This window comes from Fibrobacter sp. UWB10, from assembly GCF_900182935.1.
In the GTDB taxonomy this organism is placed as follows: Bacteria; Fibrobacterota; Fibrobacteria; order Fibrobacterales; family Fibrobacteraceae; genus Fibrobacter; species Fibrobacter succinogenes_O.
Genome location: NZ_FXUE01000001.1, coordinates 346,029 through 807,401 on the forward strand (window position 1 = coordinate 346,029; position 461,373 = coordinate 807,401).

Annotated in this window: 379 protein-coding genes, 6 tRNA genes and 1 pseudogene (2 of these 386 running past the window's edge); 136 read left to right on the forward strand and 250 right to left on the reverse strand. The window is 49.3% G+C overall.

Annotation, left to right across the window (positions count from 1 at the left end; all coding sequences use genetic code 11):
* The 8 genes from galE to QOL41_RS01475 all read left to right on the forward strand — a co-directional run.
* Positions 1-897, forward strand: the 3' portion of a protein-coding gene (gene galE / locus QOL41_RS01440) for a UDP-glucose 4-epimerase GalE (RefSeq protein WP_283428345.1). The gene continues 123 nt to the left of window position 1, outside the view; 897 of the gene's 1,020 nt are visible here — the last part of the coding sequence; its start codon lies beyond the left edge, outside the window; the stop codon is at positions 895-897.
* Between the two features lie 94 nt (positions 898-991).
* Positions 992-1,064: transfer RNA gene (locus tag QOL41_RS01445), tRNA-Gly, on the forward strand.
* A gap of 561 nt (positions 1,065-1,625) precedes the next feature.
* Positions 1,626-2,012, forward strand: a complete 387-nt coding sequence (locus QOL41_RS01450) for a type II toxin-antitoxin system RelE/ParE family toxin (RefSeq protein WP_283428346.1) — start codon at positions 1,626-1,628, stop codon at positions 2,010-2,012.
* Complete coding sequence (locus QOL41_RS01455) at positions 1,999-2,307, forward strand: helix-turn-helix domain-containing protein (RefSeq protein ID WP_283428347.1); 309 nt, start codon at positions 1,999-2,001, stop codon at positions 2,305-2,307. Before QOL41_RS01450 ends, QOL41_RS01455 begins: the two co-directional genes overlap by 14 nt.
* Before the next feature lie 46 nt (positions 2,308-2,353).
* Positions 2,354-3,511: a ribonuclease D gene (locus QOL41_RS01460; protein ID WP_173653552.1), complete on the forward strand. Its 1,158-nt coding sequence runs from the start codon at positions 2,354-2,356 to the stop codon at positions 3,509-3,511.
* Between the two features lie 58 nt (positions 3,512-3,569).
* A complete protein-coding gene (locus tag QOL41_RS01465) occupies positions 3,570-4,145 on the forward strand; it encodes a 5-formyltetrahydrofolate cyclo-ligase (protein ID WP_283428348.1) in 576 nt (191 codons plus the stop codon).
* A gap of 65 nt (positions 4,146-4,210) precedes the next feature.
* Complete coding sequence (locus QOL41_RS01470) at positions 4,211-5,197, forward strand: TrmH family RNA methyltransferase (protein ID WP_283428349.1); 987 nt, start codon at positions 4,211-4,213, stop codon at positions 5,195-5,197.
* Positions 5,198-5,307: 110 nt separating this feature from the next.
* Positions 5,308-6,681 carry a sensor domain-containing diguanylate cyclase gene (locus QOL41_RS01475; RefSeq protein ID WP_283428350.1) on the forward strand — a complete coding sequence of 458 codons (1,374 nt, stop codon included), beginning with the start codon at positions 5,308-5,310 and terminating at the stop codon, positions 6,679-6,681.
* Here QOL41_RS01475 and QOL41_RS01480 read toward each other — a convergent pair whose 3' ends face one another.
* The 8 genes from QOL41_RS01480 to QOL41_RS01515 form a co-directional block, all read right to left on the reverse strand.
* Positions 6,682-8,820 (reverse strand): C13 family peptidase, encoded by a 2,139-nt coding sequence (locus tag QOL41_RS01480; RefSeq protein ID WP_283428351.1) that lies wholly within the window; start codon positions 8,818-8,820, stop codon positions 6,682-6,684.
* Positions 8,807-9,853 carry a type 1 periplasmic-binding domain-containing protein gene (locus QOL41_RS01485; RefSeq protein WP_283428352.1) on the reverse strand — a complete coding sequence of 349 codons (1,047 nt, stop codon included), beginning with the start codon at positions 9,851-9,853 and terminating at the stop codon, positions 8,807-8,809. Before QOL41_RS01485 ends, QOL41_RS01480 begins: the two co-directional genes overlap by 14 nt.
* 67 nt (positions 9,854-9,920) lie before the next feature.
* Positions 9,921-11,351, reverse strand: a complete 1,431-nt coding sequence (locus tag QOL41_RS01490; RefSeq protein WP_283428353.1) for an MAC/perforin domain-containing protein — start codon at positions 11,349-11,351, stop codon at positions 9,921-9,923.
* 229 nt (positions 11,352-11,580) lie between these two features.
* Positions 11,581-12,618, reverse strand: coding sequence for an FISUMP domain-containing protein (locus QOL41_RS01495; RefSeq protein ID WP_283428354.1), 1,038 nt, complete (start codon positions 12,616-12,618; stop codon positions 11,581-11,583).
* 202 nt (positions 12,619-12,820) lie between these two features.
* Complete coding sequence (gene pheS / locus QOL41_RS01500) at positions 12,821-13,843, reverse strand: phenylalanine--tRNA ligase subunit alpha (RefSeq protein WP_088628650.1); 1,023 nt, start codon at positions 13,841-13,843, stop codon at positions 12,821-12,823.
* Between the two features lie 8 nt (positions 13,844-13,851).
* Entirely contained in the window at positions 13,852-14,490 is a 639-nt protein-coding gene (locus tag QOL41_RS01505; RefSeq protein ID WP_283428355.1) for a GNAT family N-acetyltransferase, read from the reverse strand.
* Positions 14,491-14,504: 14 nt separating this feature from the next.
* Complete coding sequence (locus QOL41_RS01510; protein WP_283428356.1) at positions 14,505-15,011, reverse strand: pyridoxamine 5'-phosphate oxidase family protein; 507 nt, start codon at positions 15,009-15,011, stop codon at positions 14,505-14,507.
* Between the two features lie 2 nt (positions 15,012-15,013).
* Entirely contained in the window at positions 15,014-15,376 is a 363-nt protein-coding gene (locus QOL41_RS01515; protein WP_283428357.1) for a hypothetical protein, read from the reverse strand.
* Between the two features lie 205 nt (positions 15,377-15,581).
* Here QOL41_RS01515 and QOL41_RS01520 point away from each other — a divergent pair, with 205 nt between their 5' ends.
* Positions 15,582-17,609, forward strand: coding sequence for a carbohydrate-binding domain-containing protein (locus QOL41_RS01520; RefSeq protein WP_283428358.1), 2,028 nt, complete (start codon positions 15,582-15,584; stop codon positions 17,607-17,609).
* A 3-nt stretch (positions 17,610-17,612) separates the two neighbouring features.
* Here the strand turns inward: QOL41_RS01520 and QOL41_RS01525 are convergent, their stop codons facing one another.
* Complete coding sequence (locus QOL41_RS01525) at positions 17,613-18,965, reverse strand: toxin-antitoxin system YwqK family antitoxin (protein ID WP_283428359.1); 1,353 nt, start codon at positions 18,963-18,965, stop codon at positions 17,613-17,615.
* Between the two features lie 34 nt (positions 18,966-18,999).
* Here QOL41_RS01525 and QOL41_RS01530 point away from each other — a divergent pair, with 34 nt between their 5' ends.
* From QOL41_RS01530 to QOL41_RS01570, 9 genes are all read left to right on the forward strand, one after another.
* The gene (locus QOL41_RS01530) at positions 19,000-19,803 is read left to right on the forward strand and encodes a hypothetical protein (RefSeq protein WP_283428360.1); all 804 of its coding nucleotides are present in this window, start codon (positions 19,000-19,002) and stop codon (positions 19,801-19,803) included.
* A gap of 7 nt (positions 19,804-19,810) precedes the next feature.
* The gene (locus QOL41_RS01535; RefSeq protein WP_283428361.1) at positions 19,811-20,329 is read left to right on the forward strand and encodes a hypothetical protein; all 519 of its coding nucleotides are present in this window, start codon (positions 19,811-19,813) and stop codon (positions 20,327-20,329) included.
* Between the two features lie 98 nt (positions 20,330-20,427).
* Positions 20,428-21,093 (forward strand): hypothetical protein, encoded by a 666-nt coding sequence (locus QOL41_RS01540; protein ID WP_283428362.1) that lies wholly within the window; start codon positions 20,428-20,430, stop codon positions 21,091-21,093.
* 45 nt (positions 21,094-21,138) lie between these two features.
* Positions 21,139-21,222 (forward strand) — tRNA-Leu (locus QOL41_RS01545).
* A 65-nt stretch (positions 21,223-21,287) separates the two neighbouring features.
* Positions 21,288-21,890: a GNAT family N-acetyltransferase gene (locus QOL41_RS01550; RefSeq protein ID WP_283428363.1), complete on the forward strand. Its 603-nt coding sequence runs from the start codon at positions 21,288-21,290 to the stop codon at positions 21,888-21,890.
* Between the two features lie 81 nt (positions 21,891-21,971).
* Positions 21,972-22,820, forward strand: a complete 849-nt coding sequence (locus QOL41_RS01555) for a TIGR02147 family protein (RefSeq protein ID WP_173654656.1) — start codon at positions 21,972-21,974, stop codon at positions 22,818-22,820.
* On the forward strand, positions 22,820-24,208 hold the full coding sequence (locus tag QOL41_RS01560; protein ID WP_283428364.1) for a carbohydrate binding domain-containing protein: 1,389 nt from the start codon (positions 22,820-22,822) through the stop codon (positions 24,206-24,208). Before QOL41_RS01555 ends, QOL41_RS01560 begins: the two co-directional genes overlap by 1 nt.
* A gap of 60 nt (positions 24,209-24,268) precedes the next feature.
* Entirely contained in the window at positions 24,269-25,999 is a 1,731-nt protein-coding gene (locus QOL41_RS01565) for a maltotransferase domain-containing protein (RefSeq protein ID WP_283428365.1), read from the forward strand.
* A gap of 129 nt (positions 26,000-26,128) precedes the next feature.
* Entirely contained in the window at positions 26,129-26,884 is a 756-nt protein-coding gene (locus QOL41_RS01570; protein ID WP_283428366.1) for an acyl-[acyl-carrier-protein] thioesterase, read from the forward strand.
* A gap of 5 nt (positions 26,885-26,889) precedes the next feature.
* Here QOL41_RS01570 and QOL41_RS01575 read toward each other — a convergent pair whose 3' ends face one another.
* Entirely contained in the window at positions 26,890-27,438 is a 549-nt protein-coding gene (locus QOL41_RS01575; RefSeq protein ID WP_283428367.1) for a carbohydrate-binding family 9-like protein, read from the reverse strand.
* 181 nt (positions 27,439-27,619) lie between these two features.
* On the opposite strand from QOL41_RS01575, the gene QOL41_RS01580 reads away from it, so the two are divergent.
* A complete protein-coding gene (locus tag QOL41_RS01580; RefSeq protein WP_283428368.1) occupies positions 27,620-27,949 on the forward strand; it encodes a SpoVG family protein in 330 nt (109 codons plus the stop codon).
* Positions 27,950-27,957: 8 nt separating this feature from the next.
* Complete coding sequence (locus tag QOL41_RS01585) at positions 27,958-29,493, forward strand: YifB family Mg chelatase-like AAA ATPase (protein ID WP_283428369.1); 1,536 nt, start codon at positions 27,958-27,960, stop codon at positions 29,491-29,493.
* A 1-nt stretch (position 29,494) separates the two neighbouring features.
* On the opposite strand, the gene QOL41_RS01590 is transcribed toward QOL41_RS01585, so the two are convergent.
* Entirely contained in the window at positions 29,495-29,860 is a 366-nt protein-coding gene (locus tag QOL41_RS01590) for a dihydroneopterin aldolase (protein ID WP_283428370.1), read from the reverse strand.
* Positions 29,854-30,870, reverse strand: a complete 1,017-nt coding sequence (locus tag QOL41_RS01595; RefSeq protein ID WP_283428371.1) for a hypothetical protein — start codon at positions 30,868-30,870, stop codon at positions 29,854-29,856. The genes QOL41_RS01590 and QOL41_RS01595 overlap by 7 nt, the downstream gene beginning before the upstream one ends.
* Before the next feature lie 250 nt (positions 30,871-31,120).
* Here QOL41_RS01595 and pgk point away from each other — a divergent pair, with 250 nt between their 5' ends.
* From pgk to QOL41_RS01610, 3 genes are all read left to right on the forward strand, one after another.
* Complete coding sequence (gene pgk, locus QOL41_RS01600; RefSeq protein WP_283428372.1) at positions 31,121-32,377, forward strand: phosphoglycerate kinase; 1,257 nt, start codon at positions 31,121-31,123, stop codon at positions 32,375-32,377.
* Positions 32,378-32,633: 256 nt separating this feature from the next.
* On the forward strand, positions 32,634-33,347 hold the full coding sequence (locus tag QOL41_RS01605; RefSeq protein WP_283428373.1) for a hypothetical protein: 714 nt from the start codon (positions 32,634-32,636) through the stop codon (positions 33,345-33,347).
* Positions 33,348-33,495: 148 nt separating this feature from the next.
* On the forward strand, positions 33,496-33,846 hold the full coding sequence (locus QOL41_RS01610) for a hypothetical protein (protein WP_173653016.1): 351 nt from the start codon (positions 33,496-33,498) through the stop codon (positions 33,844-33,846).
* Positions 33,847-33,937: 91 nt separating this feature from the next.
* Here the strand turns inward: QOL41_RS01610 and QOL41_RS01615 are convergent, their stop codons facing one another.
* The 16 genes and pseudogenes from QOL41_RS01615 to QOL41_RS01690 all read right to left on the reverse strand — a co-directional run.
* Complete coding sequence (locus QOL41_RS01615) at positions 33,938-35,245, reverse strand: T9SS type A sorting domain-containing protein (RefSeq protein WP_283428374.1); 1,308 nt, start codon at positions 35,243-35,245, stop codon at positions 33,938-33,940.
* A gap of 291 nt (positions 35,246-35,536) precedes the next feature.
* On the reverse strand, positions 35,537-37,243 hold the full coding sequence (locus tag QOL41_RS01620; RefSeq protein WP_283428375.1) for a Na/Pi cotransporter family protein: 1,707 nt from the start codon (positions 37,241-37,243) through the stop codon (positions 35,537-35,539).
* A 159-nt stretch (positions 37,244-37,402) separates the two neighbouring features.
* A complete protein-coding gene (gene ispF, locus QOL41_RS01625; protein ID WP_072800440.1) occupies positions 37,403-37,888 on the reverse strand; it encodes a 2-C-methyl-D-erythritol 2,4-cyclodiphosphate synthase in 486 nt (161 codons plus the stop codon).
* Between the two features lie 90 nt (positions 37,889-37,978).
* On the reverse strand, positions 37,979-39,451 hold the full coding sequence (locus tag QOL41_RS01630) for an NADH-quinone oxidoreductase subunit N (RefSeq protein ID WP_283428376.1): 1,473 nt from the start codon (positions 39,449-39,451) through the stop codon (positions 37,979-37,981).
* Positions 39,444-41,177 carry a complex I subunit 4 family protein gene (locus tag QOL41_RS01635; RefSeq protein WP_173653021.1) on the reverse strand — a complete coding sequence of 578 codons (1,734 nt, stop codon included), beginning with the start codon at positions 41,175-41,177 and terminating at the stop codon, positions 39,444-39,446. Before QOL41_RS01635 ends, QOL41_RS01630 begins: the two co-directional genes overlap by 8 nt.
* Complete coding sequence (nuoL, locus tag QOL41_RS01640; protein WP_173653022.1) at positions 41,177-43,132, reverse strand: NADH-quinone oxidoreductase subunit L; 1,956 nt, start codon at positions 43,130-43,132, stop codon at positions 41,177-41,179. The genes QOL41_RS01635 and nuoL overlap by 1 nt, the downstream gene beginning before the upstream one ends.
* Before the next feature lie 3 nt (positions 43,133-43,135).
* Entirely contained in the window at positions 43,136-43,450 is a 315-nt protein-coding gene (nuoK, locus tag QOL41_RS01645; RefSeq protein WP_283428377.1) for an NADH-quinone oxidoreductase subunit NuoK, read from the reverse strand.
* Positions 43,450-43,995, reverse strand: a complete 546-nt coding sequence (locus QOL41_RS01650; protein ID WP_283428378.1) for an NADH-quinone oxidoreductase subunit J family protein — start codon at positions 43,993-43,995, stop codon at positions 43,450-43,452. The genes nuoK and QOL41_RS01650 overlap by 1 nt, the downstream gene beginning before the upstream one ends.
* Positions 43,995-44,567: a NuoI/complex I 23 kDa subunit family protein gene (locus QOL41_RS01655; protein WP_283428379.1), complete on the reverse strand. Its 573-nt coding sequence runs from the start codon at positions 44,565-44,567 to the stop codon at positions 43,995-43,997. Before QOL41_RS01655 ends, QOL41_RS01650 begins: the two co-directional genes overlap by 1 nt.
* Complete coding sequence (locus QOL41_RS01660; protein WP_173653025.1) at positions 44,567-45,922, reverse strand: complex I subunit 1/NuoH family protein; 1,356 nt, start codon at positions 45,920-45,922, stop codon at positions 44,567-44,569. The genes QOL41_RS01655 and QOL41_RS01660 overlap by 1 nt, the downstream gene beginning before the upstream one ends.
* On the reverse strand, positions 45,922-47,541 hold the full coding sequence (locus QOL41_RS01665; RefSeq protein ID WP_283428380.1) for an NADH-quinone oxidoreductase subunit G: 1,620 nt from the start codon (positions 47,539-47,541) through the stop codon (positions 45,922-45,924). The genes QOL41_RS01660 and QOL41_RS01665 overlap by 1 nt, the downstream gene beginning before the upstream one ends.
* Before the next feature lie 4 nt (positions 47,542-47,545).
* Positions 47,546-48,853: an NADH-quinone oxidoreductase subunit NuoF gene (gene nuoF, locus QOL41_RS01670; protein WP_283428381.1), complete on the reverse strand. Its 1,308-nt coding sequence runs from the start codon at positions 48,851-48,853 to the stop codon at positions 47,546-47,548.
* 2 nt (positions 48,854-48,855) lie between these two features.
* Positions 48,856-49,917 (reverse strand): NADH-quinone oxidoreductase subunit NuoE family protein, encoded by a 1,062-nt coding sequence (locus QOL41_RS01675; RefSeq protein WP_283428382.1) that lies wholly within the window; start codon positions 49,915-49,917, stop codon positions 48,856-48,858.
* The gene (locus QOL41_RS01680; RefSeq protein WP_163437073.1) at positions 49,914-51,107 is read right to left on the reverse strand and encodes an NADH-quinone oxidoreductase subunit D; all 1,194 of its coding nucleotides are present in this window, start codon (positions 51,105-51,107) and stop codon (positions 49,914-49,916) included. The genes QOL41_RS01675 and QOL41_RS01680 overlap by 4 nt, the downstream gene beginning before the upstream one ends.
* Entirely contained in the window at positions 51,104-51,703 is a 600-nt protein-coding gene (locus QOL41_RS01685; protein ID WP_283428383.1) for an NADH-quinone oxidoreductase subunit C, read from the reverse strand. The genes QOL41_RS01680 and QOL41_RS01685 overlap by 4 nt, the downstream gene beginning before the upstream one ends.
* 134 nt (positions 51,704-51,837) lie before the next feature.
* Positions 51,838-52,338: pseudogene (locus QOL41_RS01690) on the reverse strand (NADH-quinone oxidoreductase subunit B); the annotation flags it as partial.
* A 244-nt stretch (positions 52,339-52,582) separates the two neighbouring features.
* On the opposite strand from QOL41_RS01690, the gene QOL41_RS01695 reads away from it, so the two are divergent.
* The 3 genes from QOL41_RS01695 (at position 52,583) to QOL41_RS01705 (ending at position 55,727) form a co-directional block, all read left to right on the forward strand.
* A complete protein-coding gene (locus QOL41_RS01695) occupies positions 52,583-54,271 on the forward strand; it encodes a putative bifunctional diguanylate cyclase/phosphodiesterase (protein WP_283428384.1) in 1,689 nt (562 codons plus the stop codon).
* Positions 54,272-54,340: 69 nt separating this feature from the next.
* The gene (locus QOL41_RS01700) at positions 54,341-54,532 is read left to right on the forward strand and encodes a 4Fe-4S binding protein (RefSeq protein ID WP_173653030.1); all 192 of its coding nucleotides are present in this window, start codon (positions 54,341-54,343) and stop codon (positions 54,530-54,532) included.
* A complete protein-coding gene (locus QOL41_RS01705) occupies positions 54,525-55,727 on the forward strand; it encodes an NAD(P)/FAD-dependent oxidoreductase (protein WP_283428385.1) in 1,203 nt (400 codons plus the stop codon). The genes QOL41_RS01700 and QOL41_RS01705 overlap by 8 nt, the downstream gene beginning before the upstream one ends.
* A 3-nt stretch (positions 55,728-55,730) precedes the next feature.
* Here QOL41_RS01705 and QOL41_RS01710 read toward each other — a convergent pair whose 3' ends face one another.
* Together QOL41_RS01710 and QOL41_RS01715 are read right to left on the reverse strand one after the other, a co-directional pair.
* Entirely contained in the window at positions 55,731-56,456 is a 726-nt protein-coding gene (locus tag QOL41_RS01710) for an NAD(P)H-binding protein (protein WP_283428386.1), read from the reverse strand.
* Between the two features lie 8 nt (positions 56,457-56,464).
* A complete protein-coding gene (locus QOL41_RS01715) occupies positions 56,465-57,607 on the reverse strand; it encodes a histidine phosphatase family protein (RefSeq protein ID WP_283428387.1) in 1,143 nt (380 codons plus the stop codon).
* 120 nt (positions 57,608-57,727) lie between these two features.
* Between QOL41_RS01715 and QOL41_RS01720 the strand changes: the two genes are divergently transcribed.
* Both QOL41_RS01720 and ybaK read left to right on the forward strand, forming a co-directional pair.
* Positions 57,728-60,202: a glycogen/starch/alpha-glucan phosphorylase gene (locus tag QOL41_RS01720; protein WP_283428388.1), complete on the forward strand. Its 2,475-nt coding sequence runs from the start codon at positions 57,728-57,730 to the stop codon at positions 60,200-60,202.
* Positions 60,203-60,264: 62 nt separating this feature from the next.
* Positions 60,265-60,765: a Cys-tRNA(Pro) deacylase gene (gene ybaK / locus QOL41_RS01725; protein ID WP_283428389.1), complete on the forward strand. Its 501-nt coding sequence runs from the start codon at positions 60,265-60,267 to the stop codon at positions 60,763-60,765.
* Between the two features lie 61 nt (positions 60,766-60,826).
* On the opposite strand, the gene QOL41_RS01730 is transcribed toward ybaK, so the two are convergent.
* The 6 genes from QOL41_RS01730 to QOL41_RS01755 form a co-directional block, all read right to left on the reverse strand.
* Complete coding sequence (locus QOL41_RS01730; protein WP_283428390.1) at positions 60,827-61,828, reverse strand: glycoside hydrolase family 11 protein; 1,002 nt, start codon at positions 61,826-61,828, stop codon at positions 60,827-60,829.
* 28 nt (positions 61,829-61,856) lie between these two features.
* Positions 61,857-64,310: a response regulator gene (locus QOL41_RS01735; protein WP_283428391.1), complete on the reverse strand. Its 2,454-nt coding sequence runs from the start codon at positions 64,308-64,310 to the stop codon at positions 61,857-61,859.
* 71 nt (positions 64,311-64,381) lie between these two features.
* Complete coding sequence (locus tag QOL41_RS01740; RefSeq protein WP_283428392.1) at positions 64,382-65,488, reverse strand: BMP family ABC transporter substrate-binding protein; 1,107 nt, start codon at positions 65,486-65,488, stop codon at positions 64,382-64,384.
* On the reverse strand, positions 65,478-66,575 hold the full coding sequence (locus QOL41_RS01745) for a BMP family ABC transporter substrate-binding protein (protein ID WP_283428393.1): 1,098 nt from the start codon (positions 66,573-66,575) through the stop codon (positions 65,478-65,480). Before QOL41_RS01745 ends, QOL41_RS01740 begins: the two co-directional genes overlap by 11 nt.
* Positions 66,575-68,791, reverse strand: coding sequence for a hybrid sensor histidine kinase/response regulator (locus tag QOL41_RS01750; RefSeq protein WP_283428394.1), 2,217 nt, complete (start codon positions 68,789-68,791; stop codon positions 66,575-66,577). Before QOL41_RS01750 ends, QOL41_RS01745 begins: the two co-directional genes overlap by 1 nt.
* A gap of 22 nt (positions 68,792-68,813) precedes the next feature.
* Positions 68,814-69,884: an HD domain-containing phosphohydrolase gene (locus tag QOL41_RS01755; protein ID WP_283428395.1), complete on the reverse strand. Its 1,071-nt coding sequence runs from the start codon at positions 69,882-69,884 to the stop codon at positions 68,814-68,816.
* 135 nt (positions 69,885-70,019) lie between these two features.
* Here QOL41_RS01755 and QOL41_RS01760 point away from each other — a divergent pair, with 135 nt between their 5' ends.
* Entirely contained in the window at positions 70,020-71,114 is a 1,095-nt protein-coding gene (locus QOL41_RS01760) for a glycoside hydrolase family 16 protein (RefSeq protein ID WP_283428396.1), read from the forward strand.
* 2 nt (positions 71,115-71,116) lie between these two features.
* Here the strand turns inward: QOL41_RS01760 and QOL41_RS01765 are convergent, their stop codons facing one another.
* The 7 genes from QOL41_RS01765 to QOL41_RS01795 all read right to left on the reverse strand — a co-directional run bounded on the left by QOL41_RS01765 (position 71,117) and on the right by QOL41_RS01795 (position 88,887).
* On the reverse strand, positions 71,117-72,985 hold the full coding sequence (locus tag QOL41_RS01765; protein ID WP_283428397.1) for a T9SS type A sorting domain-containing protein: 1,869 nt from the start codon (positions 72,983-72,985) through the stop codon (positions 71,117-71,119).
* A gap of 129 nt (positions 72,986-73,114) precedes the next feature.
* On the reverse strand, positions 73,115-74,209 hold the full coding sequence (gene mnmA / locus QOL41_RS01770; RefSeq protein WP_283428398.1) for a tRNA 2-thiouridine(34) synthase MnmA: 1,095 nt from the start codon (positions 74,207-74,209) through the stop codon (positions 73,115-73,117).
* Positions 74,209-81,069: a T9SS outer membrane translocon Sov/SprA gene (gene sov / locus QOL41_RS01775; protein WP_283428399.1), complete on the reverse strand. Its 6,861-nt coding sequence runs from the start codon at positions 81,067-81,069 to the stop codon at positions 74,209-74,211. The genes mnmA and sov overlap by 1 nt, the downstream gene beginning before the upstream one ends.
* Positions 81,070-81,293: 224 nt before the next feature.
* Positions 81,294-83,147, reverse strand: a complete 1,854-nt coding sequence (locus QOL41_RS01780) for a S8 family serine peptidase (protein ID WP_283428400.1) — start codon at positions 83,145-83,147, stop codon at positions 81,294-81,296.
* Between the two features lie 287 nt (positions 83,148-83,434).
* Positions 83,435-85,054: an acyl-CoA carboxylase subunit beta gene (locus tag QOL41_RS01785; RefSeq protein ID WP_283428401.1), complete on the reverse strand. Its 1,620-nt coding sequence runs from the start codon at positions 85,052-85,054 to the stop codon at positions 83,435-83,437.
* Positions 85,055-85,185: 131 nt separating this feature from the next.
* Positions 85,186-86,862 carry a hypothetical protein gene (locus QOL41_RS01790; protein WP_283428402.1) on the reverse strand — a complete coding sequence of 559 codons (1,677 nt, stop codon included), beginning with the start codon at positions 86,860-86,862 and terminating at the stop codon, positions 85,186-85,188.
* Positions 86,863-86,994: 132 nt separating this feature from the next.
* Positions 86,995-88,887 (reverse strand): AIPR family protein, encoded by a 1,893-nt coding sequence (locus QOL41_RS01795; protein WP_173653046.1) that lies wholly within the window; start codon positions 88,885-88,887, stop codon positions 86,995-86,997.
* 266 nt (positions 88,888-89,153) lie between these two features.
* Between QOL41_RS01795 and QOL41_RS01800 the strand changes: the two genes are divergently transcribed.
* From QOL41_RS01800 to QOL41_RS01810, 3 genes are all read left to right on the forward strand, one after another.
* Positions 89,154-89,906: a leucine-rich repeat domain-containing protein gene (locus QOL41_RS01800; protein WP_283428403.1), complete on the forward strand. Its 753-nt coding sequence runs from the start codon at positions 89,154-89,156 to the stop codon at positions 89,904-89,906.
* A gap of 71 nt (positions 89,907-89,977) precedes the next feature.
* Positions 89,978-91,294, forward strand: coding sequence for a S41 family peptidase (locus QOL41_RS01805; protein WP_283428404.1), 1,317 nt, complete (start codon positions 89,978-89,980; stop codon positions 91,292-91,294).
* A 23-nt stretch (positions 91,295-91,317) separates the two neighbouring features.
* Positions 91,318-92,721, forward strand: coding sequence for a S41 family peptidase (locus QOL41_RS01810; RefSeq protein WP_283428405.1), 1,404 nt, complete (start codon positions 91,318-91,320; stop codon positions 92,719-92,721).
* A 6-nt stretch (positions 92,722-92,727) separates the two neighbouring features.
* Here QOL41_RS01810 and QOL41_RS01815 read toward each other — a convergent pair whose 3' ends face one another.
* Positions 92,728-94,041: a M23 family metallopeptidase gene (locus QOL41_RS01815; RefSeq protein ID WP_283428406.1), complete on the reverse strand. Its 1,314-nt coding sequence runs from the start codon at positions 94,039-94,041 to the stop codon at positions 92,728-92,730.
* A gap of 363 nt (positions 94,042-94,404) precedes the next feature.
* Positions 94,405-95,376, reverse strand: coding sequence for a BamJ family beta-barrel-assembly machinery protein (gene bamJ / locus QOL41_RS01820; protein ID WP_283428407.1), 972 nt, complete (start codon positions 95,374-95,376; stop codon positions 94,405-94,407).
* Positions 95,377-95,504: 128 nt separating this feature from the next.
* On the opposite strand from bamJ, the gene glmS reads away from it, so the two are divergent.
* Positions 95,505-97,331 (forward strand): glutamine--fructose-6-phosphate transaminase (isomerizing), encoded by a 1,827-nt coding sequence (gene glmS / locus QOL41_RS01825; protein WP_283428408.1) that lies wholly within the window; start codon positions 95,505-95,507, stop codon positions 97,329-97,331.
* Positions 97,332-97,356: 25 nt separating this feature from the next.
* The gene (locus tag QOL41_RS01830; RefSeq protein ID WP_283428409.1) at positions 97,357-98,799 is read left to right on the forward strand and encodes a segregation and condensation protein A; all 1,443 of its coding nucleotides are present in this window, start codon (positions 97,357-97,359) and stop codon (positions 98,797-98,799) included.
* Here QOL41_RS01830 and QOL41_RS01835 read toward each other — a convergent pair.
* From QOL41_RS01835 to xseB, 23 genes are all read right to left on the reverse strand, one after another.
* Complete coding sequence (locus QOL41_RS01835; RefSeq protein WP_283428410.1) at positions 98,796-99,488, reverse strand: zinc metallopeptidase; 693 nt, start codon at positions 99,486-99,488, stop codon at positions 98,796-98,798. The genes QOL41_RS01830 and QOL41_RS01835 overlap by 4 nt on opposite strands.
* 68 nt (positions 99,489-99,556) lie before the next feature.
* Positions 99,557-100,747: an ABC transporter permease gene (locus tag QOL41_RS01840; RefSeq protein ID WP_088656424.1), complete on the reverse strand. Its 1,191-nt coding sequence runs from the start codon at positions 100,745-100,747 to the stop codon at positions 99,557-99,559.
* Positions 100,740-102,005 carry an ABC transporter permease gene (locus QOL41_RS01845; RefSeq protein WP_283428411.1) on the reverse strand — a complete coding sequence of 422 codons (1,266 nt, stop codon included), beginning with the start codon at positions 102,003-102,005 and terminating at the stop codon, positions 100,740-100,742. The genes QOL41_RS01840 and QOL41_RS01845 overlap by 8 nt, the downstream gene beginning before the upstream one ends.
* A 10-nt stretch (positions 102,006-102,015) precedes the next feature.
* A complete protein-coding gene (locus tag QOL41_RS01850) occupies positions 102,016-103,014 on the reverse strand; it encodes an HlyD family secretion protein (protein ID WP_283428412.1) in 999 nt (332 codons plus the stop codon).
* A 21-nt stretch (positions 103,015-103,035) separates the two neighbouring features.
* On the reverse strand, positions 103,036-104,769 hold the full coding sequence (locus QOL41_RS01855) for a TolC family protein (protein WP_283428413.1): 1,734 nt from the start codon (positions 104,767-104,769) through the stop codon (positions 103,036-103,038).
* Positions 104,770-104,858: 89 nt separating this feature from the next.
* The gene (locus QOL41_RS01860) at positions 104,859-106,565 is read right to left on the reverse strand and encodes a lamin tail domain-containing protein (protein ID WP_283428414.1); all 1,707 of its coding nucleotides are present in this window, start codon (positions 106,563-106,565) and stop codon (positions 104,859-104,861) included.
* A 31-nt stretch (positions 106,566-106,596) separates the two neighbouring features.
* A complete protein-coding gene (locus tag QOL41_RS01865; RefSeq protein WP_173653058.1) occupies positions 106,597-107,427 on the reverse strand; it encodes a polyphosphate polymerase domain-containing protein in 831 nt (276 codons plus the stop codon).
* A gap of 1 nt (position 107,428) precedes the next feature.
* On the reverse strand, positions 107,429-108,820 hold the full coding sequence (locus QOL41_RS01870; protein WP_283428415.1) for a hypothetical protein: 1,392 nt from the start codon (positions 108,818-108,820) through the stop codon (positions 107,429-107,431).
* An 8-nt stretch (positions 108,821-108,828) separates the two neighbouring features.
* The gene (locus QOL41_RS01875) at positions 108,829-109,893 is read right to left on the reverse strand and encodes an HlyD family secretion protein (protein WP_283428416.1); all 1,065 of its coding nucleotides are present in this window, start codon (positions 109,891-109,893) and stop codon (positions 108,829-108,831) included.
* Positions 109,894-109,903: 10 nt separating this feature from the next.
* A complete protein-coding gene (locus tag QOL41_RS01880) occupies positions 109,904-110,587 on the reverse strand; it encodes a DUF4956 domain-containing protein (protein WP_072800390.1) in 684 nt (227 codons plus the stop codon).
* 264 nt (positions 110,588-110,851) lie between these two features.
* Positions 110,852-111,880: a vWA domain-containing protein gene (locus QOL41_RS01885; RefSeq protein WP_283428417.1), complete on the reverse strand. Its 1,029-nt coding sequence runs from the start codon at positions 111,878-111,880 to the stop codon at positions 110,852-110,854.
* 12 nt (positions 111,881-111,892) lie between these two features.
* Positions 111,893-112,996 carry a vWA domain-containing protein gene (locus tag QOL41_RS01890; protein WP_283428418.1) on the reverse strand — a complete coding sequence of 368 codons (1,104 nt, stop codon included), beginning with the start codon at positions 112,994-112,996 and terminating at the stop codon, positions 111,893-111,895.
* 157 nt (positions 112,997-113,153) lie between these two features.
* Complete coding sequence (locus tag QOL41_RS01895) at positions 113,154-114,212, reverse strand: acyltransferase family protein (protein ID WP_283428419.1); 1,059 nt, start codon at positions 114,210-114,212, stop codon at positions 113,154-113,156.
* A gap of 12 nt (positions 114,213-114,224) precedes the next feature.
* The gene (locus QOL41_RS01900) at positions 114,225-115,034 is read right to left on the reverse strand and encodes an alpha/beta fold hydrolase (RefSeq protein ID WP_283428420.1); all 810 of its coding nucleotides are present in this window, start codon (positions 115,032-115,034) and stop codon (positions 114,225-114,227) included.
* 96 nt (positions 115,035-115,130) lie between these two features.
* Positions 115,131-116,507: a mannose-1-phosphate guanylyltransferase/mannose-6-phosphate isomerase gene (locus tag QOL41_RS01905; RefSeq protein ID WP_283428421.1), complete on the reverse strand. Its 1,377-nt coding sequence runs from the start codon at positions 116,505-116,507 to the stop codon at positions 115,131-115,133.
* 10 nt (positions 116,508-116,517) lie between these two features.
* Positions 116,518-117,648, reverse strand: coding sequence for a polysaccharide biosynthesis/export family protein (locus tag QOL41_RS01910; RefSeq protein WP_283428422.1), 1,131 nt, complete (start codon positions 117,646-117,648; stop codon positions 116,518-116,520).
* A 21-nt stretch (positions 117,649-117,669) separates the two neighbouring features.
* A complete protein-coding gene (locus QOL41_RS01915; protein ID WP_173822325.1) occupies positions 117,670-118,116 on the reverse strand; it encodes a low molecular weight protein-tyrosine-phosphatase in 447 nt (148 codons plus the stop codon).
* A gap of 103 nt (positions 118,117-118,219) precedes the next feature.
* Positions 118,220-118,783, reverse strand: a complete 564-nt coding sequence (rfbC, locus tag QOL41_RS01920; RefSeq protein ID WP_283428423.1) for a dTDP-4-dehydrorhamnose 3,5-epimerase — start codon at positions 118,781-118,783, stop codon at positions 118,220-118,222.
* On the reverse strand, positions 118,783-119,919 hold the full coding sequence (locus QOL41_RS01925) for a dTDP-glucose 4,6-dehydratase (RefSeq protein WP_283428424.1): 1,137 nt from the start codon (positions 119,917-119,919) through the stop codon (positions 118,783-118,785). Before QOL41_RS01925 ends, rfbC begins: the two co-directional genes overlap by 1 nt.
* Positions 119,920-119,953: 34 nt before the next feature.
* Complete coding sequence (hisH, locus tag QOL41_RS01930) at positions 119,954-120,568, reverse strand: imidazole glycerol phosphate synthase subunit HisH (protein WP_283428425.1); 615 nt, start codon at positions 120,566-120,568, stop codon at positions 119,954-119,956.
* Positions 120,569-120,603: 35 nt separating this feature from the next.
* Entirely contained in the window at positions 120,604-120,951 is a 348-nt protein-coding gene (locus tag QOL41_RS01935) for a hypothetical protein (protein WP_173653071.1), read from the reverse strand.
* Positions 120,948-121,751, reverse strand: a complete 804-nt coding sequence (locus QOL41_RS01940; protein WP_283428426.1) for an ABC transporter ATP-binding protein — start codon at positions 121,749-121,751, stop codon at positions 120,948-120,950. Before QOL41_RS01940 ends, QOL41_RS01935 begins: the two co-directional genes overlap by 4 nt.
* A 2-nt stretch (positions 121,752-121,753) precedes the next feature.
* The gene (xseB, locus tag QOL41_RS01945; protein ID WP_283428427.1) at positions 121,754-121,972 is read right to left on the reverse strand and encodes an exodeoxyribonuclease VII small subunit; all 219 of its coding nucleotides are present in this window, start codon (positions 121,970-121,972) and stop codon (positions 121,754-121,756) included.
* A gap of 28 nt (positions 121,973-122,000) precedes the next feature.
* Between xseB and QOL41_RS01950 the strand changes: the two genes are divergently transcribed.
* The 7 genes from QOL41_RS01950 to QOL41_RS01980 all read left to right on the forward strand — a co-directional run bounded on the left by QOL41_RS01950 (position 122,001) and on the right by QOL41_RS01980 (position 130,222).
* Positions 122,001-122,735, forward strand: a complete 735-nt coding sequence (locus QOL41_RS01950) for a hypothetical protein (protein ID WP_283428428.1) — start codon at positions 122,001-122,003, stop codon at positions 122,733-122,735.
* On the forward strand, positions 122,717-124,009 hold the full coding sequence (locus QOL41_RS01955) for a hypothetical protein (RefSeq protein ID WP_283428429.1): 1,293 nt from the start codon (positions 122,717-122,719) through the stop codon (positions 124,007-124,009). The genes QOL41_RS01950 and QOL41_RS01955 overlap by 19 nt, the downstream gene beginning before the upstream one ends.
* A complete protein-coding gene (locus tag QOL41_RS01960) occupies positions 124,002-125,372 on the forward strand; it encodes a cupredoxin domain-containing protein (RefSeq protein ID WP_283428430.1) in 1,371 nt (456 codons plus the stop codon). Before QOL41_RS01955 ends, QOL41_RS01960 begins: the two co-directional genes overlap by 8 nt.
* Positions 125,373-125,996, forward strand: a complete 624-nt coding sequence (locus QOL41_RS01965; RefSeq protein WP_283428431.1) for a hypothetical protein — start codon at positions 125,373-125,375, stop codon at positions 125,994-125,996.
* 6 nt (positions 125,997-126,002) lie between these two features.
* Positions 126,003-127,601 carry a peptidase associated/transthyretin-like domain-containing protein gene (locus QOL41_RS01970; RefSeq protein WP_283428432.1) on the forward strand — a complete coding sequence of 533 codons (1,599 nt, stop codon included), beginning with the start codon at positions 126,003-126,005 and terminating at the stop codon, positions 127,599-127,601.
* 82 nt (positions 127,602-127,683) lie between these two features.
* Entirely contained in the window at positions 127,684-129,321 is a 1,638-nt protein-coding gene (locus QOL41_RS01975; RefSeq protein WP_283428433.1) for a tetratricopeptide repeat protein, read from the forward strand.
* 169 nt (positions 129,322-129,490) lie between these two features.
* The gene (locus QOL41_RS01980) at positions 129,491-130,222 is read left to right on the forward strand and encodes a DedA family protein (RefSeq protein ID WP_283428434.1); all 732 of its coding nucleotides are present in this window, start codon (positions 129,491-129,493) and stop codon (positions 130,220-130,222) included.
* A gap of 192 nt (positions 130,223-130,414) precedes the next feature.
* Here QOL41_RS01980 and QOL41_RS01985 read toward each other — a convergent pair whose 3' ends face one another.
* The 10 genes from QOL41_RS01985 to QOL41_RS02030 all read right to left on the reverse strand — a co-directional run bounded on the left by QOL41_RS01985 (position 130,415) and on the right by QOL41_RS02030 (position 152,406).
* Complete coding sequence (locus tag QOL41_RS01985; RefSeq protein WP_283428435.1) at positions 130,415-131,659, reverse strand: hypothetical protein; 1,245 nt, start codon at positions 131,657-131,659, stop codon at positions 130,415-130,417.
* Between the two features lie 148 nt (positions 131,660-131,807).
* Positions 131,808-132,593 carry an ABC transporter ATP-binding protein gene (locus QOL41_RS01990; protein ID WP_088627103.1) on the reverse strand — a complete coding sequence of 262 codons (786 nt, stop codon included), beginning with the start codon at positions 132,591-132,593 and terminating at the stop codon, positions 131,808-131,810.
* A 9-nt stretch (positions 132,594-132,602) separates the two neighbouring features.
* Complete coding sequence (locus QOL41_RS01995) at positions 132,603-133,385, reverse strand: MlaE family ABC transporter permease (protein ID WP_173653082.1); 783 nt, start codon at positions 133,383-133,385, stop codon at positions 132,603-132,605.
* Positions 133,386-133,395: 10 nt separating this feature from the next.
* On the reverse strand, positions 133,396-134,808 hold the full coding sequence (dnaB, locus tag QOL41_RS02000; RefSeq protein WP_283428436.1) for a replicative DNA helicase: 1,413 nt from the start codon (positions 134,806-134,808) through the stop codon (positions 133,396-133,398).
* The gene (locus QOL41_RS02005; protein ID WP_283428437.1) at positions 134,801-136,273 is read right to left on the reverse strand and encodes a sigma-54 dependent transcriptional regulator; all 1,473 of its coding nucleotides are present in this window, start codon (positions 136,271-136,273) and stop codon (positions 134,801-134,803) included. Before QOL41_RS02005 ends, dnaB begins: the two co-directional genes overlap by 8 nt.
* Positions 136,274-136,282: 9 nt before the next feature.
* Complete coding sequence (locus QOL41_RS02010) at positions 136,283-136,657, reverse strand: response regulator (protein ID WP_073056863.1); 375 nt, start codon at positions 136,655-136,657, stop codon at positions 136,283-136,285.
* Positions 136,657-138,918 (reverse strand): ATP-binding protein, encoded by a 2,262-nt coding sequence (locus QOL41_RS02015; RefSeq protein ID WP_283428438.1) that lies wholly within the window; start codon positions 138,916-138,918, stop codon positions 136,657-136,659. Before QOL41_RS02015 ends, QOL41_RS02010 begins: the two co-directional genes overlap by 1 nt.
* An 85-nt stretch (positions 138,919-139,003) precedes the next feature.
* Entirely contained in the window at positions 139,004-144,850 is a 5,847-nt protein-coding gene (locus QOL41_RS02020; protein ID WP_283428439.1) for a glycoside hydrolase family 9 protein, read from the reverse strand.
* Between the two features lie 72 nt (positions 144,851-144,922).
* On the reverse strand, positions 144,923-151,399 hold the full coding sequence (locus QOL41_RS02025) for a glycoside hydrolase family 9 protein (RefSeq protein ID WP_283428440.1): 6,477 nt from the start codon (positions 151,397-151,399) through the stop codon (positions 144,923-144,925).
* A 374-nt stretch (positions 151,400-151,773) separates the two neighbouring features.
* Positions 151,774-152,406: a hypothetical protein gene (locus tag QOL41_RS02030; RefSeq protein ID WP_283428441.1), complete on the reverse strand. Its 633-nt coding sequence runs from the start codon at positions 152,404-152,406 to the stop codon at positions 151,774-151,776.
* A gap of 301 nt (positions 152,407-152,707) precedes the next feature.
* On the opposite strand from QOL41_RS02030, the gene QOL41_RS02035 reads away from it, so the two are divergent.
* From QOL41_RS02035 to QOL41_RS02045, 3 genes are all read left to right on the forward strand, one after another.
* Positions 152,708-154,345: a fumarate hydratase gene (locus tag QOL41_RS02035; protein ID WP_073318735.1), complete on the forward strand. Its 1,638-nt coding sequence runs from the start codon at positions 152,708-152,710 to the stop codon at positions 154,343-154,345.
* A gap of 135 nt (positions 154,346-154,480) precedes the next feature.
* On the forward strand, positions 154,481-155,326 hold the full coding sequence (locus tag QOL41_RS02040) for a DUF4423 domain-containing protein (RefSeq protein ID WP_283428442.1): 846 nt from the start codon (positions 154,481-154,483) through the stop codon (positions 155,324-155,326).
* A gap of 3 nt (positions 155,327-155,329) precedes the next feature.
* Positions 155,330-156,541 (forward strand): hypothetical protein, encoded by a 1,212-nt coding sequence (locus QOL41_RS02045; RefSeq protein ID WP_283428443.1) that lies wholly within the window; start codon positions 155,330-155,332, stop codon positions 156,539-156,541.
* Here QOL41_RS02045 and rnc read toward each other — a convergent pair.
* The 8 genes from rnc to QOL41_RS02085 all read right to left on the reverse strand — a co-directional run bounded on the left by rnc (position 156,538) and on the right by QOL41_RS02085 (position 162,906).
* Complete coding sequence (gene rnc, locus QOL41_RS02050; RefSeq protein WP_283428444.1) at positions 156,538-157,356, reverse strand: ribonuclease III; 819 nt, start codon at positions 157,354-157,356, stop codon at positions 156,538-156,540. The two genes, QOL41_RS02045 and rnc, sit on opposite strands and share 4 nt — an antisense overlap.
* A gap of 74 nt (positions 157,357-157,430) precedes the next feature.
* The gene (gene acpP, locus QOL41_RS02055; protein WP_072800986.1) at positions 157,431-157,670 is read right to left on the reverse strand and encodes an acyl carrier protein; all 240 of its coding nucleotides are present in this window, start codon (positions 157,668-157,670) and stop codon (positions 157,431-157,433) included.
* A 51-nt stretch (positions 157,671-157,721) separates the two neighbouring features.
* Entirely contained in the window at positions 157,722-158,462 is a 741-nt protein-coding gene (gene fabG, locus QOL41_RS02060) for a 3-oxoacyl-[acyl-carrier-protein] reductase (RefSeq protein ID WP_283428445.1), read from the reverse strand.
* Between the two features lie 28 nt (positions 158,463-158,490).
* Positions 158,491-159,411, reverse strand: a complete 921-nt coding sequence (fabD, locus tag QOL41_RS02065; protein ID WP_173352523.1) for an ACP S-malonyltransferase — start codon at positions 159,409-159,411, stop codon at positions 158,491-158,493.
* Between the two features lie 323 nt (positions 159,412-159,734).
* Complete coding sequence (gene plsX / locus QOL41_RS02070) at positions 159,735-160,718, reverse strand: phosphate acyltransferase PlsX (RefSeq protein WP_283428446.1); 984 nt, start codon at positions 160,716-160,718, stop codon at positions 159,735-159,737.
* Positions 160,719-160,749: 31 nt separating this feature from the next.
* Complete coding sequence (rpmF, locus tag QOL41_RS02075; protein ID WP_073056893.1) at positions 160,750-160,935, reverse strand: 50S ribosomal protein L32; 186 nt, start codon at positions 160,933-160,935, stop codon at positions 160,750-160,752.
* A gap of 2 nt (positions 160,936-160,937) precedes the next feature.
* Positions 160,938-161,465 (reverse strand): YceD family protein, encoded by a 528-nt coding sequence (locus QOL41_RS02080; RefSeq protein ID WP_283428447.1) that lies wholly within the window; start codon positions 161,463-161,465, stop codon positions 160,938-160,940.
* Positions 161,466-161,535: 70 nt separating this feature from the next.
* Positions 161,536-162,906, reverse strand: a complete 1,371-nt coding sequence (locus QOL41_RS02085) for an efflux RND transporter periplasmic adaptor subunit (protein ID WP_283428448.1) — start codon at positions 162,904-162,906, stop codon at positions 161,536-161,538.
* Between the two features lie 183 nt (positions 162,907-163,089).
* On the opposite strand from QOL41_RS02085, the gene QOL41_RS02090 reads away from it, so the two are divergent.
* Both QOL41_RS02090 and QOL41_RS02095 read left to right on the forward strand, forming a co-directional pair.
* Positions 163,090-163,992 (forward strand): cation diffusion facilitator family transporter, encoded by a 903-nt coding sequence (locus tag QOL41_RS02090; protein WP_283428449.1) that lies wholly within the window; start codon positions 163,090-163,092, stop codon positions 163,990-163,992.
* Between the two features lie 8 nt (positions 163,993-164,000).
* On the forward strand, positions 164,001-165,464 hold the full coding sequence (locus tag QOL41_RS02095) for a M16 family metallopeptidase (protein WP_173653775.1): 1,464 nt from the start codon (positions 164,001-164,003) through the stop codon (positions 165,462-165,464).
* Positions 165,465-165,492: 28 nt separating this feature from the next.
* Here the strand turns inward: QOL41_RS02095 and QOL41_RS02100 are convergent, their stop codons facing one another.
* The 3 genes from QOL41_RS02100 to pelA form a co-directional block, all read right to left on the reverse strand.
* Positions 165,493-166,404: a hypothetical protein gene (locus tag QOL41_RS02100; RefSeq protein WP_283428450.1), complete on the reverse strand. Its 912-nt coding sequence runs from the start codon at positions 166,402-166,404 to the stop codon at positions 165,493-165,495.
* Between the two features lie 236 nt (positions 166,405-166,640).
* Positions 166,641-168,761: a pectinesterase family protein gene (locus QOL41_RS02105; RefSeq protein ID WP_283428451.1), complete on the reverse strand. Its 2,121-nt coding sequence runs from the start codon at positions 168,759-168,761 to the stop codon at positions 166,641-166,643.
* A 1-nt stretch (position 168,762) separates the two neighbouring features.
* Entirely contained in the window at positions 168,763-170,493 is a 1,731-nt protein-coding gene (pelA, locus tag QOL41_RS02110; RefSeq protein ID WP_283428452.1) for a pectate lyase, read from the reverse strand.
* Positions 170,494-170,855: 362 nt separating this feature from the next.
* Between pelA and QOL41_RS02115 the strand changes: the two genes are divergently transcribed.
* The 4 genes from QOL41_RS02115 (at position 170,856) to QOL41_RS02130 (ending at position 177,590) form a co-directional block, all read left to right on the forward strand.
* Positions 170,856-171,677, forward strand: coding sequence for a TIGR02147 family protein (locus QOL41_RS02115; protein ID WP_283428453.1), 822 nt, complete (start codon positions 170,856-170,858; stop codon positions 171,675-171,677).
* 1 nt (position 171,678) lies between these two features.
* On the forward strand, positions 171,679-173,178 hold the full coding sequence (locus QOL41_RS02120) for a hypothetical protein (protein WP_283428454.1): 1,500 nt from the start codon (positions 171,679-171,681) through the stop codon (positions 173,176-173,178).
* Positions 173,179-173,237: 59 nt separating this feature from the next.
* Complete coding sequence (locus QOL41_RS02125; protein WP_283428455.1) at positions 173,238-175,430, forward strand: NADP-dependent isocitrate dehydrogenase; 2,193 nt, start codon at positions 173,238-173,240, stop codon at positions 175,428-175,430.
* Between the two features lie 132 nt (positions 175,431-175,562).
* The gene (locus QOL41_RS02130) at positions 175,563-177,590 is read left to right on the forward strand and encodes a glycoside hydrolase family 3 N-terminal domain-containing protein (RefSeq protein WP_283428456.1); all 2,028 of its coding nucleotides are present in this window, start codon (positions 175,563-175,565) and stop codon (positions 177,588-177,590) included.
* Between the two features lie 19 nt (positions 177,591-177,609).
* On the opposite strand, the gene rffA is transcribed toward QOL41_RS02130, so the two are convergent.
* Positions 177,610-178,743: a dTDP-4-amino-4,6-dideoxygalactose transaminase gene (rffA, locus tag QOL41_RS02135; protein WP_283428457.1), complete on the reverse strand. Its 1,134-nt coding sequence runs from the start codon at positions 178,741-178,743 to the stop codon at positions 177,610-177,612.
* Positions 178,744-178,795: 52 nt separating this feature from the next.
* On the opposite strand from rffA, the gene QOL41_RS02140 reads away from it, so the two are divergent.
* The 5 genes from QOL41_RS02140 to QOL41_RS02160 are packed head-to-tail and all read left to right on the forward strand — an operon-like array spanning position 178,796 to position 183,872.
* Positions 178,796-180,040: an ATP-grasp domain-containing protein gene (locus QOL41_RS02140; protein ID WP_283428458.1), complete on the forward strand. Its 1,245-nt coding sequence runs from the start codon at positions 178,796-178,798 to the stop codon at positions 180,038-180,040.
* A 55-nt stretch (positions 180,041-180,095) separates the two neighbouring features.
* Positions 180,096-181,235 (forward strand): Gfo/Idh/MocA family protein, encoded by a 1,140-nt coding sequence (locus QOL41_RS02145; protein WP_283428459.1) that lies wholly within the window; start codon positions 180,096-180,098, stop codon positions 181,233-181,235.
* Entirely contained in the window at positions 181,236-182,156 is a 921-nt protein-coding gene (locus QOL41_RS02150; RefSeq protein WP_283428460.1) for a glycosyltransferase family 2 protein, read from the forward strand.
* Positions 182,157-182,165: 9 nt separating this feature from the next.
* Positions 182,166-183,026, forward strand: coding sequence for an ABC transporter permease (locus QOL41_RS02155; RefSeq protein ID WP_283428461.1), 861 nt, complete (start codon positions 182,166-182,168; stop codon positions 183,024-183,026).
* Entirely contained in the window at positions 183,027-183,872 is an 846-nt protein-coding gene (locus QOL41_RS02160) for a hypothetical protein (RefSeq protein WP_283428462.1), read from the forward strand. It begins immediately after the preceding gene.
* On the opposite strand, the gene QOL41_RS02165 is transcribed toward QOL41_RS02160, so the two are convergent.
* The 3 genes from QOL41_RS02165 to QOL41_RS02175 form a co-directional block, all read right to left on the reverse strand.
* The gene (locus QOL41_RS02165; protein ID WP_283428463.1) at positions 183,834-185,171 is read right to left on the reverse strand and encodes a type II toxin-antitoxin system HipA family toxin; all 1,338 of its coding nucleotides are present in this window, start codon (positions 185,169-185,171) and stop codon (positions 183,834-183,836) included. The two genes, QOL41_RS02160 and QOL41_RS02165, sit on opposite strands and share 39 nt — an antisense overlap.
* On the reverse strand, positions 185,168-185,473 hold the full coding sequence (locus QOL41_RS02170) for a helix-turn-helix domain-containing protein (RefSeq protein WP_173653761.1): 306 nt from the start codon (positions 185,471-185,473) through the stop codon (positions 185,168-185,170). The genes QOL41_RS02165 and QOL41_RS02170 overlap by 4 nt, the downstream gene beginning before the upstream one ends.
* 200 nt (positions 185,474-185,673) lie before the next feature.
* Positions 185,674-186,564 (reverse strand): virulence RhuM family protein, encoded by an 891-nt coding sequence (locus QOL41_RS02175; RefSeq protein WP_283428464.1) that lies wholly within the window; start codon positions 186,562-186,564, stop codon positions 185,674-185,676.
* Positions 186,565-186,743: 179 nt separating this feature from the next.
* Here QOL41_RS02175 and QOL41_RS02180 point away from each other — a divergent pair, with 179 nt between their 5' ends.
* Genes QOL41_RS02180 through QOL41_RS02190 form a run of 3 tightly spaced genes read left to right on the forward strand, consistent with a single transcriptional unit; the run spans position 186,744 to position 189,541 of the window.
* Complete coding sequence (locus QOL41_RS02180; protein WP_283428465.1) at positions 186,744-187,973, forward strand: ABC transporter ATP-binding protein; 1,230 nt, start codon at positions 186,744-186,746, stop codon at positions 187,971-187,973.
* The gene (locus QOL41_RS02185; protein WP_283428466.1) at positions 187,954-188,571 is read left to right on the forward strand and encodes a CatB-related O-acetyltransferase; all 618 of its coding nucleotides are present in this window, start codon (positions 187,954-187,956) and stop codon (positions 188,569-188,571) included. Before QOL41_RS02180 ends, QOL41_RS02185 begins: the two co-directional genes overlap by 20 nt.
* Positions 188,558-189,541 carry an FkbM family methyltransferase gene (locus QOL41_RS02190; protein ID WP_283428467.1) on the forward strand — a complete coding sequence of 328 codons (984 nt, stop codon included), beginning with the start codon at positions 188,558-188,560 and terminating at the stop codon, positions 189,539-189,541. The genes QOL41_RS02185 and QOL41_RS02190 overlap by 14 nt, the downstream gene beginning before the upstream one ends.
* On the opposite strand, the gene QOL41_RS02195 is transcribed toward QOL41_RS02190, so the two are convergent.
* From QOL41_RS02195 to QOL41_RS02205, 3 genes are read right to left on the reverse strand one after another with little or no spacing between them, the layout of a single operon-like run.
* Positions 189,534-190,652, reverse strand: a complete 1,119-nt coding sequence (locus QOL41_RS02195) for a glycosyltransferase (protein ID WP_283428468.1) — start codon at positions 190,650-190,652, stop codon at positions 189,534-189,536. The two genes, QOL41_RS02190 and QOL41_RS02195, sit on opposite strands and share 8 nt — an antisense overlap.
* Before the next feature lie 14 nt (positions 190,653-190,666).
* Positions 190,667-191,788: a RipA family octameric membrane protein gene (locus tag QOL41_RS02200; protein WP_283428469.1), complete on the reverse strand. Its 1,122-nt coding sequence runs from the start codon at positions 191,786-191,788 to the stop codon at positions 190,667-190,669.
* Positions 191,789-191,795: 7 nt separating this feature from the next.
* Complete coding sequence (locus tag QOL41_RS02205) at positions 191,796-192,698, reverse strand: glycosyltransferase family protein (RefSeq protein WP_283428470.1); 903 nt, start codon at positions 192,696-192,698, stop codon at positions 191,796-191,798.
* 109 nt (positions 192,699-192,807) lie between these two features.
* Here QOL41_RS02205 and QOL41_RS02210 point away from each other — a divergent pair, with 109 nt between their 5' ends.
* From QOL41_RS02210 to QOL41_RS02220, 3 genes are read left to right on the forward strand one after another with little or no spacing between them, the layout of a single operon-like run.
* On the forward strand, positions 192,808-193,842 hold the full coding sequence (locus tag QOL41_RS02210; RefSeq protein ID WP_283428471.1) for a glycosyltransferase family 2 protein: 1,035 nt from the start codon (positions 192,808-192,810) through the stop codon (positions 193,840-193,842).
* The gene (locus tag QOL41_RS02215; protein ID WP_283428472.1) at positions 193,839-194,801 is read left to right on the forward strand and encodes a glycosyltransferase family 92 protein; all 963 of its coding nucleotides are present in this window, start codon (positions 193,839-193,841) and stop codon (positions 194,799-194,801) included. The genes QOL41_RS02210 and QOL41_RS02215 overlap by 4 nt, the downstream gene beginning before the upstream one ends.
* Before the next feature lie 4 nt (positions 194,802-194,805).
* Complete coding sequence (locus QOL41_RS02220) at positions 194,806-195,750, forward strand: glycosyltransferase family 2 protein (protein WP_283428473.1); 945 nt, start codon at positions 194,806-194,808, stop codon at positions 195,748-195,750.
* On the opposite strand, the gene QOL41_RS02225 is transcribed toward QOL41_RS02220, so the two are convergent.
* Together QOL41_RS02225 and QOL41_RS02230 are read right to left on the reverse strand one after the other, a co-directional pair.
* Positions 195,706-196,581: a glycosyltransferase family 2 protein gene (locus QOL41_RS02225; protein WP_283428474.1), complete on the reverse strand. Its 876-nt coding sequence runs from the start codon at positions 196,579-196,581 to the stop codon at positions 195,706-195,708. The genes QOL41_RS02220 and QOL41_RS02225 overlap by 45 nt on opposite strands.
* Positions 196,582-196,597: 16 nt before the next feature.
* Positions 196,598-197,680, reverse strand: coding sequence for a glycosyltransferase (locus QOL41_RS02230; protein ID WP_283428475.1), 1,083 nt, complete (start codon positions 197,678-197,680; stop codon positions 196,598-196,600).
* 26 nt (positions 197,681-197,706) lie between these two features.
* Between QOL41_RS02230 and QOL41_RS02235 the strand changes: the two genes are divergently transcribed.
* The 4 genes from QOL41_RS02235 to QOL41_RS02250 all read left to right on the forward strand — a co-directional run bounded on the left by QOL41_RS02235 (position 197,707) and on the right by QOL41_RS02250 (position 201,926).
* The gene (locus tag QOL41_RS02235; RefSeq protein WP_283428476.1) at positions 197,707-199,386 is read left to right on the forward strand and encodes a hypothetical protein; all 1,680 of its coding nucleotides are present in this window, start codon (positions 197,707-197,709) and stop codon (positions 199,384-199,386) included.
* Entirely contained in the window at positions 199,383-200,591 is a 1,209-nt protein-coding gene (locus tag QOL41_RS02240; protein WP_283428477.1) for an alkaline phosphatase family protein, read from the forward strand. Before QOL41_RS02235 ends, QOL41_RS02240 begins: the two co-directional genes overlap by 4 nt.
* Before the next feature lie 87 nt (positions 200,592-200,678).
* Positions 200,679-201,521, forward strand: coding sequence for a tyrosine-type recombinase/integrase (locus tag QOL41_RS02245; protein ID WP_283428478.1), 843 nt, complete (start codon positions 200,679-200,681; stop codon positions 201,519-201,521).
* A gap of 39 nt (positions 201,522-201,560) precedes the next feature.
* Positions 201,561-201,926, forward strand: a complete 366-nt coding sequence (locus QOL41_RS02250; RefSeq protein WP_283428479.1) for a hypothetical protein — start codon at positions 201,561-201,563, stop codon at positions 201,924-201,926.
* Between the two features lie 88 nt (positions 201,927-202,014).
* Here QOL41_RS02250 and QOL41_RS02255 read toward each other — a convergent pair whose 3' ends face one another.
* Both QOL41_RS02255 and QOL41_RS02260 read right to left on the reverse strand, forming a co-directional pair.
* Entirely contained in the window at positions 202,015-203,694 is a 1,680-nt protein-coding gene (locus QOL41_RS02255) for a sulfatase-like hydrolase/transferase (protein ID WP_283428480.1), read from the reverse strand.
* Between the two features lie 104 nt (positions 203,695-203,798).
* Positions 203,799-204,323 (reverse strand): type IV pilin protein, encoded by a 525-nt coding sequence (locus QOL41_RS02260; protein WP_283428481.1) that lies wholly within the window; start codon positions 204,321-204,323, stop codon positions 203,799-203,801.
* Between the two features lie 379 nt (positions 204,324-204,702).
* On the opposite strand from QOL41_RS02260, the gene QOL41_RS02265 reads away from it, so the two are divergent.
* Positions 204,703-205,518, forward strand: coding sequence for a hypothetical protein (locus QOL41_RS02265; RefSeq protein WP_283428482.1), 816 nt, complete (start codon positions 204,703-204,705; stop codon positions 205,516-205,518).
* A gap of 73 nt (positions 205,519-205,591) precedes the next feature.
* Here QOL41_RS02265 and QOL41_RS02270 read toward each other — a convergent pair whose 3' ends face one another.
* From QOL41_RS02270 to QOL41_RS02280, 3 genes are all read right to left on the reverse strand, one after another.
* Positions 205,592-205,768, reverse strand: coding sequence for a hypothetical protein (locus QOL41_RS02270; protein ID WP_283428483.1), 177 nt, complete (start codon positions 205,766-205,768; stop codon positions 205,592-205,594).
* Between the two features lie 180 nt (positions 205,769-205,948).
* Complete coding sequence (locus QOL41_RS02275; RefSeq protein ID WP_283428484.1) at positions 205,949-206,149, reverse strand: hypothetical protein; 201 nt, start codon at positions 206,147-206,149, stop codon at positions 205,949-205,951.
* A 41-nt stretch (positions 206,150-206,190) separates the two neighbouring features.
* Positions 206,191-206,436, reverse strand: coding sequence for a hypothetical protein (locus tag QOL41_RS02280; protein WP_283428485.1), 246 nt, complete (start codon positions 206,434-206,436; stop codon positions 206,191-206,193).
* A gap of 228 nt (positions 206,437-206,664) precedes the next feature.
* Between QOL41_RS02280 and QOL41_RS02285 the strand changes: the two genes are divergently transcribed.
* The 11 genes from QOL41_RS02285 to QOL41_RS02330 all read left to right on the forward strand — a co-directional run bounded on the left by QOL41_RS02285 (position 206,665) and on the right by QOL41_RS02330 (position 214,029).
* Entirely contained in the window at positions 206,665-207,462 is a 798-nt protein-coding gene (locus tag QOL41_RS02285; RefSeq protein ID WP_283428486.1) for a type IV pilin protein, read from the forward strand.
* 59 nt (positions 207,463-207,521) lie between these two features.
* Complete coding sequence (locus QOL41_RS02290) at positions 207,522-207,878, forward strand: histidine triad nucleotide-binding protein (RefSeq protein WP_283428487.1); 357 nt, start codon at positions 207,522-207,524, stop codon at positions 207,876-207,878.
* 121 nt (positions 207,879-207,999) lie between these two features.
* Positions 208,000-208,776, forward strand: a complete 777-nt coding sequence (gene recO, locus QOL41_RS02295) for a DNA repair protein RecO (RefSeq protein ID WP_283428488.1) — start codon at positions 208,000-208,002, stop codon at positions 208,774-208,776.
* Positions 208,755-209,498 carry a 3-methyl-2-oxobutanoate hydroxymethyltransferase gene (panB, locus tag QOL41_RS02300; RefSeq protein ID WP_283428489.1) on the forward strand — a complete coding sequence of 248 codons (744 nt, stop codon included), beginning with the start codon at positions 208,755-208,757 and terminating at the stop codon, positions 209,496-209,498. Before recO ends, panB begins: the two co-directional genes overlap by 22 nt.
* Before the next feature lie 354 nt (positions 209,499-209,852).
* A complete protein-coding gene (locus tag QOL41_RS02305; protein ID WP_283428490.1) occupies positions 209,853-210,329 on the forward strand; it encodes a hypothetical protein in 477 nt (158 codons plus the stop codon).
* A complete protein-coding gene (locus tag QOL41_RS14230) occupies positions 210,274-210,480 on the forward strand; it encodes an NYN domain-containing protein (protein WP_502846874.1) in 207 nt (68 codons plus the stop codon). The genes QOL41_RS02305 and QOL41_RS14230 overlap by 56 nt, the downstream gene beginning before the upstream one ends.
* A 225-nt stretch (positions 210,481-210,705) precedes the next feature.
* Positions 210,706-211,014 carry a hypothetical protein gene (locus tag QOL41_RS02310; RefSeq protein ID WP_283428491.1) on the forward strand — a complete coding sequence of 103 codons (309 nt, stop codon included), beginning with the start codon at positions 210,706-210,708 and terminating at the stop codon, positions 211,012-211,014.
* 89 nt (positions 211,015-211,103) lie between these two features.
* Positions 211,104-211,520 carry a hypothetical protein gene (locus QOL41_RS02315; protein WP_283428492.1) on the forward strand — a complete coding sequence of 139 codons (417 nt, stop codon included), beginning with the start codon at positions 211,104-211,106 and terminating at the stop codon, positions 211,518-211,520.
* A complete protein-coding gene (locus tag QOL41_RS02320; protein ID WP_283428493.1) occupies positions 211,513-212,385 on the forward strand; it encodes a Ppx/GppA phosphatase family protein in 873 nt (290 codons plus the stop codon). Before QOL41_RS02315 ends, QOL41_RS02320 begins: the two co-directional genes overlap by 8 nt.
* Positions 212,372-213,094 (forward strand): pseudouridine synthase, encoded by a 723-nt coding sequence (locus QOL41_RS02325; protein ID WP_283428494.1) that lies wholly within the window; start codon positions 212,372-212,374, stop codon positions 213,092-213,094. Before QOL41_RS02320 ends, QOL41_RS02325 begins: the two co-directional genes overlap by 14 nt.
* A 104-nt stretch (positions 213,095-213,198) precedes the next feature.
* Positions 213,199-214,029, forward strand: a complete 831-nt coding sequence (locus QOL41_RS02330) for a metallophosphoesterase (protein WP_283428495.1) — start codon at positions 213,199-213,201, stop codon at positions 214,027-214,029.
* Here QOL41_RS02330 and QOL41_RS02335 read toward each other — a convergent pair.
* Positions 214,026-214,634 (reverse strand): toxin-antitoxin system YwqK family antitoxin, encoded by a 609-nt coding sequence (locus QOL41_RS02335; RefSeq protein WP_283428496.1) that lies wholly within the window; start codon positions 214,632-214,634, stop codon positions 214,026-214,028. The genes QOL41_RS02330 and QOL41_RS02335 overlap by 4 nt on opposite strands.
* A gap of 51 nt (positions 214,635-214,685) precedes the next feature.
* Here QOL41_RS02335 and QOL41_RS02340 point away from each other — a divergent pair, with 51 nt between their 5' ends.
* A complete protein-coding gene (locus QOL41_RS02340) occupies positions 214,686-216,191 on the forward strand; it encodes a B12-binding domain-containing radical SAM protein (protein ID WP_173653735.1) in 1,506 nt (501 codons plus the stop codon).
* A 186-nt stretch (positions 216,192-216,377) separates the two neighbouring features.
* Here the strand turns inward: QOL41_RS02340 and QOL41_RS02345 are convergent, their stop codons facing one another.
* Both QOL41_RS02345 and argB read right to left on the reverse strand, forming a co-directional pair.
* A complete protein-coding gene (locus QOL41_RS02345) occupies positions 216,378-217,574 on the reverse strand; it encodes an aspartate aminotransferase family protein (protein WP_283428497.1) in 1,197 nt (398 codons plus the stop codon).
* Complete coding sequence (gene argB / locus QOL41_RS02350; RefSeq protein WP_283428498.1) at positions 217,555-218,331, reverse strand: acetylglutamate kinase; 777 nt, start codon at positions 218,329-218,331, stop codon at positions 217,555-217,557. Before argB ends, QOL41_RS02345 begins: the two co-directional genes overlap by 20 nt.
* A 300-nt stretch (positions 218,332-218,631) precedes the next feature.
* Between argB and QOL41_RS02355 the strand changes: the two genes are divergently transcribed.
* Positions 218,632-218,829 carry a ferredoxin gene (locus QOL41_RS02355; protein WP_072801269.1) on the forward strand — a complete coding sequence of 66 codons (198 nt, stop codon included), beginning with the start codon at positions 218,632-218,634 and terminating at the stop codon, positions 218,827-218,829.
* An 81-nt stretch (positions 218,830-218,910) separates the two neighbouring features.
* On the opposite strand, the gene QOL41_RS02360 is transcribed toward QOL41_RS02355, so the two are convergent.
* The 3 genes from QOL41_RS02360 to QOL41_RS02370 form a co-directional block, all read right to left on the reverse strand.
* A complete protein-coding gene (locus QOL41_RS02360) occupies positions 218,911-220,332 on the reverse strand; it encodes a LamG domain-containing protein (RefSeq protein WP_283428499.1) in 1,422 nt (473 codons plus the stop codon).
* Positions 220,332-221,174, reverse strand: a complete 843-nt coding sequence (locus tag QOL41_RS02365; RefSeq protein WP_283428500.1) for a TIGR02147 family protein — start codon at positions 221,172-221,174, stop codon at positions 220,332-220,334. The genes QOL41_RS02360 and QOL41_RS02365 overlap by 1 nt, the downstream gene beginning before the upstream one ends.
* A gap of 360 nt (positions 221,175-221,534) precedes the next feature.
* The gene (locus QOL41_RS02370) at positions 221,535-223,943 is read right to left on the reverse strand and encodes a Tex family protein (RefSeq protein WP_283428501.1); all 2,409 of its coding nucleotides are present in this window, start codon (positions 223,941-223,943) and stop codon (positions 221,535-221,537) included.
* Positions 223,944-224,247: 304 nt separating this feature from the next.
* Between QOL41_RS02370 and queF the strand changes: the two genes are divergently transcribed.
* A complete protein-coding gene (gene queF, locus QOL41_RS02375) occupies positions 224,248-224,724 on the forward strand; it encodes a preQ(1) synthase (protein WP_283428502.1) in 477 nt (158 codons plus the stop codon).
* A gap of 1 nt (position 224,725) precedes the next feature.
* Complete coding sequence (locus QOL41_RS02380; protein WP_283428503.1) at positions 224,726-225,442, forward strand: queuosine precursor transporter; 717 nt, start codon at positions 224,726-224,728, stop codon at positions 225,440-225,442.
* Between the two features lie 63 nt (positions 225,443-225,505).
* Here the strand turns inward: QOL41_RS02380 and sstT are convergent, their stop codons facing one another.
* Positions 225,506-226,792 (reverse strand): serine/threonine transporter SstT, encoded by a 1,287-nt coding sequence (sstT, locus tag QOL41_RS02385; RefSeq protein WP_283428504.1) that lies wholly within the window; start codon positions 226,790-226,792, stop codon positions 225,506-225,508.
* A gap of 154 nt (positions 226,793-226,946) precedes the next feature.
* Between sstT and QOL41_RS02390 the strand changes: the two genes are divergently transcribed.
* From QOL41_RS02390 to QOL41_RS02400, 3 genes are read left to right on the forward strand one after another with little or no spacing between them, the layout of a single operon-like run.
* Positions 226,947-228,080 (forward strand): glycosyltransferase, encoded by a 1,134-nt coding sequence (locus tag QOL41_RS02390; protein WP_173653728.1) that lies wholly within the window; start codon positions 226,947-226,949, stop codon positions 228,078-228,080.
* Positions 228,080-230,611 carry a DNA topoisomerase III gene (locus QOL41_RS02395; RefSeq protein ID WP_283428505.1) on the forward strand — a complete coding sequence of 844 codons (2,532 nt, stop codon included), beginning with the start codon at positions 228,080-228,082 and terminating at the stop codon, positions 230,609-230,611. Before QOL41_RS02390 ends, QOL41_RS02395 begins: the two co-directional genes overlap by 1 nt.
* Positions 230,612-230,619: 8 nt before the next feature.
* Entirely contained in the window at positions 230,620-231,891 is a 1,272-nt protein-coding gene (locus QOL41_RS02400) for a glycoside hydrolase family 3 N-terminal domain-containing protein (protein WP_283428506.1), read from the forward strand.
* Between the two features lies 1 nt (position 231,892).
* Here the strand turns inward: QOL41_RS02400 and QOL41_RS02405 are convergent, their stop codons facing one another.
* Both QOL41_RS02405 and QOL41_RS02410 read right to left on the reverse strand, forming a co-directional pair.
* Positions 231,893-232,459: a 3'-5' exonuclease gene (locus QOL41_RS02405; protein ID WP_283428507.1), complete on the reverse strand. Its 567-nt coding sequence runs from the start codon at positions 232,457-232,459 to the stop codon at positions 231,893-231,895.
* Positions 232,460-232,464: 5 nt separating this feature from the next.
* Positions 232,465-233,070 carry a hypothetical protein gene (locus QOL41_RS02410; RefSeq protein ID WP_283428508.1) on the reverse strand — a complete coding sequence of 202 codons (606 nt, stop codon included), beginning with the start codon at positions 233,068-233,070 and terminating at the stop codon, positions 232,465-232,467.
* Between the two features lie 168 nt (positions 233,071-233,238).
* On the opposite strand from QOL41_RS02410, the gene QOL41_RS02415 reads away from it, so the two are divergent.
* On the forward strand, positions 233,239-234,465 hold the full coding sequence (locus QOL41_RS02415) for a CotH kinase family protein (RefSeq protein ID WP_283428509.1): 1,227 nt from the start codon (positions 233,239-233,241) through the stop codon (positions 234,463-234,465).
* A 63-nt stretch (positions 234,466-234,528) separates the two neighbouring features.
* On the forward strand, positions 234,529-235,812 hold the full coding sequence (locus QOL41_RS02420) for a CotH kinase family protein (RefSeq protein WP_283428510.1): 1,284 nt from the start codon (positions 234,529-234,531) through the stop codon (positions 235,810-235,812).
* Here QOL41_RS02420 and glf read toward each other — a convergent pair.
* The 19 genes from glf to QOL41_RS02515 form a co-directional block, all read right to left on the reverse strand.
* Positions 235,809-236,939: a UDP-galactopyranose mutase gene (gene glf, locus QOL41_RS02425; RefSeq protein WP_283428511.1), complete on the reverse strand. Its 1,131-nt coding sequence runs from the start codon at positions 236,937-236,939 to the stop codon at positions 235,809-235,811. The genes QOL41_RS02420 and glf overlap by 4 nt on opposite strands.
* 24 nt (positions 236,940-236,963) lie before the next feature.
* Complete coding sequence (locus QOL41_RS02430; RefSeq protein WP_283428512.1) at positions 236,964-238,553, reverse strand: BCCT family transporter; 1,590 nt, start codon at positions 238,551-238,553, stop codon at positions 236,964-236,966.
* A gap of 8 nt (positions 238,554-238,561) precedes the next feature.
* Positions 238,562-239,848 carry an ATP-grasp domain-containing protein gene (locus QOL41_RS02435; RefSeq protein ID WP_283428513.1) on the reverse strand — a complete coding sequence of 429 codons (1,287 nt, stop codon included), beginning with the start codon at positions 239,846-239,848 and terminating at the stop codon, positions 238,562-238,564.
* A gap of 6 nt (positions 239,849-239,854) precedes the next feature.
* Entirely contained in the window at positions 239,855-241,063 is a 1,209-nt protein-coding gene (locus QOL41_RS02440) for an ATP-grasp domain-containing protein (protein ID WP_283428514.1), read from the reverse strand.
* 6 nt (positions 241,064-241,069) lie between these two features.
* Complete coding sequence (locus QOL41_RS02445) at positions 241,070-242,182, reverse strand: DegT/DnrJ/EryC1/StrS family aminotransferase (RefSeq protein ID WP_283428515.1); 1,113 nt, start codon at positions 242,180-242,182, stop codon at positions 241,070-241,072.
* A gap of 106 nt (positions 242,183-242,288) precedes the next feature.
* Complete coding sequence (locus QOL41_RS02450) at positions 242,289-243,743, reverse strand: lipopolysaccharide biosynthesis protein (protein ID WP_283428516.1); 1,455 nt, start codon at positions 243,741-243,743, stop codon at positions 242,289-242,291.
* 17 nt (positions 243,744-243,760) lie between these two features.
* Complete coding sequence (locus QOL41_RS02455) at positions 243,761-244,813, reverse strand: glycosyltransferase family 4 protein (protein WP_283428517.1); 1,053 nt, start codon at positions 244,811-244,813, stop codon at positions 243,761-243,763.
* A 1-nt stretch (position 244,814) separates the two neighbouring features.
* Positions 244,815-245,843: a glycosyltransferase gene (locus tag QOL41_RS02460; RefSeq protein WP_283428518.1), complete on the reverse strand. Its 1,029-nt coding sequence runs from the start codon at positions 245,841-245,843 to the stop codon at positions 244,815-244,817.
* A gap of 8 nt (positions 245,844-245,851) precedes the next feature.
* Positions 245,852-247,006, reverse strand: a complete 1,155-nt coding sequence (locus tag QOL41_RS02465; protein WP_283428519.1) for an EpsG family protein — start codon at positions 247,004-247,006, stop codon at positions 245,852-245,854.
* A complete protein-coding gene (locus tag QOL41_RS02470) occupies positions 247,003-247,896 on the reverse strand; it encodes a glycosyltransferase family 2 protein (RefSeq protein WP_283428520.1) in 894 nt (297 codons plus the stop codon). Before QOL41_RS02470 ends, QOL41_RS02465 begins: the two co-directional genes overlap by 4 nt.
* 6 nt (positions 247,897-247,902) lie before the next feature.
* On the reverse strand, positions 247,903-248,883 hold the full coding sequence (locus QOL41_RS02475) for an acyltransferase family protein (RefSeq protein WP_283428521.1): 981 nt from the start codon (positions 248,881-248,883) through the stop codon (positions 247,903-247,905).
* A 9-nt stretch (positions 248,884-248,892) separates the two neighbouring features.
* Positions 248,893-250,038, reverse strand: a complete 1,146-nt coding sequence (locus tag QOL41_RS02480) for a TDP-N-acetylfucosamine:lipid II N-acetylfucosaminyltransferase family protein (protein ID WP_283428522.1) — start codon at positions 250,036-250,038, stop codon at positions 248,893-248,895.
* Between the two features lie 21 nt (positions 250,039-250,059).
* Entirely contained in the window at positions 250,060-251,193 is a 1,134-nt protein-coding gene (locus tag QOL41_RS02485; RefSeq protein ID WP_283428523.1) for a glycosyltransferase family 4 protein, read from the reverse strand.
* The gene (locus QOL41_RS02490) at positions 251,194-252,159 is read right to left on the reverse strand and encodes an NAD-dependent epimerase/dehydratase family protein (RefSeq protein ID WP_283428524.1); all 966 of its coding nucleotides are present in this window, start codon (positions 252,157-252,159) and stop codon (positions 251,194-251,196) included.
* Between the two features lie 196 nt (positions 252,160-252,355).
* Positions 252,356-253,828, reverse strand: coding sequence for a hypothetical protein (locus QOL41_RS02495; protein WP_283428525.1), 1,473 nt, complete (start codon positions 253,826-253,828; stop codon positions 252,356-252,358).
* Between the two features lie 179 nt (positions 253,829-254,007).
* Positions 254,008-255,507 (reverse strand): NADPH-dependent glutamate synthase, encoded by a 1,500-nt coding sequence (gltA, locus tag QOL41_RS02500; protein WP_283428526.1) that lies wholly within the window; start codon positions 255,505-255,507, stop codon positions 254,008-254,010.
* Positions 255,507-256,394, reverse strand: coding sequence for a sulfide/dihydroorotate dehydrogenase-like FAD/NAD-binding protein (locus tag QOL41_RS02505; protein ID WP_173823452.1), 888 nt, complete (start codon positions 256,392-256,394; stop codon positions 255,507-255,509). Before QOL41_RS02505 ends, gltA begins: the two co-directional genes overlap by 1 nt.
* A gap of 100 nt (positions 256,395-256,494) precedes the next feature.
* Positions 256,495-257,967: a hypothetical protein gene (locus tag QOL41_RS02510; protein ID WP_283428527.1), complete on the reverse strand. Its 1,473-nt coding sequence runs from the start codon at positions 257,965-257,967 to the stop codon at positions 256,495-256,497.
* A gap of 72 nt (positions 257,968-258,039) precedes the next feature.
* Complete coding sequence (locus tag QOL41_RS02515; protein ID WP_283428528.1) at positions 258,040-259,155, reverse strand: Rossmann-fold NAD(P)-binding domain-containing protein; 1,116 nt, start codon at positions 259,153-259,155, stop codon at positions 258,040-258,042.
* Between the two features lie 110 nt (positions 259,156-259,265).
* Here QOL41_RS02515 and trxA point away from each other — a divergent pair, with 110 nt between their 5' ends.
* The 5 genes from trxA to QOL41_RS02540 all read left to right on the forward strand — a co-directional run bounded on the left by trxA (position 259,266) and on the right by QOL41_RS02540 (position 263,815).
* A complete protein-coding gene (gene trxA, locus QOL41_RS02520; protein WP_173653994.1) occupies positions 259,266-259,577 on the forward strand; it encodes a thioredoxin in 312 nt (103 codons plus the stop codon).
* Positions 259,578-259,651: 74 nt separating this feature from the next.
* A complete protein-coding gene (locus tag QOL41_RS02525) occupies positions 259,652-260,323 on the forward strand; it encodes a Crp/Fnr family transcriptional regulator (protein ID WP_283428529.1) in 672 nt (223 codons plus the stop codon).
* 64 nt (positions 260,324-260,387) lie between these two features.
* Positions 260,388-261,842, forward strand: a complete 1,455-nt coding sequence (gene cysS / locus QOL41_RS02530) for a cysteine--tRNA ligase (RefSeq protein ID WP_163438642.1) — start codon at positions 260,388-260,390, stop codon at positions 261,840-261,842.
* 117 nt (positions 261,843-261,959) lie between these two features.
* Positions 261,960-262,616, forward strand: a complete 657-nt coding sequence (locus tag QOL41_RS02535) for an MBL fold metallo-hydrolase (protein WP_283428530.1) — start codon at positions 261,960-261,962, stop codon at positions 262,614-262,616.
* Positions 262,616-263,815 (forward strand): acyltransferase family protein, encoded by a 1,200-nt coding sequence (locus QOL41_RS02540; protein WP_283428531.1) that lies wholly within the window; start codon positions 262,616-262,618, stop codon positions 263,813-263,815. The genes QOL41_RS02535 and QOL41_RS02540 overlap by 1 nt, the downstream gene beginning before the upstream one ends.
* Here QOL41_RS02540 and QOL41_RS02545 read toward each other — a convergent pair.
* The 7 genes from QOL41_RS02545 to QOL41_RS02575 form a co-directional block, all read right to left on the reverse strand.
* Positions 263,812-264,657 (reverse strand): patatin-like phospholipase family protein, encoded by an 846-nt coding sequence (locus tag QOL41_RS02545; RefSeq protein WP_283428532.1) that lies wholly within the window; start codon positions 264,655-264,657, stop codon positions 263,812-263,814. The genes QOL41_RS02540 and QOL41_RS02545 overlap by 4 nt on opposite strands.
* The gene (locus QOL41_RS02550; RefSeq protein WP_283428533.1) at positions 264,654-265,352 is read right to left on the reverse strand and encodes a lysophospholipid acyltransferase family protein; all 699 of its coding nucleotides are present in this window, start codon (positions 265,350-265,352) and stop codon (positions 264,654-264,656) included. The genes QOL41_RS02545 and QOL41_RS02550 overlap by 4 nt, the downstream gene beginning before the upstream one ends.
* A complete protein-coding gene (gene fabZ / locus QOL41_RS02555) occupies positions 265,352-265,798 on the reverse strand; it encodes a 3-hydroxyacyl-ACP dehydratase FabZ (RefSeq protein WP_173653987.1) in 447 nt (148 codons plus the stop codon). Before fabZ ends, QOL41_RS02550 begins: the two co-directional genes overlap by 1 nt.
* Positions 265,795-266,526, reverse strand: a complete 732-nt coding sequence (locus QOL41_RS02560) for an SDR family NAD(P)-dependent oxidoreductase (protein ID WP_173653986.1) — start codon at positions 266,524-266,526, stop codon at positions 265,795-265,797. Before QOL41_RS02560 ends, fabZ begins: the two co-directional genes overlap by 4 nt.
* Positions 266,527-266,550: 24 nt before the next feature.
* Positions 266,551-268,947, reverse strand: coding sequence for a beta-ketoacyl-[acyl-carrier-protein] synthase family protein (locus tag QOL41_RS02565; protein WP_283428534.1), 2,397 nt, complete (start codon positions 268,945-268,947; stop codon positions 266,551-266,553).
* Positions 268,948-268,965: 18 nt separating this feature from the next.
* Positions 268,966-269,205 carry an acyl carrier protein gene (locus tag QOL41_RS02570; protein WP_073323094.1) on the reverse strand — a complete coding sequence of 80 codons (240 nt, stop codon included), beginning with the start codon at positions 269,203-269,205 and terminating at the stop codon, positions 268,966-268,968.
* A 118-nt stretch (positions 269,206-269,323) separates the two neighbouring features.
* Positions 269,324-270,397 (reverse strand): BamA/TamA family outer membrane protein, encoded by a 1,074-nt coding sequence (locus tag QOL41_RS02575; protein ID WP_173653984.1) that lies wholly within the window; start codon positions 270,395-270,397, stop codon positions 269,324-269,326.
* A gap of 74 nt (positions 270,398-270,471) precedes the next feature.
* Here QOL41_RS02575 and uvrB point away from each other — a divergent pair, with 74 nt between their 5' ends.
* The 3 genes from uvrB (at position 270,472) to gpmI (ending at position 275,606) form a co-directional block, all read left to right on the forward strand.
* A complete protein-coding gene (gene uvrB, locus QOL41_RS02580; RefSeq protein ID WP_173653983.1) occupies positions 270,472-272,676 on the forward strand; it encodes an excinuclease ABC subunit UvrB in 2,205 nt (734 codons plus the stop codon).
* 143 nt (positions 272,677-272,819) lie between these two features.
* Positions 272,820-273,887: a hypothetical protein gene (locus QOL41_RS02585; RefSeq protein WP_283428535.1), complete on the forward strand. Its 1,068-nt coding sequence runs from the start codon at positions 272,820-272,822 to the stop codon at positions 273,885-273,887.
* An 84-nt stretch (positions 273,888-273,971) separates the two neighbouring features.
* Positions 273,972-275,606 carry a 2,3-bisphosphoglycerate-independent phosphoglycerate mutase gene (gpmI, locus tag QOL41_RS02590; protein WP_072827931.1) on the forward strand — a complete coding sequence of 545 codons (1,635 nt, stop codon included), beginning with the start codon at positions 273,972-273,974 and terminating at the stop codon, positions 275,604-275,606.
* Between the two features lie 61 nt (positions 275,607-275,667).
* Here the strand turns inward: gpmI and QOL41_RS02595 are convergent, their stop codons facing one another.
* Complete coding sequence (locus QOL41_RS02595; protein ID WP_283428536.1) at positions 275,668-276,189, reverse strand: hypothetical protein; 522 nt, start codon at positions 276,187-276,189, stop codon at positions 275,668-275,670.
* A gap of 73 nt (positions 276,190-276,262) precedes the next feature.
* On the opposite strand from QOL41_RS02595, the gene QOL41_RS02600 reads away from it, so the two are divergent.
* A tRNA-Leu gene (locus QOL41_RS02600) sits at positions 276,263-276,345 on the forward strand.
* 24 nt (positions 276,346-276,369) lie between these two features.
* The gene (locus tag QOL41_RS02605; protein WP_173653980.1) at positions 276,370-276,798 is read left to right on the forward strand and encodes a hypothetical protein; all 429 of its coding nucleotides are present in this window, start codon (positions 276,370-276,372) and stop codon (positions 276,796-276,798) included.
* On the opposite strand, the gene QOL41_RS02610 is transcribed toward QOL41_RS02605, so the two are convergent.
* The 5 genes from QOL41_RS02610 to QOL41_RS02630 are packed head-to-tail and all read right to left on the reverse strand — an operon-like array spanning position 276,799 to position 282,473.
* Complete coding sequence (locus QOL41_RS02610) at positions 276,799-277,302, reverse strand: hypothetical protein (protein ID WP_173653979.1); 504 nt, start codon at positions 277,300-277,302, stop codon at positions 276,799-276,801.
* Positions 277,303-277,311: 9 nt separating this feature from the next.
* The gene (gene recJ / locus QOL41_RS02615; RefSeq protein WP_283428537.1) at positions 277,312-279,105 is read right to left on the reverse strand and encodes a single-stranded-DNA-specific exonuclease RecJ; all 1,794 of its coding nucleotides are present in this window, start codon (positions 279,103-279,105) and stop codon (positions 277,312-277,314) included.
* A 1-nt stretch (position 279,106) separates the two neighbouring features.
* Positions 279,107-280,231, reverse strand: coding sequence for a DNA polymerase III subunit (locus QOL41_RS02620; RefSeq protein ID WP_283428538.1), 1,125 nt, complete (start codon positions 280,229-280,231; stop codon positions 279,107-279,109).
* Complete coding sequence (locus QOL41_RS02625; RefSeq protein WP_283428539.1) at positions 280,231-281,634, reverse strand: murein hydrolase activator EnvC family protein; 1,404 nt, start codon at positions 281,632-281,634, stop codon at positions 280,231-280,233. Before QOL41_RS02625 ends, QOL41_RS02620 begins: the two co-directional genes overlap by 1 nt.
* Entirely contained in the window at positions 281,631-282,473 is an 843-nt protein-coding gene (locus tag QOL41_RS02630) for a cell division protein FtsX (protein WP_283428540.1), read from the reverse strand. The genes QOL41_RS02625 and QOL41_RS02630 overlap by 4 nt, the downstream gene beginning before the upstream one ends.
* Positions 282,474-282,562: 89 nt before the next feature.
* On the opposite strand from QOL41_RS02630, the gene QOL41_RS02635 reads away from it, so the two are divergent.
* Entirely contained in the window at positions 282,563-283,570 is a 1,008-nt protein-coding gene (locus QOL41_RS02635) for a CdaR family protein (protein WP_173653976.1), read from the forward strand.
* Positions 283,567-284,574 carry a tRNA (adenosine(37)-N6)-threonylcarbamoyltransferase complex transferase subunit TsaD gene (tsaD, locus tag QOL41_RS02640; protein ID WP_163438622.1) on the forward strand — a complete coding sequence of 336 codons (1,008 nt, stop codon included), beginning with the start codon at positions 283,567-283,569 and terminating at the stop codon, positions 284,572-284,574. Before QOL41_RS02635 ends, tsaD begins: the two co-directional genes overlap by 4 nt.
* On the opposite strand, the gene QOL41_RS02645 is transcribed toward tsaD, so the two are convergent.
* From QOL41_RS02645 to QOL41_RS02705, 13 genes are all read right to left on the reverse strand, one after another.
* Positions 284,575-286,857 carry a patatin-like phospholipase family protein gene (locus tag QOL41_RS02645; RefSeq protein WP_283428541.1) on the reverse strand — a complete coding sequence of 761 codons (2,283 nt, stop codon included), beginning with the start codon at positions 286,855-286,857 and terminating at the stop codon, positions 284,575-284,577.
* Between the two features lie 34 nt (positions 286,858-286,891).
* A complete protein-coding gene (locus tag QOL41_RS02650) occupies positions 286,892-287,890 on the reverse strand; it encodes an ATPase, T2SS/T4P/T4SS family (protein WP_173653974.1) in 999 nt (332 codons plus the stop codon).
* Positions 287,891-287,899: 9 nt separating this feature from the next.
* Positions 287,900-289,522: a type IV pilus twitching motility protein PilT gene (locus tag QOL41_RS02655; protein ID WP_283428542.1), complete on the reverse strand. Its 1,623-nt coding sequence runs from the start codon at positions 289,520-289,522 to the stop codon at positions 287,900-287,902.
* Entirely contained in the window at positions 289,519-290,322 is an 804-nt protein-coding gene (locus tag QOL41_RS02660; RefSeq protein ID WP_073323187.1) for an ABC transporter permease, read from the reverse strand. Before QOL41_RS02660 ends, QOL41_RS02655 begins: the two co-directional genes overlap by 4 nt.
* A complete protein-coding gene (locus tag QOL41_RS02665; protein WP_173653972.1) occupies positions 290,309-291,220 on the reverse strand; it encodes an ABC transporter ATP-binding protein in 912 nt (303 codons plus the stop codon). The genes QOL41_RS02660 and QOL41_RS02665 overlap by 14 nt, the downstream gene beginning before the upstream one ends.
* 11 nt (positions 291,221-291,231) lie before the next feature.
* Positions 291,232-291,510, reverse strand: a complete 279-nt coding sequence (locus QOL41_RS02670) for a hypothetical protein (RefSeq protein ID WP_283428543.1) — start codon at positions 291,508-291,510, stop codon at positions 291,232-291,234.
* A 161-nt stretch (positions 291,511-291,671) separates the two neighbouring features.
* On the reverse strand, positions 291,672-292,427 hold the full coding sequence (locus tag QOL41_RS02675; protein WP_073323057.1) for a phosphoglycerol geranylgeranyltransferase: 756 nt from the start codon (positions 292,425-292,427) through the stop codon (positions 291,672-291,674).
* A 178-nt stretch (positions 292,428-292,605) separates the two neighbouring features.
* Complete coding sequence (locus QOL41_RS02680; protein WP_283428544.1) at positions 292,606-294,453, reverse strand: FISUMP domain-containing protein; 1,848 nt, start codon at positions 294,451-294,453, stop codon at positions 292,606-292,608.
* A gap of 9 nt (positions 294,454-294,462) precedes the next feature.
* Positions 294,463-295,293, reverse strand: a complete 831-nt coding sequence (locus tag QOL41_RS02685) for a TIGR02147 family protein (RefSeq protein WP_173653968.1) — start codon at positions 295,291-295,293, stop codon at positions 294,463-294,465.
* A 335-nt stretch (positions 295,294-295,628) separates the two neighbouring features.
* Positions 295,629-297,521, reverse strand: a complete 1,893-nt coding sequence (locus tag QOL41_RS02690) for an FISUMP domain-containing protein (RefSeq protein ID WP_283428545.1) — start codon at positions 297,519-297,521, stop codon at positions 295,629-295,631.
* Positions 297,522-297,530: 9 nt separating this feature from the next.
* Positions 297,531-298,361, reverse strand: a complete 831-nt coding sequence (locus QOL41_RS02695; protein WP_283428546.1) for a TIGR02147 family protein — start codon at positions 298,359-298,361, stop codon at positions 297,531-297,533.
* Between the two features lie 245 nt (positions 298,362-298,606).
* The gene (locus QOL41_RS02700) at positions 298,607-300,439 is read right to left on the reverse strand and encodes an FISUMP domain-containing protein (RefSeq protein WP_283428547.1); all 1,833 of its coding nucleotides are present in this window, start codon (positions 300,437-300,439) and stop codon (positions 298,607-298,609) included.
* Between the two features lie 9 nt (positions 300,440-300,448).
* On the reverse strand, positions 300,449-301,282 hold the full coding sequence (locus QOL41_RS02705; RefSeq protein WP_283428548.1) for a TIGR02147 family protein: 834 nt from the start codon (positions 301,280-301,282) through the stop codon (positions 300,449-300,451).
* A 357-nt stretch (positions 301,283-301,639) separates the two neighbouring features.
* Between QOL41_RS02705 and QOL41_RS02710 the strand changes: the two genes are divergently transcribed.
* The 3 genes from QOL41_RS02710 to QOL41_RS02720 all read left to right on the forward strand — a co-directional run bounded on the left by QOL41_RS02710 (position 301,640) and on the right by QOL41_RS02720 (position 305,962).
* Positions 301,640-302,617 (forward strand): GSCFA domain-containing protein, encoded by a 978-nt coding sequence (locus tag QOL41_RS02710; RefSeq protein ID WP_283428549.1) that lies wholly within the window; start codon positions 301,640-301,642, stop codon positions 302,615-302,617.
* Between the two features lie 413 nt (positions 302,618-303,030).
* Positions 303,031-304,452, forward strand: coding sequence for an endo-1,4-beta-xylanase (locus QOL41_RS02715; RefSeq protein WP_283428550.1), 1,422 nt, complete (start codon positions 303,031-303,033; stop codon positions 304,450-304,452).
* Between the two features lie 94 nt (positions 304,453-304,546).
* Entirely contained in the window at positions 304,547-305,962 is a 1,416-nt protein-coding gene (locus QOL41_RS02720) for an endo-1,4-beta-xylanase (RefSeq protein ID WP_283428551.1), read from the forward strand.
* A gap of 99 nt (positions 305,963-306,061) precedes the next feature.
* Here QOL41_RS02720 and alaS read toward each other — a convergent pair whose 3' ends face one another.
* Positions 306,062-308,707, reverse strand: a complete 2,646-nt coding sequence (gene alaS / locus QOL41_RS02725; protein WP_283428552.1) for an alanine--tRNA ligase — start codon at positions 308,705-308,707, stop codon at positions 306,062-306,064.
* A gap of 424 nt (positions 308,708-309,131) precedes the next feature.
* Between alaS and pflB the strand changes: the two genes are divergently transcribed.
* Positions 309,132-311,390: a formate C-acetyltransferase gene (gene pflB / locus QOL41_RS02730; RefSeq protein ID WP_283428553.1), complete on the forward strand. Its 2,259-nt coding sequence runs from the start codon at positions 309,132-309,134 to the stop codon at positions 311,388-311,390.
* Between the two features lie 133 nt (positions 311,391-311,523).
* Here the strand turns inward: pflB and QOL41_RS02735 are convergent, their stop codons facing one another.
* Complete coding sequence (locus QOL41_RS02735) at positions 311,524-312,642, reverse strand: family 16 glycosylhydrolase (protein WP_283428554.1); 1,119 nt, start codon at positions 312,640-312,642, stop codon at positions 311,524-311,526.
* A gap of 162 nt (positions 312,643-312,804) precedes the next feature.
* Here QOL41_RS02735 and pflA point away from each other — a divergent pair, with 162 nt between their 5' ends.
* Positions 312,805-313,539 (forward strand): pyruvate formate-lyase-activating protein, encoded by a 735-nt coding sequence (pflA, locus tag QOL41_RS02740; protein WP_283428555.1) that lies wholly within the window; start codon positions 312,805-312,807, stop codon positions 313,537-313,539.
* A 214-nt stretch (positions 313,540-313,753) separates the two neighbouring features.
* Here the strand turns inward: pflA and QOL41_RS02745 are convergent, their stop codons facing one another.
* The gene (locus QOL41_RS02745; RefSeq protein WP_283428556.1) at positions 313,754-314,956 is read right to left on the reverse strand and encodes a type II secretion system F family protein; all 1,203 of its coding nucleotides are present in this window, start codon (positions 314,954-314,956) and stop codon (positions 313,754-313,756) included.
* A gap of 3 nt (positions 314,957-314,959) precedes the next feature.
* A complete protein-coding gene (locus tag QOL41_RS02750) occupies positions 314,960-316,027 on the reverse strand; it encodes a type IV pilus twitching motility protein PilT (RefSeq protein WP_173653956.1) in 1,068 nt (355 codons plus the stop codon).
* A gap of 129 nt (positions 316,028-316,156) precedes the next feature.
* Here QOL41_RS02750 and QOL41_RS02755 point away from each other — a divergent pair, with 129 nt between their 5' ends.
* Entirely contained in the window at positions 316,157-316,642 is a 486-nt protein-coding gene (locus QOL41_RS02755) for a TlpA family protein disulfide reductase (RefSeq protein ID WP_283428557.1), read from the forward strand.
* On the opposite strand, the gene epmA is transcribed toward QOL41_RS02755, so the two are convergent.
* Both epmA and QOL41_RS02765 read right to left on the reverse strand, forming a co-directional pair.
* Positions 316,632-317,594 carry an EF-P lysine aminoacylase EpmA gene (epmA, locus tag QOL41_RS02760; protein ID WP_283428558.1) on the reverse strand — a complete coding sequence of 321 codons (963 nt, stop codon included), beginning with the start codon at positions 317,592-317,594 and terminating at the stop codon, positions 316,632-316,634. The two genes, QOL41_RS02755 and epmA, sit on opposite strands and share 11 nt — an antisense overlap.
* 45 nt (positions 317,595-317,639) lie before the next feature.
* Entirely contained in the window at positions 317,640-319,058 is a 1,419-nt protein-coding gene (locus QOL41_RS02765) for an FISUMP domain-containing protein (protein ID WP_283428559.1), read from the reverse strand.
* Positions 319,059-319,205: 147 nt separating this feature from the next.
* Here QOL41_RS02765 and QOL41_RS02770 point away from each other — a divergent pair, with 147 nt between their 5' ends.
* Genes QOL41_RS02770 through dtd form a run of 3 tightly spaced genes read left to right on the forward strand, consistent with a single transcriptional unit; the run spans position 319,206 to position 321,725 of the window.
* Positions 319,206-320,444: an aminotransferase class V-fold PLP-dependent enzyme gene (locus QOL41_RS02770; protein ID WP_283428560.1), complete on the forward strand. Its 1,239-nt coding sequence runs from the start codon at positions 319,206-319,208 to the stop codon at positions 320,442-320,444.
* Between the two features lie 11 nt (positions 320,445-320,455).
* Positions 320,456-321,289: a tRNA threonylcarbamoyladenosine dehydratase gene (locus tag QOL41_RS02775; RefSeq protein WP_173653951.1), complete on the forward strand. Its 834-nt coding sequence runs from the start codon at positions 320,456-320,458 to the stop codon at positions 321,287-321,289.
* Between the two features lies 1 nt (position 321,290).
* Complete coding sequence (gene dtd, locus QOL41_RS02780) at positions 321,291-321,725, forward strand: D-aminoacyl-tRNA deacylase (protein WP_283428561.1); 435 nt, start codon at positions 321,291-321,293, stop codon at positions 321,723-321,725.
* Between the two features lie 11 nt (positions 321,726-321,736).
* Here dtd and QOL41_RS02785 read toward each other — a convergent pair whose 3' ends face one another.
* The 4 genes from QOL41_RS02785 to QOL41_RS02800 form a co-directional block, all read right to left on the reverse strand.
* A complete protein-coding gene (locus QOL41_RS02785; RefSeq protein WP_283428562.1) occupies positions 321,737-322,672 on the reverse strand; it encodes an alginate O-acetyltransferase AlgX-related protein in 936 nt (311 codons plus the stop codon).
* A 92-nt stretch (positions 322,673-322,764) separates the two neighbouring features.
* A complete protein-coding gene (locus QOL41_RS02790) occupies positions 322,765-323,112 on the reverse strand; it encodes a YkvA family protein (RefSeq protein ID WP_283428563.1) in 348 nt (115 codons plus the stop codon).
* 32 nt (positions 323,113-323,144) lie between these two features.
* Positions 323,145-323,666 carry a phospholipase D-like domain-containing protein gene (locus QOL41_RS02795; protein ID WP_283428564.1) on the reverse strand — a complete coding sequence of 174 codons (522 nt, stop codon included), beginning with the start codon at positions 323,664-323,666 and terminating at the stop codon, positions 323,145-323,147.
* A gap of 110 nt (positions 323,667-323,776) precedes the next feature.
* A complete protein-coding gene (locus QOL41_RS02800; RefSeq protein ID WP_283428565.1) occupies positions 323,777-325,897 on the reverse strand; it encodes a glutamine synthetase III family protein in 2,121 nt (706 codons plus the stop codon).
* Positions 325,898-326,118: 221 nt separating this feature from the next.
* Between QOL41_RS02800 and QOL41_RS02805 the strand changes: the two genes are divergently transcribed.
* A complete protein-coding gene (locus tag QOL41_RS02805; RefSeq protein WP_283428566.1) occupies positions 326,119-327,165 on the forward strand; it encodes a sigma-54 interaction domain-containing protein in 1,047 nt (348 codons plus the stop codon).
* A 78-nt stretch (positions 327,166-327,243) separates the two neighbouring features.
* Here the strand turns inward: QOL41_RS02805 and QOL41_RS02810 are convergent, their stop codons facing one another.
* Positions 327,244-330,537, reverse strand: coding sequence for an InlB B-repeat-containing protein (locus QOL41_RS02810; RefSeq protein WP_283428567.1), 3,294 nt, complete (start codon positions 330,535-330,537; stop codon positions 327,244-327,246).
* Positions 330,538-330,724: 187 nt separating this feature from the next.
* Here QOL41_RS02810 and QOL41_RS02815 point away from each other — a divergent pair, with 187 nt between their 5' ends.
* Both QOL41_RS02815 and QOL41_RS02820 read left to right on the forward strand, forming a co-directional pair.
* Positions 330,725-331,711 carry a hypothetical protein gene (locus QOL41_RS02815; protein WP_283428568.1) on the forward strand — a complete coding sequence of 329 codons (987 nt, stop codon included), beginning with the start codon at positions 330,725-330,727 and terminating at the stop codon, positions 331,709-331,711.
* 30 nt (positions 331,712-331,741) lie between these two features.
* Positions 331,742-332,542, forward strand: coding sequence for a hypothetical protein (locus tag QOL41_RS02820; RefSeq protein ID WP_173653933.1), 801 nt, complete (start codon positions 331,742-331,744; stop codon positions 332,540-332,542).
* On the opposite strand, the gene QOL41_RS02825 is transcribed toward QOL41_RS02820, so the two are convergent.
* From QOL41_RS02825 to frr, 5 genes are all read right to left on the reverse strand, one after another.
* Positions 332,539-333,993: a DEAD/DEAH box helicase gene (locus QOL41_RS02825; RefSeq protein WP_283428569.1), complete on the reverse strand. Its 1,455-nt coding sequence runs from the start codon at positions 333,991-333,993 to the stop codon at positions 332,539-332,541. The genes QOL41_RS02820 and QOL41_RS02825 overlap by 4 nt on opposite strands.
* A gap of 75 nt (positions 333,994-334,068) precedes the next feature.
* Entirely contained in the window at positions 334,069-335,400 is a 1,332-nt protein-coding gene (locus QOL41_RS02830) for a polysaccharide deacetylase family protein (RefSeq protein ID WP_283428570.1), read from the reverse strand.
* 139 nt (positions 335,401-335,539) lie between these two features.
* Entirely contained in the window at positions 335,540-336,421 is an 882-nt protein-coding gene (locus QOL41_RS02835; protein WP_283428571.1) for a phosphatidate cytidylyltransferase, read from the reverse strand.
* Positions 336,414-337,124: an undecaprenyl pyrophosphate synthase gene (gene uppS, locus QOL41_RS02840; RefSeq protein WP_173653930.1), complete on the reverse strand. Its 711-nt coding sequence runs from the start codon at positions 337,122-337,124 to the stop codon at positions 336,414-336,416. The genes QOL41_RS02835 and uppS overlap by 8 nt, the downstream gene beginning before the upstream one ends.
* A 12-nt stretch (positions 337,125-337,136) precedes the next feature.
* Complete coding sequence (gene frr / locus QOL41_RS02845; RefSeq protein WP_173653929.1) at positions 337,137-337,670, reverse strand: ribosome recycling factor; 534 nt, start codon at positions 337,668-337,670, stop codon at positions 337,137-337,139.
* A gap of 119 nt (positions 337,671-337,789) precedes the next feature.
* On the opposite strand from frr, the gene rimO reads away from it, so the two are divergent.
* Both rimO and QOL41_RS02855 read left to right on the forward strand, forming a co-directional pair.
* On the forward strand, positions 337,790-339,100 hold the full coding sequence (gene rimO, locus QOL41_RS02850) for a 30S ribosomal protein S12 methylthiotransferase RimO (protein ID WP_283428572.1): 1,311 nt from the start codon (positions 337,790-337,792) through the stop codon (positions 339,098-339,100).
* 21 nt (positions 339,101-339,121) lie between these two features.
* A tRNA-Arg gene (locus QOL41_RS02855) sits at positions 339,122-339,195 on the forward strand.
* A 47-nt stretch (positions 339,196-339,242) separates the two neighbouring features.
* On the opposite strand, the gene QOL41_RS02860 is transcribed toward QOL41_RS02855, so the two are convergent.
* The 8 genes from QOL41_RS02860 to QOL41_RS02895 form a co-directional block, all read right to left on the reverse strand.
* The gene (locus tag QOL41_RS02860) at positions 339,243-340,253 is read right to left on the reverse strand and encodes an autotransporter outer membrane beta-barrel domain-containing protein (RefSeq protein WP_173653927.1); all 1,011 of its coding nucleotides are present in this window, start codon (positions 340,251-340,253) and stop codon (positions 339,243-339,245) included.
* Between the two features lie 115 nt (positions 340,254-340,368).
* Positions 340,369-341,157, reverse strand: a complete 789-nt coding sequence (locus tag QOL41_RS02865; protein ID WP_283428573.1) for a DUF3108 domain-containing protein — start codon at positions 341,155-341,157, stop codon at positions 340,369-340,371.
* A 6-nt stretch (positions 341,158-341,163) separates the two neighbouring features.
* Positions 341,164-341,643, reverse strand: coding sequence for a 5-(carboxyamino)imidazole ribonucleotide mutase (purE, locus tag QOL41_RS02870; protein WP_283428574.1), 480 nt, complete (start codon positions 341,641-341,643; stop codon positions 341,164-341,166).
* Positions 341,644-341,654: 11 nt separating this feature from the next.
* Positions 341,655-342,938 carry a phosphoribosylamine--glycine ligase gene (purD, locus tag QOL41_RS02875; RefSeq protein WP_283428575.1) on the reverse strand — a complete coding sequence of 428 codons (1,284 nt, stop codon included), beginning with the start codon at positions 342,936-342,938 and terminating at the stop codon, positions 341,655-341,657.
* A 52-nt stretch (positions 342,939-342,990) separates the two neighbouring features.
* On the reverse strand, positions 342,991-343,755 hold the full coding sequence (locus QOL41_RS02880) for a hypothetical protein (protein WP_283428576.1): 765 nt from the start codon (positions 343,753-343,755) through the stop codon (positions 342,991-342,993).
* A 28-nt stretch (positions 343,756-343,783) separates the two neighbouring features.
* A complete protein-coding gene (locus QOL41_RS02885) occupies positions 343,784-344,119 on the reverse strand; it encodes a hypothetical protein (protein WP_283428577.1) in 336 nt (111 codons plus the stop codon).
* A gap of 3 nt (positions 344,120-344,122) precedes the next feature.
* Positions 344,123-344,602 (reverse strand): methyltransferase family protein, encoded by a 480-nt coding sequence (locus QOL41_RS02890; RefSeq protein WP_283428578.1) that lies wholly within the window; start codon positions 344,600-344,602, stop codon positions 344,123-344,125.
* A gap of 93 nt (positions 344,603-344,695) precedes the next feature.
* The gene (locus QOL41_RS02895) at positions 344,696-345,205 is read right to left on the reverse strand and encodes a hypothetical protein (protein WP_283428579.1); all 510 of its coding nucleotides are present in this window, start codon (positions 345,203-345,205) and stop codon (positions 344,696-344,698) included.
* A gap of 110 nt (positions 345,206-345,315) precedes the next feature.
* Here QOL41_RS02895 and QOL41_RS02900 point away from each other — a divergent pair, with 110 nt between their 5' ends.
* Complete coding sequence (locus QOL41_RS02900; protein ID WP_283428580.1) at positions 345,316-345,561, forward strand: TIGR03905 family TSCPD domain-containing protein; 246 nt, start codon at positions 345,316-345,318, stop codon at positions 345,559-345,561.
* A gap of 15 nt (positions 345,562-345,576) precedes the next feature.
* Here the strand turns inward: QOL41_RS02900 and QOL41_RS02905 are convergent, their stop codons facing one another.
* From QOL41_RS02905 to dxr, 13 genes are all read right to left on the reverse strand, one after another.
* The gene (locus QOL41_RS02905) at positions 345,577-346,164 is read right to left on the reverse strand and encodes a zinc ribbon domain-containing protein (RefSeq protein ID WP_283428581.1); all 588 of its coding nucleotides are present in this window, start codon (positions 346,162-346,164) and stop codon (positions 345,577-345,579) included.
* 90 nt (positions 346,165-346,254) lie between these two features.
* A complete protein-coding gene (locus QOL41_RS02910; RefSeq protein ID WP_283428582.1) occupies positions 346,255-346,977 on the reverse strand; it encodes a hypothetical protein in 723 nt (240 codons plus the stop codon).
* An 88-nt stretch (positions 346,978-347,065) separates the two neighbouring features.
* Positions 347,066-347,608 (reverse strand): hypothetical protein, encoded by a 543-nt coding sequence (locus QOL41_RS02915; protein ID WP_283428583.1) that lies wholly within the window; start codon positions 347,606-347,608, stop codon positions 347,066-347,068.
* Positions 347,592-348,287, reverse strand: coding sequence for a flavodoxin family protein (locus QOL41_RS02920; protein ID WP_283428584.1), 696 nt, complete (start codon positions 348,285-348,287; stop codon positions 347,592-347,594). Before QOL41_RS02920 ends, QOL41_RS02915 begins: the two co-directional genes overlap by 17 nt.
* 53 nt (positions 348,288-348,340) lie before the next feature.
* Positions 348,341-348,850, reverse strand: coding sequence for an HXXEE domain-containing protein (locus QOL41_RS02925; protein ID WP_283428585.1), 510 nt, complete (start codon positions 348,848-348,850; stop codon positions 348,341-348,343).
* Positions 348,851-348,880: 30 nt separating this feature from the next.
* Entirely contained in the window at positions 348,881-349,408 is a 528-nt protein-coding gene (locus QOL41_RS02930) for a flavodoxin domain-containing protein (RefSeq protein WP_283428586.1), read from the reverse strand.
* A 42-nt stretch (positions 349,409-349,450) separates the two neighbouring features.
* Complete coding sequence (gene rseP, locus QOL41_RS02935) at positions 349,451-350,830, reverse strand: RIP metalloprotease RseP (protein WP_283428587.1); 1,380 nt, start codon at positions 350,828-350,830, stop codon at positions 349,451-349,453.
* An 80-nt stretch (positions 350,831-350,910) separates the two neighbouring features.
* Positions 350,911-352,896 carry a glycoside hydrolase family 9 protein gene (locus tag QOL41_RS02940; RefSeq protein WP_283428588.1) on the reverse strand — a complete coding sequence of 662 codons (1,986 nt, stop codon included), beginning with the start codon at positions 352,894-352,896 and terminating at the stop codon, positions 350,911-350,913.
* 148 nt (positions 352,897-353,044) lie between these two features.
* Positions 353,045-355,993, reverse strand: coding sequence for a glycoside hydrolase family 44 protein (locus tag QOL41_RS02945; protein ID WP_283428589.1), 2,949 nt, complete (start codon positions 355,991-355,993; stop codon positions 353,045-353,047).
* A gap of 132 nt (positions 355,994-356,125) precedes the next feature.
* Complete coding sequence (locus tag QOL41_RS02950; protein ID WP_283428590.1) at positions 356,126-357,958, reverse strand: glycoside hydrolase family 9 protein; 1,833 nt, start codon at positions 357,956-357,958, stop codon at positions 356,126-356,128.
* A gap of 101 nt (positions 357,959-358,059) precedes the next feature.
* Positions 358,060-359,277, reverse strand: a complete 1,218-nt coding sequence (locus QOL41_RS02955; RefSeq protein WP_283428591.1) for an alpha/beta hydrolase — start codon at positions 359,275-359,277, stop codon at positions 358,060-358,062.
* Positions 359,278-359,405: 128 nt separating this feature from the next.
* Complete coding sequence (locus QOL41_RS02960; RefSeq protein ID WP_283428592.1) at positions 359,406-360,062, reverse strand: fibrobacter succinogenes major paralogous domain-containing protein; 657 nt, start codon at positions 360,060-360,062, stop codon at positions 359,406-359,408.
* A 78-nt stretch (positions 360,063-360,140) separates the two neighbouring features.
* A complete protein-coding gene (dxr, locus tag QOL41_RS02965) occupies positions 360,141-361,289 on the reverse strand; it encodes a 1-deoxy-D-xylulose-5-phosphate reductoisomerase (RefSeq protein WP_283428593.1) in 1,149 nt (382 codons plus the stop codon).
* A 55-nt stretch (positions 361,290-361,344) separates the two neighbouring features.
* On the opposite strand from dxr, the gene QOL41_RS02970 reads away from it, so the two are divergent.
* On the forward strand, positions 361,345-361,803 hold the full coding sequence (locus QOL41_RS02970) for a hypothetical protein (RefSeq protein ID WP_173653909.1): 459 nt from the start codon (positions 361,345-361,347) through the stop codon (positions 361,801-361,803).
* Between the two features lie 3 nt (positions 361,804-361,806).
* Here the strand turns inward: QOL41_RS02970 and dacB are convergent, their stop codons facing one another.
* The 3 genes from dacB to aroA all read right to left on the reverse strand — a co-directional run bounded on the left by dacB (position 361,807) and on the right by aroA (position 366,881).
* On the reverse strand, positions 361,807-363,885 hold the full coding sequence (gene dacB / locus QOL41_RS02975; protein WP_283428594.1) for a D-alanyl-D-alanine carboxypeptidase/D-alanyl-D-alanine endopeptidase: 2,079 nt from the start codon (positions 363,883-363,885) through the stop codon (positions 361,807-361,809).
* 64 nt (positions 363,886-363,949) lie between these two features.
* Positions 363,950-365,527: an extracellular solute-binding protein gene (locus tag QOL41_RS02980; protein WP_283428595.1), complete on the reverse strand. Its 1,578-nt coding sequence runs from the start codon at positions 365,525-365,527 to the stop codon at positions 363,950-363,952.
* A 22-nt stretch (positions 365,528-365,549) separates the two neighbouring features.
* Positions 365,550-366,881: a 3-phosphoshikimate 1-carboxyvinyltransferase gene (gene aroA, locus QOL41_RS02985; protein WP_283428596.1), complete on the reverse strand. Its 1,332-nt coding sequence runs from the start codon at positions 366,879-366,881 to the stop codon at positions 365,550-365,552.
* Between the two features lie 50 nt (positions 366,882-366,931).
* Between aroA and QOL41_RS02990 the strand changes: the two genes are divergently transcribed.
* Positions 366,932-367,693 carry an acyl-[acyl-carrier-protein] thioesterase gene (locus QOL41_RS02990; RefSeq protein WP_173653905.1) on the forward strand — a complete coding sequence of 254 codons (762 nt, stop codon included), beginning with the start codon at positions 366,932-366,934 and terminating at the stop codon, positions 367,691-367,693.
* A 2-nt stretch (positions 367,694-367,695) separates the two neighbouring features.
* Here the strand turns inward: QOL41_RS02990 and QOL41_RS02995 are convergent, their stop codons facing one another.
* Positions 367,696-368,607: a ComEC/Rec2 family competence protein gene (locus QOL41_RS02995; RefSeq protein WP_283428597.1), complete on the reverse strand. Its 912-nt coding sequence runs from the start codon at positions 368,605-368,607 to the stop codon at positions 367,696-367,698.
* A gap of 126 nt (positions 368,608-368,733) precedes the next feature.
* Between QOL41_RS02995 and QOL41_RS03000 the strand changes: the two genes are divergently transcribed.
* Positions 368,734-369,099 (forward strand): hypothetical protein, encoded by a 366-nt coding sequence (locus QOL41_RS03000; RefSeq protein WP_283428598.1) that lies wholly within the window; start codon positions 368,734-368,736, stop codon positions 369,097-369,099.
* Between the two features lie 80 nt (positions 369,100-369,179).
* Positions 369,180-369,253: transfer RNA gene (locus tag QOL41_RS03005), tRNA-His, on the forward strand.
* A 71-nt stretch (positions 369,254-369,324) separates the two neighbouring features.
* Here QOL41_RS03005 and QOL41_RS03010 read toward each other — a convergent pair.
* The 18 genes from QOL41_RS03010 to scpC form a co-directional block, all read right to left on the reverse strand.
* A complete protein-coding gene (locus QOL41_RS03010) occupies positions 369,325-370,887 on the reverse strand; it encodes a hypothetical protein (protein WP_283428599.1) in 1,563 nt (520 codons plus the stop codon).
* Positions 370,888-370,960: 73 nt separating this feature from the next.
* The gene (locus QOL41_RS03015; RefSeq protein ID WP_283428600.1) at positions 370,961-372,496 is read right to left on the reverse strand and encodes a hypothetical protein; all 1,536 of its coding nucleotides are present in this window, start codon (positions 372,494-372,496) and stop codon (positions 370,961-370,963) included.
* Between the two features lie 26 nt (positions 372,497-372,522).
* The gene (locus tag QOL41_RS03020; protein ID WP_283428601.1) at positions 372,523-373,410 is read right to left on the reverse strand and encodes a hypothetical protein; all 888 of its coding nucleotides are present in this window, start codon (positions 373,408-373,410) and stop codon (positions 372,523-372,525) included.
* Positions 373,411-373,412: 2 nt separating this feature from the next.
* The gene (locus QOL41_RS03025) at positions 373,413-374,393 is read right to left on the reverse strand and encodes a hypothetical protein (protein WP_283428602.1); all 981 of its coding nucleotides are present in this window, start codon (positions 374,391-374,393) and stop codon (positions 373,413-373,415) included.
* Between the two features lie 247 nt (positions 374,394-374,640).
* Positions 374,641-376,407: a hypothetical protein gene (locus QOL41_RS03030; protein ID WP_283428603.1), complete on the reverse strand. Its 1,767-nt coding sequence runs from the start codon at positions 376,405-376,407 to the stop codon at positions 374,641-374,643.
* Positions 376,397-377,260 carry a TIGR02147 family protein gene (locus tag QOL41_RS03035; protein ID WP_173653899.1) on the reverse strand — a complete coding sequence of 288 codons (864 nt, stop codon included), beginning with the start codon at positions 377,258-377,260 and terminating at the stop codon, positions 376,397-376,399. Before QOL41_RS03035 ends, QOL41_RS03030 begins: the two co-directional genes overlap by 11 nt.
* Positions 377,261-377,442: 182 nt before the next feature.
* A complete protein-coding gene (locus QOL41_RS03040; protein WP_283428604.1) occupies positions 377,443-379,434 on the reverse strand; it encodes a hypothetical protein in 1,992 nt (663 codons plus the stop codon).
* On the reverse strand, positions 379,431-380,288 hold the full coding sequence (locus tag QOL41_RS03045; RefSeq protein WP_283428605.1) for a TIGR02147 family protein: 858 nt from the start codon (positions 380,286-380,288) through the stop codon (positions 379,431-379,433). The genes QOL41_RS03040 and QOL41_RS03045 overlap by 4 nt, the downstream gene beginning before the upstream one ends.
* Before the next feature lie 264 nt (positions 380,289-380,552).
* Complete coding sequence (locus QOL41_RS03050; protein ID WP_283428606.1) at positions 380,553-382,292, reverse strand: FISUMP domain-containing protein; 1,740 nt, start codon at positions 382,290-382,292, stop codon at positions 380,553-380,555.
* 2 nt (positions 382,293-382,294) lie between these two features.
* Entirely contained in the window at positions 382,295-383,146 is an 852-nt protein-coding gene (locus tag QOL41_RS03055) for a TIGR02147 family protein (RefSeq protein ID WP_283428607.1), read from the reverse strand.
* Between the two features lie 200 nt (positions 383,147-383,346).
* Positions 383,347-389,787, reverse strand: coding sequence for a M26 family metallopeptidase (locus QOL41_RS03060; protein ID WP_283428608.1), 6,441 nt, complete (start codon positions 389,785-389,787; stop codon positions 383,347-383,349).
* Between the two features lie 117 nt (positions 389,788-389,904).
* Complete coding sequence (locus tag QOL41_RS03065; RefSeq protein WP_283428609.1) at positions 389,905-393,447, reverse strand: InlB B-repeat-containing protein; 3,543 nt, start codon at positions 393,445-393,447, stop codon at positions 389,905-389,907.
* 142 nt (positions 393,448-393,589) lie between these two features.
* On the reverse strand, positions 393,590-394,750 hold the full coding sequence (locus tag QOL41_RS03070) for a sodium ion-translocating decarboxylase subunit beta (RefSeq protein ID WP_073056321.1): 1,161 nt from the start codon (positions 394,748-394,750) through the stop codon (positions 393,590-393,592).
* A 13-nt stretch (positions 394,751-394,763) separates the two neighbouring features.
* Positions 394,764-395,123 carry a biotin/lipoyl-containing protein gene (locus QOL41_RS03075; RefSeq protein ID WP_073321322.1) on the reverse strand — a complete coding sequence of 120 codons (360 nt, stop codon included), beginning with the start codon at positions 395,121-395,123 and terminating at the stop codon, positions 394,764-394,766.
* Positions 395,124-395,170: 47 nt separating this feature from the next.
* Positions 395,171-396,019 (reverse strand): hypothetical protein, encoded by an 849-nt coding sequence (locus QOL41_RS03080; protein ID WP_283428610.1) that lies wholly within the window; start codon positions 396,017-396,019, stop codon positions 395,171-395,173.
* Positions 396,020-396,111: 92 nt separating this feature from the next.
* Positions 396,112-397,722 carry a histidine phosphatase family protein gene (locus tag QOL41_RS03085; protein WP_283428611.1) on the reverse strand — a complete coding sequence of 537 codons (1,611 nt, stop codon included), beginning with the start codon at positions 397,720-397,722 and terminating at the stop codon, positions 396,112-396,114.
* 7 nt (positions 397,723-397,729) lie between these two features.
* Positions 397,730-400,141 (reverse strand): histidine phosphatase family protein, encoded by a 2,412-nt coding sequence (locus tag QOL41_RS03090; protein ID WP_283428612.1) that lies wholly within the window; start codon positions 400,139-400,141, stop codon positions 397,730-397,732.
* A gap of 141 nt (positions 400,142-400,282) precedes the next feature.
* Positions 400,283-401,770 carry a succinyl-CoA:acetate CoA-transferase ScpC gene (gene scpC / locus QOL41_RS03095; RefSeq protein ID WP_283428613.1) on the reverse strand — a complete coding sequence of 496 codons (1,488 nt, stop codon included), beginning with the start codon at positions 401,768-401,770 and terminating at the stop codon, positions 400,283-400,285.
* Positions 401,771-401,804: 34 nt separating this feature from the next.
* Between scpC and QOL41_RS03100 the strand changes: the two genes are divergently transcribed.
* Complete coding sequence (locus QOL41_RS03100; protein WP_173653795.1) at positions 401,805-402,218, forward strand: GtrA family protein; 414 nt, start codon at positions 401,805-401,807, stop codon at positions 402,216-402,218.
* Between the two features lie 94 nt (positions 402,219-402,312).
* Here the strand turns inward: QOL41_RS03100 and QOL41_RS03105 are convergent, their stop codons facing one another.
* Positions 402,313-404,760 (reverse strand): thrombospondin type 3 repeat-containing protein, encoded by a 2,448-nt coding sequence (locus QOL41_RS03105; protein WP_283428614.1) that lies wholly within the window; start codon positions 404,758-404,760, stop codon positions 402,313-402,315.
* 151 nt (positions 404,761-404,911) lie between these two features.
* On the opposite strand from QOL41_RS03105, the gene QOL41_RS03110 reads away from it, so the two are divergent.
* From QOL41_RS03110 to QOL41_RS03125, 4 genes are all read left to right on the forward strand, one after another.
* On the forward strand, positions 404,912-405,664 hold the full coding sequence (locus QOL41_RS03110) for an ABC transporter ATP-binding protein (protein WP_173653797.1): 753 nt from the start codon (positions 404,912-404,914) through the stop codon (positions 405,662-405,664).
* Positions 405,664-406,872: an ABC transporter permease gene (locus tag QOL41_RS03115; protein WP_173653798.1), complete on the forward strand. Its 1,209-nt coding sequence runs from the start codon at positions 405,664-405,666 to the stop codon at positions 406,870-406,872. The genes QOL41_RS03110 and QOL41_RS03115 overlap by 1 nt, the downstream gene beginning before the upstream one ends.
* Before the next feature lie 121 nt (positions 406,873-406,993).
* A complete protein-coding gene (locus tag QOL41_RS03120; RefSeq protein ID WP_283428615.1) occupies positions 406,994-410,206 on the forward strand; it encodes a glycoside hydrolase family 9 protein in 3,213 nt (1,070 codons plus the stop codon).
* Positions 410,207-410,345: 139 nt separating this feature from the next.
* The gene (locus tag QOL41_RS03125; protein WP_173653800.1) at positions 410,346-410,975 is read left to right on the forward strand and encodes a bifunctional 4-hydroxy-2-oxoglutarate aldolase/2-dehydro-3-deoxy-phosphogluconate aldolase; all 630 of its coding nucleotides are present in this window, start codon (positions 410,346-410,348) and stop codon (positions 410,973-410,975) included.
* Positions 410,976-411,131: 156 nt separating this feature from the next.
* Here QOL41_RS03125 and QOL41_RS03130 read toward each other — a convergent pair whose 3' ends face one another.
* Both QOL41_RS03130 and QOL41_RS03135 read right to left on the reverse strand, forming a co-directional pair.
* Positions 411,132-411,992 carry a GGDEF domain-containing response regulator gene (locus tag QOL41_RS03130; protein ID WP_283428616.1) on the reverse strand — a complete coding sequence of 287 codons (861 nt, stop codon included), beginning with the start codon at positions 411,990-411,992 and terminating at the stop codon, positions 411,132-411,134.
* A 60-nt stretch (positions 411,993-412,052) separates the two neighbouring features.
* A complete protein-coding gene (locus QOL41_RS03135) occupies positions 412,053-412,871 on the reverse strand; it encodes a menaquinone biosynthetic enzyme MqnA/MqnD family protein (RefSeq protein ID WP_283428617.1) in 819 nt (272 codons plus the stop codon).
* Between the two features lie 85 nt (positions 412,872-412,956).
* On the opposite strand from QOL41_RS03135, the gene QOL41_RS03140 reads away from it, so the two are divergent.
* Both QOL41_RS03140 and QOL41_RS03145 read left to right on the forward strand, forming a co-directional pair.
* Positions 412,957-413,247, forward strand: a complete 291-nt coding sequence (locus QOL41_RS03140) for a hypothetical protein (protein ID WP_072798334.1) — start codon at positions 412,957-412,959, stop codon at positions 413,245-413,247.
* Positions 413,248-413,284: 37 nt separating this feature from the next.
* Positions 413,285-414,358, forward strand: coding sequence for a glycoside hydrolase family 5 protein (locus QOL41_RS03145; protein WP_283428618.1), 1,074 nt, complete (start codon positions 413,285-413,287; stop codon positions 414,356-414,358).
* 112 nt (positions 414,359-414,470) lie between these two features.
* On the opposite strand, the gene QOL41_RS03150 is transcribed toward QOL41_RS03145, so the two are convergent.
* From QOL41_RS03150 to lptC, 8 genes are all read right to left on the reverse strand, one after another.
* Positions 414,471-414,941 (reverse strand): TraR/DksA family transcriptional regulator, encoded by a 471-nt coding sequence (locus tag QOL41_RS03150; RefSeq protein ID WP_072798329.1) that lies wholly within the window; start codon positions 414,939-414,941, stop codon positions 414,471-414,473.
* A gap of 84 nt (positions 414,942-415,025) precedes the next feature.
* Entirely contained in the window at positions 415,026-415,943 is a 918-nt protein-coding gene (locus QOL41_RS03155) for an MlaD family protein (RefSeq protein ID WP_283428619.1), read from the reverse strand.
* The gene (gene hprK, locus QOL41_RS03160) at positions 415,936-416,967 is read right to left on the reverse strand and encodes an HPr(Ser) kinase/phosphatase (RefSeq protein WP_173653805.1); all 1,032 of its coding nucleotides are present in this window, start codon (positions 416,965-416,967) and stop codon (positions 415,936-415,938) included. Before hprK ends, QOL41_RS03155 begins: the two co-directional genes overlap by 8 nt.
* A gap of 12 nt (positions 416,968-416,979) precedes the next feature.
* Positions 416,980-417,297: a ribosome hibernation-promoting factor, HPF/YfiA family gene (hpf, locus tag QOL41_RS03165; RefSeq protein ID WP_072979834.1), complete on the reverse strand. Its 318-nt coding sequence runs from the start codon at positions 417,295-417,297 to the stop codon at positions 416,980-416,982.
* A 176-nt stretch (positions 417,298-417,473) separates the two neighbouring features.
* Positions 417,474-419,099 (reverse strand): RNA polymerase factor sigma-54, encoded by a 1,626-nt coding sequence (rpoN, locus tag QOL41_RS03170; protein WP_283428620.1) that lies wholly within the window; start codon positions 419,097-419,099, stop codon positions 417,474-417,476.
* 8 nt (positions 419,100-419,107) lie between these two features.
* Positions 419,108-419,845 carry an LPS export ABC transporter ATP-binding protein gene (gene lptB / locus QOL41_RS03175; protein ID WP_088626871.1) on the reverse strand — a complete coding sequence of 246 codons (738 nt, stop codon included), beginning with the start codon at positions 419,843-419,845 and terminating at the stop codon, positions 419,108-419,110.
* 11 nt (positions 419,846-419,856) lie between these two features.
* A complete protein-coding gene (locus QOL41_RS03180) occupies positions 419,857-421,143 on the reverse strand; it encodes a hypothetical protein (RefSeq protein ID WP_283428621.1) in 1,287 nt (428 codons plus the stop codon).
* Positions 421,140-422,009 carry an LPS export ABC transporter periplasmic protein LptC gene (gene lptC, locus QOL41_RS03185; RefSeq protein ID WP_283428622.1) on the reverse strand — a complete coding sequence of 290 codons (870 nt, stop codon included), beginning with the start codon at positions 422,007-422,009 and terminating at the stop codon, positions 421,140-421,142. The genes QOL41_RS03180 and lptC overlap by 4 nt, the downstream gene beginning before the upstream one ends.
* A gap of 39 nt (positions 422,010-422,048) precedes the next feature.
* Here lptC and QOL41_RS03190 point away from each other — a divergent pair, with 39 nt between their 5' ends.
* Positions 422,049-424,118, forward strand: a complete 2,070-nt coding sequence (locus tag QOL41_RS03190; RefSeq protein WP_283428623.1) for an LTA synthase family protein — start codon at positions 422,049-422,051, stop codon at positions 424,116-424,118.
* Here the strand turns inward: QOL41_RS03190 and QOL41_RS03195 are convergent.
* From QOL41_RS03195 to QOL41_RS03210, 4 genes are all read right to left on the reverse strand, one after another.
* On the reverse strand, positions 424,110-424,838 hold the full coding sequence (locus QOL41_RS03195; RefSeq protein WP_283428624.1) for a phosphocholine cytidylyltransferase family protein: 729 nt from the start codon (positions 424,836-424,838) through the stop codon (positions 424,110-424,112). The genes QOL41_RS03190 and QOL41_RS03195 overlap by 9 nt on opposite strands.
* Entirely contained in the window at positions 424,835-425,869 is a 1,035-nt protein-coding gene (locus tag QOL41_RS03200; RefSeq protein WP_173653810.1) for a pyridoxal phosphate-dependent aminotransferase, read from the reverse strand. The genes QOL41_RS03195 and QOL41_RS03200 overlap by 4 nt, the downstream gene beginning before the upstream one ends.
* Positions 425,870-425,930: 61 nt before the next feature.
* The gene (locus QOL41_RS03205) at positions 425,931-426,740 is read right to left on the reverse strand and encodes a LicD family protein (RefSeq protein WP_173653811.1); all 810 of its coding nucleotides are present in this window, start codon (positions 426,738-426,740) and stop codon (positions 425,931-425,933) included.
* Positions 426,737-428,185: an oligosaccharide flippase family protein gene (locus QOL41_RS03210; RefSeq protein ID WP_283428625.1), complete on the reverse strand. Its 1,449-nt coding sequence runs from the start codon at positions 428,183-428,185 to the stop codon at positions 426,737-426,739. Before QOL41_RS03210 ends, QOL41_RS03205 begins: the two co-directional genes overlap by 4 nt.
* Before the next feature lie 247 nt (positions 428,186-428,432).
* Here QOL41_RS03210 and QOL41_RS03215 point away from each other — a divergent pair, with 247 nt between their 5' ends.
* Both QOL41_RS03215 and QOL41_RS03220 read left to right on the forward strand, forming a co-directional pair.
* Complete coding sequence (locus QOL41_RS03215) at positions 428,433-430,292, forward strand: LTA synthase family protein (RefSeq protein WP_283428626.1); 1,860 nt, start codon at positions 428,433-428,435, stop codon at positions 430,290-430,292.
* 11 nt (positions 430,293-430,303) lie between these two features.
* On the forward strand, positions 430,304-432,883 hold the full coding sequence (locus QOL41_RS03220) for an efflux RND transporter permease subunit (RefSeq protein ID WP_283428627.1): 2,580 nt from the start codon (positions 430,304-430,306) through the stop codon (positions 432,881-432,883).
* Here QOL41_RS03220 and QOL41_RS03225 read toward each other — a convergent pair.
* From QOL41_RS03225 to QOL41_RS03240, 4 genes are all read right to left on the reverse strand, one after another.
* On the reverse strand, positions 432,880-434,043 hold the full coding sequence (locus tag QOL41_RS03225; RefSeq protein ID WP_283428628.1) for a glycosyltransferase: 1,164 nt from the start codon (positions 434,041-434,043) through the stop codon (positions 432,880-432,882). The two genes, QOL41_RS03220 and QOL41_RS03225, sit on opposite strands and share 4 nt — an antisense overlap.
* A gap of 1 nt (position 434,044) precedes the next feature.
* Entirely contained in the window at positions 434,045-435,061 is a 1,017-nt protein-coding gene (locus QOL41_RS03230) for a glycosyltransferase family protein (RefSeq protein WP_283428629.1), read from the reverse strand.
* An 80-nt stretch (positions 435,062-435,141) separates the two neighbouring features.
* Positions 435,142-435,486, reverse strand: a complete 345-nt coding sequence (locus QOL41_RS03235) for a hypothetical protein (RefSeq protein WP_173653817.1) — start codon at positions 435,484-435,486, stop codon at positions 435,142-435,144.
* Positions 435,487-435,603: 117 nt separating this feature from the next.
* A tRNA-Ser gene (locus QOL41_RS03240) sits at positions 435,604-435,692 on the reverse strand.
* 137 nt (positions 435,693-435,829) lie between these two features.
* Here QOL41_RS03240 and QOL41_RS03245 point away from each other — a divergent pair.
* Positions 435,830-439,090, forward strand: a complete 3,261-nt coding sequence (locus QOL41_RS03245) for a transglycosylase domain-containing protein (RefSeq protein ID WP_283428630.1) — start codon at positions 435,830-435,832, stop codon at positions 439,088-439,090.
* Between the two features lie 46 nt (positions 439,091-439,136).
* Entirely contained in the window at positions 439,137-440,342 is a 1,206-nt protein-coding gene (locus tag QOL41_RS03250) for a hypothetical protein (protein WP_283428631.1), read from the forward strand.
* 1 nt (position 440,343) lies between these two features.
* Here the strand turns inward: QOL41_RS03250 and QOL41_RS03255 are convergent, their stop codons facing one another.
* Genes QOL41_RS03255 through QOL41_RS03280 form a run of 6 tightly spaced genes read right to left on the reverse strand, consistent with a single transcriptional unit; the run spans position 440,344 to position 444,466 of the window.
* Positions 440,344-440,805 (reverse strand): hypothetical protein, encoded by a 462-nt coding sequence (locus tag QOL41_RS03255; protein ID WP_283428818.1) that lies wholly within the window; start codon positions 440,803-440,805, stop codon positions 440,344-440,346.
* A 49-nt stretch (positions 440,806-440,854) separates the two neighbouring features.
* Positions 440,855-442,006 carry a glycosyltransferase family 2 protein gene (locus QOL41_RS03260; RefSeq protein ID WP_283428632.1) on the reverse strand — a complete coding sequence of 384 codons (1,152 nt, stop codon included), beginning with the start codon at positions 442,004-442,006 and terminating at the stop codon, positions 440,855-440,857.
* Positions 442,003-442,500 carry a thioredoxin family protein gene (locus QOL41_RS03265; RefSeq protein ID WP_283428633.1) on the reverse strand — a complete coding sequence of 166 codons (498 nt, stop codon included), beginning with the start codon at positions 442,498-442,500 and terminating at the stop codon, positions 442,003-442,005. The genes QOL41_RS03260 and QOL41_RS03265 overlap by 4 nt, the downstream gene beginning before the upstream one ends.
* Positions 442,497-442,928: a hypothetical protein gene (locus tag QOL41_RS03270; protein WP_173653823.1), complete on the reverse strand. Its 432-nt coding sequence runs from the start codon at positions 442,926-442,928 to the stop codon at positions 442,497-442,499. Before QOL41_RS03270 ends, QOL41_RS03265 begins: the two co-directional genes overlap by 4 nt.
* Positions 442,929-442,939: 11 nt before the next feature.
* Positions 442,940-443,863: a signal recognition particle-docking protein FtsY gene (gene ftsY / locus QOL41_RS03275; RefSeq protein ID WP_283428634.1), complete on the reverse strand. Its 924-nt coding sequence runs from the start codon at positions 443,861-443,863 to the stop codon at positions 442,940-442,942.
* Between the two features lie 21 nt (positions 443,864-443,884).
* Complete coding sequence (locus QOL41_RS03280) at positions 443,885-444,466, reverse strand: ATP-dependent Clp protease proteolytic subunit (protein ID WP_072798113.1); 582 nt, start codon at positions 444,464-444,466, stop codon at positions 443,885-443,887.
* Between the two features lie 215 nt (positions 444,467-444,681).
* On the opposite strand from QOL41_RS03280, the gene QOL41_RS03285 reads away from it, so the two are divergent.
* The 6 genes from QOL41_RS03285 to QOL41_RS03310 all read left to right on the forward strand — a co-directional run bounded on the left by QOL41_RS03285 (position 444,682) and on the right by QOL41_RS03310 (position 451,501).
* Entirely contained in the window at positions 444,682-445,470 is a 789-nt protein-coding gene (locus QOL41_RS03285) for a PD-(D/E)XK nuclease family transposase (protein WP_283428635.1), read from the forward strand.
* Between the two features lie 85 nt (positions 445,471-445,555).
* Positions 445,556-445,690, forward strand: a complete 135-nt coding sequence (locus QOL41_RS03290) for a hypothetical protein (RefSeq protein ID WP_283428636.1) — start codon at positions 445,556-445,558, stop codon at positions 445,688-445,690.
* 119 nt (positions 445,691-445,809) lie between these two features.
* Positions 445,810-446,829 (forward strand): FISUMP domain-containing protein, encoded by a 1,020-nt coding sequence (locus tag QOL41_RS03295; protein WP_283428637.1) that lies wholly within the window; start codon positions 445,810-445,812, stop codon positions 446,827-446,829.
* 597 nt (positions 446,830-447,426) lie between these two features.
* Positions 447,427-448,155: a lysophospholipid acyltransferase family protein gene (locus QOL41_RS03300; protein WP_283428638.1), complete on the forward strand. Its 729-nt coding sequence runs from the start codon at positions 447,427-447,429 to the stop codon at positions 448,153-448,155.
* A 1-nt stretch (position 448,156) separates the two neighbouring features.
* Complete coding sequence (locus QOL41_RS03305) at positions 448,157-450,568, forward strand: ribonuclease R family protein (RefSeq protein ID WP_283428639.1); 2,412 nt, start codon at positions 448,157-448,159, stop codon at positions 450,566-450,568.
* A gap of 3 nt (positions 450,569-450,571) precedes the next feature.
* Positions 450,572-451,501 carry a rhamnan synthesis F family protein gene (locus QOL41_RS03310; RefSeq protein WP_283428640.1) on the forward strand — a complete coding sequence of 310 codons (930 nt, stop codon included), beginning with the start codon at positions 450,572-450,574 and terminating at the stop codon, positions 451,499-451,501.
* 67 nt (positions 451,502-451,568) lie between these two features.
* Here the strand turns inward: QOL41_RS03310 and QOL41_RS03315 are convergent, their stop codons facing one another.
* From QOL41_RS03315 to rpmH, 4 genes are read right to left on the reverse strand one after another with little or no spacing between them, the layout of a single operon-like run.
* A complete protein-coding gene (locus QOL41_RS03315) occupies positions 451,569-453,416 on the reverse strand; it encodes a YidC/Oxa1 family insertase periplasmic-domain containing protein (RefSeq protein ID WP_283428641.1) in 1,848 nt (615 codons plus the stop codon).
* Complete coding sequence (gene yidD / locus QOL41_RS03320) at positions 453,416-453,670, reverse strand: membrane protein insertion efficiency factor YidD (RefSeq protein ID WP_173654385.1); 255 nt, start codon at positions 453,668-453,670, stop codon at positions 453,416-453,418. The genes QOL41_RS03315 and yidD overlap by 1 nt, the downstream gene beginning before the upstream one ends.
* Entirely contained in the window at positions 453,648-453,998 is a 351-nt protein-coding gene (locus tag QOL41_RS03325) for a ribonuclease P protein component (protein ID WP_233144200.1), read from the reverse strand. Before QOL41_RS03325 ends, yidD begins: the two co-directional genes overlap by 23 nt.
* 18 nt (positions 453,999-454,016) lie before the next feature.
* Positions 454,017-454,172, reverse strand: a complete 156-nt coding sequence (rpmH, locus tag QOL41_RS03330; protein ID WP_072979488.1) for a 50S ribosomal protein L34 — start codon at positions 454,170-454,172, stop codon at positions 454,017-454,019.
* A 225-nt stretch (positions 454,173-454,397) separates the two neighbouring features.
* Here rpmH and QOL41_RS03335 point away from each other — a divergent pair, with 225 nt between their 5' ends.
* The gene (locus tag QOL41_RS03335) at positions 454,398-455,606 is read left to right on the forward strand and encodes a hypothetical protein (protein WP_283428642.1); all 1,209 of its coding nucleotides are present in this window, start codon (positions 454,398-454,400) and stop codon (positions 455,604-455,606) included.
* 187 nt (positions 455,607-455,793) lie between these two features.
* On the opposite strand, the gene QOL41_RS03340 is transcribed toward QOL41_RS03335, so the two are convergent.
* The 5 genes from QOL41_RS03340 to QOL41_RS03360 form a co-directional block, all read right to left on the reverse strand.
* The gene (locus QOL41_RS03340; protein ID WP_283428643.1) at positions 455,794-456,525 is read right to left on the reverse strand and encodes a methyltransferase domain-containing protein; all 732 of its coding nucleotides are present in this window, start codon (positions 456,523-456,525) and stop codon (positions 455,794-455,796) included.
* Positions 456,525-457,760: a hypothetical protein gene (locus QOL41_RS03345; RefSeq protein ID WP_283428644.1), complete on the reverse strand. Its 1,236-nt coding sequence runs from the start codon at positions 457,758-457,760 to the stop codon at positions 456,525-456,527. Before QOL41_RS03345 ends, QOL41_RS03340 begins: the two co-directional genes overlap by 1 nt.
* Entirely contained in the window at positions 457,760-458,617 is an 858-nt protein-coding gene (locus tag QOL41_RS03350; protein ID WP_072798354.1) for a TIGR02147 family protein, read from the reverse strand. Before QOL41_RS03350 ends, QOL41_RS03345 begins: the two co-directional genes overlap by 1 nt.
* Before the next feature lie 200 nt (positions 458,618-458,817).
* Complete coding sequence (locus QOL41_RS03355; RefSeq protein ID WP_283428645.1) at positions 458,818-460,695, reverse strand: ATP-dependent DNA helicase; 1,878 nt, start codon at positions 460,693-460,695, stop codon at positions 458,818-458,820.
* A 2-nt stretch (positions 460,696-460,697) separates the two neighbouring features.
* On the reverse strand, positions 460,698-461,373 hold the 3' portion of the coding sequence (locus QOL41_RS03360) for a UvrD-helicase domain-containing protein (RefSeq protein WP_283428646.1). Its footprint extends 2,753 nt past the window's final position; only the last 676 of its 3,429 coding nucleotides appear in the window; the start codon falls outside the window, past its right edge; it ends in the stop codon at positions 460,698-460,700.

Here is a 461,373-nt window from a genome sequence, read left to right on the forward strand (position 1 = left end):
CGCAGAGTCGCCGAAATTATCGGGCAGCCCGTCCCCTTCATTAAGGCCGACGCCCGCGATGCCGCCGCCATGGACAAGATTTTCAAAGAAAACCACTTTGACGCCTGCATCCATTTTGCCGGACTCAAGGCCGTAGGCGAATCCGTCGCCAAGCCGCTGGAATACTACGAAAATAACATGAACGCCACGTTCGTGCTCCTGAACGCTATGCGTAACAACGGCTGCAAGAACTTCATCTTCTCGTCTTCGGCAACCGTGTACGGCAATCCCGCCGAAATTCCCATTACCGAAAAATGTCCGAAGGGCGCCATCACCAACCCTTACGGTCAGACAAAGTCGATGCTGGAACAGGTGCTGATCGACGTGCAGAAGGCAGCCCCCGAATGGAACGTGGTGCTGCTGCGCTACTTTAACCCGATTGGCGCCCACCCGAGTGGCCGCATCGGCGAAGACCCGAACGGCATTCCGAACAACCTAATGCCTTACATCACGCAGACCGCCGTAGGTATCCGCAAGGAACTCGGCGTGTTCGGCAACGACTACGACACCCCCGATGGAACCGGCGTACGCGACTACATTCACGTTTGCGACCTCGCCTCGGGCCACGTGAGCGCCCTCAAGGCCATCGAAAACAAGTGCGGACTCGCCATTTACAACCTGGGAACAGGCCACGGCTACTCCGTGCTCGACGTGGTGCACGCCTTCGAAAAGGTGAACGGCATCAAGGTGCCCTACAGCATCAAGCCCCGCCGCGCAGGCGACATCGCCACCTGCTACTGCAACCCCGAAAAGGCCTACAAGGAACTCGGCTGGAAGGCCCAGTTCGGCATCGAGGAAATGTGCCGCGACGCTTGGAACTGGCAGAAGAACAACCCTAACGGTTACCGCAAGGGGTAACGACCCCAAAAGCCGCTTTCCGCAAAAAAATTCATTTTTTGCGGCACCTTCCCCTTGACACCTCCGCCCAATTATTCTATAATTGGGCAACCCCGCGGGAATAGCTCAGTTGGTAGAGCACGACCTTGCCAAGGTCGGGGTCGAGGGTCCGAGTCCCTTTTCCCGCTCTAAAAAGAAAAAGACACCTACATGGTGTCTTTTTTCGTTTTATAACACGGGAAGGGACCCGGCACCCTCGAAGAGGGTGCGACCAAATTCTTTTTTGGGCAAAGCCCGTGAAAAGAATTTGGAGCTTAACGCGAACGAAGTGAGTGTTGAGCCCGTAGGGCGGCAAGTCAGCCGCGCAGCGGAGACTGACGCAGCCGCAGTCCCTTTTCCCATACGACGAATCACATAATTTGGCTCATGCACGAAGCGCGTGCGAATTATTTAGGAACTCACGCCCTAAAGGGCGGGAGGCCCGTCAGGGTGAGGAGCTAGCCGGTCGTAGACCGGAGACTAGCGACGAATCAATCCCTTTTCCTCAGCATCAAATTGCATCTGGCAAGCATCCCCTTCAAATCAAAGCTGATTAATCACTGATTAATCAGCATTTAATCACTTTCTTTTTTTTCCAGTCGCGATTTTACACCAAAATCGCCAATTTTACATTTGGCACAATTCTTGCAATTAAAGAAAATAAACAACCCATCCCCTTGACACTGTATCAAAAAGGAGATACATTTGGAATGAAGGAATATGTTGCCTATGAAGGCCCATGCTTTACAATAGAATGGTTCTATAACGAACAAGGAGAAAGCCAGGCTTTAGAATATTTTAACGGATTAAGTGATGCACAACAGCGAAAGGTGCTGATGCTTTTTAAGCGAATTGGCGATTTCGGAAGGATTTCAGATATAACAAAGTTCAGAAACGAAGGCGATAAAATATACGCATTCAAGCCGCAACCAGATCGTTTTTTGTCATTCTTCTATATAGGCAAGAAAATAATCATAACAAACGCTTTTCGCAAAAAAACGCAGAAATTGCCGGAAGAAGAGAAACGACAAGCACTACTCAATATGCAAAGCTACAATAAACGTGTTTTAAAGGATGTATATTATGAAAAAGACTAAATCGACTTTTGAAAGAGTCATGACAAGTCCAAAACAGAAAAAGGCTTTTGAAAAAGAATATGCGAACTTTCTTCTGTCGGAACTATTGCTGGATGCCATGTCCAAGCAAGATATTAGCGTGCGAGCCCTATCTAAGGCATCAGGCATTTCAACCTCAGTGATTCAAAACCTGCGAGCCATGCAGCCCGTAAACATCACGCTAAAAACATTGAACGCCCTACTTTCCTCTTTAGGCTATGAACTTATCGCCCGAAGAGGTCGGCATTGCGTAAGCCTGACTACACAATCGGTGTAAAGCCCCCTCCCCTCTCTTAAAAATTTTATTACATTTCACCCTACCGATGCAAGACGAGAAATACATACTGGTAGATAGCGAAGAATCGCTGGCGAATTTGCTAGCAGATTTGGAGCTGTACGAAATGGCCGCCGTCGATACCGAGGCGGATTCCATGTACCATTATACCACCCGTCTTTGCCTGATCCAGATTACCATCGGCGAACACCACTACATTGTGGACCCGCTGTGTGGGCTTGACCTTGCCCCTTTGTTCAAGGCCCGCGCCATGCAGACGCTCATTTTCCACGGCGCCGACTACGACTTGCGACTGCTGTGGCAGACCTACGGCTTTTCGCCGAAGCAAATTTTCGATACCATGCTCGCGGCAAAGATTCTGGGCGAAGATCACCTGGGCCTTGCGGACTTGGTGCGCGAATACTTCGGTGACGAACTCAAGAAAGAAAACCAGCGTGCCGACTGGACCACGCGACCGCTGCCGCTCGAAATGTGCGAATACGCCATTCACGACACGTTCTACCTGCACGAACTCTGCGCGATTCTCGTAGAAAAGTTGCAAGAAGCAGGCCGCATGAGTTGGCTTACCGAACAGTGCGATGCCTTGATCGAACACGCCAAGCACCCTGCCCCGCCGAGAAAAGACCCCTGGCGCGTCACGGGCTCCGCTCCGCTTTCGCCGTGCGCCCTGAACGTGCTCAAGTTCCTCTGGGAATGGCGCGAAAACCAGGCCCAGGAACTGGACCGCCCTCCCTACAAGGTGATGCCGGTGGAACTCATGCTCGCCATCGCACGCCGCAGCGAGGCGAATTTCCCGACCGTGGACTTGGAAAAGTTGCCGAAGCTCCCCCGCAATTTCCGCGACGAGCGCCTGGATTCGTTTGTGAACATGCTGCAGACTGCCGTGGCCGTGCCGCAATCGGACTGGCCCGAGCGCTTGCCCAAGGCCCCGCCCCCGCCGGTGGTGCCGAACTCTGACCTGCTCTCGGTGCTCAAGACCTGGCGCGACTTAAAGGCCGAAGAACTGGAACTGGACCCGTCGCTCCTCGCCAACAAGGCGCAGCTCATTTGGCTTGCCGCTCCGGGAGACATGCCCTGGGAGGCCCGCTACGAAGAAGCTCACCTCATGAACTGGCAGCGCGTCCTGTGGACTGAAATTTTGCAACAGAACTTGCCCAACGCAAAGCGTGTAGGCGACCCCGACTAAATTTTTTTATAACTCACCTCAACCGCCCGCTACTGGACAAAACCCCCGCAGGCATACTATGGAATCTGTACTTCTCGTTTCTGCCTTACTCCTTTTGATTTTCGGCTCCAGGCCGCTTTTCGAGATGTTGCGCAAAAAGCGCGACGGCGAAGAACTTATCGGAAACCCGTGGGAAGAAATCCACGCCATCAAGGGTTACAAGGAATCGCGCAAGGTGGCGGCGTTCTACCCGCTCACGGGCGAACCGAATATTATGCCGATTATCGAGCAGCTCGCCGACGAAGACCGCTTGCTGCTCCCCCGCTGCACGGGCCCCACGACCATGGAATTCTGCCACGTGCAAAGCCTCAAGAAAGACCTGGTCAAAGGCAAGTTCGGCATCATGGAACCGCGCGGCGACATCCCGGCCTACGAGGGCGACTTCACCGTGTTCCTGGTTCCCGGCACCAAGTTCAACCTGACCGGCGAACGCTGCGGCCACGGCAAGGGTTACTACGACCGCTTTTTGGCAAAGCACCCGAACGCCCACAAGGCAGGCATTGCGACCCCCAAGCAGATTAGCGTAGAGCCGCTCGTGCAAAAACTGACCGACATCAAGATGAACCAGATTATCATTTGTAGGGAAAAACCCTAAGACAAAACGTCATTGCGAGCACGCCGTGCGAAGCAATCCAAGGAAAATTTTTAAAAGGAAAAAAAATGGCTTTCGACAAGAACAAAGAAACAGAATTCGGCATCATTCGCCACGACTTCAAGGACCGCGAATCTCGTGACGGTTTCCGCGAACACCGCGAAGGATTCGAGGATTTCCGCCGCCGCGATTTCAACAAGCCGCGCGAAGGTTTTAACAGCGAACGTCCGCGATTCAACAAGGACCGCGACGGCTTTACCCGCCGTAAAACCGATGGCGACCGCCGCGTGAGTTTCGGTGACCCCGATGGCGCTCCGCAAACCGCTATCGGCGGCATCCGCGAAGTGACCGACCTTCTGGAACGCAGCCCCATGCAAGTACACCGCGTGCTCTTTATGCACCAGTCGGGCAACCCCAAACTCTACGAACTGCAGAAGCTCGCCAAGCGCGCCCACGTGCACGTACAGCAGGTCGATTCCAAGGTTCTGAACACCTACACCACGCAACACCACGGCGTGGTCGCACTCTTGAACGAAAAGGAACTTCTCGTTTGGGAAGACATTCGTGAAGAATATTTTAAGGCCAAGGAAAACGGCGAACGCAAGCTGATTGCCGTAGGCACCAACATCGAAGACCCGCGTAACCTGGGCGCTTGCATCCGTAGTGCGCTCGCATTGGGCGTAGACCTCTTGATGCTCCCGGCCAAGGGCATGTGCGGCATTACGCCGGCTGTCGCCCGCTCTGCCGCAGGCGCACTCGACAAGATGAAGATTTGCCGCCCGAACAACCTGGAAGCCGCCGTCGGCGAACTCAAACTCGCAGGCTACCAGATTCTTGGTCTCGACGCCGACACCGAAACCAACCTCGCCGGCTTCGAATTCAGCGACCAGGCGGTCATTGCCGTCGGTGGCGAAGACGTGGGCCTTCCGCCCTTCATTCGCAAGCAGTGCGACGCTGTACTCCGCATTCCCATGATGCCCGAAGCGCATTCCTACAACGCCTCGGTGGCCCTTTCGCTCGGTCTGTACGAATACGCACGCCTCCGAATCAAGTAAATTATTCCAACTTGGACTATAAAAGCACCCTGTAGGGGGTGTTTTTTTTATCGCAAACCGAATATCCCAACCAAAATGGTATATCTTTTTACTACAAGAAGGGAAAATTTATGGACTTCGATTCACTGTTATCGAAATACGAAGCAAAAGCCTGCATTGTCTCCGTTGACTTTTACGAAGACGAAACGTATGGGAACATCCGTATTCTCGCGGGTAACAAGGCTCACTGTGACGAAATGGAAATGACGCAAGGTCGTCCCTTTATTCCTGGGTCGCCTTACGAGGCTTGTTTTCCTCAAAACCGCAATTTCGAAGATTACTGTTTCCGCTGCACACGAACCAAAAAGCCTCTCCATGCCTACGTGGAACTTTACACCATGGGGCTCTGGCTGAACATGTTCCTGATTCCGATTGAATCGGATAAGCCGAACACCGGCTACTGCATTTACGTTTACGATGTATCGCCCAAGGTGGATTCTGCTGCCATGGTCGACCTTTCCGGCGATGTGGCCTCTGAGGTGTTAAAGGCATGCGTCAAGCTCCGTAGCTCGAACGACATCAAGAAGACCTTCCAAGAAGTCATCGAAGATATCCGTAGCCTTTGCGATTCTGAACACTGCTGCATTTTGCTGACCAATCCAGATACACGCACCTGCGATATTCTAGGAGACGCCCTCAGCAAAGGCACAAGCCTGCTTCCCATGTCGACCTATCTAGAAGGCTTCTACGAAATTACGGAAACATGGGCCGCAACACTAGGCGGAAGCACCTGCATTATCATCAAAGACCGCCACGACATGGATCACCTGCATCAACAAAACCCCGTGTGGGCAGATTCGCTCGAAGGCGCCATGGTCAAGACAATCGTGCTGTTCCCGCTGCGATTCGACAACAAGGTGCTCGGTTACATGTGGGCCATCAACTTCAACGCCGAAAACACCATCAAGATTAAAAAGACGCTTGAACTGACGACCTACTTCCTCGCCTCCGAAATTGCAAACCACTTGCTTCTGAAGAAGCTTGAAATCATGAGTTCCATTGACTCGCTCACGGGTATCAAGAACAGAAACATGATGAACAATCGCGTAGACTTGATTGTAAGCGGTAAAGAACGCACCCCAGACGCCGTGCTCTTTATAGACCTGAACGGGCTCAAGCGCGTGAACGACGATCAGGGCCACAATTCAGGCGACAAGATGCTCCGCACGGCAGCAAAGATTTTGCAAGAAGTTCTCCACGACGGCGAAGTGTTCCGCGCTGGCGGCGACGAATTTATGGCGATGTTTCCGAAAATTACCGAAGCCGAACTGCAAAAGCGAATCGAACAGATTCACGAAGTCGCCAAGGCAAACAACATTCACTTCTCTATCGGATCGTGCCTCGGCGGCACCGATGTCCGTAGATCCATGCATATTGCCGACGAACGCATGTACGCCGACAAGAACGCTTACTACGCCGCACACCCCGAAGAAAAGTACCGGTAATCACTTTACTACAAAGAATTCATCCAGCTTTTCTTTGTAGATATTTCCATAATGGTTCATATTGTACAACTGCACATGCGAACCTGAAATCTTACTTGCGATTTCGACATACATGTCCCTCAGCGTTGCGTCGGGTGTTTCATCAAGCAGCATCGTAAAACCTCGGGTAAAACTGTTCGTCAAGTATACGCCCATTTCTTCATTTCGTTCATCCGCCTTACTCGTTTCATAAGGCGACGCCGCTGTTAGAAAAACGATACCAGGAATATTCGCCTTTTCCGCCGTTTCACCAAGTCCACCACTATAGCAGGCCTCCACGGCAACCAACACCTTGCGGTGCGGAATTTGTTTGATCAGCGCAACAATCTGCTCATAACTAACCTTGTCTTTACCATATTCCAAATACCCCGGTATTCCATGACCACTCCAAAAGACAAAAACATTGTCGGTCGACTTTGCTCGGAGAACCTTTGATAACTTATTACTTGAATTACCCCTTAATATATTTCCTAGGTCAGACGCCGTTACGGAACTTAATTTGTAATCAACCACACCCTTTTCATAGACATTGTCTCCATCCAAACGAATAAACAACTCTCCCGGATACAGGTTGCGACTATGATTTGCAATGTCATCTTCTGCAATCACGATAATGTGGTCATCGTCGTACCCCATCTTCTTGAGTTTCTGGTAAATGGCAAAGATGTCCGCCTGAAACCGGTAATTTGCCCAGCCCGATGAGGCTGCAACCAAAAGCGCCCAATGTTTCGAAACGTCATTGTAAGAAATATTCGAGTCTGCATATTCGAAAAAGCTCGTATCCACATCGGCCTTGAAAAAATCCAGCCAATTTTCTTCTGGATTTATCGAATGTTTTGAGTCGTCGTTGCTGGTAAAATCATTCGTGACATATTTATGGTCAGCAATATTCCACCCGCGATACACTGAACCGCTCACACTGTTGTCCCTATCCTGGAAAGTCCAAGAGCTCGATACCCCCGTCAGATCAGGCAAGCGTCCATTCTGCAACGACATGAAATTTTCATGCATTCCGGCAATCATCCAATCGCCGCCGGTGCCGTCCCTTCCTCCGAGCACAGCTCTAATCGATTCATTCAATTCCAAGCCCGACGAAACGGAATAAGTCGCGGCATACGCCAAAATATACAGAGCATCTACGAAATGCGCTTCGCCATTGAGAATGTCTTCGCCAAAATGTTCATGGTAAGCTTGCGCAAACCCGGACTCGGGTCTTGCATACAAATCAAAGCCACGGTAAAAATCGTAATGAAGATTTTTTACGATAGAATCCGAAACGAAATTACTGGAACACACCACTCGGATGCCACCTTGAGAAGCGACATCCTGTTGATACAATTCATCATCAAAGGCTAAGGCCATTTTGTCATCATAGGGTTCAAACAACAAAACGCTATACGGTTTCTTACGTTCCAAATAAGTCTGCGTAAGCATCCGCAGTTCGGCTTCGTCATTGTACAAAAAGATTCTGTCAATTTTAAGTCCGAATTCTTCGGCCATAAAGCCTAGCCAGTCGACATAAGAACTTACGAGTCCGCCATTCAGCTCGCTCGACGGAGCCAAAAGTGTAAGTTCCAGTTCATTCATAAAAATAGACGCAAAGGAACTAGCCAAATGCGAGAAAGCGGATTCTATCAGCATAAAGTCGTTTTCGACCAAGTTCCACAAGTTCGGCATGTTGGCAAAAAAACGCTGGTATTCCACATTCGACGCCTTGGGCGAAAGAATCGGTTTCGTACTTTTTTTCAAAAGTTCCGCCATGCGGTACGCCTTGTCCGATCGCGTGGGGCCTACAATCGCCACATAGTCCGAATCTCCCGCCACCATTTCCATATACTCGCCGATATCGGCGTCATCCTGGTTCTTGAATTCCAGTTGCAGTTTTACCTTTTGGTCTAGCCCATCCTGAGCTTTTTCCATATTTTCCAAAGCCCATTCAGCACTCCGTTTCCAACGGGCCATTTCAGAAGATTTCGCCATGACGGCGACCTTAAGTTTGTGCGTCTTAGCATCGGAATTTGCAGAAGATGTATTGTCGGAGCACGCGCAAAGACAAAGAATCGCGATAAACAACAAGGAAAGTAGACTATTTCTTGGCATGGCGTGCCTCCTCGCGAACCGCCTCGTCATAATACTTTTCATAGCGGTCTTCGAACTCTTTCGTATCGCCAAAATTCTTATTAAACACAATCGATGCGGCACCATCCCCCAAGCCCAAAGAGCGGAACCGAGGCCAATCCTTACCCAAAGCCCATTCTTCCAAGTAGCGAACAACAATCCCCTTAATGTCAATGACTAGAGTAAACGGCACCTTCGGCAACACGCCGCTCTGGTCAACATCCATCCCAATCATAAAGTGTCCCGTATTCGGAAAATCGATCAATGCCCGACGTACCCCCTTGATAGCGCCCCCCAACAAAGGAAAAATAGCCGAAGGCCTATCCCCATCTAGAATATAATTCGTTATTGAAAAAGTGGCCACGTAGGCAAATTCAACGTTGTTAAAAGCCGTTTCATCATTTTCAGTATAAGTAAGATAATCCACTCCCAGAGTATCCGCAATCGTCTTATGCGCATCGTAGCCCTTCCTAAAGCCTTCAATCGATGTTTCCAGGCTCGCAAAGCCGGGTGCCGCCGCCAAAATCATACATGGATTTATTCCCAGAATCGCCCCAGACAAGAAACTCGCTCCGTAACGGTCTATCGAGAAGGTATAGACACCTTGCGGAAGTCCCGCCGTATCGGCCTCAAACAACAGAACCTTGTTGCCTACCCCCGTAAAGCGAACATCAAGTTTTTGCGCCAGCCCCACATATTCGGAAGAAGCCAAAATCAACATCGATGAATCGGTGTCGACATTTTCCTTAAGCCACGCCTTTACAAGGGAATCCGCCTCGCCCATAGAATCCGGCTGCAGCAAGCGGAACGGAATCCCTCTATCTTCGTAGAATCTAAAAAGTCCCGCCAAAATCTGGTCATTATAGCTGTTGTCGCCAATGCCATTGATGCTTGCCACAAGCGTAATGTTTGCAACACCCGAGCGATTTTGCACAGCATCAAAAACAGATTCGCTGTTGGAGCAAGCATACAGCGAAAGCAACAAAAAGAATCCAAAAAAAATTCTTAGCATCATTATTTCAATGATAAAAAAAGTTCCCCCCATGTGGGGGAACTTTCCAATCAGCTAAGATTCTAACAGGCTATTTTTCGGTCTTGGTAGGGAATTTCACTCCGAAATCAGTCAAGATATCAGAACTCTCCATATAAGCCTTGAGTTTAGCCTTACGAGCCACAGCATCCTCGCCAAGACTTTCGTCAATTAACTCATAGAGCGGCATCAAGCGATTTCCGGAGAAATCGACAAGCGTTGCATTCTCATCTTTAGTGAGAGACGCTTTCCAGTCGTTCACGTCCTTCGCGTTCAACATCTCGGAATCCGAAATTTTCATTGCCTTGTCAGCATCGCCACCAGAAACAGTCACGTTGACGTTCAGCTCCTTATAGTATTCCTCATAACTTTCATACACTTCAGCATCAACAGCCTCAGCATCATCGACAAGCACTTCATCTACGATACCGAATACATTCTGGTAAGCCGCTTTCGCATAATCAGCAAGCGCAAACTCATAGGCACGTGTCGACATCATAGTCTGACGGATACGGCCTCCCAGCGTAGAGCCCAGCACGACATGCGTTCCGTAACGTTCTATCAACTTCTTGAAACCAGCGTTATCGCTCGGGAATTTTGCATCGAGACCATTAATGGCATTATAGGCCGACTTTTTCATGCCGTCTGCGACGACTTCGTCCAATTCGCTTTCTTCTATATCGACGGTCTTTATAGCAACATTAACATAAGTCGCCGCAAGCTCCCAGGCTTCACCACCATATTCCAAGTAACCAAAGCTAGACTCAAGTTCCCCATAGAACCAGCCGACATCAAAGCCAGTTGTCTGGTCCATGTCCACATCTATAGCGCCGACAGCCCATTTGTCAAGCCATAGTTCATATTCATAATAACTTTCATCGGACCATTTATGGACATTGACTTTAACCGAAGTGGGACTTTCCGTAATTATTTCGTCATCAATCAAGGTCTTGGTATCAAAGATTTCGGCCTTGAGAGAACCATAATCGGCATAACCACCGGTAAGAGCGTCGTAGCCATAGCCTACAGCATAAATCTTGTTCGATTTTTTCAAGGTGCTCGCATTGTCTGGGTAGTCGCCGAAATACTTCTGCACCACGGTAATCGTCTTGTTCTGAGTCGTATCATCGAGGTTTTCAATGATTAACTCACCAGAAAGAGGCTCGTCCAAGTCGTTCACTGCCACACGGAAATCGACAGTGGCATTACCTTCTCCCGAGGTTTTGCCCAATTTTTGAATAAACATCGTTTTATCCAAAAGTTTCCAGCTACCGGCGGCTTCAAAAGCGATTTCGTAAACGCTATCCATCATATCGAGTACCAAGGTGTCCCCGACATCCTCCCCATCGATTTTTACCGAAGAAATTAAACCGTCGCCAGCACTCGAGGAGCTCCCCGAATCCGAACAGGCGGAAAAAACAATGGCAGAGGTGCACATCGCAACCGCTACACAGGAATATTTGAGCGTCTTTTTGTAATTCATGATGGACTCCTTCTTTGTTATAATTAACACCTATATTTTCTAAAATATTTCTTTTCTAACCAAAATCAAGAAAAAAAAGTTCCTCGCTATAGTCCAAGTTGGATTACATTCATTTTACCACACAAAAACTTAACTTTTCATTTTTGCAACCTTCAAGATTTTCAAGTATCTCGACGCGCACCCCGAAAAGGGGAAATGGTTCCTTCTCGCGTTTTGTTGTTCTGAAAAACTAATCCTTTAGACAACGAACACTGTTTGCGTTGTACTTTACCTCTTCGTTCAGATAGGCATCGTCTTTAAGCGCTTCTATACGTACCAAGAACGCAGTATAGCCGTGATCATCTGTCGAAGTCCAGAACCGTGCTATATCACCTAAGGAACGATACTCGCTATCCTTGTAACCTGCAGGCAAAACGTTAAGGCCGTAGTCATCACTTCCGTTTCCATCGCGCAGCCAGTCTGAAGTAGATTTGAGAGCCTTGCCCTTATTGTTTACAATTCCATAAAATAATTCATTCCATTCGTACTTACTCGGCAAGTGCCACCCTTTGGGGCACGCCTCCATAGCCGCATCCCATTCGTAAAGTCGACCATATTTTTTACAATTATCCGCATTGTCGTCATAGCAATAGCTATTCGGTGTTTCATACAGAAGATTCTCTGCCATCCAAAGTTGCGAGCCGATTTTTTCCAATTTATACATTTTACCATCACGGGGATCAACCCTATAATTTTCACTCTTCTCAAACGCATCCGTCAGGCACTGTAACGCAGCCTCCTTGCTAAACAGTCCCATAAAACTACAAGCGAAAATCGCACCCATTTCAAGAGAATCAAAAGAAGCGTCATTATCTTCATAATCTCCGCTATACATCTGTCTCAAATCAATGACTGTATTCAGACTAGTGTCCTTGGGAAAAACGACACGTAATTCCCCCTTACGCTGCCCCTCTGAATCATTCTTTTTCACATGGATTTTCACATCCGCATTACCCAAACCCGATTCCGGCAAGACCGAATCGATAAAAGTGGAATTATTTTCGATACGCCACTCACCGTTGGATTCCAGATTTAGTTCATAGAAGCTCTCCCCCTTGCCAAGCAACAGCACGCCACCGTTGACAGGCGTCTCACCCAATTTGATAGAGAGCACGTTGTCTTCACCGTTTGCGTCACTAGAACTGTCCGAATCCGAACAGGCGATGAAACCGACCGCACACAAAGCAAGTGCGATCATCGTGAATTTATAACTTTTTGCAAAGCTCATGATTTTCTCCTTCTTTTGGGGAAACACTTTGTTTCAAATGTATAGTTTTTATTTACAATGTCAAGAGAAAAAAAACGCAACATTATTCCAACTTAGAATAGTCTATATACAGAAAAGCGGCCCTTTTAGGACCGCTCGTTCGCAATCTAAGGTTTTGATCGTCTCTCGTCTGTAGCCGCGAAGCGGCGTCCTTTCGTCTAACCTAGAACTGGCTCAGGAATCTCTGGTCGTTGCTCGTCAGCAAGCCGATTTCCGGAATCGCGTGGCGGAGCATGGCGATACGGTCGAGACCGAAGCCGAATGCAAAGCCCGTGTACTTCTCGGAATCGATGCCGCAGTTCTTGAACACGTTCGGGTCCACAGAACCGCAACCGCCGATTTCCATCCAGCCGGTTCCCTTGCAGCGACGGCATCCCTTGCCACCGCAGAACACGCAGCTCACGTCCATTTCGGCGCTGGGCTCCGTGAAGGGGAAGAAGCTCGGGCGGAAACGCGTCTTGACGCCTTCGCCGAACAGCTTGTTCATGAACACCTGGAGTACGCCCTTGAGGTCTGCAAAGCTGATGTTTTCGTCCACCACGAGGCCTTCGCACTGCTGGAACATCGGGGCGTGGGTCGCATCGTTATCGACGCGGAACACGTGGCCCGGAGCAATCATGCGGAACGGCGGCTTGTGCGTCTCCATGTAGTGGATCTGCGTGCCGGAGGTGTGCGTACGCAGCATCACCTTGTCGTCCACGTAGAACGTGTCCTGCATGTCGCGGCTTGGGTGGTCGGGCGGCGTATTCAAGGCTTCGAAGTTGTACCAGTCCGTTTCGATGTCGCGACCGAAGTCCACTTCGAAACCCATCTGGCTGAAGAAGTCGATAATTTCTTCGCGCACGTCGTAAAGCGGATGCGTGCTGCCCGCCGGGATGCCTGCACCCGGGAGCGTGGTATCTACAAAGCCGCTTTCCAGCTTCTTCTGGAGGGCAGCCTGGTTCGCGGTCTCGATAGCCTTGTCGATAGCCTCGGAGACGGCGACCTTAAGTTCGTTCACGAGCTTGCCGTAAGCCGGACGTTCCTCGGCGCTGAGCGTGCCCATCTGCTTCATGAGGTCGGTGACGGCCCCCTTCTTGCCCAGGTACTTCACGCGGAGGTTGTTGACGGCTTCTTGGTTCGTAAGGTCGGTTTGCGCAAGTTCTGCGTCAAACGCCTGCTTCACATTGTTAATAGCTTCACTCATAGTGGCCGTTAATTTAGAAATTTTTTCATGCTCCAACTGCCGATTTTTTTGCCGTCGTGCTCAATTTCACATTCGTGAAAAACCTCGTAGCCGCGTTTGCTGTAAAAGTCGAGATTTTCCCGTGAGTTGGTAAATAGGGCCAACTGCTTGCCGCCGCGCTCCCGCACGTACTCTTCCATATAAGCCAGAAACTGTGAGCCGACACCCTGCCCCTGCGCAGACGGGTCCACTTCGAGCATGCTGAGATACCAGATGTCCGGCCCCGATTTCTGAAAATCGTGGCAGGGCTTGCTGGCGTTCTCGTCCATAGCTATAAATCCGTTGATGTCGCTCCATTTCGTGTTAAGGTACACACGCCAAAAGCCGTGTATAATGTATTGAAACGCGGAAGGCTTCTTGAAGCCGGGAGCCTCTAGGGTTGCGCGAGCAACCAGCTTGCCGTCCCGATGCGCCGCCAACAAATCAGCCTTTCCATAGCACGTTTTTAGGACGCATTGCATAAAAATCTGCAGTCCCTTTCGGCTTTTTTCCATATCAGGGAAATAGAGCGTAACGTAGTCATAATCTTCGTACGCCCTGGCCATAATCAAGCCGGCTTCGTCGAGTTCTTCGCGAGTCTGTAATCCGAATTCAAGTTCATTTGCCATACAGATTTCCTCTCTTATTCCGATTTCGCTTTCCCAGTGAAATTCGTGCTCGTTATCTTGAATACGGTCACGGCGGCGGCTTGCTCGGACGTGAATTCGAACTTGTGCGGGGCAGCAGGATGCGGGGCGCCGGCGGCTTGACGTTCCATCAAGAGCGAGAGCCCGCGGCATTTCTCGGAAACGTCCTCGACGATTTCGGCCTTGCCCTGCCCGACAACACTTGCATAAAAGCAACCGCTCTTGCAATAAACGTCCTCGTGAATCTCGATGCGGTTCTCGACGCACATGCTGAACGCCACGTTCGGATTCTTGCGAATGCAGTCGAGCTTCTTGCCTACATGCGCGCAGTGGAAATACAGCTCCAGAACACCGTCTTTCAAGCTGTACCCGAACGAAAGCGGAATCACGTAGGGCATGCAAGTATCAGCATCGTCCATCATCGCGACATGGCAGGTCGTGCACTGTTCAATAATCTTCGCGATGTTCTCGTCGCCTAAAACTTCTCTGTCTTTACGGCGCATCTTTATTCTGCTGCGAGTTCGTTAAACCTCTGGCAATCACTCAAAACCTGTTCGTAGAACTCGTCGCGGTTCACACCCGTATAGGTCGTATCGTTATCATCCATGTGGTAGCTGCCCATATATTCCTTAAACTCTACCGTAGTTTCATCAACCCACGTATAGACATCTATATAATTCCATGAAGAATAGGAATACTTCCAAACATTGTCTGCTTTAGAGAATCCGCAGACAGCGTCTTCACTGCCATTGCCCTTTGTGTCACCAGGCACATTCGACGGATTAGCATTCTCTGCCGAAGACGACGACGAATCGCCACACGCGGCAAGGAACATTGTCATACAAAACGCGACCAGAATCTTTTTCATAAAGCCTCCAATTATTTTCAAAGGAACTGTCTCTGCCAAATGTAATTTATCAAAACAAGAATCACGTTAGTGCTTCCCAATTTTACACGCCTCTTACACAAAAAGATGTTTACTTATGTTGTTTTTGTCAGCAACGCTTATTATCATTACAATACTGCATACATTTCGACTGAAATGTATATTGCATAAAAAAGGAGTGTGTTCAATGAAATTCGTGAAATTGCCAGTAATTGCGGCGTCTGTCGCCTTAAGCATTATGGCCTGTTCAGACGACAATGGTTCTAACGCAGTACCCACCGGTGAAGATCCAATCTCCGCCCAAAACCCCGCTGGCAACGAATTTTCTGGAACAGAAATTCCCGGTACCGAAATCCCTGGCAACCAGATTCCCGGCAACGAAGTTCCGGGTTACGAAAACCAGATTCCAGGTAACGAAAATCCCGGTAGCCAAATCCCCGGAACTGAAAATCCGGGCAATGAAAATCCTGGGACTCAGATTCCGGGTAGCGACCTTTCTAGCTCTAGCAACGGAACGCCAGGCACAAGCGTTCCCGGCGGAGAACTTTACAGTTCCAGCAGCGTTACTCCAGTCAATCCCAATCCGGGCAATGAACCCGGCGATGACGAAAACGACAACGAAGACTCCAGAACTTTGGACGGCACGCAGATTCTCTTGAAGCTTGCAGGCACCTCGGCTACCGTCGACAACAACAACGGTTGCGTTGAAATTGCAGACAAGAGCGCCACCATCACTTGCCCGGGTGCTTACTATGTGACCGGCGAATCCTCCGACTTCCAGGTAGTCGTAAATACTCCGGCCGCCGAAAAAGAAGGCAACACCGGAATCTACCTCTACAACGCCACTTTGAAAAGTTCTAACGCCCCGATTCTCGTGAAGAACGCCGACAAGACGGTGATTCACTTGGTCAAGGGCACCACCAACGTAGTCGAAGATGGCAATGGCAATCATTTGTTCACCAAGATCAACGGCGCACAAGACACCGCTAAAGCAGCCATCTACTCTAGAGACGACTTGAACATCAAGGGCGCAGGCACCTTGACCGTCAAGGGCAAGTTCAGAAACGGCATCCAGTGCAGCAACGACCTTAAAATCAAGAACGGCAACATCACCGTCGAAGCCGAAGAAAACGCCATCAAGGGCAAGGGCAGCCTCCAGATTTCAGGCGGCGTCCTGAACGTTACCGCCAAAAAAGGCGACGGTCTCGAAAGCGACGAATGCGAAGAAGTCAATGGCGAATGCAAGAAAATCGTTGAAGGCAAGGGCATTGTCGAAATCTCGGGTGGCAATATCACCATCAAGGCCGGCGATGACGGCATCCAGGCAGAAAACTTTATCCGCGTCAGCGATTCCACCGAAACCTCGACCGTCAAGATTACTTCTACCGGCAAGGGATTTTCGGCCGAAAAGTATGTCTATGTGGACGGCGGCACCATCGACGTGACTTCGGATGATGACGCTATCCATACTCACTACCAAGTGTTCATGAATGCGGGCAACGTGACTATTTCGACCAAGGACGACGGCATTCACGCTGACTCCATTCTGTACCTGAAGGGTTCTACGGTTAACGTGAAGACCGCTTACGAAGGCCTTGAAGCCTACAAGATTATTGCCGAGGGCGGCGTTACCGCGACATTTGCCACCAACGACGGCTGGAATGCAGCCGGTGGCGCCAAGGAAAATTCAGGCGGATATTCCATGTTCAGCGAATCCAGCGGACATGCGGTAATTAGCGGCGGTTACCATTACATCGCCTCGAAGGGCAACATGATCGACGTACTCGATGCCAACGGCTCTGCAAAGATGAGCGGCGGCGTGTTGATTCTTGAGATTACCGGCCAGAGCTACGAGAACCAAGGTGGCATGGGCTGGGGAGGCGGCATGGGAGGATTCCCGGGCATGGGCGGCCAACAAGGCGGCAATGGTTGTCCCTCCAACATGGCTGGCGGTCTCATTGACACCGATACCGGATTCGAAATTACCGGCGGTGTGCTGCTCGCCTTCGGCGACTACTCGACAGACACCCCGAACTGCGCATCTGTAAGCTTCACCAGCGACAACTGGTACGGCTCCGACAAGGCGGCCTTCAAGCCGGAATACAAAGGCAGTACCATCTTCTATGGTGGCGACGTCAAGTCCGTAAGCCAGGTGAATACATCTGGTATGAAGGAATTCAAGTTCCCGAACGGCAAGGTCTACATGTACAAGTAGTTTTTACTCACCCAGTAAATGCATAATCACAGGCCGGTTCTTACCGGCCTCTGTTTTATGTATGGTAAGTTTACCGGTACTATCGTAGCTGAACTGTTCGCCCACGCGTTCACCGTTCACAAAGGTGAGGCTATCGCGAAGCACTCCGCTCCGATACCAGTTGCGCATAATTCCATTGCGCTTGCCATCTTTCCAAAAGGTTTCGCTTGCAAGTTTTCCGCCCATGCTGTCCGGGAAAAAGCTACGGCTTTCTGCAATTTGACCATCCTTCCAGAATTCTTCGTAAAGCAATAAACGGCCCGGTTTAAAGTAACGTACGGTCGCCGGATACTTACCAATACTTTGTACAAAATTCACACTTTGGGCAAGATTGCTGCTATCAAGAATTCCATTGACACCGCCCACATACGAAGTCTCGGCGCAAAACTTGGCCATATCACCTTCACAGGCGCCATAAATCACACCATTCTGACTCAAGTCCACTTCACGCACTAGCTCACCGCGTTCATCGAACCAGCGCCAAACAGAATCGCGCTTGCCCTCGGCATTCCAGTGTTCCTGTTTCATACGAGACCCGTCGGCCCTAAAGTAGGTCACCGTCCCGATAAGGGCGCTGTCTTTGCCGGTCGTTCCCTTGCCAAGTACACCCTGCACTCGCACACGTCCGGTTCCGCAATTTGCGGCATCTACCGTTTCGCCATAGCTTTCATAATACAACGCAAACGGTCCGTCCAATTCTCCATTCTTGCAGGTGAATTCTTCGAGCAAATGACAATCCTTCGAAAAACGTTTCAGGTAGGTAGAATCACTTGCGGCAGAAACAATCTCGCGTTTAGAATCCCACTTGGCGTGGCAATTGCCTTCTTGTTGCAAGGCGCCATTGTCAAACCATTTTTTCCAGATTCCAACTGCCAGACCATCGTCGTTATAATGTTCTTCGAAAGATCGTTCGCGGTTGTAGTGCCAGCCTTCCCAATCTCCCACGGGGTGATCATTTTCGTAATAGAGGTAAGCTTCGACTTTCTTGTCGCTAAAAAGAGCCGTCCACTTGCCGTCTTTAAGACCTTTCTTGTAATGCCCGAGCAAGGCCACATCGCCAAAACCCGTCCAACGCTTGAAGTCGCCATGCGGCACGCCGTCTTTGTAAGGGATTTCCAATTCCTTAATTCCGTCGGTGTACCATTCGTTCCTTTTTAAGATTTCGCCATCGGTGTAAACCCAAATCGAGGTCTTTTTTGCCCCGTTTGCATGTTCTGCGAGCACTTTTTCTTCGGCACGTTCCACCGTACAGCCCGAAACGAGCATCAAAACAGGGGCAACAAGGCCGAAAAAGGGTATAAAACGAATCGTACGCATACCAGGTAAAGTAGAAAAAAGGTAATTTCTAATTGTGCTAGAGTTAAAGAATAAATCGATTGCCGATACCTTTAACGCAAGAATCCGCTCCCCTTGGGCGTGGGTGGTTTTAGCAGTTGCAATAGGACTTACCATTCTATTCTATTTCTCGCAAAAACCACAAATCATCATGTATTCGCGTTACATCAAGACGCTTTCCGACTACCAGTTGCAGGAATCGTATGCCATGCGCGGTATGGAACGCGTGCGAATCGGGTTCGGCATCGACACCGTATTTGTACAAGCTCAGACCATGACGCTTCGCGAAATCGCAGTCGCATTCTCGCGCGAAATGGATGAAATCAGTCATGTCGGAGTCAAGGCTCCCCCGCGTTCAACCGTCGAGCATTTCGAGCGCGAAGTTCTCGCCAAAGTTTCAAGCATGCGCCGCTACGCGGCAAGCCGCCATGTGTGGCTCGAAAGACTGCAAGCTATCAACCAGCAAGCGGCAAGCCTCCCCGCAAACATTCAAATTCCGCTCCAAGGAGTTCTTGATTCGGCACGCGCAGGCTACATGGTCGGGCTGTCAGGCCTTGGCGATAGCATTCTAAGCGCAATCCCTGATACCACCAAGAACGCCATTTTCGCCCTGCTCCAAGACAACGAAGAACAGACGCTCGCCTGGAGCCGCTTTAACAGCGAACTTGCTATCATGTACAGCGAAGACCTGATTCATTTTTTCCAAAGCCAGAACGCCGAAGAAATGTCGCTTAAGTCAAAAATTCCGATGGCGTTCTACTTCTTGACTCTCGTACTGATGCTTTCTACCTTCTTCTTTATTTTTAGATCCAAGCAATAAGGAACACATGCGATTCTTTACCACTAGAAAACCGGCTCTTTTGAACTTCTCTTTGCTGCTAATGTTTTTAGCAGGGTGGCTCTTGTCTTACCTGATGCCCGCCCTCAAGGGCCTAATGCACGAAGAACACTTGTTCTACGGTACCGTTTCGCATGCCGCCATTCCAAGCATTTTTGGCGGAAGCAACATTCCCTTTTTTGACAAGACGATTTTCCAGATTAACGGCGACGACAAGGCAAACTTTATTCTGTACGCCTCAACCGACATGCTGGATACCATGTCCGAATGGTACAGCTTTGCAAGCCGCAATGCAGGCGATATTCCGCTTGAAATTTCGGCATCGAGAGTCAACGACAATACGTTCATCGTGCACAGCATGTCTTCGACCGACGGCGAAATAGACTTCGACACACTCGTGATGGAATACCAAGTCTACTACGGATTCATCGGTTGCACTCTCGTGCTTGGACTGGCACTCGCTTCGCTCGCCCTGTTCATTCTCTGGATTGTGAAAAAGAGACGATAGCCACTAGCGGTCAGGACATGACAAAGCGACTTATCTTATTTCTGCTGACGGCGGCATTCTGCTTTGCAAACCCACCATCGGACACCCTTACTATACACATGAAACGGCCTCTACAGGGTTCCGTCATGTTCCCAGTAACAAGCCAGACAAGCGATATGCCAATCGGAGTTTGGCGCTACATTTCAAAAAAGAACCAACCCGCCACCGGAACTATAGTTTGGTTTCATGGCGGCATGACTAGCAACAATTGTACAAAAGGGCTTGCCGCAGGCGGCGGACTTGCCAACATGCTCCCCAACTATACCGTGGTGAGTGCTTCGGCTTGCAAACAGAACCACTGGGTAGAACCCTCTACCATCCAGGCTGTAGACGACGCCCTCGACAGTCTCGCTAGAAAGCAAAAGAAAGAAATTCCCGAAGTTTCGCTCGTCGGAATTTCAGACGGTTCACTCGGAGTCATCGCCTATTCCATGTGGGGCAAACGCAAAATCAAGAACCGCATTCTCATGAGTTCATACGGAGAATCGCTTGGACCGGCAGCACAAGTCGCCGCACAAGCTCCACTCAAAAACGGACGTTGGCGATTCATCCAGGGTGGCTCCGACCGCTTGTACCCCTCCGAAAAGACAGTCCCCTGGATTCAGGAGTTCTGCCAGAACGTGGGCACCCAGTGCGACCTCAAATTTGACCCGCAAGGCGAGCACGACTGGACCTACTGGCAAAACAAGCACAAAGACTGGATTTTAGAGATTTTTTCTAAATAACCCTTGACAAATAGGGCAAATTTTTCAAAATTTGGCTTACCCCACGCGGATGTGGTGGAACTGGTAGACACGCTAGATTCAGGTTCTAGTGCCTGCAAGGGCATGAAGGTTCAAGTCCTTTCATCCGCACTGAAAAACCGTCGAAGCAATTCGACGGTTTTTTCCTTTTTATCCAATTTACTATCTTCCCCCTTATGGAGAATTTTGACGATTTTTTCACCGAAGCATTCGAGACCGCAACCCTCAAGGGCAACCTTGTTACTCTAAGGGGCATTCGCGAAAATGCTCCTGGCGAAGCCTCGGCAGAAAACATCTTCAAGGCAATCGAAGGTTCGCGCGACTTCTTGAACGAACACCTTCCCTGGATCCAAGAAACCGACATCTTCGATCTCAAGAAAAGAATCCGCTCGTGGGTTTTAAACGAACGTTTCGGGCAAGGCGGCTGTTGGCTCATATTCAAGAACACCCCCGACAGCGAAGAGGGCGTTTTTGCAGGCGCGATCATGATGGAAGTAAACATCCGAAACCATTCGGCAACGCTTAGTTACTGGCTTACAAAACCGTTTACCGGCCAAGGCCTGATGACCGAATCGGTAAAGCTCATCATCAAGTTTGCATTTGAGCACCTAAAGCTTAACCGTCTGGAACTTTTAGTATCTGTACACAATGGCAAAAGTGCCGCCGTCGCCACCCGCTGCGGGTTTATGGAAGAAGGCATAAATCGCGATTACGAGCTCATAAACGGCAAATTTATAGATCACAGGCGCTTTTCGCTACTCGCCCGAGACGTTTATTAATAGTTACAATGGTTACTCGGGTAAACGGGAAACTTAAAATAGATATGGCTTTTGAAGACAAAGACTTCTATTTTTTAAGGTATGGATAATGGAGAAAAGCAGAAACTCGTAGAACCGGATATCCTGCAGTACACAAACTATAGGGTATTTCTCCGTGACTATTACGAGTATAAAAAGAAAACCTCGACCGCGTTCAGTTTGCGGTTCTTTGCCGAGAAGGCAGGGCTTTCTAGCCATGCCCATTTAAAGCTCGCAATCGACGGCAAGCGCAATATTACCAAAAATACGGTCACCAAGCTTATTCATGGCCTGGGTCTCGAAAACCAGCGCGCCGCTTACTTCGAAAGCCTCGTATTCTTTAACCAGGCCCAAACCGACGCCGACAAGCAAATCTACTACGCCCAGCTCATCAAGGCAAGTCCTCGTTCCAAACTGCACAAGATGGACAAGGCTCAGTTCCGTATTTTCCAGGAATGGCACCATTCTGTAATTCTTGAGATGGTAGGGCTCAAGGATTTCCGCCCCATTCCCGACCAGATTTCTAAAAAGCTTCGTGGACTCGTAACACCGGCCCAGGTGACCGAATCGCTCCAATTGCTCTTGGAACTGGGGCTCCTAGTCAAAACCGCCAATGGTTACCGCCAGCGCGACCCCCTGATTACGACCGACGACGAAGTGCAAGACCTGATGGTCAAAATGTACCATTTACAGATGCTCAAGCTCTCGGCCAACATGCTGACGGAGCTTCCGGGCCCAGAAAGGGACGTTTCTGCGCTCACTTTTGGAATTAAGCGCTCAGATTTTCCCAATTTGAAAAAACATTTACAACTAATGCGAAAAGAACTACTAGATTTCTCTGCAAAAGCCGGAGAAGCAGAAGATGTTGTGCAAATCAACATTCAGCTCTTCCCCTTGACCCGAGGAGTGTGATGAAATTCTTTTTGTCCATAGCCACGATTGCCGTATACGCCACCGCGTTTTTGTCTTTGGTTGCTTGTTCCAACGACAAGTCTATTACTGGTATCGAAATTGGCAACCCGAGCCTTGCGGACAGCGATACAACCGGAAAAGACACGACAGCAAAGGACACCTCCGTAAAGGACACATCGGTCAAGGATACCACACCTAAGGATACCGCTGTCAAAAAACAACCGGCACTGCCGCTTGTTGCAGAATTTTCTGTCGATTATTCCGAAGTCAACGTGAAGGCTCTCGCCAAAGAAGCTTCTTCCGGTAGCGACGCCGAAGAACCCGTTCTTCTCGATACATTCTCACTCGTTCTCACACAAGTGCGTTCGTTCTCGAGTTACTACACCAGCATCTCGGTCGACCCGGTACTCGGCCTGCAGCTTTGGCCCTACGAAGAAACTCCGGACGAGACTCTTGAAATTTCGTTCACCAAGGGATCTTCTGTTGAAGACCGTTTCAAAAACATCGACTTGCAAGAAGAAGGCTACCTCAAGGAAATGGGCATCGGATTCAGTCCCGACGAAACCATGGCCATATTCGGTCGTATTCTCATCAATAAAAAATATCATCCCTTCGTTTACAGCCTTTCGAACTTCCAGACGCTCATGCTGCGCTACCACTACTCGCAAATTGACACCACAGGCGGAAAGGCTAACTTGTCTGTAATTTTCCGTGTCAAGCTCTTTACTAACGGGATCGATTTCTCTGGAGCAGAAGTTGGCGAAGATAGCGTAATCCACATTGATTCCAAGTACAATTCGGATTTGTGGAACGCCATGAACGAACGTTTCGTTACAAGCTTCCAGCCGCTGCGCTATGACTACACCACGGTCGCAGGCGATGCACACTCCGAATACGTTATCGACATCTGGAAAGGGATTGCCGCCAAGAAGGGCGAAAATACGATTATCAATGGTAACTTCCAATCGCCCTTCACAACCGACTGGATTCTGATGAACCAATTCGGGGGCAACGCCGACACAAGCGTCATTCTTGAAAAAGGATCCAAGGACCGCATTATGAAGGTGAATGTCACCGAAGGCGGCAAACACTCTTACAGCGTGCAGTTGATTCAAGAAAACGTGGCCCTGATTGCAGGCGTCCAGTACCAATGCGTATTCACCATCTGGTCCGATGTCGAAGGCCAAATTACCGCCCGAATCGGTACGTACAACACCTACGAAACCATCGGTTTCCAGGAACATGTCGAAGTGCATACCACAGGACAATCGGTGGGTATCACCTTCACTCCGGAAGTCAACGACCCGTTCGCCCGCTTCGAACTGAACCTCGGCGGCTCCGAACGAACCTTCTGGATTAAGGAAGTCAAGGTCTTAAGAATCAACTAAAACCAAAACGCATTTTAAGGGCTCGCCACGGCGGGCCTTTTTTGCTAAATTTTCGTTACTATGGCTACTATTCCTACTCGCAAAGACAATCTCGTCATCGAAAACATTCGCCCCCAAATCGAAGGCGGGCGTTTTATGCTCAAGCGCGAACCGGGCGACACCGTCACGCTCACCGCAGACATTTTCCGCCACAGCCACGAAAAGTATGACGCGGCGATTTTCTACCGCCACGATTCCAAGAAGAAATGGGAAAAGGCTCCCATGCACTTTGTCGATAACGACCAGTGGGAAGGATCCTTCACGGTCAACAATATCGGCTACTATGAATACAAGATTTGCGCTTGGACAATCGAGCCCAAGGACGAACCGACCGAAAGCCCCGTGATGAAACTCCGCGTGGATCCCTCTTACGCCCGCATTGGTACTTGGTACGAAATGTGGCCGAAGAGCCAAGGCACCGACCCCAAGAAGAGCGCCACCTGGAAGGATTGCGAAAACCAGCTTGACTACATCGCAAACCTCGGCTTCGATACCGTTTATCTGGTGCCGATCCACCCGATTGGTGTCACGAACCGTAAGGGTGCAAACAACGCCCTGCACGCCAAGGTTGACAAGAAGGGCAAGCCGCTCGAACCGGGCTGTCCGTACGCTGTAGGTAACAAGAACGGTGGTCACTACGATGTGGACCCCGAACTTGGCACCATGAAGGACTTTGAACACTTTGCAAAGGCTGCCCGCAAGAAGGGTCTCCGCCTTGCGCTCGATATTGCACTCAACTGCAGCCCCGACCACCCGTATGTGAAGTCGCACCCGGAATGGTTCTACCACGAACCGGATGGCAGCATCAAGTTTGCAGAAAACCCGCCCAAGAAGTACGAAGACATTTACCCCTTCGACTACTACAACAAGAACTACAAGGCCCTGTGGAAAGAAATCGAAAACATTATCTTGTTCTGGGCCGACAAGGGTGTGGAAATTTTCCGTATCGATAACCCGCACACCAAACCTTTCCCGTTCTGGGAATGGCTCATCGCCGACGTCAAGGAAAAGCGCCCGGAACTGGTGTTCCTCGCCGAAGCCTTCACTCGTCCGAAGATGATGCATCGCCTGGCCAAGTCGGGCTTCGATATGAGCTACACTTATTTCGCCTGGCGCTCTGCCAAGTGGGAATTCGAACAGTACCTCAAGGAACTCACGCAGTCCGACGCCAAGGAATACATGCGTGGCATCTTCTTCCCGACGACTCCGGATATTTTCCCGAAGTACCTCGCCTACAAGGGCCCGAACGCCTTCAAGCAGCGTTACTTCCTGGCCGGCACGCTTTCTAGCCTTACCGGCATGTACAACGGCTACGAACTCTGCGAAAACATTCCAAGCCCCATCAAGGAAGAACTTGCCGACAGCGAAAAGTATCAGTACAAGGTTCACAACTGGACTGGCCCCGGCATTCAAGACTTCGTGCGCCGCGTGAACACCGCCCGTCAGGAACACATCGCCCTGCAGGAATACGACAACCTCGACTTCCACTACTGCGCCAACGACCAGCTGATGGTGTATTCCAAGAAGTCCGGCGAAGACGTTATTTTGTGCGTATGCAACATGGACATGGATAACGCCCAAGAAGGCATAGTGGAACTCGACATGGCAAAGCTCGGCCTGAATCAGGACGCCTTCTACTTCTTGAAGGACTTGATTACCGATGAAAGCTTTGTATGGCGTGGCAACAGAAACTTTGTTCGCCTCGACCCGAACAAGGCTCCTGGCCACTTATTGGTGCTGAAGAAGATCTAAAAAAAATGTGTAATGTGTGATGTGAAATGACATTCTCATACATCACAACTTAATAAGCACAAAGCTCTGCACGTATAAAATATTGGAAGTTGTCCCCGCAACTTCCTTTTTTCTTTATATATTGAAGGCATGATCGATATTTATTCGCTTGCTAAGAATCCACTGGTTTTCCAGAAACAACGCACCATCACCTCGGCCTACATCGATGTTTCAGGCAAGATGGGCATCGCGCAGACTGTGCTCATGGTTCAGGACAACCTCACCGAAAATTTCGGCGCGCTCAAGATGGACAATTTTTGCGTAAACGAAAAGGGCGGTTACTGGGCAATCTATAAAGCAAAATTCAAGTTTTTCAAGCGTCCGTTCTGGCGCGACAAAGTCATCACGACTTCTTTCCCCACGGACAACGCCCCGATTCGCACACACGTTAACACCTCCATTACAACCGTTGAAGGTGAACCGATTATTCTTGCCGTGCAAGAAGCCTGCTGCCTCGACTTGGAACGTCACCGTCCCATGAAGCTAGAAGCTGTCGACTTTCCGGCAGAAGGCGCTCCGGAACACTTTATGGACAACAAATTTTCGAGGTTCCCCGTGGAATCCGAAGAATACCAAGAAGTGTACCGCCAGAAGGTGTTGCCGCAGCATATCGACATGTCGCACCACATGAACAACATCGAATACGTGAAACTCGCCTTGAACGTATTCAGCGCTACCGACTTGGAACTTTGCATTCCTGCAATGCTTGAATTGCATTTCATGGGCGAAACCCGCGAAGGCCAAGAAGTCAAGATTTTCCGCGCCGACAAAATGGGTGCGACCTACATGAAGATTGAAGACGACACCGGTCGCCAAGTCTTCGAAATGAAAATCAAGATGAAGTAACCGAATTAAAATTCGCGAAAATATTCAGGCCGGTGAAAATCCGGCTTTTCTGTTTCGATTTCAAAGGCGCTCAAGTAATGGGGCGTCTTTGCCTTATCGGCACACTTGTAAAGGTTCCCCCGAAGAGTCACCCCTTCAAAGGTCCGCATACCAAAGAGTGAAGGCGGAATTTGGACCGTCATTCCCCAACATACAAGATTGCCAGCGACACTGGCAAGTTGCTTGGTGCGAATAACTGAATCGATTTCGGATTGCGTCAGCTTGGTGCGCGAATTGCGATCGGGCCCACGGGCTGCCAACAAGTAGCCGCGGCAAGTCGTTTCGAAGTTGAAGTACTCAGCAGGGTTCGCCGGATTCTGCAAGAAAATTTCGACGCAGGAATCTTCCCAGCTAGAGCCGTTGTCTTCCATGACTTCAGCACGAAAGCAGTCTGAAGGTTCTTCGACAACAAAATTCACCGTAAAATAATCCGGCGAAACATCGACTTCGGCAAGCACCGACGGAAGAGTCTTTCCCTGGTTTGCCGCCCAATTCATATTCGGTTTCAAGAGCATGATTAAAAGGTAGTAAAGTGATTAATCACTGATTAATCAGTGATTAATCACTTTGCCAACGTTGTGCCCCTTTCAGAAAACAGCGTTTCTGCGCGAAATTCGCCAATTTTGATTATTGGCATGCTATTTGCATTTAGAGGTTCGCTCACAAAGCATAAACACTAACAAATAGGAGACCTCTATGGTTACCAAAAACAAAATGCCTGAAAAAGAAACTGAGGCTAGTTCCGCATTCGATTGCCTCGCTGTCACCAACGTTCAAGTCTATCCTTTTCAAGAAGGTCCCTCAATGGGACACACCAAGGGAATCGCATCGATTGTATTGAACGATCAGTTCATGATTCGCGGGCTGCGCGTCATGGATGGCGAAAACGGCTTGTTCGTGGGCTACCCCATCGACCCGTTTTTCAAGGGCGAAACCTACCGTTCGATTTGCAACCCGGTAACGCGACAGCTTCGAGAACACATCGAAAATTGCATTCTTGAAAAATACCAAGCCTCCATCGTGTAGGGGTTAGCATGTTCCGTCGAATCCGCTCTTATTGTTTGCTCGGAATCAAGGCCGTCCCTGTAAGCGTCGAAGTAGACGCTTCACAGGGGTTGCCCGGATTCACCTTGGTTGGTTTGCCTGACAATGCCGTAAGAGAATCTAGGGAGCGAGTGGTTTCAGCCATTCGTTCCGTAGATAAAGTGGTGACAGGATTCCGTACTACAGTAAACCTGTCACCCGCGGATTTGCGGAAAGAAGGGAGCGCCCTGGACTTACCCCTTGCTTTTGGGCTTTTATGTGCGACCGGAGAAATCGACGTTCCCGACTTGGAGCATCTCGTTTTTGTCGGAGAACTTTCGCTCGATGGTCAACTAAAGCCTGTCCGGGGCGTTCTTTCCATTGCAATGAGTTTGTCTGAAAAATCAAAAGACATCCTTGTGATCCCGAGAGCAAACGAACAAGAAGCGTCGCTTGTCGAAGGAATCCGCTACGTTTGCGCCGACACACTCAGGGAATGTGTCGAAAAGATGGAAGCCGGAGCAGAACACCACGCAAAACATGCCGCCGGCTTTAAGAACCAAATGTATTCTAAACCCGCCGACCGAGACATTCCCGATTTCAAGAATGTGGTCGGCATGGAAAGCGTGAAACGCGCGCTCGAAGTCGCCGCCGCTGGAGCCCACAATTTCCTTATGGTAGGCTCGCCCGGAGCGGGCAAGACCTTATGCGCAAAATGCATACCGGGCATTCTGCCCGAAATGACCGAGCTTGAAATTCTCGAAACGACCCGAATCCATTCGTGTGCAAGAACTGCGGGAGACTCCGAAGAATTCAAGCCGGTCATGGTCCGCCCGTTCCGTACCCCCCACCACAGCGCATCCATGGTGTCGCTGGTGGGGGGGGGCACCCGGCTAAAGCCGGGTGAGGCGAGCCTCGCCCACAATGGAGTCCTGTTTCTCGACGAACTGCCGGAATTCAACCGCAGCGTTCTGGAAGCTTTGCGCGAACCCATGGAAGAGGGCGAAATCTCGATTAGCCGCGCCAGCGGGACTGTCACTTGGCCCGCGAGATTCATGATGGGAGCGGCCATGAATCCTTGCCCTTGCGGGTATGCCATGGACCCGAAACGTGCCTGCTCTTGCCTGCCCGAAGCACGCAAGCGCTACCAAGAAAAAATATCCGGCCCGCTCCTTGACCGCATCGATATCCAAGTGAGCGTCCCGCCCGTCGAAGCCTCGCAATTCGGCCGCAAGGGCACCGCCGAGTCTTCGGCCGAGATTCGCAAGCGAATCTGCGCCGCCCGAGAAATTCAACGCAAGCGATTCAAGGGTACACCCTTCAAGACGAACGCCGAGATGTCTTCGGACCTAGCCAAAAAGAGTTGCAATCTTTCGGCGGAAACCGAACAGTTCGCCATCAACGCCGCCGACAGAATGGGACTTAGTGCCCGCGGCTTCTATAGACTATTAAAGGTCGGGCGAACTATCGCCGACCTTCGAAATTCCGATTCTGTTGAAATTATAGACCTTTCCGAGGCCCTGCGCTACCGCGCCTTCCGTAGCTAGTCTACCGAATCACCTTGATACTGGATTCTGCGCCAGCACTTTGCGGAATAGCCAAGGGCTTGCGGACAGAGACTTCTGCAGCAACCGTCTTCGGGTAGTGGTTCAAGATATACTTGGCTGTTTCAAGCACCAAGGTTTCTTCTAACTGGAAAGACGACCTGCAGACAAAGTCCTGCACGTCGTCAGCAAGTTGCACATAATCAATGGAATGGGCAAGATCTTCATTTCGGGCAGCAAGAGTAAAATCAAGCCACACCGAAATATTCAATACAACCGGCTGCACATTTTCGCGCTCATAAGGGAGCGTTCCAATAATGCAGTTGAATTCCAAATCACGTATTGTGATTTTTCCGGTTTCAATTACCATACGAAGAGAACGACAGCGCCAGCAATGGAGGCCGCAGAAACACCGAACCAAATGTTACGAGCAGTCGTGTAAGAATCCTGCGTTTCCTTGTTTTCGTCCATACGTCTCTGCATGTCACGCAAAGTCCAATTGTCTTTAGCGAACTGCGAAGACATCAATTCTTCGCACTGGGCATTGCCTCCGCAAGTAGCGAGGATATTGGAATTGATGGAATGGAGGTCGTCGTAAGCATCCTTAGCTTCGTTAGCCTTGCTGTGCTGCACAATACCAATCACAGCAGAAGTAACAGCGAGAGCGGAAAGACCGACAGCCGTCCAGAAACGGACTTCGTCAGCAATACCGAAACGGTCACCGACATCACTTGCAGCATCACTTGCAGCATAATCACGATCGTCATCAGCAACCGGAGCGGAAGTCTTGTAAGAAGAGTAATCTTCATCATCGTCATCGCAATCCGGATCGTATTCGTCACATTCGTCACCCTTGCTGCTCGGAACTGCCGGAGCGGCAGCAACAGATTCTTCTTCCTCTTCTTCAGCAACAGGAGCGGTTCCCTTCAAGTCAACAGGCTTGCCATCGATATAGGCGACTGCACTCGAAAGACCGGGGGCATAAACAGCCTGACCGTCAAAGTAAACCTTTTCGACATCCTTGTCAGCACCCTGGCCGCGGCGAGTATAAAGCTTAGCCTTAACGAGTTTGGAGTAATCAACGCCTTCGGCAGTCAAAGCAGTCATCGAAGAAAGGTCACCCTTGGCACCCTGGTAGAGCTGGTAAGAGGTTTCAGATTCGCCAAACGGGTCTTCGAACTTTTGACGTACGACAATACGACCTTTCTGAAGAGTTGCAACTTCATCAGCCGGAGCAACCTTGAGTTCGCCGCCAAATTCAGCAACAATGTAATCGTCAGGTGTGCCAGCATCCTTGGCAGTAAATTCATCGATATCGTATATTCCGGCGAAGGCGGATACGACAGAGAGGCAAAGTGCCATCAAAAGTGAACGTTTCATTTGAACTCCAAAAAATCTAATTTTTGTTGGAAATATATAAAAAAATGCGAATAATGGTATCAAAAATAATTCTTTTGTAATATACGGCCGTGCACATAGTGTTCACCACAAGTTCTTTGTTTACCAATGTTTACATAAGGATTGTTCGGTTCCATTGATTACAGCCGTAATACAGTCAATCACCAATTGCCTATTAAAATTGCTATATTTTCCCGCGTAAAATTTTAACCCTAAAAAGAGGATTGCTACAATGGCAAAGCTTTCTATCGAAGATCTCGAACTCGCCGGCAAGCGCGTGTTCATCCGTGTTGACTTCAACGTTCCGCAGGACAAGGTGACTGGCGAAATCACCAACACCAAGCGTATCGAAGCCGCTCTCCCGACCATCCAGTACGCTCTCGACAAGGGTGCAGCCGTCGTGCTCGCTTCCCACCTCGGCCGTCCGAATGGCGAAAAGAACATGAAGTACACGCTCGCTCCGGTTGCAAAGAAGCTCGAAGAACTCATCAAGAAGCCGGTGAAGTTCCTCGCTGACTGCGTGGGTCCGGAAGTTGAAGCTGCCTGCGCCGCTATCAAGCCGGGTGAAATCATCCTCCTCGAAAACCTCCGCTTCCACATCGAAGAAGAAGGCAAGCGCAAGATCAAGAACGCCGATGGCACCGAAACTAAGGAAAAGGCCGACAAGGAAGCCGTGAAGGCATTCCGCGCAAGCCTCACCAAGCTCGCTGACGTTTACGTGAACGACGCTTTCGGTACCGCTCACCGCGATCACTCTTCCATGACTGGTGTTGAACTTCCGCAGCGTGCTGCCGGCTTCCTCATGAACAAGGAACTCAAGGCATTCGACCAGGTGCTCAACAATCCTCCGCGTCCGTTCCTCGCCATCCTCGGCGGTGCAAAGGTCGCTGACAAGATCCAGCTCATCAACAACCTCCTCGACAAGGCTGACAAGATCATCATCGGCGGTGGCATGGCTTTCACCTTCAAGAAGGTTCTCAACAACATCGAAATCGGTTCTTCTCTGTTTGACGAAGAAGGCGCCAAGCTCGTTCCGGATCTGATGGCCAAGGCTAAGGCTGCTGGCAAGGAAATCATCCTCCCGGTCGACTACATCGCTGCTGACAAGTTCGCTGCCGACGCTGCTACCAAGGCTGTTTCTGACGCCGAAGGCATTCCGGCTGGCTGGATGGGCCTCGATGTGGGCGCTGAATCCACCAAGCTCTTCGTGAACGCTATCAAGTCCGCTAAGACCATCGTTTGGAACGGTCCTGCAGGCGTGTTCGAATTCGAAGCCTTCGAAAAGGCTACCAAGGCTATGGCCGACGCTATCGTCGAAGCTACCGCTGCTGGCGCAATCACCGTTATCGGTGGTGGCGATACCGCTACGGCTGCCAAGAAGTACGGCGCTGACAAGAAGGTGACCCACACCTCTACGGGTGGTGGCGCATCTCTCGAACTGCTCGAAGGTAAAGTCCTCCCGGGCGTCGCAGTGCTCACTGATAAGTAATTAAAATCTAAATTTTAGATTTTAGAACCCTGCAAGTTTTTGCAGGGTCTTTTTTTCATGTCCTATTATATTAAGTGAATTTTTTGGAGTTTTTCGTTTTTTAGGCGTTTTATAAGCGTGCCAAAAGTATTTAAATGGAGTATATTTCGGGTTTTCGTGCAAAAAAGTGTGATTTAAAAGGGATGTCATACATTTAGCAAAACTTTTTTCACTCTAGGGATTCTTCATTTGCACAAAATAAGTTATCTTTAGTATTATGAAACATATTATTTACTTTCTTGTCGTTTTTGGGGCTCTCTTGGCTCATGCCCAGGAGATGGACACAACCTTTTTCGTGAACGAGCAGGGTCAAACCATCGGCATCGTCAAGCCGAAGGAAGAGCAGCCCGCTCCTGCTCCGGCACCCGTTGCAGTTCAGCAGCCTCAGCAGAACACAGACGGATCTTCGTGGAACAGCTCTCCGTTCGAAAAGCCGGTTCAGCAGCAAAGTGCCGCTTCTTACGGTACACAGGCTAGACCTGCAGCTTATTACGCTTTCGACAGCACGTTCTACTACCAGGATAAAATCGATCGTTTCACTAAGAGTGGTGAATCCAAACGCAGCACCGGTAGCGGTTTGATGATTGGTGGCGCAATCGGCACTGCAGTCGGTATCGCCCTTATGGTTGCTGGCGCAGATGGGTTGGAATGCGAAGAACATTACAACGGCTATTCCTATGAAGAAACTTGCGATGACGACGCTGGGACATTTGTTGCAGGTTACCTGCTTACTCTTGGTGGTGTAACCGTATTCTCGACGGGTCTTATCGTGAGAATCGTCGGCGGTTCTAAGCTGCGCAAAGCCGAACGATACAAAGAAATGCTTAACCGTTACAACATGTACAAGCCTCAAGCCGCCGTTCTTCAGATCAAGCCGGTTTGGTCTCCGCTTAAGGGTACTGTTGGCGGCGAAATGTCCTTGGGATTCTAACCTAATTCCAACATTTACAAATTACGCGAGCTACATGGCTCGCTTTTTTTATACCTGCGTAATTTCTGATTTTGCAACCTACTGATTGCACGCTTTGATTTTAAGTTTTGTATATTGCATTTAAAAGTCTTTATCAAGGGAACATCTTATGTCTATTGCAGAAATTTCGAAACAGTTCCATGCGGAGCATCGCGGAAATTGCGCGATGGCTGTAGCGTACGGTTACGCACGTGCAACAGGCAAGTCCGAAGTCGATGCAGTTGCCTCTGCCGAGATGTTCCGTAATTTCGGTGGCGGAAAGGCCCCGAACGGTTCCTGCGGTGCACTCTATGCAGCCAAAATGATGCAGCCGGACCATGCCGAAGCCATTGAGGACTTTTTCAAACGTGGTGCGCAGAATTTCACCAAATGCAGTGAAATACGCCCGAACAAGATCATCCCCTGCAACCGCTGCGTGGAACTCGCCGGCGAGGCCCTAGATTTTTTAGAGGCTAAGTAAATCCAAAAAGATTCTATATAAAAAACTCCGCAAATCAGCGGAGTCTTTTTTTGCAAAAACACAATTTCGCGAAGTTATATAGGCCTTCGCCTTACTTCACAGCAATTCTAGCCATACGCATTTGGCTATCGCTTTCGACGCGCACAAGGAAATTGCCCCTGTTCAAATGAGCGAGGCTAAAGCTTTTGGTGCCCATAACAGGTTCTACAAAAGATTCAACCAAATGGCCAGTCAAGTCGAACACTTGCACGCGCACCATTGAAGATGCAGGCATCGCGACAGTCAGCATATTATTCACATAGCCAAACTTCACATCATTCATTGCCTCAGCCACAATCTTCGTAGTTACTTCGCTCGAAGACGACTCAGCGGAGCTGCTAGACACAGCAGAGCTAGAAGACGCCTCGGAGCTTGAAGATGCCACAACGCTAGACGATGAAACAACTACAGGCTTATGAGCCACTTCAACACTTGCAAAAGCCGTATCATTGTTTTTTTCGCCCTTTGCGATAACTTTTATTGAATAAGTACCATCCTTCGCATTTTCCGCGACAATTCCATTTATAGTCAAAACATCGTTCTCGACACTTATTCTAAGCGAGCCGGGCAAAGTTTGTTCAAATTTAAAATTGTCCATGTTCTCAGTGACATTCACATTTGCGAACTTGAACACAATCGGCTTTATCGAATCACCTGCAGTAACCTTCTGCTTTTCATTTTCAACAATACTTATCGATGCAACATTCGGGAGACCTTCCACAGAGATTGTCCCTGACAACGAATGTTCTTTCGAATTTTTGTCTTTAACAGTTACCTTATAATCATAATCACCAGACACAACAGTTTCACCCACCGTGCCAGCAATGATTATTGCATGCTCATCTTCATCAATATCGCCTTTAAGGCCGGAAGGCAGTCCACTCACGCCCCATACAGAAATTGCCTCATAATCGAAAACGATCGGCACCATAGTTTCGCCCGCCTTGACACTTTGGTTCATTTCACCGCCAGCCTCATTCCAAGCAAACTTAAATTTTTGTTCTTCCACCTCAAATGTAATTTCCGTCTTCGCGAACTTGCCTTCATCATCTTGAACTAAAATATACGCATCTACCGTTTGGGCAGCGACATTTCTGCTAATCTTCCCAAAAATTTCACAAACCGGCCCCGTCCATTTTTCAGCCAAGCCAAGTTCAGAAATGTTACCAGATTGGTGTTTCGTTTCTTCTATATTTTCATATAAAATTCTGATCGGCGCAATCTCATCGCCCGCAGCCACAGTCTGGGTAAGGCTGCCAGCCAGAACCTGTTGCGTAATCTTTTCCGAAGCCACAAACGATTCCGCGACAGCCGCAGTAGCAAAGAATAAGGCAAAAACCAACGCTATAAACTTTTTCATATAGTCCTTCTTATTTTTGACGCAAATATAAAAATAATGTGTAACGCAGAATTGCAACCCTTATTATCAAAATTCATCTAGAAACGAGCAAGGTCCTAATCTATATCTTGAAACGGAAACAAGTTTCCGACAAGATATGATTACGACATCCTTCGACGAACAATGGGCAAAGCCCATTTCCCGCGCTAAAAGCGCGGAGTCTCAGTAACAAAGAACGCGAGCCGAAGCTGTATAAAACATACAGCGAGAGCTCGCGTGATGCAGTATGACGAAGTTTATAGGCGAATTCTCTTAGGTCGAGAATTTCTTGTTTGTGTGAGCCTCGACCACGTTCACCACATAGTCGCCGAGTTTTTCGCAATCGTTCACCACATCCATGTAGTGCACACCCATCTGGTAGCTGTACTTCTGCGATTCGATATCGGCAATATTTTTCTCCTTGAGGAGCTTGCGGTAATCGTTGATCTCATTCTCCATATTCAGCGTACGGTTTGCGTCGGCAGTCACAGCATCGCTAATGACATCGATCATGTTCGTGAGCGCCTTGTCGCAAAGCTGCATCATGTGCTTGATGCGGTTGTACTGCTCTTCGGTAAAGTCGTCGGTGCTCCTAAACTTGCGGTTAATGGCACGCGCCATATTGTAGCAGGAGTCGCCGATACTTTCAATTTCAGAAATTTCGCGGAGCATCGACTGGATGTTCGTCTTACTTTCGGGACTCAGGCGACCTTCAGAGACCTGGTTCAGGTACTTGGCAATTTCGATTTCCATGTTGTCGCTAATGCCTTCGTACTTCTCGATGCGGGCAAAGAGCTTCACGAAATCGTTTTCGTCCTTCATTTCGAGCAGCTCAGGCACCATGCGGAACATCTTCTGCGTGCGGGTTGCAAACAAGTTAATTTCCTTGCGGGCTTCGAAGAGCGAAAGTTCTGCGGTACTCATGAGACCTGCGCTGATAAACTTGACCTTGAAATCCTCGCCGTCTTCCTTCTCGCGGATAATCTTGCAGATGATTTTTTCCATCGGCTTGATGAACCAGATGAGGATCAGCACGTTGCAGAGGTTGAATGCCGTATGGAAGGCCGAAAGCGCATAAGTCACACGCACGCCTGCCTGCGCAATTTCTTCTTCGGTATGCGGCACGAAGGTCGGATCGAACCCTACGATGCTACACACCATGTTCACGAACGGGCGGAATACAATCAGAATCCACACCACGCCGAACACGTTGAACAGCATGTGGGCCAAGGCGGCGCGCCTTGCCTGCGTACTTGCCGAAAGGGCAGCCAGGTTCGAAGTGACTGTCGTTCCAATGTTTTCACCCATCACGAGCGCAATGCCCTGGTAAATCGGAAGAACTCCGCTACTGCAGAGCAAGAGCGTGATTGCCATGATGGCCGCAGACGACTGCACGCACATCGTAAGGACGCTACCCAGCAACAAGAACAAGAGCGTGCTGAAGATTCCCCAACCGCCGGTCGTCGCAAAGAAGTTGATGACCGTCTGGTTATGTGCCAAGTCCATGGCCACCGCATTTTCACGCAGCGTGGTAAGACCGAGGAACATAAACGCGAAACCGAACACGAATTCGCCGATACTCTTGGTCGAATTCTTCTTGGTGTAAGAAAGGATGATGCCGAGGGCGAAGAAGGGCCACACCACCGAGCTCATATTGAACTGGAAGCCGAATATGGACATGATCCAGGCCGTGGCCGTTGTACCGATGTTTGCGCCCATGATAACAGGAATGGCCTGACTCAATGTGAGCAGGCCAGCGTTAACGAAGCTTACGGTAAGGACGGTGGTTGCGGTAGAAGACTGCACCGAGGCCGTCACAAATGTACCCGTGAGAAGGCCTCCGATACGGTGCTTGGTCATAGTGCCAAGGACTGCGCGGAGGTGACCGCCGGTGAGTTTCTGCAAGCCTTCACTCATCGTCTTCATGCCGAACATGAGGAGCGCAAGGCAACCGATCATTTTAAGAATCATAAGTGTCATAGGACATTCCTACGGAACGCCACTACCGGATCATCGTCGCTGCCTTTCAGCTAGTTCGGGCTCATGGCGGTGAATTGTTTGTTGTAAAGACTACGTAAAATATAGAAAAAGCGCCGTAAAGGCGCTGTAAAAATTTTCTTCTTTCGATATTACAAACACTTACAGGCTACGAACCATGGCAACCGCTTGGCTAGCAATGCCTTCACCACGACCCGTGAAACCGAGTTTTTCGGTCGTCGTACCCTTAATGCCAATCTGCTTGATATCGAGACCAAGCACGCGGGCAATGTTTGCCTTCATGGCGTCCTTGTGCGGATTCACCTTCGGGCGCTCGCACATCACGATGCTGTCGATGTTGATAATCTCGTAACCGGCTTTACGGACTTCTTCGCCCACCTTGCGCAGAAGTTCCAGACTGTCGGCTCCCTTGAAAGCCGGGTCCGTATCCGGGAAGTACGTGCCGATATCGCCGAGGCCAGCAGCCCCAAGCAATGCATCGCTAATAGCGTGCAAAAGCACATCAGCATCACTGTGACCGAGCAGTCCCTTTTCGTACGGGATGTCTACCCCGCCAATAATGCACTTGCGGCCTTCCACCAACTTGTGAACATCAAAACCGATGCCCGAACGATAAATCTTATCCATAATTTGTTCCTTTTTTATTCCTTCGCAAATTTAAAAAAAAGGAATGTCTTGCGACATTCCCCTAAAATCAAATACCTGTAACCTAAAGCCTTACACAATCAGTGCAAACTTCGGGAAGAGGCCGACAACAATCAGAGCGATTGCTGCAAGCGTCACCGCAAAGCGAAGCAAGTAAGCAAAAGCCGTATTCTTGCCGCAGCAGCACTTGCACTGGCATTCAGCCTTGAGCGGCATGAAGAGCACAAAGGCAATGCGCAAGTAAAACACCGCAGCCACGAGCGAAAGGGCAAAGGCAATTGCCGCAACCACGCCAAGTCCACCGGCCAAAGCGTCGGTAAACAGCGTGAACTTGGCAAGGAAGCCTGCCACAGGCGGCATACCGGCGAGGCTAGCCAAGCAAACCGTCGTAGCAACAGCCACATACGGGCGCTTGCGACCGCGACCCTGGATATCTTCGAGAGTCTCGTTCTTGTCGTCTTTGCCAGCGAGGTAAGCGATACCAGCGAGGGCACCTGCGCTACCAATGGCGTAAGTAATCAAGAAGTAGTACATGGCCCCCATCTGCACCGTACCTTCTGCCGCATAGTTCGGAAGCAACAGGCCAATCACAATGAAGCCTGCGTTCATCACGGCAGAGTATGCCATAATGCGACGGATGGACTTTTGAGCGAGACCACCGAAAGCGCCGAACACCATCGAAAGGATAGACACCACGATAATCACGTAGAAAAGGCTCTTGTTTTCGCTAGGAATCGTCACCTGTTCGGCCAAGTTCCAAGCCGGAGCGGAACCGATGCGGGTAACGAGCGAACCCAGCCAAAGGGTACCGAGAGCAGCAAGGGCACCGACCTTGACAACAGCGGCCATAAAGCCGGTCACTGCGACAGAAGCACCCGTATAGACGTCAGCCACCCAGAAGTGCACCGGAGCAGCACCAGCCTTGAAGAGCAAGGCAAAGAGAGCGAGCAAAACGCCCAAGCCGTAAAGCAAGCCACGGCCAGCAATCACAGAAGCAAAGATATGGGTAGAACCGGTAGCACCGTAAATGAGCGCGACACCATAAAGGAAGATAACGCTAAAGACGGCACCCGAAACGAAATACTTGAAAGCACCTTCGCTTGCGTTCACGTCTTTGCGACGCAGGCCCACCAAGGCGTAAATCGGGAAGCTCGAAAGTTCCATACCCAAATAAAGGGAAAGGAAGTCAATTGATTGGGTCATCAAAAGCGCGCCGCAAGTAGCAAGCAGCATCAGGCCGTAAGCTTCGCCACCCTTGAACTTTTCATGACCGAGAGTCCACTGAAGACCCGCGACACCGAGGAAAGTGCACAGGAGAATCGAAACGCCAAGCACGCGGCGAATCGGATCCATGGCATACAAGTCCATGAACGTATCGTTTGTCGTCAGGTAAAAAGCCCCTGCAGCAAGAGCGATAAAGAAGCTTGCTACCCAAGGAAGAATCTTGTGCTTGTTTTCGTCTTTAATGAACGGTTCTGCAGCAAGCGATGCGAGCGCACCGACTGCAATCAGAATTACCGGCAAGAGATTCACAATATTACTCATGTTTAGAAGCCTCCTCGTTTGCTGTGGCCTCGTTAGATTCAGATGCGTTTTCCGCATCGGCAACTTCAGATTCGCTCATGTTCTTGAGCTGGGCAATCAGCGAAGCACGTTCTTCGTCTGTAAAGCCGTTTGCCTTCAGGTTGGAATCCAGCTGACGCAATTCATCTTCGGTCATGGGCTGAGCCACGGCGGCAATGTTTTCGTCGACAACAGATTCACCCGTCGTATCGGCAGAAGCTTCAACGGTTGCATCGCTAGTCACTTCAGTCTGGTGCGAAATCTTGTTCATTTCTTGAACAGCGTTTTCGTCAAAGAGCTGGAGAGCATTCGTAATGAAGGCCGGATGCATACCGAACACCAACAGGAGCACACCCATGATGCCAATCGAAGAACCTTCGAGAGCGGTCATACGCTTGCCATCGGTGTATTCACGGGCAGGCTTACCGAAGATAACCTTCTGTACAAAGCGGAGCATGTAAGAGGCAGAAAGAATCAGGCAAAGGCCTGCGGCAAGTGCCGGAATCGGGCCCATATCCCACAAGGACATGAGCACCGTGAATTCGCCAACGAATCCGGCAGTACCCGGAACAGCGAGCGAAAGAACTGCAACAAAGCCAAACAGGGAACTGAACACCGGATTCTTTGCAGCAAGGCCACCCAGCTTATCAAGGTCGCGAGATCCGGCAAAGCGTTCTGCAATACCCATCAGGTAGAACTGGGCGCCAGCGCTAAGACCGTGAGCAACCAAGAGTACGAGCACAGCCGGGAGCATCGATTCAGACAAGCTGAACACGCCTGCCACAGCAAGGCCCAAGTGACCCATGGAGCTGTAAGCCAAAAGTTTCTTGCCGTCGTTAGCACGGAGGGCCATCAAAGCGCCATAAATCGCCGTGAACAAGCCAAGCCACATCATGCAATCGACCATTTCCATCGAGAGCGGGAAAATCGGAAGAATCCAAGCAATGAATCCGAACACGCCAGCCTTACTCATGGCACCCGTAAGGATAGCCGAAAGCGGAGCCGGAGCTTCAGCATAAGTAATTGCCTGCCAGCCGTGGAACGGGAAAATCGGAGTCTTCACAAGGAATGCGAGCAAGAAGCAAAGCAAAAGCGTCTTCTGCACCGACGGATCCAAAGTTTGGAGCGCCACAGCCAAAGAAAGCACCAGGGAATTATCTGCCTTCGTAATCAGGTACCAAAGGGCAACCATCATCGGGGCAGAACCAACCAAGGTGTAAATCGCAAACGTCATGGCGGCCTTCTTGCGGTCAGCACCACCAAAGCCAGCGATAAGCACTGCGGCAGGGAAAACCATTGCTTCGAAGAAGAAGAAGAACAGCACCGCATCTGCAGCAAGGAAGGTACCATTCATGGCACCCATCAAGGCAAATATTGCGATTGCAAAGTTGCGATAATCCTTTTCGAAGGAATTGCGACCCGTAATCAAAGCAACCAAGGAAAGTCCCGTGGAAAGGAACACCATCCAAGCGCCAAGACCATGGCTATACAGATAATAGTAGACAGAACCCTTCGCGCCCGGAATACGGAACCATTCGATAGCTTCGGTCGCCTGGTTGCCAGCGGCAATCAAGGCAATCGACATAGCCACAAAGGCGATACCGAACAAGAAGGCAAGTCTAGAAGAAGACTTAGGATCTTCCTTGGAAGTTGCCATCATCAAAATGGCAGCGGCAAAAGGAGCTAAGACGAGGAGATGTAAAAGCATTAGAACAATCCTCCAGTCAAAAGAACAACAGCGACTAAGGCGACGACACCCAGCAAGCTAAGCGTAAGTTGCACACGCACCTTGCGCACCTGGAAGGCGCTCACGCCATCACCCAAGATTTCGACAATGGCACCAATGGTCCACTGGGCCGCTTGCAGAATCTTGTCGATAATTACGTCGGCAACAAAAGCGAATGCCTTCGTAATGACAATGAAAATTTCGTGGATGTAGTCAAAGAAGAACGTCCAGTTGGCCTTGAAGCCTTCGGGAACGCTGCTTTCCTTTTCATTAATACGCGGCACGCGCTTCATGCCGTAAACGGCGTAAGCAATAATCATACCGAGAACTGCGGCAGCCGTACCGAAGCAAGCAAATGCCATCGGGTTCACGTGAGCAAGTTCAAGATTGCCAACCAGGTAATTCTGGGCATTGCCCACCACCGGAGCAAGCGTCTGTTCGAAGAACTTGATGCCCAAGGAGTCGGCCCACAGGTAACCGGCAAAGACGGCACCGAAGGCGAGAATCACCATCGGGATAAGCATGCTGGCCGGAGCTTCATGAATGTGAGCTTCACTTTCCTTGGAACCGCGGTATTCGCCGAAGAAGGTCATGATAATCAGGCGGCCCATGTAAACAGCCGTAATGACAGCCGTCAAGAGGCCAACGCCGTAGAAGAATTCACCATACGGAGCATTCGTGAAAATGCGTTCCAGAATCAAGTCCTTGGACCAGAAACCTGCAAAGCCCGGGAATCCGATAATGGCGAGGAATGCAAAAATCATAACGCAAGCCGTTACAGGAGTCTTCTTGATGAGGCCACCCATACGACGCATATCCTGTTCGCCAGCGAGCGCGTGAATCACGGCACCGGCACCCAAGAAGAGAGCGGCCTTGAAGAAGGCGTGGGTGAACACATGAAAAATCGAAGCGTCGAAGGCGAAAACGCCTGCGGCCATGAACATGTAACCGAGCTGAGAGATAGTCGAGTAAGCGAGCACCTTCTTGATGTCGTTCTGGAAGAGGCCTGCGACCGCTGCCCAGAAGGCAGTGAGCATACCCACAATCAGAATAATCACCAGCACTTCCGGAATCACCGAGAACATGCGGCTAAGGCGAGCAAGCAGGTAAACGCCCGAAGTCACCATGGTAGCGGCATGGATAAGGGCAGACACAGGAGTCGGACCCGCCATAGCATCCGGGAGCCAGGTGAGGAGCGGAATCTGAGCAGACTTACCGGTGCAGCCCACGAAGAACAAGAGGCCCGCAATCATAAGAATCGGAGCAGCGAGTTCCACATGGCCACCAGCAATCAGCATTTCAATGAACTTGTTCAATGCATCGTAATTGAGGATTGCAGAGCCACCCAAGGTAGCCAAGCAAAGCATGCCGAGCAAGAATCCGATATCGCCCACGCGGTTCACAATGAAGGCCTTGTTTGCAGCCTTGCAGTTGTTCAAGTCGTGGTTCCAGAAACCAATGAGCAAGTAAGAGCAGAGACCCACGCCTTCCCAACCGAGGAAGGTCAGGAGCAAGCTGTCGGAGAGCACGAGCACGATCATGCTGAACAAGAAGAGGTTGATGTAGGCGAAGAAGCGGGTAAAGCCGCGGTCACCGTGCATGTAACCAATCGAGTAAAGAGCAATGAGAGAGCCAATGCCTGTCACGAACAGGAGCATCACGCGGGAAAGGCCATCGAACAGGAATCCGATATCGACCTTGAGCAACGGGATATCGATCCAGTTGCAAAGCGTCTGGCGGACACCTTCTTCAGGCATGCCGAAAGCGAGCAGGACAACACTCACGAACGAAAGCACCGGGAAAAGCACCGAGAGTGCGCCCACGAAGCCTTCGGAAGGTCCCTTCTTGCTACCCGAAGAGACAATCGCAATCGTTGCCAAGAGAATCGTTCCCAGGAGCGGGAAAAGAGGTACAAACCAAAGCGGTAAATTTGTCATTGCTTACCCCTTCATATTGGAATAGTTGTCGGAATCGACACTTTCGCGGTTACGGAAAATGAGGATTACGAGTGCAAGGCCTACGCAAGCTTCGGCAGCGGCAACAGCAATCGAGAACAGCGGCACAATCTGGCCAGCCACACTCAAATCAGCAGGAAGCGTTTTTGCAAAGCCCACGAAAGAAAGGTTCACCGCATTCAGCGCAAGTTCGACACCCATGAGCACGAAGAACACGTTGCGACGAGCAAGAGCCGTCACAAGGCCAAGGGTAAAGAGCACCAAGGCGAGAATCTGAACATAAATCGGCTGGAGTTCCATTACTTTTCCTCCTTTTCTTCGGCGGCAGCATCGTCAGTACCCAAGCGCTTCTTAGCCATAAGCACGGCAGCACCCATCGAAGAAAGCAGCAACAGGCCAAGCACTTCGAACAGCACGAAGTAACCCGGGCCCGTCTGAGCGGTATTGAACAAGTTCGAAGAAGTCATTTCGACAGAGCCGCGAAGCGTCGATGCATCGAAGCCCATGGGAGAAAGCACCAGGGCAAAGCCGACGAGACCTGCGAGAGCAAGCACGCCGACAATCACGAAGAACGACACACCATCGAACATGGGAGTCTTGTTGTCCTTTGCCGCGTTCAAGACCGAAATCACGAACACGAGGAGCATCATAATGGCACCTGCATAAACCATGATCTGAACCACACCAATGAAGGGGCTACCCAGCAGGCCGTAAATGCCAGCGAGCGAGAGCATGGTAAGCACAAGAGAAAGACCACCGTAAAGCGGATGCTTGGACAGGAGCACGCAAGCGGCAGCGCCCACAGCAATCACGGCAAGAATGATAAAGTAAATCAAGGCTAGCATCAGTTTTTAACCTCCATTCCCCAGACCTTGCGGGCCTCGGCATTCTTGGTACCACCCGGAGCCATTTGACTCTGAGCGTCATCGGGGTAATCCTTCGGATTCCAGCTTGTAAGCGTCTGAAGGTTTGCCACGAATTCGTCACGGGTGCGGTGTTCAAAGATGATTTCCTTGGTATCCATACGGAGTGCATCGACCGGGCAGGCTTCAACACAAAGGCCGCAGAACACGCAAGTCAAATGGTCGATATCAAAGCGCTTGACCTTCTTTTCGATACGCGGATCGTCACTGGCGGTAGCTTCGATAAAAATACAGTGGGCAGGGCAAGCCGCAGCGCACATGCCACAGGCAACGCAACGGGGCGTGCCGTCAGCACGGAGCATCAGGCGGTGCTTTGCACGGTAGGTTCTACGAACTTCAGGCTGACCTTCCGGATAAGAAATCGTCGGAAGTTCTTCGTAGCGGAACAGACCGCGGGCAGCGTGCTTGAGTGTTGTCCACAAGCCGCGAATAGCCTCGAAAATGTAGAGGCGTTCTACCCAGTTCATGGGTCTTTGTCTAATAACGCGGGCCATTAGTTACCTCCCATCAACTTTGCAACCACAGCGGTCACAACGAGGTTCAAAATAGCGATGTTCAGAATAATCTTCCAACCAAGGTGCATCACGTGGTCATAGCGGAAGCGCGGCAGAGTCCAGCGGACCCAAATCCACACCCAGCAGAAGAACACGCTCTTTGCAAGGAGCACCAGCAGGTGAATTGCAGCGGTACCGAGAGCGGCACCCAGGCTATTCACCATAACACCGTTCACCATGGAGTATTCCGGATTATAGAACAACCAGGAAGCGACACCGGCGCCAATCAGCACGAGGGTTGCAATCCAAGCGACACCCTTGTAAAGCTTGTATTCCTGCAGGATTTCCATCTTGTTGGCCTGAGCAGAAGCACGAAGCTTGCGGGAGTAACGGTAAATCATATGGAGGAAAGCGAGAGCGAAGAAGGCAAGCACCCAGCAGAGAATGGCAAGAGAGCCACCCATATGAGCCTGGATGGTTTCGGTCGTCACAAACGGAACCGAGTAGCCGCCCAAGAAGAGCGTTGCAACCAAAAGGCTGCTGATGCAAATGTGGGAGTATTCACCCATGTAGAACAGACCGAACTGCATAGCACCATATTCAGTATGGTAACCGGCAACGAGTTCAGGTTCACCTTCGGCGACGTCGAACGGAGCGCGGCCCGTTTCAGCAATCGTTGCAATCAAGAAGCAGAAGAAGGCCACCGGCTGGGCGACAATGCCCCACACGTGGTGTTCCTGCCAGCTCACGATATCGGTGAGGCTGAAGGAGCCCGCGAGCACCAAGAGCCCCATCATCGAAAGGCCCTGGCAGACTTCGTAGCTAATCGTCATTGCAGTCGTACGCAAAGAACCGAGGTAGCTGTACTTGGAACGGGAGCTAAGACCGGCAAGCACGGCACCGTAGGCAGAAAGCGAACTGAAACCGAACAGGAGCAGAATACCCACTTCGGAATCAAGAATCGGACCTGCAATGCGGACAACCTTGTCGCCCCATTCAAAGACCATCGGGCCAAACCAAGGAATCACGCAAGGGCTAAGGAACACGATTGCAAACGGAATGGCAGGAGCCACATAGTAAAGGAACTTCTTGGAACCCTTCGGCGCAAACATTTCCTTGAAGAAAAGCTTGGTACCGTCGCACATGTTCTGCACATAGCCAAACAGGCGAACCTTACCGAAGAACGGAACCTTAATGTAAGAGCGGTTCGGACCCTGACGGTCCTGCATAAAGCCCGCACCACGGCGTTCCATAGGAATCAACAACAGGATGTACAGGACAGGCACAAAGCAGAAGCCGAACTTCGCGATGGTAATGACCCATTCCACCCAGGTTTTGGATTCGATGATATCCATTAGGCGTTACCTCCTTCGAGCAACTTGCCTGTATTCTTGATGGTATCGTAAGAAAGTCCTGCAAGCACGCTTGCGTACTCACCCGCCTTCTTAAAGGCATCGAATGCGGTTTCGAACTTGCTTCCGGCAAGTTCAGAAAGCACTTCATAAGCCGGGCGAAGTTTTTCGTCGGGGCATACCGGGCAAGCGGAGAGTTTCTGCAGAATGTTCAAGCTATTCACCATGGTACCCTGAATTTCGCTCCAGTGGCGGATACCGAAGGCAAGCGTAGCCTTGTTTGCAGTCGCATCGTTGAACGGAGTGAAAGCGATGCGGGTCGGAATCTTTTCGAGGGCAGAAGCAGCAGCGCCACCTTCGCCAAAGACATCGTTATTCACAGTGACAAGCACCTTGAATTCGGAAGCACGCTTCACGAGGTCTTCAAGATTATTGTCGGCAATACCGAGCAGCTTGAAACCAGCGCGGTTTGCAAGCGGGTCGCCACTCATGGCGATACCGTCGGGGGCACCGACCTTCTTGAAGGTCCCGCCGAAAAGTTCGGCGGAGTCGCCCAAGCTTTCCTTGAGCATGCGGAGTGCTGCGAGATCTTCGTTCGTGCAAGAGCCACCAGCGACAAGGGCGATCTTGCCCCCGCTCTTCTTTGCTTCGGCAAGAGCTTCTTGAATCACGTGGAAGCCCATAGCCGGAAGGCGATTCTTGTCGAAGTTCTGGAACGCAAGGCGGCTCGTGTTAGAAAGCCAGCTGCGGTTCACTTCGGGGTTGCAACGGGGCATCACGCGGTAGATGTGACCGTCGGCGTGATCAAGCCAAATATTTGCACCCAGGGAGTCGTCCATCGAAATCGTCGGCGTGTGAGACAAGAGCCAAACACGCTTCTGGAAACGGAAGTACTTCGCGGTCATAGCGCCCACGGGGCAAACGTCAGTCACGCACAAGTCATATTCGTGATCCAGCTTTTCGCCCGGGAACGTGGTAATGTAAGTATGGTCGGCGCGGCCGGCAAGCTGCAGCTGTTCGGAACCGGCAATGGTACGCATAAAGCGCACGCAACGGTCGCACTGCACGCAACGTTCTTCGTCGAGCAAAACACGGGGACCGAGGTCCACGTGCTTACCGCCACGGAGCTGACCCTTGGCATCAATGAACTGGTGTGCCGGATTGCCGTGGTAGTTCTTGCCGTATTCGGGGCGCATGCGGGATTCGTTCTGGCCCGCTTCCATAAAGTTTTCCTGCAAGGTGCATTCACCGGCCTTGTCGCAAATCGGGCAATCGAGCGGGTGGTTCACCAGCATGAATTCCTGCGTTGCCTTGCGGGCATTCTTCACACGGGCAGAGGATGCCGGCGTGTAAATCTTCATACCCGGCATAACCGGCGTGTAGCAGGCAATCACGAGCATACGGCCACGCGGGCCTTCTTGCTCCACCAAGCACTGGCGGCAGTTACCGGACACCGGCAAATACGGGTGGTAACAGACGTGAGGAGTTTCAATCCCGACAGCCTTGAGGGCTTCGAGCAGGTTCGTATCGCCAGGAACCATCACGGCCTTGTCGTCCACGAAGATTTCCACCTTCGGGCTATTCTCGGTCGGGAGTTTCGGCATGTTGTAGAAGTTACTCATATTATTACCAGAAAATTCCAGGACGATAGTTATCCTGAACACGCGGCTTGGCGTGGTCGGGGTTCTTTGCGATTAATTCATCAAAGTCGGCTCTGAACTTTGCAGTGTAGCTAGACACCGGGCCGCCGAGCGAGATAGACAGCGGGCAAATCGTCACGCCGCCAAATCCGCCAGAAAGGCTCTGCATCAGTTCCACGTCGCCATCGTGACCCTTGCCGTCGACAATCTGATTCAGAATGCGATGCAGAAGGCCCGTACCTTCGCGGCACGGAGTGCACTGGCCGCAAGATTCGTGGCTGTAGAAGTTGCCGAGCACGTTCAGGAGTTCAGCCATGTTGTGCGTATCGTTAATCACAATCATGGCGCCCGAACCGAACATAGTCTTCATCGAGGCGAGGCATTCATAGTCCATGGTGGCTACGGCACATTCGCCTGCGTTCAGCGGAGCGCAAGAAGAACCACCCGGAAGCACAGCCTTCAGGTTTCCGCCCACGACACCGCCGGCATAATCGTTAATCATCGTCATCATCGGAGTGCCAAGCGGAGCTTCGTACACGCCCGGATTCTTCACGTCGCCCGAGATGCAGAACACCTTGGTACCGCCAGCACGGGGCGTCCCCATCTTGGCGTATTCTTCGGGTTCATGCTGGAAAATCCACGGGAGAGCCATAATAGTTTCGACGTTGTTCACGCAAGTCGGAGACTTCCATGCACCGCTCACCGCCGGGAAAGGCGGCTTCAAGCGGGGCTGACCCTTCTGGCCTTCGAGCGAGTTAATAAGAGCAGTTTCTTCACCGCAAATGTAGGCGCCAGCGCCACGGTGAACAAAGATATCGAAACTGAACTTGGTTCCGCAAATGTTTTCGCCGAGGTAACCGGCGGCGTATGCCTGGTTCAAAGCCTTATTGAGGCTTTCGATGCAGGGCAGGAATTCGCCACGGCAGTAGATGTAAGCAGCGCGGCTACCGAGAGCCCAAGCAGCAATAATCAAGCCTTCGATCAAACGGTGCGGATCTTCCATCATCAGGAAGTGATCCTTAAACGTACCGCCTTCACCTTCGTCAGCGTTCACTACGATGTACACAGGCTTGCCGGAATTGCGCGGAACAAAGCTCCACTTCATACCGGTCGGGAAGCCAGCACCACCACGGCCACGGAGACCGGAGCGTTGCACGTAGTCAATCACTTCGAACTGGCTCATGTTGAACAAGCGTTCCGAAATGTTTGCGTAGCCGCCCAGTTTCTTGTAGACTTCAATGTCCTGGGCGCCCTTGCCAAAATTTCCTGTACAAACTTTTACTACTTCAGCCATAATTACTTAGCCTCCTCTACGGTCGCGGGCTTCTGAGTGGTAACCGCTTCCTTGGAAGGTTTTGCAGTGCGTTCGCCCGAAGTGGCAATCATGCGGTACACATCGCCGACCTTACCGGCAGCATCCACAAAAGCCTTGTCCTTCACGCCGGGTTCACCGACAGCGACCCAGTTGCTGCCGTCCTTCTTTTCGACGACAATCTTCGTGAATTCGGGAGCGCCCTTCCAAGTGAGGGTAGCACCATTTTCGTCAGCTTCAGCCTTCACGTTCAAAACCGGAGAAGGCGGAGCATAGTCAGCAACCTGCGGCTTGGCAGTTGCGCCCGGAGCACCGGGGTGGCCGCCGTGGCCCTTCACGATTCCGCCAAGCACATCGTGCTTCGGAACATCGTTCGCATGAGCCTTGCACCATTCAATAATGCGGTCAATGCTGACTTCCGTAAGCGTCGAGCCACGCTTCATTTTGAGTTCGCCATCGACCACGTCGGTCGCAAAGTCATCGTTCACAAGCATCATCGGGCCATTGCCGCAGCTACCGAGGCATTCCACCTGGAGCACGGTAAACAGGCCATCGGGAGTCGTTTCGCCAGACTTAACGCCGAGTTTGTTTTCGACATACTTGATAAGCGGCTGAGCACCCTTGATAGCGCAGCTGATGTTGCGGCAGAACTGCAACAGGAACTTGCCCTTGGGAGCGTGATTATACATGGTATAGAAAGTGGCAACGCCGAGAGCATGAGCCGGAGCGCAACCGCAAACGTTTGCAGCCCAGCGGATACCTTCGGTCGGAACCCAACCGAACACACCCTGCACAAGCCAAAGGACTTCGAGCAAAGCGCCCTGGCCCACCGGATAACGGCTGAGCAAGTCGGCGCAACGTTCCTTGATTTCAGGAGTGTCGAGCTTTGCGAGCACTTCCTTCGGAGCGGGCTGCGGAACAGCCTTGTTCACGTAGCCAAAAGTCTGACCCGGATCCGGAAGAGCGGGAATGGCTTCGCTCGGACCGTCGAACTTCAAATGGTTATTCGATACAAACTGAACTGCACCTTGAATATGTTGTGTCATCGGTCAAGTTCTCCAGCAATCATGTTAAGGCCAGGCAGTGTTGCCATAGAGTCGGCAAGGGTAAGGCCTTCGACCAGTTCGTTAAATGCAGACACATGGGCAAACGACGGGGAACGCACCTTGATACGGTACGGATGGCCAGAACCATCAGAAACGATGGTAAAGCCGAGTTCGCCGTTAGCGCATTCGCTTGCGCAGTAGTATTCGCCTTCGGGCACGCGGATGCCTTCGTACACGCTCTTAAAGCGGCCGATAAGAGCTTCCATGTCCTGGTAGGCAAGCTTGTGTGCGGGCACGCGGATGCGTGGGTCGACAATGTCGACCGGGCCCGGAGCGAGGCGCTTCAGGGCCTGGCGCACAATCTTCACAGATTCTTCGATTTCAGCAAGACGCACCTGCAGACGGTCGTTGGCGTCGCCCTGCGTGCCGACCACGACTTCCCAGTCGTAGGTTTCGTAGTCGTAGTAAGGTTCATCCTTGCGGAGGTCGCTTTCGACACCCGTCGCACGCAGACACGGCCCTGTCCAGCCGTAGCTGATAGCGCGTTCGGCAGAGATCTTGCCAACGCCCACGGTACGGTCAAGGAAGATACGGTTACGGTCCAAGCAGGCATGCAGATCCTTGAGGGCCTTTTCCACCGACTTGCAAGCAGCCAAGACGTCTTCTTCGAAGCCATCGTAGCTGTCGCGGTAGAGGCCACCGATACGGGCAAAGCTGTTCGTAAGGCGTGCGCCCGTGAGCTTTTCCCAAATCAGCATGATTTCTTCACGCGGGTTAAAGGCGTACATGAACGGAGTCGTACCGCCCAAATCCTGGAATGCGGCAGCCACGCAAATAAAGTGGTCGTTGATACGAGAGAGTTCGTTCACAATCACGCGGAGCACCTTGGTGCGTTCCGGGATTTCGATACCGTACATGTTTTCCACAGCGCGGCAGAATGCAATGTTGTTCATCATTGCAGAGCAGTAGTTCAAGCGGTCGGTGTAAGGAATCACCTGCTGCCAGGTGCCGCGTTCGACCATCTTTTCAAAGCCACGGTGCATAAAGCCAATTTCATGGACACCGGCCACGATGGTTTCGCCATCGAGGGCAGCCAGCAAGCGCACGCAGTGGTGGGTCGCCGGATGCGTCGGGCCCACGTTCAGGGCCATCAGGTTTACTTTTTCGCCATTCGGGTCAAGTACGATCATTCTCTGATACTCCCTTCAAGGTATTCTTCTTCGACAGGCATGATTTCCTTAGAACGCTGGACAATCTTGTAGCCCTTGGATTCCAAGCGCTTTTCGAGTTCCGGAACCAAGAAATCGGTCGTCGAGAGCCACTGGCGCTTCTGGGCAGGATAATCCTTACGGAGCGGGTGGCCCACAAATTCAACATGGTTCAAAATGCGGCGCAGGTCCGGGTGGCCCGAGAACACGATACCGTACTGGTCATAAACTTCGCGTTCAAGCCAGTTGGCACTTGCATACAGGTCAGTCACGGTCGGCACCTTCAAGTCGGCTTCGCTGACTAGCACCTTAAGACGGACGCGGCGACCCGGGTTCTTCATGCTCTTAAAGGCGTAGCTCACCGCGAAACGGGGGCCTTCGTAATTGGGGTAAGTGAGGTAATCGATACCAGCGAGATCGAGGAGCATGTCCATCTGCATCGAGGGATCGTTCTTCAAGAATTCGACAGCGTTGTGCAGGTATTCCTTCGGGATTACCACGCAGGTATCCCATTTGGCCTTATTGTCACGCTTGCCACCAAATTTGGATTCAAGGACGTCAATCACGGATTCCATCATTACTCCTTCCAGAACTGGGCTTTTTTGACAAGTTCCTGTTCTTTTTCAGCCACAAATTCCTTGATTTCGGCAGTCTTTTCACGGGCAAACTCGCGGGCTTCCGCCTTCGCCTGTTCGGTCTTTGCCTTGATCATTTCGAGCTGATCTTTCACGCGTTCGGCGCGCTGCTTCATATAAGATTCGTCCTTGATCTTCTTCTGCAGGTCAAACATGGCCTCGAAGAATGCTTCCGGACGGCTGGGGCAACCACCGATATACACGTCCACCGGGATAATATGGTCGATACCCGGCACAGTGCAGTAACAGTCATAAAAACCACCCGAACTAGCGCAAGCACCCATGGCGATCACCCAGCGGGGTTCTGCCATCTGTTCGTACATGCGCTTCAGAATCGGAGCCTGCTTATAAGAAATAGTACCTGCGACCAGCAACACATCGGACTGACGCGGCGTAAAACGCACGTATTCAGAACCGATACGAGACAAGTCGTAGCGACCCACTTCGGTACTCATGAATTCGATTGCACAGCAAGCGGTTCCGTAAGGAAACGGCCACAGGGAGTTGGTACGGCCCCAATTGACTAGAAAATCAAGAGAAGTCGTAATGAAATTCGGCTTTTCTGCCTCATTACTCATAGGAGATTACCTCTTTAAATGCGGGGTAAAAGATAGAATTTTCAGGCCACGGGTTTTGCGATTCTGGCCCTAGGTATCAAAAAAAAAGCAATAATCTTTATTAGCTAAATCTAACTTTTTAAAAAGGATTTTTTTGTGACAGGTCGCACATTTTCCCCCGAAATAGGGTATATTCATAAGGTATACTTGAAACCCCCGCCATTTTTTTGTAGTTTTGGCGCGGTTTTGGTATGTTGAGGCAGTAATGGATATTGCGCTGTACAATAGTATTTATCTTGATTTTAGGTCCAAACTCCTGGGCCCTATTTTCAGTACAGAAGAAATATTCGCCACTTTAGCAAGAAACCTGGCTCCCCTAGCAAAAATCGCAAATATCGGCTACATCAACTGCTTGTATTACGCACCGGTCAGCCAATTTGCCCCTAACGGGATTTCCGGGGAATTCACTGCCTTCCACGACAAGCAAAATCTGCCGGAAAAGCCTACCAACCCCGACTTTTCCGAAACCATGACCACGGGCGAACAGGGATCCTTCACCTTCCAGGCCCACCCCATCCAAGGACACGCCTTTACCGACGACGAAAGACAGGTCGTCCAACTCCTCAGTTGGGACTTCTTTATTCTTTCGGGCCGGGCACGGCTCATGGGCAACACCCGCAAGGCGGCCATTTCGGATCCCATGACCGGGGCATACAACCAGGCAGGTATTTTCGCTTTCACGCAGCAGTTTATTGGCGACAACCTCAAAGATTATACCGGCCACTTTATTAACCTCAAGAATTTTAGGTACATCAACAAGGCCTTGGGCAACAATATGGGTGACCTCGCCCTTAAGATGTATGTCAAGCAGATTCTTCTGTTCCTTGACAATGCCGAAATGATTGCCCGACTCGGTGGCGACAACTTCTTTGTTTTGACCAAGAAAAGCCACCATCAAGAATTTATCGACAAGTTTACCGTTTGCGAATTGACTGCAAGCCAGGGACCAAAGCCTCTGAATATTCGCCTGCAGACACGCATTGGCGTATACCATATCGAAGACAACGTGATTGTCGGTGACGCCCTGAACAATTGCGCCATCGCTATGCAGGCTGCAAGAATCATCAAAACTCGCGACGTGGTATACTTTACCAAGGAAATGCAAATTCAGTCCATTCACCAGAGAGAAATCTCGACTGAATTCCATAACGCCATGCGTAACCGCGAACTGGTCGTGTTCTACCAGCCCAAAGTCTGCCTCGAAAACAACCGCATCAATGGCGCCGAAGCCTTGGCTCGTTGGGTCCGCCACAAGACCATCATTCCGCCCATGGACTTCATTCCGGTTCTAGAACGCGAAGGCACCATTTGCGAATTGGACTTTTACGTTTTCGAAACGGCCTGCAACGACATCAGCGAATGGCTCAAAGCAGGCATTACGCCCGTGTGCATTTCTTCAAACTTCTCGAAGCTGCACTTGCGCAACGAAAACTTTGCCGACCGCATTCTCGAAATCCTGCGTAAGTACGAAATCGAAGGCAAGTACATCGAAGTGGAACTGACCGAAGTGTCCGACTTTGATGACACGATTGCCATGCAGAAATTCATCGACATCATGCGCAAGAATGGCATCGGAGTTGCCATCGATGACTTTGGCACCGGCTATTCTACCCTGAATGTGCTCAAGGATTACAACATCAGCGTTGTAAAAATTGACAAGTCGCTGTTGAATAACATCGGTAAAGAAAACTCCCACGACGAAATCGTCCTGAGAAACGTGGTCAAAATGGCCAGCGAACTAAACAAGGACGTAATCGCTGAAGGTGTAGAAACTCAAGAACAGGCTGATTACCTAAAGCGAATCAACTGCGGCAGCGCCCAGGGCTTCCTTTTCGACAAGCCGTTGGTCCGCGACGATTTCTTAAAGCGTCTCGTTGACGGATATATTTACTAACACCCAAAGTGCTAATTTAGTTGGCAGAACTTAGCTAGTAGAGATTCTATTTGCTATATTCATTCTATAATGAAGAATCTCGTTCACGATAGAAAGATATGCCTTGCCTGTGCAGGCTGTGTAGGGACTTGCCCTAAAATGGCGCTCGACATGTACGGGCTTGATTTGCAGATTGATCACGAAAAATGCATCAAGTGCGGCATTTGCACTAGAACATGCCCCGTAGGCGCATTAAAAATCGTGGAGGTGAACGATGCTTGATTCCCGTTACGATGTCGTAGTCATTGGTGCCGGCCCCGGCGGTTGTGTTGCAGCCCGCAATTTGGCTCGCGCAGGCCACAAGGTGCTGTTGCTCGAAAAGCGCGAAAAGATTGGTTATCCCGTGCGCTGTGGCGAAGCGAGCACGACGCTTGCCGACTTGAAGACTTACGGTCCGATTGACGACAGCTGTATTGAAAGCATTATTAACGGGCTCTACATTTATGGCCCTGGTGGCGTGAACATCGAAGTTCCAAAGCCCGCCACCGGCATCATGCTCAATCGTGAAATTTTTGACCCGTGGCTAGCAAAGCTTGCCGCCGACGATGGCGTCCAAGTAGAGACATGCGCCCGCGCCGAATTCGTAAGCGATGTCGAAGGCGATGAACGCATGGTCCGCGTTGTCCTCGGTAAAGGCGACGGAAATGGGTCGGTTACGACAACGAGCACGCAAGAAATTTATGCAAAGATGGTCATCGCCGCCGATGGAGTCGAAAGCCGTATCGGTCGTATCGTCGGTCTGGACTGCGGACAAAAAGTAATGCAGACCTGCACAGGCGTCGACATTCAGGTGCAAGGTCTCTTGACCAGGCCCGATTACTTGACCTTCTGGCAGGGCCACGACTTTATTAACGACGGCTACATCTGGAGTTTCCCGAAACAGAAGTCTAACGTCACAAACTTCGGCGCAGGTTTCTTGATAACTAACAAGAACCGTCCGAACATTCTCGAAGTCACCATGGATTGGCTCGAAAAGCTTTTCCCGGGTGCAAAAATCAATCATACCGTCGGCGGAGTCATTCCTGTTTCGAGCGTTCTCAAGAATTATACGCTTGACCGTTTCGCCCTCGTGGGCGATGCCGCCCACCACACCAACCCGCTCACGGGTGGTGGCATTGCTGCCGCAATGAGGGCGGGCAGATTCTGCGCCGAATACGTCGACCAAGGTCTTAAGGCGAACAACCTCTCGAAGGAATTCTTGAAGCAGTACGAAAACCGTTGCTACGGTTACTTCGGCAAGATGCACGACTTCGAATACAAGTTCCGCAGGTTCCTGCTCGCGATTAACCGCGCAGACCAAATCGAACTTTACAAGGTCCTGCAAGGTTTCGCTCTTAGTGGATACAAAAAGAGCGCCTTCCTCAAGACGCCCATTAAGACAACCAAGTTCCTGTACAAGTTCTGGAAGTTCAAGTAGTCGCTAAAACAATTCGTCTACTTTTGTTTTGGCAAGCACGCGGTTGTAAATAATCCGCTTGCCTTTTACGCCATCGGTAGCGCACACATGATCTGTGGGCGGTTTCAAAATTGAAGTCACCAAATGAGCGGCCACCGTTTCGGCATGAACCGGGCGCACGTAGGCCGGAATCCATTCAGGATGTCTCCCGATTGTCTTTTGCAACAATTCTTCGCCAAAGCGCTTGTCCTTATGTTTGCCAAGCAACAATGACGGGCGAACAAGCGTAAGCGTTTCAAAGCCCATCATGTCAAGGCCTTCTTCCAATTGCCCCTTAAGGCGATTGTAGAAGTACGGCGAATGACTGTCGGCACCCATGGCACTCACGCACAAGAAGTTTTTCACCCCCGCCTTTTTGGCAATGGCAGCAAGCTTGAGCGGAAGCCTCAAGTCAATTTTTTCTTGAGCGGCCTTGCTCCCCGCCTGTTTCCTTGTTGTACCCAAGCAACAGACGACTGCATCACAACCGACAAAGCCCGCATAGAAAAACATTCGCAAAGCATCGTTATCTTGTTCAAAATCAACTTGCTTAAAGTCTAATTTCGATGTCCCTTCAAGAATTCCAAGATCGTTCAAATCAGGGATCTTCCTTACAGGGCAAAAAACTCGCACGACCTGCGGGAGGCGCACGAGTAATTTCAAGACATTTTTGCCAACAAGGCCCGTAGAGCCTAAAACAGCAATTTTCATTGTATTATCTACGGATTCTGCAGAGCGGCAAGAGAATCAAGCGTAGCCTGATGCTTTTCGGTATACATATAACCTAATTCGATTCCACGAACCGGGAGCAATGTCACGAGGTTTGCTTCATCTACGACCACGGCCATACCAGACAGGTAGTTTGCCCACTTGCCACTTTCATAGAACTTCAGGTCAACCGTTCTATTAGAAGCATAGGCAACCAGCGGTTCAATCAGAAGGTCATGAGAGATAAGAACGTTCACGCGCTTCCAGTTCGGCAGATTTGCCAAGATGACTTCGTTCACGAACTGGTCACCACGCGGCATCAGTTCATACAAGTATTCAGGAATCTTGTCCTTGGTGAATCGAGACGGATTCGGATCGTCATAAGCCCAAGAAGAAATGAACTTCCAGGAACCGCCACGGTTTCTCACAAAGGCATCCATCGTATCTGTCGGCACCTTCAAGAAGTAGCCGCCATTGATGCCTTCCCAAGTAACCACTTCAACGCCTGTTTCACCGCGACCCTTGGCAATGTTTTCAGCCGTCGTGCGGGTGCGGATAAAATCAGTCGAAGAGTAATAGAAAGATTCATCGCCACCGGCAAGCTTGGCACCGACACTCAAAGCCTGCTGCACACCCTTTTCAGTCAAAAGGGATTCCTGACCTTCGCTCGTTTCGCGTTCGGCATGACGCATCACAAATACCAACTTAGAGGTCACCGGCACGGCATTGTAGACATCGCCCACATCGTAGAAGCCCGTGCTATCCGGAGCAACAGCCAAGCCAGCAGCAGCCGGGTCACGGTTGAACGAAGACACCGTTGTTGCAGGGTCCGGGTTGACAACAGGATCCGTCGAAGTTACAGTCGTATCCGTCGGGGTTTCCGGGTTCGTTACAGGGTCGGTCGGATTAGTGGACGGGTCGGTCGAAGGGTCGGTAGTCGGGTTCGTTGCCGGATCAGTCGAAGGATCCGTCGTAGGATTAGTAGCGGGATCGGTCGTAGTCGAAGGATCAGTCGGGGTACCTTGTTCGGGAACATCGGTAGATGTCGGCGTAGAATTAGAAGAATCGTCACCACAACCAGCAATAATAACCGTAATAAATGCCGCGCAAATCATGAGAAAAGCCTTGCGAGCAACAAACTTTTTCATATTCATCGTTTTTTCCTCTAGTTTATTATCTATTCCCCTAATTTAACTATTTGCTCCACACAAAACCCGTAAATATTTCTAAACTTAATGGTGTAAAATTTTAACCCTAACCCATAGGACCGTCTTATGGCAAAAACATTCAAAAAAGCAGAAGAAGTGACCGTGCTCGGCAACGACGCGGAATCATTCCGTAAGGCCTTTACCGACCACATCCACCACACGCTCGCCCGTAACAGTGCGACCGTGACCGACCACGAAAAGTTCTTGGCCGTCGCTTACGCCGTGCGCGACCGTCTCGTGGACCGCTGGATCAAGACGCAGGAAACCTACTACCAGAAAGACGTAAAGCGCGTCTACTATCTGTCCCTCGAATTTTTGATTGGCCGTACCCTCGGCAACTCCGTTCTGAACCTCGACGTCGAAAGCGCCGTGACTGAAGCTCTTGACGAACTCGGCATGACTCTCGAAGAACTCCGCGAACAGGAAGTCGACGCCGGTCTCGGTAACGGTGGCCTCGGCCGCTTGGCCGCTTGCTTCCTCGATTCCATGGCAACGCTCGAACTCCCGGCTACCGGTATGGGTATTCGCTATGAATACGGTATGTTCAGCCAGAAGATCGTGAACGGCGAACAAGAAGAACAGCCGGATAACTGGCTGCGCCTCACCAACCCGTGGGAAATCGCCCGTCCGTCGAACGAAGTCAAGGTGCCCATGTACGGCTACGTGGTCAGCTGGATGGACGAAAAGGGCAAGCTCCGCAATCGTTGGGAAACCAAGGACTACGTGCTCGCTCTCCCCTACGACACTCCGATTCCGGGTTACAAGAACAACACCGTGAACAACCTGCGCCTCTGGAGCGCCAAGTCTACCGACGACTTCGGCCTCAGCTACTTCAACAACGGTGACTACATCGCCGCTGTGCAGGACATGGAACTTTCTGAAACCATTTCCAAGGTGCTCTACCCCAACGATGCTTCCATGAACGGTAAGGAACTGCGCCTCAAACAGCAGTACTTCCTCTGCTCTGCATCTCTGCAGGACATCATCCGCCGCTTCAAGAAGCTCCATGAAGGTGAATGGAAGGTGTTCCCTGAAAAGGTCGCCATCCAGTTGAACGACACGCACCCGGCAATCTCTATCGCCGAAATGATGCGCATCTTGCTCGACGAAGAAAACCTGGAATGGGACGAAGCATGGGAAATCGTGACACACACGTTTGCCTACACGAACCACACCTTGATGCCCGAAGCTCTTGAAAAGTGGCCGGTCAGCCTCTTCGAAAAGCTGTTGCCGCGTCACCTCCAGATCATTTACGAAATCAACGCACGCTTCCTGCGTCAGGTGTCCCTCAAGTGGCCCGGCGACAACGCTCGCCTCGCCCGCATGAGCCTCATCGAAGAAGGCGGCTGCAAGATGGTCCGCATGGCTTACCTCTCCATCGTGGGTTCGTTTGCCGTGAACGGTGTGGCAGCCCTCCACTCCGACCTCTTGAAGACCACGCTCTTCAAGGACTTCTACGAACTGTGGCCTGAAAAGTTCAACAACAAGACGAACGGCGTGACGCCGCGTCGCTGGGTCCGCAAGGCTAACCCGGCTATGTCCGAACTCATTTCTTCCAAGATCGGCGAAGGCTGGGTCAAGGACCTCGACGAACTCAAGAAGCTCGAAAAGTTTGCGAAGGACGCCAAGTTCCAGAAGGAATTCATGGCTGTCAAGAAGCAGAACAAGGAACGCCTCGCCAAGTACCTCAAGGCAACGCAGGGCGTCGATGTCGACGTGAACACGTTCTTCGACGTGCAGGTCAAGCGTATCCACGAATACAAGCGCCAGCTCCTGAACATTCTGCATGCCATTCACCTGTACATCCAGCTGAAGGACGGCAAGGAAATCATGCCGCGTACCATCATGATCGGTGGTAAGGCCGCTCCGGGTTACTGGATGGCAAAGCAGATCATCCGCCTCGCTAACGCCGTGGCCGCAATCATCGATGCTGACCCGATTTGTAAGGGCAAGCTCAAGATGGTGTTCCTCGAAAACTACCGCGTGTCCTTCGCCGAAAAGATTATTCCGGCTGCAGACCTCTCCGAACAGATTTCGACCGCAGGCACCGAAGCCTCTGGTACCGGCAACATGAAGTTCGCCTTGAACGGCGCACTCACCATCGGTACGCTCGACGGCGCTAACGTTGAAATGAAGGAAGAAGTCGGCGACGACAACATCTTCATCTTCGGCCTCACCGTGGAAGAAGTCACCGACTTGCTCGCCAAGGGTTACCGTCCGCGCGACTTCTACGAACACGACGACGATCTTCGCCGCGTAATCGACCTGATCGCATCCGGCTTCTTCAGCCCCGATCGTCCGGAACTCTTCAAGCACATTGCCGACAAGCTCCTCACCAACGACAACTACCTGCTCTGCGCAGACTTCCGCAGCTACATTGACATGCAGAAGAAGGTCGCCGAGGAATACCAGGACAAGAAGACTTGGGCAGAAAAGGCAATCCTGAACGTCGCTCGCATGGGCAAGTTCAGTTCCGACCGTACCATCAAGCAGTACGCCGAAGAAATCTGGAACGCCAAGGGCTGCAGCATCAAGCTGTAATCCTCACGCTCACAAAGCATTCGAAAGTCCGCGAGCAATCGCGGGCTTTTTATATTTGGGCTATGGAAATCAAGAAGACGAATGCGGCGAGAATTTTAGACCGCCAGAAAATTTCTTACGAGCTTATCCCCTACAAGGTTGACGAAAACGACCTGGGTGCGCAACATGTCGCCGACAGTCTCGGCGAAGATATCAACCAAGTTTTCAAGACGATTCTCGTTCACGGAGACAAGATTGGCTACCTCGTATGCGTGGTGCCGGGGAACCTCGAAGTGGACTTGAAAGGTGCCGCCAAGGTGAGCGGCAACAAAAAGATTGACACTGTTCCGCTCAAGGATTTGACGCCGCTGACCGGTTACATTCGTGGCGGTTGCAGTCCGCTCGGTCTCAAGAAGAATTTCCCGATTTTCATTCACGAAACTGCGATGCAGTTCCCTTACATTTACGTGAGTGCAGGCGAGCGCGGCTTGCAACTGAAAGTTGCACCCGCCGACCTTGTGAAGGCGATACGCGCCACCGTGGGCGTGATCGCGCGAGTCCCGCCTGAAGCTCCGCAAGATTAAATCAAACTAAAAAGCCTCTCACAAAGGAGAGGCTTAAATTTTTGCTTTGCGGCAAAGTGAATTACTTCACCGAGATGCTACGGACAGCGCGGCCCTGCTTTACCATGTAAATGCCGGAATTGTACTTGGCCTTGATGGCTGCATTCAGGGATTCTGCGTCAGCCGTTTCAAAAGAGCCGAGGTACTTGCCTTGAGCGTCAAACACGAGCGACTTGCTGTTGTCGGCCGTCATAGAGCGAATACCCTTGATTGCATCCGTCGAGCTACTGGATTCAGGTTCAGCAGAAGAACTGGACTGTTCAGCGCCTTCGATATAGACCTTGGCATAGGGGAAGTCGTATTCGCCCTTGGCATTAGCACCGCTGTTGCTTCCGGCTTCGCCGAGAATCTTGGCTTCGTGCATCTTACCCATCTTCATGCCAAGTTCTTCCCACTTCTTGAAGTGAGCGGTAATGTCGATAGTACCGCAATCACGCTTACTCTTACGCACGCTGAAATACTGCTTAAAGTATTTATTGTCACCATCGATGGAATAAGAGGTGCGGTCACCTTCGTAAACCGTATACTGGGCACCATCGATTTCAAAATCGCCGTGATTCTTTGCAGAAGCACCCTGAGCAACCCACGAGCCAGGCATATACTGGCTACCGGTGTTATCCACAATGTACCATTCCACTAGAGGTTCACGGGTCCAGCCATAAATGCCGATGTAGGAATAGTCGATTCCAGAAAGACCGCTCTTGACCAGCTTGAAGTCCGCCTTCATGTGACCGATTTCTTCGTGAGTCTTATCGCTATTGAAAGCAAGACCCGTACGGCACAGGTAGTCCTTGGCACCTGTCATCTTGCAGTTAAGGGAGCCGTCGGAATAGAACGTCGCAGAACCACCGTTGCCGCCTTCGTTCCAAAGTTCGTAACCAACGTCGCCGATAGTTCCGACCTTGTTCGTAGACACTTCCACGGATTCACCGCTATGGGTTGTCGTATTGCAGAAATCCTGAGCAAAAACATTTGCAGTCAGGGAACAAGCGGCGATTAAGCCGAATTTAAGAATTGTTCTCATATACACCTTCCTTTGGTTTAAAAGCAATTTAACAAAATTCTGTACGAAGCAATCGAATCAACGCCGTATATTTCTGTATAAACGCTTCGTGATTCTTTTTCACAAAGTCAAAATCGCCTTCTTTGCAAGCCATTTCGAGCGCCTTGGCATCTTCTGACACTTTTATCGCTCCAATTGTAAGAGAAGTACTTTTTACAGCATGCACTGTAATACGGTAATATTCAAAATCTTCTTTACTAAAAGCCTCCATCAATTCTTCTGTTTTGTCTGCACTGACATATTCACCAAGCATTTCCTTATAAAATTTCTGATCATTCATGCAATAGGCAAGGCCTGTTGCCTCGTCCAAGAAATCGGACAACTTTGTTGAAGACTGCACCGCCGGCTTTTCGTTTTCAGCGTTCGCACTTTCTACAGCGGAATTCTTTGCAACAGACTTAACCAATTCTTTAGGCAAGAACTTCTTGAGGCAAGAAAGCAAAACCTCTTCGCGAATCGGCTTTGCAATATAATCCGAGAAACCTTCATCCATGTACTGATTTTTGGCGTCGACCACAGCATTTGCGGTAAGCATCACGACAGGTGTATTCGTATTCGGACTCTTTGCAAGTTGTCTCATCTGGCGGAACGCTTCGATACCATCCATCACAGGCATCATGTGATCCAAGAATACAACATCGTAGTGATTCTTTTCAATGAGTTTCAAGGCTTCGGCCCCATTGATTGCCGTATCAATCTGAATCTTGGTATCTTTGAGAAGGCCCGCAAAAACCTTCAGGTTCATTTGCATGTCGTCAGCCAAAAGAACTCTTGCATCAGGCGCAATAAACTTTTCGTGAGCAGCATCCATAACATTCACCTGCTGCTTGTACAACTTATAAAAATCGCCTAGAGGTTTTTCATCGCTCACCTGTTGCATCAAATGGACCTTGAAGGTAGACCCTTCGCCATAAACACTGTCTACGCTTATAAAGCCGCCCATCATATCAACCAACTGCTTGGTCAGATTCAAACCAAGCCCCGTACCTTCAATGTTACGGTTTCGTTTTTCATCGAGGCGGACAAAGTCCCTGAAAAGTTTTCCGACATCCTTTTCACGAATACCGATGCCCGTATCCTTCACATGAATAAAGAGCTCCACCTGATTGCCATTGTTTCCCTGCATCGGGTCGACATCAACTTTCTCAGTCCAAACAGAGAGCGTGACTGTACCTTCGTTCGTGTACTTGACCGCATTCGAAAGCAGATTGTTAATAATCTGCCTTATACGAACTTCATCGCCAAACAAAGCTGCCGGAATTTCAGGAGAAATATCCATCACCAATTCCAAGTTTTTATCTTTGGCACGAATGGCAACCATATTGTAGCAATCATTCAATACATTGAATACGCTATATGTTACCGGCAAAATTTCCATTTTGCCTGATTCAATTTTCGAAATATCCAAAATATCATTAACGAGCGAAAGCAGCGTCTGCCCAGCGCTCTGAATATTCAAGGCATAGTCACGCAACGATTCGTCTTTGCATTCCTTAAGGAGCATCGAATCCATACCCAAAATGCCATTAATCGGCGTACGAATTTCATGACTCATGTTGGCAAGGAATATACTTTTCGCCTTGCTCGCACTTTCGGCATTTTCTTTTTCGCGAAGCAGTTCCTTATTTTCACGAGCCTTCTTTTCTGACACAACCACATAGATCATGGCTATCGAGAACATGAATATCAAAAGGCCGAACACCCAGATAATCAAAAATGAAATATCATCTTTTTCAGACGCCACTACTTCCGCGGGCACCACCCCCGTCAAGACAACGCCCGGCAACTTGAGGTCTGCAACAAAGTAATAATATTCAACCCCATCAACCTCTAAATTTGCAGCCGAGGCAATAGATACATTCAAGCCGCTTGCAAGTTTTTCGCGAACCGCCTGGTAGCCTCTTTTGCCCCAGAGCAACGACTTCCCCAACGCCTCATTATCGGAATCAATAATGATTTCATCTTTTGAATCTCGCAAAACGGCATAACCCTTGCCGCCATATGAAACCACTCCAAAATTCTTGATAATGAATTCTTCCTTGAAAAGGCGGAACAACACATACTTGATATTTTTCCCGCTATACACCGGAACCGAGAACAAGAGTCCCTTTCCTTTGCAATAGCTGATATATTTGGCTCCGTGAAACGACTCGGAAAAGCCCTTGAAATCGGCAAAGCGAATATCATGATCGCCGCCCGAATAAACAATCTTGTCATTTAAGGCCATTACACCGTAATAGAATTCCCCATTCGGATCTTCTAAAGTGGAAAGCATTCGATCAATATTATACATGTTGGCTGAAAGCCCCGCCGAAATTCCGACCAGGGATTTCAACTGTAGCACAAGCCTTTCACCGGTCGCTTCAGCATAGTTTTCCGCCTGGAAAGCAATCTGTTTTTCGACATAGCTTTGAAACAGGCTCGAAAACTTAATGCGTAACAATCCCCCAACCAAAAGGAGAATCAACACAAAAAATAAAAGACCAATTAGAGGACGTACACCAAATTTTTTAATCATTGCTCAACCACGCCATTGATAAGCCATTCCATTTCACTACGCAAGGCGTCATCACTAATTGTTTCACCTTCTTCACAACGGACATGTCCCTTGTTATCGACAATCTTACCCGTGAAAACATGATAACCATCCTTAATTCTTTGAATGGTATTTTGAATCCGGACCTTAATGGAATCAGGAATTTCGTTCGAATAAAAAGCAAGACCTACAGCATCTTTATCAAGTCCAAACCAGTAATCCATATTTTCCGTATTTTTATTCTGGAAGAAATCCTGGAACACACCCTTGTAAATAATATTCCAATTAACATTTATAGAGCTCAACATTTTAGGAGAGTAATAATTTTTTTCAACGTGGTTTCCAATAGAATACACCCCTCGGGCTTCGGCAACCTCAACGACATGCGAACGATCCTGATGTAACGAAATCACGTCTACATTAAAACTATCGATTAACGCATTCGCAGCTTCAGTTTCAATTTCTTCATTATCCCAGAAATGAGTCCAGCGCAAATACACCTGAACTTTCGGATTCACGCTTTGTGCGCCAATGGCAAATGCGTCGATTCCCCTATAGACTTCGCTATTTTTCATGGCAGCCACATAACCGACATGATTCGTCTTGGTCATGGCTCCCGCTATAATGCCCGCAAGGTACCTGGCTTGATAAGTTCGGGCAAAATAAGGCTTATAATTGGGCGCTTTAAATTTCCAATCACCACCATAGAATGTCACATCCGGATGCGCCCCGATAACGCCATCTATTTTCTTAGGATAATTATAGCTCGTCAGAACAATGATTTTGATACTGTCGGCAATCATGTCTTTTACGACTTTTGCAAGCGGCGCCGTTTCTTCGGGCACATCAATTGCCACAACCATTTGTGCGCCTAGGCTATCACATGCAATTTTTGCTCCCTTGTAATGAGCTTCATTCCAACCATTGTCAGCCGTATCGCTTAAAAGAATAAAACCTACGCGGAGTTTTTGAGCGACCGACTTCTGCATTTTTTTGTCGTTGCCAGCCTCTTCAAAGGTCATATACAGCAACGAAAAGAACGCTACAACCGCTATGATTGCAGCGACCGTAATTCTACTTTTCATCTATGGTTACCCCCTTCACAAACCAATTAAAATTATTCAGCATGTCCGTATCAGACATGGTCTCACCCTCGTTTATACGAATCACTCCCGTATTGTCTTCTATAGGGCCATAAAAAACATCAAAAGATCCATTCTGGATTTTTTCTCGTTCGCTTTCAACTAACGCAATAGCCTCTGGATTCACATGACTAGTGAACGGCGATAAATCGATAATGCCAGAATTGATTCCTTCCCAATAGCGTTTGCTTACGAATCTCTTTTTGAGCACATCAAAGATATGCGGGATATAAAATTTTTCCCAGCGCCATACCGGAGCCGTCAAAAAATGATCTGGATATAAATCCGCATTGTCCAAATTGTAGCCCACAATCCACACCCCAAGAGAATCGGCAATGCGCATGGGAGTTTGGCTATCGACATGTTTTGCAAGAACATCTATCGAATCGTTCGCCAAAAGAGCCCGCGTCGCTTGGGCGCAGACCTTGTCGTTATTCCAGGATTTTGTCCAACGCACAATCACGCTCGCATCGGGATTGGCCTTCTTGACGCCTAAGGTAAACGCATTGATTCCACGAATTACTTCAGGAATATCGTATGCGGCTACATAGCCTATTTTCCCGGTTTTACTTTGCATGCCGGCCACAATGCCCGAAAGGTAGCGCATTTGGTACATACGGCCAAAGAAAGTCGCCACATTCGGAGCCGTCTTTATACCGGACGCATGGAAAAATTTCACATCAGGGTGTCTGACAGCAACATTCTGAATATAGGGACCAAACTGGAACGAATTGAGAATGAGCACCTTTACACCCGCAGCAATAAGGCCTTCCATAACCGCTTCAGACGTTCTATTGGTCGGAATCTGTTCACGGAACAAGACATCTAGATTCAATTTCTCAGCAGCCTTTTTCATGCCCTCGTAATGCGATTGTCCCCAACTATGGTCATCAATCGTGCCATGCATAATCATCGCGATTTTTGTCTTTTCGCGGGTGATATCGGTATTCTTCTTTTTCACATTGACGGTGAACAAACCGGCTAAAATAACGGCGATAATTACAGTCGGAATAACATAGATGAGTTTCATCATGCACCTCCTGCAAGGTACTCAGAAAGCTTATCTAAAATTTTCTTATAGTCCGCCATGCATATTTCATGCTGTTCGCGAACAAAGTCAAAATTTCCTTCTTTGCAAGCATTTTCGAGAGCCTTGGACATTTCCGAAAGTTTCACCGCCCCAATCGTAAGAGATGTGCTCTTGAGCGAATGAATGACTATGCGATAATGATCGAAATCACTTCTAGAAAAAGACTTTTCCAAATCAGAACGGCGGTCATTTTTCACATATTCCAAAAGCATTTCATGGTAGAACTTTTTGTCGTTCATACAATAGCCAAGCCCTGTCGCCACATCTAGAATTTCAGAAAGCCCGCCCACGGTTCGTGGGCTTTCAACGGTCTCAGCAGCCTTGCTATCCGAACTTTCACTTTCGACAATCAAATTTTGCGGCAAGTATTTCTTTACTATCGAAAGCAACACTTCTTCACGAATAGGCTTTGTAATGTAGTCAGTAAAGCCCGCCTGCATATAGGAATCCTTCGCGCCGACAACCGCATTGGCCGTAAGCATGACCACAGGCGTTTTATTGATATCAAAGTCCTTCAATTCCCTCATGCACTGAAGCGTTTCGATGCCGTCCATCACGGGCATCATGTGGTCCAAGAGAATCAAGTCGTAACGATTTTCTTCGACAAGCGTAAGAGCGTCTTCGCCATTCGTCGCAGTGTCAATATTTATTTCAGTTTCCTTAAGGAGTCCGCTGACAACTTTCAGATTCATAGCCACATCGTCAACCACCAAAAGTTTGGCCTTACTCGCCTTAAACTTTTTCGCACCCGAAGTGACCGAAATAAATTCCTTATGGCGTTCCATAAAGTTGCCAATAGGAGTATCATCCTTGACCACCTGCGGAATATGGACCTCGAACACGGAGCCAGAACCGTACACGCTCTTGACCAAAATACGGCCACCCATCATTTCAACCAATTTCTTGGTCAGATTCAGTCCAAGGCCCGTTCCCTCAATATTTCTATTACGATCCAAATCAATTCGTTCAAAGCTCTGGAACAATTTATCACGGTCCACAGAACGAATGCCGATTCCGGTATCCGCCACCACAATTACAAGCTCAATCTTGTGTACATCATCTTCGTCCGGCAAATTTCTGAAATCAACCGACAAATCTACCGTTCCCTTGGGCGTGTACTTGATAGCGTTCGAAAGCAGATTGTTCACTATCTGGCGCAAGCGAACTTCGTCGCCTTCAAGCATCGACGGAATTTTCGGGCTCACGTTGACATCGAATTCCAGATTCTTACTCTGGGCGCGCGGATTTGCAACACAATAGCAATCGTTCAATACAGCAAACAAATCGTACTCGCCCACCAGAAGTTCCATTTTGCCCGATTCAATTTTCGTGATATCCAAAACATCGTTCACCAGCGAAAGAAGCGTGTGTCCTGCATTCTGAATATTCTGGGCATAATCGCGCAAGGTTTCGTCTTTGCATTCCTTCAGCAACATGGTGTTCATGCCCAAAATGCCATTAATCGGCGTTCGAATTTCATGACTCATATTGGCAAGGAAAAAGCTCTTGGCCATATTCGCAGACTCCGCATTCTTTCTCGCCGCTTCAGCCTCGGCCCATGCCTTGCTCAATTCATCGGAACGTTGCGCTTTTTCACGAGCGTTATTCAAATTTTCTAGCATGGTATGCGTTAAGCGCGCAATCACGATACACAGAATCGTCATCACAATAGATTCTATCAAAAATCCCGCACACCTCGACACCCACCAAAGCGTATCTGTTTCAAACTCACCATGGTTTGCACCATGCGCTCTAAAATAAAGCGAAACAACAATCAATAAGTAGCTAACAATCGAAATCTTGAGCGTAAAAGCCGCATTAAAAAACAACAGGCTTGTCACCATGGCAAGAGTGTATGTCATGTATATGCCAATATTTTCATTGGTTGCAAGCATCGCGATAATACTTGCCATTCCAAGCACGCAAAAATACCGGCGCAACGTGAGCGGAGCGTTCATGCGTTCGGTAAAAGTGGGAAGCCACAAAATCACGAACGCAATACCTGTTAAAACGTTCAACTCAAAATAATCGATTTTAAACAAATGAACAATATTTCCCAAATAAATCAAAGGAAACATCGCCCAAAGCCAGCGCATTACTCGCGTGAGTTTCTTTAAGACTCGGCGGTCATTCTCTTCAAAAATATCATTACCCATAGTCGGCTCCCCTCGACTAATTTTATACGGCGTGCCCGTCGTCCCGCATCTCGTAATGGGAATCGTCATCAATCATCTGGAGCATTATATCGGCAAAATCAGGATCAAATTGTAGACCGCGACCTTTCACGATTTCTTCGCGCACGACATTTTGCGGAAGCGCCGAACGATAACTGCGTCGACTAGTCATGGCATCGTAGGCATCGGCCACGGCAATAATACGAGCAATTTCAGGAATGTTATAACCCGACAATCCTTCGGGGTAACCCTTGCCATCAAAGCGCTCATGGTGGTAATGCGCTCCGATTTCAATATTCGGCATTTCAGAAATGTTCTTCAAAATTTCAACACCGATACTCGGGTGCTGCTTGATTGTCTCGTATTCCTCGTCGGTCAGTTTGGAACTCTTGTTCAGAATATTATCCGGAACTCCAATTTTTCCGATATCATGCAAAAGCGCCACGATGTAGATTTCGTCTTGGTACTCGATTGGCTTACCTGCACGGAGCGCAATTTCTCTGCTGTATTTAGCAACTCGGCTAGAATGACCATTCGTGTAGCGGTCTTTGGCATCGATTGTCGACGCAAGCGTTTTGACAACCTGCAACGAAAGCATTTGAAGCTTATGTTGACTTTCCTTAAGTTCAGCAGTGCGTCGCACCACTTCGCTTTCAAGAGAATCCTGCAACTTTTGCAGAGACAGAATGCGTTTGATTCTTTCTAGAACAACTTCTGGAACCAAAGGCTTTTGGATATAGTCCTGAGCGCCTTCCTTAAACACCCGGACCTCCGTCTCACGGTCGCTGTCCGCGGTCAAGAACACCACCGGCAAGCCATCACAGGTTTTAATCTTCCGTATTTCCAACAGAAGTTCAAACCCATTCATGTCGGGCATGTGCACATCCAAAAGTGCTAGTGCAGGCCGTTCTTTCGAAAGGTATGCAAGCGCCTCTTTGTATGACTGAGCCAACACAACATTGTACGCCGAGCTCAACATGTGCTCGGCGAACCTCAAGTTCATGCGGTCGTCATCAACCACCAAGACCGTTTCTTTGGTGCTGGGCGCCTCGTTATTGTTATACGGAACCACCATGTTAAAATCCCTTTACACATACTAAATATATATTAGAATCGAGCCTTTCGGAGCCATGTGTTATAAAAATATTGTGAAAATGTGACGAAATTATCACAATATCACACAAAATACCGATTTTTGAGGAATTTAGCCATGTTTTTGTTACGCTTTAGACATTTCATTCTATGCGCAGGCACCATTTTTGCCGTCGCAGCCTGCTCCTCAGACTCCTCATCTAGCGCAGAATATCCTGATCAATGGGATCCATATCCCGAAACACCCTCCAGCAGTTCTTCGATTGCAACAGAAGATTCCGGCTCAAAGGTCGGAACGCAATCCTCTAGTTCCGCAGAACTGGTTGCAAGCTGTTCAAGTGATATCGCAACTAGCTCGAGCGATGCCTCAAGCAGTTCCAGCGAAGCGGCAAATTCTTACGCCGCAGACATCAACAGTTCTAGCGAAGCCGCTAGCAGTTCAAGTGAAACCGCGAACATCGCAAGTAGCTCCAGCGAGATCCTTTCAAGCGACAGCCAATACCTCTGGCACGACGAATTCGACGGCGACGGCGTCGATACCGACAAATGGACTTTTGAAATCGGCACAGGCGCAAGCGGCTGGGGCAACAACGAATGGGAATACTACACCAACCGCAAAGAAAACGCCTACGTGCAAGACGGCATTTTGCACATTCGCGCAAACAAAGAAGACTACGAAGGCTCCAAGTACACCTCGGCCCGCATTATCACCAAGGACAAGTTTAGCTTCACCTACGGCACCGTAGAAGCCCGCATCGCACTCCCTGTGGGCAAAGGCATTTGGCCTGCCTTCTGGCTACTCGGCCAGAACATCGACGCCGTAAGCTGGCCCGCCTGCGGCGAAATCGACATCATCGAAACCGTGAACAGCGAAAACATTGTGTACGGCACAAACCATTGGGCAAACGGCACCGAATACGCGACTTACGGCAACAACACCGGCAATTATCGCGACCAAAAGTTCGAACTCGACGTCACGCAATTCCACAATTACAAATTCACATGGGACGAAAAGTACATCCGCATGTTTGTGGATGACTTCATGTACCACGAGATTTTAATTGAAAATAACACCGGCGACACCGAAGAATTCCACAAGCCGTTCTTCTTTATCTTGAATGTCGCCGTTGCAGGTAACTGGCCCGGATTCGAAGTAGACGACGCTCAATTCCCGAACGAAATGCTCGTCGACTACATTCGAGTTTCCAAATAATATTACTTCACCATCACTTTCTGAGTCAGGTTGATTCCCTGGCCCTTGATTTTAACAAGGTACACGCCCTTTGCCGCATTCACCTTGAACTGGTGCGTGCCTGCAGAAAGTGTACCCTTGTGAAGCGTTACAACCTTGTGGCCCGTGACATCGAAGAGTTCCGCCGTCACGCCTTGTGTGCGACCCATCGAAAGAGTGAGCATGTCGCCACTTACACGCAGAGCCTTGGCACCTGCAACGTGCGGACGCATGCAAATTCCCGAGGGATCTCCGAACACGATTTTGATTTCGGGAATCATCTCTTCGGTGTTCTCGAAGCCGCGACTGAATGCGTCGTACTTGTCTTCGTTAAAGTCCCAGAGAACCTGGTCTCCAGCCTTGAAATTATCGTAGAAGATGGTGCCGGTATAGCCTGCGGCATAGTTTGCGATAACGACGCTCAAGGTCTTGTTACGGTCGGTATAGCTGGAAATATCGAACGAACAAGTCTTGGACTGGCCCGCGGCTACTTCGCAGGGGCCTTCCACTTCGGTCCATTTCCACGCATCCGTCAGCTTGAAAATCAAGTTCAGTTGCGCATCGCTTTCGCTCTTATTGGTAACCTCGAACGTAAACGTATTGGCCTTGCTCAAATCCCAAGTCTTCTGGTATTCAATCTGGGCATTGTCGCCGCCGTAAGTCACAGACATCTTGCCGTCACCGCCTTCCTGGCTGATGGCGACATCCTTGATCTTGATGCTTGCTTCTTCGGTAGCGGCAAGGGCCTTCATGGCATCAAGAGCCGGGTCAATGGTGTAAGTGTAACCGCCAAAGTTCGATTCGGTCTTGTCGCCAATATACTGCCAGGCAAGTGCGCCGGCATAACCGCCGTCAAAGGCCTTGCGGTAGCATTCTTCGGTAGAAATCTGGGTCTTGGCCGCCATGCTTGTAGTATAAGTATCGCCCTTCCAGCCGCTTGCCGGAAATTCACCGATAATCATGGGCTTGGAATCGTAGCCATACTTGGTCGCCATCTGGGCCGCCGTATTCACGAACGGAGACACGGCATCGTTCTGGTAGTACGGATAGTAATGCGTCTGGAAAAAGTCGAGCGTACCGTTCGCTTCGCCACCGGCGGCGATAAGTTCGGAATCGTTCCACCAGCTCTGATACTGAATATTCACGCTACCGGTGGACACGAGCAATTCCGGGTTTGTGGTATGGATTGCCGCAGCAATCTTGTTCGTGAACTTCTGCAGCACAGCCTTGTCGAGTTTCTTGGTGGTCCAGCCTACACTTGTCATGCCTTCGGGTTCGTTGAACACTTCCCAAGTCATAAGCGCATTATGGTTACCGATTGCTTTTACTACCGGAACAAGCGCATTGTCGATAAAGGCTTTGGTGCCCGCGTCTTCAAAAAGCTGCGTGTTTGCGGTAATGTCCAGCTTTTCGTCGTATAGGCCCCACTGATTCGGTTCCATCAGGTTGTGGCTGAAAAGGCACATCGAAACCATCACGCCGTATTCTTCGGCAATATCCAAAGCCTTCTTCATGTTGACGATGGTGTTTGCCTTGAGGCCCGAAACCAGATGCGTGCTCTGATCGATTTCGGGACTTTGGCTCATGTTGTTGAAGAGCCACCAGCGAATGGCGTTACCACCCGCAGCGCGCGTGCCTTCGACAGCCTTGCGCCAAGCGTTTTCGTTCAGCGGGGAATCGCCCACATCGGAGTTGTAGTCGCTCCAAGCGAGGTTCGTACCCGAGAAGAAAATCTTCTTGCCGTTGTACATGAGATCGGTGCCGCTTACGGTGAGTCCCGGGGCAGCGAAAGCAGAAACAGCTCCGCCGAGCAATAAAGCTCCGCTTAAAGCCTTGAAACCATATTTTTTCATAATACTCCTCAAACACCACCCTCCTTTGGAGTGGTTATCTGAAAAATACACTAATAAGGCTTTAAACGATTATTTTTTATTTCAAGGCGTTGACATTCATCACGGAAAATGTCCACACCTGCAAAAAAACTAGCGCACAATCCAGCCGCCGCCAACAACCATATCGCCGTCGTAAAACACGGCGCACTGGCCAGGAGTGACTGCAAACTGGGGCTGTTCAAAGCTGGCGAGTGCGCAGCCGTCTTCTAGAATCTTGACCATGCAACGGGTCGGACGCTGGCGGTAACGCACCATGCCCTCGCATTCAAACGTATCGCCCGCGGCATAGGCCACGCCTGTAGCCGGGTTTACGCCATGCCATTCGCAATTCTGGATGCGCACATCGCTTGCCGAGACGGCCGACTTGTCGGCGGTCACCAGAATATCGCCTGTTTCCGGATTCACGCTTTGCACGAATGCGGGAACGCCCAGCGCAACGCCAAGTCCCTTGCGTTGCCCCACCGTGTAACGGTGGTAACCTTCGTGACTATTCCAAATCTTACCGTCGGCGGTCACGAAGTTTCCTGGGCGTGTCATCGGGCCAAATTGCTCTTGCAAGAAGGCGGTATAATCATCGCCGTAAATATCAAAACAAATATCCTGGCTATCGCTTGCGCTCGCGTTTTCAAAGCCATGCTTTGCCGCCATCGCGCGAACTTCGGGCTTTTCCATGCCACCCAGCGGAGTCATCACCCGCGCCATGGCGGAATCGGGCACCCCGAACAAAAAATAGCTCTGGTCTTTTGCGGCATCGCGGCCCTTAAAAAGCCTGCGCACGCCACCGACCTCCTTCACGTTCACATAATGCCCCGTCGAAAGGAAGTCTGCGCCGTGCTCTAGCACAAAGTCAAGCATCCAGCCGAACTTGATGTAGCGATTGCAATAACAGCAAGGATTCGGGGTACGCGCCCACGCAAAGTCCTCGTGACAGCGTTTCAGCACTCGGTCCGTGAAAGCATCGTCACACACCGCCACATAATGCTCTATACCCAAGCGCTTCGCGACCGCGCGGGCGCGCAAAACGCTTTCGTCTTTTTCGGAATCATAGGGATTCGCACCATTATTCGCAAGCGGCGGCAACACGCGAAGCGTCACGCCGAAAACGTCGTAGCCCTGCTCCAAGAGCAGGAGTGCCGCCACCGACGAATCCACTCCCCCGCTCATGCCGACAGCGACTCTAGCCACTAATCAAACCTCAGCATCAAAGCAATTTCAAATTGCAGAATCTGGCGCAAGTGCGGAGTTTCGTCATCCAGTTTTTCGTGAATCTGGCGGTATTCAATGTAACTGCTCATCGATGCAATCTTGTTGAATTGGTAGCCTGCGCTCGGGCGAATAAACCATTCATGCGTACGCGAAGGCACCGTTCTGTCAACCAATTCTAGTTTCGGGCTATAGACTTCTGTCGGTCTATCCGCGAACAAGACATCATCAAAGCTCCACTGCTTAAAGACTCCGTCAGTACCGCTTTCCTTGTTCCATTTGTCGTAACCCTCTACTGGGTCATATTCCTTACGGATAGTCTTCTTGTAGTCGTAACCGGCCGTCAGCTTCAAGTCAACAGAATTCTTGAACTTGAAGAACCACTTGAAGAACTTGACCGCCTTGTCTATCTTGAGCGGGTAAGAAATCGTGAAGTCATCGCCGATATTGAACATAAAGTCGTTATACAGCGACGTATGAATCCATGGAATTTCCCAGAAGTATTCCGTCGTATCGCGAATACTACCCGTAGAATCCGGCCAACTCGGAATACTGATTACTTCTTCCTTCGGGCGTCTGTCTGTGCTTTCAATCTTCATGCGCACGCTATTTTCAATGCGCATGCTGTTCTGGAGCAAGAACGTAATACGAACAAGCGGGTTAAAGTTGATGCTATGCGCCCAAGAATCTTCGGCACTCTGGAACGGGTGAACCGTTGTCGTGTAAGAGTAATCGAAGCGGTGGAAAGTCGACACGCTGCGGAATCCATTCAAGAAAGAAATTCTCTGAGCAAAGTTCGGAACAGTCACACCGACACCAATCTTCGGCCACAACGTAGTCGTATCAATGTACATCGGGTATTCGCGAGCCTGCGCAAAGTCTTGTTTCCACTGCAAATCGCCAGTGACACCGATATCCCAAATCGGGAGCGTAATGCCCGTTCCCACCTGGAACTGACGAGATACGGAGTGGCGGAAATTGCCCTGGTATACAAGCGTATCGACATGGCGGTTTCTGTACTGACCAAAGCGTTCATAGTCATCGCGATCGTCAAGTCCCATATCACCCGTGACAATGTTGAAGAATCCGCGGTTACGGTAGCCGTTACCAAGACCCAAGCCATACAAGTAATATTGTAGCGGAGTCACGCCCTGATCTTCATACAACTGAGCCAAGGTAAAGTTTTCGCCCACCGTATTGGTCGTTGCCGTCCAATTAAAGCGCACTTCACGCCACTTGATTTTATCGAACGCTGTTGCCACCGGGTTTTCTTTACCGAAAGCACGAGCCAAATCAAGCACCTTCAAAGACGGAGCAAATTCAAAGCGGTTCGTTTGCGAAATGGTCCAGTAATTTTTCTCTATCGACGTTTCATCCATAAAGTCGAAATCGTCGGGAATAGTCTTTTGCTGGTTAAAGTCAGAACTAAAGTTCGTGCTGAACGGCAAGAACGGAATCAGTCTCGGGTTAAAGCCAATCTTGAACTGTTGAGAACGAGAACGTTCGTTACGCAGGATACCGAAAGACTTACCATACGTCTTGCTACCCACGCTATCCACCTTGTAGAAGGTCGTGGTATCATAACGAATTTCATAAGAATTCGGATTCTGCATGTCAATGGCAAGCGTGTCTCCGTTTTCAGCAATCTTCGGAATCGTATCACGCGGAATAGCCACCACGCTATCGCCAGATATATACACGCGGCGGTCCGTATGGTCATAATCAAAGATATAGTCGCTTGCAAAAAGACCACCATCACGCGAGGTAAAGAAGTTCTTCTTCACAAACGCTTCGCGGTCGCCACCACCATACATATCACGCTTGATATTCAACGAATAGCTTGTGGTAAGGAACGAGAAAATGTTCCAGCGCATGTTCAACTTATGGCTAAGTTCCGTCGTGTACGTGACAATCTTATCAACCTGCGGTTCCACGAAATCCGGGTCGCGGCTCTGGTTCACATAGCGGACATAGTTCAAATCGAAAATCGTAAGGTCAAAGGTCTGCGGCCAGGGTTCAAATTCAGCCTTCGACAACGGCTTCAACCATTCAAACTTCGACAAACCTTCGAGCGGTCGGAACTTGAACATGCTGAACGTTCCCAACTTATATTCGAGCACCGTGTGGTAAGAATAAGTCGAGTCAGACGATGTTGTAGAACGGCCTTCAGATTCATTATAGGAATAGCTCAAAGCCGGACGGTCAAGGAATATCTGAGACATGACTTCACCAAGCTTGGTTTCGCGAGCATGGTAGTCTTTACGGTAGCTAATGCCAAAGGACTTTTCTCGAGTATAAGACTGGAAGCCCTTCGATTCTGCATCGTCACGTAAGCGTTGTTCTTCCTTATCAGAATTCACTTCGAGCTTGTTTTCGAACATGTCGCCCGTCATGTCCACAAAGCTGCTACGATTCAGAATCATGTCATCCGTAGGCTTCATGTAGGGGCGCTTGGTAGAACTATGATAGCCGAGTGACAGCGGAATATGGAATCCAGAACTGTCATTCAAGAACTTGTTCAAGTTCATGGTGAAGTCGCCAGCCACATCGAGCTGAGATGCCGCGGCAGAAGCCTTCGGCTTGGGAGATCCATTCGAAGTCGATAGCGTTGCAAAATTACCATCCTGGTAACGAACGGCACCCGAAATCGAGATGAAGTCAGCAAAATTTACCTGGCCACTTGTACGTGCCGCATAGCCCCATTCGGTATCCATATCCGAAAGGCGCAAGTCATCTAGCCAGAAAGCACCCTTAAGGTCTTCGGCCGAAGCACTAGAATCGGCAATAATCACAAAGCGCATCCAGTCAATGCTGGTAATGGAGGGGTTACCCACCAAGCGCAGCTTTTCTTCACGTTCACCGCCCAAATCCTTTTCAACGGCATTCAGGTAAGGCGGACGGCGACCACGCTTCAAGTCTGTAAAGTCTGCCAAGTCCATCGCAAAGGCGTTATCAAGCCAGTTACGTTCATGGCTATCTTGCAAGCGTTCGCCATCTTTGCGGGTAAACGATACCGGACGGAAGCTCCATTCGTAATAATCGTTGGAACCTTCAAGCGAACCTTCACCGAACTGAATTGCAAAACGAATCGGAACCGTTTCCGCCTTGGAACTATCCAAATAATGGATTTCCATTTTCAAGGAACGATAGCTAGAGAAATCCTTTACGTCGGTTTCAAAAATACGTGTGACACCCACTTCTTGTCCCGGGCTCATGTCATGGTATTCAAGAACGAGAGCGGTTTCTTTCAGCGGGGCATTCGAATCAGAATCGCGTTCGGTACGAGTATTCGGCGATTTATGATACTTGTTTGAATTTTCGCGATTATTAATGGTCGAAACGCTAATGTAGGTATTGTCTCTCGTGGCCACATTTTCAGACACATTCATTTCGACGCCATTCACTTCGACAACCTGAGAATGTTCCGTCGAAGAAGTCTTGTAGAGATCAGCAACAGTCTTTTCTTCCCATGCGTTACCGACCACAGCCAGGTTTACAATCTGCACCTTGGCTTCAGCCACGCCGTTGTTCAGTTTACCCAACCAGAGCCTACTGTACTGCGCTTCCGAAAGAATCGCCTTGTAATCGCTACTCGTCTGAGAAACAATAGTATCATACTGGTCCAAATAGATACGCCACTTGCGCCAGCCATTCTTCAGCTTTTCAAGTTGTGCCGTCGTATCGGACAGGTCAATGCGGTAACGGACAAAGCTAATATCCTTATCCAAAGAACCGTTCTTGTTAATATCTTCGGTATCGTAAGCACGTTCACCCGAGTTGTTTTCGGTTCCGTTAATATTGATCGACGGGTCACTTTCATTTTCCAAATCATCGTCGTAATTATCGCGGGCAATATCAGTCGTCGAACCGTCCGTATTCAAAGTGCTGTGGTGCTTTTTGATCTTACAGTTCTCGCCTTGGCAAATCCATTCTATGCGTTCTTCTTCAGTACCGCTCCTGTTATCCAAGCCCTTGTCGTGCAGGGCTGTTGTCGTACCCAAATCGTTTTCACCATTATACAGACCGTTCGGGGCCTCACCGTTAATCGAAAGGTCTTCACTCACCAAACCGAGATCAAGATAAATGGAGCCCACATTACCGCGCGCCACCACTTCGATGTATTTCATGTCGCTCAAGTCTTGGTAGTAGCTACTGTTCGGGCGCATAATACCACCCCAAGAATTACCCGCCAAGTTGTCATTGGCACGCAAGGTCATCTTGAGAACGGTCAGGTGCTGGTTATCGACATCGGAATTACCCACCGACGGATAAATATTCTTGTACAGTTCCGTATTGTTACTGTGCCAAATAAATTCGCCCTGGTGCTGGTAGTCCAAGCTCCTAATATAAGTCAACGCATTCGATTCAACACCACCCGGAGGCGATGCTTGGTACCAAGAAAGTCTAGTCAGCGGATACGTAAGGCCCGAAGCAGTCGCTTCAAAATCTTCGACCAACGCAGACTGTTCATCGCTCGTGTTCGCATTATGGCGGCTAGCCGCAAATTCAGCCTCGAAACGCCAGCTGGACTGCGCTGTCGTGTTGATACCCGGAATAAAATTCACCAATTCAGTCAAAGCAGGCACGGTATCCTGCAAGCGGAGGTTCATTCCCCACAGCACGCTAGAATAAGGTTCGTTACCGAGAGTCGGGGTCTTTGCCGTCGTGCTCTGGCTCTTGTACAAAGCGGTAATACCGAACACAGAACCTGCGCCCAAGCCATACAAGTCAAGCGGAAGTTCAGCGCGAGCACCCAGCAAAAGCTTGTTGTCAATTTCGAACAGAGGTTCGCATTCGTAAGTGACCTTAATTTCCTTGTTCGGGTCAAGAGCGCGTTCGCTCAAAAGTTCAATCTGGCCAAGTTCATAGTTGACTTCGTAGTCCGTACCGCGAATAAGGGTTGTAGAACCCGCCGTCACCTTTTCAGTACCCGGCGAAATATCCATACAGGAACTACCGCTCACAGAATAGCTAGAGCTCGGATCACGAACACTCAACGTCGAGCTACGGCGCTTACCCACCGATTCGAAATAGAAACGGTTCGTGTAGCGGGAAAGGTTATAGACCGGCAACGTATACAATTGAGCCATCGCTGCGGTGGTATCCAAGTTACGCAACGGCTCCAAGCAGTTCTGCTTGGCCAAATCTCTTGGGTTCTTCTTGTCTTTATAAACAGGATCTTCTGGCAATTTACACGGGAGCCACATTTCACCGGTATAGTTACCCGAAGCATCTTTCTTAAAAATTGTTGCGTCATTTACTAAAGGCGTGCCAGTCGTTGAATCAACCAAGCCAAGCTTTTTGAGATAGTCCCCAGAAATGCCCGACTTGTTTTTCATACGCAACACAAAATTCGAAGAACTTGCATCCGAAATGCCAATCGAATACACATTACGCAACATCAACTTATCAATATCGGTAAGTTCCGAAAGCGTAGCATCCCACTGGATAAGCACGACACTGGAACCATTCTTGATGGTATTCCCTTTACGGCCCGTACCGTCACCATCCCAGCTAGCAGCAATCAAGGTATTGCGAGATACACCATTAATCTTGACCACACCCGTCTTCATATCGTAGTCGAATTCCTCTTTCGGAATTTCAACTAGGCGATCAATATCCTTTATGATAGTCTTTCCATTTTCTGTGACATACCAAGCTTTCACATTGTCAAACACACCAGTCGTCTTAGTCGAGCTAGTTGCAGCACGCTTATAGAGCTTAAGTCCTTCAGCTCGGTAACTCCATTTTAAGTTATTATCAACCTTTGCATCAACATAATCCTTCCTGACTTTTTGACTCAAGAAGTAATAGCGGTAAGCAACAAACTGCTTATCCAAGACCTGAAATTCCGAGGTAGTCTCGTTCGCCTTCAGGCTGTATTCTTCCTGGTCGCCACCATCTTGCGAGGCAATCGTCGTGAGTCGCCAGTCGCCCAACTTCCAGTCAGCCTTGATACCGAACAGACCCTGGTGGTTCTCGGAATAACCCGTAAGTTCCGTACCCGTCAAAGCGAGGTTCGTGGTACCGGCTTCCACACGTTGCAGAATGTAGTCTTCGAATTCGTCCTTGTAAGATTCTTCGTAAACCACACGCACCTGGTTGCGGGCTCCAAGGCCTTCTTCAACGTTGTTAATTTCAACCGTGATATAAGGACCGATTTTACCCTTCACCATGAAGTTCGGCGTGTAGTTCAGTGTCGGGCTCGGCCACAGGCTCGTGTTCGTGCTACCCTCGGCATCGTCCTTTTCACCGTAACCCTTCAAGCGAATGTCCATGGTCCCCTGGAGCATCAGCTTCGGCTTGTCCAAGCCAAAGTCACGCATCCATGCTGGCATTGTCACCGGGATTGTAATATCGAACACCGAACCGGTCTCGGGAGTCTCGTAACCGTCGTTCGCCTTACCGACCAAATCGTTCAGCCATAGACTCTTTTGCCCAATGCTGTACATGTCAGACACGTAGTCCGCAAGTTCGGGATAATGCGCCGTCCACAATGTAGTGGTATCGCGCGAAACGGAGTTCACGCGTTTTTCGCTCACATCCATTTCACGGGTCGAAACATCGATGTCGTGGCTAAAGACCTGCCCCTTGCTCGTACTCATGAGCGTAGGCGAAGACCCAATACCCCCGAACGGCAAAAGCCCGTTCAAAGGTGTTACAGACGGCGGGAGCGATATGTACTGGTAAGTCGGCTGCCATTCCGTCTCTGCCGGATCAGGTGCAGATTCAGCATCGCTTGCAGATACAACCGAAACAGAATCGCTCTGGGACCAGGCGATTCCTACGGCAAGGGCGACAGTCGCCACCGGCCACAAGCGTTTTAGACCTTCAAAAAACACAATATTCTTCTATACAGGTGCCCCATAAAATACTGAATTTGCATACCGCAAAACCACCTATAATATGGGATTTTCCCGCAATTTGTGCGAAATTAGCAATTTTTCGACAATTTGTACGGCTTTATGGCCATCATAACATTAATTTAGACCATTCTGCTCAACAAAGACGCCCCCGACAAAACAGCCGAGAGCATCTCTACATCAGAAAGAGTTTGCGCTACGAGTTAGTCAACACGCACAAAGCTATAGGCCAAATAAAGCGGATAGTTCGGATAATCATTCCTGTAATTGATAATTCTAATCTCAGCCTGACCAGTAGCCTTTGCAACAAAATCAACAACTTCAAAGTTATTCAACAAACTCTGAGATCGAATGCCATTGGAACCAAGACCGGCTCCATAAACAGCCAAGTCAAAGTCATGCGGAATTACACGTGTCGCACGGAACTCTGTAGGTGGCACCATCCACGCAATTGCAACCCTATAGCGTTTACCCTTTTGAACATTTTCCTTTTTAACTTTATACACATTGGTTCCATTAGCATTTGTTCCAAAAATTTCGTACTGGGTTTGTCCAGGCCAATAATCAATGCTGTTATAAGCACTTGTAAACAACCTATACGAAGGAATGTGCGCCGTAAAACGAGAATCATCATAGTCAATATCTTCCGCGTTCACGACTTCAAGACCTTCAGATGCAATGAACTGAGCTTTCACCAATTCAGGGTTATTTCTATAAGCTGAACGCTGAGACATCAATACCGCAGCCATGCCAGCCGTAAACGGGGTTGCCGCACTTGTTCCGTTAAAATGTTCTACCGTTTTACCAGGGAAGTGGAAATTTGTAAAATTCACAACTTCAGGTTTAGCAATGCCATCACCGCGACCATTCATATCAGGATTTATATAAAAAGAATAGTCCAACAGCAAATATCCATTACGAGCGCCATAATTCTTTTTTTCAGGAACAGACGCACCAACCGTAATGGTATTAAACCCTCTTGCATTTATATTTACATTATACGTTAGGTCATCACTACGCTTATTTCCCGCAGCAACAAACTCAGATACGCGATAGTTGTACACATAGGCATCCAACGTATAATCGTTATCATCATACGCCCGATCACTGGAATGATAGCCCCAAGAATGAGAGCCCACCATAATTCTAGGATTATATGCATTGGGATTAGACACGGTCAAAGCATCATTACCAGAAGCATCTTCCCAATCCATGCCATATATTTTGGCGCTAGGCGCCGTTGAATGAAGAACCTGGGCTACTCCTGTTGCATGGCTTTGCACACCATAATAGCAATTTAGTCTTTGGTAGGACGATCCCAAATACGTCGGATCGGCACACCCACCATCAGAAAAATAGATTCCTACATTTTGTCCTTGATATCCTTTATCATGGCCGTAAGTTTTTAATCCATTTGCATTCCACATTTCATCTGGAGTATACCACCAATCTCCATTGTAATATGTTTTTGAAGCAATGGTCTTGTTTTCACGAACTGGGGAAATAGTAACATCATCAGAAGAATTAAATTCATTTTCAATTTCTTCTGCAGTAAGATTTTTTACAACAGGCAGCGTTATTTTACCTGCTTTTTTGGCATAAGCCGTTTTCCATTTTTCTTCTTTTGCTTCAAATTCAGAAGCACTCACTTCTTTTCCATTGAAATAATAAACCGTTTTTTTCTTTGCTTCATCATAGCGAATTTCAGCATGATAGCCCTTTACCTTCGGAAAGTCTTTATGCAAGCGACCAACACGCACACGCATTCTTTCAGACGCACCATCATTCACCATATAAACCACGGAGTCCTTCACACTAGCACTCTTGTTGGCTCCCTTACGGCCCAAAAGGTCGGATTTAACAACCTGTTTGCGGACCACCTTCTTAGACTTGTGTTCATTCACAAACTTGCGAACTTGCGGATCCATACGATCAACAGGTTGTCCCTGCGACAGCAATTCTTCCTTTGGCAAGTCACTATACTTTTCAAGCAATTGTGCTTGAGAGGCAACACAGCAGGCCATTACAGCAGCTGCAATAACTTCTTTTGATCTCATCTTATCTCCAAAAATTAGATGTTTAACATTTTTTAGTTTGTTAACAAACATTTAGTTTATTAAAAACAAACCACGTAAAAGATAACATCTAAAACACATTCATCTAGTTTATTCGTAAGATATTTTTAATTGTAAGAAAAATAAAATCAAAGTTATAATACAACAACAAAAAGAAGTAAAACCACATATAAAATAAGTAAACAAGAACAAAGTAATACATCTGCAATCAACAAAAAAAACTCGTCTGGAAAGACGAGTTTTTCGTTATAAAAACAATTTGTTTTCTATTACAGCGGAATGTTAGCGTGTTTCTTCCAGTGACGCTTTTGTTCCTTGGTCTTCAAGGCATCGAAAGCGGTAATCAGGCGCTTGCGAACATCGGCCGGGTGAATCACTTCGTCGACCACGCCCATAGAGGCGGCAACGTAGGGGTTCATCAGTTCTTCTTCGTACTTGGCGATGCACTGGGCGCGAGCGGCCACCGGATCCGGAGCTGCAGCGATTTCCTTCTTGTTGATGATTTCCACAGCACCTTCGGCACCCATCACGGCCACCTGAGCGATCGGGAGGGCGAACACGTAGTCGGCACCCACGTCCTTGCTGTTCATGGCGATGTAAGCACCACCGAAAGCCTTACGCAAAATGAGCGTCACCTTCGGCACGGTTGCTTCGGCAAAGGCATAAAGGAGCTTTGCACCATGGCGGATAATGCCCGAGTATTCCTGCTTGGAACCTGGCATGTAACCCGGAACGTCAGCAAGGGCCAGCAGCGGAATGTTGAACGCATCGCAGAAGCGAACAAAGCGGCCTGCCTTGTCGGAACCGTCCACGTCCAAGGAACCGGCGAGCACCTTCGGCTGGTTAGCCACGATACCGATGGCTTCACCATTCAGGCGAGCAAATCCGATTACAACGTTCTTGCCCCAGTCGCTCTGCACTTCAAAGAAGCTGTCGGCATCGGCAAAGGCGGCAATCACAGCCTTCACATCGTAAGCCTGCTTATAGTTATCCGGAACAATGTCCTGGATAGCGGCGCTGTTATCAAAGGAAGCGGCAACTTCGTTCGATTCGGACTTGGAGAACAGCTTCTTGAAGAAGCCTTCGTCGTTCTTGGCGGCTTCGGCAATCTTGCAGTTGCATTCGGCAGATTCCTTGCGGTTGCTCTGCGGCAAGTAGCTGAGGAGCTTGCGGACACCTTCAAGGCACTTCTTGTCATCTTCGTACATGAAGTGAGCCACACCAGACTTTGCCATGTGCACCGGAGCGCCACCGAGTTCGGCAGCAGTGATGTTTTCGCCCATCACCTGCTTGACGACAGCCGGACCGGTAAGGAACATTTGGCTCGTGTTCTGGGTCATGAAAATGAAGTCGCTAAGAGCCGGAGAATAGCAGGCGCCACCAGCGCAGGGGCCCATGATCACGGCAATCTGAGGAATCACGCCAGAAGCCCAAACGTTGCGGGCCATGATGGCGCTATAGCCAGCGAGCGAGAACACACCTTCGTCGATACGGGCTCCACCGCTATCGTTCATGGCGACAAACGGAGCACCGGCTTCAACAGCCATGTCCATCACGCGGCAAATCTTTTCGGCGTGGCACTGGCCCAAGGAGCCGCCACCCACCGTAAAGTCCTGGGAAGATGCAAACACCAGACGGCCATTCACCTTGCCGTAACCGGTCACGACGCCGTCACCCAAGACGACTTTGCTTTCCTTGAGCACGCGGTTGCTCGACTTGCGGAGTGCACCGACTTCAACAAACGTACCTTCGTCGAACAGCATTTCCATGCGTTCGCGGGCAGTGCACTTTCCGGACTGGTGCTGCTTATCGACACGGGCAGCGCCACCAGCTGCCTGGGCCTGGGCCAGGTAGTTATCCAGCTTGGCGATATACTTTTCGTTCCACATTTTGTAAAGAACTCCTGTACTTGTAAGATTTTCGTAGCCAAAATTAGAAAAAGCCGTTGAGCTAGTCAACGACTTTTGTTTCTTTTTGTTTAAATAAGTAAGATGCAAGTAGTTTGTAGGAAGCCTCAACATCAATATCCGGGGCCGCAACAAGCCACGCGTCCATGCTCTCCTACCTGCATAATATTGAATTCACCCGTAGAACCGGACTTCGCCTGAACCTTGACTCGGATTGAAGCTATAGATTTGACAGCTTCGTCCATGGAAATGCTCTGGTCGTCCTTAGCCCAGCTCGGTTGAGCAAACTTGGACCAAGGAATGTCTACCGTCTTACCGGTAGCAGACTTGCCCATGTCATAGGCCGGGAGTGCATAACCGATTTTCTTATCCATTTCATCACCCAGGCTCAACTCAAGTACAGCTGCATGCGTGACAGAAAAAGTAATCGCAATTCCCTTCATGCTAGAAGCGTCGACAGGGATGACGCGACCATCGGCACCCTTACCCGCAAGGTCGAAACCGACAGCCACATACGGATCATAGTCCAAGGTGCCTTTTCCCAACTTGTACGTTCCACACATACCGTTACCGCAAGCTTCGAGCACAGGTTCAAGTCCACCATATTCTTCATCTGGTTCGGCAGCCCATGTTATAATTGATTTTCCACCATCAAGGCTATCATTATAGGTATACCAATAACCGGAATTATTAAAACCGGCATCACAGCCCGTGTTTATTCGAGCTAGGCCATCGGCCCCATTCCAAGTTTCAAAATCGCAAGTCGCCAAACTGTTGCTTGATTTGGGAACAACACTGCTGCTAGACGGAGGCACTACACTACTGCTCGATTTCGGAACAATCGAACTCGAAGAAACGGGCGGCACATAATCGGGGCAATTTTTGAACGTGCTCCGATTTACAGGTACAATCTTCATAATGTTAAATTCGCCATTATTGCCGTCCTTGGCTTGAATTCTAATTCTAACCGATGCAAGTTTTTTTACGACTTCTTCAGTTGATATTTGGTTTTTGGCCCAACTCGGCTGGGCAAATTTGGTCCAGGGAATACGAACCGACTTACCAACAGTAGATGTACCCAGATCATAAGCAGGAAGTGCAAAGTCGATTTTCGCATCTTCTTCGTTACCCATGCTCAACTCAAGTGTAGCAGCCGCCGAGACAGCAAGACTAATCTCAAATCCTCCCAAGCCGGAAGCGTCGACCGGTATGACACGGCCATCAGCATCCTTACCCGCAAGGTCAAAAGCGACAACCACATACGGATCGTAGTCCAAGGTGCCTTTATCCAACTTATACGTTCCACAAAGGCCCGTAACACATTTCTCGAGAACCGGTTCCAAACCGCCATACACATCTGGCTCAGCAGCCCATTTTATGGTTGATTTTCCACCATCTTCGTTATCATTATAGGTATACCAATAGCCGGAATTATTAAAACCAGCGTCATACCCCGTATTTATTCGGGCTACACCATAGGGCCCCCAATCTTCAAAGCAATGGTCATCCTTGAATGCCGACGGAGTACTCGACTGAACGCTCGACGAACTTCCATTTACCGATTGTACGCTCGACGAAGAACCCCGTTCTGCAACAGGATCATCATCAACTGGTTCGGTCTTTGTAGGCTGATCAGAACCTTCCTCAACCGTACTTTCCGGTGCAACGGGCTGTTCCTCACTAGAATCCTTAGATTCGGAACCAAAATCGCAAGCCACCACGGCAAACGTTGCAGACAGCAACGCCAAAGGCAACGCTTTTTTGAAAACGCGACTACATTTCATATTCATTGTAATACCTCCGGATTTATCCTTTTTGAATATACACAAAAAGAATTGGCTTGCGTACAAAAAAATTACGCATATCAAAAAAAGTCCCCGATGGGGGACTTTCTGTAAATTAAATCACTTTGTTTTGCAATATTAAAGGAATACTTCGATACCACCGCGGCACTTTTCCCAAGTGCGGTTCTTCTTGCACAAAAGATCCATCATCTTGTCATAAGTGGCGGTATTGGCAAAGCCCTTCCACAAGCGACGTTCAACAGATTCACCGCTATCCTTGTCAATCGTGGTAATGGTGTCGTAGTAAGACGGATTGTCCTTGAATTCAGAAATCAAGATTCCCTTCAGGTCTTCGGTGTAAATGCGCGAAGCATACTTGAGGATAGAATCGTTGAAGTTGAGTTCGTTTTCGACCAGCCATTCGAAGTCCTGAATCGGATCGCCGTAAATGAGCCAATGCTTAAGGGCAAGGGCCACCACCAAGTCCTTCACGGCGCTACGGAAGATAAACTTGTCTTCGAGGCGGCCGTTCCAGGTGATACGGGTCAGCGGGTTATCATCGTTCGCTTCGATAGACACGCCCTTACCCGGGGTCACGCGGCGAATCTTGATCGGCAGACGGCTAAGGAGCTGCCAGGCCTTGGTGAAGGCGATGGTCTTGCGGACAAAATCCTTTTCCTTATCCGGAGAAACACGCACGAACGCGCCGAAGCAACGCTGGTACAGGGTTTCCTTATCGAAAATGCAGTCGCTAGAGCGGCATTCGCTGAGCTTGCCATCCATCATGAAGAGGGTCTTGGCCAGTTCGGGGCGCATACGCACTTCGAGCTTACGGGTACGTGCCTTCAGGCGCACGCCATCCTTATAAACGTAGGTAAAGCCTTCTTCCTGGTAACGCTGCCAAATAAAGAACTGCAGGTCATCAGCAGCACGCAGATGGTAGCTGAACACCGGGTTCTGGCGGTTGTTGGCCATAGTCACCTGGTTCAGGAAGTTGTCGGCACCAGGATACGGCACCACGACCTTCACGAGCACCTGCGGGTTCACCGGCTTTTTGCTCTTCTTGGCGTACTGTTCATAGGTGAACAGAGACTGGGCACCGTTAATAATCTTCGGGCGTTCAATATAGAGCACCTTCTTGCCATCGCGTTCCTTGAGGCGCAGGTCATCACCGGTAAGGGTCATACCGTTGTGCAGGAACGGGAAGTCATCCACGTTCACGTTCTGGTCGTCGTTACGTTCCATGGTCTGGAAGGCATCGATCAAAGCAGCGTTCGTGTGAGTGAGGTTACCGAGGTAAGTACGAATGTTACTGGAGACGATAGCCATGTTGTGCTTCGTCTTGAGACGCTTACCCAGGTTCACGTGGTAGTCAAAAATCGTACGAATCGGGCAGAAACCGAGGAACAGTTCACCGTGATCAGAAGTCAGGTGGAGCGGATCGGAATCCATCACGATTTCAAGCTTGTCGTCGGCGCTGCGGAAGTCGCGGGTCAAGTCGTCATGTTCAGCAATGATTTCGAGCTTAGCCTTGACTTCGTTCTTCCAGATGCCGAGCTTGCGGCGCATGTCCTTGAGGGTACGTTCCAGTTCGGAGTCGGTAATGTCGCGGGTCGCACGAGTACGGAGCACCGTAATTTCGAGCGTTTCCATGTAGGGGCGACTTGCCGGGGAATCGGAATCTTCCTCTTCTTCGTCGTCAGAAATCTTATTAACAGCCCAAGGATCAGCTTCTTCGCGGAGCGACATGAAGAACGGATTAGGAGGGTCGCTGGTGCGGAAAACGGCAATCTGGAGCTGCTTCAGGTCGGAATTCAGGTGAGAAACGACCTTTTCGAGCGGAGTATCTTCATCGAGGAAGATGAAGAATTCCATAAAGCCTTGGGAATATTGGAAACCATGGAAGCAGCCGTTTTCATCAAGGTTTAGATGCCGGAGTGCCTTAATTCTGTCAGTAGGATCGTTCGGATTGAGACTCAAGAGGCTAGCCACAAATGCTAGACGGCGTTCCTGCGATTTGGTTAGTTCCATTTTTTCCTCAGTTCTGTTATCTTTACAATAGCAAAAGTCGGGTGCAATTGCAGCACCTTACCCTTAATATCGTATTTTGCACCTTAAAAATAGTTTCAAAATGCCGCTTTGTGGATAAAAAGCATACATTTTTTTCATTTTTTTTCAAAAGCACCCCCATTTGCAGTGAACATTTGTGCAAAAATCATACTTTTTTACTTTTTTTGGATAAAGATTCATCTTTTCGGGGCAAAAATGCTATGATTTACACTATAGGAGATGTTCCCATGAATTTGCTAGATATCATTAATAAAGCCAAGGCCGAAAAAGCCACCTCGTTAGACCTTTCCCAAAAAGAACTGAGAATCCTTCCTCAGGAACTTTTCGAATTGGAAGACCTCGAAGAGCTCATCCTCGACCGCAACATGCTCGTGGAACTCCCCGATGACATTTCCAAGCTCAAGAAACTGAAAAAACTTTCCGTGAGCGAAAACGACCTGATGGAACTCCCCGAAACCATCGGCGAACTTACAAATCTTGAACACCTGTACCTGGGTTACAACAGCCTTTCGGAACTTCCGGATTCCGTGGGTAACCTCAAGAAGCTCCAGACGGTGAACATCGCCAAGAACCAGCTTTTGGATCTGACTCTCGAAGTCGGCAAATGGGTAAACGTCACCAAGCTCTCCCTGCACGACAACATGCTGTCCGAAGTCCCGGCGACCCTCGGCAAGCTGAAAAAGCTCCGCAAACTCTACCTGGACAACAACGACCTCACTTCTATCCCGGCCAACCTTTCTCACCTGGAATCCCTGGAAGTCCTGATGGTGTCGGGCAACAACCTGGGTGCAATTCCCTCTGAATTTGGCAACCTGAAGAAGCTCAAGGAACTGGTGCTCGACGCCAACCAGCTCGCCACCCTCCCCGAAAGCCTCGCCGAATGCGACAGCCTCGAAACGATTTCCGTGGTGGAAAACCCGCTCGAAGGCGGAATCCCCCGCGTGCTTTTGGACAAGAAAGGCCTGAGCATCGATCAGTAATTTTTAGACGAGAGAACGGACCTCCGGTCCTACAGACGAAAGACGAAAGAGGTTTAAGGAGAATACAGAGAATGAATCTACTGAGAAAATTCTCTTTTCCTGTTTTTCGCGTCTTAAAGACAATCCCTCTCGTCTTTCTCGCTGCCTGCAGTGATTTTTTCGAGCCGGTAGACAGTACATCTACCCCCACAGAATACACTTATAATTATTGGCTTTTACAACGGACATACCTGTTCGAAGACGAACTGCCCCTGCTGGATGAACAGGGCGATTCTGTCAGCGAGCTCTATAACAAGCTGTCAGACCCGTTCACTCGTTACGTTCCTCCAGCAAAAAGTGAAGAAACAATCACACACATCAACACAAGCATTGTACCCGGCGATGTCGGCATGGAATACACACTGTTTACGCAGATGGCGCATCCACTCGTCATTTACCGAGTTTATCCCGAAAGCCCCGCCGGACGAGCAGGGATTAAGCGCTACGGAAACATTCTAAATGTCAACGGCGTTGAAATTACGGGTACAAACGCTTTCGACACATACAATTCCATACTCGCTCAAAACAAAGAGGTTTCCATAACAGTCGAATCGCTCGGCGACACCACAATATACAAGCTCACCAAAGAAGATGTTTACGCCCCGACGGTGTTCATTGACACGCTGAGCGGAGTCCAGATTATAACCATCACCAGCTTCAAGTTAAACACCGCAAATCGAACTGAAGGGACATTCGGTGAACTGAAAGCCTACTTGGACTCTACGAAAAACACAACAGAACCAAGGATTATCGACCTGCGCAACAACCCGGGTGGACACGTCAATCATTGTACATCTATGGCAGGACTTTTCGTTCCCGAAGACTCCATCGTTTCTACCCGCTATTGGAGAAGTTTTGGCGCCGACGGCAAACCCGTTTACAACAAATTATCCATTTTGGCGGATTCAAGTGGAAGCGGTCGAAACGGGAAATTCTTGATGCTTGTAAACAGGAACAGCGCAAGCTGTGCCGAAATCTTTGCAGTTGCCCTTCAAGAAGGCGCCAACATTCCTATCGCCGGCGAACGCTCCTATGGCAAGGGAATCGGGCAAAGCACCTGGAAAACGATGGCTGGGGGACTTTCGCTCATTACCAACTTGGAATTCTTGACACCCAAGGGCAATTCCTACAATAAAATCGGAATTTTCCCAGACTATCCTTGTGAATCGGCAACACTCCAATGCGGCTTTGATGCACTCGAAGCAGAGTACGGATCCAAATCGAAAAAGGCCGCTTTAAAAAAGAGTGCTGCCAGTTCATACGCGAGCGACCCCCAAGTGTTGCGACGCTATAAGGACTTTGGCGGAGCTATCATGAATGGTGATAGCCTAGATATTTTGGTATATTAAGAACATATAAAGGAGGATCTTTTATGTTCAAAAAACTGCTTTTAGGCGCTAGTATTTTTTCGCTGTTTCTTTCGGCATGTACAGAACCCGAAGAAAGTTCAAAAATTCCCATGTTTCCAGAAGAGGATGACTTTTCCAACGATATAGAAGCAGAACTCTATTTCAATTACTTCTACCTTGACCTCTACTACATCTACGGTCACGCTCGTAACGAGCTTTCCGACAATTACAAAGTCTACCTGAACAAGGGAACAAGTGCCGACGCCCGCGGAAAGAATTTCTGCACCGAAGAATACTACGACGTATGCTACATGTATAACCAGTTGGCAGACCCCTTTACCCACTACTTTGATCCCGTAGTCGCCCCTCAGGTTCTTGCAAGTATTTTTGAAACCGAAACAATCACAGGTATAGGCGCAGAAGTCGAAGAAATTACCGACATCGGATCTCGCTACATACGCATCTCGGATATCTATCCGGGTTCCCCCGCAGAAAAGGCGGGACTCCAAATAGGCGACGTCATTGTTCAGATAGACGGTCTCAATATTTCATCGGCATCTAACTTCGAAGCTATGTGTACCGGCAATATTGGCGACATCATCAAGATTGTCGTAAACCGCAACGATGAATTGGTCGTTGCCGCCGTCACCGTAGACGAATACAACGAACCTTCTGTCAGACTTACTTACCAAGATTCCATTCCGGTGATTCAGATTCAGCAATTTGTCGTAACCACCATTAGCGACAAGGGCACTTTCGGAGAATTCCTTTCTGCCCTCAAAAAGACCGAAGGCGCCAAGTCTACCATTATCGACCTGCGCGGAAACCCCGGCGGAGAAACAAAGCAGTGTGACAGCATTGCCGCGGCACTGCTTTCCAAGGGAGATACGATTATCATTGACATTGAAGCATTCCCAGATTCTATTCGTGAAGGCGGATATTGGCGTTACGTTCAAAGACTTGATACCGTTTCCCGAATCGTACCGGGAGACGGCGTTGGCAAAGACCGCTACTACGTAGTGATGGCCGATACAGGTTCTGCAAGCTGTTCCGAAAGCATGCTTTCTGCCTTGACCGCAAATAGACACGTTCCTGTCGTAGGCCAATTGACTTACGGAAAGGGCATTGGTCAGATTGTAATCGACTCGACTTATAGATATGGGCTCGCCTTGATAACCGCCTTGCAGAGTTTCGACAAGAACTGGGAAAGCTATCACGATTTGGGTATTGTTCCGGATTTTGAAATCGACGACCCCGATGAACAGCTGGCCAAGGCCGTGGAACTTGCCAAAGAAGGAACCTACATACGTACCGCAGGCTACGGCACCAGAAAATTGAACCACTTCTCTAAGGCCCGCCTCCAGGAACCGTCGAACAAGATTCCGACGGCAAAAGACCTAAAGCTTAGATACGAAATTAGGCACTAATAAAAACTAGAGATTTCGCATACGCACCATCACATCGGTGGTGTCGTTTGCTTTTACGGCAGGGGCGGCGAGAGTCGCCTCTATTTGTTTGCGGATTTCAGCCACTTGGTCCTTCAGGCGAGCAAGCCGCTGCCCTTCAAGCTTGGGGGCGGCAATCATGGTCTTGGAAGCCGGATTAATCCAGGAGCCCTTTTCGTTCTTGAAACCCAAATGCAGGTGCGGGCCAGTGCTTCGGCCTGTGGATCCTACGCGGCCAATGCACTGGCGCGCAGCCACCTTGGAGCCCACCTTTACGCCGCGAACAGACAGGTGCATGTACCAGCTTTCGGAGCGGTCCCTGTGACGAATGGCAATCTTGTTGCCGCTGAAGGGATCAAAGCCCGAAACCGTCACAACACCTTCGGCGACGGCGTAAACCGGCGTGCCCGTGGGGCTACCGTAGTCAATGCCGGCATGCATTTTGCGCTGGCCCGTAATCGGGTGAATGCGGCTACCGAAGGGGCTTGTAACATGCAAGCGGTCAAGCGGGTAACGCAGGCCATCAAAAACCAATGCTTCACCCTTTTCGGTATAGTGGGCGTTAAAGGAACTCTTGGGGTCTGGGTCTTCGTAACGGAATGCTTCATGATGGCCCACAATGCGACCGTCGAATTCGGCGTAGACCACGCGGCCGTCAATCCAGATAGAATCCTGATAGAAAGTTTCTTCGAGCAAAATGCGGAACTTGTCGCCAGCGCGGGCCAACGGGAAAGCCACCTTGCACTGGAGCACGCCACTCACGATACCTACCATGCGACCGGGGATACCAACCTTGAAGAGCGTACCGTTCAAGGTGCTGCCTTCGGTCAGCGCGCCTTCGAATATGGACTGTCTGCGCTTTACCGGCTTTTGAATCAGACTATAAACGTAACCATTTTCGGTGCGGCTAAGCATGTGGATGTTCGCCGGGTTCGGGGCATAACGGAATCGCTGCACACTGCCCGAAGAGTCGATGGCAGCGTAAAAAACCTGGCCCACGCGGAGCTTGGAAAGTTCGGCACTGTCCTGGAGGGCAAGCACAATCTTGCCACGTTCCTTTTCATTAATCTGCATGCGGACAAGTACTTGGAAAAGGCCATCGCCAGCACGGACGGTATCATTATGCACAATCCAGTTGCCGGGTTGCAATTGCGCCTGCTCAATTTCATTCGTGAGGGAATCGATTTGTGCGCGTAGGCGGTCGCCTTCATCTTTCAGACCTTGAATTTTCTCTTCTTCGTTACAGCCAAGTAGCGAAAATGCAAAAAACGCAGACAACGCAATCGACAAAATAAATTTCACGAAAACCTCAGAATGATAATATGCCAAATATAGAATAAGAAATGCGGAATTTGAATTATCCCAGAGGCCACTGTACAGACCGAAACAGGCTTTCTACCCTGTTTAGCCTGTACATTTCGTCAATTACACACAAATTAACAACTCTTTTTGACCCATGGTACAGGCTACAGCTCTGTTTGTTAAGAAATAAGCCTGTACAACCAAATAAATATTGCCCCTGAATAGAGTTTTGTACAGGCCAAAAAGAGATTTACCCCTTATTTAACCTGTACACACATTATTTTTCACCCTGATTTATCTTTATATAGACAAAAAGCCCCGCGCCTTTGGCGCGGGGACTCTTCGCAATATTATGTCAGCCAATTAGTTTGCAGTAGCGGGAGCGGCTGCGGCGGCAGGAGCGGCAGCCGGGGCAGCGGCAGCAGGCTTTGCTTCAGCCTTAGCGGCAGCGGGAGCTTCGGCAGCGGCGGGCTTGGCAGCTTCAGCAGGCTTTGCTTCAGCGGCCGGCTTTGCGGCTTCGGCCTTCTTTTCAGCCTTAGGAGCAGCCGGTTTAGCAGCAGCCTTCTTCACTTCAGCCTTCGGGGCTTCGGCAGCGGGCTGTTCGGCAGAATGGGTGTCGATGAGTTCCATTTCGAACACGAGAGTGCTGTTACCCGGAATCTGCGGGCCACGGCCACGCGGACCGTAAGCGAGGTCGCTCGGGATCCAAGCGGTGACCTTTTCGCCAACCTTCATGAGCTTGAGCATTTCGGTCCAACCCGGAATCACAGCGCCAATCGGGAATTCAAGCGGTTCGCCACGATCGACAGAGCTGTCGAACTTGGTGCCGTCGAGGAGCGTACCGGTGTAGTGAACCTTCACGATGTCGCCATCGGCCGGAGTTGCACCCGTACCTTCGGTAATCACCTTGTACTGGAGGCCAGATTCGGTGGTCACGACGCCTTCGGCAGTCTTGTTCTTGGCGAGGAATGCTTCGCCAGCAGCCTTGTTGGCTTCGGCAGCGAGGCTGTCCTTCTTGTTCTTTTCAGCTTGACGAGCCTGAGAAAGGTCGGTCAAGGTCTGGAAGATGATGGAGTCGTTCATCAAGAAATGAGCGGAATCTTCGTTATAGCGTTCCTTGAAAGCCTGGATAAAGAGATCGAGGTCGAGGTCGATAGAGTCGCGGGTTACCAACTGGAAACGAGCCTGGTTACCGAAATGGGCACCGAGAGCATAGCTGTACTTATCCTTGTCGGTCACCAAAGCAGTCTTGGTCTTGGGACCCTGGCACAGCTGATCACAGCCAGTCAGAGCAAATGCGAGAGCACCCGCAGCAATAATGAGTTTTTTGTTCATTTTATCCTCTTTTATGTTTGACAAACGAAAAATAACAAAATCTTACGCTAAAAGACCATATGTAACCCATTTTTACCAAAAGAAATTGGTATATTGCGTTTCGTTAACAAAAGAAGGATATTTATAGTATGTGCGGAATTGTCGGATACATCGGACAAAACGAAGCTTTGCCTATCTTGGTCGGCGGTCTTAAAAAGTTGGAATACCGCGGCTACGACAGCTCGGGCGTTGCCCTGATTGAAGACGGGAAAATTGAAACCGTTCGCGCCTCCGGCAAGATTGCAGCCCTTGAAGACAAGCTCAAGACAAAGCCTCTCCACGGCCACATAGGCATTGCCCACACCCGTTGGGCCACCCACGGTGCTCCGACCGAACAGAACGCACACCCTCACCAGAGCTTTGACGGCAAGATTTCGATTGTCCACAACGGCATTATCGAAAACTACGCCATTTTAAAAAAGAAGTTGCAGTCCGAAGGCATCGAATTCAAGTCCGAAACCGACACCGAAGTCGTCGCCCACCTGATTGCCCGCTACTACAAGGGCAACCTCAAGGAAGCCGTCCTCAAGGCCATTTCCAAGATCGAAGGAACTTTTGGCCTTGCCGTCATTTGCAAGGACGAACCCGGCACCATGATCGGTGCCCGCCGCGGCTCTCCGCTCATTCTGGGTATCGGCCAGAACGAATTCTACCTGGCATCCGACGTTTCTGCCATCATCATGCACACGCAGAAGGTCGTTTACCTCGACGATAACGATATCGTCGAAATCAAGGAAGACGGCTACAACCTGTTGAATACGAACAGCCAGCCGGTGCAGCACGAAGTACAGGACGTGGAATTCGACGCCGACGCCATTGCGAAGGGCGGCTTTGCCCACTTCATGCTCAAGGAAATTTTTGAACAGCCCGAAGTGCTCCGCAACACCATGCGCGGCCGTCTGCTGTACGCCGAAGGCAACGCCAAGCTTGCAGGTCTCGACACCAACATCAGAGAACTCCGCAACATCAACCGTATCATCATTACCGCCTGCGGCACAAGCTACTATGCCGGTATGGTCGGCGAATACATGATCGAAGACTTGGCCGGCGTCCCGGTCGAAGTGGAATACGCCTCGGAATTCCGTTACCGCAACCCGATTATCAAGCCGGGCACGCTCGTGCTCGCCATTAGCCAGTCCGGTGAGACCGCCGACACGCTTGCCGCCCTTAAAGAAGCCCAGCAGAAGGGTGCCACCGCTCTTGCCATTTGTAACGGCGTGGGTTCTACCATCGCCCGCACCAGCGACGGCGGCGTTTACCTGCACGCAGGTCCCGAAATCGGTGTGGCATCGACCAAGGCGTTCACGAGCCAGGTGACTGTGCTTGCCATGATTGCCCTTTTGCTTGGCCGCCAGCGTCGCCTTTCGTTCGAAAGCGGTGCCGACATCGTGAAGGCCATGCAGGAGCTCCCCGAACTCGTGGATCAGACCCTCAAGCTTTCCGACCAGATTGCAGGTATTGCCAACAAGTACGTGAAGGCGAACAACTTCTTGTACCTGGGTCGTCACTTCAACTACCCGGTGGCCATGGAAGGCGCACTCAAGCTCAAGGAAATCAGCTACATTCACGCCGAAGGCTACCCCGCTGCCGAAATGAAGCATGGGCCCATCGCCTTGATTGACGAAAACATGCCGGTCGTGGTGATTGCCCCGAAGGACGCCCTGTTCGACAAGGTGATCAGCAACGTACGCGAAATCAAGGCCCGTGGCGGCAAGGTGATTGCCATCTCGACCGCAGATTGCCACCCGCTCGACGAAATTGCAGACCACCTGATTACAGTCCCGAAGACTATCCCGATGCTCATGCCGATTGTGACCTGCGTGCCTTTGCAGCTACTCGCCTACCACATCGCCGTGCTCCGCGGAAACGATGTGGACCAGCCGCGCAACCTCGCCAAGAGCGTGACCGTGGAATAAGAAATCCTTCTAAGAATTTATAAGCATGACCGAAGTCGAAGAACAGGAAGAATACGAAGTACGCATCGGGGCGTTCAATGGCCCGATGGACTTGCTCGTGTACCTTGTTCAGAAGAAGGAAGTTCCGCTCGAACAGATTTCGATTGCCGAAATTGCGGACCAGTTCTTAAAGTGGGTGAACGAGTACGAGGGTACCGACTTGTCGAAGGCGGGCGACTTCTTGTACATGGCAAGCCGCTTGATGGCTTTAAAGGTGCAGGAACTTTTGCCGGCCGAGCAGCGCGACCCCGAGATGGAAGCGGAATACAACGAAGACCGCGAACAGCTCATGAAGGAAATGCTGGAATACCAGCGCTTTAAGCAAGTCGCGAGCGGGCTGCAAGAAATGGAAAGCGAGAACTTCGGTACGTATTCCCGCGGGCGCCTGGAAAAGACGCAGACCGACGAAGAGACTTTGGCCGACGCAAACATTTGGCAGCTGTTCCGCGCCTACCAGAAGAGTTTGAAGACCAAGATTTCGGAAACGATTCACCACATCGAACTCGACTACGTGACCATTCAGGACCGTCAGCAGGCGATCAACAATTATCTTGCGGTGAATGGCCGCGCCCTGTTCGAAGACTTGCTCGACAACGATTCACACCCGATTGTGGCAGCGGTGACCTTCATGGCCATGCTCGAAATGATCAAGACGGACGAAATCGTATTCCGCCAGAGCGAACTGTTTGGACCGATTTGGATTTACCGCAAGAAGAACAACGCCGACTACGCCGAAGAAATGGCGCACGAGACCGTGTTCTTCAGCAAGGATCCGGACGTGAAGCCGGGCCTTGTGGAAGCGATTCGCAACCAGGCGATTGCTCGTTCCAAGGAACAGACCGTGGGCGACTTGGCCGCAGTGATGCGCGAAGCCGTGCTGTGGACGGAACGCGGACGGAACGTGAGCGAAGACGATTTGAACGCCATGCTCGAAGGTCGCGAAGACTTGAGCGAAGTGCAAGAAAACCCGTTCGCCGAGATGATGAAGGAAGACGAGGCGACAGAGAATGCCCAGGCTCCGACTGAAGGTGCTCCGGCTAGTACTGAAATAGCTTCGACTGCTGAAACAAGTACGCCGGTAGAAGCTAGCGCGCCCGCAGAAACTGCCGCGCCGACAACTGAAACGGTTGCGGAAGAAACAAGCGCACCCGTCGAAGAAACTCCGGTGGAAGAAAATGAGGAATGGATCGCTTCGTTGTCTACGACTCCTCGCGATGACGTGAGCGAAGAACCTGTCGATGTCTCGGTCGCACCAGTTGATGAAACTACGGCTGAAGAGCCGCAGCCGTCTGACAACATGACGGACGAAGAATTCGAAGCGTTCATGAAAAAAGCCCAGGCGTTCTACGACACCCAGGCTTCTGAAAATTCAGACAATTCTGACGACGATGACGAATTTCCGTCAATCGAAGTCCACTCAAACGATTAATCTCGCCGACCGCCGATAAGTCCGGCTCGGTACGCCCAATAAAGCAACTGCATAATGGAACCGATGGCGGCTGCCACGTAGGTAAGCCCTGCGGCAAACAACACTCCCGAAACCGTATTGTATTCGCGGCCCTGTGCCACGATGTCGAGGCGAGCAAGCACCTTCTTGGCGCGGGAAGAAGCGTCGAATTCCACCGGCACGGTCACAAGCGTAAAGAGCGTCGCGATACCGAACAGAACCACCCCCGCCACGGCGAGCGAGTAGCCGAGTGCACGGCCCGCACTCATCAGGATGATGCCGAGAATCACAAGCCACGGACCGAGATTAGAGCCGAGGTTTGCAGCAGGCACAATAAAGGAACGCAGCCACAGCGGGAAATATCCCTGCGCATGCTGAATGGCGTGGCCCACTTCGTGAGCGGCAACGCCCGCGGCAGACGCATTGCGACCGTTATAGACTTCAGGCGACAAGTTCAGAGTCTTGTTCAGTGGATTGTAATGGTCCGACAAGAACCCGTGATGCTGCAAAACCTTCACGTCGGTAATGCCCGCATCCATGAGGATTGCCTTCGCGACATCGGCACCGGTAAGGCCGCTCGAAATGCCGACCTTCTGGCCAGCGTTAAAACGGGACTTGACCATCCAGGAAACGCTACCCGAAAGGGCAAGTGTGACCAGGAGAATCGTCATATATAAAGGATCAAATATCATATTGTTACCTCTAACCGCAATATACAAAAATGCAGGCGGCAAAGCGCCTACATATCGCCTGTCTTCAGTTTGCTACCGTCACGGAGGTTTGTAAGCACTAGCCCGAGCAACAGGTAGAACACCGCCTGTAAAGCAAGCGGTAGCAACAGCGATGCCGCATCGTAAATGTCGGCGCCACGCTGTTCAATCGCAAGCCATGCCGGAATGGCAAATGTCGAAGGCAACAAGCAAGAGAAGCCCTTCATCCACGCCGGAATCAGTTCGGTAGGCCAGCTAAAGTTCGAAAGGAACAGAATCGGAATGCTCATGTACAGGAACAATTGCATGCTCGTTTCGCGACGCAGGAACACTTGCGAAAGTACCATCCCGAAATTGATGACCGAAAACAGGAACACGATTGCAAAAGCCACCATCGGCAAAATTTCGCCGCGACGCGGAAAATCGAATACGTTGTAGACGACAAAGTGGTAGAACAGGATAAAGCTGCAGTAATGCAAGAAGTACGCAAGCGAGCGGCCAAAGTAGCGGTAAGGCATCAGTTCGTTTTCGACGGAGCTGTCACGCTGCAACTTGCGGAACTTGCGGTGAGCGCGGGCGCCACCCAGAATGCAAATGCCAATCACCAGCGTCTGCTGCAAAATCAGCACCAGTACGCTCGGCACCACGTAATTCGAATAGCTACCCGTGTTGTTGTACATAGTCTGCACACTGATGGGAATCGGGTCGCGCATGGCAATAGCCTTTGCGGCCGGCACCTTTTTGCCTAAAGCAATCCGCTTGACTTTTGTAGTCGCGCCCACCGTGAGCGCACAAGTGGTAAAAGCCGTTCCGATGTTACCGTGGAGCATCACGTAAGCGCCGTGCGTGAACACGTTCACGTTCGTCTTGCCTCCGTTACGGAGCGTTTTCTCCATGTCTTTGGGAATCACCATGAAGCCATATATTTTTTCTTCGGCCATGGCCTGCTCCGCTTCGCGGATATCCGAAAACACGTAGCGCACATCGATTTGCTGGGCTGCCGCCGACATCTGCGTAAGTTCGCGCGACATGACCGTATGGTCAAGATCCACCACAGCCACAGGCACATCTGTAGCCGTCTGTTTCATGTAAGGCGTCGGGTAATAGAAGGCGTAAAGCACGCCCGCCACAACCAGCAACAACACCGCAGCAGGGTCAGTGTAAAAGAGCTTCCATTCCGCAAACGCCACCTTGAAAAGTCGCTTAAAGAGGTCAATCATTTTTGCCTCCTTTATGCAATTTTCTTTTGGCAATTTCAAATGCGACCGCCTTGCGAATGCTTAAGTCCGAATAGACTGCGTCAGCAACATTCTTCAACTTATCCTTAAGGTGCAATTTTTCGCGGGCTTCCCAGTCAGCCTCTTTTTCTTCGGCGACTTTCCAGCGCAACATCAAAAGCTTGGACGCAAGCAAATGCCAGAACAGCGCCATGAACAAAAGCACCACAATAGATTCCCAGGCGTGAGCCTTGCCGACTGAACCCAAGAGCATCGCGGACTGAACCTTAAGAACATGTGTAAGCGGAAGCAGGAATGCAAAGCCGCGCACCACCAACGGCATCGCCATCACCGGAAAAGTCTGGCCCGCAAACGCAAACGCGGGGCCGGCGATAACGCCCGCCACGCTCGAAGACATACGCATGTTACCCGTGATGCCCACAAAGGCGGCCCCCGCGCCAGAACAGGCGAGGATCATCGCCAGCTGCCCGGCAGACACCACCACAAATTCATCGAACGTCATCGGGGTCAGTGCACGCCTAGCATACGCATACACCGCCACCATCGACAGCCACTGAATCACGACCAGCGGCAAAACCGTCGCAGCGCCAAGCACCACACGCGAGCCGCCCGACGCCTTTAAGAATTCGCGGACTCGGTGATCGCGGAACGGGAAACTGAACAGGTACACCGCCGCTAAAATTCCTGCCAGATGGAAAATCGCCGTCACCAGCCCAAGCCCTAAAAAGCCCTGGTAGTTACCGCTGTTGTTGCTGACCGACTTGAGTTCAACGTGAATCGGGTCGTCCATCTGCTTGGTAAACAGGTCAGCACCGATTGCCGAAATCACCGAGCGGATTTCCTTGACCGCAAAGGTATTCGTGAGGTAATTCTGGCCGCTCGAATACACCGGGATCACAGGCGTTTCAAGCCGGAGCGCCCGGCGTTCCATATCGTACGGGAGCACGATAAACGCCTGCAAGTCACCGCGAATCACCGCATGTTCGCATTCGCTGCGGTCATCGCATTCCATGGCAACTTCGAGCACGGGGTCTGCCCGCAAGGCCATTTCAACTTTATCGGCCAGCTGCGAGCGGTCTTGCTTTAAAAGGCCAATCGGCACATGCTGAATGATTTCGGCCGAAAAGAAATTCACCATAAAGACCGATGTCACCACCGGCAAAATCAAGAGCACCAACCACAACACGATATTGTGACTGATGTAGATTTTGCGAATCGCCCTTAAAACATCAAGGAACACGATTACGACCTTACTGAATCTGTTCCACCGGGAAAAGCACGCTCATGCCAGGGCGCAGGTTTTCGATTTTAGCCTTCGGGCGCAGGCGCACTTCAAAGCTCTTGAGATCAAAGCCGCCGCTTTCCTTGGAGCTACGCCAGGTGGCGTAATCGCCTACAGACGCAATGTAGCTGACTTCCATTTCCACGTTCCTGTCGAGTGCCGGAATGAACATGCTGAAGGTCTTGCCCTTGGACACGTTCTTGAGCAAGTCTTCGCGCAAGTGGAATACTGCCCAGGAATCGTCGAGGTCAGTAATAGCGACTACCGGCATGCCAGAGCCCACGACTTCGCCCTCTTCGACCAACTTCACGGAGACTTCGCCTGCGATGGGGGCGCGGATTTTGGTTTCTTCGAGGTAGGCGTCGACCTCGGCGTTGGCGCCCTTCGCTTGCATCACGAGTGCGTTTGCGGCAGCCTTGTCTTCGCTGCGGGCGCCGGCGAGAGCCTGTTCATACTGGGCCTTGGCGGCGTCGGCAGCGGACTGAGAGGCTTTCATCTGGGTTTCGGCTTCGTCGCGTTTCTGGAGCGGAAGCACGCCTTCGTTATAAAGTTTCTGCACGCGGTCGTAAGTATTCTTCGCAAGGTTCGCAGCATCCTGCGCGCGCGAGGCCATCGCCTTGAGGGCCGTGATGTCTTCGGAGCGGGCGCCGTTTTTAGCCTTATTCGCCTGGGCGCGGGCAGCACCTAAAGCGCCCTGCGCCTGCATCTTTTTGGCTTCAATTTCAGGGCTGCTGATGATTGCCACGATAGCATTCTTTTCGACCATGTCGCCTTCGCGGAAGAACAGCTGTTCCACGCGACCGGGAACTTTACCCGCCACCAACACGCGGCGAGCTTCCATCTGCCCCTGCAAATAAGCATCGCGGGGTTCCGTCGCAAATTTCTGCAACGTGATAATTCCAAGAACGATCAAGGCAATCAACGCCAAGACGACCAAAGTTTTTCCAATCACTTTCAAGACGTTCATTCTTTTTCTCCATTTCTAAAATCAGTTTGCGGGGGCAGCAGTTGTATCAGCCGGAACAGGCGCATTTGCTGAATCAGCAGGTACCGGCTCAGCAACCTTCGCAGAATCGGCAACCGGTGCAGCAGCGGGAGCAACAACAGGTTCGGCGGGCTTCGGTTCTTCTACCTTCGTTTCTTCGACCGGCTTTACGTTCTTGAGCATTTCGCCCGCATTCACTACTTCACCGCTCGCCTCCAAAAGTCCAAGCCAGGCAACCACGGCGTCGTAATGCGCCTTCAAGTCAGCCACCTGCAAGCGCGAAAGCGCAAGTTCTGCATCCACTACATCCAAGCCCGTGGCAAGGCCCGCTTCGTAAGCCAAAGTCTGGCTGCGGTGCGCTTCTTCGGCCAATTCGCGGGTCTTCTTCAAACTTTCCAAGCGGCTCTTGGCATGCTCCATTTCACGCCAACGCTTTTCCACAAGCAAACCAATGTTATCCATGGTCTGCTCTTCCATGCTTGCAAGCGAACGGTCAAGAGCCTTGGCGTTGCTCACCTTGGAACGCGTTTCGCCACCCTTGAACAAGTCCCACTGCATCTTGGCACCCACAGCCCAATCCGGTTCCAGGAGCGTCAAGTCGCGAGTATAAAGTTCCTTGTAGGCAAAGAGCGCCACCGTCGGGAAATAATCGGCGCGGGCAGCGCTCACCGCATCTTGACTACGCTTGCGTTCGGTGCGCAACTGGCGCAGACCCGGGTGTCTATCCATCGCAAGCTGCTTGAATTCTTCCATAGCCAAAGTCTGTTCCGGCGCCATGACAGGCGTAACAGCAGTCAAATTCGTATCCGTATGCAAAAGGCTTGCAAGCGCAAGGCGTGCAAGAGTCTGATCGCGGTAAGAATCTTCAAGAGCATTCTCGGCTTCGGCTAAAGCCACTTCGGCGCGCAGGCGTTCGGCCTTGCTAATCTGGCCACCCTCTTCCAATTTCTTGGAACGGGCTAAATGTTCTTCCAAGTTCTTCTTGGTGCTTTCACGGAGTACCGACAACTCTTCGGCCAAGCGAAGCGTAAAGTACTTGGTAGCCACATCCATCAAGATGGTATTCTGCGCCATGTCGAACGCAGCCTTCTTGGCATTCACGTTTTCCTTGGCGGCATCATAAGCGGAATAAATCTTAAGGCCCGTAAAAATAGGCCAAATGGCAGTCAAGCGAGCATTAAAGAAAACGTCGTCCTGCACCTTCATGCGGAAATCGGCATCATCAATTTGAGCTTTTGCCGCATCCAGCTGTTGTTTACTATCAGCCGCATACTTGTCAGCCGTCTGTTGAGCAATTTCTTGTGCGGTACCACCCACGCGGTTTTGGGCAAACGCTTTAGCCTGGGCTTCCGTCATGCCATTGGCTAAGGCACCATTATAAGCCTGCTCATAACCAGCCTGGGCCTTGTTGTAGGCATCGATGTATGCCTTGGAATAAACTGCCGCCGGACCAACCGAAGAAAGCCCTCCAGCAAGTCCACTCATGGCCTGTTGAATTTCACCCAAGTCAATATAAATCGGGTCGTTGATTTTGGTGACACTTGCCGTAAGCGAAAGTTGCGGCATAAAACGGGAACGGGCCTCGGTCTGACCACTTTCGGCCATATCCACTTTGGCCTTTTCAGCCTTAATCTGCGAATTGTTCGCCTTTGCCATCGCAATCGCATCCGATAGCGAAATGGGCGCGGCAAAAACGGCGGCACTCGCTGCAATACCCAAAAACAAACTCTTTTTCATAACGCAATAAAAATAAATTTTTCCATACAGAAAAACCGCCCCAAAGGGGCGATTTTCTTACTTTTTTCAAAATTTATGTTACAAGATTATTATTTACCCGGAGTCGGCTTGTCAACAGTCCAAGCTGCAGCCTCATAACCCATCGTGGTAAAGTCCTTACGCTGCAAGCTATAGCCGTAGCCGTCCGCGCGCTTGTAATCAATACCGTTGCCGCTCCAGTTATCGCTATAGAGCGTTGCATCGGACCAATCGTAGTACCACTGGCTATTAAGCGGATTGCTTACGTCATTCTGGAAGAAATAGGGCTTCTTGACAGCAATCATTTCACCGCGGTTAGAAAGCTTACCACTGTAGAAGCTGATCAACACGGATGCATCGATTGCATAACGCTTTCTCATGCCTTCTTCACCATAAGCAGCCTTCAGGGAATCCGGGAACAAGACAACGAGTCCACCCGCCGGAATCACATCAGTCGCAGAAAATTCAAAGTTGATACCTTCAATCTTCCAGCCTCTATTTCCGCTCGTCAATTTTTCATACGGAGTAATGGCCACTTCAGAAACGTTCTTGAGTTCCAAGAATTCGGCATCGTTAAGGTCATCTTCATTCGGGTGGTAATTGATTTCGGTAATCACCAAAGAACCAATATAGAGCGTAGAGTTCGGTTCACCCGGAGTAGCTGTAACCAAAGCGCCCTGAGCCGTAGAGCCATCGCTCAAATCAACGACACCGCTCGAAAGCTTACTAGACGGCAAGAGCAAGCTGGATTCATCACCTTCGGTAGCACCATACAGGTAGTAAGAACCACCGATATCGCTCACAATCAGTTCCGTCGGTTCGCCATCGGAATTCACGAAGTCAGTCGTTGCATTCAAGACAAGGTAACCCTTTGCAGGAACCGTACCGGCCTTAATCGTGAGCTTTTCCTTACGAATCTTGGATTCAAAAATCCAACCGGTCACATCGACAGCTTCAGCACCTGCGTTATAGAGTTCCACCCACGCATCGGTGCCCGTACCCGTCGGCATGATTTCGTTCAAACGAATATTCGAAGTCGTGAGCCATTCGTCGTTGCCCACACCCGGATTACCGTTCATAATCTTGCTTGCACCCCAAGAGGTAGCCTGGGCAGCGTTTCCGCCCTTGTACACGAGCGTACGGCCCTTACCATTAGCCAGAGACGGCCAAGGCGGTTCCATACTGTAAGAGCAGCTCACGTCACCTTCACCCGTCAACTTCACGTCAATCACATCACCTTCGTTCGAAAGTTTTGCAACTGCTCCCGTCTTCGGATCATTATCCCACGGGCCATAGAGTTTACCCTGGAAATCGGGATAAGTCTGCATGAACAAAGCCTTGTCGTTGGTCACGACAATGTATTCACCCTTCTTAAGGGGCTCATTCGGGAACGTAAAGGAAAGAGCACCATCCAAACGCATACCCGAAGCAAGCATGCTGGCGATATCCGGACCACTCTGGATAGTCACTTCGACCCATTCCAAGGCAGAACCATCGTCTGCATTGTACATGATTTCGGTAATCGCCATCTGGGTCACAGATTCATCTGCAACAGACGAAGAGGAAACCCCAGGAACCGGTGTAGAATTACCGTCACTGCTCGAAGAACCGGTAACAGGAACATCTCCAGACGAACCCGGAATCGTGCCATTTTCCGAGGACGACGAAAGCGTCGGATCGCTAGGATCAGGCTCTGAAGATTTGTCACTGGAGCAAGAGGTGGCCAGGACCATTGCGGTCACAGCCGAACCTGCCAAAAGAATTTTTTTGATATCCATAGAGGTATCCTCGCAAAAACTTTCTTCTATTTTAATAATTTTCGCCAGCGCCAACGGCAAGCTTCGTCCAGTACGGAGTCTTGAATCGACGCGGATTTTCATAAACTCGCTTCCATTCGGCAGCGGCATTGCCGAATTTAGAGAATGCACCATGTTTCAAGTTCAAGAACTTGATTAAGTCAAACATCCAGTACGGCACCTGCGAACACGGGCACTTGAGTTCAAGCACAGCATCGCAACCCGGTTGGAAAAACCTAGGAATGCCAGTCGAATGCATGTAGTGCGGGTCCACCGTATAATCAAAACCGTTTTCTTCGCGGAAACGCATGCCGGTATCAATCGTCACGCGAGAATATTCTTCGCGAAGTCCGAACCAGGCGCGACGTTTGTACTGCGTCAAAAGGCGCGGATGCGCATTATAGAGTTCCGTCTTGTACAAGAAATCTTTGACGTACATGCGGTCTTTTTCACCCTTGCACGGCCAGTCTTCAGGTTTCATGTTCCAGACTTCGCCCGGGTTAATGCCCTTGATGGTTCCGCGGCTCTTGTAGCAAATGTTCTTGATCTTGCGCTTGCATTCAAAGTGGAACGTTCCGTCTTGAGCCGGGTGTTCACCATAGGTGCGAATGCGCATGTTAAAGCGGTCCAACAACTGTTTCTTTTTCCAGCCGAGGAACGTCCAAGAAGGCGAATCCAAGTAGAGGTTCGTAATCCAGTAGAATCCGCCCGGCGTAATTTTAGAATAGTAGTCTTCTTCGCAGTACGGAGCAAGGAATGCGCCGATACGGTCCGCCCATTCCACGGGAATGTGGTACTTGAGTTCGAACCTTTCGAGAAGGCTAAATCCGCGGGCTTCGGCCATACTACTTGAGCCCCCCGACTAAGTGGTTCTGCACGCCTTCCTTGGAAAGCTGGCCTGCATACTGCAACAACTCAAGATAAAGGTCGTAAATGTCGACTTCGAGCTTGACTGCATTCAGTTCGCTTTCCACGGCAGATTCGCGGGCACGCAGCAAAAGAAGCGGGTCAGAACCGGCGTCTTTTGCAAACTGTTCAAAAATGTTACCCGCTTTAACCTTTTCGGCAAAGTCCTTCTGAACCTTCCATTGAGCAAGGAATCCGTTGATCTGTTCGACAAGGCGATTCACCTTCACGCTCACATCGCGGAACTTTTCCATATAATCGCCTTCGGCTTCAAGGTCTGCCACCTGGTTACGCAGGTCGTTATCCTTGTTGCTGTCAAAGAACGGAAGCTTAATGCCAATGTTTGCAAAGAACTTGTCACGAGTGCGACGATTGTCCTTGTCATCCACAAGTCTCTGGATAGAATACGTATTGTCAAAGCGATTGTTTTCTTCATCGTAGGCATTTTTCGTCCACTTGGCACAATCTTCTTCGCTGTAATATTCACCCTTCGTATTGCACAAATCGTCGTAGCCCATATCCTTGTACTTTTTCATCAAAGACGGAATCTTGAGCGAATAGCCGATACCGATATGCGAAATGTAGTCGCGGCGGCTAGCAACATCTTGCTTGGCGCGAGCCTTTTCGGAATCCATCTTGCCCTTGGCCATGGCAACTTGCGGGAACTTGTCACTTACATCGACGCCATCTTTCAACTGAGCTTCGATATCTTCCATAGGCGGAAGCCAAGAGGAATCCAGTTCAATGCTATCGAATTCAGGAATCCACACGCGGAGTTTTCTTTCGGAATTCTGGAGCGAGTTGGAATCGTTAATGAGGGCAGCACGGATAGAAGCTTCTTTTTCAAGAGCAGACATCAAATCTTGCGGATTGAAGTTTGCCGAGCCCGACTTGAGGTGCAGGACTTCAATGCGGTCCGCATTAATCTGGTAAAGTTCCTGGTTAAGCGCATTGATTCGTTTGCGCATCAGGTAATGAATTCCGCGTTCATAGCGGTCATACAAAAGGACGGCGCGATCTTCAGCCAAATTGGCATTTGCATAAGCCATTTGGGCTTCGTAATGCGCACGGTCAGCAGAACCTTCGCCAAAAGCCTTAGGAGTCATGCGAAGTTCAAAGTCATGTTGTGCAAAGCTGAAGCCATCGAGTTTGTAACGCAACTCAAGTTTGTCCCACAGTTTCGTGTTGCGAGAGGTCGCAATGTTCACACGTTTTTGAGAACCCTGATAACGGGCGTCATCATCAGCAGACTTGATGAGGGTTTCCCAAGTCAGCGGGGCGGCAAGCAACGGTGCTGCAACAAACAGAGATACAAGAGCGGATTTTTTCATAAATCAAACTATTCGGAGATGGTCACCATTTCGCCCAAGAGGAACGAATTTTCGGCAGGAATCGTGATAATGACTTCGCGGCCGTGAATCGGCATTTCAGGCATCTTCCACATACGCACGGGGAATTCCACAATACGGCTCGAAAGGCCAACGACCTTGCCCTTAATCGGCTTGCCCGTTCCGCCCAAAGCTCTCACCTTGACTGTTTCACCCACATCCATACGCTGGTACATTCTTTCGTGGATGTAGCCACGAACGAGCGTCGGGGACTTGTGAGTGAGGGTGACGATCGGGGCGAAGCTAGATACCTTTTCGCCGTCATGAACGTTCACAGAGCCCACGACCCAGCTTTCCTTGGCAATCTGGGTCAACTCTTCTTGCTGCTTCTTGAGTTCTTCGAGTTCCTTCTGCAGGTTCTCGACTTCGCTCTTGCCAGCATCCTTCTGCAAACGGTTGCTGCTGCGCAGGAGCTTGATCTGTTCGTTGGCGTTGGCGTTAGCAACGGCAAGTTCGTTCTTCAAGCTCTTGATTTGCATAGCCATAGCGTCGTTACCGTCGCTGTCGGCGTTGGAACCCTTGAGGCTCTTGAGCTTTGCAGCAATTTCCTTGTTCTTCTTGTATTCGGTTTCGAGTCTGTTAATTTCGGACTTGAGTGTAAGGGTCTTCGTAGCAAGGTCAGCCTTGACTGCGGCAACCTTCTGGTCGATATCGGCAGCCGACAGGTTGCTACGGCCTTCGCTGGCATCCAGTTCGCGAGTCACTTCAGCAATGCGAAGCGTGAGGTCCGGGCGGTTGAGTTCCACAATGGTATCCCCCGCATTAATTGCCTGACCAGGCATCACATGCACCTTGACCACTTCAGTCGGGCTCGGCACGCTAATGGTCGTTTCGGCAGCTTCTGCAACACCCTGGAAGGTGGCAATCTTGCCCTGATACATGTAGCCAAGAATAATGGCGATAATGACACAGAGAATCCAGGCCAAAGAAAGCTTGTGGCCATAGACATAAGCGACACCGGCATTAGACTTGTGCGTGTTCCAAAAATTTTCGAGCATATCGCTAAGCTTGTTCATACCGTCTCCCTTACATTTCCGTCGTGGCGTCCTGCATCATGAACTGTACGTCCGAGATGCCTTCGATTTTAGAGAGTTCGCTCAGGATTTCTGCAGCCGGATGAGTGGCGCGCAGGCGAATCTGGTAAGCGACGTCAAGGCGAGCACCGCCGTCAACTTCACGCATCGTAATCAAGATGAACGTCTTGAGGCTAGACTTCATGATGTCTTCGATCTGACCACGGACCTTGGCTTCGTTGGGGAGCGCAAAACGGAGCATGCCATCAAAGAAGTGCTTGGTACCAAGACCAGTACGAGAAAGGAGGAAGGCCACAGCGCTAAAGGCAATCGTGCCACCCACGGCAGCACCCCAGGCGTACACACCGCAACCGATACCGGCGCCAAGCGATGCGAACACGAACATAATATCGCGCGGGTCTTTAAAGGATGTTCTAAAGCGAACCACAGAAAGAGCACCCATCATACCGAGACCGCGACCGACGTTATCACCGATAGCCTGCATCACCGTGGCGGCAACGACTGCACTAAGCACAATTGCCTGCACAAAGTTTCTGGAGTACGACAACCCGAGGAAGGTCTTTTCGTAGGTCCACGCAATCACCGAGGACAGGATAAATGTGAGGATCAAGGTGTACGCCAACGTAATGAGAGTGGCATTGGCGGTGCCGGATTGGACGGCTAATAGGTCGAGCATAGGGACTCCATGGTTTACTTTTTATTTTTCAGCCAAAATTTACTTTAATCACTCGCAAAATAGCGAATTTTTGTGTAAAAATGGATGAACAAAAACCAAACGTTCCTAAAAAAATGAGGCGATTCGGGACGAATTCACCCTTATTTTACCACACCAGTTAGAATAATAGCAAAAAAGGCCTAAAATAGCACCTAAAAAGATTTTTGCATTCTTAAACAAGCGTGCAAATAGCGTGCAAATCACAGTAAAAAATTTTTACTTTTTTCAGTTGAATCGGCCCGCTCCAACACGACGCTTACGGCCCCTTTCAGACACCAAAGCTTCAATCAAGAACAAGAGTGCAGCGAGAGCCAAAAAGATCTGATAGCGGTCCTGATAATTTTCCATGCGGTCAGACGACTGTTCTTTTTTTTCAAGACTTGCAATTTCAGAGAGCACCTTTTGCAACTGGAATTCGCCAGGGTTTGCATAGAAATACAAACCGCCGGTAACGCTTGCAATCTCTTGCAGAGTTCCGTCTTCCAAACGGGTCGTCACGATGTTTCCTTGCATGTCCTTTTTGTAAGCGACTTCGCCATTCTTGGAGGGCACCGGAATAGGCACGCCTTCGCGAGAACCGATACCGATTGTATAAATGCGGATTCCCATTTCGGCGGCTTCCTTGGCGGCGTTTACGGCAGCGGCTTCAAGTTCTTCGCCATCGCTCATCAAAATCATCACGGAGTACTGTCCGGCGCTTCCCGAATTGCGATACAGATCCATACCCTTGCGGATTGCCTTTTCGAGGTTTGTACCCGGCATGAGCCAGCCTGGAGTCAATTCCTTGAGCATCATCTGCACAGTGCCGTAATCCAGTGTCAAGGGCACCATCACCTGGGCTTCGCCCGAGAATGCCACAAGGCCTACGCGATCGCCCGAAAGCGACTCCAAAAACGCCGAAATTTCATGACGGCTACGGGTCAAGCGATTCGGCTTGATATCTTCGGCAAGCATCGAAAGCGAAATATCCTGCAAAAGCACCAAGTCAAGGCCGCGACGTTCAATATGTTCCATTTTACGGCCCCACTGCGGGCGCGCAAGAGCCACAAACAAGAATGCAATCGCAAACAGCAGAATCGTCACCTTCGCAAGCCTGCGCCACGGCGAAACAGAAGTCGAAAGCTTAGGCAACATCGAAAGCGAAACAAATCGAGCTGCGAGTTTTTTGCGACGGTGGTAAGCATACACAAAAAGGAGCGCAAACAGAGGGAGCGTTAAAAGGCCCCACAAAAACATCGGTTCAGCAAATCGCATCTAAAGCCTCCATTACGGAATGCGCACAAAGCGCGTATTCGCAAGCAACAATTCAAGTAAAATCAGCAATGCACCCACCAAGAGCCACGGGTAGAACTTTTCGGCATAGCGGGCGTATGCAACCGTTTCGATTTCGGTCTTTTCGAGTTCGTCGATTTCGGAATAAATCTTTTCGAGTTCTTCCTTATTTTCGGCACGATAGAAGCGGCCACCCGTCTTTTGGGCCACAGACTTCAACACGCCTTCATCAATTCCTTCTTCGGGCGTAATGTCGCGTTCACCCCAAGAAATATCGCCGGTCCACGGATTCTGCTGGAAAGCAAGAATCTTGCCGTTCCTTTTACCCACGCCAACAGTATAAACCTTGACTCCAAGCGACTTCGCCACATCGGCAGCACGCATGGGCGGCACAAGGCTTGCATTATCGCGGCCATCGGTCAAAAGCACCACCACCTTGGACTTGGCTTCGGACTTTTGCAGACGAGCAAGGGAATTCATAAGTCCATCACCAATGGCCGTGCGACTGCCCATAATAGAATCGCGGGCTAGGTCATCAGTCGCCTTCAAAATTTCAAGCAGCGAACCATAATCCAGCGTCAAGGGGCACTGCGTAATGGAACGTGCCCCAAAAGCAGACAAACCGATTCGGTCGCTATGACGCTTCTGGATAAAGTCCGCAATCACCTGTTGGGCATAACCCAGGCGGCTATACTTCCAATAATCGCCGGATTTCAAAATTCGTTCGGCATTCATCACGCCGAGTTTCGCCTGTTCCATACGGGTGAGCATATCAAGCGTACCCATGGAGCCCGAAACGTCGAGTGCAAGCATAATGTCGACGCCATCGGTCGAGGTGTATTCGACTTCCATGGCGTTCTGCGGGCGTGCAAGTGCCACCACAAAGCAAACGAGGGCGGCCAAGCGCAAAATCGGCACAATATGGCGGAATTTGACGCGACGGCTCGGAACCGCACGTTTGGCAATCGAAAGGGCCGGGAATTTAATCGTACTCTTGCGGCGGTGTTCACGATAGATATACCAACCGACTAAAACAGGGACTAAAAGCAAAAGCCAGAAGGCTTCGGGATTCTGAAAATGTAGCGCACCAATATCCATAAAATCTCCGAAAAAACGCAAAAAATCAAATTTTACAACGGAGAATATACAAAATTGCAACGAAAAAGGCTAGAAAACAATGTGTGATGAGGAATGTGCAATGTGAAATGAGGAATGATTAATAATTCATCTCACATTTCAAATTTCACATTAAACATCAAAATACGTCTTTCTGTGCAGTCACGTGAGGCAAGAAGCGCTTCATAAACGGGATTATCACCAAATAAAGAAGCATGGTCACCACAAAAACAAAGGCGAGCGCCACGGGCCGCGGCCAATGCACATGGTTTTCCTGCAAAATTTTAATAATCCCCCACTGCACCCACCCATGCGTCACAAGCACCATGATGGAATAACGTCCAAAATACGACACCAACGGAATTTTCTTGATTGCCTTCGACAAGAACAGCACCGAGAGCGTCCCTATAATGCCACACAGGTAAACGCTCCAAATCGGGAACCAATAGCGGTTACTCACGTAACTCACCGAATCAGGGGGAGCATTCCACGCAAGCGCCACCACAAGGCCAAAGCCCAAAAGCGCAAATGGAATGTTGAATTTATCCATGGGATTCGGCGCAAGAATCTGGGTGTAGCGAAACGCCACATGCCCAGCGCAAAAATACGGAATCGACGTCATCGAAGACGCCCAAAACAGCGGAAGTTTGATATTATAGCGGCCCAAGAAAAATCCGACCAAACCAACCGCAATCGAAAGCACCACCAGCGAAGCTGTCGAATACTGCGGGAATTTTCTGGCGACAATTTTCTTTGCAATCAGGTACAATCCGTAAAACATCAAGTTCGTCCAAAACAGGCTTAGCAAAAACCAAATCGGAATATTCGGGAAAGCCTGTTTCCAGACAAATGAATACCAAACGGAGACGCCGGGATTTCCACGCAAATGCAGGTAATGCAATACGAACGGGAATATGCACGAAAGCGTCACGAAAAAGAAGGCGAACGGAATCAGTAACTTGTTGATTTTGCGCTTGCAGAAATCGAAAAAGCCCGCATATTCCTTAAAGAACAGTCCCGACAAAAAGAAGTACAAAGGCATTCTGAACGAAGATACAGCCTCTTTTAGCGGGTATGTTTCAAGCCCCCACGTGCTCACCACATGATGCCACACCACCAGCATAATGCAAATGCCTTTCGCCAAGTCGACAAACGCGTAGCGCGGCTTTGCAACAGATGTGGGCATCACAGAATCCATAAAGCACCGTTATTATTTTTCAAGAAAATCGAAAATGCGTTTCTTGTAATCGGGCAATTCATCGAACACAGCATGGCCGCATTCTTCGTACATATAGAATTCGCAAGGAACGCCCTCAGCCTTTAGCTTTTCTGCCAATTTGACAGTCGCTTCGGGAGTGGTCACAAGGTCTTTGCCTGCGCCAAGCACTAGCACCGGGCTTTTGACTTTTCCTAGTTCATCGTAGGTGTCAACGTAATCGCAGGCATCCGCAAATAAGGCGAAGCGTTCCAATTCTTCGTCTGAAATTTCCTTGTACAAGGCAAGCAATGCCCTGCGATAACGGGCGACAAACTTTTCACTAAAACAGTCATCGATAAAAGTGTTTACAAGTTCAGACTTTTCTCGGGCCCGCGCAAGGCGCGCCCAATTCTGAATCGTCGTAATCTGTCGCGGTTCTGCCTTCGATGTCGAAGAACCGAGCACCAGCTTATTCACGACTTCAGGATGGCGAATCGCCATATACTGTGCAATCATGCCGCCCTGCGAAACGCCAAAGACATCAGCTTTATCGATTTCGATGGCCTTGAGGGCCGCAACTTGATCGTCAGCCATTTCGGGCAACGAATAACCGGGCTTGGCGTCTTTTTTGCGGTCAAAAAAGTAAAGCGTGTACCTTTCTTTAAAAATCTTGTAAGGCCCTTCTAGCGAGGCCGCCGATTTCATAACACTCTTGATTGAAAGTCCGGGAATCACAATCAAGGGCTTGGGGCCCGAACCAATTTGGGCGTATTCCATTTCAAAAGAGCCCGTGTTCACCGTATGTACAAGATTTTCGCTCATATCCTAAATATATTAAAAGCACATTGACTAGCCCACAGAAAAAGTCCCGCATGAACTGCGGGACTTAAACTTTTTAGTAACAACGACTGCTACGAATTAATTTCTATGGAAGTCGTCTTCGACGCGGATGATGTCATCTTCGCCGGTGTATTCGCCCACCTGGACTTCGACGATGACCAGCGGGAGTTTGCCTTCGTTTTGCAGGCGATGAACTTCGCCCACCGGGATGTAAGTCGATTCGTTCGGACGCACGTAGAAGACGTTCTTGCCCACGGTCACCGTAGCAGTCCCGCTTACAACCACCCAGTGCTCCGAGCGATGCAGGTGCTTTTGCAGGCTAAGGCGCTTGCCCGGCTTCACCACAATACGCTTCATCTTGTAGCGTTCGGTAGATTCCAGCACGGAGTACGTACCCCACGGGCGGCTCACAGTCTGCGGCACGTTAATGAGGTCAGAACCGCGTTCCTTGAGTTCTTCCACCACCTTCTTGACCTTCTGGCTGCTGCTGAGCGGAGCAACCAAGAGAGCGTCCGGCGTGTCCACGATGAGCATCTTGTCGAGGTCGATCGTCGCGATGGTACGCTGACCGCCCATCACAAGGGAATTCTTGGAGTCCACGGCAATGTGGCGCGGGTTCACGTTGTTGCCGTTTGCGTCGTGCTGGTATTCGCCATAAAGGCTGTCAAAACTGCCGAGGTCGCTCCAGCCGATATCACTCGGAACCACCTTCACCTTGTTGGACTTTTCCATGACGGCATAGTCGATGGAGTTCGACGGAATAGCCATCATGTCGTCACGGTCAATGCGGATGGGTTCACCGTCTTCGACTGTCGCATTGGCAAGAGCCTTTTTCGCGGCGGCGAGCATTTCCGGGGAGTATTTGCCCAGTTCGGCGAGGAACGTCTTTGCCGTAAAGCAGAAGATACCGCTGTTCCAGTAGAAGTTACCTGCCAGCAGGTACTTTTCGGCTGTGGCGCGGTCGGGCTTTTCCACAAAACGCTTTACATTTTCGCCATCGGCTTCGATATAGCCGTAACCCGTTTCAGGGCTAGTGGGCGTAATGCCGAACGTCACCAAGTTACCGGCCTTCGCCAGTTCTTCGGCGCGGAGAAGAACCTTCTTGTATTCGTCCTTCTTGCGAATCACGTGGTCAGACGGAGACACCAGCACAATCGTTTCAGGAGTCATCGTGAGGCAAGCAAGGGCAATAGCCGGGGCTGTGTTACGGCCCACGGGTTCCAGAAGGAACTTGCTACCCGTCATGCCTTCCATTTCAAGCTGGTCCTTGGCCAAGAAGAACTGGTCGGCATTCGAAACAATAAACTGCGATTCGCAAACAGCGGAGTTCGTAACCACGGTCTTGCGGAACAGGGACTGTCCGTCAAAAAGCGGCGCGAACTGCTTGGGCATCAGGGAACGGCTCACGGGCCAAAGGCGCGTGCCCGAACCACCACAGAGAATCAAGTTAATCATATAGTCCTACTTACTTCCAACCATTGTTATGGATCGTTTCAACATTGTAAATAATGTCCGTAGTCGTCTTACCAGCACTGATCGTCGGTGTAATCAAACTAAGCAGACGGTTCCATGTTGCAAGTTCAGAAGCGTCGACGTAAACAATATCACGAGAATTCAATTGGAAACGATCTGCCATGGCAAGAGCCATCGCATTTTTCGCATTCAATTGATACACATCGATTTGCTTCTCAGACGTATTGCGAATAACATAAATTCCACGAGAAGTAGCATTCAGAGCCTGCAGACCACCTGCAGAGGCCAAGGCTTCGGCTAGTGTCAAATTGCCGTTATAAATATCCACAACACCAGAACGACCAACTTCACCCAGCACATAAACCTTCTGGTCCTTCTGGGTTTCACTGAGGGCCGGAACAAAAATTTGGTCATCCGGCTTTACCATCATACGTTCAAGCGGAAGTTTCGACTTGAAAGCATCAAGATAATTGATGTTATAAACTTTATCTCCACGGCGAAGCTGCATTGCAGAAGGGTCTGCCTTTTCAGAGAAGCCACCTGCATAAGCAATAGCATCGGGAATCGTCATCGGATTTTCGTTAAAAGCCACATATCCCGGTTTTTCCACGGAGCCGGCAACAAACATTTTGCGGCTATGGTAACCCGTCACGCGGACATCCACCTGCGGATCGTTCAAGATCTTGTCAGAGAGACGCTTCGTGATTTCAGCACGGAGTTCCTGAGCGGTAAGGCCAGCTGCCTGAAGTTCACCAGCATACGGATAGAAAAGCTTTCCATCGGTAGTCACCTTCTGACCAGCCGGCTGATACTGACCCATCGGAGACGTCAATTCCGGGTGTTCCCACACCACGACCTGAACCATGTCCAGAGGTCCAATGCGGTATTCCAGTTCCGGCAAAGAATCCACCACGAGATCCTTCAGGTCGCCCAAATCAGTAGAGTCACCAGCCTTGGCAGCACCCTGGCCCACATCGCCTTCATGAATCGCATGCAACCTTACAATCATGCCATTGTATTCAGTGGAGTCTCCCGGTAAAGCCATTTGCATCTGCGGTCCAAGAGCGCATCCGCTCAACATGGCGACAGCAATAAGGCCAATGCCCAAACTCAATTTCTTCATAAATTAACCCTTTTAGCCAGCTTATGCCTGGCCTTCGCTTTGTTTGATTTTTTCTACCCAGTACGGGGTCAGTTTAGAGATAAAATTCCATGCAAGCACAAACGCGTTTTCAGGACGACGATACGGGTCCGGAACATCCACACGTTGCGGTTCACCATAACGGAAAACCTTGCCTTCGAGCCACGGATAACGGTGCAACAAATCCATCTTGTGGCCGTTTTCCATCACCAAGATAAGATCAGCCCACTTAAGAATGTCCAGATTAATCTGACGAGCGCGGTGAGCGCTCATATCGATTCCATGCTCAAGAGCAATCTTTTGGCTAAGTTCATGTGCAGGATGATCAACCAATGCGCCAAGACCAGCACTCATCACTTCAAAATCAGGCCCCAAAGCCTTTTTAAGGCAATATTCACCCGTGGGGCTACGGCAGATATTACCTGTGCATACAACGAGAATGTGTTTCATCACCTAAAAATTAAAAAATTATTACAAGTCAGACCAGAATAAAATAAAAAGAGCCGTCTAAAGACGACTCTTTTAAACACAAAATATTGTTTGCAAAGACAGACTACAGTTCGAAAGCAAAACCCAAATCCTTGAGTGCCGGATTCTTCGTGTCCTTTTCAGAGAGGAGAGGTTCGAATCCGTTGCCGACCGGCCACTTGATGCCGATTTCAGGATCGTTCCACATGAGTCCACCTTCATCCTTCGGGTCATAAAGGCGGGTGCACTTGTACACGAAAGTTGCCGTTTCACTGAGCACCACAAAGCCGTGAGCAAAACCTTCGGGAATGTAGAACTGCTTCTTATTTTCAGCAGAAAGCGTAACCCCTTCCCACTTGCCGAACGTGGGGCTACCCTTGCGCAGGTCTACAGCTACGTCAAAGACTTCGCCTTCGATTACGCGCACAAGCTTACCCTGCGGATTCTTCTTCTGGAAATGCAGGCCGCGAAGTACGCCCTTTTTGCTTTTAGATTCATTATCTTGTACGAAAACCATGTTCAAGCCTGCGGCATCGAATTCAGCCTTGTTGTAGGTTTCCATAAAGTAGCCGCGATGGTCGCCAAAGACCGTCGGTTCAACGATTGTCACGCCTTCAATAGAAGTCTTGATGAAATTAAACTTACCCATTATCTATTTCCGTACATTTTTTCGTAATACTTTTCGTAGTCACCACTGGTGATGTTGTCCAACCATTCCTGGTTGTCCAAATACCAGCGCACCGTCTTTTCGATGCCTTCTTCGAACTGAAGGCTCGGTTCCCAGCCCAGTTCCTTCTGAAGCTTGGTGGAATCGATGGCGTAGCGGGCGTCGTGTCCCAGGCGGTCCGTCACATAGGTAATCAAGTTCATGTCTTCGCCTTCAGCGCGGCCGAGGAGCTTATCAACGGTCTTAATAACGACCTTAATAATATCGATGTTCTTCCATTCGTTGAAACCACCGATGTTATAGGTTTCAGCGATTTTGCCGTTATGGAAAATCACATCGATAGCGCGGGCATGGTCTTCCACAAAGAGCCAGTCACGTACGTTTTCGCCCTTGCCGTAAACCGGGAGAGGCTTCTTGTGGCGAATGTTATTGATGAACAGCGGAATCAACTTTTCAGGGAACTGGTACGGACCATAGTTGTTGCTGCAGTTCGTCACAATCGTCGGCATACCGTAGGTGTCATGGAAGGCTCGTACAAAGTGATCGGAACCGGCCTTAGAGGCGGAATACGGAGAGTGCGGCGTATACTTGGTGGTTTCGTAGAAGAAATCGTCACCGTAAGCCAGGTGGTGTTCAGAACTCGATGCCGTCGTGGTAAACGGAGGCGTAATGCCTTCCGGATGATTCATCTTGAGAGCGCCGTAAACTTCATCGGTCGAAATATGATAGAAGCGCTTGCCTTCGTACTTTTCCGGCAAAGATTCCCAGTAAAGCTTGGCAGCCTGCAACAAGGCGAGAGTACCCATCACGTTCGTCTTGGCAAATGTGAACGGATCCTTGATGGAGCGGTCTACGTGACTTTCGGCAGCGAGGTGAATGATGCCATCAACATGCTCGTCTTGCATGAGCTTATAGAAAGCATCAAAGTCGCAGATATCCATCTTCACGAACTTGTAGTTCGGCTTGTTTTCGACATCCTTGAGGTTTGCAAGGTTACCCGCATAAGTCAGCTTATCGAGGTTGATAATCTTGTATTCAGGATACTTGTTCACAAACAGGCGCACCACATGGCTTCCGATAAAGCCTGCGCCGCCAGTGATAACGATGGATCTTTTCATATTTTTCTCCAATTACGGGGACAATATAGTAATACTAGACTTTCCAATCGCAGAAATTCTTGAGCATGGCTAGGCCCACATCTCCACTCTTTTCTTGATGAAACTGGGTTGCAATCAGGTTGTCCTTGCCCACCATTCCCTGGAAGGTCTGCGTACCGTACGTCGTTTCGGCATAAGCATATTCGGCAGGCACCACCGGGTGGTACGAGTGCACATAGTAGAAATCGCTTCCGCTCTTGATACCTTTCATAATCGGGTGTTCACGCGTAAAGTTCACCTGGTTCCAGCCCATGTGCGGAATCTTGATACCCGGTTCATCTTTAAAGCGCACTGCCTTGCCGGGGATAAGACCCAACGTCTTTACACCGCCGTCTTCTTCACTTTCTTCAAGAATAATCTGACAGCCAATGCAAATACCGAGCACCGGATTTCCGGCCTTTACGACCGTCTTAATGGCTTCACCAATTCCCGTGCGTGTCAGAGTTTCCATGGCAGAAGCTGCAGCGCCGACCCCCGGAAAAATCAGGCGGGTAGCCTTGGAGATTTCTTCGGCATCGCGGCTAGACTTGGCATCGACGCCAATGTGCGCAAGCGCATTCATAACCGAAGTCAAGTTGCCGGCATTGTAATCAACCACTATAACAGACATATAAACCTCTTTTTCGCACGCAAAGATAGAATTTATTACAGGTTCAAAAGGTCGAGAGCCTCACCCGCAAGTTCTACACAGCGGTTGCAAGGAAGAATCTTGTTCGGGCGGATTTCTGCACACTTGGTGTAATTTTGCGAACCGCGACGGAAAGTTTCTTCGATGGCATCTGCCTTTTCCGGCACAAGCTCTTTTGCAGCATAAAGAGCCCCGCACACGCCACCGGGAGCAATTCCTCTACCGGCATTCTTGAACTTGTCAGCAATTTCCAGCGCTTCGGCTTCGGATTTGCCCGTTGCAATGGCATAGCCATAGGCAACCGACATAGCGCAATTGCCTCGATTTTCGGCATGAAATTTTTTTGATTCGTCGGCAATTGTCATAACTGTACTCTCCTTATAGTGGGAACGCTTGCCAATAATTTTTGGGTATATTCATGTTGTGGATTTGTAAGCACCTGGTCGGCATTTCCGCGCTCGACCACATGCCCAAAGTACATGACCAAGACCTCGTCGCTCAGAGCGCGGACTACCTGCATATCGTGACTGATAAACACAATCGAAAGTCCGAATTCATTACGCAGGTCGTCGAGCAAGTGCAGAATCTGGGCCTGCACCGACACATCCAAAGCGCTAGTGACTTCATCGCACAAAAGAATCTTGGGCTTTACCATCAGGCTGCGGGCTATGCACAAGCGCTGCCGCTGGCCCCCCGAAAATTCGTGGGGGAACTTTTGGAGAGCCTCTTTCGGCAGGGACACACGCTCCAAAAGTTCTTTTGCACGCGCCTCAGCTTCAGAAAACCCCACTCCGCGTGCAACCAGCGGCGCCGTCAGAATTTCAGACACAGTCTGGCGCGGGTTCAGGCTGCTGAACGGGTCCTGAAAAATCATCTGAACCAAGTCCGAGACCCGTTTTCCGGAAGCAGTCCGGCCTTTTACCACTTTTTCACCAAAAAGTTTGAATTCACCGTTGTCCATAGGCACAAGCCCGACCAGCGATTTCACTAAAGTCGACTTACCGCAACCCGACTCCCCCACAATCGAAAGAATCTGGCCCGCCTGCACGGAAAACGACACATTCTCGACGGCAGAAAAGTACTTCTGCACCTTGCCGAGCACTCCGCCTCGAATGGGAAACTTTACCGAAAGCCCCGAGACTTCCATTGCAGGAACTTCAAGCATCCTTAAGCCTCGACTCCCGTTTCACCGTCAAGCCCCGAAAGGGCATCCTGCACGTTTTTTTCGGTTGCAAGCAAAATTTGGCGGCATTTCCGCAAAAGTTCGGTCGCTTCCTGAACCGCACCCGCCAATTCGTCAATTTCCATCTCAGAATTATCAATACGTTCCAAGATACTCTCTAAACGCTCCATTGCGGTTTTATATTCAAAATTTTCGGCACTCATATTTACGAATATAGTTATCTTTAACAAGGTGAGTTTCATGAAGAAGAACAATCGATGCTTTTTGAGCATTACCGTAGCTCTTATGACGGGGGGGCTTTTTTCGGCATGTCTAGACATTCCGTCACCCCCTAAGGACACTGCCAAAATAACAAGCGTCAACGTCTTCGCAAAGCAGTTCGACAAAGCAATCGAAACACCCATCAAGCTCAACTCGAGTGAAGAAGCCGAGCTGATCGCCGAAGTCACCCCATCGAAGCACAAAAAAGACGTCCAATATTATTGGTACAACGGCGAAGAAATTCTCGACAGCGGAGCAACCTACACCGTACCGACTTCTTACATGGCCTCTAGCTTTATTAGTCAAAACTTTATTCCCGACAGGCTAGTCATCGAAGACCACGAAGGCAACACCCTCGAAACCAGTTTTCATGTTACCGTCAACAATCCGCCGCAACTTTTGGCAGAAACCACCCCGGCAGACGGAGACACCCTGTACGGCAACAGCTACACGCCCATTCTCTTTACATGGCAATCTTTCGACCGCGACGAAAACAATTACTTGAACAACACCCTTGAAATAGATAGTATTCGCTACAATGTGGGCGATTTACAAGAAGTCATGCAATCGGGGTTTACCGAAGGCAGACACACCTTCCGAATTTTTGTTGAAGATTCCATGGGCGACCAGGATTCTTCTGCTACGCAAGAATTTTTCGTCATTGACACTTTAGGGTTGGGGGCTAAATGGCAATCCATTTTATAAAATCAATCGCCCTCTTCGGCCTGATCGTTTTATCGATTGCGGCATGTACTGATTCCGATGAATATCTTTTCAACGACCAGTCCATTGAGAAGATCAAAGTTTCAGCAGCCGTCACGACCGCATTTGATTCCAACGACGAAAAATCAAAGACAGACACCATTCAACCTGGTGACTCCCTGATTTTCTTATCCACCGTATATCCGTCTAAATCCATTCGTAACCGACAATATCTTTGGACCATCGACGGCAAGTTGTTCGCCAACGAATTCAGTTTCAAGAAAAGCATCGACATCCCAGGCGAACACGAAATAGCATTTATCTTTGTCGACTTTTTCGGCGACACTTTGAGTGACACTCTACATATCACAGTCGCCTCGTCCCCCAATCTTGATCCCAAGAATTTTATTCCGGCCAACGGAACGCAGAACATCGCCTCTGACACAGCCATCAATTTTGCCTGGAACGCAAGCGATCCCGATTCTCTTTGGGGCATCTATTCTCGCTTTGTCTTGAAAAACAACAATCAAGATATTCTTGTAGACACCCTTCTATATCAAGCAAATTATACATACTTCAAAAAACTGGAACCCCTGCAAAAATACACTTGGACTGTCAACGTTTACAACGAATTCAATCAAAAATCCAACGAAACCATCTCATCGTCATTTTTCACAGATGGCATCAATGGCGAAAGTGCTGTAGCAGGAGCCATCGGAACAAGTTCCGACCTAGGTCTTTACACCTTCAGAATCGCTCTTTTGGATTCGCTTCAAGACACAATCAAAACATATCTTTCTTCGAAATCTCAATCGGCGCACTTCTATTTCAAGCCTCTCTCAAACGACACATACAGCCTTGTTGCTTCTATCGATGACGCCCCCGATTTCAGACCCCAGACCATCATATTCAAAACCGTTGCAAACCAAGTACTTGAATTGGATTCTATCACCCTTTTAGATGAAGTTCCTCCGAGAATCAAATCCGTTTCAGGCAGTGACACGATCGACATTCAAGACACATTGCGTTTCATTCTGACTGATTTCGGCGGAAAAATTCCTTCGTCTAGAATTAGCATTTCTTACGAAAAAAATCGTATTACCAAGTTTACCTTCTCAAACGACACCTTGTACATTCCCTTCGAAAAACAAGCCTCGTTACAAAACTGGTCGTACAAGCTGATTACCCTTATCGCACACGATGCGAGTAACAATCCGACAAGAAAGACCTTCTACCTCCGTCCAAATGTAACGTTCCCGGAGGTTTTCAGTGAATAAGTTCCTGTACATCCTACTTTGCACGTTGCCACTTCTACTAGTATCTTGCGGCGACGAACACTTGGTCGACAAAAACTACTCCAAGCTTTCACAGTATGTCTATGTTGCCCCCGATGGATTCAACGGCGAGGTTTCCAAATACTACGAACCGATTGAAGAACTCTATGTAGAACAGGGGCAATCCGTCAAATTTTTCGCTGGTTATTCTAATGGCCACGGAGTTTTCACCGACGAGACATTGCAGCGCTATTACAACGGTCTTCTCTGGAAAATTGGCGACAACGCGTTCAATCTGAATTCATTCCGTTACACATTCAATACTTCCGGGGAATTCGATTGTTCGCTTGAAACGACCGATTTATTTGGCGACACTTTGCGCAACAATTTTAAAGTCTACGTGAACGCCCCCAATAGCATTTCCCTTGACTTTCCGTACAATGGATACAATCAAGCCGAACCTTCCGACGACCAGAATTTGCCGCTCCGTTGGTCGGTTACGGGAATCGACCCTTGGGAATCCGCGCGCTGCCAAGTTTTCATATCCTACGATCAGGATTCCGTTTGGGAATCCCCGCTTGGAACAACTGATTGCAAGTCTGAAGCCACTTTGAGAGGTTCTCTTGTAGAATCGTACGATTCGCTCTTACAGCAGGCAATTAGCCTGTACGACAGTTCATTCACCCTGTATTGGGGAATCAAAATGCGTGTCAGGAGCGAAAGCGGCCGCGAATACCGAGATTCCACCGATATATTCCATTTCTCAACCAAAATTTTAAATAAGACTTCGACACTCAAAATTCCCGTTGTATATGAACGTTACAGGGACAATTCCATTCTGCAAACAGTCGTCTACTTAATTGCAAATAACGGAGACACCTTACAAACAATTACCAACAGCGACAGGTCTAACACGCTTGTAGCCAAAGTCGAGCCACAAATCGGTCTTAAAGTTTTGTTGACCGAGAACTACCGCAAGGAATACACAAGCGAAAGTCTTATCGTCGATATTCCCGCCTACACGGTGCTCACCTTGGACACAATCGTTCTTAAAGATGTCATTCCCCCTCAAATTTCCGCTTACCGCGACTCCATCCGTTTTTCGGACAATATCTATTTCTTCCTCTACGACGACGGTTCAGGAATCAATGTGAACCAATTGAAGGTCCTGGTCGACTTCGACACCATGCAGGTCAATTATCAAGCGCCCTACCTTTCATTCTACACCCGTTGTCCCAACAAATGCAAAATAGAGATTTCGGGAGAAGACTACGCCCGCAACAGGCTCCCGAACGTATATTGGTTTATCGAAAACAAGTATACCTATCAATATATTTCGGGACCATTCCCGAACGAGGAGTTCTAAATGACTAAAATATTTACGATACTCCTTTGTTCTCTTTTGAGTTTTGCCTTTGCAGAATCAAAAGTTCTGCACGTATCCACTATTCCCAGCAAGGTCGATATCTATGTCGGCGAAGTAACCCCGGATCATTCAAAGAATCCGGCCTATGTTTCTCCTGCATTCGTAAACATTCCGGCCGACGATTCCTTGGCAAACGAAATCTTGATTTCTCTGTTCAATCCGGGATTTACAGATACAACTCTCAGAGTCAAGCTTTCTGCAAAGGACACCTCGTACATCATCATTTCGCAACAGCCCATTCTCGACGACGAATTCCTACAAAAACAACAGTCCGAGCTGTCTAAGCGCAAGCGGGCCAATTTTGGAAAGGGGCTCATGCAGTTTTCAATTATACCATTCGCCGTAGGGCTTGTGTCTAGCGCAATCACCTACTACGAAATCGATCAAGCGAAAGACTACAAGAAAACATTGAAAAAGACTTCTATCGACACAGACCGCTATCAAGATACTCGCGAAAACTTTATGGATTCCCGTCACAAGGCAAAAATTGCCAAAGGCGTCACCTACGCCGGATTTCTTTCGGGAGCAGCATTACTTTCAATCGGATTCATTTTATCATTCTAGGGTTTTATGAAAAAGATTCTACTGACATTTGCAATCCTCTGGATTAGCGCCGCTTGGGCAGGAGAAGAACTATCTTCTGATTCTCTCGGAATTCCAAGCCACGTAGAACTCGTGACAGGGACCAAGCAAGACGCACAATTCCTGGGTGTTAAAGACGACACCGTGAGCCTCGGGGGAAACATCCAAGGCAAGTTCACCGTCATTCGCATTCCCAAGAACCGCTTCAAGAGCATTGTCGACAACAACGGCAACGATCTCTTGAATCAGCCTCAAGCCGCCACCACAGAGGAAAGCGTCCAAGACTCCATCGTGCAAGATTCGACAACTCAAGACACAACTGTTCAAGACTCTACTATTCAAGATTCTACGCAACACGATTCTACCGCCGTCGAGCATTCTATTGAAACTCCGGTCGAAGGCCAGCATATCTTTGTTTCATTCGAACGCCGCAATTCCGAATCTACGCTTGCCGAGCAACTTGAAAACTTGATTATTCGCTTGCTCAAGGAATCAGGAACACCTATTACCTTTGTCAACCGTCAAGAATTCAACTTCTGCAACGACGCTCTCTGCATCAAAGACTTTTTGAAGACTCATGGAGCAGCATCTGCCTACGTTGGACGGATTACCTCGGCAAGGACTCCGGACTCGGTCGCCGTGCAAATGACCCACTATCTACTCGACGATTCCACCAAGGCCATCGCCCACACCGCACAAATAAACTTGTCTGCAATCAAGGCTTTGAGCGACGCTCTTTCTAAGGACAAGCTCCATCGATTCGTTCTTCTGCTCCAAGGCGAACAGGTTCCGGTCGAAACGAGAAGCGACATCAGTTATGTACGCATAGAAACCAATCCCGAAGGCGCAAACATTGCCACCAAAGAAAGCGAAGACATCTGCAAGAGCCCTTGCACATTCGCCATCAATGATACCGGCAAGACAGAAATCTACGCCTATTGGAATGTAGACCGTCAGCTGTGGGGCGCAAGGACGCTGGTCAAGCCAATCCCCGGCGACACGGCAAAGCTGTCGCTAAAGCTCAAACGTGTAAAGCCGGAGCTTCTAATTCGCTCTAAGCCCGAAGGCGCCTACATTTTTGGCGGATCATCCCCTCTCACCAAGAATTCAAAACCCATAGGCCTTACCCCCAGCAAGCATCCGATTTACGAGCCGGGACTTTCGACCATTCAGCTCCGTAAGGAAGGATTCAGGGACACCATGGTTACCGTATTCACCTCGCCCACCGAGCTCACCGATGTCGATATCAAGCTCACCCCCATTACCAACAAGCAAGAACAGATTGCTCAGCAGGAATGGCTACACGAGCGCAAGAAAAACTTCGTGGGCAAGACCCTGATGGGGTCTTCAATAGCCCCTATTCTGTTAGGAACGCTCTTTATTTATCTGGCAAACCTCGATTATGAAGACGCCGACAAGATAAAACAGGACCTGGACCGCCCGGTAGCCGGAGGCGAAAATTACCAGGCCAGGGTGTCCAAAAACAAGGATTATGTCGATAAAGGCGACCAAAAGATGATTATAGGAGGCTCTTTACTAGGTGCCGGATTCGTCTTATTGGGCGTCGGATTCATTTTAACCTTCTAAAATAGGACCAAAAGTACTAAAAAGAGCGTTTTATTTACTTTTTTTTATCCATAACCCCAAATGAAAAATTAAATTTAGACTGATGCGTAAACTGTTACTTGCACTGACATTCTTTACTGCGGCCACACAAGCTGCAGATTTTGAACGAATCAACTGGCGTACTCAGCTGTACTTACAGGGTGAGCCCGCTTTTATGAGTTTTAAGGCCGACAAGAAGAATACCCTTCTGAACGACGGTATCGATAAGGACGTTCTTACCGTACCGGTTTCGCTCGGTGCCCTTTGGTCGCCCTTAATCACACCTTTCTGGAAAGCCGATATTCCGTTCACCCTTTGGCTCGGTGTCGAAGTGAACGGAGTCCAGTTCGGAACCATTGAAGACAGTCCGGAATATACCTTCACGGATTCTGAAACCGGAAAGAAAAACACGAAGAGCCCGCACAACGACGAAGAACTCTGGTTCATGGGCTACGCCCCGTCCGCCTTGGCCGGTTTCACCTTCAACCTGGGTGGCGACTTTGACCTGCGCGTGCTCGGTGGCTTCGGCTTCCAGTTCTTCTCGTTCTACGACGACTACGCCGGCAACACCAAGTCTCATACCGAAATTCTCAAGACAGGCTTTGTGTCTAGTGCCTTGGAATACCGCATTGGCGAACTGTTCCAAGATGTCGACTTCAAGATTGGCATCAATGTCCGTAAAGACTTCTTGCCTTATGAAAATGTGAAGGCCCGCAACGAAGACAAGAGCGTAAGCCCCTCGCCATACTCCGACCTCCAGTTCGACAAGATCGAATACAAGTGGCCCGTACGCGTCGGCTTGGAACTCTCGCTCGACTTCGGCCGCGAAAGCCGCCGCGACCGCCGTATGCGCTACGCCCTGCATGACCGCGACGATGTACTCCGCAAATACAGCGAAGTCAAGGACACGCTCTCTGACTGGGACTGCATGGCCATTGAACGCGACTACCGTTTCTACCTCGACGAAAATGGTGAACTTCCGGATATGACCGAAGCCTACACCCGTACGCAGTTCGCCGACGTTCTTGAAAGCTTCCTCGCCTTCTGCCACCCGGCAGACCTCGCAACCAAGGAAAAGCTTTACGCATCTCTCGACAGCGGCAAGATTCAGCTCAAGGAATACCAGAGCGCACAGGAAGATTCCCGTTTCGACCAGGTCATGTCGTCCAACGATCCTGAAATGCTCGAAATGTTCTTGCTGTACTACCCCGATTCTCCGCGCAGACCTGAAGTCGAAGCCAAGCTTCGTTCTCTCAGCGAATACGACAAGTTCCGCGCCATTCAGGCACAGAACACCTTCAAGGCTTACCTCACCTACTTGAACGACAATCCGAATGGTGCTTTCCGCGACGAAGCTGAAGCAGGCATCTTCGAACTGGTCAAGAGCGGCAACCGCCTCAAGGACTACGAAATCTACCTGAAGCGCTTCCCGGACGGCAAGTACGTGGAAGAAGCCAAGGCCGCTCTCAAGAAGGGCAACGCAGCTCCTGAAGAACAGTCTATCATTGAATATCAGACTGGCGAAACCTACAGCGAACCGGAACAGCCGGCCGTAGTCGAAGAAGCAACCTCTGACGAAGCTGTTGAAGACGCCGAAGAAGAAGAGGAAGAAGTCAAGCCCGCCAAGAACAAGAAGGGCAAGAAGGCCAACAAGAAGGCTAAGAAAGCCAACAAGAAGCCCGCCAAGAAGAAAAAGAAATAACGTCTTCTTTAAATTATTTAATTAGACCTGGCTCAACGCCAGGTCTTTTTTTGATTCTTGTTTATGCGAATTAGCGTTGGCCAAGGATGGGGAGGGTGCAGGGAGGGGCCCGCGCGGCCTTCGCAACTCCGAGCTGGGGCCCCTCCCGCATAAATTCTATATTTACATTATGAACAAAAAGATTCTACTTTTCGTATTTATTACTTTATTCACAATCACAGCTTTTGCAGCCCCCGACGCAGCAGACTCGCTTTCTCAAGCAACAACGGCAACAGCCAAGCCCGCCGGGATTTACACTCAAATCATCGACTGGTATAATGCGCACTTGAACTATTGGTCCATCGCGCTCTTGATGGCCATCGAAAGTTCTTTCATTCCGTTTCCGTCGGAACTGGTGGTACCGCCGGCCGCCTACAAGGCCCTGCAGCCGGATTCAGGACTCAGCATCGTGCTGATCGTGGTGGCAGCCAGCATGGGCGCCCTCGTTGGAGCCTACATCAACTACTTCTTGGCCAAGTTCCTTGGCCGCCCAATCATCTACAAGTTCGCTGACAGCCGACTCGGACATTTCCTGTTGCTCGATACCCAAAAGCTTGAAAAGGCCGAAAACTATTTCCGTGAACACGGAGCAATCTCAACCTTCGTGGGCCGTCTGATTACCGTCATTCGCCAGCTGATTTCGATTCCCGCTGGTATCGCCAATATGAAGCTATTGCCCTTTACGCTTTACACGTTCCTTGGTGCAACCATTTGGAACTGCGTACTCGCTGGTCTTGGCTACCTCGCTCATGGTCAGAAAGACATTATCGAGAAGTACAATTCCGAACTAGCAATCGCACTACTCGCCTTTGGCGCCCTGTTCATCGGCTACATGGTCTGGAACGCCGTGAAAAAGAAATAAAAGACGTCATTGCGAGTTCTGAAAGAACGAAGCAATCTTCTACAGCATATAAAAGAGACCACCCTGCAGGGTGGTCTTTTAAGTATTTATAAGATTGCCACACGGATTCGAAATCACTAACGTGATTTCATTTTTATAGATACAAAAAAAGCTCCCCGAAGGGAGCTTTTTAAAACATTTCGCGCTGTAGGACTAGTAGCCAACCTGGCAATTAGCAGCAACATCCAGCGTGATAGTCATCGCAGTCTTGTTGATGGTCTTTGCTACAGGAATCGACATCGTTGCAGAATAGTCCGGCTTAGAAGAATCCGTTCCGATAGTAATTGTAATGGGCTGGTTAGCACCATCGCATCTGAACGTGCAGTTGCCTTCCGTAGAACCATGCCATGTTGCCGGCAAATCGAATTCAACGCTAGATTCACCAGCCGGAAGAGCAATCTTGGTGTCCTGCTTTTCAAATGTGAATTCAGAACCCTTAGTTGTCTTCACCGTAGTGCAGGTAACATCGACAACCGTTTTATCGGCATTACCGACCTTGAGGGTCGGAGCATAACCATTTTGAGCTGTATCGAAAGTCTTCGTGAAGGTTGCTTCACCTGCAGCACCATCCCACGTATAAGAGGTGATTTCAGATGCAGATACACAACCAGAAACAGTCCAAGCAACATCCGGCTGCGTGAGGTAGTCAACCTTAGGTTCCGGCGAGGTGCACTTACAACCCGTAATCGGATCGCCATCCACCTGAAGCGGAGTACAATTGATAACTTCAGAAGCACCATCCGGCATCGTAACCGTCACAGATGCGTTTGCTACACCAGAATTCGTGTAAGTGACCTTACCGCTCGTAGCGCGAACGCCCGAACCATCATCGGCCAGGCCGCCAAAGTTCCACTTATAATCGGCTTGAGAAGCAAACTGCATTGCAGTGTACTTCGTATTGGAGCCATTCGGAGTGAACTTCCAGTTAACAGATTGACCCTTGCTAATAGGACTAGTGGCAGCCTTACAAGAACCAAGTCCTGACACAGGAACAATTTCTATACCGGAAGAAGACGATACCGGATCCGGATCGAAAACCAAGACCGACGAAGAAGACGGATTCGTCACAATAAAGATGTCACCACGAGAAGAAGACGAGAGAACGGGGTTCGGGTTTTGGTTCGAACCAGAATCGTCAGACGAGTTCACAATAGGTTCTTCAATCGTTTCGCCACCATCAAGATAGGCTTTATAACGCATATAACAGCCAGCGAAAGAAGTATCGTTCCTACAATTCTGCTTGACAGATTCCAATTCTGTTTGCATTTCATCACTTCTCATACCACCAAACAGTTCGTCTTGGGTATCAGCAGGATTGATATTGCCTTCACCACAAGCCCAAAAGCTTGCACCGACGACAGCCATCAAAGACATACTGGCAATAAGTTTCTTCTTCATAATAAAACCTCTTTGACCGAAAAATACATTATTATAAACGAAAACGCTATAGGCATACTAAAAATCGTGCTTAAAAGCACATATTTTTTGCATACAACTCATGTCAATCGTTGACAAACGTAAACCCCTATTTACATTCAAAATTGTTTTACTCTTCGTCCACCGAAATCTTGCGCTGACCGGTAATAAACTGGTGCACATAGGGGTTGCTGGTGTTCTTGATTTCATCAACCGTACCCACTTCGATAATACGGCCATTATACAGCATGGCAATACGGTCGGCCACCTTGAAGGCGCTCACCATGTCATGAGTCACCACCACCGAAGTCACGCCAAGCTTGCTCTGCATATCGAGAATCAAGTCATTAATCACGTCACTGGTAATGGGGTCCAAACCTGTCGTGGGTTCATCGTACAAAAGAATTTCAGGGTTCAGAGCAATAGCTCGTGCAAGAGCAACACGCTTACGCATACCGCCCGAAAGTTCAGACGGCATCTTGGTACGGAATTCCGGCACCAGGTTAATCATCTTGAGCTTTTCAGTCACCACATCTTGGATTTCGGCTTCGCTCATTTCCGGATGATGTTCGCGCAAAGCAAACGCAATATTTTCACCGGTATCCATGGAGTCAAAAAGAGCTCCCATCTGGAACAGCATACCCATCTTGCGGCGAATCGTATGCGTGTCGAAGAACTTGGGCGTACTGATTGTCACGCCGTCCACCGTCACCTCGCCGCCATCGGGCTGCAAAAGCCCAATCATGTGCTTTAGAATCACGGACTTTCCGCCACCGGACTTTCCGATAATCACCATGGTCTCGCCACGGCGAATATCCAAGTTCACGTCGCAAAGAACGTCTTGCGGACCAAAGGACTTCTTGAGCCCTTTGAGGCGAATGGCGATATCGTTCGGGTCTATTTTAACGTTGGGCATAGCGACACCTTAGAAGAATAGGATGGCATCCAGAACAAAGTCAGCAATCAAAATCATGAGGCAGCTCGAAACCACCACACTCATGGTCGCAATTCCGACACCGCGGGCACCAGGCTTGGCATTAATGCCATGATAGTACCCAAGCAAAAAAATCAAAGTTCCAAATACAAACGATTTAAGCGTACCCGACCACAAGTCCATCGGATCAAACAGGTACTGCATACCGGTCACATAAGTATAAGTGGTAATATCAAGGCCAAGCACGCAAACGATCCAGCCACCGATAATGGCAAGCGCGTTCGAAATCACCGTAAGGCAAGGCACCATGGTAAAGAAGGCCACAAAGCGCGGAAGAGCCAAGTAGCGGTAAGTATCAAGGCCAAGAACCGTATAGGCAGCCAATTCTTCTTTTTCTTTCATGGAGCCAAGTTCTGCCGCAATAGCAGAGCCCACGCGGCCCGAAAGCACAATCGCCGTAAGCAAGGGACCAAGCTCGATCAGAATCATCTTACAAGCAGCCGTACCCACGAACTTGTCGGCCACTAGATTGTGGAATTCGAATTCAGCCTGCACGGTGGCCACCATGCCCGTAAAAATCGAAGTCACAAACAGCAACGGCAAAGACGACACGCCAATCGAAATCATCTGCTTTACGATTAGCACAGGGTTCTTGTGGATATAACGCACCTGTTTGAGCGTATTCAGCAAAATGCAGATGACTTCGCCAATAGCCGAGATACCGGTTACGATAACCTCGCCAATCCAGACAAATGGAGCCATCAGTATCTGCATCTAGAACTCCTTAGTAACTCCCAAAATCAGTCGGTCCCATGTCGTTTGCATCATCATAAGAGTAGGCTTCGCCACCGCCATCGCCTTCGGGTGCAGCATCGTAGAAGGTCGTGTATTCCGGAATGAAGGTCATGGGAATATCCTTGACTGAACCATTACGGTGCTTTGCCACAATCAGTTCTGCGGTGTGCTTATCTTCTTCGCGGTGCGTCTGCACGAACTTACGTTCCACAAACCACACCATGTCGGCATCCTGTTCGATAGAACCCGATTCACGAAGGTCAGAAAGTTGCGGGCGTTCGCGGCCCTTTTCTTCGACTTTACGGCTAAGCTGTGCAAGCGCGATTACAGGAATCTGCATTTCCTTCGCCAAAATCTTGAGGCCACGGGAGATTGCACCAATAGCGACGGCGCGGTTTTCTTCTTTACCCGTCTTCATAAGCTGCAGGTAGTCGATAATCAGCAAGTCGAGTTTACCCTTGCGCTTGAGCTGGCGAGCCTTGCTCATGAGTTCCATAATGCCAAGGTCAGCATTATCGTCTACGTAAAGCGGGGCTTTTTGAATCGGAGTCACGGCGGCAATCAGCTTTTTCTTTTCGTCGCTGTTGAGATAGCCGTTACGGAGTTTACTCTGGTCAATCTGAGCTTGCGAACAAAGTAAACGCTGAGCCAACTGGACGCCATCCATTTCCAAGCTGAAAAACGCCACATTCTGCTGGAAGTTGATAGCCGCATTTGCAGCAATCGTCAAAGCGAAAGACGTCTTACCCACACCAGGGCGCGCAGCCAAAATAATCAAGTCAGACTTTTGCAGACCGTTTGTAAGTTCGTCGAGTTCGGTAATACCCGTGCGAATGCCCGTGATACCGTCTTTGCGGTTATTCAGGCGTTCCAAAAGCGGATTCACAAAATCTTGTATCGGTTTCAGCGAATCACGAATCTGGTCGGTGGCAATGGCCATAATATCGCGTTCAGCCGACTGCAAAACTTCTTCGGGGGCCGCAGCAGGATCCATCGCATTCTTAATGACAGCCGAAGAAGACTTAATCAGTTTGCGAAGCGTCGACTTCTTGCGCAAGAGTTCAATATGCCAGCTGGCATTTGCCGAAGAGGCAACCGATTCCATGAGTTCGAACAGATATTCGCGGCCACCCACAAGCGCAAGCTTGTTCATGGATTCAAGTTCAGCAGCAAGTGTCACCAAGTCAATCGGTGTCACATTGCGGTTGAGCGTACAAAGGGCAGTCCAAATCAGCTGGTGCTTTTCCAAGTAGAAAAAGCTTTCGTCCTTGATAATCATGATGGCTTCGCCCATCACGTCAGGATCGCGCAAAATACTTCCAAGCAGGCAACGTTCAGCATCCAGGTCCATCGGGACCTGGCGGCCTTCGTAAGAATTCTGTTGATTTTCAAAATCAGGCATCGTCGCCATCCATCATAATCTTAAGTTCTTTCAATTTACGCCAAAGAGTCGCGCGGCTAATGCCTAAGCGCTTGCAGACTTCGGTACGGTTACCGCCACACACGCTCAAGGCTCGCAGAATGTGTCTGCGTTCCATTTCTTCGAGCGACAAGAGTTCACCGTCTGCTTCACTTTCGGCAGCAGGTTTCTTTTCGGTCTTCGCGCTACTTTCAAATGAGATTCCCGGCAGTTCGACCGGTTCAACATCTACCACCTGAGACGCATCGTTGTGTTCGCCCTTGATATGCGGAATCGCCATCGTCTGTTCGCGAGCACAAGCTTGCACCTCTTCGGGCAAGTCTTCCAAGCGAATCACACCACCTTCGGCAAGCACGGTTGCATGTTCGATAATATTTTCAAGTTCGCGAATGTTGCCCGGATACGAATACTTGGTCAGCGCATACAAGGCAGCCGGTTCAAGGTCTACAATGTCCTTGCCTTGCGCATCCTTGTTTTTCAAGATGAAATACTTGATCAAGTTGGGCAATGCCGGTTTGCGTTCGCGGAGCGGCGGCAAAAGCAAATGGAAGGTATTTAAGCGATAATACAAGTCTTCGCGGAAACGACCTTCTTGCATAGCTTCTTGCAAATCGCGATTCGTTGCCGCCAAAACACGCACATCCAAATACTGCGGTTGGGTGTCGCCCACACGCCTAATTTCATGGCTTTGCAAGAAACGTAAAAGTTTGACTTGAGTCGCAGCAGAAAGTTCGCCGACTTCGTCCAAGAAGAGCGTTCCGCCATTGGCGGATTCAAACAAGCCCTTCTTGTCGGCGGTAGAACCCGTATACGACCCCTTCTTGCTACCGAAGAGTTCGCTTTCGACCAAGTTTTCTGGAATGGCGCCACAGTTCACCGCCACAAACGGTTCGGCGGCGCGCTTGCTATAGCGGTGAATCACGTTAGCCAAGAATTCCTTGCCCGAACCGGATTCACCGGTAATGAGCACGGTACTATTCGTGGGCGCGACCTTGTAGACAGTCTTTAGAATCTTGCGCATTTCGGGAGTATTACCCAAAAGGCCATCCAGCACCTGGGATTCCATGAGCTGGTTATTAGACTTGTTTACAAGCTGAGCCCGTACCTTTTCCGCCGTCGATTCCAACTGCGAAATCGAGATGGGCTTTTTAAGGAAGGTGTTTGCACCACGGGTAATGGCAGATGCCGCGCCCTGCCAGTTGCGGTCATCGCACAGCACAAAGATTTCAATGCCCGGGTGGCGTTCCTTCAAAAAGCTCACCATGTCCATATTGTCTTGCATTAAGAAAGGAACTTCGATAAACGCAAGGTCTATCGAATTCTTCTTGACGATGGGCATTAGGTCACTCTCGCGGGTACAGGTAAACAAGGTTGCCCCTGCAACCGACCAAGAGTGCTGGATATCGCCGATAAATTTCTGATCTAAATCAGCGATCAGGATATTCATCGCGACCTACTACGAATGGCTCTTGATGATTTCTTCGACCTTCGCGCGAAGGGCTTGCAAGTCCACAGGCTTGTTGAAGGTAGCCGCAGCATCGAAATGCTGGGCGGTCATCAGGTAGTCTTCGGCAGAGGTACGGCCACCACCGCTCACAGCGATAGTGCGGTCGCTCATGTTCAAGCGACGCAGATCCAAAATGACTTCGTAACCATCGACATCCGGCATAATAATGTCGGTGATGATCACATCATAGGTCTTGTTCTGGTAAAGAGTCTTAGCTTCTTTACCGTTCTTTGCCGTTTCCACATTGTAGCCCTTGATTTCAAGAGCAGACTTGAGCATCAAATTAAACTGCTCGTCGTCATCAATAATCAGGATCGTAGGCACTAGCCCTCCTTCGTTTCAGTTTCAATTGGCCAATATAGATAAAATGTAGTTCCTTCGCCCAAAGTTGTCTGCACAGTAAAGTAGGCGTTACCCTCTTTTAACAGCCTTAAGGCCGAAGAAAGACCGAGCCCTAGGCCTTCGCCAGGAGCCTTTGTCGTAAAAAACGGTGCAAAAATACGTTCAAGCGTGCCCGAATCCATTCCTGTACCCGTATCGGAGATTTCGAACTTGGCATAATTACCTGCAGGAACTGGCGGAGCATAAGGCGTCACCAGCTGGGATTCAAGCGTTTCGGGATACAACTTAAAGGTCAGCGAGCCCCCTGTCTGCTTCATGGCGAACAGGGCATTATTTGCAAGGTTACTGATAATGCGGTCGAGCGATGCCACAATTCCACGAACCTTGAGACTGTGATCCAGTTCATCGCTGTGAATAGAAATATTGGGCGGAAGGGTAAGCGAAATCTTCTTCACCACGTCTTCGATAATCATGTACGGCGAGAACACGATTGCAGGCGTTGCCGTATTGGCGTTGCCGCGAATAGCATTCAACAATTCTTCGAGCGAGGCCTTACCGCGTTCAGCCGCCTTAAGCGCTTCGTTGATAAACATGCTAGCCTGGTGATCTGGCGGGAGCATTTCTTGCGCCAGCTGGCAGAAACCAATCTGCGACCCTAGAATGTTATTGTAGTCATGCGCAAACGCACCGCACATGGTACCCAGTTCTTCAAGGCGAGAATGAATGAACTTCTGTTCGCGCAACATGTTCCGTTCGTATTCAAGCCTACGCTGTTCGGTCATATCGACCTTAAGGCACAACGTCTTGTAAGGAGCCTTGCCCGCCTGCAAAATCGGGATGTACATGTTATCAAATGTCTGCACATTTTCGCCAAGAGCAATAAGGCGGTTCGCTTCGTCTTGAGAAATTTCGTTTCCACTATTGTCTTCGAAAGAAGTATAAACCTTAACTTCGCCCTTTTCGCGAGCATCCTTTTCGTATGGCGAAACATCTTCAGGATTGTCGCGAGCGCCTTCACGGGAACCGCGCTTGTCGTAGTCCATCTGGTTCTGTTTCTGATACACACCTAGTTCGCTCTTGTACCACACTCTAAACGGAAGTGCGTTAATGAGCGTATTCAGCACGTTTTCTTTTTCAACCTTGATTGACGCTTCCTTGTTCAAGCGGTCCTGATAGCGCACCAAGTCATGCGTGTATTCCACATACTGTTCATTTAGAGTCTTCAGGTTCTGCTGTAACAGAAGTGTCTTGGACTGGTCCATGAAAAAGGCTATGTTCACAACCGTCATCAGCGTCTGGCGGCACTTGAAGAAATAAATTTTCATCACGTGCGTTTCGCCGTTAATATTCATACGCACATCGCTGTAAACAGTCTCTCTAAAAAAGTCAAGATTCGGCGGCAAGACATTCTTGATAGACCTTCCGCGCAAGCTAATCGAAGACTGCCCCAAGAGCTTGGTTGCACCATGGTTGACGGCCTTAATTCTTCCGGCTTCGTCGTAATAAATAATGCCATCTTCAATCTTATTAATCAGTTTTTGCAGGAACCAATGAGCTCCGAGATCCCTGAACCTTGCCGACGTGTAATACTGTCCGCAAAGCACTGCCAAGAAAAGCGTCAAGAACTGGTGCCACACAAAGAACTGGAACCCGCCTTGCCATGCGCCGAAATTCTTGATAATCGGAATCACGAAATCGAACAAGATTGCAATCACCATGCAAAGCATAAAGCTTCCGGCCATATAGGCGCCAGTATGCAAAACTGTCGGATCCAGAGAACGGAGCGAACTACGCAAAAGCTGATAAACAATCAGCAAGCAAGGCGGCATAAAGAACAGAGCATAGACAATCGCAAAGCATTTGAAAATCGGAATGTTTTCAAACGGACGATCGCCAAATATGGTTAAGTTCGAAATGACTTCTGGGCAAAGAATAAACATGGTCGTGAGCGCAACCGCGACAAGCATGCCCGCAAAACCGGACACCGTCTTGTAGGCAGTCTTTCTACTGAACAAGACTAGTTCAGCCATGTCATACAGAGCCACGCCAACTCGCACCCAACAAAGAGTCTGAAAACCAAAAATGAACTGGCGACCAATATACATGTCAGACATGTCGGGCGCCATGGGCCCACTAAAAAACAAGATACCCAAAATACTGCATGCATTCCATGCAATATTGGCATGAACCATTCGACGCAAGGGCTTAGGCAAGCGACGAGCAGTCATCTTACTTTCAAGCAAGTTCGGGTAATATAACGATACAATAAGGGCTAGTACCGACAGCACCAAAAGGTATGGAGAATCGGAATACAGGCTCTCTGGCATCTTATTTTACCCGTTTTACACCAAATGTGGACGTTTTATCGTAAGAGTTCTTACCGCTGAACTTTTCAGCATTTGCGGAATTTGCATTCGGGACGAATACAGTTTCCATCTGTAATTTATAAATATAAGCGCCCGTGGCAACTGCCCTACCCCGTTCAGACTGGATTCCGACCTGGGTATTTGCCCATTCAACGTAGAATATAACCTTACCCGACGAAGAAAGGTACAGAGAAGAAGGCACGCTATACTTGCCAGCCAAGCGGTTCACGAAACTGCCGAGATTCGTATAAATCGGCATATTGTACTTGACCCGCAGGCTGTCCCAAGCAGCAGGTTCACCGCTGATAGAACCTCTCGGAACAGTCATTTCAATCTTCCAGATTGCACCTTGTACGCTTGCAGAATCAATTCCTTCGGCAACCACTTGACCACCCTTGATTAAATCAAGCTTATGGGTACTCGGATTCAACACATACATGCGGATGTTATCCTGGAATGGCACCTGCGTACGGAAGTCACCTCCCGAGCGAGACACATTTTCTTGCATGGAAACCACGAACTTGATGTTCGGATTTCCACCGCTCATAATCGGGATCCAAGGAGCATTCGTTGACGGCATATTACCGCGAGAGTCGCGCAACGCGCTGAATTCCTTGGGTTGCAAGCGGACATAATCGCCTTCACTTACAGCAAGTCGACTATCCTTTTCGTAATAAGCGAACATGCCCATCGAATTCACGGACAGACTATACAAAGAACGTCTGTAAATGGCAGTATCGGCATCCGAAATCTTTTCGCGGTAATAAACCAGCGAAGTATCCACCGTATTCACAGGTTCACTCAAGTCAAGGTCAAGTACGTCATACTTATCAGATCTAGACATGTCAATTGTCGCGGTCACTATCACGGGGCCAACTTTGTCTTCTGCAAGTACAAAATTCATTTCGTACGCTGCCCCAGAGCCCAAATGCTGAGCTACCTGACCAGCTCCCACAACATCCAGGCCCCTCAACGTGCCATCGAAGTTACCACTTGTAATGCCGTAGGTGAAGGGCTTGGGCAAATCGAGGACAGCCGTCATACCGTCGACAGCATAAGCCGGAACAGTTCCTGCCACCCAAAGCGTTTCGGGATCTGTACGGCCAAAGATAACCGAGATGCTATCCGGATAATGCTTTTGGTCAATTGCTCGGGCATATTCGATATACACGCGTTCCGCAACACCGTCTTCATCGGCGTCGGCAATGTAAGCGTACGTCATGGGCACCGGAATCAACTTCAAGGTAATCGGAAGCTTGGGTTGACCGCATTCGGAAGCAACGGCATTTCCATTCTTATCCTTAATCGAAGCGTTCGACAAGAGTTGAGCGAACATACCTTCGGTCACTATAGAATTTCCAGCCGCATCGAATCCTATTTCAAATTCCCACACGTTCATCGATTCATTATAAAGCTGCGTGAACTTGACCACCGGGGCATTCACCAAGTTAGAACCACTCGTACCGAACAGTTGCACCGGCCAGTCTGTGCCCGGGGCAGAAATCGGTTCGCTAAACTGCATATAAACGCGATCGCTTGTCGCGGTATCTAAGCGTTCAAGCACAGAGACTGCCAACAGCGTCGGCGCCACACCATCTTGATAGAAGTCGGCATGACTTTCAACCTTGCCGCCCACATTAGAATACAGCGTAACAGCTCCGCTCGGATTCGTATTGACTGCGGTATCCTTGATGTTTGCTTTTATCAAGAGTTCCTTGCCACTGATACTAATGACATCGCTAGACTTGAGCGTGTCACCGTTATAGACAAACTGCACCGAGTTAAACGACTGGTTTTCCTGATATTCGTTCGACATCGTAATCTTTAATGCATCGGGCACATTATCGCAATCGGTGTCAACCATCTTGGCGGCATCAATAATTGGCCAAGGAGGCAATTCTTCGACAATCAAGTCTGCCGTGGCTGCCTGGTATTCAAACTGAACCGTATTTCCGGCCTTCGCATAAAGTGTTGTGACCAGAGCGCTTTCGGAGCTTACATAGAATGTAGCCACACCATTCACCAACTGAATGGTAGTAATAGGAATCGTCGAAGTTGCAGAACTCCAGAAAAGGACATTTCCCGAAGTGGTACCCAGAGTCAGCGTCGTATTCACAGAATCCAGCAAGCTACCCAAAGTATCAAGCAGTTGCACTCGGACTTCAACCATCTTGGGCGAGCCGCCAGCAGATGTCTGATACGTCTTATACGAATTCTTGTCGAACACCAAGTAACGTTTTTCGAGCGGAACCGTAATGGTATCAACCTCTACATTGGTTCGAGCCACAGCGCAAGCGCAGTCATACTTATTTTTACCAGAGTATCCCGGCAAGCCTGCCACATGATTATGCCAGCTCACCCATTCCATGTAGTTGTTGCCATAGGCAAGCACCGTATCTTTACCGAACACGTAAGAATCTGTACGGGTACCGTTGTCGTAAACAAAACTCTGCTTAGCTGCATTCATTTCAAGGTCATCTAAAATCCCAGTGGGGGTCACCTTGCTACGACCTTCGTAAAGGGTTTTATAGTCATCTCTTTCTACAGAATAATACGGAGTCTTAAATGGTTTTTCAAATTCAAGCGTAACGGTACGGTGTACCTGCGGACCGTTTTCCGGAGTATAATCCGGACCGTAACCAAAGATATGCTTGCCATGGTAATAGACTGTCACATAGGGATCACGGACATAAGCAACAACCCTTTCGCCACGACTATCAAGTTCCCAGTCAGATGTTTCTAACAGATTGAAATAGGGACCTTGCGTAAGATCGATTCCCTCAAAGTATTCAGGATCATCATCTGCAGTATGCGGCCTAATCGACCAGCCTTTTTCAAAATCCTTAAACTTTCCCGTTTCAAATTTCAACTGGAAAATCATTCGTCCCGAAACATCAAGCGTATCCTTAATCGTTACGGGCAAATAGTAACTAGAGCCATCCAATTGCGGAGTACCATAGCTAATATCCTTTATTGATGTCATTTGACCATTGCCCTTCCAGTTCTGGGTCATGCGAGCCCAATCCACTACTTTAATATTTGGATTATCGCCCAAATAAAGTCTCACATCAAAATCATGGAAACTCATCGTGTCACTATTCGAAATAGCCACCCAGAATTCATAGCAATCTTCCCAATTCGTACATTCAGCCTGATAGCTACTCGGTTTAATAAAAATGGCAAGATCAGCATACGTTGCTTCACTTTCGGTAGTAAAGCTATAACCCGCGCCACTATTATCATCCGTCGTCATGCCCGAAGACACGCTAAAGTAATAAGTGGTTCCCGCTTTAAGATTCGTGAGAGTCACCTCATGGAACAGCACAGCCCCATCGCTTGAAGCTTGAGTTTCGTTCAAAGCCGACATGGATGTTCCATAATTTACTACACCGTTGGAACGGATATCGGTCCACCAGTAAATTTTGGCGCTACGATGATCCACCTGACAAATGGTGACCCCGCTAATTTTCGGTTTCACATTCGTCATAGTAAACTGATACCACTGACCATGGTTGTCATCTCTCGAAATATTCCTTTTGGGATCCATGCCTTCCAAGAAGAAGTAATAGGTCTTACCCATTTCAAGACCTTCAAGCGTTACAGAGCCACCTTTAGAAGCTTTGGTCTGCTGAACCGACTTAGCCCCATTTGCATCGGGAGTCGTGTTGTAGAAAACGGTAACGAGAGCAATTTCGTTCGCATCCCAACTTACAATCGCTGAAGTTTCAGTAATAGGCGTACCGGCAATGTTACTAAACAATGGGCCCTCGGTATCAGGCGGCAAAACTGCCGCAAGTCGCTGAGCCGGCACCAACAACTGCACTGAGAAATCTGTACATGTTTCGGTCTTATCCCATTTGCTCCAATTGTCTTCCAAAGTCGATGTCGGCATAATGCCACCCATAAGCGCTCCGAGAGGACATCTATATTCATAAGGAATTCCACCAGCATTGTAACCATCGGGGTTTGCAGCACGATTGTGCGGGTGATTTTCATTCTTTTCACCAGCCCCCATCAAAAATGAAATATCCCATGGGTTCGCCCCCAAGCTGTAATAAATATTATCTAGAGCAAGATTAAAGTATGCCTCTTTTTCAGGGCCATCCGGAAGTACTTCCGAAAGCATGAAAACAGCATTTGCAGCCCCCAAGTTATAACGGTTAAGTCCCCAGCTAATATTGGTATAAACGAGATTATACGGCGGCTCTGCGCTGACACTTCCAAACCTATTTTCGTAAATAGTTTTAGAACCTAAAGTTCCATCATCAGTCAATCGTCGCAAACAGTTGGTAGCTCGATGCAACAACGTATCACGATCAAGTTCGCTCACATTATAGCTCAAGGCAGTATCCTTGTTGCTTAAGATAAGCTTAATAAACGAGAACAACACATAAGCATGCACATTTTCATAGTCGGTCACCCAACCACCTGGATAAAATCCACTTGTCAATCCAAGGAACCCTCCTCTAAAATACGGACCCGGTTCAGGATCATTGTTATTTATGTAGTTAGATGCATTATTATTGAAACTCGTATCTTTATACAAATGATACTGATAAATAGTATCCTTAGTAGCATACCACAAAGCAAGAGCGGCAGCGGCAGCATCATCGGTTTTATTAGTTTCGTTAGCTTCACCCGGATAAAAAGTGCCAAGGCCCTCAATGGATTTATAATCTCCACCAGGCACAGCAGGTGTATTAGGCAAAAGAACATTCTCGTAAATATCTTTTGCCGCTTCAAGAAGTTCTTCTGCATAGACGGGTTCAAACGCAGCCCAGCCTGCTGCAAAATACGCTAGAGCAGCAACAAACATACCCGATTGCGTACCGACACCTTTAAGAACAACACGATCAGGACCACCCAAAGAAGCCGGCTGAGCATCTTGTCTTTCGGGAAGATCCCAATAACTATGGTCAGCCATATCCACTCCAACAGAATGGTACATATCGTGTTTTTCTATAAGACCATCCGCTTTTGACGCCTTATAAAGTTTATAGATGTAATCCGCACCCACTTTTGCTTCATAAAGTACATCAGGAAATCCATCCACAATCACCGTATCATCATAAGAATTGCCGTAACGGTCTTCTGCCTTTTCCTTATACACAAGATATATCGTCGACAATGCATAAGCTGCATAACTAAGAGTTTCGGAAACCTTAAAATGGTCACCACAGTCATGCCACCCCCCCGACAAATCGTGACCTACAGCGGAACCATCTTTCAAGTGACACGGCGCATGAAAATGGGAATTGGTATTACCGCAACGCTGTGCTCCAAAAAACTTTAGAGAGTTTTCAAAAATGGCGTTAAAGATTGAAGAATTTACATGGAATGTAGCCGATGTATCATTACCAACAACAAGATAATATTCGCCTTGAGTATTAAGCGACGAGAAATCTGCACGATATAAGGATTCAGTTTCCTTACTTGCTGTGGTATCACCAAAACGATAAATCCAGTTATCGTCATTAGAATTAAATACGCCATTGACCCATATACCAGGCTTTACCACATCATTTTGTATAAGGCTCAGTGAACCGCTCCACGCCTCGGCACCACTATTGGCATCTATCACCTTGAATTTATTTTCCTTCGGATCGGCCACATAAGCATACTTGGGGTCTTGTGGTCTAAAACCAGCCTGATTCACGCGAATCGCACGGCGATGATAAACATTTATAGAGTCCAAATAGCGACGACTATGCACCTTATCGGTACGGTCAATATTAGGGAAATTATCCGCCATGGCAAAATCCACAGCGAAGAACATTAACAACAATACAGCCTTTAACACTTTCTTCATAATCTTATTTTACCTCCCACAAATAATTAAAAAAAGGAGAATGCGCCCCCCGGCACATTCTCTCCCTTATTTTTACTTCTTAGCTCTTCTGAAACCGAAAGTCTTGGTGAAGGTGTCGGAATCCTTCAGAGCCTCGGTGCGGTCACCTTCGTCAGCCTTTTGCGGCAGGTAATCGCTCTTAGCTTCGGTCATGAACTTCGCAATGTACGGGCCAGTACCGATTTTCTTTCCATCCGCACTGACAGGGTAATCTTCAGGTGCGCACCATTCCATATACATGGTCATGGTACTAGCAGGAGAAATAAATTCCTGAACCTGCGATGTCATGAAGGAATACGTTGCCTTGTTCACGTACGTTCCAAGATTGTTGAAGAGATCCATTTCAAGATCAACCTTGTAATCGCGCTTGGCTTCGCCAAGTTCAGTCTTGTCGAGCACATCGGGCAAAGCAACTTCGATCATAAAGACCGGACCTGCACTGTGGTAGTTCCTAATGGGAGCGCCATACACATCGTGCAACTTACTGCTACCTTCAGCCATCACGATTGTTTCTTCGCTCTTGTTCTTTGTCGTCAAGCGGAAGTTGACATTCGGATCCATCGGGATACCACCGTAGTAAATGGAATCTGGGCTCCTAGACTTGGTCACGCCATCGACAGCCGTAATCGTGAACTTGATGTTCGACACAGAACCCGTTACCGGCACCCAAGGCGTTGCATAGCCAGGATACTGGCCAGCCTTATCCTTGAAGAAGCTTGTTTCGGAATCAGAAATCAAGCGCACTGAGTCAGCAATCCAGATAGCTTCGCTATACTTGTGCTTGTAACTCAAGCGACCCATAGTCGTATTCAGCACGTAAGAAAGCGAAACACTCGGGTTCTGTTTCGGGCTAAAGAACACACCCGCACTACCATCACGGTTACGTTCCACCACATACGGGTGACCCGCTACAGTATCCAACGGTTCAGAGAACGTGAGCGTCAGGTTGTCCTGCGTGCCATAGGTATCGTCATCCACATCGTAACCACTCCACACGGCAGTCATAATAATCGGCGGGCACTTATCAACCACAGGGTAGAACTTGTCGAAGAAGCCGCCTTCAGGACCCAAGCGCGGAGTCACTCGGCCATAACCATCGTACGGGCCAACCGTTGCACCGCGGGCAAAAGTATTTGCAGGGGTCAACTTGACGGTGATTACAGAAACCGTATCGCTCACCAACACAGAATCAACAATGACAACCGGCGTTGCACCCGAAGAATCCACCGTAGACTTCTTTTCCCAATGCTGGCCGAATTCAAACGTATGTTCCCATTCAGGCAACATGCTCTTCACTTCGCCCTTCAGGCCCCATTCCACAACGAAGCTGTCAAGCATATCCTTGTCGCGGAGCTTCTTGGCAAACTTCATGTAGAGTTCATCGGGATAACCGTCACCTTCATTGTCACGCATTTCGGCAATTGTAATGGGAACAGGTCTCGGCGTTTCGGCCACCTGGACCTGCTTACAAGCCAAGGCCGGATCAAGTGTATTGAACGCCTTGTCAGCCACGGAATTCGTCTTCACGGTCACCGTGGTGCCTTCCTTGATAAACTGGCCGTTGGTATTTCCGGTAATAGCGTACATCCAGCTCTTGCCATCGTTAGTGGTGGTTGCTTTACCGACCACACTAAAGGTAGCACCTGTTGCACCAATGACTTCCAAGGGCCATACCGTTTCCGATGCCAAAATCACCGGTTCGGTAAAGGCAACCATCAAAGTATCTTCGGCGTATTCGTGGTCCGGATTTTCAAGAATTGTCACGCTCAACAGCTGCGGCATAATGCCATCACCAATGGCGACCTTGCTTGCATTCGTTGCACCTTCGGCCTTCATGTAAACAGTCGACTTACCCGCAGGGGCAGCAGATTCTTCGATACCGAGCGAGGCCGGCAAATCAACCAAGACCTCGGACTTGTTCAAAGCCGCGGCAGCATCTACCTTGAGCGTAACCGTATCGGTCATGCCCGGCAGATACACGCGAATGCTGTCGAAGCTGTAGTCGCTGATAAGCGTGTTGCTGAATACCACCAAGAGCTTGTCGGCAACGTTGTCGCAGTCAGTATCCTGAGCAAGCACCTTCGTGGGTTCGGGGTACTTGGCTTCAGCATAGAAGCTCTGCTTCGAGACATCTTCTTCGTCGTCCGGGTCAATGTAAACCACCTGAATGGTGTCGCCCGCAAAGAACGAAATCTGCGTTCCGTTTCGAGCTTCCGGAGCAACAGAGGTTGCCGTAATGGCATTGGCGCTCTTGAAGCTACCTGGGTTCGAAGCGTCTTCGACCATCTTAACCTTCAGGGTATCGTTCTTCTTGGCATTAATGACCAGTACATTGACCGGAGCAGAAGAACCTGCTTTATCCTTATCGGTCAGGTAAATATGGAAGCGAGTATTGGACGGATCGGCAGGAGATGCCACCGGGTTCCCCGCATCATCCTTAATGGTAAGGCTAGAAGCAGTGAGGTTTCCACGCGTAAACTGCACGTAATAAGTACGGTTGATAAAGGCGCAGCCACCGTTTTCGGCACATTCTTCGCACTGCGGATCAGCACCTGCAAAAATGGTAAGGTCAATCTTGTTACTACCAATCTTCATCTTCACAGGAATGTTCAAAGTCCAAAGACCCGTAGAGTCAATAGAGCCATTGCCATCGGTCACGTTATAGTGAGCGATAACACCGTCGTTTTCAGAAATCAAGAAGATTTCGTCACCGACGCGGTCAACAACAGTCTTGATTTCCTGACCGTTTGCCCAAATACGGGTAATGTAGCCTTGTTCAGAAATATGGGCATAACCCTTCACGTACACCGTACTACTAGTTTGGTCAATCTGCACATAAGATCCGTCAGACACATTGAACGGAGCGTCAAGATGCACGTCCATTTCGTAGTGGGCACGCTTCTTGGTCATTTCCTGATAAGACGGGCTGTAACCCCAAATGAATTCATCCTTACGATAAACCACAATAAAGGGATCCACCGGAATTTCGTTATCAATGTCACCATAGTCCTTGTCTTCGTAAGGCATACCTTCATAGTCGGCGCCATCATCCAAGAACTTATGCGGAGCCCAAGACCAGTCACCCGTCGTCTTGTCCATGTGCTTCTTTGCAGGCTGGCGCAAGGTTTCGCAAGTCTTGTAACCATCGTTACTAATGCCCGAAGAATAGGTCAAGTCAACACGCAAACGAGACTGAGACTTGATGATTGAAGATCCCAGCGGAACCGGGAAGTAATAGGCATACTTACCCGTCGTAGCATCGTAGGTGTCATCAAGACGAACCGGAAGCGCCGCGCGCATCAAGTCACGGAGTTCGCGGTCATTTTCGCAAGGCTTGTTGAAGCCCGCTTCATCGTAAGCCTGGCAAATATCGGAGTCAATCAAGGTCGCGCACTGTTCCACTTCCTCAGGCTTTGCCATAAAGTACATGCGAAGTGTCAAGCTATCAAATGCACGGGCCTCGTTGTTGTAAATATTCAAGTTCAAGAATTCCGTACCGCCAAAGTCGTACTGGTAAGCACGTACGCTAAAGTCGTACCAAGCCACCGGCGTCGTGAACTTGAGCATTTCACCAGTCTTGTCATCGACATTGGTAAACTGGCCGTTGCTTTCGACCATATAGTAGTAAGTCGTCTTTTCTTTAAGGCCACCAATCTTTACATAGTGGAACCTGGTCGGAATGCCAGACACGTCGGCATTGCCGGCACCGCTATTAAAGGCGTAATCAGATGCCTTTGTATGCGGAACCGTATCCCAGTAAATCTTGGATTCATATTCGCCGTTCGGAGTGTACCACATGATTTCGGCACTGTCACCAAACATGTTACAGACAGTCACGTTCGTAATCTGGGCGCTTTCCACCGTATTGAGCGTGGTAAAGCTAAACGGAGTCTTTGTAGAGTCAACCATGTACTTGATGGTCTTGTTTTCCGGAACGTAGGCGTTCTGGCCAATCGCATAGAAGAAGTATCCCGTACCCGGCTGCAAGTCGCGCAGGATAATTTCATGCTGAACACCAGGCACATTGTTATCCGGAGATGCGACTTCGGTCATAGCCGATTCGCTAGTGCCATAATAAAGGTTTACGGTACCGCGGTTAGAAAGTTTGACCACCACAATGGCAGAGTCCATGCTCACGTGACGGATTTCAACGCTCACGCCCGGGGCAATCGTGCGGTCGAACTTGGCAGCAGCAAGCATACCGGAGCTTACAAGAGTTGCCGCAGCATCGATACAGGTTTCAGACTTATGGTAATCTTCCCAGCTCTTGTTGTCGGGAACCATGGAGTTTGTAGCCCCCGGAGTCACACCACCATAAAGGGCACCAACAGGCGGGCGGTACTTGTAACCGGCACCCGGCTGGTTCTTGCCTTCGGGGTTAGCGGCGCGGTGGTGCGGGTGAGCATCGTTCTTGTCACCCACGCCCAAAATGTAAGACACATCCCACGGGTTTACGCCCAACAAGTAGTTCAACTGGTTAATACCCAGCTGGTGCATTTCGTCGGCCTTCCAGTTCGGGGTTCCCAAGTTCGGGAGAACCAAGTTCTGCTTTTCAATATCCTTGGCGACATCGGCATATGCCAAAACTTCAAAGATGTTACCGGCCTGGTAACGGTTGTAAATCCAGGTCTGGTCCGTCTGCATCGAGTACCAAATAGGATCGTACTTGACTTCGTTACCCTTCCAGCCGATATCCTGAACCATGTAATTGGAAGGATCCTTGCGGGGCAAAACGATTGTCGCAGTACCGGCACTCACGTCACTCAAGTTATGAATCATGCTCATGATACAGTCTTCAATGGCGTTGAGACGTTCTTCCTTGGTCATGCCAAATTCATTAATAGCCTTGTTTTCGTCAGCAAGAATCAACTTGTAAAGAGCATAGGTGGCATAGGCATAAGCGTTAGCCCAGCTGGTATTCTTGACGTTCTTTAAGAAGCCCTTGTTGTCCGTCACGAACCAACCACCCTCAAAGCAGCCCACGCAGTTTTCCATGAACGACTGCGGAACCGTCGTGCCAAGCGTCTTGGAACGGATAGCGTCGTCACCATACTTCGAATCGCCTGTGGCATACCAAAGGGCAACAGAGGCGAGAGCCAAATCATCGAAATATTCGTTGTTGCCGTTGTAGGCCGGAGAAGACCAGCCGGCAGCTTCGGTATTATTCTTATAGGTCTTGCCTTGTGCCATCGATTTTGCAAATTCATACATTTCCTTTGCAACCTTCAAACAGCTGTCGGCAAAAGCCATATACCGAGGATCATTAAAATCGGAATAAAGCTTACCCACAAGAGCAAGGCCCGCCGCCGTTTCACCGCCGATATTTGCACCGATTTCGCCAAGGCGCACGGTACGAGACATAGGACCACCACGGTCCGTCGCTGCAGCAGAACCATCAACAGGCAGCAAGTCGCTATTTTCAGGACGGCCCCACCATCCGTGGTCAGAACCGAAGTTACCCACAGAAAGCGCCATATCGTCAATCACGCCCTTGGCACGTACATAAGCACGCAACACAAAGTCGGCGCCATGCTTTGCTTCACGCATCATGTCCGGAATAGCATCCCTATTGACGGTTTCGCCATGGTTAAAGGCATAATGGTCTTCGTCGGCATCGGCATTTGTAGCCGCAAGCACGGCCGCCACCATAAACGCATACATCTGGGTCTGGGATTCCTTCAGATGGTCGCCGCAGTCATAGTAACCACCCTGCAGGGTTCCGGCAAGAGCCGCATTATACTGGTCGCGTACATCAGCAGCACCCGTAACTACAGCACCAGCACCATCTTTCATGTGGCTTGCCGGGTGGAACCAGGAATCGCCATCGCCGCTACGGTTAATGCCATAGAACTTAAGGGCGGCATCCTTCACCATGGAGTACACCTTGTCACTCACAATGAAGGTACTGGAAATGTCGTTTCCTACCTTAATACGGAGTCGAGTCTCTGTAGGCACATTTCCGGGGATATTACCCACCTGGATAATGCCGGACTGTCCCGTAATATCGACTTGGTAACGCTTCTGGTCATTAGTAGCCGCATTGGTACCAGCGATGATTGTCCAGTCCGAAGAGGTCTGGAAACCACTATTGGTAAAAGTCCCTGTCACCTTCGGGTCCAAAGAATTACCATCGGCATCAACCACTTCGAAAGAGCTTGCCGTACCCACATAGTAGAACTGCTTTTCAGGGTCGCTTTCCAAATAACCGGCCTGGTTAATACGAATAGGCGACATACGGTAGTTAATCGCATCCAAATAAGCTTGGTTCAAGGTATCGGGAATATAAGCGTTCGGCACGTAAGAGGCAGGGGTGCGATTCTTGGGCACCATGTTGTGCTTCTTAGTTACCGTCGTATCATAATGGTTAAAGACAGTCGTATCCCAAGTCAGCGGATAAACCGGACGAATCAAGTCATATGGAGTAGGTTGTTCCTGACCTGTAGCAGCCATAGCAGACATGGCAGCCATCGCGATAATCACCGCAGAGACAAGACACTTCGTTTTAGGCACAATAGCCTCCTTTGTATACAACCAAATGGCGGGTACAGCAGGTACCCGTTAAGCAAACGTCCAAATACACATTTTAAAAATAGATTTATTAGCCTAAAAGCGGTCGCGTAAAAAACAGAAAATGTTCCCTTTTTGCTCTCAAAAAAGGCAGAAATCAATGATTTGGAACACGCTGTTTCGTATAAAAGTTTTTAGTAAGAAATACGCAAAACAAGGTTTACAATTGTTTACGTAAGTAAGGCTAGAAGCCAATGTGAAATGCGTGATGTGAAATGTTTAATCATTCATTTTTCATCTCACATTCCTAATAAAAAAAGGCCGACACCCATAGGCATCGACCTTCTTTTCCAAAGGATTTTGAATGAAACTTTAGATTAGTCCTTGCCGGTGAAGATAATCACGAGCACGGATGCCACGAAGGCGGCAGACACGATCAGGAATTCCCACGGGTTTTCCATGATAGAGGTCTTGGCAGAACCAGCAGAACTGTTTTCGAGAGCAGCCTGTTCTTCGGCCTTGGCCTTAGCAGCAGCTTCGGCGGCCTTCTTTTCTTCTTCGGCCTTGGCGAGAGCGGCGCTGTCGACAGGGGTTTCTTCAGCCTTGGCTTCGAGCACTTCGGTCTTGGCGGTGTCGGCCGGAGCGGCTTCGGCAGCTACGGCTTCAGCAGCCGGGGCAGCAGAGTCGGCCGGAGCGGCAGCAGCTTCAGCAGGAGCAGCTTCGGCGGCCTTTGCAGAATCAGCAGCGGGGGCAGCTTCAGCAGCAGGAGCGGCAGCGGCTTCAGCCTTCGGGGCTTCAGCAGGAGCAGCGGCAGCAGCTTCGGCCTTCGGAGCTTCGGCGGCCGGCTGAGCAGCAGGTGCGGCAGCGGCGGCAGGAGCAGCGGCTTCAGCCTTCGGGGCTTCGGCAGCCGGAGCAGCCTTAGCAGCCGGAGCGGCAGCCTTGGCAGCGGGAGCTGCAAAAACAACAGCAGAGGCAAGCATGGTTGCCAGCATAAGATTCTTGATCTTCATAGTGTTCCTCTTTGATTTAAAACTTTTTACATGCTAAAAAATAGCACAAATCACACCTTTTTGTCCAAGAATTTATAAAAAAAGTTCAAATTGTCGCCTTTTTTTGTACTTTCATCGGCATTTTGAGAAATTAATCACACTTAAATGGGCAAGACCGCTCTATTTGGTCAAACTTTTAGACGAGAGAACGGGCTTCGCCCTACAGACGAAAGGCGAAAGAAATTTTAAATTGAACTGCAAAAATAGAACTTAGAGCTTGAGCTCTACCAACTATTATCAACTAAACAACAGAGACACAATTATGGCATTCAAGTACGAAGCTACCGTGCAGCACGGTGAAGATACTACCGAATACGTAAACCTCGGCAAAGACGGCGTTTCCGTCGCCGAATTCGAAGGCAAGAAAATCCTCAAGGTTTCCAAGGAAGCTTTGACCAAGATTGCCCAGGCTGCTTTCGAAGAAGTTGAATTCTGCCTGCGTCCGGCCCACACGGCCAAGGTCGCCAAGATTCTCCAGGATCCGGAAGCTTCGGACAACGACAAGTTTGTCGCCCTCACCATGCTCAAGAACGCATGCGTTGCCGCCAAGGGCATTCTCCCCTTCTGCCAGGACACCGGTACGGCAATCTGTGTTGCCCACAAGGGCCAGCAGGTCTGGACTGGTTTTGACGACGCCGAAGCCATTTCGGAAGGCGTCTACAACGCTTACACCACCAAGAATCTTCGCTACAGCCAGATTGCTCCCTTGACCATGTACGAAGAAAAGAACACGGGTTGCAACCTCCCGGCTCAGATTGATATCCACGCCGAAGAAGGTGCCGAAATGAAGTTCTTGTTCGTCGCCAAGGGCGGTGGCTCTGCCAACAAGACTTACTACTGGCCTATGACCAAGGCGCTCCTCAACCCCAAGTCCTTGGAAAAGTTCCTCGCCGAAAAGGTGAAGACTCTCGGTACAGCCGCATGCCCTCCGTACCACCTCGCTATTGTGATTGGCGGTACCTCTGCCGAAATGAACACCCACATGGTGAAGCTCGCTAGCTGCGGCTACCTCGACGATATTCCGACCAGCGGTTCTGAAGGCGGCCGTATTTTCCGCGACCTCGAAATGGAAGAAAAGGTTCTCCACATTTGCCAGAAGACAGGCATTGGCGCCCAGTTCGGCGGCAAGTACCTGGTGCACGATGTTCGCGTGATTCGCGCTCCGCGTCATGCTGCAAGTTGCCCAGTTTCTATCGGCGTGAGCTGCTCTGCTGACCGTAACATCAAGGCCAAGATTGACGAAAACGGCCTCTGGCTCGAAAAGATGGAACACCATCCGGAAAACTACATCCCGGCAGGCAACGCTGTGAACCTCGCTCCGGCTGTTGAAATCGATCTCGACCGTCCGATGAAGGAAGTTCTCGCCGACCTCACCAAGTATCCGGTGAAGACGCGCCTCTCCCTCAAGGGCACGATGATTGTGGCTCGCGACATGGCCCACGCCAAGATTGCCGAAATCTTCGACAAGCAGGAACGCGGCGAAGAACTCACGGACGAAGAAAAGACCGTGCTCAAGGTTGTGTCTGACCACCCGATTTACTACGCTGGTCCGGCCAAGACTCCGGCAGGCATGCCCACGGGTAGCTTCGGCCCGACGACCGCAAACCGCATGGACCCGTACGTGATGCGCTTCCAGAGCAAGGGTGCTTCGATGATCATGGTCGCTAAGGGCAACCGCAGCCAGGACGTGACCGACGCTTGCAAGAAGTACGGTGGATTCTTCCTCGGCTCTATCGGCGGTCCGGCTGCCATCCTCGCTGAACAGAACATTCTGTCCAACGACATCGTGGCCTTCCCGGAACTCGGCATGGAAGCCATCCGCAAGATCACGATTAAGGACTTCCCCGCCTTCATCCTCGTAGATGACAAGGGCAACAACTTCTTCGAAGGCTTGATTTAGTCGGAAGTAAGAAGTAGACTGTAGACAGTAAAAATCCCGCCGATTTTCACCGGCGGGATTTTTCTATTGTATTTTTGTCAAAAACGAATCGCTCTTTTTTTGCTTTTTGGCCCGAGAAAAGGTTATTTTATGGGTATGCTCAACATTGACGAAATTAGCGATTACAGGGATTTGCTCAAGAATTATTATACCCAGCGCAAGCTGGATATGCCGCTGTATTCCTATAAAATGATGGGCCAAAAGCTCGGGCTCGACACGAGTCAGATTTTCCGAGTGCTGAACAAGGAACTGCACCTGCCGAACCGCAGCATTCCCTTGGCAAAAGACTTGCTCGACCTGAAGGGCCGCAAAGGCGAACTTTTCGAAATCCTGGTAGCCGCCTCCAAGACCAAGTCCCCCGCCAAAAAAGACAAACTTTATAAAATGGCGCTCGCCTTGCAAGATGTGGACTTGCGCAAGCTGAGTGCAAGCGAATACCTGTTCCTAAGCAAGTGGTGGATTCCCGTGGTGCGCGCCCTGATTGAAATGAACGGCGGGCATGCCGAAGTTTCGCACCTGGTCAAGCAGATTTCGCCGACGGTTTCCGAAGACCAAGTTCGCGAAGCCATAACCGTTTTGAAGGATTTAAAGCTCATTACGCCGCTTGCCTCGGAACGCTACGCCGCAACAACTGCTAACTTTACATCGGCAGGGTCAGCCACAAAGACCGCCGCCATCCGCAGCTACCAGAATCAACTTTTGGCGCTCGCGCAGAACTCCCTGATTGCAGTGGAACCTGCCAAGCGCAACATTTCTTCGCTGCTGGTGGGAGTCGATGAGGACTGCTTTGCCGACTTGAACGAAATGACTCTGGAGTTCAGGCGCCAGGTACAGCGTAGAGTGGCCGAGGTCAACAAGCCTACCCGCGCTATGCAATTTGTATTTGCGCTTTACCCGGTGGCTGACATTTCTAACGATCCACGAACCAAGAAAGAGGGGTAAAACATGAAACGACTGCTTTTGCTACTCGCGTGTTTCGCGCCCCTGGCCTTTTGGGCTTGCTCCGACAAAGAAGTCGCGGGCATTAGTACCGTTGAAACCGAGAACGCATTCTTGATTCAGATTGTCCGCGAAGATTCTTTACCCGCGGCACATGTGGTCGCCCGCATGCGCGCCGTAGACTTTGTCCGCGACATCGAAGACGATTCTTCCAAAGCTATTTTCTTCGAGGAATTCACGACCGATTCCTTGGGGCAAATCCGTATTGACAGCCTCGCCGTCGACGTCGCGACGATTGAAATTGTGGACGCCGGCGAAGGCCTGTTCACCAAGATTTCGGCCAAAGACATTCAAGAAGGCGACTCCGTACAGTACGCCCTCGAAAAAACAGGCAGTCTGCGCGGCAAGGTTTACTTGCCCGACAGCGTGGACTTCGCCTGGGTGCAAGTGTACGGCACCGATCGCCTGGTTAAAACCGACAGCGAAGGCTTTTACGAAATGGATTCGCTGCCGCCGTACGAATACGACATGCGCGTGATCATTGGCGACAGCGTTGTCGAACAGTCCACCAAAATCGATGCCGGCGAAGATGTTTCTGCAAACGTGCGCACCTTCGAGCCCGACTCGGTCAAGGTGCTGGATTTTGAATCGGCAAGTGCCCAATTCACAATCAAGGAACTCGGCATCAGCGAAACGGGCTACATGTCTTCTACCGACACAAGCGTCAAGACGACTCCCGAAGTCGAAATCATTCCCGAAACCCGCAAAGACCTCTCGGAATTCATTGTCGAAGCGGGCGCAGATCGCGAAGGGAACGCTATTTATTGGGAAACTTCGGCAGCCATGCGTGGTTCCTGGTCGTTCTACGGAATCTGGATTTGCAAGGAAGAATCGCCCTGCGACTTGTCCGCGACCGATTCTATCGTTTACTACGCTCGCGGCACAGGCGTCATCTCGATTATCCTGGAAACCTTGGGCGAATCAAACACAGAAGGCAAGACACTCGCCTACGACACGCTCAAGACCGACGAATGGCAGCGCCGAGTTATAAAGCCCGAAAACTTCAAGCCGCGCGACGACAAGTACGGAAACCTCGGCTGGGAAGTCATCAGTCAAGCCGTAACGACGATTTCAATCGCCGCCTACGACAGCACAGAATTCTGGATTGACGATGTCGTGTTCTACGGCATCAAGCCCAGCGATTTCATAGCCCGTTAGGGCAATCCGGCATGACGTTGTTTTTGCTTTTTAGGCTTGGGTTGTTCCGGGCCTTTTTCAGTTTCGGCCTTCGCAGCTTCGGCTAGCAGCATTTCGAGCGACACACGGGAAGCCTCCTGTTCGGCCTTCTTCTTGTTACCGCCCTGACCGCGACCATACACGCGACCGTCGACATGAACTTCGACCGTGAACACCTTCTGGTGTTCCGGACCCGATTCATCGACCACCACATATTCCGGCACCGTACGGAGTTTGCCCTGCAAATATTCCAGCAGTTCACTCTTGTGGTTGATGAAGTCTTCGGCAGAAATAATTTCCTGCACGCGCGGGAAGTGGAACTTATTCAGGATGGCGCGGACTTCTTCGAGTCCACCGTCCAGGTAAACAGCACCGAGAACAGCTTCGTAGGCGTCGGCCAAGATGCTTTCCTTACCGCGACCGCCGAGTTTTTCTTCGGCCTTGCCCACCTTCACGTATTCGCTCAGGCTCCATTCCTTGGACGACTGGGCGCAGGCATGTCCTGAAACGATGGCGCTCTTGCGCTTGGAAAGTTCACCTTCCGGATCGTCGGGATAAGTCTTGTAAAGGTATTCGGTGGTGAGCATGTTCAGCACGGAATCACCCAAAAATTCCAGGCGTTCGTTGTTGCTCACGTAGGGCAGGTCAGTACCTGTCAAGAATGAACGGTGCACCAGAGCGTGCGCCAAAAGTTCAGGATCCTTGAACCGGTACCCGAGCTTCGCCTCAAGCCCGCCATCGGACTTCTGGCGAAACCAGAGTTTCAGCACTTTATGAAGTAGATTTTGATTTTCCATTAATCACCTTAAAAAAGAAAGGGCAACCCATTCCGGGCCACCCAGTCTAGTTTCTTATCGAAAGAGGCTAATAATTAAGCCTTCTTAGCTTCGATGAAGGCAACCACGTCGGCAACCTTGGCAAACTTTTCAGCATCGGAATCGAGGATTTCGACTTCGAATTCGTCTTCGAGGGCCATCACGAGTTCCACGCGGTCGAGGGAGTCGGCACCGAGGTCGTTACCGAATTCGGATTCCGGCTTCACATCTTCAGCCTTAACGCCGAGCTTGTCAACGATAACAGCGGTGACCTTCTTGAAAATTTCTTCGTTCATTGTAATCTCCATTTGGATTGATTGTTTGAGTTCAAATTTAGTAAAAAAAGCTTAGGCGTTCAACCCACCATCGACGCCAAGAATCTGGCCGGTGATGTAGCAGGCGTCGTCCGATGCCAAAAATGCGACTGCATTGGCCACATCTTCGGGTTTTCCGATACGTCCGAGCGGAATCTGGGCAGCATACTTTTCCTTGGTAGCGTCATCCATGGCAGCGGTCATGTCGGTACCGATAAAGCCCGGGGCAATGGCGTTCACGGTAATACCGCGAGAGGCAAATTCCATGGCGTTAGAACGGGTCATACCGATAATGCCAGCCTTGGCAGCGGCATAGTTCGCCTGACCGGCCTGGCCGTGCAGGGCGTTAATGCTCGAAATGTTCACGACACGGCCGGTACGCTTGCCCATCATGGTGCGAGCGACAGCGCGAGTGCAAAGGAACACGGAACGCAGGTTGGTGGCAATCACGGCGTCGAAGTCTTCGTCCTTCATGCGCATCAACAGACCATCGCGGGTAATACCGGCGTTGTTCACCAAAATGTCAACCGTGCCCATGTCAGCAATGATCTGCTTGAACACGTTCTGCACCGTTTCAGAGTCGGACACGTTGCAAGCATAGCTCTTGACCTGCACCCCAAGTTCGGCGGAAAGTTTGGCGGCCAAATCTTCCTTGACCGAGGTGGAAAGGATGGCGACGTCAGCACCTTCGCTGGCGAGCTTGGTTGCAATGGCAAGACCGATACCGCGAGAAGCGCCGGTCACGATTGCCTTTTTACCAGTAAGTTTACCCATAGTAGTTACCTGTGGTTAGTTGTTAAAATTAGCCTTTCAGAGCCTGGAACGCTTCAATCGTTTCGACCGGAGTGACCTTCACATCGCGGCTGATCTTGCGCATCAGGCCCATGAGCACCTTGCCGGAACCCACTTCGACACCCTGCGTCACGCCTAAGGACATAGCCTTGTTCATGCAGTCATTCCAACGGACCGGAGATACCAGTTGCTTCACCAAAAGTTCGGCAAGTTCGGCACCCTTCGTGACAGGTTCTGCAATCACGTTAGCAATCACGGGCTTTTCGACATCGTTAAACTTGGTCTTTGCAATGGCTTCGGCAAGGCCAGCCTGAGCAAACTGCATGAGCGGGCTGTGGAAGGCGCCAGACACGGCGAGCGGGATGGCCTTGATACCGGCGGCACCGCAGTTTTCAACGAGTTTGTTCACGCCAGCGACCGCACCGGAAACTACGATCTGACCCGGGCAGTTGATGTTTGCCGGAACCACGGTACCAGCATCCTTCACGGCTTCGCAAAGTTCAAGAATCTTGGCTTCGTCCTGGCCCATGATAGCAGCCATGGCACCCGGATTCTTGGAACCGGCACTGGCCATGAGTTCACCACGGGTACGCACCAGGCGCAGACCTTCTTCAAAGCTGAAACCGCCGGCGGCGTAAATAGCGGAGTATTCACCGAGGGAGTGACCGGCCACATAGTCAAAAGCAAAGCCTTCGGACTTGAGAAGTTCCATGACCATAGCGGACACGGTAAAGAGGGCCGGCTGCGTGTTATCGGTGCTCTTCAAAACATCTTCGGGACCTTCGGCCATGAGCTTGGAAAGCGAGAAGCCGAGAATTTCGTCGGCCTGCTGCATGAGTTTCTTGGCCGGTTCAAAAGTAGAAGCGAGCGTCTGGCCCATGCCCACATACTGGGCACCCTGGCCGGGGAAAAGCAAAATCGTCTTAGACATTATAGATAAACCTCTGCGGCTAGACCGCATTTTATTGTTTCGCGCTACAATTTAGAAAATAAGGGCAAGCGTCATTGAATCACTAGCCCCTGTATACAAGAAATTGTAAATATATGTTTTTTAGCACATTTTCATAATAAGCGAATTAATGAAAAATCTGTCTAAAAAAGGAGATCCCGTCCCCGTTCCGAGGATCATATCCCCTAAGCAGCAAAGCTGCAAGTGGCTATTGTCATCTACGTGCGGGAAGACAATCTAATGAAAAAAGAACCCCGAGTTATCGGGGTCCCTGAAACCTGGTTTCAATAAGCTAATTATCGAGCTTACTTTGCTTCGGAGGGTTCATCCTTGATAGCGAGCAGGCGTTCGTTGACGTTCTTCGAGACACCCTTTTCGGCGTACTTGGCAGCCACTTCCACAGCCTTTTCGATAGCGAGAGCATCGGAACGACCGTGAGCGATAATGCCGGTACCGTTCAGGCCGAGCAGCAAGGCGCCACCCGTCATGCGGTAGTCCCACATTTCGTCGAAACGACGACCATTCGGGGTATCGATGACACCGAACATCTTCTTGTGCAGTTCGTAGAAGCCTTCGAGCATCTTCAGAACAACGTTGCCTGTAAAGCCAGAGGTCACCACCACGTCAGCAACACCTTCGATAAGCGTTTCGCCTTCGATGTTACCAATGAAGTTCACCGGGGCGGACTTCAGCAACTGGTGAGCTTCCTGCAGCACAGCCGGGCCCTTGTGTTCTTCTTCGCCCATATTGAGGAGGCCAACCTTCGGCTTTTCATAACCGAAGTAGGTCTCGGCGAAAGCGGAACCTGCAATGGCGAAATCCACCAAGGTAGCGGCGCGTTCGTCGACGTTAGCACCGGCATCGACCAAGATGATCGGACGGTCAGCGGTCGGAATCACGCAGCCGATAGGCGGACGGCTGAATTTGTCTGTAGTACGACCAAGAAGCATAAGGCAGCTGGCCATCATGGCGCCAGAGTTACCGGCACTCACGGAGGCATCTACCATGCCCTTCTTCTGCAAGGCAACGCAAGTCACCAAGCCGGAATGGGGCTTCTTCTTGAGGACTTCGACAGGATGTTCGTCCATGGCCACAGGATCCGGTGCATCGACCACGGAAATGCCTTTGCCAGCATAGCCAAGCTTTTCGAGCTTAGCCTTGACCTCGGCCTCCGGTCCGCACAGAACCACATGCAGGTTTTCGTTCTTGTTGACGGCGTTAACCGCACCTTCAATTACTACGTCTGGGGCGAAATCGCCACCGAGAGCATCAAGAGCAACTTTTACCATGGACATCTCCTTACAACAGTAGAACCGTTAATTATTCGGCATCCTTCATGTTGATCACTTCGACACCATTGTAGTAGCCGCAAACCGGGCACACGCGGTGCGGGCGCTTCACGGAACCGCAATGATCGCAGGTAGCCATAGCGGGCACTTCCATCTTCCAGTGGGTGCGGCGCTTGTCACGACGGGCGGTCGAGGTTTTTCTTTTAGGTACTGCCATTTTTAACTCCTATTTTCCATTTTGCTCTTAAGAGCCTTGAGTTTTTCCCAACGGGGGTCCATGGGTTTTTCGCCCGATTCGCCACCGTCGGCTTGATTGTTTGTTACAAAGATAAAATCTTCGTCAGGATTTTTCACGGGTGCGACTGGTTCTTGCAATATAACCAGCTGTCGGACGCACTCGGAAACATCTACGAAGCTCTGCCCCTGGGGAATCTGGTAGGCAAAAACGTCAACATCGTCTTCGTCCAGTTCCTGTTGAGCCACCTGGGTACGCGTCACCTCGATCACGACTTCGGTCGTAAAGGGGCGGTCGAACGGCTCCAGGGTGCGGGAGCAGGTCAGAGTTTGCACTCCGGAGATAGAACCAGTCACAAGGCACTTGCTTTCGCCTTCGGGGCTTACCAACACCTCGGCTACCAGGTCGCCCTTGAGGTGCAGTTCGTCGAAGATCTCGGGGGCATCGGAGCGGGACCAGACCACCCGGCGGTCTTCGGAATCAACAAGTTTTTGTGCGATATCTAATCTCAAAGTAGCCCAAATTTAGTAAAAACCGCGATACAAGTCAATGTTTGACGAATTTCGCGGTTAAAGTTTGCGTTTACTTTTTCTTTTTGCCGGGGGGACCGGGCATGAAGGGGCTGCTGGCAGCGGACTTTTCCTTGGTGGTGCCGAGGGTTTCTTGGCTTACGACCACGGAGTCTCCTACGGAGAGGCCCTTGAGAATCTGGATGTTCACGCCGTCACTAATGCCGGTCTTGACGGGGCGCGGGGCGGCCTTGCCGTCAATGCTGACCCAGACCATGCTGCCGGAGGGCTTCTTCGCGCCGCTACGCTTCTTGAATACGCCCTTGCCGCCCTTGCCGCCACCCGGCGGGCCGAATCCGCCGGGACCGCCCGGGGGCGGGCCGCCTGCGCCCATGTCGGGCGGCGGAGGCGGGAAGTCTCCCTTCGCAAATGCGCTGTCGCCTGCGAGCGAGTCGCGGCCCATGCGCGGCGGGCGCGGCATGTCCTTCGGGTCTGCCATCGGGGTCCCGTCTGCGGGAGTAAACTTGAGTGCCTTCACGGGAATCGCGATGGCGTCCTTCACCTCTTGCGTCACGATGGTGCAGGTCGCCGTCATGCCGGGCAAGAGCTTCTGTTCCGGGTTTTCGGCGGTAATCACGACGGTGTAAGTCACCACGTTGCTCGTGGTCGTCGGATTCAGGCGGACTTCTTGCACCGAGCCGTTGAAAGTTTCGTTCTGGAAAGCGTCTACGGTGAATGTAACGCGCTGGCCTTGCTTCACCTGACCGATGTCCGCTTCGTCTACGGCGGCCATCACCTTCATCTGGCTCAAGTCCTTGGCGATTACGAACAAAGTAGGAGTACTCATGGAGGCGGCCACCGTCTGGCCGACTTCTACCGCACGCTTTAAAACCACGCCGTCGATGGGGCTCTTGATGGTGGCGTAGCTCAAGTTGAGACGAGCCTGGTTGACTTCGTTCTGGCTGCGTTCTACGGAGAGCTTTGCCGAATTCATGTTGTATTCGGCAGTTTCCAGTTCCACAGCACTCGCAGAATGACTTTCGGAAAGTTTCTTGACGCGATTGTAGGTCGATTCCTTATACTTATAGTCGGTTTCGGCACTGCGGAAGGCGATTTCGGCCTGCGTGAGCGTGGCCTTGAGCTTGGACTTGTCGAGTTCGGCAATCACCTGGCCTTTTTTGACCTTGGAATTGAAGTCGACGTTGATTTTGGCGATGTCACCCGACACCTGCGTACCGACTTCCACCTGGTCGACGGGTTCCAGCGTACCGGTTGCCGAAATGGTGGTCGAAATCGTGGTCTGCACCACCTTGGTGCTTACGAGCGGGCCTGCGGCATTTTCGACCTTTGCGTCAAAAAAGAAAGTTTTCACCCCAAACCCGATACCCGCCAATACGGCAAGCACCACGATAAATTTTATGATGAATTTGAGCAATCGTTTCATACAACAGACCCAAAAATAAAAAGTATTACCGACGTTTTCGAAAATTTAGATGCGCAAGAACGACAAAAGGTTGCCTATTCGCAAGAGTTTATTCCCAATTTTTTATATTATGCTCAAGATCCTTCGACTACGCCCTACAGGCTACGCTCAGGATGACACATCCGCCATTCTTTCGTCTAGATTATGACTCGTATTGCAAAAAAAGATGACAGTTCCGAGGTCCGCCGCGTTACGTGGGTGGGACTTGGCTGGAACGTGGTCTTGTCGGTAGGCAAGTTTTTTGCGGGTTATTTTGGCGGGTCTCAGGCACTTATTGCCGACGCCATTCACAGCGCGTCTGATTTTATTACGGATATTGCGATTATCGTCGGGTCACGTTTTTGGAATTCGCCGCCTGATGCAGAGCACCCGTATGGGCATAGGCGTTTCGAGACTCTGATTTCGGTCGGAATCGGGCTTGCGGTTTGCGCCGTGGGTCTCGGGCTAGGCTATAATGCGGTCGTGGCACTCAAAAATGGCGAGCAGTCGCACCCCGAATGGATTGCCGCGATTATGGCAGCCGTTTCGATTATCGTGAAAGAAGCTCTTTTCCGCTACACGCGGGCAAAGGGTCGCGCGATCCGCAGCGAAGCCGTCGAGGCAAACGCTTGGCACCACCGGAGCGACGCCTATAGTTCTATTCCTGTTTTGGTCGCGGTCTTGTTCGGGATTCTTTGTCCGACGCTCTGGTTCGCAGACTCCGTAGGCGCAATTATCGTTTCTGTTTTCATTCTGCATTCGGGCTTTGAGATTGCATGGCCGGGAATCCACCGCGTGGCCGATGAAGGCGCAAGCGCCGAAGTGGCACAAAAGTTAAAAGATGTCGCACTCGCCTGTCCGAATGTGATTAGCATTCACGGGTTCCGCACGCGTTACGTAGGGAGCGATTTGCATGTAGATTTGCATGTGGTCGTCCCCGCCGACATGACGCTCTTGGCAGCACACGATTTAGCCGAAGAAGTAGAACGCCGTATTATTGAAGCGGGCGAAAACGTGGTCGATGCGCTTGTGCACATTGACCCCTATGATGAAAGGAAAGTGAAATGAGAAGTTTCATGAAAAAAGTTTCAGGTGCAGTAGCTTGTATCGCAGGAGCATTGATGTTCGCGGCTCCGGCACAGGCCCAAGTCAATCTGACTGTACACAAGGAAGTTTTGCCCAACGGGCTCACGGTGCTTTTGCACCCGAACAAGCAGGCCCCTACAGTAAGTTGCCGCCTGTTTTACGTAACGGGCTCCGTGCACGAAGTTCCGGGAAAGTCGGGACTCGCCCACATTCTGGAACATGAACTTTTCAAGGGCACAAAGAAAGTCGGCATTACCGACAGCATTGCCGACGCCAAGTTTATGGCGACACAAGATAGCCTGCAGGCCTTGATCCGCCCGGCGATTTTGGCAGGTGACACCGCTAAGGTGAACAAGCTCACTGCCGAACATGATTCCGTGGTTAACGAGCACCGCAAGATTTTTGTGAAGGACGAACTTTGGAGCGCTTACCAAGCCGCCGGAGGCACAGGCTTGAACGCCTTTACTAGCGATCTCATGACCGCCTACATCGTGACTCTCCCGAAAAACAAGATTGAACTTTTCATGTGGCTCGAAGCAGACCGTATGCAGAACGCCGTACTGCGCGAGTTCTATTCCGAACGCATGGTCGTGCGCGAAGAACGCCGCATGCGCTACGACGACAAGCCGACCGGCCGATTCATCGAGACGCTCAACTCCATGATTTACGAGGCATTCCCGTACCGCGTGCCGACTATCGGCTGGCCGAGCGACATCATGAACCTCACGCGTGAAATGGCCGACGAACATTACCGCAAGTATTACAAGCCGCGCAATGCGATTCTGGTACTTGCAGGCGACCTCGACACGACCGCGACGATGGAAATGGTCAAGAAGTATTTTGGTCCGATTCCGACCGGCGAAGCATTCCCGCCGCTCACGATTCGCGATCCCGAACAAGCCGGCGAAAAGCGCCTGACTGTTACGCGCCCCGATGCTCCGAATATGTTTGCGTTGACCTTCAAGACTCCTGAAGTCGGCGACAGCATTCTTTACCCGCTCGACATTGCCGAGGGCGTTTTGAATGGCCGTTCCGGCAGACTTTACAAGCGCCTGGTGCAAGAAGAAAAACTTGCCGTGAGCGTGAGTGCAAGCAATAGCCCGAACAAGTACATTTCGGAATTCGGCGTCACCGTGAACATGCGCCCGGATGCCGACCCCGCGAAGGTCGAAAAAATCGTGTGGGAAGAACTTGAAAAACTCAAGACCGAACCTGTGACCGAACGCGACTTCCAGAAGGTCAAGAACCGCGCCTACGCGGGGCTCGTCCGCAGCCTGACTGACATGGAAAATGTAGCGACCATGCTTGCCTGGTATGAAATGTTCGGCGATTACCGCATCTTCTTGAATTGGGCGGATCAGCTCAATAAAGTTTCCGCCGCAGATGTTCAAGCCGCCGCACAGAAGACTTTCGTGAAAGAAAAGTCTGTCGCAGGTTTTTTGCTAAAGAAATAAAAAATGCCGGATCTCGTCCGGCAAAACTTTACTTCGCGAACTTCGCAATTTCAAGCCCGATTTCACGGGCTTTTTGCGGATTTTCGTTGTAGATAGCGTCAATTTTCTGACAGCCCAGTTCAAGCAGCTTGCGAGCCATCGACGAATCGCGTTTTTCGCGCAAGTCGCGGAGCGCAAGGTCAATCAGCTTGACATCGGCCTGAACCGGATAGCCCTTCATGAATTCGTAGAACAGCTTGATTTGCTCGTTGTACTGTTCTTCGGTTTCGAGCGCAAGCAAGAACGGTATCACGCGCGTATTCAGGAGCTTGCCCAAATCACCCATGAAGGTATTCAGAGTCACACCCTTCGGGAAAAGTTCCTCGGAATCTTTCTGCAGGTCATCGGTGTCCACGAATTCGCCAGTTTCCAACTGCGAAAGCGCATCGTTCAAGAAATCCATTTCTTTTTTGCGGGCCTGTTCGCGGAAACGCGCCTGATAATAAATCGGGAGCGTCGTGAGGCAAAAGTGAGCCTGCCCCGCGCCAATAAATTCACCGATGTAATAGATGTCGGCGTCTTCGGCGAGAATGTCCTCTTCGCGGGTAAAGTTACCAATCTTCGCCGGAATCGGGATGACTTCCATGCTCGAAAGTTCGTGCAGGCGTTCGCGCATCGATTCGACATCCATATCAGGCGGAAGGTCCACGCCGTCGGCTTGCATCGATTCTAGCATGTCGTTGATTTTATCATCGACAGCACGGTCAAGAGCCTTCTTGCTAGGTAAGCGCGGCGAGAACATGCGGAAATCGCCTTCGAGCGCCAAGAGACCGTTCTTAATCATGTCATCGAACGGAGTGCCGCTATCCCGTTCATCGGGGTTCGGCAAAATCTTGGCGTAGGCAATCATGCGCCCGCACAGGTTATCGTCGTTTCCTTTTTTCTGCTCAATACCTAACATACGAGTGTGAATATAGAAAGATGTGCAATGTGTGATGTGGAATGTGAGATGTGACAAATGCAAAAAGCGAGCGCCGCGGTCAAGTTTACTTGAACATGGCCGAGCTTAGCATTTGGTACTTGAGCGTAGCGAAAGTACAAATGTGAGTTTTATAAAAAAGGGGCAAGTCTGCCCCTCGTTCACACTTCGTTGTTCACTACCCCATCGAACGGGGCTCCGCCCCGTAACGCCCCATTTTATTTCACGCGGATGATTTGCTGGCGGAGCAAGGAGCCGTCGCCGCGCTGCAGCAAGTACATGCCCGGCGCCAGATTTTCGGTGCTTACGCTTGGCCCCACGGATTCACGAATCAGTTGTCCCGTCAAGGTAAACAGGCGAGCGCGAGTGGTCGGAATGAGCTGTTGGCTCGGCGTAGCAAGCCCGCGAATCGCGGTCTTTTCATCCGCCTTAATCAGTTTCAGTTCCACCTGATCCAGATTCGGGCCATCGTTACCGCCTATGGTCGCAAACGTCATATAGCCTGCGCCCTCGGCGAGTTTCGCCTTGAACGAAAGCGTTTCCCAAGTCGTCCAATTCGTAGTTGCCGCAAAGGATAGCGACTCGGCACTCTTGCAGCCGTCAATGCCGGCGGTGCACACGCCCGGGGCTGCCGCCGCCAGGCTGCGTGCATTGCCGCTACCGTTGGCGTAGCGCACAACAACTTCATACTCGCCCGCGACTTCAGCGTATACGGGCACTTGAATCATGCTCAAGTCGCCGGCTGCAAAGTTCACGAAGGCGGTTCCGTTAAAGCCCGCATTGTTGCTTTCGGCTGCGGCGTTCGTAATGATTCCGTCTTCCGCCTGGAACACGGTCGTTCCCTTGGCGGTAAAACTCGGAATGAGTTCGATATCGCCTGCCGCAACGATTTCAACCGCAGCCTTGCTCGCATCAATCCGGCTTGCGCTCTTGCCGCCCCAGCCCGCGAATTCCCAGCCCGCATTCGGGACTGCGGTAAAGGTCGCCGTCTTGCCCTCGGCCACTTTGTCGCCGCTGAGGTTTGTCGTCACCTTGCCACCGATAGCATTGCCAAGCGTTACCTTGTAGTAAGTCACATTCGCTTCGACTGTTGCGACTTCGTTGGAATACGCGCCGAGGCCACCCATACTATTGGCCGCGCGCACCGTAATCTTGGAGCCCGTGGCAACGCCTTCAAGCGAGAAACTCGGCGTAATCACGTTCGCCTTGTACTTGCCATTCACAAAGATGACCCAGGCACGAGCGTTATCGTCGTCGGCCCATACGATTTCGGCACCGTCCTGTTCGATTTTCGGAGCGTTCACCTGAGCAGTCAACTTGGTCGGATCCCAGTTGTCGCTACCCTTGAGCACGTTCGAAAGCGTGTACTTGGCGGCATCGCTTGCATTCCACACCGTCTTGAGCGTCGCGGTAGAGCCATCTTTGCTGCCGTCAAAGTAGGTTCGACGTTTGCTCGTGTTCACCGCGTTCCCGTTGCCGTCTTTGCTGTTGTATTCGCCAAAGACCTTGGGCGCCGAATTCATGTTCTTTTGCCAGCCTTCGGCTGTGGGCTGCGCAATCATCTTGGTGTTCAAGAAAACTGTTCTTGCAGTTCCCCACGAACGCCCCAAGTAGAACGTGCCGTTAAAGCTGCTGTTCGTCACGGTGATTGTCGTGTTGTTGAACACGTAACCCCAATCGGTATTGTTCTGCGAGGCGGTAATGTAGCCGCCGCTACGGCGCATCACTAGGTTCGTTCCTTCAAAGAACACATCGCCGTCACCGCAAATAAAGTCGACCGTACCTTCAATCTGTCCGTTTTCCCAATAGCTGCGGCCCTTCTTGTTGTTGTTCAGCTTGGTGTAATAGGTATCCTGCGTACTCAGGAGCTTTACGTTCTTGTATACAAGCTTGTCGCCCACAGTCATGAGCGCGTCGTGGCGGCAGGCGCTGCCGCAGTTGGCTTCATTCCCGTAGTTTGCCTTGTTGTAAAGCGTAATGTCTTGCATGTACACGCTGTTTGCGCTCACCTTGAGAGTCGCGGTCACGCTAATGCCTTCGTTAATGGACTTGTTGTAAAGAACCGTCTTGTCGGCGCTCTGGCCCACAAGCGAAGTATTCGACGCCGTGAAAGTCGTCATCTGGTTGCTGTCGCCGGTAAGGCTTCCGATGTTGTATTCGCCATCGGGGAAGAAGATAACGAAATGGTTCGATTCGCTCGCGCCCGAAGACGCAGCCTTGCTCATGGCCGCCTTAAAGTCGCCATCGACTCCAACCACGAAATCAATCTTCTTTTTTTCGACTGCGGAAACGGAGACTGCCAAGCCCAAAGCAGCACAAAGAATAGCCCTATTCAACATATTACCTCGCTCCGTTCACGCGGAAGATTTTGCCGTTTTTACGCTGCAGATAAACGCCAGCACTTGCACCACCCACGCGACCAAAATCTACGTAGTAGCGGTCCGTTGCCATTCCAGCCGGAAGCACCATGCGCGAGCCTATCGCGGTTTTGCCCGATTCACCTAAATCAACTTTGCCGGCATACAGGTCTGCACTCATCCAGCCGAGGTAATCGATGTTTGCCATGCCGTCTTTCGAGGTGCTTGTGAATTTGAGTTCGCTGTAGCCCGTATCCAGTTCGATTTCTACCGACAGCGTTTTCCAAGAGGTCCAGGCACTGGTCGATTCCATACTGCCGTCGGCCAAGAGCGTCTTATCGCCCACACTGATGCTGTAACCGCGAGCGGAGCCGCCGCCATTTGCAAAACTGATGTACAGCGTGTATTCGCCCGCCTTCGCAGCGGTCACGCCGTAAGTTACGTAGCTACCCGTTTCATTATCCACATTAGCATAGCCCTCACCGACAAAGCCCGTGTTGGTCGCTTCTTTAGCGCCCTTGATGTCTACAAAGTTCACGCCATCGATGGATGCTTTGCAGGTATCGCTCCCGCAAAGTACTGCCGGCGGCGGAGGCGGAACGTAGGTGCCAGACATCTTTTCAAGCGCTTCCAAATAAGCGGTTTCCGTCGAGAGAAGCGCACTGCCGTAGTCGCCCGCCCACTGATAACCCGTGCGGCGTTCTTCGCTAATTTTGGTAAAGTCCTGCGTCTTGGTGCTAGCCCCGTCGCGGTCGCAGAAGAAATAGTTGTCGTTGTTCACTTCGTAAAAGCGATACCACAGCACGTTTCCATCGCGCTTGTCAAATGTACCCGCTTTCTTGTTAAAGTAAAGCCCCGTAACCTTAGTCTTCTTATACCAGGCAATAGCCCCCTTAACCGCCTTCTGGATCGCTTCGGTCTGTTCGGGCCAATTCATCAGGAACCACACAACGCCGGCAGATTCGCTCCCCGACTTAGATTCCAGTTCATAGGCGCGGGCCGGGCGCGGTGTATAATTTGCGGTATCATGCTGGGCGCACCAAACCGTCAAATTTCCATTGTTCACAATCTGCGCCTTGAGCAAGTATTGAATTGCCTTGTCGAGTGCAGACTTCATCTTGCTGCGTGTCGCATCGTCAATGATATCGGAATCAAAAGGCGAAGTCTTGTTAGCGATATCCATCATAGTGACCATAGCGCGCACCATGGCATTGTCGTTGAGCGTCACGTGGTCGCTGTAGTTACCGCGCTTGGGCCACACCTGCGGAAGCCCGCCCGTGGAGCGCTGCATGGTGAGAATAAAGTTCAGAGCCTTGTTAAAGCTTGTCTTAAAAGCAGCCTTGTAGTTGGAATTCGTTGTCTCCTTATACCGGAGAGCCAATAAACGCATTTCTTGGATGGTTGCATTGTTGTCGATAGTGCCTAAGTCGCCGCCATCTTTAGCTCGCCATTCCGACTTCTGCCCACCGGAATAGGCACTCTTGTACTTGTCGGCCATGGCCTTGTAAAAACCGCCGTTGCTAATTTGCCACGTGGTCATGTTGTAGACATACTGGTCTATATCCATGCCAGAAGCAGCACTCGTAAGCTCCGAATAGCCGCGGTAGCTGTTAACCCTCGAAACCGCCGTCGAAGGGGGAACGTAATCTGCCTGGGCCGCCACAAAAGACGCCCCGACCAAAAGACAAACGGTATTAAAATTCCAAACACTCATACCCCCAATCTATATTATTTAAGGGATAAGCGGTAATCCAGCAAGCTTATTTTTAGTCCACATTTCCGCAAAAATCAAGGTTTTCGGCACAAAGAATGATAAAAATTTACAGAAATTGTAGTCAACAGTTATCCATAAGCAAAAAAAACTCGTAGACATAGATTATCATAGCCCCAAAAGAAGGAAGCAAGTGGTCACAAAAACAGCGGACGCTGGAACAGCTCACTATACAATACGTATCGTATCATAGAATCATAAAAATTTTATAAAATCACAAAAAATATCGAATTTTATCAAAATTTTCAATGTTTGTATAATAGAAAAGTATTGCACGGGTCAAATTTTAAATCTAATTTATAGGCATGAAACCAATCACTGAATATCAAGATTATCGAAAGTACATGCGCGATTACTACGAAGAACGTAAGCGCAGTTCTTTATTCTCTTGGCGTGAATTTTCCCGACTGGCGGGATTCACCTCACCCAACTACCTCCAGCTTGTTTGCGAAGGGAAAAGTAGAGTCAGCAAGAACGGAATCAATGGCGTTGCCGACGCCATGGAACTTGTCGGCGCCGACCGCGACTACTTTTGCGCCATGGTGCATTTCGGGGACGCCAAAAACGACGAAAAGAAAATGCAGGCCTTCAACGAAATGCAAAAAATCGCGAAGGAAAACCGCCTGCGCGTTGTAGACGGCGAAGCATTCAAGTATTTTGAATCATGGGTAAATCCCGTGGTGCGCGAACTCGCTCCGATTATGCCCGGAGCAAAACCGCTGGAACTTGCGCGCCAATGCTACCCCGTTGTAAGCGCCGCCGATGTCCGCTACGCATTGGACTTTATGCTTCACGCCGGTTTTCTGAAAAAAATCGGCGAAGACACTTACGAACAGACCGAAAAAGTGGTCACGGGCTCTTCAGAAGCGATTCCCCTAGCGCTCCGTTCCATGAATCGACAAATGTCCAAGTTCGCAACTTCCGCCATTGACGATGTTCCACCCGAAAGTCGCCATATTACAGGCGTTACGCTCGGCATGTCCGAAAACACGTACCAGTGGCTAGTGCAAAAGCTTGAAGCGCTAAGGCAGCAAGTGGTCGCCATGGCCGCCAAAGAAAAAGAATACGACAAGGTTTATCGACTGAATTTACAATTGTTCCCGCTGACCAAGAGGAAGGAGGCTTAACATGAAAAATTTGTACAAAACTATTTTGGCAGGCATGACTGCCTTTGGGGCTGCTTGTTCAAACGAATCAAGCGTCGATCAAAGCGTTGCCGGCGCCACCACAGAACCGAGCACTTCGCCCACTGCAGAATTGACTGCTGAACAGAAAGCCATTTTGGCAAAGTCGTTCTACGCACTTGTGGACTCGTCGAACGTTGATCCAGAAAAAGGAATTCCTGACTCTAATCAGGCGGGTTATAATGATTACTTTAGCACATATTCTCTTGTCATAAAGGCCGAACAGAGATATAGTTACCCAAGTAAAGATTCCCATAGAACTTGCGATGTTTTCCCATTTTCAATGGAAGCTGGCGAAAACCGGCCTGGCGTGGTTCGTGTTCAATATTACGATTCTGTAAAATATTTTTCGGGCGAGCAGCTTTTTGATATATGGCTTAATACCCAAGATTTTATGGGATTCAGATGGGGCGGTGCAACTCTCGTCATGGCAAAAATTGTTCAAGTCGATAGTACCCCAGTTGTTCTAAAAACGGTAGGCAGCGATGTATTTTACGGTTATTGGGGGTATGGAGTTTCTTGTACTGATTACTTGAATCAGTTTAAACAATCTTGCAATGAATCTAACGGATTGTTTAAGGATTTCGGTGAGGGATGTCGCAATATGCGGCTGAACTTGGCATGCGCCTCGTTTATCCCAGAAGGAATAAGTACGGAAGAATTCCTAGACTCCTCTATAACGGAATTTAAAAACGAATGTATAGAAGATTCCGTAAAATACGCTCCTTTTGACGATGATAGTAAAAATTATAAGCACTGTTTTGATGAAGATGGATATTATCATAGTGAAATAGAGGATTGCCCTCCGATTGAAAATGAGTTTGATAAGGCAAAAGACAGCTTGGATGAAGTATGGCGCGATTCGCTAACACATACATTGTATGATTATAGAGGCCAGTTTGCATGGGTTTATAGAAATCAGTCTGCATGGGACGACATCCCTCACAAAGTAGATTTGATCAATCCTAAATTAACGTATAATCACGATGTAGTTGGTTATAACGAACTTCTAGAGAACGATGCAGCCAACGCATATCGTGAAGAAGGCGTTTATCGCTTGCCCGATTCCGTGTTTACGCGTCTCTTCCCCCAAACGGCAAGTAGGCCGTATAAGGAATACCATTATAAGCATAATCAAAATTTCAATGTTTATTATCTAGTCGTTGTGAAAGATGTTGGGGCGAAGGGACATATACTTTATGATATCGATAAAAACGGAATTTTCATTTCAGATATTGTAAAGAGTGGAACTTCTTGCCCAGAAGATTCGAGCGTTCACTATTCGGCATTTGTCGTTGTCGGTTCCGATGAGTGGGACGTCATTGGAACACCCATTGTAAAAACGACCTATGTAAGTGAAAACTGGAATTGCGATAAACCGGAAAGTCTTGAACAGATTGAACCATACGGTGAATGGAGCTATGTATATAAGTCGTCTTATTAAGGTTCGCACCCGAGATATAGAACCAAGCTTTCATTAGCAATTTTCTATCTTAGGGGTGTATGAATACTAAGATCTATTACACCCTGACTGACGAGTCGCCGTTCTTGGCGACTCAATCTTTGCTCCCCATCGTGCGCGGTTTCGCAAAGGCTGCCGACATCGATGTCGAAACCAAGAACATTTCCCTGCCGGGCCGCATTCTGGCTGCTTTTGGCAAGGCGAACGACGACCTAGACTTTTTGGGTAAGCTTACGCTTGAACCGGATGCAAACATCATCAAGCTGCCGAACATTTCGGCATCGGTGCCGCAGCTCAAGGCCGCCATCGCCGAACTCCAGAAGAACGGTTTCGATGTGCCTGATTATCCGGACGCTCCGGCGAATGACGAAGAAAAGGCAATCCGCGCCAAGTACGACAAGGTGAAGGGTTCCGCCGTGAACCCGGTGCTGCGTCAGGGCAACTCAGACCGTCGCGCTCCCAAGGCCGTGAAGAACTACGCCCGCAACAACCCGCATAGCAACGGCAACTGGAACACTTCTGTAAAGACGCATGTGGCAAGCATGCAGGCCGACGACTTTTACGGCAACGAAAAGTCCATCACCATGGCCGACGCCGACACGTTCAAGATTGAATTTGTCAATGAAGCAGGCGAAGTTACGGAACTCCGTGCCGCAAAGCCGCTTTTGAAGGGCGAAATCATCGACGCGACCGTCATGCGTATGGCATCGCTCGAAAAATTCATCGCCAATGCGATGGCCGAGGCTAAAGCCAAGGGCCTGCTGTTCTCGGTGCACCTGAAGGCTACCATGATGAAGGTCTCTGACCCGGTGCTGTTCGGTGCATTCGTGCGCGTGTTCTTCAAGGACGTGTTCACGAAGTATGCCGACTTGTTCAAGGAACTGGGCATTGACGCCAACAACGGCCTCGGCGATTTGTACAAGCGCCTCGAAGGCAACGCCAAGGAATCCGAAGTTCGCGCAGCCATCGATGCAGCACTCGCTAACGGCCCGGACCTCGCCATGGTGGATTCTGCCAAGGGCGTTACGAATTTGCATGTGCCGAGCGACGTGATTATCGACGCCTCGATGCCTGCGATGATTCGCAATTCCGGCTGCATGTGGAACAAGGAAGGCAAGTTGCAAGAAGTTGTCGCTTGCATTCCGGACCGCTGCTACGCCGGCATTTACGACGAGACGATTGAATTCTGCAAGCAGAACGGCGCATTCGACCCGAAGACCATGGGCACTGTGCCGAACGTGGGTCTCATGGCCCAGGGCGCCGAAGAATACGGCAGCCACGACAAGACCTTTGTCGCAAAGGGCAAGGGCGTTATCCGCGCCGTGAACAGCAAGGGCGAAGTCCTTTTGCAGCAGAATGTTGAAGCGGGCGACATTTTCCGCATGTGCCAGGCCAAGGACGCTCCGGTGCGCGACTGGGTGAAACTCGCTGTGACACGCGCCCGCCTCAGCAACACGCCGGCGATTTTCTGGCTGGATCCGGAACGCGCTCACGACCGCGAAATCCAGAAGAAGGTAGAAGCCTACTTGCCGGAACATGATTTGAACGGCCTCGACATCAAGATTATGAGCCCGCGCAAGGCGATTGTGGAAACCATGAAGCGCGCGAAAGCCGGTCTCGATACCATCGGCGTCACGGGCAACGTAATGCGCGACTACCTCACCGACCTCTTCCCGATTCTCGAAGTCGGAACGTCTGCAAAGATGCTCAGCATCGTGCCGCTTATGGCTGGCGGTGGCCTCTACGAAACAGGTGCAGGTGGATCCGCTCCCAAGCAGGTGCAGCAGTTCCTCGCCGAAAACTACCTGCGCTGGGATTCCCTCGGCGAATACTTCGCGCTGGTGCCCGCCTTTGAGCAGGTCGCATTGAAGGAAGGTAACAAGAAGGCGAAAGTCTTGGCCGACACGCTCGACGAAGCGAACGGCAAGATTCTCGAATTCAACCGCACGCCCGCCCGCAAGATCGGCGAACTCGACAACCGCGGTTCACACTTCTACTTGGCCCTCTACTGGTCCGAGGCTCTTGCCGCCCAGAAGGACGACGCGGAACTTGCCAAGAAGTTCGCCCCGGTCGCCAAGGCTCTCGCCGAAAACGAGCAGAAGATTGTCGCCGCGTTTGCCGCCGAGCAGGGCAAACCCGCTGATATCGGCGGCTATTACCTGCCGAAGCCGGAACTTCTGAAGAAGTGGATGCGCCCGGTAGCGGAATTCAACGCCGTGATTGACGCGCTGTAATCGGCGTGCTGCAACGAGATTCGGTCTTATTTCCTCGCGAAATAAGGCCGTTTTCTTATGTACACGCGAAATCACGAGTTCTTTTTCCGGCAAAAGCCTTTTGAATGTAAATTTACCTTGGAAGGTATTATTATGAATTTCTCTAAAGTCGCTCTCTTTGCCGTTGCCGCCTACGGTTTTTCGCAGGCAGCCATTACGGGCAACGTCGTCGATGAATCGGGTGCACCCGTCAAGAACGCCGCCGTCACCGTCAGGACTCTCCCGAACCTACTCGCAAACGCCCGGACACTCACGAACGACAAGGGAGCCTTCAAGCTTGGCAACGCCAGGAAAGACCAAAGCATCATCGTGCGCAAGGCGGGGTTCCTCCCCGAAACGCTCAGCGTAGTCGCAGGCCAAAAGAAATACGATAACATTACCTTAAAGCGCGACCCCATCGAAAATAAAATCGACGAAATCATGGCGGGCATGACCATGGACGACATGATCGCCCAGATGACGCAAGCGAAAGTTCCCAAGCTCAACTGTGGCGAAGGCGTTTGCGGTTCCGCCCTCGAAGGCGGCGGTGCCTACACCGCCGATTTCTACAAGAGCGCCTGGAGTCAAAAAATCCCTGCCACCTACGGCAAAGACAACGTGCATGGCGTCGCCGACGTAAAAGGGGCAACCATTTTCCCGCACAACATCGGCCTCGGTGCCACCCGCGACTCAGCGCTTGTACGCAGAATCGGGCAAGCCGTCGCCGAAGAAATGTGGGCCGCCCACATTGACTTGAATTTCGCACCCGCCATCACCGTACCGCAAGATGAACGCTGGGGCCGCGTCTACGAAGGCTTTGGCGAAGACCCCGAACTCGCCGTGAGCCTCGGCGCCGCATTCGTGCGCGGGCAACAAGGCGACCACAACGACGCTGAATGGCGCGTGATTACCACCATCAAGCACTTTATCGGCGATGGTGCCACCAAAAAAGGATACGACCGCGGCAACGCCATTATCTCTAAAAAGGATCTCTACAAAAAATACCTGCCACCCTACGAAGCCGCCATCGAACAAGGCGCTTTGAGCGTCATGGCAAGCTTTAACCAAGTGAACGGCGTTCATCAGCATATCGATTCTGCCCTGCTCACAGGCGTTCTCAAGACGGAACTCGCCTTTGACGGCTACGTGATTGCTGACTGGGAAGGCATCGAACATTCCACGACGCCAGGCGCTGCAGGCAACTACTTCGCCGGCGAAGTCACCGACATGTCTTCGAAAGACGCCATCCGCGCTTCCATTAACGCGGGCCTCGACATGGCCATGGTTCCGCAATCGGTACACAACTTTGTCAAGACCATGAAGGTGCTACTTGCCGAAGGGAACATTAGCGAAGACCGCATCAAGGATGCCTGCCGCAGAATATTGCGCGCCAAAATCCGCGCCGGCCGAATCGACAACCCCAAGGGCCCTGCCGCCTACGTAGGCGTTACCAAGAACATCGGCAGCAACGAACACCGTCAAATCGCCCGCGAAGCCGTTCAAAAAAGTCTCGTAATCCTCAAGAACAACAAGGTTCTTCCGCTGGATACCAACAGCAAAGTTTTTGTAACCGGCAGCCACGCCAACAATACCGGCCTGCAATGCGGCGCATGGACGCTAGGCTGGCAAGGCACCATGGAAGAAGTTCCGGGAGCCACCTCGATTCAAGCAGGGTTCGACGAAGTCGCAAAAGGCACGCGTGTGAATACCGCTGAAGAAGCCGGCACCATCGTGTACGTTGTCGGCGAAGTCCCCTACGCCGAATGGTTCGGCGACTACCGCGGCCATGATTTTAACAACAAAATCATCTTCAAAGAAGACCGCACCGACATGTCTTTCAACAGCACCGACGAATATATTACGCAGATCAAGGCCTGGCAAAAAGCCGGCCACAAAGTCGCCGTCGTGCTCATCACCGGCCGACCGCTCCCCATCACCTCGTTCATCAAGGCTGCCGACGCCTTTGTCGTGGCATGGCTCCCCGGCAGCGAAGGCGCAGGCGTTGCAGACGTACTCTTTGGCAAGGTAAAGCCCACCGGCAAACTCCCGCACACCTGGCCCAAAGACGCCAAGCAAATCCCGATTAACGTCGGTGACGGCAAAAAGGGACTATTCCCCTACGGCTACGGGTTGACATACTAAAAAGCTGAATACACCTAATTTAAACCCCGAAGAATTCGTTCACTTTGCTGCAGACAAAGTCGATTTCTTCGGTTTTCAGACCAAAGAACATCGGCAGGCGCAGCAAGCGATTGCTTTCGCTGGTGGTGTACTTGTCTTCGCCGCTAAAGCGACCGTAGCGCAGGCCCGCAGGCGATGAATGCAGCGGCACGTAATGGAACACCGCCAGAATGCCGTTGTACACCAGGTATTTGAGGAGTGCCGTACGCGTTTGCAGGTCTTCGACCTTCAGGTAGAACATGTGTGCATTGTGTTTGCAATGTTCCGGAATGAACGGTAACTCAACCAAGCCCTTGCCGGCCAGCGGCTGCAAGCGTTCGCGGTAAGCGTTCCAGCTCGCCATACGATTGTCGTAAATTTCGTCGGCGCATTCCAGTTCCGCATAAAGGTAAGCGGCGTTGAGTTCGCTCGGCAAATAGCTGGAACCAAGCTCTACCCAAGTGTACTTGTCGACTTCGCCACGGTGGAACTGGCAGCGGTTCGTGCCCTTTTCGCGAATGATTTCGGCGCGGTCACAATACTTTTTGTCATTGATAAGCAGTGCGCCGCCCTCGCCCATGCTATAATTCTTGGTTTCGTGGTAGCTGTAGCAGCCAAAGTCGCCAAGCGTTCCGAGGGCCTTGCCCTTGTAGGTTGCCATCATGCCTTGAGCGGCGTCTTCAACCACGAACAGGTTGTGGCGCTTTGCAATCTCGTTGATTTTATCCATCTCGCAAGCCACACCCGCGTAGTGCACCGGCACAATCGCCTTCGTCTTTTCGGTGATGGCGGCCTCGATCAAACTTTCGTCCAGGTTCATGGTGTCGGGGCGAATGTCCACGAACACGCACTTAGCTCCCTGCGACACGAACGCATCGGCCGTGCTCACGAACGTGAACGACGGCATAATCACCTCGTCGCCAGGCTGAATATCGCAAAGGCGCGCAGACATTTCAAGTGCATGCGTGCAACTTGTGGTCAGCAAAGCCTTCGCCGTACCGGTATGCTTTTCAAGCCAATCATGGCACATCAAGTTGTAAGTGCCATCACCACAAATACGGCCACTTTCGACGGCCTGCTTCACATAATCGAGTTCGAGCCCCACGAACGGCGGCTTGTTGAATGGAATCTTCATAACGCAGAAAATATATATTTTTCGGGCATAAAAAAGATATATTGTTTACACCATGAGTTTTAAAAAGAAAATGTTGCTTCTCGGCGGCGGCCATGCCGAAATTCCGCTGATCCAGGCCGCGCAAAGTTTGGGCTGGTACGTGATTACCACGGGGAACGCCCGCGAAGGATTGGGCCACCCTTACGCCGACAAGAACGTTTTTGCAGACTTCAGCGACAAAGACGCCATGCTGGAACTCGCCAAGAGCGAGGGCGTTCAAGCAGTTTGCTCCGGTTGCAACGATTTCGCCTTGCTTTCGACCGTGTACGTTTGCGAAAAGTTGGGACTCCCCGGCCACGACAGCTACGCCACAAGCCTCGAAATTCACCACAAGGACAAGTACCGCGCTCTCGCTACTAGACTTGGCATCCCAACACCGCGCGCACTCGTTGTTAGAAGTGACGCCGATTTCGAAACCGCGATCGCACAACTCACCTTCCCGATTATCGTGAAGCCCGTCGACTTGACTGGCGGCAAAGGCATTCATCGCGCCGCAAACGTCGACGAAGCCCGGGTCGCTTACAAAGACGCCTGCAGCCGCACACGCCAAGACCACATCGTAGTCGAAGAATTCGTGCAAGGTTCAAACCACGGTTTCTCCGCTATGCTCGTGAATGGCAAAGTTGCATTCGCCTTCTCCGACAACGAGCAGTACTACATCAACAAGTACATGGTCTCGGGCGCAAATTCGCCGAGCACCTCCAGCGACAAGACTCTCGCTATGCTCCGCGAATACAGTGAACGCATCGCGCAAGAATTGCACCTGGTCGACGGCATTCTGCACATCCAGTACATCGAACGGGCCGACGGCACGCCCGTTATCATCGAAATCTGTCGCCGCCCGCCCGGAGATTTGTACATCAAGTTCGTGAAATACGCGACAGGCATCGACTACCCAAAATTCATCGTCCTAGCCGAAACAGGCGAAGACATTTCCGACATCGCCGACGTACCCACCCAAGGATTCTGGCTGCGTCACTGCATTATGGCCGACTGCCAGGCCGGCGACACGCTTGTAACCAGCGACGCCTCCCCTGCCAGCGACAAACTATGCGAAGGCATTGTCCGCGACGTTACCTTTGCGCCTGAAATTCAAGGCAACATCGTCGAAAAATTCTTGTGGTACAAGCCCGGCGAAGTCGTTGCAGACAAACTCACCTACAAGGCAGGAATCGTCTTCTTTAAGTTCAACACTCTCGCCGAGATGCAAGACAAAACCGCACGCATGACCGAACTCGCGAAAATAGTGGTAGAATAAAGATTTTTTAACAGAGCCCGCGCATTCCGCCATAAATTATCCTATATTCCAAGGTATGAAGAAGGATCCTTATCAGATTGCGTTTATCGGGGGCGGAATCAATTCAGCCATCGGCGAAGTCCACAAGGCTGCAAGCCAAATGGACGGCCATTTTGAACTTGTAGCGGGCGCATTCAGCACCCACGCCGAAACTAACCAAAAAACCGCCCGCACCTGGGGCGTCGCAGACGAACGCACCTACGCCGACTACCACGAACTTTTGAAAGCCGAAAATGGCAAACTCGACGCCGTCGTAGTGCTCGCGCCGACCGATTACCACAAAGACATCGTGATTGACGCACTGAATGCCGGGTTCCCTGTGATTTGCGAAAAGTCGCTCGCCACCAGCGTGGCCGAAGGCGAAGCCATCGCAAAAGTCGTCGCTGACACCAAAGGATTCTTCTGCACCACCTACAACTACACCGGCTACCCCATGGTGCGAGAACTCAAGCAGTTCATCGCCGACGGCAAACTCGGTAAAATCCAGCAGGTGCAAGTCGAAATGCCGCAAGAAGGCTTTATGCGCCTGGGCACCAACAACGAGCCGCCCAAACCGCAAAGCTGGCGACTCAAGGACACCGTGATTCCGAAAATCTCGCTGGATCTCGGCAGCCACCTGCACAACATGATTTACTTTTTGACCGGCGAACGCCCCGAACACATCGTGGCCGACCAGACCACCTTCGGGCTTTTCCCGCAGATCGTCGATAACGTGGGCGCCCTCGTGCAATACACAAACAATGTTCGCGCCCAAATCTGGTTCAGCAAAACCGCACTCGGCAACCGCAACGGCCTGCGCATCCGCGTGTACGGCAGCGAAGGCAGCGCCGAATGGTTCCAGCTAGAACCCGAAACGCTTAAGACCTGCGACCTGCGAGGCAACGTAAGCCTGCGCGACCGCACCGGCGACGTCAAAATTGCAAACCAGCAACGCTACAACCGCTTTAAAGCCGGCCATCCCGCCGGATTTATCGAAGCTTTCGCGAACTACTACAAAGACATCGCCGACTGCCTCGGCCAATATTTCGCAACCGGAAGCTTTACAAGCCAGTATGTATGCGGCATTCACACCTCGCTGGAAGGCCTCGCCATGATGCAGGCTGCCGCAAAGTCTGCACAAAGTAACAAGTGGGAATCCGTTCAGCAAAGGTTTTAAATGAAACTCTCTTTTGTAATTCCCTGTTACCGTAGCGAGAACACCATCGAAACCGTGGTGCAAGAAATCCGCGAAACCGTAGCCACGCGCCCCGGCACCGACTACGAAATCGTGCTAGTGAACGACTGCAGCCCCGATGGCGTATGGCAAGTTATCAAGAAGCTCGCCGCAGCCGACAACAAGATTAAAGGAATCTGCCTCGCCAAGAACTTCGGGCAACACAGCGCCCTAATGGCAGGCTACGGCCAAGCCACCGGCGACTACATCATCAGCCTCGATGACGACGGCCAAACCCCCGCCAGCGAAAGTTTCAAGCTTGTAGACAAACTAGAAGAAGGCTACGACGTCGTTTACGGTTACTACCAGCATTCGGCACAGCACCTGTTCCGCCGTTTTGGCACCTGGGTCAACAAGAAAATGGCCGAAGCTATCATTGGTCAACCCAAGACGCTCCGCACAACGAGTTTCTTTATTATGCGCAAGTTCATCGTCGATGAAATCGTGCGCTACCCTAACCCATTCGCCTATATTAGCGGGCTCGTTTTCCGCGCCACCAAGAACCTTGGCAACGTCGAAGTACAACACCGCCGCCGTCTCGAAGGCCGCTCCGGCTACACGCTCGCAGGCCTTATCGGGCTCTGGATCAACGGCTTTACCGCATTCTCCGTCAAGCCGCTCCGCGCTGCGACTTTTATTGGCGTTATCTGCGCCCTCGTAGGTTTTCTCGCAGGCCTCTACGTCGTTTACCAGAAATTCCTCAATCCCGAAATTCCCGTAGGCTACACCAGCATGCTCGCCACCCTACTATTTATCGGAGGCATGATTATGCTGTTGCTCGGACTCATCGGCGAATACGTGGGCCGCATCTACATCAGCATCAACCAGTCGCCGCAATACGTGGTGCGGGAACGAACGTTTTAGGTAAAGCAAATGGCAGCGACGCAGACAAGCGAATGGACCACCGTCATCAAGCCCAAATCGAGTTTACTCGAAGTGGACTTTGGCGAACTTTGGCAGTACCGCGATTTGTACCGCATGTTCGTGAAGCGCGATATTGTCACTTGGTACAAGCAAACCATTCTCGGCCCGCTGTGGTTCTTTATCCAGCCCATCATGACCACCATCATGTTTATGGTCGTGTTCGGCGGCATCGCTAAAATCAGCACCGACGGGCTCCCGCAACCGCTCTTTTACCTCGCGGGCATTTGCCTGTGGACCTATTTTTCGGAATGCCTGAACCAGACCAGCAAAACATTCATCGAAAACGCGAACATGTTCGGCAAGGTGTATTTTCCGCGACTCGTCGTGCCGCTGGCAACCGTTACCAGCAACCTGGTGCGACTCAGCATTCAAATGGGGCTATTCCTGATTGTATTTGCGTACTACCTGATTTTCACTGACGCCCCAGTGCACCCGAACATTTACCTGCTGCTCACACCCGTACTGATCGCGCTCATCGCAGCGCTCGCACTCGGCTTTGGTGTGCTATTCAGCAGCCTCACCACCAAATACCGCGACCTCACATTCTTGCTCACGTTTATCGTGCAACTATGGATGTACGCCACTCCGGTAATCTATCCGCTCAGCACCATCGAAGATCCGCGCCTGAAAATGCTCATGCAAGCAAACCCGCTCACCAGCATTATGGAAACCTTCAAGTTCGGCATGCTCGGCGTGGGCGAATTCAGCTGGGCAGCCCTCGGCTACACAGCCGGCTTCGCCGCCTTCATCCTCGCACTTGGCATTGTCGTATTTAACAAAATCCAGCGCACCTTCATGGATACAGTGTAAATGGCGCGCTCCAAGACACATAAAGTTACGCTGCAATACAAGAATTGCCCGCGCACAGAAGACGAGCAAGAAATCCGGGCATCGTACAAATGCAACGAATGCAAAGGAAAAGGCAAGACCTTTGGCATAATCAGAAAATGCATCTCTTGTGACGGCACAAGCATCATCAACCTGGTAGACTGTCCCGACTGCCTAGGGACCGGCGTCAGTGCAAAAAAAGGAATCTGCAGCAGCTGCAAAGGAGAAAAGGTTGTCACCCAGCTCAAAGCCCACGATATCGCTTTAGAAAAGAATTGGTGCACTAAATTTAAAGAGAACCCCGTAAAAGCGCTCACCTGGCCCATAATCAACATCGTGCTCATTGCATTGTGTTCTAGAACAGCGTGGCTCTATTTAAGCACAGGTTTTGTTCCCGACAAATTTATCGACTGCGTATGCATGTACGCCCCATTGATTGCCTGGTTCTTCCTCATTTTCAATTGTATTTCGATCTTTAGGGGCTCCCGATATGATCCAGAAAGGAGAATGCTCCGGACCGTAGGGTTGGGAATCATCGGTGTCGGCCTCTTAGTCTCGCTCATTGCCGGGCCGCTTTCCTGTGAAAAAAATGAATTGGTTGTAGCCCAAGCGACGGAACATTTCAATAAGTACAGTAAAGGCGACAATATAATATGCACTACGATCAACCTCAAAAAAAGAGAACGTTTTTTCACATACTACGGTGACGCAATACTTACCACTGGAGACTCAATACCCGTCAAAATAGTCGTACACACCATGAACCATTACAGCTACCTTTACATGGAATCAATCATTCCCAAGCACATATCTGATTCTTGGAAATAGGCGGATGCCATTCGACGTAAGCAATTCGCGCGAAATCTCTTCGCGATGGTTTTCGCGAACGCCGCAGTCCTTTGCAATCTCGTTCCAACAAGCAACAGCATTTTCGACTTGGTCTATAATTCCCGCGTACTTGCGGATTCCGACGCGTTCCGCCACCGCTTTAAGATCATCGCGCGAGACATTCTCTTGTTTCATATTCACTGACATCTGGTGGCGATTTATCCAGCGACTCCTCGGGTTGTTGGCATAGCACAAGTCATATGCGGGAGCAAGTTTCCAGATACCGGATTCATCCATCAAGAAGGAAATGTTCTTGGTGTGGTCGTCATTGTTTTTTGCCAACACATTGAACACCATGCAACGGAATATGTCTTCGTCGGCCTTGGCATCGAGCCCGAGTTTGCGCATTACAGCAAAGGCATCCTCGTATGAATGACGTGCGTCTCGATCCAAGTGGGCCAAGGCCGCAAGCGTTTGCATGTGCAGTTTAGACCCGTCACATTTGCGATCAAAACGCTTGGTCATAAAGTGGCAACCGCAGCTATCTTCCAGAATGCGGCTTTCGCTCATGCGGATTCCAGCCCGTAACGCCATCTTGTAATAAGCGTATTCAACATTGCCGATCCCGCGGGGGATTTCGGTAATGCTATCATGTTCTCGATAACTTACACCGTCAAACTTGAGCAGCCAATATTCGAACCCTTTTGGCGCAGGCACCTGGCCACTACGCACCTCACCCGTGGATTCGTTATAGGCAATAATCGCTTTGGGTTTTGCACCACCAGCAGAAGTTCCAACTCGTAAAATATCGTACAAAGTCTTATCCTGTTGGACAAGCTTTTCCCGGAATTTTTCGCGGTCCCGAAAAACACTCTCGGCCAGTTTTACGAGATCGCCCACAAAAATTTCTGTAGATTCGTCTAGTCCCAGCGTAGACAAGCTAGGTTCAAATTCCAAGGCGCCCATAGAACGCTTGCCGACATAGCACAGGCGTTCCAGCGGAGTCACCGTCTCTAGCGGTCGTCCCATGGTCTGGAACCATTCCGATATAATCTGGTCACCGAACCTATCCGGGAGCGAATCCGCAATGAGTCCTGGGAGTCCGCGAAAGCAGTTGTTCCTATTCTCGGCAAAAGAGAAAACACCCTTTGCCACGGGCATCTTTATCGGGGATACCGGCAACGGATTGCGGACAAAATTGGGTTCATATTCAAAATAGGCAACACCCCGCGAGGTATCCCACGACAACGCCCCGATAGGCTTGCCCCACAAACGCACGTTTACGACAAGTTCGCTCATTTGGCATTGCTCCGTTTAATACGCTGAATCTTGCCGCCCTGCAACTTGCGCAACAAGAGTGGACTTACGGGGGGCTCAGGCAAAAGCTGCTCTACATTTTCAAGCATGCCTAGGGAACGCAGCACACTTAAAAGGATTTGTACGGACACGGCGCCTCCGCGTTCCATCTTGGCAATTGTACCTACGCCCACGCCGGCAGACTCAGCCAGTTCAGACTGCATAAGCCCTTTACGCAGGCGGTATTCCTTGAGCCTTGAGCCCATTTCCTTCAAAATGGAGGGTGTAGTCATTTCGTTCCACATGGTTAGTAATATACATAATAATCATCGCAAAAATGACGATTATCGTAAAAAAATTAGATAAAACACTTTTTTGTGATAGTTATAACAACTACATACGCAATCTTTTACTCATTTCATGACCATCATTACCTCCCTGCGAACAAGCGTGAAACCGCAGTGTTTTGAAATTTTGAGCACTAGAACATTTAATTAAATTCGAGTCACTTCACCATCGCGAGCACCTGTTCCTTAGTAATAAAGTTCAGCACTGAAAATGCAGTCATCTGGTTCCCAAGATCCTTGAACGACGCCCCCACGTGATAAACCACGTCATCAACGATGACAAAACGGTCGTGAACCTCGCGCATATTTTCCAAGCGAACTATCGGGAATTGCCTATTCAAGCGAGCCTCCTCTTCCCTCATGGCATGGGTTATTCTGGCAGAATAGATGGTCGCCTTCACCCCTTCGGCTCGTTTTGCCATAAGAGAAAGAACCATGTCATTGGCAAACGGATCAATGATGACAAGTTCCTTTTTTGCAGACCGCACCAATTGCATAGCAAACTCGTAACCGCTCCAATGCGCATGCGCCGGCAACAAACCCTCACTTGGAGGCAAGTTCGCTTTTACGAAGAAATCCACCTGTTTTTCAAGATTCATTATGCGAGAATCATGACTTTCAAGTTTATTTTCATGTGAGATTAACCGTTGGTTAATGCTAAAGCCCCTAAGCATATGCTCTTTAAGCACCTGGTTGGCCCAACGGCGAAATCGAGTACCACAAATAGAATTAACCCTGTAACCAACGGAAATAATCATATCCAAGTTGTAAAAGGGCTGCATTCGTTTAATAGCTCTTCCGCCCTCCATGCGAACCTGTGCAATTTTTGCACAGGTTGACTTTTCGTCTAATTCCTGCGTTTGGAATATGTTGCGGATGTGTCTATTAATGGATGTTCTGTCCGTAGAGAACAACTCCGCCATCTGTGCCTGCGTGAGCCAGACAGTCTCATTTTCAACCCGAACCTCAATGTGGAATTCTCCGCCCTCCGGCTGGTACACGATGATTTCGTTCTTCTCGGCAACCGGCAACGCCTCTTTTTCGCTCATTTTTCACTCCTCCCCGCAAACAGGCTTGAAATTGCGGGTCTTCAATCGCTTTTCGCGAGTGCCATCTACTCACTTGTGCACTAAATATAATTTCTCAGGGCATCTTTGTCAATAGGTGCGCGACAATTTTTTTGAACAGCCCTCCCGGCAGCCCCTTTTAATCTATATTACTCAACAAGATGACCGCGATCGAGTTCGAAAACATCAGCAAGCAGTATCGCCTGGGGCTAGTGAGCACCGGAACGCTCAGCCACGACCTGAACAGGTTCTGGCAGACCAAGGTGCTGCGCCGCGAGGACCCTTACCTCAAGGTGGGCGAAGTCAACGACCGCGCGCACAAGGGCGCAAGCGACTACGTGTGGGCCCTGAAGGACATCAACTTCAAGGTGGAGCAGGGCGACGTCGTGGGAATCATCGGGCGTAACGGCGCCGGCAAGAGCACGCTCCTCAAGTTGCTCAGCCGCGTGACCGCCCCCACCACCGGCACCATCCGCGCGCGGGGCCGCATCGCGAGCCTCCTCGAAGTGGGCACCGGATTCCACCCGGAAATGACCGGCCGCGAGAACATCTACATGAACGGCGCCATCATGGGCATGAGCCGCGCCGAGATTACCCGCAAGCTCGACGAAATCGTGGACTTCAGCGGCTGCGAACGCTACCTGGACACCCCCGTGAAACGCTACAGCAGCGGCATGACCGTACGTCTCGGGTTCGCCATCGCGGCACACCTGGAACCCGAAATATTGGTGGTGGACGAAGTGCTTGCCGTGGGCGACGCCGAATTCCAGAAAAAAGCCATCGGCAAGATGCAGGACGTAAGCCGCGGCGAGGGCAGAACCGTGCTGTTCGTAAGCCACAATATGGGGAGCATGCGTCAACTCTGCAAGATTGGAATTTTATTAAATCAAGGGCAAATCTCTTATTCTGGTAGCATTGAAGAAACCATTTCTTTTTATCTGGCCTCTGAAACAAACCAGCATTCATACCAAGCAAGTCCATCTAATGCAAAAAATATACGCATTCAATCAGTACAGCTCCTTAATCAAGACGAAATACCATGTGATCATTTTCAGCATACGGACGAAATTCTAATAGATATAAAGATAAAATCAACAATAAGTGCTCCAGAAACATTTTTGCTCATATCCATATTAGATTATCAAAACAGAAAGATATTCTCTGCGGAGACCCCTATTTTCGACACAAAAAGGCTGAAGATTCATTCTCCGTTTCTTACACGTGGTCATTATTCTATTCAAACAATCATCTATCGCCCCGCCGTTACCGTATACGAACAAATAGATAAAATCTGCAGTTTTGATATTGTTGATGCAGGCTCTGAATTTGCAAAATTAGAAACCTTTGATTACGGATGTGTCTTTGGATCTTATGATTGGATTGATAAATAAAATTTTTGGACGAAAGCCTAAAAAAGAAGAAACTAAAACGACTTTATATACAAAGGACGTTTTAGGATTCCAATACGCTATTGGAGACTTTACATATGGGATTCCAACAATTATGCATTGGGGCGAAAAGGCTACATTGAAAATCGGAAAATTTTGTTCCATTGCAAAGGATGTTACCATTTTTTTGGGTGGTAATCACAGAACCGATTGGGTCTCAACGTACCCATTCAATGTCTTGAATGAGCTGTTCCCTAATGCACGTGATATTACAGGGCATCCTGGTACGAAAGGCGATGTGATTATTGACAATGACGTTTGGATTGGTTGGGGAGCAACAATTCTCTCTGGGGTTACCATTGGAAACGGGGCTGTTGTTGCGGCAAAAGCTGTTGTAACAAAAGATGTCCCGCCTTATGCGGTTGTTGCAGGAAATCCCGCTCAGATAGTAAAATACCGTTTTTCAACAGAAACAATTAATTCGTTACAAAAAATACAATGGTGGAATTGGCCTATAGAAAAAATCAATTGCAATGTTAGGAAAATTTGCAATAGAGATATGGACACTTTCATCAAGGAGCATCTCAATGACTCCATTTAATTTTGTGAAAAAAGCATTTTCAAATTTCATCTGTAATTTACACACATTGTTCAAATACAACAATGAGCAAGACTGCATTAAGGTAATTCAAACTCAGAATAAGATTATTTGTAATTTACAAGAAGATATACTTTCCGTAAGAAAAGAAATCGTTGAAATATACTTTGACACACATAAGGATGAAGCTGATCAATATCGCAATGAACTTAGGTATTTGAAGAATGTGCATACAATGGTCCCATTCTTATACCCACAAACAAAAAAAATAAATCCACCCGTTTCAGGATACGACGAGAAATACAAACTTTCCTTTGTTATTCACAACAACAATCGTTTGTATTTTCCTAAAGGTTGGTCTCCAGAGACAGCTAGTAATGCATATCGTAATTATATTGAACGAGAGAATTTACTTGGCGGAGGATATACAGAAAAAGCGCCTCATCAATATGTAACAGAATCCTTCCATGTGGAACAAGACGATATTATTGTAGACGCAGGCTGCGCTGAAGCTCTTTTTGCACTTGATTCTGTTGAAAAAGCCAAACATGTATATTTACTGGAAGCTGATGCTATTTGGCTTAAACCCTTACAGGTAACATTCGCTCCTTATAAAGACAAAGTTACAATCATTCAAAAATTTTTAAGCGGCGAAAAATCTGAGAACACAGTAACACTTGATAGTCTTTTTGACAAGTTTAGCGAAGAATCATTCTTTATAAAAATGGATATTGAGGGGGCAGAAGAATCGGTCATTCAAGGAAGCAAGGATTTTCTCACATCTCAAAATAAAATTAAACTTGCTTGTTGTACATACCATAAAGCTCGCCACGCAGAAACGATATCATCTCTACTAGAAGATATGGACTATCATTTTGAATTTTCGGATGGTTATATGCTATTCCCTTGGGACAAGCATCAACAGCCTCCATATTTTAGGAAAGGCTTGATTAGGGCTGTTCGCTCTATTTAACCAATCTAAAAGGCAGTGTTAAAACTTTTACGCAGACGTCACAAAGATCAAAAAGCCAACGTCCTCTTTTTGATCGATATAGGTTATAAAAAAAAACGTATAACCAAGATTGTTCATAACCATTTTCTACATCTCCAAATCCGAGTTTTAACAAAAACCTAAATAACCAATAGTTATTATTAAACGACCACAAAAAAAGATTGTCCAATTTGCTCAATTTGAATGGATAGTTGCAAAACAAATTCATTTTTCTAAACTTGTCAAAATCTTTTTTTGAAGCAAGATTCACGCGATTGACTAAAAAACAAAAACTTTTCTTTAAAATTTTAACGCATCTTCTTTCGCTCCCGTTTTGCGGGGCAAAGAAATTCTTTAAACAATCATATTCCAAATCAAAAAGGATTTGCAACTGCTCGACAACATTACTAGATGCTTTTAACTTCGAAACAGAACCAGATGAATTAGAGTACAAATAATGATTATAATATACTCCAGAATTAAATACATATTTTTGCTTTACCCGGGACATTAAAGCTAAGTTAAAGCAAATATCTTCCATTCCATGATTAAAAATAGAATCAAACGTTAAATCAGAAACAATATCTCTTTTATAAAAGTGATTCCAAACATCGATAAAATTCTCATTTAAACGAACGTCTAAATACTTATAAGGCAAATCTTCAGCTAAAACAGAACCATTTTTTAGTCGTTGCTCTACTACAAGATTATTCGACTCTGTATAAATTCTATTAATGGAAAATTGCAACACATCCGCCTTCTCTTTTTCTATCAGTTCGTAATTATCGCGTAGTAAATGAGGCAAATATTCATCATCATGATCGCAAAAAGTAATGTATTTTCCTTTCGCAATCTTCAATCCGGCGTTTCTCGCAGCCGAAGTCCCTGCATTTTCTTGATGAATTACGTGAATTCTAGAATCTTCTTTTGCATATTCATCACAAATAATCCCGCTACTATCTGTGGAACCATCGTCTACAAGAATGAGTTCAAAAGAATCAAAATCTTGAGAAAGAACACTCTCTATAGCAAAACGGACCCTGTTTTTGGAATTATACACAGGCATTATAATACTTACTGCAACGAACGCCATGTTACGATTTCCCTTTATTTTTTTTGAAAAAAGCGATACAAGTCTTTTTTTTCAAAAATGTCTTTTTTTAAACGCGCTACAACATCATTCACCAATTTGCCCTCATCTAATTTTTTGTTTCTTGTTTTTTTTAAGAAGGGGAAACATTTCTTTTCAAATAAATATTCTCCCTTTACATTGGTTTTATACAAAACATCACCAGACGTCTTAGATTTGATTTCTGTAAAAACACGTTTAAAATTTATTTTTTCAACAAAAATATCTAATTTCATCTCATTTTCTTCATAAATAAAATTGTACGTCAAATAAACATACTCCCCTTCACTACCAAAGGATGCCTTTGACGCATCTACAAAATTTAGTACAGATAACCGACTTTTAATTTTTTCCAAAAGAAGATATTCATTTTTATACAATTTTATTAAAGTACGTTCGTCAATCCATTTTGCTTCAGGATCTTTGTTTTTTAAAGTATCGCTTTTAATGAGCCTGAATGTTCCATCTCTAAGACAAAGTACCAATAAAATAAAACATAATATTACGGACCAAATTAAATGGCAAGGATATTTTAAAATTTGCAACATTACACAATGGTTTGCAAAAGACAAAGACATGGCCCATAAAGCTACATAGCCTATTATGATATTAATTCTTGATGGTGAAAAGGCTCCACCTTTAAAACTATGAAGAGATGTGTCAAATTTGTGTTTGCCTTTTTGTGGATAAAATGGGAGATTGTCGTATTGAAATGCAATATATTTTTTTAAAATGTTGTTTTTTGACATTTCTTTTTCAATTGCGCGAATGGCTGTTTCGTATACCTCGACCCATGCTTTAGACGCCTTTGCCAAACAAATCCAAAGACGAGAAAAAGCAACACCCAAAAGAGCTATCAACATAGCAAATATATGGCATTTCCAGCTTTCTTCATCAAAATAGATTAGCTGGTTATCTTTATCAAAGAAAGCTTTTGAAAAAAAAGCACCATATCCCGTAAAGCAAAGAATTAGAAACGCCCCCAAGAAAACCGATCGTTGCCAAAGATTTTTTATTTCAAAGTCTCGACAGCGCCAATACTGTTCATACAAATCCCTTAAAACAAGTCTATCTGCAGGCCTTCCATCATTATCTTTCATACAACCCCTATTTGCTCAACCAATGTAAAGAAATAAATTGAACAAGTTTTTCTAGAAAGTAAAAAGTTCCTTTTTCTTTTCTACATCTATACAAATCAGCTATAAATCCAAACAAAGCCGTATCACGAAATTCTTTTTCCGAGTTTCCATATACGCCCAAGGTTCTTTCAAATGCCGTCAACGGTTTGCTTATTATTTTTAGAATGGATTCATTCAACCCATTTTCTTTTATTTCATTCCAGAAATCTTTTTTTTGAAATAAGTATGGCGATTCAAAGTAATCGCTCTGCCATCCCGTAAAAAAATGGATTATTTTGGCATCAAAAAAATATTCCCAAGACCGGCTTATCTGCACATTATACGTATCCGGTAAAAGAGCAAAAGCATCGCCAATCTGTTTTATAGCACAATTCAACGAAGGCATATCAATGAAATACCCGCTTGTAGAAGTCTCCAACCATTTTTTATGCCATAAATCAAAGAAGGTTCTTGATACCTCTGAATCCCTTGAGAAAAGAACTCCTCCATTTACATATTTTTCGACGCCAGGATTACAGTTCACCTTCTTGAATTCTTCTTCTATTCCCTTTTTTAAGGGATGTTCTGTCAACAAGCAGTGCCCGTCCAAGACACCCATTACGTCTTGCGTAAAATCGGCAACATCAACAGGTGCATTCCACACCGTATCTGCATCAACATATAAGAAGTCCCCTTCGACATATTTTCTCATAGAGGTTTTTATGTAGCGTGACCTTGCTATAGCAGGGACACTTTCCTCCACAGGAACAACGATATACTCATTTACATATTTTTTTATTCGCTCTAATTCCGAGATAAAGCCCTTATCAGTCAAGCAGTCGACTAACAATGTAACAAAGGCATCTGGCCGAACATTTTTTAATGAAGCCATAGACACCAATGTTTGCTCGCAATAAAACCCATTTTTCGAGCCAACTAGGACATATAAATACTTCATTTTTCCTCAACACATTGTATATTTATAAATAATAATAATTATTATGATTAAAGTTTCCGTCATTGTCCCCGTTTACAAAGTCCCGTTGGAATACCTTCGAGCCTGTTTAGACTCCTTGACAGCCCAAACAATGCAGGAATGCGAATTCATCTTGGTTTCAGACGGAGCTCCAGAAGCAGAATGTTCTGTTTGCGAAGAATTCTCCGCCAAGGATTCCCGATTCAAGTTTTTCAGGCGAGAACATTCCGGCGTTTCTGCAACGAGAAATTATGGCATAGAGTATGCACAAGGAGAGTTCCTAACCTTTGTTGACAGCGATGATTGGATAGCCAAAGATTCATGCGATATTGCCTACAACTATGCAAAACGCAACAACAGTGACATTGTCCTATGGGAGGCCGCACAGGACCTTAATGGTTGTCAAAAATATGGTTTTTTTTCAAGCACCCCCATAAACATCTTATCTGAAAAACAAATAGATTCTATTATCAGCAATATTATTTATACTACAGCAAAAAAATACTATAGTGCATCTTTAGTATGCTGTAAACTTTTCAAAAAAAATCTCATTATCCAGAATAACATTCGCTATCCAGAATCACTGATAATGAGTGAAGACAGAATATTTAACATATCTGCCTACAAACATTCAAAAAAAATATCCTATCTAAATAGCATAATGTATTTTTATAGAATCCATAATCAATCTGCATCACACAGATACATACCACATGCATTTGAACAATATAGCGCGTTCATCAAACTATTAGACAAAGACACAAGAAAAAAAAACATCAACGCAATTAACAATGAAATAGTAAGATCGTTTTTTTTAAGTTGGCAAACATATTACTTGCACAATGAAAACAAAGCATCATTTAAAAGTAAAGTCAATGAAATAAAAGATGTTATAAAAACATATTTTTTTCAACAGGCTTTGAAAAAAAAATTCCACGAATTTCCTCAAATAATTCAAATCGAAATTTTTTGTTTCAAGCACAATATTTTTTTCCCAATATACATTCATAGTTTAAAAGCCTTATTAAAGAAGCATATCATCCGAGATCAATCAACATGATTACCTTCCGTTTGCAAAACCTAATAATCGCAATGAAACAACATTCTTGGCAAGCAATTATTGGGCGTTCAAAAGAAATCTTAAAAGGGATTTTGTACAAGTCTCACTCACTTCCAAACTTAACCGTGGAAGGAAATGATAAGCAGCAAATTCATCAAATATCAATTGTTGCTATTGTAAAAAATGAAGCATTATACATTCGTGAATGGATAGAATATCATCTAATCATCGGCGTAGAACACTTTTACATTTACGACAACGAATCCAGCGATGACCTTCGATCTATATTGGACTCTTACATAAAAAAAGGAATTGTTTCATACATTTTTTGTCCAGGAACAACAATGCAAATGCCCGCATATAACGACGCATCCGTCCGATTTAAAAAAAATAATCGCTGGATCGGATTTATCGACATTGATGAATTTGTCGTCATAAACCCCAAATACTATAGAAATTTAAAAGAAGTATTGACACATTTCGAACCATACGACATGCTTGGCATAAATTGGTGTATGTATGATTGTAATGGGAAAAAAAATAAACCAACAAGTGGATACGTGATTTCTAACTATACCCGTAGATTCGACAACGACAACAATCCTTTAAACAGGCATTTAAAATGTTTTGTCAAACCCAATGCAATTAAAGTAATTTTAACACCACACTACATGCATCTATTTCGAGGGAAAAAAGCAGTTAATGAAAACGAAGAAAAATTAATCACTCCGTTTCCTCCCCAAAACTCATTAAATAAAATTAGAATTAATCACTATTTTTCCAAAAGTGAAGAGGAATATGTAAAAAAAATTTCTCGGGGACGTTCTGACATAGCTCAGAAAAGATCATTCAATCGCAATGCTTTTGACTTTTCTTACGAAAAAACAAAAGAAAATGATATCGATATGCAAAAATACATAGACATTCTAAAAAACAGAATCCCCGACACTTATAGGTAAACAAATGATGATTTCCATAGCAATGACATCGTATAACGGGGAAAAATTTATTTCTGAACAGATATCATCAATTCTTTCACAAACGATTGAAGATTTCGAGTTAATCATATGTGACGATTGTTCCACAGATCACACATTGTCAATCCTTAAAGAATACAAAGAAAAAGATTCTCGCATCAAAATTGTACAAAATAAAAAACAATTGGGATTTCTAAAAAATTTTGAACAAGCCATATCCCTGTGCACAGGAGATTATATCGCCTGCTGTGATCAAGACGACATCTGGACAAATAATCATCTAGAATACTTGCTGAACAATATAGGAAAAAACGATTGCATTGGAGCAAACGGCATTATTATCGACAAACTTGGAAAAAAAATCGGATCAACCGTAAAGGAATCACTTTCTGTAGAATATGAGCCAAGCAATTCGGACTCCTTATTCAAGCACGAGTGTTTCTACAACCTTATTCAAGGAACAGCATGTCTTTTTAAAAAGACATTGCTTTCGTCAATTTTACCATTTCCAGATGGCATTAAATTTCACGATCATTGGATTGCTCTAAACGCCGCCATGCAAAATGGATGTAAATACACATCAGACATAATCCTCCTTTATAGGACACACAGCCAAAACGTGACAGGGTTCAGAAAATTCAATTTAGTTCACTCTTTAAAAACGGCCTTTCAAGCAAATAAATATCGGCATCATATATACAGACATAACATCGCCATGCTTACATTCATAAAGCGCAAAAACACCTACAATGATGTTTATATAAATAATGCTTTAGCATTCTTCGAGAATCTTTCTTCCGACAAGCATAGAACGCAATCTGTCCTATTTTACATAAAAAACTATAACGAAATTGCCCTTTGTCCCCGAAAAAAATGGAAACTATTTCTATATCGAGTTTTTTGTCTTTCTCTTTTTGGAATCATGCTTTAAACGACAAAATAAATCATACAACCAAAATTCAAATTTTGTATATGCAAACCACAACTTAGCGAACGCCATCTGTAACGCACTCGCTTTTTTATATCTTTTCAAAAACAATTCTGCACTCTTCAATAGTATTGCATGTTGTTGCGACCATCGGCGATACGTCTTAGATATAGAAACATGGTGATTATGAATATAAGCGCAATCTAAGCGTAAAACTGTCTTAAGACCAGCTTCATCAAATTTCTGTCCCAAAACAGGTTCCTCATAATAAAGAAAGAATTCCTCATCGTACATGCCATACTTTAGCATTTTTTTCAAATCAACCATCAACATTGAACCAGGAACAGCAAATACAGGAACAAAATCTTTACCCTTAAAATATTTCTTTGGATAGAAACGGATCTTTAGCCACACTTCAAAAAATAAGCTCGTTGCTAGTATGTATTGCAAGGTGGAACAATTTTTCCAAGCGCAATCAGGCGAATTAGACTGTCTAGCCGAGACTACAGCAACCGAAGAATCTTCCTGCAAAGTCTGCAAAAAGTTTTCCACACAATCTTCATCAAATTGCACATCTGGATTCGCGATAATTGAATAATCTGCATTTAAAATGTCAGAAGAATATCGTAATCCAAAGTTGTTTCCAGCACCATACCCACCATTCCTAGGCGTTTGAATCACATGTACTTTGTCGTTCTTATAATTTTGCAACTGTTCCCAGGAATCATCTGTCGAGCAATTATCTACAATCACGATATAATCCAGTAGGGCATAATCTTTTATACTTTCCACTAGACCTATTGTCGTGGGAGCATCATTGTAATTAAGAATCACACAGGACAATATTCTATTAGCCATTGATGCATTCCTTATACATTTTACTTAAATGGCTGTAAGTATTGTTAATATTATATTGTGGCAAAAGTACCGAATTCGGCCTTTTTCCTACACAAAATGCTCGTTCTAGAGAATTTTTCCAAGAATCGGAATTAAATCCTTTTATCAGTACACATTGTTCAGACAAAACCACTTCCCGAGTCACATTTTCACTCACTATACACGGCAATCCTGCATATTGAGCTTCAACAAGTGTAAGCGGCAAGCCCTCCCACAGAGACGGGAAAGCAAATACATCCATCACACTATAGAACGGAGCAGGATCTTTTTGCAGACCAGCAAAGATTACGAAGTTTGACAAGCCAAGCGATTTAACTTTTTGTTCAATCCGTTCCTGCAACGGGCCATCGCCCAGCAATAGCAGTTTCGCGTTTGCCATCTGTTTATGGAGATCCGCGAACATATCTATCAAAAACTCATGATTTTTCTGCGGATAGAATCTTCCCACATGCCCTATCACAAAATCGTTCTCTGCAATTCCATATTTCGCACGAATCTCTCGGCGAGCAGCTTCGTTAAACTTAAATCGTTCCGGGTCGATTGCGTTGGGGAGAATCGTCACCTTACCTTTCTTTACAGCGTTATGCCCCCAGGCATTGATGGCGGCGGCTTCGCCGCAAGCCAACCAATGGGTAGCAAAGAGTTTGCAGGGAACGCGCATTATAGCACAAAGGATGTTATTTCCATATGACTGGTGATGATGGGCAAATCTTTTTTTGACTCCAGCGAGCATAGCCAAAAAGCACACGTAGCTGTTCATGAACCAGTCCAAATGACCATGCACAACATCGTAATGCCCCTTTCTAAAGATTCGGAACATATTCCATATGTGTTTCAGTGGATGATGAACCTTATCGGGAATCTGGATGCAGTTGATTCCAGCCTCATTAAAGCGTTCTAATATTTGTGGGTTTGGTTCGTACTGGTACAGCAAATCAAAATGAATGTCACGCATACGAGAACAATAATTCAGAACAACCTGCTCCGAACCGCCGCCTACAATCCCATGCAGCACCTGACAAACGCGAACACTCATAACAGAAATAAATATATATTTTCTATATGCTTTTTAAACGAGCTCTAGCATATTCAGTCGTTATCAACCTATTCTTTTTAGGTTTGTGCCTCATTTTTGGCGATCTCAAATTCGGGGCGATTGACGACTACTTTATTGCAGCCCGACTCACTGGCGCCCTGGGTACAGAATACAATCCCCACCTAATTTTCGTAAATGCCATCTACGGCTACGCTCTCTTGCCTCTTTACCACCTTTTCCCAAAAATTGGATGGTACTATATTGGAGAAATATTCTCTGTTTTTCTCTCTTTCACTGTAATCGGCTATGTATTATTGCAACGGTGCGGAGAACGCTGGGGAGTTATTCTTGCAACCCTGTTTACAGCGCTTTTTGCAAGCGATTTTTACCTAGTTGTACAATTCACACAATGTGCATCTATTTTGAGTGCAGCGGGAATGTTACTATTCGCACATGGGGTGATAACGCAACCAAGGCACAAACTTCCGTTTATTTTAGGTGTAATCCTAATGCTATGGGGTTCCGTTATGCGCTGGCAGGCGTTCCTGATGGGGATGCCATTCTTCTGCTTGGGGATGTTGTTCATCCTAAAAGAATGTTGGAAAGCCAAATGGCATGTAATTGTAGGTCTTGGAGTTCTTTTCACAGGCGCATTCGCAGCGCACCATTTTGACCAGCAAATTTACCATTCCTCAGTTTATGCAGATTTCGTCAAATTTCAAAGTCCACGTGTAGCCTTAGGAGACAACGGAAATTACAACCAAAATGCTGTTTACGAAGACGCTGAAGAGTTAGGACTATCAGGTAAAGATTACCAAATGCTCAAAAAATGGGTTCTATACGACACCGAGGTATTTGCTGTAGACAGTCTCAAGCGCTATACCGACATTATCCAATCATACCGCGATCCAAATCCGACACAACTTGTACCCCGTAATTTGCTAAAAGCTTTAAGCAAATCTATTCATTCGCCACTTTTTTGGACATGGTTTATTCTGTGCTTGATTACATATTCAACCAATCCAAAGAAATTCCTATACCTATGGGCATCTCTCATCCTAACACTCGCGTTCATAGCATATTTGCTAGCCATGGGCAGGCTCGTATATCGCGTCGAAAGCGGATTCTGGCTATATGCCGCAGTTCTCACCATCCCACTATATGGCAAACTCAAATTTACTATTTCGCACAAGCTAGTTTATGCGATTCTCGCCATCATTGCATGCGCCAACATATATGCATACGCAACCTCTGGCGAAATGGTGCGAGATCCAAGTAGCGGCAGCATGCGCACTCTAGCAATCGAAGACACGACCGATTATGTTCAAGTTTTCAACTATATTGACAGCCAACCCGATAAAATGTTCCTACTTTCGATGAACGCGTTTATGCGATTCAGCCATCATCGGAACCCGCCTTATTTGGCGGAGTCTAGCGGAATCTATAGAAATACAGTTTCTTTTGGTTACTGGACTCCTTACTTACCAGAAGTAAAAGAAGCCTTAAACAGTTACGGAATCAGCAATCCCATTAAAGATATTGTTCACGACAATGTTATCGTTTTAAACGAGTCAAATCTCGCCGACTTTTTGCAACGGCATTATTACGACAGCGTCACTGTAGACACGCTCAAACAAATCGGAGAAATGACTTTCTATAAATACAGGCTTGTCAATGTCAACAATACACAGGAGAACAAACAATGAAAAGACTCCTGTACCCACTGATAGCAAGCGCCCTCATAACAATTGTGCCTTTCTTGCTCACTTTCGAGAAGGGCCAAGACATTGTCCGAGGACTCTTTGGCTATGAGTATTTCGCATTATTACTATTTATCATTTTAGTCAAAAACAAAGTATCCAAAAATTTTTTGAGGATTATTTTACTCATCCTACTAACCGGAACTCTGTTCATTATTTCTTGGATAGACTTACATAATTTATTGGCAATAAAAGAATGGAATACCAGCTGGTATGGGATTATCCCATTCATCACCACGGGTCTTTCCTTAGCAATAGTAAGTCCACTCAAACCATTCAAATTCAATACCATCTGCTTTATTCTATTCGTCGCCCTAATATTGCATCTAGAAACATACAACCGTTATGCGGCACAACCCCTAGCACAATTTCCGACTATAGACTACCTTGAACGAATTGCACCTAAGCCTGTTCAGCGTAATGATGTTACCGAAGAATTCCGCAAGAAATACACTGTCACAGACTCTGTCACCATCACACGAGATTTTGTAGATACGACACGAAACAATGTAATCATTCTTGTGGAAAGCTGGGGCGTACCATTAGACATTCAACGTTTTGAAAAGCAATTAGTGGTTTTCAAAGGAATCACGAATACGACTGGCATACACAATCGCATGTACAGCCGAACTCGCACCGCCGAACGCGAAGACTTGATCAAAGCAATCACTCGCGATTCAATCACCAAGCAAAAGGATACATTATTTTTACCCAATGTATTTAACGATCTAGGTTATCAAACCGCATTTCTATTCGGCGGCGATAGCCTAGAACATTACCGATTTAAATACATAAAAAACATCGGCTTTAATGAAGACATTTACGGCAACGGTTTAAATGACCAAACAATGATTTCAAAGATTAACAGCATTATTGCAGACTCAACGCAAAAGCACTTTGTTGCTTGGACAACTGCAGACACAAAATTTCCAATAACAGAATTTCAGGACATATATAATAGCAACGTAGATTCAATCTATTCCGTCTACACCGTTAAGTTACAAAACACACTTGCACAAATTGCGGAACTCGCACACAAGTACCCTACAACACGATTCATTATCCAAGGTGATCACAACCCCATCCTCTCCCCAATAGAATTTCAGAAAAAATTCTACAAGCGCTGGGTACCCTATATTATATTAAACTAAAAAAATTTTCTTTTTTTTCTCCAGATTATTTTAATTTGAGCTTTCCCTCTAAAACAAGGGTTTTTATCATACTCATCTGGAGAAACAATGCTATTCTTTAACACTGCACTCAAATATCTTAACCTTGAAAAATACAAGGAAAATCTTGCCCCCACAACTATACGTACCTATTACTGGAATCTAAAAAAAATCACAGATTTCAATCCAGAAATTCACTGCGAAGATATTGACGAATCTTTTATTCGTAATTATAAATCATTCTTACAACAAAAGGGCGATAAACCGAATACCGTTGCCAAGGCATTATCCGTATTCAGAATTTTTACTAGAAAAATGCTCATTGACAAGCTATTAAAAACAGACCCTTTCGAGAACATCAAAATTGGACGAGTTTACTCAAAACGGAGTTTCCTTACAACTAACGAACTTAAGCATCTGTATCTAAATTATCTAGACAACAAGCATTCTCTCACAGAAACAGAACAGAATGTTATGAATGTATTCCTATTCAGTTGCTTTACCGGCCTACGATACAGCGACCTTCTTTCACTCGACGCATCGGAAATTTTCGATTGGAAAATCCGCAAACAAACCCACAAAACAGGAGAACCCGTATATATTCCTATCCCCATCCAAGCACGATTGCTCTTGCCCGAGAAATTATCACAAGGTCGAATTTTTAAAGTGGTAGAAAATTCACATTTTAACAGAACTCTTCGCAGAGTCGCCCCAAAACTAGGTTATCACAAATACATCCATTGCCACTTGGCTAGACACACTTTTGCAACAACCTGCATTTCACTCGGAATATCTTTACCATCGACCAGCAAATTACTAGGCCATCGCAATGTCGAAACAACTCTTATTTATGCAAAATTCGTTGACACATTTCTTGACAAAGAAATGAAAAAATTCAATAAATTGCGATAAATCATCCGCAGCAGAATTTAACCATTAGCAGGAAACTACGTGAAGTTGCAGCAGGCTTATATTTCTGAAGCTGTTGCTATTGGATCTTGGGCCGTTATTGGTTATAAGGGTCCTGGTGACAATACGAATGCTACTGGTGCTACCGGTGGTGCAACGTCTAAAACAAATAATTTCAGCTACAAAGACGCAACTGGATATACCAACAACACCGCTGCTTTGGACGCCACTGGAAAGACTGGTTTTACAGCCCACAACGAAGCTAAGTTGAACGATTGCGTACAGGGTGACCACTGGACCATTACGGTTAAAGCCGGATCTGCTGCTGGTGAAGCAACTTTCACTCCGAGCACGCTTTCTCAGGACTGCTTGCAGCTCACTCCGAACTTCGCTCAGATTGGCAAGTAAGGTTTAGCCAAGTGAATCTTTAAAAGGGACTCCATTCGGAGTCCCTTTTCTATTTTATTAAGATTAGATATAATGCATCTACAGATGGCTATTCTTCCTTATTCTGTTTTTTTATTAGTAAGTAACTTTCGTACATTAAGTGATTAGACATTTTTCTTATTTCTTTGTTGAGAGAGTCCAACCCGATGCATTCTATAAGCGTTTTTTTGCCGCCAAAAAGGTCCGTTCCAAACCCAAGCCGCTCTCCATCGATATTGAAATTGATTGAACTGAGAATGGTTGGGAACATATCAATGTCTGAATAAAGCCGATTTTCGTTAGAAACAGGAACCTTTGAAGGATTTATAAAAAAGTTGACCCATTTTCTGTCTGTGGCGCCCTTAACTAAACGATTCCCAGGAAAAAGATGATCTCCAAAAACAACGATGGATGTGTTGCCATAGAATGCTTTTGTTCTTAATGTATCCAGAAATTTGTTTAATTCCCTGGATACGCACCGTGCAGATGCTTTTAGTCTTTCGTCTTCGTTTTTCTCGTCGTTGATTTTTATGCAATCAGGGTCGTATAGTCCACTTGGAGCGTGGGTATCTATGGTGAAAAATGTCAGCGAAAAAGGTTCTGAGATGGTGTCGAGAATTTGATGGGCAAAAATAAAGGTTTCTTTGTCTTGAACAGTCTTGTATCCTTGTTTTCTTATAAGATCTGCGGTATCCAAATCCAATCTTTGTATCAAATCATCCGGACCATAAATTTCGTCTATTTTTTGATCTATTGCGAATTGTCGGAATTGTTTGTAAAGACCCGAATTTCCTTGAAAGAAAATTTGTTTGTAATCGTACTCGTTTAAAATTTTATAAATGCTCTTATAATGATGCAGTATAGGAGTCTTTGAATAAATAGTAATATTAGGAATTCCTAAAGATCTGCTATGCATGGAGGGGAATGTGGATGTCGAACCTATGGCGTCTAGTCCGCCGCCAATATTTTTTTTGTTTTTTCCGAAACTCAGATTTTGCAAGGCGAGTTCTGTAATTTCTGGAATAAGATTGGTATCTTGATTGCCCCCATGAATTCTGTCTGCGAAAGATGTTTCTAGCGATTCCAAGTATATGAGAATCAAGTTCCGCTTATGCTGGGGAGGTGTGATTATGACAGAATCCGGATTGACATAATTTTCGACAAAGAATTTTGAATATGCCGTATTTTTTTCGGGCTCGTTATTTAAAATATGTATGTAGTCGGATATGGGAATGTTATAGAAAACAGGAATGATTGCTGCAATGATATATATTCCTACAGGAACCAGTCTTTTTTTTGTGTTATTTAAAACGACGTAAAGGAAAATTGCAATAACAATTGTTATTACAAGTGCTTGGGGAATAGTGGTTGTCAGATATTGTCGAACCATTGAATAAGCGAAGTCGTCAAAGGGTTCTTGCAGTGTAAGCAACACCGTATTCGCGTCTTTAAGTGGAAATGTGCTTAAGGCCCAAACAAAGCCTGTCCTAAAAAGGACTGCCAAAAAGAGAGGCGCGATAACGAGTGGTATGTGTGAAGGTTTGAAATAATCCTTCTTTTGAAAATGCTTTGTGCGCCAATTTAAAATAATCAGCGCCAAGAAGGACAGTATATATTCCGGAGACGCGAAAAAGGGAGATATTTCTAAAAAATAGTGTTCAATTATAAAGATAAGACATATGGCAATCGCCGCAATTTTCAAAAAAAACAGAATTGGTCTTGAAATGCTATGCATATTTGAGAATTTCATGATATAGGATAATATAGATTTTATGCGTGATTCAGTGGATGATGCAAAAAAAAAGAGCCGCCCCTTTTGGGATGGCTCTTTTTGCTTAACAAATGTCTAAGCTATTACTTACCGATCTTGTCGAAGTTCGGGGTAAGTTCCGTGCAATTGGTTGTAGCTGTGAAAGTAGCATCACCTTCGGAAGAAGTAGACTTCTTAACGGTAACTTTCCAGTTAAAGTTAGAAGAAGATGCATCACCACTCTTAGCTGCGCAATCGTTCAGCTTGGCCTGATTTGCAACAACGAAACCCACGACTTCATCAGTGCCTAAAGTTGTCGTATTATTCGTGTAAGTGGCACCATCCGCATATTTGAAGTTTGTTGTTCCAGACTTGTCACCGCCAGTTGCAGTGCCCTTGGTGTTGTCGCCCGGGCCCTTGTAGCCGATAATCTGCCAGTTACCAACAGCGACTGCTTCAGAAATGTAGGCCTGCTGCAACTTCACGTAGGTACCGGCGGCAGGGCCGACTTCGGAAGCCTTGGACTTAGCGATCATGCCGAACAGTTTCGGTACTGCGACGGCGGCCAAGATGCCCATGATCACGATCACGACCATCAATTCGATAAGGGTAAAACCTTGCTTTTTCATAGTGTACTCCTTGTTGATTTGTTACACACTTGTTTGAGCGTTATTGCTCGTTTACGTCCCTAATATACAACTTATTTTTTCGAAAAGCAATAGGTTTGTCAAAATTTTTTGCATTTTTGTCAAACTTTTTTCTCAGTTTTGTCTCGTTTTCGTCACAAAAAATTACTTTGTTCAAAAACAAGCATTTCCCAGAAACCGCTTTTTTAGTCAAATTTCGCCGTATTTAAGTTACAAATTTGATGTAGTATATATACAAAAATATTTCATAAATGGGGGCGGCTTGGCAAAAAAAATGTAAAATTTTTATTCCAACTTGGATTAAAAAAGATAAAAACCCGGATTTTTATTACCTTTCTTAGTGAGGAACAAGGAGGGTCCCATGAAAAAAGTTCTGTTAGGATTGCTCGCGTTTGCGGGTTTTGCCACAGCAAACACATGCACAAAGGCGTTCTACGAGATTCACGCCTTCAACTTTTTAACTATAAAAGACTCGCCGCACTTGGATTCTATCTATTATAGGGAGCAGCCCAATCCTGAAGAACTCCACGAGTGGTACCAGAAGTACTACTATCAAGATGGTCTAATTCAACGGTCAGTGTTCAAGTTTAGAGACAACGATCCGGTCGAGAACCGTTTTTATCTGACTGCTGACGAGTCAGTCCTTACCAAGACCGGTCGCGAGCTGTTGCTGTCAGACTCTGTTGCAGGCGACACGGTCTATTTCTTCCAGAAAATGTACAACGACGGCAAGCTCGTGCAGACAGTTGTCCATAAGACCGCAGACCTTTATGCATCTGAAGACGATTACGACCCAACCAGCGGCAGGCGCACCTTCGCCGAATATTACTTCCAGAATGACACACTGGTATCAAAGACGCTCTACGATTACACAGCAGGAACCCCGACAACTGCGACAATCTATTATGTGGGCGAGCCCGGAGACGAATACAAATGTGCAGAATACATGGGCGACTCTCTTACAAACAACATAACCTACAAGAAAATGACTACTGGTTTCTCCGTCGCGATTTTCAATGACACGTACCTGCGTGAATATATCATGGAAGTTCCGGAGACGCACACCACCGCACTCAAGAAACAGCCCGCCCAAAGCAACCGCCGCCCAGTCAAAATTTCTCCACGCGCTCGCTACTTCGACCTCCTCGGCCGATACAAACGTGCAAAAATCAAGTAGGTCTCTCCCTTCAGCCCTATCGAATACAAAAGCCCGGCTGTTGTGCCGGGCTATAAAAGTTGGTTTTAAGGAATTAAGCGTTCTCGAGTTCCATGTTTTTCTTGAGATCAAGAATCCAATATAAGGGTATTTCCGTAATTTCTGCAACATCTTTGGGAGACATGCTCCTTGCTAGCATATTCTTAGCGACACGTTCCCGTTCTCTGAATTGATACATGGCCTTGTCAATTGACTTCATATCTTCTGTCATAAGATACCTCGAACTAAAGTTTCTCTTCATAAACATTAATCAAGTCGATTTTTGCATTTATTTCATTATAGCAATATACTCCATCGCAATTATTTGCGCAACAAACCAAACTTTCCTTTATAAAACAGTAAAACCCAGCTTTTGCCGGGTTTTAAAAGTCGATTTTAAGAAATCGAAACGTTATTTCAGAGCAAGCATTGCCGAAATAATTTCATCCGAAACATTATGGGAACGAAGAAAATCAGCTCGTTTGGAATCGCGAGCAGCATTGTCAGCGTCATTCTTTTCGCGTTCCTGTTGGACGCCCTTTTCCATGCCCCTCGCTTGGCCCTTGAGGTAGGCTTCGGCTTCGAGAACCTCGTATTCATGATGGTCGAACATGTTTGCCTCCAGTGCTTTCAAAAGTTCAGGGTTCACACGGCTTACGCGCAGATTTTAATATACCTATTTTTCCGCGAAATGGGAAGGGCGTTCCCCGACTTGACTTCGTATTCGAGGTCGATGATTTCATGGTCCAGCTGGAGCAGGCTGTTAAGCACATCGCGGATGGTGTCCTTGTCGTCCATCAGGATGCGGAATGTCGCCGCATATTTGGGCAGCAGGAATTCTTCGCCCTGTTCGTTCGTGACGATGTATTTTTTTGTCGAATGATTGGTATTAGCAGACATGTATTTTCCTTTCATGTTAAGTTGTGGAGCACTCCCTCCTTCCTAACACGCTTTTTTCAGCCATTTGAATACCATTTTTTTGTAAAACTTTTGTAAAAACGGCAAAGTAGTCCCATATTCCAAGTTGGAGTAAGAAAAATGTCACTTTTTTTGACTATCGTCACAGACGCGTGTAAAAAAATGTTTTATATTTAAGTCGTTGAGCCTCAGTAAGAAGGAGGTTTTTCCATGTTGGCTGAAATTTTAAAGAAAATAAGCACCCCCCGAACCAATAGGAAGGCCGGTTTTACAATTATTGAATTGATGGTGGTCATTATTATTGTGAACCTGCTTTCAGGCGTCGCCGTGCCAAAACTCACTGACTATATCGAAAGAACCAGACAAAAGATCGACTTGTTAAAGCTCTATGACCTACGCGACGGTCTGAACAGAGCCCTATACGAAGGCGACATACTTAATATAGACGAATCGGCCACTTGCAGCGGTAGACAAAACAGCAAAGGAAACTTAAGCAAATGGTTAGCTAGCAAAGATGGTGTAACGTTATTCATCATCGAACTGCATGACATTCTCCCGGCCAATTTTCAACCCGACAACAAAAACAGAATTTCAGACAACCAAAACATGTGCGGTCTGCTTACAAGCGATGGCTTTTGGAGTCAGGCCCTTAGAGACGCAGGCTTCGACGCCGTAGCCAACATTCTTATCGACAGGCAAACGGGCAAATACAAAAAAGACAAAGGTTACACCGCCTACGAAGTAAAAATCAACGGCCAAAACTGGTGGAGAACATTCCCCACAAAGCCGCTTTTTGTCAGTAAAGCTATGAACGGAGACTCAGACGCAGCAAAGACCGGAGTCGGCGGGCAAAACAGATACAACTTTAAGATCAGATGGACGAACGGAAACGAGAGCAGTCATTTTCTTGAAGTTTTCATCCAAGCCGCACAAGGCTCTAATAAAGGGAAACCGTTCACAACGCGCCAGGGAGTCTGTTTTTCGACTGAACAACGTCTCTGCAATTAATAGCGTGGTCGCCCCTAAACAGAACGGGCGGCCTTTCTTTTTACTACTTTATAGTCACTATGAGTGAAAACTGTCTTTTCTGCAAAATCATCAAGGGTGAAATCCCTTCCAAGAAAATCTACGAAGACGACGACGTGTTCGCCTTCTACGACATTGCCCCGCAGGCCCCGGTACACTTTCTGGTAGTGCCCAAGCGCCACATTTCAACCATCATGGACATGCAGCCGACTGACTGCGAACTGGTGGGCAAGATGCTTTACCGCGCACAAATTATCGCCAAGGAACTCGGCATCGAAGAATCGGGCGCACGCTTTGTGTTCAACTGCAAGGCCGACGCGGGCCAGACGGTGTTCCACATCCACCTGCACGTGCTTGGTGGCCAGGTCATGGGCTGGCCTCCGTTCCCCAAGGCATAACACATTCCCCACAGTCATCCCGGCGTAAGCCGGGATCTCCTCTTCTAGCTAAGAAAAATTCTTTTTTAGAAGGCATCAAAGGAGGTCCCGGGTCAAGCCCGGGAAGACATTTCTGCAACAAATGATCAAAACTCAGGCGATAGTGCTGCACCGGTTTGCGTATAGCGACTCGAGCTTTATCGTGAAAGCGCTCACGGAAGAGTGCGGCGTGGTGAGTTTTATTATCAAGGGAGCAAAGCGCAAGGAGTCCCCTTTTAAGGGGGCGCTTGACCCGCTCGCCCTTTCAGAGGTGGTATTCCGGCAGAACCCGGCCAAGGAATTGCAGTTCATTAAAGAGGCATCGATTATCGACTGGCACGGTGAATTGCGGAATTCCCTGTTGAACCTGGCGGTTGCACAAGTAATGGCCGAGATTGTGCTGCGGTATGCGCCACCGGCCACTCCGATTCCCGAGGAGTTCGCCTTGCTAAAGCAAGCGCTTGCGGAGTTCGACTCCCCCGCTGCAGGTGCTACGGGTGCCGACTCGGTATTCAGCCGCTGGTTGCTCAATATTTGCGACTTGTGGGGCTACCACCTGGAACTAGGCGTGTGCAGCCGCTGCGAAAAGGTGCTTACGGAACCCGCAGCGGACTTTTTCCCGGAATCGGGCGCGCTCATTTGCAAGCAGTGCCAGGGTGTACAGAGCGCACGTGCCCGCGCAGAGACATTGCAGGGGCTCTGGGAACTGAATTTAATGCAAAACAACCCCGAGCAGGTGCCACAAAAACTCACGGGTCGCGATTTTGTGGAGAACGCTTTGCTATCTTATCTGCGCAATCACATCGGATTCCTGAAAGAAATCCATTCCCTTTCATGGCTACAGGAGGTTCGTAAATTATGCTCAGCCCAATCGACATAAAGAACAAGAAAGCTAAAGGCGAAAAAGTTTCAATGATTACTGCCTACGACTACGCTTTTGCACAGATGGCAGAGGCGGCAGGCGTGGACCAGATTCTGGTAGGCGATAGCCTTGCAAACACCATGCTCGGCTACAAGAGCACCCGCGAAATCGGCATGAACGAGATGCTGATTTTTGTGTCGGCGGTGTGCCGCGGCGCCCCCAACACCCACGTGGTAGCCGACATGCCCTACTTGAGCGACAAGGACCCGCAAACAGCCTACGATAACGCTCGCCGCTTTATGGACGTGGGAGCTTCTTGCGTCAAGATCGAGGGCACTCCCGCTGGCGTGCACGAATACTTGCTGAGCCACGACATTCCTATTTGCGCGCACCTCGGACTTTTGCCGCAGACTGCCGAAAACTTTAAGCAGAAGGGCCGTACCGAAGAAGAAGCGGTCGCAATCATCGAGGCGGCCAAATACGTAGACAGCTTGGGTTGCTTCGAGATAGTGCTGGAGCACATTCCCGAAGAGCTGGGCACCAAAATTACCGGCATGGTGAATGCGGTGACGATCGGCATTGGCGGCGGAAAGTTCACCGACGGTCAGGTGTTGGTGATGCACGACGCGCTCGGCATGCACCCGCGCAAGCTGCCCCCGTTTGCAACGAAGTTCGTCGACATGTACAGCCTGGGTGTCGAAGGCTTCAAGAAGTACATCGAGAGCGTAAAATCGCTCTAATTGTCTTCCCGGCCGAAGCGGGTTAGTGGGCACTTGCAATTTATTGCTTATGTGCCCACAATCCTCGGAACGGGGAGATCTCCTCTTGTCTTCATATTGTCTCGCTAACAAAAAAATGCGCGCGAAGCGGTGCATGAGCACCGCTTCTTTTTTTCAATAAACATCTTGACAGTCTCCAAAAAGGAATTTATATTTATAGTGCACAAAAAAGCACTTATACAAACATAAACCATTGACAAGACTAAAGGAATAATGTATATTGGCAACAGATAATGACCGAAAAAAGGGTTTATATTAAACACGCAAGTGTCCCTTGAGTAGGTCTTTTTTTGTGCCCTTATTAATGGAGGGTATATGGAAACGGCAGTAATGATTGATGGAGCCTTTCTAAGGAAAAAATTTCATTCCAAATTCAAAAAAGATATAACTCCTACAGACGTTCAAACCTTTACACACAGCATCCTTCAAAAATCTGGGCTGGGCAACAATTCTTTCAGGGCATATTTCTACGACTGTAGTCCATGTACAGCCAAGACTTCGTTGCCCGTGACAAATAGAGCTTTTCTTTTTGATTCCCAACCTCAATATCAAAAGGGTCTTGATTTATTGTCAGGCATTTCCCAATTAGATTTTTTCGCAGTAAGACTTGGCCAACTTCAATTTTCCGGCTGGTCTCTGAAAAAAAAAGTGCTATACACAGCCCACCCCTTACACAGACGACTGTTTCGTTCCAAACCTTTCTCAAAAGGGTGTAGATATAAAGATTGGCCTAGATATGGCTTGGATTGGATACCAAAACATAGCCAAACATATCGTTTTAGTAACCGGTGACAGCGATTTCATCCCAGCCATCAAAGTTGCTCGTAAAAGCGGAGTTTTCGTCTGGCTCTACACATTAGCTCATAACGTAAAGGCCGAATTGAAAATGAACGCCGACGTTTCAAAATCAGATGATCTTCGGAGCTTAATGCAAAGTTCGTAGTAAAAATCGTGCGACAGAATCCTAACGCATTGATTAACAAGCATTTCCAAAATTACATATAAATTAAAAATTCATTTTTATGAAGTGAACATCATCACTTCATAATCTTTTTTTTGTAAAAAAACAACTTTTTTTTAATTTTTTTTGAAAAAGGTGTTGATTATTTGTGAAAATAAGTTATTTTATACACAGCTAATTCACAACATAACCATAAGGAAGAAAAAAATGGCTACTACAAAGACTGCAAAGAAGCCGGCTGCTAAGAAGCCCGCTGCTAAGAAACCCGCTGCCGCTAAGAAGCCGGCCGCTGCTAAGAAGCCCGCTGCTGCAAAGAAGCCGGCTGCTAAGAAGCCCGCCGCAAAGAAGCCGGCTGCCGCTAAGAAGCCCGCTGCTGCAAAGAAGCCGGCCGCTGCTAAGAAGCCCGCTGCTGCAAAGAAGCCGGCTGCTAAGAAGCCCGCCGCAAAGAAGCCGGCTGCCGCAAAGAAGCCGGTTGCTAAGAAGCCGGCCGCTAAGAAGCCCGCTGCTAAGAAGTAATCTTCTAGATACTCCTTTGATAATGAACCCTGGACTCGTTCCAGGGTTCTTTTTTTATATGCAGAGGCGCCGTTTTCTATTTTTGGGCTATGATTTCAGAAAAAGACCTCGCCGAACTCGAAAAAATTCCCTTTGAACAGCGCATTGAACGCGTCGAAAAACTTTTAGAAGGCAAAAGCGAGCCCCGCGCCTTTGAGCTCGGGCTTTTGCTCGCCTTAAAGATGGGGCAAGAGATCCGCGAAGGCAAGGAACTCGGAAGCGAATCCGGCGACTTAGTCGCCAGCTGGAGCGGAAAGCACCCGGATTCAGTCGTGGAAGAAGCGATTGCGTTCGCGAAAGAATTCCTGATGAACCCGGCCAAGATTGCAGACGGAATCAAGCGGGGGGTTGCTAAGCAGGCGGCAAGTGCCGATGCTGATAGTCATCAGCATGACAATCAAGAGGCAGGAGCTGATGCTGACCTTCGTCAGCATGACAGGGAAAGCAACGAGGCGCAGAATGGATAACAAGCTGATTGCGACGGTTGATATCGGGAGCCACAGCTGCATTCTGTTGATTGCGGCGTTTGAGGAGGGGGTGCTGGTTCCCAAGCTCCAGAAGGTGGAAGTCTGCCGCCTGGGCGAAGACATTTACGAACATGGTGCCATCACCGAGAAGCGAATCAAGGAACTCGAAGCCATCATGACGAAGTTCCGCATGGACTTGCATGCGCTAGGCGCAAACCTCAAGGCCGCGGTAATGACGGAAGCCATGCGCAACGCCGAGAACCCGGACGAAGTGATTGCCGCAGTCGAACGTGCTCTCTGGGTCAAGCCGCGAATCATCAGCGGCGAAGAAGAAGGCAAACTCACCTACCGCTCGGTCAAGGAATGGCACGGCGAAGGCCTCGTGACAATTGACATCGGTGGCGGTTCCACGGAACTCAGCAACGGCGACAACACGTTCTCAATTCCGGTGGGCGCCCTCAAGATGTTCAAGGCCATGGGTCCGATCCCTGGCCCGGAATACAAGAAGTTTGTGAAGGAAACCTTCAAGGAAGTCAGTTTCAAGGGCATGACCAAGAAGCCGGTGTACTTGATTGGCGGCACGGGCACAGCGCTGGCCATGGTTTACCTGAACAAGCAACAGTTTGACTACAAGGCCATCGAAGGTTTGGAGCTTTCGATTAGCGACCTAGATGCCGTGACAACAAAAATTTCGAACCTGTCCAAGGAACTGCGCGCTATGCTCCCGGGCCTTGAAAACGGTCGCCACGAAGTCATTATTTGCGGGCTTTTCTGGCTCAAGTCGCTCTTGGAAAAACTCCGCGTCGAAACATTTAAAATTAGCACAGCCGGTTTAAGATTCGGGTTGCTTTATGAGAATCAATAAATTCATTTCTCTCTGTGGAATTGCGAGCCGCCGCGCCGCCGACACCTTGATTGAAGAAGGTCGCGTGCAGGTGAATGGCGAGACAATCAAGGACCTCGGTCACCAGGTCGACGAAAACGCCGACGAAATTCTGGTGGACGGCAAGCCCGCCAAGCTCCCCCGCAAAACAACGACCATCATGTTCCACAAGCCGGCCGGTTGCGTGTGCACCAAGACCGACCCGCAGGGCCGCCGCACCGTATACGATTACCTGCCGCCAGCATACCAAAGCTTAAAGTATGTAGGCCGCCTCGACTTGCAGAGCCGCGGACTGTTGCTGTTTACCGACGACGGCGAACTGCTTCATCGACTCACGCACCCGAGTTATGAAATTCCGCGCAGCTACTACGTGTGGACGGACCGCCCGTTGAGCGAACACTCCGCGCAAAAACTGGTGGACGGCGTAGACATTCGCGAAGAAGGCGAAGAACAAGAAGAAATCGCATTCGCCACCGACATCTATTTGGAAAAGGGTTTCGCCGAACTCGTGCTGATTGAAGGCAAGAACCGCGAAATCCGCCGCATGATGCGCGCCGTGGGCTACGAGATTCGCGACTTGAAGCGCGTGAGCTACTGCAAGCTGACCTTGGGCGACTTGCCCGCCGGCGAATTCCGCGAACTCACCGCAGATGAGATGAACAAACTGAGGCAAGCGGTTCACGTAAAATAATGTGAGATGTGTGATGAGGAATGTGAAATGAAAAACAGATCATATCTAATCTCACATTACACATTTCACATCACTCATTTATTAACCAGTAACGAATAACTCTTATGTCAAGGACTCTCTACATCGGTGATGTGCATGGTTGTGCCGACGAACTCGAGCGCATTGTAGACGCATTCGGTTTTGTGCGCGGCAAAGACACACTGTATCAGACCGGCGACATTATCAACAAAGGCCCCGACATGCTGCGGGCCCTGCAGTTCGTGAAGGATAACGGAATCCTCACAGTGCGCGGCAACCACGAAGAGCATTTGATTCGTGCGCTGGAACTGCCCGAAAGTGGCTGGACCGAAAAGCAACGCGCCCGATTCGCCAAACTCCCGATGGATATTTGGCACGCCATCGCCGCCGAAGTAAGCACTTGGCCCCTGTGGCGCGACACCCCACACGCACTGCTGGTTCATGCCGGCTTGGAACCTGGCAAGGTCAGACTAGAGGACATGGATCGAGAAGTTCTTTTGTCTGTAAGAAAATGGAACGATCGCCCGTGGTTTGAACAAATTAACTGGCCAAAAACTGTTGTATTCGGACATTGGGCCAAGATGGGATTCGTAAACAAGCCTGGATTTATCGGGCTTGACGCAGGTTGCGTTTACGGTAAAAAGCTGATGGGCTGGTGTCCTGAAGAAGACAAATTCTACGAAGTGCCTGCCGCCCGCGAATACACTCCGGTTAAGGATAAAGCGAAAACCGCCATCGATGCGCCCTGCATTGTGCCGGGAGACCAGTTGCCCGAATCTAAGCAACCAAAATCTTTCGAAGACATCAAGGCAAAAATTGCAAGCGGCGACATCGCACTTGCCGACGACAGCGAACACGCCAAAGAAATCCGCAAAGCATCACCCAGCGTCGCCGCCGAGTGGGCCGGATACCCTTAAAAATCACAGTTTTTAACACAGCGGTTTTGAACAAACTCCGCTTCAAAAACCATAACGCCCTTATTATAGCGGCGGTACGGTCCATTACGCAGTCCTCGATCTAGAGTCATTTCTTCTTTAAGGCCACCGAGTTCATCAAAAATTTTTGCGGTGCCATGTAACTGTCCGCGCATGTACGGCAACTTGCGACGCAGGCGGCCCTTGTCGTCCCATTCTTCGGTCATACCGTCGAGCACGCCACCGCGGTAAATCTCTTTACTTTTTTTGGTTCCATTTTCGAAGTAGATGGTGGTAATCCCTTCTTCAATTCCGTTCTTGTAACCGATGGTCTGCCAAACTTTTCCGTTTTCGAAATAGCTTTTGAACACACCGTCGAGCTTGCCGTTTTTATACGGTGCCTCGACTGCGACCTTGCCGTTCGGGTGATAACTGTAGGCTATACCCTCACGAATGTTAGTCCCTTTTTGGACCGCGTAAAGGCGTGAAAGCGTACTGTCGGCGTAAAATTCTTTTATCGTATCAAGCGCCACCGCTGGCGAATTTTGCGCCAGCGCAATCGAGCAGAGCCCACATAGAGAAATACACAACGAAATTAACGCTTTCATCGAAACCAAATGTAGCTTTATCACTGATAATTATGTATTTTGCCATTGCTTATGCGCATTACTTTTTTAAATCCCCCGTTTCATCCGATGTTCAGTCGCGAGTCGCGCAGTCCGTGCGTGACCAAGTCGTCTACCCTTTATTGGCCCATGTTTTTGAGCTACGCCGCCGGCACAGTCGAAGCCGACGGTAACGAGATTCAGCTCATCGATAGCCCGGCCATGGAGCTCGACCTTGCGCAGACTTTGGATGGCATCAAGAAGTTTGACCCCGAGCTCGTAGTTTGCAGCACGAGTACGCCGAGTATTCTGAATGACCTCAAGGTGGTGCACGCCATTAAAGAAGCGCTCCCGAAAACGAAGATCGCGATTATGGGTACGCACGCTACCGCCGAGCCGCTGGAATCCATGGAAATGGAACCGAGCCTCGACTTCGTGATTATCGGCGAGGCGGACTACACCGCCAGGAATCTCGCCCGCTACCTGCGCGGCGACATCAAGGAAATTTCTAGCATCGCTGGTCTCGCCTTCCGCAAAGCAGATGGCACGGTCGATTTTCAGCCCGAAGGCCCGAAGATCGAAAACCTCGACGAAATTCCCTGGGTTTCCAAGGTCTACCGCAAGTACCTTTACAGCTGCTACAAGAAGTATTTCTACGGCGCCAACCTGAACCCGCTGATTGTGATTCTGTCGGGCCGCGGTTGCCCGAACCGCTGCAGCTACTGCGTGATTCCGCAGACGCTGAACGGCCACAAGTTCCGCCGCCGCTCTCCGAAGGACGTGGTCGACGAACTGCAGTACATCAAGGAAAACTTTGACGACCTCGGCGAAGTCTTCTTTGAAGATGACACGTTTACCGCAAGCCACGAACACGTTCGCGAAATCTGCAACCTGATTCTCGAACGCGGCCTCAAGATTACTTGGAGCTGCAACGCTCGCGCCGATGTTCCGCTCGACTTGCTCAAGCTCATGAAGAAGGCCGGCGGCCGCGAAATGTGCGTGGGCTTCGAAAGCGCCAGCCCGGTGGTTCTCGAAAACATCCACAAGGGTGTGAAGAACACCGACAAAGCAATCGAGTTCACGAAGAACGCCCGCAAGGCAGGCCTGCTGGTGCACGGCTGCTTCATGGTCGGCAACCCAGGCGACACGCCAGAAACACTCCGCATGACGCTCGACTACGCCAAGAAGTTGAACCCGAATACGGCTCAGTTCTACCCCATTATGGCATACCCCGGCACCGAAGCATACAAGGAAGCTTTGGAAAGCGGTGCATTGCAGACAAAGGATTACAACCAGTGGCTGGATAAGGACGGTTTCCACCGCACCACAATCCAGCGCGGAGAACTCACCAGCCAGGCTCTTGTGGACTTCTGCGACAAGGCCCGCCGTGAATTCTACCTGCGTCCGAGCTACATCCTGCGTCAGGGAATCATGGCAATTAAGAACCCGCGTGAACGCTACCGCGTGATGCGTGGCTTCGGCACACTCGTGAAGCACTTGTTCCGCAAGCACGGCCAGCTCGCTCCTGTTGCAAGGCAAGCCCCGACGGTGAAAGAGTAGATAGTAGGAAGTAGACAGTAAATAAAAGAAAGCCGCGGCGATGAGCTGCGGCTTTTCATTTATTCAATCATTTTTCAGCAATTCAATTTTTAGGAGAAGCGAGCAGGGCAAGGCCGCAGGACCAAAGCTGTACAAAGCGTACAGCGAGAGTCCGAGAACGCAGCCATGCGACGCTTATCGTAAAAATTATACGGCGGCGAATGCGCGGCCAAGCTTTTCAAGAGCCTCTTCACATTCAGAAGAAGACACGTTGAGCGGCGGGAGCATACGCAGCACGTTGCCCTTAGCAGAAAGTACCATGAGCTTTTCAGCGCGGGCAGCAGAGATGATGTTACCGACCGGCATGGATTCGTCGAGTGCTACACCGAGAATCAGGCCTTCGCCGCGGATTTCCTTGGCGAATGCATACTTTTCGGTAAGAGCCTTGAGGCCAGCCTTGATCTGGGCGGAACGTTCCGCAACGTTCTTCAACAAGCCCGGAATCTGCTTCACGACAGCAAGACCTGCGGCGCATGCAATCGGGTTACCGCCGAAAGTCGTACCGTGGTCGCCAGCCTTCAGCTGGTCAGCAATGTGCTGGCGCAGAAGAACTGCACCGAGCGGGAGACCGCCACCAATTCCCTTGGCAAGTGTTACGAGGTCCGGATTCAGGCCGTACTTTTCGAAACCGAGGAATGTACCGAGCCTACCCACACCTGCCTGCACTTCGTCAACGATAACGAGGCAGCCGCATTCTTTCTGCAGGCTGTTAATGGTAGCGACCATTTCAGCAGAAAGCGTCATCACGCCGCCTTCGGCAGCGAGGCTTTCGAGCATGATAGCGCAAGTGTCCTTGTTGACTTCTTTCTTCAAAGCTTCGCAGTCATTCCAAGTGACATGTACGAAGTCACCCGGCATAGAGCCGAAGCCTTCGCGAATAGCCGGCTGACCCGTCGCAGAAAGAGCGGCGAAGGTACGGCCGTGGAAGCTGTTCACGAACGTCACAATCTTCTGGCGATTCTTTTCGCCCTTTCTATCGAAGTACTTACGTGCGAACTTGATGGCGCCTTCGTTGGCTTCGGTACCGGAATTGCAGAAGAAGGCCTTGTCGAACTTGGTGATTTCAAGGAGAGCCTTGCCGAGTTCGATCTGCGGGTAGTTCGGGTAAAGGTTGCTGATGTGGTTGAAGTGGTTCATCTGTTCCACCACAGCATCCTTGATGGCCTGGTTCTGGTGACCGAGTGCATTCACGGCGATACCAGCCACGAAGTCGAGGTACTTGTTGCCCTGATCGTCGTAGAGGTAAGAGCCTTCGCCCTTTACGAAGTTGATGTCAGCCTTGCCGTAGAGCGGCGCGATAATTTGTTTGTCCTGTTCGAGCAGGTTAGCGCAAGATTGTGCCATAGTTTAAATCTCCATTAATTTGTTTACCAAAGTGTTCCGCGTCCTTCCAACCCACGATGTGGATACTCTTGAGTCCTCGTCGGATCGACTTGAAACTCTCGCGGACTTTGGGAATCATACCGCCGGAGATGACGCCAGCTTCAATCAGCTTTTCGGCGTCCGCCTCGCTCAGTTCGGGAATCACATTCTTGTTTTCGTCCATCACGCCCGGCACGTCGCTCACCAGCACAAACTGGTCGGCTTCGAGTGCCACAGCCAGTTCGCTTGCGGCCGTGTCGGCGTTCACGTTCCAGCTCATGCCTTCGCCAATCGAAATCGGGCTGACCACCGGAGTCCAACCGGCAGCCCACAGGTCAGCCACAATCTTCGGATTGACCTGCTTGATTTCGCCCACCAGGCCAAGGTCCACCTTGCCCTGCTTCTTGACGACCTGGAACAGGTTGCCGTCTACACCGGAAATACCGATGGCGTTGCAGTTGTTGTTCAGCAACATGCGCACGAGCTTCTTGTTCACGTGGCCAGAAAGGGTCATTTCGACCATCTTCATGATGCCGGGGGTCGTGACTCGGAGACCGTCGATGAATGTCGGTTGTTCCTTGAGCAAGGCGATATTTTCGTTGATGTCCTTGCCACCGCCGTGAACCACGGCCACCTGACAGCCACTACCGGGGAGGGTAGAGACTGCCGACACAAAATCAGCGAGCTTGGCTTCGTCGATTGCCAGGCTGCCACCAATTTTTACAACCACTTTTTTCATGTTTCGATGAATTCCTGTCGGAAGGTGAAAAATGAATTTTTGCGGTAAATTTAGAAAAATACAACTCCACTCAAATACATGTATTCAATTTAAAAGATTAATAAACATGCGGGAGGGGCCCCAGCTCGGAGTTGCGAAGGCCGCACGGCCCCCTCCCTGCACCCTCCCCTCCGTTGGCCGACGCTTTATTAATCCTCTTCTGTTCAGTTTTTTCATTTATTTCTTATTTTCCCGTCTGTTCAGAACAAGATTTTGTTATATTGCATATATAAACTCAACCAAGACACAAAGAGGTATATTATGGCAATCACGAAAGTTTGGCTGGACGAATCCAGTGACGAATGCGTCTCCTGCGGCGCTTGCGAAGCTACTTGCGACGCAGTGTTCGAAGTTCCTGAAAAGATGAAGGTTAAGGAAGGCGTTGACTATTCCGCTTACGAAAGCGAAATCAAGGACGCTGCTGACAGCTGCCCGGCCGGCGTGATTAAGTACGAGTAATCATTAGGGGCGCTAGGCGTCCGTAATCTACTAAAACATTTAAAGCTCTGTCTTTTAGACAGAGCTCTTTTTTATGGATTGCTATTTTGCGTATTTTTCGTATTCAGCTTTGACCCAGTCAGCAGAACGAGCGACAGACTCGATGCGAACTTCGTCAATGACGCCATTCCAAGTGTCGTTCGGCAATTCGGAACCACCAATACGGAACGGCAGCGGGGCTGCAACTTCCTTGGGCGTAAACGGGACACCGGCCTTGTTGCTCACGAGCACCCCGTTGATATAGAAGTACAGTTTGCCACCTTCGTTAACGAGCACCAGCAGCGACCATTCATTCATAGGCAGCGTGCCACCACGTTCGACATTGCCCTTGGCAAGCCATGCATAGCCATAGCCCGACAAGTCCATGCCATCGCCCACGGCAACAAAGGAACTTGTCATAAATTCATACTGCAGCTGGAACCTGGACAATCCGGTCATCCAGTCTTCACGTTCTGCAAAGAGGAGCTGGTAAATGCCATCGCCACGGTAACCGTTCCACTTGGTCCATGCGCTCATGGTAAAGTCACCTGCACAGGGGTCAATATCACCCACTTCGACGAACTGACCGACCTTGAGCAGAATGCCCTTGCCCGACACACCTTCCACGTAGTTCACGGAATCGGCGACCGAACCGTCATTGTTATAGACCTTAGCTACGCTATCGGAGCCATCCATGTGGAGGTTCAAGGATATCGCAAGTTCTTCCGTGGTATCGACAGCGGTAGTATCTTTTGCAGTGGTGTCAGGCACCACCGGTTCCGGCGTAGCAGTATCCTGCGGAACAGAAATACCATCGGGCACGTTCACCATAATGCCACCGTAAGCGGCGCCACTATAGTAGTGGTAATCCGAAATCGTGAGCCAGCCCTCGTTCTTGTTTTCGAGAGACGGAATCTTGAGCGTATCGCCCACGACAGCCGTCATGAAGTTGAAACGAGCCTGCGACTGTTCGCTCGCTACGTACACAAGCGAAATGTCGCCCACAGGCATGGCTTCAAACGCGAAGGAACCGTCGGACTTGACTGCCGCAACATCACTGCGCCCCACAATGCGCATGTAACCAGACTTGGCCTCGGCAACGCTACTTTCAAGTCTGCGCGGATGGCCCACCATCACAAGGGCGGCGCCACCATGCTGAATTCGGGAAAGGCCTGATTCGGAACCGTTTTCGGCATAAATCACCACAGAGCGCGTGCTGTCAAACTTCAAACTGAAAATGCCGTTGTCGTCGGCTTCCACCACCACGGAATCTTCGATGGCGGTCTTATCCCAGTTGTCGTAATAAGCCACCACGCGGGCGCGGGCCACAGGCTGGTTCGCCTCAGTTACCACAATACCGCTTGCAACGGAGTTACCGATATCGGTCACGCCACCAGCGGTTTCGTTGCTCTTGGAACAAGAAGTCAAACAAGCCGCAAAAAGAGCTAAAGCCACACCAGAGGCATATTTGAACAAAGTATCCATTATTTTGCCTCCTTTTCAATTTTCTTGCTCATCGGGAACGCCACAAGCATCATCTCGTAAACACGTTCTACATCAAGATCATTCGCAGCCCGTGCGATAATTTTCTTACGGGCCTCCTCCAACACCTCTACTGCATAATTATAAGAACTTTCGCTCATGGCGAGAGTCGTGAACGTCGCAAAGCGCTCGTTTTTGGGCATCGATTCCACAGCGCCAATAGCATGCTGAATATATTCACGACGAATTTGTCGCAGAGCAATCGGCGGAATTTCAGCGGCATCGAGCATTTGCGAGGTGGCTTCGTAACGGTCACCCACCTTTTTGAGCAAATTCCATTCGACCAAGTTCTTGACCGCTTCGCGGGCTTCTTCGGTCGTAATTTGCGGGGTGAGCATACGGGCAAGCACCATGTAGTCGCCATGCCAATCACTGTTCACCGCCATTTCGCGCACAACCGGATAGTACCACTTGCTAAAGTAAGCCTGTTCGCGGGTCGTGACATGTGTAAATTCAATCTGCTTGCGGATCTGAACAATCTGTTCCCAGGCGTTTTCGCGTTCGTTCACCTGCTGCGCCTGGTTGTACTGCACCAAAGCTTCGAAATAAGCCTTCTGCAAAGGCTCGAAGTTCATGGCCTTCGAAATCTTTTCGATGGACTTGGGCGTCAGGTTGAAACGCCCACGGATTACGTTCAAACAATAAGAAGAACTGCTGAAGCCCGCCTTCGCCGCGAAAAAGCGGTGCGAAAAGACGGCGCGCATCTTCTTCTGTTCCTCGAAGTAATCTTGGAGGAACTTGCGGAAGTCGTCGTAATCAAACAGATGTTCTAGCGCAATACACATACCCTTAAAATAAATATTTTTTACACACTAAGCAATAGCGCGAGAAAATTTTTACACACCCCAAATGCCCCTTTAGGGGCTATTTTTGACATTCGTCACAGAAATCGGAACTTTCCGCACCACTTCTAATGCATACAAAAAATTTACACAAGCGTAGGGGCAAAGCCCCTAAACCCTTTTCTATTTATGCGGGAGGGGCCCCAGCTCGGAGTTGCGAAGGCCGCACGGGCCCCTCCCTGCACCCTCCCCATCCTTGGCCGACGCTTTTTTCTCTCCTGTTTTACAGCACACACAAAAAAAAAGACTAGTACACTTGCACTAGTCTTTAATTACAATCAAAATATATTGTTCGAGAACAGATTACTTTGCCTTCTTCATAATCTGTTTGAGCATGGAATTGATTTTGCCAACCTGTACAGGGGCGTTGGCTTTCTTGGGAGCTGCACCCGGGCGGTCCTTGCCGGCGATTTTTGCCTTGAGGTCCGCAAGAGTTGCATGGCCCTGAATGCCGCCCTGCGGGCGGGCATTGCCGCGACCATCGCGGCCGTGGCCACCGAATCCGCCGCGGTTACCGCCTGCGCGCTGGCCACGCGGGCCATTAGCGCCGGCACCTGCAACACCGTCGGTAGATTCCTGCTTCATCGAAAGGCTAATGCGCTTCTGGCCCACATCGACTGCGACCACACGCACCTTCACGATATCGCCAACGGTCAAAACAGTCTTTGCATCTTCCACGAACTTGTCGCTGATTTCAGAAACGTGCACGAGGCCGTCCTGGTGAACACCGATATCCACGAAGGCGCCAAAGTTTGCCACGTTGGTGACGACACCTTCCATCCAGCTGCCCGTAATCAGGTCCTGAATGGTGCGGATTTTGTCGTCGAATTTAGCATAGCGGAATTCCTTACGCGGGTCGCGGCTCGGCTTCTGAAGTTCCTTCATGATGTCGTCCAAAGTAGCCTTACCCACTTCGTCGGAGAGGAATTCTTCGAGGTTGATTGCCTTCACGGCTTCGGCGTTACCCACCATGTCCTTCACAGAAACGCCAGCCTTTTCGGCCATCTTTTCAACCAGGGCGTAGTTTTCCGGGTGAACGGCGGAATCATCCAGCGGGTTTTCAGCACCCGGAATGCGCATAAAGCCGGCAGCCTGTTCAAAGGCCTTCGGGCCAAAGCCCTTCACATTCTTCAAGGCTTCGCGGCTAGCGTAGGCACCGTTTTCTTCGCGGTACTTCACAATGGCTTCGGAAAGCGTGTTGCTGAGGCCAGCCACATGAGAAAGGAGCGGAGCAGAAGCGCTGTTCACGTCAACACCGACCATGTTCACGCAGCTTTCCACCACTTCATCCAGGCGCTTCTTGAGTTCGCGCTGGTTCACATCGTGCTGGTACTGGCCCACACCAATAGACTGCGGGTCAACCTTCACGAGTTCAGCAAGCGGATCCTGCAAGCGGCGGCCAATGGAGATGGCGCCACGAGTCGTCACGTCTTCCTTCGGGAATTCCTGAATAGCGATCATGCTTGCGCTATAAACAGAAGCACCGGCTTCAGAAACAATGACGCGCGGCGGAACCTTGCCCTTGAACTTGGCAGACATTTCAGCGCAGAAAGCATCCGTTTCGCGGCTAGCAGTACCGTTACCGATAGCAATCAAGTCAATCTTGTACTTGTCAATGAGACCCATCAGGTACACAGCAGCACCAGCCTTGTCATTCCACGGTTCATGCGGCTTGATAATGCCGTGATCCATAAACTTGCCATTTTCGTCGAGTACGGCCACCTTGCAACCCGTACGGAAACCCGGGTCGAGAGCGAGCACAGCCTTGTGGCCGGCCGGAGCGGCGAGCAAAACGTCTTGCAGGTTCTTACTGAACACCTTGAAAGCTTCTTCTTCGGCGGCATCCTTGAGCATCAGACGCACTTCGCTTTCCATGCTCGGCTGGAGCAAACGTTCCCAGGCATCCTGGCACATGGCTTCCAAATACGGAGTCCAAGTGGTGTTGCCCTTGATAATCTGCTGCTTGAGGTAGCCAATCATTTCTTCGTTCGGAACTTCGATAGAAAGGCGGAGTACCTTTTCCTTTTCGCCGCGACGGAGAGCCAGCATGCGGTGGCTCGGAATCTTGGAGACCGGTTCGCTAAAGTCGTAGTAATCCTTGAACTTGGTTTCCTGACCTTCGAAATCCTTCTTGACCTTGGAAATCATGACGCCGGTCTTTTCCATCTTGTTACGCAGATACTGACGGAATTCGGTATTGTCGGCGACTTCTTCAGCCAAAATGTCGGCAGCACCCTTGAGGGCGGCCTTCGGGTCGGCAAGACCCTTTTCTTCGGACAAATAAATTAACGCAATCTGTTCGGCGGTATTGCCCGTTTCTTCTTGAGCCCACATCAGGCGAGCCAAAGGCTCCAGTCCGAGTTCCTTGGCAGCGGTTGCGCGGGTGCGCTTCTTGGGCTTGTACGGAGCGTAAATATCTTCGAGGAGGGTCTTGTCCTTACAGGCTTCAATCTGGGCCTTGAGTTCGGGAGTGAGCTTACCCTGTTCTTCGATGCTCTTGAGGATCGTTTCCTTACGGTCCACCAATTCTTGCAGGTAGTCACGGCGGTGGCTAATGTCGCGCAGCTCGATTTCGTTCAGCGTGCCCGTTTGGTCTTTACGGTAGCGGGCGATAAAGGGGATGGTACCACCCTGGTCCATCAGTTCGAGCGCCTTGGCGACGCGCCATACTTCAAGGTTCAGCTCTTCAGCAATAATTGCAGAAAAATCCATAATATGTAGTTTCCGTATTTGTATTCGGTTGAGGGTCTTAAAGCCCTAAGTTCAACCCAGCACCGCAGTGCGGGGTACCCCGGGAGTCAGTTCCAAAGGTAAGGGGAATATAGATAATTCCGATGACAGCTGAGTGTCAAAACGGGGCCTTTCTCTGTAAGTTTATTATAGCGAAATTGTTAACTCACGGAGTCTCAACAACTTACGACCAGCACAAAACCCCTTTAGAACATTGAATATTTTTCTATCTTTGGCCCAGTCAGTTCGAAAACCATCCTGACTTAAAACAAAACTAGGAGACATCATGCGTTCAGAAGCTGAACTCGAAGGCGTTACGCTACTCGGTAACAACAAAACCCAATACAAGACCACCTACAGCCCCGAAGTGCTGGAAAAGTTCCCGAATAAGCATCCGGGTAACGACTACATGGTCACCTTCAACTGCCCTGAATTCACAAGCCTCTGCCCGAAAACCGGCCAGCCGGACTTTGCCGAAATCAAGATCAACTACATTCCGGACCAATTTCTGGTAGAATCCAAGTCCCTCAAGCTTTATATGTTTTCGTTCCGCAATCACGGCGATTTCCACGAAGACTGCGTGAACATTATCATGAAAGACTTGGTGAAGCTTCTGGACCCGAAGTACATCGAAGTCGAAGGCATCTTTATGCCGCGCGGCGGCATTTCGCTCTATCCGTTTGCCAACTACGGCAAGCCGGGCACTGAATTCGAAGCGCTCGCCAAGAGCCGCCTGTTCACCGCCATCGATAGGAGAAAGTAAGATGCCTTTCCAGAACGAAATCATCCTTATCGCCTCTATCTTTGTGTTCTTTGGCGGACTCGTCGCCTTTTTCCGTTTCTTTGGCAAGCAGGGCATTTTCGCTTGGACCGTAATTTGCACGATTGCCGCCAATATCGAAGTGCTGATTTTGGTGCACGCCTTCGGGCTCGACACCACGCTCGGCAACGTGATTTTTGCATCGTCGTTCCTAGCCACCGATATCATGAGCGAAATCTACGGCAAGAAAGAGGCTAGCCGCTGCGTTAAGATTGGCATTCTCGCAAACGTGACCTTCATTCTGATTTCGCAGAGCTGGTTCCTGTATATTCCGGCCGCAGGCGACACCATGGCAGAACCGATTTGCACCGTATTTGCCAACACCCCGCGCGTGATGCTTGCCAGCCTGTTTGCCTACGCCATCTGCGAACTGTTCGACGTGTGGGCCTACCATGCTTGGTGGAAATGGACCGAGAAAAAGTTCGGCGACAGGCGCGGTTTCTTGTGGGTGCGTAACAACGGCTCCACGCTCGTAAGCCAGCTGATTAACGTGGTCGCATTCAACCTGCTCGCCTTCGCAGGCGTGTTCCCGTGGAATACGATTGGCGAAATCCTGGTATTTGGCTACGGAATCTTTATCGTGACATCGCTGATGGATACCCCGTTCGTGTACCTCGCACGCCGAATTTCCGAAAAGCACCCGGAATTACTGAAAGACTAATTACAAAGAGTCTTGATACTAAAATCTTGGCATAAAAAACGCGCCCGGTGAGGCGCGATTTTTTTATGCTTCATGTTCTTCGATTTCGTGTTCTTCGACTTTCTGCTCGCGGAACAAATCTTTAGGCAAGGGCTTGCCTTGCTTGCGCCAAGCAGCATATTCCGCCGTCGCCGTGAATATGGCATCGGTCGTAGAGTTCAGCGCCGTTTCCATACTGTCTTGAATCACGCCGATAATAAAGCCCACAGCCACCACCTGCATGGCAATGTCTGTCGAAACGCCAAAGGGGGCACATGCCAAGGGAATCAATAGGAGCGAACCACCCGCGACACCGCTCGTACCGCAAGCACCGATAGTGGCAAGCAGGCACACGATTATGGTCGACGAAAACGACACCGGAATCCCGAGCGTATGCACCGTGGCAAGCGACATGATGGTAATGGTGATTGCTGCACCGCTCATGTTGACAGTTGCGCCCAGCGGAATAGACACAGAATAAAATTCGCGGTCGAGCCCGAGCCTTTTACAAAGCGCCATGTTCACGGGAATGTTCGCGGCGGAACTGCGGGTAAAGAAGGCCGTAACGGCACTACTCTTGAGGCACTTGAGCACCAGCGGATACGGGTCATGGCGCAACACAAGTCCTACAAGAGCCGGCACCACCACAAGCATCACGAAAAGCATGGTTCCCACAAGAACCAGAATGAGCGAACCGTAAGTCTTGAAAATTCCGATTCCGTTCGTAGAAACCGAGGTATACATAATACCCATGATACCGAACGGGGCCAAATTGATAATCCAGCGAACCACCATCGAAACCGCATTCGACACATCCTGCAGCACGGTAAACGTCACCGGACTTGCAATCTTCTTGATAGCAAAGCCCAGAAAGGCAGCCCAAACCAGAATACCGATATAGTTCGCATCGGAAATAGACGCAAACGGATTCGACACCGCATTCACCAACAAATTATGCAGGATTTCGTAAATATCGGACGGCACGGTCGAAACGTCTGCCGACACATTCAACTCTAGATTCTGCGGGAACATGATGCTCGACCCCACGGCGGCAAAGGACGCTAGCAGCGTACCCACCAGGTATAGGGCAACCACGCGGCCAAAGCGACGATCCAAGCGAGACTTGCCGGTAGCCAGCGAACAGATAATCAAAACAAACACAAGCACAGGCGCTACGGCCTTGAGCGCACCCACGAACAGCACGCCGAACTCGGTAATCCATTTCTGCGAAGGCAGGAACATTCCCAAAAGTGCACCCACGACAATCGCGATGGCGATACGGAGCACCAGGTTTGCATTGTTATACTTATTGATTAAAGCGCTTAATTTCATTCCAAACCTCCTTATATATAGTGGAGACACTATGTAATATAAATATAATTATGGCGTTTTTGCGAGAAAAACGCAGGTGGCGCAAAAAATCAAGGCCATTTTGGCAGGCGAAAATTTTCAACGCCTTTTCGATGAACTAAATTTTGCGCGAAAAATGTTTTTTACGGTGCTCACATACCTGGTCATCGGCCTCTTAGCCGTATTCGGACTATTCTATATAGTCTTGGAGGCGCGGTTCTTCCGTGCGCTCGGTAAAGTGCGCGTGGGAAACTCCGATGTGGAGCCCGCACCCAAGGTGAGCATTCTGATTTCGGCCCGCAATGAAGAGGCCGGCATACGCGAGACTCTGGATTCGGTCCTTGCCCAAGACTACCGAGGTGAATGGGATGTGTGGGTGGCCGATGACCGAAGTGAAGACGGAACTCCGGCAATTCTCGCCGAGTACGCCGCCAAGAACCCCAGACTGCATGTTCTTTCCATCAAGGAAATCCCCGAAGGTGCAAGCCCGAAAAAGCATGCTCTTTCGCTGTTGATTGAAGCCTGCGAGGGCGAAATCTTGTGCCTGACCGACGCCGACTGTCTGGTAAAGCCCACCTGGGTCACGGGAATTGTCGCCGAATTCGAACCGGGAATCGAACTGGTAGCCGGACATTCATACATTCCGACCCTCCCTGGTAAGTCCAGCGTGCTCATTTGCATGCAAGCCGTCGAAACGCTCATTTACCGCGTCGCCGGCACCGCGGGCCTCGCCATGCGCCTGCCGCTTACCAGCACCGGCAACAACCTCGCCTACCGCAAGAGCTTTTTCAAGAGCGTAAACGGCTTTGACAACGTGATCAAGATACAAAGCGGCGACGACGACCTACTGATGCAGAAACTGGCCGCGGACCGCCCTTGGGCCATGCGCTACTGCATAGCCGAGTCGACCTTTGTGACCACAAGTGGCAAAGAAACCTTGAAGGAACTCTGGGAACAGCGCAAGCGCTGGGCATCGAAGACTATATATTATACACCGAAAATCGTATTTGTACTCAGCATGGTGTTCCTGTTCCTCGTCATGCAATGTATCGCTGCGGCTCTATCGCCGTTCAGTTTCGGAATTTTGATGGCGACCATCGTCGCCTTTATCGCCAAATGCATTGGCGACCTGGTTTTAATACTTCGCGGGCTTAGGATCTTTAAGCAGGAGCACCTTTTAAAGTGGTGCATTCCGGTTGAAATTATCCACGCCCCCTTTACCGTGCTGGCCGTGCTTTTTGGCCTGTTCGGACGATTTAAATGGAAATAATGATGGCAACAACAACTAAAAAAGCAACCACGACTAAAACAACAGCAACCAAGACCGCCGCAAAGAAAACGACGAAGGCGGTTAAAGCTCCGGTCGACGGCAAGACCCTGATTATCGCCGAAAAACCGAGCGTAGCCCTGGACCTGGTCCGCGTGCTCGGACAAAAGAACTTCAAGAACGAAAAGACCCACTACGAAAGCGACACCACCATCGTGAGCCATGCCATCGGCCACCTGGTCGAAATCGCCGACCCCAAGGAAATTGACGAGAAGTATAAGAAGTGGGAAATGAGCACGCTCCCCATGCTCCCCAAAGAATTCCCGCTCGTCGCCACACCGGCTACCAAGGGTCAGCTTTCCGCCCTTAGCAAACTCATCAAGCGCAAAGACGTGACGACCATCGTGAACGCATGCGATGCGGGCCGCGAAGGTGAACTGATTTTCTTCTATATATTACAGTATGTGCTCAAGGGCAAGTTCACAGGTAAGACCATCAAGCGCCTGTGGATGCAGAGTATGACCCCGGCCGCCATCAAGGAAGCGTTCGAAAATATGCGCGACGGCGCCGAAATGGAAAACCTGAAGGCCGCCGCCCTTTGCCGTAGCGAAGCCGACTGGCTGATTGGCATGAACGGAAGCCGCGGCCTTACCGCCTACAACAGTTCCATGGGCGGATTCCAGGTGACCCCGTGCGGCCGCGTGCAGACGCCGACGCTTGCCATTATCGTGAACCGCGAAGAAGAACGCCTGCAGTTTGTGCCTCAAAAGTTCTGGACCGTGGAAGCCGAATTCGACAACGACGGCAGCCACTACCCCGGCAAGTGGTTCACTACCAGTAAGGAAGACGGCAAGGACAAGGTCAAGCAGATTTTCGACGAAAAGAAAGTCAAGGAAATCTTGAAGAAGTGCAAGGGCAAGGCCGGCACGGTTGAAGAAACGTCAGCCCCCTCGCTCCAGAAGTGCGGCCCGCTGTACGATTTGACGACTTTGCAACGCGAAGCGAACAACCGCTTCGGCTTTAGCGCCAAGACTACCCTTTCGATTGCGCAGGCTTTGTACGAACGCCACAAGGCGACCACCTACCCGCGTACCGACAGCCGTTGCTTGCCCGAAGACTACGTGGCACCAGTAAAGGCGACCCTCGGAAAGATTGAAGGTCCACTCGCCAAGTTCGCCGAGACCGCCCTCAAGAACAACTGGGTTGTGAAGACTCCCAAGGTGTTCGACAACTCCAAGATTTCGGACCACTTTGCAATCATCCCCACCGGCGTGATGCCTACGGGCCTGACCGAAGCCGAACAAAAGATTTTCACGATGATTTGCCAGCGATTCATCGCTGTGTTCTTCCCGCCTGCCAAGTACGAAAACACCACCCGCGTAACGACCGTGGAAGGTGAAACCTTCCTCACCGAAGGCAAGGTGCTGGTGGACCCGGGCTTCAAGGCTGTGTACGGTAAAGACAGCGACGACGAATCCAGCATTCCGGCCCTGAAGGGCAAGTCCGCAAAGACGGTCGCCCTCGAAGAAAAGGAAGACTTTACCAAACCGCCTGCACACTACACCGAAAGCACGCTCCTTTCGATGATGGAAAGCGCCGGTAAGCTAGTGGAAGACGAAGAACTCCGCGACGCCATGAAGGAACGCGGACTTGGAACGCCGGCAACTCGCGCCGCTATTATTGAAAAGCTCGTCAGCGACAAGTACGTGGTTCGCGACGGCAAAGACATGATTCCGACCGCCAAGGCATTCGACCTGATCAAGGTGCTGAAGGCCATGGACATCGAAGCGCTCACCAGCCCGGAACTCACCGGCAACTGGGAATATAAAATGGAGCAAATCGAGAAGGGCAAGGAAACCCGCGAAAAGTTCATGGAAGGCATCGTCGACATGACGCGCACCATGGTCAAGAACATCAAGGGATTCAAGGAAGAAAGCACCACCGGCGAAGCCCCGTTTAGCCCCGTGAACGGCAAGAAGGTTTTCGAGACCGTGAGCCGCTACACCACCGAAGACGGCATCGTGATTCGCAAGATGATTGGCGGCAAGAGACTGACTCCGGAAGAAATCACCGAGCTCTTGACCAACCGCAAAATTGGTCCGCTCACCGGATTCCGCAGCAAGCGCGGTGCCGAATTTTCGGCCGTCGTCATCATCAACGACGAAAACAAGATTGAATTTGTATTCGAAGAAAAACCCGAAGAAGTAGAAGTCGGAGCCGAAGTCGGCAAGTCGCCTGTAGACGGCGCCGCTGTGTACGAGACCATGACCGGCTACGTGAGCGATTCTTACTTGAAGAAGGAACCCAGCGGCATTACGCTCCCGAAGATTCTCTTGGGCAAGGAAATCCCGCTCGAAGAAATCAAGAAGATGCTCGCCGGCGAAAAGACGACGCTCCTGAAGGGCTTCCGCAGCAACAAGACCCACCGCACCTTTGACGCATACCTTTATTTGGATAAAGGCGGCAAGCTCAAGTTCGACTTCCCGCCCCGTGAATTCAAACCGAGACGCTTTGGCAAGAAAAAAGCCGAGTAGCCCGCGGAATGCACCTAAAAAGAGCAGTCACATTTTTACTTGCGGCATTTGCCTTTGTGCAGGCAGAGGATTCTCTGTCTGACGTGCAGTTTGTTCCGCTGAATTCTCTCACGGAATCTATCGCAAGCGAACAGGCAGATTCGTCTAACGCAAGCGCGGAACCCGCAAGCAGTTCAGCGACAAGCGCACCATACACAGCAGAAGCCTTACCGCAAACCGATTCAGTGCAGACGCCCTACGGACTCCCCCGCGAACTCATGCCACTGTGGGATTCGCTGACCATTAAGCAGAAAGCAGCGCAAATGGTAATGGTGTACCTCACCTCGTCGCAATTCATTATCGAAAACGAAATCGGCGGAGTGCTTATCACAGGCCAGCACCTTCGCTCAGCAAAACGCTACCTGAACACGATGGCCGAAATCGACTCCGGCCTAAGAATCCCGCTCGTCGTCGCCACGGACCAAGAAGGCGGAATCGTCAACCGACTGGCCTCTTACTCCGATACATGGCGAGGCATTCCCAGCGCACTGGAAATGCGACGCATGGATTCGACAGACATCCACTCGCTCGCCAACAAAATCGGAAGCGCACTGAAAGAACTCAAAATAAACATGAACCTGGCTCCCGTTCTTGACCCTTCTAAAGACAGCCGCGGCAAGAATTCGTTCATGGAAGAAAGCCGCCGCTCCTGGGGCAACGACACCACAAACGCATTCAAAGTAAGAGCATTCGTCAAGGGCATGAGCGAAAACGGAGTCATTTGCGTTTCCAAGCATTTCCCGGGTTACGACAGTTGGACCAATAGCGATCACCAAATTGCCGTGAGCGCAACCCCCAGGGCGAAGATTGCAAAGAACGTGAGCTTCTTCAAGACACTCGCAAACGACATTCCCGTGACCATGATGAGCAGCGTAAGCTTTGTACGCATATCAAGCCGCCCCGCTGTATTCGAGCCAAAGATTGTCAAAATGGCCCGCGATATGTCGCCCGAGACCGTCATATTGACCGATGACCTGTGGGGCGTCAGCCTACGCGCCTGGATTAGCGGCAACGAACGTGTCCGAAGCAAGAACTACCCCGCCAAGGATTTTAGAAAACTCGTACGCACCGCCTTGATGGCCGGCAACGACATGTTCATGATTACCTACTCGTCAAAAGCGGTAGAAATGATCAACTATCTGGCAGCACTTTCTAAACAAAGTAAATATTACAGGCAGCGCATCGAAGAATCTGCAGCAAGAATTCTGAAGATGAAATATAAGGCGGGAATTATCAAATAACCTAAATTGCCTCGACTTTCGCTTTCTTGGGAGTCGAAAGATTCTTGACTTCTTTCAGAATCTTTTCGGGCCCGACTTTATTGAAGGCAAGCTTCAAAATCTCAGCCGCCGCCAGCGCATCGTCTAAAGCGCGGTGATGATTGAACTCCGGCAGTTCTAGCGCCTGCGTCAACTTATGCAGGCTGTAACTCGGAAGCCCCGGGAAAAAGCGACGAGAAATCTTGACCGTGCAAAGCCTCGGCGGGTCGATCTTGATGCAACAGCGCTTGAGTTCCGTACGCATAAACTTGATATCGTACAGCACGTTGTGTGCCACAAAAATGCGGTCTTTCAAGAGTTCAGCCACCTCTTCGGCAATCGATGCAAACTGAGGCTTGCCCTGCACCATTTCGTCGGTAATACCCGTCAAATGCTGCACAAAAGGCTGAATCGGCATACCCGGGTCAACTAGTGCCGAATAAGTCTTGACTACTTCACAATCATCTAAAAGAACAATGCCTATTTCGGTAATGCGGCCCACTTCGGCCGTACCACCCGTCGTTTCTAAATCTACTACAGCAAACTTCATGGGGGCTATTTAATCGGAATGTCGAACTCCAGAGTCTGCTTGGCTGATTCGCTCACGACTTTTGCCCTGAGCACCTTGGATTTAGGCTTTGCATACAGCGGCACCACCATCAAATTCATGATGCTACTGGATTCACTCGGGGTGGCTTCGCTATCGCGTGCCGTCTGCGAGAAAATCGGCTTTTTACCCTTGTCATAAATGTAATACGTCAACTCGCGCGGAAATCCCGGCTTGATCTGTTTGGTGGCAACCTGGAAATACACCATGCCACCCTTCGGCACCTTACGCAGGCTGTCTTTAATTTCTTCTTCGGTGGCGAAATCGCCTTCCATCATCATGCGAACATCTTTCTTGATTTTGTTCACGCTTTCATACTGAACGGTAATCTGGAACTTGGCATCTTCGGGAATGGCACTCGGGCGCACATCGCGAATTTTTGCGTTGTTCTGGTAGTATTCCCAACGGCCGTTGTCGTGCAAAATCACTGTCGAGCCGTTAGAAGTCGTCGCCACAATATCTTCAGCAAAAGAATTTGTCGCAGAAAGCAACAAAACCATCGCCAGGACCCATAAAAAGCCAACCGACCCACATACCCAAACATTAAATTTCATTCAGACCTCGTCCGTTTTACCCAAATATAAGCCATAAAATCGAAAAAAGGCGAAAAATAAGAAATTTATGTAAATCGTAATATTCGTTTCTGTGTAAAAAGCGCGTTTTCAGCCCGAAATCGTCATTTTTTTTGTAAAATCCGGAATAGTTTTATTTATTTTAAAGGCATGAATTTCCCGATTTACGCTCTTGCTATTGCCGCATTATTTTTTTGCGCATGCAGCAACAGCGAAGGGGAAATTTCCGCGGTTTCGGCACAACCTTCAACAAAAAAATATCTCCCCCTAAACGATACGGAATACCCCTACGCAGGCATCCCGAGAATCGTAATTGAAACCGAAAACAGAAGCCCCGTCAAAGACCGCAAAAACGAAATTCCCGCCAAGCTGCAAATATGGGGCGAACACGCCCCCGAAAGCGAAGTGCTGGACATGACAATCAGGGGAAGGGGAAATTCCACCTGGGACATGCCCAAGAAAGGCTACAAAATCGAATTCATCGACAAGCAACCCATGTTAGGAATGCCTGCCGAGCGGGATTGGGCGCTGATTGCCAACCATTCCGACAAGACCTTGATGAAAAACTACCTGGCCTACCAACTTTCTGCAGGGCTAGGCGCCTACTACTCGCCACGCTGTGAATTTGTCGAACTGTACCTGAACAGAGAATACCTGGGTGTATACCAACTCACCGAAACTATCAAAATCGGAAAGAACAGAATCAAGGTTCCTTCACCAAGCACAACCTTTCTTGTCGAAATCGATGCGAAATACCGAAAAGACGAACACGTATATTTCACCAACCTGGGAAAAGCGCTCAACATTCATTACCCCAAAGAGCTGAACACGCTGTCTCAAGACACACTGATTTCGTTTGTCAATAACTTTGAATCCTACGTCCAGTTCATGCAACAATACAAGACGCTGTCTTTAGACCGATGGATCGATGTCCACGAATACATTTTGCACTACTGGGTTCAGGAATTTGCCAAGAACCTAGACGCCAACTTTTACACAAGCGTCTATTTTACATGGTCCATTGACGGACGCATTTTCATGGGCCCCGTATGGGACTTTGACCTGGCATTCGGAGGCCACAACGAAACTAAAGACCGCAAACCATCGGGGTACGGAATTCGGGATCGCTATTGGAACAAATACCTGTTTGAAGACGCTGACTTTTTGCAAAAAGCCCAAGAATTTTGGAAAGAACACAGGCCAGTCTTTCTGTCTGTCCTAGACACAATCGAACACTACCGCGCCGTATTAGAAAAGCCCGCCAAAAACAACTTTAAACGCTGGAACATGCCCTACTCTGATTACGACGAAGCCGTGAAAGAACTAAAAATCTGGACAACAAAACGCTTTCTTTGGATTGACCGGACCATTGACTAAAAATCAAAAACAGTAAGAAAAAAGACATTAAAAGCCTTTTACAAAAAATCTATATTTGTAAACGTGCGTTATCATTTTGCAAAACAACTCCCCCTGTTCCTGAGCCTCGTTATTGGAAGCCTGTTTTTGGGATGCAGCAATAGCGAAGGGGTGGATCAAGAAATCATTGCTAATTGGAACATTGCAGAAGACGACGCCACCCCACTCTCCGCAAAATTAGACTATCTGCCTTTAGACGATTCAGAATACCCTTACGCAGGAATCCCTCGTATTGTGATTGAAACGGAGAACCATCGCGAAATCAAGGACCGCGAAACAGAGATTCCCGCAAGATTGCAGATATGGGGAGAACATGCACCTGAAAGCGAAGTGATGGAACTGACAATTAGAGGGAGAGGAAATACATCATGGGGATATCCCAAAAAGCCCTATGCAATAAAATTCGAAAAAAAACAGGCTTTCCTTGGCATGCCTAAATCAAAAAAATGGGTAATGTTAGCAAATTATAGGGATCGTACTTTAATCCGGAACGCAGTTGCTTTTGAAATAGCTCGTCAAACGAGCCAAGAATGGGTACCCCAAGGGAGATTTGCAGAAATATTCTTGAACAAGAAATTTATAGGAAACTATTATATATGCGAAAAAATTGAAATAAAAAAAGAAAAACTTGATTTGGACTCAAATAGCTTTTTGCTGGAATTCGACACATATTTTGATGAAACAAACAAATTCCGATCAGCATATAGAAATTTTCCAATAAATATCAAACAACCTAAGGATTTGTCTGACGAAAAATTTAACCACATACGTAATTATATTGACTCTATAGAATGTTCACTATACGGAGAATGTTCAAACAATGATTATAAGTTTCTTTTAGATTTGAAAAGTTTAGCTTCATTTTGGATTGTTCAAGAAGTTACACAAAATCCAGAAGTTAAAATGCCCAAGAGTGTTTACGCCTACAAAGATACTATCTTAAAATTTGGTCCTGTCTGGGATTTTGACTGGCAAACCTTCACCACTCGCCCCAAAGGCCTTATCGCAAAAAATGCACTTTGGCTCCAAAAAATTCGTGAAAAAAGAGAATTCCAAGAAATTATTCAAAGTGAATGGGCTCAATCAGAAAAAAAGCTCCAATCATTAACCACATTCATTGATTCTCTCGCAAATTATACACAATTATCCAACGAGCGGAATTTCAATCTCTGGGGATTAAAGCTTACAAATGGCCTCGCCGGTGACGAAGAAGAAGACTTTTCCTCCGCCATACAAATGATGAAACAGTCTCTCTTAAACAGACTAGAAGAACTACATATGTTTTGGGCCAGCGACCCTAATTTCTAGACATTACTCAAGCAAAGAACCTGTTCAATAATTGGAGCCATATCATAGTACTTGTACTGCGCCAGGCGACCGCCAAACACAACATCCTTTTCCGCAGAAGCCAGTTTACGATATTCATCGGCCAAGGCATTGTTACGACTGTCATTTACTGGATAATAAGGTTCCATACCATCTTTATATTCTGTTGAATATTCTTCCGAGACAACCGTTTTCGGGCAGTCGTAAACAGTCTGTCCGAACATTTCAAAATGTTTATGTTCAATAATGCGGGTAAAAGGTTGGTCATGCGACGTATAGTTTACGACTGCGTTTCCCTGGTAATCCGGGGTATTTTCGATGCGAGTCTTAAAACTTACCGTGCGCCAGTCAAGCTTTCCGAGCTTGTAATCGAAATATTCGTCAATGGCACCGGTATAAACAAGTTTATCAGCAATATTACGCCAGTTGTCCTTGTACTCTGCGAAAAAATCAACCCCCGTACGGGTTTCAACACCTTCTAGCAAACCATCAATAAGTTTGTTGTATCCACCGATAGGAATCCCTTGATAACGGTCATTAAAGTAATTGTTATCAAAGACTAGGCGCACTGGGAGGCGCTTAATAATAAAAGCTGGTAAATCCTTACAGTTTCGGCCCCATTGTTTTTCAGTGTATTCCTTGATAAGTTTTTCAAAGATGTCTTTACCGACAAGCGTCAACGCCTGTTCCTCGAGATTCGCAGGCTCGCGACCATTCAGCGCAGCAACAGCAGCAGCTTTCTGTTCGTCAATTTTCGCCTGAGCTTCGGCCGGAGTAGTCACGCCCCACATCTGGTAGAACGTATTCATATTGAACGGTAGGTTATAAAGTTTGCCCTTATAATTCGCAATGGGACTATTCGTGTATCGGTTGAATTCCACAATAGAGTTCACAAAGTTCCACACCTGTTTATTGTTGGTATGGAAAATATGGGCGCCATACTTGTGAACGTTTATGCCTTCTACATTTTCGCAATATACATTCCCACCCAATTGGGGACGCTTGTCAATGACCAAGCATTTCTTGTCTGCCTTGGTTGCACGATAGGCAAAAGTCGCCCCGAACAAGCCGGAACCTACGATAAGATAGTCATATTTTTCATTCTTCATTATCAACAAAATCCTTGTTGCTCTTTATGTCTTTTCCTCAACATTCCTTATCTTTTCTATCTCATCATTCTCTTCGGGAACAAACGGAACCTTGGATTTTCTTCTGTAGTCCATTTTCAGCATCTTATAAACCGCATACATGATAAAGAATACGATGACAGCGAGCGGTAAGCCAGCGATATAGCACACCGAGCGCACCGCTTTCGCGCCACCCAGTTGAACCACGATGAATGCGATAATTGCAGCCACTGCAGCCCATACCACACGGAGCCAGCGAGGAGCCAAATTGTCGGAACCCGTCTGCACGGCAGTCATTTCAGCGGCAGCAAATGCGCTAGAGTCCATCGTAGTAGCAAGGAAGATGAATGCAATCGCAAGTAGCACAACCATAAAAATCGTCGACATCGGCAACGTGTTAATCAAGGCAATGATAGCACCAGCTTCGTCACCATTGGCAAGGAATCCGGCCACGTCAACAGAACCACTCATCTGGGCCTTGACCGCGAAGTTACCGAAAGTACCCATAGCCACCCAGCAACCGAGAGTGCAAAGGATCAACTGACCAAATGCAATCTGTCTGAGCGTTCTACCCTTCGAAATCTTGGCGTTAAACACACCCATCAAAGGCATATACACAAAATAGCAAGCCCAATAGCTGAAAGTCCAGCCCTTCACGAAGCCGCCATTGCCATAGGGGTCCGTAAACGTACTCAGGCGAATAATGTCCTGAACAAACAAACCCGCGGTATTGATTTCGGAACTAAAAACCTGAATCAAGCCCACAAAGAGTCCTATAATGCCCATAAAGATAAATGCAGCCGAGACATTAAAGTTACTCAACTTCTTAATACCCTTATTGAGGCCCAGGTACACGCTGGTTCCAAATATAGCCACCCAGATGAAAAGAATGACAATATGGATTGTTGCCTTGTAAGCGTCTGGGACACCAAAAATGTTTTGAACAAGAGCGGTCAACAAAGGCATGCCCGTACCGATAGAAATCACGGGCGCAAACACGGCACTACAAATGGCAATCACATCTACGACAACGCCAAGCAACTTGCCCCACCTGTTTTGCGGAGTTACACTGCTGATGCCAGCGCTCACAGTAGCTTCATGACCTTTACGATTATACAGAACATAACCAATGGCAATAGAAATAGGGACATAAATCGCCCACGCATTGGAGCCCCAATGGAAGTGCGCATACAACTGGCCCAACTCATAAGACCTTGCAATGTTTTCTCCAGTCACAATTGCATTCTGCGAAGCACAGTAAATCGGTTCAAGGAATCCGTAAACGACAAGCCAGCCACCGCAACTTGTCGTGAACATCATTCCCGCCCACGACAGCGAGCTAAAAACAGGCTTACAATCCGGCCCACCCAGGCGCACATCCTTATAGCGGCCAAACATAAGCCACACAGAGAACAACAAACAGCAAATATCTGCAAATATGAAAAGCCAGCCGAAAGAGCTAATGCAGTTTTCATAGATGGCACCCATCGATGTCTGCAAGAGTTCCAAGTTGGTTGCGACAGCGATGATAACCGCGAGTAGTATGATCATGGACGGGAAGAATAGCTTCTTCTCCACTTTGAGTTTTGGTTCCATATTTTCCCCTATTTTATTTCGAAGCCAAATTCTTTTAGACCAAGTTCGTACTGTTCTTTGAGAGAATCATAATCCGTATAATGAATAATCAAGTCTTCTCCCTTTGCGTTCAGCACCCTGAGATTGTCATTGATTATGCGAATATATTCTAGAAGTTCCTTTTCGGAGTGTGCTGGGAATCGGATAACGCCCAAGGTTCCGAGATATCGAGTCTTGAAATTCTTTCGATGACGGATGTCGATTACCACATTTGGGATTTTCTCTATGACGTCAAGCCCCTCGATCCTTTCGACAGTGTCGACGGTATGAGCAAAAAGAAGATAAGAGACCCCGCTGCCATAATGGGCCGTTGTCAACGGGGGTGGGAGCTGATCATGTGTGTGCTTGACGCCCTTGGCGATATCCAGCATCCATTTGATTCCATTAAAACCTGAAATTTGACCATATGGAACGGCCGTCATTTCCCCACAGAATCTAAAACCGGGTTCAATCAGGTAGAAGTGCCCATCCTGATCAAGCATGCATTCGACCCATGCGATTCCTTCATTGAATTCCGCCATCTCGAAAATCTTAATGACGTAGTCATTCAATTCTTCGAGATATTGCTTTAGGTGGCAACTTGTCGTGTTGATTATGGAGTAGAGATTGGCCTTTTCGCCGGGTTGGTGATGCTCTGCGCTGAGGTGGTTGAGTACAGCCTTGCCGTCTGCAATGACGTAGTTTGCGACAAATTCGGGGCCATACAAACGCCGCTCAACTATAATTCGCGGATTATCTGATATTTCGCGAGCAAGCTTATAGGCAGCCCTGAGTTCGTCCTTATTGTCGCAGTAACTCATGCCCCTATTGGCAGAACGATCGACAGGTTTTACCACGACAGGGAAAGTTATTTTGTCAAGTTCTTCATCGGTCAGGTTTTCAGAAACGATGTAGTCAGTAGCGATGGGCGCTCCAATCTTTTTGCAAATTTCTTTGAACTTTCCCTTATTCCTTGCGACACCCCATGCAACATCGCTAGAACAATAACATGGTAGTCCAAGGCGTTTGGCAAGTTGCCTTCCGTTTGTCACATTCAAGTCACTTGCTGCGAAAGTGACAGCTTCGATACCATTCTTTCTGCAAAGGTCTTCAAGAGCATCGATATCAAGAGTGCTTACGACCCATGATTCGTCGGCCACCGATTTGGTCAACGTTTCTTCATAGTAATCGGCGACGACAACGTAGTCCCCACACTTGCGGGCCTCATTGACCATATCGACGGTTCCGTAATCACTGCCTACGACCAAAATTTTCATTGTGGGTTACCTTATGTTTATTGTTATGAATTTTGACATGCTTGACATTGCAGTTTCTAATGCCTTACGACTTTCAAATCGCAGGAATAACGTCCCAAGCGAATTGTTTGCTCCCGTAAAAGGGACAACCTTGTCGCCAGGCTTTACGATCAGGCCTACATTGCGAACATATTTTTGCTGAAAGTCTGGAGCAATGTCTATTGAAACGAATGTACCAGTCTTATTGGTGTGCAGGATGTAGTTGCACCAGACGCCGTCGTATCGCGGCGCGGTGATGTTGTCCATCGGCATGCCGAGCGCTTTCCGGATCTCGTTTGCGATCAGGCTCTGACCGGTCGCCATGTCCTGCAGTTCGGCGATGCGGTTCCCTCCGCCGCGGGGGGAGACTTCCATGATGTACGCCTTGCCGTCGGAGCACACGCGGCTCTCCACATTGTAGATGCCCGACTTCACGCCGAGAAGCGTGAACAGGCGCTGCAGTTGTGCTGTCAAGTCGTCTTGGAACTTCTGCTCCATGGAGGCGGGCCAAATTTCGATTGCGGGCGTGTATGGGTTCGCGGCGTTCTTGTCGAACAACTGATCGGAATACGCCGGGTAGACGAGCTTGCCGTCTACCGTGAAGATGTCTGCGCTGGACTGAGCACCGACTTTGTCGAGAAAGTCCTCGATTATGAAATGTTTTGAAAGCGACGACGAGAGAGCGGTCTCAATGGCGTTACGTAAATTTTCCTTGTTTTCAACCTTCGTGACCCCCTTGCTGCCTGCTGAATCGACAGGCTTCACGATGACGGGCCAGTTAAAATAGTCTACGTCGTTCAGGGCGTCCTCGACGTTCGTATAGCCCTTCGCCTTCGGGCAGTTGAACCCGTGTTCGGCGAGGAACTTGCGAAAAAGAGACTTGTCCTGCAGAATGCAGGTCGCCTCGTAGCTGCACTGGAACGGCAGTCCCATCTTCTCTGCTACGTATGCGGCTGAAACGACTCCGGGATCAACGGCATGCGAGAGGATACCATCGATTTTCAATTCTTTGGCTGCTTTCAGGACTGCGTCCTTGTCCACGATGCTTACGTTGCAGTATTCGTCGGAATACTTGTGCGCAATGTTGTTGGGCAGGTAATCGGCTGTAATCACATGGACGCCCAGCCTGTGGGCTTCCTCGATCACGGGCAGCAGGTACCTAAGCCCGCCCAGGAGCATCAGCTTCTTCTGCGACATCGCGGGCTACCTTTTGTTCCTGACGACGTCGATGACACGATCCGAGCTCTCTCCGTCGAGGCCCGCGAACATGGGCAGGCAGAGTACCTGGTCGGCGAGCTTGTGCGCGACGGGCAAGTTCTTCGGGTTGGCGGATTCGAGGCCCTTGTAGGCGCCGAACGTGCTAATGAGCGGGTAGAAGTAGCGGCGACCGAAGATGTCGTGTTCCTGCAGCTTGGCGTAAAGGTCATCGCGGCTGATGCCGTATTCCTCGCTGATGAAGATCGGGAAGTAGGCGTAGTTGTGGCGCACGCCCTCGATGTCCTGCAGGCAGCGTACGCCGGGGACGTCTTTGAGGGCTTCGCGATACTTCTCGGCGGTCGCCTTGCGCTTCGCGATGGCGTCGTCCACCTGCTTCAGGTTCAACAGGCCGTAGGCGGAACGGATCTCGTCCATCTTGCTGTTGATGCCGGGGGCAACCACGGTGGTTTCGCCCGCAAAGCCGAAGTTCTTGAGGTAGTCGATACGCTTCTTGGTCGCTGCGTCATGGCAGACGAGTGCGCCACCTTCGATGGTGTTGTACACCTTGGTGGCGTGGAAACTGAGCGTGCTCATGTCGCCCGCGTTCAGGACCGATTCTCCATCCTTCCTGACACCGAAGGCGTGGGCCGCGTCGTAGATAACCTTGAGGCCATAGATATCGGCGATTTCCTGGATACGTTTCATGTTACAGGGCGTACCGTAGACATGTACCGGCATAATTGCCATCGTGTGCGGAGTGATGGCGGCCTCAATCTTTTCGGGGTCAATATTGCCTGTTTCCTCGTCGACGTCCACGAAGACGGGCTTCAGGCCGTTCCACCAGATGGAATGGGTCGTCGCGACAAAGCTGTATGGAGTCGTGATGACTTCACCAGCAATCTTCATTGCCTGCAGGGCCGTAATCAGAGGAAGCGTCCCGTTGGTGAACAGGCTGATGTATTCAACCCCTAAGTATTCTGCCAGAGCCTTTTCGAGTTCCTTGTGGTAGTAGCCATTGTTCGTCAGCCATTTTCTATCCCAAATATCCTGGAGCATAGGAATAAAATCTTCCAGTTTCGGAAGAAGGGGAGAAGTAACAAAAACTGTTTTTTTTGACATACGTACCTTTTATAATTATGTCCATAAATATAGTATAGATTACTTTTTTTATTTCAACCTTCTTTTTCGCACAATCCATTAAAAAGCCATTTATTATCATGCAAATCTATTTTTTCTTTTTCAAATATTCCTTTATTGAATTCAAAATATATTCAAGACTTTCAAATCGGAACACCCAGGCACAAAGGATATACATAAATCCGCCAGCAAAAGCTAGCAGAGGCAATTGAACAATCAAAGAACATTCTATCATTTTCGACAAAAGATATACCCCAAAACCAATCGCTACAGCCAATACAAAAGAAGGCAGAAAATCTTTCATCTGCTCAACAAAGCCGTAATTCAATATTTTTTTATTAGGATAAGCATTTACAAACGAGCCTAACGGGGCTGTGACGGCCGCGCTCATAGCTATTCCGATTGGAGAGTGAAAGAACCAAATAAAAAGAACTAAAACTGCAAAACCATAACATTTTTTTATTATTTCCAATTTCAAAAAAACATCACTACGGCCAACAGCATTTATAGCAGACAAATTAGTGGTATGAATCGGCCAAAAAGCATAACTAAAGCAACATATTCTAATAAATGGAACAGCGGGCAACCATTTTTCACCCAAAACAAACAGCGTAACAGGTTCCGCAAGAGCAGCAAGTCCAGACATCATGGGAAGAAGTAAAAAAGCGCTCATCCTAATTGAACGACGCGCCAACAATTTCAAACGTTCACGATCATCCTGCACCATTGAAAGTGATGGCAAAAGAACTGCTTGAATTGAAGAATTTATGTTCGTAATAATAATCTTGGGAAACTGATCTCCACGATTATAAAAGCCTAATTCAGCAGGAGAAAACAATTTGCCAATGACCAAGTCTCGGACATTTCGATAAAACGTATCTAGCAAAGACGAGACAAGGAGTTTCCACCCAAAAGCAAATAAACCTTTAAAACGAGTATAAGAAAAAGCCAAAATAGGGCGCCATTTAACAGTAAACCACATAATAGCGCACACCAAAAAAGCATTCATCAATTGTTGACCAACTAAAGCCCAAACTTCAAATCCTGCATAGGCGAGAATAACACCAAAAAGACCCGAAGGAATTGTCGCACCAATACTCCTATAGAACAGCTTTTTGAACATCATATTGCGAGCAACGTAAGCTTCTTGAACAGAATTTAACGAACCAAAAAAAACTGTCACCCCCATCACGCGAATAACTTCAATTATTTTTATCTGTCCATTAAAAAAAGCCGCAAGCAATGGTGCGGAAAAAAATAAAAGTACATAAAACAATGCTGCTACAACAAGACTTGCGTAAAAGACTGTCGAAAAATCAAGATCGTCTGCATTTTTCTTTTGAACTAGAGCCGTATTTAAGCCACTTTGGACGAATACGTTTGCAATTGCGATAAACACCATCACAAGAGCAATCAATCCAAAGTCTGCAGGAGCAAGCAAACGAGCAAGTACAATTGCAACAACAAAAGATGCCGCTTGAGAGCCAATCCGCTCCATAAATTTCCAAATAAGAGACGAAACAACTACCGATTTTTGAGACATACAACTCTCGCCAACAGTCAAACACTCTTCACTATTTCTACCATTTTTTTCGCCTCTTTGCCCCAATCAAACTTCTTTAGTATTTTTTCGCTAGACGCAACATGTTGGCTTAATAATTTTTTCAAGTCAACGTCATAATCATATGGATCAATGTAATAAGCAGCATCTTCATACAATTCCGGCAAGCACGTTGCCCTCGAAACAACAACTTTAGCTCCACACGACATTGCTTCTAAAGGAGGGATCCCAAATCCTTCATATATCGCAGGATGAACAAAAGCCAAGCAATTAGACATTAAAGATTTGACTTGGGCATCACTAATATATCCCGTAAAATGGACGTTTTCACATTTTAAATCATTTTCTTTATAGCTGCTAAGATTAACAGATTTACCGCAAACAACAAACTGCAAATCACTATTTCGTTTTGCAACTTCTTTTATCCAAATAAAATTTTTCTGCGGCAACAAACTACTTAAAGCTAATATATATTCTTTCTTTTTCACATTAGCGGGTAAACAAGAAAAAATTTCATCATCAAGCCCCACTCGATTAAAATGTTGCCACGCATCATAAACAACGTCTATTCGACCACTAGAAACTTTTAGAATTTCAGAGAGTCGGGTTTTAGAATAATTGCTAACGGTTAAAATTTTCTTCGCCCATTTGGCAGAAGCCCAGGCAAGTAATTTATGCCATAATGTAGACAATTTTCCATACAAGGTCGTTGTCAACAAATTGCTAATTTCATAATAAGCGGCATCATGAATGCATACAATATCTGGGCTAAAGAAAGGGCATGTCGTAGTCAAATTAATGCTTAACAACTTATTCTTTTTTATATATCGATAAAAACTGATTTGCTCCCACAAATGACTTTTTACCCGGCCGTATTTTACAACTTCAATGTGTTTTAATTCAGGAATACACGAAGCATACTCTGGAACAACTAAAACGAACTCTTGTGCTTCAGGAAGTTTATCCAATTCTAATATTAATTCTTTCGCAAAACGTTCTTGTCCTGTCAACTTCCTTGCAGTAAATCGTCCATTTAAAGCGAAACGATGCATACTAAACCTCCAAGCAAGTATTCAATGCCTTTCGGAACATTTCCCCATGTCTAATCTGATTAGAGATCTTTTTCACATTACGCAAGATTATTTCATTTTCATCGGGGGAAATCCTTGACAATTTCTCCGGAATTTCCGCAAGAGATTTTACAAGCACTCCCAAATGATTTTTCGCAACAAATTCAGCCATAGCACTTTTTTCCCAGACAATCACTTTAAAACCACACGCTAAATACAGAGACAATTTATGCGGTGCAATCAACGTCAGGTATTCTCCAAAATTTCCAACACAATCAAAAGCGCTATCACCATCCCATAACAATCCCCATTCGCCTTCAATAGAAGACACATCACTGGGCAAGAACTTACCCCGATATCGAACACACTCGTCTAAATCTACTTTAGGACATGTTCCTCCATATAAATTTATAAGCATCTTACCGAAATCTATTTTTTTCAAATCCTTCAAAAACACACTTTTTTCAAGCGCTCCAGCAAATATAATCGTCCCTCTCTGCTCAATGGCCTTGTTAGAATCATCTAAAAGATAATCAAAAAGTTCTAGCACCACAATATGCGTACGAACGCCATCCAAGACAAGCCTTTTTTTCATATTTTGGGAATGAACGATAACATGTTTGTGCTGATTTAAAATATTTATTTCCAGTTGACGGAAATGTTCAAAATGAGGGAATCTATACGATTGCAAATCATGGACTATTGTAATCGCATTATACTTCGCTAAACTCCTATAGCAATATTTAAAAATTCCCAAATTAATTAAAGGATATTGAATAAAGACGTTACTTCCCTTTGGAATCTTACGCAGCGCAAGGAAGAACATAAATAAAAATTCTATAGATCCCAAAATCTTATTAAGAAAATGCCTTGTAATCAAGACATCTTTTACTTTAAAATGCCTTTGCAAAATATCCGACACGTCCTGCGTTGCTTTTGATGACGCAACATACTTTCCCGTTCCATTTAACATTTTGGGGTAAGCAAATCGAATATAATAAAGTTTTTTCATAAGTCACTCTATCTCATTTTCAAAAACTTAATCATTGAATTAGGCGTTATTTGATCATTCCAAACAAAATACATACACTGATCTATCTCAAACGGCCAACAAAAGCCCAATGCCTTCCGCGCAAAATAAATTCCACATATTACCAAGAATATAACATTTTTCACATTTTTCTTTTTTCGCAATTGTTCAAAAGTCAATGCACAAAAATATCCATAAAAAGGCTCAAAGAAATAACTAAACCGAATAAACAATTCCAGTCCACTTGACATAGACTTAACAAACAAGCCCACAACGAATAAATTGTAGAGAGGAGCAACGTCCATTTTTTTTCGAGCCTCTCCATCGCCACATTTTGCAAATATAAATAACGGAATTGTCATTACAATCGCAACAATAGGTAATCGCCTTTCTATGGAAGACGCTTGAGAAGCACCAGTTAGCCACCCCTTCGCATCTGCAGTATATCCAGAAAAACGCGCGGAAAGCAAAACCAAATAATCAAAAATTCCCGCGAGATTGCCCAAAATTTGCGGATCAAAAGCAATCATCAACAGCATATTTACAACAACAACAGCTTTAAACGACATTATTGGTTTACGAAGCTGTATTAAGAAATAAAGCAACAGCAAAAGAATCATTGCATAATGACAACCAACTGCGCAAACAAAAAAGATTAGCGCCATGAATTTTCTTCCATCAAGGACACATCTCACCGCAAAGAACAAAAAAGACAGGCCTGTATACCAACGGATCAAATTTTCCGCATTAACATAGGAAAAGAATATAAAAAAAGGTATCGCAATCGGAAGATATTTTTTATAAGGTCTAAACAGATAAAAAGTTGAAACTATAAAGAGGAATGATGAAAAAGATATAACAGACCAATACGGAAGACCCGATTTTGCAAAAATACTCCATATCAAAGTAAACAGAGGCTCAAAATCGTCCTGCATTCCATATTTAAAATCGTTGAATGTATAAAAGTATAAGTTCCAGTCAGTTTCACGCCCCCAACGTAAACCTTCTACAATGGTAAATATTATTATCGGGAAAAAGGCTAACTTCCAATAATGAGCATCCTTCATTTTTGATTGTAAATAACAAAACAAAAATAAAGACAATGCACACAAAAAATGCAGGGAAACATATACAGCAGCAATCATACACTAGCCCAAATTCGAACTAATTTATTTTTTATTTTAAACGGGAAAGAAATGCACAAATACAAAAGCATATTTTGCAAAGCAAGACGTTGCAAACCAGCATTTTTACATCTTGCAACAGCATCTCTCCAGACAATAGTTCTCGCCTCTAGACGACCAATAAAGCCCAACTTGCGATACAATACAGCGTGTTTACAATAAATATAATTGACAGATTCCATCCAAGAATAAAACTTATTCGTCAATCGATTTGCGTCATTTAAGTCCACACGGTAAATAGACAAAGCCTCATTTACAAAGAAAAAAGGTGTTTTTTGAGCCAAACGAATCAAAAGTTCGTATTCTTGCCAAAATTTTAATTTTTCATCAAAGCCATCGCACAGAACAAGCAGTTTTTTTTCAACAAGAATATTTGAAGTAACCGTACAGATTTCCTTCAAAATTTTTTTCGACATATCGCCTTGCAATTCAACATGAGGCAATTCATCGCTAAAAGAAACCCCTTTTTCCGTGATTCTTTCATAACGACGACCACAATAAACCAGTCCATTGTGCTTTTTCTGGATCAGACAAACTTGTTTTTCAATCTTTTCTGGCAACCAATAATCATCATCGTCCAAAAAAGCAATATATTCCCCTACCGCTTTTTTTACGCCTTGGTTTCTTGCATAATTTCCACCTCGGCTTTCATCAGCAGGAATTCGAACATACACAACATTACCTAAAGAGTTGCAATAATCCTCAGTTTCATCAGTTGATGCATCGTCAACCACAATGCATTCTATATTCTTGTATGTTTGCAATAACACGCTTTCAACAGCTCTTTTTAAAAGAGCACACCGATTCTTAGTCGTAATAATCGCGCTTACTTTAGGATTGTTGCCGAGCATGTTGTTCTATCTTTTTGACCTATTTCCAATAAACATAGCAGCATGCTTTTGGAGAAATATCGTTGGGTAATATAGCAAAAATAAAATCACAGCCGCTTTTACAAAAGCAAAGAGAACATTATTAAAGTCGTCAGCAAACGCCGACGAAAAACGACGAGCAACCGCATTTACATAAAAAAATACACTTCCATGCAGCCCCATGATGACGATTGACCCCGAAGAAAAGATATCAACAAATCTATTTGAAAATTTATCAACAAGCCTGCATAAAGAGCAAACCATCATTATACCCGCAAAACCTTCTACATAATACAACGCAGGAACTTCGCCAAACTGTAAAGAATGAATAGAAACAGGCCCCATTATTATGTTTAACGCAAAAACAACCATTAGAGAAACACAGCCCATAAAAAAATTAATTACGTTCTTTTTGCTAAACAGAACAAACCTTTTAAAGACATTCCCAACATAGAAAAAAGGATACGCCATAAAACAAGCCCCCAATCCCCAATACAACGGGGAAGGCAGGCAGTAAGCAACAACAACAGTCATTATAAGAATAACATACTGCAGCCACATTTTTCCTGACAAAGATACAAAGGCTATCAACCGAACAAAGAAAAGACTGAGCAAAAACCACGATGCCCCTGAATACGAATGTCCACCACCAAACAAAAAATCTTCAACGGCTTTTTTATGGAACTGAACATCTGATATCAAAAGAAAGTCCATTAAGCAACACAATACATTAAAAAAAATGTATGGGACAACCAATGATTTTACATTTTTTTTCAAAAAGCAAAAAAAAGAATCTCTTTTTTTAAATAAATATCCAGACAAAAAGAAGAACAATGGCATATGGAAAGCATAAACAAAATTTTTTACATCACATCCATAGCCCTCTGTTGGATAAAAGGCATGGCCAAATACAACTAAATATATTCCAATAGACTTAGCCCAATCAACCCAATTTTCTCTTATAGTCATACGCGATTCTTACGAACAGTCAAATGATGCAAAAAAATTTAACATTCCCTCGTCATACCTATCTAAATTGACCTCATCCACATATGCATCATAATTTTTCTTTTGATCATCGATTGACAAATGCGGCTTCCCAGTAAAATCACACAAATCATTTTCTATTGAAAAGAATTTATAGCCAAGTCCACTAAAAAAAGAATAATTTATTGAATCATTATAAAGATAAACATCAAAACCACTTTTCAAAGCATAACCAATATTACCTGCAGACTGCTGCCTCATATGTCCAAAAACAGCTGCACAACAGGTATTTACTAAATTAAAATATTGTTCTCTGCTCATAAAGTTTTCTAAAAATATGGTTTTCACATTTTTGAACTTTAAAACATATTGTTTCAAGGCCGCTTTATACCTTTCATTTCCACCATAGCTAATCGGAATCAACACTTCAACAATTCGACCAATTTTTTCTATTCTTTCAAGAATATCTATATGATTATTTGTAGGATCTAGACTATTACCAACTAAAATTCTTGGAACAGATAAAGATTCCGGCGTTTTTTTGGGAATAAAGCTTTCAGGCATACTCAACGGCATGTACTTAAGCGGAAAATACCTTTTCCCAGGCAAGTTCATCATACTAAACTCAACCGAGAAAACCGTTGAAACCGCAGAAACTTTTTCAAATAGCTTTCGGTACAGATAATTGTGTACAAAATAAACACCCATAAACAATTTTAAGTATTCCCAAACACTCTCAGAAAATTTTTTTTGAGAATCCAACACCCTCCTTGTAAGCGGTTTATATAAATCTAACGGCAACATCTTTTTTATTTTGCTATGTACGTCAGAATATATATCCCATCCCCAACAACAAATAAAAACAGTACGTTGTAATTTAAGCAGATATCGAATATCTATAAATATACTATGTAAAATTACAACACAATCCCTCGAGCTTTGATTTACCTTATCAATCAATTCTTTTTCCGATTGGAAAAAAAACACATTTGCATTACGAGTTTTGATGTATTTAATTTCTGGAGTTCTTTGAATGACAAAAAAAGTGGATTCTATCATCCTGTATCTAGCAAATTGAGCAATTACGCCATCAATAAATTTTTCATCACTACATATGTGGATCGTTTTTTTTATCATATTTCAGTTCTCTACAAGCAATCAATTCACAATAACATTAATCAATTCCGTAAATTTTCTAGTAGTCCCAGCCAAATCAAATTTATTACGAACAATATTTGCTGCAGTTTCAGAAAGATTTATGACAAAAGAAGCATCTTCATACATATGAACAACAGCTTTTTCAATCGCATCCACATCATCAATACCAACAACACATCCATTCACACCATCTTCAATCATGTCGTCAACAGCATCAATCTTGGTGCAAACAACAGGCTTTTTTGCAGCAAAATACTCCGGAACAACAAGTGGCAAACCTTCCCAACGAGAACAAAGGACGGCCACGTCGAATAGAGCCAAATATTCGATGGCATGTTTTGTCCAGCCCGTTATCAAGAACGAGTCATTCAAGCCCAAATCATCAATCATTTTTTTTATTTGATCTTGATCGGGACCATCACCGACAATTATAAAGAACGATTCGGGAATAGCATCTTTTATCTTTCGAGCAGCCTTTACAAAAACATCAGGAGCCTTTTGCTCTGATATTCGTCCCACCATGCCAACAACATAGGCTTTTTCAGGGATATTCAAAGAGTCCCGAGTCAATTTAGAAGCAGCAATTTTTTTCTCAATTTCTTCAATATCCACACCGTTCAAAATCACTTGCAATTTATTTGTTTTGCATATATGATTTTGCAACGCAGACTCTTTCTCGTAATTGGAGACACAAATAATTGTATCAGTAAAAAAAGCAAAGACTTTTTCTATCAAACGATAGAAAAGCTTTTTCTTATTGCTCATTCGCATATTGAACGCCCAGCTATGAGCATTATAAAGGACCTTGGTTCCGGAACCAATCGCAGCTAATCGTCCAACAGCACCAGCGATGCTGCTATTACAGTAAACAACATCCGGTTTATACTTCCTAATCAGTTTGCGAGTTTCCCATGCCGGTTTCAATATTTTCAAAACACTTATGGACCGTTCCATGCCAACTTTTTCTATGGCACTAAAATACGGAGCAAATCGTTCTTTCTCATAAGCATTTGAGCAAACAAGAATACAATCAAACTTCGACTTATCAAGATGTTTGACAAGTTCTTCAATATATACCGGAACACCACCAGGATACGCCTGGGCAACAAACATTATCTTGGTGCGTGTCGTCACCTACACCAACTCCTTTCCTTCGCAATCCTTATACCAATCCTTAAACGCCTCTTCAAGCGTGTAAGAAATCGGATAATTCCTTGCGAGTTTCTGGCCGTCAATATTCGTACTAACCATAAGTTTTTTCACACGAGCAGGGCAAATACCTAGTCCCAAGCCACCAAGTACACCACAAATGGTAGCAGCTGCCATCATGGGTTTCTTGGGTATATACGGAATATGACGGCTCATGCCAGTTGCTTTGAGCATGGTATTAGCAATTTGTTCAATGGTAAATGAGGGATAGTAGCAACAGTTATGCAACTGAATGCGATCTGCATTCCCATTTTCAGCCATAGCCAACATTGCACGAACAAGGTCCTTCACATAAATGCAAGCCTTGATTGTATCTTTGCGGCCGGCATAAGCAAACTTATGACTCCTTAAGCCTCTATAGAGACGGGTCATATTACCGTTTTCACCTGTACCGAACACAATTCCCGGACGGACGATAGAGAGTCTGCGGTCCTTACTTTCGGCAGCCCATTCACGGTGGATTTTTTCGGCCACCAATTTAGAGATGCCGTAAGGCGTGTTAGGGGTAGGCAGCGTTTCTTCGGTCTTTAACTCTTCAGCCGCTCCGTACGGAGCAATGCTGCTAGTAAAAACAATGTTTTCAATGTTGTGTTTGCGTGCGAATTCGCAAACATTTTCTGCACCACGAATGTTCGTTTCAAAGTACGCATGATCAGGATGACCTGGCGTGCGATGGATTGCCGCGAAATTAAATATTAAGGTACTTTTACCAAATTCACCCTGTAAACTGATCGGGTTGCGCACATCGACTCTTTGAGAAAGAGCGGATCCATCTGCCAAAAGGTCTGCAATAACAATTTTTGCATCTGGGTATCTTGAACGAAGCAAATTCGCCGTATGCGAACCAATAAAACCGCAACCACCAAATATGATAAAAGTATCGAACTGCATATTATACAATTCTCCTCTCGCAGGGAACTCCGCACCGAGGTCCGTTCAACAAAATAACACTGTCACACAAGATCATCGCAAGTTTATAATAACTAAAAGAACATTCTCCACATAATTTAATAAATACATAAAGAAAGAGACAAAAAACTTTCCTGTATAGAGCTATTTCCACTAAAGAGTATAGACGCCCTCTTTTTTACCACTTAAATCCAGCTCTAGAGTATATTTTCTTATCATCAACAAAGGTCCATTCTAACGCAAAATTGACAAATCGGCCCTCATAACCCAAAATTGGGGTTAGCGAATATTGCATTTTGGCTCCATGGAGAAAACGTTTTTTCACATTCGCATGATTCGAAGGATTCGGATCATTCAAGGAACTTCCTGCATCATTTCCTTTCCAGAACCACTTCTGATGAAGTCCCGCAACCCATCGACTGTCAACACGTGAATAAGCAAGCCATTCAATAGTCTGACTATTCGGTCCTCCCTGATTTCCCAAGGGTACCTCCAGGTGCGCCAACTGAGCCGTATTGCTATTAAAATGCGTATATACATAAGGTTCAACTCGAGCATATTCGACTAGGGTTCCTAATTCAAGCTTATGAGACTTCCACTCAAAATCATGACCTATCTGGGCGCCCACCATCCAAGCCCATTTGGATTGAACATCCTCATTTTTTATGAGTTCCGCCGGGCTCTGAAAATCATCCATAAAAAATTCTGTATAAATTCGAGCCATATTGAACAATCTGTAGTTCAAATCAAAAGACAGCGCCCCGTTATTGGAACTTTCAGTATAATTCCCTTTTTCCATGAATAGCGGAACAATCGGAACAAATAGCCACACATCGTTATCATCATAAACAACCTGAAGTTCACTCATTCCTATAATCAAATTACCGAAGTTCAGCTCATAACGATGTCCATAAAGATTGCGGGCTTCTTTATTTCCTTCATTAACATTCCCCTTATAAATACGCAAATCACCGTAAACGGAAACCACTGTGAGAGGCCCAACTTGTAAATCGACCGACATTGAATTGAATGGTAGCGAGAATTGGTTTAACGCCAAATTATTATAATAGCCTGGGCCCCAATGCATCACGTCACGTCCGACATCGAACCGGGCAAAGCCCATATTCAAAGCCAAATGTCCTCGATAGCGAGCATAGCTCACATATTCCAACCCATCATTACTGTCTTCTTCTTGCAAGTCAATATATTCCCCATCATACGATTTGGGATTTTGAGAAGAATGACTTTCAGAATAAATTCGTGCGTCTAAAACAAACTCCAAGGAATCAATATATCCTCTCAAAAAAAGGCCCCCATCGATTCCCGGCCAAATTGTATCGCCAAGGGCTTCCCCACCGCGATAATCGATTCCACCGACAAGACTTGCAGCAAGAAAAGTACGATCGGATTGATGCAGAAACAGGGCATCTTTTTCAGACGATTTCGCATTCTTACGCCAAGAAGAATCACGCTGCGGATAATGAAATTCCTGTCTTAACGAAGAAGTCGTTAACCGATGAAAGTCAAACAGCATTGGAGCCGTTTGAAGGAGTTTAAGATTGTACCGTTCTGGCGAAATAACTGGAGATGCAAAAGAAGACGCCGATATGCACAAAAAAAGGATTAATAAATATCTATAAATCATCGTCATCTCTATTTCTTACTCAATTTAACAAAATACGTAATTACTACAAAGGCAACACACTAAAAATACACCTTTTCAAGTAAATGTTTTGTTCACATTTCGTTCTGTACACAAAAAGTCCCAATTACGCATAAAAAACACCCCGGCTCGCGAGAGTCGGGGTTGTTTTCAGCCGAAGTAATTAACTACTTCTTCAAGAACTCGTTAATGCCTGCGGCAGCGCGACGACCTTCGCCCATAGCGAGGATCACGGTTGCAGCGCCGAGCACGATGTCACCACCAGCGTAGACCTTTTCCATGAAAGTCTTGTTGGCAGTTGCATCTTCGAGAAGGATGTGACCCTTCTTGTCGACAGAGAGTTCCGGCGTGGTGTTGCTGATAAGCGGGTTGGAACCGTTACCGATAGCAACGAGCACGGTGTCGCATTCGATTTCGAAGCTTGCACCTTCGACCTTGACCGGACGCGGACGGCCCTTTTCATCGGGTTCGCCGAGTTCGTACTTGTCGACGAGCATGCCGCGCACGTGGCCGGCTTCGTCGCCAAGGATCTTGGCCGGGTTCTGCAGAACGCAGAATTCGACACCCTCTTCCTGAGCATGGAGAACTTCTTCCTTACGGGCCGGGAGTTCGTTCATGCTGCGGCGGTAAATGATGCGGACCTTTTCGGCACCGAGACGGAGAGCCATACGGGCAGCGTCCATAGCGACGTTACCACCACCGAGAACGACCACGTTCTTACCGGGCCACATCGGAGTATCGGCATGTTCCTTGTCGTAGGCGCGCATGAGGTTAGCGCGGGTCAGGTATTCGTTAGCAGCGAACACACCGACCAGGTTTTCACCTTCGATGTTCATGAAGAGCGGGAGGCCTGCACCGGTACCGACGAACACGGCATCGAAGCCATCCTTTTCAATCAGGTCCTTGAGCTTGCGGGTACGACCGATGACAAAATTTGTCTCGAACTTCACGCCCATGGCAGCAAGGGATTCAATTTCGTTGTCCACGATCTTCTTCGGAAGACGGAATTCAGGAATACCGTAGCGGACCACACCACCGAGCTTGTGGAAAGCTTCGAAGATGGTCACGTCGTGGCCTTCGCGGCGCACGTCAGCAGCGACAACCAGGCCGGCAGGACCGGAACCGATCACAGCCACCTTCTTGCCGGTAGCGGGCTTCACGGCCGGCACAGAGGCGCCACCGTTGTTGCGTTCATAGTCAGCAGCAAAGCGTTCCAGACGGCCAATAGCCACAGCCTGGTTCACGTCCTTGTGCATCTTGCCCATGGTGCAGTTCATCTGGCACTGGCGTTCCTGCGGGCAAACGCGGCCGCAGATAGCCGGGAGCAAACTGGTTTCCTTAATCTTGGCGATAGCGGCCTTGAAGTCACCTTCGGCAATCTTGGCGATGAAGGCCGGGATGTCGATGTGCACCGGGCAGCTTTCGACGCAAGGCTGGTTCTTACAAGCGAGGCAGCGGTTAGCTTCCACGATAGCCTGAGCTTCGGTGTAACCCTGAGCCACTTCTTCCATCACGCGTGCACGATAAGACGGTTCAAGCTGCGGCATCGGCTGAGCCGGGATAGCAGTCTTGTCCTTCGGCTTGAGCGGCTGCGGAAGAGCCTTAATCTTTTCAAGTTCCACCTTAGCGGCGGCGTCCAACTGTTCACGAGTCAAATGTTCAGACATTACTTGCTCTCCTTGGCCTTTGCGTCAGCCATCTTGTCAATGTTGCACTTGTGGCCATCGTTTGCACCGAAGCGGTGCAGAGATTCCTGTTCCTGGGGCTTGAAAGCGCCCATACGCTGGAGCATGTTGTTCCAGTCGACTTCGTGACCGTCGAATTCCGGGCCATCGACGCAGACGAACTTCGTCTTGCCACCGATAGTCACGCGGCAGCCACCGCACATGCCGGTTCCGTCCACCATGATGCTGTTGAGGCTGACCACGGTCTTGACTTCGTAGGGCTTGGTAGTGAGGGCGCAGAACTTCATCATGATCGGAGGACCGATAGCGATGACCATGTCCGGCTTGCCCTTGGTGTCTTCGCAGAGTTCCTTAAGCGGTTCGGTAACGAGACCCTTGCGGCCATAAGAACCGTCGTCGGTCATGAAGATGATGTTGTCAGCGAGAGCGGTCATTTCTTCCTTCATGAGGAAGAGGCTTTCGTTACGGGCACCCATGATGATGGTGACCTTGTTGCCTGCGGCCTTGAGGGCCTGAACGATCGGGTGCATCGGGGCGATACCCACGCCACCGCACACGCAGACCACGTGGCCAAAGTTTTCGATGTGGGTCGGAGAACCGAGCGGGCCCACGAGCACCGGAATATCGTCACCGACTTCGAACTTGGAGAGTTCGGTGGTGGTCTTACCGACGGTCTGGAAAATCAAAGTGATAGAGCCTTCAGTCGTGTCAGCATCGGCGATGGTGAGAGGCACGCGTTCGCCGTTGTCCTTGTTCGTCTGGAGGATGATAAACTGGCCGGCCTTACGCTCTTGAGCGATCAGCGGGGCCTCGACGCGGAACATATAGACCGCGGAAGACATTTGTTTTTTAAAGAGAATTTTTGCCATAGTGGGTGGAAAAATAGAAAAAAGGCACCCCGAACGAGGTTACCTTTTTCATAAAAAGATACTCCATTTGGACCATTAAGGCCCGAAAAGGAGGTGCCGGCTAGAAGTAGATGAATCCGCCGAAGCTTACGAACACGCCTTCGCCGTTGAAGATGGACTTGGTGTCGGTGAAGAACTTGTCACCGAAGGCAAATTCGCAGGCAGCCCAATCCTTATACTGGTAGCGCAACCCAACGGTCGCCTGGACCTTGTCGGCCACACTTTCGAGCACCTTGTAGTCACCGGCATCCACGTTTTCACCCTTGGTGTAAGAGAAAGCTTCCCACTGGTAGGCGGCTTCACCAAAGAGCATGAATGATTCACCTAGAAGGACTTCGCCCACCACGTTCGGCGTAAGCGTAAGGCCCACGTGGGTCATGTTCTTTTTGGCCTCAGCACCACTTACAGTATCGCGAACCATATATTCGTCTTGAATAATCACAGGAACAGCGGTGTTCAAGCCGAGCATGAGTCTTGCATGTTCCGACTGGAGCGCTGGAGTACCATAATTGAAGAACGGGACAATACCAATATAGGAGTCCGGATTATCGTTCTTGAGAGTCTTGGCAACTTCCTGCTCATTTTCATGGCGAGTAAAGTTCACACCGGCAGACCAAAAATGCGTACGGGCCGACGGACCATCGGTAAGCACGAGCGTTGCCGTAATGTCACGGTAGTTTTCTTCGGTTTTGGGAGCCTTCGGTGCCTTCGGGTCCGTATCCGTTTCTTGAGAAATGGTCACGAGATCGCCGCCCAAGGTAAGCACGTAACCACCGAGCATCTTAGACAAAGTAACACCGAAGTCGTTTCCTTTGAACGAGACTTTCTGTTCTACGTTGTCATTTTCATAATAGCGCTTGCCGACACCCGCACGGATTTCGGCACCAAAGCTTCCGTTGGTGTAACCGATGAGTGCACGACCAATATCGCCCGAAATATCCATGGCACCAAAGAAGTTGCCAAGCGACACGACACCGCGTTCGCCAGCAGGTTCAATGTAGAAGAACTTCTGTCCGTAAAGCTTAGTCAGACGACGTTCCAACAGAATATCGACATTGTCAGCAGCAGCTTCGTTCAAGACTGTGTTGTAGGCACTTCCGTGAATGACCGTAAACGGCGTTTTGGGCGGACCCATACGCACACCTTCGGGAGCACCCTGCGGACCTTCAGGAGCGGCAGACACGGCCACCGGTTCCGGCGCCGGAGCTTCTGCAGGCTGAACATTTTCGGCCGTAGCAGGAGCGGGTTCTTGTGCGGGCTGAGGAACAGGTTCCGCGACAGGCTTGAAGTCTTCGGCCGGAACAGCAGCTTCAGCAACAGGTTGTGCCTGTTCTGCAGCCGGCGCAGTTTCTGCAACAGGCGTTTCAGCAACAGGAGCGGCGGCTTCAGCAGGAGCCGCTTCTGGCGCAGGAGCAGCCACTTCAGCAGGCTGAGCGGTTACAGCAGACGCTGCAGCCGCAGGTTCAGCAGCTTCTTGTGCCATCGCAAAAGCGACCGACACAAGGGTCATTGCAAAAGATTTCTTCAAATTCATACAACCTCTTTTGTTTACTTTCTTTTGCAATTTAATCTAAAAAATGTAAAAAAGCAATAACTTTCTACAAAATTATCGCATCATATCGCAGATTTCAGGGCCAATGGCCCCATTCTGGATAGTCGTTACCAACAAACGTTGTTCGATTTCGCTCGGAGGGTCCTGTACCCCCTTGAAAGGACTAGCGTTTTCGGCACATTCCTGCAACAGGCGTTCGCCCAAGGCAGCATGCAATGCAAGGCTTGTATCGATATACTTAAGGTGCGTAGGCTCGTCAAGTATAAAATTTAGTGGCGATTTTTCGTTCAGCACTCTTGTATTGGGGACAAATTCACCAAATTCGTCTTCGACCCCCATATTGGCCACAATCGCCTTAGTATTAGCCAAAATTGCAGAAACGGCAGATTGGGTCAGCGCATTCTTGAGGCCAGTTGCTGTCACAACAAAATCAGCCGTCGAAATTACCTGCGCCACCATTTCGTCGTCCTTGTAGTCTTCAATGCGGACTGCGTTATTCAAAAGGACGTTGCTGAAATTCGAGTTGGAATCTCCGTTTCGCGTATTCGTAATTGTGCAAACATTCATGCCGCGACGCACTCCGTGCAAGGCAATACCGCAACCAACTTTACCGCTACCAAAGACAACGAGCGACTTTCCCTCAAATTCGGTATGGCCCAAAGATTCCAAGGCGCGAAAGTATCCGTCACCCGTACCGAGCACGGTTTCGATTCTCTTGACGATTCCGCTATCTGCCACATACACCGGGTGTTCCGACTTTTCAAAGAACTGTACACCGCTGCGGGTGAGTTCTACAAAGCCCTTTTTCGGGTGGCAAAAGGAAAACTGCCCGGCACAATCTAGAATCAGGTCAAAGTCATCGGCGACTTTACCGCTCTTGATATCTTGATCGGTAATAACCGGAATGTCTTCATCCTTGAGCATTTCAACGATCTTCAGGTCACACGGCATAGCCGCTCCCGAATCACCAACAGCACGGCCTACAGACAGGATTGCCCCACCGGCTATCAGGGCGCGGTACTCCACCAGCGTATTCCTGAAAATCGGGGTTGCAACAAGGACTTTATAACCCCAAAACGGACGAGTTTGTGCCCACTCATCTGAAAGCTGAGCAAGGGCCGGATACTCTCTCGGTTCGTAAGATTCTTCGATGATTTCAGAAAAAATCATGACGCCGAATTTAGAATTTTTTTCGGCTAATGTGACCTAGTCACAGATAAACGGACTCTCAATATCTAAAATATAGGTGTAAACAAGAACAAAACTAAAGAGAGGTAAAAATGACCGAATTGAACATCACCAAGAGCAACTTTGAAGCAGAAGTCATGAACGCCGACAAGCCTGTTCTGATTGACTTTTGGGCACCCTGGTGTGGGCCCTGCCGCATGCTTTCGCCCACCATCTCCGAAATCGCCGAAGAGCATGGTGACAAGGTGAAGGTCTGCAAGGTGAACGTTGATGAGCAGGGTGAACTGGCGTCTTTCTTTGGCGTCATGAGCATTCCTACGCTTGTCGTCATCAAAGAAGGCAAGATTGTGAATTCCGCCGTCGGGGTTCGCCCGAAAGACCAGATTGTAAACATGTTCAACTAAACGCTTGATCGATTAAACCGTCCTCCTTAAGGCGATGCACCTTTTTTGTATATTGCAAGGAAGGTGCATCTTTTATGAGCTTAGGTCCATTCAGTCACTTCCTTCCGAATCTGCCCTTTTGGCAGAATCTTTCGTCCGAAGAAAAGGCGATGGTTTCGGACCGTTGCGTTACAAAGCGCTTCGGCAAGAACCAGATGATTCACAACAGCAAGGCCTCTTGCCTCGGGATTATCTTTATCTTGAGCGGAGGGATTCGCGTGGGACTCATCTCTGACGAAGGTCGCGAAATCACCCTGTACCGCGCCAAGGCAAACGAGTTTTGCGTTTCGACGGCCTCTTGCGTGATTCACCAGCTGACTTTCGAGACCCAAGTCACCGCCGAAGAAGACACGACTGTGTTGGTGATTCCGGCGGCTCTGTGCGCCAAGCTGATGGATACGAATATTCATGTGCGGGCTTTCATTTTTGAAAAAGAGACCGAGCGTTATTCGCAGACCATTTGGGCGATTCAGCTCATGCTGTTCAAACGGTTCGACCAGCGTCTGGCTTCTTACCTGATTTCGGCTTTTGAAAGCACCGGCAAAGACGAAGTCAAGAAAACGCAGGAAGAAATCGCCCGCGACGTGAATTCTGCCCGCGAAGTAGTGGCCCGCATGCTCCAAGAATTCGCCGCCAAGGGCCTAGTCGAAATCAAGAGGGGCAGAATCTTGCTCCGCGACATCGACGGACTAAAGAAAATCCTGTAAAATAATTCTATATTTGGCCGCGAACGACGCAAGTTGCGCCGCATTAACTAACCGGAGGCTTAAAATGGCACTTCAATTCTACAACACTGCATCGCGTAAGAAAGAGATTTTCACACTTCCTGAAGGCGTTCCCGCCGTGCGCATGTACTGTTGCGGCCCGACGGTGTACCATTTCGCCCACATTGGCAACCTCCGCACCTACATTTTCGAAGACTTTTTGGTGCGTACGCTGAACTACTACGGCTACAAGGTGAACCACATCGTGAACATCACCGACGTGGGCCACTTGACCAGCGACGCCGACTCTGGCGACGACAAAATGGAAAAGGGCGCCGCCCGCGAAGGCAAGTCCGTGTGGGATATCGCTAAGTTCTACACCGACGCTTTCATGGCCGACTGGCACCGTCTCAACATCCAGGAACCGACCCGCTGGACTCCTGCCACGCAGCACATCCAAGAACAGATTGACTTGGTAAAAACTCTCGAAGAAAAGGGTTACACCTATCGCACCAGCGACGGCATCTACTTCGATAGCCTTAAGTTCCCGCGCTATGCCGACTTTGCGCGCCTGGACGTGGAAAACCTCCGCAAGGGCAGCCGCATCGACATGGGTGAAAAGAAGAACGCCACCGACTTTGCCCTGTGGAAGTTCAGCCCGAAGGACAAGAAGCGCGCTATGGAATGGGACAGCCCGTGGGGCGTCGGTTTCCCCGGCTGGCACATTGAATGCTCCGCCATGGCCATGAAGTACAACGGCCCGACCCTCGACATTCACTGCGGCGGTACCGACCACATCCGCGTGCACCACACCAACGAAATTGCCCAGAGCGAATGCGCCAACGGCGTGCAGTTTGCCCGCTTCTGGATGCACGGCGAATTTCTCCGCACCGCTAGCGAAGAAAAATTGGAAGACGGCACCACCGAACAGAAGTTCGGCAAGATGAGTAAGTCCAGCGGCGAATTCCTGACGGTTTCGCTCCTCATGGACCGCGGCTTCAATCCGCTTGACTACCGCTTCTTTGCCATCGGCAGCCACTACCGCAACTACCTGAACTTCACGTGGGAAGCTTTGGAAGGCGCCAAGGAAGGCCTGAAGAGCTTGCACAAGAAGACGGACCCGCTGATCGGTAAGGCTACCGCTATCACTAGCGAAGCAGCCAAGGCCTTCCAGAATGAATTCAAGGACGCCATCGGTGATGACCTGAACATGCCGCGTGCCCTCGGTATCATGAACACGATGCTCAAGAGCGATATCGACGACGGCGAAAAGGCTGCCCTCGTGGCCGACTTCGACAAGATTTTCGGTTTGAAGCTCGACCAGCCTCGTGAAGAATATGCCAAGAAGGGAGCCAACGACGGCGTGGATGTCGCCAAGATTGAAGCGCTGATTGCCGCCCGTAAGGAAGCCCGCGCCAACAAGAACTGGGCCGAAAGTGACCGCATCCGCGACGAACTCGCCGCCATGAACGTGGTCATCAAGGACTCCAAGGAAGGCACGACTTGGGAAATCAAAGGTTAGAAATGTGTAATGTGTAGTGTGAGATGAAACATTCCACACCACACATTGTATAGTTTATGTTCAAAGGCGAAGGTCCCGAGCGAAAAGTGTCGGGCCTTCTTTTTTATATTAGGCATTATGAATTTCAAGCCTTTCGTCTTCAATTCCTTTGGCGTGAACGGTTTCGTTTTAAGTAACGACGCCGGCGATGCCATTCTGATTGACCCGAGTGCCGGAAGCGAGCAAGAGGAACAAGCCCTCGCCCGCTACATTGAGCAGAACAAACTTACGGTAAAGCACCTGCTGAATACGCACCTGCACTTGGACCATGTGCTAGGCAATGCATTTATCGCCAACAAATACGGCGTGCAACCCGAGGCTCACGAAGAAGACGCCTTCTTGCTTGACCTGCAGGAAGAACAGAGCCAGATGTTCGGCCTCCCGCTGCGTGAACTATCGCCCGGACTCGGCAACTACCTTGCCGAGGGCGATGCCGTCGAGGTGCCCGGCATCAAGCTGCAGGTAATTCACGTGGCTGGGCACTCCCCCGGCGGCATCGCGTTTTACTGCGAAAACCCGGGCGAAGTGAATGGACAGAAGGATGTTCCGCCACTCCTGTTCCCGGGCGACATTCTGTTTGCAGGCAGCCGCGGACGCAGCGATTTATTCGGTGGCGATGACCACGCACTTGTCACAGGCATCAAGAATAAATTGATGACACTCCCGAAAGACACGATCGTATTCCCCGGGCACGGGCCGATGACGACGATTGCCGATGAGAGGCGCTGGTATTAATGGGTCGAATCGGGTGGATTGACGAATTCAAGGGATTCGTGTTGTTGCTCGTATGCCTGTACCATGTGGAGCAATCGTTCCCTCAGGCGCAAATGGGAATGCTGCATCTGAGTGCGCTTCGTATGTCAGCATTTTTCTTCATTTCAGGAATGCTTTTCAGCACACGCCGTTTTCCCAATTTCAAAAGCTACTTCATTCACAAAACTAAAGTTTTACTCATCCCCTACATTCTGCTTTCGCTGTTATTCTTGGCGTTAGATCCGGTCGTGTACAACTTCGACTTATTCCCGAAAGCACCACGCATGACAGTGATGAATATACACCCACATATCGCTAGCGTTTGGGATTACATCTACTGGAATCTGGCGAAGATTTTTGTGGCTGGGAAATCTTCGATTGGGTCGGGGCCGCTGTGGTTTGTGTTCACGCTGTATTCAGTAAGCCTGATGTTCTATGGCTTGCAGAAGCTGGCGAATTTGATAGCAAAGAAGCTGAACATAATTCAGCACGACAAGAAGGCAAGAAAGGCAGATGCAGAGCGTCCTCAGCATGACATGAAGGCAAAAATCGCGATTGCAGTCACGGCAGTCGCAAGTCTTGCGGGCGGGTGGTTGCTGTACAAGAATCATATTCGCTTGCCGCTGGGAATCGAGCGAGATTTGACGGTGCTATTCTTCTTCACTTGCGGATGGCTGAGCAAAGAACCTATTCGCAATAAGCTCTGCGGGAAAGGAAAAAAACGCATTCCCTGGAGTCTTGTAGTTGCCACCTCCATCACGACATTCATTCTCTACGCCGCATTCGAAATTCCGGACCCGAATTTCAGCATCATGAACAACACCCTCGGAAAATCACTCCCGATATTCGTCGCCAGTTCTTTCTTCGGTATTGCAGGCCTTGTAACCGCCTTTGTCGCAGCCGACAAGATTCCAAACATCGGGCCCATTCGCACACTCAAGGGAATCCTCCGCAACATTTCAAGGAACGCGCTCGTGATTCTTGCGGTTCACTGGTATATATTGCTGGTAATGCGTCTGCTTTTCCGCGGGACTTTCAACAAACCAGGCATTGCATACATTTCTATCGCCATCGTAGCGACTGGCGTTGTCGCCGCCATTCCATTATTCCGATGCAAACTTTACAAGCTGCTCGGTAAGCAGCCTGCGAGCGTGCGCGAAAGTTTGAATATTCGCGATTAAATTTCCAAGAAAGCTTTCAAGTCGTCCATGCGGCGCTTAGCCATTTCAACGCCATGCTCGTACGACTCGTTCATCTTTTCCATGTTCGTATCAAACTGGTCGCACAAATCAATCACAGGTCGAATCAAGAAGAGTTTGCCTTCTTTTTCGAGTTTTTCCATTTGCACGAACATTTTTTCGTAACGCTTTAAGCGAATCATGAGCGCTCGGAACATGTCCGGATATTTGCGCTTATACATCGGATTCAAAATCGCACGATACTTGCGGAAGTCCGTCACCGCTTCGCCCGGATAATGCGTCGAAATAGCAACCACCTTATCGCAGCCCTTTTCAAAAGCACGCAGGTAAGGAATCGGAGCCGTAATGCAACCGTCGGCATAATGCTTGCCATCAATTTCTGCCATCGGGAAAATCATCGGCAGGGCGCAACTGGCGCTAATCAAATCGAGCAAGCGTTTTTTTTCGTTCTTTTCGCTCTTGAATTCGGCACGGCCCGTTTCGCAACACGTCAGTCCGATTTCGCATTCGATTTTAGAATTATGGAACGCTTCAAAGTCAAACGGCATTTCGCCATCGGCAGCCAGATAGTTCAACGCATGGAATTCCTTTTGGATTCCAATGAACTTGCTCGCCCACTTTTTGCCTTTCTGCAAGCGCGTCGGGAGCACGATAAAACGCAAGCGACCTTGCTGGCGCGTAACAAAGTTCACCGCCGCATGGGCTCCGGCAGAAACACCTGCCACGTAATTAAAATCAATATCTTCGTCAAGCCAGGTGTCAATCACACCTGCGCTGAACATCGTCTGACGAGAACCGCCCTCTAACACCAACCCAGTCTTCATGCCACAACCTCTTCGGGCGTTTCAGCCGCAACCGGGAGCGGAGTCACTTCAGTCTTGCCCAACGCTTGCTGTTTAAGACTCCAGACTTTCTGTCTGAAATATTCACTGCGTTCGGCCAAGTGTTTCGAAGAAGGAATTCCCTTCACGCGTTCAATCTTTTCAGGTTCGCTAACAACAATCTGCGTGCGATGACCACGCTTATAAATGCCATCGATACCCACCGCAATCACCGGAGCGCCGGTACTGCGAGCAAGGAACGCAAAACCCGTCTTGAATTCATTCAGCAAGCCGTCATAGCGGCACTTGCCTTCGGGGAATATAATCACCGAATTGCCTTTTTCCAGTTCATGCTTTGCAATCAAGGCCCATTCGGTATCCAAGTTAAAGCGGTCGCAAGGAATCACGCATTTTACGCGAGTCAGAGCCCAGCTAAAATGCGGGTCTTCAATTTGGTCTTTCGCCACCACGATGCTTCTATTGTGAAAAAAGATTGCAAGCATCATGAGGGGGTCCCACATGCTCGTATGATTCGCAATAATTATCGAAGGCGTCTTAAGGCGCGGAGACTTCACCGTTTCACCGGCAAAAGTCACCTTCGGGCGGTTCCAAACAAGCAAATAAACACGCACGGTGTAGATCACTACCACCATGACGAACTGCATGAAAAGTTCAAACAGCGGGTTCTTCTTTTTCATTATTTTCCGAGAGATTCTTTCGGGATGCTCGTAAAGGTCAGGGCGCCCTTCGCGTGAACGTTGCCATTCACTTTCACAATGCAGTCAAAGCCGACCAACACACCGCCTTCCTTCGTCTTCTTCACGGAAATTTCAAGCTGGTCGCCAGGAATCACCGGCTTCACGAACTTGAATCCATCAATCTTCAAAAGCACGTAGAGATTCTTTTCCAAATCTTCGGCAGGCTTTTCGATTACAAGCGAACAAAGCTGAGCGCAGCTTTCCACAATGAGCACGCCCGGCATAATCGGAGTGCCCGGGAAGTGCCCCATAAAATAGGGTTCATTCACGCTCACATTCTTAATGCCCACAGCAGATTCATTCGGCACAAGTTCCGTGACCTTTTCAATCATCTGGAACGGCGGACGCTGAGCAATCTTTTCGCTGATTTCGTAAATATTCATCATAGAGAGAGACCTCCATCGAGCACGAACACCTGGCCAGTCACGTAGGCGAACTGGTCAGAAGCAAGCGCAGACACAATGTTTGCGACTTCGTCGGCAGAACCAAAGCGCTTCAGAGGAATCTTTTCAAGGTAGCCCTTGCGAGTTTCTTCGGGAATAGCTTCGATCATTTCGGTAGCGATAAAGCCCGGAGCCACGGCATTCACGCGAATACCAAAGCCACCAAGTTCTTTAGCCAGCGTCTGAGTCAAGGAGTTCACGGCACCCTTGGTAGCGCTGTAAACAGCCTGGCCAGCGAGAGCAAACTTCGAAGACACGGAGCTCATGTTGATAATCACGCCGGACTTCTGCTTGTACATTTTCACAGCTACCTGCTGAGCGCAATAGAAGTAACCCTTCACGTTCAGGTCGAAGCACTTGTCCAAGGTTTCCGGATTCATCATCATCAGGTATTCGTCGCGCACAATACCGGCATTGTTCACCAGCACGTCGATGCGACCGTAAGCCTTAAAGATTTCGCGAATCATGACCTTCACTTGAGAAAGGTCGGCGACATTTGCCTTGTAAATCATGCCGTCGCCACCTTCGGACTTAATCTGGTCCAAGGTCTGCTGGGCAGCCTCGTCGGAACTGGAGTAGTTCACTACAACTGTATAACCATCGCGAGCAAGGCGCAAAGCACAAGCCTTACCGATACCCTTAGAAGCTCCTGTTACCAAAGCTACTTTCATATTCTAGCTCCTTCTACCTAAACGCTATTTTCCGAAAACGACGGCGCTATAAGAGCCACCAGCCGCAAAGGAGATTACCAAAATTTTCTTGAGGTTTGCAGATTCCACATTCTTTGCAGAAACAGAGCCATCTGCAGCCACAAAGTAAGCGTTATCGTTTGCCAGTTCACCACTCAACAGGAGAGTTGCTTCGGCAGCGGCCAAAGCGGCAGACCCCGCACGACCTTCACCGGTGCGTTCCTTGACTTCGAAGAGCGGCATCGTCGCAAGCTTTTCGCCAAACACGCGCTTGAGAGCACCCTTTTCAATATCGTCAATCTTCTTGCAGCCATTGGCAAAACCGCAAACGGCATCAATTTCATTGGCAGAAATTCCGGCATCAGCAAGGGCGTCGGCAATAGCCTTATCCAAAGCTTCGTCAGAACCAACCAATTTGCCGAACTTCACGTTCTTGCGGCCATGACCGAAACCGAGTGCGTAGCAGTAAACCTTTGCATCACGGCTCTTGGCATAAGATTCATCTTCGAGCATGATCGACACGCTACCGTCGCCAACCACAAAGCCTTCAGAATCGGAATACGGAGCAACCACATCGTTTGCAGCCACACCGAGCTTCTGGGCAAATTCCGTAATAATCGGCAGGTTTTCGTCGGTACCGGTAGCCATCATGACTTTTTCTTGGCCATCATGAATCACGTTCATGGAATAGCCAATGCTGTCGAGGCCCGAAAGCGGACCGGTGGTAATGGTAACGCCGTAGCCCTTGATACCGGAGCAAATCGACAGGTAACCACCAGCAGCATTATAAACCGTGTGCGGGAACTTGAAGGCAGAACCGCCGGCATTGCCGAGTTCAGCAATCAGTTCTTCAAAATCGTAAGTTGCGCCAAGACCACCTTCGCTTGTACCCACGATAATACCGATATCCATGGCATTTTCGTCGGACACCTTGAAGTTCGCATCTTGGAGTGCACGCATACCCGAAACAGTCTGGAGCTGGCCCAGATTATCGAGCTTGCGGTAGAAAGCCATCTTGATGCCGAGTTCCTTGTAGTCATCGAGTGCAATCGTAGAATGCACCGAAGCGGACTCAGGCTTCTTGCCTGCATTCACAGCTTCAAGATAGGCAGCCTTGCTATTACCGAGCGGAGACACAATTCCCACACCCGTCACAGCAATCTTACAGTCCTTAGCGGACTGAGCAGACACATTTCCCGATTCCTTCGAGAAGACGATAGCCGCATTCGTGCCACCGAAAGCCACATTGTTGCTCAAGACGCTCTTGAGTTCCTTATGGCGAGCCTTGTTCTGCACGAAGTCCATGTCGCCCACTTTTTCCTTGAGGGCGGCAGACTGTTCTTCGCTATACGGGAAGGTCGGAAGAACGGTATCCGTGGTAAGAGCCTTGATGCTAAAGACAGCTTCAATGGCACCAGCGGCACCCAAGCAATGGCCCGTAAGCACCTTGGTAGAACTTACGCTCACCGTCGGATTTTCTTCGCCGAAGTAGGCCTTGAAAGCGGTCATTTCGGCATTGTCATTCTTACCCGTGCCCGTACCATGAGCATTGATGTAACCGATGTCGGTTTTAGCAATGCCGGAGTTCTTGACAGAGCGGTTGATGGCTTCTTTCAGGCAAAGACCATCTTCACGCGGGGCGGTAATGTGGTTTGCATCGCTCGTGACGCCAGAACCAAGCACTTCGCAGTACTGCTTGGCAGCACGCTTCTGCGCATGTTCGTAAGATTCCACAATCACGATACCAGCACCTTCGCCAAGCGTAATGCCGTTGCAACGGTTAAACGGAGAGCATCCGTTTTCATCGAGTGCATGGAGCGAAAGGAATCCGGAATACGGGACCGAAGCAAAAGAATCGGCGCCGCCCGCAATCACGACATCGGCCTTACCGGCGCGAATCAAGTCGCAAGCGACCGCAATCGAAATTGTACCAGCAGCACAAGCATTCGCTACGTTAGTGACAATGCCACCAGCCCCGCAAGTTTCAGCCACCTGAGACGCAATAGATGCAATCGGCATCTTTGCGATTTCAGAAGCGTCGCGACCATGTTGATGATACTGTTCAATCGAAAGAACGCCGCCCACACAACTTCCGATAACCACGCTCACACGTTGGTCGTCGTTAAAGTTTTTGAGTCCGGCATCGGCTAGAGCTTCGTTTGCCGCCTTGATGCAAAGTTTCGAGACGCGGTCCTTTTCTTCGGGCGCATCAATTTCATCAAGGGAATCGCACTTGACTTCGGCAGCCAAGTCCGCATAACAGTTCACAGTATCAACAGAAGTGGTTTTATGAATGCCGGAAACAGATTCCAGCGCACTTTTCCAAGCTTCTTCAACATTGTTACCGACTGCGCAAATTACGCCAAGGCCGGTAACTACACAACGCTTATCGTCAGATGTCATAATACGAAAAGGGTAAAATTAAGCCTTATGGGATTCGATGTAAGCAGCGATCGTATCGATGCTCTGGAAGTTTTCCTTGGCAACGCCCGTCATGGAAACGCCAAAGTTGGAATCCACGAAGGAGATGATTTCAAGGGAATCCACAGAATCAAGGCCGATTTCTTCGCCAAAAAGCGGAGTATCGAACTGGAGCACGTCGCCATCGACGCCGAGATCAGACATAAAGAAGGCCTTGAGTTTTTCTTTCATTTCGTTCATAATTTACCTCGTTTTTAATTTTTTGCCAAAAATAATAAAATTATAACGAATTATCTTTGCAAAAACTTACAATTACGACATAATTGCGAAAAATAGCGACAAAATGGAGACATTCTAGCTAAAAAGCCTGACGAACGTAGAAGGACAGGCCTAAGTGGTCAAAATCGATCCACGAAAAGTCTGCACGAGCAAACAAATTCTGTTTTAGATTCAAGCCCAAAAGTGCGCCAGCACCAATGGACCGGTGCCAATCGTTACGTACAAGTTCACTAAAATAGCGTCCTGATTTTCCACCTTCGAAAAACAAATGCCCGCCCAGGCGCCACCAAATATACTGTCGAACCTCGGCCTGCATGATAACAGCCTGATTATCGCCAAAATACAGGCTTTCTACCCCTCGGAAACGGCAAATGCCATCAGGGCCCGCAAGCATGTCAAAGGGAACATCGCCATCGGCACGTTGCCACAAGAAGCCAACAGCCATGGTCGTATTCGGGGAAAAACTGGAATAACCGCGCAAATCAAGCGATTCCACGTCGAACGTATAGTCGCCCAAACGGTCACTATAGAACATCTGCTGCCATTGGGCCAAAAATCCATGTCGTGTCCAGTTAATGTTGTCGCGGGTATCCACGCCCAACAAATAGCCCGCACCGTTTCGCCAACCGGAATGAGCATCGGGCAAGTCGGTAATTTCGCCAATATCAAAATCAATTTCGGTATATTCTGCATGGACTTCGACACCATACTTGAGCGCCCGAGGAAGCCCTATTCTCGATTCAATACGCGTGCCATACTGGAACTTTTTGCGGTTGAAGTTCGTGAATACATCGATATCGGGATTGTTGCCGCGACCATAATAACCGGCCACCCAGTCCTGGTACTTGAGCAAGCCCCAAATACTTACTTGATCATGGAATAAATAATAGTATGGTTCCAACTGCAACTGCAGCTGTCCGCGAGTTGAGCCGTAAGCCGTGAGTCCAATTTCAGGGACATTGCCACCCGATTCGTCGGGCTTCAAGAACAGGAGCGCCATCACACCAATCTGGAATTCCGTCTCTTCGGTGTAGCCAAGAATAGGCACCACAGAATAACGCTGAAAATTGTCTCCAGACGCCTCTTCAGTTGCCGCAGCGACAAACGCCACGAAAGCAATCAAAAGTAATCCTATTTTTTTCAACAAATCCATTACAAACCAAATATAAAATTTAAACGAAGCCTTTCATTTATTGTTAATTTTTCATTGTTCATTATTTATATCACATGGCCCGCGCACGCAAGACAATCACACCTGACCCGTATGCGAAACCGATAGCGAAACCGCTACCGCCCGAGCAGAGTTTGCCGGGACACTTGAAGCAGTTTCAGTCTCCGACGCGTGCGAACTTTGAACTCGTGAGCCCTTATGGTGCAGCGGGCGACCAGCCGAAGGCCATCGAAGAACTCACGGTCGGATTCAAACACGGCGAACAGTTCCAGACGCTTCTCGGCGTCACGGGTTCTGGTAAGACTTTTACGATGGCAAACGTCATCAAGAACGTGGGCAAGCCGACGCTGATTTTGACCCACAACAAGACGCTTGCAGCCCAGCTCTACCAAGAATTCAAGGCGTTTTTTCCGCATAATGCGGTGGAATATTTCGTAAGCTACTACGACTACTTCCAGCCCGAAGCCTACATTCCGCATACGGATACTTTCATCGAAAAAGACGCGAGCATCAACGACGAAATCGATAAGCTGCGCCTGCGCGCGACAGCGAACCTTTTGACACGCCGCGACGTGATTATCGTTGCCTCCGTGAGCTGCATTTACGGTTTGGGAAGCCCGAGCGAATATTTTGATTTGATGGTTCGCATCAAAAAGGGCGACGTTTACGACCGCGACAAGATTCTGCATGACCTGGTTCGCATTCAATATACGCGAAACGATTTCAGCCTGGAACGAGGTTCTTTCCGCGTCCACGGCGACGTGATTGAAATTCACCCGAGCTACGACGAAGAAGGACTGCGCATTGAACTTTTTGGCGACGAGGTAGACAGGCTCGTCCGATTCAATATGATTACCGGCGAAGTCACGCAAGAGCTGGACGAGATGACTATCGCTCCGGCAAAGCACTTCGTGACCAAGGAAGAGGGCCGTGCAGGAATCTTGCAGCGCATGCAAATGGAACTGACCGACCGCCTCGCCGAGCTCGACAAAGAAGGCAAGGTGCTGGAATCGGCCCGCCTTAGTAGCCGCACCCGCTACGACATGGAAATGATTCGCGAAACCGGCATGTGCAGCGGTATTGAAAACTACTCCCGCATTATCGAAAACCGCGCCCCGGGTACGCGTCCGTTTACGCTCATCGACTACTTCGGCGATGACTGGCTTTTGATGATCGACGAATCCCACGTGAGCATTCCGCAAGTGGGAGGCATGGCCGAAGGCGATAAGAGCCGCAAGACCACGCTGGTGCAGTACGGGTTCCGCCTCCCCTGCGCCTTGGACAACCGCCCGATGAATTTTGCCGAATTCGAGTACATGTACCCGAAGCAGGTGCTCTTTGTGAGCGCCACCCCTGGCGATTATGAACTGACAAAAACAGGCGGCGTCGTTACCGAACAAATTAACAGACCGACCGGACTTTTGGACCCGAAAATTGAGATATTCCCCATCAAGGGCCAGATGGACGTGCTGCTGTACCGCATCGAAGAAGTCGTCAAGAATGGCGACCGCGTGCTCGTCACGACGCTCACCAAGAAAATGGCACAAGACCTCACCGACTTCTTTGTAGAAGCGGGAATTCGTGCGCGTTACCTGCACAGCGACATCAAGACTTTGGAACGCCACGAATTGATTCGCGGGCTCCGTACTGGGGAATTTGACGTACTCGTGGGCATCAACCTGCTGCGTGAAGGCTTGGACTTGCCCGAAGTGAGCATGGTCGCAATTCTCGACGCCGACAAGGAAGGCTTCTTGCGCAACTACCGCAGCCTGATTCAGACCATGGGACGCGCAAGCCGCAACGTGAACGGCACCGTACTTTTGTTCGCCGACAACATGACCGACAGCCTCGACAAGGCCATCACCGAAACCGCCCGCCGAAGAGCCGTTCAGGAAGAATTCAACAAGGAACACGGCATCACGCCGAAATCCGTGACCCGCAAACTCGAAGACGACCTGAGAATCAACGACCCGCTCGGCGATATTGGCGACGACTCCGTCGACGAAGACTGGGAAGACGATGGTAACGGCATCCGCCCGATGGAACCGCTACAGCCTTCGAGCAAGACCAAGAAGAAAGGCGTACGAGGCTCGAAACGCGACAACAGTGTCATTCTGAGCGGAGCACGTAGTGCGAAGTCGAAGAATCCAGAACCGCAATCCCAGCTGGAAGACCTGGAACGTCAGATGAAAGAAGCCGCCGCCCGACTCGATTTTGAGGAAGCGGCCCGACTCCGCGACATTATTCGCAGCATGAAATAGCAAAAAGGCGTGTTATAGCTCAAGAAATTGCGCAAAAACGCCTAAATTTGCATTTTTTAGCCAAAATTTACACATTTTCGTTTGCATTTTAGGCCTTTTTTGTTTATTTTCAAGGGCAGAAAACATTTAATGAGGATATATCCATGAACTTTGCAAAGAAACTTTTCCTAAGTTCCGTTTTCGCTGTAGGCGCATTCGGTCTCGTTGCTTGCGGAAGCGACAGCAAGTCTTCTACCGAACCCGGCCCGGACGAACCGGGTGGAAAAATTGAAATTCCGACCCAGAAAGACGCCAACATCACCGTAAGTTCTGACATTGGCTCTAGAATTTCCGGCGATGACGTCCGCTTTACTGGCCGTTTTGGATTGGACCTCGTTGTCGACTCCATTGAAAACTCTTTCGACATTGCCTTTACGAATATCGAATACAAGGTGGCTAAGGGCTCTGACGCAAGTAATTTGACAATGGTACCTGCTGTTATCACTTCGAACACCATTGTTTTCCCCACAGAAAACTCCATCGACCTGAACTCGATGAATTCTGCTTTCGTATCTGTCAGCCTGCTCGATCCGGCCTTTACCGAATGTGGTACGTATAGCCTTATCGTTACGGTAACCGCAAACAATGGCGCAAAGGACTTCCAGAGAACCGAAATCATTCCGTTCGAACGCGCAGCCGACTATTACTGCCAAGTCATTGACACGACTACCCAAGAACAGCCCAAGGCCGAAGTCGCCATGACTGCTTGCCAGGTTGAACTGTCTACGAACATTAACCCGGGTCTTAGCCTAGCCACCTGCACCGCAGTGCCTGCCGCAAGTGCTGCAACCGCTGACATCATCTTCGCAAAGGCTGGCTCCAAGAGCAATCCTGAAATGACTGCTACTAGCGGCACCGGCCTTATGTTCGCACCGATTAACAACGGTGACCTTCCGCCGTATACCGACGACTACGAAGTGGATATGTGGCCTGAAGACATGAACTCCCGTACCCCGCCCACCGCCTACGTGAGCGACTTCAAGTTCAAGAGCACCGGTACGGGCGCCTCCATCGCCTCCATGATTGAAAACTCCAACCAGATCTACGTTGCTTTGGCTCCGGGCTACAACGCTGAAACTGGCGTAGGCTTCTACGCTTTCGCAATCACTGAAGCGACCGAAGGCAACAACGGCGATTACACCTTCAAGGTGAAGCTCTATAAGGTCCAGTAATCGGGTCTAAACCAAATTTAAGCCCTCCCCCCGCGGGAGGGCTTTTTCTATATTTTCGCGCGTAATTTAAACATGGAGTAAAACATGCTCAAGAAGCTTTCCAATTTCCCCGGCATCAAGGGACCGGTCGTAACCATCGTGATGGATGGTTTTGGTATCACTGATAAGGTCGAAGGCAACGCCATCAAGGCCGCCCGCACCCCGACTCTCGACAACCTCTTCAAGATGTACCCGAACGTGCTCCTGAAGGCTCACGGCCGCGCCGTGGGTATGCCGACCAACGAAGACATGGGTAACTCCGAAGTGGGTCACAACGCTATCGGTGCTGGCCAGGTGTACAACCAGGGTGCCGCCCTCGTGCAGGACGCAATCGTCTCTGGCGACATCTTCGGCCGCGACGCTTGGAAGGAAATCGCCGGCAACGCCCGCGAAAAGAACACAGTGCTCCACTTCATCGGTCTCTTCAGCGACGGTAACGTTCACTCCAACATTTCTCACCTGAAGGCCATGGTGGCCCAGGCCAAGAAGGAAGGCCTGAAGAAGGTCCGCGTGCACATCCTCCTCGACGGTCGTGACGTGCCGGAAACTTCCGCCCTCGATTACGTTGGCCCGTTCGAAAAGTTCCTCGACGAACTCCGCTCTCCGGAATTCGACGTTTGCATTGCTAGCGGCGGTGGCCGTATGCAGATCACCATGGACCGTTACAACGCTAACTGGAAGATGGTGGAACTCGGCTGGAAGACCCACGTGCTCGGCGAAGGCCGCTACTTCGACAACGCCACCCAGGCTATCGAAACCCTCCGTGGCGAAACCAAGGCTATTGACCAGGATCTCCCGCCGTTCGTGATTGCGAAGGATGGCCAGCCGGTCGGCACCATCAACGACGGCGACTCCGTGGTGTTCTTCAACTTCCGTGGCGACCGCGCCATCGAAATCACCCGCGCCTTCGAAGAAGAATCCTTCAACGAATTTGACCGCAAGCGCTTCCCGCACGTCTGCTACGCTGGCATGCTCCAGTACGACGGCGACCTCAAGCTCCCGAACCGCTTCCTCGTTCCGCCTCCGGCCATCAAGGAAACCAGCGGCGAATGGCTCGCTGAAACGGGTGTCAAGCAGTTCGCTTGCTCCGAAACGCAGAAGTACGGCCACGTGACTTACTTCTGGAATGGTAACCGTTCCAGCAAGTTCGACGGCGAAACCTACCTCGAAATCGAATCTGACGTTGTTCCGTTCGAACAGCGCCCGTGGATGAAGGCAGCCGAAATCACCGACGCCATGATCGAAGCTTTGAAGAGCGGCAAGTACCAGACTCTCCGCTGCAACTTCCCGAACGGCGACATGGTGGGCCACACTGGTTCCTTCCGCGCTGCTACGATGGCTATCGAAGCTGTGGACATCGGCCTCGCCCGCTTGCTCCCGGTGATCGACGCCCTCGGTGGTGTTGCTATCATCACGGCTGACCACGGTAACGCCGACGAAATGTACGAAATCGACAAGAAGACCGGCATGCCGAAGGTCAACAAGGACGGTTCCTTCAAGGCCAAGACGAGCCACACCCTCAACAAGGTGCCCTGCATCCTTTACGATAACGTAACGGGCGGCAAGCTCGGCCTCAAGGAAGGCGACTGGGGTCTTTCGAACATCGCCGCCACGACCGCAAACCTCCTCGGCCTCGAAAAGCACGAGGCGTGGGATGATTCTATGCTCATCATCAAGTAATGAGCTTGCGACCAATCGTCGCAAAACCATTAAAAAAGGAACCCCGCAAGGGTTCCTTTTTTTATTTACCTAAAGTGCCGCGAGCGTATTCGTTGATGCAGGTGACGGCTTTGCGCTTGCAAGGCGTACTTTCATCGTAGAAGACGACGCGGTCATTGCGGAATACTTCGCCGAAGATTTCTTTACCGGCGGCGTTGCTCGCCTTATTGTACTTGACATCGTAGAAAATGTCGGTGTCGCGGGTAACGACACGAATTTCGGCATCAATCTTGTAGGCGCCGTGCGCCCCCTTCAGTTTAAAACCGTAAGGGATTTCATCCATCTTTAAGAACTTGAGGTTGGGAGCATCGAAATCGAGCTGCATCCAAGAACGGGCGCCACCCTTACTGCGAAGGTTAAACCAACCTTCTAGCGAGCCTTCGGTGCTTTCGTTGGCCGATTCCATGGCCATATTCAAACAAGCGAGATATCCATCGCGAGCCAGCGATAGGTCTTCCTTGAATTCATGATAAGTGTCCATATCGCCATCGTAGGCAAAAAGCGGGGCAACACAACAAACTATTAGGAGAATAAGATATTTCATATTCTTAATGTAGAAAAAAAGTATTTGCGCCTTCTTCCCTTGCACACTTTTACTATATTTAGGCCACGCCCGAGCCCGGGTGGTGGAATGGTAGACACTGGGGACTTAAAATCCCTTGAGGGCAACCTCGTGCGGGTTCAAGTCCCGCCCCGGGCATTAACGGCAAACCAGGGAGCTCCTATGATTGAATTCTACCCGAACAGCATTTACTACCCGCGCGAAGCGGTCGAAGAAAAACTCGCCAAGGGCGAACTTCAGAAAACCGAAAAGCACCTGATGGGCTGGACGGAACGCCACCGCGGCGAAATCTGGGATTGTGCCCGAGACGATTCCGAAGATCCCACCGACGAAATCTTGCTTGACAACCTGCGTGCACTCTTGCTTTGCAAGGGTTCCTTGCAGCCGGCCGCCGAAATGGGCGACATGATCAAGGAAATCAAGAAAGAAGTCTGGTACCGCAACGAATCCCACCACGAAGACCCCAAGGAAGTGGCCGAAGAATGGCGCGCCAAGTACTTGGTCAAGTGGCGTGAAGCACGCATGTTCGAAGCGTTCATCTTGATTGAAAAACGCACCGCCGAACTGCTCGCTATTTTAAAGAACAAGTAATTAGTAGTCTATTTTCCAAGCGATTGGAACCCAAGCTACAAAGCGTCCGCTTTCACTACGCGGATAGCGCCAATAGGTCTGGATTTGCGAAAGCACCAGGCCTTTAAAATTGTCGTCATGCACATTGGTAAAAAGGATTTCTGGCGAGAACACGCCTAGAGAATCAAGCGTGAGCTTGATGCCCATAATTGCATGCGGAGAATCGCTTTTGAAATTCTTGTTGTTCGACTTGAAAAATGCCGCCGAAGCAAAATGGAGGCTTGCAGCGCGACCCTGCAAGAATTTTTCAAACTGCAAAATGTCGCGGCCGGCCGAATTTTCGAGCACATAAATGTCTTCGAGCGAAGGCATGACAACGCGGCCCGTAAAGCCCTTTTGCAAACCAACTTCCGGAACGGGTTCCGATTCAACGGACGGCACCGGCGTATACAGGTGCACCCTGGAAAGCGCGAACAGCATGCCCGCAAAAACTAGAATCATGAAATATATCGGCAAGTTGCGCATAGTGTTGTCCTAGTTGTTTTCGGAACAAGGTTCAATAAAAGGTTCAATCGCCTTGACACAAAGCTGCAAGGATTTACGGTCGTTAAAATAATTCCAAGTCGGTTCAAAAATCACCGATACAGGCTTGCTGAGCAGGCTCTTGTACTTGCGAAGTCCAAAACCGATGGCGGGATACACGCGGCTCCCTGCCTGCGAAATATCCATTTGCAGGTGTCCGCCCTTGAGTTCACGAAGCCTGTGGATTTTCACGTTGTCGGCGCGAAAAGTCGGATACGGGAAGTTTCCACTAAACGGTTCTAACAAATCGATAAAGTCGAGAATCGAAATCAGCTGGTTCTTATTCGCGTTGCCTGCACCGTAATCGCTCGGCGCCATATACTGCGAAGCTTCGACAATCAGTTCGTTGAGAGAAATGCAAATGTCGTAGGAGCAAGGAGCGGCTTCGCCTTCGCATTCTTCGGTGCCGGTATAATTCTGGCTTGCGGCAGAAACTTCCAAGCGCTTGCGGAGTTCATCGATTTTGTCAGCCGGAAGCGAAAAACCTGCAGCGTTAGCATGCCCACCCCAGCGATCAAAAAGTTCGCGGGATTCAAACAAAGCCTTGTGCCAGTTAAAGCCAGGAACTGCGCGGGCACTTGCATGCGCCATGCCATCTTGGATAGAAAGCACTGCCGTCGGGCGGTGGTATTCTTGAGCAAGCTTTGCCGCCACAATTCCAATCACGCCTACATGCCAGCCATTACCTGCAACCACAATCACGGTCGGAAGCTTGTCGCCATACATGGCCGTCATTTGCTCTTGCGCCATTTCGGTGATTTCAGCTTCTTTCTGTTTGCGTTTGCTGTTCCATTCGCGAAGTTCCGCCATCAAGGCATTCGCGGTCGCCATATTCGGGCTGAGCAAAAGTTTGAGAGCCGGGTCCGGGCGCTCCATGCGACCGGGCGCATTCAGGAGCGGAGCAAACTTGTACATGACATCAATGCCGCCCACGCTGCCGTGGCCCTTCATCAAGTTGCTGTACATTTCTTGAAGTCCCGGCCAGTGGCTGCTTTCAATGGACTTGAGGCCCGCCTTGGTAAAGGCGCGGTTTTCAGGAGTCATCGAGACAAGGTCAGCAAGCGTACCGAGTGCCACCAAGTCCAAGAACTTGGTCGGTTCGGGCATTGAAAGCTTGGAGTACAGGGCGCAAATAAATTTGTACGAAACGCCCACGCCGCAAAGTTCCGGATTCGGGTAGGAATCGCCTTCTTGATGCGGGTCCAAGAGTACATCGCATTCCGGCAGTCCATCGCCCGAAGGCTGGTGGTGGTCTATGACCAACACCGACATTCCATAACTCTTGGCCAAAGCAATTTCGGCATTTGCGGTAATGCCCGTGTCGACGGTAATCACATAACGGGCACCCGCCTGGTGCATTTCTTCAACGGCGGATGCTGAAAGCCCATAGCCATCGCCAAAGCGGTTCGGGAGTCGCCAGTCAGACTCCATGCCAAGTTCGGCAAGAGCACGCGTCATGAGCGTGACAGCCGACATACCATCCAGATCGTAGTCACCAAAGACAAAAACTTTTTCGTGCTTTTCACGAATTTTCAAAAGCCACTCGACAGCGGCATCCATGCCCTTCATCAGGAACGGGTCAAGTACATCGCCCGAGTTACCGCACAGCATGCGGTGGGCTTCGGACACAGAGCAGACTCCGCGAGACACCAAGAAGCGCGCCACCACGTGGGGAATGCGCAAGCTCTTCGACATCGAAGAGGCCAAGTGCTCGTTCAGGACTGCTTCTGTAGATTCTTGAGCCATTTTATTTATAGCCCTCGAAAAGCTTGAGCGACAGGCTCTGCAGGCACATGGTCGCTGTCACACGACGAGACTCGATTCTGGACATGGTTTCCTGCACTGCGACAAGCGCAAGTTCCAAGGCGGTTGCATCGACCCGCGGGAAATTCGAAAGGCCGACAGAGGTCGTGGTTTCGGGCATTCGCAAGCGAGCCCCCGCCTGTTCTCGCAACAAGTCTGCCAGCAAGAATGAAAGCACTTCCAAGAATCGGTTCGCTTCGTAGGCATCTTCAAGCGCCGAGTCCTTGAGTTCCATGAACAAGTCGGTATAGTTATTGCGCAGGGAATGCAGCACGAAATCAGCCGCAAGCTTGCACCAGACCTTGGCATGCTCGGCGTAATAAAGCGCCTTGCCCGGAGAGCCAACGGCAAGCCCGATGACATCGTCGCTCAAAGTAGATTCATCAAATTCTTCGCCCGCGACGCGCAAGACTTCCGACTTCACTTCTTCGTCGGAGAGCGGCAACAAGTGGAGCGCCAGACAGCGTGAACGGATTGTCTGAAGCATCTTTTCGCGGGAATTGGTCGTCAAAATAAAGTACGTGTTCGGCGGGACTTCTTCGAGCGTTTTAAGGAACGCGTTTGCCGCCGATTCGTTCATGCGGTCCGCTTCGGCGATAATCACCGTGCGCACGCGGTCGCCCTTCATGGCAAAGCTCGACGTCATCATACGAATGAGGTCGACCGAAATGAAGGCGCCTGTCGAAAAAACATCGACCCGGTACGGGTTCTTCTGGATTTCTTCGATATAAGACTTCTTGAAGTCCTCGATGGTTTTCGCCTTGCTGCCGGCAGAAACATCGTCGGAACTGCGGGCATGGGCCTCGGCCGATTCCATGGGAACGACCCAGCCATCGGTTGCGCCACTATCCATTGCCATGCGGCAACCAAAACAATGTCCGCAGGGGCGCATATTCGGATCGGTACACTGGAGCGCCTTCGCAATTTCCATCGCGAGCCATTTCTTGCCGATTCCGGCAGGGCCATCAATCAAGATTGACTGCGGAAAGCGGTTCTCACGGAGCGCCGACATCAAGCGGATGCGGGCACGTTCTTGAGAGGCAGGACCATTTAACGTATATTCGATCATTACTGTTTTAACCACTGCAAGGGGTCCACGGTTTGTGTACCCTCGCTCACTTGGAAGTACAATTTAATTCCATTTAACGAAGCAACATCGCCCACTTCGCCAATTTCTTCGCAATTTCGCACCTCTTTGCCCTCTTGTACGCGAATTGACTTGAGGTGACCATAAACGGAGTAGGTTCCGCCCGCATGTTCGATAATCACCGAGGGCCCACGGCCATCGATTTCGCCCACCATGACGACAGAACCTGCCGCTGCGGCACGGACTGCCTCGCCGCGTTTGCCGCGGATTTCAACACCCAAGTTACGCGTCATAATGTGGAGTACCGGATGTTCTTGCAAACCATATTGGCTGATAATGTTACCCTTGAGCGGCGTACACTTGGGGCCCTTTACCGATTCGGCCACCGTAACTTTCGGCTTTTCCACCTTCTTGGCAGGCGCCTTCGTGTCTTTCTTTTTGCCCTTGTCCGCCTTTTCCTTTGCCTTACGGGCGGCTTCATCTTTCTTGGTCTGCTCGATTTCTTTCTTGCGTTTTTCTTCGAGTTTCTTGATGAGCGCAAGCATAGTCTTCTGGTTCTGTTCGAATTCCTTGAGGGCGCGGCGCTGCATGTTCTGGTCATGCTTTAAGGACATGAGCATTTTTTCTTGCCCGCTCATCTGTGTTACAAGACCCTTTTCTTCGGCAGCCTTCTTGGTACGCAACTGCTTGAGGTCCGAAAGGTGTGCGCTTTCCGACTGTTTCTTTTCGTCGCGTTCTTGCACCAGCTGTTGCAACACTTCGACCTCTTGCTGGTCCTGATTCAGAATGTGGTGCACCCAGTACACCTGGCGGTCGGGGCTACCTTCTTGCGTGAGCAAACTGTAAAGCACGCGGGCTTCGCTATTGCGACCGCTAATGTAGAGCGTGCGGATTCGCTTTCTCATGGCTTCGCGGCGGGTCTCGATTTTGCGGTCCAAGGAATCAATGTCTGCCGTAAGTTGCACAAGCGCCCGTTCCAGCATGACTTCGCTCTTGGAAAGTTCCGAAAGGTAGGTACGCGTCTGGTTCAGGTTCTGGTCGAGAATCGAAATCGTGTTCAGCACGCCCTTTTCTTCGGTTTCAAGAAGAGCGAGTTCCTGGCGCTTTTTCGCAAGGTCCGATTCCAACTTTTTCAAAGCATTTTTCTGTTCGTTAATCTGGGCGTCGGTCTTTTTCGTGGCCGACGACTTAGAGGCATTCTTGGAGGACGCCTTTACCGAAGACTTTGTCGGTTTCTTCGTCGAAGCATTTTTCGCCGGAGTATTCTTAGCAGTCGACTTTGCAGGGGCACTCTTGGTGTTTTTTGCGGCAGGCTTTGCATAGGCGTTTTCAGCCCCAAGCCCAAGCAGCAAGCAAAACAGCAAGACGACAAGCCGCATCATCATTCCTGTTCATTGCGCTTAATCGAAAGGAATTCGCGCACCGTGCGGAAACTAAAGTAGCCCGAAAGAGCCGTGACCAAGACAACCACCAAGAACAGGCCTGTTCCAAGGCCAGTCAAGTTTGCCGCTACAATCGGGAACGCATCTGCCACCGAGTTCAAAACGACGGCCAGCAAGATGACGGCAAGACCGCTACCGACCAAGCCCTGGAATGCGCCCTGCAGCACAAACGGAAATTCGATAAAGAAGTGGCTACCGCCCGCATACTTCATGTTTTCGACCAAGAGCCTGCGGGACAGAAGCGAAAGTCTTACAGAGTTGCAGATAATGAGCGACAGCGTAAACAAGAGCAATACGCTAACGCATATCGGCCAAAAAATCATGCGGAACTTCCAGGCGGCAATTTTTTCGACCCATTCGACAGGCGCCTGGACTTCTTCGAAAATTTCAGTGCGGGCTAAATTGTTCTTGACCTCAATCAATGTGGCCGGGTTCTTGTTTTCTTCACCAAGAGTCACCCTGAAAAACGGCGGAATCGGGTTTCCTTCAACCAGGTCGAGCATTTCGCCGGAAAAATGCCTGCGGAAATCGGCCAAAGCGGAATCGGCGCTCACAAAAGTCACAGAATCAATAAACTTGGTGTGTTCCAGGCGATTCTGAATCACCTGCAGGGAATCTTCGTCGACCGATTCGGGCAAGAACGCTTCGACAGCATACAGGTTCCTTTCCATCGAAAGAACGCGCATGACCGCCCCGAAAGCGGTAAACGAAGCCGCCAAAAGCAGCGAACACAGGAATATGGTGGCAAACGACGGTAAAATCACCGTGCGGTGCTGCCGCATTCCGCGAAAAGATTCCGATATTAAATAGCCAAGTTGTCCGAGCACGGAGTGAATTATAACTAAATTTTAGACAGTCATTCGAGAGTTCTATGGGAAACATCGTTCTAAAAATAACCGCACTGATATTTGGCATAGCCCTCTGGTTCCTGGTAATCTCACAAAAGGATTTCCAGCTTTCGGTGAATGTGCCGTTGAACTTTGTGAAACTCCCCGAAACCATGGCAATTGCTTCGAAGCCGCCGCATAGTTTGCACATTACGGTCGAAGGCAAGTCGTGGGATTTGATTCGTTTGAACAACCTAGTAAGCGACCCCAACCAAAATTCCATTGCCATGGTCGTAGACCTGCAACAGGCTGAACTGGGCGCAAAGCGCATTCACTTGGACAGCAAGAACTTTGTGGCCGCAGGTTTTCCCGACATTCGCTTTGTAGAACCCGAAAACCAGCTCTTGTTCGTGGACCTCGACATCGACACTCGCATTACGCGTAATGTTCCGATTAAATCGGTCGCCACATTTACTGCAGCGCAAGGTTACCTGATTGCAGACGAGCCCACGGTTACGCCCGAAGAACTGATGGTCTCTGGCGCCCGTAACGCCCTCACCCGCATTATCGATATTCCGACCGATTCTTCGTTCTTTGATACATTGCATGCAAGCCAGGAATTCACGATTCCGCTCGACTTTAGCACTTTGCCGGCTTTCGTTTCGCCAAGCGATTCTTCGGTCAAGATTTCGGTAAACATCCAAAAGATGGCAAGCCGCACTTACGACAGCATTCCTGTTAGCTTAATCGGATTTTTCGACAAGAACATTTATTCTCTAGAACCCAAGACACTTTCGGTCGAAATCACTGGTGGCGAAGTCGTTCTCGATTCAATTACCAAGCATAACATTGAACTTGCGATGGAATTCAACCGATTCGCCATCGAAGATGCCGACAGCCTTTCGCCGACGGTCAAGCTTTCGCTCCCGGCCCACATTAACCGCGAAATGTCTATCAAGGCAATCCAGCTGAAACCCGAAAAGGTAACGCTCCGCAAAAAAGAAATTAAGCCTGCCGCTCCCGCAGACTCGCTTGAAGAGGTTGCTCCATGATCTGGCTTGGAATTGAATCCAGCTGCGACGAAACCGCCTGTGCTGTACTGCAAGACGATCCTGTAAAAGTCCTTTCGAACCCGCTTTACAGTCAAATTGACGAACATGCCCTCTATGGCGGCGTGGTTCCTGAAATTGCGGCACGCGCACACTTGCAAAAGATTTCCCCGATTGCTGAAGCCGCCGTCAAGGAAGCAGGCATTGAACTCAAGGATATTGACGCCATCGCCTACACCACGGGCCCGGGCCTTATGGGACCGCTTCTGGTGGGTGCAAGTTTCGCTAAGGGCCTTGCCCGCGACTTGCAGATTCCGGCTTACGGCATGAACCACTTGGAAGGCCACCTGGCCGCCGCTTGGCTCACGCACCCTGAAATCGAGCCGCCGTTCCTGACGCTTACCGTTTCGGGCGGTCATACGGAACTCGTGCTCGAAGAACCCGGATTCAAGTACACCAGCATCGGCCGCACCCGCGACGATGCCGCCGGCGAAGCTTTCGACAAGTGCGGCAAACTGCTCGGCCTCAAGTACCCCGCAGGCGCAACCATCAGCCGTCTCGGCAAAGATGGCAACCGCAAATTTGTAGACTTTCCGCGCGCACTCCATGTGCACGACAACTGCGAATTTTCGTTCAGCGGTTTAAAGACAGCTGTGCTTCGCTATACCGAAACGCACGACCCGGAATTCATCCAGAAGAACATCGGCGACATTTGCGCCTCCTTGGAAGACGCTATTGTCGATAGCCTTGTGACCAAGACCATTACCGCCCTCAAAAAGACCAAGATGAAAACTCTCGTGGTCGGTGGCGGTGTGAGCGCAAACGCTTGGCTCCGCACTCGCTTGCAAGATTACTGCGACAAGCATGGAATCATGTTCTGCATTCCGGAACGCAGTCTGAGCACCGATAACGGCGCCATGATTGCCGCAGCTGCGATTCGCCGTAAACTGCAAGGCAAGCTGACCTCGGTTAACGAAGTCAAGCCCTGGATGCCGCTTGCGCTCTAATTAAAATTTGTAATTTCCGACGCGGATAAAGTAATTGTACCCGCTCAAGTGGGTTAAATCACCGAAGGTGTTGAAGTCAACGACTCGACTGAGTCCCGCATACACGGTAACGGACTTGTAGGCAAACCGGAGTGCCGGTTCAAACACGAACTTATCGACATCAAGGTCCGCATACGGGCTATCTTCAAAATCGTGATAGTACGCTCCGAAAATCCACGCCCCAAGATAATTTCCGTGAACGCCTCCGTTCAAGCGAACCATGGCATATTCATGCGAAGACAGTTCTGGATTGTACCATTCGGTAGACCAAGGTGTTGCCGCCGCATGCAGGCGATAAGCCACATCAAGCGGAGGTTTTTCAAACGACTTGGGAGAAACATAGCCATGGCCTTCATCATGGTAACGCTCTATCGCGCCTTCTGCCGCCACATTTAACGTCACAAAACGCAACGGAGAAATCGTGTAGCGGGCATCTGCCATAAGTCTCCAGTAAATCGGCACCACATCGATAATACCATCATCGTAGCCAATCGATTCAAAGCCGCCCCAGACATTTACAGCATAGCCATCGTTTGCAAACCAGTTGTCATCGGCACCATTCAAGTAGCGGTAATGCAACATCGGCGAAACCGGATACGCCTTCATTTCAAGGTCACCATAATACACAGAATCCAAGTCATAGTACCTAGAGCCAAAAATAAACTCGGCCGAAATACGTTGATGGTCATCTACCGTATACAACAGGTTCATTGTCAAATCGCTACGCCTTTCGGACTTGATTCGAATATTGCGGTGGATATTGCCATTAAAGCCCTTCAACGGTACGAGTTTCAAGTAATCATAACCGAACTCTAAATTCCAATGCCGGTTCCACAACTTTGAAATATTCAAGCGTGGACGGAATCCATAAGAATGTTCGCCCCAGAACCCAGCCATTACCAGTTCAATTTCAACATGGTCGACATAATGCACTGCAGCTTCGGCATAGACATTCGGGCCAAACACATTCGAGCCAAAACCGCCCGCGGCCAAATCTACAATCGGCTTCACCGAAGATTCCACTGATACATTTCCACTCGGATGCATGTTCAAATCCAAGGAATCATACGCCGGATTTTGCAACAAGTCGTTCGCAAAATTTTCAGGTGCAATTATTCCCGTATCCGATTCCGGCCAATACGACTTGACTGCATTTTGCACTTCCGAAGACAAGCTGTCATACGTGGGTTCAAATTTGAACCAAGGCTTTGCTCCTTCTTGGTCCGCAGAATAGGCGTGACGACGGCCATTAAGCACTTTAAAGCGGCCAAGCTGTTTTTCGAAAGAAGTAAATCCGGATTGGATCCACGCCGAACGGGCGGTATCGAGAATCGTATGCGCACGCACAATGACTCCCGGCTGGCTCGTTAAAATTTCAGACACATGCTGTTTGATCAAGCGAGTACGTTCATCGCCAACAATCGGCGCACGCAACGGGTCAGCGACAACTATTATCGAAAGTTCATGAGCATTGTCTTCTATCGGCATCGCGTAATACGGGCAAAGTTCTCCCGACGGATTCTTCGAAGATTCATTCGCATTCCAAAGCGGGAGCGAAGCTATAATCTCCGGTATAGAATTCCCGATAACGACAGCCTTGCCCGATTCGCAGGACTGCACCGCAAACGGAATCTTGCCCGAGGAATGCTGGCGGTAAAGGCTTTCTTGAAAGCGAAGCTTTGCAAGCGCACGCACCACCTGCATAGAATCTGGCGTGAGCGATTTCGATTCGCTACGGAACCATAAGGCAGAATCCTTCGATATTGCAAAGCGCTTGCGGATAGAAGGAATGCCCGAAACAGAAATCGGAAGCTCGTAAGAATCCGTCTGCTTATAGCCCAACTTGCTTTCGGGCGCCGTCATGTCATGGCCCACGAAAGGAGCAATCGCTGGATCCAACATAATTTTCTGGATGTCATCGAGCGGGACACCGCGAGTCCAGAGGGCAGCCATCCAAGCGCCCCAAGAAGTCGCGACCACGGAATCTACCGGAATTCCATATTCTTCAATCGCATAGAAAACGCCCAACTGGAACCATGGCGAGCGCTCGCCACCGCCCAAATACAAGACCGTTTTCAGCAAAGAATCTACGTTCCCTACAGGCAGCGAATCCGTCGAAACCGAACCTGCCGCAGCGACAGAATCGGCCGCAGCAATGGAATCTGCCGAAGCCTTCAGCAAATCAATCGACGGAACATCGTCTTTCTCAGCCGAGAAAGCCCCTGTTACACACAGTGCTACCACTGCAACAAATTTGCCGAAGACATTTCGCACAAAATTATCCTAACCGAGCCGGATTCGAAACCACACGGACAGCATCTTCAGAAGACACATAGCCCGCCTTCACAAGCTCTGCAAGGCAATCGTCCATAAGCATCATGCCTTCAGAAGCCGAGGCCGCAATAATCGAGGGCAGCGTGTAGTATTCGCCGCTACGAATCTTGGAAGCCACATTCTGCGTACCGTAAAGGATTTCCCAAGCAGGCACAACCCCTTGAGCGCCAGGCAGCAAACGTTGCACCACCACTGCCTTCAAGACAGAGGCGAGCATATTGCATGCCATGTCGCGGTTTTCAAGCGATTCCGCCGCAAGCAACGCAGCGAGTGCACCCACCGCATTACCAGCCGTCACCGTAAGCACTACCAGAGCACCCGCCTCGGCAGCACGCAATACCGGAATCAAAGATTGGCCTTCGAAATTACCAAGCCAAATCAGGTCGATTCCACTGCGAAGCGCCTGTTCCATTTTTTCGGGAATAGAACCGGTCGAATTTTCAAGAACCAAGCTATCGCCATGTTTTACAGGCATTTCGGCATCTTGATCCAAAAGGCTCACACGCATAATGCCCGACTGGCAAAGCGCAGACACGTAAGCGGTAGCTGTCGTTGTCTTTCCGCTACAAGCAGGGCCACTAAAGACCACAAGACCCGAACGGATTCCAAGCAAGTTCATCATGGAATCCGGCACACCGAGCGCCGAAAAGTCCGGGCATTCTTCAAGTACGGGCCTAAATATAGCAGAGCTACCCAAAGCGGTTCGGTTGTAACGCACGCGCCACTTGGAGCCACACCACGGGCCACCCATAATAGTACCCGATTCACCTTCCATCGTAGTCAAGAATTTGCGGAGCGAGCCCGCTTCTACAGCAGGAGCATCAGGAATCGCGCAAACCTTACCCGCCAAGCGAACGGCAGAAGCGGCACCTTCGGTAATCACAAGTTCAGAGGCGCCCACATTCAGCGTGTATTCTAGCAAAGATTCAATTTCTGTAGCCATAGCATCCCCTTAGTTCTGGACCCTGTAAGCAGCAAAACGTCGGCTGTCGCAGGCACGTTTCCAAGCCTCGACACCTTCGATATAGCCCGATTCCACACACTTCTGCAGAGAATCGTCGAGCGAAATACCTTGATCTTTCTGACTGCTGATCGACGCCGAGAGCTGCGAGATTTCTCCGCGGCGGAGCATATTCGCCATCGTAGAATTCATCTTGGCGGCTTCGACTGCAAGCACCTGACCCTGATTCTGCACAATCGGAATCAAGTGTTGCACAATGATTCCCTTGAGCTGTTCTGCAAGCGAATTCGCAAACGCCGTGCGCTTTTCTGCAGACACAGACGACAGCAAGCGAGAAAGCAATGCATGAATGTTATTGCCCGCCGTTACGGCGAACACGAGCGCGCCCGCATTCGAAGCACGCAACAGCATCGAAAGTTCATCGAGAGTTTCGAGGTAATCGAACAGAATCACGTCGGCACCGCTCTGCATGGCAAATTCTACGCCCTCAATACCCGAACGCACATGCAAGCCCACTTCGCGTTGGGCAATTGCACCACGCGGATTCTGGAGCACGCGTTCAATCGGTTTTTCAATCGTCTGAATGTACACATCGCGGTTAGCGGCAATCGTTTCAGCGAAAGTCGAAATCGTCGTAGAGCGACCGCTTGCAGCAGGGCCTGCGACAAGCACAAGACCGCTATTGAGCTCCACAAACTGATTGCAGAATGCCGGCAAATACAAGTTTTCGAGCGTGGTCGATTCTTGCGGAATCACACGAATTGATACACTCGGATTCGTGCCGTTCCATGTGACCGTGATTCGAGCGCGGCCAACGCCAGCAAGACCAATCGTCTTGCTAAAGTTCTTGCCGACGATAATCTTATAGCCATCCGAGAATCCCTTGGAAGCTTCGTCCAAGCGCTCGTTAATATGAGACAAATCCAGAGCATCGTCCGAGGCCACAAAGAGAGCGCCCGACTGGCGCATGACCACCGGGCGGTCTGCGTACAGGTAAATATCCGTTGCGCCGAACTTGCGGGCAAAAGCAATAATCTGCGACAGGTTTGTCATCGGACGAATCTTTTCAGGCGCTTCGACCGGAGTTCCTTCGCCGGTCAAAATCGCAAAGCGGCTCGGCAACTTTTCGGAATCTTCGCCCGAAGATTCTTCTTCGGCTTCGGCCTGCACCTGCACCGTGCTGATGCTTGTCGATTCTAGGCCCGCGACCGCTTCGACTTCCACGTTAGATGTCGAGACTTCGCCATACAAGCTGCTATTGCCTTCAATCTGCAAGCCTTCGGACTGTGCGGGCTGAGGAGCGGCAGGAGCAACCGACGGCGCTGATGCCGGAGGCGCTTCGAAGCGCGCGGTCGACTGCTTTTGCGAAGCCGCAGGAGCAGCGTTTGCAGGTGCTGCGGCAGGAGCGCTACCGCCTTCGGCGGCGGCCTTCGCCTCAAGATTCTTTACAAAGGCAAGCACCTTGATGTACATCGGAGGCGGGAGAACGCCCGCATCCACAAGCACTTGACCAATGTCCTTCTTGTCGGTAATTTCGCCCCAATGCGCTTTGACCTGCGCCTCGGTAACGACCTTGTTGTGCACAAGGACTTTTGCCATGTACTGGTTTCTCATAGGAAATCCCTCCGGCTAAACCACCAGCTTGCAATCGCAAGGAACACGCCGATGTAGCCTAGCGCATAAATGCTATTCCAGAATACGTACATATCGGGGAGAGCCACACCATGCACCACGTAGGTAGTCACGTTGTAGCGGTAAAGCCCCGGGAAAATCGCGTGAATGACTTCGGCGGCTTTCTGGAACAGCATACTCGATGTTCCATTCAGTTCGCCCATGCGGGTAGCAAAGCGCACCTGTTCCAAAAGTTGGTCACTCAAGTGGCCCGCAAAGTAAACACCCAGCGTAAACAGTGCCGAAAGCACCGTGCTGCTAAAACTGCTGAACAGGAGTGCCACCGCAATCACCACTGCCATCTCGCAGAAAATCAGGTAGATAGCCGTAAGCAAGCTGAGCGTCGGAGCAGACCCAGTCAAGAACAGCATCACGTAGTAGATTGCCGTCAAAAGCATCAGGTGAACCGCCACCACTGCAAGCAAGCCAAAGTACTTGCCCACAATGAACGACGCGCGGCTAATAGGCTTCGACAAGAGCGTAAGCACTGTACGGCGCTGAATTTCTTTTTGCACCAGGCTAATGCCCACGAAAATCGAAATCAACAGGCCCGAAAGGCTCATCACCGAAAGCGTGGTCGACTTGATCACATAAGCGCGGTCAAACACAGACCATTCGCCAAGTACAATGCTGAACAAGGTGAGTGCAATCGCCAAAAAGCCAATGTTATAAAGAATCTTGTCGCGAATAGATTCGCGGAATGTATTGAGGGCAATAATGCCGATATGCTTAAGCGTCTGCACGGGCAATCTCCTCTGTCAAAATGTCTTCGAGGCTCGGGCGCTTGTGGTCCATGCGCTCGACAGCAATTCCTTTTTCCAAGCAATAGCGCAGCAGGCGGTCGCGGGCAGCATCATCGGCGCATACGCATTCCTGCGGATGACCAGCAGGGGCAACACCCTCGGGAAGTTCTGCCTGCGGAATTGCTTCGCGGGTACGCACGTGGTATTCCACGCCGCAAGATTCCGTAATCTCGTCTACGGTACCTTCGCGCACAATCTTGCCATCGACAATCATCGCGACCTTGTGGCTAATCGATTCCACATCGGAGAGCAAGTGGCTTGAATAGAAAATCGTCACACCCGTGCGATTCAGTTCCATAATGGCTTCGCGCACATCGCGGCGGCCCATCGGGTCGAGACCGCTCATGGGTTCATCGAGAATCAAAAGCTTCGGCTTACCGAGAATTGCCTGAGCAATGCCCACGCGCTGCATCATGCCCTTGGAGTATGAACGCAGGCGGCGGTCAATCCAGTCCTTATTTGCATGCAACAGATCCAGCGACCAGTCAATGCGCTTGTCCAGTTCGGCCCCAGAAAGGCCCACCAACTTACCGTAGAACTGCAAAAGTTCACGGCCCGTTAGATAATCATAAAAGTACGGCTGTTCCGGCGAATAACCGATAAACTGACGGCTCTTCACATTACGCGGAGAAATCCCGTTCACCAGCACATTGCCCGAATCAAAATTCAAAAGACCCGTAAGCACTTTGATAGTCGTAGACTTGCCCGCGCCGTTCGGCCCGATAAAGCCATACACTTGCCCCGGTTCTACGCTAAAACTCACATCCTTAAGCGCAAGCTTCGGTTTCATCAAGAAACCGCTGCGGTACGTCTTATGCAAATGTTCAATCTTAATCATAAACAACCCAATCACTTGTCCGTATCGTCGGACTTTTTACCAAAGGCACGTTCCTCGGCATCTTCGATTTCGCGACGACGTCGTTCCGCCATCTCTTGCTTCTTGATAAAGAAATGGATGATAGCACCCGTAGCATAACATGCCACGCCGGTATAGAACAGCGGATTGATCGAATGACCCTCGAGCCCAGGGAAAATATTCAGGACTACGCTGTGCCCGAAAAGCATCAAAAGCACCAACACAAAGCCCAGCGCACGAAGCACATAAGTCACAATCACGAGTTTTTTCATAGATACCTCAAAACTGCACCAAAACGGTACATTCCTTCTAACAGAAAAATACACAAATATTTGAGTAAAGGATAAGCCGCGCGCCCAAAAAGCCTATAAAAAAGGAGATGCCCGCTTGCGCGGGCATGACATTTAACAACAAAGGCTCAAAAGCGAGGCGTCTATCCCTTTACATGGATAGCAGCGGCAAATTCAGCCAACAGCTTCGGGTCTTCAACCTTTTCCCAAAGCGTACCCGTCACGATGATGTTTGCACCAGCTGCCACGCGGACGGCAGCTGTCTGCGGGTCCTTAATGCCACCACCGGTAATGATAGTCATTTCGGTTGCCTTGCGGGTATAGGCGATGTGTTCCACCGGCACGGGTTCTTCGGCACCGCTGCCAGCTTCCAGATACACATAACGCATGCCCATAAGTTCAGCAGCAATGGAATTCACCATGCTGAGCTTGGGCTTGTTGGCAGGCACCGGCATGGTGCCGCTAATGTATTCGACCGTGGTACGCTTGCCGCTATTGATCAGCTGATAGGCCGTCGGAATCGCTTCCATATTCAAGGCGCGCACCAAGGCGCCACCGCGAACCTGTTCGTCGATCAAGTAATTCGGGTTACGGCCACTTACAAGCGTCATAAAGAGCATTGCATCAAAGCCAGGCACCACCTGAGAGGCTCCACCCGGGAACAGCACCACGGGCAAATCCACATTGGCCTTGAGGGCAGCCACCTGCTTGGGCAGCGTAAAGTTACCTAGGTAAGAACCGCCCACCAACAAGAGGTCGGCACCGTTTTCAGCGGCCATAGCACCAGCCTTCACAAAGGCAGCTTCGTCCGATGTATCGGGGTCCAGCAGCACGGCAAAAAGCGCACCGCGTTTTTCGATTTCAGCATTCAGACGGAGTTCAGTCTTCCCAGGTTTCATACAATTCCTTTTCTTGCGTCTACTCCGCAAGATACCATAAAGATACATTATTTGTTTCCTCCATGCCACAAAAATTACAAAGAAGGCGGGCCGAAGCCCACCTTCTCGTTCTCGGCCTGTTCTCCCCCAACCGAATCCTCCTAACCGGTCCTTCGAACAGGCCTAACCCCCAAATTCGCTAGTCGTTTTTGATGCAGCGGACAAAGCCGGCACTCCACATCGCATTCGTATACGCAGTCTTCATAAAGCCGTCATTTAAATCATACTTCAACGTATAAATCATTCCTATCGCATCCCCTACATACGGCATCCCAGGTTGCAGGAATTCTTCAGGCGTGGGCCTCGGCGTAAACAGGTAGCTAGCACCTCCATTTATCTTCATTCTATAACGGCCATTATTTCCGCGAACCCAACCCAAAGTTTCGAGCCCAAAGCCCACCGGATCCCCATTAGCGGAATGCAGCAAATCATAATCGACATGCGCCAGCAAAGTATTCCAATCCTCATACGAAGGCATTCGCCAGCCCTCAGGACACACATCATAGTTCAGCACGTCCAGCGAGTCAATCACCTTACTCCAATTCACATTGTCAGGGTTTTCCGGATTTTCATGAAGTTCCTTACAAAGTCTATGAGCTTCATCTATAAAACGCAAGGAATCACTTTCACTCAACGGGCCAACCTCATCCAACGAGTCAGCAACTGCACGATATTCTGTCAGCCAAGCATTCATGCGATCCGCAATGCAGTCCTCTTCTGACGCATATTTATTGTAAATCGAATCCAGCGGGAAAATTGAATACAAGCGCCCATACACAGAGCAATTCGACGAATCATCCCTAAAGCAACTGGACTTTTCTGTTGCATAGTTCAGATTTTCCGCCATCCACGTCTGCGAAATACCATCATATTCAAGCTTGACCGTCTTGTAGGTTTGACCATCTCTTGAATCAGCCATAGTTCCCAAAGTCGAAGAAACATCCAACTGAGCTACGCGACCATCAACAAGTTCCCAAGCTCCTTCATGGCATTTCAAGAGAGACTCATTCTTATAAACTTCAACAAGCGCACCTTCGTTTACAGCAGAGCATTTTGCAGCCCCATATATTTTAGCAAGCACGTAAAGCAAATATTTTTTCTTTTGCAAGCATTCTTGATAGAACTGAACCGCATCTTCGCCGAGTCTCTCAAATGCTGCCTCGGGAAGCAACAAGATTCCCGTAACATTAGAATGCAAGATAAAAAACTTCATACTTTCTTTAGAACTTTCTGAAAGTCCTTCAACCATCCCTGTTTCACCAAGTTCTTCTTTTATTTGCTGCAACAGAGTATACGGAAGTTCATTCAATTCGTCGCGAACCAAGGCTGCTTCCGATGGATCCAATTCATCTAGCCCGAATACAGTGGCCATTTCAGTTTCAGCCTGATTTTTCGCCTCCGTAAACGATTTTCCAGAAGCCACCAACTTTTTAACGCGATGTGCCGTCAAATGGGTTAATACATCAACAACAAACGAGTTCGAATCGCGCAAATCAAGAATCGCATGCAAAGAAATATCGTCAGAAGTCGCAATCAGCATGACAACCGGGCTGTTTAGAGAAACACTGTCAAACTGGATTGAGCCATTATTACTCGGACGCATCTCTCCGGTCACAGAATCTTCTACAGCACCGCCAATCTTCGCCGTATAAGACTCTCCGTCAATCCATTCTAACGTCGTAGAATCCAGTTCTTTAAGCGTTACCGAACCGCCCGCCCAAAAGACATCCTGCGGGAAAGAGGCATCCAAGTTTTCCAGAGAAGGCTTGGTTTCACTTTTTGCAGGAGCATAATAAGCGCGACCCCTTAAAGAGATATTTTCGTACGCTACAACGCCCGTTTCTTCGGCGGAGCCGCCCAGCGGCGTTATTGAATGATCGTCCCCTTTTACAACAGAATTTCCATTGTCCGAACACGCCGCGAACATCAAGGCGAGCGGCATCGCCATTTTGCAGACAAACTGCTTTGTCATTTTTGTGTAATTCATGGTATCCTCCTAACCCTTTTTAGAATTCTTTTTTGTGAGCGGGAAAAACTGCATATTCAGACGATACACCTCGTCCATCGCAGAATCCCTAGTCGCAATTGCAATTACCTTTTTACGGCATTCGGCAATCACTTGCACAATTTCATCGTAGGCTTCATGCGTAACGCCTAGCGTAATACCCGAGAAATGACGTTCATTTTGCGGAACACCCTCGATCGCATCAAGGGCGAATTCACCCATCTGGCGGTGCATGCCACGAACGGCGACAGGCGTTACCTCCATTGGGCCCGTCGTCACAGACTGTTCTGTTTGCGTGTAGTTGCCCGCATCGTCTTTTTGAAGCAAGCCCGCCTTGACCAAGAAATTCAAGGTCTCAGTCACTTCAGCCGCCGTTATTTTTTCACGACAGGCATGGGCAAGCGCCAAGGGTTTCGCCCCCGGCATAGCAGGAGCCAATTCGCGAATGACAGGATTTTTCCAGTCGCTGAAAAAACGGAAAGAGTCCCCTTCCAAGACTTTCGCCTTGTGCGCCTCGGCAATCGAAATCATCTCGCCATAAGCGGCCTTCTTTTCGGCATCCGTTTTCGCATGGTCGAACTTGACCAGCTCCACGAAGAAATCGCACTCGTAGTCCGCAAGGTTCATGGCCGTAGCTACACGCACGGCAGTAGCTTCGCCCAGGTTATAGCGGCCTTCGCTCACGTATTTAAGGAAAATCGACGAGGAAAACCCCGCCAAAGAAGCGAACTCCTGCCAAGTAAACGCAGACTTCGCCTTTCTTTCGGCGTAATAATCCGCGATATACTGGCGATAGCTCGTGTACTCAAGTATATCTTTCATTTGTCCTCCTCTTAGCCCCCCGAAAACTCGGCCCAAGCTAAGTACATCCTAAATATAAGCAAAGATTTTTAAAAAGTCAATAGTTTTATGACATAAATTTTAAGTTTTTTAGCAAATTTCACACGTTTTTGCATTTATATTCAAAAATTACGAAATTTTACGACATAAAAAAGGACATTACGCCGAGCGAAGACAATAGACCGATAGTCTATTGTCGGAGCGAAGGACGAACAACGACTTGCTTTTCCTTTTGGAGTTCTCATACCTCGTTGTTCGTATATATAAAGAAGGCGAGCCAAAGCCCGCCTTCTCGTTCCTCCTAACCGCCAAATTCGCTATTCGTCCTTAATGCAACGGATAAAGCCTTCATTCGGCAGGTCAAAATAATTTTTAACCTCATGATACCTGTTGGCATTATACATTCTTGAATAAAATGCATAAATAATCGATCCATAAACTCCCTGAATTGCATATTCGTACCCAGAGTCGCGAGAATCTTCAGCCAACACCTTCGGCGTAAACAGATAAGGAACCTTTCTGACAAGTATTTTATACCAGTCGGAACTTCCACGAACTTCAGCAACAAAATCCATGCCAAATCCTATCGGATTACCATAACCCGAGAGCAAGTAATTCAATTCTTCACCCGGTTCCACATCGAAGTGTTCCCTCAGGTACATAAACAGCGTTATCCAATCTTCGTAACGGGGCACACGCCAACCTTCCGGGCACACATCAAGATTCAAGACGTTCAACGAATCAACTACCTTTTCCCAATCCACACTATAGGGATCCTTCGTATAATCGCCTTCATTGAAAAGACCGTCACATTCCTCCCGAGCCTGTTCCGCCCAGAACAAAGTGTCATCCGACATAGCATCCGTCAAATATTCAACCGTTTTAAAGGTTGCACATTCTTCCTTGGAATTATACTTCCTGTAAGACGAATCCAAACCCGACACAAACGAATAGATGCGACCATAGGTAGAACAATATGACATTTCCCCTACAACAGATTCCTCCCTGAAACAGCTAGAGTTTTCAGTTTCATAGTTCAAATTTTCTGCCATCCAAGTCTGCGTTACATCTCCCAAATCCAGCTGCACAGTCTTGTAAGTCTTGCCATCTCGAGAATCAGTCATCGTCCCAAACGCATGAGCAACGTTCACCTTGTTCGCCTTGCGGAAGGTCAAATTCCAAGTATCCGATTCGCATTTCAATTCATACATTTCGCTAGAGATGCTAGCAAGCTCCCCTTCTCTTTCAGACGAGCAGCCTCCATAACCAAACACGGATGCAAGCAGGTTGGCAAAATAAGCCCGTTTTTGCAAGCATTCTTGATAATACAAAGCAAAGCTATCTCCAAGTCTTTCAAAAGCACGCGGGGTTACTTGCAAAATAGTGAATATATGCGATGATTCAACGCCTTTAGCCAAAGATTTCTTTGTATCTTCCGAAATACCGGCATCAGTTCCCGTCCCACCAAATTCTCTATTCAGGGTAGCCAACAAACCAAATGAGACAATCTCGTTGAACGTCTTGCGCCACAAAGCAGCCGGCGACGAACTGGTCAGATTCGCACCAAGGAATGGGTTTTGCGGGCCAAAGCCGAACACATTTGCAATTTCAGTTTCAGTCTGAGCCTTCGCCGCCGTAAACGACATTCCCGATTCAACCAGTTTCTGCATGCGATAGGCCGCCAAATGACTCAAACCATCAATTTCAAAAGCATTTGTATCCCGGACATTCACAACCGCATTCAACGATATTCCACCCGATACGGCTTCCAACAAGACAATCGAGCTCCTCAGCGAAACACTATCAAAATGGACCATTCCATCGTCACCAGGAATCAATTCTCCCGTAAGCGTATCTTCGGTATTCCCCTTAAAAGACACCGTAATCGCGCTGTCGTTCAACGGTTCAAGCGTCACAGAATCTAGTTCCGTAAGAACAATCTGCCCGCCATTAGCGAAAATATTCGTCGGAATTGAAACAACAACATCTCCAGACGAACCACCTCCATTATTTGCCGACGCATAATACGCTCGAGCACGAATCGACGCTATAATATTCGGCTCTTCCGAGGAACCGCCCATTTCCACACCGGGATCACCTTCCGTTTTAGAAATCGCGTTTTCGTTGTCAGTGGAACAAGCCGCGAACATCAAGGCGAGCGGCATCGCCATTTTGCAGGCAAACTGCTTTGTGATTTTTTTGTAATTCATGGTATCCTCCTAACCCTTTTTAGAACCCTTGTTTGTCATGGGGAAAAACTGGATGTTCAGGCGGTACACCTCATCCGTTTCAGTTTCCCTAGTAGCAATTTCAATCACACGCTTGCGGAACGCATTGATTTCCGCGACAATTTCATCGTAGGCGGCCTGCGTAATGCCCAAGGTCACGCCCGAAAAGTGGCGTTCGTTTTGCGGCACGCCCTCGATCGTATCAAGCGCAAGTTCACCCATTTGGCGATGCAGGCCGCGAATCACAGCGGGAGTCACTTCCATGGGTCCGGCCGTAATCGACCTGTCCGTCTGCACATAATTGCCGTTTTCATCTTTCTGGAGCATATTCGCCTTCACCAGAAAGTTCAGCGAATCGCTGACTTCGGCAGCGGTAATTTTAGGACGGCACGCTTTTGCTAGTGCTAACGGTTTTGCCCCGGGCATGGCAGGCGCCAGTTCACGGAGCACGGGATTTTTCCAGCTGTCAAAATAGCGAAATGCATCGGCCTCGATCACTTTCGCCTTGCGACTTTCCGCCATTGCCACCAACTTCTGGAAAGATTCCTTTTTGGCCTTGTCCGTCTTGGCATGGTCAAAGCAAACCATCTCGCGGAAAAATTCAAGGTCGCTACCAGACAAGTGCATTGCCGCGGCAACACGATCGACAGCCGCTTCGCTCAAGTTGAAGCGACCCTCGCTCACATATTTTAGGTAGACTGGCGAAGAAAATCCCGCCGCAGAAGCAAACTCCGGCCAAGTAAACGCAGATTTCGCCTTTTTGTCAGCGTAATAGTCCGCGATATACTGACGGTAGCTCGTATATTCAAGTATATCTTTCATTTGTCCTCCTCTTAACCCCCCGAAAACTCGGCCCAAGCTAAGTACACTCCAAATATAAACAATGATTTTTCAAAAGTCAATAGTTTTTACAATAAATTTTTCACTAAATTTCTAAAATTTAAGCATTTTACAGAATTTTATATAAAAAATCACAATTTTTCACAATAAACAGAATTTAAGTTCACACACAAAAAAAAGAAGGCAGACCGAAGTCCACCTTCTTTTCCTCCTAACCGCCAAGCCCACTATTCATTTTTGATGCAGCGAACGTTCACATACCTATCTAATTGTTCATTCAATCGGAACGCTCCAATCCAGTCTATTTTCAAATTAAGAGCAAATTCAAGAATATACACATTTTCTTCATAGGCCATCACTTTTTCAGTTTCCGCTTCCGGGCGTACAATAAATCGTTCTGCGGTTACCGGCCCAAAACCAAGCCCAGGCAATTCACGCACGCCCATCTTCCAGTTTTGATTAACATCTTCAACAATTTCTCCCGTGGTTCTATATGCCTGTTTAAACAAATTAGCCCAATCTTCAATTTTAGGAATCCGCCATCCGTCTGGGCACAACCCCTGATAATGTCCGTTCACAGCCTCAACGGAATCCAATATGGCGAAGACTTTTTCAGAATTAATACTACCGCTGTCCGTATAAACGAGAGCAGAATCCAAGCCTAGAGCATCAAACCACTTATACCTGACAAAACTACTCCAATACGCAGAATCAACGTAGAAAATCCAGTCATCCCTGTCGCTCTTCAGCGAATCAAGCCAAATCAAACTATCGTTCGGCGAATCAAACGAACCGTGATAAATCCTAGCAATATGCAATTCTTGCTCCCGATAAGCCTTCACCGATTCAATAGCAGCACTATCAAGAACCGCAGTCACACCTTCACCACTATAAACCAAATTTTCCATCATCCAAGTTTGAGATCCACTTTCTATTTCATATGTAACAGTCCTATAGGTTTTTCCATCACGGGGATCGGTCATAGTTCCTTCCGTACGAGGCATATCTTCCCTTACCATTCGGAAAGCCGAAGCAATCCAGTCATTAGGCTTACATTTTATTTTCAAATCCAATTCAGAACCTAAATAGGTAATCACCAACGAATCGCCTTCTTTTTCATCGGTACATCTGCCAACGCCGTACAAACTAGACAGGAAATTACCGAACAAAGCTCTTTCTGCATTCGTTATATCTTTCCATGTACCACCATCGTAATGGCGTTCAGACCACAGTTCACCTGCCGGATATTCAACACATTTCGTCTTGATAGAATCCGTCAAGTTTGCAAAAGTGCCGGAATTTCCAAAGTCCGCAATTTCTTTTTTATCTAGGCACGAATAATTTGTTTCAACAAATACACTCACAAAACTTAAGATTTCCCGGCCCTCCTTACTGCCAGCATATTCACCATCGCCAAACCGGAAAGACTCATCATAGAAACCAAAAGCTTCCATTACCTCTCGACCCGCTTGCGACCTTGCCTCTTCAAAGCTCTGTCCCTGCTTAACTAAACTTCGCAAACGAGTTGCTTCCAAAGTTGTCAACACATTAATATCCACATTCTTCGTTTCACGCAAATTAACGATAATACGATATATGAACCTTTCATTAAAAGCTATTAAACTTTCCAATCCAAGATCTATCAAAGTATCAAGCGAAGCCCACCAATTTTCACCATTTCCTACGGGAGATAGTTCAAGTAAAACATACGGACTTTTCAAATTGACACTATCAAAAGAAAATACACCTGACGCATTCGTAACCGAACTATAATATATATTATCGGTTGTATCAAATGTCACCGAATCCAATTCAACCATCCTTACCATATGCCCTTGCCAAATACTGCTACTTATTGAAGGCGAGCCTCCAGATCCTAGCACTCGACCGGCCAAGGCATAAACACCCGTTTCTTCTTCGGCGCCCCCGAACGGTACCGCCGGGGAATCATCCAAACGAGCATCAACATGGCTATCATCCATAGAGCAAGCCGCGAACATCAAGGCGAGCGGCATCGCCATTTTGCAGACAATCTGTTCTGCCATTTTTACATAGTTCATGGTAGCCTCCTAACCCTTTTTTGAACCATTAATGTTTGTCATCGGGAAGAACTGCATGTTCAGACGGTAAACTTCATCTGTCGCAGAATCTTCAGTGGCAATCGCGATAATTTCTTTGCGGAACTCGGCAATCCGCTTCACGATTTTTTCGTAGGCCGTGCGAGTAATGCCAAGCGTAAGGCCCGAAAAATGGCGTTCGTTTTGCGGCACGCCCTCAATTGCTTCAAGCGCAAGTTCACCCATCTGGCGATGAAGTCCACGGATCGCGAGCGGCGTAAATTCCATGGGACCGGTCGTCACGACCTTATCGGTCTGCGTATAATTTCCATCTTCGTTTTTCTGAAGCAAGTTCGCCTTGATCAAGAAATTCAATGACTCGGTCACTTCGGCTGCAGAAACCTTAGGGCGACACGCCTTTGCAAGCGAAAGCGGCTTTGCCCCTGGCATGGCAGGGGCCAGTTCACGGAGCACCGGCTTTTTCCAGTCTTCAAAGAAGCGGAACGATTCCGCATCTACTACCTTCGCCTTGTGAGCCTCGCCGATAGAAACCATCTTGCTGAATGCGGCTCGTTTTTCAGCATCGGTCTTTGCATGGTCGAACTTGACCATTTCGACAAAGAACTCGCGTTCGTAATCAGCAAGGTGCATCAGACGCGCCATGCGGTCTGCTGCGGCCTCGCTCAAATTAAAGCGGCCCTCGCTTACATATTTAAGGTAAACCGGCGAAGAAAAGCCCGCCGAAGCAGCAAACTCCTGCCAGGTGAATGCGGATTTCGCCTTTCTGTCGGCGTAATAGTCCGCGATATACTGACGGTAGTTCGTGTATTCAAGTATATCTTTCATTTATCCTCCTCTTTGTCCCCGAAACACGGGTTCAAACTGACCACGTTTTAAATATAAGTAATAAATTTTCAAAAATCAATAGTTTTACAATATTTTTTATTTATTTTTATAAAAATTTTAAAGATTTATCAGAATAATTGAAAAATTAGTAGTTTTCACAATATAAAATTAATCTAAAAGTCAATTTACCACACGGATTGGATTTTACTAACGTAAAATCTAATAGGTCTCATTTCAACAATTGTGCAAGAAAAAAATTCTCTAATATTTATTATAAAAAGGGAAAAACGTTAGTTTTTCCGAATCCGTGTGACCCCATTAAGCACTTGCAAATAGAATTCTATATAAATTTGGCGTATGAACTTTTTCACGAAAATTGACATCCCCGCCGCAGACTTTAAAATCGACTACACGAGTCGTTTAGCATTTTTCGGATCGTGCTTTGCGGACAATATTTCGGCGCAGTTCGCATCGCGCAAGTTCAACGTGCTTGCAAACCCCTTCGGCACCGTCTACAACCCGGTTTCGCTGGCGAGCCAGATCAAGGCGATCGCCGACGGGAAAGTTTTCGGAGAAGAAGATGTTTTTCAGGACACGCGATGCGACGGGCTTTGGCACTGTTGGGACGCACATAGTTCGCTTTCGGGCACGACAAAAGAAGAATGTATCGGCAAGCTGAATGCCGCGGCAACACAAGCCCGCGATTTTTTGCAGAAGGCAAGCGTCATCTTTATCACGCTCGGATCCGCGTTTGTCTACTATTTAAAAAACAGCGGCAAACCCGTAGCGAATTGTCACCGGCAAGACCCGAATCTGTTCACGCGCCGAATGATTTCGATCGACGAAGCAACCGAAGCCATCCACGGAATCGCCACAAGCATTCGTCAACTGAATCAAAATGTACACATCGTCTTTACCGTGTCGCCGATCAGGCACCTAGGCGATGGCGCCCATGGGAACAATCTTTCCAAGGCGACGGTACTGCTCGCCATCAACAAAGAGATTGCCACGTCGCCGTTGGCACCTCGCAATAACACCGTTGATTACTTCCCGAGTTACGAAATCGTGATGGACGAACTTCGAGACTATCGCTTTTACGCCGACGATATGGTTCATTTGTCCAAAATCGCCGAAGACTACATCTTTGTGCGCATGGCCGAAACCTACTGCGACAGCACCACTCGCGAAAACATGGCGAAAGTGGAAAAGTTCTTGAAAATGGCCAACCACCGTATTCAAGACGAGAGCTCCCCCGCCACGCAGGAACTCAAGAAGAAACTTGCAACGCAAGCCGCAGAACTCGAAAGACAGATTATGGGATTGAAGTTAGGCTAAAAAAAATTTTTGCGTTAGCAAAATCGAATCAGTGTGGACTTTTATTCTTTCTAGCACACATCAAAGGAGATGCCGGGTCTGTGCCCGGCATGACAGCGGGAGATAAATGCCCAAAGGCGGAGGAAAGTAAGTCGGCGAGCGAACATTAGAGGCCGAAGGCCGAATCCATGTGAGCGAGTCGAGCTTACATTCTGGAGCCATGGGCATTTTGATTTTGTGGCCTTTTGGGGTTTTAGGGGCGGGCCCCTAGGCGAGGGGGTAGGCAAAGACTACGGGCTTTGCCGAGGGGGAGACTTCCCCCTTTTAGCCTAAAAAACGGAACTTTTGGTTTCACTTTGTTTACATCTTTTGCAGTCATTTTTGATTATTTTATACACGAGTGATCGTGTGGGGCGATAAAATAAGGAGAAGTAATGATGAGCAATCATTCCATTGCGGGTTTCGCATTGTGCGCGACCCTTCTCGGTGCAGGCCTCACAAGCGCCGTCGCTGCAGATGAAACACTCAGGTCACTGGCAGACAAAAACAACATCTATATCGGCGCCATTCTGAACTCGCAGTGGTTCGGCGGCGGTCTTCCCGGAAACTACGAACAAATTCACAAGACGCAGTTCAACATCGTCGTTGCTGAAAACGAGATGAAGTTCGACGCCACCGAACCGAGCGAAAACCGTTTCAACTACAATAACGGCGACAAGATGGTCAAGTACGCGAAGCAGAACGGCATGCGTGTCCGTGGCCATGCCCTCGCCTGGCACAGCCAGGTTCCGAACTGGGTGAACAACTACAAGAACGACAAAAAGAAACTTCTCAGCGTGCTCAAGAACCACATCAACAACGTGGTCGGGCACTGGAAAGGCCAGGTGGATGAATGGGACGTGGTGAACGAGGCCATCAGCAACAACGAACCCCAATGGCGTTCCTATTCCGTGTGGTACCAGGGAATCGGCCCCGAATTTATCGACTCCGCCTTCGTGTGGGCGCACGCCGCCGACCCCAACGCGGAGCTCTGCTACAACGACTACAACCTGGAACAGGGCATCAACCCGAAAGCCAAGGCAGGCTTTTTGCTGGAACAGGTGAAACGCTGGGTCGCAAACGGCATTCCTATCCATTGCGTGGGCTCGCAAACTCACGTGGAAGACACCACCACCGACAAGCACTTTATCGGCTCGCCGGACAGCCTGCGTTCCCTTGCCAAGGAACTTGCAAAACTCAACATCAAGCTGAAAATCACCGAACTCGATATCGGATTCAAGAGCGGCATCAACGTGAGCAAGAGCGATCTTGAACGCCAAGGCCAGACTTTCCGCCAGTACCTGGACATCATCCTTGAAGAACCGAATGCGGACACCTACCTGATTTGGGGCGTTTCTGATAAATGGAGTTGGCTTGGCGGCCTGAACAGGCAAAAAGGTCTCATTTACGACGACAACTTGCAACCGAAACCGGCATTCGACAGCATCTTGGTGAGACTTAAGACGTATGAACCGCCGCAGGATACGGTAAAGCAGGACACTACGAAAACCGACACGACTAAAACGGATACAACCAAGACAGACACCACCAAGACAGACACGACATCGAACGATTCTACCATCGCAATCAAGACGATTGCAGGCTTGAACTCTCTCTCGATGCACCTCTCTGGCCGCACGCTCTCTATTGCAGGCGCCACCGCCGCCAAGGTCGATGTGTTCGACATGCAGGGCCGCCCGGTATTCAGCGCGAAAAACGTGAAGGGTTCTATAGACTTGAAGATTGCCGAAGGCATGTACGTGGTTCGCGTGCGCGACGGCTCCAAGAGCCTGATGCAAAGAATTGTGCTCAAGTAAACTTGCTAACTTCTCTAATCGAAAGGACTAGGATTGATTTCCTAGCCCTTTTTATTATCTTTATCGACGGTGTACTGGGATGATAGAGGAATATATGAAACATACTCTGTCATTTTCGCGCATTGCATTTAGCGCAGCTCTTATCAGCACAGGAATTATCGGCACCGGATTTTCCAACGCCTTTGCCGACGAAACCATTCGAGACCTCGCCAAGGAACGCCACCGCTTTATCGGCACCATTCTGAACAGCGAATGGTTTAACGACGATATCGAACCGGAATTCGAAGAAATTCACAAAACCCAGTTCAACGTGGTGGTAGCCGAAAATGAAATGAAGTTCGACGCCACTGAACCCAACGAGAACGAATTCAACTTCACTAAGGGCGACAAGATGGTTGAATACGCCCTGGCCAACGGCATTCGCGTTCGCGGCCATGCTCTCGCTTGGCACAGCCAAGTTGCCGGATGGGTCAGCAGCAATTACGCCGGACAAAAAGATAAACTGCTCGCCGTCCTCAAGAACCACATTGAGAAAGTGGTCGGCCATTACAAGGGCCAAGTCGCCGAATGGGACGTGGTGAACGAAGCCGTGAACGACGATTACAACGCCGATTGGCGTTCCACGAACTCCGTATGGTACGAAGGCATCGGCGCAGAATTTCTCGACTCCGCCTTTGTATGGGCGCACGCCGCCGACCCGAATGCAGAGCTCTGCTACAACGACTACTCCCTGGAATGGGGCCTTCGCGAAGGCTCCAAAGCTAGCTTTGTCGTAGAACAAGTCAAGCGCTGGAAGGCAAACGGCATTCCTATCACTTGCGTGGGCACGCAGACGCATATTGAAATTGCGCACGAGACGACCCCGCAGAACGTACGAGCACTCGCGAAGGCACTCGCCGAACTCGACGTCACCTTGAACATCACCGAACTTGACATCGGGTTCCCGAAAGGATCCGCAGGCAAACTCACCGACGCAGACTACGCAAAGCAGGGGCATCTGTACCGCCAATTCATGGACGTGTTCCTCGAAGAACCGAACATGGGCGAATTCGTAATCTGGGGACTCACCGATGCGCACAGCTGGCTCGACGAGCAGCAAGGCAAAACGGAAGGACTCCTCTACGACAAGAATTACAAACCAAAGCCCGCTTACGACAGCATTATGGTCAGCCTTAAGGCGCACCCGGCATCCGAAGTAAAATCTCCGTATCCGGAATCTTTATTCAAGGATCGCATGGATTGTCAAACAGGTAACTGCGGCGATTCTACCATCGCCATCAAACCCGCCGCGATAGCAACCCATCTTTCGATGCAAATCGCAGGCCGCACACTCTCTATTGCAGGCGCCAATGCCGCCAAAGTCGACGTATTCGACGTACAAGGCCGCCCGGTATTCAGCGCAAAGAACGTGAAGGGCTTCGTGAAATTGCAAGACCTTGCAGAAGGCCTGTACATGATACGCGTCCGTGAAGGTTCAGCAAGCCTCACCAAACGAATCGCCATCCGCTAACAAGGTCTTGAGCTAAAAGAAAAGGCTGCGATTTAAGTCGCAGCCTTTTTAAATGTTTTAGATCCTTCGAGGCTTTACCTCTCAGGATGACACTGGCAACTATGCGCCCAACTTAGCTCTAATCCAGTTGTTTGCGTTGGCGATAGCACCGGCAATCTTGTCGACTTCCTTGGTGCCAGCCTGAGCGCGGTCCGGACGTCCACCGCCGCGGCCACCGCAAGCAGCGGCGAGATCCTTGACGAGGTCACCGGCCTTGATGCCCTTGGCCTGAACGTTCTTGCCCACCAACACGGCGATGCTTCCGTTGCCTTCGCCCTTGTTCGCAATCACGGCGACGCTATCGGTGTCGAGCTTGTTCTGAACGCCGTCAAGCAAGTTCTTGTACTTTTCATCCGGAATCGAGAGTTCACGAACGTAGAGGTTCACGCCAGCCACGTTAATGCCGCCATTCAAGAGTTCGGCAGCGGCGAGCGTTGCAAGTTCGAGCTTCACGGACTGCAGGCTCTTTTCGAGGTTCTGCGTCTTGGCGAAGGACTGCTGAATACGGTCGAGAACTTCGGCGTCCTTGCAGCGGAGCTGTTCGCGGAGAGCCGTGAGAATCTGCGTACCGGCGCGGAGGAGACTCAAGGCGCCACGGCCAGAAACCGCTTCGATACGGCGCACGCCAGCGCTCACACTGGATTCGCTGATAATCTTCACGAGGCCGATGTTACCGGTGTTCTGCACATGCAAGCCACCGCAGAGTTCCTTGGAGAATTCTTCGTTGCAAGCGCCCATCTTCACGACGCGAACTTCGTCGCCATACTTTTCGCCGAACAGAGCCATAGCACCGCTAGCCTTAGCTTCATCCACACCCATCACCTGAGTGTTGACCGGCAGGCATTCCATGACCTTCGCATTCACGATGTCTTCAACCTTCTGAATTTCTTCAGCAGTCATTGCGTTGAAGTGGCTGAAGTCGAAGCGGAGGAGTTCGTTGGAAACAAAGCTACCCTGCTGCTGCACGTGGGTGCCAAGCACCTGACGGAGAGCGGCCTGCAGCAAGTGAGTGGCGGAGTGATTCTTGCGGATATCGTTACGGCGGTCGTTGTCGACGGTAGCCATGAACACGGCGCTCATCGTCTCTTCGTTGGCCGTACCCTTCTTCACCTTACCGCGGCAGAGGGCGGTGTCGTTCACCTTCACGGTGTCGAACACGTCAATTTCGAGGTCGCCGGAAATGAGCGTGCCCTTGTCGCCGACCTGGCCACCCATTTCGGCATAGAACGGAGAAGTTTCAAGCACGATGCTGAGCACGCCCTTGTCTTCGCGCCAGCGGACAACCTTCGTTTCGCAAGCGGAGAGTTCATAGCCCACGAACTTGGTGCTTTCTTCGCTGTACTGCGTCCAGCCTTCGGTACCCATCGTGTTGATGCCCTGCTTCATGTTAGCGCGGGCGCGGGCCTTCTGTTCTTCCATGCACTTCTCGTAGCCTTCTTCATCAATCAGGAGGCCCTTTTCTTCGGCGAGAATGCCAGTGAGGTCCGGCGGGAATCCATAGGTATCATACAGGAGGAACACCTTGTCGCCCGGAATCTTGTCGCCCTTCTTGAGTTCGGCAGAGATAGCGGCGAAGCGTTCGAGGCCAGCGTCCAGCGTGCGGATAAAGCTTTCTTCTTCGCTCTTGATCACGGATGCAACGAATTCCTTGCGTTCGCGGATTTCCGGGAAGGCATCGCCCATCGTATCGGCGAGAACCTGAACGAGCTGGCAAATGAACGGCTTCTTCTGGCCAAGCAGGCGAGCAAAGCGGCTTGCGCGGCGGAGAATGCGGCGGAGCACGTAGCCACGGCCTTCGTTGCTCGGGAGAGCGCCGTCAGCAATAGCGAACGAAATAGCGCGGATGTGGTCGGCAATCACGCGATGCGGAGTGCCAGCTTCGCCATCGTTGTACGGAACGCCAGAGAGTTCAGCGATCTTTGCGATAATCGGAGTGAACACGTCGGTGTCATAGTTACTGGTCTTGCCCTGAAGAATAGCGCAGATACGTTCGAAGCCCATACCGGTATCGACGTTCTTGGCCTTCAGCGGAATCAGGGAACCGTCGCTCACGCGTTCGTACTGCATGAACACGTTATTCCAAATTTCAATGTAGCGGTCGTTTTCGCCGTTCACGCCCTTAATCGGGTCCTTGAACGTTTCGGCCTGCGTAGCGAGGTCGCCGCGGTCGTAATGGATTTCGGAGCAGGGGCCGCACGGACCGGTGTCGCCCATTTCCCAGAAGTTGGAGTGAGCGTCAAAACGCATGATGCGGTCATCCGGAAGACCGGACACGTCCTTCCAAATCTGCCAAGCTTCGTCATCGTCCTGGTACACGGTGGCAAACAGGCGTTCCTTCGGGAGCTTCCAAACTTCGGTCAGGAGTTCCCAAGCCCAAGAAATCGCTTCTTTCTTGTAGTAGTCGCCGAAGCTCCAGTTACCGAGCATTTCGAAGAAGGTGTGGTGGTAGTTGTCGCGGCCCACCACGTCGAGGTCGTTGTGCTTACCGGACACGCGAAGGCACTTCTGGCTGTTGCATGCGCGCTTCCAGCCCTTCGGATTGTCGCCCAGGAAGATAGCCTTGAACTGGTTCATGCCCGCGTTCGTGAACATGAGCGTCGGGTCGTCATGCGGAACCACCGGCGAAGAACGCACAAAGAGGTGGCCCTTGGATTCAAAGAACTTGATGAAAGATTCGCGCACCTGCGCAGAAGTCATTGTAGGCATATTGTGTCCCTTTTATTTTTTCGGCGGTAAATTTAGAAAAGTAAAAAGTAGGACGTAGGAAGTAGGAGATAAAAGGGAGCCTCAAGCGGCTCGTCTTAACGAATCGAATTGGAGTGAAAATGGTCTGTAAGGGGCAAGTTTTCCCCTCGCTTCTGCCCTACGGGCATACGCTACCCCTTCTAACGGGGACACCCCGTAACGCCCCGAAAGGCAGTCCCTAACTCCTTGATAGGCGAAGGATTAGAGCTTTTACAAAAAACATAATCTGTAAAACTAAACGCCAAGAAAGCAAAATATAGTCCAAATAATCCCTTTGGGCGCACTCCCTTATTTTCTATATTGCGGCTCAAACAAAAATCAACAAAAAGAAAGACTCGGCTGTCTGAATTTATGGCGTTGGCCAGCCGAGCAAAGAAGGAAAATCATGAGCGAAGCATGGAAAGGCTTTGAAGGTGGACGCTGGCAAGAAGAGATCAACGTTCGCGACTTTATTCAACGCAACTACACCGCATACGAAGGCGGCAAGGAATTTTTGGCAGGCCCGACAGACGCCACCGAAAAGCTCTGGGGTGAACTCCAGAAGCTGCAGGCCGAAGAACGCAAGAAGGGCGGCGTGCTCGATATGGATACCGACATCGTTTCGAGCATCACGAGCCACAAGCCCGGCTACATCAACGAAAGCCTCAAGGACTTGGAAAAAGTCGTGGGTCTCCAGACCGACAAGCCGCTGAAGCGCGCATTCATGCCGTTTGGCGGCATCAAGATGGCCGAAGAATCTTGCCTGCAGTACGGCTACAAGCCGAGCGCTGACCTCCACAAGATCTTTACCGACTACCACAAGACTCACAACCAGGCTGTGTTCGACTGCTACACTCCGGAAATTCGTGCCGTGCGCAAGGCTCACTTGCTGACCGGCCTTCCGGACACTTATGGTCGTGGCCGTATCGTGGGTGACTACCGCCGCGTAGCCCTTTACGGTATCGACTACATCATCCAGCAGAAGCAGAACGACCTCGCCCACGTGGGTGACGGCACCATGACCGACGACGTGATTCGCCTCCGCGAAGAAGTCGCCGAACAAATCAAGGCCCTTAAGGCCATGAAGGTGATGGCTCAGAGCTACGGTTTCGACATTTCGAAGCCGGCTACCAACGCCCGCGAAGCCTTCCAGTGGCTCTACTTCGGTTACCTCTCTGCCATCAAGACGCAGAACGGTGCCGCCATGAGCGTCGGCCGTATTTCGACCTTCCTCGACATTTATATCGAACGTGACCTCAAGAACGGCACACTCACTGAAAGCGAAGCCCAGGAACTCGTGGACCACATGGTCATGAAGTTCCGCATGGTCAAGTTCGCTCGAATCGAATCTTACAACCAGCTCTTCAGCGGCGACCCGGTGTGGGCCACCCTCGAAGTCGGCGGTATGGGCCAGGATGGCCGCCCGATGGTCACCAAGAACGACTTCCGTTTCTTGCACACCCTCGAAAACATGGGCCCGTCTCCGGAACCCAACCTCACCGTTCTCTACACCAAGCGCCTCCCTGAAAACTTCAAGGAATACGCCGCATTCATTTCTGTAACGACCAGCTCAATCCAGTATGAAAACGACGACGTGATGCGCCCGGTTTGGGGTGACGACTACAGCATTTGTTGCTGCGTGTCTGCAACGCAGACCGGTAAGGAAATGCAGTTCTTCGGCGCCCGTGCAAACCTCGCCAAGGCTCTCCTCTACGCTATCAACGGCGGCAAGGATGAAGAAGCCGGTCTCGTGCCCGGCATGCAGATTGGTCCGGAACTCGCTCCGATTACCGGCGACGTGCTGAACTACGACGAAGTGATGCACAAGTATGACATCATGCTCGAATGGCTCGCAGGCATCTACGTGAACACGCTGAACCTGATCCACTACATGCACGACAAGTACTACTACGAAGCTGCTGAACTCGCCCTTATCGATACCGACGTGCGCCGCACGTTTGCAACAGGTATCGCAGGCTTCAGCCATGTGGTCGACAGCCTCTGCGCAATCAAGTACGCCAAGGTTTCCGTGGTTCGCGGCGAAAACGGCCTCGTGAAAGACTTCAAGATCGAAGGCGACTTCCCGAAGTACGGCAACGACGACGACCGCGCCGACGAAATCGCAGTCTGGCTCCTCAAGGAATTCATCGCAAAGATCAAGAAGCACCACACCTACCGCGGTGCCGAACCGACCACGTCGATTCTTACCATTACCAGTAACGTTGTTTACGGCAAGGCCACGGGTGCTCTCCCCGACGGTCGTCCGGCTCACGCCCCGTTCGCTCCCGGTGCAAACCCGAGCTACGGTGCCGAAAAGAACGGTCTCCTGGCCTCGCTGAACTCTGTCGCCAAGCTTCCGTACGAATACGCACTCGACGGCATCAGCAACACGCAGACCATCAGCCCGAACGCTCTCGGCCACAGCGACGACGAGCGCGCCCAGAAGCTCGTCACCGTCATGGACGGTTACTTCGCCCAGGGCGCCCACCACCTGAACGTGAACGTGTTCGGTGTTGAAAAGTTGCTCGACGCTCAGGCTCACCCGGAAAAGCCCGAATACGCGAACTTCACCATCCGCGTTTCCGGCTACGCTGTCAAGTTCCTCTCGCTCACGAAGGAACAGCAGGACGACGTCATCAGCCGTACCTGCCACGGTATGTTGTAATAGTAGACTGTAGAAAGTAAAAAACGCCCCGGATTTTCATCCGGGACGTTTTGATTTATGGAGGAGAACAAATTTTTAGTCGTTAGTCAATAAAAAACACCTCACAAATTACTGACTAACGACTAGATACTTTTTATTCCGGTTCGCGGGTCATCATCATCTTGCAGTAGCCACCTTCGACCACCACGTTTTCGGTAGAAAGGTTAACCTTTTCCATTTCCCAGTTACCGGCACCCCAGTGTTCCCTGTCGATGTCATCGCCATCGAAGTCATCTTGCCAGGTCTGAGTAAAGCTCTTGGTAGCTTCGTCATAGGAGTACACGCGGACATAGTCAATCCACTGCACCTGCGGACCGTTAGCGAGTTCGTCACCCGTAAACTTGCCCACCCAGCCAGAGCTCTTGGAAGCCCAAAGGTTGAAGCGCAGAGACTGTTCTTCGGTCAAGAAGGCAACCTGGTCAGCATCGGCATGAGTACCGCGGGAGAGACCAATCGAGTCACGGCGAACTTCGACGCTATCGATTTCCCAAGCAACGTAATCCGGAGTCCAGATGATTGCATAAAGGTGGAAGCCTTCGGTGGCATCGAAACCATATTCGTGAATTGCTTCAGAAGAAGTGTTCTTCTTGATAGATTCGTCGCCTTCGCGGGTGATGATGTTGGACTGCCAAGAAGTACCGCCCTTACCGAGAACTTCGATATCGATTTCGTTCCAAACATACGGGCCATTCCTATAGGAATCATCGTAGTAAAGGAACATGGAGCTCACGGAACCCGGAATCGAAACCATCTTCATGCAAGCTTCGAAACGGCCATACTTGAACTGGTCCTTACCAGAAAGTTCAGCACCGTAGTAGTTGTACTTACCCGTAGCACTCACTTCATTCGGAACAGCCGGAACCGTAAGGTTCGTACGAGCAATTGCGCTACAGCCGCTACCTGCCGGCGGAGTCACAGGATCCGGAGTCACAACCGGATCAGTCGGAGTCGTCGGATCGGTGGTAGGATCCGTTACAGTCGAATCAGTCACAGTCGGATCGGTCACTACGGGGTCAGTAGCCGGATCAGTCGGAGTCTGAGCAGGATCTGTCGGAGTGGTAGCCGGATCAGTCGGAGTCGGGTTAGTCTGACTCGGATCCACAACTACAGACGGATCGGATACAGGAGTAGTCTCAGGAGAAGAGCTGCTGTCGTCGCCGCAAGCCGCAAACAGGCCAAGCGCGATAATCGGGAGAATGAATTTCGTTTTCATAGTAAACCTCGTTTCTTGTTTTTAAATATACCTTCGCTAAACGACCCGTGGTAGGGTTCGAAACGCAAATCAAACACAACTGTATCAACAGTATTTGGCGAATATGAGGAAATTTCGCCAAATTTCAAGAAAACAGCCCATTTCAAATTCTAAATTTATTTCATGCTCGGACGAATCAATAAATTAGAGACCTTTGGCTCGGTAGACGGCCCCGGAGTGCGTTTTGTCGTATTCACGCAAGGTTGCCCTATGCGTTGCCAATTCTGCCACAACCCTGAAACGTGGGATTTCAAAGGCGAAAACGCCGGAGCATACGACATCTCCGCACAAGATCTTTTAAAGAAAGCGCTGCGCTACCAGAGCTACTGGGGCAAAGACGGCGGCATCACCGTGAGCGGCGGCGAGCCGCTTGTTCAAATGGATTTTCTCATTGAATTCTTTGAAGCCGCGAAAGCTGCAGGCGTACACACCTGCATTGACACCTCGGGCGTAAACTTTGTTCGTAACGAACCATACTTCGGAAAGTTCAAGCGACTCATGCAAAGCACCGACCTGTTGCTCGTCGACATCAAGAATATCGATTCAGAACAACATAAAATACTAACCGGTCACGACAACAAGAACATCCTCGACATGTTCCGCTACCTCGACGAAATCCACAAACCCATCTGGATTCGACACGTACTCGTCCCCGGCATGAGCGACAACGACGAATTGCTCATCAAAACGCGCGAATTCATCGACACGCTCCACAACGTTGAAAAAGTCGAAGTCCTCCCCTACCACGCCCTGGCCCTCGCCAAGTATCAAGAACTCGGCATCGACTACGTACTGAAAGACGTCAAATCGCCCACTGCGGAACGAGTCGCTAACGCAAAAAAGATCCTCGGCGCCTAACTTTCTCGCTTCTGAACAAAAGCCCATCAATAAACAAGACGGACCAAAGTCCGCCTTTTTTCAAATACGAAATTTTGTCGAAAGGCCAGCGAAGGAACCTTAAACAAAAATTTTGCTTGAAAACGAGCGAGAGCAGGAATCAACTTCGCGTAGCGTACAAAATCGTACGTGAGCGAAGTTGTGACGAACTATCGCGAAGTTTGCAAGCGAAATTTTATCCCTTGACCGCGTCGCCCATGGAAAACATCGGCATATACATTGCAATGAGGAGGCCACCGACAGCACCGCCGAGGAACACGATAATCAAAGGTTCCATCATGCCCACCACGGCATCCACTGCGGCATCCACTTCTTCATCATAGAAGTCTGCCAGCTTCAAAAGCATGCCACCAAGGTTACCGGTTTTTTCACCCACGCCAGTCATCTGAATCACCATGGGCGGGAACAGGCCTGTATCTGCCATCGGGTCGGCAATACTTTTACCACCAGCAATACCAATGGCAATCTTATTGATACCCTTTTCAACCACTTTATTTGTCACGGTTGAGGACACCACCTTCAAGGAATCCATGATAGACACACCGGCATTCAACAAAGTACCAAGCGTTCTCGAGAAGCTAGCCGTTGTCGATTTAATCTGAAGGTCACCTAGCTTGGGCACCTTCAGCATAAAACCATCCCAGGCAAACTTGGCCGCAGGCACACGCATGGCCACCTTAAAGCCGACTATCAAGAGAATCGCGCCAATAAATAGGAATGCACCATTATCGCGAATAAAGTCAGAAATGCTCATCACTATCTGCGTCGGAGCCGGAAGTTCAGCATCCAAAGCAGCGAACTGTTCGGCAAAGGTCGGCACCACGAAGGTCATAAGGGCAATCACCACCAAGATACCCACGATAATAAGCATCACCGGGTAGGTCAAAGCTTTTTTCACCTTACGTTTCAGGCGTTCCTGGTTTTCCAAGGTTTCTGCCAAACGGGCCAAGATACCATCCAAAATACCACCCGCTTCACCGGCAGCCACCATGTTCGTGTACAGGTTACTGAACACCTTAGGATGTTGGGCCAAAGAATCAGCCAAAGAAGAACCACCGTTAATCGACTGCGTCACCTTGTGAACCACATTCTTAAGTTCCGGGTTTTCGCACTGGCTTTCCAAAATGCCCAAGCACTGCAACATCGGCAAACCTGCAGAACTCATCGAAGAGAACATACGGGTAAAACGTGCAATTTCAGCGGGCTTAATACCCGAACCAATCTTAATTTTGATTTCGGTCGGTTTTTTCTTGAGGCTTACAATAATGAGGCGTCTGCGCATCAAGAGCGCTTCGGCTTCAGCCTTATCCTTAGCCTCCAAGGTACCTTCGAAATTGTTACCCTGGCTATTGGTTGCTTTATAAAGGAATTCTGCCATAAGCTACACACCTTCTTTCACAAACAATTGTTCCAACTGGTCCGGACTCGGAGAACGGGCAAGAGCATCGAAACGGTCGACCTTGTGGTTCTTCACCAAATCACACAAGCACATGTTCATGGTGTTCATACCGAACTTCTGGCCAATTTCAATCATCGATTCAATCTGGTGCACCTTGTCATCGCGAATCAGGGCACGAATACCCGGGGTCACGTTCATGATTTCGTATGCCATCACGCGGCCACCGCCAATGCGCGGGATAAGCGTCTGACATATCACGCCCTGGAGCACAAACGAAAGCTGCGTACGCACGGTCTGCTGTTCGCCCTTCGGGAAAGCATCCACCACGCGGTTGATGGTCTGCACACAAGAGTTGGTATGTAACGTTGCAAAAGCCAAGTGACCCGTTTCTGCAATCGTGAGTGCCGCACGGATTGTTTCAAGGTCACGCATTTCGCCGATAAGCACCACGTCAGGGTCCTGACGCAGCGCCATCTTAAGCGCCTGAGCAAAGCTGTTCGTATCGCTACCAACTTCACGCTGGTTAATCATACAACCCTGGTGCTTATGCAAGAATTCAATCGGGTCTTCCACCGTCAGAATGTGGTCGTGACGTTCCTTGTTGATCTTGTCGATCATGGCCGCCAAGGTCGTCGACTTACCGGAACCGGTAGCACCTGTCACCAACACAAGGCCAGACGGGCGGGTCGTGAATTCGGCCAGAATTTTCGGAAGGCCGAGATCCTTAAAGGTCTTAATTTCAAGCGGAATAATACGCAAGGCCAAGGCCACGCAACCGCGCTGCAAATAAGCGTTCGCACGGAAACGAGCGAGGTTTGCAATACCGAAAGAGAAGTCGCATTCCTTCTGCTGTTCGAAAGTCTTCTTTTGGCCTTCGTTCATCAGACTATATGTCATGCGCATGGTTTCGTCCGGTTTCAGCTTGTCTTCGCCAATAGGCGTCAGTTTGCCGGAAAGACGGATGAGAGGGGGCGCACCTGCTGTAATGTGCAAGTCAGAAGCGCCACGCTGGACCATTTCAGAAAGAAGATCTTGAATATTGTATGCCATGCTTAAGAATATAACTTAAAAAAGGCCAATTTTTCCATTAAAATCGCACATTTTTTCAAAAAAACGCTATTTTATTATTCTAGAATGGAACTTGGGCGTAAAATAACCTCGACGGGGGGTGTTTTTTCTATGGTTTGCATGCTGCTTTTGGCACTTGCAATCCTGTTTTCTGCATGCGGGCAGGAACACTTTCAGGCTGCGCCCACCAAAATTACAGATTTCAAGGGAAAACTTCTTGACGGAAGTATTTCGACTTATCAAGCTGAAAAAGGAACCGTCACCCTAATAGCCCTCACCGCCTCGTGGTGCCCCGGTTGCCGTGCCGAACTCCCCCTCCTCAAAATGCTCGACGAAGAATTTACCGACAGAGGTTTTAAGATTTTGATGGTGAACGAAGATGATTCGCCTAAAATCGGAGCAAAGTACAACAAGGCCGCAGGCATCAAGTGGACAACGTTCCATTGGAATTACGACATGATGAACGCGCTCGGCAATCCGGGCGTGATTCCCGTGACCTACCTCGTGAATGCACAAGACAGCATCGTGAAAATCAACGTCGGAGATTTCGACGAAAAACAGATGCGAAAGTTAATCGAGAAAGCCCTTAAGCAATAGGACTCGGGAAAAGTATCACGTCCTTGATTTCGGACTTTCCCATTGCAAGCATAAACAATCTGTCTAGGCCAAGCGCCACGCCAGAACAGGCGGGCATTCCCGATTCAAGCGCCGCCAAGAAGTTTTCGTCAATCGGCGGTTGCGGTTTGTTCATACCGCGACGGATTTCAAGATCTGCAGCAAAGCGCCTGCGTTGTTCAGCCACATCGGTAAGTTCCGTGTAGCCGTTGCAAAGTTCCACCTGGTCTACAAACAGTTCGAATCGACGTGCCCAAGTGTAGCCGTCTTCGCCCACATACGTTTGCGCAAGTGCCGCTTGCGACTGCGGATAATCTAAAATGAACTCGGGACCATTCTTGGCAAGTTCGGGTTCCACCGCAAAAACCATCAGGTAATCCCACCAGTCTTCGCGAGACATGGTCGTGCCATCGGCCGGGAGCGGAATGTCGCGGGCAGTACAGGCCGCGGCAAATTCTTCGCCCGAAGCCGTCAGCGGATTCACGCCCGCATAATTCTTGAACGCTTCAATCCAGCGCGTGCGACGAGCGTTAATCGGCTTGCCTATAATTTCAGAAACGAGCGCTTCGACTTCGTCCATCAACTTTTCTTGCGGCATGCCGACGCGGTACCACTCCACCATGCTGAATTCATTGTTATGATGGGCACCGAATTCATCTTTGCGAAAAGACTTTGTAATCTGGAAAATGTCTCCGAAACCAGCCGCAAGCAAGCGCTTCATGTGGAACTCGGGGCTCGTCATCATGAAATGCTTGCCCTCGACCTCAAAGTAGTCTAGCTGAGGATCGGTACCGCCCGCATTCGAAAGCGTCGGCGTTTCCACTTCAAGCACACCGCGACATTCAAAGAAGCGACGCACCTTGTTCATCAAGGCTTGACGCTTTACCCATGAATCGCGGGAACAAGTAGGTCTAAACGAATTTTGGTTCGACACTTTTTAGATCCTTCGGCTACACTTCGTTACGCTCAGGATGACACGTTACTCGGCAGCGGCGGGAGCGGTTTCTTCTGCAGGGGCTGCATTCACGACACAGCGAACAGAAAGCCAGAATTTCTTATCGACCGGAATGGCAGAAACTTCTTTATCGGTATTGAACATGGAACGTGCGATACCGCGACCGTCACCCACATCCTTGCTTGTCCAGAAGTAAGCGCCTTCGCCCTGAATCACCGAGATGCCGTTCTTGTTGGCATAGCCACCAAACATGGCCGTGAAGGCGTAATCGTCAGAACCGTTGCTACGCAGGCGGACTGCAGCAGTGTTTGCGCCACCGGCATAAATTTCGAGCATCTTCCAATCGTCATCGGTTGCAAGACGAGTGCCTTCGGGGCAAGCCGTCAAAGCAGCTTCTTGCGTATACAGACGACCATAAGTAGCGCAGTTTTCTTCTTCGCGGTCATAGCACATGGAATTTTCTTCGATGGCAAAGTTCAAGTTCTGCACAAACCAGCGAGTGCCATTGATTTCCTTGACTCTGTAAGTCTGACCATCGCGATTATCCACGAACGATTCGAACACCGGGCAACGGGTTTCGAATTCCTTTGCGCCCAAGATAGAGTCCACCGCCGGCTGCCACGACGTGCAGAAACGGAAGAGTTCACCACCCGGGAGTGCCGTAGAATCGGCCTTGTGCTTTTCGGCCCAGCGGTCTACGTAAGCCAAGTTAATGATAGCGGTATCCGGAATCGAAAGAGCCTTGGCCGAGGCCTGCATAATCTTTGAATACTTTTCAGCAGCGCTCTTTGGAGTCTTCCAGTAACCTTCGAGCAAGCCCTTGCGGAGCTTTTCATAAAGCGGAGAAGGAACCGTCACCTTGATAGTCGTATCGACAAAGTGTTCCGGCTTGGTAGCACAAGCGGCTTCGCGAATGGTATCGCGCAGGCTGCCAGCCTTTTCATAGCATTCTTCAATGCACTTGTCACGGGCTTCGCCCTTCTTCTTGGGGCAAGGTACCCAAATGCTCGTGTCGGCGTCAACCTTGACCGGCTTGGAATAGCCTTTCGTCTTCAGGGCAACCTTAGCCACCGATTCCAAAGTTTCAAGGGCCTTCGTGTTGCCCGATTCGCCTTCCAGGAGCAAGAACGAAATCACCTCGGTACATGCATCCATAGCCTTGGCATTGGCGCAAACCTTGGTGCCGTAACCGTAAGAGAATTGCGATTGGCAATTCGAGAACGATTCGTAAGGCATAGCCTTGAAAATCTTTTCGTAAACCTTGACGGCATCAGTCGGCGAAAGTTTGCCGCAATAAATTTCTTCGGCAGCGCCCTTCTTCACAATCTTCTGGGCTGTTGCAATATCGCCATTATCAATAGCATCACGAAGTTCCGGCTGGGCAAAAGCAGTTGTAACGCCCAAAGCAAGAACTCCTGTCAATACACCTCTAAGAAATTTCATTGTAACCCTCACGTTTTTTTTGCGATACAAATATAGAAAAAGTAAGATGTAGGCAGTTGGCAGTAAGCAGAACTTAATTGGTTGATCCTAGTACGCTATAACAATTAATAAATCCAGGCTATAACGTTAATTACTATATTTGGGCCCATGATTGATGCAAATATTGATGCAGAAAAAATCCGTAGCGAATTCCCGATGCTTGTCACAGGCGATAAGGACGCAAAGCCGCTCGCCTTCTTAGACAGTACGGCCACCACGCAAAAGCCCGACTGCGTGATCGACGTGATGAACGACTTTTACCGCGAACACTACAGTTCCGTAAAGCGCGGCGTGTATCGCCTGAGCGCTCGCACCACCGAAGCATTCGAAGCCACCCGCAAAAACGTGGCCAAGTTCATTAACGCCAAAACCGAAGACGAAATCGTATTCACCCGCGGCACTACCGAAAGCATCAATCTGGTGGCGTGGAGTTACGGTCGCAAGTTCTTCGAGGCCGGCGACGAAATTCTCATCAGTGGACTCGAGCATCATGCCAACATCGTGAGCTGGCAAATTGTCGCCGAAATGAAGGGCGCCAAGATCAAGGTGATTCCCGTTTTGGACAGCGGCGATTTAGACCTGAGCAAGCTTCCCGGGCTGTTGAATGCGCGTACCAAGATGGTGGCTGTCGCCCACGTGAGCAATTCCGTCGGTACCGTGAACCCCATTGCAGAAATTATCGCGACCGTCCGTAAGCTCGCCCCGCAAGCCAAAATTTTGATTGACGCCGCCCAGAGTTCAAGCCACATCAAGATTGACGTGCAGAAGCTGGACTGCGATTTTCTCGCCTTCAGCGGTCACAAGATGTACGGCCCTACCGGCGTAGGCGTACTCTACGGCAAGTACGAAGTTCTCGACAGCATGCCCCCCTGGCACGGCGGTGGCGAAATGATCAAGAACGTGACCTTCGAAAAGACGACTTACGCCGACGTTCCCGCACGCTTCGAGGCTGGAACGCCCATGATTGCCGAAGTCATCGGGCTCGGCAAGGCCATCGAATGGATTAACACCGTAGGCATCGAGAACATCCGCAAGCACGAAGAAGAAATTACGAACTACGCGCTGGAACAGCTTGCGCAGATTCCGCAGGTGAAAGTTCTCGGCAACCCGAAGGAACGCGGCGCTCTCATCAGTATTACACTCGACGGCATCGCCGTAAGCGACGCCGCCATGATTCTTGACGAAGAGAATGTTGCCGTCCGCAGCGGGCACCACTGCGCCCAACCTGTCATGGACCGCTTCGGCGTCGACGCCACGCTTCGTTTGAGCTTCGGTGCGTACACCCTGAAGCGCGACATCGACCGCTTTATCGCAGGCATCAAGCGCGTCCTCCGACTCTTCGGTTAACCGGGACTCGTATGGGAATCGAGAAAGGCATCTTTAACCGCACATCGCTCCTGCTCGGAGACGACGTGATGGGCAACATCTACCAGAAGCGAGTCATCATCTTCGGTCTCGGCGGAGTCGGCAGCTGGTGCGCCGAAAGCCTGGTGCGTTCCGGCATCAAGGAACTCGTGCTCGTCGATTCTGACCGCGTGTGCGTCACCAACGTGAACCGCCAACTGATGGCCACCACGAAAACCGTGGGGCAAGTCAAGGTGGACGTGCTGAAAAATCGTCTGCTCGAAATCAACCCGCACGCCAACATCGTAGCACTCCAAGACATCTACGAAGAAGCGAATACGGACAAATTCCAACTGGACACATTCGACTACATCATCGATGCCATCGACAGCCTCGAAAACAAGATGCAGTTATTGTGGCACGCCACGCGCACCAAGGCCACAGTTTTCTCTTCGATGGGCGCAGCCCTCAAGATGGACCCCACACGAATCAAGGTCGCCGAATTCTGGAAAGTCGCCGGTTGCCCGCTCGCCCGCGCCCTGCGCGACAAGTTCAAGAAAAAGAAAATGGCTCTCAAGAAAAAAGTGCTATGCGTCTACAGCGACGAACTCCTGAAAAACCGCGGCAAGAATTCCTCTTGCGGAACGGACGCCTGCATGTGCCCCAAGGTGCGCCACGAAAGGAGCGAAGCCGAACTCCAGAATGCAAACCTGGTCGATCACGAATGGTGCAGCAGTAAGGCGCAAATCAACGGCACCATGGCACACTCCACCGCTATTTTTGGATTCATGATTGCGGGCCTCGTGATGCAGGACATCTACAAGAAGGCATTGGCTAGCGCGGAGTAATATGAAATTCTTGATTCAGCGAGTATTGAACGCCCAGGTGGATATCGCAGGCGACACTGTCGGAAAAATCGGCAAGGGCTACATGATTTTAATCGGCGTGGGCGAAGACGACACCAAGGAAATCGCCGACCGCCTTATTCGCAAGATGCTTGCGCTCCGCATCTTCGCCGACGAAAACGGCAAGACGAATCTTTCCATCAAAGATGTGGGCGGCGAGCTCCTGCTTGTCTCGCAGTTCACGCTTTACGCCAACTGCAACAAGGGAAACCGTCCGACTTTCAACGGTGCAGGCAACCCGGCACTTGCAAACGAGCTCTACGAATACATCATTGCCGAGTGCAAAAAAGAAATCCCCGTCGTACAGACAGGGAAATTCGGTGCCGACATGCAGGTGAGTCTCACGAACGACGGCCCGTTCACAATTATGCTGGAATAAAAATTCCGAAACTAGAATTCTGGCATGCTGAAATCGCCGTAAAGTTCACGGCCATCAAACACCCAGACCACCATCTTTTTGCCTTCCAGGAAATCCGAACGGTCCTTGAACAAGGTCGGACCATAGTTTCCGCCACCAATACGGCTACGCGTAAACGTTTCTATCCCTGTCGCCTGCGCAATGTAGGCGCCTATATTGGAAGAGCTGTTCCAGCCAAAATCGGCATTGCTGTCGCCGATTATCACAATGGGAGCATCTTTGGATCCGCGGTAGCGTTTACCTTCTGCATCCACGGTCTTTAACACGCGCACATCGTAATCAGGGTAAGAATTGTACTTCAAGTGATAAAGATTTCCGGTGCCGGGAACAATCGTGTCGCGCAGGAACCATTCTTCTCTCGGAATATCCAAGTTCATCTCGTTGATGGTATCGGCAATCATCTGGGCAAGAACCTGCCGACCGGCACTTGTATAATGGCTTTCGTACGCCTCGAACATGGGCGTTTCCTCGTTCTTTTCAAGAAACTCTTCTACCGCATCGACAACGACAACGCCTTCGTCTTGCAATGCATCTACCCATTCTTCATATTGCGGGGCAACGATACCCCCCGACAATTCTTCTGAATAATGTTCCGCCTCGATTTGTAGCTTGTCTGGAACAGGCACGACCACCAACTTGATACCGCGCGCTTCCAGCGAATCATTGAAGGCTACAAAAGAATTCAAGTTTTCTTTCCAGTCCACCACCAGGTTGACAAGACTTTCCTGCAAGAAAATCCAGTCGTCTACACCGCTTACCGCACAGCGAGTCTCTTTCAGTTGCCCGCCACATTTTTCAATATCGGCCTCGATCTGTTCCTGAACGACCAACGGGATAAGCGGACGAGAAGAAAGGTAGAGCATGGCAAGCGCAATAACCGCCACTCCAAATCCAAAAATAAACCCCAAATGTTTCCTCAAAAACATGACAGGGCCAAATTTAGAATTTTTCGGATTCTTTGGCAGACGATTGATGGCGCGAAAGCCTCCGCACCGGCATACTATTTTACAATCAGCGCCACAATAGCAGCAATCAACCCGCCGAGCAGCAGAGCCGCAATTACAACGGCAATCACCATAAACCACTTGGCATACTTCAGAATTTTTACCATAGCAGAATTCTGATCTTTGGCAAATTGCTGCATAACGTTCATTGTGGCCGTCGCGAGAAAGCCGAGGTCATCAAGCCATCCCACTACAGGAATCGCATCCGGCGCCAAGTCAATCGGCGAAACCGTATACATAAGCGACAAAATCAAGAGAAAAACAGCGAGTCCTTTTTGAAAATCAGACGCGCCCTTGTTGTTTTCTACAACTTCAGCCTCAATAACTTCTGGTTCTTTATCCATATTTTTGTCTCCTTTACCAATATACACTTTTTCTACTTGATCCGGTCGCCACAGAATTCCTGGCGGCCGCATTTTTTGCAATGCGAGCCCATCCATAGCGTATCGAATTGTTCGATGGCAGGTTCAACAAGTGCAGGGTCATTCGTGAGGATTCCCGCCTCAAAGTTACGGCGTAGAGAACTTTTCATGCCGATTCCCGCACCCGTCAAGTTCGCAGACCCAATGTAAGCCGTTTCTAGATCAAAAATCATCATCTTGAAATGCACTCGCGGACACATTACGCGTTCCAAATCCGTCACCAAAATCGGGAAGCGATCAAAGTCCTCACGAAAATTCGGGCCAGGTTCCTTCGCATGAATCAGGCGTACACCCACACCACGTTTTAAAAGTGCGGCCAACTGTCCCAGTAACGGAATCGCCTCGCCATCTTGCTTTACATAAACATCCTTAATGTCGGCAGTTCCAATCCACAAGTTATTGCGGACCTTCGCGATACGCGAAATCACCTCGGAGTAATGCTCCTCGTTCTGGATGTATTTTGTGAAGATGGACATGGCGAAAATATAATACAAAAATCCCCGCCCGAAGGCTGGGACTTTTCAAGAATATTTTAGTAGAGATCCTTCGACTACGAGGCTTTGCCTCTCCGCTCAGGATGACACTACTAGTAAATAAACAACATCTCTCTGTATTTCGGCAGGGGCCACATTTCGTCGGGGACGACCTTTTCGAGGCCATCGACGACTTTGCGGAGCGCAGCCATCGCATCGAGAATGCCTTCGTGCAGACCGTTCAGGCTTTCTTCCATCGTAGCGATGGCGGCACTCAGGTTCTTGACGCCTTCGCCGAGAGACTTCACGTAGGCATCGACGCCGGGGAAGCCCTGGTTGAGAGCCATTTCGTTGGTCTTGAGGGCGCTGGAGTAAGCTTCGACGACCTTCGGCAAGATGATGTTCTTCGCCATGTCACGGCAGACTTCGCCTTCGATGTGAATGCGCTTGTGGAAATCTTCGACGTTGATTTCGTAGCGGGATTCCATTTCGCGGCGATTCATGACGCCATACTTTTCGAACAACTGAATATTTTCTTCCTTGGTGAGAGCCTTGAGGGCTTCCACGGAGGTGCGAATATTCGGAAGGCCACGGCGTTCGGCTTCGGCAACCCATTCATCGGTGTAGCCGTTACCGTTGAAGATGACGCGCTTGTGTTCCTTCACGATCTTCTGCAGGATCTTTTGCAGGCCCGTGTGGAAGTTCTTTTCGTCTAGCTTTTCGAGCTGTTCAGAAATCATGTCGAAGGCTTCGGCGACAATCGTGTTCAGCACCACGTTCGGTTCGGAGCAGCTCTGGCTGGAGCCCGGTGCACGGAATTCGAACTTGTTGCCGGTGAAGGCGAACGGAGAAGTTCTGTTGCGGTCGGTGGCATCGCGCGGGAGGGCCGGGAGCATGTCGGCACCGATGCGGAGTGCGCCAGCTTGCTTAGAGGACTTGGGCACGCCTTGTTCAATCTGTTCGATGACGTCCATGAGCTGGTCGCCGAGGAACATAGAGACAATGGCCGGAGGAGCTTCGTTTGCACCGAGGCGGTGGTCGTTGCCGGCGCCAGCAGTTGTCATGCGGAGCAAGTCAGCATGGGTGTCGACGGCATAAATGATGGCGCAGAGCGTGGTGAGGAACACGGCGTTCTGGTGCGGGTCCTTACCCGGATTGAGCAGGTTGCCCTTACCGTAAGAAACAGACCAGTTGTTGTGTTTGCCAGAACCGTTCACGCCAGCGAAAGGCTTTTCGTGGAGCAAGCAAACGAGGCCATTCTTGTCGGCCACGTTGCGGAGCACTTCCATAATTTGCATGTTGTGGTCGCAAGCGAGGTTCACTTCTTCGAACATCGGGGCGAGTTCGAACTGAGCCGGAGCGACTTCGTTGTGGCGGGTCTTGGCCGGAATGCCGAGCTTCCAAAGTTCAACTTCGACTTCGTTCATGAAGTTCAAAATACGAGCCGGAATACTACCGAAGTAGTGGTCATCCATCTGTTGGTGCTTGGCGGGAGCGGCACCGAACAGCGTGCGGCCAGCTTGGTACAGGTCCGGGCGTTGCAGGTAGAAACGCTTGTCGATCAGGAAGTATTCCTGTTCGGCACCAAGCGTGACAGTCGTCTTCTTGGGACCGGCCTTGAAGCAGGTCATGAGGCGACGGGTAGATTTAGAAAGAGCTTGCAAGCTGCGCAGAAGCGGAGTCTTCTTGTCGAGAGCTTCGCCGGTGTAGCTGCAGAAAGCAGTCGGAATGCAGAGCGTGGCACCGTTGCCGTGACGCTTGAGAAATGCCGGAGAAGTCGGATCCCATGCGGTATAGCCGCGGGCTTCGAAAGTAGAACGCAAACCGCCGCTCGGGAAGGACGATGCGTCCGGTTCGCCAACGATCAAATTCTTGCCGCTGAAGGCCATGATGGCGCGGCAGCCTTCGGGTTCAAGGAAGGAGTCATGCTTTTCAGCAGTAGAACCGGTGAGCGGCTGGAACCAGTGAGTAAAGTGAGTAGCACCGCGGTCCATAGCCCACTTCTTCATGGCGTGGGCGACATCGCCTGCAATGCTCGGGTCGAGGGCAGCGCCTTCGTCGATTGTCGCAAGCAACTTCTCGCAGACATCCTTGGGCAGATATTCGCGCATGGCGTCGGCATTGAACACGTCTTCGCCGTAGAAATCCACATTTACCGGAGCGGCCGGCTTGACAGGCGCGGTCGGTTCCTTCGCGATTTCGTTGATGGTCTTTTTGCGGTAGCTTACGCTCATTTTGAACCTCTTTTTGCCATTTTATGGCCGTTTTTCAATTTATGGAAGGAAATTAGGAATAAAAATGGGGTCTGGCACCCGAATTTTACAGGTTTTGAAACAAAATGTTTTACAATATTGTAAAATTAAGGTATATTATTACATTATTGTAATAACACAAGAGGTTCAGACACGAGAATGCAGATGCTGAACCAAGTTCAGCATGACTTAACGGACAAGGAATGACGACGGAAGCCGAAGAAATAGAGAGACTGAAAGCGGAGATCCGCGAGCTGCGTAATATCATCGACGAGAAGCCGGGCAAAATGGTCGGCAACAGCGGTGAAATGCGCGAGGTCTATAAGCAAATAAAGAAGTGCGCCAAGAACGACGCACAGGTGCTTATCTATGGCAATGACGGCACTGGCAAGGAACTCACCGCCCACACCATCGCAGAACTTTCTGCACGCAAAGAACAGCCCTTTGTCGTCATGGGTTGTGCGAACTTGAGCGAGGGTTTCGGCAACCCGGCGAACACATTCGAAAGCGAACTTTTCGGCTACGAACGCGGCGCATTCATTGGCGCAAACAGCCGCCACTTGGGCAAAGCCGAAGTGGCAAACGGTGGCACGCTCTTTCTGGACGACGTCTCGGCACTCAGCCCGAAGAACCAAGAAATTCTTCTGCGGTTTATGCAGGACCAGAGCTTTTACCGCCAAGGCGGCAACATCCGCCTACATAGCGATGTGCGCCTGATTGCGGCATCCAGCAAGAATCTCGAAAGCCTGATGCAGCAAAAACTTTTCCGCGAAGACTTATTCTACCGCCTGAACATCGTACAAATCTCGCTCCCCGATTTGGCGCAGCGCAAGAGCGACATCTTGCTTTTGGCGGAGCATTTTATTTCGCAAGTGAACCTGAAGTACGGCACGCACGTGGTGCGCCTCTCGACGCCCGCCATCGACATGCTCATGAGTTACCACTGGCCAGGCAATGTGCAAGAGCTTGAAAACTGCATCGAGCGCGCAGCCCTCGCCACCAGCGACGACTGCATTCATTCGCACAACTTGCCGCCCACCTTGCAGACCGATGAATCGGCCCGCAAGCCCATGCTCCCAAATCAAATTGCACCGCTGTCGACGCTCATGGATACCTACGAAAAAGAAATTCTGAGCGAAGCGCTAAAAAGAAACGGCGGCAACATGTCTGCTGCCGCACGCGATTTAAGTATTTCGCCGAGAGTCATGCACTACAAAGTGCATCGGCTGAAGATTAATATATCGGGCTAGAAAAGGAGATCCCGGCTCTTCGGCCGGGAAGACAAGAAAGCGTCGAACCCGCAGTGGGTCAGCGCTCAGGATGACAAGCTACTTCACATTTACCTGGACGGCGTCCTTGCCAACGCGCACCGTGTAGCTACCCGATTTGGGGACTTCTACATGCTGCGAGCCGTTCGAAACAATTCCGCGTTTCACGACGCGACCATCCATATCGAATACCGTAATGCGGTCACCCACCTGAGCTTCTTCGATATTGAACGAGCGGGAATCCAGAACCACGTTAAAGCGGACCGTCTGATTCTTGAAGGTTGCCGTATACACGCCATCTTCAAGCACCCACTTGCTGAACGTATAAGTCACCTTGCCTTCGGTGTAGCCCTTCGGCGTCACGCTACGCAAGGCACGAGCAATAGTCGTGTCAGCGCGGTCTGTGTAAATGACCTTGATCTCACCCTTATCACCATTGGCATCGTAGCGCAGGGTCTTCTGGAACAGCGGATACAAGCTCTTGTTGCCGGAATCTTTTTCGCGCATCGCCTTTACGCGGTCGCCACGGCCCTTCGTCTTTGTATACCAACCATTAAACTTCCAGCTTGTATCCGATGTCATGACCGCATCCGGCAACTTCGTCACTTCGCCATATTTATATCCTGCAAAATTCTCGACCAATTCCGCACCTTCAGGCAGGTGGAAATTAATCTTGAACAACAGATTCCCCGCCTTCACAAAGAGCGGTTCATAAATACCCGTCTGCGTATTCAGAACAAACTTTGCAAATTCATATTCATACAGAGAATCAGCAGCCTTTGTCGGAAGCGGAATGACAGGATCGTGATTAGCAAAAGCATCCTTAATCAACTTCTGCAATTCTTCATCCGTTTTAAACTTGGGATCCTTGATAATAATCGTATCTCGTTCGCCAGAACCATAAGCCACAACGATTTCTTTCTTACGTTCAGACTTTTCAAAAATCGGTTCGTAGACAGCCAACGAATCAGACACCCACTTCAAGGTATAAACATACTTGTCATCAGCATTCTTGCTCGGAAGTTCAATCACAGGTTCATTCGACAGCAAGGCTTCGCTAATCGCGTTGCTCACCAGCGAATCCGATTCAACAGCGCTGAGATCTACCCACAAAGTATCCTTGTCATTGGAACCATAATGAACCTTGACAAGCTTGGACCAATACGGATACAAGATCACATTTGCATCCGTGCCATACTTAGCGCCAAAATCATATTCCTTGGATCCGCCATCAGACAGCGTCCAACCAGCATGCAAGAAACTGACCCTGTAATTTTCGTTGTAGTAAAGATACTTTTCCGACGAAAGCACTAACGAATCACCATGGGGCTTGTAATCAATTTCTACAGAGCCCATACCACGAGAACCCGCCGAGTAAATCACTTCGTACTGCGTCGGAATCCATTTCGCATACAGCGTAAATGAGCCAAAATGCCCCTGCGATATCTGGGTTGCCACATGCGAATAGTCGGGATTGTAGTACCAGCCATCAAACAGGTAACCTACACGTTCCTTCGGATTCTTGAAGACAATCGTTTCATCTTCAATCGTATAGTTCGTGGGATTCGATTCATCGTTTTCACCACCATCCATCTCGTAAGTGATGGTATACGTTTCAAGATTCCACTTTGCATACAGCGTCATGTCTTTCGCAATAGCTGTTTCAAAGTCAAATGCATTCTGACAAGCCGCTTCTGTATACCATCCTCCAAAAGAATAGCCATCGGCCACCGGTTCAAACTTTACCGCCTTGCCATTCTCTTTAATCTGCTGGGAATGTTGATCAGAGCCCTTCCCTTGCATATCAAACGAAACTGTATAAACGGGATCAGTAGACCAAACGGCATAATAGGTCAGGCCTTCTTCGGCAACACCCAGCTGTTTCAAAGGTTCCGTTGCCGTTTTATCTTTCGACCAACCGATCAAGTGATACTCACTGTTAGATACATCGGTATAAGTAGTCAAAGTTGTAACCGCAACGACAGAATCACCAAGTCCAATCTTTTTAGTTTCAACACCCGGATTCACATCGTTATTGTAATCAAACGCCACATCGACTGTTTTTTTCCAAACCGCATACACCGTCCGTTGACCATAAGCCGTATCGAGGAACATCGATGTCACAGGAGCAGTCGCCGCAGGATCCATCGACCATCCCCAGAAAATACTATCACCCGCATAAGTCGGAGACGTGATTTCGGCAGTCGTCACCAATTCGCCAAAGCGCAAATACTTAACCGTTTTCGCACCTTCCGGGAAAGTGCCTCCATTTGCATCGAACTTGATTGTAAAAATGGTTTCGTTCTTGTCGTTTTTCGAAACGCCCTGATTGGTAATGTGATCCCCAGTAGACCACACGCCATCAGCAGAACAAGTAGAAGTCGTTTCGTCCCATTCACCTTCGTTCAAAATGCACGCGATTTGCTCTTCATTAAGGATAGACGCCGAAAAGACGCCATCTGAAGAACCACTTGCAACACCCTGATCCACATCGTTCTCATCGTAATAAGAGTTTTTAACAAGATCCACATTATCTTCATAACGTAAACCAATCACGCCACCGTCATGAGCTGAAGAATCATTGATAAACTTACCGCCATCATAAACGCATGATTCAATTTTGATGTTGTTCTTTGCTTGACCGATGATACCACCAACATAAGCTTGACTACCAGAAATCTGAATCGAAATGATACTCAGGTTGTTCCTAATAATACCAGAGTCCGCATTGCCAACAATGCCACCAACAGCCTGCCCCTTGCCACTGTTGTAGATAATGCCCGATGCGTAACAGCCTTCAACCGTTCCAGACTTCTGCCAAGCAACAATAGTACCCACACTAATTTTATTTTCTTCCCCTGCAAGAATCGAGCCGATATCGGTCGTGGCCTTGATATACACACTATCAAGAACGACATTCTTTACAATACCACCATCCAAGGCCGCAATAAAGGCAATGTTCTGTCCATACTTCTTATCAATTGCAGAAATATGTTCACTGCTAACACTTAGATTCCTGATAACCACATGGTTGCCATCAAATATACCACCGTAGTATTTATCTCCCTTTCCTGCCGCGATAGGAACAAAGGGCTTATGGTTCATATCGATAAAGTTTGCAACCACCTTGGCATTCAGTTTCACATTGGCCGCAGTAGAACGATTCACTGTATCAGAAAACCACGCCAAGTTGGCAGCGGATTCGATCAAGAAATAATCTTTTCCATTAATCTTTTCCGTCTTTGCCGGAGTCTTGGTTACACCATCCCAAACATCCGCCCACGCGGATTGAATTCCCAACAAGAAAACAAGCAGAGCGAGCACTCTAGCAAGAGAAATCTTACTTGTATCCATAGATACCCTCTTCACAGACATCTTTCCGTTCAACAAAAACAAGGAAAATCCATGATATTCCTTCTTGTCCTAAAATTAATTATTTTTTTTTTACAAAGTCCGTTTTTTTTATTATTTTTTTGCAGAATAGCTATTTTTTACTTATTTTATATAACCGAAACCTTTTTATGGAAGCTAAAGCACGATTATGACTATCATTCGCAAAGTTTTAACGTTGTGCAGCGTATTCATGACTATCGGTTTTGCACAAGAATTCGTCGTTACAAGCGACTCTGCCGCAGCGGCAAATTCTAAGCAAGACAGCATCGCTACCGCCGTAACGGATTCTACCGACAAACCCGCCGTTGCAAACAATACTGCCGTTCAAGACACTCGCAAAGCCGCCCCCGTTGCAAAAGACACGGCTGCACCTCAAAAGATGCGCAACAAGATTACCTACGCCGACTATCAAGAGAAAGTCAAGCGTAGCGCCAAGAAACGTTCCAAGACAATGCACCATGGTTTGAGCCTTGTAGGCGCCACCTACAACGACAAAAACTACTGGCACATGGACCACGACGCCAATTGGGGAACAGGTGTAGGTATGTACTACTTCTACAGGCGCTACTTCGGCAACTACCTTGGAATGCAAGGTCGAGTGGGTGCACTGTACCGCTATTCACGTTGGACATTTGACGCCGACGAACAAGAAGGCAAACTTTCAACCGGCGAGAAATACAAGCTCACCCACTCCATCGACCGCAAGTACCACAACATTGCGGCAGACTTGCCTTTGACCGGCAAACTCGGCTACCACATCAAAGGCACAACGACCTTCTTGTATACGGCCTTGACTCTCGGACTGACCAAGCCGATTTACGAATTCGTTGACACCGAGAACAGCCTTTCGTTCAGTACGAAGGACAAGGGACTCAAAGAAGACCTCAACTTGATTAACGAAACAGGCAACAACCCCTTCCCGTTGCACGAAAGTCACCAGACCTACAAGTTCTTCTATATGGACGACTGGGAAACAAACAGCTGGATTGGTCTCGGTATCGAAAGCAGACTCGTTTCGTTTGAAATTCAGATGTTTGCCTTTGGCGGCGCCTCGCAGAATGCGAACCACAGGTTCCATAACATTGGACAAGGCAGCCCGACCTGGCGTATGTTCTTGGACTTTAGCATAAGGTAATCAGGTAATATCATGAATCAGAAAAGCTTTATGTTGAAACTCGTTACGCTTCCGTTGTTTGCCTTAACGGCGCTGCAGTTTACTGCATGCGGTGACAACCCTATTGAAGTCGAAGATAAAAAGCAAGCAGAATTTTCAGTTGACCTCGAAGCCCAAGCCGCAATTGAGCGCTTTGAAACCAAGCGCGAAAACATGGACTACTACACTTGCTACGACAGAGCCAAGCTTTACACACTCAACTACAAAAACCGTTGCGACAACTTTATCAACAAGTACCGTAGCGAAAGTGTAGACACGGTATTGAGCCTCGAGACAATCATCAAGATGGTCAGAGACGAAGACCGATACAATGATAAGGGCACGTTCATCGGAAGCAATGACGATCCGCAAATCAACTATCTGCAAGTTTCAAAAATGCTGAGCATCACGCTCACCAGCTACAAGCAGACTGCCACAAGAATCAGCGACGACGAAAGAATTGGCGACCCCGAAATCCGATTCTTGGTCAAGTCCTACATTGACGCCGAGCCTTCGGAATACGACCCGCTCTCTGCAACTACGCTGGATACAGTCGACGTTCAGGAATGGGAAGGGAAAAAGAAAGTTGCCATTCAGATTCCGCGCGGTATCGACGCCATCGAAATTTGCCCCGTTCTCAGAGACAAGAATTTGCATGACGACTATTACGACGACGAAGACTTGCTGAATGCTTCGCACTGCATTTCGGTTAAGAACCTCGGCTGGGTCAAAGAAAAGAATACCAAGTCGCAGACATCTGTAGGCGACAAGGCTACCATTACTTGGGAATGGTTCCTGTATTCGATTGACTAGGAATTCTGAGCGGCGCGGCGAGCGGCCTCTGCGGCTTCGCGCATGCGCTTGCGGGCTCGCGAGCCGGGACGGTTTTTCCCGACAGTACGATGTTCCAACTGATCTTGCGGTTTATTCTGCGGGCGGTTTTGCTGCGGGCGATTCTTTTCGTTACCGTGCTTAGCCTGATTATTATTTTCCGGTTTCTGTCCGCCCTGACGGTTATCGTGACGGTTGCCGCGGTTGTTGTCGCGATTCTTGCCACCGCGCGGGAATCCACGTCCGCGGGCATTGCGGATTTCGCTTTCGGGCGTTTCCTTTTGCTGAGGCGGGAGCTTTTCGTAAATCGCCTTGTCGCCTTCGGGAATGCTGATTCGAGTCAGCTTTTCAATGGCACGTAAATCTTGTTCTTCGTCAGGGGCGCAGAACGAAATGGCGATACCGTCTTTGCCCGCGCGGGCGGTACGGCCAATGCGGTGCACGAATGTTTCCGGAACATCGGGCAGGTCATAATTGAATACGTGCGATACGTCATCCACATCAATTCCGCGGGCAGCGATATCGGTTGCTACCAATACACGAATCTGTTCGCACTTGAAATCGCCCAAAGCCTGTTGCCTGCGGTTCTGGCTCTTGTTGCCATGAATGGCGGCACACTTGACGCCCGCCTTTTCGAGCACGCGCGTAATCTTGTCGGCGCCGTGCTTGGTGCGGCTAAAGACCAGCACCTTTTTCATTTCGGGGTGAGCGAGCAGCAGTTCCTTGAGGAGCGCGCCCTTACGGCGTTTGTCAATGCGGTAGAGCTCCTGATGTATGCGTTCAATCGGAGTGCTCTGCGGCGCCACCTCCACCCTCACTGGGTTCGGGCGCAGGATTGTCGCGGCAAGCTTCGTAATGTCTTCAGGCATGGTCGCGCTGAAGAACAAATTCTGACGATTCTGCGGCAGCAGCGCCACCACCTTGCGAATGTCATGAATGAATCCCATGTCGAGCATGCGGTCCGCTTCGTCGAGCACAAAGAATTCAAGCGCCTTCAGGGAAACCGCTTTCTGGTTAATCAAATCGAGCAGGCGGCCCGGAGTCGCGACCAAAACATCTACGCCGCGAATCAAGTTACGCTTCTGGCTCACATCGCTCACGCCGCCAAAAATGCAGGCGGTCGAAATAGCCGTAAATTGGGCGTACTGCTTAAAGCATTCTTCTACCTGAATGGCAAGCTCGCGCGTGGGCAAAAGAATCAGTGCACGGCAGGTCTTGGGCGCACGAAATTTACCGGAATCCAGCAGGCGTTGCAATATCGGGAGCGCAAACGCAGCGGTCTTCCCTGTACCCGTCTGAGCAATCCCCAAAAGATCCTTGCCTTCCAACAAGCTCGGAATCGATTTTTCTTGAATCGGAGTGGGTTGTTCATAGCCGACAGCGCGAACGGCACGCTGCAAGGGATTTGCTAGGGGAAGTTCAGAGAAAAGCATATTGGAGCCAAAAATAGAAAAAAGGGATTCCCCTGCCGAGGAACCCCTTCTAATCAAAGAGAGAAAATCAGATTATTAGAGTCTCACCTTCATGGTCTTGCCACCGACCTTCACGATGTACACGCCCTTAGCGCCGGTATAGACCTTCTGCACGGCACCGAGACCGCGAGTGGTACGCACCTGATGGCCGAGGCTATTGAACACGGTGATGTTCATGCCCTGAGCACCACCAACCATGATGTAGTTGTCAGAGGACCTATAAACCGAGATACCGAGGTCATTCTGGGCAGCAATTTCATGGATTGCGGTCGTGTTCGAAGAAGAAGACTTCGGACCCCACGGATTCGTGGCAGAAGAAGAAGAGCTCTTGGCATCGCTAGAAGAAGGTTCTGCACTGCTGGAAGATTCCGGAGACGGACCAGAGCCTTCGCCAGCGATAACGATGTCACCTGCATTCGGGACAGCGTCGAAGTAGACATAGCCACCGTCAATCTTAGATTCAAGCTTGGCACCGGCCTGCGTCACATTGGCCGTAGAGCCGCTGTACTTGACGCGGAGGGAAAGCGGGTAGTCGTAATCGGAAACGTTGTCCTTGATGTTGTGGGTCAGCTTGACCGTGATGCTGCTGCCGCTAGAGGAGGCTTCGGCCTTGGCGGCCTTGCGTTCCTTGATGTACATGGCAACGTGACCCATCGGAGCCACCCAAATGTCCTTGTCATTCTGCTGGGCCCACTTGAGACCGTCTTCAATGGCGCTGAGCGGCGTGGGCGAGTAGGTGGCGGATCCGTTGTTCTTGTTCTCGAAACCGTGGGTGAGGAATGCAATCCAACCACCCTGCTGTACGGCCTTCTGCATGTTGCCCTTGAAGTCGTTCGTGCCGGTGGAACCAGTCATGATGGCGGATGCCATTGTCCAGTCGCTAGGACCGTCCTTGCCCATCATGTCGGGCTGGCTCTGCCAGGAACCGTTGCAGATACGGCCAATGACGTAGTTCTGCTGCACGGCGCTCTTGTTCGGGACGTTGCAGTTCGGATAGGCGACCGTGATGATGCCGTACTTCTGCTGGATTTTGTTTGCGATAGACTGCTTCGAAGAAGCTTCTTCACCACTCATGTTCTGGCCGTGGGTGTTGCTGTGGCTTGCAATTTCGTGACCGTTCTTGGCCATGTTGCCGAAACCGCTCCAGTCGGGGTTCCAGTTCACCACCACGTTGAAGGTTCCCTTGTAGCCGTACTTGTCGAACAACGGGCCACCATCGCTCACATGGCTCGGTGCACCATCATCGAACGTGAAAGACGCTGCGCCCTTGCGGAAGCCTGCCCAAGTGGCAATTTCAGCATCCTGAGCAAAAACCATGGAAGAACCCATGGCAATCAGCGCAGCAATAGAAATCTTTTTGTAATTCATACACTCACACCCTTTTTAGTGATTGATTTTAATGTTTTACCCCATTATAATATATATATGGGCTAAGACATTCGCAATAATCGCGCGAGAGTATCCGTTGTTAGCAAAAACAACAAATGTAAACGTTCGGAAACGTTTTTTAGGCGATTTTTTGGAAGAAATCCATCAGCAGGTAGAGGGCTGGGGCTGCGAGGTAGAAGGAATCGCAGCGGTCAAGCACGCCACCGTGGCCGACAAACAGGTTGCCGGAATCCTTGGTACCGCTCCAGCGCTTAAGGGCAGACATCAACAGATCGCCCACCTGGCCAGCAACAGTCACCAAGACGCCAAGGCCAATGGCCTTTGCAAGGTCAATTTCCACATTGAAGCATGCGAGAGCGGCACTGCACTTGGCCCAGTAAGCCACCCATGCAACAGTCGCAATAGAACCGGCAATAGAACCTTCCCAGGTCTTTTTCGGGCTAATGCTCGGCGCAAACGGATGGCGACCGAAGGGTCCCTTGCCTGCCGCAAACTTACCGAAGAAATAGGCCACCGTATCGCAAAGCCACACGCCCGTCATTACAAGAATAAACGGATAGCAGTGTTCAAAGCCCTGGCCATTACCCATCATGAGAACGTTCATGCCACCCCAGAGACCCACATAAAGCGGAGCTGCGAGTTGCATTACGAGCCACGGGAACAAGTGGTCAATTTCAACCTTGGCGTAAGCGACACCAATGTAGATTGCAAAAATCAAAAGGAATGTCATGCCCACCACATACGGTACGGCAGGCATACCAAAATAGCCACCCTTCGAAAGAGCCCAAGCCAAAGTCAGGGCCAAAGAAGAGGCAAAAGAAAGATAACGAGTATCGGGGCCCTTGTACATTTTGCTAGCCATGCCAGCCCATTCCCAAGCACCGACACCAGCCATGAAGCACATCAGGCCAATACGGCTATAATCGCTGAACCACAGCAAAAAGAAAACAATAGGAATCGCGATAAAGGCCGTGATCAAACGCTGTGCGAGATTACTCATGCAACACCTTTCCAAAACGTCTTTCTCGAGTATTAAAGAACTCGACAGCCTTCATGAATTCTTCCTTGGTAAAGTCGGGCCACAGCGTATCCGTCACGTAGAACTCACTATAGGCAGCCTGCCAAAGCAGATAATTCGAAAGCCTGAACTCGCCCCCGGTACGAATCACGAGATCCGGATCGGGAGCTCCTTTTAAATACAAATTCTTAGCGAAGAGCGTCTCGTCGATATCTTCGACCTTGAGAGCGCCCGATGCGACTTGGGCGGCAATAGAGCGGGTTGCTTCGACAATTTCTTGCCTGCCACCGTAAGAGATGGCAAGGTTCAACTGCATACCCGTGTTGTTCGCAGTCTTGTCGATGGCGGACTGCAAGCTTGCGCGGGGCTTTTCAGGCAAACGGTTCATGTTTCCAATTACCGTAAGCTTTACATTTTTCTCCATAAGGTCAGGGATTTCCTTAACCACCATTTCAATCAGGAGGTTCATCAGGTAATCCACTTCCTTAGAAGGTCTGCCCCAGTTTTCAGAACTGAACACATACAACGTCATGTGTTCAAGCTTGAGGTTCACGCCCACTTCGACGGCATCAATCGTCGCCTGGGTTCCCTTGCGGTGGCCCAGAAAACGTTCGAGACCGCGGCTACGAGCCCAACGCCCGTTGCCATCCATAATTATCGCTACATGTCTAAGCTGATTTGCCACGCAAACCCCGGACTACACCTTGAGGATGTCAGCTTCCTTTTCGGCGAGAAGACTGTCAATCTTGGCGATAGCCTTGTCGGTAGCCTTCTGGATTTCGTCCTGCTGCTTCTTGACTTCGTCTTCGGGCAGGTCCTTGTTCTTCTTGAGGGAATCGTTAGCATCGCGACGGATGTTACGGATTGCCACGCGACCTTCTTCGGCGTGCTTGCGAGCAATCTTTGCAAGTTCCTGACGGCGTTCCGTGGTAAGAATCGGGAGCGACACGCGGATGCAGTTGCCGTCCTTCATCGGGGTAAGGCCGATGTTTGCGGCAAGGATAGCCTTTTCAATCGGGTCGACCATGGTCTTTTCCCACGGGGACACAAGCAGCATGCGCGGTTCGGGCACAGAAACCTTAGCCACCTGGGAAATCGGAGTCGGCGTACCGTAGTAGTCGATACGCACGTCGTTCAAGATGGCGGGGCTAGCCTGGCCAGCACGGATCTTGGAAAATTCACGTTCGGTGGCCTCGATGGCCTTGTCCATTTTTTCGGTATATTCTGCCATAGTTCTTTGCGTGTTAATAGTTTTTAGTTATCAGTTACTAGCTGCGAAATATAGATAATTGAAATTACAGACGTAAAAAAAAGAGCATTTTTATAAGATAAAATTCTAAATTTGGCGTTATGCCTACCAAAAAGCCCAAAGTTTTCGTTGTCCATTTAGGATGCGCCAAGAACCAGGTCGATGCAGAAAACCTGGTCGGAGAAATGTTACACGCCGGTTTTACCACCTGCGACACCGCTGCCAAGGCAGACTACATCCTGGTGAACACCTGCGGTTTTATCGAAGCCGCCAAAGAAGAATCCATCAACGCAATTCTCGCACAAATTAACGGCAAGAAGCCCAAGCAGAAACTGATTGTCTCCGGCTGCCTTTCGGGCCGCTACGGCGACGAGTTGGTGAAGGAACTGCCCGAAGTCGATTACTGGGTAGGCACGTACAAACCGGGCGAACTTTTGAAGAAGATGGGCATTGTTGCCCCGCAAACTTGCGATGCAGAAAACTTGCCGCGCATGAACTTGGGCGGATTCAAGCACCACGCCTACTTAAAGATTGCCGAAGGCTGCAACCGCCGTTGCGCCTATTGCGCGATTCCCTTGATTCGTGGCAAACAAGTTTCTCGCAGCATCGAAGACATTGTTGCCGAAGCCAAGGAACTTGAAGCACAGGGCGTCCAGGAAATCACGCTGATCGCCCAGGACACGACTTACTTCGGTCGCGAAAAGGGCAAGAAGGGCGGCACGCTCGCCCAGCTTTTGAAGGCGATTCTAGACAACACGAACATTCCGTGGATTCGCACGCTTTACTGGTACCCGATGTTTGTAGATGACGAACTTTTGGACCTGATGGCAAACGAGCCGCGCCTTGTGAAATACGTGGACATGCCGATTCAGCACGCCAGCGACAATGTGCTTAAGAACATGAAGCGCAACTACCGCAAGAAAGAACTTGTGGACATTTTGCACAAGATTCGCGAGCGCATTCCGGGCGTTACGCTGCGCACCACGGTGCTTGTCGGATTCCCCGGCGAAACGCACGAAGACTTTGAAGAACTGATGGAACTCTTGGACGACATTCAGTTCGATCACTTGGGCGGATTCGTGTTCAGCCCCGAAGAAGGCACGCCCGTAATGGAAATGGACTTGCCCGCTGTCGATGAAAGCGAAGCCCGCGCAAGGCTCGATGCCGTGAACGATTTGCAAGAAGAACTCGATGCCGAACACGCCGAGGCGATGATTGGAAAGACCGTTCGCATTATCATCGACCAAGTTGCCGAAGAAAGCGAATACCACTTCTACGGACGCACCGAAGGCAACTCCATGGAAAACGATGATATCGTGAAAGTGCTCGAAGGCGATGCCGACGTGGGCGAATTCCACGACGCGCTCGTGGTAGACGCCGAGCCGCATGAATTGATAGTTAAGTTGGTTTAATTTACTATCTTTGATTCGCTCGCCCTTGTAGCTCAGTTGGATAGAGTGTCAGCCTCCGAAGTTGAAGGTCATGCGTTCGAATCGCATCAAGGGTATAAAAAAAGCTCCCCGCAGGGAGCTTTTTTCAATGCCAATGTAAGTCTTAGCGACCGGCAACGCCAGAGCGGGCTCTAGCCTTTTCACGTTCACGACGGCGCTTTTCGGTGTCATCCGGGAAGAGTTCCGGCAGAGCGTAACCGATAGCGATACCGAACACGATACCCGTCTTGCTCATGCCCTTCGGGTCCACAACGCGGGAGCCCCATTCGCCATCACTCCAGTCGTAGTTGACAGAGCCTGCGTTATCCACCACTTCGATTTCAAGCTTGCGGAAACTCGGGTTGTCGGTAGTTTCATCACCCGTACGGTTCGTTGCATCCCAACGTTCCGGGGTCTTGGCCAGTTTCGGAGCATAGTACATACCGATAGAGAATTGCAAGTAGTACCATTCATTGGTCAAGTAAGTGATAAGAGCGTCAAACTGGAAACCGTCCACCTTGATCAAGGCACGAACGCCATCCTTATCCGGAATAATATCGTGGTCGAAATAGACTGTACCGTAAGAAACAGACACACCTAAATGGAGCGGGTTCTTGGGGAACAGGTAGTAGTTAACGCCCACCTTGTAGCCATAGCCGCCTTCAAGTTTCCATTCATCGAAGTCATTGTCAGTACCACCAGGCAAGAAGCCGAAGGAACCATACAAAGACGCATGGAACGGCAAAATGTATTCCATACCGGCACCGAAACCCATGCCCATACCGGTTTCACCCATAATCGGGTAACGGGAACCCATACCAATCTGGAAAATCAAGCGGTTGCGCAGCCAGTCACGACGACGTTCAGAGTTTGCGTATTCGTCTTGACGCTGTTCTTCTTCAAACTTCTTGCGTTCGGCCATTTCACGGCGCTGGGCAGAGTTAATACCAACGTCATAGACTTCTTCCTCTTCTTCGTCTTCGGCTGTAGCCATCTTAGCACGCGGAGCAGCATCACCGTCTTCTTGAGCAGAGGCAGGGGCAGTAACGAAGCCTTCGTCGTCCTCGTCAAAGTCGTCTTGTGCCCAAGACATGAAGGCGGTCAAGCATAAAGACAAAAGTACTTTCTTAAACATGAAAAAGCCTCAGATTATATAATCGCATTTGCGAATATAACTTTTAAGTGCGCAAATCGCACAAAACTTAATGTAAAAAAAGCAAAAAACACGCTTTTCGAAGGTTTTTTGGGCATTATTTGGCCTCAAGCAATTTTGCCTTGATTGAGCCAAGCGCAATTTCGCACTCCATAAGCACCGGAATGCGGCGTTCATCATCGGTCAACCAGATGAAAATGCGGCCTTTGGACACGAAAATGCCATCGCCATCGAGAACGGGTTCCACTTTAATGCAGGGAACTTCGCCAAATATGCTCTTGATCTTTTCGCGACCATGCACAATGACCTTAAGTTCGTACCTTTTTTTGCCGCTCACCGCCGAGAAACGAGAAGTTTCGCCCACTTTGAGCGGAAGTGTACGCACCAGGTAAAACGCCGACATAATGCTGTGTTCTGCACCCTGGATAGCGACCGCCGTATCGGCAGAGCGTTTGACCTTGCGAGTGCGCATATCGGTGAACACCGTGTCCGAGAGCCAGGCCTTTTCGCCCTTGCGGTCAAAGCGAATCACGGAGGTATTGTGGAACGTACCCTCATGCAAACGCTTGCGGAACACTTCGGTCATCAAGCCCTTGTTGCGCACGCGGGTGTAGACCGTATCGTTTACCGGATAAATCTTGTTGATGGTTTTGTTGCCGGTTGCAAACGTCAAGAATTCAGTCTTGCCGTCTAAAGTCGGTCGAACTTCGAGCGTCGCAGAACCAGCCGTAATAATGCCCCAACCAAGGCTGAAGGTCAGCCTTTCTCCCTTCATCCAAGGGGCTTGGACTTCCGGCAGGTTCGGTTCGCCCGCGAAACACACAGCAACAAAGACCGCCACAAGTGCGGCGATCTTGAAGCTGAACTTTGTACTATTCCTAACCACTCTCAATTAGCCTTCGATGTCTCCGAGGCCCTTGCGATAAGCGACGAGCTTTTCGCGAACGCCTGCGTCAGAGAGGGCGACGATGTGGGCGGCGAGGTAACCGGCATTCTTGCCGTTGCCAATGCCGACCGTTGCCACCGGGATTCCCGGGGGCATCTGCACGATAGAGTGCAGGGCATCGACGCCGTTGAGCGGGCCGCCGGCGCAGGGCAGGCCAATGACCGGAAGAATCGTGTGCCCTGCGAGCACGCCCGGGAGGGCTGCAGCGAGGCCAGCAACACCGATGAGGACCTGGAGGCCTCGCCCGGCGGCTTCGCGAGCATACTTCGCGGTGGCGTTCGGGGTGCGGTGTGCAGAGAGGATGTTGTATTCCCACACGATGCCGAAGCTGTCGAGCACGGCGGTGATTTTATCTACAGTTTCCTGGTCGGACTTGCTACCCGCAACGATACCGACCTTTGCATTCGGAACTTCATTAATCTGCATTTTAAGTTTCCTTATTTTGCGAGTCTTGCAAGGCCCTTCTTACCAATGTCCTTGCGGTAGAACTTGCCTTCAAACTGAACCTTTTCGCAAGCGTCGTAAGCGATGTTCAAAGCTTCCTGGAGCGTTGCACCGTGACCGACCACGCCAAACACGCGACCACCATTAGTCACCAGCTTGCCGTCAGCCATCTTGGTACCGGCATGGAGCACCTGGGCGCCGTTCTTTTCGGCTTCTTCGATACCCGTCACAACCTTGCCCTTTTCGTAGGAGCCCGGATAACCAGCGCTGGCAAGCACGACGATAGCGGAGCTGCCCTTCGGAGCCTTCGGGGCACCGAGCTTAGCGAGTTCACCCTTTTCGGCGGCGTCGAACAAGGCGAGTACGTCGCCGTCATAAAGCGGCAGCACAATCTGGCATTCGGGGTCACCGAGGCGGCAGTTGTATTCCACGACCTTCGGGCCCTTCGCAGTCACCATGATGCCCACGTAGAGCACGCCCGTGTAGGGCTTGCCTTCGGCGGCCATGCCCTTGAGGGTCGGTTCGATAATCGTCTTTTTCACTTCGTCGAGGAGAGCGTCGGTCACCACCGGAGCCGGGCTGTAAGCGCCCATGCCACCCGTGTTCGGGCCCTTGTCGTCGTCAAAGACGCGCTTGTGGTCCTGGGCAGAAGAGAGAATCACGTAGTCCTTGCCATCGCAAACCACGAAGATGGAGGCTTCTTCGCCGTCCATGAATTCTTCAATCACGACCGTCTTGCCAGATTCGCCAAAGACAGCCTTGTCGCCGAGCATTTCTTCGACAGCGTCGTTTGCTTCCTTGTCGGTCATGCAGACGATAGCGCCCTTGCCTGCCGCGAGGCCCGACGCCTTCACCACGATCGGAGCCGGGTGTTCGGCGAGGAATTTCTTGGCAGAGGCGAGATCGGTGAAGGTCTCGAAGGCTGCCGTCGGCACGCCGTACTTCTTCATGATATCCTTGCTGAAAGCCTTGGAGCCTTCGAGCGCGGCAGCAGCCGCAGTCGGGCCGAAAGCGCGCAGCCCGCGACGGCGGAATTCATCCACCACGCCAGCGACGAGCGGGATTTCGGGACCGATAATCGCGAGGTCAATCTTTTCGGCTACGGCGAAATCGGCAATAGCCTTCGGGTCGGCCACATCCACCGGCACGCACTTGCCGAGGTTTGCCATGCCCGGGTTGCCCGGAGCGCACACGAGAGTGTCGCACAGCGGCGACTTCTTGACTGCAAGAGCGATGGCATGTTCGCGACCACCGCTACCAACGACGAGAATATTCATAAGCGAGTCCTTATCTTTGTACGGGGTACAATTTAGAAAAATAGGAAATCCATTAAAAGCCAAATCGGCTTTCAAAACCCCAATAGAACCCCTTAGGGTCCATACCATTTATAAAATAGTGAATATTCATTGATGAACCATTCCTTTCCTTGAAATCAAGAGTCAAGATATTGCGAGCTTTATCAGACCAATACTGATAACCAAATAAAACATTATTATCCCACAGGAAATTCAACAAATTCCACACAAAACCTAATGAAGCAGATGACGAAAAACCGACATCAAAACTTGAACTTTTACTTTCGTCGCCACCATAACTTTTGTCGTTTGCATATTTAAAGACAGGAGCCCCAATAGCTTGTATATATGGCGAAAAGCTATTTATGGGAACATTTCTGTGTTTTACCCTTGGTTCTGAATAATTCGGCATGACTAAACGTCCTAAATAGTAACGATAACCCACTCCTAAACTTGTTACGCTTCTGAAGCCTTCCCAATCTTTTTCCCCTTGATTATCTTGAATATCGCAGAAGCGCATAAAAGTAGTCAGATTGAATATCAATGAACCATTGTAAGAATTTTCTTTTTCAAGAGTAAAATCGAATAAAAAAGCCCCAAAAGCAGGCAATATCAAAATATCACTTATTGTCAAATTGCTTATATAGAAGTTTGTCCTCGGCGCAATAGTGTCCGTGCTATACACATAACGTTTATAACGTTTCTTTAACGTTTCGCTCAAATCTGTCGAAGTGGAATCCTTTTGTGCAAAGGACAAGGCAAAACCAAACGTTAGAATTATGAGAATCAACTTCTTCATACTAAGAACATTACTTTGCACATTTTCATCAAAATGCCCAGTACATGCCCAGGGCCCCTAAAGCAGTTATACCTAAGCCACCACCAAGCATCGCGCCTCCTTTATCACCCCCGTCCTTGAGTTCCGCAGCCCCCATCACACCCCAAGAAAAACCGAAAACAACAAGCATAGCCGAAATCACGCCTACAACGGGCTTGAACACACTAAGATCAGCCTCCGATCTCTCGTTATAGTCAAAATCACTGGAGGTCATAGTACCTTCGTATTCCTGCATTGACAAAACCAACGGAGAATTCAGCGACACTGCAAAAGAACTCGTTGTCACCAGCGAAAGAGTCAAAAGGAACACTGCTAAAAATTTCATTTATTAGAACCTTCGTGAGTGCTTGCAATACTCTTCGTATTCTTCGCCGAAGTCGCGGCGGAGGCGTTTTTCTTCGCTTAGCACCTGCACCATCATGATGGCAAAGAAGGCGACAAACACGACGCACGATTGCCATGTCCACAACCACACGGCGACACCCACGAGATAAACGAGGGTTCCTGTAAGCATCGGGTTGCGGTTAATCTTGTACGGACCTTCAATCATCAGATGCTGCGTACGCGGGGCAACCTCATGGCCGAAAGCATCCATCGGGTTTCCTTTGCCACGATTGCGCATGTAGACGATAGTCCAGACGCTCAGCACAAGGCCTGCAAGCATCACGATGGGAGCCACAATATAACGCCATGTATCAACCGGCCAAAGCGCGGGCATACCGGATGCAAGCCACATAATTGTCGGAATTAGGGCGACAAAAAGAACGCCGCCCAGCAAGTAACCAAAGAAATCTCTTACACGTTTCATATTCATCCTCCTTTTTTGATATAACATAATTTAAAAAACGCCGGCGATTACCAGCGTTTTTCTATCGGAATAATCTATGCCTTTATCGGGAATCTAGCGCACGATACTGCTACAGTTCATGTTGAATCGCCCATAGATATAGGCAGTGCCATTAGGCGTTACGCAGGTCTTATCCTGTTCGGCGCATTCTTCCACTTCGGTTATCTTGACATCCGTAAAGCAGCCTTCAACGGTCGCCTGTTCTTCGTAGCATTTTGCAAAGCCCAAGTTTATTAATGTAGTATCGCAACTGGCAAGAGGCAGGCAGATAGAGGTCACGCCCGTCGTCACGGCCATCGGGTAGTAACCCGTTTTTGTCGTCATGGCAAAATGGCAGAACTTTGACGGGGCTGCGGCACTCGACGAACTTTCAGCAACCTCCGATGAAAGCGCATCAGACGATTCCGGATTTACCGCCGAAGAATTTCCATCATCGATGGTGGAAGACAAAGGAACATCATCCGGTCGCGGCGATACGGAAGAAGAATCGTCATCACAGCCAAGAACAAAAGCGCAACCCATTACCGAGACCGCACAAGCAAAATTTCTAATCCATTTTTTCATAAGAGTTCCTCCTATTTTTCTACAAAATAACCACGATCAAAATAAAATCTATCCAAGAATCCGTCAACAATGTATATTTATAGCAGACAGCATTCAACCTAGAGACACTTATGGAAGAGACTTTCAAGACCAAAGGCGTTTGCGCAACAACGATTCAGTTCACACGCGACGGAGACAAAATCAGAAACATCCGCTTTACGGGCGGATGCAACGGCAACCTGAAAGCGATTGCCAAACTCTGCGAAGGCATGAGAGCTGAAGATATCGCGGCGAAGCTTCTGGGCAACACCTGCAACGGGAAGCCCACATCGTGCGCAGACCAGCTCGCCCGCGCTGTTCTTGGGAAAGAAGCTTAATACAATTCTTATCCGTTATCGTTTCTTGAATACGACGATTTCGGCATCAGCACCGTTCTTGCCGTATTCGCTCACGAGAATATAGCGTTCGTCGCAGGCGATTCCGTAGCAGCGGCCTTCGGCACCTTTCTTTTCGACTTGATTGCCCCAGTAGCTTGCGTTATCGTCCAATAGCTTGACGCTGTTGCCGTTAATTTTGTATTCCTGATTGATGAACGAGCCCTGCAGAACAAAGAGGTTGTCGATTTTCGGCATGTCCTTGATGCCCAGCGCGTTGACTTCTTCAATCAGCTTTTGCTTGATCGGCGAATTGGCGTGCGGGAGTTCGGCGTCGCTTGATTTCCAGCGTTTGAGTGTCGGGAAATACTTGCGGAGTTCCACCTTGTACTCTTCGCGGGAGAGGTTCTTGCCCGTATTCTTGTTGAATTCTTCGACGAACTGCGAGCAGAATTCGACCATCTGTTCCATGTTGAAGTCGCCGGTGAATGCGCCATCCTTGTAGCAGTAGATGCAGTATTCTTCGTTCTTGCTGCCGTCGGCGTTTGTGCCCAAGATTTCCGGTGTGAGCGGCATTCCGCAACTTTGACAAAATTTCATTTCCATAAGTTCTCCTTTATTAGTTGCACATGCACAAATGTACACTATTTAAGAAACTTTGTCAAGGCCTTTTTGCACTATTTTCGTCAATTAACCTTACTGAAGGCCGAAAACTTGGTCTTCAAATTTGAAATACGTGAAATTTCGTAATGTGTCTGGAATATCGATTTGGTGCAGGCTAAAACAGTCGCATTCCTCCGCCGAACGAACTTCGGCAAGAGTCGCTGACAACGTGTCACCAGAAAATTCATACGACAAATCGGCATCAATGGAACAATAATCAATTTTCCAGAATTCAATCGTGAGAATTTTGCCACCATAATCCATCAGCTTGGCATTTTTAACACCATCCGAAAAACCCATTTTCAGTAAATCTAGTAACGACAGACATTCTTCAGTCCGAATGGACGAGACCTTCTGATTTGCCTCGGCCGCTTTGATAGAATCCCTGTTGACTCGAACGGGCGGCACGCAGGTGATGGTGATGATGCTTGGCGGAGGGCACACGCCTTCCGCGGACTTATGAACTCTCTCCTTGCCGTCTTCTATGTAGATCGTATCCGGACAACAGGCTCCGGGATTATAGTCGTTGCCATCATACCAGGAACTACTTGAAGGCAAGAAGACTTTCGACGAAGATGATTCCAGAAATTCACTTGACTGCGGATTAGCATCTTCACTTGACGCAGGAACGGCGCTTGACGTGGGCTCAGAGCCTTCACTTGAAGTGGGAAAGGCAACCGAAGGAGCGCTGGAGTTGTCGTCAGAGCAAGCCGAAAAGAGAATTGCAAGGCTGAATAAAGCCCCGATTGCCGTCAATATTTTCTTCTTCATGTCCCCCTTCCTCCTTAATGGGCATGCTCCTAATATATATTTTTTTACTATGAGTCGTAATCTTTTTATTGCTTTAATACGGCTTACTGTCTAGCGGTTCTGTGCAGCCCCATTCCTGTGCGATTCGCTCAAAGTTCTTTTTGACGATGCGCTTGAAAATGAGGTTAAATAGTAGCAGGCCAATCCAGGGATTCTTTTCGGGACCTGTGAATTTCTTTGCTTCGGGCGTCATAAAATTGCCGTTTTGCGCAAAAGACAGCCCCATGGTCATGTAAGAGGCGAGCATCTTGTCGGTCATCTTTTTAATGTAGCTGTTTTCGCGGTTGCGGAGCAAGAAACTGCCGCCTTTCACTAGAACGCCGCCACAAGAGCAGCCGAACTGTGCCGGGAGCAACTGCAAGAACTTTTCGCCGAGGCGCAGCTGATGGCCTTCGTCAAATCCGCCGTGAAGGATGAACGAGATTTGTGCGGACTGTTTTCGTTCTGTAGGGAGCGTGTTCAAAAATTCGAGCAATAGGCTCGGCAAGCATTCTACAAAGAGCGGCATGGCAATAATGATATTGTCGCTTGTCATAAACGCTTCGCGGGCAGCGTCCCATTCAGAACGGTTTGACAAGGAGTAAACATCGTAGCAAGTTCCCTCCCGCCTGTCGCAGCCCTTCGCCAAAGGCATCGATAATCTTATTCGTGTTACTGTTCTTTTTGACGCGCGGACTTCCATTGAGAATCAGAACATGCTTCACGGGAGCAGCGGCTTCCATAGCAGAATTTTCGACCGGAGCCGTGACAGTTTCCGAAGCAGCACTTTCGTGAACCTTGTTTTTGTCTAGCGCGATGACGCCGAGCGAACGCCCTGCCAAATTTCTCGCGACTCGCATACTCCATTCTTCAAGTAATTCCTGATTACCATCACCTTTGTAAATGACGCCGAAATTCAGAGGATGGTAGCGCAGTTGATGGCGTTCCCAACCATCGCGAAATTCGATATACATATTCAGCATGGGCACAACACGGTCCAAGACTCGCTTGCCGCGGTAGTCGACAAATCCAAATTTTGTATCTGTCACTATCCAGAAGTTTTCGGCAGCGACCAATTTTTTGAGAATGATTTCGTAGTCATCCCTGATAGCGCAAACGCCCGGAGTCTTGAGCCAACACATATTGCAGCCCATGCAATGTACAACTTTCATGTCGGATGTGTTAACGATTTCAATATTTTCGTCTTTGCCTGCAAGTAGCGCTTTTATCTGTTCCGAGCAATCGCCCATTTCCAATGTATTCAACACTAAAGTCACTTTTCACACTCCTTTTCGCAATATAACACCCAAAGGTTTAAAAAGTGTCACTTCTAGTGCGAAAATTTCTTTCCAATCCAATGTGCGAATCTCAGGTTTATCATCATTGCGACGACGCCCAACACACTCAATTGAATCAGCTTAACACCACTAACATCTTCGCAAATTCGACTTATCCCGAAGTACGCATAAGGCAGCATCAAAATAGAAGTCACTAGCCCAGGAACATAACCCCTTACCAAAACACCCTGCACAATATGAATGACGAAGTGTACCGAGAACGCCATAAACAAGGCAATCCATAATTCCATTGCGTACACGCCACCGATAAGAATGTACGCAGCCGTAAAAAGCAAAAGAATTAATTCCTCCAGTACAGCCATTGCGAAAGCTTTTGTTGAAAGACAGGACAAGTGAGTGACAATTCGCTTTGCTCTCGGATACTTTTGGATTAAAAAATCTTTATGTGTCAGCATCCATTTGTGCTGAACGATAATCTCTTCGCCATCGTGAATAACGAACGCAAGAGGGAACGATATAATCCAAAATAAATCCACAATCATATTGAAACAATTGTTTCTTTATGGTTTATTTTACAGCACCTTCACAATCGGTTCTAGGGTATCGAAATTCACAAAATCGACTTGTTTGCCGTACGTGGCAATGAGGGCACGGACTTCGGCGTCGCGCTCTGCTTCGGGGATTTTCACGACCTTCGAATACAAGAGTTTCATCATGATTCGATGTTTCAGGCCGAGTTTACTGTAATCGATTGCACCGCGAAGGTGGAAGATTTTGCCTTCGTCGTAATGCGATGCAGGGACTTGTTTTTTGAGGCCGCCCCTGATGTGGTTGATGTTTCCGATATCGGTAGGGTCTGCGAGGCCAACTGTCGCGACAATCAACTCTTGACTTGTAGACAAATGGGCGACAGTTTTCTTAAGGCCCATGACACCGCCCGCGCAGAGGGCACCTAAATAGACAATGCGATCATAGTCCGCAACGCACTTCACATCCTTGAAGAATACAGCCTGAATCCCCGTAATTTCAGCGAGGCGTTCAGCGTAGCGCTTTGTCGAGCCGTAGCAGCTTCCGTAGATGATGATAGAGTTTACGTCCATAGAATTTGATCCTTCGACTTCGCTCAGGATGACACATTCGTGTCACTTCAAAAAGAGCGAGAGCTTGCTAAAATCAAGAATCGTGATAAACACGAAGAAGCTGATGAAGAACGCGGCAGCCACATTCTGAATGACCGTCTGCGTCTTGGTTGAAAGCGGTTTGCCACGCAGCTTTTCAATGCCGAGGAACATGAGCAGGCCACCGTCCGTAATCGCGAGCGGAAGCAAGTTCATAACGCCCAAGTTAATGCTGATGAGGGCGAGCAACATTAAAAAATCCTGGAAACCGCTCATCCACACGTTACCCATGACGGCGACAATCGAGACCGGGCCCGAGAAGGCATCAACCTTGACATGGCCTTGGAACATGCGCTTGAAATAGCGGAAGATGCTCGTGGTCATTTTCCAGCTGGTCGCACAAGTTTTCGTAAAGGCTTCGACAGGGCCGCGGCGCACAATCTTGGTTTCGCGGAAGAGCACGTAGCCCATCTGGATGCCGACCATATAACGCTTGTAATCTTCGTTGTAAACAGGCGTGAGCGAATTAGTGAGTGTATCGCCGTTACGGATAACGGTAATGTTCACGGGTTCACCCTTGCTACCGTCGATAATGCGCACAACTTCTTCGTAGCGGGAAATATGTTCGCCGTTAATTTCAAAGATGGTATCGCCCACGGCAAGGCCCGCCTTTTCGGCTGCAGAGCCCGCCATCGGCGGCAAGCGCACAATCACGCGGTTGCGCGGGTAAATACCGATATCACCGATACCCATTGCAATTTCGGAGCCGGTAGAATCTTGTGCCGGAATAATGAGTTCTTCGGGGACAACTGTAATCGTTAACGGTTCGCCGCCGCGGTGTACTGTAAGCGGCACGCTTGCACCGAGGCTCACGCCAATCTGTTCGCGGAAATCATCCCACCCCTGAGTGGGTTTGCCGTTGATTTCGGTGATGGTGTCGCCCGGCTGAATGCCAGCGGTTACGGCCGGAGAATCTTTGGCAACAAAGCCCACGATCAAGTCGTTCGTTGCCGGTTCTTCGACGCCCACCATATAAAGAATCATCAACAGGATAAAGGCAAATACAATATTGATGAACGGGCCCGCAAAAGCAATGGCTGCGCGAGCGCCCACCGACTTTGCCACAAAATCACGTTCACCTGGGACTTGGCCTTCTTTGAGCGTGTCCGGATTTTCGCCCGCCATGGCCACGTAACCACCGAACGGAATTGCCGAAATGCAGTACTCCGTTTCGCCGTGACGGTAGCGAATCAATTTTTTGCCAAAACCGATACTGAATGTATTGACCTTGACGTTATTCCATTTAGCCACCAAGAAGTGGCCCAGTTCGTGAATGGTCACCAAGAAACTCAAGCCCAACAGGCCGAGTACAAACATCAAGACATTACTGAAAATCGATTCCATTGTCGCTCAATATAGAAAAATGCCAATGCAGACCAAGGTCTGCATGGCATTTAGGAGTACGAGTGTTACAAAAACGCCGATTAACGGACGCTGTTGCCAAGAAGGTCGAAGCGTTTGCCGTTCTTTTCGACATAGAGCTTATGACCATTCTGGCGAATGCGCGGGGCAGCATTGTTCTGCATGCGGGCGGGCAAAGTTTCGTGAATTGCCGTGGTCGCAGAACTGCTAGAGACCCACGGATTCCACTGCGAAGAACTCGAAGCGAGCGACTGCGAAGAGCTGGATGCCGGAGCGACAGAAGAGCTTGAAACCACCTGAGAACTAGACGATGCAATCGAAGAACTCGACGAGACAACAGTAGACTTTCTGGCAACGCCATTTGCCGCAAACGAGGGGGCGTAACCAGCGTTCAGAGCTTCAAGGGCACCAGCGAGGTAAGCAAAAGGAGCGTTCCAGTTGATAGCCACTTCGTTCGTTGCGTAGCTACAACGTTGGTCGGTATAAGCGGTCGCCGCATTGCCCGTTCTGTAATCGCTGCACTTCCATTCGGCAGCAGAGCCAACGTCTTCGCCACCGGGCTGCGGGCCACCCACAAGCATACCCGGAATCGGATCTTCTATGTTATCCGAAGTACTCGGGCGGTGATGAGGCAATTTCGGAGACTTGGTGCCGTAACCCGTTACAAACGACATATCGAGTGGGTTTTTGCCGAGCAAGTAGTCAAGCACCTTGAGTGCTGCGGTATAATACTTTTCGTCGCCGGTGAGGTAATAGGCATGCAAAAGCCATACGCCCTGATTGGAGGCCACGGCGTTGGAGCCCCACACAAAGTCATCTTTCGCCATCACCACGCCAAAGCCCGACTTGGTACGGTTCACGAAACCATCTGCAGTGCCCAAGATTTTCTGTTTGGCTTCGTTTGCATCGCCAAACACAGATGCATGCGTCGCCTTGCCATAAGTGGCAACGCCCGAAAGGTCGCCCCAGTACGACACATATTCCGAAGAACCATTCTGCTTGTAAGAATTATCGCCCGTGGTAATGGCAAGTTCCGTGCCGGCAAAAAGTTTTTCGTCGGCCGCGTTGTTGCCTTCGTACGCACCCGTCGCCACATCGGAGGGGTTTGCGGTAAAGTGGTAGCTCATATTCGAAGAGCCCCAGCTATAAGCCTTCTTGGCTGCATCAAGGCACTTGGCGGCGTAATTGGAATCAAACGGTTTGTACACGCGCGCAGCAACTGCCATCACACCGGCAAAGTCAAGTGCGGCTTCGGCACTCTTACCGATAACATAAAGTTTTGCATTGTCTTGCGCAGGCATCACATCGCCCGGGAAAGCAAGAGAGGTAAGCTTGTGATAAACGCTACCGTCATTGGCCTGCATAGTAAGCATCCAGTCCAAATTGTACTTGATTTCGGCGAGCAAATCCGGCAAAGTTCCATCGGCAGGAATATTCCACTTGGCCGTCTTGAAAAATTCCGGGAAATGTTCGTAAAGAGAAAGGAGCGTGTAGGTGGTAATGCCCGAATTCACGATATAGCGTCCGTAGTCGCCGGCATCGTACCAGCCCTTGCTCGAATTGATAGTGCCCGAAGCGCCCGTAGAATTATGAAGTTCGACAGTCGCATTCGTATGGCCTGCAGCACGAGCCCACTTGCCCGCGTATGCACTTTCGAGAGCCATAGAGGCGCGCTGGTAATAGAACCACTTGATAGCAGCCTTGTAAACGTCGGCAAAGGTATTGTTCTTGACCACCAAATCTTGGCGAAGTGTCTGGCCGCCCACCTTAATGCTGTACTTGCCCTCGGCGGTCAATTTGGAAATATCGACCAGCTGTACATTCTGGCCGCTTGCATCCCAGAACGAGGCGGCGCCAGGCGTTACCGTAAGCACAGTCTTGCCAGAGGCATCCTGGATTTCAACATTGCCAGAGGCTCCGACAAGCGAAAATTCCTTGGGATCGGAAGGGCGGAAACCCACCTGGTTAATGTAAGCGTTAGCGGCAAAGGCCGAAGACGCCAAAACAGACGCAGAAACTGCGACTAAAGCAAAAAATTTGTATTCCACAACATCCCTCTCTTTCGAGAAAACGCGTCACCAACGCGCGTGCGAGAGTAATATAAAGAAAAAAGCCTGCAAACGGTCCTACAAAAGCGCGTTTACAGGCAACAATGTATCAATTGTATCGAGCGGTATTCCCAACCCGAGGATTCAATTATCTCAACCGGCGGAGGCCGCGGGGCATCGGGACTTCGGTACCGTCTTCCTGCAACAGGTAAATGTTGTCGAGGCTAATGTAACCCGTGCCGCTGTGGCGAGCGCGCCAAGAGAAGTTCTTGATTTGCTTCGGGTCGAGCTGCGGGATAGTCTTGCCCCAACCTTCCTGCTTCATGTTTTCCCATATGAGCGTATCGCGCATCCAGGAGCCGCGAGTATTCTTGAGGCGCACCATGAATTCATCGTAATCCTGGACCTGGTTGCTTGCGATTTGCACTTCAAAATAGCCATCGGGATTGCTGTGGTTCGTGGCGTAGTCAAACACGATACCCACGGAGTTGTGGACTTCTTCGGGAATCACGTAGTAGGCGCCAGCAAAGTTCGGCCAACCCTGCGTAGGCGGCTGTTCAATCATAAAATCGTGACGGATAAAGCCACCATGCGGAGGAGCTCCGTTAAAGACCTTCGCGCCAATGGTCGTAGCGTTGTCGCCATTTGCCACCGGGAACCAATCGACGGCATCGAGGCCGTTATCAAAATTCTGCATCACATGCGTGGTACGGTAGGCGCCACGAATGCGGAACGGAATTTCAAGCACCGTCACTTTACCGCCAAGGCCCTGAACCACTACATGGATCGTGCGTGCTGCAGGGTACATGTCATCGGGAATCGGAATCTGCACATGGAAACTTTCAATAGAAGCATTCCACTTGCCGTCATCGGGAGTCACCGACTGCATCAACAGACCGCGCTTGCCCCAGTTGCCGATATTCACGGAACCGTTTGTCAGCTGGCCATTCGGCTGGGTTGCCGTCACGAACAAGTCAATGGTATCGCCCGCCATGAGCACCTTCTTTTCGAGCGCTGCCGCAAGAATCACAGGCTTTGCAGCCTTGTCCTTAGTCGCTTCGCTCAAGCCCACCACCTTCGGGTTGATTTGCACGACAGCGAGACCAAACGGCGGCACCGTAATGTCTTTGTTCTTGCTCGGGTTAATGCGGCGACCGCTCGGGCCCATTTTCGGATACGGGAAAGCATTCTGCGAAGTGCCCACCCACTTAAACTGATCTTCGCCAAAGATTTCGACCTGCGTGCGTACCAAATCGCCCTTACCGACTTCTTTAGAATTACCCTTGACGCTTGCGCGATCAATCTGCACCACCTGCGGGGCCTCCGACAAGTTCACAATCATCACTCGAGCAGAATCACCCTTGCCGATTGCATAAGCTTCCACATCCGGCGAAGTTGCCTCTACCGGAAGCACGGCATAACCGTCTTCCAAGAAATCCTTGAAAGTCATATAAAGGCCGTAGTATTCCGCCGTCGGTTCCAGAGACTTCCAATGATTCCAGGAACCTTCTTTTGCAAGAGCAGTCATACTGATCGTGCCCCAAGTGTCATCGGGGCCCTTAAACACGTTGCCAAAGGCATCCCACGGGAGCACCTGCAAACGGTTACCAAAGCGCATAGCATGCTGAGCGAAAATGCTTGCCACGGCGGCGGCCTGCGGGTAATCCATCAGCAGGCTAAAGCCCTGCACGCAAGTGCTAAATTCAGAGAGGAACACGCGGCGTTCGCCTTCGAGGTGGCGTTTCATCCACACATTCAGCGTATCCATATTCGGGCCCACGTCGAGCATGGCCTTGAGCATTTCAGCGGGCTTCGGTTCGTTCGGAGTCCAGTACGGATAATTGTGCAAGTCAACCACATCGAGGTAACGCTTGCCATCTTTCTTTTCAGCCTCGCCCACGATGCGCAAGAATTCTTCCATCCAGTACTTGCCATCCAGAATGCCGGCGCCCTTCTGCATCATCTTATGCGTACTCAGGAGCGGTCCGTGCAGAATGATGGTAGAATCCACCGCCTTCATGGCGCGGGCGTATTCCAAGAAGCGGGCGGCGTAATGCCTTGCCGAAATCGGGCCGGATTCTTCCCATTCGCCATCGAGTTCGTTACCAATTTCCCACTGTTTGATATTGTAACCCTTGACCTTGTTGGCGTAGCGCACCCAAGCAGCCGCTTCCTTTGCAGTACCCGTGCCTGCATTCACGCAAATCACGGCCTTTGCATTCGGGAGCGTCTTGATGAACTTCATGAATTCTTCAAAATCCCACTTGATGTCGGTCCAATCGGTACGAGCCTTGTCGCCATTGCGGGTCGACATAGCGTAGAACTTGTAGTTGTTACCGCCGAGCAAGTCGGTTTCGCCGCTGTAAAGTTTCATCTCGCGAATCTGCACGCCCTTCGCCGGCAAATCGGAAGCCTTGAAGCGGATCGCCACGTAGCGGGTGCGGAACTTAGACTTGTACTTTGTCGTCGCCCCACTCACCTTGACGATCTTCTCGGTTTTCAGCTTATTTTCAAGAGCCTGGTGCACACCCGGATATTCAGCATAGTCTTCAGTCCAGTAGGCTATTTCAAAAGATTTCGGACGCAGAGTTCCCCAATCGATTTGCAAGGAATCAACATTGATCTTTTCGGGGAATTCCACCACGACCCAAGGCGGGTCCACGGGGTCCAAGATTTCACCCCACCACATGGTTTCCATATTGCCGTCGGCCAAGTGGCTGCGGCGAACAAATCCGTAGTTGTCCTTGGTAGTACCGCGGTAAATCGTTTCGCCCAAGAAACCACGCGCCCACTTATTTTCGTCGGCAGTCCAAAGGCCAGTGCTATCGTAGCTACCGATACCATTCCAGTGGTAATCATTCGAAAGGCTGCCATTCGGGAAACGGAACAGCGTGTAACCGCCATCGACCAAAGCAGAAGTCATGTCATAATAGCGGCTGGGCGGATTCCAAATAGCAAGGTCCGCAGACATCATGTTGTCCTTGTTAATAACAATACCCGGGTGCAAGTCATCGACCTTGATGACATTCTGGGCGGCAAAGGCGGCGGAACCCAGAGAAAGCCCCGCCAAGGCTGCAATAGCAAAACGATTTTTCATAAAAACCTCAAAACAAATATAGTAGGAAGTTAGAAGTAGGAAGTAGGAAGAAAAAGGAAATGCCCCTGAACAAGTCAGGGGCAAACCATTCAAATTCGGCGCGGAATCTGTCTACCGCCTACCGTCTACTGTCTACTTAATCTGATGACCCTTCAGGTTGAAGCGCTTGCCGTTCATTTCGACATAGAGCTTCTGGTCAACAAAGCGGAGCTGCGGACCCTGCTTGGCGTGAGCCCTGCGAGCAACAGCGGGCTTGATGGCATCGGTACGAGCAACGCCTGCGGCAGCAAAGCTCGGAGCGTAACCATGGTTGATGGCTTCGATAGCGCCAGCGAGGTATGCAAACGGAGCATTCCAGTTAATCGCCACTTCGTTCGAAGCATAGCTGCAGTTGTTGTCGACATAAGAGGTTGCCGGGAAACCAGTTCTATAGTCCTTGCATTCCCAAGTTTCAGAACCAATGTCTTCGCCACCGGGCTGCGGGCCACCCACAATCATACCCGGAATAGGATCGCTCACCTTGTCAGAGGTACTCGGACGATGGTGCGGCTTCTTAGCAGACTTGGTGCCAAAGCCAGTCAAGAAAGACATATCCAGCGGGTTCTTACCGAGCAAGTAGTCCAGCACCTTAACGGCGGCCTGATAATACTTGGCTTCGCCAGTCAGGTAGTAAGCGTGCAACAGCCAAACGCCCTGGTTGCCAGCAACAGCGTTAGAGCCCCACACAAAGTCGTTCTTAGCCATCACGACACCGAAACCACTCTTGGTGCGGTTTACAAAATCATCAGCCACCTTGAGCAAGCTGTCTTTTGCAGCCTGGGCAGCACCACCAAATTCCGTAGCATGCGTAGCCATGCCGTAGGTAGCAAGACCACCGACATCGGCCCAGCTCGGGATATTTCCAGAAGCATTGTTCGGCTTGTAAGAGGCATCGCCGGTAGACACGAAAAGTTCCGTAGAAGCAAATTCCTTTTCGTCACCGAGCCACTTGTCACCGTATTCACCCGTCTGCACACCATTCGGGTTGCTGTAAGCCTTATTCGGATTCTGGGCACCCCAAGCATAAGCCTTCTTGGCAGCTTCCAAGCACTTGCTTGCATAAGTTGCATCGAACGGCTTGTACACACGGGCAGCCACAGCCATCACACCTGCAAAGTCAAACGTTGCAGCAGTACCCTTGCCGATTACATAAATCGGGTCGGTATCGTCTGCCGGCATGACATCGCCCGGGAATCCGAGAGAAGTCAGCTTGTGGTAAACGCCACCATCAGAAGCCTGCATCGTGAGCATCCAGTCCAGGTTGTACTTGATTTCGGCGAGCAAGTCCGGGAGCGTTCCATCAGCCGGGATGTTCCACTTGAGCGTCTTGAAATATTCCGGGAAATGTTCGTACAACGAAAGGAGCGTATAAGTGGTAATACCGGAGTTCACAATGTAGCGACCATAGTCGCCAGCATCGTACCAACCCTTGGTCGAGTTGATCGAACCGGATTCACCGGTAGAGCTATGGAGCTGCACGCTTGCATTGGTATGACCAGCAGCACGCTTCCACTGACCGGCGTAAGTTTCTTCGAGAGCCATAGAGGCACGCTGGTAATAGTACCACTTCAGCGAGGCCTTGACCACATCTTCATACGTAGAGCCCGAAATCTTGAGATCCTGGCGAACCACCTGGCCACCAACCTTAATGGAATAAGTACCCGGAGTGTTCAATTCCGAGATATCGACCAACTGCACGTTCTGACCACTGGGCTGCCAATTCGATGCAGCCGAAGGCGTTGCCGTCAAAACGGTCGTTCCACTCGCGTTTGCAATTTCCACATTGCCGTTACCGTCAACCAAGGCGAATTCTTTGGTATCACCCACACGGTAACCAATTTGGTTGATATAGGCTGTAGCAGCAAAAGTTACCGATGTAAGAGAAAGTATTACACCGACATACTGTTTTAGGCCAAATTTCAGCATCTCAGACTCCTTAATAATTATTAGTAGCTACAAATATACCCCAAAAAAAGCGTAAGAGTGGTCTCTTACGCTAGAAATTGGACACAAGTGTACCCATTGTGTTATTTTTTCACGAATTTTAAGCTTTTTTGTATTCCAGACGGGAATGTCACGACCACGGCATAAGCTCCGGAGGGGAGCGAAGACAGGTCATGGAAACCATAGAAAGAACCTCGACGGGCAACAGAGCCGTTCATAGAGACAACGGCAAAACGGAACTCGTCCTTACTTCCATAGGCGACCAGTTTGTTGCCCATCAGGCCGACCTGGGCAAATTGCTTCATGCTTGCAAGCACCCGCGCCGGAGGATCTGTAACCATCGAATCATTGGTGGAAGAATCCGCAGCCTTTGCTTCGCGGGCCTTGTCAAAAAAACTTACCATTTTGTCCAAATTCTCGGAAACATACATTTCGTTGCCGCCATGGGTTCCTCCCGACACCGAAACAAGTTCCGTCACGACATTATGCTTTTTCAGAGAATCATAAAGTTCCTGGCTTTGTTCCTTGTTTACAATTTGGTCCGATGTTCCATGGAACAAGATAATAGGCGGGTCGTCTTCGCTGGCATAGTACGGCGAACTCGCCACCATCCATTTATCCTTGTTGCCTTCGCGCTCGGCACCGATGAAGGCGCCTTCGTAAGTTCCGCTGCCCATGAAATTATTGATAGGATTCATGGTGTAAATATCGGTCGGAGGAGACCAAAGCGACGCCGCATCGATACAGCTACTGAACTTGGTGAACTCCCCTAGGGAGCCCACCAAGTCCACCGTTACAGAACCGGACTTGCCTTCTTTCAAGCCACAGGTTGTAGCGACCAAACTGGAGAGATGTCCGCCCGACGAAAATCCGGACATAGCGATAAACGATGTATCGATTTTGTATTTCGCTGCATTACCACGAATAAAGCGCACTACGGCCTTAAGATCATGCAACTGCGCCGGATAAATGGCATCGCTTGCAGAACGGTGATTCGGGGTAACGACCGCATAGCCCGCCTTGGTAAGGGCCGCACAAATCGTATTCAAGTCGGCAGAACCCTTTTGATTGTTCATGCTCCAGGCGCTACCGTAAGTGTGAATCACGACCGGATAAGCATCCTTCGTTTCTTTGGGCAAATAGATGTCCAGTGTATGGTAGACTTTTCCGTCGCCTGCATAATTCAAGTCGGCAAATTTTTCGGAATACTCCATTTTGCCTTGGCCTTGCTGGCCGCCAAAACCCTGGGCATAAGCGGCTACCGATGCTAAAAAGCACGATAATACGATTAATTTTTTCATACTAACTCCATAACAACCCTCCCAGACATTGGAAGCGTCATTAGCAAATTTATACAAAAAAAATCTGCCCTGTATATAACAGGGCAGAACTTTCGTTGTTCCGTTTTACAACCCCAACGGGCAAAACACTAATTTTTTACGCAGCGGACCGAATAGCCAATTTCTTTATCAGAATAATTGATTCGTGCCCTAGTGGAATTGTGAATCAAAATCATATAGTACGCATTGGTTTCGCATTCACCGAAATAGTACACGCCGTTGTCACAAATATTTCCCGAAGAACTCATGAAATTGGCCTCTTCACGCTCGAAATAGTAAGCACCATCTAAAGCCCTGTCGCCACCGGGGAGAGCCGCAAAGCCGTAATCGTCCGAGCCCATAGCCGATTTCCAGCCAGACCTCGATTTGAGATATTGGCCCGCTTTCGATTCACCGCCCACAAATTCAATCAGGGTCTCGAATTCTTCGCGCGACGGCAAATGCCAACCTGCGGGGCAAGCATTCATCGCGGCAGACCATACATAAATGCGACCGTAAGTATCGCAATTCACCGGATTGTCATCATAGCAGTAGCTTCCGGATATTTCGTAGTTGAGGTTCTCGGCCATCCAAACCTGGGTACCAATTTCGACCGTCTTGTAAACATGCCCATCGCGGGAGTCCGTCATCGATTCCTTGACATAGTTCACCTCGGGTTCAGGGGCTTCGAGATAATACTTGGATTCCTCGCCACAAGCGGCAAGAATTGCGGCAACCGACAAAACAAAAGCAGAATAGTATTTCATAGCCTATAATGTAACAAACAATTTTGTACAAAAAAAAATCCCCGAACCAGTCGGGGACAATGTTTAAGCTTTAAAGCGTTACTTTATAAGAGCAGCGGTAAGCTTGCGGGCTTCGGCATCGGCTTCGAGAACTTGGTCAAGCGTCAAGTGACCGGTCACGTTCGGGGCACCGGCCATAATGGTTTCCACATGGCGCGGGATGTCGGTGAACTTGAGGTTGCCCTTGAGGAAGGTATCCACGAGCACTTCGTTTGCGGCATTCATCATTGCCGGCACAATACCGCCACGGCGGCCCGCCTCGAACGCAAGGGCGAGGCAGCGGAACTTATTGAAGTCCGGTTCGAAAAATGTCAGTTTCGCGAGTGTCGGCAGGTCGATACGCTTAGTATCGAGCTTGAGACGGTCGGGCCAAGTGAGCGCCACCTGAATCGGGATGCGCATGTCGGGAGCACCAAGCTGCGCCATCAAAGAGCCGTCGCGGAACTGCACCAGCGAATGCACCATGGACTGCGGGTGAACCACCACCTTAATCTGGTCGTATGGAATGTGGAACAAGAAGTGAGCTTCGAGAACTTCGAGGCCCTTGTTCATCATGGAGGCAGAGTCGATGGTAATCTTCTTGCCCATGCTCCACACCGGATGATTCAAGGCGTCGGCCACGGTGATGTTTTCAAACTTTTCAATCGGCCATTCGCGGAACGGGCCACCCGATGCTGTAATTTCGAGGAATTCCACTTCGGATTCGCGCTTGCCGCCTTCGAGGCACTGGAAGATGGCACTGTGTTCAGAGTCAATCGGCGTAATAAAGGACTTCGGGTTTTCAGCAAGCTTGTCCCAAATCACCGGGCCAGCCATGACCATGGTTTCTTTGTTGGCAAGAGCCACATGTTTGCCGTGTTCGATAGCGGTAATGGTCGGGAGGCAACCCACAGCACCCATCAGCGAGTTGATGATGATGTCAGCCTTCGGGTCGGCAGCGAGTTCGCAAAGGCCTTCCATGCCAGCGAGCACCTTCATGCCGAGTTCTTTTTCAAGTTCCTTGGCAGCAGCTTCGTTGAACATGCACACGCGTTCCACCTTGTACTTGCGCACAATTTCGGCAACCTTTGCCACGCTGCTGTTTGCTGCGACAGCGTAAAGATTGAAAATGTCGGAATGCTGGTGAATGACATCAACGCTAGAAGTACCGATAGAACCGGTTGCACCGAGAAGAACTACGTTTTTCATTTTGAAGCCTCTTTTTTATTCAGGTAAAAAGATAAAAAATATCTATTATTTAAACATGCTCGCAAACGAAGTTAATGCCTTGATTAAAAAACTCTCCCCGTTTATGGAAGAGGATTCGGAAATATTCCGCGAGCTCATGACGTTTTTTGGGCAAGGTTCCAAAATTGACGTTCACCACGGCGACCTTTCTAAATTCCTGGGCCACAAGCGACTTTACCGTGTGATTCGCCTGAAGGGCGAAAGCTACAAGGATTGCGTTTACCAACTGGTAGACAATTATCCTGAATCGATGGAAGCTCTCGGAATGCTGCGCTACTACAAGGCGCCCGCAGGCCCCGTGCGCTGGGAAGAAGTAGAAGCCGCCGAAATTGCCATTGGCAAGGAACTCACGATGGCAGCCTACGGCTGGATGCCGGACGCATGGACTTTGTTCGAGAAAAGTCAGAATGCAGAAGGCAATGAAGGCGGCGAGCATGAACTCGTCGCAATTCTGGCATTCGATCTTGGGGAATAAATCCTATTGCTTCAGGAATTCGAACAGCGTGATTCCCGGAAGCTTATTCTTATTACGGCTAATCAAGTAATCCTTGAGCGACAGCTCGACCACATGTTTTTTGAAGGCGGCGTGGCGCAGTTTCGGAAGTTCGCCGTTACGGAAAATCACGAAGCCCGTATGCGTAGCATCCAAGTTATCCACGTTCGCAACAAAGGCAACGCCTGTCACCATAAGCGGGCCTTCGTAGGGCTTAGACGCAAGTTCTAGCGCGCGATTGTACGGCAAGTAGCGCAAATCCATCGGAGAATCCGGCGTATCGTACTTAATCTTTTTCGCCTTGAAGAAATCTTGTCTAGCCAAGGTGCGCTTAACAATGGTATCGCCCGGGACCTGCATGGGGCGGGCATACTTGCCTTCGCCAACCCAGTCAGCAATCAGGTAATGCTTGCGATTCACAAAACTGATTTTTCCGCCCTTGTAGCGAATCTTTTGGAGCGTGTTTGCAATTTCATTTTCGTTAGGCGCAAGCGCCATCGCAAGCACATGTTCCAGATACGTAACGCAGTCGACCGAATCCATATAGACAATCGGTTTATTTTCGATAGAATCCAGATAGCTTTCGCCCATAGGACCAAGCTTATAAGGCGTTCCCTTCATGAGGCGAGAGAAATATTCAAGCCTTGCGGTTAAACCAGCCACATTCTGAGCGCCGAGCCACATCTGTTTCATTTTCATGAACGAAGCATAGTTGTCGTTTGCACGATACACAAGGCGGCTCCACAAAGTATCCAAAACATCTTTCAACTGAGCATCCGGATTACGCCCCGTTTCGTTAAGGTACATAGCCACCGCAAGGGTGTCACCATCGAGCGTATAAATGTAACCGACCAAGCCGTGCACTTCGCCGATAAAGCCTGTCTTGAATCGAGTGAGCCAGGGGTACGGCAAATCAAGCATGCGCTTACCGCCCGTTCCAACCCCCGGGCCCGCAAAGCTATTGATGTAGAAGCTACCCTTGGGGTGGCGAGCCATCTTAGCAAGGAGTTTTGTTTCAGTAGAAGGCTTCACCTTGTTCTTAGGCGAAAGTCCGCAGCCGTCCCAAATTTCAAAATCGGTAGAGTCAATTCCCATCTCAGCGAGGAATTTCATTTCCGTGGCGCGGCCGCTTTCAACGCTACCCACGCCCGTCTTTTGGGCGCCCAGATTGCGGAAGATTGTTTCGGCATGCAAGTTCTGACTGCGCTGATTGATTTCATCGAGAATACTCAGGAAAGGCGCCGCCGAATAAGTGTAAGAGGCAATCTGAATTCCGGCAGGAACATCTTGCTTTTCAGTAAAGGCAACGCCACGTTCCTTGAGGGCATAAATAAGGGCTGCCTTAAAGTAGGCGATCGGATTGCGCACCGGAAGCACGAGCTGGCTAGAATCTACGCCGATGCCGATGGCGCCACCAATCGTAATTTCGGGCTTTGCAGAATCGAGGGCCCAAGTCCATTTGCGCTTTTTGCCCGGCACCGTCACCATTTCATTCTTCAGCACGACATAGCCCACATCGGGCAAAATTTCAGCACGAGCAGGGTCGCCCACTTTTAAGCCCGGCTTAAAGCGAATCATGGTGCAGTTATCGTTGAATCCAAGCGGTGCAATTTCGGCGCCGTACCAAGCGTCATAAAAATTCTTGCGCCAGTGTTCGGCACGCCACGGGCCCTTGTAATAGCTGGAATCCAGGCTGATTTTGCCGGCAACGGAATCCACACCCAAGGCACGAATAGAATCGGCCATTGCATTCAAAATATGGAACGGGTCTGCATAGTAGCGGCCCGAAAAATTCGGATCGCCTGCACCACGAACGTTAATGGTTCCGACAAAAGTCTTTTTACGCACGCTACCGTTGAGCGAAACTTCGGTCTTGGGCTCATAATCGAGCGGCAAGTAATGAACGGCAGCAGCCGTCGTCAAAGTCTTGAGAGTACTGGCAGGCGTAAACTTTTCAGAACCGCGAATATTACCTAGTTCAACTCCGGTTTTAACGGAACGAATCGAAAGGCCATAGCGGGCGCCAGGCACTTCCGAATCCACGTACACCTGAAATGAATCCAATTTAAAATTGGCAAGAGCAATAGTCGAGAATAAACAAATTAAAGCAAAAATCTTTCGCATAAATTTAGCGCTTGCGGAACCGGCGAATCGAGAATACCAACAAAAGGACAATCGCGACACCGCCAAGAGAACATACCACAATCAATCGCAAGCTAAATCCAGATTCTTTCTTGAACGAACCGAAACCCTTTTCGTACTTGGCTTCGTCGATAGGCTGCGTCAAGGCGTTGCGGATACGTTCTTTTACCGCCGATGCATTTTCGCTATTTTCGTAACCCAGAATGCGGTCTATTTTTTGATGCGTTTCAAACACCAAGCGGGTAATTTCGTCGTCTACATCAGGCCCGTTCTTGAGCAGGCATTCTGCAATTGCAGACACCATGCGGTTCACCGCCATTTCAATTTCACTCCATTCCGGAATATTCTGGCAGCTACGGCCATGATTTTCAAGGCCTTCAATCAAGTGATTATAGCGCTGATCCTGCATCCAAATTCGAATCAAGCTCTTGTCGGGCGGAATAAAGCCACACTGTCTGGAATAGAAATCAATATTGTCGGCGCGAAGCATGAACAGGAACAAATCTTGCGCATAATGGCGCTTGATAGGATTACTGTTCTTGGGAAGAGTCAAATGGCTTCCGCCTACAAACGAGAAGTTTCCAGAAGGGCCAGACGGACCTTTTATCGTCATAATTCCGTCTTTGGCAAGCGGGCTATCCATCAGGCCGCCCAAGTCGGTATCGAATTCAATCTTACGAATCAGTTCTGACGTTCCAAAAATCATCAACTGTTCAGCACGCACAAAACGGTCTGCACTTTGAGCCGAATTTTCTTTCAAATTATTCGGAGAAAGTTCCTGGTCACGCAGCAGCTTTAAGTAATGGTGAAGTCCCTTAAGCGTCAACGGATCGGCCAAAGCGCTGCGGTAACCGCTATCGACCTCGGCCACGAAGTCGCCACCGAAATTCCAAAGGAACGGAGACATCTGCTGGTAGCCGGTCCAGTCTTCCTTGACACCAAATTCAAGCGGAACAACTTCAACTCCTAAGCCATTAACGACCTTGGCTTCAGAAACGGCACGAAGCACACCATAAAACTTCGGGTACGTTTCGATTTCAGTATCGTGGAGTCCTAGTTCAAGCCAAATGCGTTCATTCGCAAAGAATCCACGGATATCCAAAAACCACGGAACCGCATATACCACGGAATCGCGCCCGATATGGGTAGACTTCATTGCTTCCGGATAAAAGCGACTTGTATCGACAGCGTCTAACAATTCGGTGACAGGCTTAATCAAACCCGCCTTGGCAAAGTAGGGCACCCAGGTCGAGCCCAACTGCAATACATCTGGGTAGTCGGTGCCTTCGCCCGCTTCGTTTACAAGCGTCTTGTTGAGTTCGTCAAAAGCAGCCCCCCAGTCTACAAATCGAATCTTGACTGGAATTCCGCTTTGGCGCGTATACTTTTTCATGAGTTTCTGGAGCGCAGACCCGGCGTTAATATCCTGGTCCATCACCCACAGCACTAGCGTATCCGGAGGTGTCGGCATGGCTCGCAGTTCCGGAATTGCATACGCCTGCATGGCCCCGCACAAAGCGATTCCCAAAAACAAAGCTATGCTATAAATACGCTTAAACATCATCCATCTCTAAGATAAAAATTGACTATTGAGCAATTCTCAAAAAATCTTCAAAGTAGCGCGGATAAGTCTTATTAATGCAAGCCGGGTCCATAATCTTGATTGGCACACCACCCAAGGCGACCAGGCTAAAGCACATAGCCATGCGGTGGTCGTTATAGGTTTCAATGGTTGCAGGCTGCAAGTGTTCCGGCGGCGTAATCGTAATGGAATCGTTCGATTCGCGGACTTCGGCGCCCACTTTGCGGAGTTCTGCCGCCATGGCCGCAATACGGTCGGTTTCCTTGACACGCCAGCTGGCAATGCCGCTAATGGTCATCGGGGCGTCGGCAAACAGGGCAAGAACCGCAACCGTCATTGCAGCATCGGGAATATCGATGGCGTTGAATTCACCGAGGCTCTTGAGCTTGCCACCCGTGCCGGTGCATTCTGTCCAGTCGGGGCCCATGGTAATATTTGCGCCCATTTTCTTGAGCACTTCGACAAAGGCGATATCGCCCTGACGGCAATCGCTACCCACGCCAAGCACACGCACCTTGCCGCCTGCAATGGCAGCGGCAGCCAGCGGATAACTTGCAGAGCTGGCATCGCCTTCGACCATGTAGTCGCCCGGAGTCTTGTACACGCCCTTCGGTACGTAAAATTCCTTAAGATCGGCATGCTTGACTTCGATGCCGAAATGCTTCATGACATCGAGTGTCAGCAAAATGTACGGAGCCGAAATCAGTTCGCCTTCCACGTGAATATGGAGCGGAGATTCTGCATACGGAGCACAAATCAAAAGTGCCGTAAGATACTGGCTCGAAATGTTTCCGCGGACAGAGACCGAACCACCCTTCAAACCGTGAGCATTAATGCATACCGGCGGGAAGCCTTCCGTTTCCATGTAGTCAATGTCAGCGCCAAGCGTTCTAAGAGCATCGACCAGATCGCGAATCGGGCGTTCCTTCATGCGTTCTTCGCCACTCAGGTGAAATACGCCGCGGCCAAGAGCAAGTGCCGCACACAAGGATCGCATGGCCGTACCTGCGTTGCCCAAGTAAAGACCCGCCACATAATTGTCGTTTTCCACCAAAACCGATGGTGCATCGATTGGGCCTGCCGCACCTTCAATTACCGCTTCGGTAAAATCGTCGGTCATGTCGGCCTTAACACCCAGAGCCTTCAAAGCTTCGCCCATATAGCGGGTATCGTCGCTTTTCAACAAGTTGTGCAAACGGGTGGTTCCTTCGGCAAGGGCAGAAATCAAAAGCACACGGTTGGTAATACTTTTGGAACCCGGCACACGAAGTTCACCATTATAAGACTTCAAAGCAGGAATCTGAATATGACTGGGGCGAATAAAGGGTGTATCCATGGTCATAAATTTATAAATTAAATAAGCTATTAGACTAAACGGAGCTTTAAATGATGAGCGAAATCACAGACCTCAAATTCACCGTCCGCTTTTCGGACTGCGACGAATACGGCAGACTCAAGCTTTCGCGCCTGTTCCAGTTCATGGAAGAGGCCGCCATTGCCGACGCCGAGCGGGGCGGATTTGGCCTGTGGCGCATGATCAAGGCCGGCTATACCTCGGCCATTACACGTATGAAGGTCCGCATCAATCACACGCCGCTCATGGGTGAAGACCTTCACGTTTCCACCTGGATCAAGGAAATCTACAAAGACAAGGTCGTCTTGAAGGACTACGCCGTTGTTGATAGCCAGGGCCACGCTTTGGCCGAAGGCACGTCTTCTTGGATTCTCGTGAACTTGAAGACTGGCTTTGCAGAGCCGCCATCAAACAGCCCTTACCCCTTCCCCATTCAGCTTGAAAAGAGCGCCATGCCCGAGATGCTCTCGGTTTTGCCTATGGGCGAAGATCCACAATTAGTTTATACGGAACGTGCTCGCAATAGCGACCTTGATTTGAACCACCATGTGAACCATTGCCGCTATGTAGAATGGATTCTCGACTGTCTGAGCAAAGAAGAAATCAAGGAACGCGGCATCCGCTCGCTACAGTTGAATTTCGTGAACCAGGTTCCGCTCGGCGCGAACGTAAACATTATCCGCTTTAAGGATACGAACCATCACGCCGTATTCTTCGGAATGAACGCCGACATGGAAAAGAGCCCGACCACGAACCGCTGCCATTTTCAGGCCCGCGTAGGCTTCAGGGAATAATTTCAGGGAACAATAAGCCCGACTCCGGGCCACATTTCAAAACTGAAACTCCCGTGCAAGTCGGTGCGGTACACCGCCGACGAATCGCCCGTGACAATCCGGAGCTTGTTTACCACCTCGTCTTTGGGGTGGCCGTAACGGTTATTTTTACCGACCCCGATAGCCGCATACCTGGGGGCCACCCGCGCGAGAAACTGGAGCCCGCTACTGCCCGCGGAACCATGATGCCCGACTTGGAGCAAGTCTGCCGACAAATCACGCGAGAGTTCCATCAGGCGGTTTTCGCCCGCGGTATCCAGGTCGCCTGTAAGCAAGAATGCGCTTTCACGCCCCGCCTGCGGACCGACCATAGAGCCCATGAGGACCACACTCGCCCGATTTTCGCCAAAGCGCCCGTAGCTGACTGGCCACAGGCATTCAAGCCTTAGCCCCTCGGCAAAGTACACCGTGTCGCCGCGTTCAAGCGTATCTACCGGAATCTTGTACCGCCGCGCCACCGTGTAAACGCTATCGCTCACGAAGCCCACCGCGGTGTCCAGCCCCACCAAGAGGCGCCCGACCTTGAGCCGCCCCGACTCGATTGCCGCGCCCATTTCCATAAACCCACCGCCGTGGTCCCGGTGAAAATGGCTCACCAGCACCCAGTCGAGCGACTTGACGCCCCTCGACGCAAGCGTATCGGTGAGTCCCGCCGAATCGGGCCCGGAATCGTACAGGGCGTATCGCCCCTCATGCTCCAGGAGCACCGCAAGTCCCTGCCCCACATCCAAAAACGTGATTCGCACCGGCACGGGCTCTGCACCCCAGCCACTGTCGTAAGAGCACCCCGACAGCAAAACGCCCCAAAAAACGCCGAGAAGCGCGCTCCAGAGCACGGCGCAAAGCAGCTCCCACATGTAAATCCAACGGTTCATAGCAGTCTCCGATTTTGAAAGGTCCTCTTATATACACGCCAAAAACCGCAAAACCGTCTGATTTTGTCCCCAAAAATGAAAAAAGGACTGATTTTTACTATATTTAACCCTAAACCGAGGTTTTTTATGCAATTACCCAAGTACAAAAAGAAAAAGCGTATCAAGCTGAAAGTCTGTCAGGAACCCGGCTGCGGCCGTGAATTCTGGGGCCACCCGATCGCCAAGTACTGCGAATTGCACCGCGACATCAAGCAGCGCCAGAAGCAGAAGAAGGACGTGGACAACATCGAGTCCAAGAACATCATCTTCCGCCACAACTACACGGAATCCATGGACCTCACCTTCAAGTGCTGTCTCGAAGGCTGCAACGAAATGTTCACCATTCGCGTGTTCCCGAAGCAATACATTTACCCCCGTTTCTGCGAAGAACACCGCAACGATTTCAAGCGCGCAAACTACCTGCGCATCATCTCCAAGATGAAAAACGACTAAAAAAGGCGCATTTTACAAAAAAAATGTGGAGCCACCCTTGAAATTTGGGGCGGCTTTTTTATATTTGGCTCACACTCATGGTGGGTGTAGCTCAATTGGTTAGAGTCCCAGATTGTGATTCTGGATGTTGTCGGTTCGAGTCCGGTCACCCACCCTTAGAAAAAACCTCGCTAGTTTCCTAGCGGGGTTCTTTTTTTTGTTCTTATGGAGGAAACAAAAGCGTTTTTAATCGTCTTCTTTTTTCACCGGGTTATAGGGCTTATCAAGCGAATTGAGCTTGACATGGATTTCTACAATAGCAGTATGTTCTTCAACATCCGGAGCCACCCCAATGGTATATCGAATCATATATCCCGCAATAGCACGAATCTTATCCGAATCAAACTCATACGCCTCCCCAACAAACATGGTATCAAGCCAGACCACATAATGAACGTTCGAATATCGAGGATCGTCCCACTCATCGCCATCCCACAATCCAGCATCATGTATCAATACGCTTCGTGCTTCATATAAATCATCCAAATTAAACTCAACCTTAAAGGCATCCTCGTCCATCAAATATTCTTCTGAATTCGTTTTTTCATCTCCTCGAACAATCACCCCTTGGCAACATTTATCCAAGGTTTCCGGAGTCTTTTCTTCTAGAACATAATGGTAAATAATGTCATGAAGTTCCTGCCATTCCTTCGTATGGCCGGGCGTTTTCGAAGACAATTCATCCTTTTCAGGATCATAGAACGCCTCGGCATAGGCTTCTACATATTTTTCAAATTCGGGAACCGATTCCGTGTATTCCCATCCGGCAATATTTTTGCGAATTGTTTCCAATTGGCCGTTTTCTTTGGCTGAATGAGCCCAATTGGCAATTTTTGTTTTCATTTCAGCATTCCACTCGCCCGTTTTGACATAAGATTTACTTAACGAGTCTACACTATAAGTAAGATGCGCATTCTTTTCGGATTCCGTCTGCGCCGTCAGGAGCACACTCGCCGCCAAAAGGGCTGCGTTGCCTTCCCCAGGTTTAAGGATATCCAGGTCTGCAAAATCACCGACATCTTCTTTAATGTCGAACAGTGCAAGGATTTCCTTTTTCGCAAGAGCCCTTGCTTCCGCTACAGGCATTTTCTTTTCATCCACAAGATACCTTACGCGATCATATTCGAGCTGCGTAAACACGTTGATATTCACGGTACTGCGATTTTCCAAATTAACAAAGGCGTGCAGCAATACTTCTTTCTTCGACTTTACCCCAGTATGTTCATCTAGATAATAACCCTTCACATCGATTTCAGCACACGGAGAAGCCATGTTAAGATTTTCAACATTGTACACTCCGTTTTCCATCTCAATACGAGCATACCCAGACTCTTCGGCATCGCTCTTTCTTCTTAATGTTTCGCAATCGAGTTCAACCAAAAATGCGTAAGAATCAATAAACGGTCCCTTCTGTGCTACACCAGTCAACGTCTTATTCTTGATGGCATAATTTTCAGAACTCGAAGATTCTACCCTTGTTGTATCAGAAGATCCATTTTTTTCCGAGCTTGAAGATACGACCTTTTCAGAACTCGAGGACTTAGCCTTCTTGTCCTTGTGGGCAACCGAAGACGAAGAAACACCTTCGTCGCCGCCGGATTCCACGTCCTCGATATATTCTTCCGAATCTCCCCCAGCGACACTGCTGTTGTCGCTAGAACAACCCGTCGTCATCAGGGCCACACCAATGCACATTGCCGACGCAGACAGCAAGCCGGCACTAAAAAATTTTTGGAGTTTGTTTTTCATTTTCATCCCTTCTTTGTTTGAATGTTTGTATCAACGGCCATCAGTTCAGCTTCAAACCAATAGCGGATTGTCCTTACTCTTCTTTTTTCGGGGGAATGTAAGGCTTACCATCCCTATTGGTTTTAACCGCCACTATTAAATAAATCTCCTGTCCTACTGCATCCGCCCCCTCTCCCAAAGTGAAACGGACTTTGTACCCCAAATGCATATCACCATTTCCAAAGAGTAGGGTATCCATCCAAACCTCATAATGAACACCGGGGTAACGTTCGTCGTCCCATTCATCGCCATCCCATACAAGGCCATCTTCAATCAGCCGACGTTGCAACGCTTCCTCGCCTTCGTGATCGTACATTTCGTGATACAATTTTTTGTCCATCAAATATTCGCCAGCATTCGTTTCTTCATCATCCCGATACACCCGAGAATCTTCCTTTAAGGTTTCCGGAGTATTTTCTTCTAGAACAAAATGGTAAATCACGTCATGAAGTTCCTGCCATTCCTTCGTATGGGCGGGCGTTTCCGAAGACGATTTATCCTTTTCAGGATCATAGAACGCTTCGGCATAAGTTTCTACATATTTTTCAAAATCCGGAACTTCATCCGTATATTTTGCGACATTCTTGCGAACCTTTTCCAACAGGTCCTTTTCTTTGGCGGAATGAGCCCAATTGGCAATATCGGTTTTGATTTCGTCATCCCATACGCCAGTCTCCACAAAACTTTCTTTCATATCGTCCACACGATAAATCAAATGCGCATTCTTTTCAAGATCCGTCTGTGCCGTCAGGAGCACACTCGCCGCCAAAAGTGCTGCGTTGCCATCACCAGGTTTAAGGATATTCAGGTCTACGAAATCACTGACTCCGTCTTTGACGCCAAACGCAGCCAGAACTTCTTTTTTCGCCTGTTCTTTTGCCTTTACCACAGTCATTCCCTTTTGACTTACAAGATATTTCATGCGTTTGTATTCAAGTTCCGTGAATACGTTGATGTTCACGGCATCATGTTCGGTCAGATTCACAAACGCTTCAAGTTCAACCTCCTTCTTTGATTTTTCGCCAGCATGCTCATCCAGGTAATGGCCTCTAACCCAAATTATAGCACAAGGAGTAGAAAAGCTGATATCTTCGATTTTGTATTCGCCATTGTCGCTTTGTATATCTACACTTCGAGTGAATTCGTCTACCCATTTCAGAGTATTACAATCAACTTCTGCCATCCAAACCGAACCATCAACGAACGGGCCTTTCTGCGCCACGCCAGTCAAAGTCTTATTCTTGATTGCGTATTGTTTTTCTTCGACACTAGAAGAATCTGCTTTTTCGGAGCTTGAAGATTCCACCCTTGTTGTATCAGATGATCCATTATTTTCCGAGCTTGAAGATTCGATTTTCTCGTTCTTTTCAGAGCTCGAGGACTTCGCCTTTTTATCTTTGCTTGCAACCGAAGACGAAGAAGCACCCTCGTCGCCACCGGATTCCACGTCCTCGATATATTCTTCCGAGTCATCCCCGGCAACACTGCTGCTTTCGCTGGAGCAGCCCGTTACCACCAGAGCCATACTGACGGCTGCCAACGCCGTGATTTTTCCAAGTTTATTTTTCATTTTCTACCTTCTTTTAGTGTTTAAGGTTAATCCTGTTTTGCCCTATACCTTACCGGGATCCATATTGAAACATTTCCTTCAAGACCCAGAGATTGACAAAAATATCTAACATTGTATGTTGCTTCAATTTCGGCGAAACTCACTGGCCAACTCCAATGCACAAGTATGGAGTCCAATTCCGCTTTAAAACGGCATTCCGGTTTATTGAGATTAGTCCAATTAAAGCCTTCCCATAGAATACCATCTTCATAAAGCCTATCCGTCAAATGCTGATCATATCCATCATATTGATATTCGGCAACGAATTCGTCTTCAGGCATTCTATATTCATCAAGCCTCGAACTTTTATCGGAACGTTCCACTTTCAAAAATCGAGATTCATGCAAATCTTGAATTGAATTATTCTCCACTACGGACGTAACAGAATCTCTGATGATTTCCCATTCCTTTGCATTGTTCAGTTCAACCGGTTCGGGCTCAGCAGATTCAATCGGTTCGATTTTTTCTTCAGAGTTTGAAGGTTCAGCTTGTTCAGTTTTTTCTTCTGAGGGTTCTGTGGTTTCAGCCGGATCTGTCTTTTCTTCAGGTTCAGCTTTGTTCGGTTCAGTAGGTTCTTCAGGTGCGGCAACATCGCCAGATTCAGCCGGTTCTTCGGATTCAGCAGGCTTTTCAGATTCAACGGTTTCTTCGGGACTCGAAGGTTCTTCAGCCTTCGAGGCTTCTTCGGTGTCAGCAGTCTCAACAACTTCTTTTTTCGACGTTTCTTCGGACTTTGAGGATTCCTCCGTATCGCCCCCGGCAACACTGCTGCTGTCGCTACTAGAACAGCCTGTCACCATTAGAGAGGTGCAGAAGAACATCGTTGAAACAGACAGCAGACCCGCCCCAAGAACTTCATACCATTTGTTTTTCATTTTCAACCTTCCTTATTGGAGTCTTTATTCAAATGTTTTTCACGATCCTCAGCCCAGTAGTAGGCTTCCAATTCCATCGTGAACCCGTAACGGATAGTGCGGTTTCCATTTTCGTCCACAAGAACTTCTGTTAACGGATAAGCGATTATTATATAATAAACATCATCTGTTTTCGATCTAAATGTATACGTCCTTTTTTTCGCCCCTTCCAATTCCGACGCATCACAATTGACATTTTGATAATCTTCATCCATCACGTCTTCATAAACGTACTCTGAATTAAAAGTCCTCTTATCAAGATAATCGCGTTTAAACATTTCCAAGCTATCGGCGCCCCAATCATATTCTTCACGCGAAAGAGCGTAGACTTCAGAAGCCGGAGCGATATCCGTTTGCGATGTATGATGAATTGTCCAACGGACAATAGAACTGTCGTTACTGCATTTCACAAATTTGTGCTTATCATTTTCTCCACAGCCTTCCAGGTATTCGAACTCTTCAGGGAAAGGCTTTTCAGAGCAATCGGCAAACCTTTTTTCTGTGTTCGTTTCGGAACTGGAAGATTCCACCCTTGTCGTATCAGGGAATCCGTTGTTTTCAGAGCTCGAAGACTCAAAGACTTCAGAGTTGGAAGATTCGGCCGGTTCGGAACTCGTAGGTTCCACCTTTTCGGAGCTTGAAGATTCCTCGGTTTTCGAGACCTCTTCCGAACTCGAAGAAACCTTCTTTTCAGAACTCGATGACTCGACCTTTTCGCTCTTTTTAGAGCCAGATTTTTCCGAGCCGGACTTTTCGGAACTGGAAGACACGTCGATTTTCTCGTCGCTATTGGATTCCACGACTTCGGAATATTCTTCCGTATCGCCCCCCATTACGCTGCTGTTGTCGCTAGAACAGCCCGTTGCCATCAACGCGACGCTGATATAGGCCGTCGACATCATGAACAGGCCTGCGCTAAAGATTTTTCCAAGTTTGTCTTTCATTTTTTCCTTCTTTGTTGGAGTGTTTTCGCATCCCTCACATCTACAAATATAGCCTTATTCAACAGATTTGGAACACAAAATTAGCGTTTTTCTTTAAATTTTACGCTTTTTAAAGATTTTACTAAAATTTAAGCAAATTGGAATACAAGTTGTGTATTCCTAGAACACAGCGAAAATCACGCCGTAAAAAAAGAAAAGGCCTCGCAAAATTGCGAGACCTTTCTGCTTTTGTTAGGGTAGAAGTCCTTTACTTTGTCACATAAACAGCCGACAGCTCTACAACAAACCCATAACGGATTGTCCGTGATCCACTTGGACGCACCAACAATTGCGGCACGGAGAATACGTAGACAAGATACGAAGCGTTCTTCAGATCCATGCGGTAAGAATACACAGGTGTCGTTTCGCCAATCTCGCTCAAATCTTCTTCATCGTACGGGTAGTCATACAATTCGTTTCCTAAATCCACTATACTTTCATCGTGTTCTTTACCAAATTCGAATCCAGAGCCTCTACCTAGCCACTCCGACCTGAAATGATCCAAGCTATCCGTCGAGTATTGTTCAAACTCCGCCGCAAAAGTATATGTCCTCGGAACAGAGAATTCCGTTTCGTAAACATCGTGACGCGTTCTCCAAGTCACGACTACGGAATCACCAGGGCAACGCGCTTCTGTAATTTCATAGTCATTTCCAAGCAAGTAACTCAGTTCATGGGGGAATTCCGTGTTAGGACATCCCGAGGTATCTTTTTTTGTAACAGAGGAATCTTTCGCCGTAGTCGAAGTATCCGGCTTTACGGAACTCGTATCACGAACGGAAGAATCTCGTACAGAGGTATCGCGAACGGATGTGTCGCGAACGGACGAATCACGCGGCATCACAGAACTCGAAGAGCGCAAGCTATCCTGCAACAGCGAATCACGGATAGAAGAGGAACTAGAAAGCAGGGAATCGCGTACAGAGGAACTCGAAGAAGTCGAATCAGCCTTTACTTCGCTGCTGCTAGAGGCCGCCGTGCTATCGCGCGAATCTTTGTTCGAAGAAGAGGAATCCACTTTTTCAACCGAGTCCTGCTCGACAGAAGAAGAGGAGACTGTTTCTTCAAGCGAATCCCGCTCAGCGGACGAAGAGCTTTCTTCGATGGAGTCAGCGGGTTCTACAACAGGAATGTACTTTTCGAATGCGGGAATTTCGTCAACGTAATCCAGGCCTTCGATATTCTTGCGGATTGTTTCAAGTTCACCGTTTGCCGAAGCTTCGGTTACCCATTCTGCAATAGCCTTTTTCGTTTCAGAGTCTTTCCACTTACCGGTTTCGGCAAAGGAATCGTCAAACTTATCAAGGCGCTTGGCAAGTGCGGCCGCATCAGCGTCGCCCTGCATCATCACGCTTACAGCCAAGAGCGCGGCATTACCGTCACCCGATTCAAATACATTCAGGTTTTCGAATTCGTCAAATTCGCCCTTGATATCGAAGGCGGCAAGGACTTCCTTTTCGGCCTGCGTTTTAGCCTTGGCCAGAGCCTTGCTCTTTTCCTTCACAAGGAACATCACGCGTTCGTATTCCAAACTGGTGAGCACGTTGACGTTCACGTTTTCGCGATCCTTGAGGTTGGTCAGCGCACGGAGAGTCACTTCATCCTTCGTCTTTTTGCCCGTGACTTCGTTCAGGTACTTACCCGTGACTTCGATGACCGCGCAAGACGCATCGAGAGCAACGCTATCGAGAGCAAAGTCGCCCTTATCGCTCTTGATTGTTCCTTCAAAAACCTGATCCGTGAATTCCAGCGTCTTACAATCGACACCGCGAACCGTTACCGCAGAGCCCTTCACGAACGGGCCCTTCTGGGCAACGCCCGCCACATCGGCTACAAAGCCGGCATCTTCCGAAACGCCGCCTGCGACGCCTTTTTCTTCTTCAGTAGAGCATGCGGCAAGCAACACCGACATACCCATAATTGCAGAAACAACGGCCAAGCCTTTCTTGGTCGTTCTACGCAAGTTATTCTTCATGATCTCCTTCCTTTTCGGGCGTACCCTTGTCGTCTTTCTTTAAACATTCACTCATCGGGAACAGTTGCAAGTTCAAACGGTACACTTGTTCCGTATCGTCGTCTTCAGTGACAATGGCCATAATGCGGCGACGGCAATCAGCAAGTTCTTTTCTAATGCGTTCGTAGGCGCGGCGCGTAATTCCCATGGTAAGGCCCGACATGTCGCGTTCCGAAAGCGGCAAGCTCAGCGCCTTGACGGCGAATTCGGCCATCTGGCGTTGCAAATCGCGAGCAGCCACCGGCACGGCATCGACAGAGCCCATCGAAATCGCCTTATCCGTCTGGTGGTAATTCCCGTCTTTGTCCTTTTTCAGGAGCTTGGCGCGCACCAAGAAGTCGAGCGTCTGGGAGACCTCGGCTGCGGTAATCGGTTGCTTGCAGGCTTTGGCCATTTCAAGCGGCTTTGCGCCCGGCATATGCGGTGCCAATTCACGCAGCACCACATTTTTCCATGATTTAAAATACTTGAACTCTTCATCCCCCAGCACACGTACCTTGTGAGCATTCGCAAGCGCACAGCGTTCTTCGAACGCGGCTCGTTTTGCCGCATCGCCCTTCGCATGTGCGTATGAAACCATCAGCACAAAGTACGTGTGTTCAAACCCGACCAACCCCATAGCACTCGCTACGGAACCTGCAGCCCCTACGCTCAGGTTTTTCTTCCCCTCGCAGACATACTTCAGATAAACCGCCGACGAAAACCCTGCGTCGCGCGCAAAATCTCGCCAGGTAAACGCAGAAGTACGCTTACGTTCATCGTAGTAGTCCTGGATGAACTTGCGGTAATCTGTGTATTCTACTATCTCCTTCATGAGTACAAATATAGACTAATTTCATTGTTTTGGGATACAAATATGTCATTTTCGCAAAAATTTTACTATTTCCTCGAATTTTTCAAAATTTCAGCATTTTTGGGAATACAACCTGTATTCCAGGAATACAAAAAGAACCCGCCATTACTGGCGGGCCCCTTCTCTCTCCTCCTAGCGATAATTTATTCGGTTTTTCCTTTGCTTTCCGGCTTCTGCTTATAGTAAACATTGACATCTACGGTATAGCCATACTTAAACGTATACGTCACTCCAAAAAACGGATAACCGATAGTCCCTACCTCGGCTTCAAGCACAAACTTCGCCGCAGGCGTTTCCATTTCGTAAAAATAGCGAACAACAACCGGATTGCTCATATTGGAATTCTTCCCCAACGAATCCGACTTCACAAACGTGAAACCGTTATCGGGCAAGGCTTCCAGAAACGGTTCAAACGCCTCCTCGGCAGCCTTTTCTTTTGCCAGTTCAGGAAGGAACTGGTACTGCTGCGATTTTGTCGAATCGACGTTCCGACGGAACTGCCACCTAATCATAAGAGAATCGTCATCATAATCTGCACGGACCTTCGTCGAGGAATATTCTTCCATAAAGGCAAGTTCTTCCGGGAAATCCTTAAAGAAGCGTATCGAGCTATAATCGGTCGTCGGCATTTCCTCGAAGCCATCTTTCAGTACCACGACCTTCACCTTGAAGAAATAGCTGGAGCCATACATAATGCCCATACCTAATTCTTTCGTAATGGAAATCTTGTAGACAACGTTTCCTTTTTTCAACGAATAGACATACGACAGCGTATCGCACCTCACGTCATCTAAGGAATCATTATTTATGGTGCCTTCAAAAGCGAATCCACGCGTCCCCATCAGATTTACCAACGCACTCGCGATGGAATCTCGTCTTTCACGGTCGTTAACCAGTCGTCCCGGGGAGGTGAGGAACCACACTTCCTGCTTGCCTTCGCCAAAACTTCTATAACCGTCGAACGAATATGTCGAATCGAAGAAGTCTAGTTCCGCAGGAAGAGGCGGAATCGCATCTTCGGGTTCACTCGAAGAAGAACTGACAAACGGATCATAAATAGAACTCAACGGCATTTCCGACGAAGAGCTTTCCGAATCATCTTCAACCGACGAGCTGGACAGCGGTTCCACACCCGGAATATGCCAGCGGCCCTTTTCGCACACGAAGTATTCGTTGTACAGATTGCTGAGCTTGTTTATGTTGCGTTTGGTTTCGTTTTCACGTTTGTCGTTACAGACGCCGAGGCCATAATTATTCCACCAGAAGTTCGTGACGTACTTTTCGAACGCAGGCACGGTATCGGCGTATTTCCAATCTTCCACATTCTTGCGCACCGTCGAAAGCGAGCCCTTTAAATCTACATCGCAAGCCCAGTCCGCAATCGCGGTCTTGGTGTCGGCATCGTCCCAGCTGCCGCCTTCAGCAAGCGAAATGCTGAATTCGCCGATGCGTTCGGTAAGGCCGGCCACATCGGCATCGCCTTGCATCAACACGCTTACCGCAAGGAGCGCCGCATTGCCATCGCCCGACTCAAAGATGTTCAAGTCTTCGGATTCGCCAAAATCGCCCTCGATTGCAAACGAAGCAAGCACTTCTTCTTCGGCTTGAGCCTTCGCATCAGCAATCGACATTTTCTTCTTGTTGACCAAGTACATCACGCGTTCGTATTCCAGATGCGTGAGCAAGTTGATGTTTACCGTCTTGCGGTTAGAAAGGTCGGTTAGCGCTCGGAGCGTCACCATGCCCGAAGACTTCTTGCCAGAAATTTCGTCGCGGTAGTAGCCTGATGCTTCAAGGATTGCATACTGCGATCCCAAATTAATATCCTTGATGGCAAAGTCGCCCTTATCGCTCTTGATAGAGCCCTTGAAGCTCTTGCCCGTCTGCTTGAGCGTAACGCCGTCTAGTTCCTGCACGGTCACTGCAGAACCCGTCACGAACGGGCCCTTCTGCGAAACGCCAGCTACTTCCCAGTCTACGACAGCGGTAACGCCAGCATCGCCCGAAGCGCCGCCACCGAGATCCATACTATCGGAATCGCCACCGGAACAGGCCCAGAACACGGCCCCCAGCGCGAGACACCCTATAATTTGTTTTCTCCTCATAATCCATTCCTTGTTCATTAATTTTCTCATTTTCTCTGCCCCTTTTTTAAAACTGTTTCCTTTTCGGTTTTCAAATGTTCACTCAACGGGAACAACTGCACGTTCAGGCGGTAGACCTGTTCCGTTTCGTCTTCCTCCGTCGCAATCGCCACCACGCGGCGGTAATAATCTTCTGTCTCTTTTTTGATGCGTTCGTACGCACGACGCGTTAGTCCAAGCGTATAACCCGACATGACGCGTTCTGAAATCGGCAAGTCAATTGCCTTGATGGCAAATTCACCCATCTGGCGCTGCAAATCGCGAGCGGCCAACGGCACAGCCTCCACCGGCGCCATTTTAATCGTCTTGTCCGTCTGTCGGTAATTTCCGTTCTTATCCTTTTTCAAAAGGTTCGCCTTCACCAAAAAATCGAGCGTTTCAGAAACTTCTGCAGCCGAAATCTTTTGTTTGCAGGCATGAGCAATCTCAAGCGGTTTTGCACCAGGCATGTGCGGCGCCAATTCGCGGATTACGGAATTTTTCCACGACTTAAAATACTTGAATTCTTCGTCCCCCAGCACACGCACCTTGTGAGCATTCGCCAGCGCGCAACGTTCTTCGAACGCAGCCTTTTTAGCTTCGTTGCTCTTTGCATGCGCATAAGAAACCATCAAGACAAAATAGTCATACTCAAAGCCGACAAGGCCCATGGCATTCGCCACCGAGCCCGCCGACCCGACACTCAGATTCTTTTTCCCTTCGCAGACGTACTTCAAGTAGACATCTGACGAAAAGCCCGCCTTCTGGGCGAAAGCGTGCCACGAAAAAGCGGAGCAGCGTTTGCGCTCATCGTAGTAGTCCTGAATGAACTTACGATAATCCGTGTATTCTATGATCTCCTTCATGACTACAAATATAGATTCATTTGGTTTAAATAGAACATAAAATTAGCGTTTTTAGCCAAATTTTACCAATTTCTATTAAATTCACAAAAATTAAGTGTTTTTAGAACATGATTTCATATTCTAGGAACATGATTACGATAAAGCCAAACGGTCAGAAAAGGCCTCGCTAGCATCCTAGCGAGGTCTCCTTTCCTAACCATCCCCCAGCCCGAATCCTTCGGGTCCAAATTTTGGGGGATTCAAATGTATTTTACTTTGTCTGTCTTAGTTCTTGACGCAACGCACGCGGGCTTCTTTTAGCGGTTCGTATTCAACGCTATAACCACGAACAGATACTTGCACGTAAAAGTCACCAGCCAACTTCGGAAGAAGATAACTTTCAATTTCTTCACGTTCTTCTTCATCATCAGTTAGTTCAAGAACAAGTTGCAAGAAAGCAATTTCGTCTTCATCCGGCACACTTATATGGTAAGAACCCGGTTTGTAAGAATGGTATTGGGCATGCAAATATACCGTATCCATCGGCATAAGGTTAAAATCAAACCTGTTGTAGAACACGCCGATCAAATCCTTTCCATAGGCCGCATCCAAATTAGAAGTTCTCCAATTTTCATTAAGCAGGTTTTTAACATCACCAACATAATCCACCAAGATATTCCATTCCCCGGGACTCGAGACATGCCAGCCATCGGGACAGATTCCCTGGTGTGTTTCACCAATCAAACTATCTTCAGCAGCTTCCGTCATGTACTTGTCATCGATTTGCATGGCTTCCGTCCAAGTATAGAGTCCTTCGGAATCATACTTGAGATCTTCAGCCATCCATTCATACTTTTTCCCTTCGTATTCAAAGCTGATTGTCTGGTACTTATGTCCATCGCGCGGGTCAGTCATATTTCCCGTTTTGTGGTCAATTGGTATCTTGAGAGAATCGATATGTTCTTTTGTCGTCAAGTCCCAATAATACCCATTGCAAAGGAAGTAACCCGATTCAATCAGTTCGCCTTCAAGTACCATGGCCTTATCGAACTTTCTGTATTCGCCCCAAAGGTCGGCAGTACAGAGTTCAAGATCCATATAATTCAAAAACAACAGGATGCCGAAATCGTATTCACTTTTCGAAAAACGCATACTAATCGCATCTGGATTAGCCTCGTCCTTTTTCTTGATATCGTCTTCACCAACACCCTGCATTTTGCTCAATTTCCTTGCAGAGCTATAGCCCTCTCCGGCGAGATCCTGCATAATCGAATCAGCGAGAACACCATCATCGGCAAAATCATTGGCAAACCCATCGATGTAATCTTGCAATTTGGAGCAATCAATATCGTCATCAGCATTATACCAATCGCGCCAAGAATTCCATTCAGGCTGTTCATCGATAATTCGGCTGATATTGTACAGAGTTCTGTCACCATCCGAAGAATTGTAGATATTCAAGTCTTCAGCAGAAGAAACATCGATCTTGACGCCGAACGCACCAAAAACTTCCTTTGCAGCTTGTTTTTTGGCTTCGGCAAAGGTCTTGCCCTCCTTGACCAAATTCAGCACACGCTTGAATTCAAAATGAGTCAAGAGGTTAATGTTTACGGTTTCGCGTTTTTCCAAATTGGAAACAGCATCAAGGCGCATCGGGCAGCTAGAAACTTCACCCGTGTATTCTCGCTCGTAGTATCCTTCTGCGGAAAGAAGCGCATATTGGCTTTCCAAATCGATACCGTCAAACTTGAAATCGCCATCATCATTGGTTGTCTTGGTTGTAAATTCTCTGCCTGTGGGCTCAAGGCTTCCATCTGCCGACGTTTCTCTAAGGACAACATCCGAACCCTTCACGAAAGGCCCCTTCTGCACAGAACCACCAACTTTCTTACTAGCGAGCGCGACAATGCCTTCGCTCTCTTCGCTGGTGCCTGCCGTTTCTGTGGAGCAGGCCGTCATCATCGCACCGAGCGCAAATGCCGTCCCAAGCCATTTTTTCACATTCAAATTACATTGTTCAAACATCTTTAAACTCCTTTACCCGATGTGGACTTGCCACGATTAATATTATCTGTCAGAGGGAAAAACTGGAAATTAAGTCTGCACACTTTATCCGGGCGGCGTTCTTCAGCCACCATCGAAATAATGTGCTTGCGGAATTCCGCAATTTCGTCGACAACCTTTTGGTAAGTTTCCTGCGTTACACCCATGGTGATACCGCTAAAGTGGCGTTCTGAGATTGGCAACTTATCAAGCGCTTCAAGCGCAAATTCGCCCATCTGGCGCAACAGCGAATGTACCGCAACAGCAACCACATTCAGGCGCCCCGTACTAAGCGAATGGTTTGTCTGCTGGTAATTGCCTTTCACGTCACGAGAAAGCAGTCCTGATTTCAAGAGGAAACTCAGACTCGCGCTCACATCGGCCGCCGAAATCGGGAACTTGCAAGCCTTAGCGATTTCAAGCGGTTTTGCACCCGGCATCGCGACAGCTAATTCACGCACCACGGAATGCTTCCATGTTTCGTAGAATGTGTACAGGTCACTCCCGAGAATCTTTACATGGTGCGCGGTACTTAGCGCCTGCATTTCTTCGAAACATTTCTTTTTCTGAATGTCCGATTTCGCATTTTCATAGCGGACCATCAAAATAAAATAGTCGTATTCAAAGCCGAGCATGCCCATGGCAAGTGCAGCTTTCTTGGCACCTTCTTCTACCAAGCGGGTTTTGCCATCGCAAACCAACTTTAAATACGACCCCGAAGCAAAGCCAGCAAGCCTTGCAAATTCGCGCCACGTAAATGCAGAACAACGTTTCCGTTCGGTGTAGTAGTCCTGAATGTACTGGCGATAGTCTTTGTATTCAATAATCGACTTCATAACAATCATAAAATAGATTATTACTTCGGCTCATGCAATATTTTATAAAAAACAAAATTGCCGTTTTTAATCAAATTTAAGCACTTTTTATTTCACAGCAAAGAAATTTTGATTTCATAAAACAAAATAGACCAACATATAAAACAAAAAGGCTCCCGCATTTAGCAGAGAGCCTTTCATACACTTTTAGAGGATGTATTTTATTTCTTGAGCAACAGGGCCCTGTCTGTCACGCGGCCGTTCACCTGCAGCACGCCGATATAGCGCCCGTGAGCGATTCCCTCGGCAGCGACCGTTTCGGAATATTCACCTGCAGCGCGCTTGCCAAGATCAAAGGCCTTCACGATACGGCCCTGCATATCCATAAGCGAGAACTTCACCGCCCCCGCATCAGGAATCACGAAACGGAGAGCCACATGACCATCGCGGAACGCGGCGCCGAGAGAATGCGTCACTACGATTTCGCGAGCGCGAACACCCGTTGTTTTATTAATATTGACTTCGGCCTTGGCAAATTTGCTCCAGAGGGTATCTCCCTCGACAGCGACACCAACGCGGAAATCGACAACATACTCACCACCAGCATTCTTGCCCAGTCTTTCAAGTGAATCAAGCAGAGCCTTGCTAGCGGATTCAACTTCAATCACCAAAGCATACGAAGTGTCCGCCACAATCGCCTTGTCGAGCAACTGTCCAACAACATGTTCTGCAGTGGCACCACCCTTACCATAATTCAGACTAACTTTCCCCACATTCGGAACATTGGGCATTCCCCGCAGCAACGGATAGCTCTCGCCATCCTTGATATACCAGACAGAATCGAAGTCGAAACCCTTGAAGGTAGCCTTTTTGCGCAAGTCCGCACTGCTCACGTCGTTACCCACCCACGCGGATTCCGTGACGGCGCAGGAATCGCTATTGTAGTAGAAGGCAACCCCGCCACCATCGCTTTTTCGAGTCGAGCAATGGCGAGATCCGTCATACTCCTCAAAATATCCCGTGGCATAGTCATAATCCACCTTGCCTTCGTTATACCCGACAAAGGAGCCTATCTCCAGCATATTCGAAGCCGTTGCAGACGAATCTCCAAGGTATTTGACGCGGCGCTTCAAATTACCCGTAGAATAGGAATTGTTTATGGCACCCTTGTTGTTCCCGGCAAATGCGCCTGCATGGTTAAAGCGGCCCTTGATATCGCCCGTAGCAAAGCACATATCGATGATTCCATGCGTGTTGTTGACCGAAGCGAAACCACCGACATAGAACAGGCTGATGTTGTTGAGCTTTCCTGCCCAATCGATATTTTCATTTTCAGTCTCCTCGAATATATCGCCTGTAGCAAAACTCCGCCTAATGGTACCGTCGTTCCTGAAGACGAATCCGCCGGCGCCATCCCTGGAAACGCGAATGGAGCCCGTCGCATAGCAACGTTCAATCACACCGGGAAGTTCGTTGTTATTTACAAAGCCCGCATCCCCATTTTCAATATCAATCGTAGTGTAACTGTCCGTAATGGTGCCACCGTTGCTTACCGCAAACCCAGCAACATACCAACCAGAAGAAGACTTTAGTGAACCCGTTGCATAGCATTTGCTTATAGTGCCCGTATTGTAATTGACAAATCCCGCTCCTTCTGTTTTCGATTCTATAACAACAGACGAGTGGCAATTCTCTATAACCGCATTGTTGTTGTTCACACGGACAAATCCCTCCCCGTCTTCAATGTGGACTGTTGTGTAGCAATCGCGGATTACGCCACTATTGTCACCGACCAGCCCCGCACCGTTAACAATCTTTCCCGATGCATTGCTATTGGTGATTGTGCCCCTGTTCACGCCGATCAGCCCGGCGCCATATTCGACAGAGGCTGTCGAATAGCAGCTGTCTACATCTGCGCTAGTCAAGCCAACAAGCCCACCGACAGCAGCCCCACTGTAAGCATCTATGCTCTCGCCAGTTCCCTTGACATTCCCGGTCGCATACGACTTGGAAATATTCCTGCTGGTCATGCCGAAAAGTCCGCCCACATAACGTCTGCCGGTTACATCCATCGCTGTATGGAGCGAGGCAAAGTCCTTTTTGCCATCGGCTTCGCCAATAAATCCACCGACATAGTCGAGGCCCTTCACGGTTCCCGACACTTCAAATTTTTCGGCAATTCCGTCGTCCTTTCCGATAAGGCCACCCACATAAGATCCTGAAGTTTCAATGCCCGTCGTAACAGAGCAGGCCGATACGGTGCCGCGGTTAAAGCCAGCGATGCCGCCTACATAAGATCCCGTAGATTCAATATTCACCGAAACGGTACATGCCGATACAACACCTTCGTTTTTCGCCACAATGCCGCCAGCATAGTCTGCGCCCAAATGAAGGTCTCCATTTAACCTTGAGCTTTCGATTGTTCCTTTGTTTTCATACGCAATTCCAGCTCCGCCATGAAGTGCGCCCCTAAGAGTCAAATTGCCCTGAGCGCCCTTTATGGTGCCGTTATTTTCCCTTACAAAGCCCGCTAAAATACACGTGTAGATATCCTTCTTGCTGCCTGAATAGACCAATCCCGTATACGATGCATTTTCAATAACGCCGTTATTAATTTCTACGAGACCAGCCCCATAGTCAGACGCCTCGACACTGCCGAAGACCGACACATTCTTGATGGTTCCCTCATTTGTAGAAGCGATAGCAGCTGCATGAGACGTCCCATGAGATTCAAATTCCTTAAAAGTCAAACTATCGATAACGCCGGTACTGCCAATCGAATCAATAAAGCTAGTTACCTCACTCGTTCGCGTATAAATATACAAGCCCGTAATCGTGTGACCAGCGCCATGAATTTTACCTGTAAATACATTGCTTGTATCTTGGATATCAAGTCCTTTGACATAGTAACGAATAAGTCCGATGGGCTTAAATCCACTCCTGTAATAATCAACCTTTTCGTCTTTAGAGGCAGAGGCGTCAATGTCATTTCCTAACCGGTAAACCGATGAAAGTTTATACTTACCCAAGCCAATCGATTTCAGGTCACTATAGGTCTTGATGATGAACGGGTCGCTCTCGGTACCAGAACCGGCAAGGTGCATCATCGTCGAATCCCTGTATTTATCAGGAGTAAACTTTTGATTGATTGTACTACCGATATAGTAAGCCTTTGTTATCCAAGTCAGATAAGGGTATGTGGTATCAGCGGCAATTTTCCAGGTATTCTTGAAATCCCAATCCTTGTATGTTTCCTGTTTAACCATCTGCTGCGTATTGCGAAGTTCGCCCATCGCCGTCATGGTGACAAGCCATATTGTACTATCGTAATAAACCGACGTATAAACCGACTTGATATCTTTACCAGTGATTCCACCAAATTCAGAGGTTCCCACGACATTGCCCGCGCCAAAGGAATTTTCCACCCAGACCGTATTCGAGTAGCCAATCAATCCGCCAACATCCTTCTCACCCAAAACCGTTGCAAGGGAATAGCAATCGGAAACGCGATTTTCATGAGAACTCACCAAGCCGCCCACAAGGCCGCCCACATAATTTACACCAGAAACGGTATCCCTCGATGCACTTAACGAAATGGAGCCCTCCGTCTTCTTTCCGACAATTCCGCCTACATAGTTTCCACCGAGAACTTTATTTTTCACATAGATTCTTTCAATATCCGCACCATTATCGACACCCGCAAGAACACCGACATAGTTTTTGCCACGTACCACGCCCTTTTCACGGTTGTAACCGTATGAATAGCTTTCTCCAAAATACGAAGCTGTATCAAAGACAATGCCGCTTACTTTAGCACCCTTCGCCAAAGTCCGGAAAAGCCCAACAGAATCTTCGTCGGGGCGATTGATATTCAAGCCTGCTATAATCTTATTGTTCCCGATAAACACACCGCCGAATTCGCCAATCGGTTCAAAGCCCTTGCAAACGGAGCTGTCAGCATTGCAATTTTCCTTAAACGAAATCGTAGCATCAATGTTGCCCATCAGCTTGTAATGCTTATCAAGCCCGTATTCGTACTTGCCGATATACTTGAGATCATCGTAATCGTAAATCTTGTAAGGGTCTATTTCTGAGCCAGCACCGGCGAGCACGTTTACCGTACCGTCATCTACAAGCGTACCCGGCAATATCGGGTCCATGCCCTTGAAGTACGGGTAAGAAACGCCTTCCTGGATTTCCCATACCGATTCAAAGTCATAATCCTTATACGTCGACTTTAACAGCATCTCCTCAGTCGTCTTGCCCTTTCGGCTAATTCCAGCAACAGTGCTGTCAAAGAAACATGTACTGTCATCCACCACTTTGCTACTACCGTCCCCAAGAATTCCTTCGGCAGCGTATTCGGGAGCCTTGAACATGCTTGCTGAATAAACGCGATAGACATCACGCATTCCATCACCAAAGCTGTAGTCATAATCGTTGCCAATAACGCCACCGACATTTTCATGGCCCTTGATAACGTTAACAGAGAACGCATCGGTCAACGTAACGTGGCTCCTTGTGTAGGCAATAATGCCGCCAACATTTTCCGTACCCTTGATCTTTCCGGTCGTTCCGACATAAACAACACTATCTGCGACACTGTAGCCAATCAAACCACCTACAGACCATTCGCCCCGAACATCGCCATTTAAAGAAACGACATGGCTCACGACAGCATTGCGTGATTCGCCAATCAAGGCGCCCACAACCCAGGAGCCAACGACCTTCGTGTTTTCAAGCGTCAAGTTTTGGATTACGCCACTTTCAACATATCCAAACATTCCTGTAAAGTCGCGGGTGGGCTCGTCAATTGCCAAATTCTTGATGGTATGATTCTTGCCGTCAAACGTTCCGTAGAAAATATGCACGCTATCGCCTATGGGTTCGAACTTCAAACCTTTAGCATCGATATCGGCAGTCAGTTCGTAATTTCCAAACAGCGGGTACGCAAGGTCGCGCCCAATTTTTTGGAGTTCTGCAAAAGTCGAAATTTCAATCTTATTCGGGATAGCCACATGACTCGATGTTCCCCACACCGTATCCGTACCGACAACCGCACCAATTCTGTAGCCATAGTACAAAGAATCTCTGCAAAGGGAATCATTTACAAACACCGGCTGCACAGAGCCTGTCCACTTTCCAACAAGTTCGCCATCCACCTCAATGAGTGAGGCTACCACCGGAATTTCTTGCCACTTAGACACTACCGTCGGAATAGCAATTGGAATAAGAGCCTTTTCCGAGAAACGATTTTCTTTCAGATAGGGAAACGACTTGCCTTCGTCAATATCCCAAATTTTAATAAAGTTTCCCGTAGGGCTACTGCAATAACCCGCATATTCGTAATAAAAGCAGGTGTCCGTACCATCGATAGCATACTCGTCATAACCCACGGTATCCCAACCCGCATAAGATTCCCATTTTAACATCTGGGCTGTCGTAAGGCCAACACCACCCGCACTCGAATCGAGGCCCGAAATTTCGGCATTCCAATAGGAACTAAAAATCGAATCGGGAGAATACCCGACAAGTCCGCCCACATCACCATTCCCTTGAACTGAAGCTGCTGCATAAGAATGAATAATCTTCCCACCGGAACCAGCAATGCCACCGACATACCGTTTCCCTTTCACCGAACCCATGGCGAACGAAGCGTACACATAACCACCGTTTCCGACAGCACCGCCGACATGCGATTCGCCTTCAATGTTACCAAGGGAATACGAATACATAATTCCGCCCTTCTCGTTGTCGCCAACGATGCCGCCGATATCATCATCGAAATCGTATCCGTAAGAATTCAAGTTCATCAAGGAAACACTTGAATAAACCATTCCCTTGGAATAGCCAGCGATGCCACCCACATCATCAATCTCCGACGTTCCCGGAACAATCGAACCATTAGAACGAGAATTATTCACATAACCCGTCAAATAGCCGGCAATACCGCCCACATCTTTTTTCAAGGCTATGATATCTGCATCAACATAGGCAGTATCAAGATTCATGTCCAACTGGCCGACAATACCGCCCACCCGCTGCGAGCCTTTGACAGTCCCCTGGAAAGAGACATCCGCGATAGTCGCTTTATCGTTATAATCCTTCGTGGCATGGCCGGTAATACCGCCCACATAGTTTTGTCCCTGAACAAAACCGTTTGTCACCTTAACGTTCTTGATGGTTCCCATCAACTTTGCAGCCACCGTCGCGACATAGTTCGATTCGGACACCCTGCCCGTCACATGGCTATGATCAAAATTCAGATTGGAAACGGACCCCCCCAAGTAAGAAATAAACGCCACATCCCTTTCGCACGGGAGCCAAATATTCAAGTTGCTGATGGTGTGGTTTTGTCCATCGATATTCCCCCAGAAAATAATGCTGTCAGCAGCATCCTTATTCTTACCGATAGAGATAAAACCATTGCAGCCATCCGCATTGCACATTTCGTTTTTTGAAGCAGAGGCATCGATATCTTTTGTCAATACGTAATCCGAAGAATACAGATAGGCGCCCTTGCCTATCGCCTTCAAGTCTTCGTAGTCTTCAATCTGGAAAGGCTTTTCAGCAGAGCCATCCCCCTTCATGGTGCCATTTGCGGCAAAAGACTGAATCGCAAATAATGACAAAACGGCCGAAAAAACAAACCCGATTTTCATAATTCTCCTCGCTTATTTTATCAAAAATATACATTAATTCAGCACGTATTACAATGCCCCTACAAAAAAGGACCCCCCGGCATTTGCCGAGGGATTCCTCAAATGATGTCGCAAAAACTACTTCACCGACACGCGCTGCACCTGGGAACCAATACGCACCAAGTAATTGCCAGCGGCATTCACCGGAATTGCGAAGTTCTTGCTATGGACAGGTCCCTTGCGAAGGACATGGCCCTGCATATCGAATACGGTGTAAGAGCGAGCCATTTCAGAGATGCCCGACACCTGAATGTCGCGACCGACAGCCATCAGCATAAACTGCGGAACCTGTGCAACGGTCATCAAGCCTTCCTTATTTTTGCTAGAGCTACTAGACGACTTCGGTACAGAAGATGAAGAACTGCGCGGAATTCTCTCGAAGTGAGCAACAATTGTTGTATCGCTCACCGCTTTGAACGCAAGGAGCGGATCCTTATTATTCACGTCATCAGCCCAGTAAGCGAACTTGAAATTATCAGTGGGCAGCGCTTCAACCGCCACCACTTCTTCGTACTCGTATATTCCATCTTCTTTCAAGCCACCAATACTACCGCGACCAACTACGTCAACCTTCATGACAACTTTATAGCGAAGTTTTTCCCACTTGGCATAGAAATCCAACGAGTCCGTGGCATTTTTCGCGATGGATTTTACCGCCTCACCACTGAGTGTAGAATCGGCATACCAGCCCAAGAAAGCATAACCTGTACGCTTTGCCGTATCGGGAAGCGCAGTTTCAATTCCTTGCATATAGCTTGTGAAATACGAAGCCGTATCGCCATCGAAGGTATGGAAACTCACAGCATGTTCAACACCGCTATAATTCTTGACTACGCCAGAGAAGTTCGGATATTCGTCCACACCAACATTTTGTCCCCAGATAGAGCCGTTCTCGCCACTGTGCAACAAACGCGCCGCAGTTCCATTCTTGAACATTTCCATAGCCAAAGGTGTACCGCCATATTCTTCATCATTCTTATATTCCTGATAATAAGAATTCTCTATGGTCGTCCTTTCATCGTTCTCGCCAATCAAATCATACGTAATTGCACCCGTATATAAATCAAGAACCGGTCCTATATTGTAGCTATTGACAATGGTCAAATAATTCTTTTTCTCATAATAGTGCTTCCAGCCAACAAGGCCTCCACCGTAAGTACCTCTGTGCTCGATACGCCCGGCATTATAGCTATTTTCGATATAAAGATCAGTCGCCCCGACATCACCCCCCACAAGGCCGCTAGCACCGATTTCACCAGACCCCTGTTCATAGCTATGCACGGTAGACGTACTATAACAGTTGAGAACCTGGATGCCGCCCTGCGCCACGTATTCATAATGAATAGTCCTGCCCATAAGAGCGCCAACAAGATCTCTCGCCGCAAAATAGGATTTTTCGATACCCAGGTTCTTGACAACCACATCTATGTAATTGCCTCTCTTATCCACACTCGCGAAAAATCCCGTTCCCCTTCGTTTATCGTCCAGAGAATCGTTAAAATACAATCCCGAAACAGAGTGGAATTTGCCATCAAATACGCCTGCGAATTCCACTATGGGCGTCCATTCCAAGAACTTATGCTTTTCGGCTTCGTTCAGCATGCCGTTCTCATCGATCACATCCTGGTTTACCACGATATCGTTTGCAAGAGACCCGCAGGCATAATGCTCTCGTTCAACACCGTCCGTACCGCCCACGATGGCGGCAAAACCATACAGTTCCATGGCCGTCTTGATGACATAGCAGCCATCAGCATCCTTCGACGGAATTTCTTTCTTAATCCACTTAGCATAAAACACTTTGTTTCCTGTTTCAGCGGCAGTAATCTCAGCCACGGGTTCACCGCTATATTCGCTATCCGTATACCATCCGGCAAACACATAACCGTCGCGTGAGATTTTACGCGTGAGCGTAAGTCCCGTGCCTTCTACATACGATGTCGCCACATTGGTATCGACAACACCTCCAACAGCGTTATACGTAATGTTGCAAATCTTGGACAGTTTAGCCCAGAATTCCCTATCCCCTTCGGAATCAGCCAAGATATTTTTCACGGCATCGCCCGTAAGCTCCTCGTTTTCATACCACCCTTGGAAGACATAACTATCTCGATTAACATACGGAAGACTGAATTCGTAACCGGGAACGTACTTATCCGGATACACCAAGGTGTCGCCTTCGTAAGTATGCAGAATCAATGCAGCCATAGCACTTGATGTCATCCCCGTAATGGCATCCTTGAAAACCGGATACGGATCTGTACCCACGTCTTGTCCCCACACAGTTCCATCGGCATAATTATAGGTGTAGTTGCGCAGCTGATAGGCCGCGGTGCCATCTTTAAAGAAATTCTCAGGCATCGCGACAGCAAACGAATCAACTGTTCGCGAGGACGTATCCAAGTAAAAAACATTTTCAAAAACAGGGTACCGGCAATCATAGGTATTGCGTTTATCATATGTACCGACAAACCCTTGTCGATACCATGTAGAAGCATCCACCGCACCCGTGCTATATGCCCCTTCCACATGGGAACCACACCTAGGCTTGAAGAAGCCCAATACGCCGCCAGAATAGTGGGCCCCCATAATATTTCCTGTATTGTAGGCATTTTCCACAAAGACCTTGCCATCCAAATGACCGATAATTCCACCAGCGGCTTGATACCCACTTATCTCAGCCTCATTGTATGACGTCCTGATATAAACGCCACTGATATAATCGCCTTCTTCGACGGATTCGCCAACAATGCCACCAGAATAACTACCATGAACACTTCCAGTATTGCCGCATTTTTCAATGATCGCAACCCCACTAACAGAGCCTACCATGCCACCCGCAGCTTTAGCAGCTTTTATATACGCACTATTGGTAGAGTTCTCAATACGTGCCCTAGCACCATCGTATATATAGCCAACCATTCCCCCAGAAGCACCACCGCCACTCGAAGCAAAGAATCCTGAAGCCCTACAATTTTTGACAGACGCGAACCCCCCAGACACGAAACCATACACTTCACCAATCATTCCACCTGCATACTTTAAAGCCATCTCCACTTCTATTCGCACATGGCTAAAACAATTTTCTATAGACACAGCCGATCCGGATCCAACAGTCCCGACAATGGCACCAACATCATCGGTTTCACTGTAAAAATACGAATCCACAATCCCTAGATTCTTGACAACAGTTGTGTCCCCTTTCGAAGAATTTAATTCAGAGAAAAGACCTGCGGGCGTTCGCGCGGCAAACAATGTGGTATCCCGCATTTTTACATAATACAATCCTGAAACCGTGTGATTCTGACCATCAAAAACTCCAAAAAATTTGGACATCGGAATCCACGGGACAAAGTTCGCCGTATCCGCGACATTGAGCGAATCGTCTTCGGTCAAGACATTCTCGTTCACGACGATATCGGCAGTCAGCTTCACACACCCGCCAAACGATGGATTAAATGTACCCAGAAGATCGGCAAAACCGTACAGTTCCTCGGCACTAGAAATCTCGTAGCAATCGTCTACAAGTGCAGGAGTTTTAGGCGTAATCGTCTTTGCCGCATTTGCAAACGGGGCAAGCAGGGCGACGAGGGCAAACAGGATTCCCTTTTTCATAAACATGATTTCTCTCCTTCTCGGGACTATTAAAATAAATATAGGTATAAAAAAAGGAGATCCCCGGCCAAGCCGGGGATGACAAGTTGAAAAAAAGGAACCCCCGGCGATTGCCGAGGGTTTCCTTTGCATAAGAGATTCGTGAGAACTAGCTCAAGCGAGAAATCATGTAACCGGCGCAAACTGCAGTACCGATCACGCCAGCCACGTTCGGGCCCATAGCGTGCATCAGCAAGAAGTTCTGCGGGTCATACTTGGCACCTTCCACCTGAGAAACACGGGCGGCCATCGGCACGGCGGACACGCCAGCGGAACCGATGAGCGGGTTCACAGGATTGTTGGGAGTGCACTTGTTCATGATCTTCGCAAGGAAGAGGCCTGCAGCGGTCGAGAAACCGAAGGCAACCACACCCATAGCGATAATCATGAGGGTCTGCGGACGGAGGAAGATGTCGGCAGACATCGTGAGGCCCACGGAAGTACCGAGGAAGATCGTCACGATGTTCATGAGTTCGTTGGAGGAGGTCTTCACCAAGCGTTCGACAACGCCGGCTTCCTTGAAGATGTTACCAAGCATGAGCATGATAATAAGAGCAGAAGCATCGGGCACCACGAGGATGCACACGATCATCACCATCACGGCAAACACGATGCGTTCGGCCTTGGACACCTTGCGCAGAGCCTTCATACGGATCTTGCGTTCCTTGTCGTTGGTCATGAGGCGCATGATAGGCGGCTGGATCAGCGGAACGAGGGCCATGTAAGTGTAAGCTGCCACGGCGATAGGTCCGATGAGGTGCTTTGCTAATTTGTTTGCAGTAAAGATGGAGGTCGGACCGTCGGCGCCGCCGATGATACCGATAGAGGCAGCTTCACCGAGAGTAAAGCCACCGAAAGCCACGGCGCAGAACATGGTCGCAAACACGCCGAACTGAGCGCCACCGCCGAGGAGCAGTGTACGCGGGTTAGCGATAAGCGGTCCAAAGTCCGTCATGGCACCCACGCCCAAGAAGATGATGGGCGGGAAGAGTTCCAGGTGGATTCCCTGGCTGATGTAGTAATAGAGGCCTGCCGTCGGGGTAAACATACCTTCGATGCTCCAGCCACCATCGTAGAATCCCGCACTCGGGATGTTCACCGCCAGTGCGCCGAGCGAAATCGGCAAGAGCAGCAGCGGCTCATACTTTTTGACAATCGCCAAGTACATCAGGACGAAACTCACGATCCACATCACGATCATCGAAGGGGTGACGTATGCGAATCCGGTGTCGCCTGCGAACTCAACGACCGAATTTAAAAGAGAACTCATTTATCTGTACCTCTTAGGCGATAGTCATGAGAGTCTGGCCGTCGACGACAGTGTCGGTTTCCTTGACGGCAATGGAGTTCACGGTGCCGGCGCACGGAGCGACGACCGGGTTTTCCATCTTGAGAGCTTCGATGATAGCCACTTCCTGGTTGGCAGCAACGGTGTCGCCGACCTTGACCTTCAGTTTGAACACGGAGCCAGCGAGCGGACTCTTGACTTCGGTACCACCGGCAACAGCAGGAGCGGCGGCCGGAGCCGGAGCGGCAGCGGGGGCTGCAGCAGGAGCAGCGGCAACGGCGGCATTGGAATCAAGAACTTCTACTTCGACATCGTAGGTCTTGCCTTCGAAACTGATACGGACGGTTTTCTTCATTTTGATATTTCCTGGCTTAAAAGCCTGTTGAGTTTTAAAAGTTTACCTTACTTGACGATCGTCCAAGCAGGAGAGTTGATGTTTCTGTAAGCAGTCACACGGCAGGGCTGACCGATAGCCTGGGTCGCCGCTGCGGTCACGAGGGCGAGGAACTGGTCGTTGCTCATGCCCGGGTGTTCTTCGAGGGCTGCCACGGCGGCAATGCCGAGGAAGGCCTGGAGCTGCTTGTTGGTGAAGCCCGGATGAACGCTCTTTGCGTTCGGATCCCAGTCGCAATGGGCGGGGCCGATAGTCACCGGAGCAGCGGCAGCAGGAGCGGCGGCCGGAGCAGCCTTAACTGCAGGTGCCGGAGCCTTGTCCTTGTTGAGGCCGAGCTTGGCCATAATGAAGTTCATGAGGTAGCAGAGCACCGTGAGGCCCACGATGACGCACATCACCACAATAAGACCGGTTGCCTGGAATTCGATCAGGGAGCCGATACCGAAGGTGTCGGAGTCGCCCTTACAACCCTGTTCGGTCGAAAATTCGCCCTTGCAGTAGGTCGAGCCCAGCTTGGCCTTGGCGATGGGCAACACCTTGTGTCCGCCGGCGTTTTCGATAGAATCGCGAACGTCGCGTGCAAGAACTGCCTGATCGTAGGTCTTATAGAGAACCGAATGGTTACCAGCGTGGGTTTCCACGATCTTGTAAACCATGTCGTCATTCATACCCGGCATAGAAAGCTGCGCCTGGACCTGGGCTGCATCGGAGGGGAGCATGAGTCCGAGCTGTTCGTCGAACTTGCCCTTCACCTTTGCTGCAGGCTGCGGAGCAACGAGAGCCGGCTGCTGCACATCCTGGGCCGGAGCGGCGGGAGCCACCTGAGCTTCGGGTGCATTGGTCTGTGTTTCGTTCATATTGGATTCAATCCATTCTTTTGGGTTTCTGTTTTGTAAAAATCAGCGGTGAAAATTTAGAAAAAGCGACGCTTGAATAACGCCGCCGAAAGCTACATCACCCCGGTTTCGAGACCTTTTACGGGTATATAACGAACCGAACCATCAGGAGAGATAATCATGGCCACCCCGGCCATGTAATTCACCCATTTCCATTTTTCGTAAAAGCGCACATTCGCATGCCCATTCGTCGTGTAGGCAAGCAGTGGGACAATCAGGTAATCGTGTGAAACCAAGAAGTTCACCCGCTTCATTTTGCCCAAATTCGCCAAAATTTCATTTTGCAAGAGTTCTTCGCTGCGCGTTTCCAAGTCATAGAATACATCTGGGTAAGCCCCCAAAAAGGCATACTTGGAACATACCACCCAGCCGCCGCCATCGGAATTCGAATAGCTTTCAAACTTCACGCTGTCTTTCATGTACCAGTCGCCATCGAGTCCGGCAAGCACTTCTAAATCGTATTTCGACTGACCGTAGCCTTCGGCGATATTTTCGCAGGTTTCTTGAGTGCGAGTGTAGCCCGAATAGCCGAAATAGAATTTTTCCTGATTCACGGCAGCAAGGCGCTTTCCCAAATCCTGGGCATACTTTTTGCCGTTATCGGTCAAGTGTCCCTTTGGGCCTGTTTCGCCTGTGCGTTCGCTGTGACGAAGAATGAATACAGCCTTTTCGTCGGCAGCCAAATTCGCATAGACTTCGACCAAGTCGGTAAAGCCATCGGCTTCTTGTGGGGTAGCAAGGCGCCAGGCGCCCGCATCGTAAATGTAATAGTTATCATGAATCACGCGGCCTTCGCGAATTTCCCGGTCGTATTCACCCGGGCCAAAGCCCACCGTATCTTTTTCCATGGGTTGCGCAAGGCGCCACTGGAATCCATTTGCATCGCAAATAAAACGCACCGCCGAATGGTCCGACGTTTCGTAGTCATTTGCGAAATAAGCACTTTGGCCTTGATTCACATAAGTTACCGTGCCCGCATTCGCATCGGAGCAAGTTTCAAAAGCGTAAGCCAGCGGAATAAAGCCACGCATGTAGCGCTCAAAATTCGGCACATTTCCGCCATAGGTAGACGTTACGTTGTTTCGAATTTCGCCATAGCGCCAATTGCTATCGAGCCCTACAATCCAGTCTGCAACCTGAATTTTCCAGTTGGGATCATTCCACACGCCATCGCCCTTCAGGTCTTCGCCCAAAGTGCCGATAAAGTTCTGCGTTTCTTCTTTGCTTAAGCGATTCTGCATCATCGCCGAAATCGCAAGCAACACCGCGTTAGAATCCATTGCATACTGCAGGGAATCTACCCCGAAGGCCGCAAGCGTTTCGTACTTGGCGCGTTCTACCGCAGAATCCAACGGGACATGGTTCATCAAGTGCTGATCCACTCGAGGGCGAGCCAACAAATCCAATATACTATTCACGCTAACGGAATCAGTAGAATCGGCAGCAGCAATCTGTTCTTCAAGAATTTCAAAAACATAAAGCGGCGCATTGATTGGCTCAATCACTTGAACCGCCTGAGTATCGGGCTTTACCTCTGTCGAGCCCTCGTTTGAAGAGTCGCCTCCATTTACGACACCACCGCTGTTATCTGAACTACAGCCAACCAAAAACAGGGTCGCTGCCAAGGCTGCACCCAAACATTCCACACACCATTTTTTTCTCATACGCGACCTACATCGTCATGGTTCCGGAATCTAGTCCCCTCACCGGAACATAACGAATGGTTCCGTCTTTCCCCATAATGATGGCAAGCCCCGCCAGGTAATTGATCCATTGCTTGGTATCGAAGTAGCGCAAGTTCACCTTCTTGTCGGTGAAGTACGCCGTCAGCGGAACGACAAACATGTCATGCGAAATAAACACGCCCACTTTTTTCACATTCGCAAATTCAGGCTTGATTATTTCCTTGATATACTTTTCACTGTAATCTTCAAGATCGTAGAAGGCGTCGGTGTACGAGCCCTTGTATGCATACTGCGAAGCCACCACCCAGCCGCCACCATTGCTGCTCTTGTAGCTTTCAAGCTTGTTGTTATCCTTCACATACCATTCGCCATCAAGGTCTTCAAGCGTATTTTCGGAGTAGCTTGCGCCGGCACCCTTCGCAATATATTCACAAGTTTCCTTGCTTCTCGTATAGGTCGAATTGGCAAAATAAATATCTTCGCCCTTCAGCTTTTCGCCAACACCCTGCGACTGGCTCTTACCTTCGTCGGTCAAGTGGCCGTTCTTACCGGTATCATCGCTACGCTTGGCATGGCGCAAGAAGAAGATGACCTTTTCGCCCGACTTCAGATTCTTGTAAACATCTTCGATGTCTTCGAATTCCTGAATGTCATCGCTAGTCGCGACTCGCCATTTTTTGTTTTCATCATCGTAAACGTAGTACGTTTCTTTATCAACGCGACCGTTCTTGATTTGGCCCGGATATTCGCCCTTGCCGTAACCGTAGGTGTCTTTTTCGACAGCAGTTGCAGCACGCCATTCATGCGTATTGGCATCGCAAATAAAGCGAACTGTCGGACCCGGCTGATCGTAGCCACCACCGCAGAAGTAGGCACTCAAACTGTTCGAAATACACTTGACCGTATCGGCATTCTGCGCATTGCAATCGCCAAAGTTATAAGCCCTAGACCAGAAACGCTTCAGGTGCTTTTCAAAGTCGGGCACCTTGCCCATATTCCAGCTAGCAATGTTATTGCGAATGGTCGCGTAAGAACCACTTGTATCAAGCACCATGAGCCAGTCAGCAAGGTCGGCCTTTGCGTTGTTGTCGTCCCAGTTGCCATTGCCCTTAATGCGGTCGGCAATGCCTGCGGCATAAGAAACCATTTCAGAGCCCGAACCCTTGCGCTGCATCATGATAGAGATTGCAAGCAAGGCGCCACTGTATTCATCGCCATCAAAGAGTCCGATATCTTCGGCAAAGCGGCCATCGGTCGTGAGCTGCTGCTGTTGCTGTCCACCAAAGTTCCAGCCACCAAAGCCACCGCCATTTCCGCCACTAGAACTGCCAGAAGACTTATCCCACTGGATTTCAAAGCTTGAAAGAATTTCACGCAAAGCCTGTGCCTTGACAGCGCGAACCGGTTGGTTGTTGCCACTGTTTTCCACAAGCTTGAGCACGCGCGGAGCTTCCATGTGAGTCAAGATATTCACGTTCACCGTATCTTTTTCGGTCACATCAACCACGGCTTCAAGAGTCACCGGCGATGAAGAAAGTCCACCCGTCAGTTCATTCCTAAAGTAACCGTTTGCCTTAACGCGCAAATACGGCGACACAAAGTCGACGCTGTCAAAATTGAAATTGCCATCGCCATTCAAAATACAAGTCTTGTGCGTACGCTTGGAATCGGCCAAATGCTGCGTACTGTCAAGTTCGATTAGCTTAATCGAAGTACCATAGCGGAACGGGCCCTTTTCGGCAACACCCACAAGATGCGCCCCCACCATACGCGGCACAGCCGAAGAATCATCGACAGCCGATGTATTTACGGAACTGCCACCACCGCCAAAGTTACCCCAAGGCGAGCTATATCCACCCGTTGAGCCCTTCTCGTCATCATCACCGGCATCTTCGCCAGTCACCATCACGCCATTGCGACAAGAAATTCCTGCCGTTTGAGCAACAGCGTCAGAAGGGACCCATTCCTTAGCCAAGCAAAAATACAAGACATTTTCGCTCTTGACCAAGAAGGACTCGCCTTCGTTTTTAGCAGTACATTCCGGCAGGGCATCTACATCGACCACCACCGTGGTATCTTCAATAACCGGATCTTCAACACCAATAACAGGACCCGTCGAAGAACTGGAATTGCCAGACTCGGAGCCCCCTTGACCACCGGAAGAGCCTCCGGCACTAGATGACAAAGGACGTCCTAAAGAATCTTTCTGGACAACGCCGCTGGATTTTTTATCCCAACGAGAACCGCTCGAGCGGCCATTATCGTCGCCATCATCATCGTATCTGTCACCATATTCATCAGGATCATTTTCATCTTCAAAAGAAGAGGAATTGCCAGAACACGCCTGCAAAGAGAAGGCGAACCAAGCAGAGATTATAATCCAAAACAGGCGATTCATTCGTCGATCCTAAAAAGCTATTCGCAATATAACAAGAAACTACTTTTTTTTCAATAAAAAAGCCAATAGAATTCACCAAAGACCCCCGCCTGTACAGGGGCAATGAGTAGAATCACGAAAAAACTGCAAAAACGGAACTTTTTAGCGCATTTTTCCAGTTTCGAGGAACCTGGAATGCATTTCAAAAGCCCTTTCCAAGGCCAAAGGCATGTGCAAACCCTTCGCATGTTTCAGGCTATATTCCAAGAAATCGGTGAGCGGTTCGCGGAAATCCGGGTGCGCACAATTCTTGATAATGAGTCTTGCACGTTCTTCGGCAGCAAGGCCACGCAAGTCGGCAAGACCCTGTTCCGTCACGAAAATCATGGTATCGTGATCGGTCTGGTCCACATGGCTCACGTAAGGTACAATCGAACTGATGGCGCCGTCTTTTGCGACCGATGGCGTCAAGAAAAATCCGAGAGCACAGTTGCGGGCAAAATCCGCTGCGCCGCCGATTCCGTTCATCATCGAAGAGCCCGACACCAGACTGCTGTTCACGTTGCCAAAGATATCAGCTTCAAGCGCCGTATTCATAGAAATCACACCCACGCGGCGAATCACATCAGGGCTGTTGCTCACTTCTTGCTGGCGAAGCACCAAGTGTTTTTTCCATTCGCCCGCATTTTCGACAAATTCCTTCTGCGCGCCTTCAGACAAAGTAAGAGCGGTACCCGAAGCGACGCCGAGTTTACCCTTCTTTAAAAGCGGGAACACAGCTTCTTGAATGACTTCGGTAAAAAGATCAATCGTTCCAAGGCGGCTGTCATCGGACATAGCGCTAAGGACAGCGTTTGCCACCTTGCCCACGCCACTCTGGAAGGCCATTCCCTTGGGGAGTCGGCCCTTGCTTTCTTCAAAGCAAATAAAGTCCAGAATGCGTTCGCCAATGTTTCTAGAGACAGCATCTGGTTCCACAAACGGATTCACTTCGTCGAGGCGAGATGTTTCGACAACGGCGATGACCTTGTTCGGGTCAATTTTTACGAATTCAGAACCCACACGATCGCCGGCACTGTAAATGGCAAGCGGCTTTGCATGCGGCGGGAGTTCCGGAAGCGCGGTATCGTGAATTCCCATGAAGGAATCACCCAGGCGCGTATTCAATTCCAAAATAATCTTGGGCGCCATCTCGAGGTAAGTCACCGAGTTTCCGCCCGAAGTCGAAAGGCATACACGACCGTCGCTCAATATGGCAGAGACTTCGATGACAGCGACCGTCGGCGCAGGCACTGCACCTGTACGCACCAAGTAGCCCATTTTGCCGAGATGGGCATCGATATACTTGATTTGGCCAGCGTTAATCGCCTTGCGTAAACTCGGATTGCTCTGGTAAGGCATTCGAAGCGACACCGCCTGCGCCCGAGCTAAAGCCCCGTCGCAGCTGTCGCCCGTAGATGCTCCAGAAAAAAGCGTGATCTTAAAAGGCTTGCCTTCGGCATGCAACTTTTCGGCACGCGCGGCCAAAGCCGTGGGCACATCTTTGGGGTAACCGGCCAAAGTAAAACCGGAAACACCCAGCACATCACCATCATTGATCATCGCTGCGGCATCGGCCGCTGAACACTTTTTCGCATCAATCCAAGTCATAGTGCCGTAAAAATAATTTTTTAGATTTTCCCGTGTGAAACATTTTATCAAATACAACTTGATTGGCGTTATGAACACGCTCATTACCCTAGCATCTGTCTGGGTGATGCACCAAATACTCGACTGGAATCTGGAACTTTCGAATTTTCTCGGGTTTATCTTTGGAGCCATTAACAGCTACTTGATGAACCGCATTTGGAATTTCAAGAGCCATAACCGCAAACGCACCGAAATCATTCGATTCATTATCGTGTTCCTTGCGGCCTACGCCTTGAACTTTGTAACGCTCGAAGCCACCGTTTACGTTTTGAACACCGCCTGGTGCAAACCGTTTACCGACTTCATTTCGCAATTCATGAAACCCGGCTTCTTCGCAAACATCGTTGCAAACGGTGTATACGTCATCGCAAGCTTTACGCTCTACAAGAAGTGGGTTTTTAAAAAATAACTCTAAAAAAAATCGTTGTTCGCATATACAAAAAGGGCGCCTTGCGGCGACCCTTTTTTGCAGCTGAGCTGCACAAGCTTTTCAAAAATTCCGATTAGAACGGTACGAGTTCAACACGGCGATTCTTGGAGCGGCCCTTCTTCGTCTTGTTGTCGGCAATCGGCTTGTCGGAGCCGAAGCCCACAGCGCGAACGCGGTCAGAAGAAATACCGTTCTGGATGAAGTAATCCACCACAGACTGAGCACGATCCTGAGAAATCTGCTTGTTCCTGTCTTCGTCGCCCGTGTTGTCGGTATGACCCTGGACTTCGATGTTGGCGGTGTTGAACTTCTTCATGAGTTTCACGATGTTGTTCAGGGTCTTGTAGCTTGCCTTCGTGAGCTTCGTAGAACCGCTCTGGAAGTTAATACCCTTCTTCAACTGTTCGAGGTCTTCAGCCTTGTTGAGCGGGCAACCCTTCTTGTCGATACGCACGCCTTCGAGGGTGTTCGGGCACTTATCGAGGAAGTCAGCCACGCCGTCCTTATCGCTGTCAACCGGGCAGCCCAAGGTGTCAACAGATGCACCCTTCGGAGTATCCGGGCACTTGTCGAGACCATCGTACACGCCATCCTTGTCAGCGTCAGCGGCACAACCCACAGAGTCAACCGGCACGCCGGCCTGGGTGTTCGGGCACTGGTCAATTCCATCAGGTACGCCGTCCTTGTCGAAGTCGAGCGGGCAACCCGTGTTGTCAACATTCAAGCCGGCCTTAGTATCCGGGCACTTGTCGAGAGCATCAGGTACACCATCCTTATCTGCGTCAGCCGGGCAACCGGTAGAATCAACAGCCACGCCCTGCTTGGTGTTCGGGCACTGGTCAGCGGCATCCGGAATACCGTCGCCGTCGAAGTCGCCTTCGCAACCTTCAGCATTCACCTGAGCACCTTCGCGGGTGTTCGGGCACTTGTCCATAGCATCGGGCACGCCATCCTTGTCTGCGTCAGCCGGGCAACCGAGGGTGTCAACCGGGAGACCAGCAGGAGTATTCGGGCACTTGTCGAATGCATCAGCAATGCCGTCCTTGTCAGCGTCAGCCGGGCAACCGGTTTCATCGACCTGGAGACCAGCCGGAGTATTTTCGCACTTGTCGAGACCGTCGTACACGCCGTCCTTATCGGTATCCTGCGGGCAACCGACAGAGTCTGCCTTCACGCCAGCCTGGGTGTTCGGGCACTTGTCGAGAGCATCAGGTACGCCATCCTTGTCGAAGTCCGGTTCGCAACCGAGAGAATCAACCGGAGCGTTTTCGCGAGAGTTCGGGCACTTGTCAAGACCATCGAGGATACCATCCTTGTCGGAGTCCATCGGGCAGCCAACGGTATCGATCGTTGCACCAGCCGGAGTACCTTCGCACTGGTCAAGACCATCCGGCAGGCCATCCTTATCGCTATCGACCGGGCAGCCAACAGAATCAACAACAACCTTTTCAATCGTGTGTTCGCACTTGTCTTCGCCATCAGGTACGCCATCGCCGTCTTCGTCACGCTTGGCATTGCCGCCAAAGCGCCAGGTCAGAGCAGCAGTCACAGCAACCGTCGGGGTCGGAGCATAGCCGTAGCTAACCGGGCCAGTCGTGTTGTCGTGATGAATGGTGTGTTCCTTGACGTTCTTCATTTCTTCGTCAATGTCATAACCGAGGTTAGCCAAGGTGCGGAAAGCAATGTCTGCACCCAAGGCAATGTCGATGTTCCACGGCAGGTGGAAACGGAAACCCGGAGTAAGGAGCATCGGGTCGTCCATCGGGTCGCGACGGTAAGCACCTTCTTCGACACGCATTTCACCAGAGTATTCAACAAAGATATCCATCCAGCTGGTCGGCATGACGTTCAAAGCCGTACCGTAAACCAAGGTGTTGGTTCCCTTGCCGGCATAGACAAAGCCTGCATGGGTGTTCCACAAGACCGGCACTCCAAGTGCGCCGAAGTTCAAGGAGAGCACCAAGGTTCCAGCAAAGTTAAATTCGGTAGAAGTATACGGGTTGGTCTTATCACCATCGTCATTCAAATACCAAGCATGACGGGGACGCACGCCCACGTTTTCGTCACCGGTCGGGATATAGACATCGCCCTGGATAGCAAGGCCAAAGAAGCTGTTGGCATCGCCAACGAGACCGGCCTTCAACCAAATATCCACGTCACCGCGGCTGGCTTTCCAAATATCGCCTTCACCCTTTTCCTTCAGGTTAGCGTGGTCGTAGTACAGCGGAAGAGCCACACCGAGGTCCAAGAAATCGCGCAGACCGATTGCGGCATGAACATTACCCGAAAGGGTTCCTGCCTGACCATGGAAAGCACGTTCCTGATTTCCCTGATAGATCACGCCACCACGAGACTGAGACCAGGAGTCCGTAGAGATATCGCCACCCGTACCGAGTTCAATACCCCACTGGCCCAACGTATAGGCGTTGTGTTGATGAATACCGGAGGTACCGCCCTGAAGCCCGGACTGGGCAAAAGCAAGACCGCCAGCGACTAGTGACAAAGCAATGATTTTTTTCATTGTATCCCTCGCATGTCTTTATTACATTTTGTTTCCAATGTAGTATTTTCAGCAAATTAAAACTCCATGTGACGCCGCTCACACCCCAAAATGACCGCAATTTCTGTAGATTTGCAACCAAATGTTCTTAATAGGCATCTAATTAGCGATTATGGACCCGATTTTATCAATACAAAATATCCGCCGAGACTTCAAAATGGGCGATGAAACAGTCCACGCATTGCGTGGAGTTTCTTTTGATATCTACCCCGGTGAATTCGTGACTATCATGGGTACAAGCGGATCTGGCAAGTCGACCATGCTGAACATTTTGGGTTGCATGGACAAGCCGACCTCCGGTGAATACATTCTAGACGGACAACACACCGAAAAATTAAAGCGCGACGCACTCGCGAAAATCCGCAGCAAAAAACTCGGGTTTGTGTTCCAAAGTTACAATTTGCTCAGCCGTACCACGGCTATCGAAAACGTAGAACTCCCTTTGTTGTATAATTCCAGCGTGTCTGCCGCAGAACGCCACCGCCGCGCAATCGAAGCATTAAAAATGGTCGGACTCGAAAGTCGTATGAACCATTTGCCGAACCAACTTTCGGGCGGCCAGCAACAGCGAGTCGCTATCGCACGCGCCCTTGTCAACGACCCGGTGATTATCCTCGCCGACGAAGCAACCGGTAACCTAGATACGCGAACCAGCTACGAAATCATGATGATTTTCCAGGAGCTAAACCGTCAAGGAAAAACCATCGCCTTCGTGACGCATGAACCCGACATTGCCACCTTTAGTGGGCGTACCATTACGCTGCGCGACGGGCTCCTTAAGAAAGATGTGAAAAACGAAAACGTGCAAGACGCCAAGGCCGCCTTCGAAGCACTCCCTCCGCCAGAAACGTTTGAGGAGGAATAATGTCGCCATTCACTCTAATCAAAATCGCACTCAAGGCATTGCTCCGTAACCGCATGCGCACCTTCCTTTCGGTGCTCGGCATCGTGATTGGTGTTGCGGCGGTAATTGCCATGGTCGCCATGGGCGAAGGATCCCGAATTTCTATCAAGGAACAGATGACGGCGATGGGTTCAAACGCCATCATTATCATGCCAAACCGTGACCGACGCGGCGGTGTGCAGCAGGAATCTACCAGCGAACTCCTTGAAGAAGCCGACATCATCGCTATCCGCGAAAATGCTACCTACATTAACGGCGTCTCTCCCATGATGACTGTGGGCGGGCAAGCGATTGTAGGCAACAACAACTCCCCCACAACTTTGAGCGGTATTTCTGCCGACTACCTCAAGATTCGTAACTACGAAATCGAAGACGGCGTGATGTTCGATGACGTCACGGACCGCATGTCTAAAGTCTGCGTTATCGGGCAAACCGTTGTCAAAAACCTGTTCCCTGAAGGCGACCCGATTGGCAAGACGATTCGCTACAAGAACATTCCCCTGAAAGTCATCGGGACCTTGAAAGCAAAAGGCTCCGGCGACTTCGGGCAAGACAACGATGACGTGATTTTCACGCCATACCAGACGGTCATGCGCAGGTTTTCTGCAACCACAAACATCCGCCAGATTTTTGCAAATTCTATAGGTGAGGGTTACGCCGAAAAGGCAACCGAAGAAATCATGGGAATCCTGAAGGAACGGCGCGGCTGGACCAAACCCGTTGACCCGTTCCGCGTATTTACGCAAGAAGAAATGATTCAGACCATTACGAGTACTTCTGACATGATTTCTTTGGTGCTCACGATTATCGCAGGAATTAGTTTGTTTGTAGGCGGTATCGGTATCATGAACATCATGTATGTGTCTGTCACGGAGCGTACCAAAGAAATTGGCCTGCGCATGGCCATCGGTGCCCGCGGCAAAGACATCATGTTCCAGTTTTTGTTCGAATCGGTGATTATTAGCCTGCTTGGCGGCGTTATCGGAATTGCGCTTGGCATTGCCGCCTCCGAAATCGTAAAAATCGCCTTCAATATGCCCATGAGCGTCTCTGTTACCAGCGTCATCGTGAGTTTTGCCGTATGCTTTGCAACAGGCGTATTCTTTGGCTGGTATCCCGCCCGAAAGGCAAGCCGTCTTGACCCGATTGAGGCATTAAGATTCGAATAAAATGTAGAATAAGGTGAATGCGGTCACACAAAATTGCAACCTGAAGCATTTGTTGACACACCTGCTTGAAAGTTAACTCTCCTTTACTTATAATTACCTTATATTACTTTTGGAGGAAATTATGAGAAGGAATAAAAAAATTAGGCCAATTGCAGTTGCCGCGTCTCTTGCATTTTCGGCTACGGCTGCAATGGCCGCAACCACCCCTTACGACCTGATTCGCCCGACCTGGCCTTTGAGCTGGGATGCGAAGGTATTCGAAAATTTCGATACGACGATAACAAAAAAGACAGGCATGCTTCCGAAAGATGCAACTCCTGCAAGTTTCAAGGCGGGCGCCCTGTTGCCCGACACCTTGAACCAGGCCTACTACGACGCTATTAACACAAAGATTTCTCCGATCCGCGTAAACCAGGCAGGTTACCTGAAGAGCGATACGGAACGACAGTTCTACTATGTAGGCTCCAAGGCCACCGAATTCGAAGTCGTGGATGTTGACGGCAAGTCGCTGAGCACCAAGGTAACCGGAACTTTTACCGCAACCGAAACTGAAACCCAAAGCGACTGGGCCATTATTGCCGGCACTGACGCAGCAACTAATGATCAAAAGCGTTACAAGGTTGAAATTACCGGACCTTCCGGCAAAATCTTTGTCGGTAAAATTCCGCAAAGCGTACCTACCGACAAACGCCTGCGCATCAAGGTAGGCGACGAAATTTCCAGCACCTTTATTGTGAGCGACAACGTCTACACCATGGCAAAGGATGCCGCCCTCAAGTTCTTAGGTATCCAGCGTAGCGGTAATTCCGAGTCGTGGTTCCACGCTGCGAGCCACACCAAAGACGGCGCAGGCAAAGTGGTAAACATCGTTACCAATGCCACCCCGGAACTTACATCGAAAGAAGGTGCACTGCAAGGTGGCTGGTACGATGCCGGAGACCACCTGAAGGAATCCCAAACACAGGCTTTTGCCTTTATGGCTTTGGCTGTGATGTCTGCCACCAACCCCGCTAAGGACGTAGACCACTACGCCTACAATCACGCTGAATTTGTAAAGACCGATGGAATTCCCGACGTATTGCGCGAAGCCGCGCACGGTGCAGACTTTTTCTTGAAGGCTTACAAACTTGCCAACGGAGTCATTGATGACATGCCGGTTTCCATCGGAAACTTTGGTAGCGATCATAGCTGGTGGGGACGCCCGGAAGCCCAGGATTACTTGAATGTAGAACATCGCGGAGGCCCTGCTGAACGAGATGTGCGACTCGGCGAACTCGGATCCAACATTTCTGGCGAAATCGCTGCCGGTCTTGCCATTTTAAGTAAAGAATACGCCAACTACGACAAAGATTTCGCAAAAGCCTGCTTGACGGTCGCCGAAAAGATGTATGACTTTGCTAAGAATCTCGCCCAAGGCAAAGACAAATATGATGGCGACAAGTCCTTCGTAAACAACAAGACTGCAGCAGGTTGGGCAACCCCTGCTTACGTAGGCAACAACGAATTCGAAGACGACTTGGCTCTCGCTTCGGTCGCGCTCCTTTACGCTACCGGCAAAAAAGAATATGCCGACGACATGATCCGCGCAAAGGATCTCTTCAAAAGCCAAGCTACTGGTACCGGAGCAGGATTCTTTGAAGGCGGCTGGTTCTCTACCACCGAAAAAGGCATGCTAAAAAATGCCAAGAACACTAGCTGGGCAAATGCACATACCTACGCCCTGTACGCCCTGTATAAGTTGATTCTTGCAGACAAGACCAAGGCTACAACCGATTACGGGCTTTCTGAAGAAGAACGCTTAGCCGCTATCGAAGACTGCCTTGCCGATATGATTTACAATCTAGGCGATGTAAGCGACGGTACAGCATCGATCGTTCTCCCGACTGGTGACGTTGGCTTCAAAGGCAATACGATCAAGTATGACCCGACTTGGTACACCATGCAGACAGACCAAGCCTGGATTTTCAACCATTATCAACTCGGAAATATCTTTGACGTATTGGCATACGCCGATGTCGCAGCCGATATCGAAAAACAGAAAATCACACTTCCGACCATGGCTAGCACAGGCCTCAAGGCTAGTGAAATGCTCCAGCTCGGTATCAACCAGCTGAACTACCTATTCGGCGTAAACCCCTGGGATATTTCCTTTGTATACGGCGTAGGCGACAAAAATGACGCTCACCCGCACCACAGGGCATCTAATCCCGAAGGCAAATCGACACCCGGTTTTAGTTACAAATATTCCGTTCCTACCGGTGGTCTGATCGGATGGCAATCCCCTGCCAATACTTCAAAAGATGATGATAGTAAAATGGATTGGGAAAACTTCTATACTTCTGAAGCCACTCTTAACGCTGCAGCACTTTTGACGTCTGCACTGACGTTTGTAAGCAACGGCGGCAGCGACTACTATGAAAAGAAGTGTGACAACTGCGATTCCACGGAACGTTCTCCCTTCTCCGGTGAAATTTATGCAACGGCATATCATTACACTTTCGGCGACATGGATTTCTTCAACATCAACCTCTTTAACGAGACCCTTGAAGACGCCGACAGCCTTGTTGCCTACATCTACTTTGAAGCAACTGAAGAAGAAATGAACGCTTGTGGAGTCCTACTTGATTTAGATATCTGCCAAGCTTACGACGTGGCAGGTTTCAACAAGCCCTGCGAAAACGTTGACGAACTCAGAAGCTCTATGAGAAATCAAAAGGCCATAAAAGTCGAAGACACTTACAATAAAGACAAAAAGACCTATACTTGGGAACAAGCCATCAATCTCGGAACCATCGGCCTTGGAAGAAGGATGAGACTCGACATTGGCGTATCCTCCGGAATGAGCTCGGGCGGACAATGCGACATTCTCATGCAGCACTCCAAGGTTAACGTGGGTGACGGATGGAGCTTTACCACCCACACCGCCACCAAGGACGCCCCCGCTTACGCAGGCGCCCCCGATTGGGAAAAGGACCGAGGCGATCTCCAGCAAGCTCCGCAGGATCCTTACATTGTTCTCCGCAGCAAGGGCAAGCTCTTGTGGGGCTACGGTCCGGGCAACACCACCAGCGACCGCGTCGGTTTCATGAAGTCCATCGCAATTGCGAAGGCTCGCATGCAGGTTGCCAAGAACAAGCTCTATGTGCTAGCAAGCGCACAGGGCACCAAGACCGTGAAGATCTTTGATATGCTCGGCAACCAGCTGATGGCCAAGGACTTCTACGGAACCCGCGCCGAAGTGAACCTCGCGAAACTTCCGCACCGCGGCGCCCTGATTGCAAGAGTCGTTCAAAACGACAAGGTTCTTGCCACCCAGAGCATTATGGTGAAGTAGTTCTCAATACTGCAGAATTTAAAATAGCGCCCGAAAGGGCGCTTTTCTTTTACAATTTTTGTTACGATTAAAAATGAAGAATGAAAAAATGGGAAAAAATATTGTTCATTTTTAATTTTTAATTATTAATTTTAAGGGCATGAATCTGCTTGAATTTTTACAACCGATGCCGGTCGTGGGCATTCTCCGCGACATTCCCCAAGGCGCCGAAGAAGCATGCGTCAAGACCGCTGTTGAATGCGGCCTCAAGGCGATCGAAGTCACCATGAACACCGCAAATGCCGAATCGATTATTGCAACCCTCAAGGCTGCCGCCAAGCCTCACGGCATTACCGTGGGCGCAGGCACAGTCCGCCACGGGAGCGACTTGGACAAGGCTATTGCCGCAGGCGCTGAATTTATCGTGACGCCCAATACACGCAACGAAATCATCCGCCTTTCGGCCACGGCTCGCATCCCGATTATTCCGGGCGCACTCACCCCGACCGAAGTGCAAAAGGCATTCGACTTAGGCGCTACTGCCGTCAAGATTTTCCCGGTGAACTGCGTAGGCGGCCCCGAATACATTAAGGCTCTGCGCGGGCCGTTCCGCGACATTCCCTTGATGGCATGCGGTGGCGTGAACCCAGAGAACGCAGCAAGCTACTTGAAGGCCGGCGCAAACCTGCTTTCGTTTGGCGCAAGCATTTACGACCCGAAGCTGATGGCCGCAGGCGACTGGGCAACCATTGCCGAGCGCCTGAAGAAACTTCTGAAGTCCATTCAATAGCTGATGCTGAACCAAGTTCAGCATGACTCAGGCACGAAAATCAAACAACAAAAAAATCCTGCTTTTAAGCAGGATTTTTTGTTTAACTCAAAAACGCAATGTGGAAAGACAAATGTGAAATGAATCATCACACATTTGTACATCACTCATCGCTCATTATTTCCTCATTTCCTCTTTCATCTTGTACATGGAAACGTCGGCACTGTGCAGCATGTCGTCAACTTCCTTGTAGTCTTCGCTGGAATGCGCAATACCGTAGGCAAACGAAGCCTGGTTTTCGACAATCTTAATGCCAGACACAATCTTTTCCATACGTTCCGCGCAAACAAACGCACCCTTCACATCGGTTTCGGGGCAAATGACCATGAACTCGTCGCCGCCCATTCTAAAGAGTTGGTCGGTTTCACGCAGAATTTCTTTAATCGAAGTCGAAACCGAGCGCAACAGCAAATCGCCAGCCTGATGACCATACCTATCGTTCGTTTCCTTCAGGCCATTCAAATCAAAATAAATGATGGCAAACTGCGTACCGTAACGCTTGGAACGCGAGAACCATTCACGCAGCGAAAACATGCCATGACGGCGGTTAAAACAACCCGTCATGTCATCGGTCAAAGAAATTTCTCTAAGGTTATGCAACGAGCGGCACAAGCGAATATGCACATTCACGCGCGCAAGCAAAATTTCGGCAATGGCACTCTTGCTCACAAAGTCCGAAGCCCCGGCCTGGAATCCTTTAGTCACACTATCGGAATCTTCGCGGTTCGTGAGGAATATGACAGGGAGGTCGTCCAAAGCATGGCGCTGTCTGATTCTGAGGCAGACATCAAAACCGTTCATCTTCGGCATGTTGATGTCGAGCAAAACCAAATCCACTTTATTGTCGCTCAAATAAGCCAGCGCGTCTTTTCCAGAATTGCAGCATTCAACGCTATAACCGACGCGTTCCAAAAGATCCTTGGTCTTTTCCAAGATTTCTTCATTATCATCAACAACAAGAATTTTTTCTTCTACCATCACATCCTCCTCGATCAACCAAGGACTGTTAACTTAAAATAACATTGTTTAGGGGGAATGTCAATATAAAAATTCAAGCGTTGGAGCCTTTTCGATCAGTCCAAGAGCCGCGGCATGCTCAAAAAATAGCGAAAGCGAACTTTTACGCTCATCGGTAAAGCGATAATCAATAGCCGAGTAATAGTTTTCGACTATGGAACGAGGCAAGTCCACCGGGTAGCAGGCCAACCAACGGTCAAGCGCCTGAATGGGATTTTCACGGAACTTTTCAACGCTATCGCGAGTCGCCTGCAAATACCGGAACAAAGTTTGTTCTAAATCGGGTTTGAGAGCGCTCTTTGCAATAATCCAGGCACCAAAAACAAAAGGCACATGCTGCCAGTCTTGCCAAAGCGCACCCAAGTCATAATCGTAAGCAAAACGGTGGCGTTCGTTTTCTTCGAGAGCCTGGTCGCCGATCAAAAGGCAAGCGTCATCAGTCGACTCGTAGGTTCCAGATTTATACACCGGTTCAAGCCCAAACCGTTCCTGCAGCAAAATCTTGAGCAGATTGATAGAGGTCATGCTCTGTGCCGTAAGGCACACCATCTTGTGTGACAGTTCTTCGATAGGCATCTTCGAAAACAGCTTCACGGAGCGCACTTCAAAAGAACACGAAGTACAAATGTCAGGAGCAAGTACAAAGGCATCCGGCTTTTGCGCAAACGTAATAGACGACGCCGGCGACAAATGGATAGACCCATTCTTAAGCCCAGCACAATGCGCACTCGGCGCCCCATCCACAAATTCCACGTCGCTAAATTCGGACTCTCGTCCAAGGAAGTCATGAAAAAACGGCGCACAGACCAAAAAAGGGATTCGTCCAACTCGTAAAGCCATGTAAAAAAGTTAATTTTTCGCCACGACCTACAACAGGGTCAAAAAATAAAATAACCAAAGAATAACCGAAAATGGCTAAGGTATAATGGCTGTATTTCATGTAAAGAAGACATCGCTCGGCGACGACCAGACGTCTCTGGTGTTCAAGGGCAAGATTGTTGAAGGTCCCATTAGCAAGGGCATGACAGTAGAAATCCCCGTCACACAAGAGGCGGTGGTAAGAATGAAGATTTTTGATGTCGTCCTGTTCGAAAAGCAGAAGGACGAATCCAAGAAGGTTGGACTGGTAGTCGATTTCAAGGATCTTCCCGATGACATGGAAGTCATCATGAGCCTGAACATTGCCGAAGAAGACCTCACGATTGTAAACGAGTAAGGCAATTCAGCCTTTTCGCACACACATAGGTGATACAATGATTAAAGAGAGACTGCGGGGGGTGAATTTGGGTGGATGGTTCAGTCAGGTAGACTGCATCCAGGAAAAAGATCCCGTAGGGTTTCCCGGGATCATTGAACACATCAAGACATTCCTCGGCGACGCGGATTTCAAGCGCATCCGCGGTGCGGGGTTCAACCACGTGCGCCTGCCGGTGGACTACTTCAACTTGTTCGACGAAGGAACGATCAAGCCTAAAGAAGAAGTTTTCGCTCTGCTGGACAAGGCCATCAAGGACATTCTGGCAAATGACCTATACGTGATTCTTGACCTGCACAAGTGCCCGGGCCACGACTTTCATCTCGGCTCTTACCAGGAGCAGCCCTTCTTTGTAAGTGCCGATGCCCGCAAGGATACCGCCAAGGTCTGGTCGTTTATGGCCGAACGTTACAGCGGCGAGTCCCGCGTGATGATGGAACTCCTGAACGAGCCCGCCGCCGCCGACTCCCTGGTTTGGGACAAAGTAAAAGACGAAATTTTCTGGGCCATTCGTAAGCACGCTCCGAAGAACACGATTGTGGTCGGCAGTAACAAGTGGAACAGCGCCCACGAATTCAAGTACCTGACCCCGATGGACGACGACAACGCCATCTACAGTTTTCATACCTACACTCCGGTGACCTTTACGCACCAGGGAGCCGCCTGGATTAACGATCCGTTCTTCAAAATTGAACGCCCGTGGCCAGGCGACTACGCCGCTCCCGAGGCCGGCGCCACCACCCGCCTCAACGTGGAATTCGGCAAGTGGGACAAGGCTCGCCTGCAAGAAAGCATCCAGAACGCACTCGACTTCCGCGCAAAGTACGACCTGCCGGTCGCCTGCAACGAATTCGGCGTCTACGTGCAAGTCGCCCGCAAATACCAGCTCGCCTGGATGCACGACTTCATGGAAATTCTGCGCGATGCCGACGTGGGCTACAGCTACTGGAACTACAAGAACCTGGACTTCGGTCTGGTTTCCAAGGGCGAATCCCTGCACCAGAACCTGAAGCAGTACGACAATCCGGACCGCCTCGACAACGAGCTCATGGAACTGCTCGCTAAAGGTTAAAGTTGGTAGAACTTAGATCGCTACGCTGTAGAACTTAGAAAAAGCGCCCCCGAAAGGGCGCTTTTTAAACATCCACTTAATAGACTAAGCTCTAAGTTCTGCCAACTAAGTTCTATTTACCGGCAGCGCGTTTCTGCATTTCACGGCGCTGGGCTTCGGCAAGCATACGAGCCATTTCAAGGCGGCTATCTTCCTTTTCCTTGCGCTTGGTTTCTTCCTTACAGTTCACGCACTTGGTGGCCGTAGGAACAGCAATCAAGCGAGCCTTAGGAATGAGTTCACCGCAAACCTTGCAAATGCCAAAGGTCCCCTTCTTGATGCGCTTGAGCGCTTCTTCAAGGTAAACCAGATACTTGCCTTCGCGGGCGGCCAAGGAGAAGTTCGTTTCAAGAGCGTTATAGTCGGTTGCAAGGTCGGCACTGTTAGATTCGCCACCTTCACCCGCCTGCGCCTGATTCTTGAACGTTTCGGTCTTGTCAAAGTCGGTCTGTGCCGTAACAATCTGCCTACGTTTTTCAATCAACATATCCTCAAAAAACTTGAGGTCAGCATCGCTCATTTTTACAGGTTTCTTTTCAGCCATGGTTTTCTCCTTGGTTGCGATTATACTCGTTTGTACCGATAAAGTGATAAATAACTTTTTTTTCGGGAAAGGGGTAAACTTTTTTTAAAAAATATCGACATTAATATCCAAACCGCTCTTTTTGATGTCTTTCAGCAAGGCATCTGTGTCTAAAAGCAGCTTATCGAGAGCCTTATTGAACTCAGACGTCGGGTTCAAATACAATCCGGCAGTGTTATCCCCCTGCGCTAGTTTGCCCAAAATTTGCACGGATTGTTCCTTAAGAGCCTTAACCGATTCCAGTAATTTCCGGGTACGTTCTACCAAGTTGGTCAAGTCATGAACTTTGGCGGCCCCCGTATTGGCAATTGTTTCCAATGCCGCCTGGGCACTGCTCAAACTGCGGTCGGATTCATCCAGAAGCGCCTCCACCTCGCGTTTCCATTCGTTCACGTTCACCTTGGTCTTACGAACCACGCTGTTCGCCTTCTTCGAAACTCGATCCAGCTGCGCACCGGCCTGGCCGTCAGAAAGAGAGTCCATGACCGATTTCAGAGAATCCTTGAGTTCGGCCATGTCTGCCATAATAGCGCCTAGCTTTTTACCAAAACCAGCCATACCTTCGTCGAAGCGCCCGATTAGCGTATCGCCATCGCGCACCAAGTCTTTAGAATTGCCGGTCAAAATGCACATTTCGCGTTCACCCATCAGGCCTGCAGTAATCAAGCGGAACTCAGAATTCCGAGGAATCTTGGTATTGGCAAGAACTTCGACCGACACGTAGACAGCCTCATCAGTCAATTCGACCTTGGTAATCTGTCCACGGGGAATGCCGCGCACTTCGACTCGGTTCCCCGGAGAAAGAGTTCCCACAGCATCGAACGAAACCACAAAGGACATGCGTTCGTGATACGGACTGGACGGATGAAAAAAGAACCACGCCGCAGAGCATGACGTCACGAGAATGACGAATACGACAAACGGAAAAAGGTTCTCTTTAATGCGTCTTGTGACCCTATTCATAGTAAGACCAGTTTTGATTGTCGAAATCTAACAAATCATCGACATACTCGCCCTTGGCCTTGGCCTTAATCTTTTGCATTAGGGCTTCATTGAAGTCCTGAGCCACGTTCTGACCGCTATATTTCATCAAAGTATTCATCGCAATCACTTCAGAAATCACAGTCAGGTTCTTACCCGGAGCAACAGGAATCACGACTTTCGGGATTTTAACCCCCATGACCTCTTCTTCCTGTTCGTTGAGCCCTGTGCGATCGTAACCGCCATCGCGGTGCCACTGTTGCAGTTCCACGATGGTTTCGATCTTTTTCACCTTACGAATAGCGTGAATACCGAACATAGCGCGGATATCGAGAATACCCACACCGCGGATTTCCATGTGATGCTTGATCAAGGGGTCCGGACGTCCGATAATGGCACGACCCACGTTACTGATGTGCACCACGTCGTCAGCCACCATGCGGTGTCCGCTTTCTACAAGATCCAGAACACATTCGGACTTGCCCACGTTGCTGTCGCCCACATAAAGCATACCGACGCCATAGACGTCGACCAAGCTGCCGTGAATAATAGCGTGCGGGGCAAAGAATTCTTCAAGAATACGCTGGGCAATCTTGTTGAATTCGTAAGTGTGAAGCGTGGTCGAGAACAGCGGGATGTTCAATCGATCGCACATGGCCTTGAGTTCGGGGTGCGGCATTTGCGAATGCGTCACCACCCACATCGGGGCCTTGAATACAGACAAGTTCTCAAAAACTTTCGCGCGGCCTTCGGGGCCAATCGATTCCAGATAGTTCCATTCAGTGTGCCCGACTACCTGAATCTGCTGAGAACTGTAAACTTTGGTATAGCCAGCCATGGCAAGACCCGGACGGTGAATACCGCTTTCGGCAATAGGGGCGTCCATGGCAGACTCGTGAGAATGGCAGGCCATTTGCAGGTCTCTGCCGTAATGCAAAAAAAAGTCCCGCACCAGGAGACGTTCCCGGTGCAGGATCTTTATGTCTTTTAATCTAGACTCAGCCACGATTGCAACCGGTTATACAACTTCGGAAACGGGCTGGGCACGGTGATCGTTCTGCTTGTCGTTTGCCTTCTTGAGCTGCACCTTAATGCGTTCGAGAGTTACATCAACTGCCTTGCCCATGTTTTCTTCGTCGGCGGAGGCAACCACCTGGGAGCCGGTAATGTTCACAGTAATTTCGCAATGACGCTGATGTTCAACTTCGTGGTCAAGGATAACGGAGGCACTGGTGATATTCGGGTAGAATCGAGCTAATTTATCCATTTCTTCTTGAATACGATCCTGGAGTCCGGCAGAAGCATTAAAGTGACGAGCAGAGAACTGAATATCCATAATATTAACCTCCTTAAAAAGGGTTTTCGTATGTATTGCAGAGCTTTTTGCTCCACGTCTAGAGTATATACATCTTTTTTTGTTCAAAAACAAAGTGTTTTTCAAAAATTTTCAAAAAAATTTATTCCAAATTGGAATAATTGCAAAAAAAGCAGTCTTTTTAGGCAAAAAAGGGCCTAAATGAGCTTTTTTCGCTTGCTAGCAGGCAACAAATGAAGTTCTTCTTCGCGGTATTTTGCCACCGTACGGCGTGCAACCTTGATACCCTGTTCCATCAATTTGTCTGCAATCGCCTGGTCCGAAAGAGGCTTTTTCTTGTCTTCTTCGTCGACAAGCTTTTTGATGGCATCCAGGATGGTTGCCGAGCTGAGTTCTTCGCCATCGGGCGAGGAATCTTGCTTGACACCCGAAGTAAAGAACTGCTTGAGTTCGAAAATGCCATAGGGCGTATCCACATACTTGCCGTTGACCGAACGGTTCACAGTACTCACGTCGCGCTTGATATCGTCGGCAATGTCTTGTTGCACCATGGGCTTCAGGAATGCCGGGCCCTTGGTGAAAAAGTCTTTCTGGCGCTTGAAAATTGCCCGCATCACAAGTTCCATAGTCGTGTAGCGGTTGTCGAGCGCCTTGATAAATTCGACCGCCTTAAAGAGGTGCGTACGCACGTATTCCTTGTCGGACTTAGATGCGCCCTTATCGTCGAGAATCGCCTTGTAGGTCTGATTCACGCGCAAGCGCTTTTGCATCGAAGAACGCACGGATTCGACTTCCATACGGCCATGCTTGTCGACCACCTTGAGGTCTGCAGCAATCGTCTGCACGCGCGAATTGGACAGCTGGAATCCCGGATGCGGATTCAGCTTAGCAAAGCTTGCAACAGCACGCTGCACATCTTCGGTCGAAACGCCCAAAGACTTTCCGATTTTGGCATAACGCAGAGCCAGCAAGTCTTCGTAGCAATTTTCAAGAATCTTGATGGCGAGCGGCGGAAAATTCGGGAGAGCGTATGCTTGAATCAAAAAGCATTCACGCTGGTTACGGGCGCCAATGCCACGCGGATTAAAGCCCTGCAACACATGCACCGCCTCACGCACCGGAAGCGAGCATTCCTCTAGCGGGACCTCGTTACGGAGCATGGATTCAATCTCGTTAATGTACGGATCATTCGACAAATGCACCGGAGCCACATCAGCAGGGACTTCTTGCAGGAATCCGTTTTCATCGAGAGAATCAATCAGGTATTCTACCAACGAGCGGAAATTCTTTTCAGAACAATTGCTTTCGGCCAGCTGTTCCAGCTGTTCGCGAGAGCCCGACCAAAGCAACAACTGGTCACGCAATTTGTCTTGAAGGCTCTTGCCGTGATCTTTAATGGGGCGGTCCCATTCATCGTCGGAATCGTTACCCACATTCAAGTCCTTGAAAGGCGCGTCTTCGTTCATGGAGCCGTCTTTCAAGTACTGTTCGTAATTGATATCGTTGCTGCCGTCCAAAAGGCTGCTGTCGCCCATGGCGCTGTCTTCGAGGCTAGAATAGTCGCCCGAATCGTAATCGTCAAAATCGTCTTTGACTTCGCGCAGTTCCGCTCCGGAATCCGGTAGTTCGTCTTCGTGAACTTCGCGTTCTTCCATCGGAGCAGCGTCATCAAGTTCCAAAAGCGGATTGCTTTCAAGTTCTTCTTTGATGGCGGTATCGAGTTCTAGGGAATTCTTCTGCAGAATGGTTACAAACTGCCTAAGCTGGGGCGAAAGATTTTGCTCCAGTCGCTGATTTGTACCAAGTTGAATCCCAATATCCACGAAGCCCCCTAACCTAAGCTAAAGCTATCGCCCAAGTAAATACGACGGGCTTCAGGGTCGTTCGCCAAGTATTCCGAAGAGCCTTCAGTAAGCACTTGACTCTTGTACATAATATAGGCGCGGTCAGTAATCGAAAGCGTTTCACGCACGTTATGGTCGGTAATGAGCACGCCCATGCCGCGTTCCTTAAGTCCCGAAATAATGGACTGAATATCAGCCACGGCAATCGGGTCAATACCTGCAAACGGTTCGTCAAGCAAAAGGAAAGACGGATCGCTCGCCAAGGCGCGGGCAATTTCCAAACGGCGGCGTTCACCGCCCGAGCAGCTCATGGACTTGGTTTTGCGAATGTGCGTAATCTTAAATTCTTCGAGCAATTCTTCGAGACGACGCTTGCGTTCGGAACGCTTCATGTTCTGCGTTTCAAGAATTGCCATAATATTGTCTTCGACGCTGAGCTTGCGAAAGATTGATGCTTCTTGCGGCAAGTAACCAATGCCGAGGCGCGCACGCTTGTACATGGGCTTGTCGGTCATCTCGATGTCGTCGAGGAATATATGGCCCGACTCCGGGCGTACCATGCCCACAATCATATAGAACGAAGTTGTCTTACCCGCACCGTTTGGTCCGAGAAGTCCGACAATTTCGCCCTGCGACACGCGAATGGACACGTCGCTCACCACTTGGCGACCGCCATAGACCTTTCTCAGGTGTTCCGTGCGTATGGTACTCACTAAATTTTTCATACACTCCCAATTTACAAATCTTTCGGCGGAACAATTGGCTTCTTGCGCATTTTTTTCATCTTATCCAAATTAGCTTTCATTCTCTCACTAGGAGATTTGTCGCCAGATTCCACTTTAAGCGAATCCGCCATCGCCTTCTTGTTGCGCTGTTCCTTTTCCATGTCGATATAGCGACCGCTTGCCATGGTCGCGCGCCCCAAAAGCTTGAGCGACTTGACCGCATTCTTTTGCGCATCGAACAGAATATGAATCGTATCGCCCGCAGCTTCGTTCTTGCCCGAAACAGAGCGGTCTTTTTTCACATAGAAATAGGTGCTTTGAGCCTTGCCCGACACCACCGCCTTGTCCATCTTGCCTTGATTAAAGTACAAGTCTAAACGGTCTCCGTCCATAAGGTTGCGATAGTCCTTGAGGTCGGTTTCGTAGAAGAATCCGCGGGCATTCAAGTTCACATAAAGGCGTTCAATCTTGTCGTTGTCGAACTGGGCGTAAAGCGTATCGCCAAAGGCTTCGGTCACACTGCCAGGGGCGTTTCTCTTGGGTTCTTCTTGCTGCACGCCGTGAGCGTTGCGGATCACAAGCGCCGACTTGAGTGACTTTCCAGTGGAGTCGAGTACCAAGAAAATAGAATCACCTGTAAGGTGGTAATTTTTCATGTCGCAAGTCGGGTGGCCCTTCATGCTAAGCCAGTTGTTCTTGCGGTCAAAATAGCCCGTATCGCAAGTGACAACCATGTCGTTCTGCGTCACCTTTACCGAATCAAAGGCTTGAGCAAAAGCATCTTTCTTGTTGTAAATAATGCGCCTAGCCGAAATCGTGACCGTATCGATTTTGCCGCTTTTCAATTTTTCATACTGATAAAGCTTAGGCTTTTGCGGCATGGTAAGAATTTCTTTTTCGCGGTCGTATTCCAGATACTCACCTGTAAACAAGTAGGAATCCGCCGAATCACCGGCAAACACCTCGTTCGAGGCGGTTGCAATTCCGGACTTCTTTCGATACCATCCATTTTGTGCCTTAATGTAGCCCGAAGGGTGCGTGAATAGGAAGCCACCACTGCACTGCACGCTCTCGTCATTCTTGTTCCAGAAGGCACGCTGTGTACGGAACTGGATGCTGTCATGAATAAAATGCACTCGCCCTTGCAGCAAGAGCGTTCCGCGCTTGCGGGCGACAGCAAGGCTGTCGGCATGTTTCATGATCAAGGGCGAGGTCTGTGCGGCGGCACTTGTCGCGAAAATCGCGACAAGGAGCAGCGGCAAAAGCCATTTCAAGCGAAAGCCGGAGCGATTGATCATTGCTCGTCCCTCGATTTCGCTCTGGCTCGGTTACCCCTATTCCTGATTCTATCAATAAACTTCTTTTCGGCTTTTACCGCTGCCGAGTCCCTTGAGGACTCCGCCGCATTCTGCGCTGCAGATTTTGCGGCATTGACAACCGCGCCTTTAGAAACATTTGCCGGAGGTGCAGGCGGTTGCGCAGGAGCGGTAGTAGTTGCCGGAGTCGGAGCTGGCGTTGGAGCAGGGGCTGGGGCCGCCGAAGGAGGTGCCGGATTTGCCGCCTGGGCGCTATCACGCGTTTCAATTTCCTTAGCCTGCGACTTGTCTTCTTCTTTCAAGCGGCGAGCTGCATCTTGGAAAATGCCTGTTACGTTCGAAAGAATGCGCCAGTTGTCCATGTGGGCGTCGCTCACAAAGCCACGACCTTGCAACACGTCGCCTTCTTCGCTCACCACGCGCACGTAGCTTTCAGTCGTCACCAAATTGTCGCCCTTGTTCCAAATCAAGGAGTCCGAACGCACCGAAGCACCCTTGGGCGTAAGCGCATACACATGCCCGTAGGCATACACGTAGGTAAACTTCAAATCCATACGGCCGGAATCAGCTCGCAAAAAAGCGGTACGTTCTCCGAGAGAATCGTAGATATCCACCAGCACCGGGCGCACAAACACAACTTCTTTATCGCCCCAACGTTCCAAATAGGCAGTCTTTAATTTCCAAGCGAGCACGCCCTTGTCATAACTATCCATGAGGGTCGTGTCGGTAAAAAGCATTTCGGGGCGTTCTACCTGCAACCAGGGCTTTTCTTCTTCAATTTCTTCGCAAGCGGTCACAACGAGACCGATCAGCAATAAAGGTATCAACGCCCACTTTTGAAGAATCATAGGCCAAATATACATAATTTGATTTTCTATTTTAAGCACATGAAACCTTCTATTCTCGGCTTTTTGAAGAATGCGGCGGCAAGTTTAGCCCCCTTCCAGAAACTAGTTCTTATTTCGCTTGCGGCTTGGGTCACGCATATTTTGCTTCGCGTACTGCTCCTGTTCCGCAGCAACCCTTACGGATTCCCGTTTGTCTCTAAACCGGACTGGTTCATTTTCCATGCCGTTTGCATTGATTTTCTGTGGATTGTGAACGCCCTCGTGGTATTCCTGATTTTAGGCGGAATCGTTTACCGAATCACCGCTAGCAAGGCAACAGTCAAAGCGATTGTCGTGAAAATCGTCACCGTACTCTACGCCGTATTCCACACCGCGATTTTGCTTTTGACGCTTTTAGATAACGAGACCCAACGATTCCTGGGCGGTCACCTGACCTTCGGGCTTGTCGACACCTACAAGGACACGTCCTCTATCATCGTGTTCTACGACTACGTGGCAAACGACCTTTCTGTACCGTACCTGCAGTTTGTGGTGTTGGCCCTCATGCTCCCGCTGACTTACGGTGTTTACCGACTGTTCTGCAAGTGGTACCGCCCGAACGACGGATTCTACGTGAAAAAATCCGTCATCGCAATGCTTGTATTCTACATCGCCTCTTACTTGTTCGTTTACTTTATCTGGACTGGCAACGCACGCATGACGAAGCTCCGTCCGGTTGTTGCACTAATTTATAACGATCTGTTCATTGCGAAAAAAACCGTCAGCCTTTCCGAAGCAGATCTGAATACTTACCGCACCGCTTACCAGAACTTGTGGCAAAAAATCGAAGGCGATTCCGACTGGCAATTCTCCGACGCCAAAGAAGGCAACGGGCTCCCGCTCTACCGCGTACCGAACGCAAGTCTCTTGAACAGTGAAAAACTCAAGGCCCAGCGTGAAATGCAGCCCAACTTTATTTTGGTGCTTATGGAATCGCAGCGTGGTCGCAATACGGGCTACATGAACCCGCAAATTCAGCCTTCACCCACCCCGTTCATGGATTCGCTCGCAGCCCATTCCCACGCATGGGTACGTATGCATACAAGCGGCGTTCCTACCACCGGCGGAGTGCTTTCGACGCACATCGGCATTCCTCACCATTCTCGCTTGGCTCAAGCAACTGACTTAGCCCACGTTACCATCCCAAGCTTTGTGCAGGTTCTGACAGAAAACGGCTACAGCACGCATTACATGTCGGCCGCCGACCCTGCCTGGGATAATCTGGGCGTTTGGATGTCCAAGTGGTACACCGCACAGCATTACAACCGCGAACGCGAAGATGATTCCACCTTCGTAGATCACGCCATTGAATATGTGCGCGATACGCTTTCTAAAGAAGGCAAGCCCTTCTTTGCCACACTCATGACGCGTTCGAACCACTATCCGTTCAACTTTGCCGCTGGCATGACCGACGAAGAAAAGAACCGCCCGTTGCAAGAACGCATCAACGTGACCATGAATTACGCCGACAGGCAAATTGCACGATTCATTCACGCTGTTGAAAACGAGGAATGGTATAAGAACACCTACGTGATTATTATGGCAGACCACGGATTCCCTCTGGGTGAAAACGGTGTTTCGACGATGAACGGTGGCGGATTTTCAAACATCAGTTGGATTCCGTTCTTTATTCACGGAAAGGGCTTAGAAGCCATTCGCGACACGATGACCGCAGCACAAATTGATGTCGCCCCCACTGTACTTGAACTCGCCGGTTTTGCAGTTCCGAACATATTCATGGGACATAACTTGCTGCGCGGAAATGTAATGAAGGCAGACTCTGTTGCCAATGATTCTGCCGCAGTCGATTCCACGATTAGCACCGAAGCAAAGGAAATTGCAGGCCTTTCGCTCGGCGCATACTCGGGCTATGCCGCCATTGGCCTTGACGGCTACCGCTTTATTGCGAAGTACCCCGCCCAAGATGAAACGCATATCTTTGCCGATAGCGACCTGCGCCAGGAAACCGAACTGACCGGCAAACTACAAAAAGAAGAGGGCCACTTGTCAGCGACCCTCGATACATTGCTCAAGATTTCAGACTACAGCCTAGAGCACGGGTTACTCTAGCGGAATCGTAGACTTCGCGTTTTCGAAATCCTCGACCGTATCGAGTTCGCAAGAGAAATAGTCCGACGCATCCAGAACAGAATACGTATGACCCTGCGGGATCATGCGTTCAAAGGCGAGTTCGTAGAACGTATTTTCCAAATGTTCCACGTTCATCATCTTTTCAAGTTCTGCATAAAGAGCGCTGGAGTAAGCTGCACCAATTTTTTCGATGCCGAGGCTTTCGCCTACAGCGGCCTTCGGGGAGCAGGTCTTGCTAATTTCAGAAATATTCCCGTCGGCGCCCAAGACAACCTTCATTTCTTCTTCGCCGAGTTCATGACGAATGAGCGTAAGCACGTTCGCCGCCTTGGACGCGAGCACGTTCTTCACGATTTGCGGGTCATAAAGCAGGTCGCTGTCGAGCAACAGAAATTTCTTGCCCGCAACCGCCTTGCCTGCAAGCCAAAGCGAATAAATATTATTCGTAGAATCGTAAAGAGCATTATGAATGAAAGTGACGCGAATGGAATCACCATAATGATCCTTCACGAAGTTTTCAATCATGTGATTCAGGTAACCCGTTACAATCACGAATTCCTGAATGCCAGCGCCCTTCAATGCGTCCATGGAGCGTTCCAAAAGCGAGCGACCCTTCACATCCAAAAGGCACTTAGGCGTGTTATCGGTCAGCGGGCGCAAACGCTTCGCCATTCCTGCAGCAAGAATTACGGCAATCATACGGCAGCACAACGCTTGATGGTGTCCACCACCACCTGAATCTGTTCTTTACGGCCTAAGGTAATGCGCAAGCAATCTTCGAGGCCCTTGTCGCTCATGAACTTGATCTTGTAATCCTGTTCGGCCATGGCCTTCTGCAAGGCTTCCTTGATGCGGGTCGGGTACTTGATCAGAATGAAGTTTGCGACACTCTTGTAAACCTTGAAGCCCGGGAGATTGCCAAGTTCTTTCTTGAACAGCTGGCGGTCCCATTCCATATCGTCGGCGACCTTGCGATAATGATCTTCGCTTTCGATAGCGGCCATTGCCACAGCTTCGCTAAAGCGGTTGTAGCCGAGGTACTTGTTGGCATAGCTCAGGAACGATTCATGACCCTTACCCATAAAACCGAAGCCCATGCGCAGGCCCGGGAGGCCGAAGAACTTGGAAAGCGTGCGAGAAATAATCAGGTTCGAATACTTGCTCACGAGCGGAGCAATGTAAGCGGTATCCGTCGTGATGAACGATGCGTAAGCTTCGTCAATCAGCACCATCGTATCGTTCGGGATATTTTCCATGATGCGGCCGATTTCTTCGGGCGTCAGGCAGTTACCGGTCGGATTGTTCGGAGAAGCGAGAAGCAACATACGCGGGTGAATCTTGTTCGTGAGCGCGATGACTTCGTCAACATCGTAGGCGAAAGTATCTTCTTTTTCGTGGAGCGGATACATTTCAAAAGAACCGCCACATTCACCGGCAATACGGTTATAGTACCACCAAGAAAATTCCGGAATCATGATGGTCTTGTTTTCGCCCACCATCAGGTAATAATGGACAGCGTTCTTGAGAATGTCTTCGCCACCATAACCGAGCAGCACCTGTTCTTCAGGCACGTTGTAAATTTCAGAGAGCTTTACCGAGAAAATGCTCTTTTTGCCTTCGTCATAAATACGGGTGTAAAAGCAGAGCTGTTCGGGGTCAAAATTCTTGACCGCGTCAAGCACCTTCTGCGAAGGTTTGAAGTTGAATTCGTTTCTGTCCAAGTAGTTCATATTTTACCTTTTACGGGGCCGGGCCCCGATTTCAAATTTCTTTCAAAATATAAGTTTTTCCTTATTTCCACCACACGTCAAGACCGTGATTGTAGCGTTTTTCTTCGGGCGGAAGCTGCATATAGTCGCGGTAGAATTCCGACAGGTAGTAATCATAGTTCTTGTAACCGCTAAATTTGCGGTTTTCGAACGGATAATCGACCGTTTCCGCAATTTTTTCCAAATCGAGGATACGGTCTGTTTTGGTATCGAAGAAGAGCGTTGCCACTCGGCCCGAATGGTTTGTCGGATAGCGGCGAATCACGCGTTCCACATAACGGCAGAAACGCTTTTTGCCCACAACGCAGGCAACGGCGTAGAAGAACCGCTTATACAAAAGCGTCCAGGCATCGTAACCCTTCGACTTAAAGTCCGTTGTAATAGCAAGCGTAATCACGCGCAAAAAGCTACAATACAGCACGAACGCCTTTTCCCAGAAACGGGATTTCGGAAGGCCATCAAGCGGGAAGATATCGACCCAGATACCCATTTCACCCTTATGGCGTTCCATCTTGACCGTAGTGCGGTTATCGTAGGCTTTGGCAAACGGATAAAAGTAACCATCGCAAGTGTCATCGACCAACGTGAGCCATTCCTTATGAGCAGGCGCATTCTTGTCCTTGAGAATGGCAATCAGCTTTTCATAGTCTTCGCGCAAAAGGCAAATGTCGATGTCATCGTCCCAAGGAATGTAACCCTTGTGGCGCACCGCCCCCAAAAGCGTGCCGTAAGCAAGGCTATACTTCAAGTTGTTTTCTTTGCAAATGCGTTCAATTTCGTCCAGAATGCTCATCTGGATTTCGCGACATTCTTGCTGTTCAATCTTTTTCATTTCGAGCTCCCCGATGTAATAGCATTACGGTCCTTGTCCATCTTTTTCTTGACCACAAGGCCATAAGCGCCCAAGGCCAAGAGAATCAAAACGTAAACGCCCGCCTTTTGGGGCATAGACAAGACAATCACCTGTGTATTGATGGCGATATAGAAAGCGACCAAGGCGATAATCCAACCCACCTGCGACAAGAGGCGCAAGGAATACGGTTGCAGGCCCATTTTCAAGAGGTAAATGTTATTGCAAATGATGGCGACCACATTGTAGCAAAGCATGGAAAGTGCTGCACCCACCAAGCCGAAGGTCGGAATCAGCAGGTAGCCCGACGCAAGCGCCACACCAAGCGAGATGATGTCCATAATGAGCGAATAAAGGCTCTTGCCCATTCCGTTCAAGACCACCAAGGACATGCCACCAAAGCCAGCCACCAAGTGCACCAAAAGCAAAATACCAAGCGTTTCCGGCTGCACAATGAAATCCTTACCTGCAATGCCCAAAATCAAATCTGGGAACAGCACGATAAAGAAACCAATCATAAGCTGGATAAAGGTGACCATGAAAACGCAGTAGCTGTAAACCGGCTTGAGGTCCGTCTTAAGGCGACCTTTGTCCATGCCCGCCACCACCGGCGTAAGAATCGGCGTAAAGCCCACGCGAATAGTCTGCAGTGCATTCGAAATCGTGACCATGATACCATAAGCACCCGCTTTTTCAGGTCCAAGGAACAGCATGACCATCCAGAGGCTCGAACGGATCAAGAAAGAGGACACAAATTCATCGACACCCAGCGGGAGCGAGTAGCGCAACAGCACCCAAGAAACGGTCTTGTGCGGGCGCAAAGGCATTTCGGGGAACTGACGACGTAACAGAACAAAATGCACACAGAAGCCCACCACCTGGCCCACCAAGAGACCAAGCGGAAGCGCATGCGGAATGCCCATAAAGTGGAGCGCAATCGAAGTGGCCGGAGCAAGCGTCACTGTCAAGAAAGAATTCACGAACACCGCATTTTGCGGGCGACGATTTCCTTCAGATGCGGTACTGAAAACGTACGTACCCACATAGAACAGGAGCGACAACGCATACCACGGAAGTTCCTTGGAAATGTAGGGCGTAAACGAGCCCACAAAAATCACCGCGGTGCAAAGAATTGCAATAGCCGCCGAAATCCAGAAGGATTCCATAATACCGTCGTAACGGGGACGACCCTGCAAGCCATTTTGTGGCAGATACCAATACAGACCCTTATCGAGGCCGAGTGTTGCCGAATGCGCAATCGTCAAAAGGAGCGTCTGCGCCGAGACAAAGATTCCAAATTCGGCGGCGCCAAAAATACGCGCCATCACAAAAGTCAAAAGCGGTCCGCAAACCTTGAGGATTGTCCCCACCACGTTTACGATCATCGCCTTTTTTAAGAACTTACTGTCTGTTTCCAGATTTCCCATAATCGCTCGCAATATAGAAAAATACACCCCGCCCCCAAAGCACATTTGGGCTAGGAACAGTAAGTAGTCGATGATTAGGCGATTTACAAGGATGAATTACACAAGTTACCCGTAAAAAAATGCTATCTTCACTACCATGAGCAAAGATGTAAAAAAACAGCCGATTAAACACACATTTCCCTTTTATTGGTTGGTTTTTGCTGCAATTCTCATTGTCGGACGTTTTGCGCTATTGTGTATACTTTACATGATGGACACCCCCACGGGTTCATCGCTCGTGCCCGATTACAACCGCTTTATATGGCATACGCTGTACGCAGAAATCGGTTTTTCTTCGGCACTTGCACTCCTGTTTTCAGGACTGACTCTTGCATTCCATAAAAAGAACCTGAAAGCAATCAAAATAACCGCCATTGTTTTCGCGGCTATTTACCTCGTACTCAGTGGAGTCGATGACGAATTGCAGCGTTGGATGAGTCAGAAACTCTCCTTATCGTTTATCAAAACCTATACGTATGCTTGGACCGATTCGACGCTCGTTTCAAAAATCGCCCTAGGCGGTCTTGGACACTTCTTGCTGACCCTGGGTATAGTCATACTTTCCATAACGGGGCTTATTGTTCTCGCTAAAAAAGCAACCCCGATTAAGATTGGTTCCAAAACAATCGAAAGAAAGCTCTACATTTCTACAGGCATCATTTTTGTTCTTGCCGCATTAGGTTGCACTTCACACTTGTGGTACAACTATTCGCAACGCCGCTGGGACCGCATTCGACCAGTCGTATACAATCTGGCAGAAAATTTATTCGAAGATGTCGGCTTTGAAAAAGAGCCCGAGAACCTTCGCGAAGGAATTGCCCTTTTAGGCGGAAACCCGGATAAGGAATATCCGTTCTGGAAAGAATCGACCAACGAACAAAAATCTATCGAAGAATTCAAGAACAAGTCTCTCGAAGAAAAGCCCGATATTCTTTTGATGACAATCGAATCGCTTCGCGGATGGACATTCGACATGCGAATCCCTGCCAACTGCGAACGTTTCCCCAACATTTGCAAACTTTCCCAGAACAGCCTGTATTTCCCGAACACTTACAGCGTAGGCAACCCCTCTGTAGAAGGCCTTTTGGGAATCATGACCGGCGTAATCAGCCTCCCGACAAAGACTCTGTTGCGCGATTTCCCGAACACAAACCTTAGAAGTTTTTCTGAAATACTTTCAGAAGCCGGATATTATTCAGAAGTCATTCTTGGCGCAGACCCTCGATTCGATAACGAAGAATCTTGGTACAGCAAGTGGTTTGACTACCATGAATTCAAGCAGGAATACGCAGACGATGTTTCTTCGGCAATACGCTTTGTCGAACGTTACAAGGAACGCCCCAAAGACAAGCCCACGTTCTTCCATTGGATGAGTTTGTCGATGCACACCCCGTTCACCCTGCCCAAGAAAATGGGTGAAACTCCGCCGAATATTGATGACGCCTACCTTAGAGCCGCCGTTTACATGGATAGCGCAGTAGGCATTATTCTAGATTCCTTGGCAAACGACCCTCGCTTTGAAAACACGCTTATCATACTGACCGGAGACCACTCCGCACCGAACGGGCGCCAACAGCAAGATGCAGAACGAATCGGAATGGCAAGCGAAGGCTTCACCTGGATTTCGCTTATGTTCAAGGGGCCAGGCATTACTCCTTCGACTATTCCCAACGTAACATCGCAACAAAACATTGCTAGTTCTGTCATTGGATATTTAGGGTTAGACGTATCGAACCATTTTATGGGAGTCGACCTAATTAACAACCCGCTTCACGATACAAGTATTCAACCGATTTATTCATTCCGTTACGGAACAATGGCCATGAGGCAAGACTCTACAGCCTATTACGTTTTACCTGTTGACGGAACCGGAAACGCGATTGCTCAAACGGTCTACCTAAACCCGACCTGGTACACCGACAATACCGTGAACAGCTTTGTCACAGGAGAACCTGTCACAATTGCGCAAGACTCTTTGGAAACAATTACAAGAAAAATGCGAACAGCGGCAAAAGCATGGGAATACATTGTTTATAAGAACAGGATTATGCCGCCGAACAAGCAATAACGAGAGAAATTATGAACCTAATCAACAAATTTTCGAGTTGGTACATTCCTCTTATCTGCAAGCACCAATACAAGGCTCTTGCATTTTACCTAATCTTGGCACTCTTATGCGCCATCCCCATTCTCTTTAAGCCTGGTCTCAAACTGGATGCCGACCTATCGCACTTGCTGCCCGAAGGCACCCCCAGCGTTAAGGCCCTTGAAGAGTCTTACCAGCGATTCGGTTCTACTGACCAGTTCATGATCGCCATCCAAAGTGACGACGTTTATCTGGTCGCCGCCTTGCAGGATTCCATACGCGAATACATCCACAAGAACTGGCAAGGTGATTTCGTTTCGACCCAGGTCGACAACGAAAACCAATTCTTCATGGATAACGCCCTGCTTTATTTGCCCATAAAGCACCTTGAAAGAATCCGCGACAACCTGGAAGACCTGCAACTCGAAATCGGCCGCAAAAATGGTCCCCTGGTCGTTGACCTTCTAGAAGCATCGTCTGCAGACTCCGCATCGACTGAGAAAAAAGAACGCGTTTGGTTCAGCGCCGACATTCCTCAGGAACTTGGTCTCCCCGATGAAGCCGCAGGCGCATTCGATTCCTTCTTCAAGAAGAAAAACGAGAATGCCTCTATTGATGGCAAAGAATGGCACAAGAAAAAGCCCGTACCCGTTGCCCTGAGAAACCGCTTTATCGGTTGTCCGCCTCCCGACAGCACCGGAAAAATCTTGTTCAACGGCGTTGTAAACGCCAAGCTTATCAAGCCCTCGACCGACTACGAATTTGTAACTCACATTCTTGCCCGTACAGACACCCTGCTCGCCTACTTCAGCAACAAGACTTATCCGGTTCCTACCCGCTTTTCTGTAGAAGGCACTTACGAAGGACTTAAAGAAGTCGACGAAGTCGCAAACGATTCCATCTTCTCTTTTGCTATTAGCCTTGTTCTGATTATCATCCTCACCATCTTCTTCTTCAGAAGTGTGAAGGGCCCAATCTTGGTGACCGCCTCGGTGCTTTACGCTTGCCTTCCGACTCTTGCATTTACAGCCCTGTTCTATGGCAAGCTGAATCCCTTTACCGTATTTGTTGCCTCCATTATCTTGGGTATCGGCATTGACTACGCTATCCATATTTTGGGAACGTCGCAAAAGTTAATGCGCACGTACGCCACCCTCGAAGAAGTCCTGGAAGCTGCTCAACGCAAAATGCTCAAGCCATTTGTGCTTGCAAGCTTTACCACGATTGCAGCTTTCCTTACACTTTTGGCGGCCCACTTCCGCGGCTTCTATGAATTTGGCGTGGTAGCCTCGATGGGCGTGCTGTTCAGCATGCTCACCTCGGTCCTTGTACTTCCGGTATTCATCAAGTGCATGGGCGGTATCCCGAAGGCTCCCGATAACTCGCTGCTGCCAAAGTCTTGGGACGAAGCGAAAATCCTGCGTTTCTTCAAGTATGCAGCCTTTGCGGGTTTCGCCCTCGGAATCGTTTCGCTCTGGTTCGCTCAAGACGTAGACTTTGAACATAACCTGCGTAACTTGCGCCGCGTTTCAACAGAAAAAACTCAAGTAAAGAAAGGTATCCGCACAGGCGTTACAAGAATCAACAACCGTTCTTCTTCTACACCTGCCGCAGTCATGGGTAGCTCCTCGAAGCAGCTCGACCTTCTTTACGACACATTGATGGTGCGCCTGCATGTAGAACACGATTCTACCCTTCGCAGTTTCCTCACCCTCAAGACTTTCGTTCCGCCTCAGGATTCACAAGAAAAGCGACTCGAAGTCATCGAAGAAATCCGCGACCTTGTAGACGCACGCGTGTTTGACCGAGCCGAAGGCGATGATTCTGCAAACGTTGCAAATCTGCGCAAGCTCGCCAGCATCGAAAAAACATTTACTGCCGAAGACATTCCTGGTTGGGCTTTGGACCTGCTTCGTGAAAAAGACGGTAGCTATGGAAAGATTGGCTTTATTTACGGCGATTTCCCGAGCTGGGACGCCAAGGCTCTACACCGTTTCCAGGAGCGTTACAGCCACTGGAACTTTGACGGCGAAGACCTTCGCACCTTCTCTTCGCAATTCATTCTTTCCGACGTTATTGACTTGGTCAAGAAGGATAGCTTTAGACTTGCGCTCGTCATTATCCTCGTCATTTTCGGCACCCTCATCATTTCCTTCCGCAAGCCCAAACTATTCTTGGCGGGCTGTGTCTCGTTTGGTATGGGTATTGTCTTGACGCTTGGACTTCTCGGGTTCTTGACAGACTTCTTTGAATTCGGAAAGATTAGCATTTACAATGTGATTGTGATACCCATGACACTCGGTATTGGCATTGACGCCACAATCCACATGATTACCTCTTGGATGTCCGACAAGAACTTGACGCTCCGTCAGTTAATGGACACTACCGGCCGTAACGTGATGGCCAGTTCCACTACCACCATCGCAGGCTTTGTCGGGTTCTTGTTCACCACTCACCGTGGTCTCAAGGGCATTGGCGACCTTGCATGCCTCGGTATAGCTATGTTCCTTATCACAAGTATCATCTTCAGCATGTACTTGTGCGGAAGCTGGCTTAAAAAGAATAAAGGTTAAACCTTCAGAATAAAATTCACCGTTTCTTCGAGATCGGCGATCTGACGGGTATGCACTTCGACATAGCGCTTGGGCGCACGGGCCGCATACTCGTCATAAATTTTAGAATCAAGCAATTGCACTAGGCGGTTCTTGATTTCGCTTACAGAATACGGGTCAAAGTACAGCACCGCGTCACCGCAGACTTCAGGAATCGAAGTCGTACCGCTTGCGGCCACAGGCACGCCGTAGCGCATGGACTGCACCGGCGGATAGCCAAAGCCTTCGTTCAAGCTCGGGAATACAAAGGCGTAGGCATTCTTATGCAGGAATTCCAGTTCCTTGTTTTCGACATAGCTGAGTAATACAAAACGGTCTTTATGCTTGAGATGGCGCAAGTAAGCTTTGGGGTTTGCGGCCCCGGTAATCACCATCTTAAAATCAAACGGCTTGCCCTGCGACTGATACATACCGACTAGTTCATCGAAAGCCATCGCAGCACGCAGGTTATTCTTTTCCCAGCGGGCGCCGCTCGTGAGTAAGAAATACTTTTTCGCAGCGACTCCCGGCGGCAAGAATCCTTCGGGTTCGTATGCCGTCATAGGGCTGTAGAAAACCGGAATTTCCAAATCCAGAAGTTCCGGGAAGAACGACTTGATGGAAGCACGGCTATGTTCGCTCACCGTAATAGTGCGGGCCTTGCCTTCGGCCATGCGCTTGGCCAAATCCTGGTACTTGGGTTTGTAGTAATGCTTTTTCCAGCTTTCGCGGTAACGGACCAACGCTTCGAACTTCTGTCCGAGTTTTTTGGCGAAACCGACACCGGCCCAGCTGTACTGCATTTCGAGAGCGCGCACACCATGCCAAGTGAACACGAAATCCTTGACGTTAATGTCCCACTTTTTTTCGAGCGAGTAAAGCGGGGTATAAAAGGTATCAATCTGGTTTTCGTCGATAATCTGCTGCGGCAATTTTTCGTTGATATCGAACAGCGGAATGTTCTGCGTTTTGCAGGCATCGAGAATCATAGGATCCAAGTACTTTTTGCCGTCGTAGGCGCAGCTGAATTGCACACCGCGCTTGACCAGCGCCCAGAAAATCACTTCGCCGTAGGAACCACCGCCGTGGAACTTGGCACTATGAATCGGCTGTACTGCGACCAGATTGAAAAGCAGATTCATGCTACCTCCCCAAGATTTTTCCGAAAACTCTCAAGGGAAGTACTAGAATCGGCATGTGCTTGTAGATCCAGGCGAGCGACTTGGCGAAGGCGTAGCTGCGGATAATGTAGGCGCCACCGGCACCCACCTTGCGAGTCTGGAATTCAAATTCTTCCTTGGCGTGGGCAATCACGTCGTCATAATATTCGTTGATGGAAATGCTCTTGTCAGCGTCGACCTTCACCGGAATATTTTTCAGGTTGGTGTAGAAGTCCTTGCGCAAAATTTTCGGCAAGAACAAGTCCATGCTGGCGGGCACCTTGTGACCACGGGTATCGATGATTCGCGAGCCAAAGAAGTGCAGCACCTTCGCCGTCGGGAGGAACCTGTTGCCGTAAGCCAGCTGGCAGTTCCAGCCACCGGGCATTTTCTGCGTCACATAGCCAAACTTGAAGTTCGTTTCGGCGAGGCTTGCCATGTCGTACGGGAAATTCTTGGACACGCAATAGAGCCAGAGTTCGTGCCAAGTTTCAAAGAACTTGTGGGCTTCGGGAGTGTCTGCAGCAAACATCACGCCCCCGTTAAAGATTTCGTCGTTCAGAATCGGCGAGAAGCCCATCATTTTCGCGTTGTTCAAAACCTTCTTGCGGTTGATGGCCTTCGAAAGATTGGTGTGGAAATCGAGCACCGCATAAATGCCGCCCTTCCATTCTTCGGGAATCGAGAGATCGCCTACAATAGCAATGTCGGAATCCATGTACAGAAAATCGCCGTCGACGACATTGCGCATGACCGTCTTGAGGTAACGGGAGCGGAGCATGGGCGTGAACTTTTCGTCGAGGGTGAGCACCTTGAGTTCATCGACCGCATCTTTAAGGACCGCACGTGGGCCGGTCAGAGTCGCCGCCGTCTTGTCGTCGGTCAGGAGCGTTACGAAAGCGCCCGGGTTATGGACGCGGAGAGACGCAATCGCCACCAGCGTCTGTTCACAGAAAAAATCCTTCGGGGAACTAGTCAGAACAAAAAGGTACTTTGTCATGGGTCAAATATACCTTTATTAAACGAAAAACTCCGAGTCCCTCATCGGAAATCGGATAAATTGCAAAATCTTGCGGTTAATTAGCCTGCCTTAGCGGCTTCGAGCTTGCTGATTTCGCCAGCCTGCTTGTCGCAGAGGTTTTTCAGGTTGCCGATTTCGGCATCTTTCTTGGCGACCTGGTCCTTGAGGTCTTCGCACTGGGCGGCATAAGTCTGTTCGGACTCGATGCGGGAGCTCAGTTCACTCTTGAGGCTATCGATAGAACTGCGAAGCGTTTCTGCAGCGTTTTCGGCATCCTTAAGGGCGGAGCTGTCGCAATCGCAAGAATCATCTTCATCGTCGCAAAGGGCCTTAATTTTCTTGGAAGCGGCAATGGCGGCCGCGGCACCTACAGCAAGACCCACAATAAAACTTGATGCTTTCATATTTGCTCCTTGGAAAACTTTTCCTATAATATCCATTCTGAAAATAGAAAAATCAAGTAAAAAAAGGAACTTTTTCACGCAAAAGACCCTCTGGATTGCTCCAGAGGGTCTTTGCAGCGGGAAGAGCGAGATTCGAACTCGCGATAGGATTAAGTCCTATACGTCCTTAGCAGGGACGCGCCTTCGGCCAGCTCGGCCATCTTCCCATCTTGGGGACACAAATTTTAGATAAAATTCAGTAAAATTTCAAGGGTATCGACCCAAAAATGGCAAATTTAGCCCCATAATGGCACTTTTTTTTACATTACATGGAGCGAAAAACCAAATTTTCTAAATTTTATATATGCGTCACTTCTCCAAATTGTTCAAAATCGTGGCCGCTTTCGCTTTAGTCGGCCTCATTTGCTGCATTCCCGCCTACATCGTAGTATTCAAGATACTCCCGACCCAGGATCCGGACAACCAGTTCAACCGTTCCACCATCCTGCAGGTGCTTTCAGGCGAAACTCGAGTCTATTATAATGATGGCGAAGAACTTTTGGGCGCCTTCTTTGACGCAAACCACCGCGTGTACGTACCTTACGGTGATATTCCGGCCAATATCGTGAACGCCTTGATCGCCGCCGAAGACGCCGGCTACTGGACGCACTCCGGATTCAGCATTTACGGCTTTACCCGCGCCATGATTTCAAACATCAAGAGCGGGCACATGCGCCAAGGCGGTTCTACGCTGACCCAGCAGACCGTCAAGAACATTTTTGGCCGTGAAGAACGAAGCATCAAGGAAAAGGGCAAGGAGCTCATTAATGCGCTCCGCATGGAAAAGCACTTTAGCAAAGAAGACATCCTGGAATTCTACCTGAACCAGTTCCACGTTTCGGGTACCGGAAAGGGCGTAGCTATTGCCGCCCAGTACTTCTTTAACAAGGAACTCAAGGACCTGACACTTGCCGAATGCGCCTTTATTGCAGGTTCGGTGAAGGGCCCGTTCAACTACGACCCGTTTATCCAGCGCAACGCCGAACGCCGCGAAAAAGCCTTGGCCCGCGGCAAGGAACGCTTGGAATACGTACTCGGCCGCATGGTCGAAGAGAATTACATTTCTGAAGAAGAAATGAACGAAGCACTCGCTAAGCCGCTGGAATTCAACCACGGCAACTTCCGCTTTAGCGTGAGCACCATGCTCGACCGCATTGAAGAAAAGCTGGACGGCGAATTCTTCCAGAAAAAATTTGAAGCCGAAGGCATCGAAGACTGGCGCAAGGCTCAGCTTTCGATTACTACCACAGTAGATGCCCGCAGCCAGGACGCAGCAAAGACTGCTTTGCAGGCAAACATCAGCGGACTCCAGATGCAGCTCGGTGGCTTTGTGCTCCCGAAGGCCCAGTTTGCAAACCGCGCACAGACGGCACGTAAGGGCGACTACCTGTACGGCACTGTCGACAGCATCATGGTCGATGACCAGGGCGGTCTCAAGGCATTAACGCTCAACTTCGGACAGCTCAAGGGTTTGGTTTCGGAAGCAGCCGTGAAGGACTTTGCGAAAAAGGCCGGCGGCGATGTGAACAAGATTTTGGCACCGCAGCTCAAGAAGGGCGCCATTCTTTTGGTGAGCGTGATGGATGACAAGATTGTCGACGGATTCGCTCCTTGCCAGATTGAAACCGAACCCGTGTTGCAGGGCGCTCTTTTCGCCATTCAGAATGGTAACGTCGTCGCAAGCCAGGGCGGTTTCCACAATACCGGATTCGACCGTAGCTTTAAGGCCGTGCGTCAGCTGGGTTCTAGTTGGAAGCCGATTCTTTACGCGCTCGCCCTCAAGTACCACTGGAATTATCTGGACATGCTGGAAAACGACTTCAACGTTTTCCAGTTCACGAACCAGTTCTACTTCCCGCGCCCGGACCACAAGAACAAGGGTGATGTCGTAAGCATCGCTTGGTCTGCCACGCGTTCTGAAAACATCGCCAGCATTTGGCTCTTGGAACACTTGCTCGATAAACTTTCGCTTGAAGAATTCTACGACATCGCCGCCGTGAATGACATGGCCCGCCACGAAGACGAAGACACCAAGAAGTTCTTTGAACGCTTGCGCGACAAGTACGGCCTGATTCTGAAAGAAGACACCAAGCGCGAAATCGAATTCACCAAAGCCCGCGACGCTCTTGCCGAACGCTACAGGCTCGAAGGCAAAGACGACAAGGCCCGCGATGTGCTGAACCTGCGCTACGGAACCTTCAACGATGTCGCCGTAAAGCAGTCCAAGAAAGACGCCAAGACTCTTAGCTTTATCAAGCACAACTACAAGCGCTATTCTGAAATCTTGCGCGAACGCCAGGCACAAGAACTTGACCCGACGATTGAGCTCCCGCCGCTGGATTCCGTAGTGTTGCTCAACCACTTTACGCTCGCCGACATGAAGCGCCTTTCGACCATGATCGAACCTGTGGATAGCGAAGTGGATTACTTGGATGCAGAACACCTGCGTTACTGGCCCGATTACAGACGTTCGCTCGCCTTTGCCGAATACGCACGCTTCGCCAAAGAAATCGGTATTCACCAGAAGTTGCAGAAAGTGTTCAGTATGCCGCTCGGCGTGAACGACATTACGCTGGCTGAAATTTCGACTGCTTACCAGACGCTCTTAACCGGTAAGGTATTCAAGTGCTTGGATGGTGACTGGACCGATCCGTGCTTCATTAAGGAAATCAAGAACCGCGACGGCAAGGTGATCTTTAGAAACAAGAGCGAAAGCAAGGTAGTGCTCGGTGATTCGATTACCTCGCAGATTGCAGTGATGTTGCATTCCGTGTTCACGAACGGTACCGCTCGTAGCCAGTACACACACATTACGGTGACCTCGCCGGATAAAGCCATTACGCTGCGCTACCCCGCCCTCGGTAAGACCGGTACTACGAATGATTACCGCAACGTGGCCTTCCTTGGCGCACTCCCGACTTACGTGAATGAAAAGAATGGCATTGCCACCGACTCCGTGATTGCTATCGGTAGCTATGTGGGCTTTGACGATAACAAGCCGCTGAAATCTGGACGCACGCGTATTGCAGGCGCCAGCGGTGGTTTGCCGCAATGGGCTGACTTTGCCAAGAAAGAAATCAACATTTTGGGTCTGCCCGAAAAGATTGACTTCCTCGACATTTCGATGCTTGCCGCCGGCGAAGTTCCGCTGGTACTCCCGAACGAACGCGGCCAGCTGACCGTTGACCCGATGACCGGTAGCATTATCGCAGGCGGTAGCGCCGAACAAGGTCGCCCGCTCCCGTGGATCGAAGTTCCGGGATTCACGCCGCCGCAGGTTCACGCCGCGGCCGCAGAAACCGCCGCTGCTCACGGCATCATGATCAGTTTGCCCATGCCGACAGCAGCTCCCGCAGCATCAACCGATTCTACAAATGTAGCCGAAGCTACCCCGAGCGCACCTGCCGAAGGAGCAACCGCGGAAGGCGCTACTACGCCGACAGTTCAACCACAGCCCACGCAGCCGGCACAGCCGAAGGCTGCCGCTATGCCCAAGGACGACGACTGGGATTTGCCTGAAGGCTTTGACAGCAAGAACGCCTTTGTGCCTATTGAAGCAGACTAATTTGTAAGAATTTGGCCGTTAACAGAACTTAGCGAAAGAAGAAAAAATGCGAATCAAAATCCTTAGTTTGTTATCAGCAAGTGCTTTTGCGCTGACGGCGTGCGTCGGCAATGCACCCTCTCCCGAAACAGAACCGACCAACGTTTCTGCTGCAGAACCTTCTGAACAAGAACCGTCCAGCATTCCGTCGAGCGATTCGTCGCTTCAACCGGAATCTAGCGAACAATCGGGTGTATATTTCAATTCGCAGGCACTCGATGACCACCGATTGGCTACCCCGGAAAATATTCCGACTGTCCCCGATTACAGCAGTTCTTCGAGCAATGGCCAAACAAGCGCCGCAATTTCCGACCCGTACACAGCAATTCCTGCTATTGTCCAAAGCATTTTTGATTACGCCAACACCTTGTACCAGGCAGGCTATACCGATTCCGCAAGCGCCTACCTGGAACGTTTCCGCGTCATCAAGCCCTTGTGGGAACAGTGGGAATCCAAGGCCGATTCCATGCTAAATGAATTCGGAAAGACTCGCGCCGAAAAGGCAAAAGCATTCGAGCCGATGGTATTCCAGATTCAGAACATGAACCGCGCCAATTCCGACTACGGTCTTGTGGCACAAACCGCAGACAGTTTGATTGCGCTAGCCCCGGGCGATTCCCTGACACAATGGGCCAAGGCACAAAAGAGCGTTGCCTACAAGAACACGCTCACAAAAGCAAAGAAGGAATACGCCACCATCAAGGATTTAGCGGACAACCAAGCGCAATTCGCTGAAGCCGAAAAGCAGGCTCTTACATTCCAGATGCGCTACCGCGACTTCGAAAACGACCTGCACATTCAGGCGCTCATCGACCACATTCGCGAACTGGCGCAGGCAAATGATGCAGCAGCCACCAAGTATTGGGAATCGCACGACCCGGCACAGGCTCTCGCCAAGGCAGACACGCTCTTGCAAAAGGAAAAGTTCAACGAAGCCAAGGAACTTTTGATGAAGCTGAGGGCAAGCAAGCTCCGCAAAGAAGCCAACGAGCTCTACACAAAGCTTGCAGATGCTTTCTGCACCAAACAGCGCAAGACAACAAGTCAAACTTTTGCCAAGGCACAAAAGCAAAAGGATGCCGCCAAGAAGAAAAAGTTGTTGCAAGACGCAATCGCACCGCTTGACAAATGCCTGACGGAATATCCGGACAATCCGCAAAAGCAGAAAGTCATTGAAAACAAGCAGTTCCTAGAGCAGGAATTAGGGAAATAAGCTACAGCTCTACCAGAATTCCCGCCTGCACGTAGGCGTAGCCTTTGCCGTCGTGGTCAAGGAACTGGTAGCCACCCATTACCATGATGGATGAGAAATCACCATTCTTGATATCAAGGCCACCTCCGGCACGCCAGAACATTTGGTGATTCGAGCCGCATAAATAGCCCCAGTCACCTGTAGCCACAGGCAAAACAGTGCTTCCGATAGGCAGGCGAACCCACACGCTACCCGATACCGGAATCAAGCTCACGTTATCGATTTCTTGATAACCCGTGCCAATACCGAAAAAGAGCATTTGATCAATCGGATACCAAAAGTGACCGAATATGTTCAAGTTGAACTTGCCCATTTCGCTCACATGATTGACGATGCCACCCTGCACATCCATGGTAAATGCACTTGCCGGCATAACGGCAAACGCTAAAGCCAACAGCAGGGATTTAAACGTCAAGTTCTTCATGAATGCCACACGGATTGGATTTTACTCACGTAAAATCAAATTATAAAATTTACTCGTCGCTGCGGGCTTCGCGAGCCCAACCGCCGCTCTTTTCGGGTTTGAACGCCATAAAGAAACCTTTAAGCATGGCGTAGTTCATCGAGAGGAAGTAGTAACCGCTCGGCACAATCTTGAAAGCCGCAACCAGCAAGGCAAGCGACATCGCGCCAAAGAAAATCTGGTAGAAGAGTCCGCTTGTAAGCAAGAGCGCGTTAGCGATATACAGCAAAATCAAAATGTGCGGAGAGAACCAGCGCAGAATCTTGTGCGAGAAGAACAAGTAGGCAAGCAGCGGGTGCAGCGGATTCAACAGCGGCAAATAAGAGAACAAGAAGTTAAAGTTCGCGCGGCCGATACGCACCTTACGGCGGAATTCACCGCTCGATTCCTTAGACGTCTGTTCAGTACCGATAGCGCTTGTCACGAACGTGCAGTAATAACCTTTTTCAAGCACCTTGGTTGTCACAAAGAAGTCATCCATGACGCTCTTCTTGATCGGCAGTTCCGTATACAAGTTGCGGCGGATTGCATAGAGGGCGCCGTTGCCACCAATCAGCATATCGAGCACGCCTTCGAACTTCTTGATTTCAGATTCCAAATCCCAGTAAGAACTTTCGCCGCGACCCAGCGTAGAGCCGCTCTTGTCCGACAGAATCAAGTGACCGCAGGCGCAACCGATTTTCTTGTCTTGGAACGGAATCACGAGCTTGCGCACCACATTCGGGAAAAACATCGTGTTCGCATCGCAAAAGAGCAAAATGTCATTTTTCGCAATCTTGTTCAAGCGATTCAGCATAGCGGCCTTGCCCGCATTCTTGGGAGCCTTGACCAGCGTGATCCCCTGCGATTCGTAGCGAGCGACAATTTCGGCAGTTTTGTCTGCAGAGCCATCATCGCCAATCAAAACTTCCAGTTTGTCCTTGGGGTAATCGATTTCCAGAATGTTCTGAATCTTGCGTTCAATCACCGCCTCTTCGTTGTAGGCAGAAATCAGAATCGATACCGTCGGGAGTTCGACATTGCCCTGTTCCGGAGCCTTGCGACGCTTGAAAATTTCACTCACGAACGGGAGCGTCATCGGGAACAGCAAATAGCCATGCACCAACAAAAAGAGCATCGCCCAGAAAACCACTTGTACATAAAAAAGGAATTGTTCGTTCATCGAGACATCCACTCCTTCTCTTTTTCAAGGAACTGGTACAGCATGTATTGCAACTCTTGCGGCGACATAGAATCAGTCACCGTCAAAATACTCATGCCCTTCGGGGCAACAAGCACGAAAGCCGGAAGCGCATTCAGTTTCCATACATCAAAATAGCAACGTTGCACCGTTTTCTTTTGGCCGTCGCACATAATGGAATCCTGCGATTCGGCATTGAGTTTAACGGCATAAAAGCGCGTATTCAAAAGCGAAGCCACCGTGGGGTCGCTGTACACGTTTGCTTCCATCACGCGGCAAGGAATGCACCAGTCCGCATACAAATCCACAAAAATCAGCTTCGGTCCCGTCTTCGCCTTTTCAAGCGCTTCGTTATAATCCATCCAATGCACCAAGGATTTTTTAGCAGCCTTCTTGGCAGGCACCGCATCGTTCAGGGGGGCGGCAAAAGTAACCGATGCGCAAAGCACCACAAGCACCAACAAGCGTAAAATCAATGTACACCTCCCTTATGCGCAGGCATTTGAGGCATCATTTTTTTCGGGCCGTTTCCTTTCGCCGGCGTATTTTCTGCCGTCGCATTCGGTCCCGGCGGAGGCGCCAGCAGAGAATCGATGCGAGCGGTTACCGCTTTCTGGAACGGCACCCACTGGCGTTCATCATTCAAGATTTCGTCAGTTTTCGCAAGGAACTGTTCGCGCGTGTAACCTGCGGCCTTCAAGGCATCTTGGCGCACCAAGCGACCCACTGGGGAATCCTTGCCATAGGTGATTTCAGCCACGCGCAATTCGACAAACAAGTCAACGAACTTCTGGTCGACCGAGACTTCGCCGCTACAGCCGCCCATGCCGAAAACAGAAAACAAAAGAAGCGCAACGGCAAAAACCGCACGCGCCCCCATCGTCTTGTTTTCGACTAAAGCCATAGACACCTATCTTACTGGTCGTTTTCTTCCAGAGCGTTTTCGAAAAGGCCTTCCACGTATTCAGCCTTGCTGAAAGGCACCAGCTGGTCGATTCGTTCACCCATACCAATCCAGCGGATAGGAATCTGCAGCGAGCTTGCAATCGAAAGCACTGCGCCGCCACGGGCCGTACCGTCGAGCTTGGTCACCACAAGGCCGGTGAGCGGGAAACTCTGGTTGAAAATCTTCGTCTGGTTGATGGTATTCTGTCCGGTGTTGCCGTCGATTACAAGCCACATGTCGTGCGGCATGTCGGGGCTTACCTTCTTGATTACGCGGACAATCTTCTTGAGTTCTTCCATCAAGTAGTCTTTGTTGTGCAGACGGCCGGCAGTATCGATCAGAACCACGTCGCAGCCGCGGGCCACGGCCGCATTGCAGGCATCGAACGCCACAGCCGCAGGGTCAGAACCTTCCTGATGTTTCACGAATTCGGCGCCCGAACGCTCAGCCCAGGTTTCAAGCTGGTCGATGGCTGCAGCACGGAACGTATCGCAAGCCGCAATCATCACCTTCTTGCCTTCGTCTTTAAGGCGGGCGGCAAGCTTACCGATTGTAGTCGTTTTACCGGCGCCGTTCACGCCAATCACAAGCACCACGTGGGGTTTGCCCTTGAGTTCAAACGGCGGCGGATCCTTGAGCAGGCGTTCCGCTTCGCTGCGCATAATGCCCAGCACCTGTTCGGTCGTGAGCGACTTGCCCAAAGCTTGTTCGCGCAAGGCATCAGTCAACAGGAATGCCGCTTCGACGCCCACGTCGGCCTTGATCAGGTGTTCTTCGAGTTCCTCAAGAGTGTCGTCTGTAATTTTGCCTGCACCGACAATACCCTTGAGTTCGCCCATCAAGGCGTCGCGGGTCTTGGCAAGGCCACTCTTAATGGCAGAAAAAAGTCCCATTCGAAAATTTCCGTAAAATCGTTAAACGATGCTTTCGACCTTGTCGACCAGGCCGTAGGCCTTGGCTTCTTCGGCGCTCATAAAGTTGTCGCGTTCCGTGTCGCGGTCGATTTCTTCCATGGTGTGGCCAGAGGTTTCAGCAAGAATCTTGCCCGTAATGTTACGGATACGGAGCATTTCTTCGGCCTGAATCTGGATATCGCTTGCAGGGGCAACGATTTCACCGTGAATGAGCGGCTGGTGAATCATGATGCGAGCATTCGGCCAAGCGTAACGCTTGCCCTTCGCACCCGAAGTCAAAAGCACGGCGCCCATGGAGGCTGCCTGGCCGCAGCAAACCGTGACCACATCGCTCTGGATAGCGTTCATGCAGTCGTAAATGGCAAGGCCGCTAGAAATCACGCCACCCGGGCTGTTGATGAAGAAATAGATGTCTTCGTGGTTCAGAGAATCCAGGTACAAGAGTTCCTTCACAATACGTTCGGCGCTTTCGTCATCGACACCGCCCCACAAGAAAATTTTGCGCTTGGAGGCAAGGAATTCTTCAGCCTTCTTCATGATCTCGGAAGGGGCATTCTCTTTCTTTTCGTTGCAATCAGCCATAATAAATCCTTTTTGTTCAGGTACAATTTAGAAAATTCAATATATTATCGTCTTTTCATACCCATTTGTAAAGCAAGGATTTTAAAGGATTTGCTTGTGATTCCGGCGCAAAAAATTTTTTCTGCAAAAACAAGGGTCAAAAGTAGACACTTTGGCTCATTTTGGCGTGTTAATAAAAGAGGGAGTGCTCCACAATTTAACACGAAAGGAAAAAAATGAATATCAAGTCTTTTGATGACCTTGACATAACAGACCCGATTATGTTCGGGCTCGTTTTCAGCAACAAGCACATCGCAAAGCCCTTCATAGAACACTTGCTGGGCATTGAAATCGACCACTTGGAAACTCCGGTTCCTGAGGCGGTCTTGAGCTACGATGCGGAACACAAGGGCGTCCGCTACGATGTGTTCGCGCGTGAAACTAACGAAAATGGTGAAACAATCCGTTCCTTTGATTTGGAGATGCAAATGGTTGATACTAAGGAGCTTCCGCAGCGCGCCAGATACTATCAAAGCGTGGGGGACGGCGTAGCCCTTTCGAAGGGAAGCTTTTACACCAATCTCAAAGAACAGTATATCATCTTTCTTTGCCCTATGGATATTTTTGGGCGGGACTTTCCTGCGTATCATTTCGAAAACAGGGCGCGCGAAGATTTCAACGTCACATTGAACGATCTCACTTACAAGAATTATTATATATTTACAAGGTACAAGGATTTCAAAGACCCAGTCGTCAATGCGTACATGAAGTATTTTGCGACGAGGAATGTGGACTCCCGTGAAACTAAAACCATCAACGACCAAGTGTCTTATTACAAAGCCGACACTCTCATAAGGAACAGGTATATGACTTTCGAATATGACCTTTATGAAAGCAAGGAAAAAGGCAAAGCTGAAGCCAAACTCGAAATGGCAACGGCAATGCTTGCTGACGGCGAACCTATCGAAAAGATTGTCAAGTATTCGGGTCTTTCTGAAAAGAAAGTACTTGAATTAAAACCTTAAAACCAATTTTGGTAGCCCGGCACAACAACCGGGCTTTTTGTATTCGACAGGGCTAGGTGGGCGGAGGGGGGGGCTTGCGAGTGGTATGGAAAAAGGTATAGAAAAAGGTGCTCAGCAGGAACGCGAAAAGAACGATGCGTTGACAACTAAGCGTGCGGATTACTTACGTTCGCAGAACGTGCCTGACAGCGTGATTTCAGCAATGTTAGCTCTAAAATAGCGTTTTTGGCAAGTCCGAAACGTCCAAGTCGATCCTTTGGGTCGGCTTTTTAAATTTGAGAAAGAAGAATAATTTAAATTTGGTGAAAACGGGTCTTTTGAGGTTCTAGGAGGTTTTCTGTGAAAAAGTTTTTTGTGTTGTTGACTATTGCCGCTTTGTTTGTCGCTTGTGGCGATGAATCTAGTAGTTCTGCGCCTGCTTCGGACCCAAGCGAGGAATCGTCTTCGTCAATTGAAAAGACAAACGAATCTAGTTCCTCGGCGACAGTGAAAAATTCATCTAGCTCCGTCAGCGGAGACAAGAGCAGTTCTTCTGTCAAAAAAGAAGATTCTAGCAGCAGCGCTGTGAAGTCTTCTTCAAGCGTTACGCCGAAGTCGAGCAGCAGCGAAGAAGTTAAGCGGTCTTCTTCAAGTATTGTGGCTTTGAGCAGCAGCGTGGTGGAACCGTCGAGTAGCAGTTCGTTCGACAAGGAGTTTAATGGATCGCTTTGGCGTGCTGGCGCGTATAAAGCATTTGTTGACCCGCGCGACAACCGTGAATACTATTACATACAAATTACCGGCAAAGACACGGCAGGTAAGGCTGCCACAATCAAGGTGATGGCCGAAAACCTGAATGTCGGCGAATTCGTTTGGGGCTTTGAGGATCAAGAAGATGATTCTAAAATAGAACGCTACTGTTACAAAAACGATACTGCTAACTGCAACAAGTACGGTGGCCTATACCAGTGGGCAGAAATGATGCAGTTGCCGAGCCGTTGCAACACCGAAAGCTGTGCCGATTTAATCAAGCCAAACCACCAGGGAATATGCCCCAGTGGCTGGCGTCTGTTGACTTATAATGACTACTACATTGTGGTGCATGCTGATAACAATGAAGATGGAGTAAAGGGAACCCGTGCTGGTTGCTTTGGCGGCAGCGATGATACTGGCTATAGCCTTGTTGGTACTGGGATTAGGACAACTGAAGGGGGGTTTGATGATTTTGCTGAAGCAACTTTTTGGTATTATCCTGTTGAACAGTCTTCAAACCCACTTCGAGCTTCGTGTAATGGTATGAGTCGTTCTCAAACAACCATTTCACTTGGTTATCAAACAAAAATTTCAGGAACATCTGTCCGCTGCGTAATGGTTGAGTAACCACCATTATCGATGTCTAAACAGAAATCACGTTAGTGATTTCGAATCAGTGTGACAATTATATTGTAAAAAATGCCGTTAGGCATTTCCAATCCGTGTGGCCTTTTTAGCTTGCGTCAAAGGAGGTGCCGGGCAGTGCCCGGCATGACAGCGGGAGCGTCATGCCCAAAGGCGGAGGAAAGTAAGTCGGTGAGCGGACAGTAAAGGCCGCAGGCCGTAATTTGTCCGCGAAGCGAGCTTATACTCATAGAGCATAACTCAACTAAGGCAACGAGTTGCCAAGTTTCGTTTACTTCTGGAGCCGTTTGTAGCCGGGGCGTTGCGGGGCGGCGAGCGCCCGCAGAGGGGGTGCTGGAAGACCCGGCTATAGGCATAATTGTATATGGCCGAAGCGAATGTTGTTAGCAAGCGAACGAGCCACGGGAATTCCCGTGATAGTGAGCGGGTAACAACATCGCGAAGGCCATGCACATATGCCGGGGCTGCAAGCAGGGGGACCCCTCCCCCTTCAACATAAGCATATTTTTTTCAGTTTTATGTTCCACTGCCCATAAAAAATATACATTATGGGTGTAAACCCTTATATTTAGGATACTTATGGCATTTATTCGTGCAATTTTCTACTACTTGTTCATTGGAGTAGGGCTTCTCGTTATCGGTCTTCCGTTCATGTTCTACAAAGGCGTGCTTTGCAGGCGTTGGGCCGACAGTACCCGCATATGTATCCCATTTTTCCAGGTTTTGTTCAAGTTGTCGGGAATCAAGGTCGAAATCGAAGGCAAGGAGAATATCCCGGACCACAAGAAGTTCGTGCTTATTGCAAACCACCAGAGTTTTTTGGACATCAACGTGATTTGGCCCTCGATTACCATGACATCGTTCATTGCGAAGGCGGAACTCTGGAAGATTCCCGTATTCGGTTGGGTCTTGACTAAAATCGGCTGCATTCCGGTGCACAGGAACCCGCGCAAGAATTTGGGCATGGGCGCCACCGTGAAAAAACGCCTTGAAGACAACGTGACGATTTCGGTGTTCCCCGAAGGCCACCGCAGCAACGACGGACACATGCTCCCGTTCCAGAACGGCATTTTCCGTATGGCCAAGGAAAACGAATTCCCGCTATTGCCGGTGACGATTGTCGATAGCGGCAAGCGACTCGCCAAGACCAAGTGGGCTCAGACTCCGGGTGTGGTCAAAATCGTGGTGCACCCGTTGCAGACGCCCGAAAGTTTTAGAGACAAATCCGTCGCCCAGTTGCGCGACGAGATGCACAACATGATTTCATCCGCTTTGCCTTACAGACAAAACGCCCAACAGGAGGCTTAGTATGGCCCAGCATTTACCTAGTGAAGAACAGATTATTGCCATTTTACGCGACGAACCGATGGTCGGTAGCCGCTTACGTAGCGCGCTTGGCCTCCCCAAAAAGCAGAAGATGGCCTTTAAGCAGATGCTCGCGGACATGGTGGACCGCGGGCTGTTGAAGCGTACCAGCCACAAGGAATACCAGCTGGGCGATGGCGAAAGCGTCGAAGAAAAGCGCGAAAAACGTGTGAAGAAGATTGCGGAACAGTACCCCGAAGACAATCGCCGTCCGGGTGCTCGCAGCCGTAGGCAGAACGACAAGGAAAATGAAACCCGCGTGAAACGCGGCATTCTGCACCAGACCGGTGAAGAAGACTGGGAAGTGCACGAACTCGAAACCGGAAAGGTGTACGAGATGTGCCACCGCAGGCAGGCCCCGGGCAAGGAAGGCGAAACCATCAGCTTCACGCTGTATCCGCACCCAAAACTCAAGCACAGCTACCTCGCCAAGGTAGACCGCAGCGCCGAAGCCATGAACATCAGCTGGGACGAAGTCAAGACCAAGTTCATGGAAGATGCGAACTTGCCGAAGGACTTCAGCCCCGCTATCAAGAAGTATGTGGACGGCGTCAAGGAACCGTGCGGCAAGGATTTCAAGGGCCGCGTAGATTACAGGCAACTCACGATTCTCTGTATCGACCCCGACGGCGCCATGGACCATGACGACGCCATCAGCGTGGAACGAACCGCCAAAGGTGGCTACAGGCTGGGCGTGCACATCGCCGACGTGAGCTACTACGTGCCGGAAGGTTCCGAGCTCGACGAAGAAGCTCTGGAAAGGAGCTACACGCAGTACTTGCCGTGGACCGCTGTGCCGATGCTCCCGGAAAAGCTTTCAAGCAACGTGTGTAGCCTGCACCAGGGCGTGGACCGCTGCGCCTTCACCTGCATGATGGAACTCGACAAGCACGCGAACGTGCTCAGCTGGGATTTCCACCGCAGTATCGTGAAGATTACCAAGTCCATCACCTACGAACAGGCGATGGAAATGATGAAGAACGGCGACGACGACATCAAGGCGCTCGCCGAGGTGACCGCGCTTTTGAAACAGAACCGCACCAAAGACGGTCTGCTAGAATTCCAGAGCACCGAATTCGGCTGCAAGTTCAACGAAAAGGGCGAACCGGAAAAGATTTACCCGCGCACGACCGACGAATCGAACTCGTGGGTGGAAGAATGCATGCTCATCGCGAACAACTGCTGCGCGAAGGAACTCAAGAAGCGCAAGCTCCAGGGCATTTACCGTATTCATGAAGCGCCGGATACCAAGGACATCATGGAACTGTACTACATGTACCCGGACCTGTTCAAGGATTCTCCGGTGATGTTGCGCGACCTGGGCAAGCCCCGCAGCGGCGACACGAACCTGAACCCGACGGCATTCAAGCTTTACGAACACTTGGTGAAGCGTGCCGCAGGCGACGAGACTTTGACCAACCGCATTCTGCGCAGCATGCAGAAGGCACATTACGACAGCAACAGCTTCGGCCACTTCGCCTTGAACTGGCAGGACTACGCGCACTTTACCAGCCCGATTCGCCGTTACGCCGACTTGTGGTGTCACCGTGAACTCGCGCGCAAAGGTGCCGAAATCAACGCCGAACGCAAGAACAGCGTGATTGAAGTCTGCGACTTGATTTCTGCAAACGAAGTCAAGAACCAGAAGACCGAACGCATCGCTATCAAGGTGTGCAGCTGCTGGATTTTGAAGAGCCACATCGGCGACGACTTCGAGGCAACCGTCTCGGGCATCGAAGAATGGGGTATCTACGTTTCTATCGCAGACCCGATTGCCGAAGGCCTGGTGCGCTTCCGCGATATCGCAGGCGATGACTTCTACGTATTCAACCCGGATCAGGGACTCGCCTTTGGCAAGAAGAGCGGGCGTACGTTCCGCCGCGGCGACAAGGTGCTGGTGCGCCTTTTGAGGGTGGACCCTCTGCGCGGTCAGGCGGACTTCAGCATTATCGAAAAGCTCTCTAGCGAACCGAAGAAGCGCCGCCGTCAGGGTGATTCGCGCGACGATTATGGCGACTACCGCAACCGCGACGTTCACGAACGCGCTGACCGCGCCGCCGCGGCGGAAGCCCTCGGTTACGTGAGCCAGCCCGACGAAGATTTTGACGATGACGTTCCGGAATTCGTTTCGGCACACAGCCACATGAATCGCGGCGGTCGCGGAAAGTCCCGCGGAGGCAGGTTCGATTCCGACGCCCCGAGCTTCGAACGCCGCAGCTCTCGCGGCAGAGGCGGACGCAACGACCGTGGTGACGACCGCGAAGGATTCCACGTGGCAAGCAAACCGCGTAAGGGAGGCTCCCGCAAGGGTGCCGGCCGTAGCAACAAGAGCCACGGACGCGGCGGCAGAAGGTAATTCATGTCTAACGGCAAGGTCATTCTTTACGCAAGCTACCAGACCGGGGAAAAACTCCCCGGGTATGTGCGGTTTGCGCTAAAGCACCTTGCCGAGACCGATTTTACCGTCATACTGCTCACGAACAAGCGTCCGCTTTCGGCAGAGACGATGTCGTTTCTGGAAGACAACGAAATCAAGCTTTACCTGACCGAAAATCACGGGTTTGATTTTGGCATGTGGCGCAGGTTCCTGAAGGACCTTGCCAACGGGCGCAACAACCTTGTGGAATTCAACAGCATCACTCGCCTGCTGCTCGTAAACGATTCCATCGTATACTTCCAGAACAATTTCGCCGACTTTATCCGCCGCGCCGAAGCAAGTACCGCCGACGTGGTATCGCTCACGCAAAACGACGAAGTTCGCCCGCACTTGCAATCTTTCTTCTTGTACTTAAAGCAAGAGGCCTTAGGCGCCTTCTATTTGCATCTGTTGGAAACGCCCGAGCAAGAAACATTCTACGATGTGGTAAACCGCTTGGAAATCGGCATGGCAAGCGTCTTTGAAGAAGCCGAAATCAAAACGGCATCGCTCTACAGCACGCATTTACCTGCCATGTTCGCCTATCCCGAGCTGATTGCACAAGGAGGCGGATTTATCAAGCGCAAACTTTTGCAGTGCCGTTTTGACTTTAAGGAAAAAGTTCACTTTATTCGCCACGGCGCCTACAAAGCTTTAAATGCCGACTATCACAAGATGGTGATAGATGCAGGCCTTGCAAGCGACTTTAAAAAAGAATGGCTCCCGAAACATGTCGGAAGCTCTACAACGCAAGCCATCGATAAAATCTGGCAAAAGGCGTTCTACAAAGTCGGCTGGCCCGTGCTCCGCACCGCCATCAAAACCAAATACAAGATTCTAAACAGGAAACTCGAAGGCGACGAGTATAAATAAATTTTGTTACTATGCAAAAAGCTCCCGAAAAAATCGGGAGCTTTTTCAGTATAAATTTTGAGTGCAATTACTTCACGATTTCGGCGTCGACAACCTTCTTACCGTTCACGGTTTTCGGACTATTATTGCCGTTATCGCGGCGAATTATCTTGTACTGAATAATGCTCCAGAAGTTAGACACAATCCAGTAGAGCACAAGGCCAGAGGGCATCACTGCGCTGAACAGGAACATCATAGCAGGCATCATCCACACCATCATCTTCTGCTGGGCAGGATCCATAGCGCCGTTGCCGCTCATAGTCACCTTAGTTTGGAAGTAGGTCGTTACCACCATGATCCACGGGAGGAGAGCGAGGCCATCGGGCATAATGAACGGAATGCTGAAGCCATGGAAAATCACGTCGCTACGGCTAAGGTCGGTAATCCAGAGGAATGCCGGCATACCGCGGAGTTCGACAGCGCGACCGAGCACGAAGAAGAGGCCCATAAAGATCGGCATCTGGATAATCATCGGGAGGCAGCCACCGGTGCAGCTAGCGAGCGGGTTCACACCGTTCTTGGCGTAGAGTTCCATGACAGCGGCCTGCTTCTTCTGCGGATCGCTACGGTACTTCACGTTGATTTCGTCGAGCTGCGGTTTGAGCTTGCTCATAGCAGAAGTCGACTTGAGCTGCTTGATGGTGAACGGGGTCGTAATACCGCGAACAATGAAGGTCACGAGGATAATGGCGACACCGTAGTTCGGAATAATCGAGTAGAAGAACTTGAGCAACTTGAGCAACATGGCGCAAATCCACACGAACCACACGCTGGAACCCGGGAACCACTTGGAACCGGTCACGATGATTTTTTCGTAGCCCTGGCCGAGAGATTCAACTTCGGACCATTCGAGCGGGAGCACCATGAAGTTGTAAGCAACGGAATCACCGCGAACAGCGTCTGCAATGGAGAGGCTGTAGGTACCCGGATCCGGGTTGCCTTCGGTGGCGGTGTTAATGTGCTTGGCCTTGACCTGTGCGGGCACCGGAGAATCGAACTGCACCGACATAGCCACATACTTACGACGCATGCCGACCCAGTAGTAGTTGGCGTTGTCGAAGGTCATGGCGTCAGAGAAGGTTTCGCGTTCGGTGATTTCGTTATTCTTGAAAATCACTTCGCTAAAGAAATAGCTTGTACCGCCGAAGCTCTTGCCCTTCGGAATGATTTCGGTTTCACGCATGCCGCCCTTCCAAGAGAGCTCGTAATTTTCGACGCGGAAACCCTTGAACTTGTTCACCTGACGGACAGCGACGCCAGCCTTGGTAAAGCCGTAGCTACGCACCAGCTGGTTGCCATTAGCATCGGTAAAGACAAACTGAACCGTGGTATCGTTTTCGACATTGATCCATTCCGGAGCGTCTACATTGAACATGACATCGGAAAGGTCAGCACCGCCGAGCTTCAGGTCGAGGGCACCGAGAGTCGTATCTTGAATGAGTTCGGGGAAATGGTTTGCGGAATCCGGCAGGGCCTTCACGATGACGCTCTGGACCTTACCGCCCTTGTTAGAAAGGGTCATGATGAACTTGTCGGTTTCGACCGTAACCGTGCGCTGGGCAATCGGCTTCGGAGCTTCTGCTGCGGCGGAGTCGTTTGCGGCAACCGTGGAATCCTTCACGACGCTATCGGCAGCTGCGTTTGCGGCACCGAGAACCGGGGCAGCCTTGACTTCGGCCGTGGAGCCCGGGAGCACGAGTCCGCTTGCAGACGGAGCTTCGGCAGAATCGGCGACCTGAGCGGCAGCTTCCTTGGCTGCGGCTTGCTTTGCGAGCTTGGCCTTTTCGGCAGCTTCGTTATTTGCGCTGGTCGTCATGAACCACCAAATCATGATGGCACCGATAAGGATGGATCCGATGAGAGTATTCTTGTTCATCACTTTTCCTTTTTGGGCGGGACCGGGTCATAGCCGCCCTTGCAAAACGGGTTGCACCTTAAAATTCTAAAAGCCGCAAGATAGAAACCTTTAAACACCCCGTGCACCTTGATGGCCTCGATCGCATACTGCGAGCACGTCGGCTGGAACCTGCACACCCCATGAAAGAAAAACGGGTGAATCAACTGGTACAGCCGGATAGGGACTATCAAAAGGGTCTTTGCGACCTCGTTAACCTTGTGCGTCCAGGCCATCGGTCCATTCCATTTTCTTGAACACCTTGAGCGCCGATTCGCGCATGCGTTCCGAAGACATCACCTCGGAATTGTCGCTCACAATGATCATTGCCCACACGGGCTTTGCGATATGGGGAACCCTTTCAAAAAACAGGGGCCGCAGTAATCTACGGCACTTGTTGCGGTAAACAGCGTTACCGTTCTTCTTTTTTGCCAAAAAGCAAAAACGACAAAAACCGTCCGGGCTTTCAATCCAACGCATCGTGAAAGACGGCGTGCGGATGAACTTCCCATGGACGGCTACTTGCCGATAAGCTGGCTGGTTAGGCAGCCTATAGGAGCGCAACGAGGCTATGAGCCAATCCTACTTTTTGTAGATGGTGTCGCTCACGGTGAGGCGCTTGCGACCCTTGGCGCGACGACGGCTCAGAACAGCACGACCCCAACGGTCTTCCATGCGGGCACGGAAACCATGCTTGTTGGCGCGCTTACGATTATGAGGCTGGAATGTTCTTTTCATTGTAGTAACCTTTAGTAAAAGTCAAATTTTTGAGTCTCAAAATTAGAAAAATTCCTAGATAAATCAAGGGGTCAAGGGGCCTCGTAAGCAAGTTTTACGGACATTTTTCACCTTTCCCCCGCGGGCCCTTCAATTTATCAACAATCTATCAACACCTTTAAAAATCGCAACCAGAATCTACTGTCGATTTTGACATTTTCATTTTAGTTATATTTCCCGGCGATTATGAAGAAGAAAATCCTACTTTCCCTTTCGATTTCTGCTTTGGCCCTCTTTGGTTGCACCAAGGGGCTCAAGCCTAACGACCCGGATGTGTACAAGACCAAGACGGGTATTATCGGCGTGTTCCGCCAGTCGGCATTCTACTGCGAAAACGTAATGCCGCAATACATAACGCTTGGCGCCCAGAAAGTGATCGTGAAACCGGGCTGGAGCAACGAACAGGACAACCTGTTCATTAGCGAAATGAAGCCAGGCATCGCTCCGCTGTACAGCTACGAATACTCCTGCGGCGAAGACGAAACCAAGCTGAAACTCGACACGACCGACAACGGCAAGAAACCTTTCCCGTACGCCGTGAAGATTCCGGACCAGGGATTCTGCAAGATCGTGATTTCGTTCCTCGAAAACGACAACCTGTTCTCGCACAACGACGACCTTTTGAGCGAATACTTCGAAAAGAACGAAGTGGCCGCCGGTTACCCGAACATTCCGTACTGCGACGTGATCGACACCAAGGGTAGCGTGGTGACCTTCATGAACCGCGACTCGCTTTACCGCGAACAATACAACGCCGCTCGCGAAAAGGCAAAGAACCTGGGTGCCGAAGACATTCAACCGCTGGTTACCATCGGCGAAGGCTCCGACTTGGCTAGCTTGAGCGGCGACAACACTCAAGTCGTGCTGGTAACTTGGCACAACGACGGCGAGCGATTCAAAGACGGCGAAATCACACACTTGAAAGATGACGAAGTGCTTTGGTCCTTCACCGACAAAGAATTCTTGAAATGGTTCCGCGAAAATCACGACAAGGTGGACAACTGGGATATCCGTTTGAAGCAGCTTTTAGGCAAGTCGCCCGACACCGACAACAGGTACTTTACCGTATTCTGGGTACGAGTGACCGACGTGTTCCGCCCGGCATTCTTCCCCGAAATCAACACCGACATGATGAATACCGCCTTCACGAACACTCTTGAAGAAGACACAAGCGAAAACGCCATGTGGTTCAAGAACTGGTTCGACAAGACGAATGCTTCTGCTTACCGCAAAGACGGATTCCCGTGGACACGCCTTGGCTACACCTACGACTGGGGCAATCCGGACAGCAAGTACGGTCTTTCGGAATTCATTGTGAAGGAAGGTGCCGAAATCGAGGTGAAGTTCACCCGCAAGAACCGCGCATTCCTCACCTGGATGAAAGACAGAATGTAATATCCAACAAAAAGAAATTCTTTTTTGTTGCCACACGGATGGTACTAAATGCTAGGCTCAAAAATAGACTTGCAAGCAATCCTGCTTCACTCGCCTTACGCATTTATTGGGAATCACTAACGTGATTCCTTTTTCGTATCATTTTATTCAATCAACAAAATTCAGATTTTACGTTAGTAAAATCGAATCAGTGTGACACAAGAACCTTGTATAATTCCTGGCCGGCGGATTGATACTTACGTTCAAAAGCGGTTTCCGGATTTTCAGGATCAAAGGCGCCAAGTTCCACCTTGAACCGAAGCGAAAGCGCATTACCGAGGACATGAGCGGCTTCGGCGAATTCGCGGGCATAGATATCCCAATTGGTGCGGAGTTCCGTCACCGGGCTCAGGCGAAGTAACGTCGGAAAAATCGGATGCAAATGAAAACGCCGAGTCGCCTCGCTTTCCTTAGGCCACGGGTTCGGGTAATAGAGCGCATGGTGCAAGATTCGCCACTCGCCCGCATCTACTTTTTCAATCGCCAGGCGCCAAAAGTCCAAGAGTTCGGCGCGCACCCAGAAGGCATTTGCCGGAACATCGCAAGAACCGCCCGCCGAAACTTCGAGCTGTCGTTCATTGCCAGCTTTCGAGAGTCGAACCGCCGACTTGTCGATTCCGATGACCGGAACATTCGGGAATTTCTTTGCCAAATGCAGAGAGCTTTCGCCGGTACCACAGCCCGAATCCAGCACGAGATCCAAGCGCCCTGTAGCCCTAGCCCCATAAAAAGAGCGCACGAAGTCCGAGGCCTTGTCAAACGCTTCGCGGGTATGGTCCGCCACCGGACGCAAAAAAGTCGTGGCAGCGTACTTACGCACCACGGCTTCTAAATTCTTGTATATATCGTCTTGGTTGCTGGTTACAGAGCGGACTGTCACTACTTTTCCCAAATGGAGAGGCGATCGCCACCAATGAGTTCGACGTCGTCAAGCCAGACTTCTGCGTAGCCGTTGATCGTCTTGAAATCCCATGCCAACTGGTTCACGCACTTGAAAGCGCCCTTGTCACCATTCAGCGGCACACTCACGCGCACCCATTCGTTTTCAAGACCGTATTCGAACTGAATCAACTTCTGGTGAGCCGGTTCCAAATTAGAATCGATAATGTTAAAGACAATAGAGCCGATTCCCTTAATGCGGAAGGCGACAGAATCCACCGACGAAATATCGTTGCAAAGCGCCTTGTCACTCTTGCCAAGTTCGACACCCATGGTTGCCCAGGCAGAAATCGCATTTCCGGCCGAATCTTCAGTCGCATAGCCGAAATGGGCTGCCACGTGAGCCGAGATGTTGCCGTTTTCGTTAGCAAGCGTAAAGAGATGGTTTTCACCAATCACAAAGTCAGGAGTCACATTCTCGGCAAAGTCAAAATACCACCAACCACCGTCGTAGGTACGCGCAGGCATAAAGCGATTCTGGTAGTTAGAATCCTGGAAGTCTTCCAGCAACAGGGCTCGACTTTCGTTGGCAAACGTGCTAGACTCAGTCTTTTCGCCAGCCACGACCTTCAAATAGGTACTGCTCGTATCGCGGTCATCAATGTCCGAAATGAACACAAGGCTCAAGGCGCCTTCGGGAAGGGAATCCAGCGTAAAGACACCGTCGACCACCTTGGCGGAATGGCCCAGGCCGCGGACCTTGACAACACCGTTAGCGGAGTCGCCCACCACGCCAGAAACAGCGGCCATCTTTTTCAGTTGGTCCTTGCCCAAATCGACACTGGCGCCAGAAACGCTCACCAGCATCTGCAGGGCTTCGCCGTCAAGTTTCGCTTCGAGAGTGTAATCACCGTCGGCAACGCCTTCAATAGTCACAACACCCTTCTTGTCGGCTTCGGCAGAGTATGCCTTTTCGACGTCCAGGCCTTCGCTATCCATAAGGCGAACCTTAGCAAGAGCTGCAGGCGTTTTATCGGCTGTGATAATCTGGGCTGTAATGGCGTTTCCCGCTTCGGTACCGCTCGGGCCACCGCCCGCTGTTTTGGTTTCACCGCACGCCGAAAGACCAAGCCCAAAGGAAAGGGCAAGAATCGAAGTCGCAGTGAACTTAGCCATATTTGCGGGGCTATTCTTTAGCACATTCCAAAAATAGAAATTTTCGTTGAGGTTGCGCATTACACCCCCTTGTTTTGCGGAGCGGCTCCGGTATCGGGGTCGTCCACCTTGTCAGACAAAGGGAACATCGCAATATTTAAAGCATACACACGGTCAGCGCGTTCACTCTTGCGGGCAAACTGCAGCAAACCTCTACGGAATTCTTCGATACGGTGACGGATTTCAGGTAAATCAGATTCATCGGCAGTAAACACGACAGAAGAAATATCGCGTTCTTCGGGTTTGTGACGATCAATCGATTCCTGAGCAAGTTCAATTGTATGCCTGTGGAAGTCGCGAACCGCCTGGCTCTTGACTTCGCCACCCGTACTAATAATCTGATCGGTAATGTTCCAACCGCCGTTGCCATCGGGCACGACAAGGCCAAGCTGCTTTAAAATGCCAAGGGCAGAGCGTGCTTCGTCCTGAGAAATGGCAGGATTCAAGCTCTTGCCGAGCTTGCCGATATCGCTAGTATCCTTGGTAATGCCAATCAAGGCGCGGAGAGCGGCACAAGCCCAGCTGCCGAAATACGAAAGTTCCGGCGTCGACAGGATTCGGGTTTCCATGGAACGCAATTCCATGAGTCGATAGTACAGTTCCGAAAGAGTCTGCTTGGCTTTGGTCTTGTTGAAACGGTATAAAGTCTTGAAATATTCGGCACGGCGATCATCAAGTCCGCAAATACGGATAAATGCCGGGAGCGTGCCTTCGTTCAAATGCCCTTCTTTCTGGAACACGCGCACAAGCCAGGCCGGGTCTACACCGGTCTTCTGGCCAAGATAGCGGTACGAGGTGAAGGGGCTGCCTTTCTTGGTTTCGACAAACCAATCCTTCAGGAACTCGCGGTATTCCAAATAGTCTAATACTTCGGGCATAGCCATAATTTACCCAAATATAGATAGAAAATGTTTACAATCCGTTGAGAGTTATAAAGTTCCGTTGCTTTTTTTACAACAGCAATTCTCAACACCCCCAAAGCCCCAAAAATGCGATTTTTAGGAAAATCCGCGAAATTCGTCTAATTTCAATGATTTTGGCAGCGAAAACAGGCCACCGCGAGCAAAAACACCGCGTCTTACAGCTCGATACCGGTGTCGCGCTCAATGACCGTTTCACAGGCCGACTTGAAGGTTTCGGGAGTGGCGATGATGGTCACGGACTGTTTGGCGCGGGTGATTCCGGTGTAAAGAATCTGACGATTCAGCAAGGGATGCCCCGGGCGGGTTGGCAAGAACATCAGCACATGATCGTATTCAGAACCTTGTGCCTTATGCACCGTCGAAGCGTATGCCAGCTCAAAGACATCTTTTGGGAACAGGTATGTCGGATAAAAGACAAAGTCGTTGCCCTTCTTGAACATCACATAACTTTCGCCGAACTTGTCATAACAGAGAACGCACATATCGCCATTATAAAGCCGGAACGTTTTCTGGTTCTTGACCAACATGAGCATTTTGCAAACCTTTTTCCCACGATATTTTTCAAAGGTCTGCTTTTCTACGAACTGCTCTATATACTGGTTGATTGAATCAGTCCCGATAACGCCCTGCCTTTCTGCCGAAAGGATTTTCGAATGCGTGCAGATATCCCAAACTTTCTGACGCAACAGAGATTCCTCATCTTGCGGAGAGCATTCCCTTTTCGGGTCGATTTGACTTGCCAAGGTTGCAAAGTCGAGCATGTATTGCTCAAACCATTTCTTAAGCAAGCTATCGATTTCAGCGCGGTTGATTTCTGACGAAGTAGCCAGCAATTGCACGGCATTTTGTGCGTCGCCAGGATTCCACGAAGAAATCGGCTTGAAGGCAAAACGATTTTCCACATTTTCGAGCGAAGCCAATTGACCGATTTCAGAATTCTTGTTAAACCTTCTGGAAACCGTCAACATTACGGTCGAATTGAGTTTTACACCAAGCAAGTCACCGAGTACGGCGCCCGCATCGACAGGCGGCAACTGGTCGGCATCGCCCAGCAAGAAAATCTTGGCATTTCGCGGAATCGCTTTCAAGAACGCACCGAAAAGCGTGATATCGACCATGCTCGATTCATCAATCACAAAAACAGCGCTTTCAGGAAACGGATTGTCTTCGTCATGGAAAAACTTGTTTTCGTTTGGCAAATAACCCAACAGGCGGTGAAGCGTATACGTTTCTGCCTTCGCGATCTTGTCGTATACCGCAAAATTATTTTCAAGTTCCTCGGAACAGACCAAGTTCATGGAGCTCACGATGCTTTCTTTCATGCGGTCAGCGGCCTTGCCGCTCGGAGCCGCCAAATAAAGCGGATGTTCCAAAAGTTCCGGATGCACGCAATAAAGTTCTCGCAGCAAGAAGAAGATAACCGTCGTCTTGCCGGTGCCTGGGCCGCCCGTAATAATCAGGTTTTCATAGACACCACGGAGAATTGCTTCGGCCTGAGCCTCTTCGAGACGCACCGGATTTCCGGCGCTATCTTTTGTGAATGTGGCAACACGTTCGATGCACTTGGCAACATCGCTCTTGTCGAATGAGTGAGCCACGAACAATTCACGCACTCTCTTTTCGACGACAAGCTTGGAATAGAAATATTTTGACGGATAAAGATAATTATCCTTCAGCGTAAACGGCTTTTTAAAGAAAGACTCTTCAGAATCTCCGCCACCAACGACGCTTTCGTAGTCGCCACCATTCATTTTCGCGACCGCACTTTGAAGCGATTCCATATAAGCGGAATTGCTAGGAACCGCAAAATTTTCGAGCGTATTCAAAAGTCGCGATTCCAGTCTATCCAAATCAAGCGGGATTCGCGTATCGCCGCGGCCTTGCCTACAAAGGAGTAACGCGAGCAAGTCTATCAAATGCGAATCGGCATCGGGGCAAAATTCGGGAATTGCATCAAGCAATCTCTTTTGCAAAAGAGTTACCGCGCCACATTCGACTAACGCATTCATCAAATTTTCGTTATTCTTGTCCATGGCTAGATAATCCCGTTATAAAGATTGCTCAGTTCTTCGTAAGATTCAAACGTACTCGACATGATGCCTGACAATTGCCCTTCGGCGCAGCCTCTAAAGAATACGTAATAAATACCGCCGAAATACTTTTCGAAAATCTGCTGTTCCGTCAAGTCAGCATAAAAGCCCTTGAGCCAACGAATCAACACATAAGAATAGAGAATCTGCTGGACATCATAATGCCTGAGCATCATGTGTTCCTTCATCGATTCATTCCCGTAATCGGCAAGTACGTCTGATTTCCAGTCGAGAATGCAGTAGCGACCATTCCGCACAAACAGAAGGTCGATAAAGCCTTTGCAGTAGCGGTCCAGAAGTTCTGTCCCTTTCACGCCATCTAGCGCCATATGGAACGGCAATTCACTCCGGCGATTTGCGAAGGAGACTTCTTTAAGATTGAACACCTCGTTTTTCTTTTGCGGGCCTTCCACAACTTCCAAATTGCCATTCAGCGTATGCCACACCATTTCGATGGTGCGCGTCACCCACCCCGGATGATGTTCGATATCCAGGTTTTCTTCGGTAAAGGAATTCTGCACCAGCATCAAAAGCGGAAGATATTCCTGCGCTTCGGCAAGTGTCAACTTGCCCACTTCTTCGAAGTCCACCAATTCAAAAATCTTGTGAATGGCATTACCG

Coding starts and splice junctions, on each gene's coding strand:
- QOL41_RS03180 (WP_283428621.1), bottom strand. CDS start 421,143: ATGATCAATCGCTCCGGCTTTCGCTTGAAATGGCTTTTGCCGCTGCTC.
- QOL41_RS01490 (WP_283428353.1), bottom strand. CDS start 11,351: ATGAATTACAAAAAGACGCTCAAATATTCCTGTGTAGCGGTTGCGATG.
- QOL41_RS01480 (WP_283428351.1), bottom strand. CDS start 8,820: ATGCCAAGAAATAGTCTACTTTCCTTGTTGTTTATCGCGATTCTTTGT.
- QOL41_RS03345 (WP_283428644.1), bottom strand. CDS start 457,760: ATGCGCAACCTCAACGAAAATTTCTATTTTTGGAATGTGCTAAAGAAT.
- QOL41_RS01730 (WP_283428390.1), bottom strand. CDS start 61,828: ATGAGAACAATTCTTAAATTCGGCTTAATCGCCGCTTGTTCCCTGACT.
- QOL41_RS02550 (WP_283428533.1), bottom strand. CDS start 265,352: ATGAAAAAGAAGAACCCGCTGTTTGAACTTTTCATGCAGTTCGTCATG.
- QOL41_RS03215 (WP_283428626.1), top strand. CDS start 428,433: ATGATGGACACCCCCACGGGTTCATCGCTCGTGCCCGATTACAACCGC.
- dtd (WP_283428561.1), top strand. CDS start 321,291: ATGAAATTCTTGATTCAGCGAGTATTGAACGCCCAGGTGGATATCGCA.
- QOL41_RS02545 (WP_283428532.1), bottom strand. CDS start 264,657: ATGAAGACTGGGTTGGTGTTAGAGGGCGGTTCTCGTCAGACGATGTTC.
- QOL41_RS02980 (WP_283428595.1), bottom strand. CDS start 365,527: ATGATGTTTAAGCGTATTTATAGCATAGCTTTGTTTTTGGGAATCGCT.
- QOL41_RS03310 (WP_283428640.1), top strand. CDS start 450,572: ATGTCTAACGGCAAGGTCATTCTTTACGCAAGCTACCAGACCGGGGAA.
- QOL41_RS01895 (WP_283428419.1), bottom strand. CDS start 114,212: ATGGATTCTGTGATGCCCACATCTGTTGCAAAGCCGCGCTACGCGTTT.
- QOL41_RS03060 (WP_283428608.1), bottom strand. CDS start 389,787: ATGAAAATCGGGTTTGTTTTTTCGGCCGTTTTGTCATTATTTGCGATT.
- QOL41_RS02525 (WP_283428529.1), top strand. CDS start 259,652: ATGAGCTTAGGTCCATTCAGTCACTTCCTTCCGAATCTGCCCTTTTGG.
- QOL41_RS01870 (WP_283428415.1), bottom strand. CDS start 108,820: ATGAAAAAATCCGCTCTTGTATCTCTGTTTGTTGCAGCACCGTTGCTT.
- xseB (WP_283428427.1), bottom strand. CDS start 121,972: ATGAGTGCCGAAAATTTTGAATATAAAACCGCAATGGAGCGTTTAGAG.
- QOL41_RS02340 (WP_173653735.1), top strand. CDS start 214,686: ATGCGCATTACTTTTTTAAATCCCCCGTTTCATCCGATGTTCAGTCGC.
- alaS (WP_283428552.1), bottom strand. CDS start 308,707: ATGCCTACAATGACTTCTGCGCAGGTGCGCGAATCTTTCATCAAGTTC.
- QOL41_RS02480 (WP_283428522.1), bottom strand. CDS start 250,038: ATGATAAAAAAAACGATCCACATATGTAGTGATGAAAAATTTATTGAT.
- gltA (WP_283428526.1), bottom strand. CDS start 255,507: ATGTCTGAACATTTGACTCGTGAACAGTTGGACGCCGCCGCTAAGGTG.
- QOL41_RS01905 (WP_283428421.1), bottom strand. CDS start 116,507: ATGATTAACTTGATTCTCTGTGGTGGTTCGGGCACGCGCCTTTGGCCC.
- QOL41_RS01865 (WP_173653058.1), bottom strand. CDS start 107,427: ATGGCCGAAGCCCGCGGATTTAGCCTTCTCGAAAGGTTCGAACTCAAG.
- QOL41_RS03300 (WP_283428638.1), top strand. CDS start 447,427: ATGGCATTTATTCGTGCAATTTTCTACTACTTGTTCATTGGAGTAGGG.
- QOL41_RS02445 (WP_283428515.1), bottom strand. CDS start 242,182: ATGTCAAAAAAAACAGTTTTTGTTACTTCTCCCCTTCTTCCGAAACTG.
- QOL41_RS01450 (WP_283428346.1), top strand. CDS start 1,626: ATGAAGGAATATGTTGCCTATGAAGGCCCATGCTTTACAATAGAATGG.
- QOL41_RS03155 (WP_283428619.1), bottom strand. CDS start 415,943: ATGAATAGGGTCACAAGACGCATTAAAGAGAACCTTTTTCCGTTTGTC.
- QOL41_RS01805 (WP_283428404.1), top strand. CDS start 89,978: ATGAATCTACTGAGAAAATTCTCTTTTCCTGTTTTTCGCGTCTTAAAG.
- QOL41_RS01900 (WP_283428420.1), bottom strand. CDS start 115,034: ATGAGCGAAAATCTTGTACATACGGTGAACACGGGCTCTTTTGAAATG.
- QOL41_RS01935 (WP_173653071.1), bottom strand. CDS start 120,951: ATGACAATTGCCGACGAATCAAAAAAATTTCATGCCGAAAATCGAGGC.
- tsaD (WP_163438622.1), top strand. CDS start 283,567: ATGATCTGGCTTGGAATTGAATCCAGCTGCGACGAAACCGCCTGTGCT.
- QOL41_RS02470 (WP_283428520.1), bottom strand. CDS start 247,896: ATGCTCGGCAACAATCCTAAAGTAAGCGCGATTATTACGACTAAGAAT.
- QOL41_RS02635 (WP_173653976.1), top strand. CDS start 282,563: ATGGGAAACATCGTTCTAAAAATAACCGCACTGATATTTGGCATAGCC.
- QOL41_RS02005 (WP_283428437.1), bottom strand. CDS start 136,273: ATGAATATCCTGATCGCTGATTTAGATCAGAAATTTATCGGCGATATC.
- QOL41_RS03000 (WP_283428598.1), top strand. CDS start 368,734: ATGCAATTACCCAAGTACAAAAAGAAAAAGCGTATCAAGCTGAAAGTC.
- ybaK (WP_283428389.1), top strand. CDS start 60,265: ATGGAAATCAAGAAGACGAATGCGGCGAGAATTTTAGACCGCCAGAAA.
- QOL41_RS03290 (WP_283428636.1), top strand. CDS start 445,556: ATGGAAAAAGGTATAGAAAAAGGTGCTCAGCAGGAACGCGAAAAGAAC.
- QOL41_RS03105 (WP_283428614.1), bottom strand. CDS start 404,760: ATGAAAAAAATCATTGCTTTGTCACTAGTCGCTGGCGGTCTTGCTTTT.
- QOL41_RS01955 (WP_283428429.1), top strand. CDS start 122,717: ATGGCAATCCATTTTATAAAATCAATCGCCCTCTTCGGCCTGATCGTT.
- QOL41_RS01860 (WP_283428414.1), bottom strand. CDS start 106,565: ATGGATATCAAAAAAATTCTTTTGGCAGGTTCGGCTGTGACCGCAATG.
- ftsY (WP_283428634.1), bottom strand. CDS start 443,863: ATGGGACTTTTTTCTGCCATTAAGAGTGGCCTTGCCAAGACCCGCGAC.
- QOL41_RS02415 (WP_283428509.1), top strand. CDS start 233,239: ATGAATTTCCCGATTTACGCTCTTGCTATTGCCGCATTATTTTTTTGC.
- QOL41_RS01680 (WP_163437073.1), bottom strand. CDS start 51,107: ATGATCGTACTTGACCCGAATGGCGAAAAAGTAAACCTGATGGCCCTG.
- yidD (WP_173654385.1), bottom strand. CDS start 453,670: ATGGCCTGGACGCACAAGGTTAACGAGGTCGCAAAGACCCTTTTGATA.
- QOL41_RS02045 (WP_283428443.1), top strand. CDS start 155,330: ATGAAACGACTGCTTTTGCTACTCGCGTGTTTCGCGCCCCTGGCCTTT.
- QOL41_RS01700 (WP_173653030.1), top strand. CDS start 54,341: ATGAAGAATCTCGTTCACGATAGAAAGATATGCCTTGCCTGTGCAGGC.
- QOL41_RS01570 (WP_283428366.1), top strand. CDS start 26,129: ATGATCGATATTTATTCGCTTGCTAAGAATCCACTGGTTTTCCAGAAA.
- QOL41_RS01880 (WP_072800390.1), bottom strand. CDS start 110,587: ATGCTCGACCTATTAGCCGTCCAATCCGGCACCGCCAATGCCACTCTC.
- QOL41_RS03335 (WP_283428642.1), top strand. CDS start 454,398: ATGAAGAAGAAAATCCTACTTTCCCTTTCGATTTCTGCTTTGGCCCTC.
- QOL41_RS02475 (WP_283428521.1), bottom strand. CDS start 248,883: ATGACTATAAGAGAAAATTGGGTTGATTGGGCTAAGTCTATTGGAATA.
- QOL41_RS02180 (WP_283428465.1), top strand. CDS start 186,744: ATGACCGCGATCGAGTTCGAAAACATCAGCAAGCAGTATCGCCTGGGG.
- QOL41_RS01975 (WP_283428433.1), top strand. CDS start 127,684: ATGCGTAAACTGTTACTTGCACTGACATTCTTTACTGCGGCCACACAA.
- QOL41_RS02535 (WP_283428530.1), top strand. CDS start 261,960: ATGAATTTCAAGCCTTTCGTCTTCAATTCCTTTGGCGTGAACGGTTTC.
- QOL41_RS03115 (WP_173653798.1), top strand. CDS start 405,664: ATGTCGCCATTCACTCTAATCAAAATCGCACTCAAGGCATTGCTCCGT.
- QOL41_RS02430 (WP_283428512.1), bottom strand. CDS start 238,553: ATGGAACCAAAACTCAAAGTGGAGAAGAAGCTATTCTTCCCGTCCATG.
- QOL41_RS02755 (WP_283428557.1), top strand. CDS start 316,157: ATGGTTTGCATGCTGCTTTTGGCACTTGCAATCCTGTTTTCTGCATGC.
- QOL41_RS01910 (WP_283428422.1), bottom strand. CDS start 117,648: ATGAAGAAATTGAGTTTGGGCATTGGCCTTATTGCTGTCGCCATGTTG.
- QOL41_RS02105 (WP_283428451.1), bottom strand. CDS start 168,761: ATGTTGAATAGGGCTATTCTTTGTGCTGCTTTGGGCTTGGCAGTCTCC.
- QOL41_RS02815 (WP_283428568.1), top strand. CDS start 330,725: ATGACTATCATTCGCAAAGTTTTAACGTTGTGCAGCGTATTCATGACT.
- QOL41_RS01885 (WP_283428417.1), bottom strand. CDS start 111,880: ATGCGATTTGCTGAACCGATGTTTTTGTGGGGCCTTTTAACGCTCCCT.
- QOL41_RS02775 (WP_173653951.1), top strand. CDS start 320,456: ATGGGAATCGAGAAAGGCATCTTTAACCGCACATCGCTCCTGCTCGGA.
- QOL41_RS02285 (WP_283428486.1), top strand. CDS start 206,665: ATGTTGGCTGAAATTTTAAAGAAAATAAGCACCCCCCGAACCAATAGG.
- QOL41_RS03305 (WP_283428639.1), top strand. CDS start 448,157: ATGGCCCAGCATTTACCTAGTGAAGAACAGATTATTGCCATTTTACGC.
- QOL41_RS03270 (WP_173653823.1), bottom strand. CDS start 442,928: ATGGCTTTAGTCGAAAACAAGACGATGGGGGCGCGTGCGGTTTTTGCC.
- QOL41_RS02215 (WP_283428472.1), top strand. CDS start 193,839: ATGATTACCTTCCGTTTGCAAAACCTAATAATCGCAATGAAACAACAT.
- QOL41_RS03130 (WP_283428616.1), bottom strand. CDS start 411,992: ATGGTAGAAGAAAAAATTCTTGTTGTTGATGATAATGAAGAAATCTTG.
- QOL41_RS03020 (WP_283428601.1), bottom strand. CDS start 373,410: ATGAAAAACAAATGGTATGAAGTTCTTGGGGCGGGTCTGCTGTCTGTT.
- QOL41_RS01745 (WP_283428393.1), bottom strand. CDS start 66,575: ATGAAACTCATCTATGTTATTCCGACTGTAATTATCGCCGTTATTTTA.
- QOL41_RS02710 (WP_283428549.1), top strand. CDS start 301,640: ATGAACTTTTTCACGAAAATTGACATCCCCGCCGCAGACTTTAAAATC.
- QOL41_RS02230 (WP_283428475.1), bottom strand. CDS start 197,680: ATGAGTGTTCGCGTTTGTCAGGTGCTGCATGGGATTGTAGGCGGCGGT.
- QOL41_RS02705 (WP_283428548.1), bottom strand. CDS start 301,282: ATGAAAGATATACTTGAATACACGAACTACCGTCAGTATATCGCGGAC.
- QOL41_RS02770 (WP_283428560.1), top strand. CDS start 319,206: ATGATTGATGCAAATATTGATGCAGAAAAAATCCGTAGCGAATTCCCG.
- QOL41_RS02690 (WP_283428545.1), bottom strand. CDS start 297,521: ATGAATTACAAAAAAATCACAAAGCAGTTTGCCTGCAAAATGGCGATG.
- QOL41_RS03045 (WP_283428605.1), bottom strand. CDS start 380,288: ATGAAGGAGATCATAGAATACACGGATTATCGTAAGTTCATTCAGGAC.
- QOL41_RS02825 (WP_283428569.1), bottom strand. CDS start 333,993: ATGCTTTTCTCTGAACTTCCCCTAGCAAATCCCTTGCAGCGTGCCGTT.
- QOL41_RS02695 (WP_283428546.1), bottom strand. CDS start 298,361: ATGAAAGATATACTTGAATATACGAGCTACCGTCAGTATATCGCGGAC.
- QOL41_RS02945 (WP_283428589.1), bottom strand. CDS start 355,993: ATGAAAAATCGTTTTGCTATTGCAGCCTTGGCGGGGCTTTCTCTGGGT.
- QOL41_RS02835 (WP_283428571.1), bottom strand. CDS start 336,421: ATGAGTAATCTCGCACAGCGTTTGATCACGGCCTTTATCGCGATTCCT.
- scpC (WP_283428613.1), bottom strand. CDS start 401,770: ATGACTTGGATTGATGCGAAAAAGTGTTCAGCGGCCGATGCCGCAGCG.
- QOL41_RS02595 (WP_283428536.1), bottom strand. CDS start 276,189: ATGAAATATCTTATTCTCCTAATAGTTTGTTGTGTTGCCCCGCTTTTT.
- sstT (WP_283428504.1), bottom strand. CDS start 226,792: ATGAAATTAAGCGCTTTAATCAATAAGTATAACAATGCAAACCTGGTG.
- QOL41_RS02665 (WP_173653972.1), bottom strand. CDS start 291,220: ATGATTAAGATTGAACATTTGCATAAGACGTACCGCAGCGGTTTCTTG.
- QOL41_RS01635 (WP_173653021.1), bottom strand. CDS start 41,177: ATGCTTTTACATCTCCTCGTCTTAGCTCCTTTTGCCGCTGCCATTTTG.
- QOL41_RS01995 (WP_173653082.1), bottom strand. CDS start 133,385: ATGCAGATACTGATGGCTCCATTTGTCTGGATTGGCGAGGTTATCGTA.
- QOL41_RS03355 (WP_283428645.1), bottom strand. CDS start 460,695: ATGGACAAGAATAACGAAAATTTGATGAATGCGTTAGTCGAATGTGGC.
- rffA (WP_283428457.1), bottom strand. CDS start 178,743: ATGAAGATTCCATTCAACAAGCCGCCGTTCGTGGGGCTCGAACTCGAT.
- rfbC (WP_283428423.1), bottom strand. CDS start 118,783: ATGGGTAAGTTTAATTTCATCAAGACTTCTATTGAAGGCGTGACAATC.
- QOL41_RS01650 (WP_283428378.1), bottom strand. CDS start 43,995: ATGCTAGCCTTGATTTACTTTATCATTCTTGCCGTGATTGCTGTGGGC.
- QOL41_RS02330 (WP_283428495.1), top strand. CDS start 213,199: ATGTCAAGGACTCTCTACATCGGTGATGTGCATGGTTGTGCCGACGAA.
- QOL41_RS02195 (WP_283428468.1), bottom strand. CDS start 190,652: ATGGCGTTCGTTGCAGTAAGTATTATAATGCCTGTGTATAATTCCAAA.
- QOL41_RS03285 (WP_283428635.1), top strand. CDS start 444,682: ATGAATATCAAGTCTTTTGATGACCTTGACATAACAGACCCGATTATG.
- QOL41_RS02035 (WP_073318735.1), top strand. CDS start 152,708: ATGGCATTCAAGTACGAAGCTACCGTGCAGCACGGTGAAGATACTACC.
- QOL41_RS02455 (WP_283428517.1), bottom strand. CDS start 244,813: ATGCATCGTTTCGCTTTAAATGGACGATTTACTGCAAGGAAGTTGACA.
- aroA (WP_283428596.1), bottom strand. CDS start 366,881: ATGGATACACCCTTTATTCGCCCCAGTCATATTCAGATTCCTGCTTTG.
- QOL41_RS01525 (WP_283428359.1), bottom strand. CDS start 18,965: ATGCGTACGATTCGTTTTATACCCTTTTTCGGCCTTGTTGCCCCTGTT.
- QOL41_RS02220 (WP_283428473.1), top strand. CDS start 194,806: ATGATGATTTCCATAGCAATGACATCGTATAACGGGGAAAAATTTATT.
- QOL41_RS01590 (WP_283428370.1), bottom strand. CDS start 29,860: ATGGTAATTGAAACCGGAAAAATCACAATACGTGATTTGGAATTCAAC.
- QOL41_RS03280 (WP_072798113.1), bottom strand. CDS start 444,466: ATGGCTGATTGCAACGAAAAGAAAGAGAATGCCCCTTCCGAGATCATG.
- QOL41_RS01855 (WP_283428413.1), bottom strand. CDS start 104,769: ATGAAAAAGAGTTTGTTTTTGGGTATTGCAGCGAGTGCCGCCGTTTTT.
- QOL41_RS02655 (WP_283428542.1), bottom strand. CDS start 289,522: ATGAGAAACCAGTACATGGCAAAAGTCCTTGTGCACAACAAGGTCGTT.
- queF (WP_283428502.1), top strand. CDS start 224,248: ATGCGTTCAGAAGCTGAACTCGAAGGCGTTACGCTACTCGGTAACAAC.
- QOL41_RS02345 (WP_283428497.1), bottom strand. CDS start 217,574: ATGGCACAATCTTGCGCTAACCTGCTCGAACAGGACAAACAAATTATC.
- rseP (WP_283428587.1), bottom strand. CDS start 350,830: ATGGAATCGATTTTCAGTAATGTCTTGATGTTTGTACTCGGCCTGTTG.
- QOL41_RS01505 (WP_283428355.1), bottom strand. CDS start 14,490: ATGGCAAATGAACTTGAATTCGGATTACAGACTCGCGAAGAACTCGAC.
- QOL41_RS02490 (WP_283428524.1), bottom strand. CDS start 252,159: ATGCAGTTCGATACTTTTATCATATTTGGTGGTTGCGGTTTTATTGGT.
- QOL41_RS02245 (WP_283428478.1), top strand. CDS start 200,679: ATGCTATTCTTTAACACTGCACTCAAATATCTTAACCTTGAAAAATAC.
- QOL41_RS02960 (WP_283428592.1), bottom strand. CDS start 360,062: ATGAAATACTATTCTGCTTTTGTTTTGTCGGTTGCCGCAATTCTTGCC.
- hisH (WP_283428425.1), bottom strand. CDS start 120,568: ATGTCTGTTATAGTGGTTGATTACAATGCCGGCAACTTGACTTCGGTT.
- QOL41_RS03205 (WP_173653811.1), bottom strand. CDS start 426,740: ATGAAAAAGATTGAACAGCAAGAATGTCGCGAAATCCAGATGAGCATT.
- QOL41_RS02125 (WP_283428455.1), top strand. CDS start 173,238: ATGAATACTAAGATCTATTACACCCTGACTGACGAGTCGCCGTTCTTG.
- QOL41_RS02440 (WP_283428514.1), bottom strand. CDS start 241,063: ATGTCGCAGAAGAAGCTGATGCTCCTGGGCGGGCTTAGGTACCTGCTG.
- QOL41_RS01515 (WP_283428357.1), bottom strand. CDS start 15,376: ATGAAAAAGATTCTGGTCGCGTTTTGTATGACAATGTTCCTTGCCGCG.
- QOL41_RS03015 (WP_283428600.1), bottom strand. CDS start 372,496: ATGAAAAATAAACTTGGAAAAATCACGGCGTTGGCAGCCGTCAGTATG.
- QOL41_RS02100 (WP_283428450.1), bottom strand. CDS start 166,404: ATGTTAGGTATTGAGCAGAAAAAAGGAAACGACGATAACCTGTGCGGG.
- QOL41_RS02560 (WP_173653986.1), bottom strand. CDS start 266,526: ATGAAAGTAGCTTTGGTAACAGGAGCTTCTAAGGGTATCGGTAAGGCT.
- purD (WP_283428575.1), bottom strand. CDS start 342,938: ATGAATATTCTCGTCGTTGGTAGCGGTGGTCGCGAACATGCCATCGCT.
- QOL41_RS02765 (WP_283428559.1), bottom strand. CDS start 319,058: ATGAAATTTCTTAGAGGTGTATTGACAGGAGTTCTTGCTTTGGGCGTT.
- QOL41_RS01615 (WP_283428374.1), bottom strand. CDS start 35,245: ATGAAAAAGTTTATAGCGTTGGTTTTTGCCTTATTCTTTGCTACTGCG.
- dnaB (WP_283428436.1), bottom strand. CDS start 134,808: ATGCCTGATTTTGAAAATCAACAGAATTCTTACGAAGGCCGCCAGGTC.
- QOL41_RS01780 (WP_283428400.1), bottom strand. CDS start 83,147: ATGAGATCAAAAGAAGTTATTGCAGCTGCTGTAATGGCCTGCTGTGTT.
- QOL41_RS02810 (WP_283428567.1), bottom strand. CDS start 330,537: ATGGATACAAGTAAGATTTCTCTTGCTAGAGTGCTCGCTCTGCTTGTT.
- QOL41_RS02700 (WP_283428547.1), bottom strand. CDS start 300,439: ATGAACTATGTAAAAATGGCAGAACAGATTGTCTGCAAAATGGCGATG.
- QOL41_RS02030 (WP_283428441.1), bottom strand. CDS start 152,406: ATGAAGATCAAGAATCTTATGCTGGCAACCATGCTTGCCTCTGCTGTT.
- QOL41_RS03230 (WP_283428629.1), bottom strand. CDS start 435,061: ATGACAAAGTACCTTTTTGTTCTGACTAGTTCCCCGAAGGATTTTTTC.
- QOL41_RS02260 (WP_283428481.1), bottom strand. CDS start 204,323: ATGAAAAAGCAAGGTTTTACCCTTATCGAATTGATGGTCGTGATCGTG.
- QOL41_RS01890 (WP_283428418.1), bottom strand. CDS start 112,996: ATGGATATTGGTGCGCTACATTTTCAGAATCCCGAAGCCTTCTGGCTT.
- QOL41_RS02650 (WP_173653974.1), bottom strand. CDS start 287,890: ATGGCTACAGAAATTGAATCTTTGCTAGAATACACGCTGAATGTGGGC.
- QOL41_RS02675 (WP_073323057.1), bottom strand. CDS start 292,427: ATGAAACCTGGGAAGACTGAACTCCGTCTGAATGCTGAAATCGAAAAA.
- QOL41_RS01475 (WP_283428350.1), top strand. CDS start 5,308: ATGGACTTCGATTCACTGTTATCGAAATACGAAGCAAAAGCCTGCATT.
- QOL41_RS02400 (WP_283428506.1), top strand. CDS start 230,620: ATGCACCTAAAAAGAGCAGTCACATTTTTACTTGCGGCATTTGCCTTT.
- QOL41_RS03145 (WP_283428618.1), top strand. CDS start 413,285: ATGATTAAAGAGAGACTGCGGGGGGTGAATTTGGGTGGATGGTTCAGT.
- rpmH (WP_072979488.1), bottom strand. CDS start 454,172: ATGAAAAGAACATTCCAGCCTCATAATCGTAAGCGCGCCAACAAGCAT.
- QOL41_RS01810 (WP_283428405.1), top strand. CDS start 91,318: ATGTTCAAAAAACTGCTTTTAGGCGCTAGTATTTTTTCGCTGTTTCTT.
- QOL41_RS02020 (WP_283428439.1), bottom strand. CDS start 144,850: ATGAAGAAAGTGTTAAAGGCTGTATTGTTGTTAATGTTCTTCGCTGTG.
- uvrB (WP_173653983.1), top strand. CDS start 270,472: ATGGCCCGCGCACGCAAGACAATCACACCTGACCCGTATGCGAAACCG.
- QOL41_RS02685 (WP_173653968.1), bottom strand. CDS start 295,293: ATGAAAGATATACTTGAGTACACGAGCTATCGCCAGTATATCGCGGAT.
- QOL41_RS02745 (WP_283428556.1), bottom strand. CDS start 314,956: ATGGCAGAATTCCTTTATAAAGCAACCAATAGCCAGGGTAACAATTTC.
- ispF (WP_072800440.1), bottom strand. CDS start 37,888: ATGGATAAGATTTATCGTTCGGGCATCGGTTTTGATGTTCACAAGTTG.
- QOL41_RS14230 (WP_502846874.1), top strand. CDS start 210,274: ATGGCTTGGATTGGATACCAAAACATAGCCAAACATATCGTTTTAGTA.
- QOL41_RS02465 (WP_283428519.1), bottom strand. CDS start 247,006: ATGATTGCTGCTGTATATGTTTCCCTGCATTTTTTGTGTGCATTGTCT.
- QOL41_RS01800 (WP_283428403.1), top strand. CDS start 89,154: ATGAATTTGCTAGATATCATTAATAAAGCCAAGGCCGAAAAAGCCACC.
- lptB (WP_088626871.1), bottom strand. CDS start 419,845: ATGAAAAATTTAGTGAGTACCATACGCACGGAACACCTGAGAAAGGTC.
- QOL41_RS02820 (WP_173653933.1), top strand. CDS start 331,742: ATGTTGAAACTCGTTACGCTTCCGTTGTTTGCCTTAACGGCGCTGCAG.
- QOL41_RS02860 (WP_173653927.1), bottom strand. CDS start 340,253: ATGTTTAAGAAAGTACTTTTGTCTTTATGCTTGACCGCCTTCATGTCT.
- QOL41_RS03135 (WP_283428617.1), bottom strand. CDS start 412,871: ATGGCTTTACGAGTTGGACGAATCCCTTTTTTGGTCTGTGCGCCGTTT.
- QOL41_RS01485 (WP_283428352.1), bottom strand. CDS start 9,853: ATGATGCTAAGAATTTTTTTTGGATTCTTTTTGTTGCTTTCGCTGTAT.
- lptC (WP_283428622.1), bottom strand. CDS start 422,009: ATGATTCTTCAAAAGTGGGCGTTGATACCTTTATTGCTGATCGGTCTC.
- QOL41_RS02190 (WP_283428467.1), top strand. CDS start 188,558: ATGACTCCATTTAATTTTGTGAAAAAAGCATTTTCAAATTTCATCTGT.
- QOL41_RS01555 (WP_173654656.1), top strand. CDS start 21,972: ATGGATAATGGAGAAAAGCAGAAACTCGTAGAACCGGATATCCTGCAG.
- QOL41_RS01925 (WP_283428424.1), bottom strand. CDS start 119,919: ATGAAAAGATCCATCGTTATCACTGGCGGCGCAGGCTTTATCGGAAGC.
- QOL41_RS03040 (WP_283428604.1), bottom strand. CDS start 379,434: ATGAGAAAATTAATGAACAAGGAATGGATTATGAGGAGAAAACAAATT.
- QOL41_RS03085 (WP_283428611.1), bottom strand. CDS start 397,722: ATGAGAAAAAAATGGTGTGTGGAATGTTTGGGTGCAGCCTTGGCAGCG.
- QOL41_RS02235 (WP_283428476.1), top strand. CDS start 197,707: ATGCTTTTTAAACGAGCTCTAGCATATTCAGTCGTTATCAACCTATTC.
- QOL41_RS02720 (WP_283428551.1), top strand. CDS start 304,547: ATGAAACATACTCTGTCATTTTCGCGCATTGCATTTAGCGCAGCTCTT.
- QOL41_RS02585 (WP_283428535.1), top strand. CDS start 272,820: ATGAACTTTGCAAAGAAACTTTTCCTAAGTTCCGTTTTCGCTGTAGGC.
- QOL41_RS02170 (WP_173653761.1), bottom strand. CDS start 185,473: ATGTGGAACGAAATGACTACACCCTCCATTTTGAAGGAAATGGGCTCA.
- QOL41_RS03315 (WP_283428641.1), bottom strand. CDS start 453,416: ATGAACAAGAATACTCTCATCGGATCCATCCTTATCGGTGCCATCATG.
- QOL41_RS02140 (WP_283428458.1), top strand. CDS start 178,796: ATGAGTTTTAAAAAGAAAATGTTGCTTCTCGGCGGCGGCCATGCCGAA.
- QOL41_RS02185 (WP_283428466.1), top strand. CDS start 187,954: ATGATTGGATTGATAAATAAAATTTTTGGACGAAAGCCTAAAAAAGAA.
- QOL41_RS02305 (WP_283428490.1), top strand. CDS start 209,853: ATGGAAACGGCAGTAATGATTGATGGAGCCTTTCTAAGGAAAAAATTT.
- QOL41_RS02565 (WP_283428534.1), bottom strand. CDS start 268,947: ATGACATCTGACGATAAGCGTTGTGTAGTTACCGGCCTTGGCGTAATT.
- QOL41_RS02165 (WP_283428463.1), bottom strand. CDS start 185,171: ATGAGCGAACTTGTCGTAAACGTGCGTTTGTGGGGCAAGCCTATCGGG.
- QOL41_RS02905 (WP_283428581.1), bottom strand. CDS start 346,164: ATGGAAATGAAATTTTGTCAAAGTTGCGGAATGCCGCTCACACCGGAA.
- QOL41_RS02265 (WP_283428482.1), top strand. CDS start 204,703: ATGAAAAAAGTTCTGTTAGGATTGCTCGCGTTTGCGGGTTTTGCCACA.
- QOL41_RS02275 (WP_283428484.1), bottom strand. CDS start 206,149: ATGTTCGACCATCATGAATACGAGGTTCTCGAAGCCGAAGCCTACCTC.
- QOL41_RS02540 (WP_283428531.1), top strand. CDS start 262,616: ATGGGTCGAATCGGGTGGATTGACGAATTCAAGGGATTCGTGTTGTTG.
- QOL41_RS01605 (WP_283428373.1), top strand. CDS start 32,634: ATGAAACATATTATTTACTTTCTTGTCGTTTTTGGGGCTCTCTTGGCT.
- QOL41_RS02880 (WP_283428576.1), bottom strand. CDS start 343,755: ATGAAGAAGTTGATTCTCATAATTCTAACGTTTGGTTTTGCCTTGTCC.
- QOL41_RS02335 (WP_283428496.1), bottom strand. CDS start 214,634: ATGAAAGCGTTAATTTCGTTGTGTATTTCTCTATGTGGGCTCTGCTCG.
- argB (WP_283428498.1), bottom strand. CDS start 218,331: ATGAAAAAAGTGGTTGTAAAAATTGGTGGCAGCCTGGCAATCGACGAA.
- QOL41_RS01940 (WP_283428426.1), bottom strand. CDS start 121,751: ATGCTTGAAGTTCCTGCAATGGAAGTCTCGGGGCTTTCGGTAAAGTTT.
- QOL41_RS02715 (WP_283428550.1), top strand. CDS start 303,031: ATGATGAGCAATCATTCCATTGCGGGTTTCGCATTGTGCGCGACCCTT.
- QOL41_RS01710 (WP_283428386.1), bottom strand. CDS start 56,456: ATGAAAATTGCTGTTTTAGGCTCTACGGGCCTTGTTGGCAAAAATGTC.
- QOL41_RS01980 (WP_283428434.1), top strand. CDS start 129,491: ATGAACAAAAAGATTCTACTTTTCGTATTTATTACTTTATTCACAATC.
- QOL41_RS02505 (WP_173823452.1), bottom strand. CDS start 256,394: ATGGCAAAAATTCTCTTTAAAAAACAAATGTCTTCCGCGGTCTATATG.
- QOL41_RS02405 (WP_283428507.1), bottom strand. CDS start 232,459: ATGAAGTTTGCTGTAGTAGATTTAGAAACGACGGGTGGTACGGCCGAA.
- QOL41_RS03035 (WP_173653899.1), bottom strand. CDS start 377,260: ATGAAGGAGATAGTAGAATACACAGATTACCGCAAGTTCATCCAGGAC.
- QOL41_RS01750 (WP_283428394.1), bottom strand. CDS start 68,791: ATGGGTAATGATATTTTTGAAGAGAATGACCGCCGAGTCTTAAAGAAA.
- QOL41_RS02630 (WP_283428540.1), bottom strand. CDS start 282,473: ATGCGGCAGCACCGCACGGTGATTTTACCGTCGTTTGCCACCATATTC.
- nuoK (WP_283428377.1), bottom strand. CDS start 43,450: ATGGAACTCCAGCCGATTTATGTTCAGATTCTCGCCTTGGTGCTCTTT.
- QOL41_RS02120 (WP_283428454.1), top strand. CDS start 171,679: ATGAAAAATTTGTACAAAACTATTTTGGCAGGCATGACTGCCTTTGGG.
- QOL41_RS02955 (WP_283428591.1), bottom strand. CDS start 359,277: ATGAAAAAATTAATCGTATTATCGTGCTTTTTAGCATCGGTAGCCGCT.
- recO (WP_283428488.1), top strand. CDS start 208,000: ATGATCAAAACTCAGGCGATAGTGCTGCACCGGTTTGCGTATAGCGAC.
- QOL41_RS02280 (WP_283428485.1), bottom strand. CDS start 206,436: ATGTCTGCTAATACCAATCATTCGACAAAAAAATACATCGTCACGAAC.
- QOL41_RS03250 (WP_283428631.1), top strand. CDS start 439,137: ATGCGAATCAAAATCCTTAGTTTGTTATCAGCAAGTGCTTTTGCGCTG.
- QOL41_RS01510 (WP_283428356.1), bottom strand. CDS start 15,011: ATGCGCCGTAAAGACAGAGAAGTTTTAGGCGACGAGAACATCGCGAAG.
- QOL41_RS02805 (WP_283428566.1), top strand. CDS start 326,119: ATGACGACGGAAGCCGAAGAAATAGAGAGACTGAAAGCGGAGATCCGC.
- QOL41_RS02380 (WP_283428503.1), top strand. CDS start 224,726: ATGCCTTTCCAGAACGAAATCATCCTTATCGCCTCTATCTTTGTGTTC.
- QOL41_RS02085 (WP_283428448.1), bottom strand. CDS start 162,906: ATGAAACGATTGCTCAAATTCATCATAAAATTTATCGTGGTGCTTGCC.
- QOL41_RS01970 (WP_283428432.1), top strand. CDS start 126,003: ATGAAAAAGATTCTACTGACATTTGCAATCCTCTGGATTAGCGCCGCT.
- QOL41_RS02950 (WP_283428590.1), bottom strand. CDS start 357,958: ATGCTGAAATTTGGCCTAAAACAGTATGTCGGTGTAATACTTTCTCTT.
- QOL41_RS03025 (WP_283428602.1), bottom strand. CDS start 374,393: ATGAAAGACAAACTTGGAAAAATCTTTAGCGCAGGCCTGTTCATGATG.
- gpmI (WP_072827931.1), top strand. CDS start 273,972: ATGCTCAAGAAGCTTTCCAATTTCCCCGGCATCAAGGGACCGGTCGTA.
- QOL41_RS01675 (WP_283428382.1), bottom strand. CDS start 49,917: ATGACACAACATATTCAAGGTGCAGTTCAGTTTGTATCGAATAACCAT.
- QOL41_RS03245 (WP_283428630.1), top strand. CDS start 435,830: ATGCGTCACTTCTCCAAATTGTTCAAAATCGTGGCCGCTTTCGCTTTA.
- QOL41_RS01610 (WP_173653016.1), top strand. CDS start 33,496: ATGTCTATTGCAGAAATTTCGAAACAGTTCCATGCGGAGCATCGCGGA.
- QOL41_RS03075 (WP_073321322.1), bottom strand. CDS start 395,123: ATGAAGAAAACCGTCCGTATCAGTTTCGAAGGCAAGACCTACGATGTC.
- QOL41_RS01620 (WP_283428375.1), bottom strand. CDS start 37,243: ATGACACTTATGATTCTTAAAATGATCGGTTGCCTTGCGCTCCTCATG.
- QOL41_RS03195 (WP_283428624.1), bottom strand. CDS start 424,838: ATGATTGCCGTAATTCTTGCTGCAGGAATGGCGAAGCGTTTGCGCCCG.
- QOL41_RS03070 (WP_073056321.1), bottom strand. CDS start 394,750: ATGAGTTCTCTTTTAAATTCGGTCGTTGAGTTCGCAGGCGACACCGGA.
- fabZ (WP_173653987.1), bottom strand. CDS start 265,798: ATGATGAATATTTACGAAATCAGCGAAAAGATTGCTCAGCGTCCGCCG.
- QOL41_RS02575 (WP_173653984.1), bottom strand. CDS start 270,397: ATGGATTTGTTGAAAAAAATAGGATTACTTTTGATTGCTTTCGTGGCG.
- QOL41_RS01720 (WP_283428388.1), top strand. CDS start 57,728: ATGGCAAAAACATTCAAAAAAGCAGAAGAAGTGACCGTGCTCGGCAAC.
- QOL41_RS01655 (WP_283428379.1), bottom strand. CDS start 44,567: ATGGCCCGCGTTATTAGACAAAGACCCATGAACTGGGTAGAACGCCTC.
- QOL41_RS03080 (WP_283428610.1), bottom strand. CDS start 396,019: ATGAACGAAACACAGACCAATGCACCCGAAGCTCAGGTGGCTCCCGCC.
- QOL41_RS02155 (WP_283428461.1), top strand. CDS start 182,166: ATGGCAGCGACGCAGACAAGCGAATGGACCACCGTCATCAAGCCCAAA.
- rnc (WP_283428444.1), bottom strand. CDS start 157,356: ATGGAAAATCAAAATCTACTTCATAAAGTGCTGAAACTCTGGTTTCGC.
- QOL41_RS01630 (WP_283428376.1), bottom strand. CDS start 39,451: ATGAGTAATATTGTGAATCTCTTGCCGGTAATTCTGATTGCAGTCGGT.
- QOL41_RS02370 (WP_283428501.1), bottom strand. CDS start 223,943: ATGGATTTTTCTGCAATTATTGCTGAAGAGCTGAACCTTGAAGTATGG.
- QOL41_RS01850 (WP_283428412.1), bottom strand. CDS start 103,014: ATGAACGTCTTGAAAGTGATTGGAAAAACTTTGGTCGTCTTGGCGTTG.
- QOL41_RS02830 (WP_283428570.1), bottom strand. CDS start 335,400: ATGAATTACAAAAAGATTTCTATTGCTGCGCTGATTGCCATGGGTTCT.
- QOL41_RS03150 (WP_072798329.1), bottom strand. CDS start 414,941: ATGGCTGAAAAGAAACCTGTAAAAATGAGCGATGCTGACCTCAAGTTT.
- pflB (WP_283428553.1), top strand. CDS start 309,132: ATGAGCGAAGCATGGAAAGGCTTTGAAGGTGGACGCTGGCAAGAAGAG.
- QOL41_RS01665 (WP_283428380.1), bottom strand. CDS start 47,541: ATGAGTAACTTCTACAACATGCCGAAACTCCCGACCGAGAATAGCCCG.
- QOL41_RS02115 (WP_283428453.1), top strand. CDS start 170,856: ATGAAACCAATCACTGAATATCAAGATTATCGAAAGTACATGCGCGAT.
- QOL41_RS03120 (WP_283428615.1), top strand. CDS start 406,994: ATGAGAAGGAATAAAAAAATTAGGCCAATTGCAGTTGCCGCGTCTCTT.
- QOL41_RS03260 (WP_283428632.1), bottom strand. CDS start 442,006: ATGAACGAACAATTCCTTTTTTATGTACAAGTGGTTTTCTGGGCGATG.
- QOL41_RS03140 (WP_072798334.1), top strand. CDS start 412,957: ATGGCTGTATTTCATGTAAAGAAGACATCGCTCGGCGACGACCAGACG.
- QOL41_RS03210 (WP_283428625.1), bottom strand. CDS start 428,185: ATGGGAAATCTGGAAACAGACAGTAAGTTCTTAAAAAAGGCGATGATC.
- QOL41_RS02900 (WP_283428580.1), top strand. CDS start 345,316: ATGGAAGAGACTTTCAAGACCAAAGGCGTTTGCGCAACAACGATTCAG.
- QOL41_RS02315 (WP_283428492.1), top strand. CDS start 211,104: ATGATTTCAGAAAAAGACCTCGCCGAACTCGAAAAAATTCCCTTTGAA.
- QOL41_RS01695 (WP_283428384.1), top strand. CDS start 52,583: ATGGATATTGCGCTGTACAATAGTATTTATCTTGATTTTAGGTCCAAA.
- QOL41_RS02150 (WP_283428460.1), top strand. CDS start 181,236: ATGAAACTCTCTTTTGTAATTCCCTGTTACCGTAGCGAGAACACCATC.
- cysS (WP_163438642.1), top strand. CDS start 260,388: ATGGCACTTCAATTCTACAACACTGCATCGCGTAAGAAAGAGATTTTC.
- QOL41_RS01660 (WP_173653025.1), bottom strand. CDS start 45,922: ATGGATATCATCGAATCCAAAACCTGGGTGGAATGGGTCATTACCATC.
- hpf (WP_072979834.1), bottom strand. CDS start 417,297: ATGGATATTCAGTTCTCTGCTCGTCACTTTAATGCTTCTGCCGGACTC.
- QOL41_RS03090 (WP_283428612.1), bottom strand. CDS start 400,141: ATGAATCGCCTGTTTTGGATTATAATCTCTGCTTGGTTCGCCTTCTCT.
- QOL41_RS02270 (WP_283428483.1), bottom strand. CDS start 205,768: ATGACAGAAGATATGAAGTCAATTGACAAGGCCATGTATCAATTCAGA.
- QOL41_RS01715 (WP_283428387.1), bottom strand. CDS start 57,607: ATGAATATGAAAAAGTTTGTTGCTCGCAAGGCTTTTCTCATGATTTGC.
- pflA (WP_283428555.1), top strand. CDS start 312,805: ATGCTCGGACGAATCAATAAATTAGAGACCTTTGGCTCGGTAGACGGC.
- QOL41_RS01875 (WP_283428416.1), bottom strand. CDS start 109,893: ATGAACAAGCTTAGCGATATGCTCGAAAATTTTTGGAACACGCACAAG.
- QOL41_RS02515 (WP_283428528.1), bottom strand. CDS start 259,155: ATGATTTTTTCTGAAATCATCGAAGAATCTTACGAACCGAGAGAGTAT.
- QOL41_RS03350 (WP_072798354.1), bottom strand. CDS start 458,617: ATGCCCGAAGTATTAGACTATTTGGAATACCGCGAGTTCCTGAAGGAT.
- purE (WP_283428574.1), bottom strand. CDS start 341,643: ATGCAGATTAATGAAGTTCCGAATGCAAAGGTCGGTATCGTTGCGGGT.
- QOL41_RS01760 (WP_283428396.1), top strand. CDS start 70,020: ATGTTTTTGTTACGCTTTAGACATTTCATTCTATGCGCAGGCACCATT.
- QOL41_RS01840 (WP_088656424.1), bottom strand. CDS start 100,747: ATGATTGACCTCTTTAAGCGACTTTTCAAGGTGGCGTTTGCGGAATGG.
- QOL41_RS02990 (WP_173653905.1), top strand. CDS start 366,932: ATGATGAGCGAAATCACAGACCTCAAATTCACCGTCCGCTTTTCGGAC.
- QOL41_RS01470 (WP_283428349.1), top strand. CDS start 4,211: ATGGCTTTCGACAAGAACAAAGAAACAGAATTCGGCATCATTCGCCAC.
- QOL41_RS01915 (WP_173822325.1), bottom strand. CDS start 118,116: ATGAAACACATTCTCGTTGTATGCACAGGTAATATCTGCCGTAGCCCC.
- QOL41_RS02790 (WP_283428563.1), bottom strand. CDS start 323,112: ATGGATAAAGAACCAGAAGTTATTGAGGCTGAAGTTGTAGAAAACAAC.
- glf (WP_283428511.1), bottom strand. CDS start 236,939: ATGAAGAATGAAAAATATGACTATCTTATCGTAGGTTCCGGCTTGTTC.
- QOL41_RS01595 (WP_283428371.1), bottom strand. CDS start 30,870: ATGAAACGTTCACTTTTGATGGCACTTTGCCTCTCTGTCGTATCCGCC.
- QOL41_RS01990 (WP_088627103.1), bottom strand. CDS start 132,593: ATGCCCAACGTTAAAATAGACCCGAACGATATCGCCATTCGCCTCAAA.
- QOL41_RS02930 (WP_283428586.1), bottom strand. CDS start 349,408: ATGGACGTAAACTCTATCATCATCTACGGAAGCTGCTACGGCTCGACA.
- QOL41_RS02325 (WP_283428494.1), top strand. CDS start 212,372: ATGAGAATCAATAAATTCATTTCTCTCTGTGGAATTGCGAGCCGCCGC.
- QOL41_RS02290 (WP_283428487.1), top strand. CDS start 207,522: ATGAGTGAAAACTGTCTTTTCTGCAAAATCATCAAGGGTGAAATCCCT.
- QOL41_RS01540 (WP_283428362.1), top strand. CDS start 20,428: ATGAAACGGCCTCTACAGGGTTCCGTCATGTTCCCAGTAACAAGCCAG.
- QOL41_RS02320 (WP_283428493.1), top strand. CDS start 211,513: ATGGATAACAAGCTGATTGCGACGGTTGATATCGGGAGCCACAGCTGC.
- nuoF (WP_283428381.1), bottom strand. CDS start 48,853: ATGGCTGAAGTAGTAAAAGTTTGTACAGGAAATTTTGGCAAGGGCGCC.
- QOL41_RS03225 (WP_283428628.1), bottom strand. CDS start 434,043: ATGAATCTGCTTTTCAATCTGGTCGCAGTACAGCCGATTCATAGTGCC.
- panB (WP_283428489.1), top strand. CDS start 208,755: ATGCTCAGCCCAATCGACATAAAGAACAAGAAAGCTAAAGGCGAAAAA.
- QOL41_RS02435 (WP_283428513.1), bottom strand. CDS start 239,848: ATGAAAATTTTGGTCGTAGGCAGTGATTACGGAACCGTCGATATGGTC.
- QOL41_RS02895 (WP_283428579.1), bottom strand. CDS start 345,205: ATGAAAAAATGGATTAGAAATTTTGCTTGTGCGGTCTCGGTAATGGGT.
- QOL41_RS01785 (WP_283428401.1), bottom strand. CDS start 85,054: ATGTGGAACGAAAAGTATATCGCCAAGCTGGATAACTACCTGGCCCAG.
- QOL41_RS01580 (WP_283428368.1), top strand. CDS start 27,620: ATGGTTACCAAAAACAAAATGCCTGAAAAAGAAACTGAGGCTAGTTCC.
- QOL41_RS02510 (WP_283428527.1), bottom strand. CDS start 257,967: ATGAATTTGAAGAAATCTTTTGCAATGACCCTTGTGTCGGTCGCTTTT.
- QOL41_RS01575 (WP_283428367.1), bottom strand. CDS start 27,438: ATGCTCTTGAAACCGAATATGAATTGGGCGGCAAACCAGGGAAAGACT.
- QOL41_RS01465 (WP_283428348.1), top strand. CDS start 3,570: ATGGAATCTGTACTTCTCGTTTCTGCCTTACTCCTTTTGATTTTCGGC.
- QOL41_RS03110 (WP_173653797.1), top strand. CDS start 404,912: ATGGACCCGATTTTATCAATACAAAATATCCGCCGAGACTTCAAAATG.
- glmS (WP_283428408.1), top strand. CDS start 95,505: ATGTGCGGAATTGTCGGATACATCGGACAAAACGAAGCTTTGCCTATC.
- acpP (WP_072800986.1), bottom strand. CDS start 157,670: ATGAACGAAGAAATTTTCAAGAAGGTCACCGCTGTTATCGTTGACAAG.
- QOL41_RS02670 (WP_283428543.1), bottom strand. CDS start 291,510: ATGAAAAAACTCGTGATTGTGACTTATGTGCTTCGTGCGCTGGGCTTT.
- QOL41_RS03200 (WP_173653810.1), bottom strand. CDS start 425,869: ATGAACTACTTGGACAGAAACGAATTCAACTTCAAACCTTCGCAGAAG.
- dxr (WP_283428593.1), bottom strand. CDS start 361,289: ATGAAAAACGTAGTTCTTCTCGGTGCAACCGGTTCTATCGGTACTTCT.
- QOL41_RS02625 (WP_283428539.1), bottom strand. CDS start 281,634: ATGATGATGCGGCTTGTCGTCTTGCTGTTTTGCTTGCTGCTTGGGCTT.
- QOL41_RS02175 (WP_283428464.1), bottom strand. CDS start 186,564: ATGAGCGAAAAAGAGGCGTTGCCGGTTGCCGAGAAGAACGAAATCATC.
- QOL41_RS02355 (WP_072801269.1), top strand. CDS start 218,632: ATGGCAATCACGAAAGTTTGGCTGGACGAATCCAGTGACGAATGCGTC.
- QOL41_RS03235 (WP_173653817.1), bottom strand. CDS start 435,486: ATGAAAGCATCAAGTTTTATTGTGGGTCTTGCTGTAGGTGCCGCGGCC.
- QOL41_RS02160 (WP_283428462.1), top strand. CDS start 183,027: ATGGCGCGCTCCAAGACACATAAAGTTACGCTGCAATACAAGAATTGC.
- QOL41_RS02680 (WP_283428544.1), bottom strand. CDS start 294,453: ATGAATTACACAAAAATGACAAAGCAGTTTGTCTGCAAAATGGCGATG.
- QOL41_RS01495 (WP_283428354.1), bottom strand. CDS start 12,618: ATGAGCTTTGCAAAAAGTTATAAATTCACGATGATCGCACTTGCTTTG.
- QOL41_RS02410 (WP_283428508.1), bottom strand. CDS start 233,070: ATGAAATTTAATGTTTGGGTATGTGGGTCGGTTGGCTTTTTATGGGTC.
- QOL41_RS02925 (WP_283428585.1), bottom strand. CDS start 348,850: ATGATTGTGGATTTATTTTGGATTATATCGTTCCCTCTTGCGTTCGTT.
- frr (WP_173653929.1), bottom strand. CDS start 337,670: ATGGCAGAATATACCGAAAAAATGGACAAGGCCATCGAGGCCACCGAA.
- QOL41_RS02240 (WP_283428477.1), top strand. CDS start 199,383: ATGAAAAGACTCCTGTACCCACTGATAGCAAGCGCCCTCATAACAATT.
- QOL41_RS02995 (WP_283428597.1), bottom strand. CDS start 368,607: ATGAACCGTTGGATTTACATGTGGGAGCTGCTTTGCGCCGTGCTCTGG.
- QOL41_RS02460 (WP_283428518.1), bottom strand. CDS start 245,843: ATGAAAAAACTTTATTATATTCGATTTGCTTACCCCAAAATGTTAAAT.
- QOL41_RS01460 (WP_173653552.1), top strand. CDS start 2,354: ATGCAAGACGAGAAATACATACTGGTAGATAGCGAAGAATCGCTGGCG.
- QOL41_RS02040 (WP_283428442.1), top strand. CDS start 154,481: ATGCTCAACATTGACGAAATTAGCGATTACAGGGATTTGCTCAAGAAT.
- QOL41_RS01520 (WP_283428358.1), top strand. CDS start 15,582: ATGAAATTCGTGAAATTGCCAGTAATTGCGGCGTCTGTCGCCTTAAGC.
- QOL41_RS01535 (WP_283428361.1), top strand. CDS start 19,811: ATGCGATTCTTTACCACTAGAAAACCGGCTCTTTTGAACTTCTCTTTG.
- pelA (WP_283428452.1), bottom strand. CDS start 170,493: ATGAGTGTTTGGAATTTTAATACCGTTTGTCTTTTGGTCGGGGCGTCT.
- QOL41_RS02360 (WP_283428499.1), bottom strand. CDS start 220,332: ATGGATACTTTGTTCAAATATGCCTCTGGTGTGGCTTTAGCTCTTTTT.
- QOL41_RS02395 (WP_283428505.1), top strand. CDS start 228,080: ATGATGGCAACAACAACTAAAAAAGCAACCACGACTAAAACAACAGCA.
- QOL41_RS03050 (WP_283428606.1), bottom strand. CDS start 382,292: ATGTTTGAACAATGTAATTTGAATGTGAAAAAATGGCTTGGGACGGCA.
- QOL41_RS02145 (WP_283428459.1), top strand. CDS start 180,096: ATGAAGAAGGATCCTTATCAGATTGCGTTTATCGGGGGCGGAATCAAT.
- QOL41_RS02365 (WP_283428500.1), bottom strand. CDS start 221,174: ATGTGTATTGCGCTAGAACATCTGTTTGATTACGACGACTTCCGCAAG.
- QOL41_RS01965 (WP_283428431.1), top strand. CDS start 125,373: ATGACTAAAATATTTACGATACTCCTTTGTTCTCTTTTGAGTTTTGCC.
- QOL41_RS02750 (WP_173653956.1), bottom strand. CDS start 316,027: ATGGCATACAATATTCAAGATCTTCTTTCTGAAATGGTCCAGCGTGGC.
- QOL41_RS03190 (WP_283428623.1), top strand. CDS start 422,049: ATGAAACCTTCTATTCTCGGCTTTTTGAAGAATGCGGCGGCAAGTTTA.
- fabD (WP_173352523.1), bottom strand. CDS start 159,411: ATGTCTAAGACGATTTTGCTTTTCCCCGGCCAGGGTGCCCAGTATGTG.
- QOL41_RS02800 (WP_283428565.1), bottom strand. CDS start 325,897: ATGAGCGTAAGCTACCGCAAAAAGACCATCAACGAAATCGCGAAGGAA.
- QOL41_RS01830 (WP_283428409.1), top strand. CDS start 97,357: ATGACCGAAGTCGAAGAACAGGAAGAATACGAAGTACGCATCGGGGCG.
- QOL41_RS01765 (WP_283428397.1), bottom strand. CDS start 72,985: ATGAAAAAATATGGTTTCAAGGCTTTAAGCGGAGCTTTATTGCTCGGC.
- QOL41_RS01790 (WP_283428402.1), bottom strand. CDS start 86,862: ATGAATATGAAATGTAGTCGCGTTTTCAAAAAAGCGTTGCCTTTGGCG.
- QOL41_RS02795 (WP_283428564.1), bottom strand. CDS start 323,666: ATGTCCATCTTCACAAAATACATCCAGAACGAGGAGCATTACTCCGAG.
- QOL41_RS01740 (WP_283428392.1), bottom strand. CDS start 65,488: ATGAAAAGTAGAATTACGGTCGCTGCAATCATAGCGGTTGTAGCGTTC.
- QOL41_RS03030 (WP_283428603.1), bottom strand. CDS start 376,407: ATGAAGAATAACTTGCGTAGAACGACCAAGAAAGGCTTGGCCGTTGTT.
- QOL41_RS02450 (WP_283428516.1), bottom strand. CDS start 243,743: ATGTCTCAAAAATCGGTAGTTGTTTCGTCTCTTATTTGGAAATTTATG.
- nuoL (WP_173653022.1), bottom strand. CDS start 43,132: ATGACAAATTTACCGCTTTGGTTTGTACCTCTTTTCCCGCTCCTGGGA.
- QOL41_RS02090 (WP_283428449.1), top strand. CDS start 163,090: ATGACTCGTATTGCAAAAAAAGATGACAGTTCCGAGGTCCGCCGCGTT.
- QOL41_RS02890 (WP_283428578.1), bottom strand. CDS start 344,602: ATGAAACGTGTAAGAGATTTCTTTGGTTACTTGCTGGGCGGCGTTCTT.
- QOL41_RS02610 (WP_173653979.1), bottom strand. CDS start 277,302: ATGCGCAACTTGCCGATATATTTCATGATTCTAGTTTTTGCGGGCATG.
- trxA (WP_173653994.1), top strand. CDS start 259,266: ATGACCGAATTGAACATCACCAAGAGCAACTTTGAAGCAGAAGTCATG.
- QOL41_RS02605 (WP_173653980.1), top strand. CDS start 276,370: ATGATTGAATTCTACCCGAACAGCATTTACTACCCGCGCGAAGCGGTC.
- QOL41_RS01455 (WP_283428347.1), top strand. CDS start 1,999: ATGAAAAAGACTAAATCGACTTTTGAAAGAGTCATGACAAGTCCAAAA.
- QOL41_RS02495 (WP_283428525.1), bottom strand. CDS start 253,828: ATGACGATGATTTATAGATATTTATTAATCCTTTTTTTGTGCATATCG.
- QOL41_RS02390 (WP_173653728.1), top strand. CDS start 226,947: ATGTTTTTTACGGTGCTCACATACCTGGTCATCGGCCTCTTAGCCGTA.
- pgk (WP_283428372.1), top strand. CDS start 31,121: ATGGCAAAGCTTTCTATCGAAGATCTCGAACTCGCCGGCAAGCGCGTG.
- fabG (WP_283428445.1), bottom strand. CDS start 158,462: ATGGGTAAACTTACTGGTAAAAAGGCAATCGTGACCGGCGCTTCTCGC.
- QOL41_RS02205 (WP_283428470.1), bottom strand. CDS start 192,698: ATGGCTTCATTAAAAAATGTTCGGCCAGATGCCTTTGTTACATTGTTA.
- recJ (WP_283428537.1), bottom strand. CDS start 279,105: ATGGCTCAAGAATCTACAGAAGCAGTCCTGAACGAGCACTTGGCCTCT.
- QOL41_RS02200 (WP_283428469.1), bottom strand. CDS start 191,788: ATGAAAGATAATGATGGAAGGCCTGCAGATAGACTTGTTTTAAGGGAT.
- QOL41_RS02570 (WP_073323094.1), bottom strand. CDS start 269,205: ATGAACGAAATGAAAGAAAAACTCAAGGCCTTCTTTATGTCTGATCTC.
- QOL41_RS02095 (WP_173653775.1), top strand. CDS start 164,001: ATGAAAAAAGTTTCAGGTGCAGTAGCTTGTATCGCAGGAGCATTGATG.
- QOL41_RS02255 (WP_283428480.1), bottom strand. CDS start 203,694: ATGAAATTCTCAAATATGCATAGCATTTCAAGACCAATTCTGTTTTTT.
- rpmF (WP_073056893.1), bottom strand. CDS start 160,935: ATGGCAGTACCTAAAAGAAAAACCTCGACCGCCCGTCGTGACAAGCGC.
- QOL41_RS01835 (WP_283428410.1), bottom strand. CDS start 99,488: ATGACGATTCTCCTGGTCACACTTGCCCTTTCGGGTAGCGTTTCCTGG.
- QOL41_RS01560 (WP_283428364.1), top strand. CDS start 22,820: ATGAAATTCTTTTTGTCCATAGCCACGATTGCCGTATACGCCACCGCG.
- bamJ (WP_283428407.1), bottom strand. CDS start 95,376: ATGAACAAAAAACTCATTATTGCTGCGGGTGCTCTCGCATTTGCTCTG.
- QOL41_RS03010 (WP_283428599.1), bottom strand. CDS start 370,887: ATGAAAAACAAACTCCAAAAATTTTTTAGTGCCGGCTTGCTGTCTGCG.
- QOL41_RS03220 (WP_283428627.1), top strand. CDS start 430,304: ATGAACCTAATCAACAAATTTTCGAGTTGGTACATTCCTCTTATCTGC.
- pheS (WP_088628650.1), bottom strand. CDS start 13,843: ATGAGTGAAGCTATTAACAATGTGAAGCAGGCGTTTGACGCAGAACTT.
- plsX (WP_283428446.1), bottom strand. CDS start 160,718: ATGGTAAAAGTTGCTCTTGATGCTCTCGGTGGCGATTTCGCCCCAGAC.
- QOL41_RS02310 (WP_283428491.1), top strand. CDS start 210,706: ATGGCTACTACAAAGACTGCAAAGAAGCCGGCTGCTAAGAAGCCCGCT.
- QOL41_RS01795 (WP_173653046.1), bottom strand. CDS start 88,887: ATGGAACTAACCAAATCGCAGGAACGCCGTCTAGCATTTGTGGCTAGC.
- QOL41_RS01685 (WP_283428383.1), bottom strand. CDS start 51,703: ATGATGGAATCCGTGATTGACGTCCTTGAATCCAAATTTGGTGGCAAG.
- QOL41_RS03055 (WP_283428607.1), bottom strand. CDS start 383,146: ATGAAGTCGATTATTGAATACAAAGACTATCGCCAGTACATTCAGGAC.
- QOL41_RS02885 (WP_283428577.1), bottom strand. CDS start 344,119: ATGAAATTTTTAGCAGTGTTCCTTTTGACTCTTTCGCTGGTGACAACG.
- QOL41_RS03255 (WP_283428818.1), bottom strand. CDS start 440,805: ATGAAGAACTTGACGTTTAAATCCCTGCTGTTGGCTTTAGCGTTTGCC.
- QOL41_RS01550 (WP_283428363.1), top strand. CDS start 21,288: ATGGAGAATTTTGACGATTTTTTCACCGAAGCATTCGAGACCGCAACC.
- QOL41_RS02210 (WP_283428471.1), top strand. CDS start 192,808: ATGATTAAAGTTTCCGTCATTGTCCCCGTTTACAAAGTCCCGTTGGAA.
- QOL41_RS02130 (WP_283428456.1), top strand. CDS start 175,563: ATGAATTTCTCTAAAGTCGCTCTCTTTGCCGTTGCCGCCTACGGTTTT.
- QOL41_RS01985 (WP_283428435.1), bottom strand. CDS start 131,659: ATGAAGAAGAAACTTATTGCCAGTATGTCTTTGATGGCTGTCGTCGGT.
- QOL41_RS01755 (WP_283428395.1), bottom strand. CDS start 69,884: ATGGTGGTTCCGTATAACAATAACGAGGCGCCCAGCACCAAAGAAACG.
- QOL41_RS01565 (WP_283428365.1), top strand. CDS start 24,269: ATGGCTACTATTCCTACTCGCAAAGACAATCTCGTCATCGAAAACATT.
- QOL41_RS02735 (WP_283428554.1), bottom strand. CDS start 312,642: ATGAAAACGAAATTCATTCTCCCGATTATCGCGCTTGGCCTGTTTGCG.
- QOL41_RS03065 (WP_283428609.1), bottom strand. CDS start 393,447: ATGTTTATGAAAAAGGGAATCCTGTTTGCCCTCGTCGCCCTGCTTGCC.
- QOL41_RS01585 (WP_283428369.1), top strand. CDS start 27,958: ATGTTCCGTCGAATCCGCTCTTATTGTTTGCTCGGAATCAAGGCCGTC.
- QOL41_RS01705 (WP_283428385.1), top strand. CDS start 54,525: ATGCTTGATTCCCGTTACGATGTCGTAGTCATTGGTGCCGGCCCCGGC.
- QOL41_RS02970 (WP_173653909.1), top strand. CDS start 361,345: ATGCTCGCAAACGAAGTTAATGCCTTGATTAAAAAACTCTCCCCGTTT.
- rimO (WP_283428572.1), top strand. CDS start 337,790: ATGCCTACCAAAAAGCCCAAAGTTTTCGTTGTCCATTTAGGATGCGCC.
- QOL41_RS03125 (WP_173653800.1), top strand. CDS start 410,346: ATGAATCTGCTTGAATTTTTACAACCGATGCCGGTCGTGGGCATTCTC.
- QOL41_RS02620 (WP_283428538.1), bottom strand. CDS start 280,231: ATGATCGAATATACGTTAAATGGTCCTGCCTCTCAAGAACGTGCCCGC.